The sequence below is a fragment of the Corynebacterium confusum genome (assembly GCF_030408715.1).
In the GTDB taxonomy this organism is placed as follows: Bacteria; Actinomycetota; Actinomycetes; order Mycobacteriales; family Mycobacteriaceae; genus Corynebacterium; species Corynebacterium confusum.
Genome location: NZ_CP047202.1, coordinates 285,068 through 739,858 on the forward strand (window position 1 = coordinate 285,068; position 454,791 = coordinate 739,858).

A 454,791-nucleotide genomic window follows, 5' to 3' on the forward strand; every position below is an offset into this window, starting at 1 on the left:
CCGGGGCCCGACCCCCGATGTGTCCACTTTCCGGGGGCCGGGCCCGTCGTCACGGGAGACCGGCCTTTACCTTTGCCAGGCACACCTGCAAGGCGCATCAGACGCGCGGTCTGTTCACGTCCAATGTCGATTCCTTCACGGCGCAGCGCGTGCCACCTTTCGCGAATCCCGTAGACACCGTAGTTTTGTTTATGAACTTCGGTAATGCGCTCTACTAGGGCGGCGTCGCGAAGGCTACGGACACTTAATCCCCGAGCCTTAAATTGGCGGTACCCACAACAGGTAAGGAAGCCGCCAACATGGTGGGTGTTTAACGTCGTGCAGATGAACTCGACGGTGAAATGATTCCGGTGTTTATCGATGAACTGGATCATTTCCGACGTTTTGGGTCGAGTTCCGATGCGAAAAAGCCGACGCGGCCTTTAACAGCTCGTTGGTGTCGCGAAGTTCTTGATTCTCACGCCGAGAGGGTGTCAGGAAGTTTGTGTGTGTGAGGCTCTGATCTAGAAGGAGTTTCACCGATAATGACTACGGTGTCACCGAAGAAAAGCCATGACCCGGCGAGGGTCAACGAGATCAGCGAGAAGCTGATGGAAAACCCTGAGGTCGCCAGCTTGATCAGCGAGCTGTCGGCTTCCGCTGATGATGCAAGCGAGCTGGTCAAAGGCCTGTTGCAGGCATCGATCAACGCTGGTCTTAAGGCGGAGATGGATGCGCACTTGGGCTACGGCCATTCCGACCGCAACGCCAAAGCCCAGGTCGAAACCTCACAGGAGAATAACCACCGCAATGGGTCGTACATCAAGACCGTCAATTCTGGATACGGCGCGGTGGAAGTAACTGTGCCCAGGGATCGTGCCGGCACGTTTATTCCCCGCATGGTGCCCAAGGGCGCACGCAGGCTCACAGAGCTCGACGACATGATCGTCTCGCTGTATGCCGGCGGGATGACAGTGCGCGATATTTGCCATCATCTCGCGACCACCCTTGGGGTGGATATGAGCCCCGATACGATCAGCACCATTACCGATGCGGTCTTGGAAGAGGTCATGATCTGGCAAAACCGCCAGCTCGACGAGTTTTACCCAGTGATCTTCCTCGACGCCCTACGCGTGAAGATCCGTGACGGCCACCGCGTGGTCAACAAGGCTTGCTACATGGCGGTTGGTGTCGACATGGACGGCATCAAGCACATCCTGGGATTGTGGATCGCTGAAAATGAAGGCGCCGCATTCTGGGCATCGGTGTGCGCAGATCTGGCCAACCGCGGGGTCCAGGACGTGTTCATCGTCTGCTGCGACGGGCTCAAAGGCCTGCCAGAAGCCGTGGAGGCAACCTGGCCGAATTCCATGGTGCAGACCTGCATTGTGCACCTGATTCGAGCTGCGAACCGGTGGGTGTCTTATCAGGACCGCAAATCTGTCTCCCGCGCGCTGCGTGAGGTCTACACCGCCACCAATGAGGACACCGCACGCGCCAACCTGGATGCTTTCGAGGCCAGTGAACTGGGCCTAAAATACCCCCAGTCGGTCAAAGTCTGGCGCGACGCCTGGGAGCGGTTCGTGCCGTTTCTACAGTTCCCGCCTGCGGCCAGGCGAGTGCTCTACACCACCAATTCGATCGAGTCACTCAACGCGCAACTGCGTAAAGCTACCCGTAACAGGGGCCAATTCCCGAACGATACCGCAGCACTGAAGACGCTGTGGCTGATGATCTGCAACATCGAAGACAAGCGTGCTGCCCAGCGGGCGAAGAAAGCCAAGCGCAACATTGAGTGCAACGGCTATATTGAAGGAGCGAAAGCCACCGGGTGGAAACAAGCCATCAACCAACTAGCCGTGGCTTACCCCAACCGATTCGCGGACTACTTGTAAACCAAGCCCCCGCACACAAACAATCGGACACTCTCCACGCCGAAGCTTGGCTACCTCTGCCACGAGGTCTTCGGACAACGGCTCGGCAATACGACCGTCGCGGCGAGTAGCTTGTGTCCACTGCCGAGCAGTATGCCATGACACACCCAGCTTCGGCGCCACTGCCTGGCACGCAGCCTGCATCGACATGTTCTCTGCCAGGATGCGATCCTCCACCAAGCGAACGACGCGGTCCTTGGCATCCTGATCAAATTTTCTTGGCATGTTCCAGATTTTCCCATCTACTCAAACGGAACAAAACCTGGGACACTTCAGGCCACCAAGTCAATGCCCGTGTCTGCGCGGACACCGTTGTACTTCCAATCAGCCCAGCGCACGACCTCGTCGAACTGCTGGGATTGGACCGGATCCGTCCGCAGGTAGTTGACCATCAGCTTTTCAAAAGCAATGCCGTACTTGCCTTGCGGCTGGTTGTCGCGGAGCTGGTCAAGGACCTCGGAGAATGTAGACATGTGTCTATTTTGCCCGACCGGGGCCGTCTTGGTGCCAGGGAGGGGTGGCGAGTCGCCCTAGGGTTGGGGCTCGGTGAGGTGGGTGGTGAGAGTTCCCGACACGAAGAGGTGTTAACTTCTGCGCTGCGGCGGTGTTTTGTGTCGGTAACTCTCGCGCGGGGGATTAGGAGTCGCGGTGGGCGAGGATGCGGCCGGCTAGGGACTCCGGCTGGAGGTGCTCTTCCCACTCGGGGGTGTGACCGGACGGGGACCAGGTGATGGCCCAGGATTGGGTCTCCTTCGGGCTGTCGCCGCCGTGGCCGCCGGCATCGATATGCCCGTGGTCGGTGGTGACGATGAGCAGCCAGTCCTCCTGGAACTGCAGGTGTCGCTGGGTAAGGGCGGCGGCGAGCCGCTGGGTGTGCGCGTCGACGCGGCCCAGTGCTTCCCGGTATTCGGGGCCGGTGAGGCCGTGGACGTGGCCGGCATCGTCGACATCGCAGCAGTAGGTGAATCCTACGTCGAAGGTGCCGCCTTTGAGCGCGGCCAGGGTGAAATCGGTGAGCTCGGCGTCGATGGTGCGGTAACCGTAGGTCTCGCCATCGCGGGAAACTATGCGGTGCAGGCCGGCCTTCTGCTGCTCGACCCGCGGGTGGATGATGGGGCCTAGGCCGTTCGGATCCGTGAGTACCGGCCAGCCCGCCGCGGCATAAGTCCGCGTTGACTGGTCCTGGTAGAAACACTGGGACAAGACGTCGGGGCAGTTCCACGTGCGTCCGCCGACGCAGGAATTGTCCACCAGGCCATGCTCGGCGTGGGTGGTGCCGGTCAGGAGGCTGGCCCACCCGGGCGCGGAAATAGTGGGCACCTCCATGGTCATGGTGTGAAAAGCGCCGTCAGCCGCCAGACGCTGCAGGGCGGGAGCCACGCTGTCTTCCGCGGCGATGTCCCAGCGCACGCCGTCCAGCCCCACGATCAGCACCCGCGGGCGCCGGCTGGCAGGTGCGGGCCGGAAGCCAGGTTCTGGGTTAAGCATTGGTACCACCCTCCACGGAAGCCGGGTGGGAGACTGTCGCCGCGCCGTCCGCCTTGTCGACCACTACGTCCTGGGTAGTACCGCGCGAGAGCAGGCGCAGCGAGACCGGCTGGCCGGCGTGGAAGCGATCGGCGCTGAGGCTGGACATGTCGACGCGGACGGGGGCATCGTCCGGCCCGGTCAGCTTCACCGAGGTGAACAACCCGCGCAGCTGCTTGTTCAGCACGCGGTACGGACCGGAAGAATCAGGCAACGCCTCGATCTCCTCGGGGCGGATGAGCGCTACGCCTGTAGTCCCATCGGCCACGCCGTGGTCCGCGTTGCGGATATCCAGCTCGTTGCCCAGCACCGAGATTCGGCCGGCTCGGCAGAGCCCCGGAATGCGGTTGACCACGCCCACGAACTGCGAAATAAAGGGCGAGCGCGGGGTGTGATAAACCTCAGACGGCGTGCCGATCTGCTCGATGACCCCGGCGTTCATCACTCCAATGCGATCCGCCATGACCAGCGCCTCCTCCTGGTCGTGGGTGACCAGCAGAGTGGTGATCCCTTCGGCCAGCTGGATGCGGCGGATTTCGTCGCGGAGCTGGGAGCGGACCGTGGCATCGAGGGCGGACAGCGGCTCGTCCAGTAGGAGCAGCTGCGGGGAGATGGCCAGCGCGCGGGCCAAGGCCACGCGCTGTTGCTGCCCGCCGGACAGTTGTGCCGGGTACTTGTCCATGTGCTCGGTCAGCCCCACGAGCTCCAGCAGCTCTTCCGCGCGCTTGCGCCGCGCCGCGGTGGACTGGCGGCCTATCTTTAACCCGTAGGCTACGTTGTCCTTCGCCGTCATGTGCGGAAAGAGGGAATACGCCTGGAAGACGATGCCCATGTTGCGCTTGCGCGTGGGCACTTTCGAGATGTCCTTGCCGCCGACCTGGATGAGGCCGCGATCCGCTGCCTCGAGGCCGGCCAAGATCTTCAGCGTGGTGGTTTTGCCACAGCCGGAAGGGCCCAACAGCGCGACCAGCTCGGACTGATCCAGCGTGAGGCTCAGTTCCTGCAGGACGGTCTTGGACCCGTACGTCTTGGTGAGGTTGTCCAGAACAACGTGGGGAGTAGACATTACTGGGCGGTTCCTTTCTGGGCTTTACCCGCGCGGGATACGGCGGAGATCACGGACAGCAGCGCCCACGTGACCAGGATGGTGATGAACGACAGCGCCGCGATGCCGCGCGGGTTAGTCCGGGAGATTTCCACGATGAAAACGGGGAAGGTGTAGTGCAGCAGCAGGGAGGCCATGGCGAACTCGGCCAGCGTCATGGCAATGCACAACAAAGACGCCGAGAGCATCGAGACCTTCAAATTAGGCAGGATGACGCGAAAGAGCGTGCTCCACTGGGAAGCCCCGAGCGAGGCCGAAGCAGAAAACAGGGTGCGGAGGTTCAGGGCTTTGACACCGGCATCGATAGCGCGATAGCACAGGGGCATCGCCGTGACGATGTAGAGCGGGACCAGGGACCACAGGGAGGTCAAAAAGCCGGGTGCCACCGCGCGGTAGAACTCGGAGACGCCGGACACCAGCGCGACCGCCGGGATGACGATGGGCAACACCGATAGCATCTCCGCGACCTTGGCCAGCTGCGGCGCCTTCAGATTCAAAAACACGATGGTCGGGACCAACAGGACCAGCATGCCGAGCGTGCTGGCCACGCACAGCAGGAGAGTATCGCGCAGGGCCGGCCAAGCACGGGGGTTCTCGAAGGCGCTGAAAAGCGGAGCGAAGGTAAAACCCTCACCGGGGCGGTTGAAGCCGAAAACCGCGGCCGCCAGCCACGGCGTGAAGAAGAGCACCAGGGCGATGACGAAAATGGTGGGAACCAGCCAGCCTTGCTGCTTGTGCCGGCGGCGGGGCGGGTGGGACAGCTGGGGATCTATTGTGCTAACCACTTGTTACTCCTCCGCGTGAGAAAGAAACGCACCGCCATGGCGACAATGATGATCACCATCATCCACGTGACCATCGCGGCGGCCATTCCGGGGTTGAGCAAGACGTTGCCGCTGATGAAGAAACCGATGATGATGGGCACCAAGTCCAGCGAGCCGCCGGCCAGCGCGTAGGCCGTGGCATAGGCCGCGAAGGCGTTGGCGAACAGCAGCAGGACCGAGCCGAGGATGGACGGCCATAGCACGGGGACGGCCACGTCCTTGATGAACTGCCCGCGGGTCGCGCCCAGAGACGCCGCGGCGTCGTACCATTCCTTTTTCAGCCCGGCCATCGCCGGCAGCATCAAAATGGTCATCAGGGGCACCTGGAAATACAAGTACACCAGGCTCACGCCCCAGAAGTCCGTGATGGAAAACCACTCGCCGAACGAGGGCATGACCATGTTGATCGCGGTGGTCAGCAGGCCCTGCGTGCCCAGCAAGGCGATGAAGGCATACGCCAACTGCACGCCGCCCGACTGAGCCGCCAGGGCGGAAAAGCTATTGACCAGGCCAGGGAGCCACCGCGGCCCAGACGGGTTCGTCAGAGCCCACGCCACGATGAGCCCGAGCACGCCGCCGATAAGCGCGGTCAGTGCGGAGAGGTTGAAGGTCAGCGCGAAGGCCGGACGGTAGGCCTCGTCGATGGCTTCCGCCATGGTTGTCAGCGAGAAGCTCCCGTCTGGGGCCTGGAAGGCCCGCACCACGTTAGCCAAGATGGGAATGACAAGGAACGCCGCCATGAACGCGAGAAAGGGCAAAGCCCCCAACCAGCCGGTCACCTTGACCGAGGCGAAGCTGCGGGCCTTGGGCTCTCGCTCCGGCGGCTGCGGGGTACTCGCGTTTGCAGCCACGTCGAGAGAAGCAGTCATTTAATATTTCACCTTCTGCGACCATTCCTTCGCGATGGCCTCGTTAGCCTTATCGCCCTGCTCCGGAGTCGGCAGCTTGACCTTCTCCACGATCTTCGGATCCGGCAGCTTCGACAGCGCCTCGTCCGAGAGCTTGCCCTCCTCGGCCAGCTGGGTGAACCGCGCCGGGATGGCCCCGCCGCGAGCGTACTGCTCAGAGCCCTCGTCCGAGGTCAACCAGTCGATCCAGAGGCGACCGGCGTTCGGCTGCGGCGAGTTCTTGGTCACCGGCTGCGCGTAGTAGTTACCGAAGACGCCGTCCTCCAAGACGGCCATCTCGAAGTTCACGCCGTCCTTTTCCAGCTGGTCTTCCACGCCCAGCCAGTTGTAGTTCCAGTCGAAGATGACCGAGGCCTCGCCGGTGGTGATGGCCGAGGCTGCATCGGAAACCGGCACGAGGTTGCCCAGCTCCGCCAGCTCGGCGAAGTAGTCGATACCCGGCTGGATATCATCCAGCGAGCCGCCGTTGGCTAGGGAAGCGGCGAAGACCGTAGCGATGCCGGAAGCGCCCTTGCGCGGATCCCCCGGCAGAGCAATCTTGCCCTTGTACTTCGGGTCCTTGAGGTCTTCGAAGCTGGTGGGTACGTCAGCGGCGTCCTTGTCGACGCCCACCGACAGCACACCGTAGTAGGCGCCTACCCACTTGCCATCCGGGTCCTTGAGCTCGTCTGGGATCTCGTCCCAGTGCGAGGGCTTATACTCTTCGATGAGGTCTTGCTGCTTGGCCGGGCCCGTGAACGAATAGCCGATATCCAGTACGTCCGGCTGGGAATCCTGGCCGCGCAGGTTCTTGACTGCCTCCAGCTCTTCTGCGGAAGACGCGTCCGGCGAATCCACGACGACGTCGACGCCGTACTTCTTTTCAAACTCTTCGAAATGGCCCTTGTAGTTCGCCCAGGTTTCCGGGTAAGCGATGAGGCGGACCTCGCCCTCATCCTTGGCGAGGGAGGCGATCTCCTCGATGTTTTCACCAATCTGGGCGTCGTTGTCGCTGTCGCTGCCGCAGGCAACGAGCGAGGAGGAAGCTAGGGTAACGGCTGCGCCAATGCCGGCTAGGCGCAGCAGGGTTCGGCGTTTAAAAGACACTTTCACGGACATGACGGAACCTTTCATGGGATGAAGACGTGCAGTAGGCAAATGCAAATGAGACAGAGACGCGGGATGGCCCAACGCATCTGTGTAGTAGTCTCACACGCCTAGTTAGCCTGCAGGTTCCGTTCACATGAACGTCGGCCAAATCTCTTTTAGTACCTTTAACTAACTGTTCCGCACCTTTTGGCCTTTGCCTTAGAATGCGAAGAAATGTCCACGAAACACTTATGAACAGGGCGTTTATGCAACAAAGTGAAGTCTGCCGGCGTACGGAAGCGGTCTTATTCGACTTCAACGGAACGTTAAGCGATGATGAGACCATTCTGGAGCGCTCCTACGCCCAGGCGCTGGAAAACGCCGAGCTCGCCCCGCTCGGTCCCGGCGAATACGCGGCGTGTTTGGGTAAATCCGAACCCGAGATTGCCCGTGACATCTTGACGCCCCGCCACGCCACTGACCGGTACACGGAGTTCCTCGCCGCGGTGGGTGCGGCTTATGCGCAGCTGAGTTGGCGCGCGGGGTGCATCGATAAGCAAACGGTGGAGTTCGTTCGGAGCTTGAAAGGGCAAGGCTACCCCTTAGGGATCGTAACGGGCACCCTGCGTCAGATGATCATGCCGGCCGTGCGGGACAACGGGCTGGAGGATCACCTCGACGTCATCGTCACCATCGAAGACGTCGCCCACGGTAAACCCGCACCCGATGGTTACCTCCAGGCGGCCACAGTGCTGGGGGTAGAGCCCGGTGCGGTACTGGCTTTTGAGGATTCCCGCGCCGGAGTGGAATCCGCTCGTTCGGCCGGCATGTCGGTGGTGGGGATAGGGCCGAACACCGGTGAGTCCAGCGCCCTAGTGGCTCGTTTTCCCGATATGCGCAGCGCCGCCGCGTCCCTGATGCGTGTGCTTAGGAAGTAAAGACCTGGATCTGCGCGAGATCGGAACGCAGGGTGTCTTCCGAATACTCGACGGGGAGTTGCTCGGCGTCTAGTGCGGTCCGCTTAATCCGCAGCAAGAGGTGGCCGGCGGGCACCTTCAGCAGCTCGCGCTCCGTGCGGTTGGGATCGTGCGGCAAGACGACCTCGGTCTTGGCCGCAGGTGGGTGGCCGTAGTGTTGGCCTAGCAACTCGTAGAGGGAACCTTCCAGGTCGTGGTCGAGAAGATCCGGGAACACCGTTACTGGGAAGAAGGAGTTCTCCAGCAACAGCGGGGTGCCGTCCACCGACCGAAGGCGCACCACCTGGAAAGCAAAGCTGCCCGGATCCAGGCTTAAGGGTTGGCGCACCCGCTCTGGGGCCAAGATGAGCTCGCGGCGCAAGACCTGTGAAGTGACCGACATCCCCCGGGCGCGCAGCTGGGGGAGGAAGCCCCCCAGGCGGTTGAGCTGCACCAACGGCGGGATGGTGGTGACGAAGGTGCCGCCGCCGCGGCCGCGCCGGCGCTCGACCAGCCCGTCCTGTTCCAGGACCTGCAGCGCGTGCCGGACGGTGATGCGCGATACCGCGTACTTGACAACCAGGGCTCGCTCGGCCGGCAGACGGTCCCCGGGGCGCAGCTGTCCTCGCTCGATCGCGCGGCGCAGCTCGTCAGCAATGCGCTGGTAGGTGGGGAGCGAAGCGAAGCCCATAGGTTTCAGGGTAGACGATGCGCGTAGGGGGCTGTTCTGTGTGCAGGTGGTGAGAGTTCCGGCCGAGTAGTTTTGCTCTGGGAGACGGACTTGGCAGGCAAAAGTCGGCAGGAACTCTCATGTGGGGAAGGCTAGTGCTTGTCGTCGACGGTGGGGATGACGGAGGTGTCGTCGCTGGCCGGGGCCTGCTGGTGGTAGACGTGCTTGTTCAGGGTGGTCGGCTGAGTAGGCGCGGTAGGTTGCGCTTGGGGAGTGCTGGCCGTGGCGGAGCAGGGGGAGGCGCTGGCCGGGGTGGCAGCCGGGGCGTCGGCTGGTGCGGCGTACTGGTCCGCGGGCTCCTTTTTCTTGCCCAGCTTCGACCAGATGGGGTTCAGTCCGGGCATGAACCAGACCAGGGCGGCGACGAGAAGGGCGATGATGATGCCGCCGAGCACGTCGTGCTCGGGTGGGATGAACCAGAAGCCGGCGGCAATTAGCACACCGATGACCGCGATGAAAAGTGGCAGGAGCAGGCCTAGGTTGAGGCGGCGGGCGGTGCGGTATTCCACCCAGTCCTCGCCAGGGAAGCGGCTGCGAGCCTGGGCGCGGATGCGGCGGTTGGTCTTCGTTGCCTCGATGATGCAGGCGGCGAGTGCTAAGACGAGGCCGACGGCGGCGACGATGATATCGCCCACCACGGCGCCGTAGGCCATCACCGCGAAGGCCACCGCGAGGGCGAGCCGCTCCGTCCCTGAAAGGGGGAGTCCTTCATGTGGATCCACGTCTGGGTACAGCGTGGAGAACGCTGATTCATTCCGCAAGGTCATGCTGCTTTACCTCACTGTATCTCTCGGTGCAGCGTGGGTCGCACGGGCCCACCGTGACAAATTTAAACAAAGGGGAGTCTACCCTAATGAAAAATCGTGTGCTAGTTTCCTTTTAGGACTGCCTTACCTTGTGAAGCGTAGGCTACATTAAATTTACAATGTGTGGCCTGACGTGCGGATTAGGCAGCAAGAGTCTCTCTGAAGTTTCTGTACGTAGCTAGGATCTGTATGTCTCTTTCACTGCGCGGGATCACCCGCTTGTTCTCGTTCCGTACCTCCGCCGCGGTGGCCGCCGCCGGTGCCTTGGCCTTCGCGCCGGCCGCAGCGTTTACCGTCGCCACGCCCGCGGCCCACGCCGCGGGCACCTGCGAGTTCAACTGGGGTATCAAGCAAAGCTACCGCGCCTACATCCAGGGCAACGTCGCTAAAGGCGGCTGGGGCGGCGACGGCATCGGCTTCACGGGTAGCGAGACCGGCGACGACGGCGCGTTCCAGTTCAAGCCGAAGAAGCCGCAGGTAGACGGGGATGCCGTCACGGTTCCGCTGAACGGCGTGCTGCATTTCAACGGCCACAACTACGGCGGTGACGACCTGCTGGACATGACCCTGTCCGACTGGAAGGTACGCGCCCAGGGCAACACCGCTGACATCATGGTCGACTACGTCTCCTACGAGTCCGACATGGTGGATACCTCCAAGCGCGGCGACAAGATCACCGGCGACGACGAGGTCATCGCCACCATCAACCTGGACAGCCCGTTCAATCCGGATTCCGGCGCGGTGGATCTGTCGGGCTCGACCACCCTGACCCAGGGAGGCAACCGCCTGTTTTTGGCCTACGATCCCGGCACCCCAATGGATCCGACGAGCGGCGGGGCGGCGCTGGACGGCAGCTGCGGCTCCGAGTCTGGGCCGGGCAGCGACTCCGGCTCGGGCAACAAGCGCACGCTGACCACCATCAGCGGCAACTTCACCGGCTTCAACAAGCAGGTCATGGACATCCTGTCCGAGACCAACGACACCATGAACGCCCTGACCACGTTCATGGGCAATACCCAGGCCTTCCTGGACGAGTACGAGTCCTTCACCAACCGCGGTGGGAAGAGCGGATCTGGCTCTGGCTCGGGTACGACTTCGGGCACGACCTCCGGCACGAAGTCGGGTAGCACGTCGGGCGCGACCTCGGGTTCTAAGTCTGGTTCTAATTCTGGGTCGAACTCTGGGCCCAACTCGGCCTCCGGCGGCAAGACCTCTGGCGGTTCCGGTTCCAAGTCTGGGTCTACGTCTGGCACTGGATCCGGCTCTGGCGCAGGGGCCGGCTCGACCGGCGGCAGTGCTGCCGGCGGCTCTGGCGGCTCGGACGTGAAGTGCGAGGCCGTGAAGGCCGTGGAGAGCGCGGAAGCGGCGTGGGCGCTGAAGGAATCCTTCCAGTCCTATATCACCGGGTCCATCGCCAAGGGCAAGTGGGACTTGAGCGGCGTGGGCTACGAGGGCGGCGAGTACCGCTTCACCGGCAACGGCGGCAACGTGGACACCGACTCTCAGCAAGGCACCATCATCTACGGCGGATCCATGCAGTTCACGGGTCACAACGGCATTCTGGACCTGAACATTGCCAACCCGGAGATCCAGTTCAACGGTAACGGCGGCCAACTGGTGGCGGACGTGCGCTCGTCCAACATGGAGGGCGAGAAGATCGACTTCGGGCGCACCGCGCTGGGCGAGCTGAACTTCTCTGACCTCAACGTGACCGATAGCTCCGTATCCGGCAGTGCGACCGTCCTGCTGACCAACGACGGTTCCAAGGCCTTCGCCGAGTTTTACGACCCGGGCACCGAGCTGGCCCCGCTGTCCTTTAGCGCCCAGCTGGGTGGCGCCGGCGACTGCGACGGTGTCGGCGGCACCGCGGCCTCCGGCTCGAGCTCCGGGTCTGGGTCTACCGGCGGATCGGCCGCGGCGCGCAGCGCAGGGGCGGCGAAGCTGGCCGAGCGCAACGGCGGCTTCAGCTCCAGCACGGGTGCCGACGGCGAGAATTCTTCCGCCGGCTACGAGGACGGATCCGGCAATTTCAAGATTAAGTCGGCCGCGGCGGGTGGCGCCGGTAGCGATGCCACCACCTACCTGCTGCTGTTGATCGCGGGCGTGGTAGTGGCCGGTGGCAGCATCGGCCGCCTGGCGGCCAGCAACCCGTCCTAGGTTAAACCTCCCATAGAGTAAGAAAGCAAGATCCAATGTTCTATACTCTGCACCGCTCAGCGCGGGTGTGCATCCTGGCGTTTGTCGCGCTGCTGTGCGCGGTCAGCCTGGCCGCCTGCGGCGTCCAGGGCGCTTACGAGTCCAGCGGAGACGCCGCCCTGCGCGACGAGCTGAAAAGCTCCGGTGACCCGCAAGACCCCCGCACCTTCGAGGGCGTTAGCGAGGTCAAGGATTTCCAAGATGTGGAGCCGGTCAATGACAACCCGTCGCCGGCGCTGCCGGTAGAGCTTACCGATGCCGACGGCTACGACGTCACCGTGGACAACGTAGACCGCATCCTCGGGCTCGACCTGTACGGCACCTACACCAAGACGCTGACCGGCCTGGGGCTGGCCGATAACATCGTGGGCCGCACGGTCTCCTCCACCGAGGACATCCTGGCCGACCGGCCCGTGGTCACCCAGGGAGGGCACAACATCAACGTCGAGGCGGTGCTCTCGCTGGAGCCGACCCTGGTGATTGTGGACCACTCCATCGGTCCGCAGGACGCCATCGATCAGATCCGCGCGGCCGGCGTGACCACTGTGGTCATGGAGCCGACCCGCACCATCGACTCCGTGGCCGAGGACATCAGCACCCTCGGCGCCGTGGTGGGCCTAAGCGAGGACGCCGAGGAACTGGCGCAGCGCTCGGTCGAAGAGATCGAGCTGGACAAGGAGGCCATCGCCGACATGGCTCCGGAGGATCCCATGCGCGTGGCGTTCCTCTACGCCCGCGGCAACGGCGGCGTGTTCTTCATCATGGGCGACGGCACCGGCGCGAAAGACCTCATCGAGGGCGTCGGTGCGGTGGACCTGGCCACGGAGAACAACCTGTCCTATATCGAGCCCGCCAACGCGGAAGCGCTCGCCCGGTTAAACCCGGACGCGTTCATCATGATGACGGGCGGGTTGGAGTCGACGGGTGGCATCGACGGCCTGCTGGAACGCCCCGGCGTTGCGCAGACCACGGCGGGCCAAAAACGCCGGGTCATCACCATCCCGGACGGACAATCCCTAGCGTTCGGCCCGATGACCGGACAGACCCTATTGCGGACGGCACAGGCGTTGTATGACCCACAAGATTAAACCGGACGAGGTCTTCGCGGCTCGGCGGCGCCGGCGCGTGGGCATCTTCATCCTGCTGGCGGTGCTGATGCTCATCGCCGTGGTGCTCTCCATAGTGCTGGGGCAGTACTACGTGCCGCTGCAGGATCTAGTGCCCATTCTGCTGGGCAGCGATCACCACGCGGGCCTGGCCGCCAGCGTGGTCTGGGACATCCGCCTGCCGCGTATCCTCCTCGGATTTTTAGTGGGCGCGTGCTTGGGCGTGGCCGGCACCCTGATGCAGGCCGTGTTTGCCAACCCGCTGGCCGAGCCGTCGATCATCGGCGTGACCTCGGGCGCGGGCGTGGGCGCGGCGCTGGCCATCGTGTTTAACATCGCGTTTCTGGGCACCTTCACCGTCCCGTTTTTCGCCTTCCTGTCCGCGCTGGTGGCCGCCGGGCTTATTTACCAGCTGGCGCGCAGCAGCGGCCGGGTGGCGGTTATCAACCTGGTGCTGACCGGCATCGCTGTCAACGCGGTCTGCGGCGCGATTATCTCGTTCATGGTCTACCTGGCGCCGACCACCAGTCGCGAGGAGATCATCTTCTGGCAGATGGGCTCGCTCAATGGCGCGCAGTGGAAGCACACCTGGGTGGTGCTGCCGATTGCCATCGTGGGCATCGCCGTGGCGCTGCGCCTAGGCGGAGCGCTCGACGTGCTCGCGCTGGGTGAGCGCGCCGCTGGGCACACCGGCATCAACGTCTCCCGGCTGCGCGTCATCGCGATTGTCGCCTCGGCGATTTTGACCGCGGGCGCGGTGGCCTTCGCCGGGCTCATCGGGTTTGTCGGCCTTATCGTCCCGCACCTTTTTCGCACGGTAGTGGGGCCGGAGAACCACCTTCTCATCCCGGCCTCCGCGCTGGGCGGGGCGGTGCTCATCGGGCTGGCTGACGTGGCGGCGCGCACAATGATCGCCTTCGCCGACCTGCCCATCGGCATCTTCACCGCCCTGGTAGGCGGGCCGACGTTCTTCATCCTCCTGCGGCGGATGATGCGAAAGGGGATGCACGCATGAGCGATAAGACGTATTCCGCGGCCATTGAGGTGCGCGGCCTGCGCGTGGACATAGGGGATGCCCGCCTGCTCGACGACATTACGTTCGCGGCCCGCCCGGGCGAGGTCACCGGGCTTATCGGCCCCAACGGCGCGGGCAAGTCCACGCTGCTGGCCGCCCTGTCTGGGGACGTGGAGCGGAGCGCGGGAACCGTGAGCGTGTGCGGACTAGATCCGGTAAGCGCCGGAGCGCAGGCGATGGCCCGCTGCCGGGCGGTCATGCTCCAGGACGTGCGCGTGTCCTTCGAATTCCTAGTCCGCGACGTCGTGGCCATGGGCCGGCGCCCCTGGCGGGGGACGGATAAGGAGCGCCTCGATGACGCAGTTATCGATGCCTCCTTGGCCGCCACCGGTACCAACCATCTGGCCGCCCGCGACATCGTCACGCTCTCCGGCGGGGAGCGCGCCCGCGTGGCCTTAGCGCGCGTGCTCGCGCAAGAGACCCCGGTGGTCTTTCTGGACGAGCCGACCGCCGCGATGGACATTCGCCACCAGGAGCAGGTGCTCAGCCTAGTCCGCGAGCTCGCCCACACCACCGGCGTGGCCGTGGTGATAGTCCTCCACGATCTCAACGCCGCGGCCGCCTACTGCGACCACATCGTCTGCCTGTCCAACGGGCGCATTGCTGCCGATGGCCCGGTAGACGCGGTCTATACCGATTCCACTCTGTCCGACGTCTACGGCTGGCCGGTGAAGGTCAGCCGCCGCACGGACGGGGCCATCTCCGTCCTGCCCAGGCGGAGAGATCCCCCTGATTCAGCGAACTCACTGCTGTCTCTGTTTCACCCCACACCCACATCCGACAAGGAGTAACACTCATGACCGTAAAGTCCACCCGCACCACCTTTGGGGCGAGCGTCATCGCCCTAGCCCTGGGCGGCACCGCCCTCGTCGTCCCGACCGCGGGCGCTCAGAATGCAGAAGAATCCACCGCCCCGCAGTGCGAGACCGTCGTCACCGGCGGCACCTTCAACTGGGGCCTGAAGGAAAGCTTCCGCAGCTACATCCAAGGCCCCATCGCCCGCGGTGGCTGGGCCACCAAGGGCGACGTCAAGGAGTCTGACCCGGAAAACCCGAAGGCCAAGGACTTCCAGTTCCAGTACGAGATCGACCCGGCCAAGTCTACCATCGAGATCGATGACGAAGGCAACGTGACCTCCGCGGACCTGCACACCAAGGACTCCGAGGTCATTTTCGAGGGCCACCACGGCGCGCTGTACTCGAACTTCCAGTCCCCCTACGTCGAGGTCACCGGTAACGATGTTCAAGGCGGCGCTGGCTACGAGGGCTACTACGTCGAGGGCAAGCCCATGACCCAGTACACCCCGGAAGACCGCACCGATGAGAACAAGCGCACCGGCGCCGACGTCTTCTCCAAGGGTGACGGCGAGTGGCAGGTCAACGGCGATACCATCACGCTGGATGCCACGAACATGACCTACGTCCCGAAGCCGGGCACCGACCCAGACAAGAGCATCGTCGAGGGAGTCGACATCCTGTTCATGGGCATCTACAGCGCCGAGTACAAGCCCGAGCTCGACGACATCAACATCTCCCTGACTACCGAGGAAAAGTGCGTCACCCCGGAGTCGACTACCTCTGAGGAGCCCACCTCTGAGGATCCGACGTCCGAGGAACCGACTTCTGAGGAACCGACTTCTGAGGAACCGACTTCTGAGGAACCGACCTCTGAGAAGCCGGCTAAGCCGACCGCCTCGACCTCCAAGCCGGCGGAAACCACTTCGGCTGAGCCGACTAAGACTGAGGCTCCGGATGAGGACGAGGAGCAGAACAAGGACGAGGAGCAGGGCTCCAGCCTGATGACGAAGTTCGGCTCCGTGTGGAACTACGTGTTGGGTGGTCTGGGTATCCTGGGGATGTTCGGCATCATCGGCCACGCGCTGAACGTTGCTGGTGTCTTCGGCGGCATCCAGAAGCAGTTCAACAAGTTCCTGCGCCAGTTCAACCTGCGCTAGGAGTCCTCTAGGGGGCGCTATCGCGGGGTAGCGCTTCACGCCCCGCGGCCGGTTCCTCACCAGGGAGCGGGCCGCTGCTCATACCGGGGGTACTAGGTGTCATACGTTGGGTTGATCTTGCATGACGCCTCTGTACTTTCAGGTAAGGCAAACCTTAATCTGTGGGGGGCGATAACGCTCGGGCCCGTCTATAGCGGGCTACCGAGCTGCGGTAAAACTCCCCGCCCTCACTGACCCGAAAGGAGACGACGATGGCCTCGACTGCCACAGCTACCGAAACGACCACTGGTGTGACACAACCACTGTCCCAGGTGTTGCGCGGGGCCACCGCGCAGGCCCATGAGCAGGCGGAAGGCTCCGACTTCATGGCCTCCCTCATCCAAGGCGACTTGGATGCGGAGGCAGTGCACTCGCTGACGGGTCAGCTCTGGTTCATCTACGACGCACTGGAGACCGCGGTGCGCCGCGTCGCGGAGACTCCGCTGGGCTCCGCCGTGGCGGACCCGCGCCTCGAGCGCCGCGCCGCCTTGGACAACGATCTGGCCAACATGCTGGGGTCCGACTGGCGCGACAAGGTCCGCATCCTGCCGGCTACCGCCCGGTATGTGGCACGCCTGGAATCTTTACGCGAGGACGAGGCGGCGCGTGTTATCGCCCACCACTACGTCCGCTACCTGGGCGATATCTCCGGCGGCCAGGTCATCGCCGCCCGGCTGGGCACCCTGTACGACATCGATCGTGACGCCCTGCAGTTCTACGACTTCTCCGCTATCGGCAAGATCCCGCCCTACCGCGCGAGCTACCGCCGCCAGCTGGATGAGCTGGGTTTGACCGACGAGCAGCGTGACATGCTAATCGTCGAGGCCAAGGACGCCTTCGCCTTCAACTCCGCAGTTTTTGCAGACCTCGCCCACGCGCGGGCGTAGCGCAAAGCCGTGTGCGTTGCGCTTTCCCCTCATTCTGTTTATTCACAGCCTTTCCATCCACAACTCAATCAGAAAGGAGACCTCCGTTGTCTCGTATCTCTTCCCGCTCTCTGACTGCCGCAGCCGTGGTCACTGCCGTCGCCTTGGGTGGCGCCACTGTGCCGACCGCCTTGGCGGCTGAGGGCACCGCCCCTGCGCTGGAGTCGGGCTCGTTCGCTTGGCCCATCAAGGATTCCTTCATCAGCCACCTGCGGGGCCCCTTCGCCAAGGGTACCCTGACCGGTGATAACGGTGCGGAGTTCAAGGAAAACCAGTTCGTCTTCCCAGTCGATGTGGAGAACACGCAGCTGGACGCCGAGGGTAACGGCACCATCCCGCTGACCGGTGGGGCACACCTCGTGGCCTACGAAGGCATGGGCAAAAACGGCGGTCCGGGCTTGGATGTGGCCTTCGACGATCTCAAGCTGGAGGTGGCCGGCCAGAACGCCAAGTTGGTAGGCGACTTCACGCTGGACGGGCGCACCGTAAACGATCCGACCCAGCTGGATAAGGCCGGCGATGACGAGGTGCTGGTGACCTTCACCTTCGACGAGCCGATCGCCCCGGGCACGGACTTTACCGCGCAGGACCGTCCGACCACCGCGGGCATTGGCCTGCACCACTCCCTTCTGCGTTACGAGGAGGGCCAGGAGTTCGACGACGCCAACGTCGATCTGGTGCTGGATTACGCCGACGGCGAGCAGGGCGGAGACGTGTCCGGCAAGGACCTGGCAGGCATTGACAGGCTGTCCTCCGAACTGGCAACCGTCAGCTCCGATAACCCGAGCGCTACCGGCATCGGTACGACCATCGGTCTCGTCCTCGGCTTCATCGCGGCCGTGGGCGGTGCCGCTGTGGCTCTGGGCCACTTCGATTGGCGGGGGATGCTGAAGAACTTCGGCATTAACCTCTAGGCCCAACGGAAAATATCGACCTCTGTGGTTTCAGCCGATCCCTCACCTGGGGAAACGCGGCTGTTGCCGAGGACAGGGATCGATATTTTTTCGTAAGCCGTGGGAAATATCGACCTCTGTATCCGCAGGGGGCGCGTGAGCTGGGGGAATAGGGTAGCGGTTGGGCTAGAGGACGATATTTTTCCTAAGCCTGGATTAGTTCGAGCAGCTCGGCCTGGACTTCGCGGCGGCGGATCTTGCCCATCTGGTCGCGGGCGAGTTCCTCGAAGTGGTAGAAGGTGCGCGGGACCTTGTAGCGGGTCAGGCGCTGGCGGGCGAAGTCCTGCATGCCCTGCGGGTCCAGGGCGGCGCCGTCGCGGAGAGTCACGCAGGCGACCACGTCTTCCGAGCCGTCCTTGCGCGGGCGGCCCACCACGGCCACGTCGGTGACGTCCGGGTGGGAGAGGATGGTTTCCTCGACTTCCGCGGGGTAGACGTTGAAGCCGCCGGTGATGATGACCTCCTTGATGCGGGCCACCAGGCGGATGAATCCGTCTTCTTCCATGACGGCCATATCACCGGTGCGGAACCAGTCCTTGTAGAAGGACTTCTCGGTCGCTTCCGGGTTGTTGAGGTAGCCGGAAAAGACCTGCGGGCCGCGGACGAGCAGCTCGCCTTCCTCGCCGTCCGGCAGGGTGACCGAGGGGTCGTCCGGGTCGGCCACGCGGGCCTCAGTATTGGGGAAGGGGAGGCCGATGTAGCCGGGGCGGCGGTGCTCGTTCATCGGGTTGCCGCAGATGACCGGGGAGGTCTCTGTCAGGCCGTAGCCTTCCACCAGCATGCCGCCGGTGGTTGCCTCCCACTTTTCCACCGTGGCGACCGGCAGGGTGGCTGCACCGGAGAAGGATTTCTTGATTCCCTGCAGGTTCACGCCCTTGTCCTTGGCGGCGTCGGCGAGCTTCTCGTAAAGCGTTGGCACGCCCGGGAGCCAGGTCGGCATGTGCTTTTTGACCACGTCCAGGATGAGGTCCATCTTCGGGGCGGGCAGCAGAATGACCTCAGCGCCGACGAAGATGGACATCGTGCACACCGCGGTCATGCCGTAGGCGTGGAAGAGTGGGAGGGCGGCCAGGAAGCGCTCGGGTTCCTCGCCCAGGTTGGGTACCCAGGCGATGGCCATCAGGCAGTTGGACTGCAGGTTGCGGTGGGTGAGCATCGCGCCCTTGGGCGCTCCGGTGGTGCCGGAGGTGTAGAGGATGAGCGCCGGGTCGGCCGGGCGGATGTCCGCCGGGGGGAGGTTGCGCCCGTCGCCGCCGATGGCGGAGCTCAGCAGCGTGGACCAGGGGACCGAGCCCGGGGCGGGGGCGGTGAGCTGTTCCCGCTTGGCCTTGATGGGCGGCACCGGCAGCTTGAGGGCTAGCTGCTGCAGGCGCGGCATGGCCTCAGTCATGTCGACGGAGATGATGGTTTCCAAAGGGGTGGTCGAGCGCAGCGGCTCCAGGGTGGCGGCGGCCTTGTCCCAGGCGATGGCCACGCGGGCGCCGTGGTCGCTGAACAGGCCTTCTAACTCGTAGCTGGTGTAGAGAGGGTTGTGCTCGACCACGGTGGCGCCCAGGTGCAGGATGGCGTGGAAGGCGATGATGTGCTGCGGGCAGTTCGGCAGTACAATTGCCACCCGGTCGCCCGGGCGGATGCCGAAGGCTTTGAGCCCGGCCGCGGCGGCGCGGACCTGCTGGTCCAGCTCGGTGTAGGTGAGGGTGCGGCCGAAGAAGTAAGTGGCCGGTCGGTCCCCGTTCTCGGAGAGATTGCGCTGGTAGACGTCCACGAGGGTTTCGTTTCCTATTTCCACTTCCGCGGGGGTCCAGTCGCCGTAGTGTTGGGTCCAGGCTCGGGTCTCATAGGCCGACATACGAGTGCGATTACCTTCCGTAGGAGAACAAAACTATACAGGTCGCAAGCCTACCTTAAACATGATTTATCCCTCATGTTTTTGAGTGGTGCGGTGAAAAATTACCCCCGCCGGGGTGGCGAGGGTCGGGTGGGGAGAGCGCCGGGTGGAGGCGGCGGGAATGCCGTCTCCGGGGTGGCGGCCGTGGCGCGGGGGCTACTTGCGCTCTTGGCCCAGGCGCTGCAGGAGATCGTCCTGGACCTCGCGGCGGCGGATCTTGCCCATCTGGTCCTTGGCCAGGGCCTCGAAGTGGTAGAAGGTGCGCGGGACCTTGTAGCGGGTCAGGCGCTGACGGGCGAATTCCTTCAGGCCTTCCGGATCCAGGGCGGCGCCGTCGTTGAGCTCCACGCAGGCCACGACGTCCTCGGAGCCGTCCGGGCGCGGGCGGCCGACGACTGCGATGTCCTTGATGGCGTCGTGCACGCGCAGGGCCTCTTCGACCTCCGCCGGGTAGACGTTGAAGCCGCCGGTGATGATGACCTCCTTGATGCGGCTGACCAGGCGGATGAAGCCGTCTTCTTCCATCACTCCCAGGTCCCCGGTGCGGAACCAGCCGTCGTGGAAGGCGGAGGCGGTGGCCTCCGGGTTGTTGTGATAGCCCTTGAAGACCTGCGGGCCGCGGGCCAAGATCTCGCCCTCTTGGCCGTCCGGCATGGTCTCGTCCAGGTTCTCCGGGTTAGCGATCCGGATTTCGGTGTCGGGGAAGGGGATGCCCACGTACCCCGGGCGGCGGTCGGTGGACATCGGGTTGCCCACGATGATGGGGGAGCACTCGGTCAGGCCGTAGCCTTCCACCAGTAGGCCGTCGGTGTACTTCTCCCACTTCTCCACGGTGTCCACCGGCAGGGTGGCGGCGCCGGAGAAGGCGGCGCGGATGCCCTTGATCGGGATGTTTTGCTCCTCGGCGGCTTCCACGATCTTCTCGTAGAGCGTCGGCACGCCCGGCACCCAGGTGGGCGTGTGCTTCTTCATCACGTCCATGACCAGTGGGATCTTCGGTGCCGGCAGCATGACCAGCTCGCCGCCGATGAGCTGGGAGAGCGTGATGTTCATGGTCATGCCGTAGGCGTGGAACATCGGCAGCGCGGTCAGCATGCGCTCTTCCTGCTCGCCCAGGCCGGGCACCCAGGCCTTGCCTTGGAGCAGGTTGGCGAACAGGGAGCCGTGGGTCAGCTCCGCGCCCTTGGGCTTGCCGGTGGTGCCGGAGGTGTAGAGGATAAGCGCGGTGGTGTCGCGGTCGACGCCCTCCGGCTCCTTTAGGTCCTGGCCGTCGCCGCCGATGGCGTTGCCGATCAGGGTGTCCCACGGGACGGTGTTCTGGGCGGGCTGGGACAGCTGCTCGCGCTGTGATTTGAGGAAGGGTAGGCGCAGGGCCGCGCGCTTGAGGGGCGGCATGGCCTCAATCATGTTGACCGAGACCACCGTTTCCAGATCCGTGGTGCCGCGCAGCTTCTCCAGCGTGCCGGCCGCCGAGTCCCAGGCGATGGCGATGCGCGCGCCGTGGTCCTGGAACAGGCCCTCCAGCTCGTGGGCGGTATATAGCGGGTTGTGCTCGACCACGATGCCGCCCAGCTTGAGCACCGCCCAGAAGGCGGCGACGTGCTGCGGGCAGTTGGGCATGACCAGCGCGACGCGGTCGCCTGGGCGCACGCCGAAGGCCTTGAGCCCCGCGGCGGCGCGGTTGACCTGGCGGTCCAGGTCCGCATAGGACTGGGTGCGGCCGAAGAACCAGGTGGCGGGCTTCTCGGCGTTGATGGCCAGGTTGTTGTCGTAGATGTCGAGCAGCGTGGTCTCGCCGTAGTCGAGGGAGTGCGGGGTCCACTCGGGGTAGTGCTGGAGCCAAGCCTTGGTCTCGAATGCTGACATGGGTTCTAACCTCTAAGAATCGGGGGAAACTTTCGCAAGCGTAGGTTGTGCTTCCCCTAGTATAACGACGCGGCAACGCGCGGCTGCACGGCGCGGGCGTTGCTCCGGCTTAAGGCGGCGGCCCGGGAGGCGGTGACGTAGGCAACACCGCGGCAGGGAGAGCCCCGGCGGTATTAGACTGGGGCGCCATGCGCGTGGCGATGATTTCAATGCACACTTCCCCCATCGAGCAGCCCGGGGTGGGCGATGCCGGGGGAATGAACGTCTATGTGCTCAACACCGCCAAGGAACTGGCGCTGCAGGGCGTTGAAGTAGACGTGTATACCCGGGCGACCCGCCCCAGTCAGGGCGAGGTCGTGGAAGTTAGCGAGCACCTGCGGGTCATCAACGTCGTGGCCGGGCCCTACGAGGGGCTGGAGAAGGAAGACCTGCCCACGCAGCTGGCGGCCTTTGCCGGCGGGATGGTCGAATACGTCAAGTGTCACGGCCTGCACTACGACATCATCCACTCCCACTACTGGCTGTCCGGCCAGGTTGGCTGGCTGCTGCGGGACCTGTGGGGCGTGCCGCTGGTGCACACCGCGCACACCCTCGCCGCGGTAAAAAACGCCTACCGCAGCGACGACGACGCCCGTGAGTCCGAGGCCCGGCGCATCTGCGAACAGCAGCTGGTAGACAACGCCGACCTTTTGGTAGTCAACACCGTCGACGAGGCCCGCGAACTGGCTGAGCACTACGACGCGCCGGCCGAGCGGATCGTCACCGTCGCGCCGGGCGCGGACACCAAGCTGTTTACCCCGGGCAGCGACCGCAACACCGAGCGCGCCCGCCGCGAGCTGGGCCTGCCGCTGCACAGCAAGGTCATCGCCTTCGTGGGGCGCCTGCAGAAATTCAAGGGCCCGGAGGTGCTCATCCGCGCCACCGCGGAGATCTTCCGCCGGGAACCGCTGCGCAACCTCCGCGTGGTGATCTGCGGCGGGCCCTCCGGGGCAGGTGCGAGCCCGCAGGCCTACGCGGACCTGGCCCGTGAGCTGGGCGTGGACCGCCGCGTCCGTTTCCTGAGCCCGCGCCCGCCGGAGGAGCTGGTAGCGCTCTACCAGGCCGCGGATATCGTGGCCGTGCCCAGCTACAACGAGTCCTTCGGGCTGGTGGCCGTGGAGGCCCAGGCCTCCGGCACCCCGGTGGTGGCCGCGCGCGTCGGCGGCCTGCCTATCGCCGTCGAGGACGGCGTGACCGGCATGCTGGTCGACTCGCACGAGCCGGAGGACTGGGCCGACGCGCTGGAGGAGCTGCTCGATGATGACGAGCGGCGCATTGCCATGGGGGAGGCGGCCGTGCCGCACGCGGAGCGCTTTAGCTGGGAGGCCGCGGCCACCGAGCTGGTGGCGGTCTACCAGCGGGCGCTGACCGCGGAGATCCCCAACTGTCATCCGCGTCATGCCACCGGGGGCTAGATTTTCGCGACGGTGCAGCCGGTTTCGTGGCATGCTGGAGGCATGACTAACGGAAAACTCATCCTATTGCGTCACGGACAATCCCAATGGAACGAGTCCAACCAGTTCACCGGCTGGGTGGATGTCGACCTTACCGAGAAGGGGGAGACCGAAGCCAAGCGCGGCGGCGAGCTGTTGTCTTCCGAAAACCTCCTGCCTGACGTGCTGTACTCCTCCCTGCTACGCCGTGCTATCCGCACGGGGAACATCGCGCTGAACGCGGCCGACCGCCACTGGATCCCGGTCATCCGCGACTGGCGCCTCAACGAGCGCCACTACGGCGCCCTGCAGGGCTTGAACAAGGCCGAGACCAAGGACAAGTTCGGCGAAGAGCAGTTCATGGCTTGGCGCCGATCCTACGACACCCCGCCGCCCGAGCTGGACGATGACGCGGAGTACTCCCAGTCGGAGGATCCGCGCTACGCGGACCTGGACCAGGTCCCGCGTACCGAGTGCCTCAAGGACGTCGTCGCCCGCCTGGTGCCCTACTTCGAGGAAGAGATCCTGCCGCGCGTGAAAAACGGCGAGAAGGTCCTGGTCGCCGCGCACGGTAACTCCCTGCGCGCGCTGGTCAAGCACCTGGATCAGATTTCGGACGAGGACATCGCCGGCCTGAACATCCCGACTGGCATCCCGCTGGTCTACGAGGTGGACGCCTCCGGCAAGGTGGTCAACCCGGGCGGCACCTACCTGGATCCGGAAGCCGCCGCAGCCGGGGCTGCCGCCGTGGCGGCCCAGGGCGGCAAGTAGCATTTAGGTAGGAAAGACAACTATCTAGCCGCGCCCGCGGGAGCCCAAGGATCGTCGAATTCGGTGATCCGCCCCGGCCCCCGGGCGCGTTGACAACCGAGGAAGGCGCGAGCGTGGGAAACGTTCTGGCATTTGTGGCCGGTGCAGTGGTCTGCGCACTGGTCCTGCCCTTGGTGCGCTGGGTGCGCGGGCGGCTCCAGCGTTTCCGCACGACGGCGACCGCGGACTCGAACCAGGTCACCACCGTCAGCCAGGTGCTGCACCTGACCATCCAGGGCGCGAACACCGGCGTGGTGGTGGTCGACCGCGGCGGCGAGGTTATCCTGTCCAACCCCGCCGCGCACACCATGTCCCTAGTCCACGACCGCGCGGTGCGCCCGGACGTGTGGCAGGTCGCCCAGGAGGTCTACGAGGACCATGAGGAACGCGGCCTTGATTTGTCCATACCGAAGCGGCGCACCGGCAACCGCGTGACCCAGGTTCATGCGCTGATTAAGCCGCTCACGCTGAACGACAATCGGTTCATTACCGTCTTCGGCACCGACGAGTCCGAGCACGTGCGCATGGAAAGCGCCCGCCGCGACTTCGTGGCCAACGTCTCCCACGAGCTCAAGACCCCGGTCGGCGGCATCGCCCTGCTTACCGAGGCGCTGCTGGAGGACCCGGAGGACCCAGAGCACGTCAAGTACTTCGGCACCAAGGCCCACAAAGAGGCCAACCGCATGGCGGAGATGGTCACCGAGCTGATTTCCCTGTCCAAGCTGCAGGGCGCGGAGGCGCTGCCGGAGATGGAGCCGCTACGCATCGACGACGTCATCGACGAGGCCATCCAGCGCAACCAGCTGGCCGCCGACAACCACAACATCGACCTCATCCGCGGCGGCAACAGCGGGGTGCTCATTTGGGGCGACAAGCCGCTGCTGGTCACCGCCGTGTCCAACCTGATTACGAATGCCATCAACTACTCGCCGGAGGCGCTGCCGGTGTCTGTCTCCCAGAAGGTGGTGGGCACCGACGTCGTGCACATCCGGGTCACCGACCGCGGCATCGGCATCGCCCCGGAGAACCAAAAGCGCGTCTTTGAGCGTTTTTACCGGGTAGACAAGGCCCGATCCCGGCAAACGGGCGGCACTGGCTTAGGATTAGCCATAGTGAAGCACGTGGTGGCCAACCATGGTGGCAATATTAAGCTATGGTCACGGCCCGGCACCGGGTCCACGTTCACCATCGAGCTTCCTATTTATCACGAACCTGCCCCGGCGGAAGGTCCGCCGGATACGGACAACAAAAGTGAGAATAAAGCTACGTCGGGCCTGCACAACGCAGTCGCCCGGGTGGCAGCAAGGCGAAAGGATAAAGCATCATGACGACCATCCTCATCGTGGAAGACGAGGAGTCCTTGGCTGATCCGTTGGCGTTCCTGCTGCGGAAGGAGGGCTTTAGCCCGATCGTGGCCCACGACGGCCAGACCGCACTGGACAAGTTCGCCAACAACAGCGTCGACATCGTCCTGCTCGACCTGATGCTGCCTGGCATGTCCGGCACCGACGTCTGCAAACAGCTCCGCGCTATCTCCTCCGTGCCCGTCATCATGGTCACCGCCCGCGACTCCGAAATTGACAAGGTCGTCGGACTGGAGCTGGGTGCGGACGACTACGTGACCAAGCCGTATTCCTCCCGCGAGCTCATCGCCCGCATCCGCGCGGTCCTGCGCCGCGGGCACGAGACCTCCCCGGCGGCCGAGGAGCAGGACTTCGACGAGCAGATCCTGGAAGGCGGCCGCGTGCGCATGGACGTCGAGCGCCACACCGTCTGCGTGGACGGTGACCCGGTGCCCATGCCGCTGAAGGAATTCGACCTGCTGGAGTACCTGCTGCGCAACGCCGGCCGCGTGCTGACCCGCGGCCAGCTCATCGACCGCATCTGGGGCGCCGATTACGTCGGCGACACCAAGACCCTGGACGTGCACGTCAAGCGCCTGCGCTCCAAGATTGAGGCCGAGCCCTCCCAGCCCAAGCACCTGGTGACCGTGCGCGGCCTGGGCTACAAATTCGACCTCTAGCCGAACCTTTCCGGGCCTTCCCGAGCCTTGCTTGGGCCCCGCCCCGCGGCCGCGTGCCGCGGGGCTTTCGCCTTGCTTGGGGCCCGGGCGCGGGTGTGTTCCTACTGCTTGCGCGCGGCGCTGGCCGGGTGCTGGAGCAGCGGCACGCCGGCGCGCGCGGCCTGCTCGCGGGCGGCGCAGTGCTCGGCGAGTACCTGGTAGTTTTCGGCGCCCATCAGCGCGATGAGCTCGGTGCGCTGGGAGCGCCACATCGGCTCCGCGCTGGTGTGGCAGGACGGGTTGGACGAGCAGTACCAGTCGAAGTCCTCGCCGCCGTCGCCCCAGCCGCGGCGGTCGTATTCGCCGATGGTGGTGCGCAGGATCTCCTGCCCGTCGGGGCGGTCCTCGAAGTCCTCGTAGCGGCGCAGGGGCAGCTGCCAGCAGACCTCGGGTTTGACCACGGTGAGCTCCTGGTCGGCATCGATAGCCCACTGGTGCAGCGCGCAGCCGGCGCCCGTGGCCCAGCCCGCGCGGTTGGCGAAGATGCACGCCCCGCCCACCAGCGGGGTCTTTAGCGCCGGCTCCGGCTCGCCGTCGTCGCCGTCGAGCTCGTCCCAGACCAGCCAGGGCTCCAGCTCGTCGTCGGCCGCGCGCTCCTGGCGCTCCAAGTAGGCGTCCGTGTCCGCGGGGCGGTGCTGCCAGTACTTGGCCGGCATTTGTGCCACGGCATCGTAGAGCTGATCGCGGTCCTGCTCATCGGCCATGTAGGCGCCGTGCACGCAGCAGCCGACGTCGGGCTGGTTGCTGTCGATACCGGGGCAGGCCGCGGTGCCGAACTGGCAGGAGTAGAAGGACTCCACCCAGGTCAGGTCGATGGAAAAGACGTGGTAGGGGTCATCGACGTCGGTAAATTCGAACCACTCCCGGGGGAAATCTGGTGCCAATTCGGTTCCCGCTGCGATCAATTTACCGGCTGGTGAGGAGGCCGGAAAACCAAGATAAACTTCACTAGACTTCGGGCGATTCACACTTTAATACCGTAGACCTACTACGCTAGACGTGTGCGATTAGGTGTATTAGACGTGGGAAGCAACACGGTCCATCTCGTGGCGGTCGATGCCCAGACCGGCGGGCGGCCCACTCCCATGAGTGACTGGAAAACTCCCCTGCGGTTGGTGGAGCAGCTGGACAAGGACGGCAACATCCACTCCAAGGGCGTGAAGAAGCTGGTGGCTGCCGTCAAGGAGGCCGCCGAGCTGGGCAGCAAGCTCAACTGCGACGAGTTCATTCCCATCGCGACCTCCGCGGTGCGTTCGGCGAAGAACTCCGAGCAGGTCCTCAAGGAGGTGGAGAAGGAGACCGGCGTCCGGCTGGAGATCCTCTCCGGCGAGGATGAGGCGCGCCTGACCTACCTGGCGGTGCGCCGCTGGTACGGCTGGTCCGCCGGCCGCATCACCAATATGGACATCGGCGGCGGCTCCCTGGAGCTGACCACCGGCACCGAAGAATTCCCGGACCTGGCCTTCTCCCTGGACCTGGGCGCGGGCCGCTTGACCCACAACTGGTTCGATACCGATCCGCCGGCCAAGAAGAAGGTCAGCATGTTGCGCGACTACATCGACGCCGAACTCGTCGACGCCACCAAGCGCATGCGCGACCAAGGGCCGGCCGGCATGGCCGTGGGCACCTCGAAGACCCTGCGCACCCTGGCCCGCCTGACCGGCGCGGCCCCGTCTTCGGAAGGCCCGTTTGTCAAGCGCACGCTGACCGCGCCGGGCCTGCGCCAGCTGATTAGCTTCATCTCCCGCATGACTGCGGCTGACAGGGCGGACCTGGAAGGGGTAAGTTCAGACCGATCCCACCAGATCGTGGCGGGAGCCTTAGTGGCCGAGGCCTCGATGCGGGCATTAGGCTTAGAGAAAATGGAAATTTGTCCGTGGGCCCTGCGTGAGGGCGTCATCTTGCGCCGGCTGGACAAGGGTCAAGGATAGGAAGACAACACAGACATGGCTGACGATAAACAGTTGACCGTGGCGGAGCTCCTGGCCCGCAACAAGGCGAGCAAGGGTGCCGACTCCGCCGCCGGCGAGGAACCGAAGCGCCGCCGCCGGCGCCGCAGCCTCGACGAGGGTGGCATCTCCGTGGCCGAGCTGACCGGCAACCTGAGCAAGGTGGACTCCGCCCCGCACGAGTCCAAGCACTCCAGCGTGCCCATGGACTCCCCGGCACCGGTCATCCCCGCCCCGAAGGACGGCAAGGACTCCGAGAGCACCAAGGGCTCCACCACCGCCGACGCACCGGCTGCGAAGCCCCAGCCGACCCCGACTGCGAAGCCCGAGGCCAAGGCCGACGCCGCGAAGCAGGCCTCTGCCACCGAGACGGCCCACCAGCCCTCCGATGACGCGACCGCCGTCATCCAGAAGGTTGCCGATGAGCCGGCCCCGGCCGCGAAGAAGCCGGCCGCCAAGGCTGACAAGGCTCAGCCTGCTGCGGCCAAGGACTCGGAGGGCCCGCGGGTTGCGGCCGCTAGCGCGGACGAGACCGGCGAGATCCCGGTCGTTGAGGACCCGGCCAAGCCGGCCGCCACGGCTGCGGCCACCGGCGGGGCGACCGCCTTTAGCGCCTCCTCCGCGGCCACCGCGCAGGACAGCGCGGCCGACAAGGAGCTGGCTCGTGAGGACGCTTCCGACGCCGACGGCGAGGCCGAGAAGCTCAACCCAGTGGCCGTAGTGCTGCTGGCCGTTATCGGAATCGTGCTGGGTGCGGTGGTCTTCAAGGGCTTCGAGATCCTCTGGGACCGCTTCAACGGCGTCCTGGTCTCCATCCTGGCCGTGCTGGTCACCGTCATCATGGTGGGTGTTGTCCACGCCCTGCGCACCGCCCGCGACGGCTTCTCCATGGGCCTGGCCGCCGTGGTGGGCCTGCTGCTCACCTTCGGCCCGCTGCTCATCCTGGTCCTCTAGCGGACGCTTTTACCTTTTCGCTCCCGCACCCCGGGGCGCCGGTTAGAAATCGGTGGCCCCGGGGTGCTGGTCTATCTGGGGGCGGGGTTGGTCCCGCGGCAGGGTAGGAAGGTGGCCGCGGCCGCGGCGGCTGTGGCAGGCTGGGGATATGACGAAAATTACAGTTTTAGGCGGCGGAAATATCGGCGAGGCCCTCATCGCGGGGCTGGTAGCTAAGGGCTACGAGGGAGCCGATATCACCGCGACCAACCGCAGTAAGGACCGCAGCGAGTACCTGGAAAGCACCTACGGGGTCACCACCACCGCGGACAACTCCGCGGCTGTCAAGGACGCGGACTACGTCTTCGTGTGCCTGAAGCCCTACGGGATCGTCTCGGTACTGGAGGAAGTGGCAGACAGCCTGCCGGAGGGCGCCGTGGTGGCCTCCATGGCGGCCGGCGTAACCCTGGAGGCCATGGAGACGGCCGCGGGGTCTCAAACCCCGGTGGTGCGCGTGATGCCCAATACGCCCATGCTAGTGGGCAAGGGCATGTGCGCCTGCGCGCCGGGCCGGCATGTTGCCGAGGAGCAGCTGGAAGGCGTGCAGGAGCTGCTCAGCGCGGTCGGCGAGGTCGCCACGGTGGGCGAAGACGACATGGACGCGGTGACCGCCCTGGCCGGCTCCGCGCCGGCCTACTACTTCCTGGTCACGGAGGCGCTCGTGGACGCCGGCGTGCAGCTGGGCCTCAAGCGCGACGTGGCGGAGAAGCTGGCGGGCCAGGCCGCCGCCGGCGCCGGCGCGATGCTCGCCGAGTCTGGCGACTCGGCCTCCCAGCTGCGCATCAACGTCTCCTCGCCGGGTGGCACGACGGTGGCTGCCCTGCGCGAGCTGGAGGAGTCCGGCCTGCGCGGCGCCTTCTTCCGCGCGGCCGAGGCCTGTGCCACCCGCTCCCAGGAGCTGGGCTAAAGCGGCGGCACGCGGGCCGCGTCAGGCCCCTGGGTAGAGGGTCTCGCCTATCCCTGCGACTATTCCCAGGGAATTACAGGCGTCCCTTTACCTCCCCCGATGTGGGGGGTTATATGTAACGCTCGTGACTAGTCGGGACAGCAGTGAACCCTGTTGTGCCGGAGTTTTTCTGGGTGAGAAATAGATTTCTGGGAAAACTTTTCCACTCAAGTCGCACTAGTCACAAGTTTCACGATAGGCTGGTTCAAGCACGTGCGTGTTCGTCCTGTGGGAGGGGAAGCCTACAGCGCGCCACGGGCTGAAGGGTTAGATAAATATGGTTAATGAAGAAAAGGGAACCTTTCTGACGGTCGCTGAGGTCGCAGAGATCATGCGAGTCTCCAAGATGACCGTTTACCGTCTGGTTCACGCTGGCGACCTGCCGGCAGTCCGCGTCGGGCGCTCCTTCCGCGTCCACGAGACTGCCGTGAGCGAGTACCTGAAGTCCTCCACCTACGGAGTCGGCTAAAGGTTGCTCCTCCCGCCACCCGGCGGGCCGGTTGCTTACTACCAAGCGCAGCACCCTCCTCTTCCTGCCAGTGGGCAGGAGGTGGAGGGCGCTGTCCCTTTTTAAGGGGCCAGGCTGCGGGTACGAGCGGGCGGTTTTGGGTCACCGGCGCGCAACCAGTAATATAAGCACCATTCGTGTCGGCTTATTCTCGCCGCCGCCGCGCCGGCTGCTCGGGCTCGCCCCGGTCGGTTCGGTAGGGCAGCCCGGGCAGAGTGCACCTGCGGGGTATGGCAGGCGAGCGTTAGACCGCCGGCAGGTTTAGTACGTACTATCCGCGAAAGTGAGGAAACCAGCAATGGGTTCTGTTATCAAGAAGCGCCGCAAGCGCATGTCCAAGAAGAAGCACCGCAAGATGCTGCGCCGCACCCGCGTCCAGCGTCGTAAGCTGGGCAAGTAAAACTTCTTGCCGCTTTGGCCCCGCCACCCGGGGTTTTCCGGGTCGCGGGGTCTTGGTGTGTCTTGAGGTCGTGCTGTGTCTGTGGGCTGTGGCGTGCCTGTGGCTAGCCGCGGGAGGCCTTCCAGCCGCGCCACCCGCGCCAGCCGCCCAGGGAGAATGCGGCGGTGATGAGGGCGGGCAGGCCGTAGGTGCGGATGGCTCGGCGCACCGAGCGGTAGTCGCGGATGAGCCAGCCGCGGTCCACGGCCAGGTTGCGCAGCTTCTTGTCCGGGTTGATGGCCACCGCGGTGCCCACCATGGACAGCATGGGCACGTCGTTGGCCGAGTCCGAGTAGGCCGTGCAGCGCTTGAGCTCTAGGCCCTCCAGCGTGGCGAGGGCGGCCACGGCGTGCTTCTTGCCGGGCCCGTGGAGGATATCGCCCACCAGGCGGCCGGTGAACTTGCCGTCCTCGACTTCCGCGATGGTGCCCAGTGCCCCGGTGAAGCCGTAGCGCTTGGCCAGGATCTGAGCCAGCTGGACCGGGGTGGCGGTGACCAGCCAGACCTGCTGGCCAGCGTTGATGTGCATCTGGGCCAGCTCAGTCGTGCCCGGGTAGGCCTTGCGCAGCAGGGAGTGATCGACAATCTCCTCGCAGAGCTGGGTCAGCTCGTCGACGGGGCGGCCCTTGATAAATTCCAGGGCCTGGCTGCGGCCGGCGGCGACATCGGCGGCGTTTTCCGCACCGGAAATCCGAAACTTCAGCTGCTTCCAAGCGATAGGGGCGATCTCTCGGAACTTGAAGAAGCGCCGGCGAGCCAGGCCGAAGGCGAAAAGCACCAGGGACGAGCCCTGGATGAGCGTGTTGTCCACGTCGAAGAAGGCGGCCGCCCCGGCGTCCTGGGGGATGTCCGGGTCCGGGGTGGTAAGCCGCAGCCCGCCCGCGGCGTTGAGCGAGCCGCTGACTGAATCGACCCCGGAGTGGTAGGAATCCAGGTCGATGTCGAAGAGCATCTCGACCGCCTGGGAGGCCGCGGCCTCGCCGGCGGCGCGCTGGGAGGCGTCGTCCAGCGGGGCGAGCGCGGAGTTTTCCAGGAAGTTACGCAGGTTTCCGCGGCTGGCCGTCCAGTTGGCCAAGAAGTCGCGCGGGTTCAACGGCAAGCCGTTGGCGGGGTCGGTCGGGTGATTCACGGTGGCAGGGTCAAGCTTCCTAGACGGGATGTTATCGCGTAAGGGATGGGGTGGGTAACGTATCTATAGTAAACGCTAGCCCGGAGCTTGTCTTAGTGAAACCTGGGACCGCCCCGCGGCTGGGATTGGCCCTTAGAAATTTGTGCAAGGAGTGGGCGCGGCAATGGCTGAGAAGACGGAACAAGCCGGTGACTCTGGCCGGCACGTGGTGGAGCTGATGGTGCGTAGCACCTGCGGTTCCTGCGCGCGGGTGCGCGAGCAGATCGCCCCGGTGGTCGCCGCCGCGGGCGCGCAGCTGCGCGTGGTGGACGTGGATGGTGTCCCGGAGCTGGCAGTCGAGTTCGGGGACCGTGTGCCCGTGGTCGTGGTCGACGAGGAGGAGTTTTCTTGCTGGGAGGTCGACAACGCGGAGCTGGCGCAGGAATTGGCGCGCTAGTTCGCGGGTTGCCCCGAGCGGATGTGCCCGTGGTGCGCGGCGGCGTCTAACAGGACGCGCGGTTCGTGAATTCCGCGCCCAACAGGTATCCTTTTGGTTGATTTGAATCAATAATTTGGTTGATCGTGGTGAGGGTTCACCACTGAGCGGGGTTAAGGCGCAGGTCGCCTGCCTGCCGGCCGGCAAGTCTAGTGGAGTGGAGGAATGCTGCATGAGCGTGCTCGTTGTGGGAATGTCCCACCAGTCGGCGCCCGTGGCGCTGCTGGAGCAGCTAAGCATGGATGAACAGGTGCAACACAGTGCGTGTGCGAAGTTGGTGGAGGCCAGTTCGCTGTCCGAGGCGATGATTATCTCCACCTGCAACCGGCTGGAGGTCTACACCGTCACCAACTCCTTCCACACCGGGGTCGAAGACGTCATCGGGACGCTGCACGCGGTCTCCGGCGTCGATGTGGAGCGCCTGCGCAGCTACCTCTACGTCCGCTACGCCGACGCCGCCGCGGAGCACCTCATGCTGGTGGCCTGCGGGCTCGACTCCATGGTGATGGGGGAGCAGCAGATCATCGGCCAGGTGCGCACCGCCTACCAGCACGCCGCCGAGCAGGGCACCGTGGGCCCGCGCATCCACGCCCTGGCGCAGTCGGCGCTGCACGCCGGCAAGCGCGTGCACTCCGAGACCGATATTGATGACGCGGGCGCGTCCATGGTCTCCTTCGCCTTCGACCAGGCGCTCACGGCCATGGGGGTCAGCGATCTCCAGGGCAAGACCGCGCTCGTGCTGGGCGCGGGCGCCATGGCCTCCCTGGCCGCCACGCACGCCGGCCGCCTGGGCATCGACAAGCTCATCATTGCCAACCGCACCCGGGAGCGTGCCGAGCGGCTGGCCGGGCACGCGGAGCAGGCCGGCGTGCACGCCGAGGTCGTCGACTTCGCCGACCGGGCCGGGGCCTTGGACCACGTCGACCTGGCGGTGTCTGCCACCGGCGCCGACAACTTCACCATCACGGCCGACGACCTGCCCGCCGGGCGCGAGATGATGTTCGTGGACCTGTCCCTGCCGCGCGATATCGACGACGCGGTGACCGAGGATGACAACGTCAACCTGGTCAACATCGAGCGGCTGAGCAAGTCGCTGCAGGCCGCCGGCACCGAGGTCGGCGCCGCGCGGGACCCGCACGTGCAGGCCCGCCAGATCGTGGACCAGGAGCTGGCGGAGTACTCCTCGGCGCAGCGCGTGCGCGACGTGGCCCCGGCCGTGTCCGCCCTGCGCCGCCGCGCCGCCAACCTGGTCGAATGCGAGCTGGCCCGGCTGGAGCAGAAATCCCCGGACCTGGACGAGCACCAGATGAAGGACGTGCGCTATTCGCTCAAGCGCGTGGTCGACAAGCTGCTGCACGAGCCGACCGTGCGTGCCAAGAAGCTGGCCGCCCAGTCCGGTACCGTCAGCCACGAGACCGCGCTGCAGGAGCTGTTCGGCCTGCAGCTGGAAGGCACCGGTGTGTCCGTCGACGTGGACGACCTGCCGGCGGCGGAGACCATTGTTAACTCGCGAAAGGACGTTTAAGTGACCCTCAAGATTGGCACCCGCGGCTCCCGGCTGGCCACCACCCAGGCCGGCCACGTGCGCGATTGGTTGACTGCGAACGGCTACTCGGCCGAGCTGCACATCGTGACCACCGCCGGCGACGTGAACATGGCCCCGGTCGAGCGCATCGGCGTCGGCGTGTTCACCCAGGCGCTGCGCGAGGCGCTGCAGGCCGGCGAGTGCGACATCGCCGTGCACTCCTTCAAGGACCTGCCCACCGCCCCGGACGAGCGCTTCCGCCTCATCGTGCCCCAGCGCGAGGACCACCGCGAGGCGCTCATCGCCCGCGACGGCCTGGCCCTGGCCGACCTGCCGGAAGGCGCGCGCGTGGGCACCTCCGCGCCGCGGCGCATCTCCCAGCTGAAGGCCCTGCGCCCGGACCTGGACATCCGCCCGCTGCGCGGCAACATCGAAACCCGCATGGGCAAGGTGACCACCGGCGAGCTGGACGCGGTCATGCTGGCCTATGCCGGCCTGGTGCGCGCCGGCTACGGCGAGCGCGCCACCGAGGTCTTCGAACCGGAGACCATCATGCCGGCCCCGGCCCAGGGCGCCCTGGCCGTGGAGGCCCGCGTCGACGATGAGGAGGCCGTCGCCGCCATCACCACGCTCCTAGACGCTGAGGCCATGGCCCAGGCCGCCGGGGAGCGCACCGTGCTCGCCCGCCTGGAGGCCGGCTGCACCGCCCCGGTGGCGGCCACCTCCCACCTGGCCGACGGGCAGATCACCGTCCGCGGCGGGGTCTTCGCCTTGGACGGCGCCCGCCAGATCCTGGCCGAGGCCACCGGCGAGGTCGAGCGCTCCGCGCAGCTGGGAGCAGAGGTCTCCGACTCGCTCTTTGCCCAAGGGGCGGCCGAGATTCTCGGCGAGAGCTAGGGATGAGCTAGGGATTTCGGCGCCCGCGAGTTTTTGATTGCGGGCGCTGATTAATTTAAGGTGTATCTAGCACATGATCATTATGCACTGATGATCCGGCCCCTCGAAAAGGCGTCCCGGGACCTGTGTCCTGGGATTTTTGGCCGTTAAATAGCCTTTCGACGAAGTAAGTTATCCTCCGCCATCCCAACGACACGGCGCAGCGAAATAACGGATTGGTCCTGCCACCACCCCGGCACCGACGGGGATTGGAAAGGTGGCATGGGGCCAGTTTTTCGCCGCCCCGAGATTTTAGAAAAGAACCTTATGAGCAATGCTGTGGGCACGAGCCAGGTAGAAGCGCTGGGCAAGATTATCTTTGTCGGCGCTGGCCCCGGGAACCCGGATCTGCTGACCGTGCGCGCCAGGGAAGTGCTGGCGCACAACTCGATTACCATCACCGATCCGGACGTGCTCGGTGGGGTCCGTGACATCGTGGGCACGGCACTGCCGGTCCCGCCGGAAAAGCTCGAGGCGGCCGAGGAAGAATACGCGCAGATGTGCGCGGACGCGAAGGCCGCGGGCGCGCGCCGCAAGCCGCCGCGCCCGGCCCCGCCGACCGCCGCCGATCTCCGCGAAATCCCGGAGGACGGCAAGCCGGGCGTTGCAGGTGCTGCCGAGACCAATGCGCAGGTGCTGCGCGCCGCGCTGGAGGAGGCCGCCGAGGTCAGCCGGGAAAAGTCCCTGCCGGAGCCCGGCGACGTGGTGCGCCTGGTGGCGGGCAACCCGCTTAACCGCGAGGCCATCAAGGCCGAAATCACCGCCGTGGCAGCTGCCGGCTTGGAGTTCCAGGTCGTGCCCGGCATGTCCCTGCCGTCGACCGTGCCCTCGTTCGCCGGCCTGGCGCTGGGCTCGACCTACACCGAGGCGGATCTCACCGCCGGGGAGATCGACTGGGACAAGCTGGCCGCCGCCCCCCAGCCGCTAGTCCTGCAGGCCACGGCCGAGGACCTGCCGGTCATCGCCGTGCAGCTGACCGACCGCGGCTTGCCCAAGGAGACCGAGGCCTACGTGACCGTGCACGGCACGACCCGCCTGCAGCGGACCTTTGAGACCTCCCTGGGCATGCTGGCCAAGCTCGACGCGGAGCTACCCGGCCAGCTGGTGGTCACCCTGGGTCGCAGCTTCGACGACCGCTCCAAGTACTCCTGGTGGGAAAACCGCTCCCTCTACGGCTGGCGCGTGCTGGTGCCGCGCACCAAGGCCCAGGCCGGCCCCATGAGCGCCCGCCTGGCCTCCTACGGCGCCATCCCGCAGTCGGTGCCGACCATCTCCGTGGAGCCGCCGCGTAACCCGGCGCAGATGGACCGCGCCATCAAGGGGATCGTGGAAGGCCGCTACAAGTGGGTGGTCTTCACCTCGGTCAACGCCGTCAAGGCTGTCTGGGACAAGATCGCTCAACTGGGCTTGGACGCCCGCGATTTCGCCGGCGTGCACCTGGCGGCCGTGGGGCAAAAGACCGCCGACGCCATCCGGGCCAAGGGCATGGTGCCGGAGCTGCAGCCCAAGCCCAACGCGCAGAACGCGGAGGGGTTGGTTTCCGTCTTCCCGAACTACGTCGAGGACATCGACGCCGTGGGCCGTGTGCTGCTGCCGCGCGCCGACATCGCCGGCGATGCCCTGGTCACCGGCCTGGAGGACCTGGGCTGGGAGGTCGACGACGTGGTCGCCTACCGCACCGTGCGCGCCGCCCCGCCGTCGGCGGAGGTCCGCGACATGATCAAGACCGGCGGCTTCGACGCCGTCACGTTCACCTCCGGCTCGACGGTGCGCAACCTGGTCGGCATCGCCGGCAAGCCGCACCAGCGCACCATCATCGCCTGCATTGGACCGTCCACCAAGGCCGCCGCCGAGGAGATGGGGCTGCGTGTGGACGTGGTCCCCGAGGTCGCCGACGTGCCCTCGCTTATCGATGCCCTGGCCGCCCACGTGGCCAACCTGCGCGCCGCCGGCCAGCTGCCGCCGCCGAAGAAGAAGCGCCGCGCGCGCCGTAAGTCCGCCAGCTAGGTAGGCCGGCCGGGGCAGGCCCTCGCCGGTGCTGCCGTGGCCGGGGGCGGGGATCTATGATTGTGGGCATGACTTACGATTTTTCCCGACGTCCCCGCCGTCTCCGCCAGTCGCCTGCCATGCGCGAGATGGTGGCAGAAACTCACCTGCAGCCGGCGGATTTCATCCTGCCGATGTTCATCGCGGACGGTATCGATAGCCCGCGGGAAATCCCCTCCATGCCAGGGGTCTACCAGCACACCGAGGACTCCCTGCTGAAGGCCGCCCACGAGGCGCTGGATGCCGGCGTCAAGTGTGTGGACCTCTTCGGCGTCCCCAAGCCCGAGGACAAGGACGCCACCGGCTCCCAGGCCTGGGATCCGGAAGGCATCTTGAACCGCGGCGTGGCCGCCCTGCGCAAGGAATTCGGCGACGACCTGCTGATTATGGCGGATACCTGCCTGGACGAGTTCACCAGCCACGGCCACTGCGGCGTGCTGGATGACAAGGGCCGCGTGGACAACGACGCGACCATCGAGCTCTACCGCGACATGGCCCGCGCCCAGGCCCGCGCCGGCGCCCACATCGTCAGCCCGTCCGGCATGATGGACGGCCAAATCGGCCAGATCCGCGAGGAGCTCGACGAGGCCGGCCACCAGGACGTGGCGATCATGGCCTACTCCGCCAAGTACGCCTCCGCCTTCTTCGGCCCCTTCCGCGACGCGGTCGGCTCCTCCCTGGAGGGCGACCGTCGCACCTACCAGCAGGACCCGGCCAACTTCCGCGAGTCCCTGCTGGAGGCCGAGCTCGACATGGACGAGGGCGCCGACTTCGTCATGGTCAAGCCCGCCCTGCCGTACCTGGATGTGCTGTCTGCCATCGCGGAGCGCTCGCCCGTGCCGGTGGCGGCCTACCAGGTCTCCGGCGAGTTCGCGATGATTAAGGCCGCCGGTCAGAACGGCTGGCTGGACGGGCACGCCGTGATGATGGAGGCGTTGACCTCCATTAAGCGCGCCGGCGCCGACCAGATCTTTACCTACTACGCCGTCGAGGCCGCCCGCGCCCTGCGCGGCTAAGACCGCGGCGGGGAGCGCTTAACCCGCGCATCCCCGCGCCCTTTCCGTTCCCGCCCCGCCCCAACCTCTCACCCGAAAGCACAGGTTTTTAGTGACTGAACCGCAAACTCCGCCCGCTGACCATCACCGGGGCCCGCAGCACCCGGCCGGCCAGCCCCGGACTCCGGGCAAGGCCCACCCGCACCGCTTTGAGGAGCCGGGCGGACGCTTCGAGAAATTCCTGGCCGCCCGCCCGGAGGCGGTCGGGTTGATGCTGGTGACGTGGAGCGTGGCCGTGGCCGGCGAGGCCATCCACCAGGTGCTCAACGTGGTGATGTCCGTGGTGAACGTGGACGTCATCAAGGCCAACGCCCGGCAGGCGGCCGGCGACCAGCTGGTACAGCTGGAAGCTCTGGGCGAGGGCGCGGTGACCATGGCTACCTTCCTGGCCGTGGGGATCTCGGCGCTGTTCTCAGCCGCCATCCTCGCCCTGTTGATCAGCCTGCTGGTCATGCTGACCAAGAACACCAAGCGTTCCGGGTTGGCCCGCCGGATCTGGTTCGCCTTCTCCCTGTACTTCGGCGTGCGCGTGCTGCTGGTCTTCCTGGCGCGCCCGACGGCCACCGATGTGCCAGACTGGTTGTACGTGGTGGACGGTTCCGTGCAGATCGTGGTCGGGGTCGCCGCCGTGTTGGGCCTCATCTTCAGCCTGCGCAACGAGACCCTGGACTACACCGGGGAGCTGGAGCAGTTGCGCCAGATGGAGCAGGATCTCAAGGAAGAGCAGGAAAAGCGCCGTGAGAAAGCGGAGCAAAAACAGAAGGAAAAGCAGGAAGAAAAGCAGGCTAAAAAGGGCCGGAAGACCAAGGAGCGCGAGAAGGAAAACCAGAGCTCATGACCTACGGGACCCCTGGATATAGCCCCGGACCATTCGACTACAACCGGGCCTCCCGGAAGGATTCGCGCTGGGACGGCTCAGTCTGCCCGCCCTCGCTGCGCTGGGCCTACTGGGGCCTGGTGGCCGCCGCGGTGGTCATGCTCACCTCCGGCCTCGTCGCCTTCTTCGGCGGCCAGTCCGCCGGGATGCCGGCCGGGGACCAGCTGTTTGTGGCCGTGTCCAACGTGGTCGGCGCGCTGGTCATCTCCGTGGCCGCCGCGCAGCTCAGCGGCGGCAACAAGTGGGCCCGCCGGGTGTGCACCACGGTGGCCGCGCTGTGCATCTTCTTCAACGTCGCCGCCCTGGCCCTCGGCGTGGGCGGGATCGCCCTGCTGCTCATCCCCATCCTGCTGGCCGTCGCGATCCTGTTGATGTTCCGCCCGACCGCCAATGAATTCATCCGGGAGCAGAACTAGCTTTCTCCGGGCCGGGCGGATTAGCCGTTGGGCGCAAAGATGAACCATAATGGGGGATTATGATGCGCCGTACCCTGACTGATGCCCCCATCCTCGACGCTGCCTGGGGACGCAGCCCTTCGCGACCCCCGGTCTGGTTCATGCGCCAAGCCGGGCGCTCGCTGCCGGAATACCGGAAGGTGCGGGAGGGCATCGGCATGCTCGACTCCTGCTTCATGCCGGAGCTGCTGGCCGAAATCACCCTGCAGCCGGTCCGCCGCCACGACGTGGACGCAGCCATCCTGTTCTCCGACATCGTGGTCCCGCTCAAGGCCGCAGGCGTGGGTGTGGACATCGTGCCGGGCCGCGGGCCCGTCATGGATCATCCGGTGCGCACGCGCGCGGACATCGACAACCTGCCCATCCTGGACCACGACGTGGAGCAGGTGCAGCAGGGCATTGCCCACATCCTGGAGGAGCTGACCGACTCGCAGGCGCTCATCGGCTTCGTGGGTGCCCCGTTCACCCTGGCCAGCTACCTGATCGAGGGCGGTCCGTCGAAGAACCACGAGCGCACCAAGGCGCTCATGCACGCCGAGCCGGAGACCTGGCACGCGCTCATGCGCCGGATCGTGCCCACGGTGCAGGCCTTCCTGCACACCCAGGTCGAGGCCGGCATCGACGCCATGCAGCTCTTCGACTCCTGGGCGGGATACCTCAACGAGGCCGACTACCGGGAATTCGTCTTGCCGTATTCGCAGGAGATCCTCGCCGGCGTGGAGGGGATCATCCCGCGCATCCACTTCGGCGTGGGCACTGGCGAGCTGCTGCCCTCCATGGCCGAGGCCGGACCGGAGGTCGTCGGCGTGGACTACCGCGTGTCCATGGACGCGGCGGCCGCCCGCGTGCACGCCGCCCACGGCGCGCACTCCCTTCAGGGCAACCTGGACCCAGCACTGCTGTTCGCCGGCGACGACGCCGTGCGCGCGGCCGTTCGCCGCATCCGGGACGAAGTCAAAAGCGCGCAAGCGGCCGGGCACGCGACCGGCCATGTCTGGAACTTGGGCCACGGGGTGCTACCGACCACCGAGGCAGACGCCATCACTCGCGCCGTGGCCATCATTCACGAGGAAGGCTAGGAATTTTCATGCGCATTGCAATCATCGGTGCCGGGCTGGCCGGGCTGACCGCTGCCTACGAGCTTCGCGGCGAGGACCGCCAGGTCGACGTCTTTGAGGCCGCCGGGCGCATCGGCGGCAAGCTCTATACCGTGCCGTTTAACGACGGGCCCACGGACATGGGCGCGGAGGCGTTCCTGGCGCGGCGGGAGGACGCGGTGGAATTCTTCCACTCGTTGGGCCTGGCCGACCAGCTGGTCACTCCGTCGGGCAAGCGCTCCCTGGTCTATTCGCAGGGCGAGCTGACCAACCTGCCCGCCCCCAGCGTGATGGGCATCCCGGGCAACTCGGAGGTCGTCGCGCACCTGGTCTCGGAGGAGACCTGCCGCAACATCGACAACGAGGAGCCCTTCGGGTGGGAAATCGGCGGCGATGTCTCCTTGGGCCAGTTGGTGGCCCAGCAGTTCGGTCAGGACCTGGTCGACCGGGTCGTCTCCGCCCTGCTGGGCGGGGTCTACTCCTGCGCGGCCGAGGACCTCGGCCTGCGCGCGACGATCCCGAAGCTCGCCGCGGTGCTGGACGATCAAGCCGCCGACAGCAAGGTCACGCTGACCGGCGCGGTCGCCGAATACTTCCAGCGCATGAAGGCCCAGGCGGAGAAGAACCAGCCCGCCGGGGCGGACAAGGACGCCCAGCCGAAGGCGGTCTTCAACACCTTCCGCGGCGGCTACGCGCAGGTCTACGACACGCTGGCGGAAAAGTCCGGCGCGGACATCTATGTCGACACCTTCATCAGCGCCGTGGAGAAGAAAGACGACGGTTTTTGGCTCACCGGCGGCGGTCAGCCGGCGCAAAAGCCCTACGACCGCGTGGTCATCGCCACCCCGGCGCCGACCACGGCCCGCCTGCTTGCCAAGGTCGCCCCGGCCGCGTCCGAGGCCCTAAGCCCCGTCAAGCTGGCCAGCTCCGTCGTGGTGGGCCTGAAGTTCGACTCCATCACCGACCCGGAGGGCAACTCGCTGCCGGACAACTCCGGCATCTTGGTCGCCGCCGATCAGCCGGGCGTGCACGCCAAGGCGTTCACGCTGTCTACTAACAAGTGGCCGCACCTGGCCGAGCGCCTGCACGGCGGGGCCCTGGTGCGCGCCAGCTTCGCCCGCTTCGGCGACGACTCCCTGGTCCGTGCTGAGGAAGACCAGCTGGTGGACTACGCCCTCGATGATTTGCAGTCGATTACGGGCTTTGACGGGCGCGCGGCCGGCGTGGGGGAGATCTTCACCCAGCGCTGGTTTGGCGGCCTGCCGCGCTTCGATGCCACGCACCTGGCCACCGTGGAGGCCGTGCGCGAAGAACTCGCCGACGTCGCGGGCCTCGAGGTCACCGGCGCCTGGGCCGGCGGCGTAGGCGTGCCGGACGTTATCGCTGATGCCCGCGCGGCCGCCGCCCGCTTGGCCTAAGTTGGGTCAAGCACCGATTTAGTTCACGTCGCGGAAGACGAAAATCGAGGAGAAGTCCTTGTTGCCGTGGCCCATGGCCTGCTGTTCCTCGAAGTTGGCGATGGCCGCGGCGACCGCCGGCAGCGGCTTGTTGGAGGTCTGCGCCATCAGCTTGGCGTCCTTGCACAGGGCGTCAACGGTAAAATCGCCCGGCTCCGGGTTGCGCTCGCCGAGGATGAACGGGGCCTTCATGTTCTTCATGAATGCCAGGCCGGTGATGTCGAGCATCTCCAAAATGACCTCGGGGTTCAGCCCCTCGGACTCGCCCAGGTGCAGAGCCTCGAGCACACCCTCGGCGGTGACGGCCAGCGCCAGATTGGCCAATAGCTTGCCAACCGCAGCGATGGGGGCGGACTCCACGCCGATGAGCTTGTTCGCGCCGGCCCACGGGGTGACCAGGTCCATGACCATCTCGCGGCGCTCGTCGTCCGGGGTGCCCACGTACACGCCCAGCGTGCCCTCGCGGGCCGGGCCCAGGCTGCCCACCACCGGCGCGGCGACGTAGGTCTCCACTGCCGCGGCGAATTCCCGCGCGGCGTCCGGGGAGACCGTCGTGGTATCCACCCAGGTGATTCCCTCCGGGATGAGGTCGGCCTCCACGACGACCTCGCGAATATTGTCCGGCCCGAACAGGGAAGTGCAGACAACCTCCGCGTCAGCCACAGCCTCTTCCGGGCTGGTGGCCAGCTGCGCGCCCTCATCAACGAGCGGCTGTGCCTTCTCAGCGGTGCGGTTCCACACCGTGACCTCGTGGTCCTTCAGCAGGTGGCGGGCCAGCTCCGAGCCCATACGCCCAGCTCCTAGAAATGCAATCTTCATGCCCTCCAGCATGCCAGTTTTAGTGCTCCGGCGTGGTTGAGGGGTAAGACTAGATTGGTTTTCGCACCGCGGTGAGAAGATTATAGGTGAAACCCCAATTACGAGGGAACAACCAGTATTGCAATATCCTATGGCGAACATTTAATCGGCAATCACCCCCATGGGGGGGTAATTTGCAAAATGGCCAACTGGCCCTTGACCTAAAAGCGTGATCGCCATAAGTTTTAAGAAGTAAAACTAAGTAGTATTTTGGGAGGGATAGTAATGGATATCGAACGTAGGGTAAACAATGTGGTTTGGGTACTGCTTTCTGTTGCTGTGGTGACATTTATGTCCGTTTCTGTCGGAGTTGAGGCCCAAGCCGAGCCGGTAGAGAATGCTGAATCGAGTGGTCAGTTTCCAAGTGAGCTTGAAATTCTTAGCACGATTGACGAGTACATAGTTTCGGAGTCACACGGATCAGTCCGTTTCGATGCGGAGCGAGCTATAGAAGACGGAGTTGATTCCCGCATCGTAGAAATTGGATCCCAAGCTAACGAGATGATGGCTGATCAGAACTCTGAAAGATCAGATCGTCAACGGCGGGACTTAAACCCTGGGAATTACGGTAGGTGGTGTGGAAAGAATAACTCTGGTCCTGGAGAGCCGATTAATTCACTTGATCGGGCATGTATGGGGCACGATCACTGCTTAAACATTAAGCGCCCGGACTGTGACTGTGACCGTGAGTTCGTAAACAAACTTCGAGAAATTCGGAAACAATACTCAGGGTGGGCTCGCACATACCTCGAAGCTGCCATAGTGGTAGTTCCGCGGTGGCATGGCTGCAAGGTATAGGAAGATTGCAACGAGTGCCGCAAAGGTGGGTAGCGTTGAAGCGAGTTCCGGTAGGGGAGAAGGCCTTGAAAGCGCAGAGTAGTAAACCTTCAGATTCGGCGATGTTGCGTTCTCCCCGGCTTATCGGCTGGGGGCTGGTCGCAGTTGCTTTTGTTGTTGGGTATCTAATGTGGATAGTCGGCCGGACATGGTGGTGGCCATCGGTGATCGTCGCCGGAATTGTTTTGCTGGCCATCTGCGCGGTTGATTGTTACTTGGCGTTTAAAACCAAGAAATACGACTTGTACGCGGCGGCGCTACTGGCCGTTCTGGCACCGGCAGTTGTCATCAGTATCTCGTTTGGATTCTTTTTCTCCGGTCCGCCGAGCTAGGAACTGAAGCCCAGACTGGAGTTAGAGGTTGGGTTAGAAGCCAGTAAGGCCTTTGTGCGCCAGGTGTGCTAGGACTGGGTGGAGGCTCGCTCACTGCGGGCCCCGGACGAGGGAGCCGTACCCGGGAAGGCGACAAGACGGCCAGAAAGAATCATGGCTTGGTTAATTCTTGTTGTCTCCGGTGCTTTTGAAGCGGTGTGGGCGGTGGCGCTCGACCGCTCGGAGGGGTTTAGCAAACTGGTGCCCACCCTTGTCTTCTTTGTCGCCTGCGCCATTTCCATGGGCGGGCTGGCCTGGGCCCTGAAGACTCTGCCGGTGGGCACCGGCTACGCGGTCTGGGTAGGCGTGGGCGCTGGGTTGACCGTGGTGTATTCCCTCGTGACGGGGCAAGAGCCCTTCTCCGTGCTGAAACTGCTGTTCCTGGCGATGATAGTCGGCGGTATCATCGGGCTGAAGGCCGTCAGCTAGCTGCTGCCTAGAGGCCCAGGGAACGTTTGACGTCGCGTTGTACCTGCCCGGGCGAAGGGACGTCGGGAGCCGGGATATCGGGGGAGGGGAGATCCGGTTCCGGGAGATCGGGCACGCGCGGCTTCGGGAGATCGGGGGCGCGGAGTTTTTCCGGCGGGATGTTGGGGATTTTGGGCAGGCCCGGCTCGGAGAAGCTGATCCCGGGGCGCGGTGCTGGCCGGGGCGGGGCGCCGGCCGGTCCGCCGGGCCCGCGCTGGTGGCGTGAGTGGGGTGCGGCGGGGTTGCCTGGGTGCTGCTTAGTGGAGGAGTCGTCGGGGAGGTCGGGCTCTGTGGGGCCGGTGGGGGTCTCGGCATCGTCGGCCGCGGCGGCATCGTGAGCGCCGGACAGCTGCGGCGCACGCACCGGGGAGACCTCCCCGTCCAGGGCTGTCGCGTCGGGCGCGGTGGAACTCGAGCCGCTGAGCGCGGAGGCGGAGCCCGGCGACCAGGGGTGCGGGCTGGAGTCGGACTCCGGTGCGGGGCGGGCTGGTTCCGGCGCGGGTTCGGTGGTCTGGCAGGCGGAAAGGCAAAGGGTAGCGGCAATGGCAAAGGCGGCTGGGCGGTAGCGCGGCAGCATGAAAGATTCCCCCCGAATGTTTCTCGATAGCTTCGTGTGCGTAGTCGGTGATTCAGTGCGTTGGCTGAGCGTGCTGTGTGCGTGTGTTTTCCCCGAGCAGGTGGCCGGTCCGGGCCACCTAGTTCGCTCCAGCCGCCACCCTAGCGCAGGGCAGCGGAGCACGCAGGGCGGGTGCGGGCGGCTACAACTTTTGTATAGCGCGAAAACCCGTAGAATGTGGGCTATGCCTACTTCTAGCGCCATGACAACGTCCAAGTCCGCCGATCTTTTCGCACGAGCGGAGAAAGTGATCCCCGGCGGGGTGGATTCCCCGGTTCGGGCGTACGGTTCCGTCGGCGGGCAGGCCCGCGCTATTGCGCAGGGCAAGGGCTCGCAGCTGTGGGACGTGGACGGTAACACCTACGTGGACCTGGTCAGCTCCTACGGGCCGATGATCCACGGCAACGCGCACCCGAAGATCGTAGAAGCCGTGCAGTACGCGGTGGAAAAGGGCCTGAGCTTCGGCGCGACCGCTGAGGCCGAGGTGCAGCTGGCCGAGACCATCGTGGGCCGCACTGCCGTCGACAAGGTGCGCCTGGTCAACTCCGGCACGGAGGCCACCATGTCCGCGGTGCGCCTGGCCCGCGGTTTCACCGGCCGCCCGAAGGTCCTAAAGTTCGAGGGGTGCTACCACGGCCACGTGGACGCCCTGCTGGCCGCGGCCGGCTCCGGCGTGGCGACGCTGGGGCTGCCCGATAGCCCGGGCGTGACCGGCGCGCAGGCCCAGGACACCATCGTCGTGCCCTACAACGACCTGGAGGCCGTCCGTCAGGCCTTCGCCGAGAACCCCGGCCAGATCGCCTGCATCATCGCCGAGGCCGCGGCCGGCAACATGGGCACCGTCACCCCGGACGAGGGCTACAACGCCGCGCTCAAGGAGATCGCGCACGCCGACGGCGCGCTGCTCATCCTGGACGAGGTCATGACGGGCTTCCGCACCTCCCATCAGGGCTGGTACGGCGTCGACCACGTCGCCGGCGACCTGGTGACCTTCGGCAAGGTGGTCTCCGGCGGGCTGCCCGCCGCAGCCTTTGGTGGCCGTGCCGACGTGATGGACTACCTCGCCCCGGTCGGGCCGGTCTACCAGGCCGGCACACTGTCCGGTAACCCGGTGGCCATGGCCGCGGGCCTGGCCTCCCTGGAGCTGGCGGACGAGGAGCTCTACCCGCGCCTGCAGCAGCAGGCCGACCGCCTGGAAAAGCTCATCCACCGCGCCCTGGAGCGCGAGGGTGTGGCCCACCACGTCCAGCGCGCCGAGTCGATGCTCTCCATCCGCTTCGCCGAGGGCGAGGGCCGCAACTTCGCCGACATGCAGGCGGCCGAGACCTGGCGTTTCACCCCCTTCTTCCACGCCCTGCTGGAAGGCGGCGTCATGGTTCCGCCGAGCGCTTTCGAGACCTGGTTTGTATCTGACGCGCTTAGCGACAATGATTTCGAGAGGATTGAAAACGCACTTGCCACGGCAGCGAAGGCCGCTGCCGCCGCAACAAAGGAGAACTAGTGACTGCCACCATCGTCCACCTGGTCCGCCACGGCGAGGTCTACAACCCGGGCAAGATCCTCTACGGCCGGATCCCGGGCTACCACCTGTCGTCCCGCGGGCACTCCATGGCGGCGCGCACGGCCGAGGTTTTCCGCGGCCACGACGTGACCTACCTGGCGGCCTCGCCGCTGCAGCGCACCCAGGAAACCGCCCAGCCCATCTCCAAGGTCACCGGCTTGGACGTGGAGCTGGACAAGACCATCATCGAGTCCGGTAACCGCTTCGAGGGTTTGCGGACCAAGGGGCTGCGCTCCCAGCTGTGGAACCCGCGCCGCTGGCCGCTGATGCGCAACCCGCTGGAGCCGTCCTGGGGCGAGCCTTTCACCCAGATCGCAGACCGGATGATGAACGCGGTCGAGCGCGCCCGCGATAAGGCCGCTGGCCACGAGGCGGTGCTGGTCTCCCACCAGCTGCCCATCGTGATGGTCCAGCGCACCGTGCTGGGCCTGCGCCTGCCGCACGCCCCGTGGGCGCGGGAATGCGATCTGGCGTCCGTGACCTCCCTGGTCTTCCAGGACGATGAGATCACTGATATCTATTACTCGTCCCCGGCCCACCAGATCTAGCCTTCTGGCCTCGTCTTTAAGTTCTTTAGCCGCCCGATTATTAATTCAACGGTCTATTTTCCCGGCCTAGATTTTTCAGGTGTATATGTCTTCCAAGTTTGTTGCCGCCGCTGCCGCGCTGACCGCGGCGGCGCTGACCCTGTCCGCCTGCCAGCAGTCGGAGGAAAACTCCAAGAACGCCGTCGCCACGGGGGAGACCTTCGAGTTCATCACCCCGGGCGGGCAGACGGAGATCCGCTACGCGCCTGAGGAGCGCAAGCCGCTGCAAGAGTTCAGCGGCGAGGACCTGATGAACGAGGGGGAGACCATCTCCCTGTCGGACTTCGACGATCAGATCGTGGTGCTCAACTCCTGGGGCCAGTGGTGCGCGCCGTGCCGCTCCGAGTCGGACGACCTACAGCGGGTGCACGAAAAGCTCCAGGAAGACAAGGCCGGCACCGTCTTCGGCATCAACGTGCGCGACTATAACCCGCAGATTTCGCGCGACTTCAAGAAAGACAACGGCCTGGAGTACCCATCCATCTATGACCCGCCGTTCAAGACGGCGGCGGCGCTGGGCGGCGTGCCCACCGCGGTCGTGCCCACCACCATCGTGCTGGACAAGCAGCACCGCCCGGCCGCCGTCTTCCTGCGCGAGATCACGGACCAAGACCTGCTGGAGGTCGTCGAGGAACTAGAGCAGGAGTCCGCCTAGCGTATGGACGCACAGCTAATTGTGGCCCAGTCGGGGCTGGGGCAGACGTTTGCGGACACCGCCGTGGCCGGTCCCCTCCTGTTAGGGATCATCGCCGCGGCTGCTGCCGGCCTGGTCTCTTTCGCCTCCCCGTGCGTGATCCCGCTGGTGCCCGGTTATATCTCCTACCTGGCCAGCGTGGTCGGCGGGGAGGTGACTTACGACGCGGAGTACGGCGCCCGCGTGGGCAAGCGCCGCCAGTGGGCGGTAGTCGGCGCGGCGCTGCTGTTTATCCTCGGCTTCACCGTGGTATTCGTGCTGGCGACGGTCTCCGTCTTCGGCGCGATCTCCGTGCTGACCTTAAACGCTGACACGCTCATGCGTATTGGCGGCGTGGTCACCATCCTCATGGGCGTGGTCTTTATGGGCCTGGTGCCCGCGCTGCAAAAAGACACCCGCTTGTCGCCCAAGCGCTGGACCACCTGGCTGGGCGCACCGCTGTTGGGCGGTGTTTTCGCCCTGGGCTGGACCCCGTGCCTGGGGCCGACCCTGGCCGCCATCATCTCCGTGTCCGCGGGCACCGAGGGGATGACGGCGCTGCGCGGCACCATCCTCATCATTGGCTACTGCCTCGGCCTGGGGCTGCCCTTCCTGCTCGTGGCGCTGGGCTCGGCCCGGGCCATGCGCACGATTTCCTGGCTGGGCAAGCACTCGCGTACCGTGCAGGTAATCGGTGGCGTGGCCATGATCCTGGTGGGCCTGGCACTGCTGACGGGCCTCTGGGGAGAATTCATCAACTGGATCCGGCAGTGGACCGTGGAATACGGCGCGACCCTCATTTAGTTAAGGAGCATTCGTGAAGCAGATCGGCACCTGGCTCAAGCGGGGCTGGAACTGGCTGACCAGTATGCGCACCGCCTTGGCACTGCTGTTTTTGCTGGCGGTCGCCGCGATCCCCGGCTCCTTGCTGCCGCAGCGCGACCTCAACGAGGCCAATGTCAACGAGTTCATCGAGACCAACGGCACCATCGCCGAGATCTACGACAAGCTGCAGCTTTTCGACGTCTTCTCCTCCACGTGGTTCATCGCCATCTTCGTGCTGCTGACCATCTCGCTCATCGGCTGCATCCTGCCGCGCTCGTGGGATCACTACAAGGCGTGGAAGACCCAGCCGACCCGCGCGCCCAAGTTCCTGACCCGCATGCCGCTGCACTCCGAAGGCACCTCGGAGCGCGGCATCGAGGAGCTCAGCGACAAGACGCAGGCGATGTTCAAGCGCTGGCGCGTGGCCCGCTACGAGCCGGGCGAGGATCGTGCCGGGGCGCTGTCCTTTTCAGCCGAGCGCGGCTACTCCCGCGAGCTGGCCAACCTGATTTTCCACGTCGCCCTGGTGGCCATGCTGGTCACCATCGCCGTGGGCCGCATGGTCTACTACGAGGGACAGGTCATCGTGGTCACCGAGTCCGGCAAGCACGTTTCTGCCTCCGATGCCGAGCAGTCCACCGAGTTCTGCAACACCTCGACGTCGAACTACGACTCCTTCCGCGCCGGCCCGCTCTTCGACGGCACGGGCCTGCACCCCTTCTGCCTGGTCGCGCATGATTTTACCGCGGACTACCTGCCGAACGGGCAGGCGGAGATGTTCACCTCGAACGTCTCCTACGCCGAGGGCGAGGACATCTACGCCAGCGAAGAGGCCTGGGACGACTACGAGCTCAAGGTCAACCACCCGCTGCGCCTGGCCAATAACCGCGTCTACCTGCAGGGCCACGGCTTCGCGCCCACCGTGACGGTGGAGTGGCCGGACGGGGAAAAACGCACGCAGACCATGCAGTTCCGCCCGGACGATCTGACCAACTTCCTGTCCTCGGGCGCCATGCGCTTCGACCCGCCGGCCGGTATGTACCCGGACCTCTACGAGCGCCGCCAGAACCAGCTGGCTATCCAGGGCCTGTTCGCGCCGACGGCCAGCTGGTCCGGCGAGAACGGCGAGCTGCTGTCCTCGTCCTTCCCGTCCATGATGGACCCGGCGCTGGCCATCGACATCTACCGCGGCGACGCGGGCCTGGACACCGGCACGGCGCAGTCCATCTTCTCCCTAGACTCGACGCTGATGCATTCGGGCGCGCTGCAGAAGCTGGAGCGCGTCAACCTGGGGATGGGCGAGTCGGTCACGCTCGACGACGGCACCAAGGTCACCTTCGACGGCGCCAACGAGTTTGCCAACTACCAGGTCTCCTACGACCCGATGCAGTTCTGGGTGCTCGTCTCCGCACTGGTCATGCTGGCCTCCCTCGTCGGCTCGCTGGTCATCAAGCGCCGCCGCGTGTGGGTGCGCCTGCGGCCGAACGCCGACGGCACCACCGCCATTGAGATGGCGGGCCTGTCGCGCACGGACCGGGCCGGCTGGTCGGAAGAGTTCCACGTGCTCTACCGTGAGCTGCTGGAGCTGCCCGATCCGGAGGAGACGGAAGAGGACGAGCTCTTCGATTACGAAGACAAATAATCCTGTCCATCTAAAGTTGAATTCCCGTGTTGGCCAGGGGTAGTCTAATCTGCGAACGCAATCTGTCAGAGTAGGTGTGTATGCCGGTCGATCAGAACCTGTCGAACTTTTCGGACATCGCGGTACAGACCGCGTTTGTCATCTATATCGTCGCCCTTTTCATGTCCCTGATGTACTACGGGCGCATGAAGAGCCTCCTGGAGACCCGCCGCGCGGCCCAGGAAGAAAAGGCGAAGGGCCGCAAGGAAAACAAGGAGCTCGCCGCAGTAGGCGCCGGGTCTAGCGACGTCACCGCCACCCCCGTTGGGGCGTCGGGCGCAGAGCCGGCCCCGACCGCGGACGAGGTCGCGCACCGTGAGCGCCGCGCCGACAAGATTGGCAACATGACCCAGTCGCTCATCTGGGTGGCCGTGGTCCTGCACCTGGTAGCGATTGTCCTGCGCGGCCTGGCCACCGGCCGTTTCCCGTTCGGCAACCTCTACGAATACGTCCTGATGGTCACCGCCGGAACCATGGTGGTCGCCGCGATTTCCCTGCAGCGCAAGCAGTGGCGCCCGCTGTGGCCGTGGCTGCTGACCCCGATGTTGGCCCTGCTGTTCTACGGTTCCACCAAGCTGTACGTGGAGTCCGCCCCGGTCGTCCCGGCGCTGCAGTCGCACTGGGTGCCCATCCACGTCACCACGGTCTCCGTGGGCGCGTCCATCGGTATTGTCTCTGGCATCGCCTCGATTTTGTACCTGCTGCGCCGCGCGCAGCCCAAGGGCCAGGAGCATGGCTTCCTGGGCACCATCACGATGATTTTGCCCTCGGCGAAGAAGCTGGACCAGCTGGCCTACCGCCTGGCGGTTATCACCCTGCCCACTCTGGGCTTAGGTATTGTCCTGGGCGCTATCTGGGCGGAGTCCGCCTGGGGTCGTTTCTGGGGCTGGGACCCGAAGGAGGCCGTCTCCTTTGCCACCTGGATTCTCTACGCGGCCTACCTGCACATGCGCGCGACCCCCTCGGCCCGCAAGTACGCCCCCTGGGTCAACATCCTGGCGCTGGCCACCATGATCTTCAACCTGTTCTTCATTAACATGGTGGTCTCCGGCCTGCACTCCTACGCGGGCCTGAACTAGCCACGAGCTTCCCACTAGCTCACTACTGCCGCGATTGGTGGCGGGAGGTCTACTGAATGGAAAACCGCACTCGTAACAAGCCCGGCAAGCCGGCTGGGGACAACCCGCAGCTGCTGCACTTGGGCGACTACCTGGCCCGGTGCCGCCGGGAGCGCGGCATCCTGCAGCAAAAGCTCGCTGAGGACGCGGGCGTGTCCCGCTCGACGCTGCACACCATCGAGCACGGCGGCACGGGCGTGCGGTGGGAAAAGGTTGCGGCCGTGGCCCAAGCGCTGGGCCTGGAGCTCACGTTTAAAGACCAGTCCGAGTAGGCCGGGCCCACAGGCCCGCGGGGCTTAGGCCTCGTCCTGCCCGCGGGGCTTAGGCCTCGTCCTGCGGGGGCTGCTGCCGGCGCTGGCGTTCCTGCTGGCGGCGCTGCTCGGCCTCACGCGCCTCCCGCGCGCGGCGTTCCTTGAAGCGCTGCTTTTCAATGTTCCACAGGAACTCTTCGTCATCATCCGGGCCCTTGATCTGCTTGGGGCTTGGGGCGCGGTTATCCGCTTGGATTTCGGTCCGCTTGCCCCACGTGCCGGGGCCGAAGGCCTTCCAGACTAGGATGACGGCGGCAACGATGAGGAGGAGAAGGATGAGGCGTCCCATGCCCTCCATAGTACTTACCCGAAAATTAACCGACTAGCTTAGGCGAAGGTAAAATGTCTGACGTGTCAGCCCACGATAACGAAGCCCAGAACCGCCCCGCGGCGGTCCCGGAATCGACCCCCAAGTCGGCCCCGGCTCACGATGCCGCCCCGGCAACCCCGGCCGGCGATGCCCGGCCCGCCGGCCAGGCGGGTGCAGCGCAGCCTGCCGATGCGGTCACTGCCGCCGCGGGGGAGCGGGGCGAGCACGAGCCGCCCAAGCCCGACCCGGAGCTGCGCTCTGCCTCGCGCAAGGCGATGGCCAAGTACGGCCTGGCCCGCCTGGTTCTCTTCCTGGTCCTGACGGCGGTCATCCAGGGCCTAGCCATGCTCATCGGCGCCCCGGTGCCTCTTATCTTCTCCGCGCTGTTGGCCTTGTTCCTGGCGCTGCCGCTGTCGATGCTCATCTTCACCAAGTGGCGGCTCGAAGCCACGAACTCGCTGGCCGAGTACTCCCGCCAGCGCAAGGCCCACAAGGCCTGGGTCCAGCGCGAGCTAGCCGGCCGTAACTAGCGGCCGAAGAGGAAGGCGATCACCAGCATCACCGGCAGCGCGGCGAAGGTAGTCAGGAAGACGACGTCGCGGGCGACGGTCTGGCCGCGCTGGAAGGTGGCCGCGTAGTTGTAGACCTGCTGGGCCGTGGGCAGCGCGCAGAGGATAACTGCGGCGTAAGTGGCGTCGGCGCTCAGGCCGAAGATGCTCGCCAGGCCGAAGGCCGCCAGCGGCATGCCTACCAGTTTCAGGAGCGTCGCCGTCGCGGTGGGGCGGCGCGCGGAGGGGTCGGAAAGCACCCCGGAGGTCTTCAGGGAGGCACCGAAGCTCATCAGGATCATGGGGATGGACGCCCCGCCCAGCAGGCCGATGGGCTCCATGATGGGCGCGGGGATTTCCCAGCCGCGCCAGGCCACGATAAAGCCCAGGAAGCTGGCCACCACCATGGGGGAGAGCAGCCCAGTCTTGATCCCTCCCAGCAGGGACTTGCCGCCCAGCGCGCCCAGGATGAGCGGGGTGAACAGGACCATCTGGATGAAGACGACGGGGATGGCGTACGTGGAATCGCCCAGCACGTAGGTGCTCACCGGCAGGCCGATGTTGACGGAGTTGAAGTAGCTGGCCGCGGCCGCGCCGGAGGCGATATCCGGCAGGGACTGGCGGAAGTGCAGGGCCGCGTAGACGGCAGCGACCACCACGGTCGCCCCGATGACCACCAGGATGACCGGGGAGAAGACTACCCCGGGATCCGAGCGCGCCACGGAGTGGAAGAGCAAAGCCGGGGTCGCGGCGTAGAAGGCCACCCGGTTGAACATCAGGCGCTCGCGATCGGAGCCGATAACCCCGCGTACGGCGAGCACCCAGCCGACGAAGATGACGGCCAGGATGATGGCAAACCCGGTGATAACCCCTAGCATCTAGCGCACCTTTCCTGCAGTCGGTGGATCCTGCCTAGACGATGACCAGCGCGATGGCTACGACCACGGCCCAGATGAGCATGGCCCGGCCGGCCATGCCGAGGACCGGGATGAGCTCCCGACCCTGGGCGCCGCGGTTGACGGTGCGCACCGCGCCGAGCGCGAACGGGAAGTAGACCAGGCCCAGTAGCGCCAGCCAGGAGTTGAAGGCGATGCCGATAGTCAGCAGTACCGGCAACAGCAGGAGCACGGTAAACAGTAGGCGGGCTCGCTCGTTGCCCAGGGTGACGGCCAAGGTGATCTTGCCGGTGGCGGCGTCCGAGGGGATATCGCGGATGTTATTGGCCAGGTTGACCGCGGAACTCATCGCGCCAACGCCCACGGCCAGGGCGAGGCCGGTCCAGGAGATGCGGCCGGCCTGGGTGAACTCGGTGCCCAGCACGGCCACCAGACCGAAGAAGATGAAGACGGCGACCTCGCCGAGTCCGCGGTAGCCATAGGGGTTCTTGCCGCCGGTATAAAACCACGCGCCGGCGATGCACAGCGCGCCGACGAGGATGAACCACCAGGCACCCGCCCACAGGGACAGGATGATGCCGGCGGCACCGGCCACGGCGAAGCAGCCGAAGGCGGCGTACTTGACGTGGGCGGGCTTGGCGAGCCCGCCGCCGGTGAGCCGCTGCGGGCCGGAGCGGTCATCGTCGGTGCCGCGGATGCCGTCCGAGTAGTCGTTGGCAAAATTGACGCCGACGATGAGCGCCCAGGCCACGATGAGCGCGAGCAGGGCCCGCCCGAGGTGGGCTTGCCCCAGCGAGGCGGCCGCGCCGGTGCCGGCGACGACCGGGGCGAAAGCGTTGGCCCAGGTGTGCGGCCGGGCCCCTTCAATCCAATCCGCGCGGGTGGCGGAGTACTTCTTTCCAGCAGCTGACATACAGCCCATTGTGCCACGCGCTCAGTTAGCGCTTTAACTAACTGCCGTCCCAGAGCCAGCCGGAATCCCAACCGTCCTTCCCGAAAGTGCTCGTTCCAACCCGTCGAAGTCAACTTCCCACTTAACTTCCCACAGTGTTATGTTAAGTGGGAAGCTGGTGTAGCAGCCATGTTCTATTGTGCTCAGATGTAGCGTCGGGTGTTCTGCCGGCTGCGCCACGCATAGACACCGAGGGCAGCGGCGAAGACCACGGCGTTGGCTACGGTCATGGCGGCGGAGGTGGCAGCCTGGAGATGATAGGCGGCCCAGAAGCCGGCGATGGCCGTGCCGGTTGCTACCAGGCAGGCGAGACCCAGCATGGGCAGCACGCGGTGGGCTAGCAGCCGGGCGGTGATGGCGGGGAAGACCATGAGCGCGATGACCAGCATGGCGCCGGCGGCGTGGAAGGCCGCGGTGGCGCTGAATGCCACCAGAGCCATGAACGCGGTGTGCAGGCCGCGCCCGCCTATTGCCTGGATGCGGCAGAACTCGGCGTCGAAGGAGCTAGCCGTCAGCCGCGGGAAAGCCACGGCGACAAAGGCGGCGTTGATGATGAGCACGGTCAGCATGACCCAGAGGTAGTTCGGGTTGGCGAAGACCGCCAGGTTGAGATCCCCCACCAGCACGGTGTGCACGTCCAAGTGGACGTGGCTCATCTTGGTCGAAATCAGGATGGTGCCGAAGGCGAAGAGGGCGGGGAATACCAGCCCTAGGGAGGCATCGCCGGTGACCAGCTTGGCGCGGCCGAGCCACTCGGTGAGCAGGGCGACAGCCAGCCCGCCGAGCGCGGCGGTCAGCAGGAGCCAGGGGGAGCCGATATCCGCGGTGAACAGGTAGCCCACGGCGATACCGGGCAGGACCGCGTGGCCGATGCCGTCGATGACCATGGACTCGCCCTTCAGCACGACGAAGATCCCGGGGATAGCGCAGGCTAGCGAGGTCAGGATGGCCAGCAAACAGGCGGAAAAAGCGAGACTCATGCGCGCACCTCCTGGCGGCGGTTAAGGCCCGTGCGGGCGAAGGATACGGCCACGAGGGCGGCCTGGACGAGGACGATGACTGGACCGGTGGGCAGCGGTCCGTAGGCGATGGAGATGTAGCACCCGACCGCGGCGGCCAGCCCGCCGAAGGCGGCGGACAGGGCAATGAACGGGAGCAGGCGGGTGGTCCACTGCCGGGCGGCGGCAGCCGGGGCGATGACCACGGCCACCATCAACACCACGCCGGAGACTTTGACCCCGGAGACCGTGACCACCGTGAGCGCGAGGAAGCTTAACCAGTCCAGCACCCGGACGGGCAGGCCGGCCACCTGTGCAAAGGAGACGTCAAAGACGACGGCAGACTGTTTATCGTGTACCCAAGAAAGAATCAACAATGTGCCGACGCCAATGACGAGTATGAGGCTCACATCGGCGCGCGTGAGGGTGGAGGCATTCCCCAGCAGGTAGTCCTGGATGCCGGCCTTGCCGGGCAGGGGGTGGCGGGAAATGTACTGCATCAACAGCATGCCGAGTGAGAAGAATGTGGTTAAGGTGGCCGCCATGGCCGCGTCCGGGCGCAGCGGGGTGCGGCGTACTAGGGCGTTGATGATCGCCACGGCGAGCACCCCGGAAAGCACCGAGCCGACGACGAGCGCCAGCGGGTTACGGCCGTTTAGCCCCAGCATGGTGGCGGCGAGGAAGGCGACGAGCAGGCCGGGCAGGGCGGAGTGCGAAATCGCATCCGCCAGCAGCGACTGGCGCCGCAGGTAAATCAGCGGCCCCAGCGCCCCGGCGCACACGCCTAGGCCCACGGTGCCAACGAGGGCCTGCGTGTAGGTGTAGTTGTCTAAGAGATCGAGCGGGTTCATGCAGGCAGCCCGAACATCTCATTGACCACGGAATCCTGCAGGGCCTCAGCTACCGGGCCGGTGGCCAGCACGCGGCCGTGGCCGAGGGCTACCACGTCGTCGCAGTAGTGGGTGACCTCCGCGAGGTTGTGGTGGACCAGCAGGACCGCGGCGCCGTCGTCGCGCCGGGCGCGGATGATGGCCATGATGGCGTCCTGACTGGCGGCGTCCACGCCGGCGAAGGGCTCGTCCAGGATGAGCAGGTCGGGTTCGTTCACCAAGGTGCGCGCCAGAAGTGTGCGCTGGCGCTGCCCGCCGGACAGTTGCCCGATGGGCATGTGCGCATGGCTATCCATCCCGGTTTCGTGCAGGGCCTTCGTCGCGGCCTCGCGGTCCGTGCGGCCGGGCCACTGCCACCAGTGCAGGCGCGGCAGCCGGCCCATGCGCACAACATCGGTCACGGTGGCGGGGAACTGCCAGTCGACGTCCGTGTGCTGGGGCATATAGCCCAGCCGCTGGCGGAAGTGGTCGAGGGACTGCCCGTCGAAGGACAGCTCATCCGCCGCCAGCGGCTTGATCAGCCCGGTGAGGGTCTTGACCAGCGTGGACTTGCCCGCGCCGTTGGCGCCGACCAGCCCCGTAATGGCCCCGCGGCGCAGCGCGAAGGAGGCGTCTTCCAGAATTGCGTGCCGGCCGTAGCCGGCGGTCAGGTGGCTGACGCGGAGCATCGCCCGGTCGCAGTCGCTGTTGCTGCGTTCCCGCGGCACCTGGTGAAGCGCGGACATTTTAGGACAGCGCCTCCGCAACGGCCTCGGCGTTGTGCTGGAAGGCGCCCAGGTAGGTATCCGTCGGCGCGGTCGGGCCTAGCGTATCGGCGAAAAGCTCCTGGTCGGAGACGTGAACGTCCCAGTCGCGGGAGTGGACTGCCTCCTTCAGGGAGGTAATGGCCTGCGGATTGGCCTGGTTGTCCTGGAAGATGACCGGCACCTTCTCCTTGGCGATGGTGTCAGCCAGCTCGGAGATCTGTGTCGGCGACAGCGCGGCCTCGGTGGTGACGAAGTCCGTGGCGTGGACTTCGAAGTTGAAGGTCTTGCCGAAGTAGTTGAAGGCGTCGTGGCCCGTGATCAGCACGCGTGGGTCGGCGCCCTCGAGCGCTTTTTCAGCCTTCGAGTGGGCGTCGGCGATCTTTTCTTCGTAAGAGTCGGCGGCCTTCTCGTAATCCGCGGCGTTGTCCGCGTCGATCTCGCCGAGCTTGTCGCCGATTTCGTCGACCACCTGGGACCACAGCTGCGGGCTGTTCCAGATGTGCGGGTCGTAGAGCTTTTCGCCCTCCGGGCCCTGTTCCGGCCAGGGCAACAGGTCGCGCTTGTCGAGCTTCTCGCCGACGCCCAGCTGCTTGTTGCCCAGGGACTCGAGCTGGTCGATCATCTGGGCCTCGAGGTGCAGGCCGTTCCACAGGACCAGGTCGGAGTCGCGCATGGCCTCCATGTCCTGGGTGGTGGGCTGGTAGGTGTGCGGGTCGCCGCCCGGGCCGACCATGGTAGTGACCTCGGCGTCCGGGGCGATATTGTGCACGGCGTCGGCCAGGTAGCCGGTGGTGGCGAAGACGGTCAGGGGTTTGCCCGCGCTGCCCGCCGATCCGGCGGATTCTGCGGAGTCGGACGAGCAGGCGGTCAGGGTGGCAGTCAGGGTGGCAGTCAGGGTAGCCAACGTCAGGGCCGTAGCGGCCAGGGAAGTGCGACGTTTCACCGTGGGTGCCACCTCCTTTCAAGAATATAGAAATGAATGTCGGAGTTCAATTACATGAACAACTAAGACAGTACACAGTGAACACCGCGCTCTGCAACGAGCTAGCTAAAATAGCCCCTATGCATGTCAGCGATCTGCCCGAACGCACGCAGGACTACCTGAAGGTCCTGTGGGACTATGAGGAGCACCACGGCGAGGGCACCCCCATGGCGCTAGGCGAGCTCGCCACCGCACTGCAGCAGAAGCTGCCCACGGCCTCCGAGGCGGTCAAACGCCTGGCCAAGCAGAAGCTCGTGGTCCACGAGCGCTACTTCGGCGTGGGGCTGACCCCGACCGGCCGCGAGCTGGCCGTGGTGATGGCGCGGCGCCACCGCCTGCTAGAGACTTTCCTGGTGCGCACCCTCGGCTACAGCTGGGACGAAGTCCACGCCGAAGCGGACGCCTTGGAGCACGCCACCTCCGATCGCTTCGTCGACGCTATCGATGCCCACCTGGGGCACCCGGTCCGCGACCCGCACGGCGATCCCATCCCGCGCGCCGACGGCAGTTCGGAGCCGCTGTCACCGCAACGCCTCGCCCAGGCAGAACCCGGGGCAGAGGTGATCCTCGAGCAGGTCAACGACTCCGACCCGGAGCTGCTGCGCTACCTCGACCGCTTCGCCGTGCACCCGGGATCGGCCTTGCGCGTGGTCGCCGCCCCCATGGCCGGGCTGTTAGAGGTGGAAACCTCCGCCGGGGCCACCTTCACCGTGGCAGAGGGCGTGGCCCAGGAAATGGTCGTCCGGCCGGCGGATAAAGACAGCTAGACTGGGCAGGTATGACTTCCCGCGTAGTTTTAGGCTGTACCTCCATGACCCCGCACTCCTACCCGGATTCCCCGCGCCGGGCGGAGATGGTCGACGTCCTGCGCGGCGCGCTGGCAGCCGGGGTGGATACCTTTGACACCTCGGAGATTCAGGGCCCGTTTACCGGCGAGGAACTGCTGGGCGAGGCCCTGGGCGGCCGCGGCACCGTGGTCACCAAATTCGGCTGGGAGATAGAAGACGGCACCCCGACCGGCCGGCTCAACTCCCGCCCGGGGGTCATCCGGGCCAGCGCCGAGGGCTCGCTGCGGCGGCTCGGAAGGGACCAATTGGACGTCTACCTCCAGCACCGCGTGGACCCCCAGGTGCCCATCGAGGAGGTCGCGGGTACTATCGGCGAGCTCATTCAGGAAGGCAAGGTTGCCCGCTTCGGCCTGTGTGAGGCCGCCCCGGATACCATCCGCCGCGCGCACGCGGAATGTCCGCTAAGCGTTATCCAGCACGAATACTCGCTGTGGACCCGCGGCCCGGAGGCCACCGTCCTGCCGGTCGCCCGGGAGCTGGGCCTGGATGTTATGGCTTATTCCCCGCTGGGCAAGGGCTTTTTGGCCGGCTCGGCCCAGCCGAACGATGACTCCTCGTCGCCGCGCCTGCACGCGGAGAACTTCGCGGCGAACCAGCAGCTGGCTCAGGCCCTCTTCGCGCTGGCCGAGGAGTGGGGGATGACCTCGGCGCAGCTCGCGCTGGGCTGGCTGCTGGCCCAGGGTGCGGACATCTACCCGGTGGCCGGCAGCACCAACCTGGAGCGCATCCGCGCCAACGCCGCGGCACAGCCGCTGGGCCCGGCCCAGGTCGAGGCCGTCGATGCCGCCGTGGCCGCCCACCCCGTGGCCGGCGCACGCTACACGGACAAGCACCTGTCGTTTATGGACGCCGGCCTGGAAAACTAGGCCGGCGCTATCGGCCTAGCCGGCGACGGCGGGCTCGGGGACTGGGGCGGGCGTGGCCTTGGGCCGGCTGAGGCGCCGCAGCGCGGCAGTCAAGACCAGCTGGATTGGCCCGCGGAAGAACTTGGACAGCCATAGGCGGCTAAAGGCCACCAGGAAGGCGCAGGCGTACCTGGGCGGGCAGGAAGAGGCCGGCGCGGTAGAGGCGCGCCCCGTGTCCTTTATTCATGTAGAGCCTTCTTTCTGCTTCGAATTGGCTGAGCAGAAACTCTAAACGCGGCGTGTGGAAAGTTACTGGGGCTAGCATGCGCGCTGGCCCCGAAGATTCCGCCAACTAGCCCTGGAAGAGCTGGACCATTGCTTGGCGGTTGACCTTGCCCGGGCCGGTGGTGGGAAGCTCGTCCATCCGGCGCAGATCCTTGGGCAGCTGCCAGCGCGGGGTATCGGCTTCCTCGAGCGCGTCGATGATGTCTCCGCGGGAGGCCCAGCCGGTGTAGGCGGCCACGATGGCCTGGCCCAGCCGTGGGTGGGGGACACCGACCACGCAGACGTCGTTGACGCCGGGTACGGACTGGATGGCGCGCTCGAGCACCTCGGGGTGCAGCTTTAGCCCGCCCGAGTCGATGATGTTGTCCAGCCGTCCGGTGACCTCCAGCCGGGCGGTCTCGCCCTGGCTGTGGAGGACGCCGCCGTCGGAGGTGGCGAACCAGCCGGGCTGGGCGAAGGCCGGGTGATCTGGCACGTTGCGGTAGCCGTGGGCGATGGTGGGCCCGCCCAGGTAGATACGGCCGTTATCCACGGTGACCTGGGTGCCGGGCAGCGCCTGGCCGTCGTAGACGCAGCCGCCGGCGGTCTCGGAGGAGCCGTAGGTGGTCACGACGGCGATGTCCAGCTTGGCCGCGGACGCGGCGAGCTGCGGGTGCAGGGCCGCGCCGCCGACCAGGATGGCGTCGAAGGCACGCAGCGCCTCGATGCCGGCCAGGGAGTCCAGTGCCTTGCCCAGCTGCATGGGGGTCAGGCCGGTGTAGAGGCGATCTCCGGTGCGGTTAAGTTCTGCGGCGGCGTGGGCGAAGGCGTCCACGTTGAAGCCTTCCGTTAGGTCCAGGCACCAGGGATCCACGCCGGCAACGAGCGAGCGGACCAGGACCTGGAGGCCGGCGATGTGGTGGGCGGGCATAGCCAGCAGCCACTGGCCGGGCCCGCCCAGGCGCTGGTGGGTGGCGTCCGCGCTGGCGACCAGGTTGACCGCGGTCAGCTGCGCGCCCTTCGGGGTGCCCGTGGACCCGGAGGTGGGCACCACCAGGGCGATGTCGGCGTCGATGGGCTGGCCGCAGCGCTGGGAATTGGTTAGCACCGTGGTTTTGGCGCGGTCCGTGGCGGGCACGGGCAGAAAAGACTTATGCCCCGCTATCGCTGCCTCCAGGTCGGGGAGGATGGCGGCGGGCCGGTCGGGGTGGACGGCTAGCGGGGCGAGGAGATGAGTCACGGTCACACAGTTTAGCCGCGGGCGGCGCGTTTGCCGAAGAAGATGCGGTCCAGGGAAATCTGGCCGGCGCCAACGGCAACGAAGGTGAGGGCGGCCGCGGCGATAGCGCCGACGAGCTCCCAGCCGCCACCGTCGATGAACAGGCCGGAGGAGAAATGGTTGGCGAAGATGCCGGCGCCGACCATCTGCAGGACGGTCAAGCCGCTGACCCAGCGGGTGAACAGGCCGGCGATGATGAGGATGCCGCCCACGAATTCGATGACGGCTGCCACGACGGCGGCCAGGCCGGCGGCAGACACTTTACAGTTTAACTAATCCGCTGTCTATCCCAGAGGGAAAATCTGTTGAAAAGTCCACGAAAATTAGCGCAGGCACACCAAAATTGATCAAACGTACAGTTGGGCTTTTGGCACTTCCGAAGAATATTGACAACCGTCCCGTAGCAGTCATCGGCGCTGGCGTTTTAGGTTAGCGTATCTCTTTGATGCTCTCCGCCCGCGGCGCCTGGCTGGTCATTGAGGCCGTCCCCGAGGTCGTCGAGATCAAGAACGACACCTACGAAGGCCTCAAGGACGCGCTGGACGACGACGCCGTGTTGGCTACCAACTCCTCGTCCTACGCGTCGAGCACCTTCGTCGATCACGTCAAGGATCCGACCCGCTTTTTGAACCTGCACTTCGCCATGCCTCCGGTGCAGAACTTCATCGAAATCATGGGCTCCGGCCAGACCGACCAGGAGCTCTTCGATTTCATGCTGGAGCACATGGCCATCTACGGCCTGCAGGTCGTGTCGGTGTACAAGGAATCCACCGGCTTTGCCATCAACCGTGTCTGGGGTGAGGTCCTCACCGTCCTGGGCGAGGGCGTCTCCGATGCTGAGGCTATCGATGCCGCCTTCAAGGAACTGACCCAGGGCACCGTCGGCCCGCTGGAGCTGCTGGACAAGATGGTCGACGAGGGCAAGCTCGGACTGAAGTCCGGCGAGGGCTTTTACCGCTGGGAAAACGGCCAGCCGCAGCTCTAGTCCTAAAAACTCGGCTAGTCGGGGACTATGACCGTATGTCGCCTAGCTCCGGCTCGAGTGACCTCCGCGGACAGCCCGTAGAGGCTCTTGATGAGCTTGGCGGTGACTACGTCCGTTGGCTTCCCGTGTGCGACTAGCTGACCGTCTTTAAGCGCCACGAGGTGATCGGCGAACCGCACGGCCTGCTGAAGATCGTGGACAACGGCGATGACTGTTTTGTGCTCATTGGCACTCAGGCTGGCGATTAGCGTTAGTAGCTCGTGTTGGTAGCCCAGATCCAAAAACGTGGTGGGCTCGTCCAACAAAAGCACCGGGGTGTCCTGGGCCAGCGCCATGGCTAGCCAGGCGCGTTGGCGTTGGCCACCGGACAGTTCACTCAGGCGTCGGTCTGCAAGTTCGCCGAGTTCCACGGTGGAAAGAGCCTGGGAAACTTTGTCCCAGTCCTGGCTGCTGCGCTGGCCCAGCAGGCCCTGGTGGGCGAACCGGCCGCGTGCTACCAGCTCGGTCACGGTGAGGTGCTCAGGGGCGCTTGCGTCTTGGGCCATCAGTGCGATGCAGCGAGATAGCTCCTTGCGGTCGAAAGAACCTATCTCTTTCCCATCGAGGCAGATGGTGCCGGCGGTGGTGGTCAGCACGCGCGCCAGCGCGCGTAGCAGCGTGGACTTGCCGCAGCCGTTAGGGCCAATGATGCAGGTGAATTGTCCGCGCGGGAACTCGACGCTTAACCCGCGCACGGCCGTAGAATCGCCGTAGCCTACGGTGGTCTCCTGTACTGTGATGGCGGGGGGTGGGGTGGTGGAGGACATGGAGGCGGTCAAGGAATCCTTTCTGGGGCTGGGGCAGGAGTTGAAGCTGTTCGACACTATCGCGGGGCGAAGCCCGGCAGGGGCGCGGAGTCTATCTGCGGGAAGCTCGGCTGGTGGCCAGCATGAGGGCTATTAGATAAACCCCGCCGAGGGTCACGGTAACCACCCCTACAGGCAGCATGACGGTTGGAAACAGGTGCTGGCCGATGATGTCGCAGACCAATACCAGGGTGGCCCCGGTTAGTGCAGTGGCCGGTAGGTTGACGCGTTGACCACCGAGCAAAAAGCGGGTCAGGTGCGGTGCCGCCAATGCCACGAAAGAAATCGGGCCGGCTAGCGCTGTACACAGGGAGGTCAGTAGAGCAGAAATGGCCAGGAACAGTAGCCGGGTACGGGTGACGTTTAGACCCGTGGAGTAGGAGGTGTCATCGGCTAACTCCAGCGCTTCGCAGCACGGCCCCAGCACCAAGCTGAGCGCGGTGACTAGGGCCAAAATCGCAGCCGCTGGAGCGACGAATCTCCATTCGAGTCCGTTGAGCGAACCAGCTGCCCACGTGGCTACCGCCAGAGCGGTATCCAAGTCTGCGTTCAGTATCAGGTAGCGGTTCACCGCTGCCAGGGTAAGTGATACTCCGATCCCGACTAGGATTAACCGCATCCCGCTTACTTGTCGGCGCACCGCCAGGGTCATGACAATCAGAGCAGTAAGACCGCCGCCGGCGAGCGCGCCAATCGCGACGTTGATAAAGCTGCTAAAACCCAGGTAACTGACCACGATAACGCCGGTGTAGGCGCCGGTGTTGAAGCCGATAATATCGGGTGAGCCCAGTGGGTTGCGGGTGAGAGTCTGAGACAGTGTCCCAGCCACTGCTAGCCCAGCACCGATTAAGGCGCCTGCCGTGACCCGCGGCAGGCGCCACCCATAGACCACCCTGGCGCCTAAACTGGATTCGGAGCCGGGATCGGGGTGGATTAGCGCCTGCCAGGCGGTGCCATGGTTCAGACCCGCGCCAGGGAAAGTCAGGGCCAGCACCGCGGCGAGGAGCACCACCACGGCACTGAGAGTGATTACCATCCTACTCCGGTTACGGGAACGGGCGGCGATGTCGCGAACGTCTGAGACCTCTGGCGTCCTCATAAAGTCACCTGCTTGCGTTGGGCTAGAAAAATCAAAAACGGTGCGCCGATGATGGCGACGGTCACGCCGGCGGGTAGCTCACCGGGCAGGAGAAGCCTTCCTAAGATATCCGCGGCGAGCAACAGGATCGGGCCGGTGAGTCCACTTACCCAAATCTGGTCACGTTCGTTGGTGATGCCGGCTTGGCGTACTAGGTGGGGGACTACCAGGCCAACGAATGCTAGTACGCCGACAGCTGCGGTGACGGTTGCCGCAAGCAGGGATACCACCAAAAGAGCTAGCGCCCGGGTGCGCGCGACGTGGACGCCTAGCGCCTTTGCAGTAGACTCGCCCAGCGGCAGGATGGCCAAGCGGGGGGCGAGGAATGCCAGAGCTACTAAGGCGACGGAAAGGCCGGTGGCCATGAGGTAGAGCGGGGTGGCGGCAGCCACGTCCAAGCTTCCGACCATCCAGGATTTGATGCGGGCGAATGTCTGTGGGTCCAGTAGTGACATCCCCTCGGAAAGGCCCTCGAACACAGCGGATACGGCCACGCCGGCGAGGACGATCCGTAGGGGGTCGATAGAGCCGGAGGCGTCGCGGCCGAGGCGCGTGACCAGTATCATGGTCCCGCCTGCGCCGACGAGAGCAGCGGCGGTAAAGGCGAGCGGGGAAGAAAGCCCTAGCGCGCTGAGTGCTAGCGCGGCGGCGAAGGCGGCGCCGGCATTCATTCCGAAGACCCCTGTATCGGCCAACGGGTTGCGCGTGATGATCTGCAGGACACAGCCGGCCATCGCGAGGCCCGCGCCAGCTAGGAGAGCGGCGATGGTGCGGGGGATGCGCCGTGCGAGGAGAATTTCTCTGGCTGTGCTGCCGCTTGACTCTCCCAGCAGCCCAGCAACTACCTCCGCGGGGCGGAAGAATTGAGCGCCCACGAACAGGCTGAGAGTTGCCAGACACGCGAGTATTAGCACTGCAGCAGCGATAAAAACGGTCAGCGGCTGGGAAGGAACGCGACGGTCTAGGGCGTTCGGTGCGCTCTGAGCAGGCACCGTTGAGCTGTTGTGAGTCATATTGCTGCAATAGTAGCGCACGTTAGTATAGGCTAGCCATCATGGTAAAGCATTTATTGAGTAAAAAACACTCCCTATCAGGTGCGGCGACTGTCGTCGTACTCGCGCTAACGCTGACTGGGTGCAGCGCCGCTGAGAACGGTGAGTCAAAAGATGGTCAGGGAAACCAGGAGGTTGCCTACAGCGGTGAGCGCTTTGAAACCGCGGACGAGGAAACCGCGAAGTTGGGAACCGATGCTGAACCGGGCCAGTTCCCGCGCACCATCAAGCACGCCAGCGGTGAGACGGAAATAAAGGACAAACCGCAGCGCGTAGTCGTGCTAGACATGGGGGAGCTCGACTCCGTAGTTTCCCTGGGTATTAAACCGGTGGGGATGGTGACTTCTAAGGGGCAACATCCGGTCCCGGACTACCTAGCCGACCACGTGGAGGGCGTGCCCTCGGTGGGAACCATCCAGGAAGTCAACGTTGAAAAGGTGGCGGAGCTGAAACCCGATCTCATTCTCGGTTCGCAACTGCGCGTCGACGACTTGTACGGCCAGCTATCGGATATCGCACCGACCGTGTTGTCCATTCGCCCAGGGTTTCCCTGGAAGGAGGATTTCCGTCTCGTAGGTGATGCGCTGGGCGAGGAGGAAAAAGCCGTGAGCATTCTCAACGACTACGCGGACACCTTGGCCGAGGTTAAGAAAAAGATGCCCGCGGACACCACCGTATCGATGCTGCGATTCATGCCGGACAAAATCCGCCTCTACGCCAACAAGTCGCTGATCGGCGTGATCCTGCACGATGCCGGCTTGGCTCGGCCGGAAAACCAAGACGTCGACGAGCTAGCTACGGAGATATCGCCGGAAACCATTTCTGAGGCTGACGGCGAATACATCTTCTACTCCAGTTACGGCGATCCGTCCGCCACGGGTGAAGCCACCATCGTGAATTCCGAGCAATTCAAGAACCTGCCAGCTGTCAAGGCCGGTAGAGCCTTCCGCGTCAGTGATGATCTCTGGTTCTTAGGGTTGGGGCCCACCGGAGCCGAGAAAATCGCCAATGAACTAGTCGACTACTTGGACGTCGACTAACTGGCTTAGACATTAACCAGGTACAACTGGTCTAATAGTAATAGGGGAAGTCGTCCCAGTTGGGCTCGCGCTTTTCGAGGAAGGCTTCCTTGCCCTCGACCGCCTCATCGGTCATGTAGGCCAAGCGGGTCGCCTCCCCGGCGAAGACCTGCTGGCCCATCAGGCCGTCATCGGTGAGGTTAAACGCGAACTTCAACATGCGCTGCGCGGTGGGGGACTTCATGTTGATTTCGCGGCCCATCTGGATCGCCGCGTCCTCGAGCTCGCCGTGATCGGCGACCTCGTTGACCGCGCCCATCTCGTACATCCGCTGGGCGTCGTAGGTCCGGCCCAGGAAGAAAATCTCGCGCGCATACTTCTGGCCCACCATCTTGGCCAGGTAGGCGGAACCAAAGCCGGCGTCGAAGGAACCGACGTCCGCGTCAGTCTGCTTGAAGCGCGCCTCCTGGCGGCTGGCCACCGTCATATCGCAGACCACGTGCAACGAGTGCCCGCCGCCGGCCGCCCAGCCGTTGACCACGGCGATAACCACCTTCGGCATGGTCCGAATCAGGCGCTGGACCTCCAGGATGTGCAGGCGACCGCCCTCGACCTTCTCGCGCGCGGTATCCACCGTGGACTCGTCCGCCGTGGCGTCATCGTGTGCGTGCTCCGTGGCGTAGCGGTACCCGGAGCGACCACGAATGCGCTGGTCGCCGCCGGAACAAAACGCCCAGCCGCCGTCCTTCTGGCTAGGCCCGTTACCAGTCAGCAGCACCGTGCCCACATCGGGTGTGCGCCGCGCGTGGTCCAGCACCCGGTACAGCTCATCCACCGTGTGTGGTCGGAAAGCGTTGCGCACCTCCGGCCGGTCAATCGCCACGCGCACAATCCCATCCGCCCGGCTATCCCCGCGCAGCCGGTGGTAGGTCACATCCGTCAAGTCCTCGAAGCCGGAAACCGGCGCCCACAGCTCCGCCTTGAACGGGTTGTCCGTGCTGTATTTCCTTTGCTCAGTCATGGTCTCGACTGTAGCCAATCCCGGTGAGGTGGAACGGGTGCGGCCCCGCGGTCTTAGCCAGCTTCGGTGAAAGTGAAGAATTTTTCCTTCAGGTAGGTCGAGGGAGTTCCAGATTCTCTAGGTGTGATGAGCACAGCCTTGCTGGGTAAACGAGAGCGCAAAGTTAAGGGGAAGCTAAAGCGATTGTGAATCGCATGGGGGAGTGGTGTGTGGGGCATGTCAAAGAAAGTTATAGGAAGTATGGTTTTAACAGTCATGGTTGCGGTGATGCCTGCAGGGATGGCTGGTGCTGAGGAAGCGGCAGATGCTTCCCGGTTGAGCGCGAGAGGCCGCATCAAGTTATCGATGGGGGACAAGCTCAGAGTACCGACCCAGCTGCGTACGGTTATATTCCGGAGGTGGACGATAGTCCGTCTGGGGAAACTCAGGATCGGAGTGCTTCTGGGTATGAGCCCATCAACGGGTTTGGATTCACTTTCAACGGTGTGCCTTTTAGAGTGGCTACTGGAGAGTTGCAGCACAGGATTATTGGGTCCGGCAACTATATCAAGTCGGAGGGCGCACAGTATCGAGTCCCTTCCACCATTTGTAACTGGCGTGTCGATTATCAGAATCGTAGCGGTGCGCAGATTCACCGCACCTTCAAGGGGCAGAATCACGCGGGCTGTGGTTTCGGCGCTGTGTCCGATAACGGTCCCAGAAACGTTCATGTGAAGGCGGGATCTTAGCAGTGTGCCCGTTTCTTTGTGGCAGGCAGGTTCCGTGGTGAACAATGCCATAACATAGGTTAGTTGCATGAAGTTTATCTCTCGGATTATTGAGCTAGGAGCGCTACTGGTTGCCTGTGTAGCATTTTCCATCGGATTTAATGCGACGAATAATGCTTCCATTTATCTGCACCCCGGAACCGGATTAGAGGAAGCAACTCGGCTCCTCGAACAGGCACAAGCAATGTTTACTGCGGCCGCATTTAGCGGAGTGGTTTTCCTTATGTTGTTCCTGATGAGGCTAATTAGGTCTTTCGTACAGAGGACCCAGCGAGACGGCTCCTGACTTGGATGTTGCCTAAATTTTTCCGGCTGTTTCTGAGTCTTGGGGCATCCGATGGCTGCAATTTGAGAAGTAAATGCCATGTTGCCTCCCCGAGTCTCAGTTCCGGTAACTGCCCAGTAGGCTGGGGACATGAATCTTGATGATGTTTTAGACCGCGCTCACGTGGTCCAGCTTCCCATGGCGGTGAAGTTCCGTGGGGTGACGAGCCGGGAGGCGCTGCTCATTGACGGGCCGAAGGGCTGGGGTGAGTTCGCTCCCTTCCTGGAATACGGGCCGGAAGAATCCGCGCACTGGTTGCAGGCCGGCTTGGAGGCCGCCTACCAGGGCTTCCCGGTGCCCCTGCGGGACACGGTTGAGGTCAACGGCACGATCCCGGCGGTGCCGGCGGAGCAGGTCCCGGAGGTCATGCAACGCTACCCGGGTTGCACCACCTTCAAGATTAAGGTGGCGGAAAAGGGACAGACTCTGGATGATGACATCGCGCGCGTGGCGGCCGTGCGCGAACACGTCGCGGCCACGGGGGCCACGCCGGTGCTGCGCGTGGATGCCAACTGCGGCTGGACCGTGGACCAGGCGGTAGAGGCCGCGCAGCGCCTCATGCCGCTGGATTACATGGAACAGCCGTGCCAGACCGCGGAGGAACTAGCCGAGGTGCGCAACCAGCTCATGCGCCGCGGCATCTTCGTGCGCGTGGCCGCGGATGAGTCCATCCGCAAGGTCGAAGACCCGTTCCGTGTGGCCGAGCTGAAGGCCGCGGACGTGGCCGTCGTGAAGCCCGCGCCGCTGGGTGGCGTGCGCCGCGTGCTGAGCATCGCGAGCGAGCTGCGCGCTAGGCACATGGACATCACGGTGGCCTCCGCGCTGGATACCTCCGTCGGCATCAGCATGGGCCTGGCGGCCGTGGCGGCGCTGCCCAAGATTGCTGATGACGAGGACATTGACGTCGCCCCGGCCGCAGCGGGTCTGGCGACCGGCTCGTTGTTCCTCGAGGACGTCACCGCGCCCCGGGAAATCGTCGACGGGCACCTCAAGGTAGGCGCCACCGTCCCGGAGCCGGACCGCCTGGCCGCCTTGGCCGCCCCGGCGGACCGCCGCGACTGGTGGTTCGAGCGCCTGCGCCAGGCCTGGGAGTTCGTGCCTGCCCAGGAAGACTAATAGGGCACTTGCGGTGGGCCGCGCTGCCGTTAGCTTTCTGGACGTAGGCTGGATTACATGACGGAAGGAATGATTTCGGTCCGAGACGCCCACCTGCACAACCTGCGCCACGTCAACGTGGACTTGCCACGCGGCAGGTTGGTTGCGGTCACGGGGGTCTCCGGTTCGGGTAAGTCGTCGCTGGCATTTGGCACCATCCACGGCGAGGGCCAGCGGCGGTATTTGGAGTCCGTGGCGCCGTTCGCCCGGCGGCTGATCGGCTCGGCCGTGGACCCGCAGGTCGAGTCCATCACTGGCCTGCCGCCCACGGTGGCGCTGCAGCAATCGACCTCCGGCGGCGGGGCGCGCTCCACCGTCGGGACGGTCTCCGCGATGGCGAATACGCTGCGACTGTTGTACTCCCGTGCCGGTAACAACCCGGAGGGGCTCTACTCCGATTCCTTTTCCCCGAACACCCCGGAGGGCATGTGCCCGACCTGCCAGGGCCAGGGCGTCGAACACGTCCCGACGGAGGCCTCCATGGTCCCGGATCCCACCTTGAGTATCGAAGACGGCGCCATCGCCGCTTGGCCGGGGGCGTGGGCCGGCAAGAATTTCCACGACATCCTGGAGGAACTGGGCTTCGACCTGGACAGCCCCTGGCAGGACCTGCCGGAAAAGGACCGGCAGTGGATCCTCTTCACCGACGAGCGGCCCGTCGTAACGGTCAAGCCACACCGCGGGGCCGACCAAATCCAGCGCAACTACCAGGGCACGTGGCGCTCTGTGGCCGGGTACCTGAACAAGACCCTGGCCGAGACCGAGTCGGACACCCTGCGCCGGCGCACCCTGTCCTTCATGGAATCGCGCAGCTGCCCCACCTGCCACGGCCGCCGGCTGAACCCGCGGGCACTCGAGGTCACCTACGCGGGCCGGCCCATCGATGTCACCAACGCGTTGCCGCTCGACCAGCTGCACGCCGAGCTGAGCGAGCGTGCTCCGGAAGAAAACTCGGCCGAGGACCTGCTGCTCAAGCAGCTGGTGCCGACGCTGGCCTCCGCGGTGGAACTGGGGCTGGGCCACCTCAGCCTGGATAGGCCCACCACCACGCTGTCGGCCGGTGAGCTGCAGCGCCTGCGCCTGGCCGGGCAGCTACGCGCCGGGCTCTTCGGCGTGGCCTACGTGCTCGACGAGCCCTCGGCGGGCCTGCACCCGCAGGAGCGCGCCGCGGTGGCGCAGATGTGCCAGCGCTTCCTCGCGGAGGGAAACAGCGTCCTGCTGGTCGAGCACGACATGAACCTGGTGGCCCAGGCCGACTGGATAGTCGACGTCGGGCCGCAGGCCGGCAGCGGCGGCGGGGAGATTGTCTTCTCCGGCCCTGTGGACGAAATCATGGACCAGACCGACTCGCCGACCGCGCGGGCGCTGCGCCACCGGAAGCGTGAGCCGAAGAACGCCCCGCGCGAGGCCACCGGCCAGCTGGAGCTGCGCGGCGTCCAGGCCCGCAACATGGACGACCTCACCTTGAACATCGGCCTGGGCCAGTTCACCGTGGTCGCCGGGGTGTCGGGCTCGGGCAAGTCCACGCTGGTCAGCACCGTTCTGGCCGGCAAGTTGCGCGAGGAACTCACCGCGGTGACGGACACCGAAGAAGCCGGCGGGTGGTCCATCGACTCCGTTGACGGGCTCGACCAGCTCAAACGCGTGGTGCAGATTACCCAGAAGCCCATCGGCCGCACGCCGCGCTCCACCCTGGCCACCTACACCGGCCTCTTCGACGCGGTCCGCAAGCTTTTTGCCGGCACCGACTACGCCCGCGAGCGCAAGTGGACGGTCAGCCGCTTTTCCTACAACACCAAGCAAGGCCAGTGCCCGACCTGCCAGGGCGCGGGCAAGATCGAGGTCGAGCTGGTCTTCCTTCCCGGCGCTTATACCACCTGCCCGGACTGCGGCGGGGCCCGCTACAACGCTAAGACCCTGGAGGCGACCTGGCGCGGCTACGCCATCGCCGACATCCTGGCCCTGACTGTGGACCAGGCCAGCGAGGTCTTCGACGCTGATGATAAGGCCGAGGCCAAGGTGGCGCGTGCCATCGAGACCCTCCAGGCCGTCGGGCTGGGCTACCTGCAGCTGGGGCAGGGCGCGCCGGAGCTGTCCGGCGGCGAGGCCCAGCGCATCAAGCTGGCCACCGAGCTGCAGCGCTCCCGCAACTCGCGCCGCGGCCACACCATGTACCTGCTGGACGAGCCCACCACGGGCCTGCACCCGCAGGACGCCGCACTGCTGGGCGCCGAGCTCAACCGCCTCGTAGACGCCGGCAACAGCGTCGTGGTGGTGGAGCACGACCTGTCCTTTATCGCCCAGGCCGACCGCGTCGTGGAGATGGGCCCGGGCGCGGGCAGCCAGGGCGGGCAGATCGTCGCGGACGCGACATCGGCGGAGCTGGCGCAGCTGGATACTCCCACGGGAAAGGCCCTGCGCGCGGCCGTGTAAACGCTGCTGCCCGCCGGGGCGGGGCTGTACTCGGCACGCCCCGATCCGGTACTAATGGGAGTTATGCCTAATCGTTACGATAATTCCGACGACGAGACGCGCTATATCGGCCGCGTCCCCAACAGTGGCAACCAGCGGCCGCAGGACCAACAGCCGCAGGGCGGCCAAGAGCGCCCGCGTCAGTACTTCCCGGGCGAATACGACCCGAACCAGCCCCAGACGCAGCAGTACCAGGCCGGCTACCACCAGGACAACTACCAGGGTGGCTACCAAGATAACCACCAGGGCAATTACCAGCAGCCGGTGAGCGACTACGAGCCGCCGCGGGAGAAGAAGTCCGGCTCGGGCCTGGCCGGGGTCCTGGGTGCCCTGGCCGTCCTGGCGCTGGTGGCCGCCGGAGCGCTGTTCTTCCTGTGGCGCAACGCCGCCAGCGAGGCGGACAAGCCCGCGCCGGAGCCGGTGACCGAGACGGTCACCCACACCACGCAGTCACCGACCACCGTCACCGAAACCGAGACCACCACGGATAGCTCCGGCGAGGGCGAGAGCCTCCGAGACCGCGGCCGGGATCTGATCCCGTCGGAGGTGCCGGATGAGCTGTTGCCAGAGAACACCGAAGACATGGATGTCGAGGGCTGGCTGCAGGATCTCTTCGGCGAAGGCGGAGCACTGGAAAACCAGTAGAGGCAGCTAGACTTAGCCACTATGACTGGCACGCAAGACAATTCCCCCGCCCGCGCGACCGACGCCACCGAGTTGGCGCGGGCAGTCGCAAGCGAACTAGCTAAACACCTCACCGACGTGGTCATCTGCCCGGGCTCCCGCAACGCGCCGCTGTCGCTGGCGCTGATTGCCCAGCCGGGCATCCGCGTCCACACCCGCCTGGACGAGCGCGCCGCCGCCTTCCTGGCGCTGGGCATGGCGCGGATCCAGCGCCGCGCGGTCGGGGTCGTGATGACCTCTGGCACCGCGGTGGCGCACACGCTGCCGGCGATGATCGAAGCCTCCTACGCGCACCTGCCACTGGCCGTGATTTCGGCCGATCGCCCCGCGCGCCTAGTCGGCACGGGTGCCTCCCAGACCATCGAACAGCAGGGGATTTTCGGTCGCTACGCCGAGACCACCCAGGTCACCACGGTCGAAGACGCCGCCAACATCGGCGAGCGCTTCGCCCGCGACCAGCAGATTCACATCAATGTCGCGCTGGACAACCCGCTGGTCGGCGAGCAGCTGCCGGAGCCGGGCGCTGCCCCGGCGAGCGCGCCGCGGGCATCGAGCGCGGGCTGGGTCGACCACGGCGAGGTGGAGATCGACTTGAGCCGCAACACCCTGGTCATCGCCGGCGACGAGGCCTGGGCCGTGGAGGGCCTAGAAGACGTGCCCACCATCGCCGAGCCCAGCGCCCCGGCGCCGTACCACCCGGTGCACCCGACGGCGGCGCACATCTTCCGCCGGGCCCAGGTCAGCGCGAACGACTACGTGGTCAACACGAAGGTCGAGCAGGTCATCGTGGTCGGACACCCGACCCTGCACCGCGCGGTGCTGGCGCTTATCAATGATCCGGATATCGAGCTGGTCACCCTCTCGCGCACCGCAGACTTCACCAACCCGCGCGGGGAGCGCGCCCGCCGCGGCACCCGCGTGAAGGTCACCGGCGAGGTCAGCCGCGAGTGGTACCGCATCTGCCAGGGCGCGGCCGAGGTCGGCGCCGAGGCGGTGCGCTCCGCGCTGGAGAACGAGGACTACGGCTTCACTGGCCTGCACGCGGCCGCCGCGGTCGCCGACACCCTGGCGGTGGGCGACTACTTCGTGGTGGGCGCTTCCAACCCGGTGCGGGACGCCTCCCTGGTGGGGCTGCCCTTTGACGGGGTGGAGACCTATTCCCAGCGCGGGGTCGCCGGCATCGACGGCACCGTGGCCCAGGCCGTCGGCATCGCGCTGGCCGGCCAGTCTCTGCACGCGGACCTGCCGCGGGCCCCGCGCACCGTGGCGCTTCTGGGAGACGTCACCTTCCTCCACGACGCCTCCTCGCTGCTCATCGGGCCGGATAACCCGCGCCCGGAGAACCTCACCATCGTGGTGGCCAACGACGGCGGCGGCGGTATCTTCGAGACCCTGGAGGTCGGCCGGGAGGGGCTGCGCGGCTCCTTCGAGCAGGCCTTCGGCACCCCGCACGAGGCGGACATCGAGTCCCTGGTCCACGGTTATGGCGCCGACTACCGCCGCGCCGAGACCCCGCAGGAGCTCCTCGACGTGCTGGCGGAGCTGAAGGAATACTCCGCCGGCGTGACCGTGGTCGAGGCCCGCACGACCCGGGAAACCCGCCGCGGCCTGAACGCGGCCATCCGTTCCCACGCCGGCGAATAGGTAGACCCACCCCATGCAGCAGAGACGTCACCGTCCCGCCATCCTGCGCCGACGCGGCCGCCAGCTCATCTTAGGCGCCTACGCCGTGATGATCGTCGCCTCGATCGCGCTGGTGATAGGCCCCTGGCTCAACGACCGGGAGATCAACCAGAACCCGGGGCGGGCCCTGGCGACCGTCACGGACATCGACTGGCTGCGCACCACCGTCGACTTCCAGGACGAATCCGGTCTCTACCACTCCCCGGAGACCGGGTTGCTCTACCCTTCCGGGCTGGGCGAGGGGCAGCGCGTGTGGGTGTCCTATTCCACCGCCGACCCGGAACTGGTCAAGGTGGAGGGCCGCGAGTGGACCCTGGCGGTCATCCCGGCGCTGTCCGTGTGGGCCGTGTCCACGGCGGCGGCTGCCGTATTGTGGTGGTTGTTAAACCGGGCAACCCGGAGTGTTAATAAAAATTAACCTCAAGTTCGCGCCCGGGCCACCAGCGGTTGAGTTTGATGAACAAGGATGAGCGTATGCGAGTAGCCATAGTTGCGGAATCTTTCCTCCCGAACGTCAACGGCGTGACCAACTCGGTCCTGCGCGTGCTCGAGCACCTGCACGCCAACGGGCACGAGGCCCTGGTGGTCGCGCCGGGCGCGCGGGACGGCCAGGAAGAAATCGCAGACTACTTGGGTTTCCGCATTCGCCGCGTGCCCACCGTGCGGGTGCCGCTGGTGGACTCCCTGCCCGTCGGTGTACCGACCACGGAGGTGCTCGGCAGCCTGCGCGAGTTCCAGCCGGACATCATCCACCTAGCCAGCCCCTTCGTCCTGGGCGCGGCCGGGGCGTTTTCCGCCCGGCAGCTGCGCATCCCGGCCGTGGCGCTCTACCAGACCGACGTGGCAGGCTTTGCCACCAAGTACCACGCCTCCGCTCTGGCGCACGGCGTGTGGGAGTGGCTGCGGATCATCCACAACTCCTGCCAGATGACCCTGGCGCCGTCCACGCCCACCATCGAGGACCTGCAAAAGCACAACGTGCGCAACGTCCGCCGCTGGGGCCGCGGCGTGGACGCGGAGCTGTTCCACCCCTCCAAGCGGGATGAGAAGCTGCGCCGCAGCTGGGATGCCAGCGGCAAGAAGAACATCGTCGGCTTCGTGGGCCGCCTGGCCGCCGAAAAGGGCGTGCACCGGCTCAGCGCGCTCAACGACCGGGACGATATCCAGCTGGTCATCGTGGGCGATGGCCCGGAACGCCCCCTGCTGGAGGCCCAGCTGTCCACCGCGGTCTTCACCGGCGCCCTGAAGGGCGAGGAGCTGGCGCGCGCGTACGCGAGCCTCGACCTGTTCGTCCACGCCGGCGAGTTCGAGACCTTTTGCCAGTCCATCCAGGAGGCCCAGGCCTCCGGCGTGCCGACCATCGGCCCGCGCGCGGGCGGCCCGGTCGACCTCATCGACGAGGGCTACAACGGCCTCCTGCTGGACGTCGACACCTTCATCGAGGACCTGCCGCGCGCGGTCGAGGCCCTGCTCAACCCGGAGATCCACGCGGAGCTGTGCGCCAATGCCCGGGAATCCATCCGCACCAAGACCTGGGAAGGGCTGTGCGAACAGCTCATGGGCTACTACGCCGAGGTGCTGGAGGAGACCCGTCGGGTGCCGCTGACCATCCTGGGGCAGCGCCCGGAGCTGCCGCGTTGGGCCGCGCGCGCCCTCGGCGCCCGAGTGGCCTAGACTAGACAGCCGTGGCTAAGGCAAATCTGGACAAGGAACCCTTCGACGTCGCGCACATGTTTGACGCGGTCGGGGAGAAATACGATCTGACCAACACGGTCCTGTCCTTCGGGCAGGACGCCGGTTGGCGTAAGCGCACCCGCGAGCGCCTCAACCTGCAGCCGGGCGAGAAGGTCCTCGACCTGGCCGCCGGCACCGCGGTGTCCACCGTGGAGCTGTCCAAGTCCGGCGCCTGGTGCGTGGCGTGCGACTTCTCCCGCGGCATGCTGGCCGCCGGCCGCGACCGCAACGTGCCCAAGGTGGCCGGCGACGGCATGCAGCTGCCGTTCGCGGACAACACCTTCGACGCGGTGACCATCTCCTACGGCCTGCGCAACATCCACGACTTCGAGCTGGGCCTGCGGGAGATGGCGCGCGTGACCAAGCCCGGCGGGCGCCTGGCGGTCGCGGAGTTCTCCAAGCCCGTGGTGCCGGTCTTCGGCACGGTCTACAAGGAGTACCTGACCCGCCTGCTGCCGCCCATCGCCCGCGTGGTCTCCTCCAACCCGGAGGCCTATATCTACCTGGCAGAATCCATCCGCGCCTGGCCGGACCAGGAGGAGCTGGTCCAAGCCATCAACTCCAACGGCTGGTCTAACGCCGGCTGGCAGAACCTCACGCTCGGCATCGTGGCGTTGCACTCGGCCACCAAGCCGGAGGAATAGCTCTTTAAGCCGCGTCCCAGAGCGGGGAGCCGCGCCGGGCGCTGGAAACGGTGTGGCCGGCTAGCCGCCAGGCGCGGGCGATGAGATCGCGGTCCTGCTCGGTGACCAGGTTGCCCATCAGGCGCGCGGCCGCCGGCATGAGGGCCCGGCCCACCGGCCCGCGCAGGCCCACCGGTCCGACCACGGGCAGGAACTGCGGGTAGGTCAGAAGGCGGGCGGCGGTCCGCGCCAGCACGAAGGCCTCGCCGTAATCCGCGCGCAAACGGTCCGGCCAGGCCAGGGTGAAGTCCTTCGGGCCCAGCATCTCCACCGCGCTCCGGGCGGTTTCCAGCCCGTAGTCGATGCCCTCGCCGTTGAGCGGGTTCACGCAGGCGGCCGCGTCCCCGATGAGCATCCAGTTGTCGCCCGCCACGTGGGAAACCGCCCCGCCCATGGGCAGCAGGGCCGAGGCCACCGCCTGGGTGGGGCCCAGCTGCCAGTCGGCGCGCTGCTGCTCGGCGTAGTGCTCCAGCAGCTTCTTGGTGTTGATCTTGGCCGGGCGCTTGTCCGTGGACAGCGCCCCGCAGCCCAGGTTGACCTGGCCGGATTCGGCCCCCAGCGGGAAAATCCAGCCGTAGCCGGGCTGGACGGTGCCGTCGTTGTCCTTGAGCTCCACGTGGGAGTGCATCCAGGGCTCGTCCGCAAACGGGCTGTCGCAGTAAGAGCGCGCGGCGATCCCGTAGACCTCCCCGCGGTGCCAGGTCCGGCCCAGCTGCTTGCCGAAAGTGGAGCGCACCCCGTCGGCCACGATGACCCAGCGCGGGCGCACCGTCTGCTCGCCCACCTGGAAAGACTCCACGCGGTTGCCGGCCACCTGCGGATTGGTGGCCGGCGCGCCGAGCAGGGGAGTGGCGCCTGCGGCGACGGCGGCTTCGAAGACCAGGTTGTCGAAGTCGTGGCGCGGCAGGGCGGAGCCTTCCGCGCACGGGTACGTGCTCGGCCAAGAGGCGGTGACGTGCCCGCCGTAGCCGTGCAGCTTCAGCCCTCGGTTGCGGTAGCCCGGGTTGACCGTGATGCCCAGCTGGTCCAGCTGGTGCATGGCCCGCGGAGTGAGCCCGTCGCCGCAGGTCTTGTCGCGGGGGAAGGGGGCGGCATCGACAAGCAGCACCTCGTAGTCGGCGCGGGAGGCGTGGATGGCGGCGGCCGAACCGGCCGGCCCGGCGCCGATGACCGCCACGTCGCAAGTGAGTGGGGAAGATGCGGGGATGTGCTGAGTCTGTGCCGACATGCCTCCTATTGTCGCATGCGCGCTTGCCCGCCGACCCCTCGAGTATGTCTAAAAACCAGTATTGGACTACGGTTGAGGGAGTTAGATTAGAGTATCGACCCCAAGGATCGCCTCCATGACCAACGGCCCGACATCGTTTCACGGCTCCTCGCAGTCCGTGGACTTGGGAGACCCCCAGCTGAACCAGCGCGTGGGGGCAGGCGTGGCAGCCGTCGAAGAATTGCTGCGCACTGAGATTACTCAGGGAGAGGATTTCGTCCACGAAAAGGCTCTCTACCTCGCGGCAGCCGGCGGCAAGCGCTTCCGCCCCGTCATGGCTTTGCTAGCCAGCGAATACGGCCCCGAGCCCGGCTCCGCCCGGGTGGTCAAGGCCGCCACCTCCGTGGAGATGGTGCACGTGGCCACCCTCTACCACGACGACGTCATGGACGAGGCCGAGCGCCGCCGCGGCGTGGAATCCGCCAACTCCCGCTGGGGCAACTCCGTGGCCATCCTGGCCGGCGACGCCCTGCTGGCGCACGCCTCCCGCCTGATGAGCCAGCTGGATACCCACACCGTTGAGCACTTCGCCGAGACCTTCCAGATCCTGGTCACCGGGCAGATGCGCGAGACCATCGGGGCAGGCGAGGCGAACGCCATCGAGCACTACCGCGCCGTCATCGAGGAAAAGACCGCGGTGCTCATCGCCTCCGCCGGCTACCTGGGTGCCTACCACTCCGGCGCCGCCCCAGAGCACGCGCAGGCGCTCAAGCGCATCGGCAGCGCCGTCGGCATGATCTTCCAGATAGTCGACGACATCATCGACATCTTCTCTGCCCCGGAGGAGTCCGGGAAGACTCCGGGCACCGACCTGCGCGAGGGTGTGTTCACCCTGCCGGTGCTCTACGCCCTGGAGGAAGACAGCCCCGCGGGCGAGCAGCTGCGCGAGCTGCTGACCGGCCCGCTGGAGGACGACGCCACGGTCGAGCGCGCCATCGACCTGCTGCGCCAGTCCGCCGGCCGGGAGAAGGCCCTGGACGACGTGCGCTACTACCTGGACCAGGTGGATACCGAACTGGACCGCCTGCCGGACAACTCCGCCACCACAGCGCTGCGGCAGCTGGCCAGCTACACCGTCAAGCGCGTGGGCTAAGCCCTGCCCGAAAAACTCGTTGCGATAGCCCCCTTGCCTGCCGATTTGTGTCGGGCAGGGGGTTTCGTAGTAGAGTAACTACTCGCACCAAGGTGCACGCCAGGTTGCCCGAGCGGCCAAAGGGAGCGGACTGTAAATCCGCCGGCATTGCCTTCAGAAGTTCGAATCTTCTACCTGGCACCAACAACAGCTCCCCTTCACGAAGAGTGAAGGGGAGCTGTTGTTGTACCCGCGGGGCCGGGACGAGTTCTTTCCTAGCGGGAGCCGGCCAGCCCGCGGCGCTCAAGCAGCGGGCGGATGTCCTTGTCGTGGCCGCGCCACTGGCGGAAGGCGTCGGTGAAATCGCGGGAGGCGCCCGCGGACAGGATTTGCTCACGGAAGGCCTGCCCGGCTGCCCGCAGCGACTCTGCGTCGCGGAAGAGCTCGAAGCCGTCGGCGTCGAGGGCCTCTGCCCACAGGTAGGAGTAGTAGCCCGCGGAGTAGCCGCCGGCGAAGATGTGGTTGAAATACGTCGAGCGGTAGCGCGGGGCGATCCCGGTCTCGCCCAGGCCCACCTTCGCCAGGGCCTCCTGCTCGAAGTCGGCGATGGCCTCCGGCGTGGTGACCAGCTTCTCAGCCTCGGCGGCCGGCAGGCTGTGCCAGGCCAGGTCGATGACGGCCGCGGCGAGGTATTCCACCGTGGCGAAGCCCTGGCCGAACTCGCGGGCGCGGCCCAGCGCCTCCAGGGTCTTGTCGGGGATGGGCTCGCCGGTGTCCACGTGGAAGGCATAGGCCTTCACCAGGCGGGGATCCAGCGCCCAGTTTTCATTGATCTGGCTGGGGAATTCGACCCAGTTCCGCGGCACGTTCGTGCCGGAGAAGGTCGGGTAGCGCACGTCGGAGAGCAGGCCGTGGAGGGCGTGGCCGAACTCGTGGAAGACGGTGTGTAGCTCGTCCTGGCTCAGTAGCACCGGCTGGCCTGCCGGCGGCTTAGATAGGTTCATCACGTTGACCACCACCGGGCGGGTGCCCAGCAGGCGGGACTGCTCCACAAACGTGCTCATCCAGGCCCCGCCGCGCTTGGAGGGGCGGGTGAAGTAGTCCGTCAGCAGCAGGCCCAGGCCGGTGCCGTCGGCATCCACGACCTCCCAGACGTCTACGTCCGGGGCGTAGCCGCCTAAGTCTGGGCGCGGGTGGACCGTCACGCCGTAGAGCATGTGCGCGGCCTGGAAAACCCCGTTGCTTAAGACCCGGTCGAGCGGGAAGTATTTGCGCAGCTCCTCCTCGTCGAGGGCGTAGTCGCGCTCGCGCACCCGGGACTGCCAGAAGGGCCAGTCCGCCGGGCCGAAGTCCGCGTCGTGGAAGCCGGCTTCCTCACTCAACAGCTTGCCCTCGGCGGCGGCGTTGGCCGCGGCCGCCGGCGCCAGGTCCGCCAGCAGCTGCCGGGCCGCGTCCGCAGTACCCGCGGTCTCCTCCGCGATGACATAGTCCGCGTGCGTGGCATAGCCCAAAAGCTCCGCGCGCCGGGCGCGCAGCCGCACCATCTCGGTCAGCACCGCGCCGTTGGATTCGGCGCCGCGCTGCTGGGAGGCCTCCCAGAGCTTTAACCGGGAAGCCGGATCCTCCAGGCGCGCCTGCTCGGCCTGCTGGGTGGGCAGCTCCAGCGGCAGTACGAAGCCGGTCCGGCCCGCCTGGGCGGCGTAGTCCCGGGCCGCGGCGACGCGTTCTTCCGGCAGGCCGCGCAGCTCCTCGGCGCTGTCGAAGCCCACGGCCAGGCGCTTGGTGTCGTCCAGCAGATGACGGCCGAATTCCTCCGACAGCGCGGACAGGCGCTGGTTCAGGCGCGTCAGCTCCTCCTTGCCGGCGGCGTCCAGGTCCGCGCCGCGGCGGGCGAAAGACCGCAGGAGGTAGTCCAGCAAGCGCTGGGACTCGGGATCCTCCGGCGCGGTGACCGCCTTAAGCCGGGCGTAGAGATCCTCGTTCTGGTAGACGGCGTCGAAGTGGGCCGAGAGCTCCGGGAAAAGCTCGCCGGCCAGCTCCTGCATCTCCGGCGTGGAGTCGGTGCCCAGCAGGTTGGCGAAGTAGCTCATGACGCGCTCGATGTCGCGGCCGGAGCGCTCCAGCGCTTCGACCGTGTTCTCCCAGCTGGGCTCCGCCGCGGCGATAGCGGCCACTTCCGCGTCGTGCCGGCGCAGCGCCTCGTCGAAGGCCGGGCGCACGTGCGCAAAAGAAATCGCGGCGAAATCTGGCAGCTGGTAATCCAGCGTCGAGGGGTCAAGCAGCGGGTTGGCGGCTAGCTCCGCGGGATCTGCGGTTCGCGCCTGGGCCGCGGAATCAGAATCGGCTGGGCGAGAAGGTTGGTGAGACACAATCTTTCCTTTCTACGGCGGCGGAGCGGGCGGCTAGCAGCTTTCGGGCGCCGGCCACGGAGGCCGGCGCTGCAGTCGCAACGGCAAGGCCACCACGCTACGCCTGGCACTAGGGCAGGGGCACTAAATTGCATCAAAGCTAGCACAACTGTGACCCGCGCTACACGGACTTTGGGGCGACACGTAACGCCGCGGCGGATGCGGCGCGGCGCGGGGTTTCCGGGACGTGTCCCCGCCCGCGCTCGGCAGTGGCCGGAAGAGAGGCGCAACCAAGGCGAAAACAGGCGTCTTTAGAAGCCGTAAAAATAGCGTCTATGCTGCTGATTTGTGAAAGTTTTAGGAATCGGGTTATTGTTATCAAGGCTTCAACGCGAGAGGGGCGGAAAGAATTACCGCTTGTCTTAACGAGGCTGTGCCCCCTTAGCTCAGTCGGCAGAGCGTTTCCATGGTAAGGAAAAGGTCGACAGTTCGATTCTGTCAGGGGGCTCTGTTCGTTTCTAGGGTATTATCCAACAGTACCCTTTAAGGAAGCGGTCACTTGGCGGTGTAGCTCAGTGGTAGAGCAAGCGACTCATAATCGCTGTGTCGCGAGTTCAATTCTCGCCATCGCTACCGGGAACAAAAAGCGCCCTCGGGCGCTTTTTTATTACCGATCTCCACCGAAAATGAGGGCGGTTTATTTATTAACCCGCTACTCTGGTAGGGTAGTCCCTGCTGTTTTAAAAGCAGTACACCTAGGGGCGTGGCGCAATTGGTAGCGCAACGGTCTCCAAAACCGTAGGTTGCAGGTTCGAGTCCTGTCGCCCCTGCCAAACTTATTTTTTAGCGAGGAGTTTAGACGTCGTGAGCGATAATCAGCGGCCAGATGCTGGCGCACAGCGTCCCACCGGCAAGCGTCAACGCTCCGGCGCCTCTACCACCTCCTCTGCTGACTACGCCAAGAAGCGCGGCGGCCAGGTCGCTACCGCTAGCCCGCAGGATGAAAAGCCGGGCAACGGCGTGGCTTCCTTCCTTCCCGAGGTTGTTACCGAGGTTAAGAAGGTCGTCTGGCCGACCGGCAAGGAAATGGTTCAGTACACCCTGGTGACCTTCGGCTTCCTGATCGTGCTGACCGCTCTGGTCTGGAGCGTCGACACGCTGACCGGCCTCGGAGTTGAGTGGGTACTGACTCCTTAGTACACTAGGTAAACAGCAAGCTAGAAAGCTTAGTCCCGCCGCTTCCCGATGATGGGGAGGGCGGGATAATTTATTAGCCCGCCGCCTATAATCGGTGGCACGCGAAACCCCAAGGTGAGGAAGAATCCAGTGAGCGAAGACAACAACCTCGAGAACTCCGTCGAGTCGGCCCTGTTGGAAAGCATCCAGGACAAGGCTGCCGACGCCGCCGAGAGCGCCGACGGCACCGAGAACGCGGATGGCGTCGAGAATGCCGACAACGCCGCTACCGCCGAGGCTGGCGAAGGCGAGGCCCCGGCCGCGGCCGAGGAGAGCGCCGGCCAGGTCGAGTCCACCGACTCCGCGCCGGCTGAGGGCCAGGCCGAGGAAGGCGCCGAGGGCGAAGGAGAGGTCGATCCGGAGGCGGACTACCGCCGCCGCCTGCGCGCTTTCACCTCCGAGCTGAAGAAGCGCGACGGCAAGTGGTACATCATCCAGTGCTACTCCGGCTACGAGAACAAGGTGAAGACCAACCTGGACATGCGCGCCCAGACCCTGGGTGTGGAGGACTCCATCTTCGAGGTCATCGTCCCGGTCGAGCAGGTGCTCGAGGCCAACAAGGACGGCAAGAAGAAGATCGTCAAGCGCAAGCTGCTGCCGGGCTACGTCCTGGTCCGCATGGAGCTCAACGACGCGGCCTGGTCCGTGGTCCGCGACACCCCGGGTGTTACCTCCTTCGTGGGCAACGAGGGCAACGCCACCGAGGTCAAGCCGCGCGAGGTGGCTAAGTTTCTGATGCCGAACGACACCGCTGCGAGGACCGGCGAGGCCGCGGCCAACGCCGCCGAGGGCGAGCAGGTCGTGGCCATGCCGGAGAAGGAAGTCAAGAAGAAGATCGCCCACGACTTCCAGGTGGGCGAGGCCGTGACCATCCTGTCCGGCCCGCTGGCGTCCGTGTCTGCGACCATTTCCGAGATCGACGAGGAGACCGGCAAGATGCAGGGCTTGGTCTCCATCTTCGGCCGCGAGACCCCGGTCGAGCTGTCGCCGACCGCTATCGAGCGCATCAACTAAAGTTCACCTCAGTTCCCCGCTGGCGCGGAGCCAAGTGTCCCGCCAGCGAGGAGACTAACCGGGATTTGGGCCTGATAGGGCCCGTCCCGTAATATTGACCGGCGTGTGTGGTTAAGTGCCGCATACGCCGTTATTCGTTCATCCCCGGTGGCCGAACCCGAGAGAGGGGAAGCATCCGGACGGCACCCGTTATTCATCGTGGCGGGCGTGCCGGTAACTAGGAAAGAGGTAATTCGATGGCTAAGAAGAAGGTTTCTGGCTTCATCAAGCTGCAGATCGAGGCTGGCGCCGCTAACCCGGCCCCGCCGGTTGGCCCGGCACTGGGTGCCCACGGCGTCAACATCATGGAGTTCTGCAAGGCTTACAACGCCGCAACCGAGAACCAGCGCGGCAACATCGTGCCGGTGGAAATCACCGTCTACGAGGACCGTTCCTTCGACTTCAAGCTGAAGACCCCGCCGGCAGCGAAGCTGCTGCTCAAGGCCGCCGGCATCAAGAAGGGCTCGGGCGTTCCGCACACCGACAAGGTTGGCTCTGTCACCTGGGATCAGTGCAAGGAAATCGCTCAGACCAAGTTCGAGGATCTGAACGCCCGCGATATCGAGAACGGCGCCCGCATCATCGCCGGTACCGCCCGCTCCATGGGCATCACCGTCGACGGCGCGCCGGCCTAAGAAACAACTGCATGTGGTAGGGCCAGCTCCGGCCCGCCAAAGACCACACCACCCTTTATTCAAGAAAAGGACTGCTAATAATGAGCACCAAATCCAAGGCTTACAAGGCCGCCGCGGAAAAGGTTGACTTTTCCCGCCTGTACCGTCCGCTAGAGGCCGCCAAGCTGGCCAAGGAGACCTCCTCCAAGAACTTCGACGCCACCGTCGACGTGGTCGTGCGCCTGGGCGTTGACCCGCGCAAGGCCGACCAGCTGGTCCGCGGCACCGTCTCCCTGCCGAACGGCACCGGTAAGGACGTCCGCGTGGCCGTCTTCGCCGAGGGCGAGAAGGCTACCGAGGCTGAGCAGGCGGGCGCCGACATCGTCGGCACCGAGCAGCTGCTCGAGGCTGTCAACGCCGGCAACCTGGACTTCGACGTGGCCATCGCCACCCCGGACCAGATGGCCAAGGTCGGCCGCGTGGCCCGCGTGTTGGGCCCGCGTGGTCTGATGCCGAACCCGAAGACCGGCACCGTGACCAACGATGTGGCTAAGGCCATCTCCGAGGTCAAGGGCGGCAAGATCTCCTTCCGCGTGGACAAGGCTTCCAACCTGCACGCCATCCTGGGTAAGGCTTCCTTCGACGCGGAGAAGCTGGCCGAGAACTACGGCGCCCTCATCGAGGAGCTTAACCGCCTGAAGCCGTCCGCCTCCAAGGGCATCTACATGAAGAAGATCACCATCTCGACCACCAACGGTCCGGGCATCCCGGTGGATCCGTCCGTGCAGAAGAACTTCGCTGAGTAAATTAGCGAGGCCTTCCGCGGCCACGTAGATTAAGCGTCAAACCCGCCCGTCTCCCTTTTCTGGGAGGCGGGCGGGTTTTGCTCTATCCTCGTTCTATGACACAAAAGCGCGCGGCGGTAGTAGGGGCAGGACCCAACGGGCTAACGGCGGCCGCGCGGCTGGCCCGGGCTGGCTGGGCGGTCACCGTCTTCGAGGCCCAGCCCACCGCGGGCGGCGCGGCGCGCTCGGTCCGCGACGCCCTCGGGCCGGGCACCACCGTGGACTTCGGCGCGGCCGCGCACCCCTTCGGGCTGGTCTCCCCGGCGTTGCGCGAGCTCGATTTTGACGACTGGTTGCACGCGCCGCTGCCCCTGGCGCACCCCCTGGAGGGAAAGCCCGCCGCGCTGCTGCGGCCCGGGGTCGAGGAGACCGCCCAAGGGCTGGGCCGCGACGGCCAGCGCTGGGAACTCATCCACCGGCCCATGGTCGAGCACCCCGAGCGCCACGCGGCCAATGTCCTGCGGCCGATGGCGGGGTGGCCGCCACACCCGGTGGACCTGGTCCGCTTCGGGCTGCGGGCGCCGTGGCCGGCCCAGGCGATGAGCACAGCTTTCTTCCGGGAAGAGCCGGCCCAAGTTCTGACGCTGGGCTCGGCCGCGCACGCGCTGTGCCCGCCGTCTAAGCCCCTGACGGCCAGCCTCGGCGTCCTTTTCAACTCCTTCGGCATGGCGGACGGCTGGCCCGTCGCCCGCGGCGGCACCCAGGCGATCATCGATCACCTGCTGGGGCAGCTGGGCGCGGTCGGTGGCCACGTGCTGTGCGGGCGGCCTATCACGAGCATGGACGAGCTGGTGGGTACCGACGGCCGGCAGGAGTGGGACGCGGTGGTACTGGACCTGGCCCCGCGCGGCGTGCTGGGCATCGACGGGCTGCGCCTGCCCGGGCGGGTGGCGGCCAGCCTGCGCGCCTGGCGCTACGGGCCCGGGGTGCACAAGGTGGACTACCGTCTGAGCGCCCCGGTGCCGTGGGCGGACCCGGCTGTGGGCGGCGCCGGCACGGTGCACGTGTGCGGCGGGGCAGAAGATATCGAGCTGGCCGCGCGCCAGGTGGCCGCCGGGCAGTTGCCGCAGCGGCCTTTCGTGATGGTTTGCCAGCAGGCGGTGGCAGACCCCTCCCGCGGGCCGGTGCTATGGGCCTACGCGCAGGTGCCCAACGGCTACCGCGAGGCCTACCCGGGCCAGGTCACCGAGCGCATCGAGGCCCAGATCGAGCGCTTCGCGCCCGGCTTCCGCGACGTGGTGGCGCGCCGGCGGGCCAGCTCGCCCGCGCAGCTGGCCGCCCACGACGCGAACCTGGTGGGCGGGGACATCGCTGCCGGGGCGATGAGCGGGCTGCAGATGCTCGCCCGCCCCCGCCTGACTTTCGACCCCTACCGCCTGGCCGACGGGGTCTATATGTGCTCGGCGGCCACCCCGCCCGGCGGCGGGGTGCACGGCATGGGTGGCTGGAACTGCGCGGGCCGGATCCTGGGCCAGGTGCGAAGCTAGATATCGTCCGGCAGGCCGGCTTGGTGGGACGGCGTGGCGTCGTCGCCGCAGCCGGCAATCCACTGCCAGCCGAAGGGGGTGGAGGCTGGGTCCGCGTCCACCAAGGTATCCCAGAACCAGGTCTCGCCTGCGCGCCAGTGGAGGCCTCGCGCCACCAGTCCGTCGCCGCGCCCAGCGGCCGGGCGGGGTAGGCGGCCGGCTCGTCCAGGACCACCGCGACCACGGGCCCGCGTTCGTTGGCCCAGGCCAGCGCCCGGTTATCGGGCAGGCGTAGATCGTCGCGAAACTACATCAGGCTAGTCATGGGCCAAGCCTACCAACGCCGCCCGAGCCGACGATTTTTTAAATCTGCAGGCCGGGTGTTAGGGTATACAGCGAAGTTTGAACGGGAGGAATCCCGAGCTCAAGTTTCACCGAAGACCGTTGGTCATCTTCCTGTTGGAAGGTCGAAGGTTTCCCATCCAAGGGGACGGCCCACGCAGGAGACACTTGTGCATCACATCTATGTGTGCGCCCTGTGCTCTTGCACGGGGCTTTTTTGATGCGACAACCGGGTGAGTTAAACCCCGCCCGGGACTTGCTAGAAAAAGCTCCGGCGGAAAAACAAGAGATGTTTTGGAAGGAGGCGAGAGTAAGATGGCAAACCCGAAGAACACCGCAGACCTGGCGGAGCTGAAGGGCAAGCTCGACGCTGCTGATGCGTTCGTGCTGACCGAGTACCGCGGCCTGACCGTGGCACAGCTTTCCGAGCTGCGTAACAACCTGGGCTTTGACGTTGACTACTCCGTCGCCAAGAACACCCTCTTCAAGATCGCTGCCAAGGAAGCTGGCATCGAGGGTCTTGACGAGCACCTAGTCGGCCCGACCGCTATCGCCTTCATCAAGGGCGAGGCTGTCGACGCCGCCAAGGTGATGAAGAAGTTCGCCGAGGATAACAACGCGTTCATCGTCAAGGGCGGTTACATGGACGGCAACGCTCTGACTGCCGACCAGGTCAAGGCCATTGCTGACCTTGACAACCGTGAGACCACGCTGGCCAAGCTGGCTGGCGCTATGAAGGGTTCTATGGCGAAGGCTGCCGCTCTCTTCAACGCTCCTGCAACCAAGGCCGTACGTACCGTTGCGGCTCTGCAGGACAAGAAGGAAGCAGAAGCTTAAGAATTCGCGCACAACCTGCGCAACAACTACACCACTACCGAGTCGCTATCGCAGCGCTCACATAAGAAAGGATGCTTACCATGGCTAAGCTCACCAAGGACGAGCTCATTGAAGCTTTCAAGGAAATGACCCTCATCGAGCTCTCCGAGTTCGTCAAGGAATTCGAAGAGGTCTTCGACGTTGAGGCTGCCGCTCCGGTTGCCGCTGCTGTTCCGGGCGCTCCGGCTGCCGGTGGCGACGCTGCTGCTGAGGAGAAGGACGAGTTCGACGTCGTTCTGACCGACGCTGGCGCCAAGAAGATCGGCGTCATCAAGGCTGTCCGCGAGATCGTATCCGGCCTGGGCCTGAAGGAAGCCAAGGAGCTCGTCGAGTCCGCTCCGAAGGCCATCCTGGAAGGCGCCAACAAGGACGACGCCGAGGCCGCCAAGACCAAGCTGGAAGAGGCTGGCGCTTCCGTCGAGCTGAAGTAGTCTCAACTAGACTCACTTCGGCTTCGGCCTAAGCCTTCTTAAGGCTTTAACCACCTCCGCCTGCCCCGAATCACCGCGGGAGCAGGCGGAGGTCTTTTTATGTCTCCACACAGCGGCGGGGGAGAGGTCGCGCGCTAGAAACGGGTGTTTCGTTATCAACCGGCAATTGCTGGGTTGTAAGATGCTGTACCATGCTGCCCAAATCCCGCATCATCTCCGTGATCGTTCTAGGCCTCGGCATCGCTTTGATCGCCGCGGGCGCGCTCGCGCCTGTCTTCCTAGACCTGCGGGCCAAGCTGCCGCTGGACGCCGAACACACCACCTTTAGCTTCAGCGACCCGGACGGCCGGGCGCAGACCACAAGCGAAGAGGGGACGCAGCCCTACGAGGGTCCGCTGGCCTACCAGCTGCACTACGACACCGTGGATCCCTCCGGCAAGGAGGACGCCTCCCTGCGGGTCGGGCAGACCACCGTGCGCGGCACCGAGGCCGAAGCCGGCGACGTGGAGAACCTGGTCAGTGCCCAGGTGTGGAACTTCCCCGTCGACCGTGTCAGCGGCGCGGCGCAAGACAAGGCGCGCCTGAACCACACGATTGCCTCGCCGGCGGCCGAGGTGGCCGTGGACGGCTACTGGCTGAAGTTCCCCTCGGAGGCGGAAAAGACCACCTACCCGGTCTTCGACCCGACCCTGCGCCAGGCCGAAGACGCCGTCTTCGCCGAGGAACAGGAGATAGACGGCCGGGAGATCTACCGCTACGACCAGGAGATCGCGCCGGTCAATGTCGCCACGCTGTACGCGGGGATGGGCAACACTACCCAGTTCGAAACCCCCGACGGCGGAACGGAGCCCGGCTACCTGTTCCACTCCGGCAAGCGCAGCATCTACGTCGACCACGCCACCGGCATGGTGGTGGGCATGGATCTGGACATCGACGACTATTATGGCACCCGGGAGGGCGAGCGTCGCGCGGACGCCTTCGTCTTCCAGGCCTCCACATCTGACGAGGATCGCGGCCAGCTCATTGAGCAGGCCGGCCAGATTCCGGATCCGCAGGCCGCGAACATCGCGCGCTGGATTGGCCTCGGCCTAGGCGTTGTCTTGACCATCATCGGGCTGCTAGGAATCTTAGGGGTTTTCGGTCCGCGCGGCCAGAAGGCCAAGCGGGCTCTCTGAGGCTAAGCCTGGGCCTCGTCCCCCTCAGCGTTCGCGACTAGGGGCCCGGGGCACATAGACGATCGCGCGCTTCTTTACAAATCGCCGGAATTGATATAGGCTGTTTCGTTGCGCTGGAATCCGGATCCCCAGTGCACATTTAGCCTTGGCACGTGGTGATGGTAAAGCGACTTGACAAGGTGATTTTGTGCTATCTGAGCCCGCTGATTCCACAGCAGACCGAATGCTAAATCTACCAGCGGTTTTGCTTGCTCGCCCCTCCCAGGTGGGGAAGTGATCCGCGTGAGGTGCTGGAAGGACCCATCTTGGCAGTCTCCCGCCAGACCAAGTCAGTGGCCAATATCCCTGGAGCCCCGAAGCGTTATTCGTTCGCTAAGATTAGCGAGCCGATTGCGGTTCCGGGCCTCCTTGACTTACAACTTGATTCTTTTGCATGGCTCATCGGCACGCCGGAGTGGCGTGAGCGCCAGCAGGCTGAACGCGGCGACGGCGCGCGCGTTACCTCTGGCCTGGAGGACATCCTAGAGGAATTGTCCCCGATCGAGGACTACTCAGGCAATATGTCCCTGTCGCTGTCCGAGCCGCGCTTCGAGCCGGTGAAGAACACCGTCGACGAGTGTAAAGAAAAGGACATCAACTACTCGGCGCCGCTCTACGTGACCGCAGAGTTCATCAACAATGACACCCAGGAGATTAAATCTCAGACGGTGTTCATCGGTGACTTCCCGATGATGACCGACAAGGGCACGTTCATTGTCAACGGCACCGAGCGTGTTGTCGTCTCCCAGCTCGTGCGTTCCCCGGGCGTGTACTTTGACCAGACCATCGATAAGTCCACGGAGCGCCCACTGCACTCCGTGAAGGTCATCCCGTCCCGCGGCGCCTGGCTCGAATTCGACGTGGACAAGCGCGACACCGTCGGCGTGCGCATCGACCGCAAGCGCCGCCAGCCGGTCACCGTGCTGCTCAAGGCCCTGGGCTGGTCCGAAGAGCAGATCCGCGAGCGCTTCGGCTTCTCCGAGCTGATGATGTCCACCCTCGAGTCCGATGGCGTTGCCAGCACGGACGAGGCTTTGCTGGAGATCTACCGCAAACAGCGCCCAGGCGAGCAGCCGACCCGCGAGCTGGCTCAGTCCCTGCTGGACAACTCTTTCTTCCGCGCGAAGCGCTACGACCTGGCCAAGGTCGGCCGCTACAAGGTCAACCGCAAGCTGGGCCTGGGCGGCGACCACGACGGCCTGATGACGCTGACCGAGGAAGACATTGCTGTCGCGCTGGAGTACCTGGTGCGCCTGCACGTCGGTGAGGGCGAGATGAAGGCGCCGAACGGTGAGATGATCTCCATCAACACCGACGACATTGACCACTTCGGTAACCGTCGTCTGCGCACCGTGGGCGAGCTGATCCAGAACCAGGTCCGCGTGGGCCTGTCCCGCATGGAGCGCGTTGTGCGCGAGCGCATGACCACCCAGGACGCGGAGTCCATCACTCCGACCTCCCTTATCAACGTGCGCCCGGTCTCGGCAGCTATTCGCGAGTTCTTCGGTACCTCGCAGCTGTCCCAGTTCATGGACCACAACAACTCGCTGTCCGGCCTGACTCACAAGCGCCGCCTGTCCGCGCTGGGCCCGGGCGGCCTGTCCCGTGAGCGCGCCGGCATCGAGGTGCGAGACGTGCACCCGTCCCACTACGGCCGTATGTGCCCGGTCGAGACGCCGGAGGGCCCGAACATTGGCCTGATCGGCTCGCTGGCCTCCTACGCTCGCGTGAACTCCTTCGGCTTCATCGAGACCCCGTACCGCAAGGTCGTCGACGGCAAGGTCACCGACCAGGTCGAGTACCTGACCGCCGACGAGGAGGATCGCTTCTCCATCGCCCAGGCCGAGGTCGAGCAGGACGCCGAGGGCAACATCGTCGGCGATCGTATCGAGGTCCGCCAGCGCGACGGCGACATCGCCGTGACCGACGCTTCCGGCGTCGACTACGTGGACGTCTCCCCGCGCCAGATGGTGTCCGTGGCTACCGCCATGATTCCGTTCCTGGAGCACGACGACGCCAACCGTGCACTGATGGGCGCGAACATGCAGCGCCAGGCGGTGCCGCTGGTGCGCTCCGAGGCCCCGTACGTGGGCACCGGTATGGAGCAGCGCGCGGCTTACGACGCCGGCGACCTGGTCATCACCCCGAAGGCCGGCGTGGTCGAGGACGTGACCGCGGACCTCATCACCATCATGGACGATGAGGGCCAGCGCGACACCTACATGCTGCGCAAGTTCGAGCGCACCAACCAGGGCACGAACTACAACCAGACCCCGCTGGTGTCCATGGGCGACCGCGTCGAGGCCGGCCAGGTGCTGGCCGACGGCCCGGGTACCCACAACGGCGAGATGTCGCTGGGCCGCAACCTGCTCGTGGCGTTCATGCCGTGGGAAGGCCACAACTACGAGGACGCCATCATCCTCAACCAGCGCATCGTCGAAGAGGACATCCTTACCTCCGTGCACATTGAGGAGCACGAGATCGATGCCCGCGACACCAAGCTGGGTGCCGAGGAAATCACCCGCGAGATCCCGAACGTGGCCGAGGACGTGCTCAGCGATCTGGACGAGCGCGGCATCATCCGCATCGGCGCCGACGTCCGCCCGGGCGACATCCTGGTCGGTAAGGTCACCCCGAAGGGCGAGACCGAGCTGACCCCGGAGGAACGCCTGCTGCGCGCCATCTTCGGAGAGAAGGCCCGCGAGGTGCGCGACACCTCGATGAAGGTCCCGCACGGTGAGGTCGGCAAGGTCATCGGCGTGGCTCGTTTCAGCCGCGAAGACGATGACGACCTGGCCCCGGGCGTCAACGAGATGATCCGCGTCTACGTCGCCCAAAAGCGCAAGATCCAGGACGGCGACAAGATGGCCGGCCGCCACGGCAACAAGGGCGTTGTCGGCAAGATCCTGCCGCCGGAGGACATGCCGTTCATGGAGGACGGTACCCCGGTCGACATCATCCTGAACACCCACGGTGTTCCGCGTCGTATGAACATCGGCCAGGTCCTCGAGGTCCACCTCGGCTGGCTGGCACACGCCGGCTGGAAGGTCGACGTCGACGACCCGGCTAACGCCGAACTGCTCCAGACCCTGCCGGAAGAGCTCTACGACGTCCCGGCCGATTCGCTGACCGCCACCCCGGTCTTCGACGGCGCGACCAACGAAGAGATCTCCCGCCTGCTGGCATCCTCCCGCCCGAACCGCGACGGCGACGTCCTGGTCGACGGCGAGGGCAAGGCCACGCTGTTCGACGGCCGTTCCGGCGAGCCGTACAAGTACCCGATCTCGGTCGGCTACATGTACATGCTCAAGCTGCACCACCTGGTGGATGAGAAGATCCACGCCCGTTCGACTGGTCCGTACTCCATGATTACCCAGCAGCCGCTGGGTGGTAAGGCCCAGTTCGGTGGCCAGCGCTTCGGCGAGATGGAGGTGTGGGCCATGCAGGCATACGGCGCGGCCTACACCCTGCAGGAGCTGCTGACCATCAAGTCGGACGACGTGGTCGGCCGCGTGAAGGTCTACGAGGCCATTGTGAAGGGCGAGAACATCCCGGATCCGGGCATCCCGGAATCCTTCAAGGTGTTGCTCAAGGAGCTGCAGTCGCTGTGCCTGAACGTGGAGGTCCTGTCCACCGACGGCACGCCGATGGAGCTTTCCGGCTCGGATGAAGACGACATGGAATCCGGTTCCTCGCTGGGCATTAACCTGTCCCGCGATGAGGGTTCCGCCGCCGACATCGCCTAGCGACTCTGCTTTAGGTCCGCCGCTGGTTTTCCCAGCGGCGGGCAAGGAAACAAGTTACTTTTTCAAATGCCAACAATTCCTCGTTAAACGAGGATGAAAGGGAGAATTTACGTGTTCGACGTAAACCTCTTCGACGAGCTCCGCATTGGTCTGGCCACCGCTGAAGACATCCGTCGCTGGTCCAAGGGCGAGGTCAAAAAGCCCGAGACCATCAACTACCGAACCCTGAAGCCGGAGAAGGACGGCCTGTTCTGCGAGCGCATCTTCGGGCCGACCCGCGACTGGGAGTGCGCCTGCGGTAAGTACAAGCGCGTGCGTTACAAGGGCATCATCTGCGAGCGGTGCGGCGTCGAGGTCACCAAGTCCAAGGTCCGCCGTGAGCGCATGGGCCACCTCGAGCTGGCCGCTCCGGTTACCCACATCTGGTACTTCAAGGGTGTGCCCTCCCGCTTGGGCTACCTGTTGGATCTCGCTCCGAAGGATCTGGAGCGCATCATCTACTTCGCGGCCAACATCATCACATCCGTGGATGAAGAGGCCCGCCACAACGACATGTCCACCCTCGAGGGTGAGATGCTGCTCGAGAAGAAGGACGTGGAGGACGACACCGAGGCAGAAATCGCCGAGCGTGCGTCCAAGCTCGAGGCCGACCTGGCTGAGCTGGAGGAAGCCGGCGCCAAGGCGGACGCCCGCCGTAAGGTCCAGAACGCTGCGGACAAGGAGATGCAGCACGTCCGCGAGCGCGGCGAGCGCGAGGTCGCTCGCTTGGACGAAATCTGGAACACCTTCGTCAAGCTGGCTCCGAAGCAGATGATCATCGACGAGAATATCTACGAAGAGCTCGTCGACCGCTACGAGGACTACTTCACCGGCGGCATGGGCGCGGAAGCCATCCAGACGCTCATCCGCAACTTTGACCTGGAGGCCGAGGCTGAGGTCCTGCGCGAGACCATCAACAACGGCAAGGGCCAGAAGAAGATGCGCGCCCTGAAGCGCCTGAAGGTCGTCGCCGCGTTCCTGCGTTCCGGCAACGACCCGGCCGGCATGGTGTTGGACGCTATCCCGGTCATCCCGCCGGAGCTGCGCCCGATGGTGCAGCTGGACGGTGGCCGTTTCGCCACCTCCGACCTGAACGACCTGTACCGCCGCGTGATCAACCGCAACAACCGCCTCAAGCGCATGATGGATCTGGGCGCGCCCGAGATCATCGTGAACAATGAGAAGCGCATGCTGCAGGAGTCCGTGGACGCGCTGTTCGACAACGGCCGCCGCGGCCGTCCGGTCACCGGCCCGGGCTCCCGCCCGCTGAAATCCCTGTCCGACCTGCTCAAGGGCAAGCAGGGCCGCTTCCGTCAGAACCTGCTGGGTAAGCGCGTGGACTACTCCGGCCGTTCGGTTATTATCGTCGGCCCGCAGCTGAAGCTGCACGAGTGCGGTCTGCCGAAGCTGATGGCGCTCGAGCTCTTCAAGCCTTTCGTCATGAAGCGCCTGGTGGAAAACGACTACGCGCAGAACATCAAGTCCGCTAAGCGCATGGTGGAGCGCCAGCGCTCCGAAGTCTGGGACGTGCTGGAGCAGGCCATTTCTGAGCACCCGGTGCTGCTGAACCGCGCGCCGACCCTGCACCGCCTGGGCATCCAGGCCTTCGAGCCGAAGCTGGTTGAGGGCAAGGCCATTCAGCTGCACCCGCTGGCTTGTGAAGCCTTCAACGCCGACTTCGACGGTGACCAGATGGCAGTCCACCTGCCGCTGTCCGCCGAGGCCCAGGCCGAGGCCCGCGTGCTCATGCTGGCCTCCAACAACATTCTGTCCCCGGCCTCCGGTAAGCCGCTGGCTATGCCGCGCCTGGATATGGTCACCGGTCTGTACTACCTGACCATGGACAAGACCGAGGACGAGATCGGCGGCGAGGGTCGCTTCCACGAGGCGGAGACCGACAAGCCGGCCACCGGCGTCTACTCCTCCTACGCAGAGGCGCTCATGGCGCGCGACCGTGGCGTCGTGGGCTTGCAGGCCCCGATCAAGGTGCGCATCGACCACCTGCGTCCGCCGGAGGACATCGAGGCCGAGCAGTTCCCGGATGGCTGGGAGCGTGGCCAGGCCTGGCTGGCGGAGACCACCATCGGCCGCATCATGTTCAACGAGCTGCTGCCGTGGAACTACCCGTACCTCGAGGGCGTCATGGTCCGTAAGGGCGGGTCCGGCAATAAAGTGCTGCTGGGTGACGTGATCAACGATCTCGCAGTCAAGTACCCGATGATTACCGTGGCTCAGGTCTTGGACAAGATGAAGGACGCCGGCTTCTACTGGGCTACCCGTTCCGGCGTGACCATCACCATGTCCGACGTTCTGGTTCTGCCGAACAAGACCGAGATCCTGGAGTCCTATGAGAAGGAAGCCGAGCGGATCGAGCGCAAGTACTGGGTGCAGGGCGCCCTGACCGAGCGCGAACGCTACGACCGCCTGGTTGAGCTCTGGAAGGACGCCACCGACACCGTGGGTAACGCGGTGGAGAACCTCTACCCGGATGACAACCCGATCCCGATGATCGTTAAGTCCGGTGCGGCCGGTAACATGCGTCAGATCTGGACGCTGGCCGGCATGAAGGGCATGGTCGTGAACTCCAAGGGTGACTACATCACCCGTCCGATTAAGACCTCCTTCCGTGAAGGCCTGTCGGTGTTGGAGTACTTCAACAACTCGCACGGTTCCCGTAAGGGCCTGGCGGATACCGCGCTGCGTACCGCCGACTCGGGCTACCTGACCCGTCGTCTGGTCGACGTGGCCCAGGACGTCATCGTCCGCGAAGAAGACTGCGGCACCCGCCAGGGCGTGCGCGTGCCGATCGGCACCGAGGTCGCCGAGGGCCAGTACACGGTTCATGAGCTGTGGGAGACCTCTGCTTCCGGCCGCGTGGTGGCTAGCGACGTCAAGGACGCCGATGGCAACGTGCTGGCTGAGGCCGGCTCCGACCTGACCGAGAGCCTGACCAACAAGCTGGTCCAGGCTGGCGTGCAGGAGATCAAGGTCCGCTCCGTGCTGACCTGCCAGACCCCGGCTGGTGTCTGTGCTAAGTGCTACGGCAAGTCCATGGCTTCCGGCCACCTGGTCGATATCGGCGAGGCCGTCGGTATTGTGGCCGCCCAGTCGATTGGTGAGCCGGGTACCCAGCTGACCATGCGTACTTTCCACCAGGGCGGTGTCGGCGGCGATATTACCGGCGGTCTGCCGCGCGTGCAGGAGCTCTTCGAGGCCCGTAACCCGAAGAACCGCGCCCCGATCGCCTCTGTGGACGGCACCGTGTCCCTGTCGGACGAGGGCAACTTCTGGACCCTGACCATCACTCCGGACGATGGTTCGGACAACGTGGTCTACGAGAAGCTGTCGAAGCGCCAGGGCCTGGCTCAGGTGCGCCGCCCGATGGAGTCCAACCCGGACGCCATGATCGAGCGTTCCCTGCGCGACGGCGACCACGTCGTCACCGGCGAGCGCCTGATGCGCGGTGCGGCCGACCCGCACGACGTCCTGGAGGTCCTGGGTCGCCGTGGCGTGGAGAAGCACCTCATCGACGAGGTCCAGGCCGTGTACCGGACCCAGGGTGTGGCTATCCACGACAAGCACATCGAGATCATCATCCGCCAGATGCTGCGCCGTGGCACGGTCATCGAGGCCGGCTCGACCGAGTTCCTGCCGGGCACCCTGGTGGACCTGTCCGAGGCCAAGCAGATCAACGCCGCGCAGGTGGCCGAGGGCGGCGAGCCCGCTCAGCTGCGCAGTGAGATCATGGGTATCACCAAGGCCTCCCTGGCTACCGAGTCCTGGCTGTCCGCCGCCTCCTTCCAGGAGACCACCCGCGTGCTTACCGATGCCGCTATCAACAAGCGCTCCGATAAGCTTATCGGTCTCAAGGAGAACGTGATCATCGGTAAGCTGATCCCGGCCGGTACCGGTATTTCCCGCTACCGCAACATCACTGTGAAGCCGACGGAGGCCGCCCGCAACGCGGCGTACTCCATCCCGACCTACAGCGATACCATCTACAGCGACGACAGCTTCGGTGAGTTCACCGGCGCTTCCGTGCCGCTGGAGGAGGACTTCTTCTAAAGGAAGCACTCCCGCGGTCTAACCGCACACATTCGGTCTGCACAGTGGCCCCGCACCTCCTTCACGGGAGGCTGCGGGGCCGCTGTCTTTGTGATCCGCCCCTAACCTTGCCAGGGCCTCTGATGCCCCGCCCGAGGGAGGGGCGCTAGAGCCAGCCGTTGTCCTCGGCCGCGGCGACGGCGGCGTGCCGGTTGCCGGTGGCTGTCTTGGTCATGATGGCGGACAGGTGATTGCGCACGGTGCCCTCGCTCAAATGCAGGGCCGCGGCGATGTCGCGCACGCTGTGGTGCTCAGTGGCGGCGTGGCAGACCTCTACCTCGCGCTGGGTGAGCGGGTTGGGCGGGCTGAAGAGGGCTCGCTCGGCCAGCTCCGGATCGATGACGCGGTGGCCGGCGTGGATGCGGCGTACGGCTTCGGCCAGGGAATCCGGAGGGGTGTCCTTCATGATGAAGCCGGAGGCCCCGGCGGCCAGTGCGCGCTGCAGGTAGCCGGTGCGCCCGAAGGTGGTCACGATAAGAACGCGGGCCTTGCCGGCTCCCAGCAGTCCTGCGTTGCGCAGCTCTTTGCTCGCTTGCAGGCCGCTGGTGCCGGGCATCTCAATATCCATGATGAGCACGTCCGGTCGACACTGGCGTACCTGGGAGACGATCTGCGCGCCGTCGGCGGCCTCGCCCACAACCTCGAGGTCTCCCTGAAGGCTCAGCAGCGCGGCGAGCGCCCCGCGGACCAGGTGTTGGTCGTCCGCGATGAAAACCTTGATGGGGGCCTTGGCTCCACAGTCTTTAGTCATGGCATTTCCACCTCAATCCGGGTTCCTCGGTCTGGTTGGGAAGTGATGCTCAACGTACCGCCGGCGTCTTCGACTCGGGCGCGCAGGCCCGTTAGCCCGTTGCCCGGGGAGATCGTGTGGCCGATGCCGTCGTCGCCGACGATGAGACGTGTGGGCGTGACCTCGATCCAGGCCCGGCGGGCCCCGGCGTGGCGGAGGATATTGGTCGTGGCCTCGCGTACCGCCCAGGCGAACACGGCCTGATTCTCAGCGGCGATCTCCTGGGCACGGGAGGGCTCCGGGGCACGGGCGGCGATGCCCGCGGCGTGTAGCGCATTTTCGGCATTGGCTAGCTCCACCGCCAGCTGCGGCTGGCGCAAAGCGGTCACGGTGGCGCGCACCTCGTCCAGGGAGGAGCGCGTCAGCTCGCTGATGGCGCGCAGCTCCTCCTCGGCCTTTTCCGGAGCGAACTGGAGCTGCCGCCGGGCTAGTTCGGACTTGAGGTTGATGACGGTCAGGGACTGCCCCAACAGATCGTGGATGTCGCTGGCGATGGTCTCGCGCTCGCGCGCCAGTCGGAAGCGGCTCTCGGCGCTGCGCTCCGCGGCCTTCCTATCCTCGAGGGTCTTGTTGAGCACCATGAACGCCGGGGTGCACACTGCGAGGCCGCCCAGGACGAAGGCATTCGGCGGCTGGAAGATGATCAGGAGGATCACCGTGAAACCGGCTCCGCAACCGACCATGGCGTAGCCGGTCATCCCAGGCGTGGCGTAGAGGAAGACGGCCATGAAATAGGGCAGGAAGACCAGCACGTACCAGCCGATAAGCGGTAGGAGGGCTAGCGGACCGATCAGCAGGACGGCGCACCAGGTGAGCACGAAGAGGGGCAGGCGCCGGCGGGGTACTGATGCGTAGTAGCCGGAGCCTAGGGTGTCGGCGAGGGCGAAAAACACAAAGCCGGCAGCGACGGTTGCTAGGGCTGTGCCGTTGAGTTCCGAGAACAGCAAGGGCACGAAGGAAAACAGCAAGAAGACGAGCCAGATGCTGCTCTTGGTGGCGTCGCTGCGGGAGAAGTGCATGAGGCGGTTTAACGTCCCTTCTGGCGGCGGTTGAGCAGTATGAAGGTGATTACGAAGATAGCAGCCCAGGCGGCGATGTTTGCTAGGGCATTGGGGAGGGCTTCTTCGTGGTAGTAGGGTTCGTCGGAGATTATTTGTACCCCGTCTGTGAGGGGGTAGTTGGCTAGGGCGTTGGCGCCGTAGAGGGGCGTGAAGCGCCCGAAGTCGAGCATACCGGCGCTGAGGGGCATCAACATGTTGGCGGCGAAGGCGAAGACTACGATGAGCGTGGAGGCTATCGTAATCGCGCTGTCGGAGCGGAAAAGCTCCCCGAAGGCCATGCCGTAGACGCCGAAGGGCAGAGAAACGGCGATGCAGACAAAGAAGCAGGCGGCCCACGCGCCCGCAGTCATAGTGGCACCGGTCAGGGCGCCGGCGATGAAAACAGCCACTACGGGGAGGGTGCAGCGCAGCGCCAAGGACAGCACCTGGGCGGTCAGGTAGTGGCCCGGGGTGGTGGGGGTAAGCGCTAGTTGGCGGCCCCAACCACTGCGGCTTTCCACGACCGTGCCTCCGGCCGCCGCGGTCGCGGCGATGACCGCGCCGTAAAGCGCCATGGAGACCATGACGAAGGCTTTCGGGTTGCCGTGCGCAAAGTCCGGCATGGACGAATAGTCCTGCAGTGCTCCGAAGAGCAGGTAGAAGCCGACTGGCATGATGACAGTGAAAAAGACGTTGGTGAAATCCCGGAAGGCGCGCTTGAGGTTTAGCGCCGTCAGGGAGCGGACAGGCGTGGCAGCGGATGCGGTGGTAGTCATTCCTGTAATTCCTTTCTTAGGTCCGTCGCGTAGGCCAAGTCGTGACTTCGGAGTTCTTCGCGTTGGTCTCCTCCGGCCGCAGGCCAGCGTGGAGGTCGGCGGTGAAATCGGGGGCGATGTAGCGCAGCACCGCCTCGTCGAGACTCGGGTAGCTGCCTTGGACTTCCGCGACGGTGCCGTTGGCGGTGACAAGGCCGTCCTGGAGGATGACCACGCGGTCGGCGTAGCGCTGGGCCTCCTCGAGGTAGTGGGTGGCGAAAATGATGGTCTGGCCTTTTCGTGCCTGGTAGCGCAAGGCGTCCCAGAATTCGTGGCGGGCGTAGATGTCCATGCCGGTGGTGGGCTCGTCCAGGATGAGGAGGTCGGGGCGGGGCAGGATTGCCAGCGCGAAACGCACGCGCTGCTGCTCCCCGCCGGAGCACAACCGGACCTTACGGTTCTGGATCTCAGTCAGCCGGGTCTCCTCCAAGACTTCGCGCACGACCTCATCCAGTGGCGCGGACCGCGGGTGCAGCCCGGCTATTGCGCGTATGGTCTCCTCGACCGTGATGTCGGGGAGAAGTCCGCCAGACTGCATCACCGCGCCCACGCGCGAGGTCTTCGCGGCCCGGGCGGGTGGCCCGCCAAAGAGTTCGATGGTGCCGCTGGTTGGTTCGGTCAGTCCTAGCACCATGTCGAAAAGCGTTGTCTTGCCCGCGCCGTTGGCGCCTACCAAGGCGACAACCTCCCCAGCGGGGATGGTTAGGTCAAGGTCCCGGATGGCGTTGACCCGCTTCTTGCCGCGCCCGAAGGCTTTGGTCAGGTGCTGAATCTCAATAGCTGGGGTGGGATTGCTGTTCGTGCTCGCGTTCATGCCCCGAGTATCGGGGAGAAGATCAAGGGGTGCGTAGGCCAAAGATCCAGACATAGGCATGACAAATGTCATGGGGCGGGGTCTCTACCCCCGCTCGGGCAGGTGATTTTGTCGTGTGAAGGGGCTTGCTATGCTAAACGCCTGTACAATTAAACAAACGCGGGAGCTGCTGGCGGCAAAGTCCAGCGGCTGAGATGGCCTGGGGCCGAACCGTAGAACCTGATCCGGGTAATGCCGGCGCGAGGGAGGAAAAATGCCGAATAGGCTTCATTGGCGTGTTGTAGACATCGTGGTTGCATCCATCTTGGGTGTGGCCTGCGGTCTGATTTTCTTGCTGTGGAACACCGTGGGGTACGCATGGTTCATGGCCATGGATAGCCTCACACCGGGGCTCGGGGGACTGGCCACCGGTATCTGGCTGCTGGGCGGCGTCATTGGCGGCTTGGTGATTCGCAAGCCGGGCGCGGCTATCTTCGTCGAAGTCCTAGCGGCGTCGGTCTCCGCGGCGCTGGGCAGCCAGTGGGGCATCGAGACACTCTACTCCGGCCTGGCCCAGGGCCTGGGCGTCGAGATCGTCTTGGCGATCTTCGCCTACCGGAACTTCAAGCTGCCGGTGGCGGCACTGTCCGGCATCGGCGCGGGCATTGGCGCATTCATCCTGGAGCTGTTCACGTCCGCTAACCTGGCCAAGTCGCTGGAGTTCAACCTCATCTACCTGTCCTGCCTGATGATCTCCGGCGCCATCCTGGCTGGCGTGCTCGGCTACTACCTGGTCCGCGCCCTGGCGCGCACCGGCGCCCTGGACCGGTTTGCGGTCGGCCGGGAAACCCGTGCCTAGTCCCGCTGCCAACCACCCGACGGGACTTGCCGCCCGGGGCTTCGGCTGGCAGCACGCCGGGCGCAACCGGGCGGCACTCAAAGACATTGAGCTCGACATCGCGCCAGGCGAGCGCGTCCTGCTGTGCGGGGACTCCGGCTCCGGCAAGTCGACGCTGCTGGCCGCCTTCGCGGGCGTGCTGGGCGGCGATGACGAGGGCGAGCAGACCGGCGAGTTGACGCTCTACGACGGCGCCGGCCACCGCGAGGCGCCGGGGCGCACCGTCCCGGTGGGGCTGGTGCTCCAGGACCCGGACGCGCAGGTGATCGCCTCCCGCGTGGGCGATGACGTCGCCTTCGGGTGCGAGAACCTCGGCGTGGAAAGGGAAGAGATCTGGCGCCGTGTGCGCCACGCCTTGGCCGTGGTGGGCCTGGACGTCGGCCTTGACCACCCGACGCAGCGCCTGTCCGGCGGGCAGAAGCAGCGCCTGGCGCTGGCCGGGATCATCGCCATGGGCGCGGGTCTGATCCTGCTCGACGAGCCCACGGCCAACCTCGACCCGCAGGGCGCCCGGGACGTGATCGCCGCGGTGTGCGACACTGTCGAGGCCACCGGCGCGACGCTCGTCGTGGTCGAGCACAACTACTCCGGCTGGGAAGACCTGCTGGACCGCGCGATCGTGCTCAGCGACGGGCGCGTGAGCGCGGATTCCACCGTCGCGGAAGTGGCCGCCGCCCGGGCGGTGACTGGTCTGCCGGAAGCCCGGCCGGTTGCCCCGCACGCGCCGGCCGCGATGTTCTCACGCGACCTGGTCACCCGCTTCGGCCCGCCGCGCAGCTACGAGATCCCGGCTGGGGCCTCCACCGTGATTACCGGGCCGAACGGCTCCGGCAAGACCACCTGGCTGATGACCATGGCCGGCCTGCTCGCCCCGGTCAGTGGTCAGATCGGCTTGTCGGACGAGGTCGCCCGCGGGCTGCCGCCCACCCCGCGGAAGTGGAAGTCGCGGCAGCTGGCGCACCGTATCGGCTACGTATTCCAGAACCCGGAGCACCAATTCGTTGCCCGCAGCGTGGCTGAGGAGCTGCGCGTGGGCCCAACGGTGATGGGCGAGGAGGTGCCGACCGCGCGCATCGACGAGCTGGTGGAGCGCCTCCGGCTCGGGCACCTGCTGGAGGCCAACCCGTTCACGCTCTCCGGCGGGGAGAAGCGCCGCCTGTCAGTGGCTACCGCCCTGGTGACCGCGCCGGCGGTGGTCCTCCTCGACGAGCCCACCTTCGGCCAGGATCCGTCTACCTTCGCCGAGCTGGTCGTCATGCTGCGCGAGCTCGTCGACGCCGGCACCACGATCGCCTCCATCACCCACGACGAGATGTTCATCGCGGCGCTGGGTGATGGCCACATCCGCGTCACGGCCCCCGAGGCCGCGCCCAGCGTGCCAGCGAGTCGTGTCCGCGGCCGCCGGCGAGGGGAGGGCCGGAATGCCTAATATCCTGACGACTGTCAACCCAGTGACCCGGCTGACGCTGATGGTCATCTTCACCACGCCGCTGCTGCTGAGCCTGGACTGGGTCAGCGCGACCGTCTCCCTGGGCCTGACGGTGCTGCTCGCCCCGCTGTGCGGGGTGCCCTGGCCCCGGCTGATCCGGCTGGCCTGGCCCCTGCTGGTTATCGCCCCGCTGTCGGGCATTTCTATGCTGCTCTACGGCCGGCCGGGCGGTAAGGAGTACTTCTCCATCTGGCTGGCGGTGGTCACGGAGAACTCGGTCGAGCTGGCTATCGCGGTGATGATCCGTGTCCTGGCCGTCGCCCTGCCCGTGGTGGTGCTGGCGCGCGACATCGACCCGACGGAGCTGGGCGACGGCCTGGCCCAGGTGTTGCGGCTGCCCGCCCGTTTTGTCATCGGCGCGGTGGCCGGAGTGCGCATGGCCACCCTCTTCAAGGACGACTGGGCGTCTTTGGAACGGGCCCGCCGGGCTAGGGGGCTGACCGACCGCGGCCGGATTGCGCACATGGCCTCGATGTCCTTCGGCCTGCTGGTCGTGGCCCTGCGGCGCGGCGGCAAGCTCGCCACGGCGATGGAAGCCCGCGGTTTCGGCCGCACCCCGCCGCACGGCAGGAGCCGGACCTGGGCGCGCGAATCCCGCCTGCGCACCCAAGACTGGCTGGCCATGGCCGGTGTCGTAGTACTCGCGGCCGTCCCGGTGGTAGTTTCGGTAGTCACGAACTCCTGGCGATTTTTTGGATTGTGATAGCTTCTATGCCCTCTGACCAGCCCGAGCAACCTGCTAGTGGCGTCGCAGACGAGCCCTTCCCGTCCGCGGCGGCACTAAATCACTTGAGCATCGACCGGCAGCAGGCCTACGTGGTCGCGCGAGTTTTAGAGCTCGCCGCAGAGACCAAGCGGCCGATGAAGCCCGTCACCGTGCTCATCGACGGCCCGTCGGGGGCGGGCAAAACCTGGCTATCGGCTCGTCTGGCCGAACGCGACAATTGCCAGGTCGTACACCTGGACGAGTTCTACCCCGGCTGGCACGGCCTGGACCGCGGCTCGGAGATGGTCCACGAGCACGTCCTGCGCCAGATGAACCCTGGCTACTGGCGCTGGGACTGGGAGGCCAACGCCCCCGGCGAGTGGATGAGCCTAGACGCCCGCGACGACCTCATCGTCGAGGGCGTGGGCTCGGTAACCCCGGAATCCCTGGCCACCGCCCGGGAGCGCGGCAGCGTCGTGGCGGTCTGGGTCACCGGGCCACGCGAAGAGCGCAAGGAGCGCGCGCTGGGCCGCGATCCGTATTACGCCGAGTGGTTCGAGGTCTGGGAGGAACAAGAAAAGGAACACTTCGCAGAACTCGAGGCCGCCGGAATCGATTTCGACGTCCACTGGGACTGGACCCCGGTGCAGGACTAGCGGAGGCAGAAAGCCAGCCGCGCCAGCCGCCTAACCGCGGTAATAGCCCTCGGCGTCACAGCCCTGGGCGGCCTGGACCACCAGCTCGCATCCCCGCGCCCGCGCCGCAGTTTGCAGCTCCGGCAAGTGGCTTTCCACCACGGAGCCGGGCCAGGAGGTGGTGCGCAGCTGCAGCCCCATGCCGTGGGCGTGGGCGGTGTCCGCGGCGATATCCAGGCTCTGCCACATGCGGTGAGCTACCGCGGGCGTCACCCTGGCCACGGCGGGCAAGTCTCTGGGCAGGCTCTTGACATCTAGGCCTATCCAGTCCGGCCGGGTGTCCGGATCCGCCAGCAGGCGCCGCAGCCGCGCCGGACTATAGCCACTGGTGTGCAGCCCCACCGGGAAACCGGCGGCGTGGGTGCGGCGGATGGCATCGGCCAGCCCTGGTACCGCCAGCGGTTCCCCGCCGGAGATGACCAGGGCATCGATAAGCCCCCTACGCGCGTGCAGCAGGTCGAGCACCTCCTCGAAGCCTTGGTCGCCGCCGTTTCCGAAGGGCTGGAGCGCCGGGTTGTGGCAGTAACGGCAGCGCAGCGGGCAGCCCTGCACGAAGGCCGTGATCGTGAGCTTGCCCGGCCAGTCGCAGGTCGAAAAGGGGATGACCCCCGCGATGGGCAGCGAGGAGCTGGCCGGCCCGGCGGAAGCGTGCGGGGGATTAATGAGCCTGGTCGACATAAGACTCCGCGAAGTACTCGCGCTCGTGGAACTCGCCCTGCTTGCCGGTGTTGAAGCTGGACACGGGTCGGAAATAGCCCATCACGCGGGTCCACATCTCCGTGGCCTCGCCGCACTCCGGGCACTGCGGGTGCTCGCCGGAGATATAGCCGTGCGAGCCGCAGATGGAAAACGTCGGCGTGATGGTGATATACGGCAGGCGGAAGGTGCTCAGCGCCCGCTTGACCAGCGTGGCGCAGGCCTCACCGGAGGACATGGCCGAGCCCATGTACAGGTGCAGGACGGTGCCGCCGGTGTACTTGGACTGCAGATCCTCCTGGGCGGCCAGAGCAGCGAAGGGATCCGGGGTGTGGGCCACCGGTAGCTGGGAGGAGTTGGTGTAGTAGGGCTGCGCCGCGGTGCCGGCCTGCAGGATGTCCGGGAAGCGCTCCTTGTCCTCGCGGGCAAAGCGGTAGGTTGCGCCCTCGGCCGGGGAGGCCTCCAGGTTGTAGAGGTGCCCGGTGCGCTCCTGGGCCCGGGTGAGCAGGGCGTTGACGTGGTCCAGCAGGCGCGCGACCTGGTCGTGGCCCTGCGGATTGGTGAGATCGTAGGCGTCTTGGGTGAAGTTGCGGATCATCTCGTTGCAGCCGTTGACGCCGATGGTGGAGAAGTGGTTGTCCAGGCTGGGCAGCCAGCGCCGCGTGTACGGGTAGAGGCCGCGGTCCAGGTTTTCCTGGACGAAGGTGCGGCGGCGCTCCAGTGTGTCCACGGCTAGGTCGACCAGCTCGGACACGCGGGCCAGCAGCGCCTCCTCGTCGCCGCGGTAGAGGTAGCCCAACCGCGCGCAGTTGAGGGTGACCACCCCGATGGAGCCGGTCAGCTCCGCCGAGCCAAAGAGGCCGTTGCCGCGCTTGAGTAGCTCCGTCAGGTCAAGCTGCAGCCGGCAGCACATGGAGCGCACCATGCCGGGATCCAGATCCGAGTTGAGGAAGTTCTGGAAATAGGGCAGTCCGTAGCGCGCGGTCATGGTGAACAGGGCCTCGGCGTTCGGGCTGTCCCAGTCGAAGTCCTCGGTGATGTTGTAGGTCGGGATGGGGAAGGTAAACGGCCGGCCGTCGGCATCCCCGGCGGACATGACCTCCAGGAAGGCGCGGTTGATAAGGTCCATCTCCGCCTGCAGGTCCCCGTAGCGGAAGTCGACGGGCTCGCCGCCGATTAGCGGGGTGATATCCGCCAGGTCGGCCGGGCAGGTCCAGTCGAAGGTGAGGTTGGTAAAGGGCGTCTGCGTGCCCCAGCGCGAGGGAACGTTGAGGTTGAAGACGAACTCCTGCAGGGTCTGCTTCACCTGCTCGTAGCTCAAGTTATCCAGCCGCACGAAGGGGGCCATGTAAGTGTCGAAGCTGGAGAAGGCCTGCGCGCCCGCCCATTCGTTCTGCAGCGTGCCCAGGAAGTTGACCGCCTGGCCGCACGCGGACGATAAGTGCTTGGGCGGGGCGGAGCTGACCGTGGCGGGCACGCCGCGGAAGCCTTCCTCCAGAAGCTGGCGCAGCGACCAGCCGGCGCAGTAGCCGGAGAGCATGTCCAGGTCGTGGATGTGGAGATCGCCGGCCCGGTGCGCTTGCCCGGCGGCGGGGGAGAAGACGTGGTTGAGCCAGTAGTTAGCGGTGACCTTGCCGGAGGTGTTGAGCACCATCCCGCCCAGGGAGTAGTCCTGGTTGGCGTTGGCGTGGATGCGCCAGTCGGCGCGCTCGAGGTACTCGTCCAGGGTGGACCGCACGTCGATGGTCGTGTGCTGCGCAGGGCGCGCGGAAGGCTTGGAAGCCATGGGTGTCCTTTCGGTTCAGGGAAGTGGTGAAGCCGTCGCGGCAGGGCCGGTGCCGCGTGCCCGGGGCTGGGCGAAGTAAAAAGCGCTTTCGATGGACAACATAGCTGTAATTTCGGCGGTGTGAGGTAGTCAAAACGCCATATATTCCGGTGTGGTAGCTCACTAGCCCAACATGTTGTGGTTTCGGGCCAGAGTTCGCTGCGCGAACCCGGGGCCATGTAGTGGTCGTGACGTTCGCCCCAGTCCGTCGTTCGGCCTACCCCTTCGGCGGGGAGGGGAAAGTTCCGTGGACTTTGTCACTAAAGTTTTGGTCCGGCGGTGATTTTTCTTTTTGGCGTGTTATCCGGTAAAGTTCCAAAGGTCTCGTCGTATACGTGCGGCGAAGAAGTCTGATCCTTAAACTGGCCGCGGCTAGGGTGAGGTTCTGGACGTGCGGCAGGGCCCCGGAAAAGAGCCCTCATTTTTGCATGTTTAGTCCCCTTATCCGGCGGCCGGCCGTAGAAGTCAACAGAAAGACTGAAAATATGCCAACTATTCAACAGCTGGTCCGCAAGGGCCGCCACAGCAAGCGCAGCGAGGTGTCCACCGCTGCGCTGAAGGGCTCCCCGCAGCGTCGTGGCGTGTGCACCCGCGTGTACACCACCACGCCGAAGAAGCCGAACTCGGCACTGCGTAAGGTCGCCCGTGTTCGTCTGACCTCCGGCATCGAGGTTTCCGCCTACATCCCGGGTGAGGGCCACAACCTGCAGGAGCACTCCATGGTGCTGGTGCGCGGTGGTCGTGTGAAGGACCTTCCGGGTGTCCGTTACAAGATCATCCGTGGCGCGCTGGATACCCAGGGCGTCAAGGATCGTAAGCAAGCTCGTTCCCGTTACGGCGCGAAGAAGGGACAGTAATAAAAAATGCGTAAGAATGCTGCTCCGAAGCGTCCGGTTGTAAAGGATCCCGTTTACCAGTCTGAGCAGGTTACTCAGCTGGTCAACAAGGTCCTTAAGGACGGTAAGAAGTCGACCGCAGAGCGTATCGTCTACGGTGCGCTGGAGATGTGCCGTGAGAAGACCGGTACCGAGCCGGTTGACACGCTGGAAAAGGCTCTGGGCAACATCCGCCCGGATCTTGAGGTTCGCTCCCGCCGTGTCGGTGGCGCTACCTACCAGGTGCCGGTGGAGGTCCGCCCGGGCCGCGCCAACACCCTGGCCCTGCGTTGGCTGGTGACCTTCACCCGCCAGCGTCGTGAGAACACCATGATTGAGCGTCTGGCTAATGAGATCCTGGACGCCGCCAATGGTCTGGGTGCTTCCGTGAAGCGTCGCGAAGACACCCACAAGATGGCCGAGGCCAACCGCGCCTTCGCCCACTACCGCTGGTAATTCCCAGCAGACTGCACGCACATGCCCGAGTAACGACAACCTAGTTTTCGCGCCGTCGCACGGCGCCCATAACTTGATAATCGTTGCTCGGGCATTTGTCTCGCAGGCCACTTTGGGTGTTTTAGGCGCCCATGTGCTGCTAAAGCGGCTTAATAGTGGCACAATTGACCGAGAACTATCCGTTTAACGACTATGAGTTGGGGTAAAGACTGTGGCACAAGAAGTGCTTAAGGATCTGAAGAAGGTCCGCAACATCGGCATCATGGCCCACATCGATGCTGGTAAGACCACCACGACCGAACGTATCTTGTTCTACACCGGTATTAACCGCAAGGTAGGCGAGACTCACGATGGTGCCTCCACGACTGACTGGATGGAGCAGGAGAAGGAGCGCGGCATCACCATTACGTCCGCCGCCGTCACCTGTTTCTGGGAAGGCAACCAGATCAACATCATCGACACCCCGGGCCACGTGGACTTCACCGTTGAGGTGGAGCGTTCCCTGCGTGTTCTGGACGGTGCCGTCGCCGTCTTTGACGGCAAGGAAGGTGTCGAGCCCCAGTCCGAGCAGGTGTGGCGTCAGGCTGCTAAGTACGACGTTCCGCGTATCTGCTTCGTCAACAAGATGGACAAGCTGGGCGCTGACTTCTACTTCACCGTGCAGACGATCATCGACCGCCTGGGCGCTAAGCCGCTGGTCATGCAGCTGCCGATCGGCGCTGAGGATGACTTCGACGGCGTCGTCGACCTGCTCGAGATGAAGGCCATCACCTGGCGCGGCAAGGTCGAGACCGGTGCTGAGCCGACCATCGAGGAGATCCCGGACGACCTCAAGGACAAGGCCGCCGAGTACCGCGAGAAGCTGGTTGAAGCTGTCGCCGAATCCGACGAAGAGCTGATGGAGAAGTACTTCGGTGGCGAGGAACTGACCATCGAGGAGCTCAAGGCCGGCATCCGCAAGCTGACCATCAACTCCGAGATCTACCCGGTCCTGTGTGGTACCGCTTACCGCAACAAGGGTGTCCAGCCGTTGCTGGACGCCGTGATCGACTACCTGCCGACCCCGATGGACGTCGGCGAGGTGCACGGCCACGCCGTGGGCAACGAAGAAGAGGACATGACCCGTAAGCCGTCCAAGGACGAGCCGTTCTCCGGTCTGGCCTTCAAGATTGCCGCTCACCCATTCTTCGGTCAGCTGACCTTCGTGCGCGTCTACTCCGGTCGCGTCGCCACGGGCGACGAGATCATCAACTCCACCAAGGGTAAGAAGGAGCGCATCGGCAAGATCTTCCAGATGCACGCCAACAAGGAGAACCCGGTGGATGAGGCCGTGGCCGGCAACATCTACGCCATCATTGGCTTGAAGGACATCACCACTGGTGACACCCTCTGCGCCAAGGACGCCCCGATCATCCTGGAGTCTATGGACTTCCCGGATCCGGTTATCAAGGTTTCCATCGAGCCGAAGACTAAGGCCGACCAGGAGAAGCTGGGTACCGCCATCCAGAAGCTGGCGGACGAGGACCCGACCTTCACTGTCGAGCTGGACGAAGAGTCTGGCCAGACCGTCATCGGCGGCATGGGCGAGCTCCACCTGGACGTCCTGGTTGACCGCATGAAGCGCGAGTTCAAGGTCGAGGCCAACATTGGTAACCCGCAGGTTGCTTATCGCGAAACCATTAAGAAGCCGGTTAAATCCCTGGATTACACCCACAAGAAGCAGACCGGTGGTTCCGGCCAGTTCGCAAAGGTCATCGTCTCCATCGAGCCGTACAACCCGGACCCGGAGACCCTGGAAGAGGGCGAGAACCCGCAGTACCTGTTCGTCAACGAGGTCACCGGTGGCCGCGTTCCGAAGGAGTACATCCCGTCCGTCGACGCTGGTATCCAGGACGCCATGCAGTACGGCTACCTGGCAGGCTTCCCGCTGGTCAACATCAAGGCCACGCTGGAAGACGGCGCTTACCACGACGTGGACTCCTCGGAGATGGCCTTCAAGCTGGCCGGCTCCCAGGTCCTGAAGGAAGCCGTTGCCAAGGCGAAGCCGACCCTGCTCGAGCCGCTGATGGCCGTCGAGGTCGTCACCCCGGAGGAGTACATGGGTACCGTTAACGGTGACATCAGCTCCCGCCGTGGCCAGGTTTACGCTATGGAAGACCGCGCTGGCGCCAAGGTCGTCAAGGCCAAGGTTCCGCTGTCCGAGATGTTCGGCTACATCGGCGACCTGCGTTCCTCGACCGCCGGCCGTGCAAACTTCACCATGGTCTTCGACTCCTACGCTGAGGTTCCCTCCAGCGTGGCCCAGGAGATCATCGCTGAGCGCACCGGCAACGCCAACTAGGGGTATTCACCCCGGCAACTACTTGGGGTTTTAGCAACCCCAAGAACCTAGGAAGCTTGCGTGTTTGGTATTCTGCGCTAGGGAATGCCAGACCCTTCCTAGGAACTAGGTTGGGTCGGTAGCGGTCGAGCTGAGCTTTGTAACCCCGCAGTGTAAACACCGCGACATTGCAGGCTGAGCCGGCCGTTACCGCTCACCTAGGATCCGCAAAGATTCTTGTCGAGAGATAACGTCCGCACTAACTTCCGCGGACAGACCTCCCGCGAGGGCGGTTTGAAATATCCGCGGCATAAATCTAGGATCGTGTAACTGGCACGTAAAGAAAGCGTCATAAGCACGCGGTAACAACCCACGTGCCTATGGCAACTGTCAACCACGTGGCTGCGAAGGTCGTAGCCACCATATAGTCCAGGAGGACATACAGTGGCAAAGGAGAAGTTCGAGCGTTCGAAGCCGCACGTTAACATCGGCACCATCGGACACGTCGACCACGGCAAGACCACCACTACCGCAGCGATCACCAAGGTGCTGGCTGACGAGTACCCGGAAGAGAACACCGCTTTCGCTTTCGACATGATCGATAAGGCTCCGGAGGAGAAGGAGCGCGGTATTACCATCAACATCTCCCACGTTGAGTACTCCACCCCGAAGCGCCACTACGCACACGTGGACGCCCCGGGCCACGCCGACTACATCAAGAACATGATTACCGGCGCTGCTCAGATGGACGGTGCTATCCTGGTCGTCGCCGCTACCGACGGCCCGATGCCGCAGACCCGCGAGCACGTTCTGCTGGCTCGCCAGGTTGGCGTTCCGTACATCCTCGTCGCACTGAACAAGTGCGACATGGTCGATGATGAGGAAATCATCGAGCTGGTCGAGATGGAGATCCGCGAGCTGCTGGGCGAGCAGGACTTCGACGAGGAAGCTCCGATCGTTCACATCTCCGCTCTGAAGGCTCTCGAGGGCGACGAGAAGTGGGTTAAGTCCGTCGTTGAACTGATGGATGCCTGCGACGAGTCCATCCCGGATCCGGAGCGCGAGACCGACAAGCCGTTCCTGATGCCGATCGAGGACATCTTCACCATTACCGGCCGCGGCACCGTCGTGACTGGCCGTGTTGAGCGTGGCCGTCTCGAGGTCAACGAGGACGTCGAGATCATCGGTATCAAGGACAAGTCCATGTCCACCACCGTCACCGGTATCGAGATGTTCCGCAAGATGATGGACTACACCGAGGCTGGCGACAACTGTGGTCTGCTGCTGCGTGGTACCAAGCGCGAGGAGGTCGAGCGTGGCCAGGTCATCATCAAGCCGGGCGCTTACACCCCGCACACCAAGTTCGAGGGTTCCGTCTACGTCCTGAAGAAGGAAGAGGGCGGCCGTCACACCCCGTTCATGGACAACTACCGTCCGCAGTTCTACTTCCGCACCACCGACGTCACCGGCGTCATCAAGCTGCCGGAAGGCACCGAGATGGTTATGCCGGGCGACAACGTTGAGATGAGCGTTGAGCTGATCCAGCCGGTCGCTATGGACGAGGGCCTGCGCTTCGCTATCCGCGAGGGCTCCCGCACCGTCGGCGCTGGCCGCGTTACCAAGGTTGTCGAGTAATCGATGCCCCTAACGCGCCGCGCTAAGGCGTAATAGATTGAGCCGCTTCCTCCTTGGGGGAGGCGGCTTTTTCGCGTCTTCGGACTTTGCACGCCGGCGCCCAGGGTGGGCGGGCCAGCGGCCCAGGCGCGGTGTAATAGAGTTGGACGGGTGCATGATCCAACCCGTATTGAAAAGACGCTAGCCGCCCTCCGGGAGGCCTGGGAGGGCCGGCCGGAGGAATCCCTGGCCACTATCTTCGCGCAGCTGGCAGAACGGGGGATTGGCTGGGGTACTGCGGATGCGGACCTGGTCGCCGCGCTGGAACAGATGGCGCAGGAGCGCCCCGGGCTGCTGCCTACTGAGGGCGGGGTGGCGCAGGGCTGCTGGCTGGTGTCCACGCAAGCGCCCACCGCGCGCGTGATGGTCTATCCGGAGCGAATTGTCGTGCGTTCCTTCCGGGAAGACGGCGGGCAAGTGCGCGCCCTGCAACCGGTGGTCTGGGACTATTCGCGCTTGCGACCGACTGGGCCGGCGCGTCCGCTGGTGGTGGCGGACGCGGACGGCATTGAGCACCGTCTGGGCGTGTGCGAGTCTCTCCAGCGCGTCGCGGACGAGGAGATCGCCCAGGCGCAGGAGATGCTGGCCTCGGCCACGCCGGAGAAGCCCTTGCGGCGCCGGGAGGTGGGCGATATCGTCTGGGTGATAAAGACCGACCAGGATCAGACGCTGGTGCTCGGCCACGGGCTGCGGGTCTATTCCGCCGGCCGCCGGGACCTGCAGCAGCGGAGCCTTAAATGGGAGAAGATAGAACAATGCCGCCCGGGCGGGCAGATGGTTGTCTGCCTGCCGGGCGGCGAGGTGGCGCGCTTTGGCGCCATCCAGGACGTTCTCGTCGCGGAGTGCTAGGGCCAGCTCGCCGGCCCTAGACCCAGCGGCTTTTTAGCGCGCCTTCAGCTTGGAGTAGTGGAGCTTGTACGTGGTGTCCACGTCCATTTCCGGGAACGCCAGGCGGAAGTCGCTCTCGCACTGCTCGATCTCTGCGCGCAGGTCAGCCAGGGGCTTTTCCGCGCTGCTGATGACGGTGTAGGCGATGGTCGGCCGCTTGCGGTCGTACGCCACGCGGCGGTCCACGGTCTCCACGCCGTCGAGGTTTTCCAGGGCGCTGGCGATGCCCCCGGCAATCGGGTTCATCGACATGGTCACCTGGCCCTCGTCGTTGGAGGCCGACGAGGTCAGCTTGTTGAAGCGGTGCGGCCGCGAGTTCGCCACGATGATCCACAGGCCCAGGATGAAGGCCACGACGGCCGTGCCGGCCAGGACGTAGACCCACCAGGACTGCTCGCTGAGGCTGCCCCAGACGTCGTGGTTGACCCACTCGGCGGCCTGGTTGGCGAAGCCGACGTCAAAGTGCATCAGGATGGGCCACAGGCCCAGCACGATGAGGATAATGCCCAGCAGGAAGAACAGCAGGCGGTCAACGGTTGCTAGTGCTCTAGACATTGGTTTCGACCTCCTGGACCGGCTCGATGGTCACGCTGACCCGTGGGGTGGACTCCAGCGTCTGCAGTGCTTGGCTGACGACCTCCTCCACGCGCGGGGCCAGCGCCGGATCTTCGGTGTCCCCGTTGACGGTGATCTTGACGTTCTTGTCCGTGGCCTGGGTACGGGCGGCCGCAACGCCCGGGACCTGGCGGGCCACCGCGCTGGAGCGGCGGGCCACGTCCACGGCGCGCAGCCAGACCGAGGCTCGCTCGGACTCGAGGCGCATGTGGGTCTTCCGGCGCGGCTTGAAGGCCACGATGAGGAAGATAAGACCCACCACGACCGCGGCCACGCCGGCCCAGATCATCCAGGTCTCCAGGTTCTCCCGCGCCACTAGGTCGGTGACCGGGGTGACCCAGGAACTGGCGTTGGCGTCCGTGGCCACGAGCCAGGTTTCCCGGCCGGCCACGACGGCCAGCGCGAGCAACAACAGGCCCAGGAAGATGGCCCAGCCGCGCGCGGCGGGGGAGGCCGTGGGCTGCTGGCCTAGGCCGACGATTTCCTTGTTATCGGGATTAGCGGACATCGTAGCCTCCCTTCGGCGGTTGCGGCTGAGGCGCCTTCCGGCGCTTATGGGACGGGACGATTTCGGGGCTGCGGACCTGCAGCGGCGAGACCTCGATCTGGCGCAGCGGCTCCGGGCGAGGCGCGTAGACGTGCGCCGGCGACGGGTTGGCGGGCCGGATCTCGATCCGACGCAGCGGCTGGCTGGACGCGGTGCGCACTGGGCGCGGCTCGTGCTCGAAGGCCTCGCCGTGGGCGCGCAAGCGTCTCGGGGCAGGGGCCTGCACCGAGCGTGGGGTAACCGGCTCCGGGGTGACCGGGCTGGTGACCCGAGCCTCGCGCGGCTGCGCGATCCGGCGTGGGCGGAACGGGGAGGCGTCCGGGGACACGGAACGCACCTCCGGCTCGCGGCCGGCGTCGATAGAACGCAGGCGGACCGGCTCCGGCGAGTGGATCTCCGCGAGCTTGTCGATGCCGCGTACCGTCTCCGGCTGCCAGATGCGGTGCGGGTTGACCTGCGGGCTAAACGCCGCGGCGTGCGGGCGGGCGGCCACGCTGGTCGGCGCGATGCGCTCGCCCGGGACCACGGTGCCCACGGCGACGTTGACCCGGGTGGTCTCGTAGTCCGTGTAGGTGCGCGCGGCCTCCGCGATGGCGGCACGAACCTGCTCTGCGACCTGGGTTACGGGCGCGGGCCACGTGACCGCGATGGAAGCCTCCACCGCGAGGACGCGGCGGTAGGAATCTACCTGGGCGTGCACGCGCGGGAAGCCGCGGCCGACGATACCGGCGAGTTTCGAGTCCACGTCGCAGGTTCCGGGCACGGAACGGATGGCTGCCGTGACCAACTTGTCGAAAGTGCGGATGGAAATATCCGTCGCGCCAGCGTTATCCGCCCCGGCCCCAGTGGGGTTGTTCGGGGTGTCGGTCATTAGCCTTGGCCCTTGTCTTTGCCGATGATGTTGTACCAAATTTCGGAAAGATTGATGCGGCCATCAAAGTGCGCGCCGATGACACCGCCGATGGCGCCGAACAGGATTAAAAGCAGCACCAGGGGCAGATTGCCCAGAATGATGGCGAAGGCCAAAACAACACCGGCGACGATGCCGTAAGTGGTGTAGTTGTTCATAGGTTTACCCTTCGGTGGGAAAGTAGAAGTCGGGCTGTTTGCTCGTCTACGAGGTCGGGCCAGGGGCCGGTTGGGCGGCGGAAGAGTCCGCGTTCGCTACAGCGGAGGCGTTCGGGACAGCATCCGCGATGCGGACGTCCACGCGTTGCAGCTCGGGAACGGTTTCCCGGGCCTTGTCGCGCACGCGGTCGGCCAGATCGTGGAGATCCTTAGTGTGGGAAAGATCCGCGACCACCTGGATTTCGATCTGCGTGTCGTTGCGCTGGTGCATGTGGCGGATGCCCGGGATGCGTTGACCCGGGAAATACAGAGAGACTTCCCCGAAGCGTCCGCCGAAAAGCTCGGCGACGCCGGGAAGTCCTTCCAGTGCTGCAGCTAGCCCTTGGGCCTGGTCTGCCTCTAAGAGGAAGCGAGAACGGGGGCTGGGCATGAGTTACTACGCCTGGTTGCCGGCGATGGCCTGCTGCTCGTGGTCGTCGTGGTCTTCCCCCGGCAGCTTCACGTCGTGGACGATGACGTCGACGCGGTCAACGTTGAGGCCGGTCATGCGCTCCACAGCGTTCATGATGTTGCGGCGGATGGCCTCGGCCAGCTCGTGGATGGCCACGCCGTACTCGGCGATGATGGCGACCTCGACTGCAGCGGTGCCCTCGGAAACCTCAACGGACACGCCCTGGCGGACGTCCTCGGAAGCGCCGAAGGACTCACGGATGGAGCCCAGCATGCGGGCGCCGCCGCCACCCAGGGCGGAAACGCCGGAGACCTCGCGGGCAGCGATACCGGAGATCTTGGCCACCACGTCGTCATCGATGGTGGTGGTGCCGTACTCGGTCTCCAGGTTGGAGTTCACCTTGCGCTGGGAGACCTCCTCGCCGCTGACCTTCTGGGCCGGGGCGTTTTGGGAAGCGGAATCCTGCACCTTGTTTACGTTAGCCGAGTTGTTGTTGGAGTTCTTGCCGGAGTTTGCGGTGTTGTTAGCCACAGCTATTTCCCTTTCAATAATGGGGTTTTATTTACGGCACAAATTATACGGAGATTTCACGGAACCGGCTCGTTGTTAATGCAGGGATAGAGAAATCTTTATGCAAAGGTGACTTTTAGCACTGTTTGGGCAATGGTTTGGAAAAAGCGAGTCTACGTGCTTTAATACAAGGGTTGCTTTAACACGGCAGCGTGTCCTCTGGACTGACGGAAAGGCCGCGGTAGGAAACTGCGGAAGGGCTTCCGGAGAGGAGGAGGAAGACGCTGGCGCTGGTAAGGCGAACATGACGCTTTCGCATAGGGCCTGCTCCGGCAGGTGCTAACGAAGGTCTAAGGATCGGGCTAGGTCCGCGTTTGAGCAGAGACATCCCGAGAATTAGAACCGGAGAAGGGGCATGGCAAATAAACAGCGGCAGTATAGTAAATCGGTTCGGATTGCCACGTGTAATGCGTGAAAACCGTCCTCGAGTAGCTTGAATTGACTTCGGGTCTTGTACCCCGAAAGGAAGTCGGTGCCTGTTTTTGCCAGGCCGAGCACTTCTTCGCCGTCATGGCAGTCAAGACAACTGGCGTTGCGCCCAGGCCCCTGGCCCGGACAACGTTATAGAGAAATCGAGAAGCAAATTTCCACCGCTTCACGCCCCGGTAGAACCGGGTATGTGAAAGTGGGAAAGCGAGAAAGAGGATAAGCGTGGCGGGACAAAAAATCCGCATTCGGCTGAAGGCCTATGACCACGAGGCTATCGACGCTTCTGCCAAGAAGATCGTCGAAACTGTCACCCGCACGGGTGCCCGTGTCGTTGGCCCGGTGCCGCTGCCGACCGAAAAGAACGTATACGCCGTTATTCGTTCTCCACACAAGTACAAGGACTCTCGCGAGCACTTCGAAATGCGCACCCACAAGCGCCTGATCGACATTCTCGACCCGACGCCGAAGACCGTTGACGCCCTGATGCGCATCGATCTTCCGGCAAGTGTCGACGTGAACATTCAGTGATCGACGAATAGAACTTTGGTGGAGAAATACTAATGAGTGAAAACGAGATCAAGGGCATTCTGGGCCGCAAGCTCGGCATGACCCAGGTCTTCGACGAGGAGAACCGCGTTGTGCCGGTCACCGTCGTCGAGGCTGGGCCGTGCGTTGTCACCCAGATTCGTACCGTAGAAACCGATGGCTACAACGCCATCCAGATCGCCTTCGGCGACATGGATCCCCGCAAGGCTAAGAAGCCGGCCGCTGGCCACTTCAAGAAGGCTGGCGTGACCCCGCGTCGCCACGTGGCCGAGATCCGTATGGACGACACCTCCGCTTACGAGGTCGGCCAGGACGTGACCGTTGAGATCTTCGAAGGCGTTGACTTCGTGGATGTCACCGGCACCACCAAGGGCCACGGCTACGCCGGCGCTATGAAGCGCCACGGCTTCGCCGGCCAGGGCGCTGCCCACGGTAACCAGGCTGCTCACCGCCGCGTCGGCGGTATCGGCGGCGCTGCTACCCCGGGCCGCGTCTTCAAGGGTAAGCGCATGGCTGGCCGCATGGGCCAGGACCGCGTTACCACGCAAAACCTGAAGGTTCAGAAGATCGATGCCGAGTCTAACCTGCTGCTCATCAAGGGTGCTATCCCGGGTGTGCGCGGTGGACTCGTCACCGTTAAGACCGCAGTGAAGGGCGGTGCACACGCATGAGCAACCTTAAGCTAGACGTCCAGACCGCTGAGGGTAAGACCAACGGCTCCGTGGAGCTGCCGGCTGAAATCTTTGACACCGAGGCATCCATCGCTTTGATGCACCAGGTCGTTACCGCTCAGCTGGCTGGCGCCCGTCAGGGCACCCACGCCACCAAGACCCGCGGCGATGTCCGCGGCGGTGGCCGCAAGCCGTTCCGCCAGAAGGGCACCGGCCGAGCTCGTCAGGGCTCCATCCGTGCCCCGCACTACACTGGCGGCGGCACCGTGCACGGTCCGCAGCCGCGTAACTACGCGCAGCGCACCCCGAAGAAGATGATCAAGGCTGCTCTCTTTGGCGCACTGTCCGACCGTGCTCGCAACGAGCGCATCCACGTCATCGAAGAACTGGTTCCGGGCCAGAAGCCGTCCACCAAGTCGGCTAAGGCCTTCCTCGAGCGCCTGACCGACCGCAAGAACGTGCTGCTGGTCATCGGCCGCGAGGACCTGAACGCTCGCCGCAGCGCCAACAACCTGGAAAACGTCCACATCCTGGACGCTGGCCAGCTGAACACCTACGACGTCCTGAACGCGGACGACGTTGTGTTCTCCGTTGAGGCTCTGCATACCTTCGTCAACCGTGTCAACGGCACTGACGAGGCCAAGGAGGTCAACAATGGCTAAGACCGTTAACCCGCGCGATATCATCATCGCCCCGGTCGTCTCTGAAAAGTCCTACGGCCTGATGGAGCAGAACGTCTACACGTTCTTCGTCGCCAAGGACTCCAACAAGACCCAAATCAAAGATGCCGTAGAGCAGATCTTCGGCGTGAAGGTCGACTCCGTCAACACCGTTAACCGCGAGGGTAAGCTGAAGCGCACCCGCACCGGTTTCGGCCGACGCAAGTCCACCAAGCGCGCCTACGTGACGCTCCGTGAGGGCAGCGACTCCATCGACATCTTCGGCGCTGGCGCCTAAGAGGAAAGTCGAGAAGTAAGGAAGAATTATGGCTATTCGTAAATACAAGCCGACAACTCCGGGTCGCCGCGCATCCTCCGTGTCTAAGTTCGAGGAAATCACTCGTTCTACTCCGGAGAAGTCCCTGCTGCGTCCCCTGAGCAAGACCGGCGGCCGTAACAACTACGGTCGCATCACCACCCGCCACATCGGCGGTGGCCACAAGCGCCGTTACCGTCTGATCGACTTCCGTCGTAACGACAAGGACGGCATCCCGGCAAAGGTCGCTCACATCGAGTACGACCCGAACCGCACCGCAAACATCGCTCTGCTCCACTACGTGGACGGCGAGAAGCGCTACATCATCGCACCGAAGGGCCTGAAGCAAGGCACCATGGTCGACTCTGGCGCCAACGCCGATATCAAGACCGGTAACAACTTGCCGCTGCGCAACATCCCGACCGGTACCATCATCCACGCTGTAGAGCTGAAGCCGGGTGCCGGCGCTAAGCTGGCCCGCTCCGCTGGTGCTTCCATCCAGCTGCTGGGTAAGGAAGGCAAGTACGCAGTCCTGCGTATGCCGTCTTCCGAAATCCGCCGCGTGGACATCCGCTGCCGCGCTACCGTCGGTGAGGTCGGCAACGCTGACCAGATGAACATCCGTTGGGGCAAGGCCGGCCGTCTGCGTTGGAAGGGCGTTCGCCCGACCGTCCGTGGTGTTGTTATGAACCCGGTCGACCACCCGCACGGTGGTGGTGAGGGTAAGACTTCCGGTGGTCGCCACCCGGTTTCCCCGTGGGGCCAGAAGGAAGGCCGTACCCGCAACCCGAACCGTTACTCCAACAACATGATCGTGCGCCGTCGTCGCCCGAACAAGAAGCGCTAAGAGGAGGTAAAAATGCCACGCAGCCTAAAGAAGGGCCCCTTCGTCGATGAGCACCTCCTCAACAAGGTAGATGCTCAGAACGAGGCAGGCACCAAGCAGGTCATCAAGACCTGGTCCCGCCGTTCGACCATTTTGCCGGACTTCATTGGCCACACCTTCGCCGTCCACGACGGCCGGAAGCATGTGCCGGTGTTTGTCGACGACTCCATGGTCGGCCACAAACTGGGCGAGTTCGCCCCCACCAAGACCTTTAAGGGTCACGTCAAGGATGACAAGAAGGGACGTCGATAAGCGATGAGTGACACCATCACCAACGCCAGCGCTACGGCCCGTTACGTCCGCGTAACCCCGATGAAGGCGCGCCGCGTTATCGACTTGGTACGCGGTAAGTCCGTATCCGAGGCACTGGCTATCCTGAAGTACGCCCCGCAGGGCGCTGCTAAGCCGGTCGCTAAGGTCGTTGCCTCGGCCGCTGCTAACGCTGAGAACAACTTCGGGCTCGACCCGAAGACCCTGGTCATCTCCGAGGCTTACGCCAACGAGGGTCCGACCATGCGTCGTTTCCAGCCGCGCGCCCAGGGCCGCGCATTCATGATCCGTAAGCGCACCAGCCACATCACCGTGGTGGTCGAGAGCCAGCAGGAAGGGGCCAAGTAATGGGCCAGAAAATCCATCCTCACGGCCTACGTTTGGGCATCACTTCCGACTGGAAGACCCACTGGTACGCCGATAAGGACGACTACGCAAAGTACGTAGCCGAAGACATCAAGATCCGCGAGTACCTGTCGACGGGTCTCGAGCGCGCCGGCATCGCCGACGTCGTCATCGAGCGCACCCGTGACCGCGTCCGCGTCGACATTCACACCGCCCGCCCGGGCATCGTGATCGGTCGCCGCGGTGCTGAGGCCGACCGCATCCGCCGTGGGCTGGAAAAGCTCACCGGCAAGATGGTTGCCCTCAACATTCTCGAGGTCAAGCAGGTCGACGCCAACGCCACCTTGGTTGCTCAGTCCATCGCTGAGCAGCTGGTCAACCGCGTTGCTTTCCGCCGCGCTATGCGCAAGGCTATCCAGTCCGCTATGCGCCAGCCGCAGGTCAAGGGCATCAAGGTCCTCTGCTCTGGTCGTCTGGGCGGCGCTGAGATGTCCCGCACCGAGCGCTACCACGAAGGCCGCGTTCCGCTGCACACCCTGCGTGCGGAAATCGACTACGGCACCGCAGAGGCCCACACCACCTTCGGCCGCATCGGCATTAAGGTGTGGATCTACAAGGGTGACGTTGTCGGCGGCGTACGCGAATCCGAACTGAACGCTCCGGCGCAGGGCCGCGGCCGCGACCGTGGTGGTCGTTCCCGCCGCGGCGGCCAGCGCCGTCAGCGCGCACAGCAGAAGCAGGAGGGCTAATCCATGCTGATTCCTAAGCGCGTCAAGTACCGTCGTCAGCACCGCCCGGGTCGGCGCGGTGTCTCCAAGGGCGGTAACCGCATCAACTTCGGTGATTACGCCATCCAGGCTCTGGAGCCGGCGTACATCACCAACCGTCAGATTGAGGCCGCACGTATTGCCATTAACCGTCACGTCAAGCGCGGTGGCAAGGTGTGGATCAACATCTTCCCGGACCGTCCGTTGACCCAGAAGCCGCTCGGCGTTCGTATGGGTTCCGGTAAGGGCCCGGTCGAGAAGTGGGTGGCTAACGTCAAGCCGGGCCGCGTTCTTTTCGAGATGAGCTACCCGAACGAGGCCACCGCTATTGAGGCTCTGCGCCGTGCCGGCCAGAAGCTTCCGTGCAAGGTCCGCATCATCAAGAAGGAGGACCAGTTCTAATGGCTACCGGTACCCCCGCCCACGAGTTCCGCGAACTCGACAACTCTGAGCTGGAAAACCGCCTGAAGGATGCGAAGGAAGAGCTGTTCAACCTCCGTTTCCAGAAGGCTACTGGCCAGCTGACCAACAACCGCCGCGTCAGCGTTGTAAAGCGCGACATCGCCCGCATTTACACCGTTCTGCGTGAGCGCGAGTTGGGCCTGTCCGTTGCTCCGGGAGCTGAGGCTTAATTATGAGTGAGGCAAACGTGACTGAATCCAAGAAGCAACCGACTCCGAAGAAGGAGAAGGAAAAGGGCGCCCGCAAGGTCCGCACCGGCTACGTGGTTTCTGACAAGATGCAGAAGACTATTGTCGTCGAGCTTGAAGACCGCAAGCAGCACGCCCTGTACGGCAAAATCATGCGCTCCAACTCCAAGGTGAAGGCGCACGACGAAGACGAGATCGCCGGCGTCGGCGACCGCGTCCGCATCGCCGAGACCCGCCCGCTGTCCAAGGACAAGCACTTCCGTCTCGTCGAGATCGTCGAGAAGGCTAAGTAAAAACTAGCCCTTTCGCGATGAAGCGATTAAGGCCCGCAGCAACCATCTGGTTGGCTGCGGGCTTTTTCTATGTCCCGCCGCCGCACCAGCGCAAACAGGCCGGCGGCGTATTGCAGAATGAAAAGATGAGAGATTTGAGTTAAGGGGCCGGCATGTGGTTGAATATTGGGGTTGCTAAAAGCTTGGTCGGCGCGCGGTGCGTTCCGAACCGCAGCCCCGAGACCCCTCGACATGTTCGTTGTAAGGCTTTAGCTCCAATCATGTAAGTAGACCAGGTGTGGCAAGGACGGAAATCTTGTCCCACGTTAATCCAGGTCAGGAGACCCATAGTGATTCAGCAAGAATCGCGCCTGCGCGTCGCCGATAACTCGGGTGCACGAGAGCTGCTCGTCATCCGTCCCCTCGGCGGCTCCGTACGTCGCTTCGCTGGCATCGGTGACGTTGTCGTCGCCACTGTCAAGGAGGCCGTACCAGGCGGAAACGTTAAAGAAGGTGACATCGTCAAGGCTGTCATCGTCCGTGCCAAGAAGGAAACCCGTCGTCCGGACGGCTCCTACATCCGCTTTGATGAGAACGCTGCTGTCATCCTGAAGGGTGAGAGCGAGCCTCGCGGTACCCGTATCTTCGGGCCGGTTGCTCGTGAGCTGCGTGACAAGCGCTTCATGCGCATCGTTTCTCTCGCCCCGGAGGTGATCTAGTCTTATGAAGATTCATAAGGGAGATATGGTCGTTGTCATCTCGGGCCCGGATAAGGGTGCCCAGGGCAAGGTCATCGAGGCATACCCGAAGCGCGAGAAGGTCCTCGTCGAGGGCGTCAACCGCATCAAGAAGCACGTCGCCAACTCCGCTACCGAGCGCGGTGCTGAGTCCGGCGGAATCGTGACCCAGGAGGCTCCGATCCACGTGTCCAACGTTGCGATCCTGGACTCCGAGGGCAAGCCGACCCGCGTGGGCTACCGTTTCGATGAAAACGGCAAGAAGGTCCGTATCGCGCGTAGCAACGGGAAGGACATCTAAACATGAGCGAGAACTACACCCCGCGCCTGAAGGCGCGCTACCGCGACCAAATCAAGAACACCCTCAACGAGGAGTTCCACTACGACAACGTCATGCAGATTCCGGGCGTGACCAAGGTTGTGGTCAATATGGGCGTCGGCGACGCTGCCCGTGACTCCAAGCTGATCAACGGTGCACTGGACGACCTGGCCCTCATCACCGGCCAGAAGCCGCAGCTGCGCCGCGCACGCAAGTCCATCGCAAACTTCAAGCTGCGCGAGGGCATGCCGATCGGTGCCCGCGTCACCCTGCGTGGCGACCGCATGTGGGAGTTCCTGGACCGCCTGCTGACCATCGCGCTGCCGCGTATTCGTGACTTCCGCGGTCTGTCTGATCAGCAGTTCGACGGCCACGGCAACTACACCTTCGGCCTGTCCGAGCAGTCCATGTTCTACGAGATCGATATCGACAAGATCGATCGTCCGCGTGGTATGGACATCACCGTCGTGACCACCGCTACCAACGACGACGAGGGCCGCAAGCTCCTGCGCGAGCTGGGCTTCCCGTTCAAGTAAGGTAGCAAGCCGAGCTCTCAGCCGAGCCAAGGCTAGGAACTCGCGCTAAGCAAGAACCCCGGCGGGTACTCACACGAAGTACTGAACTGCTCCCCATTAGTTGGACTGAGAAATCAGTTACCGATTAGTGGGGAGTAGTTTTTCATTGAGAGCTCGAAGTTCGCTGAGTGAGCATCAGCGGGAGCAATTGGTTGAAGTTTTTTTGCAAGGCATGGGCTATGGTGCCGCTGCTACTGCTCTTGGTGTCTCCAAATACGCCGCCCGTATGCTCTGTCGTCGGTTTAAGCTGCATGGCAGACTATGTCTTGTGGAAAAACCGACTAAGCCGCAGTATTAGTTCGAAATCAAGAATGAAGTTGTCCAACGCCACCTTGCTGGTGAGACAGCGATGGATCTTGCGCGCGAGTTTGGCCTGTCATCAGAGCAGCTGGTCAGCGGGTGGTCGTGGAAATGGCGTAAAGGTGGCGATGAGGAACTAAAACCGAAGCGGAAGGGCAGGCCCAAGCGCTCGGTCACGCCGAAGCCGCTCTCGGAGGAAGCGAAGCTGCGTCGTCAGATCGCACGGTTGGAAGCGGAAAACGCATATCTAAAAAATTGCGGAACTTGAGGAATCAGGGACACGCCTGAAGGTCCAGGCGATTGTCATCCTCAAGTCACGGCATCGTCTGCAATACCTTTGGATGCGGCAGGCATGCCGAGAGCACTGTTCTTCTGTCACCAGAAACGACTCAGCGAGCCGGATAAGCACGCTGCGCTCAAAGACGCGATGCGGGAAAGTTTCGAGCGTGAAAAGCATCGCTACGACTACCGACGAGTGCTACTTGACCTGCGCAACCAGGGGTGGGTGGTCAATCACAAGCTCGTCTACAAACTCACGTGCGAGATGGGGCTTCGAGCCAAGGTCCGCCAGCGCAGGCCATATGTTTCCTATAACGGGACGATCAGTCACATTGCCGACAACACACTTGATCGCAAGTTCACCCCGATGAGCCAAATACCGTCTTTGTCAGCGACGTCACCGAGTTCAGGGTCGCAGGCCGCAAGGTCTACCTGTCACCGGTGATGGATTTGAACGACCGTTCAATCGTTGCCCACACCGTGGCTACATCGCCGTCGACAGCGTTTACCGCCGATTCTTTAACTAAGACGATTAAAACGTGTGCGCCTGAGCCTGGGTGGATGATGCATACCGATCAAGGTTTCCAGTACCAGCATTCGTCCTGGCGCAACCTGATTCATGACAACGGTGGTGTTCAGTCGATGTCGCGTAAAGCCAACTGTTACGACAACGCGGTCATGGAGAATTTCTTCGGGCACTTAAAAACCGAGATGTACCACGGAGAAGTCTTCGACACCGTCGCAGAGTTCAACCAGGCGATCGACGAGTACATCCAGTGGTACAACGCCGAACGCATCCAACAACGACTCAAGGGTCTGACCCCGATGCAATATCGAAATCAGACCCTTGAAGCCCTAACCGCCTAGAATTAAACCAGTCCAACTTTCGGGGGCCAGTTCATACCGGCTGGGGTTCTTCTCTGTCTTCTGTCTTTGTTGACTCCGCTTCGCTCTTTAGTTGACGCCCCCGTGCCACTGCGATACGTAGCAGAGTCCTGTGCGCTCTGCGGTGTATCCGAGATATAAGGTCGCTTAGAAAGCTGCATAGCCGCCTGCTGAGTGTCGGCGGCTGCTTACCGGCTACGGTCGCTGAGCTGGGCATAGAAAAGCTCCCGCAGTCACCGAGTTGGTGAGTACGGGAGCTTTAGCGTTTACGGCTTCGCGTAATTAGGCGAAGAACTTGCGACGGGCCACGAAGGCGGCGGCGCCTGCCATGGCGACGACGGCCAGCGCGATGAGGCCGCGTGCCACAGTGTTGGAGCCGGTCTCAGCGGCCATGCCGCGCGGGGCGGTGGCGGTGTCCTGAGCGGTGCCGGCACTCTGGGCGCCGGCGTAGGCGGCCTCGTCCAGCTTGCCGCCCTGGGCGATGACCTCGTCCTTGTTAGCGGCCAAAAGTTCCTCGGAGGCCGCCTTTTCCTCTGCGGTCGGCTGCTCGTTCACGCGGGACTTGTCCTGGGTGTAGGTCTTGCCGTCCTGCATCAGGTACCAGGTCACGCCGCCGATGATGAGGGCTGCCGGCAGGGCCAGCCAAGCCAGTTTGGAGTAGTCCTTTTCTTCCTCCGCCTGCTGCTTGTTGTACTCGGCCAGCATGGCATCGGAAGCAGCGCGCATCTCGTCGGTGATCGGCTCGTTGACCTTGGCCGGATCGTCGACGTAGACGCCCTTGTCCTGGGTGGACTGGTACCAGGTCACGCCGTCCTTATCGGTGATTTCTGTCGGGAGCGGGATGCCTTCGTTGTCGCCGAGTTCCTCGCGTGCGGCGCGGTTGTCCAGCATCGCCTGGGAAGCAGCGCGCATCTCGTCGGTGACCGGCTCGTTGACCTTAGCCGGGTCGTCGACGTAGACGCCCTTGTCCTGGGCGGACTGGTACCAGGTGGTGCCCACTTCCTCGATGGTGGCCGGGCCGGGGATGCCCTCGTTTTCCGCGGGGGTGCCTTCTTCGCCGGCGTCACCGGATTCGCCTTCGGAGGTGAAGTCGTTTTCTTCGCGCCACTCATTCAGGGCATTGTCGAGCTCGGTGCCGGTCAGTTCGGTGGCATCCTCGCCGAAACCGGAGACGTACTTGCCCTCGGCGTTCTTGTAGTACTCCGTGCCGTCGACGGTGAGCGACATCGGGTTTTCCTGGGCCTGAGCGACGACGGTGCCGCCCAGGGTAAGAGCTGCGGCCAGGACGCCGGCGGTCAGGGTGCGGGTGAGCTTCTGCATGAGAGGTTCTCCTTGAGAGTGATGGGACTAGGCGCCAATTTCGAATAGAGGACCATGGCGCCATCGAAACTGAGATTACCCCCCAATAGCCACTTTTGTCACAGGACGTAACAATTTTCTCTTCAGCAACTTTGAATACTTCGGCACAATTTGGGGCCTAAAAGGGTAGACAGGGTTCGGAGTGAAAATGCCCGGGACTGGGTAAATCTCCAGCTAGGTAGTGGATCGAACAGCTTTCGGCGTGTAGAACCCGTATCGCCCCGGCGTAAAGGTATTATTTAAGGCCTCTTCCTTCGCTGGGGGTAAATTTCGGGGGTATAGATATTTACGCCGGTACGGGTCGCGGCGCGCTGCCGCTAGGCCGAGGCCGGGGCCTTGCCCGGGTAGGGCACGGGCTGGACCTCGTCCGGGGAGACCTGGTCCGGCGCATCGTTGCCGGCGTCGGGGCTGACCACGGACTCCAGCTGCCAGCCCACCACCGCGTTGCGGACGGCCGGCTGCCACAGGTTGGCGGGCTGGATGCAGCTGATGGTCAACAGGCGCCCGGGCTGGGGACCGTCACCCCACACGGCGGTATCGTCAGCCAGGCCACCCTTGTCGGGGTCGTGGAGGTCAGTTGCTTTATAGACCAGCCAGTCGTCGCCGGAGGCCTCCGTGCGCAGATAGAGCTTGTCGCCCACGCTGACGCGGTGCTCGTCGCTGCCGCCGTCGTAGAGGTTGTCGAAGACCCCGGGCACACCCGCGCCCGTGTGGCCGGCGACCACCACAAGGTCCTCGGCGGTGGTGCCGGGCAGGGAATAGGGGCGGTCATCCGCGGTATACGTGCACGCGGTGTCCATGTTTTCCGGATCGATGGCGCCGTCCGTGACTCGGCAGGGCTCCGCGTCGAAATTAGCGTGAATGCCTACCGCCGGCACGTACATCTCCTGCGCCGGCGACGGGGCGATAGCTGGGGACTGACCTGTGTGAGCCGACAGCTGTGGGGCCTGAGTGATCTCCTCCGGGGTGTCGACGGTGTGCTGGATGGAGAAGATCAGTGCGACCGTAGCGACGAGGCCGACCGCGACGCGGACCGCGCCGTTGTCGGACCACGCGCGGAGCAATCCGGGCCGGGCCTTGGCTTGGCTGGTGTTGGCTTCCCTGCTAACCGGCGGGGCCGCGGCAGCCTCCTGCCGCGGGAAAGCCAAAGGGTGCTGCCGCGGGGCGGTGTCCGCGCTCCGGCGAGGGCTTGTGGCTTTTGGGCGTGGGAGGGCAGTGGAGCGCGAATCCGGGCGGGCAGCGTCGTCTCGGGCTTGTAAGGCGGCCCAGGCACTGGTGTGTCGGTGGCTTGGCATCGAGGTGGCTCCGAAAGGGGTAAGGCGGGGAGGGGAAGGGGGCCCGCCGGTGGGGCCGGCGGAACGAATATACACAACCATAGTGCCTGGAGTGATTGGAGTTGCAAAAGACACGATTGGGGTGATGGGAAACTTGCTGCCTGATTATGCAACTGCTGTATAGAGCCTTAGAATTTTATGCGTACTAGGCCCGCGTGGCCCCTTCCGCGTAACTGCAGTAAAGGAAATCAATGTCGTTGAATGATTCGGCCGCCGCGGCCGTCAATAAGAAAGTGACCCTGCTGGACAAGTCCTTCAGTAGGTTTGCCGGCCGCTCCACCCTGGCGGGCGTCTACCTGACCGTGGGCACTGCCTTCGCGGGCGTCGTGGGCAACGCCGTGGAGCAGCTCGTGCCCGGCCTGGGCACCCCGGTATTCGCCATGCTCTTCGGCTTGGGCCTGTTCGCCATCGTGGTGCTCGGCGCTGACTTGGCCACCGGCAACATGATGTACATGGTCTATGGCGCGGTCAACAAGCAGGTTTCTTGGGGCAAGGGGCTCTGGCTGCTTATCGTCACGACCTTCTTCAACCTGGTGGGCGTGATTCTTTTCGCCGCGGCTATGGGCATGTCGGCGAAATTCTCCGGCATGGACCCCAGCCACCTCATCGTCACCCTGTCCGAGGGCAAGCTGACCAAGACCCCGCAGGGCATGTTCGTCGAGGCCATCCTGGCCAACTTCGTGGTCAACATGGCCATCGTGGGTGGCATCTTCGCCAAGGAGGTCGTCTCCAAGTTCTTTATGATCGTGCCGATCATCGCCTGCTTCGTGGGCCTGGGCCTCGAGCACGTTATTGCTAACTTCTGCCTCTTCCTGCTCACCGCCTTCGGCTCGGATCCGCTCCCGGCCGCGCTGACCATCGGCAACGTCGCGCTCAACTGGACCCTGGTCTGGCTGGGCAACCTGGTCGGCGGCGGCTTCCTCATCGGCGGCGTCTACGCCTGGCTGAACAACGGTCCTGAGGAATACCGCGACTAATCCCTGCCAGGGGCAAGGACTCTCGCGCCTTTTGGCTCCGCAAGTCTCCCAATTTCGGGGCGTTCTCACGTGGTGAGGACAAGGCCCGCTGGGTATGTGCCCGGCGGGCCTTGGTGATCTGGTGGTGCGTGTGCGGGGCGTCTAGCCGTGCGAGCGGTCCAGCTGGCCGGAGTACAGTTTAAACCGGTTGCCGCGGGCGAAGCCGACGAGCGCCATGCCGGCCTCACGGGCGGTCTCGACGGCAAGGGAGGAAGCGGCGGAGACCGCAATCAGCGCGGGGAAGCCGGCCATGGCGGCCTTTTGTACCAGCTCGAAAGAGGCGCGGGAGCTGACCACCAGCACCAGGTCGTGGGCGGGTAGGCGGCCTTCCAGCAGCAGGTGTCCGATGACCTTGTCGGCGGCGTTGTGCCGGCCGATGTCCTCGCGCACGACTACCGGTTCGCCGTCCATGGTGAAGGCGGCCGCGGCGTGGATGCCGCCGGTCTTTTTGAACTGTTTTTGGTGCTCGCGCAGGCGGTCCGGGATGGTTGCGATGAGCTGCGGGTCCACGTCCCAGTGGGGATGGGGTAGGGCAGCTTGTGCTGGAGCTGCGCGATGGAGGAAGTACCGCAGACCCCGCACGCGGAGGTCGTCAGCCCCAGGCGCAGATCCGATAACTCGATGACGTTCTGACGCGCCAGTTCCGGTTGCGTCCCTTAGTGTGGTGTAACGCTTGCTGACGGTGGGCCCCGGGTAAGCAGGGGCGGCCACCGCCAGTAACCTTTCGACTCAACTACCACATCTCACCGAAAGGCACATGACGATGACCGCTGCACCACATTCTATCGACCCGGCAACCTACTTGGACGATCTGCTCGCCCAAGCCTCCCCAGATTTGATGCGGCAGATGCTGCAAGGGTTTATCAACCAGATCCTCTCCGCCCAAGCTGACACCGTCTGCGGCGCCGAATACGGCGTCGCCTCCACCCAACGCGTCAACCACCGCAATGGGTACCGCCACCGCGACCTCGACACCCGTGTCGGCACAATCGATGTGGCAGTACCGAAATTGCGCCACGGCGCGTTCTTCCCCGACTGGCTGCTGGAGCGCCGCTCGCGTGCAGAACGGGTCTTATCGACCGTGACTGCAACCTGCTACCTCAAAGGCGTCTCGACCCGCAGAATGAACGACCTGGTAGCCACGTTGGGTATTGCCAACATGACGAAATCCCAAGTCTCACGCATGTCGGAAGAACTCGACGAGATGGTCACCGACTTCAAAAACCGCCCACTGGACCCGGCGGCTACACCTACCTGTCGTGCGACGCGCTCACGATCAAAGTGCGCGAAGGCGGCCGCGTGGTCAAATGCTCCGTCCTTTTGGCCACCGGGGTCAACGCCGACGGCTACCGCGAAATGCTTGGCATGCATGTCGCCACAGCAGAATCCAACGCGTCATGGAAAGGTTTCTTCCAAGACTTAAAAGCCCGCGGGCTTCGCGGTGTCTACTTAGTCACCAGTGATGCCCACGAAGGCATCCAGCATGCCATTTCTGAAGCGCTGCCCGATGCGTCGTGGCAGCGGTGCCGCACCCATTTCGCGAAAAACCTCTACGAGAAAGTCCCCAAGACCCAGTGGCCGATGGTCTCTGCGATGTTCCAGACCATCTTCCAGCAACCCGACGCCGCATCCACCTGGTCCCAAGCCCGTGAGGTTGTCAACCTACTAGTGCCGAAGTTTCCGCAGGTTGCGACCTACTTGGAGGAATCACTCGATGAAGTATTGACGTTTACCGCAGCCCCGAAACCAGTGTGGTCAAAGATCTGGTCAAACAACCCCACAGAGAGGTTAAACCGAGAAATCCGCCGGCGCACCGATGTTGTGGGCATCTTCCCGAACCGCGAATCCATCATCCGGCTTGTCGGCGCGGTCCTTGCTGAACAACACGACGATTGGATCCAGCAAAAACGCTACATGTCACTATCAGCACTCGAACACACCAAACGACTCATGCGTCATCGCGACCAACCTGGAGGTGACCACAATGATCACCGCCAGCTAACCGCTTAACCCAACCCTGAACTTCATACCGAGCCGAAAGCTAAACGGCTACACCACTCCACGGGACTTGACCGAAGGCAAGCTCACCAAGTCCCCGCAAGGCATGTTGGGTGAGGCAATTGCAGCGAATTTCGTGGTCAATATGGGTATCGTGGGAGCCATTTTTGCCAAGGACGCGGCTTCGAAGTTCTTTGTGATTATCCCGATTATTGGTGCCTTCGTGGCATTAGGGTTGGAGCACATTATCGCCAATTTCTGCCTGTTTAGCATCACGCTTCTCGCTTCCGATCCGGTGCCAGCTTCCTTGACTGCGGGCAATGTGGCGCTCAATTGGAGTCTAGTGTGGATCGGTAACTTCATTGGGGGCGGACTCTTGGTTGGCGGGGTTTATGCTTGGCTCAACCGCGGACCGGAGGCCTACCGCGACTAAGATGACGTCGTGGATGGTGCTGGTAAGTCTGACGAGAGAAAAGAGGCGCCGCGGCTAGTTCTGAAAACTGGCCGCGGCGCCTTCGCTGTTTCTAGAGGTTAGTCAATGTCTTTGACTACATCCGGGTTATTGTCCAACCATTCTTGTACAGCATCCGGCTCTTCGCCTTCATCGTACTGATTGACCACGGTGTCCTCTAAGGAACCGTACTGCTCATCATCTAGCTTCAGATCTCCCAACCACTCAGCAACATCTGGGAAATCATTGCTGAAATCACTGCGAGCCAGCCAGTGCAAGGACTCCGGATCGCCGAGGGAGCCCTTCGGATCCTCCAAGTCCTTCACCGGGAACTTAGAATTGGCCCAGAATGGCCGCCACAGGGTTACTACTATGTCATCTTCATTATCCACGGCGGTCTGCAGCTCGGAAAGCATAGCTGGTGTGGAAGAGGTGGAGAGGTTGTATCCGTCTTCATCCAAGCCATAGTCCTTGATGGCCTTCTTGGAAGCTTCGGTCAGACCAGCGCCCGGCTCAATGCCTACAACCGTTCCATCAAAGTCAGCGGACTTGCCTTTCAGATCCTCGATGGAGTTGATCTCTTCCATGTATTCCGGTACAGCCCACGTCAGGATAGCGTTGTCATAGTAGCTTCCTAGGTCCTCAATATCATCCGAGTACTTGTCCATGTACTGTTCGTGAGTCTTTTCAGACCATGCAGAGGGATAGATATCAATGTCGCCATTGGCCAAGCCAGCGTAGAGAACAGCGGCGTCGGTAAGCTCTTCATGCTTTACGTCGTAGCCTGCAGCTTCAAGCTTGTTCTCGAGCAGGTAGGCGGTGGATAGGCCGTCAGTCCATGAAGGCAGGTAGCCCATGGTAATGGTTCCTTTATCGCCGCCAGAACCTTCAGAATCGGAGTCATTAGAACATGCGGCCGCTGTGAAGGCCAGGGAAGCAGCTGAGAGAACTGCGATTGTCTTACGGATAGTCATGAAAATGTCCTTTCTTGAGTTGAGAGGAGGTCTAAGCATTGGTCTTTTTCTTCTTGCGCAGCAAGGAAAGTAGCGAAGAAGGATAGTGAGAGGGGTTGCCCAACGCGGCCGTTAGGCGGTCTAAGAACACAGCGAGGATAACCACTGCAAGGCCAGCCTCGACGCCTTGGGCCACATCCAGGGTAGAAATGGCGGAGGTAACCTCTTTGCCCAAACCATCTGCGCCCACCATGCCAGCAATTACTGCCATGGATAGCGAGAGCATAATGACCTGGTTGATACCAGCCATAATGGTGGGGATGGCTAAAGGCAGCTGGATGCCGCGAAGGATTTGTCCGGAAGACGCGCCATAAGAGCGGCCGGCTTCAACAGTTTCCTCATCCACTTGCCGGATACCAAGCTCGGTCATGCGAACCCCTGGTGGCAGGGCAAAGATGATGGTGGAAAAGACGCCAGGTACCACACCGATGGAAAAGAAAGTCACTGCCGGGATGAGGTATACGAAGGCGGGCATGGTCTGCATGAAGTCCATAATGGGTCGCACGATGGCACTCACGGTGTGAGACTTAGCAGCCCAAATACCCAGGGGGATAGCGATGACTACGGCGGTTAGAGTGGAAACGAGCACCAATGACATGGTCTCCAGCATCGTTTCCCATTGGCGCATGCCAATTACCAAGACGAACCCCAGCAAAGAGCCAATAGCCAGACGCCAAGAGCGGAAAAACCAAGCGATAAGCACGAAAATTCCGAGCATTACCAAGACAGGTACCGAGGTCAACGCCTCTGAAAACCCCTCCACGAGGAATTCCATCACGGCGCTAAAAGCATCAAAGAGCCATGTAGCATTGTCCGTGAGCCAATCGATGCCGTCATTGGTCCAGTCACCAATAGGAATGCGGGGGATGAAATTGTCATCCATTTAGGCGTTCACCTCTTTCGAATCGGTGGAGGCCGCCGCCAGCAGCGTCACTCGCGGAATAACGCCGCGGAAGCGATTGTCGTTATCCACAACCACGATCGGCGTTGGGGTATCCGCCGCGAGGTGGAAGAGTTCGTGGATGGGGGTCTCCTGCTTGACGGCGTGCATGGTGTTGCTCCGATCAATGGGCAACTCCTCAACGCCTTCGCGCACCGCACGGGCGATATCGTCTTCCCAAACGACGCCGGCTGGGTGGCGCTCGCGATCTAGAACCACCATCCACGGATTCTGGGTCTCGCGAAGCAACTTCTGCGCGGCGAGTGGCCCGTGGCCGGTACCCAAGGTTTCCTTGGGTTGTTCTGCAATATTGGCGGCTACCAGAACGCGAGAGCGATCTACATCCTGAACGAAGTTGGCGACGAAATTGTTTGCTGGGTTCTGCAGGATCTCTTCGGCAGTGCCGATCTGGACAATGCGGCCATCTCTCATCATCGCGATGCGATCGCCAATGCGCATGGCTTCATTCAGATCGTGAGTGATGAAAAGGATGGTCTTGTTGAGCTTGGTCTGCAGTTCCATGAGCTGGTCCTGCATCTCCTTACGGATAAGGGGGTCAAGCGCGGAGAAAGCCTCGTCCATGAGGAGCACCTCTGTGTCTGCAGCTAGGGCGCGGGCTAGGCCTACGCGTTGCTGCATGCCACCGGAGAGCTCGCCCGGTAAATGATCTCCCCAGCCGTTGAGTCCGACCATGTCTAGGGCTTCGTGGGCCTTTGTCGCCCGTTCTTTGCGGGGGATTCCTTTGACCTCTAGGCCGTATGCAGCATTTTCCGCAACAGTTCGATGAGGAAGAAGTGCGAAGTGCTGGAAGACCATGGAAATTTTATCGCGACGGACGTGGCGTAGCTCGGCCTCTGACATCTCAGTCAGGGAGGTTCCGTCGATTTCGAGGGAACCGGCGGTGGCCGGCAAAAGCCCGTTAACCATGCGGATAAGAGTGGACTTTCCGCAGCCGGACAGGCCCATCACCACAAAGATTTCCCCTGGCTCGATATCAAAGGACGCATCAATTACGGCGGCAGTATTGCCCTGCTTCATAAGCTCTTCGCGGCTGGTGCCATTTTTCAGAGCCGTAACTGCCTTGTCGGGTTTATCACCAAAGACTTTGTAGAGTCCTTGCGCTGAAATTCCTGCCATACAGTCCTCCTGAAATTGCGCAGAAAAAATTTAAAGGAGGAACCCGCGGCCGGGTGGTGGAGACAATAAATGCCGCTAGATTTTATGCGACGATGAATTGATCACGAGTTTCTCCACCTACCTACGATGTCACGATTCGTATTGACAGCCAATCTGAAAGCGGTTCACAGGTGGAATTTAACTTAAGGTTTGGATTGGAAGAAATAGGCTGTCGCTAAAGCTGTAGGGGCTAAACCACTGGTAAAAGAGCAGTATAAGAGTTCTAGATTTGGACAGGCAATCCTTAGAGGTGGTCAGTGTAACAAGTGTATAAAAAGTTGAAATTTTGTAGATGCATGACACTGGCTACCCACGAACGTGGCTATGAAGTAGTGGTATTTAGGGAGGTGAGCTCGCCGGAATACATGTTAAAGCGGTCGCCGCGGGCAAATCCCACGAGCGCCATGCCGGTTTCGCGGGCCGTTTTTACCGCTAGGGAGGAGGCGGCGCTGACGGCAACCAGCATTCCGAAGCCGGCCATCGCGGCCTTTTGGACGAGCTCAAAGCTGGCGCGCGAACTCATTACTAAGATGAGATCGTCCGCAGGCAGTCGATCTTCTAGCAGAAGGTGACCGATGACCTTATCTGCGGCGTTGTGTCGGCCGATATCTTCGCGGATGACAACCGGTTCACCGGCCAAGGTGAAGGCACCGGCGGCGTGAATGCCGCCGGTCCTTTTAAATTGCTTCTGTTCGACGCGAAGTGCGTCGGGCAGCTTGGCCATGACATAGGGATCCACCGGCACGTGGGGAATCGGGTATCGCGTTTGCTTGGTCAATGCCTCTATAGAGGAGGTACCGCAGACGCCGCAGGCGGAGTTTGTGGTGGTAAGGCGCAGATCGCTTAGGTCCAGCACATTCTTTTTGGCTAGATCGACGTCGAGCAAGTTATAAGTGTTCATTCCATCGACGGTGGAGCCGGCGCAGTAGCGGGCCTCGGAGACGTCGTTAAGCGAGGCAATGTGGCCTTCCGAATGCAAGAAACCGTGCGCCAGCTCGATGTCGTGGCCGGGAGTGCGCATGGTGGTAGTAATGGTTTGTCCGCCTACGCGAATTTCGAGGGGCTCCTCGCCGGCAACAGTGTCGGCGCGGGTATCGACTTGCAGGCCTTCTCCCAAGCGGACTTTGGTTACAGCAAAAGTGGAATTCTTGCGTCCTGCCATTACCGCAACACCTGCTTTAGGGTGTCAACATTGCTACGTGCTTCGTCTACATCGCTAGAAGCGAGGCCGACGAGGAAAGCCGTAAGCGGGGCCGCCGGGCGGGAGCGATTATGGGCAACGTCTTTGGTTAAGTCCAGGATTTCGCGGGTAAGCGCGGTTGCCTTTTGTGGGTCGAGGCCAAGGTGACGGGCTGCTTCTTCCAGCCACTCGTGGGCGGATTGGATGGGGTCCTCGTGCGTTTGGCTCATAGCCATCTCCTTAATTACGTTCGTGCTGGTCTTGACTCTAATGATCGGGCGGGACTATTTGGAAAACCCCAGGTTATGGCGTAGGATAGTACCTCGTGCTTGCGCCGAGGCTTCGGCGTGCCCCAATTATTGTGAATTTTGGCACGCTGAGCTGCAGAAAGCGCCGAGCCGTTGCAAGAACTGAACATCAACTTTGTTGTAGGCCCCTCGCCGTAGATAGCGGACCGTTGTCTGAATCAAAGGGTGGCGAGCGCCTTACGGTATTGACCGTGGGGAGCGTGAGTAGCCCGAAATCACACGGAGAACGCTTTGGTGAGCACGGGAACCGCAACGAGAAAGGTACACGGTCACTCATATGACTATGACTGATCCTATCGCCGACATGCTGTCGCGCGTGCGTAACGCAAACCATGCGCACCACGACACCGTGTCGATGCCGACCTCCAAGATCAAGGCCAACATCGCTGAGATCTTGAAGCAGGAAGGCTACATCGCTGACTACTCTGTCGAGGACCGCGAACTGTCCCTCGAGCTTAAGTACAACAACCGTGAGCGCTCCCTGTCCGGTCTGCGCCGCGTGTCTAAGCCGGGTCTGCGTGTGTATGCAAAGTCCACCGACCTGCCGAAGGTCCTTGGCGGACTGGGCGTGGCTATCATCTCCACGTCCCACGGTCTGCTGACCGATCGTCAGGCTCAGGAGAAGGGCGTAGGCGGAGAAGTTCTCGCCTACGTCTGGTAAGGGAGGTATGACACATGTCTCGAGTCGGTCTAGCACCCATCGCCGTTAAGAGCGGCGTCGAAACCAAGATCAACGGACAGACCATTGAGGTCAAGGGCCCGAAGGGCACCCTGACCGTCGAGGTCCCGGAGCCGATCACCGTCGCCGTGGAGGAGAACGAGATCCGCGTTTCCCGCCCGGATGATCACCGCAAGCACCGTGCCCTGCACGGCCTGTCTCGTTCCCTCATCAACAACGCCGTCGTAGGCGTGACCGATGGCTACACCATCAAGATGGAAATCTTCGGTGTCGGCTACCGCGTTCAGCAGAAGGGTTCGAACCTGGAGTTCAACTTGGGCTACTCCCACCCGATCCTCATTGAGGCTCCGGAGGGCATCAGCTTCGCAACTGATGGCGCCACCAAGTTCTCCATCACTGGCATTGACAAGCAAGCTGTCGGACAGATCGCCGCGAACATTCGCCGTCTGCGTAAGGACGATCCTTACAAGGGCAAGGGCATTCGTTACGAAGGCGAGCAGATCCGCCGCAAGGTCGGAAAGACGGGTAAGTAAGCAATGGCAAACACTGAAAACAACAAGCGCACTCCAGTCGGCAAGGACATCTCTAGCCGTCGTCGCGAGGCACGCGCCCGCCGTCACTTCCGTATCCGCAAGACCCTGCGTGGTACCCCGGAGGCACCGCGTCTGGTTCTCCACCGCTCTTCCCGCCACATGCACGTCCAGGTCATCGACGACCTGGCGGGCCACACCTTGGTCTCCGCGTCCACCATGGAAGCGGACATCCGCGCCCTCGAGGGCGACAAGAAGGCTAAGGCTTCCAAGGTGGGTGAGCTGATCGCAGAGCGCGCCAAGGCAGCTGGCATCGAGCAGGTTGTCTTCGACCGCGGTGGTTACAAGTACCACGGTCGCGTCGCAGCTCTGGCTGAGGCCGCACGTGAAGGCGGTCTGAAGTTCTAATGGTCAACGGAAACATCAACGGAAGGAACGCCTAATGTCGGACCGTGAACAGCGTGACGGCGGACGCTCCGCCGAGAACAAGAACAACAACCGCGGCGGCCACAACCGCCGCAACGATCGTCGTAACCAGGACAACGAGCGCGATAAGTATATCGAGCGCGTTGTGACCATCAACCGCGTCTCCAAGACCGTCAAGGGTGGCCGCAACATGTCGTTCACCGCTCTCGTGGTCGTTGGCGACGGCCAGGGCATGGTCGGCGTCGGCTACGGCAAGGCCAAGGAAGTCCCGGCCGCCATCCAGAAGGGTGCCGAGGAAGCTCGCAAGAACTTCTTCCGCGTCCCGATGGTCGCCGGCACCATCACCCACCCGGTCGAGGGCCGCGACGCCGCCGGCATCGTCATGATGAAGCCGGCCGCCCCCGGTACCGGTGTCATCGCTGGTGGCGCCGCCCGCCCGGTGCTGGAGTGCGCCGGCGTGCAGGACATTCTGTCGAAGTCCCTGGGCTCCGACAACGCCCTCAACGTCGTCCGCGCTACCGTGGACGGCCTCAAGCAACTGGTCCGCCCCGAGGAAGTTGCCGCTCGCCGCGGCAAGTCCGTCGAGGAGGTCACCCCGGCCCGTATGCTGCGCCGTCGCGCAGGTCAGGAGGCATAAACAATGGCTCTGAAGATTACTCAAATTAAGGGCCTGGTGGGCACCAAGCCGAACCACCGCGCCAACATTGAGGCCCTCGGCCTCAAGCGGATCGGTCAGTCCGTCGTTAAGCAGGACACCCCGGTCATCCGCGGCATGGTTAACAAGGTGCGTCACCTGGTCACCGTTGAAGAAGTGGCAGGGGAGTAGATAAATCATGGCTGATATCATCAAGCTGCACGATCTGCGCCCTTCCAAGGGTGCAAACAAGGCTAAGACCCGCGTCGGCCGCGGTGAAGCTTCCAAGGGTAAGACCGCCGGCCGCGGTACCAAGGGTACTAAGGCACGTAAGCAGGTTTCGGCTGCTTTCGAGGGTGGCCAAATGCCCATCCACATGCGTCTGCCGAAGCTCAAGGGCTTCCGCAACCCGAACAAGGTCGACTACCAGGTGGTCAACGTGTCCGACCTGGCCAAGGCCTTCCCAAACGGCGGCGACGTCACTGTCGCAGACATCGTCTCCGCTGGCCTGGTCCGAGCTAAGCAGCCGGTCAAGGTCCTGGGCAACGGTGAAATCAGCGTCAAGCTGAACGTCACCGCTGACAAGTTCTCCAAGTCCGCTGTGGAGAAGATCGAGGCCGCCGGTGGTTCCACCACCGCGACCAAGTAAGTCTTTTTAAGACCTACTAAACAACAATCCCACCGCCGGGTTCCCGTTTCCGGGACGCCGACGGTGGGATTTTTCTATGTCTTGACCGCCACTCCAGCGCTTATGGCGCAAATTCGGCAAGCGCCAGGTAAGCGACGCGACAGTTTACTTGGAGTCTCCGGAGGCCGGCGCGGAGGGCTCGGTGGAGGAGACGTCGTGCTCGTTCTCGCTGCGGGAGGAGTCGTCGCAGGCGGCGGCGCCGCCCACGGCGAGCAGCGCGGTCAGGGCGACGGCCGCCAGGCGGCGGGTGGGGTGAAGCTTAGTGGTAGCCATAGATAGAATTCCTTCCTTTAACGGCTAACGGTTGTCTGTCCTGCCAGCCTAGTCGTTTTTGCGGGTGGCGTGGCGGGCTACCCGATTCCGCAGGGGGATAACGGCGATAAACGCCACGGCCACGACCAGCCATCCGGCGCCCAGCAGGAGCCCGGCGTTGGCCAGGCGCGGGGCGATCTCCAGATCCCCAGCACTGGAGAGCATCACCAGGCCGATGACCGCGCCCCAAGTAAATCCGAGCAGGCTGACGAAGATGAGGGGAGCGAAGATCTCGTAGGCGGCCACGCGGGTGAGGAAGCCCGGGCGCAGTCCCATCAGTCGGAGGCTGCGGGTCAGGTCAGCGTTGGCGAAGACCTCGTGCGCCTGGCCCTGCAGGATGGACATCGCCATGATGCAGAAGCCGAAGGAGATGGTCAGGATGATCCCGGTAAAGACGTCGTGGAAAATGATGGAGGTCTCCGGGTTTTCCCGCAGTGACTGGCTCAGGTCGTCGTCGCCGAAGGGGGAGACGATCATGTAGCCGGCCAAGAGGCCGAAGAGCGCGCTCGGGGAGACCCGCCGCCAGGCCGCCCGGGCCCCGGTGGCCACCCGGCGGGAGGCGACGAAGTTCGCATCAGAGCCTAAGGTACCTGCCACCCAGGCGCTGACCTGGAGGAAGAGCGGCGCGATGAGGTTTAGAGTGCCGATGAGCAGGAGGAGGAAAGCGGCGACGGCGAGCATATCTCCGAGACCGGCAGATGGCTCGAACTGGTTGACTCCCACCAGCAGGGCGACGGCGAGCACCAGGAAGGCCACGGCGCGCCACCAGCGCAGGGCGCGGGGCATCTGCTGCCGGGCTACCCCTAGCGGGCTCACCGCGACCCGCTGCATCCCGGCCAGGGCGGCGGCCAACGCCAGGACGATGAGCGCGGATCCGACGGCCAGGTAGCCCCACCACGGCAGGTAGAGCTCGGACGGGGAGAGGGGGATCCCCATAAAGGTCAGGGTGGAAAAGGCGGGGACCAGCAGCGCGCTAAGCAGGGCCCCGAGCGCGGTGCCGACCACCGCATTGATGCCGGTCTCCAGCACCGTCATGCGGCTGATGTCGCGGGCGCTGAGCCCGATGAGCCGCAGGGCGGCCAGCCGCCGCTCCCGCCCGGCGGCGCTGGTGACGGCGGCCTGGGAGATGAGGCTAAACAGGGCAGGAACGAGGAAGGCGCAGGCAGTCAGGGCCAAGACCGTCCAGGTGTGGGCGTCCATGCCCGGCTGGGAGGTGTCCAAGCCGGCCTGGAAGTGAGCGTTTTCGCCCCGGCGGTAGAACATGTACGTCCCGCCGGCGACGAGGAAGGCGATGGTCGCGCCCACGGTCAGCGAGCCGAGCGAAAGCAGGGTCAGGGTGCCGGTGCCGGTGCGGGAGGACACGGAGGCCCGGAACAGCTGCAGCGTCAGGCTGCCGATGGGGGTGCGTGCCGGCGCGGGACGGGAGGTCGCGGACGCGGTGGGAGTGCTCATCGGGCGGCCCCCAGCTGGCGGTCGTCGTGGATGATGCCGTCGCGCAGCTCGATGCGCCGGTCCAGCCAGTCGGCCACCTGCGCGTCGTGGGTGACTAGGACCAGGGTGGAGCCTTGCTGGCGCACCAGGGTGGTCAGCATCTGCATAACGTCGTGCCCGGTGGCCTGGTCGAGCGCCCCGGTCGGCTCGTCGGCGAAGATGACCGCGGGCTCGGTAGCCAGCGCGCGGGCGATGGCCACGCGCTGGGCCTGCCCGCCGGACAGCTGCCCGGGGCGGCGGTCGGCGAACTCGCCCAGGCCCAGCTGATCTAGGAGGTGGACGGCGCGGCGCCGGGCCTTCCGGCGGGAGGTGCCGGTCAAGGTAGCCGGCAGCGCGATATTCTCCGCGGCGGTCAGCTCCGGTAGGAGTTGCCCGTCCTGGAAGATGAAGCCGAAGGAGCTAAGGCGCAGGTGCGAGCGGTCGCCGTCGTTGAGTTCGGTCAGGTCGGTCGTTCCGAAGTGGACGCGGCCGGTGGTGGGGAGCAGGACCCCGGACATGCAGTGCAAGAGGGTGGACTTGCCGGAGCCGGACGGGCCCATGATGGCGGCGGTTTCACCCGAGGAAAGCTCCAGGGTGATGCCGGAGAGGACATCGGTGCCGCCAAAATTCTTGGTGACGTCGTTGAGTTTCAATGTGGTGGTCATGTCTACCTATTCAACGTAGGAAAACGCCGGCGCAGAAGCGGGGCGGTCCTAGATTTCTGGGTAGGGCTGGCCCTACCCCCACCGAAAGCGTAGGCGTTAAAGTTTGTCAGTGTGAAACTCCCGTGGAAGCATAACCCGCGCGCGGCCTTCACCCCGGCCGCCACCGAGCGCGCGCAGGAGCGGGCGCAAGCCCAGCGCTTGGCCGAGCTTACCCGCGCCCGCCGGGCGATCGCGGACGCCTACGAAATCGAGCGCCAGCGCATAGAGCGGGACCTGCATGACGGCACCCAGCAGTACCTCGTGGCGGCCTCCATCAAGCTGGGCGAGGCTCTGCTGGACCTGGGCGGCACCGAGGCAGAGCTGGTGCGCGCGGCCAAGGAGGACATCGATAACGGGCTGGCCAGCCTACGCGCGACTGTCCGCGGCATCCAGCCGCAGGTGCTCACGGACCGCGGGCTCGTGGCCGCGCTGAACGATGCCGCGGTGGGGCTGGGCCCGCACGTCGCCGTCCGCGCCCCGCACCCGCTGCCGGATCTGCAACCCAGCATTTTGGCGGCCGCCTATTTCTTCGCCACCGAGGCCATGACCAATGCCTCCAAGCACGCCCCGGGCGCGGCGGTCAGCGTCCTGGTCACCGCCGACGCCAACCTGCGCATCACCGTGGTGGACGAGGGCCCGGGCGGGGCCGAGCTGACTGCGGGCTGTGGCCTGGTCGGGATGCGCGAGCGGCTGGCGGCTTTCGGCGGCAGGCTGGAACTGACCTCGCCGGCGGGCGGGCCCACGCGGGTGGCGGCGGTCATTCCGCTGCTGTTGGAACGAGGAGAAACGGGGATCGGATAATGCAGATCGCTATCGCGGATGATTCCGCGCTGCTGCGCGAAGGCGTGGCCGGGCTGCTGGAGCGCCGCGGGCACCGCGTCGTCGGCCAGGCCAGCGACGCCGACCAACTGGTCGGCCTGGTGCGCGAGCTGGCCGCCGCCGGCCAGCTCCCCGAGGTCTTAATCACGGACGTGCGGATGCCGCCGCGCATGGCCGATGACGGCCTGCGGACCGCGGTGAGCCTGCGGCAGGAGTTTCCGGGCCTGGCGGTCGTGGTCTTGAGTCAGTACGTGGCCCCGGCCTATGCCGTGGAGCTTTTCGATAACACCGACGGCGGGACCGGCTACCTACTCAAAGATCGGGTATCGGAAGTGGCGGACTTCCTTAAATCCCTGGACACGGTGGCCGCCGGCGGCGTGGTCATCGACCCTACGGTGGCGCAGGCGCTGATGAACTCGGCGCGCAGCGGCATCGGCGAGCTCACCCCGCGGGAGCGGGAGGTCTTAGAGCTGATGTCCTGCGGGCTGTCCAACCGGGAGATCGAGAACCAGCTGTTTCTATCGACCGCGGCGGTGGGAAAACATGTGAGCAATATCTTCCTGAAACTGCGCCTGGACCCGGCGGAGGAAAACCGGCGGGTCAAGGCCATCTTGCGCTATCTCGCGCAGCGCCAGCTGCCCGGCTAAGGCGAGCCTAATCGCGTTTATGCCGCTGCTATTGGGGCTAATGCTTTTGCGGCTGGTAGGGTAATGGGGTCAAAACTGTTCATCCCACCCGGAGGGCTAACCAGGCTGCCTTCACCGCGCGCGCCGCGGGCGGCGGCCTGGCCTCGCCCAGCGGGTCAAATGAGTATCCACCTCGAGGCAGTAGAAGGGCACCGGCACGCGTGAGACGCGGGCGGTATTTTTCTGCGCACGCCCTCGGTAGGCCAGGAGGATTGTGTAGTGTCCGCCATTATCCAGGCATTTAAGGACGCCGATCTGCGCAAGAAGATCATCTTTACGATCATGATGATCATTGCGTACCGCATCGGCGCGCAGATCCCGTCCCCGGGCGTCGACTACGGCGCCATCGCGGGCCGTCTGCGCGACCTGACGGAAGAATCTGGCAACCTGTACTCCGTCATCAACCTGTTCTCGGGCGGCGCGCTGCTGCAGCTGTCGATCTTTGCCATCGGCATCATGCCGTACATTACGGCCTCCATCATCGTGCAGCTACTGACCGTGGTCATCCCGCACTTCGAGCAGCTGAAGAAGGAAGGCCAGTCTGGGCAGACCAAGATGACGCAGTACACCCGCTACCTCACCGTGGCGCTGGCGCTGCTGCAGTCCTCCGGCATCGTCGCCCTGGCCGACCGTCAGCAGCTGTTGGGCCAGGGCGTGGAGGTCCTGGTTCCGGACCGCAACATCTTCGATCTGGTGGTGCTGGTGCTAGTGATGACCTCCGGCGCCGTGCTCGTGATGTGGATGGGCGAGCTGATTACCGAAAAGGGTATCGGCAACGGCATGTCCCTGATGATCTTCGCAGGTATCGCGACCCGTCTGCCTACCGACGGCATGAACATCCTGCAGAACAACGGCGGCCTGGTCTTCGCGATGATCGTCGCCGGCGTCATCGTCCTAGTCATCGGCATCACCTTCATCGAGCAGGGGCAGCGCCGCATCCCGGTCCAGTACGCCAAGCGCATGGTGGGCCGCCGCCGGTACGGTGGTTCCTCCACCTACCTGCCGCTGAAGGTCAACCAGGCCGGCGTAATCCCGGTGATCTTCGCCTCCTCGCTGATCTACATGCCGGTGCTGATCACCCAGATTGTCAACTCCAACAACGCGGTCACCCCGGACAACTGGTGGCAGCGCAACGTCATCTCCTGGCTGCAGAGCCCGGCGTCCTGGCAGTACATCGTGCTCTACTTCGTGCTGACCATCTTCTTCGCCTACTTCTACGTTTCGGTTCAGTACGATCCGGCGGAGCAAGCGGATAATATGAAGAAGTACGGTGGCTTCATTCCGGGCATCCGCCCCGGCCGCCCGACGGCCGAGTACCTGGGCTACGTGATGAACCGCCTGCTGTTCGTGGGCGCTGCCTACCTGGGTATCATTGCTATCCTGCCGAACATCCTGCTGGACTTCGGCGTGGGGAACTCCCAGGGCGGCGGCATGACCGCCTTCGGTGGTACCGCGATCTTGATTATGGTCTCTGTTGCCTTGACTACCGTCAAGCAGATTGAGTCCCAGCTTCTGCAATCGAACTACGAAGGACTGTTGAAATAATGCGTTACGTACTCCTTGGACCTCCCGGTGCCGGCAAGGGCACGCAGGCCGCTATCTTGAGCGAAAAGCTGGGCATCCCGCACATCTCCACCGGTGACCTCTTCCGCGCCAACATCGGCGAGGGCACCGAGCTGGGCAAGGAAGCCAAGTCCTACATGGACGCCGGCCAGCTCGTGCCGACCGACGTCACCGCCCGCATGGTCAAGGACCGCCTCGAGCAGGACGACGCCGCCAAGGGCTTCCTGCTGGACGGCTTCCCGCGCACCGTCGAGCAGGCCGATATCCTGACCAAGCTGCTGGCCGACAAGGGCCTGGAGCTGGATGGCGTGCTGAACTTCGAGGTGTCCGAGGACGTCGTGGTCGAGCGCATGCTGGCCCGCGGCCGCGCGGATGACACCGAGGACACCATCCGCACCCGCCTGGGCGTCTACCGCGATGAGACTTTCCCGCTCATCCAGCACTACGGTGACGCCATCATCCCGATCAAGGCCGAGGGCGAGGTCGAAGAGATCAACGCCCGCGCCATGGAAGCACTGGGGAAGTAGGTTAAGAGCCATTTCCATCTTCTCGCGCCGCAGCAAACGCATCCCCGCCCGCACCCCGGGCGAACTCGACGCCATGCAGGCGGCCGGCGAAATTGTCGGCCGCGCCCTGCAGGCCGTGCGCTTGGCTGCGGCGCCTGGCGTATCTACCCGCGAGCTCGACGCCGTCGCAGAAGAACTCATCCGCGGCGCGGGGGCGCAGCCCACCTTCAAAGGCTACGAAGGCTTCCCAGGCTCCATTTGCGCCTCCGTCAACGACGTCATCGTCCACGGCATCCCCGATGACGAGACGGTCCTGGCCGAAGGCGACCTGGTCTCCATCGACTGCGGGGCCACCCTCGACGGCTGGGTGGGCGACAGCGCCTGGACCTTCCCCGTCGGCGAGGTCAGCGCGGAGGCGACCAAGCTGAACGATGCCACCGCCTGGGTCCTGTCCGAGGGGCTCAAGGCCATGATGCCCGGCAATCGGCTGACCGACGTCTCCCACGCCCTCGAGCTGGCCACCTGGGCCGCCGAGGAGAAATTCGGCGTCGAGCTGTTCATCGTCGACGGCTACGGCGGCCACGGAATCGGCCGCACCATGCACGAGGAGCCCTACCTGGCCAACGAGGGCCGCCCGGGCCGCGGGCCCTATATCCAGGAAGGTTCCGTGCTGGCCATCGAGCCCATGCTGACGCTGGGCACCGAGAACTCCGTGGTCCTGGACGACGACTGGACCGTCATTACCGAGGACGGCTCGCTGGCCTCCCACTGGGAGCACACCATCGCCGCTACCGCCGACGGTCCGCGGATTTTGACCCCGCGCTACGGCAAGTAGCCCGGTCGTACTAGGATCAGGGCCCCGAAAACCCCCAGGCAGCGCGCGGCGGCGCCGAGCGGGATACGCCCGAGCGCGGCTACGATTTGGTAACGTTCACGCCCGGCTGGGAAATTCCTAGGGCAGAGGTCTATAATTTTCAGCATGTCGAAATCCCGCTTCAATGCCGTCCCCCTGGCTTTCCGTCGCGCTGCCTTAGCGCTGGCCGTCACGGTGGCTATGGCCGTCACCCTGATTGGTGGCGTACCGAACGCCCACGCCCAGCAAATGCCGGACCCGGCCCAACTGTCCTCCCAGGTTCAGCTGAACCAGGGTAGCTCCAAACTGCCGAACATTGACCAGCTGTCCAAGCAGGTGCAGGACGAGGCTGACAAGTTCTTCGGCGGGGCTCGCGAACAGGCCTGGAACACCCGCAACCAGATGCTCGATGAGGTCAACAAGCTCAACCCGCAGGCCGTCAACGCCCTGCGCCCGGTCGTCGACAACGTCCTGAACGCTCTGTTCCCGGGCCTGGTGGCCCAGAAGCAAGCCGAGGCCAAGGCCGCCCGCGAGGCTGCCGCGCGCGCCCAGGCTGAGCAGGCCGCCCGCGAGAAGGCTGCCGCCGAGGCCGCTGCCCGCAAGGCGGAGCAGGAGCGCCAGCGCAACGCCTTCAACCGTGGCCCGTGCCCGGCCGACGCCGCCGTCTGCGTCGACCTGGACGGCCGCCGCACCTGGCTGCAGAAGAACGGCGATGTCACCTACGTCGCCCCCTCCATGGCCCCGGGCAAGCCGGGCCAGGAGACCCCGCGTGGCACCTTCCACGTCAACCGTAAGGTTAAGGACGAGATCTCCTACGAGTTCAACAACGCCCCGATGCCTTACGCCATCTACTTCACCAACAACGGCCACGCCTTCCACCTGGGCAGCCCGGCCTACGACTCCGCCGGCTGCGTCCGCCTGCCGGACCAGGCTGCTATCCGTTACTTCAACGACCTGCAGATTGGTGACAAGGTCTTCATCTACTAAGCGAAGCTTCGACATCTGAAACTTCCCCAGCCCGCCCCGCACCGCCTCTTATGGTGTGGGGCGGGCCTTTTCGTGGGCGCGGAATGCCCGGCCACACCAGGGCGGCGGCATGGGTTTGGAATTCGTGTCGTTAGCGCGTATGCTCTTTGTTTGGTGTATGTGCGCGGAACTCTCCGCACAATAAACGCCAGGCAGTAGACAAATACATGCAGTCGCTTTGGTTAGTCGCCAGCGGCTAGAAAAGTTGAGGTTATGGCTAAGGAAGGCGCAATTGAGGTCGAGGGCCGCATTATCGAGCCCTTGCCGAATGCAATGTTTCGTGTCGAGCTTGACAACGGACACAAGGTTCTTGCCCACATTTCGGGCAAAATGCGTCAGCACTACATCCGCATCCTCCCTGAGGACCGGGTAGTTGTTGAGCTGTCTCCTTACGACCTGACCCGCGGACGCATCGTCTACCGCTACAAGTAAAGACAGTAAGCCTCCTTACCCAAGGGTGGCCGCAAGGTCGGTCGCTTTTTCTACCTCAGGCCACGGTGGCTTGAGCCCCACCACAATTTCGTGCTGGCACCGGCACGGTCCGGGCAGCGCGCGAAATGGTAGGGGACGGGTAAGGAGAAAACCACCGTAAAAACCCGAAAGGACAAGCCACATGGCACGTCTAGCTGGTGTTGATCTCCCGCGCAACAAGCGCATGGAGATCGCTCTCACCTACATTTATGGCATCGGGAACACCCGTGCCAAGGCATTGCTGGAAAAAACCGGCATCTCTCCCGACCTGCGTACCGACAACCTGGATGATGACCAGCTGTCGGCCCTGCGTGACGCGATCGAGGCTGAGTACAAGGTAGAAGGCGATCTGCGCCGCCAGGTACAGGCTGACATCCGCCGCAAGATTGAAATTGGCTGCTACCAGGGCCTGCGCCACCGTCGTGGCCTGCCGGTTCGTGGTCAGCGCACCAAGACCAATGCTCGTACTCGTAAGGGACCGAAGAAGACGATCGCAGGAAAGAAGAAGTAATTCATGCCTCCAAAGACTCGTTCCGGCGCCCGCCGTTCCGGCCGTCGCGTCGTAAAGAAGAATGTGGCCCAAGGCCACGCGTACATCAAGTCCACCTTCAACAACACCATCGTCTCGATCACCGATCAGACCGGTGCTGTGATTTCCTGGGCATCCTCCGGCCACGTCGGCTTTAAGGGTTCCCGTAAGTCCACCCCGTTCGCAGCTCAGATGGCTGCCGAGTCCGCCGCCCGCAAGGCGATGGAGCACGGGATGAAGAAGGTTGACGTTTTCGTTAAGGGCCCGGGTTCGGGCCGCGAAACCGCAATCCGTTCGCTCCAGGCCGCCGGCCTGGAGGTGTCCTCGATCTCGGATGTGACTCCGCAGCCGCACAACGGCTGCCGTCCGCCGAAGCGTCGTCGCGTTTAAGGGAAGGAAGAGGTAACTAAACTATGGCTCGTTATACCGGCCCCGCTACCCGTGTATCCCGCCGTCTTCGCGTCGACCTGGTCGGCGGCGACATGGCGTTTGAGCGCCGCCCGTACCCTCCGGGACAGGCTGGCCGCAACCGCATCAAGGAATCCGAGTACTTGCTGCAGCTGCAGGAAAAGCAGAAGGCAAAGTACACCTACGGTGTCTTGGAGCGTCAGTTCCGTCGCTACTACGCAGAGGCCAACCGTCTGCCGGGCAAGACCGGTGACAACCTGGTCATCCTGCTGGAGTCCCGCCTGGACAACGTGATCTACCGCGCTGGTCTGGCTCGTACCCGCCGCCAGGCCCGTCAGCTGGTCTCCCACGGCCACTTCACCGTCAACGGTAAGAACATCAACGTTCCGTCCTTCCGCGTGACGCAGTACGACATCATCGATGTCCGTGAGCGTTCCCAGAAGATGGAATGGTTCGAAGAGGCCCAGGACCGCCTGGCCGACGCCAACGTTCCGGCATGGCTACAGGTCGTTCCGGAGACCCTGCGCATCCTCGTGCACCAGCTGCCCGAGCGCGCACAAATCGACATCCCGCTGCAGGAGCAGCTCATCGTCGAGCTTTACTCGAAGTAAGCTTCGAAAAGTCATCTTTATCCCTCTACCGACGTCATATAGCGGGCGTCGAAAAGGAGAATTTCAATGCTCATTTCCCAGCGTCCTCAGCTCTCCGAGGAATTCATCGACTCGTCTCGTTCCAAGTTCGTCATCGAACCGCTCGAGCCGGGCTTCGGTTACACCCTCGGCAACTCCCTGCGTCGCACCTTGCTGTCGTCTATCCCGGGCGCAGCCGTGACCTCTGTCAAGATTGATGGCGTTCTCCACGAGTTCACCACCATCAACGGGGTCAAGGAAGACGTTTCCGAGATCATCCTGAACATCAAGGGCCTGGTACTGTCGTCGGACTCCGAGGAGCCGGTCGTTATGTACCTGAGCAAGGAAGGCCCGGGCGAGGTCACCGCGGGCGACATTCAGCCGCCGGCCGGCGTGGAGATCCACAACCCGGATCTGCACATCGCCAGCCTGAATGACACCGCGAAGCTGGATATGGAGCTCGTCGTAGAGCGCGGCCGCGGCTACGTGCCGGCCGCCGCTACGTCTGGGGAAATCGGCCGTATCCCGGTCGACCAGATCTACTCCCCGGTCCTCAAGGTTTCGTACAAGGTCGAGGCAACTCGTGTTGAGCAGCGCACCGACTTTGACAAGCTGATCATCGACGTGGAGACCAAGAACTCCATCACTGCTCGCGACGCCCTGGCTTCCGCCGGTGGCACCCTGGTCGAGCTGTTCGGATTGGCCCGCGAACTCAACACGGCCGCCGAGGGCATCGAGATCGGCCCGTCCCCGCAGGAGACGGAGTTCATCGCTGCCTATAGCAAGCCGATTGAAGACCTGAACTTCTCCGTTCGCTCCTACAACTGCCTGAAGCGCCAGGAAATCCACACCGTCGGTGAGCTCGCCGAGTGCACCGAGTCCGATCTGCTGGATATCCGCAACTTCGGTCAGAAGTCGATCAATGAGGTAAAGATCAAGCTGGCTAACCTGGGTCTGGCTCTGAAGGACACTCCGGAAGACTTCGACCCCACCCAGCTGGAAGGTTACGACGCTGAAACCGGTGACTTTAAGGATCCGGCTGCAGACGATTCCGAGTAAAGAAGCTAGTGCGCCGGCCCCGCCGGCTGCAGCGCTCATTTAAAACGCTAACGAGGAGTACATAATGCCTACCCCGAAGAAGGGTGCCCGTCTCGGCGGCTCCGCTGCCCAGCAAGCTCACCTGCTGAGCAACCTGGCAGTCAGCCTGTTCGAGCACGGCGCTATCAAGACCACCGATGCGAAGGCGAAGATGCTTCGTCCTTACGCCGAGAAGATCATCACCAAGGCCAAGTCCGGCTCCGTTGCCGACCGCCGCCAGGTTCTGAAGCTCATCCCGCACAAGGATGTTGTTGCTTACCTGTTTGATGAGCTTGCCCCGAAGTTCGCTAACCGCGACGGCGGCTACACCCGCACCATCAAGCTGGACAACCGCGCCGGCGACAACGCTCCGATGTCCCAGATCTCCCTGGTGACCGAGGAGACCGTCTCCGCCGAGGCTAACCGCGCTACCCGTGCCGCCGCCTCCAAGCAGGCCGAGGCCGAAGAGGCTGAGGCTGAAAAGTCCGAGGAGGCCGCTGAGGAGGCTTCGGCTGAGGAGACCACCGAGGCTTCTGCTGAGGCTGAGGCCGAGGCTGAGGACAAGTAAGTCCTTCTGACTCAGTAAAACCGTCCGTCCACTCCGCACCTGCGGTAAGGCCGGGCGGTTTCTTTGTGCTGTGGTGTCCGCGCCCAGCGCGGGATAGGACCGCGCTGGGTGAGACAGCGGCCGATACAACAACGAACCGCCGGCAGCCCGAAGGCTACCGGCGGTTCGCTGTCTCTGTCTCTCTAAGGTTCCCCAAGCCACAGCTTGAAAAGGAATACTCCTCCGCGGCCGTTCAAGCCGCCTCTGCGAAGTCCGCCCCGCTTTGGCTGTCATCAGCCGCCCTGCGGGGCGCAAGGACCATTTCTCAAATCCACACCAAGGAAAGTGGAAATTACCGCCTTCCCTTGGCGCCTGATAATTATTGTGGCAGGTCAGTCTGTAAAGGTGCTGTTAATGCAGTTCCCACACATTCAGCTATCGCACATAATGCCCGCTAGGTGCCAAGAAATTGGTCTCAAAATTTTTTCCGGCCCGGCGTGGCGGTAGCATGTGGGCCTATGAACTCTGCTGAGCAACCCCGCCAGTCCACCCCGGAGGAAATGTCTAAACCCGCGCCTGCCGGGAGCGTGCGACGCGTGCGGCTGGACGTGGCCTACGACGGCACCGGCTTCCACGGGTGGGCCCGGCAGAAGCCGCAGCAGGGCAGCGAGCTGCGCACGGTGCAGGCGGTCATCGAGGACAACCTGACGATGATCCTGCGCCACCCGGTCGAGCTGACCGTCGCCGGGCGCACCGACGCCGGCGTGCACGCGGCCGGCCAGGTCGCGCACTTCGATATCCCGGAGGAGTCGCTACAGCAACGCTCCATCGACGGGGATCCGGGCAAGTTGGTCCGGCGCCTGGCCAAGCTCTTGCCGGACGATATCCGCGTCCACGACGTCGCCTTCGCCCCCGCCGGCTTCGACGCGCGCTTCTCGGCCCTGCGGCGGCACTACGTCTACCGGGTGACCACCTCCCCCGCCGGGGCGCTGCCGCTGCGCCGGGCGGATACCGCGATCTGGCCGAAGCCGGTGGACATCGACGCGATGCAGGAGGCCGCCAACCTCCTGGTGGGGCTGCACGACTTCGCGGCCTTTTGCAAGGCCAAGCCGCACGCCACCACCATTCGCGAGCTGGAGAGCTTCACCTGGGAGGATATCTCGACGGCCACCGAGCCGAACCTGTACCAGGCGCACGTGGTTGCCGACGCGTTTTGCTGGTCGATGGTGCGCTCCCTGGTGGGCTGCTGCCTGGCGGTGGGGCAGGGACGTCGGAACGTCGACTTCGCCACGGCCATGCTCGCGGAGAGTCAACGCTCCTCCCAGATCCCGGTCGCCCCGGCCAAGGGGCTCAGCCTGGTCGGCGTGGACTACCCGGCCCCGGAAGAGCTCTCCGCACGGGCGGAGGCCACCCGGGCCAAGCGCAGCGGTAGCGAGCTCGGCTAAGCCCGGCTACCCTGTCAGGCAGCGGCAGAGTTTGCAGAGTTTATTGCCTGCCGACAGTACGGTTTCTACAGCAGCGATGGGGTGTCGCTGGCTACCCAGGGGGGAAAATTTTATGGCGCGTCCAGTGCCTACGACGAAGGCGCAAGTATCCGGCCACAAATTCCTGCACAGGCGGGTAGAGCACGGTCTGGTCATGGGGGATATCCGCATGATCCACGACCCGTTGTCTACCCGCCGGCGCGCGCTAGTCTTCGGGCTTATCGCCGTGGTGCTGGTGGCCATAGGCGCAGCCCTGCTGGCCTGGCTGCAGCCGGAGCCCAACCCCGGCGAGGCGCCCATTGTGGAATCCGCGGACAAGCAGCTCTTCGTGCTCGTCGACGACACCTACCACCCGGTGGCGAACCTGGCCTCGGCCCGCATCATCGCCGGCGAGCCGGCGGAACCGGCCCGCATCGGCACCCGGCACTTAGACGACGCGCAGCTGGGCGTGCCGCTGGGTATTGCGGACGCGCCTGGCTTTATCGCCGCCTCCGGCACCGAAAACGCGGTGGAGTGGTTGGCCTGCTTCGCCGGCGCGGACGCGGCGGAGACCCCCGGCTTCGTCATCACCATCGACGCCGTCCGCGAGTTCAGCGCCGGGGACATCGTGGTCACCGCCAACCAGGGGCACACCCTCCTTGACGGGCAGGCCGCGTGGGTGGAAACGGAAGGCACGGACTGGCTGGTGGACGCGCACGGTCGGCGCGAAATCCCGCCGGCGGAGACGACGGAAGGCCGGATAATCCGGCGCGCCTTGGGCGTGGACGCGGACACCTTCCGCTGGGAGTTGCCCGCGGAGATGCTCAACGCGTTCCGGGCGCTGCCCGCCGTCGAATTCCCGGACCCGCTGCTGGCCGTCATCGACACCGGTACCGGGGACCAGGGGCTGTGGGCCCGGACGGAGGAGGGCGTCTTCGCGCTGACTGAGCCGCAGGCCGGCGCCTTGGTCGATGCCGGCGCTGACCTGCAGCGCCTGAGCCACGAGGAGGTGGCCGCCCTGCCCGACGCCCCGGCGGCGCAGGAGGCCTTCAGCCTGCCCGAGGCCGCGCCTGAGTTCATCGATCCGGCCCACGGCTGGCTGTGTGCGACGGCCGAGGGCCGCGGGGCCGCCGCGCCGCCGCAGGAGGGGACCATCGAGCTGTCCGGATCGGCCGTGGCCGACCGCTTCAGCGGCCTACCCCAGGGCGGGCTGGGGCTAAGTTCCGAGCACGGATTTCACCTGGTCACCGCGCACGGCCTGCGGCATTCCGTGGAGGGCGAGGCCACGCTGAAGGCCCTGGGCACGGGCGCCGGGGGAGAAGTGCCCTGGCAGATCCTCCGGCTGTTGCCGGGTGGCAGCCAGCTCAGCCGGGAGGAAGCGCTGAAGGCTAGTTACTGAGCGCGCCCGCGCCGGAGTACGGCCCAGCCCAGGGCCGCGACTAACGCGGTGCCGGCCAGGCCGAGCAGCACCAGCTGCGCCCGCCGGGTGGCCGGGCGCACCGAGTCCTCGCCCGCGGCCACGGCCAGCGCCCGTTCCTCCTCGGCGTAATCGGCCGGGCGCGCGCTCACAGCCGCCAAGGGATCCACGCCGCCGTGGGCGGGCTCGGCCGCCTGCGCCAGCAGCGCGCGGATGTCCGCCGCACTGGCGCCCGGGTGGACCTCCCGCAGCAGCGCCGCGGTGCCGGTGACGGTCGGCGCGGCGAAGCTGGTGCCCGTGAACTCGCGCTGCGGGCCGGTCCCATCGGCCGCCACGACGGCGCGGGCCCAGCCCTGCCCGCCGGGGGCGAGGCCCAGCGGTACCGAGCCCGGCGCGGACACCGCCAGCCCCGAGTCTGGTTGCGGGATGGAGTAGTCCGCGCGGACCTGTGGGTCAGCCAGCGCGCCCACGGAGACGACCGTGGCAGCATGGGCCGGGTAGACGGTATGGCCCGGCTCGCAGGAATCACCGGCGTTGCCGGCGGCGGCGACCACCACGGTATCGGCGGCCTCGGCGCGCTCTAGGGCGGCGTCGAGCCGCCCCGTATCCACGCTGGTGCCGGCGGGCAGGCAGGAGACCACCGAGATGTTGATCACGTCGGCCTCCTTGTCGACGGCCGCTTCGATGGCCTCGGCCAGGGTGTCCAGGTCGCCGGCGGCGGAGTCCTCCTGGCCGCTGTCCCCGCCGGCGGCGCGGTAGTGCGCCGAGGTCTGCCGGATGGAAAGCACCCGGGCGCCGGGGGCGACCCCGGTGTCGGCGGCGGCGATGACCCCGGCGACCACGGTCCCGTGGGCGTCGCAGTCCTCGAGCGGGTTCGGGTCCTCCGGGTCGACGAAGTCGGGGCCCGGCTCCAGCTGGCCCAGCTGCGGGTGCGGGTGGACGCCGGTGTCGATGACCGCCACGGTTACCCCGTCCCCGGTGGCCTGGGCCTGCAGGCGGGCGCGGTAGTCGGCCTGCTCGGCGATCGGGGCGGGGACCTCCTCGGTGGGCACCGCCACCGCGCAGGCAGTGTCCGGTTCCGCCGCGGTGGCTGCGGGAGCCCAGCCCGCGATGAGGCCGCCGGCGACCAGCGCAGCCGCGCTCCTCGTCGCTTGTCCCTCGCGCTGTGTCATCCCAGCCCCCGCAGCAGGGCGAAGAGCCCGATAAGGTGTGCGGCTAGGGGCAGGCAGGTGGCGATGGCAAGCGCCTCGGCGCGCTCCCACCAGACGATGGTGGTCGGCTCCGCTGTGGGCACCTTCGCCGCCCACAGCGGGGTGCTCAGCGCACCCGCGGCGGCGAAACCAGCGACGATGAACATCGCCAAGTGCGGGTCGCCGTCGCTGGCCGGCGCGCTGGCCACAACCGGGATGAGGCACGCGGTCAGTAGGCTTGCGGCCGCCAGCAGGGACAGGCACCACGCGGCGCTGGCCTGCCCGTGCCGGACCGCGTGCATGATGAGCGCCCCGCCGACGCACAGGCACAGCGCCTGGGCGAAGCCGGACCCGTTAAGCTGCGTGCCGAAGGGCCCGTCGTAGATCGGGGTAATGCCCGTGCCGGTTAGCGCCAGCGCCGCCAGCGCAGGCAGAGCGGCCAGCCCGGCGCCCAGGCAAACCCCGGCGTAGAGCTCCTGGGCGCGCCGGGCGCGGGCGTCCACGTCCGGCTGGTGCCCATCGGAAACCGATAAGTCCTGGCCCGCGGTCGGCAGCTGCGGCACCGACAGGCCCGCCGCCCGCGTGACCACGCCCGGCGCGGCGGCGATGAGGCAGATCACCGCCAGCAGCACCGCGGCGCCGGCGGCGACGAAGGGCGCTTCGCCCGGCATTGCCAAGCCACCGGCCGCCACCAACCCCAGCCCGCCGAGGGTGAGCGCGGCGGCCGTGCACCGCGGGCTAGCCACGGCGGTCACGTGGAAGACCAGGACCATGGCCAGCCCGCAGAACATCGCTGCCAGCAGCGCCCAGGCGGCATCGCCAAGCGCGGCGGGCATCACCCAGGACAGGGCGCTGTGCACAACCAGCGCGGGCCCGTCCAGCTGCTGATTGGCCGCCTGCCACGCGGGCGGCAGAGCCCCACCCGCGCCACCCGGCGGGGCGACGGCCCACCAGCCGGCCAGCGCCCCGGCGAAAACCAGCGCTGGGACCAAGGGGCGGGACGCGGGCTGGTAGATGACCAGCGCGGTGCCCAGGGCTAGCGCGGTGGCGACCGCGGCACTGGCGGGCAGCACGCCCGCGAGTAGGGCGGTGACGGCGACTAGCCCGATACCCGCCCAGACCGCGGCCAGCCCGTGCAGCTCCGCCGAGCGGCCAGCCGCCACGAGTGCTTCCGCCGAGTCGCGGATGACCGGCGCCGGGGTCTCCTCTTGCGGGGTGAGGATGATGACCGCGCCGTCCGTGAGCCGGGTGGCCGACAGCGGCTGGGCCATGTCCAACCCGCGCCCGCCCGCGGTGCACGCCCGCCACGGCTTGGACAGCTGGGGCGCGTCGACCAGATAGCCGATATCCTCAATCATCTCGCCCAAGCTGCCGGTCACCGGCAAGGACAAGTCCGCTTCTTTCCGAAAATTACCTGCGTGGACGCGCACCGTCACGCGGACGGTATGCGTGAGCGCAGTCGTCATAACACTTCACCCCCGAAGTAGTAGATCCCCGAATTCTCAGGCCGGTGTCCAAGAAAATTTTTCTTCCTCACCTTGCCCGTCGCGCTCAATTGTGGCTTACTGTGGGCAGCGTGTCCACCGCTAGGGGAGGTGGCCGCCAAAAACATTTCGGGGGTGTATCAGCCGTGCTGGATCAGCGCGAGAGTATCCAAGTAATCGAGCCAACAACCTTAACGCAGCGCCAACCGGTGCCGCCGGCGCCGACTGGCACCATCACCGCAGAGGCGGTGCCGGAGGCCCAACGCAAGCAGCCCGTGCCGCTGGTGCGCATCATCATGCCCATCGTCATGGTCGCCGCCATGTTAGGCATGGTCGCGCTCATGGTCTTGAGCGGCGGGTCGGATCGGACCTTCAGCCCGCTCATGCTGATGTTTCCCATCATGATGCTGTCCAGCATGTTCATGATGTTCAGCCCGACCACCGGCGGCCAGGACCCGGACGAGACCCGGCGGACCTACCTGCGCCACCTCAAGGCGCTGCGCGAGAAGGCCCTGGACAGCGGCGCCGCCCAGCGGGCCCACGAGCTGCACCGCCACCCGCCGGTCGAACAGCTACCCGCCTTCGTCCACAACCAGCGGCTGTGGGAGCGCAGCGCCGAGGACCCGGACGCGCTCGAGGTGCGCATAGGGGTGGGAGAGACCAAGCTCGCCACGGAAATCCAGGTGCCGGAGGCGGCCGCGGCCGAAGACCTCGACCCGGTGTGCGCGGTCAGCCTGCGCCGGACTATCCAGGCGGTCGAAACCCTGCCGGAGATGCCCGTGGTCATCCAGCTCCAAGCCTTCGGCGTGCTGGGGATTTCCGGTTCCGGTGCGGCGGACCTGGCCCGAGCCATCGTCATCCAACTGGCCTGCGCGCACGGGCCCGACACCCTGGGCATTTCTGTGCGCTCCGTGCGTGGGGCCGGCTGGGAGTGGGTCAAGTGGCTGCCGCATGCCCGCCGTCCGGAGCAGGCGAACTACCGCGTTCTCATCGTCGACGGGGTGGCGACCACCGGGGTGGAAGACTTCCTCGACGAGGAGGGCATCACCACCATCATCGACGTCGGCTCGCGGCGCAACACCGTGCTCGGCCTGCGCGCCGAGCACGAGGGCCTGTGCCTGAGCCTGCGCGCCGGGGAGAGCCCGGATCCGGGCACAACGCTACTGGTCTCCACCGCCGCGGGCGAGGAGGAGCTGGGCCGCGCGGACCAGCTGGGCGAAGAGGGCGCGGTGCTCATCGCGCGCCGCATGGCCCGATGCCGCCGCCCGCTGGCCCAGCCGGGGCCCAAGCTCGGCTCCGGCGGCGGCGACCTGGTGGCCCTGCTCGGGCACCGCGACATCGCCGAGCTGCGCGGCGAGAACCTCTGGTCGGGGCGCGCCGGGTCGCAGCGCCTGCATGTGCCGGTGGGGCTGGACCCTAGCGGCCAGCCGGTCTACCTCGACCTGAAGGAGTCCGCCCAAGGCGGCATGGGCCCGCACGGTCTGTGCATCGGCGCCACCGGCAGCGGCAATTCCGAACGTGGGTTTGGGGTACGATGGCCGCATGGCAGATACCACAACGCAGCGAGCAGCGATCTACGCACGTATTTCACTCGATAAGCAGGAAGAAGCAGGTGTCAAGCGGCAGATTCACTTAGCCACTAAGCAGGCTGAGGCCGACGAAGCCGAGAGCGTCGCTACTTACGTGGACAACAACATCTCTGCGTTCTCTGGTGAGTACAGGCCTGAGTACGACAAGCTGATCCACGCTATTGAGAGCCGCGAGATTGACGTTGTCTACGTCTATGCACTCGACAGGCTGACCCGCCGGACTAAAGACACCCTCGCGTTGTTCGAGTTATGCGAGAAGCACAACGTCACCGTCAAAGCGAACCGGGGCTACAACATCGATCCAAGCGATCCTGCGTCGAGGCTCACCATCGTCATCCTCGGTCTCATCGCTGAGCAGGAGTCTATTGATAGAGCAGCCCGCATCCGCGCTGCATACGAGGACCGTGCTCGTACAGGCCGTCCCAAAACAGGCGGACGCCGCATGTTCGGTTACGAGGCTGATGCTGTAACCGTCATTGACGAAGAGGCTCAAGCCATCCTCGACGCTGCGGCAATGGTTATCGCTGGCAAGACCCTGCGTGAAACGGTGCGCGAGATCTTTCATACAAGGAATCTCCCCGCCACGTCCGGCCGCCCCATGACGGCCCCTACGCTGCGTGACATTCTGCTTAACCCTCGTGTGCGTGGCTTAAGTACGTTCAACCCCACCGATCCTGATACAGGCTTCCGTCTTGTAAAAGATCGTCAGGTCGTCGGCAGGGGAACATGGCCCGCGATCATCGACGAAGCCACTGGCGAGAAGCTTGATGCGGTGCTCCGTGATCCGTCCCGGCGGCGCTCACATAGCGGGAATGCACCGCGCTACTTCTTAGCATCAGTGCTCACCTGCACCTGCGGAGATCCGATGTATGCGCGCAGCCGAAGGAATAAGGCAGGCGAGCCGCGCCGGTACTACACGTGCAAACGGTCCGAACCTGGTGGTACACACGTGTCCATCGGCGCTGAGGTGGACGACCTCATCGAAGCTGTCATCCTCAAGCGCATGGCGCAGCCAGATGCCGTGGATGCACTACGCAACGCCTTAACGCCGGAGGATGACGGTCTTACCGAGCAGCTACAGGAGCTTGCAGGCGAGCGAAACGTGCTGCTAGCGCGCCGAGAACAGATCGAAGAAGCGATCATCGCTGCAGATGTTGATATGTCCACATTCGCGCGCGTGTCGAAGAAAATCGAAGATCAAATCTCCACTATCGACGAGAAGATGCGCGAGCTGACCACAAGCCGCGACGCTGATCCCCTTGCCGTAGAACTGGCCGACGGCCCTGACTTCGCTGAGTGGTGGGGTAGCGCTTCCGTTGAAGACAAGCGCAGGCTGACCCGGCTGCTCATGGAAATCTGTATCCTGCCAGGCAAGGCTGGAGCGAAGAAATTCGATCCGCACCGTGTGAAGATCGCCTGGCGGCAGTAACTGTCTGCGAAGCGCGTCTATGGGGGAACGCCACGGGAGCGGGCAGTTCGGGGGGAGACCTGCCTCTGTGCCGGGGGGGACACGCTCAACCGTGACGCTCCCGGGTGAATTATGACACGGCTGCTGCCCCTGCGCATGTCGAGCAGCCGAAAGAAAAACTTTGCTGTACGGTATCGTTAATTGGTTAGTTGTGTTACACTATCTATAACGTACAACGATCTCGTACACTTTTATCCTGCTGCTCCGTGCTCACTACAGCACTGCAGTGGCGGGGTGTACGGAATCGACCGATTTGTAGCTGGAAGGGAAACAGCATCGTGTCACGTATAACGATAGTTGATACTGTTGGGAAGGATTTTGTAGCGTCCAATATCGAGGAAGGTGAATTTAGCTACGTCAAGCAGGCTGGCACAAAGGAAAAGCTTGCGCGGCTACTTGGGCGTACACCCATCCATTACAAACTTGACATCCGGTTCTTCGATGAGGAATCAAATACGGCTGTGCTGATTGAGACTAAACAGCGCTATGACGATGGCGACGTAGCCCAACTCCGCGAGTATGTGGACGAAGAAAAAGCGTTGTTTCCTAACAACAAGATCATTGCCATCCTCGCCAACACGACTAACGAAGAGCTTCGCGTGTGGAAGAACAACGTCGATGACGAGTCTGAGATGCCAGGCGAGACGGCCATCGACACCATGTCATATTACGTCTCACTCTTCGAGGCGAGCCGTCAGAATAACCGCGAGCAGGTGCTCCGTAACACCTACGCACTCAACGAGCTGCTGCATAAGAAGGACATCGACGAGAAGCTGCGCAGCCAGTTTGTCGGCACCACACTGCTTTATGTTAAGGACTTCGTAAATAAGCTCGGTATCTCTGAAATTAATGAGGAGACCGCTGTACAGCTACGTGAACGCTGGGCAGTGTTCACTGCAGATCAGATTCGTACCGGCATTGAGACGACACTGGACAACCTTCTCGACGGCTCAGATAACAAGGCTAAGAAGATCGAGCTTCTGCGATCCAACGTTGTTTTGGATCAGAAGGTGCGTGCTCTCAAGCTTGATGACTGGCTCGACATTCTTATCGACATCGTCACTGGTATCTACGCCTACATCGACGAGGACAGTTCTGAGGGACAAGACCTGTTGAACCTGTTCTTCATTGCATTTAACAAGTACACCGGTAAGGCTGATAAGAACCAGGCCTTCACACCTGACCACATCACTGAGTTTGCGTGCCGTGTAACCGAGGTTAATCGCAACACGCGTCTCTTCGACGGTGCGTGTGGCTCCGGTTCCTTCCTTGTACAGGGCATGGTAAAAGCCCTGGCAGACTGCACCAAGATGAACGGCACGCAGCAGCAAAAAGAAGCTCAGCAAGCAAAGATCCGCCGCGAGCATATCTACGGTGTTGAGATTGAGGAAAAAGCCTACGGCCTGTCCACGACCAACATGCTGATCCACGGCGATGGTAACTCGAACATCAAACTTGGGAACCTATTCAAGTCAAAGGACTTTCTTCAGGAGGCCAACCCTGATGTGATCCTGATGAACCCGCCGTTCAACGCCAAGCCTCGTTCTATCCCTGATCGGTATAAGACCGACTGGGGTAAGGCCAAAGACGGCAAGGAAGACCCTACTAAAGGTATGGTCTTCGTCCAGTTCATCTCTGACTGTATTGTTGAATCCAACGCAACGCGACAGAAAAATAACGAGTCCACTAAAACCGTGCGTATGGCAGTGATCCTGCCTGTTGCAGCGGCCATTGGCTCTAATAAGGTTCTCAAGGAAACCAAGCGGCGTCTGCTCGTTAACAACACGCTTGAGGCGGTATTTACGCTGCCCAACGAGATTTTCTACCCCGGTGCCTCGGCATCCGCCTGCATGATGGTGTTCACACTTGGCAAACCTCACTATGACGGTAACGAGCCAGCTAAGGACACGTTCTTTGGATACTACAAGGACGATGCTCATATAAAGAAGAAGAACCTCGGTCGTATTGAACAATTTGACGAGAAGAACGCGAGTAAATGGAAGGCTGTGGAGGAGGAATGGCTCAAGCTCTACCGCAACAAGACAGTCAAGGCCGGTATGTCCGCTATGCATCCTGTGACGCACGAGGACGAGTGGCTCGTTGAGGCCTACATGGAAACTGACTATTCGACGCTTACTGCTGACGACTTCCAGCAGACTCTGAACAACTATCTCGCCTACCTCGTGAAAGAAGGGGTCGTGGTTGAGGGGGACTCTGCTTCGAGAGGTGATGTTTTATGAGAATCGACACGTCGACCTGGTGCAGTTTTACTGTCGAGTCACTTTTCACTATTCGCAACGGCCGGGGTATTACCGTCAGTGAGATTGAAGAAAACCCTGGCCACCTCAACGCTGTACAAAGCGGTGAGGAGAACAATGGTGTTATCGGGAAGATTAGTCTGGAGTATTGTCGGGAAAACGATTATGTGTTTACGAAGAGACCTTGCTTAACAGTGGCTAGAACTGGTTCAGCCGGATTTGTCTCTTTTCAGGCAGATGGTTGTGTTGTGGGTGACTCAGCCAAGATACTGCATCCGCGTTATGAAAATACGTCTACGGCCATCTACATTTTTCTTCAAACGATTCTGAACGCGAACCGTTTCAAATTTAGCTATGGCAGAAAAGTCACTGAAGAAAAATATCTGCGGGAGTTGGTATCCCTCCCCGTTAAAAAGGATTCCTCCGGTGAGCCAATTATCGATCCAGATAGTCCGTACAGCTCCGAGGGATACCTCCCGGACTGGCAGTTCATGGAAGACTATATTAAGAGTCTTGATCACAAACCGTTAAGCACCCGCAATAAAGTGCGTTCGATGCCCAAGTGGGATGAGTTTACCTGGCGGAGTTTTTCGGTAGGGTCGATATTCTCCATCCGTAACGGTCGGGGCATTACCGTAAGTGAAATAGAGGAAAACCCCGGCAACCTTAACGCTGTGCAAAGCGGTGAAGAAAATAATGGTGCTATTGGGAAAATTAGCTTAGATTTCTGCCGAGAAAACAACTATGTATTTACAGAGCGCCCCTGCCTAACCGTGGCGAGAACGGGTTCGGCAGGTTTTGTCTCTTTTCAAGCAGATGGTTGTGTTGTGGGGGATTCCGCCAAGATACTGCAACCTCGTTATGAAAACCTTTCTACGGCCAGCTATCTTTTTCTTCAAACGGTTTTGAATCAGAACCGTTTTAAATTCAGTTACGGACGAAAAGTCACCGAAGAAAAGTACCTCACTGACGTGATAAGCCTGCCTGTCAAAATCGATGGTTCAGGTAAACTCATTATCCGCCCCAACAGCCCTTATAGCCCTGAAGGATACGTTCCCGACTGGCAGTTTATGGAGGACTATATCCGTTCACTGCCTTACGGCGACCGCATTCCCGAGGATGGTGATTAACCATGCTTATCGGTTATGCCCGTGTGTCTACGTCCAAGCAAGGGCAGTCTCTCGACACTCAGCGTGAGGCGCTTGTCGATGCTGGCTGCGATGAAAACCACATCTACTCGGATACGATCTCGGGCACCAAATGGCAACGCCCAGGCCTTGATGACGCTCTGGCCTACATGCGTCCCGACGACACGCTGGTTGTGACCAGGCTCGACCGTCTTGGTCGCAGTCTCGCGGAGACGGTCAATACCATTGCTGACCTCGCGGAACGGGACATCAACGTCAAAGTCTTGGAACCAGCACTCGACACCTCACGGCCTGCTGACAAAGTGGTCATTAACGTCATGGCCTCACTCGCTGAGTGGGAAAGAGATCTCCTGATCCAGCGCACCCGTGAAGGCGTTGCACACGCTCGCGCACAGGGCAGGGTAGCCGGCCCGAAGCCGAAGCTCAGCGATGAACAGGCCCAGGTGGCCAAAGAGTTACTCGACGGCGGCAAATCGGTGAGTGCTGTGGCACGCACATTCAACGTATCTAGGCCCACCATTTACAGGGCCATCGAGCGCCTTGAGGCTGACGCATAACAGCCGAGACCTAGCACGAGGCTGCGTCGCTAGCGCTCGCACCCTGCAAGCCGGTACCAGGCAGCACTAGCGACGCCCTGAGCGCGTGGGGGTGCTGCAGGGCGCGGTAATAGCACTGCCCGGCACAGCCGGGGCCAAATACGGAATTGATCACACACATCCGTATTTGGCAAGGAGTGCTCATGTCCACCTACTCGCAAACTCTTACGTCCCACGGCGAGATCCTCGCCAACATCCCCGGCATCCTGGGCTTTTATCCACAGAACTCGCTGGTCATCTCGTTCTTTGAACGAAACAGTGACACCCCTGGTCTGCACCTGGGGCCGCTTGCCCGTCTCGACCTCGACGACGCTGTCGAGACGCTAATCGACAACCAAGCGCAATTCTCTGCCCTGTCCGGCAGCCTCGACACCGACGCCGTCATCGCGTACGTGGTCAGCAGCAACCCATCTGCTGCCGACGACCTGGCGGAGTTCCTGCTCAGCGAGGACTCACCACTGCCAACGGTGCTTGCCATCGTGCAGGTTCCAGAGATCACCTCTGGGACGGGATGGTGGACTGTCTACCAGCAGCTGAGTCTGTCAGCACCGCGCAGCGGCGTAGTTAGCGAGGTGTCCAGCTCCGCTGCGCTGCAGCAGATGATCTTAGATACCGGTCAGCTACCAGCACTGTCGCGTGGTGAACTGGAGCAACGTCTCGACAGCACGGCTCACGGCATCAACGAGGCCGAGTACCAGGACATCATCGCTGATGTTGAGGCTTACGAGAAAGAGATCCACTTCCTCCGCGACGACCTGCAGCGTGAGTATGAGCAGGCCACTGTGGGGATTGCAAACCCCACTGACACACGAGCTATCCGATCTGCGCTGAGGTGCTTCACTACTCCTATGCTGCGCGATCCACTGCTCGCAGCGCTACTGGACGAGCCAGAGCAGGGTCTTGAGTTCGCAGAACCCCTTATGCGTACCGTGCCACGAGATTGGCTCAAGATGCGGTCGCAAATAACCGCTACCGTGGCTGTTCTCGCGCAAGCCACTGGCCAGACAGGATTTGCAGGCGTGGCAGCGAACAAAGCCACCGAGCTGAGCGAGACAGAGAACTTTCCGAACCTGGTGGCCAGGTCCCTCAACCTTGGCCTAGGCAGCAAGCTGATTACAAGCGTCAAACAGGGTGCAGAGAAGGCACACTATCTTCTGTTCGACGCTTAAATCTTTCACCCCGTTGCAGCATGCGCTGTAGCGGGGTTTCTTTTTCTACCAGTGCCGTGACCAGGGAAGAAGGTCATTTCCACCGAGCAGGGGAGAAGCACCTAGACAGCAGAGCTGTCTCCAGAAACCGGATTGAGAATCAATCCACGACAAGGAGACGCATCATGTACCACTACACCAGCGAAGATCTCGAACTGCTCTACATGCTCTCTGACGGCGTTGATGGCGAAGACGCCGATCCGGGGGCTACGCAGGAGCTACGCGACCTAGAAGCAGCCGGAGCACACCTGCCCTGGGCCGTGCTGTAACAGCACTTACAGCAGCAGCAAAGCAGCTGCTCAAACACACAATTGAAAGACAATCACACACTCACTCATATAAGGAGAAATCACAATGTCCAACCCGTTTAACAATGGCACCATCGTTGGCAACGCAGCACGCGAGCCGAAGATCTTTGAGCACGCAAACGGCGGTGCGACGGTGAAGCTCAACGTCTACGCACGTAATACGTTCAAGAACAAGTCCACAGGCAAGGTGGAATCAGAGATTGTCGAACTCACTGGCTACGTGGCTGACGCCAAGAACCTCGGCGTCTTCGGATGCATCGGCGCTGGTGATCGCGTTGCAGTGAGCTACTCGCTGAAGACTGACAACTACACCGATAAGGACGGCAACAAGCACTATCCGCTGGTAGCGCGCATCGACACTGTGCAGCTGATCGACTCCAAGAAGGAGTCTGAGGCACGAGCAGCACGCCGCGAGAACAGCGCAGATAACGCTGCTGCTAATGACTCTGAAGAAGTGCCGTTCTAGTTGCAACAACACCCCGCAGGGAAACCTGCGGGGTTATTTTTTCAGCACAGACCACGCATAACGCCGTCGCCGTCCAGTACGGGAGCGCTGATACTCCTGCTCCAGACGCTCTGTCTCTACACAGTGCATTACATGAGCCATTACATGCGCTGTTTTACTGCACTGTGTACTAGCCATTCCATTACGCACTACGCTGGCGCACTTCAAGTTCATTGAAATCTTCTCAGACATTAGTGGTTCTCCTTCAAGTGAAGAATGCTTTAACTGGCCCCACCTTACCGGCATTCCTCTCAAACTTGGCCTCTGTTCGCTATGAGCGTTGGGGCACAGCGCCTAAGGCGCATACGGAAGCTGGGTTAACATTTACTCATGTCTGTTTCTGAGCTGTCCACCAGTACCCAGAACTATTTGAAAGCTATCTGGGGGCTAAAGGAATGGTCATCCGAGCCCGTTACCGCCACACTTATAGCGAAACAGCTGGGACTCAAGCTCTCCTCGGTCTCCGATGCAGTGCGCAAAATGTCGAAGCAAGGGCTCGTGTCACACACGCCCTATGGCTCTGTGGAGTTAACCGAACTTGGCAGGCAGTACGCATTGGTCATGGTGCGCCGCCACCGATTGCTTGAGTCTTTTTTGGTTCAAGCATTGGATTATACGTGGGACGAGGTCCATGATGAAGCCGAAAATCTTGAACACGCGGTGTCTGACATGCTCATAGAGCGCGTGGATAAGTTCCTCAATTACCCCACTAGGGATCCACACGGCGACCCTATCCCTACGGTTGATGGACAGGTCACTATCCCCAGTGCGCACCGTCTCACCGACAGCGGCGCACAACCGCAGGTGACCGTGGAACGCATTTCTGATTCCGACCCACAACTGCTGGCCTTCCTCAAAGAGCAAGGCATCGTCATTGGGGCTGTTCTTACCACGCGCGAAGGAACGCCCTTTTCAGAATCGCTCGAAGTACAGGTAGCCGACAGTACTCAGTGGGTAGTACTTGGGCGCCCAGCTACGGACGCAGTGTTTGTAGCACACCACAGCCTGTAGTCTTTCCCTTTCTCATTAATCCTGTCCCTACCTGCCCTTTTAAAAACTACGGTGCGGCGTAGTTTGCAACTACGGTAGTATGTAGTTAATCTTTTCGATCATCACCTATCCCACTTATGGCTAAGGCCAGGATGAGCAGGATTGTCATGTCAGACTCACCAGATTTGGTGTACTTTTCTAGCGTTTCTGAAAACACAAAAAGATTCGTCGAACGCTTAGATAGACCCGCAGTGCGCATTCCACTGCGGCCCAAGAAAACCGGAATGATCCAGGTTTCACACCCGTACGTACTCATCGTTCCAACCTACGGCGGTGGCTCGCTCAAACGCGCAGTCCCCAAACAGGTCATCGACTTCCTCAATGACCCAATCAACCGTTCCTTTATCCGGGGCGTGATTACCTCAGGCAATACCAACTTCGGAAGCGCTTACTGCGTCGCCGGCCGCATCATTTCCGCTAAGTGCCACGTTCCAGAGCTGTATCACTTCGAGCTGCTCGGCACGCAGAAGGACGTTGCCGCTGTAAAGCAGGGCCTTCACAAGTTTTGGGAGCAGCAAAGCAACTAACAATTACACCCCATTGATTTCCCACAAAATGAAGACCACATCCGCAACACACAGATTGGAAACCACAATGCCGCCACTTAAGGCCACCCCCACACAGCCCATTGGCCCTACGCCCCGCACCGCTTCAGCAGACGATGCCGGCGGTGTCGGTAAGCGCAAGAGCTACCATGCACTCAACGCGCAGCTGAACCTATTCGACGATTCGGGAAGAATCCAGTTCGACAAGGACATTGAGGCAACACAAGACTTTTTAGCGCACCATGTCACTCCCCGCATGCATCAGTTTGAATCCACCAAGCAGCGCTTGGAGTGGTTGGTTGATAACGAATACTACGAGCGGGAATTCCTTGAGCTTTATGATGACGATTTTCTGTGCACTATGTACGACAGAGCCCACCGAGCCAAGCATCAGTTCCGCACTTTCCTCGGCGCATTTAAGTTCTTTACTTCATACGCACTGAAAACCTTTGATGGCTCGCGATTTCTGGAAGGCTACGAAGAACGCGTCGCCACCACAGCTTTGTACCTTGCACAGGGCGATGAAGAGCTTGCGGAGAAGCTGGTGGATGACATCATGACCGGACGCTTCCAGCCCGCCACCCCTACTTTTCTCAACGCAGGAAAAGCCCAGCGTGGCGAAATGGTCTCCTGCTTCCTCCTTCGCATCGAAGACAATTTGGAAAGCATTGGCCGCAGCGTGAACTCTGCACTGCAGCTTTCAAAACGCGGCGGTGGTGTGGCCTTGTTACTGAGCAATCTGCGCGAATCCGGAGCCCCAATCAAAAAGATTGAGAACCAAGCTTCCGGCGTAGTCCCAGTCATGAAAATTCTGGAAGATAGCTTCAGCTATGCCAACCAATTGGGCGCTCGACAGGGCGCTGGAGCCGTCTACCTACATGCGCACCATCCAGATATTCTTCGTTTCCTGGATACCAAGCGGGAAAATGCCGATGAGAAAGTCCGCATTAAGACTCTTTCGCTGGGAGTTGTTATTCCAGATATAACCTTCCAGCTGGCCAAAGAGAACAAGGATATGCATCTTTTTAGCCCGTATGACATCGCTCGCGAGTACGGCGTAGCCATGTCTGACATGTCTATCACCGAGTATTACGACGAGCTGGTTTCCAATCCGCGAATTTCTCATACGACTATCAAGGCCCGCGAGTTTTTCACCACGCTGGCTGAGCTTCAGTTTGAATCTGGATACCCCTACATACTCTTTGAGGATACGGTCAACCGCGCTAATCCCCTCAAAGGACATATCAATATGTCCAATCTGTGTAGTGAGATCCTCCAGGTCAACACGCCATCCACCTACGGCGCCTCAGGTAACTACACCACCGTTGGCCAGGACATTTCCTGCAATCTAGGGTCGCTCAACATCGCTAAAGCTTTTGAATCACCGGACTTTGGGGAAACTGTTGAAACCGCGGTGCGCGCTCTCACGAAGGTCTCAGACCTAACAAATATCGAAGCTGTTCCTTCCATCGCTCACGGTAATGCATCCATGCATGCCATCGGGTTGGGCCAAATGAATCTCCACGGTTTCCTGGCTTCCAAGCGTATTCCTTATGGCTGCGCCGAAGCACTGGACTTTACAAATATCTATTTCCTGACCGTGACCTATCATGCGCTCCGTGCATCCCATGCGCTAGCGGTTGAGAAAGGTCAACGATTCACTGGCTTTGAAGAATCCACCTATGCCACTGGCGTCTACTTCGACAAGTACATCGACCAAGACTGGGCGCCGGCCACTGACCACGTAAAACAGCTATTCCATGAGGCTGGCGTGCAGATTCCTCAACGCGAGGATTGGCTACGGCTCAAGAACCAAGTGATGCAAGACGGCATCTACAACGCCTACTTGCAGGCAGTTCCACCCACTGGATCAATTTCCTACATCAATGACTCCACCGCGTCCATACACCCGATTGCCTCCAAGATTGAAATACGCAAGGAAGGCCGCTTGGGGCGCGTGTACTACCCCGCACCGGAAATGACCAACGACAACTTGGAGTATTTCGATGACTCCTACACCGTGGGGTACAAAAAAATCATCGACACCTACGCTATGGCCACCCAACACGTGGACCAAGGGCTTTCCCTGACTTTGTTCTTCACCGCTGACACCACTACGCGGGACATCAACAAGGCACAAATCTATGCCTGGAAAGCCGGAATCAAGACCTTGTACTACATCCGTTTACGCCAACCTGCACTCCAGGGAACCGAGGTCGAAGGCTGCGTTTCCTGTGCTCTGTAGGAACACGGTCTTTCCTTCATTCACAACCATCCATCAAGAAAGAAAGAAGCTATGTCTTCAACATCAAACACTGCTGAGCTAACCAGCATCTCAGTTACGCCGCCAAGTTACCGGCATGACCCTTCAGCCCGCATCCGCGCCATCAATTGGAATCGGGTGAGCGATGAGAAGGATCTTGAAGTGTGGAACCGCCTCACCGCCAACTTTTGGTTGCCAGAAAAGGTTCCACTTTCAAACGATCTCCCGGCGTGGCAGAGGATGACACCGGAGGAACGCAACCTCACCATGCGGGTGTTCACGGGACTCACCACCCTGGACACCGTCCAGGCCACTGTGGGCGAAATCTGTCAGATCCAAGATGCCCGCACCGAGCACGAGGAGGCCGTGTATACCAACATCGCCTTCATGCAATCAGTCCATGCCCGTTCTTACTCTTCAGTGTTTTCTACTTTGAGCAGTACGAAAGAAATTGATGAGGCATACCGCTGGGCGGTGAATAATGACCTTCTCCAGGCACGCGCCAAAAAAGTGCTCACTCATTATTTTGGACCCGATCCACTCAAGCGCAAAGTGTCATCGACGCTGCTTTCCTCGCTGCTTCTCTACGCGGGTTTCTATCTTCCCCTGCATTTTTCCGTCCACGCCACCCTGACAAATACGGCAGACATGATTCGCCTCATTCTGCGTGACAAGGCAGTGCACGGTTACTACTCAGGCTACAAGTACCAGCGCGGACTGGAAACGTCTGCTCCACAACGGCAACAGGAGATGCATGATTTCACTATTTCCTTGCTCGAAGAGCTTTATGCCCTAGAGCTGGATTATTCCGGCGAGCTATATGAGCCGTTGGGGCTCATGGATGATGTAGCTGTATTCGTTCGCTATAACGCCAATAAGGCGCTCATGAATTTGGGCTACCCGGACTACTTCCCACCTGAAGAAACGGAAGTGAACCCGGAAATCCTCGCTGCCCTAGCACCTGGAGCAGATGAAAACCATGACTTCTTCTCCGGCTCCGGTTCCTCCTATGTCATTGGCACCGCTGAAGAAACGAGTGATGATGACTGGGATTTCTAAACCGTTTCCACGACCAGACCAAGGAAGCTGGCTTGAGACCATCGCGCTGTTTGAAGCCATCCGCGAAGGAAACCAACCAGCAGCCATGCGGCTTTTGGATACGTCCGCCGCACGGGAGGCCGTCCTCGGGGGACTGTTAGGACTCATCGAACTGTACTTCCGCCATGAAGAAGACAAAGTGGATAACTTTCTTACTGCCGCCCACGCCGCCGGGCCACCGCCTGCCTTTGGCTGCAAGCCTTTTCTCCCTTGATCGCACGTACCTACGCCCAACTAAGAAGAAAGGACTTCCTATGACCACCCCACGCATTAGTGTTATCGTCGGCAGCCTGCGCCGCGGCTCATTTGCGCGCAAGATTGCACACGAAGTGCTCACAATGATCCCTGAAAACTACCAGGCAGACATCGTTGAAATCCGTGACTTGCCGCTCTATGACTTCGACTACGATGACCCCTCGGTCACGGACAAGCCCATTCCAGCTGAGTACACCACTTTCCGCGACACCATCAAGAACTCGAGCGGCGTCCTCTTTGTTACCCCGGAAAATAACCGTACTATCCCTGCCTGTCTCAAGAATGCAGTGGACATCGGTTCCAAGCCCAACTCGGATGTGGCTTGGAAGAACCTTCCCGCAGGTATCATCAGTCACTCTGTAGGCCGCATGGGCGGCTACAGTTCACAGAAGAACCTCCGGCTCGCCCTGTCCTACTTCGATATGCCGCTTCCTGGTCAGCCCGAGGTATTCCTTGGCCAATCCCCCACCCTCTTCGAAGACTCCGGCCATCTCAATGAAGGCACCGCAGGCTTTGTCAAAGACTACGTTATACGCTTCCTGCAGTTGGTCGACATGACATTAACAGCCAAGCACAGCTAGCGACGGCGACTAACCCTAGCCACCGCCCTCTACGAAGTACTTGAAGGCTTCTAAAGGGCCTTCTCAAAGACACAAACCCCGGATTCACACTCATCCTTGAGTTACCTGAATCTGAACCCAGGACGCTTCAAAAAACACCGCTCTAATTCTTCGATTTTCGCTGAATTAGAGCGGTTTTAGCGCTGTCGCTGGACACTGACCCCGGCGACACCCTGCTAGGCCGCTACAGGGCCGTACAGGGCGCGTGGTGAGCTACTACAGCTCCATGCCACCATCGCGGTCGCGCTGTTGCTGCTGCTGGCGGCGCTTGTTGGTTCGTTCCTGAGCACGACGGCGTGCGGCGGTCCGTTCCTGCTGAGTGCGCTGTTCGACAGTATCGAGGTAGCGCTGCTTCATCTCAGGGTCGTTATCGAGTTCGACATGCAGGAAGTCCCGGTCTACGTGGGAAATCTCTTGCAGAGACTCAACAGCCTCTTCGATGATGATCTTGGCTTCCTCCTCTGCAGCTGCGCGGCGCGCTTCGAGACTTTCGGCGAACGCACGTTTCTCCGTGTCAAAGGCTTCACGCTCACTGTCCAGGGCTGCGCGTTCGCTAGCCAGCTGTTCACGCTCACGCGCGGCCTCGCTGCGGATGCTCTCAGCGTCCCGCTCGGCTTCCTTGCGTGCTGAGGTGCGGATGCTCTCTGCGTCCTGTTCCGCACGCTTGAGCTTGCCCTCTGCAGCACTGTTGACCTCTTCGGCACGGTCCAGCAGCTCATCTGCTTGAGCTTCGGCCAGCCCTGCCGTCTGCTCAGCATCCTTGCGTGCTTCACTACGGATCTGCTCTGCCTCCTGCTCAGCCTTCTCGCGTGTCTCGCGTAGTACGCGTTCGGCCACTGCACGCGCCTGCGTGTCAGCGTTCTCCAGTACGCCCTGCGCTGCTTCACGGTCTTTCTTGGCCTGTTCGAGTTCCTCTGCGGCCTGCTTGAGATCACGGTCAATCGCGTCCATGTCTCGTTGTACAGAACGGCGCTTGACCTCCACCTCGTCCTCGCGGTTCGTGAGGTCACGCTCCCGGTCCTGCTGCTCCGCATAGCGGTCAGGACTGAGTGACTCGTCGTGTCGTTCAGACACATCTAGCTCTACCGGATAACCCAGCGCGTACATGTGCTCGCGGAGTCCGCGCTGCGCGTCGATGAACTTCTGGTTCCCGGAGATTTGTTTGCCCTTCTTCGGGCCATCTTTGTACCGCACCGAGGTGTCGGTGTTGTACGCGATGCCGGGGCGGCAACGTAGCTTGGCAGGGTCTTTCGGGTCAGGGGAGAAGGTGTCAGCCTGGAACTGGATGTGAGGCGTGCTCTCATCGAAGTTCATATCCCCGCCGGCCACAGCATCGATGCCGCCGGGGATGAAGTTCTCGGCGAGCCAGCGCATCGACTCTTCGAGGTACTCCTTCGCTTCGTCGTAGTCGCGCGCTACCAGCCGTGCTCGCTTCACCTCACGGCCGTCCACCTCACTGGTGTAGAAATCGGGGACCTCCACACACATCGACTTCGGCAGATGCACGACGAACAATGACGTTTCAAACGAGTTCTTCTGTACACGTACACCGTCCATACGGGCGTCCTGGTACTGCAGGACTTCCTCGACGGATGTTGCGCGCCTGAACGTCCCATCTCCGTTGTTCACGAACGGGACGTTCAAGTGCGCGTCGGCCACGACGATGTTTGAGTTCATCGCGGCCTGATGCGCGAGATCCTGCGGATCTAATTCTCGCATCGCCTCCTTGAGGAGTCGCTTGCGATCTCCACGTGTGTCTCCGCCGCAGTTATCGCGGCGAAGATGGCGCAGATTGAACGCTGCGCGTCCCTTCTGCGCTGTAGATGTCTCCGACATATCTGTGTACCTCCTGTAGATGTGTGCGCGCACACGGAGCCTCTGTCTTCGACCCCTCCATGTACGCGCACACATGGCGAACTTGAGTTTTCTGGGGACCCCTAAGAATCGTTCGGGTCCCTTAGCTACGCCGTCCCACACGATTCTACCCCAAAAAACTCAAGTTCTTTAGCCCCCTAAAGACCTCAGTCTAACCTCCTCGCAAGCTCGGATAACCGAGGTCTCACGGGGGCGCCTGCAGCGGGCAATAGCGAAGCTGCAAAACCCTCCCTATTCGGTCGGCTTTCTCCGCTTCGCCTTGTGTGAAAGGCTACGTGACCTGCGAAGATACGCTGTGGCGATCTCCTTGGTCCCGTAGCAGGGCAGTGTCTTCACGGCGCTATTCGCCCCATTCGACCCTGCCAGAGGCTTCTGACGAAGCCCGACATAACCGTCACATTAAAAATGTACCGGTTATGAAGCGGTGCGCATTTTCGGCGCGAAAATTGACGCCGGTATGTAAGCGGTGCATTTTCCCTGCTCATGCAGTGAAAATAAGACTTTTCAAAAAAGTCCTGGCGTCGCACCCCCTTATACTGTGTTTACGGTGTCAGCGCTGAAAATCAGCTCTGACACATCAAATCCGTCATCGCTGCAGCTCAGACGGTAAAAAATCGGTTATGAACCGATTGTTTTTTGCGTGTAACCGGTTCGTAACCGGTTGCCAAAATATCCTTCGGAATATCCGCCGTAGCCGGACTGTTTTCGCGTTGCTGCAGCCTTGCAGCATGGCCACGGCAGTGGCTCTGGGCACGACAAAACCCCGCCACGAGGACGGGGTTTCGATGGGGGAGCAACCGCTACAGCGGTACAGTTCTCGCGCTTAGACCGTACGGCGACACAGGGTTCGGCCGTACAGTCTCGCGCCTAATTCTGTACAGTCTCGCCGGAGTTATCCGGCTCGCCAGACGCTCCGCTGTCGGTACCAGACGACTTCTCACCGTCAGGCTCGGTGGGCTTGGCCGCCTTGTCTTTGCCCTCTTTGGGCGGCTCATCGCCGTCGAGGTTTACCTCAAACTCTTTGGCGTACTCACGCATCTTCTCTAGCCGTTCCTTCGCCGCCTTGTGTGCACGGCGGGCTTCATTCACGACGTCTTTGGCCCGCTGTTCTTCAAGCATCGCGGCCTCGTAGTCTTCACGAAAAGACATGATTTTTCTCCTTGGTTGAGGGTTATTTCTTACTGAGGTTTGCCGACAAACAATGCCCACAGACCACAGGTGCAGAGCGTCATCATCCACCAGAAAAACTTGGCAGCCGGTGACGCCTTACGAATTACCTGAGACACTTTTCTCTCCTTAATTGATCATCAACAAAAACGGTTTGCACTAACACACGCGGCGGACCACGCGTGGGCAGTAGGGCGCTCATGTGGCACCCCTACTTACAGCCAGCCCATGACTCCGCAGGGCCTGCAGAGTCAGACAGGACAGGGACTTCCACACCGTCCTTGCCGGGCAGTGTGACAGCGTTGAAAGCAGCCATGACGGTCTGCTTGATCTCCTCGGCACGGTCACGCGGGACCGACAGCACGATCTCGTCGTGGACGAAGATGCGGATCATTTCCAGCACCTCCTGAGGGAGGTTCAACACGCCCTCTAGGAACACATCACGTGCCGTGCCTTGGCCGTACGCGGCAGGTGCTTGTGTGTACGCAGTGGAGCGTCCTACAGCCACACGGCGGCCAAACCCAGTTGCAACCCAGCCGAGCGCCTCAGCGTGCTTGCGAAGGTGGTTTTTGAAGTATTCGAGTTGCGGAAACTCGAAGTGCATGCGGTCCAACTGCCCCTGTGCCTCGACCTCGGAGATGCCAGCGTGGGCTGCAAAACTCTTTGATCCCATGCCGTAGTTCGCGGCGTGGCCGAGTGCCTTCGCATCAGGCCTGCGCTCAGCGTCACCGAAGACCCTGATGGCCATCTCGGTGTGGGCGTCGCGGCCCGGCGCAAAGAGTTCTGCGTACGCAGAATCACCGCTACCTGCTGCCATGCAGCGCGCGTCGATCTGGGAGAGATCCACGGAGATCAGTTCTTCGTCAGCGTTATCGGCCACAATCATTTCGCGCTGGCGGATCAGCCGTGCATCGCGAGAACCGAACACCGTCATGCCGGGGTTCGTGGTACTCAGCCGACCAGTGACCTGGCTTGATTGGATACTTGGATACACCTTGTCTCCGCGCAGATGCTTCTTGATCGTCGAGGCCGGAGTAGAAGACTGCAGCAGCGCCTCCATCTTCTCGGCCAGTTCGACAACCTCCGACACGTCAGCGTGCTCTGCCGCGAGCTGATTTAGCGCCTTAGCGCTGATGCTGATACGCCCGCTCTTCGTACGTGGAACAGCAACGCCGAAACTATCTAGATAGTCGGCAATAGCTTGTTTTCCGCTGTTGGACGACCACGGTTCTTTCCCCTCATCAGGGATACCAACCGTGTCCACAAGCCATTCACGGATCTCAGCCTTGACGACTGCTTCCTCTGCGAGGAATTGCTCGACCTTGGCAGTGTCAACGCGGATGCCGTGAGCCTCAACCACGCTCAGAACGTGCATTTTCTCGTGCTCGCGGCGCAGATACTCTGCGCTGACGGCCTCCAAGGCGGCTGGGAGCATCTGGTTATAGACAGCTACGTTTGCACGCACGTCTTGCAGTGCATACGCGATGTATTCAGCATTATCCAGCGGGATCTTGTCAAAACCACCATATTGCTTAGCCAGCGCCTTGAGCGCGCTATCACCGTCGCGGAGCAGTTTGCCGTCTACACCACAACGTTCGGCCACAGCGTCGAGACCGTAGCCCAAATTGGTGTCCCCACCGGCAGCCAAGCGAGACAGGATCAACGTGTCGTGTACTTTGCCGGCCTCTATAAGAGCCTTGTCATCCAAGCCGTAGAGCCGTTGCAACGCTGGCAGGTCGTATTGCACGATGTTGTGGCCAACGATGGTGTCTGCGTGCTCTAGCAGTGGGATGAGTTCACTAGCAATGTCGGTGGTGGCCACAGGCTCTGCACCGTTGACGGAGTAGGTGGCGAGGCGTACGAAATCAGGATCATCCGTGACGTGCAGGTCATCTGCGTCACCAGTTTCAAGGTCGAACACGACGGTTGTGCTGTCGGAAGGTGCTGCGGGTGAGACAGGTTCATCTGCTGTTTCTGCAGGTGTTGGCGTCGGCTCGGGTGCTGGCGGGGGAGTACCGCCGCCGTTGCCGCCGTCACCACCGGTGCCGGGATCACCGTCGTCACCATCGTCACCGTCACCGAAGGGACCACCACCAGCAAGAGGGTCATCCTCCGGTGCTCCACGCCAGACCACTTGGTACCGCCGTTCAGAAAACGGGCCTCCCTCAATTGATTCGATAGCAAGGCCGTCAAGCGTGCGGTTTTCGAGCCGCCTATACACACGGTTAAGCGAGAACGACCGAGCGTCCTCAGTACCGTAAATACCCGAAGGTAGAGGTACGTAAGGGTCTTCCATGCCCAACTTTGCCCACAACGTGTCTGAGGAATCGACATCGTCCTGTTCATTGATCTTTGCGATGATGCGCTCAATGTCATACGGACGGAAGCCGTTGGGGCACCGGCCAGAGCCTTGCACATGGGCATACAGCCAGTACAGGTGCATAATGTTTGTGCGTTCACCATCGTTGCGCTCACGACGCTGCTCGGCCACACCGTCCATGAAGTCGCCGTAGCCGACGTGCTCAAGCACCCCGCCGACGTTGAAATACCATTCCTCGAAGCTGCCGACCGGCGCGCCAGGTCGAGGTTCGGGCCTGCCGGCAACAATCCACGCTTGAACAAACGTCAGCAGAGCTGCCAACAGCTCCGGGCGCTTTTCCTTAATCGTGGCATTGAGTCGTGGGTATTTGAAGCCACTTCGCGCCTCGGCAAAGTCAGTAGGGACTTCCAGGTCGATGTAGAAGAATCGGCGGCCATTGTCATCTGAACATGAAACGTTGTTGCCGGTGAAGACCATTTGCATATTGTTCGGAACACTAATCATGCGAGATTCACCGAGTACACGGCCCTCGTGGCGCTCGGCGGTAATCGCTGCAGCCAGAGACTTGAAGTCCAGAACTCCGTCGGGTTCGTCAAAGAGCGCGAGCGTGTTTCCCGCAAGAAACATAGAGGTCAAGACCTTGGAAAACTCATCGTCCTTGCTCGGGCATTTCGTGACAGGTACGGGTGAACCCGTAATCAACGTCGAAGCACCGGACATGATCACACCTTTACCCACGGCAGGGCCAGAACCAGAAATACAAGCCGCAGGGGACTTATCCACAGACGGCCTGAACAACATGCTCAGCAACAACGCTATAAGACGGCTGAAGTCTTGAGGTGTCTTGAAGGGGAAGTCAGAGAAGATATCCTCAAGCTTCTCGCGCGCAGCAGCGATGTCCTGCTCAGTCGGGTTCTCAGGGATAGCCAAGTTTTCAACATCAGCGTCGAGATCAACAAACAAGCCAGTCTCGGGGTCCAGTCCAGACACAGTGATAATCCGACCGCTGCGCGTAATGATGGGGGAGTTCACCAGCCCGTTGAGCTGCGGGAATCTTTTCGCCCATTTCGGCTGGAACATCGTGTCAATGTCGGTAGCAGTCGGATCGACAAGCTGCACATCATTCTTCGTAAGACGATAGGGTGTGACCGCCTCACTGACCAGGCTCAAGCCGTTAGCACGGTTGACCTTCACGATCTCACGACGTGCGTCCTCCGGCTGACTCTTTCCATCAGTTACCTCAAAGATCTCGCTGGGTTCCTCACGCGGCAGCATCTCAACAGCGGTCGTGCCCTGACGGAAAAGCGCTTTCCCCGCATGAGTTGCATGAAGAGCCTTGAACATCGTCTCACGGCGAGTTTGGGGATGCCCTTCGTCGTAGTTGATAAGCAGGCTGCCATTAGCGCCTATCTCATCAAGCATTTCCTTAAGTTCTTCTGCGCTGGTGACACCGCCACGCATTTCAGGCATCTTCGGCATCTTCCGAGCAGGCTTGTCTTGGGCCTTGCTGATCCACAAATCCAGCATCTCTGCGCGCTTGTCTTCGGCAAGCCCAGCAAGCACATCATCAAGACCCTGCTTGCCCTGACCGGGCACCTGTACAAACCGAACAGGTGATGCGCCGTACTGCATGAGCAGGTCACGAAACTCACGCGCACCGTCGTAGACGCGCCGATTCGTGCTCGCGTCAGCATCAGGGACGATGCAGACGTACAGGCCCATGAACTGCGAGAGTACAGCGTAGTTCTGCAAGCCCTTCCATCCCCAGATACCCGTGATGCGGTAGACAGCAACCGTGTCGTCCGTATTCGACAGAGCGGCAAGGGCTTGCTTCGTGCCTTCAACGATGAGTACAAACTTCGTCTCATCGGTGACAGGCCGCAGTACCGTCAGCGCAGGCGGGGGAGTACCCCACTCGTTGTCCTTGGTTGGGCAGATGTACTTCTTCGGCCGACCCTTACTGTCGCACACCGATCCAGGCCGAGGCTTGACTTGATACGTGGTTTCACCACTGATCTCTTCCATCGGGAAGACGAGAGCGGGCAGTGCATCAGGGCCGATCCACTGCAGTTCCTTGGGCACAGCCTCAATGGTGCGAGCTGAGTACACACCACAGGACGCAATGACCTCATCTGAGATCGCGCTGCTACGTAGTTCTTCGAGATGCTCATCAGTGAGCTTCGGAGTCACGGTATGGACAGGAGAAGATTTTGTATCTTCTAGTTGACGGTCTGATACCACAGTGGTATCATTACAGGCAGAAACACTGACTGCCTGACCGTTGTCGTTGTTTTGGCCCCCGGTAGCTACGGGGGTCTTTTTCTTTGCTTCCATAGTTACGCCGCACCTCCGAGAACAGTCACGAGCTGCGGGTTAAGTAGCAAAAAGTGTGTCTGAGTTTCAGCGTTTCCGCTGTTCAGGTTAGTTGAATCGGGTCTATATAAGGACCTCAGCCTTATATAGACCCGTTTCTTCGTCAATCCACCGGAATGGCACCTGCATGTGGTATCCGGCAGTTGGTGTGCTTTCCGGGTGAGACGAAACCGACCACGATGCCCCGTATGTGCTGGGCAAATGAAGAAAAACGGCACCACATCCAAAGGAACAACACGATGGCGGTGCAAAAGCCCCAACTGCGGCAACTCAACGACACGCACCCGCACCGATCTGAGCCACACCCGCGACTTCAAAGCCTTCCACTCCTACATCACGTGCACCGCAACACTGGCTGAAGTAGCCCGCCAGCAAGGAGTAAGCAGATGGACGCTTGATCGCCGGTTTACACCGTTTTGGCTCATAGAGGTAACCAACCCCGGTGAGTCTCACCGCGTCTACGACCAGATCTTCATCGACGGCACATATACCGCTGCCGGGTGCTTGCTCGTCGCCGCAAGCTATGACCATGTCATCGCCTGGCATTGGGCAAAAAGCGAAACCGCCCACGCCTACACGCAGCTTTTAAACAAGATCGCAGAACCCTTATGCGTTGTCCTTGACGGCGGGCAAGGCGCCTACACCGCTATCAAAGCGTGCTGGCCCAATGCACAGATCCAGCGCTGTGTGGTCCATGCCCAGCGCGTTATCCGTCGCTACACCACCTCTAAACCACGCACCAGCGCAGGCCAAGCCATTTACGCGCTCGCGTTGAAGTTGACGCGGATCACCACCATGGAACAGGCCCGCGAATGGACTCTGAACTTGCACGATTTCGGGGTCGTCTATGCCAGTTTCCTCAACGAGAAAACACCGGTGCCGAAGGAACGCAGAACCCTCAACCACCGGTGGGAATGGACCCACCTGCGGGTACGCAAGGCCTACAATTCGCTGTTGCACCTCTCGCGGAAGGGGTGGTTGTTTACCTATCTGCAGCCACCACCGCACGCGCTCGAACCAGGCCGGTGGGCCGCAACTACCAACAGTCTGGAAGGCGGAGTCAACGCGCAACTCAAACGACTCGCCGACGCTCACCGCGGCAGGACAGGAGAGCGCCAACGCACAATGCTCGAGTGGTACCTCCACTCCAAAACGCAGCTGCCTGACGATCCCCTAGGAATCGCCAGGCAGTGCAATTTCGGGCAAGACCAACTCGCCAAAGTCAACAATCTTGCCGAAGAAGACCACAACAAAGCCGACCAGGAAACAGGCCGACCAGCCTTCTACGACAACGCTATCCCAACCGAATACAACCACTCCATCGGAATCAGGAAAGGACCCTTCAAATAAAAATGCGCCCGACGGCGACACGCCGACCGGACACACTTTTTGCTACTTAACCCCGAGCTGCTGGCGCTGCTCATTGCTGAGCTTCGGTGCTGCATCAACGACAGCATCGACAAAGTTGTCGAACATGTGCGGCGACGGCACACGTGCGGCATCGAGGTAGCTATCCAGGTCTTCCTGGCTGACGCGGTAGGCAGAACCGAAACGGTGAACGGCAAGTCGGCCTTCTTTGATGGCCTTACGAAGCAGAGACTCTGAGCCGAGGCCGAGTTCGTTGAGGTCTTGCAGAGAGTAGAAACGAGGTCCGATAGTCGGGGTAGCGGTGTCTTGTGCAGACATAATAAAACGCTCCTGAGCAGTGTAAACTACCCGGAGCGGGGTGCTTTTCCGGCTATATTCAGGCGGCGTGGAGAGCCGTGCATAACTCGCTAGACGCTGGTCAGTGCGTCCATTGCTTTACCAGAGCGCTAACTCTGTACCTGACCGCTTTTGTGGCCGGTAATGCCGTTACCAGCCGGTCAATCTCGTCGGAGGGGCCGTGCTTATCTCGGTCGGTGGCTACACCTTTGTCAATATCCTCGGGGTTATCCCTTGTGCGTGGCTAGCAAGACCAGAAAATATAGAAACTCACCACGGACAATCTGCTGTACATATTACAGCAGTAGTGCGGTCTGCACAATACCTTTTTGTAACTAACAATTCACAGTGCGGTACAACGCAGTCCTGCAGTCTGTGTGCGGTAACCATGCGGTGAGTGTCAACATATCCGTACCTCTAACGGCAGTGGGAGGTCTGTGTGACAAACAGGTAGCTCGCAAAACCCCGGCTGCGGACCCTCACTTCCCGGACATAGAGAAAAAGTGAAAAAATTTAATTAATGGGGGTATACCAACCTTTCGTATTTTTTCATTTTTTCAGAGGCTCAGAGTATTGAAGGGTCTGAGGGCCATTTGGTCTACCACATAGTTTTGCCGCACACGGTGCTACTTAGCCACTTACGACGCATACATTCCGCTTACACCGTATGTTTACCGCACACAGTGATAGCCTCTGCCTTCTCGTAATTGCATAGGGGGTATCGTACCCACAACCCGTGTTCATTTAAATCGGAGCTGCTTCGCAGCCTGGTCACCGCGCTGGCAGCCACGCACTCGCCCGAGGAGCTGAACCTGGTGCTTGTGGATTTTAAAGGCGGGGCGACCTTCCTGGGCTGCGAGCAGCTGCCGCACACCGCGGCGGTGATTACCAACCTGGAGGAAGAATCCGTCCTGGTCGAGCGTATGTACGACGCCATCTCCGGGGAGATGAACCGCCGCCAGGAGATCCTGCGCCAGGCCGGCAACTTCGCCAACGTCGGCGACTACAACGCCGGGCGCGACCCGGACCAGTTCCCGCCGCTTCCCGCCCTGGTCATCGTGGTGGACGAGTTCTCCGAGCTGCTGGGCCAGCACCCGGACTTCGCCGACCTCTTCGTCGCCGTTGGCCGCCTGGGCCGTTCGCTGCACGTGCACCTGCTGCTGGCCTCCCAGCGGCTGGAGGAGGGCCGCCTGCGCGGGCTGGACTCACACCTGTCCTATCGGATCGGGCTCAAGACCTTCTCCGCCGCGGAGTCCCGCCAGGTCCTAGGCGCTACCGATGCCTACCACCTGCCCGCCCAGCCGGGTGCCGGCTACCTGAAGACCAACGGCGACGCCCTCGAGCGCTTCCAGGCCACCTACGTTTCCGGGCCGCTCGCCCGCCCGGCCGAACCAGCTGAAGGGGAAAGCGTACCGTCGGCCCGGGTGTCCGTCTTCGACGGCTGGGACGCTCACATCACCGAGGACAGCGAGCCGGAGCTTGTCTGGGATGAGTCGACGACGCTGCTCAACGAGGTCGTGGCCGCCGCCCGCGCGGAGGCCAACAACCGCGGGCACAGCGCCCACCGCATCTGGCTGCCGCCGCTGCCCGCCGCGGTCGAGCTGCCCGAGATCCTGCACCGGGCTGGCCAGACCACCCACCTGCAGGCCGCGGTCGGGCTCATCGACCGTCCCTACCACCAGCGCCAGGATCCCCTGGTGGTGGACTTTTCCACCGCCGGCGGGCACGCGGCCGTCTGCGGCGGCCCACAGACGGGCAAGTCCATGGCGCTGCGCACCCTCGTCGGCTCCCTGGCCGCGACCCACGGCACCGAGGCCATCCGTTTCTACGTCATCGACTTGGGCGGCGGGGCGCTAGCAAACTTAGACCGCCTGCCGCACGTGGCGGGCGTGGCCGGCCGCGACGAGCCGGACACGGTCCGCCGCGTCGTCGACGAGGTCACCGGCCTGGTGGAGCGCCCCGAGCCCCGCCACACCTTCCTGGTCCTAGACGGCTGGCACCACGTGGGCACCGCCGGCGCGGAGTTTAACGATCTCACGGAGAAGATCACCGCCCTGGCCGCCGACGGCCCCAGCGCCCGCGTCCACCTGGTCTTGTCCACGCCGCGGTGGACCACCCTGCGCCCGTCGATTAGGGACCTCATCGCCCACCGGCTGGAGCTACGCCTGGGGGAGGCCATGGAGTCCCTGGTGGACCGCAAGGCCCAGCAGAAGCTGCCGGCCCTGCCCGGCCGCGGGCTCACCGAGACCGGGGAGATGATGCTACTGGCGCGCACCTCCAACCAGGACGTGGCGCACCTGCAGTCCCGCGGCGGCGACCCGGTGCCCCGGCTCAAGACCCTGCCCGACCAGCTGCTCCCGTCCGACCTGCCCCGGCACGCGCTGACCGCCGGGCTGGTCTGGGGAATCGGCGGCCGCGACCTGGAGCCGGTGGCCTGGGACCCGGCCACCAGCGCCCACCTGGTCTGCGTCGGCGCCAGCGGGTCCGGCAAGTCTACCTTCGTCCGGGTTATTGCCGGAGCGGTGACTGGCCTGCCCCGGAAGGACGCGCGCCTGGTGGTCATCGATCCGCGCCGGGCGCACCTGGGCGCGCTCGACGAGGACATGCTCGCCGCCTATGCCGCCACGCCCGCGGCGGCGGAGAAGGCCCTGCGCGATACTGCGGCGACTATGCGCGAACGCCTGCCGGGGCCGGATATCACCCCGGCGCGCCTGCGCGCCCGCGATTGGTGGAGCGGCCCGGAGATCTACGTGGTCATCGACGACGCAGAACTAACCAGCGAGGCCGCCCTGCACCCGCTGGTGGAGCTCATCCCGCACGCCCAGGACATCGGCCTGCACGTCATCTTCGCCCGCAAGGCCGGCGGCATCGGCCGCGCCATGTTCGGCAAGTTCTGCTCGGCGCTCAAAGACACCCAGCCCGCCGTCCTGCTCCTGGACGCCGACAAGGAGGAAGGCCCCATCTTCGGCATGAAGCCGAAGCGCCAGCCGCCCGGCCGCGGCCGCTTCCACGTCCGCGGCGAGGAACTGGGCCTGTGCCAATTCATCCACGCCGACGACCAAGAAGACGCAGCACCGCCAGCCGCCGAAGAACGAGACGAGAGCAACCAAGCAGAAAGCAAGCGAAAGGACACCCCATGACGACCGCCGCACCCGCTTTGTTGACCATCACCATCCTGGACACCGCCACCATTTTCGAGGGCCCGGAAACCGTGTACCGCTACGACCTGCCCGGCACCGGGATAGTCGAGGGCTGGGCCCTGGACGGCGCGCTCGAGCAGGCGGAGAAGATCCTGGGCGCGCACTGGCCGGAAGCCTCCATCAAGGTCTGCGCGGATTCCAGCGCGACTGCGGTCTCGGCGGAAGCCGTGAGCATCATTACCCGGCAGCTCGAAGGCCGGGAGGTGCCGGTGGTGGACACTAATGAGCACGCGGTCTCCCATCCGGCAACCGAGGTCTTCGCCCCGCTCGCACCGGCTGCCGATGCCACCCTTACTGGCGGCTCACACCAGGACGCGCCGCGCGCCGAGCCGCTGCGGCCGAAAGCCGACGATTCCGCGAAGAGTGGGTGGTTCCAGCCCTTCTACGCGCTGCTGGCCGTGGTGGTGCTGATCGTGGCCGGCGTGGCCTGGTTCGTGGTCGGCCGCGGCGGCGATGCGAACGAGGAGAGCGCGGGCGGTGGGGCAACCGATAACGCGGTGGCGGCCGCCCCAGCCGGTCAGGACGCGGGCCCACCGGCGCCCGGGGAGGCGGGCAGCGACGGGCCGGCAAACGAGCCGCCGCCGGCACCGGAGCAGTTAAACGCGGCGGGCCTGTCGGTGCAGCTGCCGCAGGGCTTTCACGCCGAGGAATCCGCCGAGGGCGATGGGCTGGTCACGGCCACGGGGCCGGATCCGGACCTGCGGGTGCTCTTCGCCGCGGATCCGCTCTATTCGGTGCCCGCGGACTACTTGCTGGAACAAATCCAGGAAGAAATCGCCGACGACGACGCCCTGTCTCACCCGCAGGAGCACGACGGCCGGCTGACCTACGTGGAAAAGCCCGGGGACGACTCGCACGTGGTCTGGGCGACGTGGGTGGACGGCGATCACCAGCTGTCCGTGGGCTGTCACACCCGCGAGCTGCCCAGCGTCGCGCAGAAGGCGGCCTGCCGCATGGCCGAAGAATCCCTGGTCCGGGAGGGCTAGAACTTTTTTAAAAACACCGGGAACCGATCGCGCGGCAGGGCAGTCCAATAAAGATGAGGAAGGCACCGCGTCGGAAAGAACGTGGCGGCGGGGGACTTCCTCCACCAGTCTGAAAAGCAACCGCGACACACACATTCCGTGACACCACACTGTCAACCCGTTCGAGGAGGGGCGAACACTATGCACACTACGTTCAAGACCGAAGCCGAGGTCATGCAGGCCACGGCCGGGCATGTCGATTCGACCAATGAGGAAATCCAGGGCGAGCTGTCCCGCCTGCACAACGTCGTGGAGGGCGCCCGCGCGAGCTGGGAGGGCCGCGCGCAGCTGTCCTTCGACAACCTCATGCAGCGCTACAACGCCTCCGCCCAGCAGCTGCGTGAGGCCCTGTCCGCCATCTCGGACAACATCCGCAGCAACGCCCGCAACTTCGACGACGTCGAGGCCCAGAACGCGCAGGTCCTCAACAACGTCGGCGGCGCCGGCCTAGCCCTGTAGCCGCCCGGCACAACACCCACCGCGCGAGCGCACACAAGATAAACACCAGGAAGGAAAAATTCCCGCATGACCGCTATCAAGTACGAATTCGGCGCCATCGAGGCCGCCGCTGCCGATATCAACTCCACCTCGGCCCGCATCAACGGCCTGCTGGATGAGCTCAAGTCCATCATCGAGCCCATGGCCGCTACCTGGGAGGGCGAGTCCGCAGCCGCCTACCAGCAGGCCCAGCGCAAGTGGGACAACGCCGCCCTGGAGCTAAACCAGGTGCTGATGACCATCTCCCGCACCGTCTCCGAGGGCAACGACGCCATGAGCGACGTCAACCGCCGCGCCGCCGCCAGCTGGGGCTAAACGCACCCACCACACAATCCCGTCTGTCATCCCCGTCTTCCCCGTCCAAAGGGGAAGGCGGGGTTTGTGTGTAGTGGGGGAGCGTTGCCGTTGCCTAGCGGCGTTTTGGGATTTTGGGGCGAAACCACTAAAGTATTAGACCTATGTGTCTGAGCGAGACAGCCCTGCTTCGGGGCTGGACGCGGCGCCTAGTGCAGGTCTCCACCGGCCGCTGTATCTAGGGGCAGTCGAAGGACCATGGCGTTGGCCGGCAGTTCCGAGACAGACTTTCAAGGAGTCATTTTGTCTACTTTCCACCCTAAGAGCGGTGACATCACCCGCAAGTGGTACGTCATCGACGCTACTGACGTGGTGCTGGGCAAGCTCGCTTCCACCGTGGCAGACCTGCTGCGTGGCAAGCACAAGCCGCAGTTCGCACCGAACGTTGACTGTGGTGACCACGTCATCATCATCAACGCTGACAAGATCCACATCTCTTCCAACAAGCGTGACCGCGAAAAGCGCTACCGCCACTCCGGCTACCCGGGTGGTCTGAAGACCATGACCCTGGGTCAGTCTTTGGACGCAAACCCGGTTCGCGTTATCGAAGAAGCTGTCACCGGCATGATGCCGCACAACAAGCTTTCCCGTTCTTCCGCCCGCAAGCTGCACGTCTTTGCAGGCGAGGAGCACCCGTACGCCGGCCAGAAGCCGGAATCCTACGAGCTTAAGCAGGTGGCACAGTAATGACCGAGCAGAACAACATTGACAACAACGTGGCAGACGCTGCTGACATCGCAGCCGCAGCCGCCGCAACCGAAGAGTTCACCAACACCATCGGTGACGTCGTTGCTCCGGAGTCCGCCGAGGAGACCGAGGCTGCTGCCCCGGCCATCCACGAGGGCCCGATCCAGACCGTTGGTCGCCGTAAGCGCGCCATCGCTCGTGTCCGCTTGGTTGCCGGCTCCGGCGAGATCGTGGTCAACGGCCGCACCCTGGACGACTACTTCCCGAACAAGTTGCACCAGCAGGATATCCTCACTCCGCTGACCCTGCTGGACCGCGAGAACCAGTTCGACATCAAGGTCACCGTCAACGGCGGCGGCCCGACCGGCCAGGCCGGCGCTCTGCGCCTGGCTATCGCCCGCGCACTCAACGTCTACAACCCGGCTGACCGCGCCGCCCTGAAGAAGGCCGGCCTGCTCACCCGTGACGCCCGTGCCGTCGAGCGCAAGAAGGCTGGTCTGCACAAGGCACGTCGTGCCCCGCAGTACTCCAAGCGTTAATTCTTCGCTGGTACTTACACTTACGCCGCTTGGGCCCTTCCCTTTGGGGAAGCCCAAGCGGCGTTTGTGTTTTCTAGTCCCGGGGCCTTGGCCGGGGCCTAGGACACCCGGGTCCTTTGCCGGGGCCTAGGACGGCGAGGGTCTAGAAGACCGAGTCGTTCCACCAGCGGCGCTCCGGGGTACCGCAGCGGGATCCGGTCTTGTCCAGCTTGATGCCCACCACCTGGTGGAGCTGGACGATGTTGTGCTCGAAGCCCCACTGGGATCCGGCCATGTACATGCCCCACAGGCGGGCGGTCGGCAGGCCGACCAGGCTGACGGCCTCCTCCCAGTTGTCCTTGAGGTTCTCGCACCAGGCCGACAGTGTGCGCATGTAGTCGAAGCGCAGGTTTTCCTCGTGGAAGACCTCGAAGCCGTGGTCCTGCATCTTGCGGACGATGGTGCCTGAGCCGGTCAGCTCCCCGTCGGGGAAGATGTAGCGGTCGATGAAGGAACCGCGCGGGGTCTTGTGGTTGTCCGGGTAGGTGATGCAGTGGTTGACCATCACGCCGCCCTCGCGCAGCTTGCCGGACAAGAAGTCGAAGTAGTTGGCGTAGTTCTTCACGCCGATGTGCTCCATCAGGCCGATAGAGGAGATGGCGTCGAAGTTATCCTCCGTCACGTCGCGGTAGTCCATGTAGCGGATCTCGGCCAGATCCTCGAGGCCTTCCTCCAGGATCTTCTTCTGCCCCCACTCGGCCTGCTCGCGTGAGAGCGTCACGCCGATGGACTTCACGCCCCGGCGGGCGGCGTAGCGGACCATGCCGCCCCAGCCGCAGCCGAGGTCCAGGTGGCGGTCGCCTTCCTTCAGGTGCAGCTTCTCAAAGACCAGGCGGTACTTGTTGTCCTGGGCCTCGTCCAGGGATGCGTCCGGGCTGGGGTAGTAGGCGCAGGTATAGGTCATGGAATCGCCCAGGAAGAGCTCGTAGAAGTCGTTGCCCACGTCGTAGTGATCGGAGATGACGTCTGCGTCGCGTTCCTTGGAGTGCCGGGACAGGCCCTGGCGCAGCATGCGCTCGAACCGGCCGGCGCGCTCGGCCTCCGGCACCGGCTGGATCTGGATAGCGCCCATCGAGGCCAGCGAGCGCACGATCTTCAGCAGCGTGCTGGTATCCGGCCGCTCGAACTTCCGGTACATCTCGTGCAGGGCGTCGAAGATGCCGTAGGGGTGTGCCAGGTGCTCGCCCTTGACCGTGATGCCGTCGGTGATAAAGGCGCGGGCCAGGCCGACGTCGCCCGGGGCGGTGGCGATATAGGACAGGCCCTCTACGTTGTTGATGGACACGTGATACTGCGAGTCCGGGTTGCCGGTGGAAGAACCATCGAACGCGGTCCAGTAGAAGGGGTTGGCGGCAGGGACGAAGGCATCGATGATTTCGGCGACCGTCATCGGCTGAAACTTACCGGGCATGGATAGGGCTTCCTTTCGTTGGTTTAAGAGTTGTTCACGGTCTTGTCGTAGAGGGTGGGAAAACGGCCCGCCGGGTCGGCCTGTTGTTTCATCTTCTCCGGCAGGTCGCCGCCGTAGAGCTCGGCGAACTGCTCCGGAGTATAGAAGGCCTCGGAGTACAGGGACTTGTGTCCGCCCAGCTCGCTGACCTTGGCCTCGATGACTTTGTTGAAGGCGCCGGGCTCCTGTGCCGGGCTGACGTGGTCGGCCGGGACCCCGGACCAGAACCCGACGTTGATCCAGGTCGTTCCCGGCTTCAAGGGGTACAGCGGCCAGGGCGCGTCCGACTCAGCGGTAACCTCTCCGGTGCCGACTAAGTCCTCGACGCCGTCGCGCAGCCGGATGGGGCACAGCCACACCGGCTGGATATCGCTGGCGGCAAAGAACCAGGCGAGCCACTGAGCGGTCTTGTCGGCGGTGACCTCCACGTCCTGGACCACCCGCTCGGAGGCCGGCAGGCCCTTGGGCTTTTTGAGGAAGTTGTATTCCAGCTGGTACTTGCGGTCCAGGCGCACGATTTTCCAGTAGAAGGAGCTGCGGCGCCACTGGCGCGGCCAGATCTTGCGCACCGTCGGGTTCTGCGCCCCGAAAGCCCGGGAGCACCAGAACCAGTCCGTATCCCAGCGCCAGATGTAGTCGCGGATGCTCAGCAGGTCGTGGCTCGTGCCGTTAGGGTGCTGCAGGCTGCGGTAGTAGATGGCCTGGCCGGTGTAGTTCGAGGTGTGGACGGCGGCATCGCCAGCCGCGACCGCCAGCACCAGGTAGGCCTCCTGCGGGCTGAAGGCCACCCCGTCGAGGCCGTGCAGGCGGGCGCCGTCGAATTCCCCGCTGGCGGAGGCCTCGGCCAGAGCGTCCTGGAAGCTTTCCAGGTCGTGGAAGCGCACGGAGCGGACCTCGATGAGGGAGGGGACTTCCTCGAGCTCGATAGTCAGGCGGACCGCGTAGCCCAGCGAGCCGTAGGAGTTGGGGAAGGTGCGGAACAGGTCCACGTTTTCTTCCCGCGAGCAGGTCATGATCTGCCCGTTGCCGTCGAGGACGTCCATCTCCAGCACGGATTCGTGCGGCAGGCCGTTGCGGAAGGAAGTGGATTCCACCCCCATGCCGGTGACCGCTCCGCCCAGGGTGATGGTTTTCAGCTGCGGAACCACCAGCGGCGCGAGCCCGAAGGGCAGGGTCGCGTCCACCAGGTCCTCGTAGGTGCACATGCCCTGCACGTCGGCGGTCTGGGCCACCGGGTCGATAGCGATGACCCCGTCCAGGCCGCTCACGTCCAGCCCCGGGGTGGTGGACTCGCGGCCGCGGAAGAGGTTGGAGGTTTTCTTCGCCAGGCGCACCCGCTTGCCGGCGGGGACGGCCTGGAAGCTGTCCAGCAGCCGGCGCACGCCTTCTGCGTGGCGGTGCCAGCCGATGGGTTGAATGCTTTCCGCGTCGACAGTGCGGCCGGGCAACGCGCTTGCTAGCGCATTAGTAGCTCGACCGGTGACGTTAATCAGTGATTCTCTTAAGGTTCGGCCTGCGCTCATATGGGGCCATTTTAAGCGTGTCCGGGCGCGGCGCTATTCGGTGCTGGCGCGGCTACCCCACTTTAGGTGAGTGGAACGAGTGGGAATAGATCCGGTCCGTTCGCGCGAAGCATAAAGGTAGGGGCATAATGTTGGACATGACTCGACTATTTGGCACCGACGGAGTACGAGGTCTGGCCAACCAGAAGCTGACCCCCATGCTGGCACTGAAACTTGGCCAAGCGGCGGCGGAGGTTTTTACCGCCAACCGGGAATCCTACGAGCGCCGCCCGCTCGCTATCATCGGCCGCGACCCGCGCGTGTCCGGGGAGATGCTCGACGCGGCGATCGCCTCCGGGCTCGCCTCCCGCGGCGTGGACGTGCTGCGCGTGGGCGTGCTGCCGACCCCGGCGATTGCCTTCCTCACCGATGACTATGGGGCGGACCTGGGCGTGATGATTTCCGCGTCGCACAACCCCATGCCCGACAACGGCATCAAGTTCTTCTCCGCCGGCGGGCGGAAGCTGCCGGACGCGGTGGAAGACGAAATCCAGCAGACGATGGACACCCTGAGCGAGGAGGGCCCGACCGGCACCAAGCTGGGTCGCATCATCTCGGAGGCCCCCGATGCCCGCGAGCGCTACCTCAAGCACTTGGCCGAGGTCGTTACCGCCGACCTGTCGGGTATCACCGTGGTGGTGGATACCGCCAACGGCGCCGCCTCCAAGGTCGCCCCGCAGGCCTACGAGGCCGCCGGCGCGACGGTGATTCCTATCCATCACAAGCCGAACGCCTTCAACATCAACGAGGACTGTGGCTCCACCCACATCGAGCAGGCACAGAAGGCAGTCGTGGAGCACGGCGCGGACCTTGGCCTGGCCCACGACGGCGACGCCGACCGCTGCCTGGCTGTCGATGCCGCCGGCAACGTCGTCGACGGCGACCAGATCATGGCCATCCTGGCCGTCGGCATGCACGAGGACAACGACCTGCGCCACAAGACTCTGGTCGCCACCGTCATGTCCAACCTGGGCCTGACGCTGGCGATGCAGGAGCAGGGCATCGAGGTCGTCCAGACCAAAGTCGGCGACCGCTACGTGGTCGAAGAGCTCATCCGCGGCGATTTCTCCCTCGGTGGCGAGCAGTCCGGACACATAGTCCTGCCGGACGACTGCACCACCGGCGACGGCACCCTGACCGGCCTGTCGCTCATGGCGCGCATGGCCCGTTCGGGCAAGTCCCTGCAGGAGCTGGCCAGCGTGATGAAGGTCCTGCCGCAGGTGCTCATCAACGTGCCGGTCTCCGACAAGTCCGCCATCATGGGCAACGACGAGGTGAAATCCGCCATCGCCCAGGCTGAGGAGGAACTCCACGGCACCGGCCGCGTGCTGCTGCGCCCGTCGGGCACCGAGGAACTCTTCCGCGTCATGGTCGAAGCCGCGGAGAAAGAGCAGGCCCGCAAGGTCGCTGGCCGGCTCGCCGCCGTGGTCGCCGGCGTCTAAACCACCCGCACCACCGGCACCCGAAACCCCAAAAGGTTCCCGCAGAAATTGGCGGGAACCGCCGGGGACTTCCGGCAGTCCAAATAAGGTGAAGCTGCTCCCACCGGGGCGGCCAAAACCTTAAAAAGACGAGACTGCAAGAAAGGGAGTCCCTCGGTGCCGGAAATTGAGTTCGACCACACTGATATTGTCGCTCGCCTGGGACGGGTATCCACCGGCGTGAGCGCGCAGCGCCAGGCGCACCTGCGCCGCGTGCCGGAGTACCCGCAGGCCGCCGCCGGCCGTGATTTCGCCGGCCACGGGCAGCGCATCCAGCAGCTGCTCAACCGCCTGCATGAGCTGGGCGGATGGCGCATTAACAATATGGACGCAACCGTGCGCGCCGCGGCCGACCAGTTCACCGCCTTCTACCGCAGCGATGACGCGTTCGGCGCCCGCCTGGGGCAGGGGGATGACCATGAGCAGCACTAGCGCCATGACCCGCAGCCAGTTAGCCGATTATTCCCGCTCGGTGAGCAATTTCCAGCTGGCCAGTCAGGGCGCGTATTCCGGCCCCAGCCTGCCCGTCGGGGTGCTGCAGCGGATGGTCGCCTCCGTCGACGGGCTCAGCAGCGCCGACCTGGTGGCGGGCACCCGCGCGGCCGTGGGCGCGGACCGGCCCAGCGGTGGCGGTGGGGAGCTGCGCGAATTCCTCTTGGGCGGCGGCTTCCTTGCTGCCGGCGATAAGCTGCTGGACCGCCTGCGCACCATCAACGACGACCACGAGGAAGACCGCACCCAGGCCGACGAGCTCGCTCGGGACGCGGAGCACTGCGCCCAGGCCATCGATGACGTGGTGCACATCTCCGACTCCGCGATCGGCGAGCTGCTCAGCGCCGCCATCGGGCTGCTGGACATCCTGGCCATGGTGCTGCGCCGCCACCCCATGGCCCAGTTCCTTATCCCAGCCATCTCTGCCATCGGCGGCCGCGTCATTGAGGACACCAACAAGCAGGTCGCCGGCACCTGCCGGGAGCGCGACGAGGCCATCGACAGCTGCTACGAGGAATTCGAGCGCCGCTGCGAGTGCGCCTGCGAGCGTCCGCTACCACCCGAACCACCGCAAGCCCCCGCGGAACCCGAGCCCTGCGCCGAGGACCAACCCCAACCCAAGCCAGAGGCCGAGCCCAAGCCCAAACCAGAAACGCAGCCCAAGCCCGAGCCCAAACCGCAGCTCAAGCCCGCTCCGATTGCCGGCCCACCACCGACCGAACCGTCGTCCCTGGACCCTGCGCCCAAGCCGGCTCCCGAGCCTGAATCACAACCAGGACCAGAAAAACAACCAGAACCGCAACCGCAGCCCAAACCGGCTCCGGAACCCAAGCCTGAGCCCTGCCCGGAGCCCGCACCAAAGCCCCAGCCGCAGCCCGAACCTAAACCGGAACCCGAGCCTGAGCCCTGCCCGGAGCCGGAGCCAGCACCGGAAACCGAACCGGCCGGACAGCCCGTACCCGAGCCGGAGCCTGAACCCGAACCGGAACCTGAGCCAGCACCTGAGCCGGCACCCGAGCCCTGCCCGGAGCCGGCCCCGTGTGAGCCCGCACAAAATTGCTGCGGTGCCCTCGGCGTCGCCGGTGCTGGCGTGGCCTTCATCGGGGTAGGCCTGCTGCTGGCGGCCGCGGCCGAGTGCCCGGAGGGTATGGACTGCCCGGAACCAGAACCAGCTCCTGAGCCAGACCCAGCCCCATCCCCAGAACCCGAGCCCTGCCCGGAGCCTGAGCCGGAACCTAAACCGCAACCCGAGCCGGAGCCTGCACCTAAGCCGGGGCCGCCGGACCTGTCAGAAGTGCCGGAGCCGGAACCGCCGGCAGGCAAGCTGGCCCATATGGATGCCGCGCCGCCGGCACCGGAGCCGGCGCCTGAGTCTGCTGCCCAGCCGGCAGCGCCCGAACCGGCGGCACCGCCTGTTGCGGACGCCGGTGGTGGGGCGGGACCCGCCCCGCAGGAGCCGCAAGTGCAGGAAGAAGATGCTGGAGATGAACCGCAAGAGCGAGCCCGAAAGGCAGGACGATGGTAAACGACTTCGACGAATTTGCCCGGCAGTTCCGCCAGCGCACCGCGGCGCGGCTGCTGGAATTTGAACGCACCCTGGCCAAGGCGCAGGAAGATTTAGAAAAGGCCGCGGACAATGCCAAGAACCAGGCCAGTGCTGAGGCGAAGGCGACCGGCAAGGCGGCGCGGACGTCGGCGGCGCGACCCGGGGCGCCGGCGCGGTTGGGGCGGGATGAGCGCAGAAAGCCCCAGCGCACCAGTGCGCCGGGGCAGGTAAAATCCGTGCTGCGGAGGGGCTAGTCGTCGCGGGTGACGCCGGCCTTCTCACTGAGGTCTTCGCCGATGAAGCTCTCCACGTTCTTGCCGACGGCCTCCGGATCGGAGAAGTCGGAGTACTTGCTGTCGTTGTTGAGCTGGTGGAGGAAGAAACCGGTGATAAGGCCGCGGGCGGTCTCCGTGGGGCCGCCCTCAAAGGCCGGGGAGCCGAGCATGAGCTTGGTCAGGCGGTCTTCGCTAAAGCCCTGCTGGGTTCCCTTGGCGATCTCCCGGTAGGAGCAGTCGCCGGCCCAGTTGTAGGCCAGCTTCGCCGGGTTGCCGGCGCTGAAGATATCGGAACGGCCGGACCCGATGACCAGGCCGGGGATCTCCAGGCGGCGGGCGGCGCGGGAGGCCGACGGGGCAGTGGAGGCGGGGTAAATGGCCGCGACAGCGCGCACCTTGTCGTTATCGACGCTAGCCAGGACGGCGGCGCCGCCGCCCATGCCGTGGCCGACCATGCCGAGCTTGCCCGGGCCGACGGAGATATTTCCCTGGCCGAGCTTCACGCCAGCGGCGATTTGCAGGGCGGTTTCCATGTCAGCGGCTAAGTTGCGGTGGTTCGGGTGAAAGCCGGTCTCCGTGTCCGGGGCGACCGCCACGATCCCCCACGAGGCCAGGTGGCGCAGCGTGGCGTGGTAGCTTTTCACCTTCTTCATCCAGTCGTGGCCGAAGGCCACAGCGGGCAACGCGTTGCCTTCGGCAGGGGTATACACCTTGCCGTTCAGGCCGGCGTACGACAGATCGCCGACGAGTACCCGGTGCGGGCCGCGCTTGGACAGGGTCGATAGATGCTTCTTCAAATTCGCAGACACATCTACCAGGATAGAGCAAACCTTGGCGCGGTAGCACCTGACCGGGGCCGAAAACTTTGGGCAGTTATTACGGCGAGGTGAATATACAACCTGAATCCGTTGGAGTGCTGGATGATGCTGTAATATCTGGGGCTATGTGTGGAATCGTCGGATACGTTGGTCAATCGGGAAACGACCATGAATATTTTGCCCTCGACGTCGTGCTGGAGGGGCTGCGCCGCCTGGAATACCGCGGCTATGACTCCGCCGGCATCGCTATGTACGCGGACGGGGAAATTAGTTGGCGCAAGAAGGCCGGCAAGGTAGCCGAGCTGGATAAGGAGCTGGCCAACCGCCCGGTGTCGGACTCGGCCCTGGGTATCGGCCACACCCGCTGGGCCACCCACGGCGGCCCCACCGACATCAACGCCCACCCGCACGTCGTCGACGGCGGGAAGCTCGCCGTCGTGCACAACGGCATCATCGAGAACTTCTCCGAGCTGCGCACCGAGCTCATCGACAAGGGCGCCCACTTCGCGTCGGAGACCGACACCGAGGTCGCCGCCACGGTGCTCGCCGACGTCTTCCACGGCGAGGCCGAGGGTGACCTGACCCGCGCTATGCAGCTGGCCTGCCAGCGCTTCGAAGGTGCCTTCACGCTGCTGGCCATCCACGCGGATCAGCCGGACCGCATTGTGGCCGCCCGCCGCGACTCGCCGCTGGTCATCGGCCTGGGCGAGGGCGAGAACTTCCTGGGCTCCGACGTGTCGGGCTTCATCGACTACACCAAGTCCGCCGTCGAGATCGACAACGACCGCGTCGTGACCATCACCGCGGATGAGGTCGCCATCACCGATTACGACGGCAACCCGGCCGAGGGCAAGCCGTTTGAAATCATGTGGGACGCCGCGCAGGCGGAAAAGAGCGGCTTCGACTCGTTCATGGACAAAGAGATCCACGACCAGCCGAGCGCAGTCCGCGACACCCTGCTGGGCCGCTTCGACGAGTCCGGCAAGCTGATCCTGGACGAGCTGCGGATCGAGGAATCCGTGCTCAAGTCCATCGACAAAATCATCGTCATCGCCTGCGGCACCGCCGCCTACGCCGGCCACGTGGCCCGCTACGCCATCGAGCACTGGTGCCGCATCCCCACCGAGGTGGAGCTGGCGCACGAGTTCCGCTACCGCGATCCGATCGTCAACGAAAAGACGCTCGTGGTGGCCCTGTCCCAGTCCGGCGAGACCATGGACACCCTGATGGCCGTGCGCCACGCCCGCCAGCAGGGCGCGAAGGTCATCGCCATCTGCAACACCCAGGGCTCGTCCATCCCGCGTGAGTCCGACGCCGCGCTGTACACCCACGCGGGCCCGGAGATCGCGGTGGCCTCCACCAAGGCCTTCCTGGCGCAGATCACCGCCACCTACCTGCTGGGCCTGTACCTGGCACAGTTGCGCGGCAACAAGTTCACCGACGAGGTCGAGTCCATCCTGCGCGAGCTGCGCGCCATGCCGGATAAGATCCAGGAGGTCATCGACGGCGAGCAGCAGGTCGCGGACCTGGCCAAGTCCATGCAGAACGCGACCTCCGTGCTCTTCCTGGGCCGCCACGTCGGCTTCCCCGTCGCCCTGGAGGGTGCGCTGAAGCTGAAGGAAATCGCCTACCTGCACGCCGAGGGCTTCGCCGCCGGCGAGCTCAAGCACGGCCCGATCGCGCTCATCGAGCAGGGCCAGCCGGTCTTTGTTATCGTGCCGTCCCCGCGCGGCCGCGACTCGCTGCACTCCAAGGTGGTCTCCAACATTCAGGAGATCCGCGCCCGCGGCGCCGTCACCGTGGTCATCGCCGAGGAAGGCGACACCGCGGTCGAGGACTACGCGGACTACATCATCCGCATCCCGCAGGCCCCGACCCTGATGCAGCCGCTGCTGGCTACCGTGCCGCTGCAGATCTTCGCCTGCAACGTCGCCTCCGCCAAGGGCTACGACGTGGACCAGCCGCGTAACCTCGCAAAGTCGGTGACGGTAGAGTAGCTTCCATGTCGTTACTCACCGCCCGCATCGATTTGGATGCCATCGTCCACAATGTTGCCTACCTCAAGGACAAAGTGGGACCGGGCACCCGGCTGATGTGCGTGGTGAAGGCGGACGCCTACGGGCATGGAGTCGAGAAGGTGGCCCCCGTGATGGAGGCCGCCGGCGCGGATGCCTTCGGCGTGGCCACCACGGCAGAGGCCGTGCGCCTGCGCCAGGTCGGCGTCAACCAGCCTATCGCGGCGTGGATCTGGGACCCCAGCGACGATCTCTCGGAGGTCTTAGCCCACGGGATTACCGTCGGCGTGCCCTCCCTGGAGCACGCCCGGGCACTCATCAACCAGGAGACCCCGGCCAGCGTCATCATCGGCGTGGAGACCGGGATGCACCGCTCCGGTATCCAGCACGCGGACTGGCCGGAGGCCTTTAAGCTGCTGCGCGATTGCCCCTTCCTGGAGGTCACCGGCCTGATGTCGCACTTCGCGTGCGCTGATACCCCGGATCACCCGCACAATGACTACCAGGAACAGCAGTTCCGCGACGCGCTAGAGCAGGCGCGGTCGATGGGCCTAGAATGCCCGGTCAACCACCTGGCGAATTCCCCGGCCACCCTGACCCGCCCGAGCGCCCACTTCGAGCAGGTGCGCGTGGGCCTGGCCTGCTACGGCCTGGAGCCCATCGAGGGCATGGAACATGACCTGCGCCCGGCGATGACCTGGGCCGCCACCGTCATCAACGTCAAGCCGATCGAGCCGGGGGAGGCCACCTGCTACGGCCTGACCTGGAGCGCGTCCGAGCCGGGCTACCTGGCTACCGTGCCCGCCGGCTACGCCGACGGCCTGCCGCGCAACTTCCAGGACAAGCTGGAGGTGGGCATCAACGGCCACCTCTACCCGCAGGTCGGCCGGGTGTGCATGGACCAGATCGTGGTGGACCTGGGGCCCAACCCGCACGGGGTGGTCATCGGGGACGAGGCCGTGCTCTTCGGCACCGGCGGGCGCAGCGCCACGGACCTGGCGAACGCCGCCGGGACCATCAACTACGAGGTGGTCTGCCGGCCCACCGGGCGCACCCAGCGGACCTACCTGCCCCGGCAGGAGGCCTAGCATGCGCAGCGATTTTCCCTCCCACGGCAGCGAGACCCTGAGCACCCGCGAGCATACCCAGGACCTAGGTGCACGGCTGGGACGCGCGCTGGAGGCCGGCGACGTGGTGATCCTGGACGGCCCGCTGGGCGCGGGCAAGACCACCCTGACCCAGGGCATCGCGCAGGGCCTGGGCGTGAAAGGCCGGGTGACCTCGCCGACCTTCGTCATCGCCCGAGAGCACCGCGCGAAGCAGCCCGGCCCGAACCTGGTGCACGTGGACGCCTACCGCCTGCTGGATGACTTCGGCGCCGGCTCAGGTGATCCCATCGGGGACCTGGACGCGCTGGACCTGGACACGGAGCTGGCCGACGCCGTCGTCGTCGCCGAATGGGGCGGCGGGCTGGTCGAGCAGCTCAGCGACGACTTCCTGCTCGTGCGCATCGACCGGGAAAGCGCGCGGGCTGACGACGCCCCACTGGATGAAGACGGACCCCGCGTTATTTCCTGGCAGTGGCACAGCCGCTAGCCGGCCGCGCCCGCGGCTACCGCGGAGGCACCACACACTCGCGGAACCTGCACGATGTACCATTGCAGGGCGTAAAAACAATGCCCAAGCCTGTCTAGGTACTTAATCCCCATAGAACTAATCCGATAGTCGGGCGTACGACTGTCGCGCAGAAGGAGTCACCATGATGAAACTGTCCAAGTCAGCCGCCGCACTGGTGGCCGTCGTCACCGTCGGCTTCCTCATCGCCATCCTGGGCCTGGTCGGCTGGACTGCCGCCCGCGCCGACGAGCCGGTCGGCCGCGTGGGCCACATCCTGGAAGAGACCAAGAACAAGGGCCTGCACGGCACGGCCCTGTCCCCGGCGGATGTCTACGGCGAGGAGTGGACCGCCGCGGCGTTCGTCTGCCCGGGCGTTTCCGGCGATGAGCTTCGGGAAGCTTTCGGCCTGAACCCGGACGAGCTGGACCTGGTGGACGGCAAGGTCCCGGAGGACACCAACTACCTGGTGGCTCTGGACGAGGACCTGAACAGCTTCCCGGAGAAGCTGGACCGCAGCGAGGTTGACCTGTGCTCCCAGCAGGTCCCGCCGGTCATCAACGGCTTCTCCCTGCTGCCGTTCATGCAGAACCAAGACGGAACCTGGGTCCTGGCGTCCTAATGCGTGTTCTGTGCATCGACACCTCCACCACGGATCTGGTCACCGGTCTGGTGGATATCGACCCGGCCCAGCCGGGCAACGCGGCTTATGCCCAACCGTCGGCGGTCCAGGACGCGACTGTTAAGGACACCCGGGCCCACAATGAGCTGCTGATGCCCACCATCGACCAGCTGCTGGGCGGGGACTATTCCCAGCTGGACGCCGTCGTGGCCGGGTGCGGGCCGGGGCCGTTTACCGGCCTGCGCGTCGGGATGGTCACGGCCTCGGCCCTGGCGCAGGCGCGCGGCATCCCGGTCTATGGGCTCTGCTCGCACGACGCCATCGCGGTGGCCGCAGCCGCCCAGGACAGCGGTGCCGCGGAAGGTACGCACACCAGCGGCTCCGCAGAAACCGGCGAGTTCGTGGTGGCTACCGATGCCCGCCGCAAGGAGATCTACTACTCCGTCTACCGCGGCACCGAGCGCGTCAGCGGGCCGGACGTGGCCCGCCCCGAGGACGTGGACTTCCCGGATGCTGTCACTGCCGTCTACATCCCCGCGGCGCTGGGGGAGCGGCTGCCGGAGAAGTGGCACGCCGCTGTGCGCCCGGCGCTGAACCCGCGCCCGGCCGCGCTGGCAGCAGCCGTGGACTTTAACGCGCAGCCGGAGCCGCTGGTGCCGCTGTACCTGCGCCGACCCGACGCGAAGGAGCCGGCGCCGAAGCCGCGCTCGGCGGCCATCCCCGAGGTTGAGCTGTGAGCCTCGTCCTGCGGGAGCTGAAAGCATCCGACGCCGCCCGGTGCGCCGAGCTGGAAACCGTGCTCTTCCCGGGGGAGACCCCCTGGTCGCAAGAGGTATTCCAGGCGGAGTTCCGCCAGCCGCACACCTTTTACCTGGGCGTGCAGGATACCGAGGCGGATCTGTTGGTCGGCTACGCAGGCATCGGGCGGATGGGGCCGGCCGATGACCCGGAGTATGAAATCCACACCATTGGCACGGATCCGGCGCACCAGCGCCGCGGTATTGGCCGGATGATGATGGACAATATCTGCTTCATCGCCGACCGCGAGAAGGCCCCGATCTTTTTGGAAGTGCGCGTGGACAACGTGCCGGCGATTAGCCTGTACGAGGCCTATGGCTTTCACCGGCTGGGCGTGCGCCGCAACTATTACCAACCCTCCGGCGCGGATGCCTACACTTATAAGCGAGAAGGCGGGCAGCCCGCCGACGACAGTTAGCAAGCAGCGAACTAGCAACCAGAGAACTAACAACCAGCCTGGCGCCGGGCCACAGCGCGGCCGGGGCGGGAATGACAAGAAACTAAAGAAGGCGAACGGCAATGATCGTATTGGGAATCGAGTCCTCCTGCGACGAGACTGGCGTCGGCATCGTGGAGGTCGACGAGGCCGGACAGATGCACGTTCTAGCGGACGCGGTGGCCTCGTCCATGCAGCAGCACGCCCGTTTCGGCGGCGTCGTGCCGGAGATCGCTTCCCGCGCTCACCTGGAGGCCATGCCCCAGGTGATGGAGGAGGCCCTGCGCCAGGCCGGTGTTGAGCGCCCCGATGCCGTGGCCGCTACCGTCGGCCCGGGCCTGGCGGGCGCGCTGCTGGTGGGCGCCTCCGCGGCCAAGGCCTATGCCGCCGCCTGGGGCGTGCCCTTCTACGGGGTCAACCACCTGGGCGGCCACGTTGCCGTAGCCAACCTGGAGGGCAAGTCGCTGCCGCACGCGGTGGCCCTGTTGGTCTCCGGCGGACACACCCAGCTACTGGAGATCGACGCCGTCGGCCGCCCCATGCGGGAGCTAGGCACCACGCTTGACGATGCCGCCGGCGAGGCCTACGACAAAGTCTCCCGCCTGCTGGGCCTGGGGTATCCGGGCGGGCCGGTCATCGACAAGCTCGCCGCCCGCGGCGAGCCCACCATCAAGTTCCCCCGCGGGCTCAGCAAGGCCGAGGATCTGCGCGGCGAGAACCGCCACGACTTCTCCTTCTCCGGCCTGAAGACCGCCGTGGCCCGCTACGTCGAGCAGGCTGAGCGCAACGGTGAGGTCATCTCCGTGGAAGACACCTGCGCCTCCTTCCAGGAGGCCGTCTGCGACGTGCTCACCGCCAAGGCCGTGCGCGCCTGCCAGGACACCGGCGCCGGTGTCTTGTTGCTCGGCGGCGGAGTGGCCGCCAACTCCCGGCTGCGCGAACTTGCCGCCGAGCGCTGCGCGGCAGCCGGCATCGAGCTGCGCGTCCCGAGCTTCAAACTCTGCACCGACAACGGCGTTATGATCGCCGCTGTCGCCGCCCAACTCATCACCGAAGGCGCCGAGCCCTCCGGCCTCGCCACCGCTACGGACACCCAGCTGGAGGTTGAGATCCCGCTGGTTCCGGCAGGTTCCTAAGCGCGTAATCCTGGAAACCGTGAATTTACCGCTTGCCGGCGATCGTGCCCCAAGCCTTCACGTTCCCGTCAATCAAGAATGGTCTTTTGACTATCGATTACAATCTTTTTCCACCTTGCGTTTTCTTCAGCAAAGACACTGATCAAAGCAGCAGCTTCCATTAGGCCCCACGAGGTAGACGTTAAGTCCTGCCCTTCGGCTCGGAAAAGATACGGAAGCACAGTCGACGCTTTTCGAGCGAGCCCGGACGAGAACGGTGACACCGTTAAATCCCAAGACTCGTTTCCCTCTATACGGTTAAAGAAATTTCCCCACCAGGGAGCTGGCGTCGATGCGGGATATTCTCCCGGATGCGAGTCAAGCGCAACCCTTGATAGCGCTGCTGGCTTGTATGCTTTTTCCAAGCTAATCTTTATCGCCAGCATGATTGACGGTAGGTAACTAACCGCAGATCCCGAGTCCTTGTCAGCGGCGTACACCTCGAGGACAAGGGTGTCTAATTCGCCGTTGCCTCGGATTTCGCTATCGTTGCTTTCCCCCACAAACCAAGGCGATAGCGGAGTCCCGGACATTATGGATACAGTAGCGTTGACAAGGCTCCACAAGTCTTCCGCGTCTTCCGATTCGCGAAGGGGGCCAAGCGGATTAATGCTCCACGCCCCGGTAAGAGACAGAATCATTGCTAACCATCGATCCAAACTTTAAACGCCACAATTAACCCAACTTGTCTTATAAGCCTTCATGGGGGAATCGACGGCTCCTAAAATATCCACATCCACGACGTTTCTGTACAACGTTTTGTCAAAGTTGCGGCACTGAGCTCGGGCATTAGAACGCTTTCCGCGTCCGCACCCTTGCGGAACGGTCACTGGTTGTCCTGTGGCTACCTTCTCCCAATCGCCGTTGGAGTTCTTTCGCTCAATCCAATTCTTCACGACGGCTTGTCCTCCGGCGGGGCCGCCGGTGTAGCATCCGTGAGCCGACACAGTGCCTTGGGAAAAATGGGGGTTATCCGCAACCATGACAAACGGTCCGATATTTCCACCAGCTCTTTCTTCAAGGTGCTCGGCACCGTCATCCGTGGTTTGCTCGATTTTCCATTGATCGGGAACTTGAGCAGTGTCAGTGGAAGGGGTGTCCGAAGTGTACGTCGGCACTTGGCTGGTGAGATGAGGCATAGCTTGCACGGGGGTCGCCATAGCCAGCGATACAAGCACCGTAGATGTCGCCAGCGCCAAATTTCTGAGGGTAGTTACTTTCACGATTCTTCACATCCTGGGAGTTAAGAGTTAGTTCAAGTGTAATCAATATGAATTTTATTTCAGGTTGGGGATTGGGTCGATGTTTTCTTGGGGGAATCAATGGTGGACTTTCAGCAGGCAGCACGGCCATCACAGAGTTCTCCTGGTTTAATGGCGCCGGATCGAAGGTGTAGCGACCCTGGCTGAGGTAGCTATCTGTAAAAGGGACTCCTAGTCTTTTCGTGTAAGGGTCTGTCATTTTTGTGCCTTAGCTATCCGGTTGGATTAAGTGGTTCGCCAAGGGAAGCGTGGGCGCCTGTGCTCGGGGTTATTGGCCCCTGGTTCACGGAATGTTTACCCAAAGTTGTCCCTGCTCAGGGTGTGGTTTTCCGGTCTGGCGGCTAGTTTTAGGAATTATGACTATTGGATTCCTTGTCAACCCTGACCTGACCCGCCGCAAGATCACCCTCGAGCTGGAGCACGCTAACCAGTTCCTGGGTGGGGCCACTGAAGACCGCGTGGCGGTGGCCTTCCAGGAAGATGGATCGACCTACGCTGCGTTGTTTAACCCGGATGCCCGCGCTGAGGGTGCGGAGCCGAACCCGGTGGCATCGTTGGCGCGTAACACCGCTGATACTGGCAACTCGGCCTTCCTGCAGGACCCGATTCGGGCGATCTCCGGCTCGGTGATCTTCGTGGGCGCGGAAGGCGACGACATTACTGATGACATCGTCGAAGGGGTGGAAAACTCCATTCGCGCCGTGCTGAACTACCGCGAAGACAACCCGGAGGAATACCAGCTCTGGCGCGCGGCCGTGATCAACACGGACAGGCAGGCCTAAGTCCGCTGGCGCGGTCCAGCCGCGTCGCGCGGCCTTCAATTACCGTCCCTTGGGAGAGGGACGGTGATCATTCTTTGTGCAATTGGCGAAAGTGACAGGTCAACGGCTCAAAAACTTGGGCCAAATGACAATACTTTCTAGATGTGCCTGGCATCGCTCCAACCGTTAGGATGGGCGGTGAGAGGCGGCGCGCCCGGTCGCGATAATTTCTTCGCGCCCCTACCTGGTTGCGGCAGGCGCGTGAGCCACGAGTGGAGCAACCAAAAAGGAGTACCTCATGACCCTGACAGTGACTGACATCTTCAGCATCGGTATCGGCCCGTCGTCGTCGCACACAGTCGGCCCCATGCGCGCGGCCAAGGCCTTTGTGGACTCGCTGGTCGAATACCCGGCGCTGGTGCGCTGCGAGCTGCGTGGCTCCCTTTCGGCCACAGGCCTGGGGCACGCCACGGACCGCGCGGTCATCCTCGGCATGGTGGGCTGGACTCCGCTAGACGTGCCGTTGGACGCGGAGCCGGTCGCCGGCACCAACATCCCGCGCGAGGGCAGTGTCACCGGCCCGACCGGGACCATGGACTACAGCCTGGTCTTCGATAACGAGCCCTTCCCGGGCCACCCGAACTGTATGTTGTTCTCGGCCTACGACGCCGACGGCAAGTGCATTGCTGAGGGCGTGCCGTACTTCTCCGTAGGCGGCGGCTTCATCCAGACCCGCGCGGAGCTGGAGGCTTCCAAGCTGGCCGCGGAAAACCCGACGCCCATGCCGGCGAACATGCGCGCGCCCTACGAGTTTGACACCGGCGATGAGCTGCTGGAGCTGTGCGAGAAGCACGACCTGGCAATCTGGGAGATCATGCTGGCCAACGAGGCTTTCCTCCACGCCGACGAAGGCGGCGAGGACTTCGTGCTGGCCCACCTGGACCGGGTCTGGGAGGTCATGCAGCAGGCCGTGTCCCAGGGCATCGAGACCGACGGCATCCTGCCGGGCGGCCTCCTGGTCCCGCGCCGCGCGCCGAAGCTCTACCAGGACCTGCTGGCCCAGAGCGAGGAGGAGGACTCCGGCCTGGAGGCCATGGACTGGGTGGACCTCTACGCGCTGGCCGTCAACGAGCAGAACGCCGCCGGCGGCCGCGTGATTACCGCCCCGACCAACGGTGCCTGCGGCATCCTGCCGGCCGTGCTGCACTACGCGCGTGACTTCCAGCGCGGCTTCAACAAGCACAGCGTTCACCGCTACCTGCTGACCGCCGGCGCGGTGGCCATCATTATCAAGACGAACGCTTCTATCTCCGGCGCCGAGGTCGGCTGCCAGGGTGAGGTCGGCTCGGCTTCCTCCATGGCAGCCGCCGGCATGGCCGAGCTGCTGGGCGGCACGCCCCGGCAGGTGGAAAACGCCGCCGAGATCGCGCTCGAGCACAACCTCGGCCTGACCTGCGACCCCATCGGCGGTCTGGTGCAGATCCCCTGCATCGAGCGCAACGCCGTCGGCGCCGTCAAGGCCATCAACTCCGCCCGCCTGGCCAAGCGCGGCGAGGGCTCCCACGTTGTCTCCCTGGACAATGCGGTCACGACCATGGCAGAAACCGGCCGGGACATGCTCTCCAAGTACAAGGAGACCTCCCTGGGCGGGCTGGCCAAGACCATGGGCTTCACCGTCGCCCAGGTCTCCTGCTAGTAGCACCCTGAAGGTTTAAAGCGCAGGGACACCCTGCGGCCCCGCCGGTGGCTTGCACGAGCTGCCGGCGGGGCCTTTTGCATGTCGGGTTTGGCTGCTGCCGGGGGAGGGCCCGGCGGTGTGGCTTAGGGAATGTGGCTTGGTGGGGCAGTTTGGCGTTGCGGCCCGGTGGTGCGGGGGAGCGGCGGGTTCGTGCGCGGCGGGGGAATGGTGTTGTTGTCGGTTAGCAGTCGCGCGGGTAGAGTGCTAGATAGGTTGTTTGACCCACAGTTGTTCACCCGCGACGACGGCTGTGCTGGCAATGCATGCAACCGGCACATACAACTCATTGATTCATAAACGGAGGAATCACACCATGGCAAACATCAAGCCGCTGGAAGATAAAGTTCTGGTCCAGATCGTCGAAGCGGAAACCACTACCGCTTCCGGCCTGGTAATCCCGGACTCGGCTAAGGAAAAGCCGCAAGAGGCGACCGTCATTGCCGTCGGCCCGGGCCGCACCAATGACAAGGGTGAAGTCGTCCCGGTGGGCGTCAACGAAGGCGACACCGTTATCTTCTCCAAGTTCGGTGGCACCGAGCTGAAGTACGACGGCCAGGAGTACCTGCTGCTGTCCGCTCGCGACCTGCTCGCCGTCATCGAAAAGTAAAAGGTGGTGTAGCCACTAATGGCAAAACTCATTGCATTTGATCAGGAGGCCCGCGAGGGCATCCAGCGCGGCGTCGACACCCTGGCCGACGCCGTCAAGGTCACCCTGGGCCCGCGCGGCCGCAACGTGGTTCTGTCCAAGGCCTTCGGTGGCCCGACCGTCACCAACGACGGCGTGACCATCGCCCGCGACATCGACCTGGACGAGCCCTTCGCCAACCTGGGCGCTCAGCTGGTCAAGTCCGTGGCCGTCAAGACCAACGACATCGCCGGCGACGGCACCACGACCGCGACGCTGCTGGCCCAGGCGCTGGTCTTCGAAGGCCTGCGCAACGTGGCCGCCGGCGCTAACCCGGTCGAGCTCAACCGCGGCATTGCTGCGGCCGCCGAGAAGACCGTGGAAGAGCTCAAGAAGCGCGCCACCCCGGTTAACTCCGCCTCCGAAATCGCCCAGGTCGCCACGGTTTCTTCCCGCGACCCGGAGATCGGCGAGATGGTCGCCGGCGCGATGGAAAAGGTCGGCAAGGACGGCGTGGTCACCGTGGAGGAATCCCAGACCATGGAGTCCACCGTGGATGTCACCGAAGGTATCTCCTTCGACAAGGGCTACCTCTCCCCGTACTTCGCGACGGAGGAAGAGACCAACCACGCCGTGCTCGACGACGCCCAGATCCTGCTGGTGCGCAACAAGATCTCCTCCCTGCCGGACTTCCTGCCGCTGCTGGAGAAGATTGCCGAGTCTGGCAAGCCGACCCTCATTATGGCCGAGGACATCGAGGGTGAGCCGCTGCAGGCCCTGGTGGTCAACTCCATCCGCAAGGTCCTGAAGGTCGTGGGTGTCAAGGCCCCGTACTTCGGTGACCGCCGCAAGGCCTTCATGGACGACCTGGCCGTCGTCACCGGCGCCACCGTCGTGGACCCGGAGCTGGGCATTAACCTCAACGAGGTCGGCCTCGAGGTTCTGGGCTCCGCACGCCGCGTGACCGTGACTAAGGAGGACACCGTCCTGGTCGACGGCGCCGGCACCGCCGAGGCCGTCGAAGAGCGCCGCGGCCAGATCCGCCGCGAGATCGAGCGCACCGACTCCACCTGGGACAAGGAAAAGCTCGAGGAGCGCCTGGCCAAGCTGTCCGGCGGCGTGGCCGTCATCCGCGTCGGCGCCGCCACCGAGACTGAGGTCAACGAGCGTAAGCTGCGCGTCGAGGACGCTATCAACGCCGCGCGTGCCGCGGTCGAGGAAGGCGTCATCGCCGGCGGCGGCTCCGCCCTGGTCCAGATCGCGCGCGAGCTGGAGACCTTCGCCCAGGACTTCGAGGGCGAGGCCAAGACCGGCGTGCTCTCCGTAGCCAAGGCGCTGTCCCGCCCGGCCTACTGGATCGCCACCAACGCCGGTGAGGACGGCGCCGTGGTCACCAACCGCGTGGCCGAGATGCCCAACGGTGAAGGCTTCAACGCCCACACCCTGGAGTACGGCAACCTCATCGACAACGGCATCATCGACCCGGTCAAGGTCACCCACTCCGCCGTCGTCAACGCCACCTCCGTGGCACGCATGGTGCTGACCACCGACGCTTCCGTCGTGGAAAAGCCCGCCGAGGAAGAAGAGTCCTCCCAGGGCCACCACCACCATCACTAAAACCGCGTGAGCTCACGCGCGCGGGAGACCGGCTCCGCCGAGTAATCGGCGGACCTTCCGCGTGAAAAGAGCCCGAGGGCCTCGCCCGGCTAGCCAGCCGGCGGGGCCCTTCATCGTGCTTTAAGCTATCTCTCGTGCCACAACAGGAATTCATCCGCGTCACCGGCGCGCGAGATAACAACCTGCGCGATATCAGCGTCGATATCCCGAAGCGCCAGCTGACCGTCTTTGTCGGGCTGTCGGGCTCCGGCAAGTCCAGCCTGGTCTTCGACACCATCGCGGCCGAGTCCCAGCGCCTGGTCAATGAGACCTACCCGGGCTTCGTCCAGGGTTTTATGCCGCAGACCGCCCGCCCCGATGTCGACCGCCTCGAGGGGCTGACCGCCGCCATCGTGGTGGGCCAGGAGCCGCTGGCGGCCAACGCGCGCTCCACCTTCGGCACGACCACGGACATCACCGGCATGCTGCGCGTGCTGTTTTTCCCGCATCGCGGAGCCGAACGCCGGCGGCCCGGCCGCCTATTCCTTCAACGTGCCCTCGGTGAGCGCGCAGGGCGCCATTCAGGTCGAGAAGGCCGGCGCAAAGAAGGAAGTCACCCATTTCCAGCGCACCGGCGGCATGTGCCCGGACTGCAGCGGCACCGGCCGGGTCACCGACCTCGACCTCACGGCGCTAGTGGATGAGTCGCTCAGCCTCGACGACGGCGCCATCATTGTCCCGCGCCTTAAGGTCGGCTCCTGGACCTGGCAGAGCTACGCCCAGTCCGGGCTGTACCCCACGGACGTGCCCGTCGCCGAGTTCACCGACGAGCAAAAGCACGCCCTCTACTACCTCGACGACGTCAAGGTGAAGGTCAACGGCATTAACATCTCCTACCAGGGGCTGGTGCCTAGGCTGGAAGGCTCGACGCTGTCCAAAGACCCGCAGCAGCTGCCCAAGCAGATGCGGGAATTCGTCGAACGCGCCGCCCGCTTCGTCGACTGCCCGGCCTGCGAGGGAACCCGCCTGGCCGAGCACGCCCGCCAGTCCTATATCGCGGGTGTTTCCCTGGCGGAGGTCTCCCAGTGGGAGCTGACTGAGGTCTACTCCTGGCTGGAGAGCCTGGAGGATGTCCGCGTGGCCCCACTGGTGGACAACCTGCGCCAGGCGGTCAACAGCGCGGTGGAGATCGGCCTGGGCTACCTCAGTCTGGACCGGTCGGCGGGCACCCTCTCGGGCGGGGAAGCGCAGCGCACCCGTATGGTCCGGCACCTGGGCTCGGCCCTGACGGATATCACCTATGTCTTCGACGAGCCGACCGCGGGCCTGCACCCGCAGGACATCGAGCGCCTCAACCGCCTGCTGCTGCGCCTGCGGGACAAGGGCAATACCGTCCTCGTGGTCGAGCACAAGCACGCGACCATCGAAATCGCCGACTACGTCGTGGAGCTCGGCCCCGGCGCCGGGGCGCAGGGCGGGCAGGTGGTCTTCACCGGCACCGTCGAGCAGCTCGCCGAGGCGGACACGGCCACCGCGCGGGCGCTCACCCTGCAGGCCGGCCTCAAGGACGAGGTCCGCACGCCCACCGGGGCCATCGAGGTGCGCGGCGCGAGCGCAAACAACCTGCGCGACGTCGACGTCGATATCCCCACCGGGGTGCTCACCGCCATTACCGGCGTGGCCGGCTCGGGCAAGTCCTCGCTGCTGGCCTGCCTGCCGCAGCAGCTTGTGGAGGACGGCCGCGTCCTCATGGTCGACCAAGCCACCATCACCGGGTCTCGGCGCTCGAACCCGGCGACCTACACGGGCGCGCTCGAGCCCATCCGCAAGGCCTTCGCCAAGGCGAACGAGGTCAAGCCCGCGCTGTTTTCGGCCAACTCCGCCGGCGCCTGCCCGAACTGCAACGGCGCCGGGGTGGTCTACGTGGAGCTGGGCGTGATGACCGGGGTCGACGTGCCCTGCGAGGTCTGCGAGGGTAAGCGTTTTTCCGCGGAGGTGCTCGCGTATACCTTCGGCGAAAAGGACATCGCGGAGGTCCTCGATATGCCCGCCGCGGAGGCCGCCGAGTTCTTCGCCGCCAAGGAAACCCGCGTGCCGGCCGCGGCGAAAATCTGCGAGATCCTGCGCACCGTCGGCCTGGGCTATATCCACCTGGGCCAGCCGCTGAACACCCTGTCGGGTGGGGAGCGTCAGCGGCTGAAGCTGGCCGTGCACATGGCGGATAAGAAGGCGACGGCCGACGTGCTCATCCTGGACGAGCCGACCACGGGCCTGCACCTGCTGGACACGCAGGTGCTGCTGGAGCTGCTAGACGAACTCGTCGACAGCGGGCACACCGTCGTCTGCGTCGAGCACCACCCGGCGGTTATCGCCCACGCCGATCACGTCATCGATTTGGGCCCCGGGGCCGGCTCAGCCGGCGGCCGCGTCGTGGACAGCACGAGCCCGCGCGGGCTCACCGAAGTCGCGGGCTCAGTCACCGGCAGCTACCTGGCCCGTTACCTGGCCCACGAGGCCTAGGAAACCACAAAAAGCGCCACCGGGCGGGCAGGTCAGCAGACTGCCTCATTGGGCAGCGCGGTGGCCTGTGCGCCAGTGGCGGTAGGGGTCAAGCCCTAACGGGAAACCGCCTAGACGGTAACCGGGGCGACCTTGGTGACCTGGGCGCGCTTGTTGCGGGCGCGCAGGGCGTGGGAGCGCTCGGACTCGGACATGCCGCCCCACACGCCGTAGGGCTCAGCGGACTGGAGGGCGTGCTCGCGGCACAGCTCGATGACCGGGCAGGCGTTGCAGATGGCCTTCGCGCGGTTCTCACGCTGCGCGCGGGCACGGCCGCGTTCCCCGTCCGGGTGGTAGAAAACATCCGAGTTCTTCCCGCGGCATGCTCCATGCAGTTGCCATTCCCAAAAATCTGCGTTCGGTCCGGGAAGCAGATGCGGCTGTGACACGACGAAATCTCCTCAATTGGTTAATTCGGGACTTGAAGTATTCCGGTTTGGCAGTGTGGCCCGCATCGGTAAACGTTTGGTTGCCAGCTGGTTGCCAGCTGGTTTTCTGGTTGCCTCAATCCTGGCGATTATCCGCCTGGCCAGGGCGTATGCACAAAGGTTAAAGTTTGGTGAACTTTGTCTACCGCGGCGTGGGCTACTACCTTCGGGGTAGAAAGAGTCAGGTGAAAGACTCCGTGTCGTAGCTAAAAGTAAAATCACGATGATGAATTAGACGCTGATCATCGGTATAGTTCTGAGACGGCTAATTTCCGAACCGATCCGGTGCTCGCTCCCACGCCCTAAAAACGGGTGCCCGGGCCACCGTGCTGCTGTGAAACCGTAACTGAGAAAGTAGAGCCTGAACGTGAGTGATTCCGAGACCGAGCTAGCGGCCTTGGTGCCGTCGGCGGTATCGGGCGATCGCCGGGCTCTGCAAGAGGTCATCCGCCTGATCCACCCGCAGGTGGTGCGGTACTGCCGCGCCCGGATTGGCGGCCACCGCCATCCGACGGCCGACGACGTGGCGCAAGAGGTCTGCCTCGCCGTGGCGACCTCCCTGCCCAAGTACGAGGACAAGGGCCGGCCGTTCATGGCCTACGTCTACGGCATCGCCTTTAACAAGGTGGCGGACGCGCACCGCAACCTGGGGCGCGACCACTCGGTGCCCACCGAGGACCTGCCGGAGCAAACGGCTTCCGGCCACAGCCCGGAGGAATACGCGCTGGTTACGGAAGGAAGTAACAGAGTTCGCGAGTTACTCGATACATTAAGTGAAAAGGCTCGCAACATTGTGATTTTAAGGGTGTTCGTGGGGCTTTCCGCGGAGGAAACAGCCGCAGCCGTAGGTTCTACTCCGGGCGCGGTCCGGGTAGCTCAGCACCGAGCCCTCGGGCAGTTGCGCAAGCGGCTGGCTGAATCTCAAGAACAACTAAAACCAGATTTTTAAATTGTCCTGCACGGCAGGATCGGAAGGAGGGATGATCATGTCAAAGCGACGTCGGACCGATGACACTAATGACTTGGCCGATCAGCTGCAGCCCTTAGTTGATGACGATCACTTCCTGACCGATCTATCCGCAGGAAAAGACCCCAGTGACGGCAGCGACGAGCTAGCGGCGTTGCTGATGGAACTGCGTGACGAGGTCCACCAGCCGCTGCCGCCGGTGCCGGTGGTTGCTCCGCTCGAAGGCGCTGAGTCGGCCGAGGGCACGGGGAACGCCGCGGGGGCCTCCGTGGCCTCGCTGGCGGCTCGCCGTAAGGCCAAGCGCCCGCGCCCGTTCGTCCACGGCCTCATCGGTGCGGCCGCGGCCACCCTGGTGATCGCCGGGGCCGGCGCGGTGGTCTACAACACCCAGGGCTTTGGCGCCCAGCACGATCCACAATCGGTCGAGCTGGCCGGCAAGCTGGATGAGATCGAGTCCCGTGCCGTCAGCGGCGACTGGGAGGGCGCGCAGTCCCTTCTGGCGGAGGCCCGCAAGATGCTGAACCTGGCCGAAGAGAAGGAAGCCGACGCCGAGGTCAAGCAGGACAAGGCCCGCTCGTCGCGGGTGGCCCGCCCGCGCCCGACGGAGACGGTGACCGAGACCGTGCCGCCCGAGCAGGACACGGAGGCCAACAAGCCGGCTCCCGCCCCAGAGCCGACCACGGTGACGGAGAAGGCCACCCAGACCGTGACGGTTACGGTGACCGAGACCGGGCTGCCCAACCCGCTGCCCGCGCCGACAGAACCCACGGAGGAGCCGAGCGCTTCCCCGGAGGAAAACGACGGTGAACTTGCTCCGCCGCAGGTGCAGCAGTAGCAGCTAAGTCCTTTTATAAAACGTCTTTTTACTAAACCGCTCTCGGCGGGGTGGGGTCCACCTTTTCGCCGGGGGCGGTTTTAGCGTGCGTCGAGGCCATCCAGGTAGCCCAGGGCGTAGTCCCAGGGCACGTAGCGGTTCGGGTCCGGCTCAGCGCCCGGCTCGTGCACCGGGGCGAGCTCGTTGTTCAAGGTCGCACGCATGTTGGCGGCCATGATGTCCCACTCGTAGAAGTGGTTTTCCTGGCAGTCTTCGCAGTAGAAGAAGATTCCGTCCACTCCGCGGGGCCCGAGCGCGCGGGCGAATTCCTGGACCAAGGCGAGGTCGTGGATCACGGCGGCGCGCTCCTCTTGGCTCAGCGGCTGTGCCTGCTCGTCTTCTTCCAGGAAGGAGGCGGGATCATTGGGGTCGTCGGCAAATGGGTCGCGGGGCATACTGGCGAAAAAGTTCACAGTTTAGAAGCCTATTTACTCAACCAGACTTAGGCAATTCTCCCCCGGACTCACGATGTGGCGCTAAAAGGCACTACAGTTAGGGTGCATACCACCAAAACTCGGCTTCGTTTTAAAGAGATGGGCACTCAAGATGACTGACAACCGCGTGCAAACTGGGGGAAACGACCCGGATAAGATCCTGCTCAATGGGCTGACCTTTGATGATGTGCTTCTGCTGCCGGCCGAATCCAATATCGTGCCTTCGGAGGTAGACACCTCGGCGCAGTTTACCCGCAACATCCGGCTGGGAATCCCGCTGTCCTCGGCGGCCATGGACACGGTCACGGAAGCGCGCATGGCTATCGCGATGGCCCGCCAGGGCGGCATCGGCGTGCTGCACCGCAACCTGTCGACCCAGGAGCAGGCCGAGCAGGTGGAAACGGTCAAGCGTTCCGAGTCCGGTATGGTCACCGACCCGGTGGTGGCGTCGCCGGATATGACCATCGAGGAAGTCGACGCCCTGTGCGCGCGGTTCCGTATCTCCGGCCTGCCGGTGGTCGATGACAAAGGCGTCCTGCTGGGCATCTGCACCAACCGCGACATGCGCTTCGAGCCGGACTTCCAGCGCAAGGTCTCGGACATCATGACCTCCATGCCGCTGGTGGTGGCCAAGGAGGGCGTGTCCAAGAGCGAGGCCCTGAAGCTGCTGTCGAACAACAAGGTCGAGAAGCTGCCCATCGTGGACGACAACAACGTGCTGGTCGGCCTCATCACCGTCAAGGACTTCGTGAAGTCCGAGCAGTACCCGAACGCCTCCAAGGATTCCTCCGGCCGCCTGCTAGTCGCCGCCGGCATCGGCACCGGCGAGGAGTCCTACGAGCGCGCCGGCGCCTTGGTGGACGCCGGCGTTGACGTGCTGGTCGTCGACTCCGCCCACGCCCACAACAACCGCGTGCTGGAGATGGTCTCCCGCGTGAAGAAGGATTTCGGCCACCGCGTGGACGTCGTGGGTGGCAACCTGGCCACCCGCGAGGCCGCCCAGGCCATGATCGACGCGGGAGCCGACGCCATCAAGGTTGGCATCGGCCCGGGCTCCATCTGCACCACCCGCGTCGTCGCCGGCGTGGGCGCCCCGCAGATCACCGCCATCATGGAGGCCGCCGCCGTGGCCGGCCCGGCCGGCGTCCCGATCATCGGTGACGGCGGCATGCAGTACTCCGGCGACGTCGCCAAGGCCCTGGCCGCCGGCGCCGACACCGTGATGCTGGGCTCCATGTTCGCCGGCACCAAGGAAGCCCCGGGCGACACCGTCGTCGTGGGCGGCAAGCAGTACAAGCGCTACCGCGGCATGGGCTCCATGGGCGCCATGCAGGGCCGCGGCCTGAGCGGCGAGAAGCGCTCCTACTCCAAGGACCGCTACTTCCAGGCCGACGTCAGGAGCGAGGACAAGCTGGTGCCGGAGGGCGTGGAAGGCAAGGTTCCTTACCGCGGCGAGATCGACGCGATCACCCACCAGATCATCGGTGGCCTGCGCGCGGCCATGGGATACACTGGCTCGGCCTCCATTGCGGATCTCAAGACCAAGCGCTTCGTCCGCATCACCGCGGCCGGCCTGCGCGAGTCCCACCCGCACGATCTACAGCAGACCGTTGAGGCCCCGAACTACCGCTAAGCAGCGCGTAGGCAACCCGTTATACGACACGTAGCACTACCCGCAACGTCGCAACACTCACAGATAAGGAGCAGCACATGCGCGACTACGTAGAAATCGGACTGGGGCGGCAGGCGCAGCGCACCTACGACCTGGACGATATTTCCCTGGTGCCCACCCGGCGCACGCGTTCCTCGAAGGACGTGGACACCACCTGGCACATCGACGCCTATACCTTCGACATCCCGTTCGTCTCCCACCCGACCGACGCCCTGGCCACGCCGGAATTCGTCATCGAGATGGGCAAGCAGGGCGGCCTGGGTGTTATCAACGCCGAGGGCCTGTGGGGCCGGCATGCGGACTTGGAGACCGCGCTCGAGCAGGTCTATTCCCACCCGGGCGATAACTCCGTCCTGCAGGAGCTGCACGCCGCGGACCTGGACACGGATCTGCTGACCGAGCGCATCCGTCAGGTGCGGGAGGCCGGCGTGACCGTGGCGGTGCGCGTGTCCCCGCAAAACGCCCGCGAGCTGGCCCCGGTGGTTATCGCGGCCGGCGCGGAGCTGCTGTTCATTCAGGGCACCCTGATCTCCGCCGAACACGTCAGCACCGGCGGCGAGCCGCTGAACCTGAAGGAGTTCATCGGTTCCCTGGACGTGCCGGTCATCGCCGGCGGCGTGGCGGACTACACCACCGCCCTGCACCTGATGCGCACCGGTGCGGCCGGCGTCATCGTGGGCGGCGGCGTGAACACCAACCCGGAGACCGTCGGCATCGACGTGCCCCTGGCCACCGCCGTAGCGGATGCCGCGGCCGCGCGCCGGGACTACCTGGACGAGACCGGCGGGCGCTACGTGCACCTTTTGGCCGACGGCGACTTCGTTAACTCCGCCGAGATCAGCAAGGCCGTGGCCTGCGGCGCCGACGGCGTCGTCCTGGGCCCGCTTCTGGCTTCGGCCCGCGAGGCCGGCGGCAAGGGCTGGTACTGGCCGGCCGCCGCCGGGCACCCGCGCTTCCCGCGCGGCTTCGTGGACTATGCCGCCGTCCCTGGCGACCTGGACGTCGACTTCCTCGACGGCGAGGCCGAGCACAACGCTCCGAGTCTCGAGGTGGTTCTGCACGGCCCGTCGAACGAGCCCTTCGGCCAGTTCAACCTGGTCGGCGGCCTCAAACGCGCCATGGCCAAGTGCGGCTACACAGACCTGAAGTCCTTCCAGAAGGTCAACCTCGCCATCCGCGGCTAAGCCGGGGAAGGCACGCGGCATAAAGCGCAGTCCCGGGAAGCTAGAGCGTCCGAAGCCCGGGAAGCGCTGGTCGCGAAAGACAAGGAGGGCATCGCCAAGCACGGCGATGCCCTCCTTCGCGTCTTAGCGTGCGGACTCCCGGTCCGGTCGTGCCGGGGCGTTTAAGTGCGGCGGGCCCTAGCTGCCGGCGACGATGCCCCAGGCGGAGACGGCCATGATGACAAGGCCCACGATGAAGACGAAGATGGTGTCCGGCCGGGTGGCGTAGTGCTTGAAGGCGGTGGCCTTGCGGAAGAGCAGCATGGGCACGATGTAGACCAAGAAGGCGACGAAGATGCCGCCGACGACGGAGATGAAGTCCAGGATGGACGGGTTGTAGACCGCCACGGCGACCGACCCGATAAAGACCATCACGTAGATGACGTAGGTGAGCTTTTTGCCCGTGAGCTTGTCCGCGGTGCGCGGGGCGAGCACGCGGAAGATGTACTTGGTGCCCTCCTCGGTGCCCAGCATATGGCCGGAGAAGGACGAGGCGATGGCGCAGATGGCCACCACGGGGGCGAGGAAAGCCATGAACGGGGTGTGGGTGACGTTGGCAAAGTAGGACAGGATCGGGATGTTGGCTTCGCCCGCGGCGTCCATGCCTTCCGCGCCCATGGCCATGGAGCAGGACCAGACGAAAAACATCGTGAAGGCTACCAGCAGGCAGGCGGTGATTAGTTCCACCCGGGAGACTTGGCGCTCGGTGCCGGCGACGTCATCGCCGTGGCCCTGCTGGGCGTCGAGCGCGAACTGGGACAGCGCCGCCATGTGGCTAAAGGAGAAGACCAGCACCGGCAGGATGAGCAGCAGGGACTTCCACAGGGGCGTGTCCGACTGGTAGCTGTAGAAGCTGGCCAGGTCCCACTGCGGGATGAGGTAGAAGGAGACCACCGCCAGGGCGATGATCAGCGGGTAGACCAGCGCGCTGCCTAGCCAGAGCACGGCCTTCTTGCCGGCGGCGAAGGCGAGGGTGAGCACGCCGATACAGACACTGGCCAGCACCCAGCGGTTGATTTCCGGGCCGCCGAGCTGGTTGACGATGAAGCTGTCGACGGTGTTGGTGATACTGATGCCGTAGATCAGCACGGTGGGGTAGATGGCCAGCCAGTACAGCAGCGCCGTCGCCAGCCCGCGCTTTCGCCCGGTCAGCGCCGTGATGACCTGCAAAACGTCCAGGCCCTTGATGGGGGAGGCGGCCACGATGCGCGCGTAGGTGCGGTGGGAGAAAAACACCACGGGCCCGATGAACGCGGTGGCGATAAGCAGTGGCCAGAAGCCGAAGCTGCCGGCGTTAATCGGCAAAAAGAGGATGCCCGCGCCGACCGCGGTGCCGAATAAGGTGATGGCCCACGTCAGGTCGGAGCCGGCGGAGGAGTCTTCGCCCTCTACCGGGTCTTGGATGTCCTCTTCGTGGATGTGCTCTAGGTCGAATTCTTCGCGCGACTGCGCAATATGCTCCGGGCTATGTTGCTCAGGCAGCTCGTCGCCGTGGATGGGAGTGCTCATTCCTGTCCTCCTCGTCGGATGTGAAATATGACACTCTACCATAGACGAGTGATAAACCGCGGGGCATCGGTTCGGGGGGATTGCCTGATTATGCAACCGGGCGCGAGGCGGGGAGGTTGCGGGGGATGGGCAGGCTATAGCGTCAGGCCGCCTATGCGTTAAACTGGCAGGGTGACTAAGCCTTCCACTACCCCTCGTCCAGTCCTCGTGGTGGATTTCGGGGCTCAGTACGCGCAGCTTATCGCCCGTCGCGTGCGCGAGGCCCAGATTTACTCCGAGGTAGTCCCCAACTCCGCCACCGTGGAGGAGATCGAGGCCAAGAACCCGGCCGCGCTGATCCTCTCCGGTGGTCCTTCCTCCGTCTACGCCGACGGCGCCCCGGCCCTGAAGCCGGAGCTGCTGGAGCTCGGCGTGCCGGTCTTCGGCATCTGCTACGGCTTCCAGGCCATGAATCACGCCCTGGGCGGCACCGTCTCCTCCACCGGAGAGCGCGAGTACGGCCGCACCGACCTGCACGTGGATGACCAGGCCGGCGTGCTGCACGCCGGCCTGGAAGAAACCCACAAGGTCTGGATGTCCCACGGCGACGCGGTCTCGGCCGCCCCGGAGGGCTTCACTGTGACCGCCTCCTCCGCGGGCGCCCCGGTGGCCGCCATGGAGTGCGTGGACAAGAAGATGGCCGGCGTCCAGTACCACCCGGAGGTGCTGCACTCGCCGCACGGCCAGGAAGTTCTGACCCGCTTTCTGACCGAAATCGCCGGCCTGGAGCAGAACTGGACCGCCGATAACATCGCCGAGCAGCTCATCGGCGACGTCCGCGCCCAGGTCGGCGAGACCGGCCGGGCCATCTGCGGCCTGTCCGGCGGCGTGGACTCCGCCGTGGCCGCCGCCCTCGTGCAGCGCGCCATCGGCGACCGCCTGACCTGTGTATTCGTGGACCACGGCCTGCTGCGCGCCGGGGAACGCGAACAGGTGGAAAAGGACTTCGTGGCCTCCACCGGTGCCAAGCTGGTCACCGTGGACGAGCGCGCTTCCTTCCTGGAGAAGCTGGCCGGCAAGACCGACCCGGAAGACAAGCGCAAGGCCATCGGCGCGGAATTCATCCGCTCGTTCGAGCGCGCCGTCGCCGGCGTGCTGGATGACGCCCCGGAAGGCTCCACCGTGGACTACCTGGTGCAGGGCACCCTGTACCCGGACGTCGTGGAATCCGGCGGCGGCGACGGCACCGCGAACATCAAGTCCCACCACAACGTCGGCGGCCTGCCGGACGACGTGGAATTCGAGCTGGTCGAGCCGCTGCGCCTGTTGTTCAAGGACGAGGTCCGCGCCGTGGGCCGCGAGCTGGGCCTGCCGGAAGAGATTGTCAACCGCCAGCCCTTCCCGGGCCCGGGCCTGGGCATCCGCATCATCGGTGAGGTCACCGAGGATCGCCTGGAGACCCTGCGCCAGGCCGATCTCATCGCCCGCACCGAGCTGACCAACGCCGGCCTGGACGCCGAGATCTGGCAGTGCCCGGTGGTCCTGCTGGCCGACGTGCGCTCCGTCGGCGTCCAGGGCGACGGCCGCACCTACGGCCACCCGATCGTGCTGCGCCCGGTCTCCTCCGAGGACGCCATGACCGCGGACTGGACCCGCATCCCTTACGACGTGCTGGAGAAGATCTCCACCAAGATCACCAACGAGGTCAAGGAAGTCAACCGCGTCGTGCTCGACGTGACCTCCAAGCCGCCGGGAACCATCGAGTGGGAATAAGCCGGAAAGCTTAAACCGGCTTCAGCTGAAGGCACGCGCCTTCAGCGTAAAACCCGCCGCCGCTACCTCAGGAACGCGTCCTGGTAGCGGCGGCGGGTTTTGTATTTTCGAGGCTTTAACAGTTCCGGTGGGGCCGTCTATTCGTACCGCAGGGCCTCAATGGGGTCGAGTTTAGCGGCCTTGCCGGCGGGGTAGTAGCCGAAGAACAGGCCGATGGCGAGGGCGAAGAGCAGGGAGATGACCACGGCGGACAGCGGTGGGAAGGCGAGTAGCCCCATCGCGGCGGAGCCGGCCATGCCGGCTAGGGCGCCGAGGATGATGCCGATGACGCCGCCGACCAGGCAGACGATGATGGCCTCGGTAACGAACTGCCAGCGGATATCCCGCCGGGTGGCGCCCAGAGCCTTGCGCACGCCGATCTCCCGGGTGCGCTCGGTGACGGTGATCAGCATGATGTTCATGACGCCGATTCCGCCGACCAGCAGGGAGATACCGCCGATGGCGGCCAGGCCGATGCTCAGCGAGGTAATGATCTGGTTGAAGCTGGCCATGTCCTGGCTAAAGTCCGCGACCTTGGCGTGGTAGGCGTCGTTGTCCGCGTACATCTCGTCCAGGGCCGCGCGCAGGCGGTCGGCCGCGGCTTGCTTGTCGGCCGAGTCGGCCACCTGGACCGTCAGGTGGTTGAAAGCTTCCCCGGCGCCGGGCTGCTTCGAATAGCTCGCCGCCAGCGGGTAGGGGACCGTCAGGCTGAGATCCTGGGCGCTGACGCTGAGCAGGCCGGCGGATTCCTCCCGCGCCTTTACTCCGACGACCATCAGATCTAGCGCGTTGCCTCCCTCCGGGGTAAATTCCAGGAATTGGCCGAGCGCGTTGTGCGGGTCCGCGCCGAAGAGTTTTTCCGCCAGGTCCGCGTTGAGAACGGCCACTGGGCGGGCGCCGTCGATGTCGGCGGCCTCGATGTCCCGTCCCGCCGACAGCGGGTCGCCGTTAATCAGCGCCATGTCCGGGTTGATGCCGCGGGTGGTCGCGGAGACCTCCTGGGGCACGAGCTGGTTGTCCATAGAGACCTTGCCGAAAGTGGCGGAGTTTTCCCCGACGCCGATCCCGGTGACCATGTCGCCCATGTGCTCCCGCAACTGATCGAGCTGTTCGGGGCTAATCAGCGAGGCGCTATCGATGCCCCCGCCGGAGCCATACATGGCCGCCGAGTCCTCGGCGTCCTCCTCCCCGTCGGCGGGGCGGGAGGTGACATCGACGTTGAGGTTGTTGATGCCTGCGTCATCCAGGTTTTGCTGGAACTGGTTTTTCAGCGAGGCGCTCAGCGTCATGATGGCGATGACTGCGGCGATACCGATGATCACACCCAGCAGCGTCAAAAACGAGCGCATCTTGTTGGTGCGCAGGCTGGTCAGCGCCAGGAAGACGGATTCCTTAATGCTCACGGGGCTCCTCCCGCAGGATGCCGTCGCGCATGGTGACGGTGCGTTCGGTCTCTTCGGCTAGTTCCGGGTTGTGGGTGATGAACACGATGGTCTTGCCGTGCTCGTGGTGCAGCGTGTGGAAAAGGTCCATCACGCGGCGGCCGGTGTGCGAGTCCAGCGCGCCGGTCGGTTCGTCGGCGAGGAGGATGTCGGGGTCGTTGGCCAGCGCGCGGGCGATGGCCACGCGCTGCTTCTGCCCACCGGACAGCTCGTTGGGCAGGTGGTGGGCGCGGTCGGCCATGCCGACGAGCTCGAGCAGCTCTGCGGCCCGCTGCGCGCGCTGCTTGGCGGGCACGCCGGCGTAGACCAGGGGCATTTCCACGTTCTTGGCGGCGCTGATGCGGCCGACCAGGTTGAAGTTCTGGAAGACGAAGCCGATGGCCTGGCTGCGGTAGTGCGCCAGCTGGTCGTCGGTGCTATCGAGCACGTCGATGCCGTCGAGCAGGTAGGTGCCAGCGCTGGGCCGGTCCAGCAGCCCGATGATGTTCATCAGGGTTGACTTGCCGGAACCGGAGGCGCCGACCACCGCGGTAAATTCCCCGCGGGGGACCTGGAAATCGCAGCCTGGCAGGACGGTCAGTTCCCCTTCGGTGCCGACGTTGAAGCTTTTGACGATGCCGCGCATGTCGATGAGGGCGTGGTTCTCGGTCACTGTTCGCTGCCTTCGAATCCGGCGATGGTGACGTTCTGGTCGACCAGGTCCTCGTGATCGCGGGCCTGGGTGAGCACGATCTCGCCGGGCTTGACCTCCGTGCCCTTGAGCTGTGCGGCGAAGGCACTGGTAATGCCCACGGTCACTGGGCGCTTGACCACGCGGTAGCCGTCCTCGTCCGGGTTGTCGCCGGCGGGCTCGGCCACGAGGACGAAGGCGCGCTGCCCCTCGGTGAGAATCGCGGTCAGCGGCACGGTGGGCACGTGCTTTTGTTCGGCGGAGACGATCTTGGTCTTCGCGGTGGAGCCGATGTGCAGGCCCTCGGTGTCGCCGGTGACCTCGATGGTGACCGGGAAGGTCGCCTTGGTGGCCCCGCCCTGCCCGGCCAGTGAGGCACTATCCCCGCCGGCGCCGGCGCCAGCGGCGGCGGCCTCGGGTTGCTGGGCGACCGGGGAGATGCCGGTGACCTTGCCGGCAAATTCCTTGCCCGGGGCGCTCGGGGAAGTAAACGTAACCCGGTTGCCCGGGTGCAGGTTGGGCATGTCGGCCTCGTTGACGGTGGTGCGAATTTCCAGCGTGGAGTCATCCGCCACGGTGGCCACCGGCCCTTCCGCGGGGCTGCCCTCTTTGGCGTTCAAGGCGGTCACGACTCCCTCGAAGGGGGCGGACAGGGTGCCGGCGTTGATGGAGTTTTCCAGCCCGGCGTTGGCCAGGTTGGCCGACTCCTGGGCGGCGGACACGTCCTCCTGGGCGCGGGCCAGGGCGCGCTCCTGGGCGGCGATCTGGGTCTGGATGTCGCCGGAGGCAGCCGCGGCAGCGCCCTCCTCGTCCGCGCCGGCGCTCGCGGCCGCGGTTTCCCCGTTGGCGGCGGCGGTGTAGAGGCGGTCGAGCTCGGCCTGGGCGTCGGCCACCTGGTTCTGGGCGGAGCGCAGCTCGGTGCGCTGGGTGGCGCGCTGGCCGGCCAGCTCCTGCTCCTCCGGGGTGGTGTCAATGACGGCCAGGGGCTGCTGGGCCTGGACGCGGTCGCCCACGTGCACGCGCACGCTGGAGACCGGGCCGGTCAGGCGCGTGGACAGCACGGCCTCTTCGCGGGCGGCCACGGTGCCGTTGGCGCTGACCGCGTTGGTGACGTCCCCGCGGGTGACCTCGGTGACGTCGTCGGCCTGCAGGACGCTCCCGCTGGCCACGCTGGCGTACCAGGACCAGGCAAGTGCGCCGAGGACGAGGACAACCACGGCGATTATGGCGCCGATAATCAGCGGCTTTTTGGTTTTCTTCTTAGCGGTAGCGGGCTCAATGGCCATAACAGCTAGTACTCCTTTTGAGTAAAGGCCTCGGGGCAAAGGCAGGATTTAAGGCTCTGGCACCGTTGGGGTGGCAGACAGGCAAGTTTTGGCAGTTGCTAACTATAGACGCGAAAACCCTCTCCTTAATCCTCCCTGAGAATGATTTTCCGGAAACCACATAGCCGGGGAAATCGCGTCGGGGAGGATGAAAAGGGAGAGGTAAAAGAGCGGGGAGAGGGGAGCGGTGAGCAGACGGCAGGCTGCGCGCTGTGTGCCTAAGAGTTGGCAGCCGCGGTGGGGTAGTCGATGGTGACGTTGCCAACGCCGGCGTCGACGTGGACGGCGAACTTGGCGTCGGGGTTGTCCTGCTCGCGGCAGTTGCTAGCGCCCACGCCGTCGTCACAGGTCAGGCTGTAGGAGACGCCCTTTGGCAGGACGATGTCGGTGTTGCCGACCCCGGCGTCGATGGTGACCTCGGTGCGTTGGTTGAGCTGGTCCCAGTCGCGGATCTGGCTGAAGTCCACCTTGCCGTAGCCGACGGAGAAGTCGTAGGTTCGTGGCAGGTCCTTCACCGAGGTGGGAGTGTATTCGTGGTCGTCAAAGACGAAGCCGTCGCTGATGGTCAGCCCGTCGGTGGGGTTGTCGACGTGGCGGACCACCCGGAAGCCCACGGTCGTGGCGATGACCAGGGCGGCGGCCAGGACCACGCCGAAGAAGCTCAAGGCGACGACCAGGAGGGTCTTGAAGAGGGAACGCTTCTTCTTCGGCTCCGCGGCCGGGCGCGGGTCTGGCAGGTGCCAGGTGTCCGGGGCGGCGCCCAACGGATCCCAGGCCGGCGGGGTGTTCCGGCCCGGCGGGAAGGGGTAGCCGTCCACCGGGGTGAACATCGACATGTCTACCTCCGGGTCCGCGGCCGGCTGCGCCTGCTGCGCGTCGGTCTGGGCGAGCTGTCCGGCCGCCAAAAGTCCCGCCGGCGGGGTCGGTCGGTGGCGGTACAGGAAGAACCAGATCAGGCCGGTGAACAGGGCAATGCCAAGCGCCGAGGAGCTAAAGGAGGAGAAGAAGGAGTCTTCCATGATGGTTACCGACCACGCCCCGGAGGTCATCAGGAAGCCGATGAGCAAGGCGATGGCTAGGCCGGACTCGGAAGTCTCCCCGTCCCGGCGGCCGAAGAGGTCTTCGGCCGGGGAGGAGGCCTTGGAATAGCGGGGCATCAGCGCCCAGGCCAGGAAGTAGGCCGCCAGCCCGCCGCCGAAGGCGAGGGTGGTGGCCACGAAGGCCACGCGGGGCAGGACCGGGTCGATGCCGAAGCGAGCGCCGATGCCCTCGCACACGCCGGCGATCTTGGCGTTGCCGCCTTGCTCGGCGGGGATACGCGGCGGGCGGGTGGCCCACATGGCGCGTAGGGTCTCGCCTAGGCTGTCGGTGGAGTCGGAGCGGGTGGGGGTGGAATAGGGGCTGGCGGGGGCATCGTTAGCGGAAGCGTCCGCGTGGGGCTCGGAGCGGGGCGTGGAGTGGAACGGCTCGTATGGGGAAGTCATGCTTTAAGTATGGTCTGCGCGTCTGCCCCCGCACATCGGGGAGCGCCCTGATCTTTGCCCGGATTAGTTCTCTCAGGGTGATCCCGGATGTGGTCTGCGCGGGAGCGTGGCACGATATTGATCTATGAGTACTCCCCCGTCCGAGCCCGCCGCGTATTCCCAGCGGCGCGCGGCACCCTACCCGGCCATGGTGCGCCCGCAGCAGGACAAGATGGTCGCCGGCGTGGCCAGCGGTGTGGCCGAGAACCTGGGCGTGGACATCCTCTGGGTGCGCCTGGCACTGGCCGGGCTGGCGCTGGTCTCCGGGGTGGGGCTGATCCTGTACGCGGGCCTGTGGATCTGCACCCCGGCCCGGGAGGACGCCCAGGCCCCGGCCTCGCAGTGGGAGATCCCGCGCTGGGGCTGGGGGCTGGTGGTGGCCCTCGCGCTGGCGGCCGGGGTATCCATTGCGACGGTGGTGCTGGGTGTGCCGCCGCAGGTGCTGATGCCGCTGGCTTTCGTTGCGGTGGGCGCCTTGTTGGCCTGGCAGGCCTACGACCGCTCGACGAATACGCTGCTCGGCATGGGCAGCCTCGCGGCCGGCTTTGCCCTGGTGCTGGCCGGAACGGTGGTCATGGCGGTGTTCTGGGACCGCGAGCACGGGTTCAGCTCGGCGCTGGTGGCCTCCCTGCTGACCATGTTGGGGTTGGGCGTGCTGGTCATCCCGCTGGTGCTGAAGCTGTGGCGCTCGCTGGCGGAGGAAAAAGCGGCGAAGGCGGCGGCGGACGAGCGGACGGCTATTGCCTCCAAGCTGCACGACTCGGTGCTGCAGACCCTGGCGCTTATCCAGAAACGCGCCGACGATGGCCCGGAGGTCGCGCGGCTGGCGCGTTCCCAGGAGCGCCAGCTGCGGGCCTGGCTTTTCGATGCCGACTCCGCCACCCCGGAGACCATCTTTGGCGCGGTGGAAGCCGCCTGCGCCGAGGTCGAGGACCTGTTCAACGTGCGGATTAACCCGGTGACCGTGGGACAGGACGCGCCCCTGAGCGACAACACCAAGCTGGCGGTCGAGGCGGCTCGCGAGGCGCTAGTCAACGCCGGCAAGCACGCGCAGGTGGAAACGGTCGATGTCTTCTGCGAGGTGCGGGCGGGCGAGCTGACCCTGTTCGTGCGCGACCGCGGCGTGGGCTTCGACCCGGCTGCGGTGGCGGCCGACCGCCACGGGATCCGGGACTCCATCCGGCAGCGCATGGAACGCGCGGGCGGTGCGGCACGGCTGGATAGCCAGCCCGGGGGCGGCACGGAAGTGGAGCTCACGGTAGCGTTATAGGCATGGTTACTGTCTTCTTGGTCGATGATCACTCCGTCTTCCGCGCCGGGGTGCGCGCGGAGTTGGCCGACAAAGTAGACATCGTGGGGGACGCCGGGACGGTCGCCGAGGCCATCCGTGGTATCAACGAGACCCGCCCGGACGTGGTCCTGCTGGACGTGCACATGCCGGACGGTGGTGGCCTGGCCGTCATCCAGGGCATTGAGCCGGGCCCGAAGTTTTTGGCGCTGAGCGTTTCCGATGCCGCGGAAGACGTCATCGCGCTGATCCGCGCCGGGGCGCGCGGATACGTGACCAAGAATATCGACGGCGCGGAGCTGGCGCGGGCGGTCGAGCAGGTCTACGACGGGGACGCGTATTTCTCCCCGCGGCTGGCCGGCTTCGTGCTGGACGCCTTCGCCGCCGGCGAGCCGGCTCCGGAACCGGAGGGCGAGCCCAAGCCCCTGCCCGCCCAGGGCGAGGATCCGATAGTCGACGCGCTGACCCCGCGCGAGCTGGAGGTACTGCGCCTGCTGGCGCGCGGCTATACCTACCGTGAAATCGGGCAGAAGCTGTTCATCTCCATTAAAACTGTGGAAACGCACGCCTCTAATATCCTGCGCAAGACCCAGCAGTCCAACCGCTACCAGCTCACCCGCTGGGCGGCTAGCCGCGACCTAGACTGATTAATCCCAGGTGAGGCGGACACCCCCGCGTTAGTCGAACGGACGTTTGCATGTGTCCGGAGGAGAGTTCATACTTGAGGGGTGCAGCAAACAGGTGTTCCCCAGGCGGTGGGCCAGTCGGTCGAGGACCGGGTGGCGGCTTTGCGCGCGCAGATGGAAAAGATGGGCGGCGGCTCCGCCCTGCCCGCGCGCGGGCCTAAGCAGCGCGCTGCACGCTCCGCCGAAAGCGGTGCTGAACAGGGAAATAACAAAAATTCCGGGGATCCCGGTGGGCAGGCCGCGCCGGCCGGCGGCGGGGCGTCCCGAGGGGCGCAGGCTGCCGAGCGGCAGATTGAGCTGGGCGGCGCGCTGGCCGGGGTCCTCCCGGCGGGCGGCCTGGTGCGCGGCAGCGCGGTGCGGTGCAGCGAGTGCCCGGCCTTCATAATAGAACTGGTGTGCCAAGCCACGGAGGAAGGCTACTACGTGGCCCTGGTCGGCTGGCCGGAGCTAGCCCTGGCCCAGGTGTGCGAGCGCGGGGATATCAGCAAGGTCGTCGCGGTGCCGGACCCGGGCACGGATCCGTGGGCGGTCAGCGCCACCTTGGTCGAGGGCATGGATTTTGTCATCCAGCGCGTGCGCACGGCCTCCCAGCAGCGGGTGCTCAGCCCCGCGCGGGCGCGCCCGGTGGCGGCGCGGCTGCGGCAGGGGCGCGCGGTGCTCATTACCGTCGGGCAGCACGTGCCGTCCGCGGCGCTGCGGCTGGACGCCCAGGTGGAGTCCTACCCGGGGATCGGACGCGGGCGCGGGCGCATCCGCGAGGTCGAGGTGCGCGTGCAGGCGTACTCGAAGTACCTGTCGCGCCCGGCGCAATCGGTGGTGAGGTGCGCATGAGCGCGCCGGCAGTGCGGATTGCTGCGCTCTGGTTTCCCGACTGGCCCATCCAGGCCGCCCGCTACGCCGAGACCTTGCCGGAGGACGCGGGGGCGGGCAGCCCCATCGGGGTCCTTGCCGGCGGGGCCGTGAAGGTCTGCAATACCGCCGCGCGCCGCGCCGGGGTCCACCGCGGCATGCGGGTGCGGGCGGCCCAGGCGGTCTGTCCGGAGCTTGTAGTCTGGGAGTCCCAGCCGGAGCGCGAGGGCGCCGTCTTCGCAGAAATCGTGGAATCCCTGGACGCGGTGGCCTCGTCCATTGAGGTCATCCGCCCCGGCCTCGTGGTGGTGGACGCCGCCGCGGCCGCCCGCTTCCACGGCGGGGAGGCCACCGCGGTGGAGATGTTGGTCGACGCCGCCGCGCGCCAAGGCCTGGACATGACGGTCGGGGTGGCCGATGAGCTGGCCACCGCCATTATCGCGGCCCGGGACCGCGGGCTCGGCGCGGTGGTGGAGCCGGGGACCTCCCGACAGTTCTTGGCCCCGCGCAGCTCCCAGGTGCTGGCCGCGGAGGTCTCCCTGGGCTGCCCGCCGGAGCTGGTCGCCCAGTTCGTGCGGCTGGGCCTGCCCACCTTGGGGGATGTGGCGCAGCTGCCGCTGCACCAGGTCACCAGCCGCTTCGGCCACGCCGGGCGGCGGTGCCACGCCATCGCCAGCGCGCAGCCGGACCGGCGGGTCGCTCCGGAGCTGACGGGTGCTGAGCTGGACGTGTGGATGCGCCCGGAGGATCCGCTGGAGCGCGTGGACGCCGCCGCGTTCGCCGCCCGCCAGCTGGCCACCCAGCTGCACCAGCGCTTGAGCGCGGCCGGGCTGTCGTGCCTGCGCCTGCGCGTGAGCGCGCAATGGGCCGACGGCACGGAGCTGCGGCGGGTCTGGCGCACGCGCGCGGCGCTGAGCGAATCCGCCACCGCCGACCGGGTGCGCTGGCAGCTCGACGGCTGGCTGGTGGGCAACCAGGCCGAGGGCGGCATCGTGGGGCTCGGGCTGGAGCCGCTGGAGGTCGCCCAGCCGGAGCAGCACAGCCTGGTGGAATCCGGGGCGGGTTCGGCGGCCCGCGCCCAGCAGGTCATCGAGCGCGTCCAGTCCCAGCTGGGCATCGACAAGGTGGTCCAGCCGGTAGACCGCGGCGGCCGCGGGGTGGCCGAGCGGGTGGACTTCGTCCCCTACGGCGAGCGGGTCGAGCCCGCGCCGCCGGGCGCCTGGCCGGGCCGGATACCGGCGCCGCTGCCGGCCCAGCTGGAGCTCGACCACCCGAGCGCGAACCACCCGGCCGCCCGCATCCGGATGATCAATGCCGAAGGCCACGATGTCTTCGTCACCGAGGAGGGCTTGCTCTCGGCCGAGCCGGCCGGCCTGGCCTGGGGAAAAAACCGCTACCTGGTCACCGCGTGGGCGGGCCCGTGGCCGGTGGACACGGGCTGGTGGACGGCCGCCGGCACGCGCCTAGCGCGGCTGCAGATAGTCGGCACGGATCAAGAAAAGACGCGGGCCTGGCTGCTCAATTGGCAAGCTGGCCGGTGGACGGTTGAGGCCAGCTACGTCTAGGAAGGCCGCCCCAGTGCCATGACGTCTGCGCGGCGTGGGCTAACGGTCAAGGACGTCGACGACCACGCGCTTCGGGTCGGTGAGGACCTCCACGGAATAGGGCCGGGCCTGGTCGAGGCCGATGATGAACTGGGAGCGGTCCTCGAAGGTGCCGGCGCTGGTGACCTCGGTGATGATGCTTCCGTACCCGGTCATGGTGCCGAGTGCCGGGTCGTCCTTGCCCAGCTCGTAGGGCAGGACGGTGCCGTCGATGTTGACGTTGAGGGCAGTGGCGCCGTAGTAGTTGATGCGTTTGCCGGAGCCCTGCTGGGTGGGCTGGTCCTGGAAATCGACGAACCAGCCGGGCTGGCCCTCGCCCTCTAGGTCGAAGACCACGCGCTCAAAGCCGGGGTGCTGGCCGATGCGCATGTTGGTCACCATCAGCCGGGCGGGTGCCGGTGGGCGCTGGGTCTTCATCTCCTTGTCGGCGTCCCCCAGGGGGCTGGGACCGGAGACGTTCTGATCCTGCTTGTCGGAGTCCGCCGAGGAAGAATCCGTGGGGTGGGCGACGCCAATCCCGGCGAGCATGTCCCGGGAGCCGTCTGTAGAGCAGGCAGACAGGCCACACGCAGCGGTGATAAAAATTGCTGCAATTTGGGCCCGGCGGGCTCGGTCAGGGACAGACATAGTGCCTACGGTAGCGGTTTTTCCAGGGAGAAACAAAATACGAGTTCGATTTCACTCGAAGGGAAATAAAATTATTGCAGTGCCTCCGCTAGGGGTTATAGGCAGGCCGGCAGGAGGTAGAATGACGGTCATGTCAACAGCTGAAAAGATCGGGGAAAACGGGGCGACTGAAGCGTTGTGCTCCGACGTGTGCGTCGAGCCGCTGGCGGGTTCCGCGAAGCAGGAATCCGTTTATGTCCTCTTCGAGTGGCCCGGCGGGTGGTCCCACGACATCCTGGACGGCGGCACCTTTACCCCGGAGCTCACCGCCCGGCTGAAGGACAAGCTCGACGGGCAGGCGGGCCTCCAGCTCATTCGGCGCCCCGGCCGGGCCGGCCGCCAGGTCGGCAGCGTGCACCGCTGCTACCTGGTCTGGGCCGAGCACGGGGAAATGGAAATGCTCCTGCTGGAAGGCCCGGAAGATATCCTCAACCTGGATCTTTCCGGCCCGGGCCGCAACGGCGGCGGTGAGCTGGACACGCCCTTGGTGCTGGTGTGCACCCACTCCAAGCGCGACAAGTGTTGCGCCATCAAGGGTCGCCCGCTGGCCGCTCAGCTGGGCGAGATCTTCCCGGCGATTGTCTGGGAGACCTCCCACACCAAGGGCCACCGCTTCGCCCCCTCGGTGCTGTTGATGCCGTGGGGCTATTCCTTCGGCCGCCTGAACCTGGAGGCCGCGCGCGAGATGACCAAGCGGGCCTTAAACGGCAGCTATTTCTACCCGGCCAATCGCGGCCGCGGCCTGTATTCCCAGCGCGGGCAGGTCGCCGAGCTGGAGGTCGCCCGCCGCCTCATCGAGGCCGGCGAGGACCTGGGATATGCGGATCTGCGCCCCACGGACGCCGGTTCCGGGCCGGTGCGCGTCACCCACCGCGACGGGCGGCACTGGGACATCGAGCTGGTCCAGCGCGAATATGACGGCATCGTCGCCTCCTGCGGGAAGGAGCCGAAGTCCTCCCTCATCTGGGAAGTCGCCTAAGACCGGCCCTGGGGCATCGTTAGCCACCCGGGGCATCGTTGGCCAGTGGACGCCCCGGAGATAAAACAACCCCCGGCCGGCACTAGCTCTAGCTGTTAGGTGCTGGCCGGGGGTGGGTGTGTTGTGGCGGGGGCTGGTTAGCGGCGCATGATCTTGGCCGAGACCCAGTTGCCCAGGAACTGGGCGGCCTGGACCATGACGATGATGATCAGGGTGGCCACGACGGTGACCTGCCACTCGTAGGCGCGGTAGCCGTAGACGATGGCGAAGTCACCCAGGCCGCCGCCGCCGACGTAGCCGGCCATGGCGGACATGTCGACCACGGCGATGAACAGGAAGGTGTAGCCGAGCACCAGCGGGCCGAGGGCCTCGGGGATGATCACGCTGGTGATGATCTTCCAGGGGCCGGCGCCCATCGCGCGGGCGGCCTCGATGACGCCGGGGTCGATGCTCACGAGGTTTTGCTCGACGATGCGGGCCACGGCGAAGGTGGCGGCAAAGGCCATGACGAAGGTGGCGGGCTCGCGGCCAATGGACGAGCCCATCACGGCCACGGTGACCGGTTGCACGAACGCCAGCAAGATGATGAACGGGATAGGCCGGATGATGTTTACCGCGATGTTGAGGATCGTGTAGATAAACCGGTTAGCCAGGATTCCCGACGGGCGGGTGGTGTAGAGGAGGACGCCGAGGATAAGGCCCAGGATGCCGCCGATGATCATGGTTAGCGAGACCATGATGAGGGTGTCGACGACCGCCTCCATGAGGGTGCCGGACAGGCGGCCCCAGTCCGCTGCGGCCAAGATAGTTGTCGTCATCGCTTGATCTCCTGAATGTCGGTGGTCTGGGACATGGTGTGGTAGAACTCCTCGATGGCCTCGTCAGGGCCGTTGAGGCGGACGGTCATCTTGCCGAAGGAGTGCTGCTGCAAGGTGGTCACCCCGCCGTGAACGATGGAGATGGACACGCCGCGCTCGCGCAGCTTGGCGGCCGCGCCGAAGAAGCCGGAGTTTTCCGTCAGGTTGATGGTGAACAAGCGGCCCTCGTGGGCCAGCAGGTCGTCGGCCTCGACGTGGTCCGGGGTGTTACGCAGGGAGGTGGACACGAAGCGCTGTGCCACCGGGGTCTGCGGATTGGAAAAAACCTCGTAGATGGAGCCCTGCTCGACCACGCGGCCTTCCTCCATGACGGCGACCTTGTCGGCGATGGAGCGCACGACCTCCATCTCGTGGGTAATGACCACGATGGTGATGCCGAATTTCTGGTTGACCTGGCGCAGCAGCTCCAGGACCTCGTGGGTGGTCTGCGGGTCAAGCGCGGAGGTGGCCTCGTCGGCCAGCAGGAGGCGCGGGTTGGTGGCCAGCGCGCGGGCGATGCCGACGCGCTGCTTCTGCCCGCCGGAGAGCTGCTCTGGGTAGCTCGAGCCCTTGTCGCCCAGGCCGACGAATTCCAGCAGCTCCTGCACGCGCCGCTTGCGCTCGGCCTTGGCCACGCCGGCCAGCTGCAGCGGGTATTCGATGTTGCCGGCGGCCGTGCGGGAGTTAAACAGGTTGAACTGCTGGAAAATCATGCCGATGGAGCGGCGCAGGGAGCGCAGCTTCTTCTCCGACATGCCGGCGATGTTGGTCTCGCCCAGCAACAGCTCGCCCTCGGTCGGGGTGTCGAGCCCGTTGATGAGGCGCACCAGGGTGGACTTGCCGGCGCCGGAGTAGCCGATGATGCCCATGATTTCGCCGGGCTCCACGGCCAGGTTGATATCGTCGAGCGCCTGGGTGGTGGTCTTTTTATGCTCAAAGACCTTCGATACGTGGCGGAACTCGACGCGGGTTCCGGTAGTGAGTGATTCGGTCACTAAAAGCCCCTTGGTTGTTGCGTGTGCAGTGGCGGGTTCATTAAACGTGGCACAACCCCGGCAACGCGGTAGCCATTGAGTTGGGCGCGTCGGCGGGGTAGAAGGTGCCGGGAGGAAGTTTAGAGCTCTTCCTCGAGGCGGCTGAGGATGTCCTGCAGCTCCTCCGGGGTGCGCTCCACGGAAACGGACGTGCCCTTGGAGTCTTCCTGCACGGCTTCCTGGACCTCGGGGGTGTGCCAGATCTTGGCGAGCTCCTTAAGGGTCTCGTTGTCGGCGTCCTCCGAGCGCACGACGAAGGCGTTGATGTAGGGCTCGGCCTCCTCGGAGTTCGGGTCGTCCTGGACCACCGCGGTGGTCGGGTCGATGCCGGCGCGCTCCAGGAAGGAGTTGTTGATGACAGCCGGGGTGCCCTCGCTGTAGGCGGAGGTGGTCTGCTCGGCGCCGACCGGGGTGACCTTGACCTTGGAGGCCTTCTCATCAATGTCGGCCGGGGTCGGGGTCAAAAGCCCGTCCTGCTTCAGGGTGACCAGGTTCTGCTGGACCAGCAGGTTGATGGCGCGGCCCTGGTTGGTGGAGTCGTTCGGGACCGCGACGGTCTCGCCCTCGATGCCGTCCAGGGAGTCGTGGTCCTTCCAGAACAGGGCCAGCGGCACGATCTCGGTGGCGGCGATCGGTACCAGGTCGGTGCCGTTGCCCTTGTTGTACTCGGCCAGGAACTTCAGGTGCTGGAAGTTGTTGGTGTCCAGCTCGCCCTGCTCCAGGGCCTGGTTCGGGGTGGTGTAGTCCGAGTAATTGACGATGTCCAGGTCGAAGCCCTGGTCCTTGGCGACGGTCTCAAACGCCGCCCAGGCCTTCTTGGAGGCGTCGGTGGTGCCGACGGAGATCTTCGAGTCCTTGGTGATTTCCCCTCCCTCGGAGTCGGAGGAGCAAGCAACGAGGCCGGTCGCTGCCACGACGGTGGCGGCGGCTGCGGCAAGAGCGCGACGGATCTGCATGAGAATGGTCCTTTTCTGTGTGACTTTTATAAGGCCGGGCGGTGTTACGGGGCAGTGCCCGGGCGCCGTCCGGTAGGCGTAATAAAGCGGGTTGCGGGGCGCGCAACCTCGGTGGGTTATAACCTAACAGCCCGTATACCGCTTTGTCTATTTACTTGCAGATTTTATGCATATTCACAGACTGCTCGGTTTGTAAGGCGCGAGTAATTAGAACACCGGTTCGTATTTTACTAAGCTGTCCGCCGTGGGGTTTAACGGCGGACGGGCACTGAGCTGGTCGCGGCTGGAGAGGATCCTTTCTGGCCGCCCGGCGCTCATACCTGTACCCGTAAACCACAGTTCTGAGCAGGACGTACCGCGCGAAACAAAGAAGTCCGCGGTGTCGTTTGCGGAGCTGCACGCCGTGTCGAGTTACTCGTTTCTGCAGGGTGCGTCCGAGCCGGAGGAGTTGGTCGAACGTGCAGTTGAAATAGGGCTAGAATCCCTGGCGCTGGTGGACAGGGACGGGTTCTACGGCCTGATGAAATTCGCCGAAGCCGCCGCCCGCGCCGGGCTGCCCACGGTCTTCGGCGCCGAGCTGAGCCTGGACGAGGGCGTCCTGACGGTGCTGGCGCGCGGCCCGGAGGGCTACCGGCGCTTGTCGCGGCTTATCGCCCAGGCCAAGATGGCGGCCGGGGAGAAGAATAAGACCGCCTACCCGCCGCTGGCGCAGGTCGCCCACGCCCTGGGCGAGGAGGTGGTCTACCTCGCCGACGTGGACTGGGTGGACCGGCTAGACCAGCTGGTGGGCACCGTCGGGGCCAGCAACGTGGTGCTCGAATACGCCAGCACCATGGTGCCGGCGGACGCGGACCGCCACCGCCGGTTAGATAGTGCCCGAAAAGACTGGGGGCTGCGGGCTATAGCGAGCGCCCGCCCGGCAGCGGCGCGGCGCGGCCAGGCCCGCCTGGCGGCGGCGAAGAACGCCTTGGCCCACCGGCAGTCCCTGCAGCAGGCGGACCCGGACCAGCACCCGATGGGGGCGAGCTGGCTGCGCTCCGGCGAGGACATGGCGCGTCTGCTGCCCGGGCGGGAGGATCTGCTGGCTGCCACGGCCGAGCTGGGGCGCGAATGCAGCTTTAGCTGGGACGTTTTGGTGCCCAACCTGCCGCACTTTGACGTACCGGACGGGCACACGGAGATGACCTGGCTGCGCGAGCTGGTCTACGCGCGGGCGCGCAAGCGCTACGCCAGCCGGCCGGCCGATATCCGCGAGCGCGCGAAAAGGCAGATAGAGCACGAACTCGCCGTGGTGGAGCAGCTGGGCTTTCCCGGCTATTTCCTCATCGTCACGGACCTGGTGGATTTCTGCCGCCGGAAAAACATCCTGTGCCAGGGCCGCGGTTCTGCCGCCAACTCCACGGTCTGCTTCGCCCTCGGTATCACGAACGCGGAGCCCATCTCCGCGGGCCTGCTCTTTGAGCGCTTCCTGTCCCCGGATCGGGACGGCCCGCCGGATATCGACGTCGATATTGAGTCCGGCCGCCGCGAGGAGGTCATCCAGTACGTCTACTCCGCCTACGGGCGCCAGCAGGCCGCGCAGGTGGCCAACGTCAACACCTACCGCCGCAAGGGCGCGACCCGGGACGCCGCCCGCGCCCTGGGCTACCCGCAGGGCAGCGCGGACGCCTGGTCGAAGGGCACTGACGAGCCTCCGGCGGACGTGGTCGCACTCGCCGAGGAATTCCTGGGCCAGCCGCGGCACCTGGGCATCCACTCCGGCGGAATGGTGCTGTGCGATAGGCCTATTGCGGACGTGGTGCCCATGGAGTGGGCGCGGATGGAGGGCCGCTCGGTGTTGCAGTGGGACAAGGACGACTGCGCGGCCGCCGGCCTGGTCAAATTCGATCTGCTGGGGCTGGGCATGCTGGAGGCCCTGCACCACATGCAGGACCTGGTGGCCGAGTCCACCGGGCGGCAGGTCAACCTTTGGGAGCTGGACCTGGCGGAGGAGGCCGTCTACGACATGCTCTGCCGGGCTGACGCCGTCGGCGTTTTCCAAGTCGAGTCCCGCGCGCAGCTGGCCACCCTGCCGCGGCTGAAACCCCGCGTCTTCTTCGATCTGGTTGTCGAGGTCGCCCTCATCCGCCCGGGCCCCATCCAGGGCGGATCTGTGCACCCCTACCTGCGCCGGCGCGACGGGCTGGAGGAGGTCACCTACGATCACCCGGTGCTGGAAAAGTCCCTGGGCAAGACGCTGGGGATCCCGCTGTTCCAGGAACAGCTGATGCAGATTGCCGTCGACGCCGCCGGCTTCACCGGCGCTCAGGCTGACGATCTGCGCCGCGCGATGGGCTCGAAGCGCTCGCCGGCAAAGATGGCCGCGCTGAAGGACCAGTTCTTCGCCGGCCTGGCCGCCACCCACGGGATCACCGGGGAGACGGCGGACAAGCTCTGGAACAAGATCGTGGCCTTTGCGGCCTACGGCTTCCCGGAGTCGCACTCCCAGTCCTTTGCCTCCCTGGTGTATTTCTCCGCCTGGTTCAAGCACCACTACCCGGCGCAGTTCTGCGTGGGCTTGCTGCGCGCCCAGCCGATGGGCTTTTATTCCCCGCAGTCGCTCATCCAGGACGCCCGCCGCCACGGGGTGCCGGTGCGCCCGGTCAGCATCAACGCCTCCGGCAAGGAATCGAGCGTGGAGACCTGCGGGCCCACCCCACCCCAACCGGGTGGCCCACCTGGTCCCGTGGCCATCCGCCTAGGCCTGGGCCTGGTCAAGGGACTCGGTGACAAGGCGGCCGAGCGGGTGGAGGCCAACGCGCCGTACACGGACATCCCGGACCTGTCGCGCCGGGCGGGGCTGAAGGTCGCCCAAGTCGAGGCCTTAGCCGAGGCCGGCGCCCTGGACTGTCTGGGGCTAAGCCGCCGGCAGGCGCTGTGGCAGGCCGGGGTGGCGGCCACCGAGCGCGCCGGCATGCTGCCCGGCATGTCTGCGATCTCCGCGCCGGCCCTGCCCGGCATGTCCTCCTTCGAGCTGCTGGCCCAAGACATCGCCGCCACCGGGGTCAGCCACGACCGACAGCCGATGTCCGCGGTGCGCGGGGCCCTGGATGCCGCCGGCATCCTGCGGGCACGCGACCTGGCCGCGGTCCCGGACGGCACCCGCGTGCGCCTGGCCGGGATCATCACGCATCGGCAGCGCCCGCAGACGGCCGCCGGCCTCATCTTCTTAGGGATGGAGGATGAGACCGGGCCGATGAACGTGATGGTCTCGCCTGGGCTGTGGAAGCGGCAGAAGGTGCTCGCGCGCACGGCCAAGGCGCTGGTCATCCGCGGTATCGTCCAAAATGCCACGGGCGCGGTCAGCGTGGTGGCGGACAAGCTCGAGCCGCTGGATATCGGCGAATATTTCAGCCGCGGCTCGCGGGACTTCCGCTAGGCGGGCGACAGCCGCCGGAGGCGCCGGGAGGGCCCGGCTAGATCCGCTGGTAGAGCTCGCTAGACAGCGGGGTGAACTCGGTGCGGGAGAAGACGGCCTCGACGGGCAGGTCGAAGAACTCGCAGATGCTAAAGGCTAGGTCGAGGCTGGGCGAGTGGTCGCCGCGCTCGAGTGCCCCGATGGACTGGGGGTTGACATCCACGGCCGCGGCCAGCTCGGCGCGGGAGACGTCGCGCTCGATGCGAAGCAGGCGCACGCGGTTGTAGATGGGGCGGCGCGGCTTCTTCTTCGGGGACATGCAAGAAATTATTATATAAACATAACGGTTAGTCAAGGTGTAGTTTTCTGGCGCGAGGCACCCGACCGAGAGCAGCGCCCGGCTATTACCCGGCAGTCGCGCCCAGGATTGTTAGGCTAAAGCGCATGAACGCTGTCGCCCCGCCGGAGCTCAACCCGGTCTCCCAAGCCTTGGTCAAGGCCCGCTATATCATTGCCGCGATCTGGCTGATAGCCCTGTCCCTGGGCGTGGGCGCCCTGGGATTGTTCTGGGCCAGCTGGTGGTACTGGGGCCTTATCGTCATCGCCGCCTTCGGCGCGTGGCTGGCCTGGCTCATCCCCGCCCAGGTGCGCAACATGGGCTGGTTGGAAACCGACGACGAGCTGCTCATTACCCGCGGCAAGCTGTGGCACACCTTTACCGTGGTGCCCTACGGGCGCATCCAGTTCGTGGACGTGACCGCCGGGCCCATCCAGCGCTGGCTGGGCATTAAGAAGCTGCAGCTGCATACGGCCTCGGTGACCACGGACGCGACCGTCAAGGGCCTGCCGGCCCAGACCGCGGACCAGCTGCGCGAGCGCCTAGCCGTCAAGGCACGGGAGAGGATGAGCGGGCTGTGAGCAAACACCGCCGCGGCCCGGACAACGCGGCCGTCGACGCCGACGGCTTCCACCGCGTGCACCGGCTCACGCCGCTGCTGCAGTTCTGGTCGGTCATCCTGGCTATCCTGGCCATCGGGGTGGTCAACATCAACCTCGAGGTCCTAGGGGATGCCGCGCGCTTCATCGCCGACGGCCACTGGGGCCGCGGCCTGCGGGACGCCGCCTGGACCGCCGCCGCCTTCATCGGCATCTGTCTGGCCATCTGGTTCCTCTCCGCCATCTGGTGGCGCCGCCTGGGCTACCAGCTGGGCAGGGACGAGCTGGCCCTGCGGCGCGGGGTGCTGTCCACGCAGCTGCGCACCGCCCGCTACGACCGCATCCAGGCCGTCGACGTCATCGAGCCGGTCATCGCGCGGATCTTCGGCGTGGCCGCCGTCCGCGTCGAGACCGCCGGCGGGGCGTCCTCCCACATCCAGATCGCCTACCTGAAAAAGCCCGCGGCCACCCAGCTGCGCGAGGAGATCCTCACCCGCACCAGCGGCCGCCGCCCACCCACCGGCGCGGAGCCAGCTGCCGCTAACGATGCCGCCGGCAGCGACACCGCCAGCGACACCGCCCACCAGGAGGTGGTCATCCCGCCCATCCCGACGCGGCGCAGCCTGCTGGGCGCGGCCCTGCGGTTAAGCACGCTGCTGGTGGTGGTGATTGCTGCGGTTCTGGTTCTCACCCCGGTGCCGAATACCACCGTGGTGCCGATCCTGGTGGGCCTGGTGCCCAACGTCTGGGAGCTCATCGACACCTCATGGCGGTTTAGCTCCCGCCTGGATGAGGACGACTCCGGCCGCGCGCTGCTCATCATCAACTACGGCCTGGCTGACCGGCGCCACCAGTCGGTGCGCCTGGATCGCATCCACGGCGTCCAGGTCCGGCAGTCGCTGCTGTGGCGCCTGGCCAAGTGGTGGGAGGTCCGCGTGTCCGTGGCCGGCTACGGCTCCGCCGCGGGCAAGGTCTCAGGCACTACCCGGGTGCTGCCCGTGGGCAGCCGGGAGCAGGCCCTCCGCCTGCTGGAGCTGCTCAGCCCGCTGGACAAGAAGGAGATCGACCGCTACGCCCAGCCGGAGGGCGCCCGTGAGCCGACCTATTCCTCGCCGCGCCGGGCCTGGTGGGTCTCGCCGCTGGATTCCCACCGGCAGGCCGTGACCCTGGTCGGCGATAACAGCATCACCCACGCCGGGCTGCTCAACCGCCGGGTCAGCGTGATTGACAACAGCCACATCCAGGAGCTGGCCTATACCGCCGGCCCGATTGCCCAGCTGTGCCGGCTGGCCACCGTCCGCTACGAACTGGTCGCCGGCCCGGTGCGCATGGCCGGCAGCGACCTGGAGCCGGCCGAAGCGGCCGCCTTGCTGAGCCACCTGCGTGCCCGGCGCTTGCCGGCGGCCCTGAGCGCCAACGCCCAAGACGATCCGGGCTCGGTCTAGACCGCGCCGTTAAAGCCCAGCTGCCGCCAGGCTTCGAACACGGCCGTCGAGGCCGCGTTCGACAGGTTCATCGAGCGCCGCGCCGGCACCATGGGGATGCGCACCTGCTCGGTGATCCGCTCGTGGGCGAGGTGCTCGGCCGGCAGGCCGGTCGGCTCCGTGCCGAAGAGCAGCACGTCACCTTCCTGGTACTCGATATCCGTAAACCACTTGTCCGTGTGGGTGGTAAACGCGAAGACCCGCGCGCCGGGTAGGGCATCCATGCAGGCCTGGAAGTTGGGGTGGATGGTCATATCGGCCAGGTCGTGGTAGTCCAGCCCTGCCCGCTTGAGGTGCTTGTCGTCGAAGTTGAACCCCAGCGGCTCAATGAGGTGCAGGTGCGCGCCCGTGACCGCCGCAGTCCGAATGGCGTTGCCGGTGTTGGTAGGGATCACGGGGTTGTCGAAGACGATGTGCAGGTTGGTCATGGTTTTAGGGTAGTCGGTGTAAGGCAGAGGTAGGACTCGCACCTCTTGCTCTCCCGCTGCCTTTAGAGACCGGTGTCTCTTATTCGTCGGTCCCGCGATTATCGCGCTTTTTCCACCTGTACCTACGCACAAGGAAAAACGGCAGGACCAGAAGGTAATAGAAGGCAAGGAATTGCGCCGAATACCCCAATAATCCTTCCGAGCTCACCTCGCTCCACGAGACACCTTCTTCGTTGGGTGAAGCTACGCCGCGCCAGCCGGTCACTTGGCTGATGTAGAAACTTGCTACGACCATGGCTGGTAGGACAATAAACGAGAACCATGCCGGAGGTACCCACGGTCCACCGTCTTTGCTCGTTCTTTGCAGAGCACCGCCGAATCCCATCGAAGAAACCTTTCTACCTACATCTGTTCACTCAAAGCCAAGACTCTGCGTACAGGGCCATCTTGCCTGCCTAATGGCAGGGCTGTTCAAGGATGTCTTCGGTGTCGGTAGTCTACATAAAAACTCAGCCGTTTCCAGTAGGATAAGGACCAAATCAGACCGTGGGGTTGGTTCCTCACGGAGGAAGCAATGAGGACTTTGGCCTGCTTTGGGACGTTGTTGGGGTATCGGAGCGGGCAGGGGCGGCACTCCCGTGGGGCCTCGGCTGGTGCCTCCCACTAGGATGGGGGCCATGGCTGCAACCAAACTAGACGGCAAACTGTACCGCGACGAGATTTTTGAAGACCTCAAGCAGCGTGTGGCTGCGCTGAAGGAGAAGGGGGTTACTCCGGGACTGGCCACCGTGCTGGTGGGGGAGGACCCAGGCTCCCAGTCCTACGTGAAGATGAAGCACCGCGATTGCGAGCAGCTGGGGATTAACTCCATCCGCAAGGACCTGCCGGCCGATATCAGCCAGGAGGACTTGGAGGCGGTCATTGATGAGCTGAACGAGGACCCGGCCTGCACCGGCTACATCGTGCAGCTGCCGCTGCCGAAGCACCTGGACGAAAACCGCATCCTCGAGCGCATCGACCCGGACAAGGACGCCGACGGCCTGCACCCAGTGAACCTGGGCAAGCTGGTGCTCAATGAGGACGCGCCGCTGCCGTGCACGCCGAACGGCTGCATCCACCTGCTGCGCCGCTTCGGGGTGGAGCTCGACGGGGCCAAGACCGTGGTCATCGGCCGCGGCGTGACCGTCGGTCGGCCCATCGGCCTGCTGCTGACCCGCCGCAGCGAGAACTCCACCGTGACCCTGTGCCACACCGGCACGAAGGACCTGGCGGCGGAGACCCGCGCAGCGGACGTCGTCATCGCGGCAGCCGGCAAGGCCCACATGCTGACCGCGGACATGATTAAGGAAGGCGCGGCCATCCTGGACGTGGGGGTCTCCCGCGTGGATGGCAAGCTGGCCGGCGACGTCGCCGACGACGTCTGGGATAAGGCCGGATTCGTCTCCCCGAACCCGGGCGGCGTGGGCCCGCTGACCCGCGCGTTCCTGGTGCGCAACATCGTCGAGCGGGCAGAAAAGGCTCATGGCTTCGCCGATTAATAAGGCGCAGGCCGCGTCCGCGCGGCCAGTCGCCGGGCTGGACAAGACCTCGTTGGATAATCCCCACGACCGGCACGTGGCGCCGTCGAAGCTGCCGGCCAAGGTGCAGTGGGCGATGATCGGGGCCTTCGTCGCCGTGGTGGTGCTCTCCGGGGCCTTTGCCCTGCTGGAGCACTGGCGCCGGGCGGCGTTTGCCTTAGGGACGGCGATGCTCTGGCTGGTGGTCGTGCGCGCGACCTGTGACTCCCGTCGGGTCGGGGTCTTTTCGGTGCGCTCGCGCCGCTTCGACTGCATTTTCAGCGCGGTGGTGGGGGCCACGCTGGTCTTCTTGGCCGTCTCCGTGGACGCGCTGGGCAGCTAGCGGTTTCAGTTAGATGGCGTAGTCGCCATCGGTCAGCCCGCCCGGCAGGTCGAGGCCGTCCGGGGCCGACAGCGTGAGGAAATTACGCAGCACGCGGTCCATCTGGCGGGTCTCGGTCAAGAAGGCGTCGTGACCGACGGGGGAGACGACCTTAGCCATGGCCAAGAGATTGCCCAGGTTGCGCGAGAGGTGCTCCTGCTGGTGATAGGGGTACAAGATGTCGGTGTCGACGCCGACGACCATCGTCGGCACGGTCGACGAGGCCAGGGCCTTGTTCAGGCCGCCGCGCCCGCGGCCGACGTCGTGCCGGTTTAAGGACTCGGTCAGCGTGACGTAGGAGCCGGCGTCGAAGCGGTCGACCAGCTTCTTTCCCTGGTATTCCAGGTAGGAGTTGACCGCGAAGCGCTGGTCGCCGGCGCGGTAGGCGCCAAGGGGGTTCTCCCCGCGCTGGGCGGTGGTGCCGAAGCGCTCGTCGATCTCTTGCTCGCCGCGGTAGGTCAGGTGCGCGATCCGGCGCGCGGCGGCCAGGCCGCCCTCCGGGGCAACCCCCAGCTCGTAGTAGTCACCGCCGTGCCACTGCGGGTCGTTTTCTATGGAGGAAATCTGCGCGGACTGGATACCGATCTGCCACCCGGAGGCCCGCGCGGAGACCGCGATGACGCAGGCCGCGGTGAGCGCTGCCGGGTACATGAGGGACCACTCCAGGGTCCGCGCCCCGCCCATGGAGCCGCCGATGACGGCGTGGACGGTGCTCAGCCCCAGGGCATCGATCAGCAGCTTTTCGGCCTCGACCTGGTCGCGGATGGACACGGCCGGGAAGCGCGAGCCCCATCGCCGGCCGTCCGGGTGCTGGGAGGACGGACCGGTGGAGCCGCCGCAGCCGCCCAGAACGTTGGTGGCGATAACGCACCAGTGATCCGTGTCCAGCGCCTGGCCCGGGCCGATGAGGTCGCCCCACCAGTCCGTCACGTCCGAGTCGCCGGTCAGGGCGTGCTCGACGATGAGCACGTTGTTAACCCCTGCCGGGTCCCCGCGGAAGCTGCCCCAGCGCTGGTAGGCGATTACCACGTCCGGGATTTCCGCGCCGGCCTCCGTGGTGACCGCTCCCACCGGCACGGTGGTGCGGCGACCGGGCGGGGCGAGGCGGGGATATTCGGACATAATCAACTACTTCCTAAGCGAGGGGACAATCAGCGGCGAGGGAATGACCCAGTGCGGCTCGGTGCGGCGCAGCAGGGTTTAGCCCAGCGCTGCGAATCCCAGCTCGAGGTCGGCGATGATGTCCTTGACATCCTCGATGCCCACTGAGAGGCGGATGGTGGACTGGGTAATGCCGGCCACGCGCAGGCCCTCCTCGTCGGACTGGGAGTGCGTGGTGGTTGCCGGGTGGACCACCAGGGAGCGGGTGTCGCCGATGTTGGCCAGGTTGGAGTGCAGGCGCAGGGCGTCGATGAACGTCCAAGCCTCGTCCTTGCCGCCCTCGATGTCGAAGGAGAGCACCGAGCCGGTGTAGTCCAGGCCGAGCTTTTCCTTGATCTTGCGGTAGGGGGAGGACTCCAGGCCGGCGTAGTTGACCTTGGTGACCTTGTCGTGGCCTTCCAGGTACTCGGCGACGGCCTGGGCGTTTTCGTTGTGGCGGCGGATGCGTAGGGTGAGGGTCTCCAGGCCGTTGAGTGCGAGCCAGGCGTTGAACGGGGAGATGGCCGCGCCCGTGTCGCGCAGGATGCCGGCGCGCGCCTTCAGGGCAAAGGCCGGGGCGCCCAGGTCGGCGTACTTGAGGCCGTGGTAGGCCGGATCCGGGGTGACGAAGCCGGGGAAAACCGGCTTTCCGTCGCGCTCAACGGTCCAGTCGAATTTGCCGCCGTCGACGAGGATGCCGCCCAGGGCGGAGCCGTTGCCGGTGTAGAACTTCGTGGTGGAGTTGACCACGATGTCCGCGCCCAGGGCCAGCGGGCGGACCAGGGCGGCGGTGGCGATGGTGTTGTCCACGATAAGCGGGACGTTGGCGGCGTGGGCGACCTCGGCGATCGTCGGGATATCCAGCACGTCGGCTGCGGGGTTGCCGAAGGTCTCGCCGTAGAGCGCCTTGGTGTTCGGCTGGATGGCCGCCTTCCAGGACTCCGGATCGTCCGGGTTGTCCACCAGGGTGAAGTCAATGCCCAGGCGCGGCAGGGTGACCGTGAAGAGGGTGGCGGTGCCGCCGTAGAGGTGCGGGGAGGCCACGATGTGGTCGCCGGCGCCGGCCAACGTCAGGATGGCGGCGGTCTCGGCCGCCTGGCCGGAGGCGAAAGCCACGGCCGCCACGCCGCCTTCCAGGGAGGCGATGCGGTTTTCCAGCGCGTCCTGCGTCGGGTTGGTCAGGCGGGAGTAAATCGGGCCGGCATCGGACAGCCCAAAGCGGGCCGCGGCGTGCTCGGCGTTGTCGAAGACGTAGGACGTCGTCTGGTAAATCGGCAGGTTCCGGGCGTTGTTCTTGCCGTCCAGGTCCTGGCCTACGTGCAGCGCACGCGTGGCGATGTCCCAGTTAGCGAAGTTCGGGTTGGATTCGGTGTTGTCGTATTTCGTCGTCATGCCAGAAACCGTACTAAACCGCTCTGTCTATTACGAAAGACTTTCAGAAAACGTGCAGGTCGTGGCGGGAATAAAAATAGACAAAGCGGTCGGTTTTGTTGGCGTGGACGTCCGGCGGGTGGGCTTCTTTCCTATTTGCGGCGACCCTTGCGACCGCTGATGAGGTACCAGCCGCCGAGGATGAGGCCGAAAAAAAGCGCCGCAGCAATAAAGACCATGGCGATGACGACGGTCTGGTGGGGATTATTGAGGAAGATCATCGATGTAATGGCGGCTAGGAAGATGGCGGCAAATAGCGTGATTAGCCAATTGCGTTTTGTGTGTTCTGTGAAAGACATATTTCAAATACTACGGGAAAAGCCGTTCTAATTATCCTGTCGAAGACGGTGGTGTGCTCGAGGTAACAGACCGGAGTAGGCGTCGGGGTCGGCTGTTTTGTGGGAGGGCTAAAAGGGGTGAATGTAGTGCTGAAGCGCTGGTTCTTCCGGGGTGTTCCGTTCGGGCTTGTGGGCCGAGGTAAGGCATGACTATTCAATCGTTTGGATGACTCGAATAGTGGGGAAAACACTCTTACGTCTATTTAAAACGGGAAAGACCGTAGATAATCGAAGGGAGGTTTCTGGCACAGTGCCACCTTGCCGCAGTCGGGCAGAACTAGATCTGGATTGCGGGTAATCCGACAAAGACGGGAAATTATGTCCTCTACAGTTGGCACGGACGAGCGTCGTAGACCTGTCCTAAAAATGAGCAACGTCTGGGTGCAAGGCGTCGCGCTGGTGATGATTTTTGGATTCTTGGTAATGGGGTTCTTGGCTTATCGCACCTACACAGCCTCGATGCCGCTTCCCGACAAAATCGTTTCCCAGTCCTCGGGGGAAACGATTCTCACGAAAGATGAAATCTTAAATGGCCAGGCGCTCTATCAGGCGCGTGGTCTTCAGCAATATGGCTCCGTCATGGGCCACGGTGCGTATCTCGGTCCCGACTACACCGCTGAGTACCTGCGTATGTCGTTGGAAAAAGGCACGGGAGCTCAACGATGAGAACGGAATTCCCGAGTTCGTCGATGACGCCGCAACTCCCGAGGAAGCCGTTAAAGAAGAATTTCGAGCCAACCGCTATGATCCCGAAACCGGGGTTCTCGAGTGGACCGATAACCAGATAGCGGCATTTGAAGCCGCTAAGGAATATTACGCCGAATACTTTGGTCCTCTTTCCAGCGAAAAGGGCTTGCCGTCGGAATTCATTACCGATTCGCAAGACATCAACAATCTGACCGGCTTCTTCGGCTGGACCGCCTGGGCCTCGGCGGCGGAACGACCGGGTCAGGACTATTCCTACACCAACAACTGGCCGGCAGAACCCCGCGTGGACAACGGCCCCACCGCAGACCTCGTGGTCTGGTCGGTGCTTTCCTTGATCGCACTGATCGGTGGTACCGGCCTGATCTTCGCCATCTACGGGCGCTGGTCGAAGTCTATTGGCTGGCACGCAGAGGAAACGCCTAACCTCGATTTCACCCAGCCGGGGGAAGTCGGGCTGACCAAATCCCAGAAGGTTGTCGCCTGGTTCATCTTGGTGATTGCGGTACTGTTCCTCATCCAGGCTTTGTTGGGTGCAGCATCGCAGCACTACCGAACAGAGCTCACGGGTTTCTTTGGAATCCCTTTGCAGGAATTGCTCCCGTACAACGTGTCCCGAACGTGGCACCTGCAGTTATCGCTCCTGTGGACGGCCGGGGGACTGCTAGCGGCCGGCATCTTCTTGGCGTCATTCGTCGGCAAGAAAGAGCCGAAGGGGCAGCACTGGTTGGTCTGGTTCCTACTGGGAGCAATCGCGTTCGTCGTCTTTGGCTCCATGGCGTTTGAGTGGCTGTCCACGATGGGCTACATCGAGGAAGGAACTCTCTTCTCTCAGCAGTGGGAGTTCCTTGACCTGCCGCGATTCTTCCAAATCCTGCTTACCATCGGCATGTTCGTGTGGATCGGGATCATCTTCCGGCAACTGCGCAGCCGGCTGAAAACCGAGCACAAATCCAACATGCCGTGGTTGTTCTTCTACGCGGGGATTGCCATCCCAGCGTTTTACGCAGTGGGTAACCTGGCGGGTTCGGAAACGCATATTTCGGTAGCTGAATTCTGGCGCTTCTGGGTTGTTCACCTGTGGGTGGAAGACTTCCTGGAGCTTTTCACGACGGTCATGGTCGCCTACGTCTTCGTCCTGCTGGGCGTTATCCGTGAAAAGATTGCGTTGGGCATCATTTTCCTCGACGTGATTCTCTATTCCACCGGCGGCGTGCTGGGAACCATGCACCACCTGTACTTCTCCGGAACGCCAGTCGAGCACATGGCGCTGGGTGCCTTCTTCTCAGCAGCTGAGGTTGTGCCGCTGACCCTGCTGACTGTTGAGGCGTGGACCTTTATGCAGCTCGGCTCTCGCCAGCGCGCGTCCGGTGAACGCCCGTTCCCGCACCGCTGGGCCGTGATGTTCCTCGTCGCCGTGGGCTTCTGGAACTTCCTTGGCGCCGGCATCTTCGGGTTCCTAGTCAACCTGCCGATCGTGTCCTACTACGAGATTGGCACTGCCCTGACTGCTAACCACGCCCACGGCGCCATGATGGGCGTGTACGGCTTCTTGGCTGTCGGATTATCCGTTTTCGCGCTGCGCTATCTCACGCCGCCGGACAAGTGGTCGGAAAAAGCGATGGCCTGTGCCTTCTGGCTGCAGAACCTCGGATTGCTGTGGATGGTAGTGATTTCCTTGCTGCCGCTAGGCATCCTCCAGCTCTATGAGTCCGTGGCATCTGGTTACGTGGAAGCTCGTTCCCTGGGCTATATCACCGAACCCGGCAACGCCATCATGGAGTGGCTGCGTATGCCTGGTGACGTTCTGTTCCTCGTCGGGATCATTCCGCTCTTGATCGCGGCGCTGCGGGGCGTGCTGTACAACAAGCACATTCCGACCGTCGATGAGCATCCTGCCGATCCGCTCTTCAGTATCGTCACTGCTGAGGAGGAAGAGTACGACGCGTCCCACGCGACTGGAGCCTCTTCGTCGGTCGGATTGGTATCCGGTGGCAAGGCACGTGTTGATTCCCGCCGTGCCGGGTACGACGGTGGGCGTGTGGCCGGTCGACGTTATGGCTATATCGACGAGCGCGGTGCGTTTGTCGAGCAAGAGTCTCCGAATTCTGGCCGCGGTGATTCTGCACCGACAGGCCCGTGGTCCCCTGGCTTTGAGTCGGAGACCAACTGGGGTGGGAAGTACAACTCGAAGTGGGGCGGTACCTACCGGTCCGATTCGGGCCACGACTCTGACCCCGCCGATGGCGAGAAGAACTAGGGTAGGGAAGTGATGGAAGCTCCTGGCATTTTCACCCTCCTAGCAGTGGTCTATGGGCTTTTCCTCGTGGCCATTGCCTGGGCCTTTGACGGGATGGCGAAGCAAACGTCGAACCGCACCATGGCGAACCGGGCGGGAACCTTTCGCTACCTGGAGGAACACGACGCGTGGCAGTGCCCCGAGGATCAGTGGCTGTGGCCGTCGAGCTTCGATCCCGAAAACCGCGTTATGCGGTACCGGGGAAACCCGACCGTCTGCAATACCTGCCCGGTCAAGGATTCCTGCACGGTCTCGCACCACGGCCGCGAGGTTACCCGCCAGCTAGACCCTTGGCCGCATTCTGACGCGGGGCGTTTCCACCGCGGAATTGCTCTAGCTGTCGCTGCCATGGGCTACCTACTGCCGCTGTGCTCCTTGATTACCAACCATTCGCTGTCTGAGGTGTTAATCATCTTGGCTACCGTGCTGGTTATTTCCGCACTTGGCGTGTACCCGCTGTCCCGGCATTTGTGGAGGACCCCCTCCAACGCGCCCAGGATCGTCGTGCCTGAGCTCGATAACCGGGAGGCCGAGCTGGCTGCACAGATCGACAGGTACGGGGCGAAGTACGGAAAGTCGAAATTCGCTTCGGACCGTAAAAAGTCCGGCATGGAAAAGGAAACACACTAATGTCTGCATTTGTATTCTGGCCAATTGTCATTGGCATTGTCATCGCCTTACTCGTCGCCTTCGCTGCATACTCGTTCAAGGTCATTAAGCAATACGAACGCGGCGTGACTTTCCGCTTCGGGCACTTGCGGCCGCTGATGGAGCCTGGGCTGCATTTCCTGTGGCCGGGCATCGACAAGCTAGAGCGCGTGGACCAGAGGGTCGTGACCTTAACCATCCCGCCGCAGGAAATCATCACCAAGGACAACGTCTCCGTCCGGGTAAACGCGGTGGTCATGTTCGAGGTGACCGACTCAGTAAAGGCGGTGCTCGAAGTCGAGAACTACGCCGTTGCGACCTCCCAGATCGCGCAGACTACGCTGCGTACTCTCTTGGGCCGCGCGGATCTCGATGACTTGCTGGCGCACCGCGAGGAACTCAATGAAGACTTGGCCAACATTATTAATGGGCAGACCAAGCGTTGGGGTGTGGTAACTCGCATCGTGGAGATCAAGGACGTGGAAATCCCAGAACTGATGCAGCGGGCCTTGGCGCGCGAGGCGGAGGCAGAGCGTGAACGCCGTGCCAAGGTGATTTCCGCCCACGGCGAATTGCAGTCCTCTCGGGAGCTGCGGGAAGCTGCTGACGAGTTGGGGAAGGCTCCCGCTGCCCTCCAACTGCGTTACCTGCAGACAGTGCTGGAGCTCGGGGCGGATCAGAATTCGACGATCGTGTTCCCTCTCCCCATCGACATCATGGGCGGCTTCATGGAGAGTCTGGGGACCTTTTCCAAGGGCTTTAAGGACGCCCATCAAAGCCAGCCCAAGTAATGGGAGCGGGGCATCGCGGAGCTAATCCGCGGGGGATTGACCGAGAATCTCCTGAAAAACATTGAGGGCAGAAGCAAGCTCAGCGTCGCTCAAGTGCCCGAAGCCGATGACGATTCCGTTGTCGGCCGCCGTGCCGCCCCAGTAGTCGGTCAGGGCGGTCACCGCGAGGCCGCGCTCGGCGGCCGCGGCCACGACCTCGCGGGCAGGCCGGGTGCAGATGACCACGGCGTGCAGGCCGCCGCTGATGGGGCGCACGGCGGGCCCGAGCGCGGAGACCACCAGATCGCGGCGGCGCCGGTAGTCGCGCCGCACGCGCCCGGTGTGCCGGCGCAGCTCCCCGCTGGCCAGAAACTTCGCCAGGGCCGCCTGGGTAATGGCCGCCACCGGCTGCCCGGTGACCGCGCGCACCTGGCGGATGGGGGCGATGATCCGGTCGGGGACCACCAGGTAGCCGCACGCGATGGAAGGCGAAATCACCGAGGAGAACGTGCCCAACAGGACGGCCTGTTCCGGGCCCAGCGCGGCCAGGGCCGGCAGCGGCTGGCCGGCATAGCGCAGCTCCGAGTCGAAGTCGTCCTCGACCAGGAGGACGTCGTGGCGGCGGGCGAAGGCGACCAGCTCGGTCCGGCGGGCGGCCGGCAGGGAGCCGCCGTAGGGGTACTGGTGGCTCGGGGTGATAAGCGCCAGGTCGAGCCCGCCGCCGGGGAGTTCGGTGGGCACCCGCAGGCCGTGGTCATCGGTGGGCAGTTCCACGAGCGCATGCCCTAGGGCCGGCGGGATCTGGCGCAGGCTGGGATACCCCGGGGACTCCACGCCGACGCGCAGGCGCCCGCCCACCGCGCGCAGCAGGAGCGCTAGGCCCTCGCGGGCCCCGGCGGTGACCATGATGCGGGCGGGATCCACGTTGAGCCCGCGCATGTGGCGCAGGTGCGCGGCGATCTCCCAGCGCAGCTCCGCCTGGCCGACGGGGGCCTGCTCGGTGAGTTGGCTGGCATCGGCCGCTGCGGTGCGCCACGCTGCCCGCCAGGCGGGGGTGATAAGCCGCGCGGTATCCGGTAACCCCGGGGTTAGCTGCAGCAGCGCGGCCTTTTCCTCGGGCACTGGCTGCGCGGGGGCGGGCCGCGGGGGAGTGGGGCTTATATCCGGGTGCACGCGGGTGCCGGAGCCGTGCTGGCCGAGCAGGTATCCCTCCGCGATGAGTTGCTCGTAGGCGGTGACCACGCTGCCCCTGGCTACCCCCAGTCGGTGGGCCAGGGCGCGGGTGGACGGCAGCTTCTCGTTCGGCCGGTAGACGCCGTGGGTGATCTGCTCGCGCAGCTCAGCGGCGATCCGGGCGGGCAGGGGCAGGGTGTGCATAAAAATCCATAGTAAGTGGTCCAATTCAACACGCCAAAAGTGGCTCTTGTCATAAACCACTTGGGCGGGGTTGGATGTAGGCCATGACTGAAACCGAGAAGAACGCTAACAACCAGAACGCGCAGGCCCCGGCCGGCGCCCAGACCGCGACCACCCGCGTCAAGCGCGGACTAGCCGACATGCTCAAGGGTGGCGTCATCATGGACGTGGTGACCCCGGAGCAGGCCAAGATCGCCGAGGACGCTGGCGCCAGCGCCGTCATGGCGCTCGAGCGCGTGCCCGCCGATATCCGCGCCCAGGGCGGCGTGGCCCGCATGTCCGACCCGGACCTTATCGACGGCATCGTGGACGCCGTGTCCATCCCGGTGATGGCCAAGTCGCGCATTGGCCACTTCGTCGAGGCCCAGATTCTGGCGGAGCTGGGCGTGGACTTCATCGACGAGTCCGAGGTGCTCTCCCCGGCGGATTACACCAACCACATCAACAAGTGGGACTTCGACGTCCCCTTCGTCTGCGGCGCCACCAACCTGGGCGAGGCCCTGCGGCGCATTACCGAGGGCGCGGCCATGATCCGCTCCAAGGGCGAGGCCGGCACCGGGGACGTCTCCGAGGCCGTGCGCCACCTGCGCACCATTAAGGGCGAAATCGCCCGCCTTCGCAACCTGGACCGCGACGAGCTCTACGTCGCCGCCAAGGAGCTGCAGGCCCCCTACGACCTGGTCGCCGAGGTCGCCGAGACCGGCTCCCTGCCGGTGGTCCTCTTCGTCGCCGGCGGCGTGGCCACCCCGGCCGATGCCGCCCTGGTCCGTCAGATGGGCGCCGAGGGCGTCTTCGTCGGCTCCGGCATCTTCAAGTCCGGCGAGCCGGCCAAGCGCGCCGCCGCCATTGTCAAGGCCGCCACCGCCTACGACGACCCGGCTGTGCTGGCCGAGGTCTCCCGCAACCTGGGCGAGGCCATGGTGGGCCTGAACGTCGCCGACGTCCCGGCCCCGCACCGCCTGGCCGAGCGCGGCTGGTAAGCCCCACATGCGCATTGGCGTACTCGCCCTGCAGGGTGGGGTGGAAGAACACCTGGAAATCCTGGACGGCCTCGGAGCGGATACCCGCCGGGTGCGGATGCCGCGGGACCTGGACGGCCTCGACGGGATAGTCATCCCCGGCGGCGAGTCCACCGTCATCGACAAGCTGGCCCGCACCTTCGACCTGGCAGGACCACTGGCCGCGGCCATCGGCGGCGGCCTGCCCACCCTGGCCACCTGCGCCGGGCTCATCTACTGTGCCCGGGAGCTGGACAACCCCGCCCCGGGGCAGCAGACCCTGGGGGTTATGGACGTGACCGTGCGCCGCAATGCGTTCGGCTCCCAGCGCCACTCCGCGGAGCAGGCCGTGCCCGTGGGCGCGGGCCTGACCGTCGACGCCAGCTTCATCCGCGCGCCAATTGTCACCCGCGTGGGCGAGGGCGTGGAGGTGCTCTCCCGCGTGCCCGGCCCGGACGGCGAACCCGTCGTCGTGGGCGTGCGCGCCGGGGCAGTCACCGCGCTGAGCTTCCACCCGGAAGAAAACGGTGATGACCGGGTCCACGCGGCCTGGCTGCGGACCGCAGCGTTAGTCGAGTAATTCAGCAACCACGTGTTCGCGTAAATAGTCCTGAAGATAGGGAGGGAAAATTTCGTTGTTCCGCGGCCTGCCGTGACCATGTCCGCGTCGACTAGCCGCTTCCGGTAGTTATACGCTTGTTGCACGCTGACTCTTAACCGGTTGGCGACGTCGATTATTTCCGAGGGGCCATCATCAAGGGACATAGCTGCCAGGAAACGTCGATCTTCAGTTGAGAGGTCAGATAACGCTGGCTCGTGAACCAGCTGCCCAAGTTATTTCGGGCTTTGGTGCGCTAAATAGCAGAGTTCGTTGTGTATGGATGTGTACTTTATGTATTTTGTGTATTCCCGGCGTCCTCGTGAGCCCGTTGCCAGGCTTAGCTAAAACGCATGCCGTGGGCCTGCAGCGCGCGCAGGTACGGCCGGCCCAGGCCCGTGGCTGGGGTGAGCACGCCGGTGGTCTCGGGCAGATCGTCGGGCTGGGTGGCCAGGGTGACGGCCGCCTCGGCCAGCATCATGGCGGTGGTCTTGTACCCGGGATCACCGTCGGCGGCCACGCGGGAGGTGTGCAACGCGCCGTCGGTGGTCAGACCCGTGTGGGAGATGACAAAGCCGCCGGCGTCGATGTCTTTCGGGCCCTCGCCCGGCTCCGGAATGAAACGGGACAGCGGCCGGCGCAGCTTGTCCACCATGATGATGGCGAAACCCGCGGCGGTGACGGCCTTGAGCAGGTTCGCCTTGAACTTGCCCGCAAGCCCCGTGCCCGTGGGGATGACCTCGCGGTAGCGCATGGGCCCGTAGGCGTGCCCCAGCAGGGAGTTGCTGCGGCGGACCACGCGCGTGTTGAACATGGCCATGAAAAACGGCCCGGCCCACTGCTGAAGCAGCTCGTCGAAATCGACCACCAGGTCCGGCTCGGGCCCCAGATCCGGCTCCTGCTTGTGATCAGGGGACAACGAGTGCGGGCTGTGGAGAATGGCCCCGCCCTTGGGCATTTCCTTGGCGTCCTTGCTGACCGCGCGCATCGAGTCGATGGTCCCGCCGGACAGCCCGCCCTGGAGGTGATCGACCGCCATGGTCACCTCCGCGAACTCCGGGTAGCCGGCGGAGCTAAACAGGTGGAACATGCCCATATCGGACGGCACCGAGTCGAAGCCGCAGGACGGCACGATCTTGGCCCCGGTTTCCTGGGCGGTGGCGTGCCACTGGTCGATGGTGCGGCGGATGAACAGGGCCTCGCCGCACAGGTCCACGTAGTGGGTGCCATACTGGGCGCAGGCGCGCACGACCTCGTCGCCGTAGCGGGTATACGGCCCCACCGTCGAGATCAGCACCGTGGTGCGCTGGACCAGGGCATCGATAGCCGCGGCGTCCTTCGCGTCGGCGACGATGGCCTCCACCCCCAGGTCCAGTGCGGCGAGCTTGTCCGCGTTGCGGCCGGCCACGGCGATCTTCAGCTCGGGGTGGCAGTCCACCAGGTAGCGCGCGGTGGTGGCGCCGACAAAGCTGGTCGCGCCAAACAGGGCGATGTCGAATTCACGGTCGTGGGTGCCTATATCCATGCCCTTCAGGATAACGGTAAAGCCGGCTCCCCGGCGGGGAAACCGGTCTGGGAAGCCGGCCTGGGACTCCGGTGCTGCTTGCGGCGGGAAGCCGGGCGACCGGCTTTTAGGCCCCAGGCATGCGAAAAGCCCCGGGGAGCCCCGGGGCTTAGTGCGCGCTAGGCGGAGAAGGCGAGGTGGTTCCTTAAGCCTTCAGGCCGTCGATGATCTGGTTGTACTTGTCGACCGGGCGCATGACGGAGGTGGTCTTGGCCTCGTCCGGCAGGTAGTAGCCGCCTAGGTCCGCCGGGGAGCCCTGAACGTCCAGCAGGGCCTGGGCGATCTCGTCGGCCTGCTCGTTGAGCTCCTTGGCGACGGCGGCGAACTTCTCGGCCAGCTCGGAGTCGTCGGACTGGTTAGCCAGCTCGTCGGCCCAGAAGGCGGCCAGGAAGAAGTGGGAGCCGCGGTTGTCGATCTCGCCGACCTTGCGGGACGGGGACTTGCCCTCGTTCAGCAGGCGCTCGGTGGCGCGGTCCAGGGCGGCGGCCAGCACGCCGGCCTTCTCGTTGCCGTTGGACTGCTGCTCGTGGCGGAAGGACTCGGCCAGGGCCAGGAACTCGCCCAGGGAGTCCCAGCGCAGGTGGTTTTCTTCCTCGACCTGCTGGACGTGCTTCGGGGCGGAGCCGCCCGCACCGGTCTCGAAGAGGCCGCCGCCGGCCATCAGCGGGACGATGGAGAGCATCTTGGCGGAGGTGCCCAGCTCCAGGATCGGGAAGAGGTCGGTGTTGTAGTCACGCAGGACGTTACCGGTCACGGAGATGGTGTCCTCGCCGCGGCGGATGCGCTCCACGGAGGTCTTGGTGGCGGCCACCGGATCCATGATCTCGATGTCCAGGCCCTCGGTGTCGTGGTCGCCCAGGTACTTCTCCACCAGGGAGATCAGGTTGGCGTCGTGGCCGCGCTCCGGGTCCAGCCAGAAGATGGTCTTCATGCCGGACAGGCGGGCGCGGTTGACGGCCAGCTTAACCCAGTCCTGGATCGGGGCGTCCTTGGTCTGGCAGGCGCGCCAGATGTCGCCGGCCTCGACGTCGTGGGAAATTAGGACGTCGCCGGCGGTGTTGAGGACCTCGATCTTGCCGTCGGCCGGGGACTTGAAGGTCTTGTTGTGGGAGCCGTACTCCTCGGCCTTCTGGGCCATCAGTCCGACGTTCGGGACGGTGCCCATGGTGGTCGGGTCGAAGGCGCCGTTGGCCTTGCAGTCCTCGATGACCGCCTGATAGACGCCGGCGTAGGAGGAATCCGGGATGACGGCCAGGGTGTCCTGCTCCTCATCGTTCTTGTTCCACATGTGGCCGGAGGTGCGGATCATGGCCGGCATGGAGGCGTCGATGATGACGTCGGAGGGTACGTGCAGGTTGGAAATGCCCTTGTGGGAGTTGACCATGGCCAGGTCCGGGCCGGCCTCGTAGGCGGCGTCGAAAGCGGCCTTGATCTCTGCGCCGTTGTCCAGCTTCTCCAGGCCGTCGTAGATGGCGCCCAGGCCGTTCTCGCCGTTCAGACCGGCGGCCAGCAGCTCCTTGCCGTACTTGTCGTAGACGTCGGCGAAGAAGGCGCGCACGACGTGGCCGAAGATGATGGGGTCGGAGACCTTCATCATGGTGGCCTTCAGGTGCGCGGAGAACAGAACGCCCTCCTCCTTGGCGCGCACGACCTGGGCGCGCAGGAACCCGTCCAGGGCCTTGGCGGACATGAAGGTGCCGTCGATGACCTCCTTGTCCTGGACCTTCAGGCCGTCCAGCAGGACGGTCTCGGTGCCGTCCGCGGCAGTGTGCTTGATGGTCAGGGAGTCCTCGCCGTCGATGATGACCGACTTCTCATTGTGGCGGAAGTCGCCGTCGGACATGGTGGCGACGTTGGTCTTGGAATCAGCGGACCATTCGCCCATGCGGTGCGGGTGCTTCTTGACGAAGTTCTTCACGGCCTCCGGCGCGCGGCGGTCGGAGTTGCCCTCGCGCAGCACCGGGTTCACGGCGGAGCCCTTGACGGAGTCGTAGCGGGCCGCGATGTCCTTTTCCTCGTCGGTGGACGGGTTGTCCGGGTAGTCCGGCAGGTTGTAGCCGGCGGCCTGCAGCTCCGCGATGGCCTTCTTCAGCTGGACCAGGGAGGCGGAGATGTTCGGCAGCTTGATGATGTTGGCTTCCGGGCGCTTGGCCAGGGCACCGAGCTGAGCCAGGGCGTCGTCCTGCTTCTGCTCGTCGGTCAGGCGCTCCGGGAACTGGGCGACAATGCGGCCAGCCAGGGAGATATCCGCGGTCTCGACGTCGATCTCGGCGGTGGAGGCAAAGGCCTCGACGACCGGCTTGAACGAGTAGGTCGCCAGCAGCGGCGCTTCATCGGTGCGAGTCCACATGATTTTAGCCAAGGTAAGTATCTCCTCTTGCGTAGTGTCGATTAACTAAAGTACAGCTTGGGCCAGTTTACCCCGCACCAGCGCCGAATTCTATGGATTTTTAGGAACCCGCCCGGCCCAGCCGCCAGTAACCCATGAATGACACCTGCCGGCGGTCGATGCCGCATTCCTTCACCAAGTAGCGCCGCATGCCGGTCACTACGCCCGATTCGCCGGCGATCCAGTAATAATCGCGCAACGCCGGACCCGCGGGCGGGAGGGTCTCGCCCGATGACGAAAATTGGGGGGTCTCCCACACCAGGGCGGCGCCCCCGTCGGGCTCAGCGGCGTCACGAGCTTCTCCCGCGGGAGCCGGCTTGGCTGGTGATGTAGTTTTTTCTGCCTCGCCTGCCTCAGCATGTCCCGACCCCGCGGCGACCGCCTCCCGCAGCGCGTCGGTGAGCAGGCTCCCGCGCGCGACTTTGTCCCGGATTAGCCACGTCAGCTCCACCCGGTCGGGAAGCGCGATGTCGCGGGCCTGGGCCTCAGCATCGGCGGCATCGGGCACTTCGATGAAGGCGTGGCCGGTCAGCCCGGCGGGCCACTCGTCGAGGACGCGGGCGATGGCGGGCAAGGCGGTCTCGTCGCCGAAGAGCAGGGCGCGCTCGCTGTTGCCGGGTTGGAATTCGATGCCGGAGCCGGTGGAATCATCCGCCGTCGGCCCGATCAGCCACAGCGTATCGCCGGGCTGGCAGGACTCCGCCCACGCGGAGGCCGGGCCGGGGCTGGCGCCGACGTGCAGGGCGAAGTCAATATCGACCTTGTCGCCGCGGCGGGCGCGAATGGAATAGGTGCGCATGTCCCCGCGCACGCGGGGATCGAGGCCGCGCCAGGTGGCGAACCAATCCGCCGCGCCCGCGAAACCGGTTATCGGCTCGGGGCCGGGGATGATGAGCTTGATGCGCAGGTCCCGAATCGGCCCGGACGGGCCCATGTCCGCCAGCCCGGACAAGGTCACGCGCTGGAAGTTGGGGCTAATACGCCGGCTGGCCCGGACCCGGGCGGGGAAGGGCAGAAATGGCATGGGGTAGACCTCTAAGAATCTCGATGGAGTAGGCGGAGTAGGGCTAGTGCTGTCTAACGCGGTTGCTCTTTGACGTGGTGCCGGCCCATGGGCATGACGGCCGGGGTGCCGGAGACCGGGTCGGTGATGACCTGGCAGTCGATGCCGAAGACATGCCGGACGGCATCGGGAGTAATGACCTCCGCGGGCGCGCCGTGGGCGTAGATTTCGCCGTCGGAGACCGCAACCAGCTCGTCCGAATATCGGGCGGCGAGGTTGAGGTCGTGGAGGACCATGACGATGGTGGTGCCGTTGTCCCGGTTGAGGTCAGTGAGCAGGTCGAGGACCTCCAGCTGGTGCTTGACGTCGAGGTAGGTGGTCGGCTCGTCCAGCAGGAGGATGCCGGTGCGCTGCGCCAAGGCCAAGGCGATCCAGACACGCTGGCGCTGCCCGCCGGAAAGCTCGTCGACGGCGCGCTCGGCCAGCGCGGCGGTGCCAGTGACCTCCAGGGATTCGGCGACTATCTGGTAGTCCTCCTGCGACCAGCGGCCGAGTAGTCCCTGGTGAGGGGTGCGCCCGCGGCCCACGAGATCGGCCACGACGATCCCGTCCGGGGCGACCGGCGACTGCGGCAGCAGGCCCAGCTGTCGGGCCAGCTGCTTGGTGGGCAGGGAGCTGATGTCGTGCCCGTCTAAGTAAACCTGCCCGGAGGTCGGCGCCAGCAGCCGGGACAGGCAGCGCAGCAGGGTGGACTTGCCGCAGCCGTTGGGGCCGACGATGGAGGTAATCGCGCCGGGGGTGAGTGTGACCTCGAGGCCGTCCAGGATGGTGCCGTGCCCGTAATCGAGGCGGAGGTCGCGGGCGTGTAATTGACCGGTCATGACTTTCCTAACGCAGGGATCGGTTTAGCGGTGGGTTCGGATGAGAATGAGGAATAAGAACGGCGCGCCCAGCACGCCGGTGATAACGCCGACGGGGTAGCGGGTGCCGAAGAAAAGCTGGCCCGCTAGGTCCGCGGCCAGCACCAGTACCGCGCCGACGAGGGCGGCGGGAGCCAGCACCGAGAAGCCGCGCGGGATCAGCCAGCTGGCGATAGGCCCGGACATGAAGGCCAGGAACGCGATGGGGCCGGTGGCCGCGGTGGCCACAGAAATCAGCGTGACCGCGCCCAGGATCAGCAGCACGCGGGAGAGGTTGACGCGCAGACCGAAACCAATGGCCAGCTCGTCGTTCAAGGCCAGCAGGTTGAGCACATGGGAGAGCACCAGCATGCCGGGGGCGACGACGGCGACCACGACCAGCAGGGGCAGGCCGCGTTCCCAGCTCATGTCGTTGAGGGAGCCGGTGATCCAGCGGGTGGCGGTGTTCAGATCCCACGCGGCGGCCTGGGACAGCGCGTAGTTGACCCAGGCCTGGAGGAGGGCGGCGAAGCCGATGCCGATGAGGATGAGGCGCGTGCCCGAAAAGCCCGACTTCAGGCTGGTGACGTAGATGATGAGCGCGACCGCCAGCGAGGTCACCAGCGCGATGGCGGAGGTGACTGTTTGCGACAGGTGCAGGAAGGTGATCGCCGTGACCCCAGCGGCCGAGGCCCCAGCGGAGATGCCGATGATGTCCGGGGAGGCCAGCTGGTTGCGCAGCAGGGTCTGGAAGGTGGCGCCGCCGATGCCGAAGGCGATCCCGGCTGCGACCGCCGCGGTAGCCCGCGGCAGGCGCAGGTCACCGACCGTGAAGGAAGCGCCCGGGACCGTCTGCCCGCGCAGGACGCCCAAAACCTCGCTGGCAGAGTAGGTAGTCTCACCCACCATGAGGGTTATCCACCACAGGGCTAGCACGGCAATGCCCAGTAGCGTCAGGGTCACGGCGTAGCGGGCCCGCCGGCGGTTGCGCTGGGCGCGGAGCCCGTCGGGGCTGAGCGCGGGGGAAGAAAGCGTTGTCATGCGAGCTCACGCACCTTGACTTGGCGGACAATCCAGATGAACAGCGGGGCGCCGAGGAGCGGGGTGATGATGCCGACGGCGAGTTCCTCGGGGCGGATGATAAGCCGGCCTACGGTATCGGCCACCGTCAACAGCACTCCTCCGGCCAGGGCCGAAGTGGGCACCAGCCAGCGGTTGTCGGGGCCCATGAGCAGCCGTATGACGTGCGGGACGATGAGGCCGACGAAGCTGACGGGCCCGGCTAGGGCCGTGGCGGTGCCGCACAGGATGACGGCGCCGACGGTAGCCAGCAGGCGGGTGCGCAGCACCTTAACGCCGAGCCCTGTGGCTACGTCGTCGCCGAGGGCCAAGGCATTCAGTCCGCCCGTGTGCATCACGACGATCAGCAGGCCCAGCACCAGCAGCGGGGCCGCTATTCCGAGCAGGTCCCACTGGGCGCCGCCCACGGAACCGATCTGCCAGAAGCGGAAGCGGTCCATGACGTCGGTGCGCGGCAGCAGGATGGCGCTGACCAGCCCGGAGCAGGCTGCCGCGGTGGCCGCCCCGGCCAGGGCGAGCTTGAGCGGGGTGGCCCCACCGCGCCCCAAGGAGCCGACCGCGTAGACGAAGACGGCCGCGGCAAAAGCGCCCACGATGGCCACCACCATGGTGCCGAGCGCGCTCGCCAACCCACCGAAGGCTATGCCGATGACGACGGCCAAGGACGCGCCGGACAAAACCCCGAAGATGCCCGGATCGGCCAGAGGATTGCGGGTGACAGCCTGCAGGGTGGTGCCGCTGACGGCAAGGGCCGCTCCCACCACTAGCGCCATGACTGTGCGCGGCAGGCGGGTATAGGCCACCGCCTGCTCCGAGGTGGCGGACAGGCCGCGGAGGGCGTCCAGGGCGTCGGCGACGCCGATGGAACGGGCCCCGAACATGACGGAGCTGACCGCCGCCGCGACGGCAGCGAGGATCAGCAGGGCGACAACAGCGGAGTTTTTAATCTTCAACGGCCTCGTTCAGAATTCGGAAGTAGTCATCGATGGTCTGGGGCAGGGCCAGCGGGGACTCGTTAGCGGCCGCTCCCAGCGGGCTGTCGGGCAGCAGGGCGATCCGGCCGTCGCGGACGGCCGGGATCTTCGACAGCAGCGGATCCTTCTGCATGTCCTCGATGGCCTTGGCGTCCTCGTCCGCGTTGCCGGAGGAGTAGGCGATGAGGAAGTCGACGTCCTCGAACTGCTCGGGGTTTTCGGCCGAGACTTCCTCCCAGAAGCTTTCGGTGTTCTCCGAGTGATCCTTGACGATCTGCGGGGCCTCGAAACCGTGGTCCACGAGGAAGCCCATGCGGGTATCCCTGGTGGTGAAGAAGCCGATCTTCGACTTGTCGGACGCGCCCCCGAAGGCGGTGAACAGCGGCTTGGTCCCCTGGAGCTGCGGGTACTTCTCGAGCGCGGCGTCGACCTGCGACTCCAGATCCTCCAGGAGCTTGCGCCCCTGGTCGGGCTTGCCAAGTGCCTGGGAGTTCAGGGTGACCATGTCCTTCAGCGAGGTCGCCCAGGGGATGTCGGGGTAGGCGACCACCGGGGCGATCTTGGACAGGGTGTCGTAGTCCTCCCGGGTCAGGCCGGAGTAGGCGGCCAGGATGACGTCCGGCTGGGTGTCGGCGACCTGCTCGAAGGGGATGCCGTCGGTCTCGTCGAAGAGCGCGGGCTGCTCGCCGCCGAGCTCGTCGATCTTGTCCTTGACCCAGGGCATCATGTCGTCGTTGTCGTCGTCGCCCCAGGTGACCTTGGCCATGCCGACGGGCACGATGCCGAGGGCGAGCGGGACCTCCTGGTTGGACCAGCCGACGGTGGCCACGCGCTGCGGAGCGTGCTCGATGGTGGTCTCGCCGAAGGCGTGGGTGACGGTGGTGGGGAACTGCGCCGCGTCGGCGTCGTTGGCCGCGCTATCCCCGGAGGCCGAGTGCGCTGACGAATCGCTGCCGGACTCATCCCCGCTGGAGCAGGCCACCAGCCCGAAGGACAGGCAGGCGGCAGTGGCGAGGGCTGCGGCGGTACGGCCGGGGTCGGTGAGGCCGCGGCGACGGGTGGCAGAGGGGAGATGAGAGTTGCTCATGGGCGGGAACCTCCTAGGTGGTGCTTGTTTAGGCTTACCTACTCTAGCGGCAGCGGGCGGGTGCGGTCTAGCCGCGCTAAAGTGCTCTATGTCACCGTCCGCGTGTGTGCGTTGGGAAGTTCACGGGAATATGGCGCTGACGTGCGAATATATTTGCCGCGGAGTACTCTAAGCCCGATGCGCAACCAATCAGAACCCCAGAAGCGACAGCCCAGGCGGGCCCTGCGCCGCCAGCCGAAGCCGCGGCAGACCGAGATCTCCGAGCTCCGCCGCCGCGTGGTCATGGTCGCACTGGCGCTGGGTGGATTCGGGATCGGCACCACGGAGTTCGTCTCCATGGGCCTGCTGCCGCTCATTGCGGACGACTTCGGCATCACCGAGGACCAGGCCGGCCACGCCATTTCGGCGTACGCGCTGGGCGTGGTGGTAGGCGCGCCGCTGATTACCGCGGTCACCGGCCGCACGCCGCGCCGCCGGCTGCTCATCCTGCTGATGATTGCCTTCACCCTGGGCAATGCCCTGTCCGTGGTGGCTGCCAACTACCCGCTGCTGCTGGCCGCCCGCTTCATCGCGGGCCTGCCGCACGGTGCGTATTTCTCCGTCGCCGGCCTGGCCGCGGCCTCGATGGCCCCGGCCGGCAAGCGCGGCAAGGCCGTGGCACTGGTGGGCATGGGCCTATCCGTGGCGACCGTGGCCGGCGTGCCCGCCGCCCAGGCGCTCGGCGTGGCGGCCGGCTGGCACGCGGCCTACCTCTTGGTCGCGCTCATCGGCGTGGCCACCCTGGTGGCCCTGTGGGTCCTCATGCCGCACATGACCCGCATGCCGGCCACGTCCGTGCGCACGGAGCTCGGCGCCTTCGGCCGCAGCCAGGTCTGGCTGACGCTGGCGATGGGCACCGTCGGCTTCGGCGGCATGTTCGCGGTCTATACCTATATCTCTTGGACCATGACCGAGCGCGCCGGCCTAGACCCGTCGCTCATCTGGTTGGTTCTCATGGCCTACGGCATAGGCAACGTGGCCGGCAACTATTTCGGCGGCACCCTGGCCGACCGCAACCTGGAAAAGGGCATCCTGTTCTCCCTGGTGCTGATCGCCGTCGTGCTCGTGGCCTTCTACTTCACCTCCCAGTCGCCGGTGCTAGGCGTGCTGAACTTCGGCATCATCGGCTTTTTCGGCTCCTCCCTGGTGCCCTCGCTGCAGATCCGGCTCATGGACGTTGCCGGCGATGCCCAAACGCTCGCCGCCGCGCTCAACCACTCCGCGCTCAACCTGGCCAACGCCTCCGGCGCTGCGCTGGGCGGGGCCGTGGTCGGCGCCGGCCTCGGCTATGCCAGCCCGGCTCTAGCCGGCGCCGGCCTAGCGCTAAGCGCCATCGTCATCTGGTTCATCACGCAGGCCGCCAAAGCCCGCGCTAAAAAGGCCAGCTAAAACCCGCGAGACCTCGTCGCTAAGGCTGTCGCGAAGGCTCGGGCCCGCTCCCCGCGGCCGGTGCCTACTTCTGCTCCCTATCCCACTGCCCGGAAGGAGGGAATTTTCATGTCCCGTCTCCACGTCCCGCCACCGGCGCTGCGCCGGCGCCCACGGCCGGTCCAAACCGATATCACCCCGGCCCGCCGGAAGGTGGTCATGCTCTCGCTGGCCCTGGGCGCGTTCGCCCTGGGCACCACCGAGTTTGCCGCGATGGGGCTGCTGCCGCTTATCGCCGGGGACTTAGGAGTGACGGAGGACCAGGCCTCCGCGGTGATTTCCGCCTACGCCCTGGGCGTTGTGCTCGGCGCGCCCGGCGTGGCCGCGCTGACGGCCCGGCAGCCGCGCCGGCGCCTGGTCATCGTCCTGCTGGCGGTGATCGTGGCCGGCAACGCCCTGTCCGTGATGGCCGGCTCCTTCCCGGTGCTGCTGGGGGCGCGCTTTCTAGCCGGCATCCCGCACGGGGCGTATTTCTCCGTAGCCATGCTGTCCACGGCGTCGATGTCCCCGCCCAAGGAGCGCGGCCGGGCGCTCGCCTTCGTGGTCACCGGCCTGACCGTGGCCACCATCTTCGGCGTGCCGGCCGCCCAGGCCGTGGGCGATGCCGTCGGTTGGAAGGCCGCCTTCGGGATCGTCGCCGGCCTGGCCGCGGTGGCCCTGGCCCTGCTGTGGGTGGTCATGCCGCACATGACGCTCATGCCAGCGACCTCCCTGCGCACTGAGTTCTCCGCCTTGGCCAACCGCCAGGTGTGGCTGACCCTGGCCATCGGCGTGGTGGGATTTGGCGGCATGTTCGCCGTCTACACCTACATCACCTGGGTGATGACCGAGCGCGCCGGGCTGGACGCGGGCTGGATGTGGCTCATCCTCATGCTTTTCGGCCTGGGCATGACCGCCGGCAACTGGCTGGGCGGCCGGCTGGCCGACTGGAACAACGAGCGCGGCTTGGTGCTCTGCGTCGGGCTGCTGTGCATCTCCCTGCTGGCCTTCTACTTCGCCTCCACCGCGGTGGTGCCGGCCATCGTGACGTTCATGTTCATCGGCGTCTTCGGCATGGCGCTCCAGCCGCCGCTGCAGGTGCGCCTGCTGGATGACGCGGGCAAGGCCCAGACCCTGGCCGCCGCGCTCAACCAGTCCGCGCTGAATACCGCCAACGCGGCCGGCGCCGCTCTGGGCGGGGCCGTGGTCGGCGCGGGGTGGGGCTACGGCTCCCCGGCGCTGGCAGGCGCGGTGCTCGCCGCCATTGCCGTGGGCATCTGGGCGCTCGCGCAGCGCGCGCGTTAAGCTTTGCAGCATGAGCTTTACCATCGCCACCGTCAACGTTAACGGCATCCGCGCGGCCTGCAAACAGCGCAACGAGAACAACCCGGGCATGAACGCCTGGCTGCAAGAAACCGACGCTGACGTAGTGCTGATGCAAGAGGTACGGGCATCGCAAGCCCAGGCCGAAAAGGCCCTGGCCCCGGCCTTGGAGACCGGCTGGCACCTGGCGATGGCCGAGTCCCTGGACCCAGGCACCAAAGGCCGAGCCGGGGTGGGCATTCTGTCCCGCACCCCGCTGCGCGACGTCGTGGTCGGGCTGGGCACCTTCGGCGACTCCGGGCGCTGGATCGAGGCCACCGTCGAGGACCCGGCGGCCGCCGCTGGCGGAAGTGCCCTGCGCGTGGCCTCGCTCTACCTACCGAGCGGGGACACCGGCACGGCCAAGCAGGACCAGAAGTACCGCTTCCTGGGTCAGTTCTCCGAGGTCCTGGCCGAGCGCGCGGAAACTTACCCGCAGATGGTCATCGGCGGCGACTGGAATATCTGCCACCGCTCCCAGGATCTGAAGAACAACAAGCCCAACGAGAAGGTCTCCGGCCATCTGCCGGAGGAGCGCGCCTTCATGGACCACGTCTTCGGCAGTTTCCCGGATCCCACCCCGCAGGACAAGGCCGGCCTGGGCGACTGGCGCGGGGTAGTGGACTACCCGGGCGGCGAGGTCTGGGCCGCGGCCGAGGAACCGGCGTGGTTCGACGTCGACCGGCGCCTGCACCCGGACCCAGAGCAGGACGGCCCGTACACCTGGTGGACCTACCGCGGCCAGGCCTTCAACAACAACGCGGGCTGGCGCATCGACTACCAAGCCGCCACCCAGGCAATGCTGGACCGCGCCCAGTCTAGCCGCGTGGATAAGGCGCCCACGGTGGAACAGCGCTGGTCGGACCACTCCCCACTGCTGGTGACCTACGCTTAAGAAGCAGCGGGAGAATAGATTGACCCCACTGTTTAGCGTCCTCTACATCATCGGAATCACCGCCGAGGCGATGACGGCTGCGCTGTCCGCCGGGCGGCAAAAACTCGACCTCTTCGGCGTGACCCTGCTGGCCGCCATTACGGCCTTGGGCGGGGGCACGGTGCGCGATATGGTGCTCGACGACTACCCGCTGACCTGGGTGGGTCAGCCCAAATACCTCGTCTTCGTGCTGGTTGCGGCAATTATTACGGTGTGGATGTCGTTTTTGATGCACTACTTCCGGCACCTGTTTTTGATCCTGGACGCGCTCGGCCTGGCGGTCTTTTCGGTGCTGGGTACGCAGGTCGCGCTCAACCTGGGGCACGGCTTCGTCATCGCCTCGGTCGCCGCTATCATCTCCGGCGTCTTCGGCGGCATCCTGCGCGACCTGCTCTCCGACCGTGTGCCGCTGGTCTTTTCCGGCGAGTTTTACGCCTCCATCTCTCTGGCCGCCACGGCGGTCTACATGCTGCTGCTGGAGGCCGGCCTGAGCGTGGAGATCACCGCTATCGCCACCGTCATCTTCGGCTTCTGCGCCCGCCTGTGGGCCATCTACTCCAAGCGCGGCCTGCCGGTCTTCGAGTACAAGGGCGCCGAGCAGCCCATCGATCCGCGCCTGCGCCTGTCCGCCCGCCTGGTGCGCGACGGCGCGCGCTCGATGAAGCGCCGCGCCGGCAGCCTGGCCAGCGGCCGGAGCCTGCGCTTCGACGCCTCCGCCTACACCTCGGTCAACCGCCAGACCGGCAAGCACGCCCGCGGCAACCGGGACCGCGATCCGCAGCAGCAGTGGGTCATCCAGCGCCCCCGCAAGGCCGCCCAGCCCACCCGGCACGCCAAGCCGGATCCGAAGCGCCAAGCCGCGGCACCCAAAAAGCCCAAGCCCAAAGCCAAGTGGCCGCGCCTGCCGAAGGGCGGCCTGCCGCGGCGCAGCTGCCCGGATGAGGGGCAGTGGGAGCAGAACGATTAAGGCAATCTGCGTGCCCGGGTGCTAGACTATGGCACGCACAATATTTCCCGGAAAACTTGGAGTTAATAGAAACTATGGCGCGCGCAATCATTTACTTCGTGCTCGGTGCTGTCTTGCTGGCACTCGGTATCTGGTGGTGGACCGTGATGGGCCCGAGCTTTGCCTTCCTGCTCCCGACCATCACGATGGGCATCGGCGGCGCGTTCATGGTGGCCGGCTGGGCCGTCCTGATGGACGTCAAGAGCCCCACCAGCCGCAAGCTCTAAGCTTTCTAAGCAAACACCCAACCGCCAGGCACCGCGTTGCCCGGCGGTTTTTCATACCCGGTGGTTTTCCCGCCGGCATGTCCGGCGGTGCTTCTTCGTGCCTGCTTCCGGCCGGCGGGCGGCGCGGGTTTCGCGCCCGGGAGGGGGCGTCGTGACCCGGGCGGGGGTAACAGGGATTACACTTGAGCCATGACTGATCAGAACGCGAAAGCGGCCGAGGCCGCGACCACCCGAGTACTATCCGGCATCCAACCCACGGCGGATTCCTACCACCTGGGCAATTACTTGGGAGCGTTGAAGCAGTGGATCGAGCTGCAGAACAACCACGACGCGTTCTACTTCATCCCGGATCTGCACGCCATTACCGTCGAGCAGAACCCGGAGGAGCTGCGCCAGCGCACCTTGGCCGGGGCCGCGCAGCTTATCGCGTTGGGCATTGACCCGGACAAGTCCACCCTCTTCGTGCAGTCGCACGTGCCCGCGCATGCGGAGCTGACCTGGGTCCTGCAGTGCCTGACCGGCTTCGGCGAGGCCTCCCGCATGACCCAGTTCAAGGACAAGTCCGCCAAGCAGGGCTCGGAGCGGACCTCCGTGGGCCTGTTTACCTACCCGGTGCTCATGGCCGCGGACATCCTGCTCTACTCGCCGCACTACGTGCCGGTGGGCGAGGACCAGCGCCAGCACTTGGAGCTGACCCGCAACCTGGCGGAGCGTTTCAACGGCAAGTACGGCGAGACCTTCCGCATGCCGGAGGCCTTCATCCCCGAGGGCTCCGCCAAGATTTACGACCTGCAGGAGCCGACGGCGAAAATGTCCAAGTCGGGCGACAACCCGAAGGGGATCATCAACCTGCTGGATCCGCCGAAGACCTCGGCCAAGCGCATCAAGTCGGCCGTGACGGACGACCTGGGCGTGGTGGCCTTCGACCGCGAGACCCAGCCGGGCGTGTCCAACCTGCTGGCCATCCAGTCCGCGCTAACTGGCAAGGCCATCGACGAGCTGGTGGAGTCGTACGCCGGCAAGGGCTACGGCCACCTAAAGGTGGATACCGCCGAGGCCCTGGAGGCGTTCACCACCCCGCTGAAGGCGCGCTTCGACGAGCTGATGGCGGACCCGGCCGAGATCGAGCGGATCCTGGCCCGCGGCGCCGAGCGCGCCTCGGAAGTGGCCCAGCCCCTGGTAGACGACGTCTACGCCAAGGTAGGTTTCCTGCCTGCGCGCCGATAAGCAATTACGGTTAAGCTGTCAAGACAGCCGCAGGAAATAACTTAGCCCGCAATCAAGTCCGTCCCCCGAACCCAAGAGGAGTGCCCGTCGTGGCAGCCAAGACCACCTCGCGCCGCGAGAACACCGACCAGTACGGCATCGAGCGCACCCGCCAGGATGAACCCGGCGCCGTAGACAAGCTGCGAGACAAGTCCCGGATTGTTGAGCGCACCATGCGTATGCAGGAGCGCTATTCCGCGGAGGGCGGCAACCAGTTCGCCGCCGGCATTACCTACTACTCGGTGCTGGCCATGTTCCCGATCCTCATGCTGGCCATGGCCGCAGCCGCCGCCGTGCTGGCCAACCGCCCGGACCTGTTCGAGCAGGTCCAGGACCAAATCACCAACGCCGTGGACGGCGACCTGGGCGATACCCTCAACGAGGTCCTGCAGACGGCCGTGGACCAGCGCGGCGCCATGTTCGGCATCGGTGGTATTACCGCCCTGTGGTCCGGCCTGGGCTGGATGAACAACCTCCGCGTGGGCATTTCCGCCATGTGGCGCATCGACGCCACGGAGGGCGGCAACTTCGTGGTCAAGAAGCTCAACGACCTGATTGGTCTTATCGGCCTGCTGCTGGCCTTCGCCGTGGCCTTCGGCGTGACCGCCGCCGGTACCTCCGGCCTGACCCAGAAGGTCTTCGAGTGGGTGGGCATCGAGTCCTTCCCCGGCATGAACTTCGTCCTCTTCGCCGCCGGCCTGGTGGTCGGCCTCATCGCCAACTTCCTGGTCATCTGGTGGCTGGTGGTCGTGCTGCCGCGCACCAAGGTCCCGGCCAAGTCGGGCTTGCAGGGCGCCTTGCTGGGCGCTATTGCCTTCGAGGTCATCAAGCAGCTGTCCACCGTCATCATGTCCTCGGCCACCGGTTCCCCGGCCGGCGCGGTCTTCGGCCCGGTCATCGTGCTGATGATTGTGATGTACCTGATCTGGCGCGTGGTGCTCTACGTCTCCGCCTGGACCGCGACCACCGACGAGTCGCTGGCCCAGACCCCGCTGCCGGCGCCGGAGCCGGCCGTCATCCGCGTGCGCAACGAGATCCATGAGGGCCCGAACACCGGTGTTACCCTGGGCGCCGGCGCGGCTATGGGCGCTGCCGCCGCGGGTATACTGGCACTGCTCAACCGCAAGAAATAAGTTCTGACGAGGTAATTTAAGCGAGGTTCTCCCGGATGGCCACTGCGCACAATCTCTACCAAGCACACCAACTTGATACCAGTGATAGCTGCCAAGCCCTGGGGATAATCATGGCAGGCCGGGACGCGCGCCTACAGAGCCTGGGCGAATCCGAACAGTCGCCGCAGCGCCGCGAGGCCCAGCTGGTCTTTTCCGTGCTGTCCAACCCGCAGCGCCGCGAGCTCTATGATGCCGCCATCTCCGCCGGCCGCAGCGTCGACTGGTCCGACTTGGAGCACCTGGCCAATTTCGACTGCTGGCCGGATCCGAACCTCGCCCGGCCGGTCACCCAGGCCGACAAGCAACAGCCGCAGCAGGCCCAGCACACGCAACACACGCAACAGTTCTTCCAGCAGCCGCAGCGGCAGGCAGAAACGCAGCAGGGGTCGCCCTACGGTCAGCCGCAGACGCAGTACGCCTCGCCGGCGTCCCCGTACGCGCAGCCCTTTAACCCGCACCAGGTGCCCACCCAGAGCGCGAACCTGCCGGCGGCCCAGCGCTACTCGGATGCGGTGGCGGCCAACCCGGAGGTCGAGCGCATCGCCGCCCGCCCGAGCGCCGGCGGTCGCTTCGGCATGGCCCTGTTCGACGGTTTTCTTGCCACCGCTGCCTCCGGCCTAGTCGGCGGTCTACTGGCCGCCGGCGGTGGGGTACTCTCCGACGCGGTGAGCGGAACGCTGGGGGCCGTGGTATTCACCCTGCTGTGCATCGCCTATTTCCTGGGCTTTGAAACTTACATGGGCGGCACCCCGGTCAAACGCATGATGGGCTACAAGGTCGCCAATGTGGAGACCGGCCGGAACCTGACCCTGGGCGAGTCCGCCAAGCGGCAGTGGTTCCGCGTCGTGCAGATCATCCCTGGCCTGGGTTCGCTGGTCTCCATGGGTGGTTCCCTGTTCGTGCTGGCCTCTATCAGCCCGTCTAACGAGCTGCGTGGTTCCCACGACCGTTGGGCCGACGCTGAAGTAACGAAAAAGCCGCGGCAGCAATAACGATAACGACCACCGCCGCCACCGCGGCGATGCCCAGCCAGCCGTCCGATTTCTCGATCCAACTGGCGCGCTGGTGAGTGTCTGAATCCGCCGGCGGGGCGGGCGTGGGGGTCGCGTCCTGGGCGGCGTTGTCGTCGCCCTTGTCGTCCGCGTCCTCCTCGTCGAGGCTGCCGATGCCGGACCCGGCCGGGACCTCGTAGGCGGCGTGGAGGAGCATCTGGGCCTGCTCCCAGGCCCGCGGGCCGTGCTCGATGGTGGTGTCCAGGAGGACGGCCTGCAGGCGGCGGCCGTCGCGGTCGAGGGCGCCGACGAAGGTGTGATGGGCGTCGTCGGTGTAGCCCGTCTTACCGCCGATTCCGTCCGGATCGTGCATGAACAGCCCGTTGTCGTTGCCCAGCTCGTAGCCGGGGTGGTCCTCGTAGCCGGGAAAATCCACGGACTCGGTGTTGACTATCCGCGCGAAGGTCGGGTTGGCGTAGGCTGCCCGGTAGATTCGGGAGATGTCCCGGGCAGAAGTCGACATACCGGGCGCGTCCAGGCCGGAATAGGAGGCGGCAAAGGTCGAGGTAGTGCCCAGTTCATGGGCCAAGTCGTTGACCTTGTCTAAGGTTGTCTCGTCCCCGCCGAGCTCCTGGGCCAGCGCGTGGGCGGCGTCGTTGCCGGAGGCCATGAGCAGGCCCTGAAGGAGCTGCTCGATGGTGTAGCGCCCGCCGGCGCCGATCCCGACGGAGGAGCCGGTGATACCGGCGGTCTCCTCGTTGGCCACGACCTCATTGTCGAGATCCAGCTCGTCGATGGCGACCAAGGCAAGCAGGGCCTTGATGATGGAGGCCGGGCGGTAGCGCCCGTCCGGATCCTTCTGCGCGATGATTTCGCCGGTGTCGATGTCGCTTACCATCCAGGCACTGGCGACGACCTCGGGGTTGAGATCGAAGCCTTCCGGCGCGGTGACACCGCAGGCCGCGCCCTCCACCGGCGGCAGCGGGGAGGGGGATTCCTGGCCGGGCGCGAGGTTCTCGGAGGTGGTGCTCGGCTCGGCCGGCACGAGGGAGTGGGGGCAGTCGTTGGTATCCGGCGCGGTGGTGCGGATGGAGCTGCTCGGCTCGTCACCGGTACCGTCGTCCTGCAGGCCCTCGGCGGCCTCAGCGTCGGTCAGATCGGCGGCGGGGTCCTCAAAACCCTCGGGCACCTCGGCGGCCGGATCGCCCGGCCCGGCCTCCTGGGCCTGGGCGGCGACTCCGGCGGGGGAGTGGGCCACCACGACGGGGGCGGGGGCGACGAGGGCTGCGGCTAGAGCTGCAGTGATAATTCTTTTCATAGCATGACATATCTTAAAGGCACACCTACTATGGCCGGTATGCATGACGCACCATTAATTAGTCCGGAAAACAAAGACGCGGGCGCGGACGTTTTCGCCCAGCTGCCGAAGATTACCCTCTTCGAGGAGCTTGGCGCCACGGTCGCGCAGGCCGTCAGCCCGGCGGAACTCACCGCGGCGGTCTCTAAGCACCTGCAACGCCTGGTGGACGACCACGTGGTCTACGCGGAGCTGCGCTTTAACCCGTCCCGCACCCAGCTCGCGGCGGAAGAGGCGCTGGCCGCGGCCGTGGCCGGGCTGGACGTCGAGGGCATCGACGCCCGGATCATCGTCACCGCCGAGCGCGGCGCGCAGGACCCAGCCGCCGTGACCCAGCTGGCCCAGCTCACCGTGGCCCAGCACAGCGGCAAGGTCGTCGGCTTCGAGCTCGCCGCGGACAACGGCCAGGAAAGCCAAGACGGCCGGGCCGCGGCGCCGTTGGCCGGCTTCGCCGCGGCGTTGCAACCCCTGCGCGAGGCCTACGTGCCTTTCGCGGTGCGGCTGACGGCCGCCGGCGATGCCGAGGACATCGGCCAAGCGCTGCAGGCGGGCGCGACGCGGCTGACGCTGACCGCCGGCATCATCGATGACTTCAGCGCGACCCTGGAGGGCATCGAGCCGGGCCGGGTCTCGGCCTGGGTGCGCGACCGCCACATCCTGCTGGATGCAGCACCCCGCTTCGAGATCGCCCGCGGTGAGATCGAGGAGCTAGTCGACCACCCGCTGCCGCTGCTGCAGCAGCTGGGCTTTAACTGCGCGGTCAGCTCCGGGTCGTGGGCAACCGGCAGCATGACCGAGCAGCTCAGCGCCCTGGCGGAGACCTTCGGCTACGGGCTGGAAGAATTCTTCGATCTGTCGGTCAGCGCGATAGAGCACTCCTTCGCCAACCAGGAGGACCGCCAGCACCTGCTGGAGACGGTCTTTCTGCCGGCCTACGAGGAGCTCTCCGACGCCGAATTCGCCGAGGACCACCACGAACACGACGGTACCGAAGACACCCTCGGTGCTGCCGAAACCCCAGGAGAAGAGGTATAAACCATGTCGAAAGTACTGTTCGTAATCTCCGCGGCGCAGGAATGGACACTGGCCGACGGCAGTACGCGCGAGACCGGTTTCTGGGCCGAGGAGCTCGTCGCCCCGCACCGCACCTTTGCCAACGCGGGCTGGGAGATCGCCTTCGCCACCCCGGGCGGGCGCGAGCCCGTCGTGGACGAGACCAGCCTGGAGAACCTGAACGAGATGCAGCGCGAGTCCCAGGAGGATTACCTCGCGGCTATCCACTACGAGCTGTCCCAGCCGCTGGACCTGGCCGAGGTCGACGAGGCCGACTACGACGTCGTCTTCTACCCGGGCGGCCACGGCCCGATGGAGGACTTGGCTGAGGACGCCACCTCGGCGGCCCTGCTGGCCCGCCGCCACGCGGCCGGCCGCCCCCTGGCGTTGCTGTGCCACGCGCCGGCGGCGCTGCTGGCCGTGCCAGCCGATGAGAACGGCCAGTGGCCGTTCGCCGGCTACGAGATGACCGCCTTCAGCGATGTTGAGGAGGGCGAGGAGACCCTGGCGAAGGCGAAGTGGAGCCTGGAGCAGCGCCTGCGCGAGCTGGGCGCGGACTACCGCGCCGCGGATCCCCTCCAGCCCAACGTGGTTAAGGACCGCCACCTGTTTACCGGCCAGAACCCGGTCTCCTCGGAGTCGCTGGCCCAGCGCATCCTGGCCGCGCTGCGGTAGACAAAAGCAAAAGCCAGCACCGAAGAAAATCACTCGGTGCTGGCTTTCGCTGCGCCGGCGGCCTTTCGTGCCGGTGGCGGGCCTAAGAATTTGGCCTAGAACTTGGAGAAGCGCTTGACCAGCATCTCCTCGAGCGCCTTCCACGCCTCGGCGTGGTCGTTAAACGGCTTGGACGGCACGTAGCCGGCCTGCTCGGTCGAGCCCAGCATGTAGCCCAGGTAGTCCTGGAAGCGCGGGTGCGACAGGAAGAAAGAGTTCACCGAGTCGTCGCCGGCCCAGTCGGCGGCATCCGCGCAGATCTCGTAGCAGCGGTTCATCTGCTGCGAGTCGACGTGCTCCGGGCCCTTCTCGATGTCACGGGCGATCCCGTTGAAGGTGTACTGGTTGTCCGGGTGGACGGTGACCTCGAGCTCGCCGGCGTTGCCGGCGTTGACGATGTCCTCCCAGGTGGATACGCGGGCCAGGTCGTGGTCGTCGTTCTCGATGACCCAGCGGGCCAGGTGCTTGCCGGTGGGGAAGGTGAAGATCTCGCCCCACTTGCCCAGAAAGACCGGGGAGGAGCCCAGGTAGGTGCGCAGCGTGTACACGGACTTCTGGTCGATGGTGATCTTCACCGGGTCGATGCCGGCGGCCGCCCAGATGGACTTGTCATAGGGATCGGCGGCCTCTTCCTCGGCCTTACGGGCTGCGGCGGCGTCCTCGCGGGCCTGGCGGGTGGCCGCGGCGGCCGCGGTGATGCGCTTGTCGGCGTCCTCGACCTGCGCGGAGTCGAACTCGGAGCTGTCCACCGCCTGGGTGTGGGCCTCCAGGTCGTCCAGGACCTCGGCCCAGTTGCCGGCGACCACGCTGCCGACGCCGGTCCACTCGCTCATGCCCTGCGGGCCGGCGTAGTGGTCGGCGCCGCGGGCGACGTTGCGCAGCAGGGAGTGGCTGGCGAAGAAGATCACGGAGTGCTCCGCACCGGAGACCTCCGCCAGGGACTGGGTCAGTTCGAAGTTGCGGGCCACGGTGCCGACGTTGTCGTGGCTGGGCGCGCCCGCCAGGCGGTTGGGCACGTCCACCAGGTCGTAGACGTCGCGGGTGGCCGGGGTGATGCGGTCCTCGCCGCGGGCGGCGAAGGCCTGCCACTCCGGGTGATCGAGCAGATCGTGTTTGTGATCGGATTCCACGTAGCACAGCAGCTCGGCGGCGGATCCGAACAGCAGGACGGATTCGTCATTGCCTAAGAAGGCCTGCCACTCGGCACCGTCTTGGCGCCATTTCGGGGCCCACAGGGTGAAGTAATCACCGGCGGGCAAACTCAGCTTTACGGGAACGATCGCGCGGGTGCTCATGGCGTTTAAGTCTACCCAAACCTCCCGCCCGGATAGGCGACCCGCCCGGGCTTTAGCCAGTAGGCCGCCAGAATCCGAGGAATTGCATCCCGATATTGGAGGTGCGCACCGGGTTGACCTGGACCGGATCGCCGGCCTCGACCATCTGGCCGTTGCCGGCGTACATGGCCACGTGCCCGTCCCATACCGCCAGGTCGCCCTCCTGCAACTCGCTGGCGTCCACCTGCCGGCCGACGGCCTGCTGGTCCGCCGTGCGCAGCAGGTCGACCCCGGCCTGGGCGTAGGCCCACTGGGTCAGGCCGGAGCAGTCGAAGCCGTTCGGGGTCGTCCCGCCCCAGACGTAAGGCGTGCCCTGCTGGGACAGCGCGGCCTTAACCGCCGCCTTGCCCGCGGCGTTGCCGCCGTCCTCCCCGCCGGTACCTTCCTGGTGGGCGACCAGCTCGACCTCGTTTTCCGGCGCGGTCTCCGGCAGGGCCTCCGGCGCGTGGCCTCCCCCGGCGCCGGGGAGGGAGGCCTGCTCCTTGAGCGCGGCGACCGCGTGCGCGCCGCGTTCTTCCGACGGCAGGGCGGAGCCCACGTGGGAGGCGGCGATATCGACCAGCGGCTGCGCGGCCGCGGCGAGTTCCTCGATCAGCTGGGCCACGCGGGCGCCCGCCCGGGCGACGAACTGCTGGGCCAAGGCCGCCAGCTGGGCGGCCGCCGCGGCGCGGGCCGCCGGGTTGATGGCTAGCATGCCCAGCGCGACGGGCAGGGCCTGACGCCCCAGCTCCACGGCGATGCCCACGATGTCACCGCCGGCGGCAAAGACCAGGTCCCGCCCGCGGGCGAGCGCCTGGTGCAGGGACTCACGGTCGCTGCCCAGGGCGTTGGCAGCCGCCAGCACCGGGGTGGCGTCGGTCTGGCTGATGCGTGCGAGCGGCTCCACCGCGGCGACATCAGGGTTGACGGGCAGCTCCAAGCCTGCGGGGAGGTCGGCCGGGCGCATCGCGGAGATGGTCTTGAGGGCTTGGGTGATGACCTGCATCAGGAACCTCCCGCGTGGGCGGCAAGGCGGCCGGCAGTGTGCTCGTCGGTGGCGGCCGCGGCCGCGGCCAGGGCGTAGCCGGCCCGGGAAATATGCGCCAGGTCCGCGCGCAGGCGCTCTGTGCGTTGATTGATATTGGTCACAGCGGCGGCCAGGCGGGCGCCGAAGTCGTGCGTGGCGGCATCCAGGGGTATCGCGGGCGGGGCAGGCAGGCTGCCTTGGGCGTTGCGGGCTACGTCGGTGGCTAGTTGGCGGGTCAGGTCTGGGTCAACGTCGAGAATACTCATGCCTTCTTAGACTGCGCGGACACCGGCATGGTTCCCGCCGCTTTCTCAGTGCTGTCCATGCCCTACGATGGGGGACATGGAAACCTACGTTGTTGATCACCCCCTCGCGGCGTCCCGCCTGACCCTGATGCGCGACGCCCGCAGCGATAACACGGCTTTCCGCGCCGCACTGAAGGACCTGGGCACCATGCTGGTCTACGAGGCCGCGCGGAACTTGCCGGTGGAGCACTTCGACTGCCAGACCCCGGTGGACGTGGCGGAAGGCACCCGCCTGCAGGACCCGCCGATCATCGTGCCGATCATCCGCGCCGGCCTGGGGATGATCGACCCCGCGCTGGCGATGATCCCCGACGCCCAGGTCGGCTTCATCGGCATGGCGCGCAACGAGGAGACCCACGAGCCGGTCCCGTACCTGGAGGCCCTGCCGGAGGACCTGTCCGGCCGCACCGTCTTCGTGGTCGATCCCATGCTGGCCACCGGCGGCTCGCTGCTGCACTCGCTGCGGCTGCTGGCCGACCGCGGTGCCACCGATATCACCGCCATCTGCATGGTCTCGGCGCAGCCGGGCGTGGACGCGCTGGCCAACTCGGGCCTGCCGGTGCGCCTGGTCACCGCGTGCATCGACCCGAGCCTGGACGAGGACGCCTACATCGTCCCCGGCCTGGGAGATGCCGGCGATCGCCTCTACGGCCCGCGCAACATCGACTTCTAAGCTAGGCTTTAAGGCGCACATCATCGAGCGTCTTCCACGGGGGTGGGGAAGTTTTGACTACGGCTGCGCGTCCGGCCTTGAGCTTTTGGAAATCCTGCGGGGAATTATTCGCCAGCAACCTGCGCACCGCGCGGGTGCGCCGCGGCCTGTCCCAGCGGGCGCTGGCGGATATCTCCGGCGTCTCCCGCAACCAGATCGGCAACCTGGAGCGCGCCCGCGCCGCGGATCCGACGGTATCCACGGTCTACAAGCTGGCCCTGGCCCTGGAGATCCCGCCGGCGGTCTTGCTGCCGTATACCCGGCAGTTCGCGGCCTCGCTGGTGGCCGAGATCTCCGACGTCGCCGCCTTTTCTCCGGCGTACGTGCGCCAGCGCCGCCGCGAGGCGACCCAGCCAGCCTTTCCCGGCGGCGCGGGCAAGTTGAGGGCCTGACTATTGGCGCGCGGGGAGGGGCGGTTATACTGGGCGACTAACTGAACAGCATGGTCTAGTTGTAGACTGTGGCGAGTACTAAACGAGCAGTTGCCTAACGCGGTGAGGAGGCCATTAATGGCAGACCAGACGGGAGACCTGGTGGCCCCACAGTCAATCAGCGCGTTCGTCAGCGCCTGGTTCGAGGAGCACCGGGCGGAGATTCACGGCTGGCGCCGCCACATCCACCGCCACCCGGAGACGGCCAACCGGGAGGTAGAGACCACCCGGTATATCGCCGCCCGCCTGGCCGAGTACGGCGTTAGCGCCCACCGCTTCCCGGAGACCGGCCTGATGGCCGACATCGGCCCAGAGACTGAGGGCGGGCGTGTGGCCTTCCGCGCGGACATCGACGCCCTGCCGGTCACGGAGGTCACCGGCCTGGAATTTACCTCGGAGGTTAGCGGGGTCGCGCACGCCTGTGGCCACGACGTGCACACCACCGTGGTGCTGGGCTTGGCCTGCGCCATCGCCGACTATGACCGTGCTTTCGGCCTGCCGGTCGGCGTGCGGGTCATCTTCCAACCCGCCGAAGAAGTCTGGGTGGGCGGGGCCACCGACGTCATCGAGTGGGGCGCGCTAAAGGGCGTGCACTCCATCTTCGCGGTGCACGTGGAGCCCAAGCTGCGCGTCGGGCGCATCGGCGTGCGCACCGGTGCCATCACCTCGGCCACCGACATCGTCGAGCTGACCATCAACGGTCCGGGCGGGCACACCTCCCGCCCGCACCTGTCCGCGGACGTGGTCTACGCGCTGGGCAAGGTGATAACGGAGCTGCCCGCGCTGCTGTCGCGCCGGGTGGATCCGCGCACCGGCACGGTCGCCGTCTTCGGCCAGGTCAACTCCGGCTACGCGCCGAACGCCATCCCGGAGACCGGCACGGCCTCGGGCACGGTGCGCACCGCCGATATCGGGGTCTGGCGCAAGATCCAGGGACTGGTCACCGAGCTCATCGAACAGATCTTGGCCCCCGTCGGCGTCGAGCACGTCCTGTCCTATCACCGCGGCGTTCCGCCGGTGCTTAACGACGACGTGGCCACCGCCCTGCTGGCCAGCGCTGCCAGCCACATTGACCCACAGGCCGTGGTGGAGGCCCCGCAGTCCTCCGGCGGGGAGGATTTCTCCTGGTACCTCGAGCACGTTCCCGGCTCCATGGCGCGCTTGGGTTGCTGGTCCGGCGACGGCGAGCAGTTCGATCTGCACATGGGGGATCTCGTGGTGGACGAGCGCGCCATCGGCGTGGGCATCAAGCTCTTTGGCTCCGTGGTGGAGCAATTCGCGAACTCGGAGGGCGTAGACCTAGGCTAGGGCGGTAGAGTAGGCGGGGAAGTATCTTTATGACACTTGTCTTGTCTCTATTTCCCCGTGACCTAATCGCCTGAAGTTTATTAAAGGAGCTTTTCTACGTGTCTCACCAGTCGCAGCGAATTGTCATCATCGGCGGCGGCCCCGCAGGTTATGAAGCAGCTTTGGCCGGTGCCAAGTATGGCGCCGACATTATCCTGATTGAAGATCAAGGCATGGGTGGCTCGGGCATCCTGCTGGACTGTGTGCCGTCGAAGTCCTTCATCGCGGGCGCCAACATTAAGACCGACCTGCGGCGTGCGGAGGCCATGGGGCTCAATGAGCACCTGGGGCACATGCCGCTGGCGCTCCAGGCCCTCAACGAGCGAGTGCAGGCCCTGGCCGCCAACCAGTCAGGCGATATCCAAAACGACATGGAGCGCGCCGGCGTGCGCGTCATCAACGGCCGCGGCTACTTCGGCGAGGATCAGACCGCCAGCGCCAGCGTGTGCCACAAGATCACCGCGGTGCACAACGACGGCGGCGAGGAAGAGGTCCTGGAGGCAGACCTGGTGCTGATTGCCACCGGCGCGACCCCGCGCATCCTGCCGGGCGCCCAGCCGGACGGCGAGCGCATCCTGACCTGGCAGCAGGTCTACAACCTGCAGGACCTGCCCGAGCACCTCGTCGTGGTCGGCTCCGGCGTCACCGGTGCGGAGTTCGTCTCCGCCTTCGCGGAGCTGGGCGTGAAGGTCACCATGGTCGCCTCCCGCGACCGCATCCTCCCGCACGACGACGCCGACGCGGCCGACGTGCTGGAGACCGTTCTGTCCGAGCGCGGCGTCGAGCTGGAAAAGCACGCCCGAGTGGACACCGTCACCCGCACCGAGGACGGCGGCGTGTGCGTTAAGACCTCCGACGGCCGCGAGATCTTCGGCTCCCACGCCCTGATGTCGATTGGTTCCATCCCGAAGACGAAAGGCCTGGGCCTGGAGAACGTCGGCGTGTCCACCACCAAGTCCGGCCACATCGAGGTCGACCGTGTCTCGCGCACCAGCGTGGCCGGCATCTATGCCGCCGGTGACTGCTCCGACCTGTTCCCGCTGGCCTCCGTGGCCGCCATGCAGGGCCGCATTGCCATGTACCACGCCCTGGGCGAGGGCGTGTCCCCGCTGCGCCTGAAGACCGTTGCCACAGCCGTGTTCACCCGCCCGGAGATCGCGGCCGTCGGCTTCACCCAGGCCGAGATCGAAAACGGCGACGTCGCCGCCCGCACCATCACCATGCCGCTGAGCACCAACCCGCGCGCCAAGATGCGCTCGCTCCGCCACGGCTTCGTCAAGCTGTTCTGCCGCCAGACCTCCGGCCGCGTCATCGGCGGCGTGGTCGTCGCCCCGACGGCCTCCGAGCTCATCCTGCCGATTGCGGTCGCCGTGACTAACCAGCTCACCGTGAACCAGCTGGCGGATTCCTTCGCGGTCTACCCGTCCCTGTCCGGCACCATCACCGAGGCCGCCCGCCGCCTGGTCGCCCACGATGATCTGGAGTAGGCACTACTCAAACGCCCCCGAGGGCGGCCCCGACGGCACAAATTAAAGGCAGCTGGTCAGACCAGCTGCCTTTTTGCTTGCTAGAAGCGCAGGCCGTTGGGGCTGGCGTTGAGATCGTGGTGCGCCTCGACGCCGGACTGTGGGAAGGCGCGCTGGGGGCAGGCGCTGCGCGGGCAGGTGGTGCACCCGGGCCCTATGGGGGTGGCGGCGGCCGGGTTGAGGTTGAGGGCGTCGGAGTAGATGAGTCGGTGGGCCTGGGATATGTCGCAGCCCAGGCCGACGGAGAACTCCTTGCGCGGGGTGCCGAAGGGTTGGGCCTGCCCCTGGATGTGGCGGGCGATCCACAGGTAGCTGTGCCCGTCGGGCATGGTGGCGACCTGACGGGTGATGCGGTTGGGGGTCTCGAAGGCCCGGTGGACCACCCACAGCGGGCAGGAGCCGCCGGAGCGAGAGAAGTGGAAGCTGGTGGCGGACTGGCGCTTGGAGATATTGCCCGCGCGGTCGGTGCGGATGAAAAAGAACGGCACGCCCTGGGCGCCGGGGCGCTGGAGGGTGGCTAGCCGCTGGGCGGTGGCCTCGAAGCTGGTGCCGAAGGCGGTGCCGAGGCGCTCGACGTCGTAGCGGAAGTCCTCGGCCTGCTCGAGGAAGGCGGTGTACGGCATGGTCACGGCGGCGGCGAAGTACTGGGCCAGGCCGTAGGTGGCTAGGTCGCGGGAGTCGGCATCGGCCAGCTCGGAGACCAGGTTGTCCAGGACGTCGCGGTAGGCCAGCAGGCAGTATTGGAGGGCCATCTGGAAGCACAGCTGGGCATCGGTCAGCCCGTCCTGCAGATCCAGCTGCCGGGTCTCAGGGTCGTACTGACGGCGCAGGTGCGGGCCGGCCGCGCGGAAGCGGACCTGCACGCCGAGCTCGCGGTCGAGCAGCGTGGACAGCTGGGTCAGGCGGAACAGGCTGTCGCCCAGTCGCCCGGAGAGCTCCTCGGCTAGGACGTCGAGCTCGTGGATGTAGTTGTTGGCGTCGTAGAAGAAATCCCGCACGACCTCGTAGGATCCGGCAGGCCGGGACTCGGGCACGCGCCGGGCGATATCGACGAGCTCCGGCATGAGCTCGGGGTAGCGGGCGGCGATTTCGGAAAGCGTCGACTCGGGTGCTTGGGGGAAGATGGCGCGCAGATCGGAGATGGTGCGCACGTCCTTGACTGGCGAGAAATAGGTCGGGTCCACGCCGAAGCGCTGGGTCAGCTGCATCAGCACCGTCACGGTCAGCGGGCGCTGGTCGTTTTCCAGCTGGTTGAGGTAGCTGGTGGACAGGTCCAGCTCCTTGGCCATGGCGACCTGGGTGAGTCCGCGGGACTTGCGGAGCGCATGGATCCTTGCCCCCGCGTAGTGCTTGCTCATCGTCTTCAATCTTCCTTTGGCGCCCGTGTACTGCGGTTTTTACAGCTTTTGCGGAAATTGTCGTCATATTCCACTCTATTCCGCAAACTTTACTTGTGGTTTGAGCCCGCGACAACCGCCTAGTGTGATGTGAAACGCAAATAAGTGTTACGGCCCTCACAAGGGGGGGTAGAAAGGCAGGCACGGCAGACCATGATTGAGCACCAAGTACGCACCCACAAGTCCGCGGAGGACTTCCCGCTGGAGGAGCACCTGGCCTACAAGGTGGCGCAGGTCGCCGCGGACCCGGTGGCCGTCGACGACGAGGTCGCGGACATGAGCATCAACCGCATCATCGATAACGCGGCCGTAGCGGTAGCCTCCGTCACCCGCCGCCCGGTCACCTCCGCGCGCACCATGGCCGAAGGCCACTCGGTCGCCGAAGGCGGCGCCAGCGTCTTCGGCATCGACGGCACCTACTCCGCCGAGTGGGCCGCCCTGGCCAACGGCACCGCCGTGCGCGAGCTGGACTTCCACGACACCTTCCTGGCCGCCGAATACTCCCACCCCGGAGACAACATCCCGCCGCTGCTGGCCGTCGCCCAGCACAAGGGCCTGGGCGGCAAGGAGCTCATCCGCGCGGTGGCCACCGGCTACGAGATCCAGGTCAACCTGGTCAAGGGCATCTGCCTCCACGAGCACAAGATCGACCACGTCGCCCACCTCGGCCCGTCCGTGGCCGCCGGCCTGGGCACCCTGCTGGAGCTGGACACCGAGACCATCTACCAGGCCGTGGGCCAGGCGCTGCACACCACCACCGCCACCCGCCAATCCCGCAAGGGCCTTATTTCCTCCTGGAAGGCCTACGCCCCGGCGTTCGCCGGCAAGATGGCCATCGAGGCCGTCGACCGGACCATGCGCGGCGAGGGCGCGCCGGCCCCCATCTGGGAGGGCGAGGACGGCTTCATCGCCTGGATGCTGCACTCCCCGGAGCGCACCTACACCGTGCCGCTGCCTGCCCCCGGCGAGGCCAAGCGCGCCATCCTGGACACCTACACCAAGGAGCACTCCGCGGAATATCAGTCCCAGGCGCCCATCGACCTGGCCATCCGCATGAAGCAGACCCTGGCGGACAAGGGCCTAGACACCGCCAACATCGAGTCCATCGTCCTGCACACCTCGCACCACACCCACTACGTCATCGGCACCGGCGCGAACGACCCGCAGAAGATGGACCCGCAGGCCTCCCGCGAGACCCTGGACCACTCCATCATGTACATCTTCGCCGTGGCCCTGCAGGATGGCGGCTGGCACCACGTGGACTCCTACCTGCCGGAGCGCGCCGCCCGCCCGGACACCGTGGAGCTGTGGCACAAGATCTCCACCGTGGAAGACCCCGAGTGGACCCGCCGCTACCACTCCCACGACCCGAACGAGAAGGCCTTCGGCGCCAAGGCGGTCATCACCTTCAACGACGGCACCGTGGTCGAGGACGAGATGGCCGTGGCCAATGCCCACCCGCTGGGCGCGCGCCCGTTCGAGCGCGACAACTACATCGCCAAGTTCCGCACCCTCGCCGAGGGCTTGGTCGACCCGGCCGAGCAGGACCGCTTCCTGGCCGCCGCCCAGAACCTGCGCGAACTCAACGATCTGAGCGAGCTCAATGTCCGGCTTAACGATGCCGCCCTCGCCCAAGCCCCCAACACCCCGGAAGGACTCTTCTAATGGCTGGCCTGTTTGGTTCCACCGTCACCGATACTGAGAAGCGCCAGGCGCTGCGCCAGGCCCTGGCGGACGAGAACATCACCACGTTGCCCGGCGCCTTCAACCCGCTGACCGCGCGGCTTATCCAGGACATCGGCGGCTTCGGCGGCGTCTACATCTCCGGTGCCGTGCTGGCCAACGACCTGGGCCTGCCGGACATCGGCCTGACCACCCTGACCGAGGTGGCCCAGCGCGCCGGGCAGATCGCCCGCGTGACCGACCTGCCCGTGCTGGTCGATGCCGACACCGGCTTCGGCGAGCCCATGTCCGCCGCCCGCACCATCGCCGCGCTGGAGGACGCCGGCCTGGCCGGCTGCCACCTGGAGGACCAGGTCAACCCGAAGCGCTGCGGCCACCTAGACGGCAAGGAGGTCGTGGAAACCGACGTGATGGTGCGCCGCATTACCGCTGCCGTCAACGAGCGCCGCGACGAGAACTTCGTCATCTGTGCGCGTACGGACGCCGCCGGCATCCATGGCATCGACGAGGCCATCGAGCGCGCCAAGGCCTACGCCGACGCCGGCGCCGACCTGATCTTCACGGAGGCGCTCTACAGCCCCGCGGACTTCGAGAAGTTCCGCGCCGCGGTGGACATCCCGCTGCTGGCCAACATGACGGAGTTCGGTAAGACCGAGCTGCTCAGCGCCCAGCAACTGCAGGATCTGGGCTACAACGCCGTCATCTGGCCGGTCTCGACCTTCCGCGTGGCCATGGGCGCGACCGAGGACTTCCTCCGCGACATGGCGAATACCGGCTTGCAGACCGAATGGCTCGAGCGCATGCAGCACCGCTCCCGCCTCTACGAGCTGGTCCGCTACGACGAGTACAACGCCTTCGACAACTCGGTGTTCACCTACTCCAAGGACTCCTACCGTCCTACCTTCTAAACCCCACCACCCACCTTCGTTGAAAGAAAGGGGCATTCACCATGTCTGATACCGCAGCTGATACCAAGAACCAGGAACCGGAGATCCGCAAGGGCCTCTACGGCGTCGTCGTCGACGAGACCGCCATCTCCAAGGTCGTCCCGGAGACCAACTCCTTGACCTACCGCGGCTACCCGGTCCAGGAACTGGCCCGCTACTGCTGCTTCGAGGAGGTCGCCTACCTGCTGTGGAACGGCAAGCTGCCCGGCCAGGAATCCCTCATCCGCTTCTCCGCCCGGGAAAAGGCCCTGCGCCACCTGGACCGCCACCTCATCGACCTGATCAAGTCGATGCCGCTGTCCTGCCACCCGATGGACGTCCTGCGCACCGCCATCTCCTACATCGGCGCCCAGGACCCGGAGGCCTACACCCGCGACTCCGAGCACATCCGCCGCACCGCCCTGGAGCTGATGGCCAAGATCCCGACGATCATCGCCCTGGACCTCCGCCGCCGCCGCGGTGAGGACTACATCCAGCCCTCCCGCAAGAAGGGCTTCGCCGAGAACTTCCTGTGGATGGTCTTCGGCGAGGAGGAAGGCTCCCCGGCCAACAACCGCGCTGATATCGAGGCATTCGACAAGTCGCTCATCCTCTACGCGGAGCACTCCTTCAACGCCTCCACCTTCTCCGCCCGCGTGGTTACCTCCACCATGTCGGACACCTACTCCGCCATCGTGGCCGCCATCGGCGCCCTCAAGGGCCCGCTGCACGGCGGCGCCAACGAGGCCGTGATGAAGAACTTCCTGGAGGTCGCGGATCCGGCCAAGGCGGAGGAGTGGACCAAGAACAAGCTGGCCAACAAGGAACTGGTCATGGGCTTTGGTCACCGCGTCTACAAGAACGGCGACTCCCGCGTTCCCACCATGGAGGCCGCCTTCAAGGAGCTGGCCAAGGAGCACGGCCAGGAGCAGTGGGTCGAGATGTACGACATCATGGCGAAGACCATGTACGAAAACACCTCCATCAAGATCCGCCCGAACCTGGACTTCCCGGCCGGCCCTGCCTACCACATCCTGGGCTTCGACATTGAGTTCTTCACGCCCATCTTCGTGATGTCCCGCATCACCGGCTGGACCGCCCACATCGTGGAGCAAAACGAGAACAACTCGCTCATCCGCCCGCTGTCCGCCTACGTTGGCGAGGAGCAACGCTCGGTCCCGCCGAAGTCCTACTAAGACCCACCCCCGGCCGGGGTCCGGTCGCCGAAATTCTCCCAGCACACCCATCCGTTCCTGATCCTGCTCGACGGTGCGTGTGCTGGGCTTTTCCGGCTTTACATCCTTAACAAAAAGACTGTTGCAACTGTGTGAATCTTTGCACTGGAAATCGTCCCTAAAACGGTCGTGATCGAACTAAGATGTAAGTTGCATCACTCACTGAACTGAAAGGAAAACTCGTGGTTCAGACTGCTCCCGCCTCGTTCTCGAAGGTGCTCGTCGCTAACCGCGGCGAGATTGCCGTGCGTGCCTTCCGCGCGGCCTTTGAGACCGGGGCCACCACCGTTGCTGTCTATCCCCGGGAGGACCGAAACTCCTTCCACCGGGCTTTCGCGGACGAGGCCGTGCGTATCGGCACCGAAGGCCAGCCGGTGAAGGCCTACCTGGATATCGAGGAAATCATCCGGGCAGCGAAGAAGTCCGGCGCGGACGCCGTCTACCCGGGCTACGGCTTCCTGTCCGAGCGCGCGGATCTCGCGCGGGCGTGCCAGGAGGCTGGCATCAAATTCATCGGCCCGACCCCGGAAACGCTGGATCTGACCGGCGACAAGGCGGCCGCCGTGCACGCGGCCGAGGAGGCCGGGCTGCCGACCCTGAAGGACTCCGAGCCGTCCACCGACGTGGACCAGCTGGTTTCTTACGCCGAGGACTTCCAGTTCCCGGTCTTCGTCAAGGCCGTGGCCGGCGGCGGCGGGCGCGGCATGCGCTTCGTCGAGACGCCGGGGGAGCTTAAGGAAAAGGCAGCGGAGGCCTCCCGCGAGGCGGAGGCGGCCTTCGGCGACGGCAGCGTCTACCTGGAGACCGCCGTCATTAACCCGCAGCACATCGAGGTCCAGATCCTGGCGGATTCCCAGGGCAACGTCATCCACCTCTTCGAGCGCGACTGCTCCGTGCAGCGCCGCCACCAGAAGGTCGTCGAGATCGCCCCGGCGCCGTTCCTGGACACCGAGCTGCGCGACCGCATCTGCCAGGACGCGGTGAAGTTCTGCCGCCACATCAACTACGAGGGCGCCGGCACGGTTGAGTTCCTCGTCGACGAGCGCGGCAACCACGTCTTCATCGAGATGAACCCGCGCGTGCAGGTCGAGCACACCGTGACCGAGGAGGTCACCGGCGTGGACATCGTGAAGTCCCAGATGCAGATCGCCGCCGGTGCCAGCCTGGAGGACCTGGGCCTTAACCAGGAGGCCATCCACCTGACCGGCTCGGCGCTGCAGTGCCGTATCACCACCGAGGACCCGAACAACGGCTTCCGCCCGGACACGGGCACGCTGACGGCGTACCGCTCGCCGGGCGGAGCCGGCGTGCGCCTCGACGGCGCGACCGCGGTCGGCGCGGAGATCTCCCCGAACTTCGACTCCCTGCTGGTGAAGATGACCTGCCGCGGCAAGGACTTCCAGCAGGCGGTGGCCCGTGCAATCCGCGCGCTCAACGAGTTCACGGTCTCCGGCGTCTCCACCAACATCGGCTTCCTGCGCGCCCTGCTGCGGGAGCCGGATTTCACCGCGCACCGTATTGACACCGGCTTCATTGCCAACCACCCGGACCTGCTCAAGGCCCCGCCGGCCAGCGACGAGCCGGGCCGCATCCTGGACTACCTGGCCGAGACCACCGTCAACCGCCCCAACGGCGAGCGCCCGACGCCGCTGCGCCCGTTCGACAAGCTGCCGGAGCGCTCCCACCGCGACTCCGATCTGCCGCGAGGCTCCCGCGACGAGCTGCGCGAGCTGGGCCCGAAGGGCTTCGCGGAGAAGCTGCGCACTCAAGACGCCCTGGCGGTCACGGACACCACCTTCCGCGACGCACACCAGTCGCTGCTGGCCACCCGCGTGCGCGGCACCACCCTGGTCTCCGCTGCCGAGCACGTCGCGCGCCTGACCCCGAACCTGTACTCCGTGGAGGCCTGGGGCGGGGCCACCTTCGACGTGGCCATGCGCTTCCTCCACGAGGACCCCTGGGTCCGCTTGGACATGCTGCGCGAAGCCATGCCGAACGTCAACATCCAGATGCTGCTGCGCGGCCGCAACACCGTCGGCTATACCCCGTACCCGGACAAGGTCTGCCACTCCTTCGTGGAGGAAGCCGCCCGCTCCGGCGTGGACGTCTTCCGCATTTTCGACGCCCTGAATGACGTCAGCCAGATGCGCCCGGCTATCGATGCCGTCCTCGAGACCGGCACCACCGTCGCCGAGGTCGCCCTGGCCTACTCCGGGGACATGACCTCCCCGCAGGAAGACATCTACACGCTGGACTACTACCTGCGACTGGCCGAGCAGATCGTCGAATCCGGCGCCCACGTGCTGGCCATCAAGGACATGGCCGGCCTGCTGCGCCCGGACGCGGCCAGCAAGCTGGTTATGGCCCTGCGCAAGAACTTCGACCTGCCGGTGCACGTGCACACCCACGACACCGCGGGCGGCCAGCTGGCCACCTACTACGCGGCGGCCCTGTCCGGTGCCGACGCCGTCGATGGCGCCTCGGCCCCGCTGGCGGGCACCACCTCGCAGCCGTCCCTGTCCGCCATCGTCGCCGCCCTGGCGAACACCAAGCGGGACACCGGCATCGACCTGCAGGCCGTCTCCGATCTGGAGCCCTACTGGGAGGCCGTGCGCCAGGTCTACGCCCCGTTCGAGAACGGCATCCCGGGCCCGACGGGCCGGGTCTACAAGCACGAGATCCCGGGCGGCCAGCTGTCCAACCTGCGCGCCCAGGCCTCCGCGCTGGGCCTGGCCGACCGCTTCGAGGTCATCGAGGACACCTACGCCGCCGTCAATGAGATGCTGGGTCGGCCGACCAAGGTCACCCCGTCCTCGAAGGTCGTCGGCGACCTAGCGCTGCACCTGGTGGGCGCCGGCGTCGACCCGGCGGACTTCGCCAAGGAGCCGACCAAGTACGACATCCCGGACTCCGTCATCGCCTTCCTGCGCGGCGAGCTGGGCACCCCGTCCAGCGGCTGGCCGCCGCTGCGCGACAAGATCCTCTCCGGCCGCGCGGGTGAGAAGGAAGGGCCGCAGATTTCTGAGATCCCGGCCGAGCAGGCCCGCCACCTGGACTCGGAGGATTCCACCGAGCGCCGCGAGGCACTCAACCACCTGCTCTTCCCGAAGCAGTTCGAGGAGTTCAAGGAGTTCCGCCGCCAGTACGGCAACACCGAGGCGCTCAACGATGCCGAGTTCTTCTACGGCCTGACCGAGGGCGAGGAGAAGATCGTCCACTTCTTCCCGGAAAACAGCACGGAGCGTGAGTCCCTCAACGCCATGGTCGTGCGGCTGGACGCGGTCGGCGAGCCGGATGAGAAGGGCATGCGCTCGGTCATCCTCAACGTTAACGGCCAGATTCGCCCGATGAAGGTGCGCGACCACTCCGCCGAGTCCACCGTCGCGACGGTGGAGAAGGCCGACCCGGCCAACCCGGGCCACGTGGCCGCCCCGTTCGCGGGCGTGGTCAACCCGACCGTCAAGGTCGGCGATGAGGTTGAAGAGGGTGATCAGGTCGCCGTCATCGAGGCCATGAAGATGGAGGCGTCCATCTCCGCCACCCAGTCCGGCACGGTGGAGCGCCTGGCCATCGGCCAGGCCACCAAGGTCGAGGGCGGCGACCTCATCGTGGTGGTCAGCTAGCCCTAGGAAGGCTAGAAGTAGTAAATCATGGTCCCCGGTTCGCCGCCGGGGACCTCCAGCGGGGTGAAACCGGCGGCATCGTAGAGCCGGCGGGCCCGCTCGTTGCGCGGATCGACCCACAGGGAGATCGCCGGCGCGGTCTGCTCCCGGGCGAGATCGATGACGTTGCGCAGCAGGCGCTTGCCCAGGCCCAGGCCGGCGTAGCGCCGCTCGACGGCGATGCACAGCTCGGGGATGTCTTCCGGGTCGAATTCCGTGGCCCACTGGCTGTCATCGTGGGGATCAGCGTCTGGGCGGCCGGTGTAGGCCACGCCCTTGTGCTCGCCGGTGAAGTAGCGCAGCCAGGCCCCGCCGGCTGGGACCTCGTACTCGGAGATGGCGAGGACCCCGCCGTCCACGCGCGGGGACCATTCGCCCACGTAAGCGCCGATGTCGCGCAGGTGTTCCTCGCCCAGCGCGGCCGTCTCGTCACCGAGCACGTCGGTCAGGTAGAACAGGCGCGACAGGTAGGTGCGGTCATCATCCTGGGCCAGCCGCAGCCTGATCCCCGTGTCGTTGACGTCGGGGTGCAGCGGGGTGCGGCGCTCAGAAGGGGAGGGGGCATTATTAGTCATGCCCACCAGCCTAGCTACTTGATCTCCAGCATGGGGTTGCCCTTGTTGATCTGGGCGCCGGTCTCCACGGCCAGGCCCGTGACCACGCCGGCCTTGTGGGCCTTGACCGGGTTTTCCATCTTCATGGCCTCCAGCACGATGAGGACGTCGCCCTCGGCGACCTCCTGCCCCTCCTCGACGGCGACCTTGATGACGGTGCCCTGCATGGGCGCGACCACGGCGTCGCCGGACACGGCCGCCTTGGAGCCGCCGCCGCGGCGCTTCTTGGACTTCTTCTTCGGCGCCCCCGCGCCGGCGCCCAGGACCAGATCGCCCGGCAGGGCCACCTCGACGCGGCGGCCGTTGACCTCCACGACGTACTTCTGGGCAGGCAGGGCCTCGACGTCCTCGGCCTCGGCGGCTTCTGGGTCCTGGTAGACCGGCAGGTCACCGGACCACTCTTCCTCGATCCACTTGGTGTAGACGTCGAAGGACTCGCCGTCGCCGCGGAAGGCGGGATCGGCCACGATGGCCTGGTGGAAGGGGATGACCGTCGGCAGGCCGGTGACGGTGAATTCTCCGAGGGCGCGGGCGGAGCGCTGCAGGGCGGTCTCGCGGTCCGGGCCCCAGACGATGAGTTTGCCCAGCATGGAGTCGAACTGTCCGCCGATGACGCTGCCGGCGCGCACGCCGGAATCCACGCGCACGCCCGGGCCGGTCGGCTCGCGGTAGTCCACCACGGTGCCCGGGGCCGGCATGAAGCCGGCGGCGGCGTCCTCGCCGTTGATGCGGAACTCGAAGGCGTGGCCGCGCGGGGTCGGGTCCTCGCTAAAGGGCAGCTTTTCGCCCTGGGCAATGCGGAACTGCTCGCGCACCAGGTCCAGGCCGGTGGTCTCCTCGGAGGCCGGGTGCTCGACCTGCAGGCGGGTGTTGACCTCGAGGAAGGAGATGAGCCCGTCGGAACCGACCAGGTATTCCACGGTGCCGGCGCCGTAGTAGCCGGCCTCGCGGCAGATGCGCTTGGCCGAGTCGTGGATGGTGGCGCGTTGCTCGTCGGTCAGGAAGGGGGCCGGCGCCTCCTCGACCAGCTTCTGGAAGCGGCGCTGCAGGGAGCAGTCGCGGGTGCCGACTACCACGACGTTGCCGTGCATGTCGGCCAGGACCTGGGCCTCGACGTGGCGGGCCTTGTCCAGGTAGCGCTCCACAAAGCACTCGCCGCGGCCGAAGGCGGTCACGGCCTCGCGGGTGGCGGACTCGAAGAGCTCCGGGATCTCCTCGTGCGTGTAGGCGACCTTCATGCCGCGGCCGCCGCCGCCGAAGGCCGCCTTGATGGCCACCGGCAGGCCGTTTTCCTGCGCGAAGGCCTCGACCTCGGAGGATTCCGCCACCGGGTCCTTGGTGCCCGGGGCCATGGGGGCGTCGGCGCGCTCCGCGATGCGCCGGGCGGTGACCTTGTCGCCCAGGGCCGCGATGGCCCCCGGGGAGGGGCCGATCCAGATGAGGCCGGCGTCGAGGACGGCCTGGGCGAAGTCGGCGTTCTCGGACAGGAAGCCGTAGCCGGGGTGGATGGCGTCGGCGCCGGACTTGGCGGCGGCGTCGAGGATCTTGTCGAAGACCAAATAGGACTCGGCAGAGGTGGTCCCGCCCAGCGCGAAGGCCTCGTCGGCAAGCTCGACGAAGGGGGCGGTGGCATCGGGTTCGGCGTAGACCGCTACGGAGCTGATGCCGGCATCGCGCGCAGCGCGGATGACGCGAACTGCGATCTCACCACGGTTGGCGATGAGCACCTTGGTGATCTTCTTTTGTTCAACTGCCACAGCAGGAATCCTCCTGAAAAACTAGTATTGGATCGCTTACTATTCTTGCATATCAAAACATGAGAAAACCGTCAGGTTATAAAAATTATGCAAAAAATAATCCCGTACCAGGTTAGATACGGGAATTTCTCCGGCGTGTTACACCCAGCTCGGCTTAGACACTAGGATTCTAGCGCTCGATGGGCATTCGAACCATATTGCCCCACTCGGCCCAGGAGCCGTCGTAGGTGCGGACGTTCTCGACTCCCAGCAGGAATTTGAGGACGAACCAGGTGTGCGCGGCCTGCGCGCCGACGTGCGAATAGAGGATGGTGGGATCCCCGGCGTTCAGATTGCCGTAGTTGACCCGCAGATCCTCCAGGGGGCGGAAGGTGCCGTTCGGGTACATCGCGCGGTCCCACTCCAGGTTGGTCGCGCCCGGGATGTGGCCGTGGCGGATGGTAGTGCCGTAGGCGGAGTTGCCCTGTGGGGAGGCGCTGGTCGGCTGGCCGGCGAATTCCTCGGGGCTGCGGGTGTCCACGATGACGGCGTCTGTGGTGCGCAGCTCGTCGACGAAGACGCGGTGCGGGGCGTCGTCGCGCTCGACGGCCGGGTAATCGGAGGCCGGAAATTCCGGCACGGCGAAGGAGGTGTCGCGCTCCTCGGCCATCCAGGCGTCGCGCCCGCCGTCGAGCAGCCGCGTGTCCGGGTGCCCGTAGAGCTCGAAGACCCACAGGGCGTAGGCGGCCCACCAGTTGGACTTGTCGCCGTAGAAGACTACGGTGTCCTCGCGGTTAATGCCCTTGTCCTGCATGAGCTGCTGGAAGGCCGCGCCGTCGATGATGTCGCGGATGGTCGGGTCCAGTAGTTCCTTCTGGAAGTTGATGCGGCTGGCGGTGGGGATGTGCCCGATGTCGTAGAGCAGGGAGTCCTCGTCGACCTCGATGACTCGTAGACCTTTCACCCCGAGCCGTGCGGACAGCCACGGCGCGGAGACCAAGCGGCCGGGGTGGGCGAAGTCCTGGAAGGGCGGGTGCGGGTCGAATTCGGTCATGCTCTTTGAAACCTTTCGTCGGGATGCGGTGCGCGCCGTATGTCAAGGCTGGTAGGGGGTTGTACGGCGCGGTCCGAAAAGCGTTGACCCAGCCGCCGGGGCCGGGGCCGGCGCGGCTGAATCACGGTTGAATCTTCGTATAACTTTTACTGCCCCATACTCTACCGCGCGGAAAACGATTGGTCACTTCTCCGCGACGGGTGTGGTATTCAATACATTCTTGCGCCCGCCGATGCCCCCTTTCCCGGGCCCGCGCGGCCCCTCCGGGGATCTGGTTATAACAAGTGTGCTGGTAGGGTACATGCGCGCTTTTCGCCCGCCCCTTTAAGGCCGGCAAATCCCGCCTTAAGGTGGGACAAAGGGGGTATTTTCCGGCGCGCGCGGCGGCGGGAAGTCCGATAAATTAAAGGGTGTGGGAGCCGCTAGAAATCCGGTGTCCCAGACGTGACCGATGCTCCCTTTCCCGAAAGGTTTCACCCATGCACAAAGCCATCGTCGTCTTCGAAGTTGAAGGCGGATCCGACAAGCAGTTCAACGGCCACCGCAAGGACACCATGCCCATCGTCGAGTCTCTGCAGGAGGCCGGCTGGCACTCCGAGGTCGTCTACTTCCGCCCGGAGTGGTCCGAGGATCTCTTAGACTACGTCTCCAACAACTTCGACGCCTACATCTCCCGCGTTAACCCGGGCAACATCCCGGGCGGGGAGAAGGGCTACTTCGACCTTCTGACCAGGCTGTCCGAGGCCGGCCTGGTGGGCATGTCCACCCCGGAGGAGATGATGGCCTACGGCGCCAAGGACGCCCTGGTCAAGCTGAACCAGACCGACCTGGTCCCGGAGGACACCCAGGCTTACTACGACGTCGAGAGCTTCCACGAGACCTTCCCGCAGACCCTGTCCTACGGCGAGCGCGTCCTCAAGCAGAACCGCGGGTCCACCGGATCCGGCATCTGGCGCGTGCAGCTCAAGGACAAGGAGCTGGCCGCCAGCGTCGAGCCGGGCACCACCCTGCCGCTGGATACGGAGCTCAAGTGCACCGAGGCCGTGGACAACCACACCGAGGAGCGCCAGCTGGGCGAGTTCATGGACTTCTGCGACCAGTACATCAAGGGCGACAATGGCATGCTGGTGGACATGCGCTTCATGCCGCGCATCGTCGAGGGCGAAATCCGCATCCTGCTCGTTGGCGCGGAGCCGGTCTTCGTGGTCCACAAGAAGCCGGCCGAGGGCGGCGACAACTTCTCCGCCACGCTGTTTTCCGGCGCGAAGTACACCTACGACTCCCCGGAGTCCTGGCAGGATCTGGTCGACATGTTCGCCGAGGTCCGCCCGGTCATCGCGGAGAAGCTCGGCGGCGACAACATCCCGCTGATCTGGACCGCCGACTTCATGCTCGCCGACGGTGAGAACGGCGAGGACACCTACGTCCTGGGCGAAATCAACTGCTCCTGCGTGGGCTTCACCTCCGAGCTGGACATGGGCATCCAGCAGAAGGTGGCCGCCGAGGCCATCTCCCGCGTCGAAGCCAAGCACGGCGCTCCTAAGACTGGCTAACAACAACCGTTAGAGAAAACCGCCCCGGGACTTGAAAACAGTCGCGGGGCGGTTTTTAAGGTCTATCAGCTAGTCCAGCAGGGCAGCGACCGACCCCGGGTCGGCATCGCTAAGCATCTGGCGCAGGCGGTCGTACTCGTCCTGCTCGCCGATGGCCTGGGCCGCGTGCGCCAGAGTCGCGATGGCGCGCAGCACGCCCTGGTTCGGCTCGTGGGAATAGGGGACCGGGCCCCAGCCCTTCCAGCCGTTGCCGCGCAGGCGGTCCAGGCTGCGGTGGTAGCCGGTGCGCGCGTAGGCGTAGGCGGTGATATACGCGGTCGGCAGGGCCTCATCGGAGCGCAGCCGGGCCAGCTCCTGCTCGGCCAGTGTGGCCCACAGCAGCGGCGAGTCGGGGTGCTCGACGATGCCGGCGGACAGGTCCTGCGTGGACTCCGCGCCGGGATCGGCCGGCAGCTTGATCGGATTAGGGGCAAGCATGTCTTTCATCTCCATGGCATGCCAGTATAGTCGCGCCCGCCCGCTCCTGTCTGGGGCGTGTGCGGGGCTTAAGGCTGGTCCCAGAAGTCCGCCACGCGCAGCCCGAAGGAGTACAGCGCCCGGCGCACCACCGGCAGGGACAGGCCGATAACGGAGGAGGGATCGCCCTCGATGCCGTCGATGAACCAGCCGCCCAGGGCCTCCAAGGTGAACGCGCCGGCGCATTCGAGCGGCTCGCCGGTTGCGGCGTAGGCGTCGATGTCGGCCTCCTCGGCCGCGGCGAAATGGACCGCCGTGCTGGCGGTCTCCACGAATTCCTCCCCGCCGAAGATCACGCAGTGCCCGGTCAGCAGGTGGGCGGTGCGCCCGGCCTGGGCGCGCCAGCGCTCCACGGTCGCCTTGCGGGTGTGCGGCTTGCCCTGCAGCTGCCCGTCCAGCAGGAGCATGCTGTCGCCGCCGATGACGACGTCGCCGGCGTGTTCCTCCGCCACGGCGTGGGCCTTGGCGCGCGCCAAGGCGGCGACGACCTCGGCGGGCGAGGCGTCCGGCAGGCCTGCCCGGATGGCCTCCTCGTCCACCCCAGCGGGGGCCAGCACCGGGTCAATCCCGCCGGAACGCAGGATGCCGGCCCGCGACGGCGACTGGGAGGCCAAGACGATGCGCGGCCGGCGCGCCGCCGCGTTGTTATCAGCGGGCATCGTTAGTAGTAACGCACGTTGCGGAAGGCGTTCGGGTTGTACTCCACCCGGCCCGGCAGGCCGCCCCGGCCGTAGTCGCGTGCGCCCCACAGATTGCGCTCGCCCGTGCCGGCGCCGGCGGCGGCCGCGCGGGCCTGGGCGGCGAGCTGGGTGAACACGGCGGTCAGGGCCGCGATCTCGGTGTCGCTGGGCTGACCCTTGACTACCTGGAACAGGGGCTTGGATGCGGACACTGCTGCGGACACGGTATCGGACACTGCGGGTGGCTCCTCACTATGGGTGGTAACTGGCACGGGCGGGGCGGGCGTTAGAGCGTTATATTACCGTGCTTTTTCATGGAGGGTTGGGAAATCTTGCGCTCGAGCAGGCGCAGCCCCTCGACTAGGTGGCCGCGGGTGGTGGCCGGCTCGATGACGGCGTCGACCAGCCCGCGCTCGGCCGCGGCATAGGGGTGCAGGAACTGCTCGGCCAGCTCCGCTTCCTGCTCGGGCGTGGCCGCGTCGCCGTAGATGGCGCGGGCGGCTTGGGAGGCCTGGGTGACCGCGATCTGGGCGGTGGGCCAGGCGTAAGCCAGGTCGGCGCCCAGGTCCTTGGAACCCATGAAGACGTACGCCGGGCCGATGGCCTTGCGGGTGATAATTGTCAGCTTGCCGACGCTGGCCTCGGCGAAGGCGAAGGCCAGCTTGTTGGCGCGGCGCAGCAGGCCGGCCTGCTCCTCGGCCGGCTGGGGCAGGAAGCCGGGCGAGTCGACGAACTCGATGATGGGGGTATTAAAGGCGTCGCAGGTGCGGATGAACCGGGCCGCCTTGTCGCAGGCCGCCCCGTCCAGCGTGCCGGCCAGGGCCAGCGGCTGGTTGGCCACTAGCCCCACGGCGCGGCCCTCGATGCGGGCGAAACCGGTCACGACGTTGCCGGCGAAGTCGGCCTGGATTTCGAAGAAGGAATCCGGATCCACAACGGCCGCGATGACCTCGGTGATGTCGAAGGCGCGGGACTCTTCGTCGGGCACGATGGAATCTAGGGCGCGGGCGGTCTCGTCGACGTTGTCCGCAATGGATCCGTGGGAGATCTCCGCGTCCGTGCGCGGGGCCTCGGCGCGGTTGTTGACCGGCAGGTAGGAAAGGGCGGTGCGTGCCAAGTCCAGGGCCTGGGCGTCGCTCTCCGCGATGAGGTGGGCGGTGCCGTTGGTGGTCAGGGCGTCCGCGCCGCCCAGCTCCTCGGCGGTCGTCTCGGCGCCGGCGACCTCTTGGACCACGGCCGGGGCCGCCTGGTGCAGGGCGCCGCCGCGGGCCACGATGACCAGATCGGCCAGGGCCGGGGCGAAGGCGGCCATGCCCTCGTTGTCGCCGACCACGACGGCCACCTGCGGGATGAGGCCGGAGGCGCGCGTGACGGCGGCCATGATGCGCGCGTGCATGCTCAGGCTGACGATGCCCTCCTGCACGCGCGGGCCCGCCGACTCGTGGATGCCCACCATGGGCACGCCGGTCTTCAGTGCCAAGTCGTAGAGCTTGCAGATCTTTTCCCCGGTGACCTCGCCCAGGGTGCCCTCGAAGACGGAGGCGTCCTGGCTGAAGACGCAGACGCGGCGGCCGTCGATGGTGCCGTAGCCGGTCACCACGCCGTCGGTGTAGGGGCGGTCGTGCTCGCGGCCGAAGTCGGTGGAGCGGTGGCGGGCCAAGGCGTCCGTCTCGACGAAAGATCCCTCGTCCAGTAGGTCGAGCACCCGCTGGCGGGCGTCGGTCGGGCCCTCAGCGCCGGTGGGCTGGCGGGACTCGCTCAGGCGGTTGTCCAGATCGGTGATCTTGCCGGCAGTCGTTTTCAGATCCGGTTTATCTGTCATAATCGCTTAGTCTACAACCTCTAAAAATAAAACAAACTCGCAGCCTGGCGGTGGCTGAGCCGCCCGGCCGCAGTGGTACCTCCATAATGTCGGAGATAACCGGTGCGGCGTTAACACCCCGCCCCGGTAAGTGGGATGCGCCGGGACGCCGCGTCGTGGCTATCGGTTGTAGGGCCTGCTACAGCGGCATGTTGCCGTGCTTGCGGCTGGGCCGAGGCACGGACTTGTCTGCGTAGAGGCGCAGGTTCTTGGCCACCATGGCGCGGGTCTCGGACGGCAGGATGACGGCATCGATAAGCCCGCGCTCGGCGGCCTTGTACGGGTTGAGCATGTGGTCTTCGTACTCGCGCTCGAAGGACTTGGCCAAAGCCTGCTCGTCGACGCCCTTTTCGCGGGCGGCCTTGAGCTCCTTGCGGTAGATGAAGCCGACGGCGCCGGCCGCGCCCATGACGGCGATCTGGGCCGTCGGCCAGGCGAGGTTGACGTCCGCGCCCAGCCCCTTGGAGCCCATGACGCAGTAGGCGCCGCCGTAGGCCTTGCGCATGGTCACCGTGATCTTCGGGACGGTGGCCTCGCCGTAGGCGTAGAGCAGCTTCGCGCCGTGGCGCAGGATGCCGTCGTGCTCCTGGGACGCGCCCGGCAGGAAGCCGGGGACGTCGACGAGCATGACGATCGGGATGTTGTAGGCGTCGCAGGTGCGCACGAAGCGGGCGGCCTTCTCGGAGGAGTCGATGTCCAGGCAGCCGGCGAAGACCTGCGGCTGGTTGGCCACGAACCCGACGGTCTGGCCCTCGATGCGCCCGAAGGCGATGACCACGTTCTCGGCGCGCTCGGCCTGGATCTCCAAGTACTCGGCGTCGTCCGTCAGGGCGGCGATGACGTCCTTGACGTTGTAGGGCTGGGTGGGCGAGTCCGGGATGATCTCGTCCAGGGCCAAGTCGTCGACGCTGGTCTCGGTGACCGGCTCGAAGGGCTCGACGGGGCTGCGCTGCTGGTTGTTGGACGGCAGGTAGCCCAGCAGATCGTGGACCCAGTCGAGGGCCTCCTCGTCGGTGGCGGCGGTGTAGTGGGAGTTGCCGGCCGAGACCATGTGGACGCCGGCGCCGCCGAGCTCCTCCTGCGTGATTTCCTCGCCCGTGACGGTCTTGATGACGTCGGGGCCGGTGACGAACATCTTGGACTTCTTGTCCACCATGACCACGAAGTCGGTCAGGGCGGGGGAGTAGGCGTTGCCGCCGGCGCAGGCGCCCATGATGACGGAAATCTGGGGCACGACGCCGGAGGCCTTGACGTTTTGGTAGAAGGTCTGGGCGATCCAGTCGAGGGAGACCGCCCCGTCCTGGATGCGCGCGCCCGCGCCCTCGTAGAGGCCGATGAGCGGCCGGCCGGTGGTCACGGCCAGCTCCATAATCTTGACCATCTTCTCGCCGTAGACCTCGCCCAAGGCGCCGCCGAAGACGGTGCCGTCCTGGCTGAAGATGCACACCTCGCGCCCGTCGATGGTGCCCCAGCCGGTAACGATGCCGTCCGTGGTCGGCCGCTTGGCATCCATCCCGAAGTCGGTGGTGCGGTGCTTGGCCAGCATGTCGGTCTCGACGAAGGAGTCTTCGTCCAGCAGGTAGTCCAAGCGCTCGCGGGCGGTCAGGCGCTCCTGGGAGTGCACCTTCTCGAAGGCCTTCTGGCCCAGGGGTGCCTCGGCCTCGGCGCGGCGGCGTTTAAGCTCGGCGATCTTGCCGGCGGTGGTGTTGGCGTCGTTCAAGCTGTCTAGTTCCGTCAAACGTGAGGAAATGGTCATGTTTAGGGATGGTAGTGCGAAAAGTCCCCTCCATTCTAGACCCAACCGGCGTTAATTTTGCATGAGAAACGAAATTCGCAGCTCGCGAGTCAAATATGAGATTGTCCTCACGTTTTTCCTGGGCCTCCGGGTTGCCCCCATTAGGGGGTACGCACCGCTGCCGATGTCGCTCCGCTGCCGCCGTTGCCGCCCCGCCCTGCTGTAGCCAGAGAGTCCCGCCCGCGGTTCCTGCCGGAAGTTTCCACCTGCCCTTGCGCAGGAGCTTCCGGGAAGCTTAAAATCTCCGTATAGTTCAGTGAAGGGGTCTTGGGCCGCACTCTCAAGACAAGGAACCCTTAAAGTGCACGCACCCAAGGCGTTAAACGTAGGGAAGAAGGGCTGGGCACGAGCAGCCGTCGCCATCGTCGCGGCGGCACTGGTCCCGCTGGTAGCCAGCCCCGCAGTTCCGGCACGGGCCGTTCCGCCCATGCCGCAGGGATACCCTATTGCCAACCTCTACAAGTCCTGCGATGCCGCCGGCAAGAACAACCCGGAGCCCGAGTGGCGCTTCGGGGAGACCGGGCGTCGCTACCTCAGCGACGGCACGCTCCAATTCACCAACACCACCGATCAGGAAGTTCCCTACACCGCCGAGGTGGAAACGGGCACCAACCACGAGATCGATGCCAACTCCAAGGCCAAGCTGCCCAATGGCTGGGACACGACCGCCAAGTCCGACATCGGCCTGAAGATGACCAACGGCTGGCGCGACACCGAGACCTTCGGCCCGGTCAAGCTGGCCCCGGGTGAATCCTTCCGCGTCGAATACGGCGTCATCGAGAAGGACTTCATCTCCATGTTCGTCAGCTGCAACGACGGCCGCCTGGAAAACACCCCGGGCTCAAACGTCGTGCGCGGCACCGGCCCGGCCGAGCGTTACGCGTTCGCCTACATCATCCGGGCGGACGGCACGGTCTCCGATCTGGCCATGGAGATCCCCTCGCGTTCCCCGGGCGCGAACAGTAAGCCCATCGACGGCACCTATACCTCCGTGTCCGGTCCCAGCCTGGAAAAGATCGCCGATCCGGCCCGCGACGAGGTCGTCGAACCGACCACCGAGCCGCAGCGCGAGGACGACTGGCCCAACGAGGGCGACGCCTGCCAGGCCGGCACCCGCACCTGGTACCCGCTGGACATCACCGCCGTCCAGCCGACCTACCGCAAGCCAGGCTATTCCACCGACTTCCTCAACTGGTCGAAGAAGGATTACGAGTATGCCCCGGTCACCGACTTCGTCGTCGGCGCCGAGCACCACCCGTACACCAACTGGCAGGGCAACCGCGGTGACATCCCGCGCGGCTGGCTCGAGTCCGTCGGCGCCGTCAAGCGCGCTTACATGCCGGTCGGCACGGAGCTGGGCCACGTGGACCTGGCTGCCGGGGAGCGCGTGCGCGTCGAGTACGGCACGACGATGACCCGCATCAACTACCGCGAAATCACCTGCGGCAAGGACGGCAAGTACAGCCTGACCTCGAACTACAAGCAGACCTCGGCGCCCAGCGGTTTCTGGGCCGAGGCCACCATCACCAGCCCGGGCGGGGCCAAGCGCACCGTCGATGTCACCCCGGACGAGTACCGGTCGCTGCCGGTGCCCACCCAGTCCACCTACTAACACCCCGGCCGCCTACTAACCCCAGGCCACCCAAAACCACATATTTCAAGGAGTTTCCTCATGCACGCATTCAACGCAATCTCTTCCCGCGCCCTCGCCGGCCTGACCGGCCTGGCCCTGGCCGGCGGCATCGTCGCCGCCGCGTCCGGCGCCCCGGCCGCCCAGGCCCTGCCGGCCCGTGACCTGGGCCCGGCTAACCCGACCGTCATCGGCGAGCAGTGCGCCAACCCGGGCGATACCGGCCAGACCGTCGACATCAAGCGCACCTACTTCGACGGCTCCGCCGGCACCTGGACCGTGTCCAACTACAACGACGAGCCGCTGCCGGTGACCCGCTCCATCAAGGAGACTAAAACCAAGACCTGGAACGTCTCCGCCGGCATCGACTTCAAGCTGCTGGATCTCATCAACATCAGCTTCTCCTCCAGCTACACCGACAGCCAGTCCTACGAGGTCGGCGAGCAGGTCGGCCCGTACAACATCGCCCCGGGCAAGACCGCGGTGCTCAAGGCCGGCTGGGTCGTCTCCGACTTCGAGGGCCAGAAGACCGTCTGCGGCTCCGACCACACCTGGCAGCCCAACGGCGGCAAGTTCACCGCCACCCTGCCGAAGGAGCGCCACGTCCAGGTCTCCACCCGCGACAACACTGATTGGGGCGAGTAAGCATGGCGGGAAAGCGGCGCGCCGGACTCGCGGCGCTGTGCCTGCCGGTGGTGGTGGCGCTGGGCTACCCGGCATCGGCAAGCGCGGTCTCCCCGGCGGCGGATTTCGAGCTGCCGCAGCGCTGGAATGACGATTTCGCCCCGGGTTCGCACTGCGCGACGCCCGGCTTCACGGGCACCTATGTCACCGCGCAGCGGCGCTGGTTCAAGCAGACCGATGCCACCAGCGTGGCCAACCACACCGACGGTCCCGTGCCGGTCAGCCACACCGTGACCCAGGCGCGCACCCAGACCATCGAGGTCAGCGCCGGGGTCACCGGCGAGGGCGAGCTGGCCAAGGTGTTGACCCAGACCTACGGCTTCAACTACGTCTCCGAGCAGCACTGGAAGCTGAAGCAGAAGGTCGGCCCGTACACCCTGCCGCCGCAGTCGCAGGGCCAGCTGGTCTGGGGCTTTACGATGCTCGACGTCGACGCCCAGGACGTGCGCTGCAGCACCGACCAGGTCTGGGAGCCGACCGGCAAGCCCTACCAGGCCAGCGCCCCGGAGGCGAAGTACTCCGAGCTGCGGCTGGGCGATGCCCCGGACTGGGGCTAGCGCTAGTTCAGGTACTCGGCCGGCAGCCAGCTGTAGCCGTAGGGGCCCAGATCGACCGGTCCCAGATCCACCGGATCGGCGGAGAAGTTGTGCAGGCACAGCAGGCCGCCGCGCTGGAAGCCCAGGACCGCCTCGTGGCCGGTCTCAACGGGCTCGAATTCGGCCGTGCCCAGCTCGGGGTGGGCGTGCCGGGCGGCGATCATGCGGCGCACAGTGTGCAGCAGCGAGTCCTCGTTGTTGGCCTGCGCGGCCACGGAGGCCCCGCCGACCACGGCCCAGCGCTGCGGGGCGCGGGTGCTAAAGCCGGCGTGCTCGGTCTCGTCCCACTGCATCGGGGTGCGCACGGCGTGCCGGTCGGGCAGCGCCGGGTTGTCCAGCATCCCGATCTCGTCGCCGTAGTAAATAAACGGGGCGCCGGGCAGGGTGAACAGGAGCGAGAACATCAGCTCCACCTTCCGGCGGTCGCCGCCCATCAGCGGCATCAGCCGGCGGGCGATGCCCAGGTGGGCCCGCATGGCATCGTCCGGCAGGTAGGCCGCGTACATCTGCTCGCGCACGGACTCGTCGACCATCTCCAGGGTCAGCTCGTCGTGGTTGCGCAGGAAGGTGCCCCACTGGCAGCTGGCGGGCAGGGATCCGAGATCGTCCATGATCTCGTAGACCGGGGTGGCCGAGTTCAGCGCCAGCGCCTGGTAGAGGCGCGGCATGACGGGGAAGTTGAAGACCATGTGGAAGCGGTTGCCGGCGCCGAAGAACTCGCGCGTTTCGGCCGGCGGCTGGTTGGCCTCGGCGATCATGACGGCGCCGGGGAACTCGGCATCGATAAGCGCGCGGATCTCCTCGATGAAGGCGATGGTCTCCGGCAGGGACTCGCCGCCCAGCCCGTCGCGCTCGTAGAGGTAGGGGATGGCGTCCAAGCGGAAGCCGTCGATGCCCTTGCCCAGCCAGAAGCGGATGACGTTTTTGACCTCCTCGCGCACCGCCGGGTTGTCGTAGTTGAGATCCGGCTGGTGGGAGTAGAAGCGGTGGAAGTAGTACTGTTCGCGCACCGGATCCCACGCCCAGTTGGACTCCTCGACGTCAGTGAAGATGACGCGGATTTCCGGGTAGCGGTTCGGATCGTCGCCCCAGACGTAGTAGTCGCCGTAGGGCCCGTCCGGGTCCTGCCGGGAGGCCTGGAACCAGCGGTGATCGGAGGAGGTGTGGTTCAGCGCCAGGTCGGTGATGATGCGCATGCCGCGGGCGTGGATGGCGGCGATGAGCTCCTCGACGTCTTCCATGCTGCCGTAGACCGGGTTGACCTCGTAGTAGTCGGCGATGTCGTACCCGTCGTCGCGCAGCGGGGAGGCGTAGAAGGGCGGCAGCCACAGGCAATCGATGCCCAGCCACTGCAGGTAGTCCAGCTTCTCCGTCACGCCACTCAGCGTGCCGATGCCATCTCCCCTGCCGTCCTTAAAGGCGTGCACCAGGGCTTGGTAGAAGACGGCGTTGTGGTACCAGCTCATGTTTGGTCTTTCTGTTGAGGAAGGGTGTTTCGGGGCGCCGTGTTTTGGGCCGCGGTGCGCGGCTGCGTGCTCGGTCCGGTCCGGGCCAGGTGCGCGCGCTTGGCACGGTAGATCCCGTACAGCGCCAGGCACAAGACTCCGGCCAGAAGGTCGGGCCAGATCGCCGGTTCGGGGCGGAAGAGGTTGACCACGGCCTGGATGAGAGCCAAGGCGGCGAAGAAGCCGCAAAACCCTAAGGCCGTGTCCCAGAGGAGGGAGTAGCGCATGCGGCGCCTAGCCCTTGACTCCGCCGGCGGTCAGGCCGGCCACGATCCGGTGCTGGAAGATCAGGACCATGATGATGAGCGGGATGGTCACCAGGGCGCCGGCGGCCATGGTGGCCGCGTAGGGGTACTCGAAGGCCGAGGGCCCGGAGAAGCGCGCGATGGCCACGGTGACCGGCTCGGTGTCGGTGGAGGAGAGCTGGCGGGCCAGCATGAACTCGTTCCAGGTGGTGATGAACGCGATGATGGCCGTGGTGAACAGGGCCGGGGCGGCCAAGGGCAGCAAAATCATGCGGAAGGCCTGCGCCTTGGTGGCGCCGTCGACGCGAGCGGCCTCCTCCAGCTCCCAGGGCAGCTGCCTAAAGAAGCTGAGCAGGGTGTAGATGGTCAGCGGGAGGGCGAAGGAGATGTTCGGGATAATCATGGCCCGGTAGGTGCCGATCCAGTCCAGGTCGCCGAAGAGCTGGAAGAGCGGGGTGACCAGCGCGATGGCCGGAAACATGGAGGCCGCCAGGATGACGCCGGTGACGATCCCCTTGCCCGGGAACTCGTAGCGCGCCAGGGCGTAGGCGGTGAACACGCCCACCAGCACGGCTAGGGCGGTGGTGACCAGGGAGATGACCAGCGAGTTGGTCAGGGCCCCGAGGAAGTCGTTGCCCTTGTCGGTGGCCAGGGCGTCACGGAAATTGTCCAGGGTCAGGTGGGTCGGCCACGGGGTGGTGTCAAAGGTGTGGTCCTTGTGCCGCAGGGCGGTCACGACCATCCAGTAGAAGGGGGCTAGGCCCCAGAGGATGATGAAGAGGATGCCGGCGAAGTGGCCCACGGTTCCCCAGGAGATGCGCGGTTTCATTACTTGGCCTCCTTCTTGGACTTGGCAGAGGCGGGTACGGCAGAGGCAGGCGCTGCCGACGCGGTGCTTGCCGATGCCGCCGCTTGTTCGGCCGGGGACTCACCCGGGGCCTTCTTCCGGCCCCCGGGCAGGCCTCGCCGGGCCCGCCGCCGGCGGGGCTCCTCGGCGGTGCCCGCGATGTTGGCGCCCAGGAAGCGGATGAGGATGAAGGCGACGAAGAAGATCAGCAGGAAGATCAGGGTGGACAGCGCGGAGGCGGAGCTGAAATTGCCCTGGCGCATGTCCTCGACGACCAGCTGGGAGATGGTGGCGGTCGGCGAGTTCGAGGAGCTGGAAATCATGATGACCGGCAGGTCGTACATCCGAAGCGCGTCGAGGGTGCGGAAGAGGATGGCCACCATCAGGGCCGGCCGGACCAGCGGCAGGGTGATGCGGGTGAAAACCTGCAGGCGGCTGGCGCCGTCCATGCGGGCGGCCTCGTAGACGTCCTTCGGGATCATCTGCAGGCCGGCGAGGATGAGCAGGGCCATGAACGGGGAGGTCTTCCACACGTCGGCGATGATGACGGCCAGGCGGGCGTAGAAGGGGTCGGTGGTCCAGGCGATGTCGGCGCCGAGCAGGGAGTTGACCACGCCCTGCGGGGCGAACATGAACTGCCACAGCTTGGCGGTCACGGCGGTGGGGATGGCCCAGGGGATGAGGACGGCGGCGCGCACGAAGCCACGGCCGCGGTAGTTGCCGTTCATGATGAGCGCCATGGCCATGCCCAGGATGGTCTCGAGGGTTACGGTCACGACGGTAAAAAACAGCGTGATCTGCACGGCCGGCCAGAAGTCGGTCGCGATGACCCCGGGCGGGCAGGTGGCGGCCACGCCGGACGGCGACATGCACTGGTTGGTGATCCAGTACAGGTAGTTGTCCAGCCCGGCGAACTGGCCCTCGACGAAGAGCCCGGTGGTCGGGTCGAGCTGCCGGTTGCCCTTGAACGACAGGATGATGGCCCGGATGACGGGGTAGCCGATGACGATCGCCAGCACGATGATCGCGGGCGCGATGAACCCGGCGGGCACCCAGGCCCGAGACTTGGGCGAGGGGCGGCGCCGTTGGGCGGTTTTCTCGGTCACGCGCTTGGCCTTTCTGATGTTTGCTCGACTGCTGCGAATTAACTCTGCGGCGAACTAGCGCTGCTGTGCGGCGTGCAATGGTTTGCACTGAGGATGGCACTGATCATAACGCACGGCCCCGACGCAGCCTCGAAACTCGCCGTGGTCATACAAAAGCGAACGATGCCACCTCGCCGTACGGGAAGGGGCGTCGTTCGCTAGGTTCATGTCCGGCCGGGCCGGGCGGGCCTGAGGCCTGGGAGGTTCTAGGACTGGGAGGCAGACTCGATGGCGGCCTTCATGTCCTTGGTGGCATCGTCAACGCTCTTGCCGTCGGTGATGGCGGCGTAGGCATTGTCCTGGATGGCCTTGGAGATGGCGGTGTAGAACGGGGAGACCGGACGCGGGGAGGCGGCCTCCAGGGACTCCTTCAGGGCCGGCAGGTACGGGAACTTCTCGATGAGCTCCGAGTCATCGTAGATGGAGGACAGCACCGGCGGGAAGGAGGCCTCCGCGAAGGAGGTCTGGTTCTCCTCGTTGATGATGTACTCGATGAAGTCGCGGGCAGTGGCCTTGTACTCGGAGTTGATGTTGATGCCGTTGTTGTAGCCGCCCAGGGTGGACACGCCCACGCCGTCCTTGGCGACCAGCGGTTGGACCTCGAACTTGCCCTGGGTCTCCGGGGACTCCTCGGCGTTGGTGTACATGTACGGCCAGTTGATGGCGAAGGCGGACTTGCCCTCGGTGAACGCCAGGTTGGTCTCCTCCTCGGTGGCGGCGGTCGAATCCGGGGAGATGGTGCCGTCCTCGTAGGCGTCGACCAGGGCCTGCAGGCCCTCCTTGGCCTCGTTGGAGTCGACGGTGACGGTGCCGTCGTCGGCCAGGACCTTGCCGCCCCAGCCCTCGATGAACCCGACGGTGTTGACGGTCAGGCCCTCGTACTGCTTGAGCTGGGTGGTCAGGCAGTCGGTGTCGTCCTTCAGCGCCTCGCAGGCGGACTTGACGTCGTCGAAGGTGGACACTTCCTCGGGGGCGAGCTCCGTGTTGCGGTAGAGCAGCTGGCCGTTGGTGTTCTGCGGCAGAGCGTAGAGAGTGTCGTTGTAGGTGGCGGACTCGACGGTGGCCGGCAGCAGGCCGTCGGTGTCGACGGCCAGGTCCTCGGTCAGCGGGGCGAGCCACTGGTTGGCGGCGAAGTCGGCGGTCCAGACGACGTCGAGGGCCATCACGTCGTAGTCGGAGTTGCCGGCCTGCAGGGACTGCACGAGGGTCTCCCGCTGGGCGTCGGCCTCACCGGCGAGCTCTTCGAGGGTGACTTTCTCCTCGGGGTGCTCCTCGTTCCACTTCTGGATGATGGGCTGGATCTTGTCCGTGTCGTTCTTGCCCATGGCGAAGGTGATGGGGCCACGGCCGTCGGTGTTCTCGGTGGCGGAACCGTCGGCGTTGGAGCTGCCGGAGTCGGAGCTGCAGGCGGTCAGCGCCAGGGCGAGGGCGGCGGTGCTTGCGATGACGGCGTTGCGCACGGTGCGCCGGGAAGGTGACTGCATCATAGTGATTTACCTTTCGGGAAACAGTAGGTGTATTTCAGGTTATATTCACCAACGTCCGAAAGAATAGTTTTTTGGGTTCTTGCCCCCACGCCGGGGGTAGTGGGCCCGGTACCACTCGCACCCACAGGGCAGGTGGGCCCGGCGGGTATTGTTTGGGTTATGACTGAGCGAAACAATACTGAGCACAACGATGCCGAGTGCAATGATGCCGTGCATCCCAGCAACGATCTGGACCTGGACCGCATCCGCGCCGCGCTGTCCGGGCTTTACAGCACCGTCGACTACAAGGAACAGACGGGATCCACGAACACGGATTTGATGGGGGCTAACGATGTCGCCGACGGCACCGTCCTCCTCGCCAACGAGCAGGTCAGCGGCAAGGGCCGCCTGGGCCGCAGCTGGGTCGCCCCGGCTAGCAAGCAGCTCATCTTCTCGGTCTTGCTGCTCCCGGATTCCCTCGAGCACCTGGGCACCCTGCCCCTGGCGGGCGGACTGGCGGTGACCGACACCGTTGAGGGATCCGTCCTGAAGTGGCCGAACGATGTCCACATCGACGGCAACAAGCTCTGCGGAATCCTTGCCGAGGCCGGCCCGGTCGGCGCCGCTTTCAAGTCGGGCGGATTTAAGGCCGGCGAGTTCAAGGGCGTCGATGCTGAGATCAACAAGGCCGAGATCAACAAGGCCGAGGTGGCCCCCAAGACCGAGGCCGGCGCCGCCCCGAGCGCCCGCGTCGTGCTGGGCATGGGCCTGAACGTCACCCTGACCCGGGAGGACCTGCCGATTGAGAAGGCGACCTCGTTAGCGTTGGAGGGCCGCGACACAGACCGCACCCAGCTGGCGATTGACCTGCTGACCAACCTGCGCCGACGCATCGCGCAGTGGCAGAACCAGGACCCGCAGCTGATGCGGGACTACCGTGCGGTGTGCTCGTCGATTGGCCAGGAGGTGCGCTTGGAGGCGCCGACGGGTGATGTGGAGGGCATCGTCGAGGGCGTTGCCGACGACGGCCGCATCAACGTGGGCGGCGAGTACTACTCGGCCGGCGACGTGACCCACCTGCGGCCGCAGCACTAGAAACCTCCACCGCCCCTTCGCCGCCGATGCCATCCCAGGTAAGCTTTAGGGCGTTATGGGATATATGACGATGGGGCCCGGTGAGGCCAAGCGGGTCGACGTGACCGCGCCTTTCCGCACGCTCGTCTTCCCGCTGCTGGAGCTCATCCTGATTACGGGGGTGTGCTGGATAGCGATCGGCTGGCTGGACGCGCAGGGGGCGGACCTGCACCTGCACAACGCGCTGGTCGTGCTGTGGGGAGCGCTCAGCGTGTGGCGCTTCGTGCTGCCGGTGATCCGTTCTCGTCGTAAGCGGTTCATCGTCACGGACCGCCGTGTCATCGCCCGGGCGGCCCGCCTGGGTGGCCGGACGGATTCGATTCCCCTGCGCGACATCGTTGGCGCCCGGCGTCGCCGGGGCGGGATTTCGCTGGCCATCCGCGGTTACGACCAGGCGCTGTATTTCCCGGACGTGCCGAAGACTAAGAAGGTTGAGGCGGCCATCGGGGATCAGCTGCGAGCGCTGCGATCTCCCATCTGGCGCTAGTGGCCGGCTACTAGCTAATTGGGGGGTGCCGTCATGCCTGGTTTCCTGGGGTGACACGCGAGCCGCCGGCGCCGCGCTAGGATTGAAAAACGTGAGTGAACAAGCTGGAAATCCCCAAGCCCATGCCCCCGGTATGCCAGTGGTCACCGTCATCGGTGACGGTCAGCTGGCGCGGATGATGCAGACCGCCGCCATCGAGTTGGGTCAATCGCTGCGCCTGCTGGCCGGCAGCCCTGATTCGTCGGCAGCGCAGGTCTGCGCCGACGTGGTGGTGGGCGACTACACCGATTACGACGACCTGTTGCGGGCCGTCGAGGGCGCGGACGCGGTCACCTTCGACCACGAGCACGTGCCGAACAAGCACCTGGAGGCCCTCATCGGGGCTGGTTACAACGTGCAGCCGGTGCCGTCCGCTCTGGTCAACGCCCAGGACAAGCTCGTCATGCGCCGCCGCCTGCGGGAGCTAGGCGCCCCGGTCCCGGAGTTCGCCGAAATCACCAGCACTGACGATGCCACCTCCTTCTGGGCCACCACCTCCGGCCAGGTCTGCTTGAAGGCCCGCCGCGGCGGCTACGACGGCAAGGGTGTTTGGTTTCCTTCCACCGAGGAGGAGCTGGTCAACCTGGTCAGCGAGCTCCTCGACGCCGGCACCCCGCTGATGGCGGAGAAGAAGGTCGCCCTGACCCGCGAGCTGTCCGCCCTGGTGGCGCGCACCCCGTCGGGCCAGACGGCTTCCTGGCCGATCACCGAGTCGGTCCAGCGCGACGGCATCTGCTCCGAGGCGGTCGCCCCGGCCCCCGGGCTGAGCTCTGCCCTCGAATCTCGCGCCTCCCAGCTGGGCGTCCTGGTCGCCGAGTCGCTCGGCGTCACCGGCGTCCTGGCGGTCGAGCTCTTCGCCTTCACCAACGATGCCGGCGAGGAGGACATCGCCATCAACGAATTGGCGATGCGCCCCCACAACACCGGCCACTGGACCCAGGACGGCTGCGTGACCTCCCAGTTCGAGCAGCACCTGCGGGCCGTCCTCGACTACCCGCTCGGCTCCACGACCCCGACCGCCCCGGTCACCGTGATGGCTAACGTCTTGGGCGCCGAGGAAGATCCGGAGATGCCGATGGCCCAGCGCGCCGTCGAGGTCCACCGCCGCTTCCCGCAGGCCAAGATCCACCTCTACGGCAAGGGCCACCGCCCAGGCCGCAAGATCGGCCACGTCAACCTGACCGGCCAGGACGCGGAGCAGACCCGGCACGAGGCCCGCCTGGCTGCCGGCTTCCTGGTCAACGCCCGCTGGGACGACTAGACCACTGGGGCCCAGCATCCAGCACCCAGTACCCAGCACCCAGAACCCAAAACTCACCAAAGGAGTGCCCCACAGCATGACCGCTACCCCAGAGAACACCCAGGCCCGCGTCGGCATCATCATGGGATCCGATTCCGACTGGCCCACCGTCGAACCGGCCGCCCAGGTGCTGGCCGAATTTGGGGTCCCCTTTGAGGTCGGCGTCGTCTCCGCCCACCGCACTCCGGAGAAGATGCTCGCCTACGCTAAGCAGGCCCACACCCGCGGCTTGCAGACCATCATCGCCTGTGCGGGCGGGGCGGCCCACCTGCCGGGCATGGTCGCGGCGGCCACCCCGCTGCCGGTCATCGGTATCCCGCGGGCCCTGAAGGAGCTCGACGGCTTGGATTCCTTGCTCTCCATCGTCCAGATGCCGGGCGGGGTACCGGTCGCCACCGTTTCCATCGGCGGCGCCAAGAACGCCGGCCTCCTGGCTGTCCGGATCCTGGGCGCGGGCGATCCCCAACTGATCGAAAAGATGAGCAAATACCAGCAGGGCATGGCAGATTCGGTGGAGGAAAAGGACGCAAACCTCCGCCGGAAACTGCTGGGGGACTAACACGGATCCCATTGATTTAGCCGCGGGCAGGATTCACTACCGGCTTTCACTACCGTTTCAACTAGGCCGTCTTAACTAGCGGCCGCAGTTTGCCTGCGGAGCTTATACCCGGCGGCCTCTTGGGCGGCGACTGATTCGTTGCATTCGACGTCGCTACTTCCGGGTCTGACGAACCCGACCCTTCCGCTTCGAGGATCCCTGGCCGCATGGCCCATGTTTCCTCTGCCATCTTGTCTATCGTTGTTGTTGACGTGATGGGAGCGGCATAACAATGTCAGATTGTGTATGTCCGTGACTCCGCCGTAGTACCAGGCCTGCAGATGGTGGACATCGCAGGCATTCGCGGCCCGGTCGCACCCAGGGTGGGAGCAAACCAGCTCGGAGGCAATCAGCGCCAGCTTCTGCATGAAGCTCGCCGTCCGCTTCGAGCGCCCCAGCGCCAGCGGCTGGAAGTCCTCGCAGTCCATAATGCAGAGGTAATCACTAGCCGCGGCCCCGAGCCGGATGATGTCCAGCGGGGTCAGCGAGTGCCCGGTGTTGGTGGGCAGCAGGGAATCCGCCTTGAGGTTCTCGAAGTCATCGACCGTGCCGGAGATGATGATGGACCCCAAGCCGGGGTGCGCCTTCTCGCGCGAGCCGAGGTATTCCTGCAGAATCGCAGTGAACTGGTCCGCCATCCGCTGGCGGTAGTTGCGCTTGTCTTCCTCCGGCGGCAGATCCGGGGCTCCCGGCCGCGTAGCGGGCGCAAAGGCCTGGCTCATCAGCGCCGCAGTGGCACCATCCAGGTAACCGCTGACGTGGACGCCGCCGTCGGCATCCGCGGGACTGAACTCCAAATGACGCTTGCGGGTGGCGGCAAACCGGTCCCGGTTGCCGTAGGGATCCCGGCTGCGCGCATTCGCCGCACGAACCTCGCGGCGCAACCATTGAGCGAAGTCTTTCAGATTTCGCTTCTTCGCTTCATCGATGGCCTTGTTGCGCAGCTCGTTCGGGCCGGGGGTGGCGTGCGCGTTCAGGTGCTTGAGTTCGCGGTCGATGATGGACAGGTAGCGGCCGCGGAGGGCCTCCTTTTCCCGCAGCTTGCGCTGGGCCTCGGCGCGGGCCTTTTCCTCGCGTTCCCGGCGAATACGAGCCTCTTCTTCGGCCTTCTTACGGCGCTCCTCGGCCAGCTTCCGGCGTTCTTCCTCCGCCCGTGCTCCGGCCACAGCGTCCGCGTCACCCGGGGAGTCACCAGCAGCGCCCGCTTCAGCATTCTCCGGCGGGTCTGGCAAGGGCGGTAGATCCGACAGGGGAGCGGTCCCGAAGATGGTCTGCCCGTTGCAGAGCCGGTCCTTCGCCTCACCGTAGGACAGCCCCAGCCGGTTCATCAGGTAGTCCATCGCCCGCGTGGAGTTGACGTGGCGCCCGGCGTCGTCGCGTTCGGCGATGAATGCGAAGGCGGCATCGATAGTAGTGATGGTGCCGGAGAGGGCAGCGAGCTTCTCGAAATAAGGGTAGATCTCACCAAAGTACACCGAGTCCACCTCCGTGACGGCGGCGTGCAGGCGTGAGTATGCCTGTTCGATTTCGGCTACACATTCGGCAATGGATTGAGTTGCTTTGGTCATGATCTTCACCCCCCTTGAGGTGCTCGAACCTTTGTTCCTTACGACCTCAATCCTATTCACGCAATCGCCCCACGCAACCCCTATAGCAAAACTTTGTTCTAGATGGTTATATTGTTGGTAAAACGGGGGTAACCTCTCGCAGAAATAGGCATTAACGGCGCCGAATGGGCCGGCAGATGCCCTCAAGTATCCTAATTCTTATGTTCAAAAACGACGGCGGAGAAGCCTCCCGGCGACCATCACTTGACCCGACGGACCCCATCGTCGTCCTCGGTTCGCGCACGACCGCCGGTCGCCCCGAACCCCTCCTTCGCGCCCGCCTCGTCACCGCCGCCCGCCTCGCCCAGGCATACCCCCAAGCCCCCATCGTGGTCAGCGGGCACGGGGAAGCGCTCCCGATGCACAACTACCTCACCGCCCAAGGCATCGACCCGGAGCGCATCATCCTGGAACCCCTGGCAACCAGCACGAACGAAAACCTCGAAAATTCCGCGCGCCTGGTCCCCCGTGGCTCGACGATGACCGTCGTCACCAGCAACTTCCACATCTTGCGCACCCGGCTCTGGGCCTGGCACCTCAAGATTCCTATTGGCACGGTCGCCGCCCCGACCCCAAAGGGCCACAAACTACAAAATTATGCCCGCGAGCTCGCCGCGACGCCGCATTCTGCGCTGCGCATCGCTTGGCGACGCCTCCGGCACCGCCTCGAAGGCCGCCCCGACTAGCCCAAAACTAGCCTCAAGCAGGCCCCAAAACCCTAGGGTCCAGACCCCGCGCCCGGACTTCCGCGCCGGCGCCCACCGCGACGACGTCCCCCGCGGCGCCCACCCCGACGCCGCTTATTCCGCGCGCCAGCACCAGCTCCAGACTCAGCCCCAGAACCGGACCGAGAACCAGCCTCAGCACCAGACCCAGACCCCCGCGTCACCGACTCGGGCAGGCGCGACGCCGCCCGCTTGTGGGCGTCCTTCGCGGCTTCCTGCAGGGCCTTATCGATGCCCTCTGCCAGAGTGTCGCGGACCTCCTTCTGCCGGTAGGCGATGGCGCGCAGCCCCATGATGGCGATCTTGTCGGCGGCGCGGTTGAGCGGGTCGCCGGAGTGTCCCATGACGCGGCGGAAGGTGATGCTGCGCTGCCCCTGGTTGTCCTTCCAAGCTTGCTGGAAGCGGGAGAGTGCGCCCGGGTGGATGCCGCGCCAGCGCTTGCCGAGCTTGCCCTGGCCGGTGATGTAATCGACGGCGCGCAGGGCGGCCTGGCTGTCGCTCTCGATGAGGACGTCGGTGGCATCGGTGTGTACGAGGTACTTCAGGGCCAGGGTGAGGGCCTCGAGCTCGAGCTCGTCCGTGGAGGCCTTCGTGCGGCGGGTGAGCAGCTGGTAGTCGCCGTTGCTGGCGACGAAACACGACGCGCCCTTGATGTTGGTGTCGGAGGAGGCATCGGTGGCGATGCGGGCGGGGGTGGCATCGAAAGCGTTAGAAAAGTCGGAGAACTGCGGCCACCAGTGGGCCTCCGTGGCGGGCGGGGGAGTGGGCTTGCGCTTGGGGGACTGCCCGTTGCGTTTGCCCTGGCGCTTGGCCTTGGTTTCCTCGACGGTGCGCAGCTTGCTGGCCCGCGGGCAAGAGCGGTTGTACTCGGAGAAACTGCCCGTGACCAGGTAGCCCTGCTTCTCCAGCTCCAGGCGCAGCGCCCCGCGGCGGCGGCCGACGTTGCACCAGACCTTCTTCTTGGCACCGTTGAAGCTGCGGATGCCGCTGATGGCGTCGTTGAGGTCGCGCATCACGGGCCCCACGGTGTCTTCCTCCGTGGTGCGCCCGGTGCGGACGAATCGCGGGCCGGGCTTGGCATCCACGGCGATGACCCACCCGTTGAGCTTGCCCTCGGCAGCGGACTTCCAGGGGATGTCCCACATGGCGATGGCCACGTGCACCGGCGCGTTGTGCATTTGCGGGGTGACCTTTCGCGATCGGTAAGTACGCGATTCTGTACCTACCAGCGCGGCGAGATCGACGGGTTCCATGCCTACTAGTAAACCGTACGGGCATCCGGGTCCGTTCCCCGGGGTAGGCACTAGCCCACCAGTCCTCACTAACCGCCGCCCCTGGGCCCCCACGATGCCCACGGGGTTAGGCGGGTGGGGTTCGCCTTTACAGATTGTTCAACAACCCCCTAAGATGATGCGCATCACAAACCCGTGTGACCTATATCGCGGAGGGAAAACAATGAGTGCACAGACACCCGAATCCACTTCTCACACCGGCTCGACCCCAGGCCGGGACTCCAACCAGGGCCCCGCCCACAGCAACCAGGGCCCCACCCAGGCCGCAGGCACCTCCCAATCGGCTGCCGATGCCGCCGCCTCCCCCTCGGGCGCCAAGAAGAAATCCCCGGCCTCGAAGGGGATTGGCGCCATGGCCGGCGCCATGTTCCTCATGGCGACCTCCGCCATCGGCCCGGGCTTTTTGACTCAGACCTCCGTCTTTACTGCCCAGATGGGCGCGGCCTTCGCCTTCGCTATCGCGGTGTCGATCATCGTGGACATCGCGATCCAGCTCAACGTCTGGCGCGTGCTGTGCGTGTCCGGAATGCGCGCCAACACCCTGGCCAACACGGTCCTGCCGGGGCTCGGCTGGGTGCTGGCCGCCTTTGTATTCTTCGGCGGCCTGGTCTTTAACATCGGCAACATCGCCGGCGCCGGCCTGGGTATGAACGCCATGCTGGGCCTCGACGCCCGCTGGGGCGGCCTGATCGCCTCCGCGATTGCCATCTTCATCTTCCTGTCCAAGCGCGCCGGCATGGCCCTGGACCGGCTGGTGGCCGCGCTAGGCGCCATCATGATCCTGCTCATGCTTTACGTGGCGATCGTCTCCCATCCCCCGCTGGGCGAGGCCCTCAAAAACACCGTGGCCCCGGAGACCATCGACCCGTTTGTCATCACCACCATCATCGGCGGCACCGTGGGCGGCTACATCACCTTCGCCGGCGCGCACCGCCTGATCGACACCGGCTACTCCGGCGTCGAGAACGTCAAGAGCATCACCCACACCTCGGTCTCCGGCATCATCATTACCGGCATCATGCGCGTGCTGCTCTTCCTGGCCGTCCTAGGCGTGGTCGCCACCGGCGTCACCCTGTCTGAGGACAACACTGCTGCCGATGCCTTCCAGCACGCCGCCGGAGAATTCGGCCTCCGCGCCTTCGGCGTGGTCCTGTTCGCGGCCGGCCTGTCCTCGGTCATCGGCGCGGCGTACACCTCCGTGTCCTTCGTGACCTCCCAGAACTCCAGCGACAAGGTCCGCAACTTCGCCACCGTCGCCTTCATCGCCGTGTGTGCGGTGGCCTTCGTGGTCCTGAACTCCGCCCCGCAGACCCTGCTGATCTTCGCCGGCGCTATCAACGGCCTCATCCTGCCCATCGGCTTCGCCATCGTGATGTGGGTGGCCTGGCGCCGCCGCGACCTGTTGCAGGGCTACAAGTACCCGACCTGGCTGCTGGTCTTGGGCGTCCTCGCCTGGTTCCTGACCATCTTCATCGGCGTGATGGCCTTCAGCGGCATCGCCGCCCTCTGGTCCTAGGCCTCAGAACAGGGAACGCCGGACCGGAACAACCAGCGTCAAGGAAAACAACTTAGGAAGGCCGCCCCATGGCATCGGATCGCACCCAGCAACTTAACCCGAACTCGACCCCGGCCCAGGTGCGCGCCTTCGCCCGCCACCACCCGCTGCCGACGACCTCGGGGCTGGCCCGCGGCTATATGCAGGCCAACCTGCTGGCTGTGCCCCAAGAATACGCCTTCGACTTCCTGCTGTTTGCCCAGCGCAACCCCAAACCGTGCCCCATCGTGGGCGTGCTGGAGGCCGGCCAGCACTCCTCGGACTTGCTTGCCGGCGGGGACATCCGCACCGACATCCCGGGCTACCGCGTCTTTGTAAACGGCGAGCTGACGCAGGAGACTGCCGATGCCACCTCCTTCTACGCCCCGGATATGGTCAGCTTCCTCATCGGCTGTTCCTTCACCTTCGAGACCGCACTGCTGGACAACGGCGTGGGAATCCCCCACATCGCCCAGGGCAAGAACGTGGCCATGTACCGCACGAATATTGCCACCACGCCGGCCGGGGTCTTTAGCGGGCCGCTGGTGGTCTCCATGCGGCCCATCAAGGCCTCCCAGGTAGCCGATGCCGTGCGGATTACCTCGCGCTATCCCGGCGTCCACGGGGCGCCGGTGCACGTGGGGGATCCGGCGGCGATTGGCATCGATAGCCTGGACGAGCCCGATTTCGGCGAGGCCATCGACGTGCCGGCGGGCTATATCTCGGTTTTCTGGGCCTGCGGGGTCACCCCGCAGGCGGTGGTGATGAACTCTGCGCCCAGCCTGGCCATTACCCACGCGCCGGGGCAGATGCTGGTCACCGACGCCCGCGACCTGGGCTACCAGGTGCCCTAAGCCGCCGGCCTAAAACACGGCTTTAAACCACGGACAGAATCTTGTCGCAGGTCGCTCGCAGCGTCGTGTGCGAGAGGTCGGCGGCCGCGCGGCGCTCGCCGCGGGCGATAAGGCCTGCGAGCTCCACGTTGCCGTCGATGTGATCGGCGTGCAGCAGCGGGTAGCGGGGGATGACCAACAGGAAGGTCAGGCGCATGCGCGCGAGCAGGTTGCCCATCTGCTCGTCCAGCGTGGGCGAGCCGAGCGCGGCCACCAGCGCCCTGTGGAAGCGCTGGTTGATGTTGGAGACCTCTTGGTGCTCGCCGCGGGCGGCGAAAGCGCGGGCGGACTCGGTTAGCTCGACCAGCGCCGCGGCGTCGGAAAAGTCGCCCCAGGCCACTCCGGAGGGCTCGATGGCGGCGCGGGCGCGGAAAAGATCCTGGATATAGGCGCGGTCCGGGGTGGCGATGAAGACCCCGCGGTTGGGGATGCGCTCCACCAGCCGCTCCGCGGTTAGCCGGGCGAAGGCCTCGCGCAGGGTATTGCGGGAGCACTCGAAGCGCGCGGCCACCTTGACCTCGCTGAGCTGCTGGCCCGGCTGGTACTCGCCCCGGGAGATGGCGTCCCGAAGGCCCGCTGCGACGGTCTGAGAAAGCATGCGTAACACTATAGTGCCGCGCCCCGGCTTATAGGGCATTTTGGCCAGACCAGCTTGCCGGTGCCGCCTCCGAGCCGAAAGCAGCACCTGCGCGCGCCGGGGAGACGCGGCGGGGTAGGGGTTAGTTGACGGTGGCGATGACGTCGTCCGGGGTGACGCGCTCGCCGGCGCCGATCTTGATGGAAATCGTGCCGGCGTTGGGCGCCTTGACCGCGGATTCCATCTTCATAGCCTCGATGGTGGCGATGGCATCGCCCTCGGCGACCTCAGCGCCGTCTTCGACCTTCCACTCGACCAGGTTGGCCTCGAACGGGGCGGTCACGGCCCCGGCGGAGCCGGCCTTGGCCTCGCCGCCGGCCGGCGCGGCGGAGCTAGCTGCCCCGGCGGGCGCCTGGAAGAACTCGACGGGCAGGCCGATATTCATCAGCTTGCCGTCGACCTCGATGGCAATGGTGCGGCGCTGCGTGTAGATGGCCTCCACCTGCTCGGTCTGGTGCCCGGCGGACGGGCGGTAGTTGTGGTCCACCCAGTCGGTGTAGAGCCCCAGCTCGTCGCCGGTCAGCGCCGGGTTGTTGACCATGTCGCGGTGGAAGGGCAGCACGGTGCGCACGCCGGAGACCGTAAACTCCTGCAGCGCCTGCTGGGCGCGGCGCAGGGCCACCTGGCGGTTAGGCCCCCAGACCACCAGCTTGGCAATCAGGGAGTCGTAGTACGGCGGCACGATGGATCCGGTCCGCACGGCGGCGTCGACGCGGATGCCGGGGCCCGTCGGCGGCTCGAAGGCCACGATGGTGCCCGGGCAGGGGGCAAAGCCGTTGAGGATGTCCTCGGCGTTGATGCGGAACTCGAAGGCGTGGCCGTGGGATTCCGGATCCTCCGCGAGGGAGATCTCCTCGCCGGCGGCGATCCGGAACTGCTCGGCGATGATGTCCACGCCGGTCACAGCCTCGGTGACGGGGTGCTCGACCTGGACGCGGGTGTTGACCTCTAGGAAGGAGATGGTGCCGTCCTCGGAGACGATGAACTCCACGGTGCCGGCGCCGGTGTAGCCGACCTTCTGGCAGATGGCGCGGGAACCCTCGATGATGCCCTGGTACTGCTTCTCGGTTAGGTTCGGGGCCGGGGCCTCCTCGATGAGCTTCTGGAACCGGCGCTGCGTGGAGCAGTCGCGGGTGCCCAGCACGCGCACGTTGCCGTGGGTATCCGCCAGCACCTGGGCCTCCACGTGGCGCGGGTGGACCAAGAACTTCTCCACGAAGCACTCGGCTCGGCCGAAGGCCTCCATGGCCTCGCGGCCGGCGGAGTTGAACGCGCCCTCGATCTCTTCCATGGTGTCCACGACCTTCAGGCCGCGCCCGCCGCCACCGTAGGCGGCCTTGATGGCGATCGGCAGGCCGTGCTCCTCGGCGAAGGCGCGGGCCTCCTGCCAGTCGCCGATGGGATCGGAGGTGCCCGGGGCCAGCGGGGCGCCGACCTCCTCGGCCACGCGGCGCGCGGCGATCTTGTCGCCCAGCAGGTCGATGGCGTCCGGGGCCGGGCCGATCCAGGTCAGGCCGGCGGCGCTGACGGTGCGGGCGAACTCGGAGTTTTCCGACAGGAAGCCGTAGCCCGGGTGGATGGCGTCCGCGCCAGCGCGCACGGCGATGTCCAGCAGCGCCGGGATGTTCATGTAGGTCTCGCCGGCGGAGTTGCCCGGCAGGGCGTAGGCCTCGTCGGCGACCACGGTGTGCAGGGCGCCGGCGTCGGCCTCGGAGTAGACGGCGATGGAGCGGATGCCCAGGTCGCGGGCGACGCGGGCGATGCGCACGGCGATCTCGCCGCGGTTAGCAATAAGTACAGCAGAAATGGCCATGGTTAGTTGACTCCTGAGACTAGTTCGAAGCGGACCCGGGCCCCGGGCGGGAGCTGGGCGGCAATATCAATATCTTCTTCCAAGACGGTGGCGACGACGGGGTAGCCGCCGGTCACGGCGTGGTCCCGCAGGAAGACCACGGGCTTGCCGTTGGGCGGGATCTGCACGCTGCCGGCCACCATGCCCTCTGAGGGCAGCTCGCCGTCGACGACGCGTTCGATGGTGGCATCCCCAGCCAGACGCAGGCCGACACGGTTCGAATCCGAGGTGACGGTCCACTCGGTGTCCAGGAACTGCTGGACGTTCTCGCCGAACCAGTCGTCGCGCGGTCCCAGCGCGCAGCGCAGCACGCCGGTGGTGGTGCCGTTGTCATCGCGCACGCGCAGCGGGTTGGCCAGCTGGGCGTCCGTCATGGCGTTCGAGCGCGGCAGCACGCCGATGACCTCGCCGGCACGCACCGGGTCCGGGCCCAGCCCGGAGAGCACGTCCGTGGCGGACGAGCCCAGCTCCGTGTCAGCGATGATGCCGCCGCGGATGGCGATGTAGGAGCGCATGCCGGTAATCGCCGGGCTAACGGTCAGGGTGGTGCCGGCGGTGACCAGGATGGGGCGGGCCAGCTGCAGCGGGTATTCGCCCACGCGCACCACGGCGGTTGCGCCGGTCACACAGATGACCGTGTCGGTCAGCGCCTTGAGCTTGATGCCGCCGATGTTTTCCAGCACCGTCGCATTGCGCGGGTTGCCCACCGCGATGTTGGCGGTGGCGGCCGCCGCGCGGTCCGCCGCGCCGGAGGGGGTAACGCCCAGGTCGCCGCGGCCCGGCCGGCCGAGGTCCTGGTACAGGGTCAGCAGGCCGGCGTCCTCGACCTCCATGCGGGGCAGGCGCGCCGGGGACTTCTTGGCCCCGTCGTGGTCGCGGGTCAGCTCGGGCAGCTCGCGCACCGCGTTGTAGCGCACCCGGTCGCCGGGCTGGACCAGCGCCGGCGGCTCCGCGTGGGACTCCCACATCGGGGTATTCGTGGTGCCGATGAGCTGCCAGCCGCCGGGGGAGACGCGCGGGTAGACCGCGGAGAAATCTCCCGCGATGCCCACCGCGCCCGCCGGCACGGCCGTGCGCGGGTCGGGGCGCCGCGGCACGGCCTTGGCCAGGGCCGGGTCCTCCGGGGCGCAGTAGGTAAACCCGGGCGCGAAGCCGCCGAAGGCGGCGGTCCAGGTGGTGGAGGTGTGCCAGTCGATGAGGGCTTGCTCCGACATGCCGAGCAGCTCCGCGGCGTCGGCTAGGTCTTCGCCGTCGTAGCGCACGTCGATGTCCACGGTGCGCGGCTCGCGCCGGCCCGCCTTCGTGGGCTGGAACTCGGCCAGCTGCTCGGCGGCGAGCTCGGCCGCGCGCGGGGCATCGAAGGTGACCAGCAAGGTGGTGGCGGCGGCGATGCAGTCGACCTGGTGCGGCAGCGGGTGCGCGGACAGCTCCGCGTGCCAGCTCATGACCTGGTCGAGCCCGTCCAAGTCGATGAGCATCGCGCGCGTGCCGACCGGGTGGATGGTGGGGTTAGACATCGAGGAAGCTCCGAATCTCCACGCCTTCCTTGCCCAGCAGGTCCACCACGCCCCGCAGCAGCTCGACGGCGCCGGGGGAGTCGCCGTGGGTGCACACGGACTGGGCATCGACGGCCAGCTCGGTGCCGTCGTAGGCGGTGATAGAGCCGGTGCGGGCTACTTGCAGGACGCGGTCGGCCACGGCCTGCGGGTCGTGCATGACCGCGTGGGACTCGCGCCGGGAGACCAGCGTGCCGTCGGCGTTGTAGTTGCGGTCGGCAAAGGCCTCGCGCACCACGGTCAGGCCCTGGTCTTCGGCCATGTCCACGGCCACGCCGCCGGGCAGCAGCATCAGCGGCAGGTCGCCGAAGGCGCGTACGCCGTCGATGATCGCCTGGGCCTGGGCCTGGTTGTGAACGATGGTGTTGTAGAGCGCACCGTGCGGCTTGACGTAGCGCACCCGGGTGCCGGCCGCGCGCGCCAAGGCCTCCAGCGCGCCGATTTGGTAGGTAATCTCATCGGCCAGCTCCGCCGGGGCGTAGTCGATGAAGCGGCGGCCGAAACCGGCGGCATCGTTATAGCCCACGTGCGCGCCAATGACCACGTCGGCGCGGGCCGCAGCCTGGACCGTCTGCGCGATTGAGTGTGGGTCCCCGGCGTGGAAGCCGGTGGCCACGTTGGCGGAGGAGACCAGCTCCAGCATGGCTGCGTCATCGGCCACAGGGTTGCCGGCGGTCGTCTCACCCAAATCTGCGTTGAGATCAATAACAAGCGAAGACATCAACACCATCCCTAAAATTGTTGAACAATCTGATGGATCCAGTGTAGCGCGCGTCACGTCCATTTGTGAATGGGGTTACGTTTGGCGGATTCCCCGGCTACCCCCACAGCCGCGGCGGGCTAAGATCGGAAAGATTTTGTTCTTAGAGGAAGGGTCTGTGCAATGGGTTTCGGGAAAGCGCTTCTGGGCATCGGCGGGGTGGCCATCGCCGCGGTCGCCGGAGTGGCCATCATGGGCGGCGGGGAGGAACAGACCACCGTCAACCGCGTCATCGACGGCGACACCATCGACGTGCGCACCGCCGACGGCGACAAGCGCGTGCGCCTGCTCAACATCGACACCCCGGAGCTCGCTCGCGGCGGCCACCCCGCCGACTGCTTGGCTGAGGACGCCCGGGATTTCCTGGCCGATCTCCTGCCCGCCGGCACCGCCGTGCGCCTGGAATACGACGTCGAGCGCCAGGATAAATACGGCCGTGAGCTGGCCGGCGTCTTTCTGGACGACGAGCTGGTCAACGCGCGCATTGCGGAGGAAGGCTTGGCCGCGGCCATGGTGGTCGGTGAGAACCGGAAGTTCTACCCGCCCGTCCAGGAGGCTGTCGATGCCGCCCAGCAGGACCGCCGCGGCATCTTTGACGTGGACCCCGAGTGCTTCGCCGTCGACGGTGGCCCCGCGGCCACCGCGCTGAGCTCGTCTCCGACCACGACCTATGGTTCCGGCGACGAGGTGGCTGCCATCGACAAGCTGCTGGCCGGCACCGCCGCCCGCCGCGCCGATCTCGACGCCATCGAGGGCGGCGCCCGCAACGCCTTCTACGGCACCTACCTGGTCGATCGCCTCAACACCATACTGGCCGAACGCCGCGCCGAACTCGACGAGGCCGAGGAGCGCCTCCATGACGAGCGCGCCGACGCGGTCGAGGAAGCCGAGCGCGACAGAAAACGGCAGGAAGAAGCCAACCGCCCAACCGGCGAGCCCGCCCGCCCCAACACCGCCGACAGCGCCGATCACCCCGCACCGGTCAACCCCGCCCCGGCTAACGATGCCCCCGCCGCGCCAGCTCCCGCCGCGCCAGCTCCTGCCGCACCCGCGCCGGATACCTACACCGGCTGCCGCGCCTACGGCGGAAACTACGCGCTGACCTCCGTGGACAACCAGGGACGGCCGTACGCCAAGATTGATTGCTCGACCAAGGCACAGATTGGCTAGGGGCTTTTAGGCAAAGAGTCCGGCGACCTGGGTGATGCACAGGTAGACGAACGCGACGGAGATGACCGCCATGAGGGTGTTGACAATCCAGCCGTTGCGCCAGCGCTTCGGCGTGAGCTTCGTGTTGAGTAGCACCAGGAGGGTCAGCCCCAAAAACGGCATGAACAACGCGCCGAGGACCCCGTAGGTGATGATGAGCCCGGTGGGCTTGCCCAGCAGCAGGAGCAACATCGGCGGGAAGGTCAGCCAGACCAAGTAGGCGCGGTAGTACTTGCCGCCGGTCTTGGTGGACGGGTCGTCCTGCGGCAGCTTCTTGAGGTGGCCGATATAGTCGGCGAACATCAGGGACACCCCGTTCCATACGCCTAGGCAGGAGGAGAAGGCGGCGGCGAAGAAGCCGACGATGAACCCTTTGGACAGGACGGTCCCGTAGCGTGCCTCCAGCACGTCGGCCATGTCGACCAGACCCTCATCATTGTCGGAGACCGCCACGTTGGCGCTGTAGAGGAGCTCGGCGCCCAGCACCAGCATGGCCAGCACGAAAATGCCGGTGACGAGGTAGGCCACCGAGTTGTCTAGGCGCATGACCTTCATCCACTTCGGGGTGTACCACTTCTTCTCTCGCAGCCAGTAGCCGTAGGCGGCCAGGGTGATGGTGCCGCCCACGCCGCCGGCGATGGAGAGCACGTAGACGAAAGACCCGTCTGGGACGGTGGGGACCAGCCCGGCGATGATCCCGGGCAGGTTGGGCGCGGTAATCGCGGCGACGCCGACGACGGTGACGAACATGATGCCCACCAGCACCGCGGAGATCCTCTCAAAGAGCTGGTAGCGGCCCAGCCACGTCAGTGCGAAACAGACCAGCCCGGTGCCGATGGCCCACATGTTCAGGCTCGTGCCCGGGAAGAGGGCGGACAACGCCAAGCCGGTACCCGACATCGCCGCGGCCCCGTAGACCAGCCCCCAGATCACGATGTACGGCGCGAAGTACCAGGCTGTCCACGGCCCCAGCTCCCGCCAGCCGTGGAAGATAGTATTCCCCGTGGCCAGGCTGTAGCGGCCCACGCCCTCCACGAGCACGATCTTCATGAACGTGCCCAGAATGACCGCCCATAGCAGCGCAAAGCCGTAGCGTTGGCCCGCAATCATCGTGGCCACCATGTCCGCCGCGCCCACGCCAGTGGCCGCCGCCACCAGGCCAGGCCCCACCAGGGTCCAGCGAACCTTCTGTTGTCCCTCATCAGCGGCGGCACCAGCAACCGGCGAGCTACCGGACGCACCAACCGGACGAGCAGCAGGGTCAGATTTCATGACGCACTCCTTCACAGGCGACACTAGGAGGAACAGTGATGGAAGTCACTGTACCCCGATGTGCGGTGCGTCACGTGGTTTTGGAAGAAAGTTGTCGCCTTCCTCCGATCCGAGCGTTGCCCGGCTGTTCTAGGCCACGGTGCGGCCTTCGACGAAGAGCTTTTCCGGCATGGGCCGCTCCAGAGCCCACTCGAATTTGATAGGCTTTTCGCCCTGGTGGGAGACGTAATCGACCTTGCCTAGGAAGGTATAGGCCGAGGCCGTGCCCACCTCGTTGCTGCTGAGGTAGCGGGTCGCCATGGCGATGGAACCGCCAAGCTCCTGATGGTGAATATAACGCTGCCCGGTCTTGCTCTTGACCGTGGTGCTGTTCTGGGATTCCCAGCGCATGAGCTCCGGGGAGACCGGATAGTCATGGTAATCGGTCGAGGCGCTGATATCTTCGCGTTTCTTTAAGGTCACCAGGAACAGGTCCGTGTTCTGGTTGGGGAAGTAGCGCACGCCCTCGCGCGGGAGGCTGACCATCTTGGGTAGTGGGCGCTCTTCCATGGCGGCGATGAGCTCGGACAACGAATACTCGGCGTGGCTTTTGAGCAGCGAGATGCCCGTTGGCCGCGGGATGACGCGGGCGGAGCTGATGGCGTATTCCATGATTTGTCCCAGCTCGGTGCGCACGGCGGGGTAGTTTCGCAGCAGGCGGAGCGCCGCGGCGAAGTCTTCGGGCGGCGTGACGTTCGCCTGCCCACCCCAGAACGACAAGACCAGCATGCGTGCATACGCGCGGTCGTCGCCTACCAGGTTCTCCGGGTCGGGGCCGTCCGGATCCAGCAAGCGCAGGTAGGCGTTCGCGCGATCCTGATCGTTGATGTGCAGCATGGTACGCAGGCGCTTGAGCAAGAAGGTCTCGGTTTCATCGCCGTCGCCTGGCAGGAGATTGGTCTCCCGGAGGAACCTGGTCCACGAGTACTGGTTGGGGCGGGTCTTATAAATGTCGCTGATATCGATGCCGGACTCGGCCAGGAACTGCGACAAATCGGTCGTCCGGATCTCCGCGACCAAAGACTTAATCTTCTTCAGCGAGCTACTGGCTGCCTTCTTGATGCTCCGCAGGATCTGCTCTTGGCTCACCCGGTCGAGGCTGACATTGGAGCCGGCCGGCATGGAATAGAAGCCCTTTTCAACTTCCTTGACCAGGTTCTGTCCGCGTTTCTTGGTCAGCGCCTGGTAGCGCTCCGTGAAGTCGAAGTTTTGGTGCTGCTGCCCCATGAAGTCGAGGATCAGGCAGGAATCCTTGCCCTCGGACAGGCGTAGGCCGCGTCCCAGCTGCTGGATGAAGACCACCGGGGACTGCGTGGGGCGCAGCAGCAACAGCGTGTTGACCTGGGGGATGTCCACGCCTTCGTTGAAGAGGTCGACGGCGAAAATCACCTTGATGTCCCCGTCCTGGAGCTGGCGGATAATCGCTTCGCGTTGGTTCGTCGGGGTGTTGCCGTCGATGGACTTGGCTGGGATTCCGAACTCGGTGAACTGCTGGGCCATGAACTGAGCGTGGGTGACGGACACGCAAAAGCCCAGCGCCTTGAGCTCGGACATGTCGAGGACGCGTTTTTCGATCTCTTGGATGATAAACCGCGTGCGCTTCTGCCCGGCCTTGACGTAGAGCTCGCTGAGCTCGTTCATGTCGTATGCGTTGGTCCGGCGGTTCCAGGTCACCCCGGTCAGATCCGTGCCGTCGGCGATGCCGTAGTAATGCATGGGCGTCAGTCGTTGCATGCGCAGGGCGTCCCAGAGGCGCAGCTCGTAGGCGACGCGGTAATCGAAGAACTTCTGCACATTCTCGCCATCCGCGCGCTCCGGCGTGGCGGTAAGCCCCAACAGCTCTTGCGGGGCGAAGTGGTCCAAGATGCGGCGGTAGCTTTTCGCCTCGGCGTGGTGGAACTCGTCAATGACCACGACGTCGAAGTGATCGGGGGCCAGTTGATCAAGGATGGCAGGCTTGAGCGATTGGACGCTGGCGAAGACGTGGTCCCACTGGCCGGGCCGTTGGCCATCGACCAAGAGCTCGCCGAAGGTGGCATCGGAGAGCACCTCGCGGTACGTGCGCTGGGCCTGGAGGAGAAGCCTCTTCTGGTGCGCCACGAACAGCAGTCGCGGCCGGCGGCCGAATTTTTCGCATAGGTTGCGGTAGTCCAGGGCAGCCACGACGGTCTTGCCGGTACCCGTCGCCGCCACCAGCAGGTTGCGGTGCCGGTCGTGTTCGGTGCGCTCGGATTCCAACGCCTCGAGCATGGGCCGCTGAGAGCTCAATGGCTCGACCCGTAGGCCGGAGATCTCCAGGGACTCGTTCTTGCGCTCGCCGCCGCGGGCAAGGAGTAGGGCCTTATCGAGCTTGTCGAAGTCGCGCTCGGGCTGGAAATCCACGAAGTGGGGGTCGTGCCAGTAGGTATCGAAAGTCTTGATGAACTTGTCGATGACCCCCGGTGTGGTCTTGCTAGAACCGCGCACGTTCCATTCCCATCCGTCTACCAGAGCGGACCGGGAGAGGTTGGAGCTGCCGATGAAGGCGGTATCGAAGCCCGAATTGCGCTTAAACAGCCAGGCCTTGGCGTGCAGGCGAGTGCTCTTGTGCTCGTAGCACACGCGCACCTGTGCGCCGTAGCGCTCCACCAGGGTCTTGACCGCCAGGGCGTCGGTCGCGCCACAGTACGTAGAGGTCAACACCCGCAGCGGGATGCCCTTATCGCGGAGGTACTCGAACTGCTCCGTAAGCGCGGAGACACCGGTGTTCTTCACGAAAGCGCACAGGAGGTGTACCTCGTCGGCGGTCTTGATCTCGCGGTCGAGTTCGGTCCAGAGATTGGATTCCTCGGGCGCGTTGGTAAAAAGGGCGCTCGAATGGAAAGGGATCTCCGGCATCTGGGGCGGGCTGGCGAGCGTGGTGTCGAAGATGGCGTACAGCAGCTCTTCGCTATCGATGGCCTCCTCGGCGCCCAGGGCCGAGGTCAGCCGGTTGACTAAAGCCAAGCGGTCGGCCGGCTTGGTCAGCTCGCGGAGCTTTTGCTCGAGGATGCTGGCGATGCCCTGGGAGACCGCCGCCTGATAGCGGCGGGAGACCTCCTCGCTCGCGCCGTCGGCAATCTGGAAGCCGGCGGTAGGGTAGGCGGCCTCTTTCTGGCGCAGCTCGTCGCGCACCCGGGCGGAGAGGGGAGTCTCGTAGTAGCCGAAGGGCAGCGTGGAGTCGTCGGGGTGGTTGCTCACAGGGCGTCCACCACCAGCTTAAGCGCCGGGACGTCGGCCGGCGCCCAGGGTAGCTCGGTAACCTCGGCGGCGGTGACCCAGCGGGCCTCGTCGTGATCGCTCAGCTGCGGGGTGCCCGCGGAGATCGTGCACCAGAACGTGGTCAGCTCGATGGTGGCGAAGTCATAATCGTGCGTTGTGGTGGTCACTTGCGAGCCCACCTCGGCGGTGACGGACAGCTCCTCGCGGATTTCGCGCGCGAGCGCTTCCTCCGGGGACTCGCCGGCCTCGATCTTGCCGCCCGGGAACTCCCAGTAGCCGGCAAGCGACTTGCCGGGGGCTTTGCGACACGCCAAGATCTTGTCCTCGGCGCGGAAGACCGCGCCCACAACTCGTATGACAACGCTCATTCTTTCATTATGAACATCTGCCGGACACTCGGATGGACAAATGCTAAACCCGCTGGACAGCCGCGGATCTTTGCCACCCCCGACCGTCCTGTTCTCTGAGTGCAGTGACAGAGGCAACGCCGGGGGGGGGCTAGCTGTGTTCCAAAATCCAAGCAAAAGCACCCAAAAACAATCGGACATCTGTTATTTTCACGCGAGATGCCTAGTGGTTGCTAATGCTGATGCCGTGTTTGCTGGTGCGGAGTAGGCTTGCTGGTGAGCACATTCAGAAGTTTACGTTGGATTTCAACGTGCTGGACTTAAGGAGAAAACCAATGTCTGCTCAAGCTACGGAACGCGTAGAAAACGGCAAGGTCGCCCTGATGATCGGTGGCGGTCAGGGAATCGGTGAGGCGGCTATCAAGCGCCTGCACCGGGATGGCTTCCGCGTCGCGGTGGGGGACCTGAACCTGGACACCGCGCAGAAGGTCGCGGAAGACCTGGGCGGTGAGGCCGCAGGTGCGATCGCCATCGAGGTCAACGCGGCGGACCGGGACTCGGTCTACGCGGCGGTGGACCAGACGGTGGAAAAGCTTGGCGGCTTTGACGTCATCATCAACAACGCCGGCATCGCGCCGCAGATCGATATCCTCGACGTGACCGAAAAGGACATCGACACCATCTACGACATCAACGTCAAGGGTGTTATCTGGGGCATCCAGGCGGCAGCCAAGAAGCTGCGCGAGCTGGGCCACGGCGGCAAGATCATCAACGCCGCCTCCCAGGCCGGTGTGAAGGGCAACCCGGGTATCCCGCTGTACACCTCCACCAAGTTCGCCATCCGTGGCCTGACCCAGACCACGGCCCAGGACCTGGCTGAAGACGGCATCACCGTCAACGCCTACGCCCCGGGCATCGTCCGCACCCCGCTGATGGAGAAGCTCGCCCAGGACCTGGCGAAGAGCAACAATCAGCCGGAGGAGTGGGGCTGGGAGCAGTTCACCAAGAACATCACTCTCAAGCGCCTGTCTGAGGTCGAGGACGTCGCCAAGGCGATTTCCTTCCTGGCCGGCGAGGACTCGGACTACGTCACCGGCCAGACCCTAGTGGTCGACGGCGGTATGGTCTTCCACTAAAAGGCCACGCCACTGCGGAAAATCGCATTAGCAAATGGGGTAGTTTCCCCGGTGCGCACGATGAACCGGCACTCCGCGAGCTGGTTCTTCAGTGTTTCGTGAGTGGTCTCCCGGACGGTCACGTTCGGGAGTAACTCGCGGATTTCGCGTGGGGTGCTGTCGGCAATGGCGACGGCCTCCACGACCACCTCGTTGAGGATGGCGCGGGCGACGTCCGCGAAGCTCGGCACGCCGAAGACGAGGCTCAAATCGATGACCTTCACGCCGTCCGGCAGCGGCAGGCCGCAGTCGCCGATGGCGAAGGTGTCGGTGTGGCCCAGGCGGCTAATCGCCCAGGTCAGCTCGGGGTTTAGAATTCCTTGTTTACGCATGTTTTTATACCTGTGGTAGTTCCGCGTCCAAGCCGGGGTAGGACGGCTGGGCGCCAATGGACAGGGCGGCAAAAGCGCCGACGCGGGCGGCGTGCCGGGCGGCATCGGTAAGCGATGCCCCGGCCAGCAGGCGGGCCACCAGCGCGCCCGTGAAGGCGTCGCCGGCGCCGGTGGTATCCACCGCGTGGATGCGCGGGGTGGGGATGTCCGTCAGACCGGAACCATCGCCCACCAGGGCGCCCTGGGCGCCCAGCGTCAGCACGACGCTGTTAAAGCCGACCTCCAGCAGCGCCTGGACCATATCGTGCGGGTCCGCCGAGGCCACCGGCGCGCCCAGCTGGGCCAGGACCAGGTCGGCCTCGTGCTCGTTGACCACCAGCGGGTCCGCGCGCAGCAGGCTGTCCCGGTCCACCTCAATGACCGGCGCAAGGTTGACCACCAGCCGGTGGGCGTGGCGGGCTGCCGCCGCGAAGCCCTCCGCGGGGATTTCGCCCTGCAGCAGGACGATGTCGGCTGCTGCCACCGCGGAGGAGTGCGCGTCGACGTAGCTGCCGTCCACGGTGGCGTTCGCGCCGGGGATGACCACGATGGTGTTCTCCCCGTCGGCGCTGACCGTGATGACCGCCAGGCCCGTCGTCGTGGAGGAGCGGGTCGCGACGTGCTCCAGGTTCACGCCGCTGCTGTGCAGGTGGCTCATCGCCGGGGCGGAGTAGGGGTCGTCGCCCACCGCGCCGACGAAGTCCACGTGCGCGCCCTGCAGCGCGGCGGCCACGGCCTGGTTGGCGCCCTTGCCGCCGGCCAGGATGCCGCCGCCGCTGCCCAGGAGGGTCTCGCCCGGGTGCGGGTGGCGGTCCACGCCTACCATGAGGTCGGCGTTGATGGAGCCCACGACGGCCAGGCGGCCGGACTGGGCGGACGCGGTGGACGGGGTGCTGGTCGGTTCAGTCATTACTTGTACTCAGCTACGTTCTGCTCGGTGACGGTGACAACTTCGACCGGGATTTCGGCTTCTGGGTCCTCGCCGTTCAGGATGGCAGCGGCCTGCTCCACGGCCTTGGCGCCGAGCTCGTCCGGCAGCTGGGCGATGGTGCCTGCCAACGTGCCGTCCTCGATGGCCTTGATGCCGTCCTCGGTGCCGTCGAAGCCGAAGACCTTGACCTCCTTGCCGGCCTTAGCGCCCAGGGCCTCGATGGCGCCGAGGGCCATCTCGTCGTTCTCGGCGAAGACGGCCTTGACATTCGGGTGGGCCTGCAGCAGGTTGGTGGTCACGTTCAGGCCCTCGGTGCGGTCGAAGTTCGCGGTTTGCTTGGCCGCGACCTTGATCTTCGGGTACTTCTTGAGTCCCTTCTCGAAGCCCTCGCCGCGGTCGCGGGAGGCCGAGGATCCGGAGATGCCCTGCAGGATGAGGATCTCGCCCTCCTCGCCGATGGATTCAGCCAGGGCATCGGCGGCCTGCTCGCCGCCGGCGATGTTATCGGAGGCCACAAAGGAGGCGACCTCGCCGGCGTTGGAGGAGCGGTCCACCGCCACGACCGGGATATTAGCGGCGTTGAGCGACTGGACGGCCGAGCCCACTGCGTCGGAATCCGTCGGGTTGACAATCACGACGCCGGCGCCGGAGGTCTCCGCGTTCTTCAGCTGGTTGGTCTGGGTGGACGCGTCGTCGGAGGCGTCCTGGACGTCCAGGTTGATGCCCAGCTCGTCGGCCTTTTCCTGGGCGCCGTCGCGCAGCTCGACGAAGAAGGGGTTGGTCTGGGTCGACAGCGCCAGGGTGACGTTATCGCTGGCGGCCTCGCCGCGGTTGCAGGCGGCGACCGAAAGGGTCAGCGCGGCGACGGAGGCCACGGCCAGGGACTTGCGGACAAGGGTGCGGGTCAGGGATGCAGACATGAGGTTTTCCTTTACTTCTTCTGCGGCGGCGTGGTAGTTATTCCGGCGCCGCCGGGGGAGGGGGAGGGTATTTAGTTAGCGGTCTTGTTACGGATGACGTCGAAGCCCACGGCCAGCGCGATGACCAGGCCGATGACAATCTGCTGCCAGAAGGAGGAGACGTTGAGCAGGTTCAGCCCGTTGCGGATGACGGCTAGCAGCAGCGCGCCGACCAGGGTGCCGGTGGCCTTGCCGGCGCCGCCGGCTAGCGATGCCCCACCGATGACCACCGCCGCAATCGCGTCCAGCTCGTAGCCCACGCCCGCCTGCGGCTGCGCCGAGGTCAGCCGGCCGGCCATGACCAGGCCGGACAGCGCGGCGAAGAGGCCGGACAGGCCGAAGACGGCGACCTGGATCTTGCGGACCGGCAGGCCGGACAGGCGCGCGGCCTCCAGGTTGCCACCGATGGCGTACATGGAGCGCCCCAGCACGGTGCGCTCCAGGATGAACCAGCACACCAGGCCGGCGATGACCATCATGACGATCGGGATGGGCACCCCGGCGACGGTCGAGCCCATCCAGTTGACAGCGTCGGCGGTGGGCATCGGCGAGCCCTGGGAGATGACCAGGGTGGCGCCGCGGGCGATTGACATCATGGCCAGGGTGGCGATGAACGACGGGATCTTGCCCCAGGCCGTCGCCATGCCGCAGATGACACCGGCCAGCAGGCCGGTGAGCAGACCGAGGATCAGCGTCACCCAGCCCGGCAGGCCGGTGTTGACGAAGAAGGAGGCCGAGACCATCGCGCCCAGGGCGGCGACGGAACCCACCGACAGGTCGATGCCGGCGGTGATGATGACAAAGGTCATGCCGAAGGCCAGGATGGCCACGGTGGCGGCCTGGATGCCGATGTTGACCAGGTTGTTAACGGTCAGAAAATGCGGGGTGGCGATGAAAAGCGCCACGCACAGGACGATGAGGCCGACGAGCGCGCCGTTGTTCATCATCCAGTTGGATACCCGGTGCCAGCGGCTCGGGCCCGTCGGGGCGCCGGCGGGCGCGCTGGCGGCGGTAGCGGTGGTGGTCATGAGGCGATCTCCTCAAAGTCGTGGGGGTTTTCGGTAATCGTGCTGGTGACGTTGGATACGGCGAGGGTCATGACCTCGTCCTGGGTGGCGGTCGGCGGCAGCTCGCCGGCGATCTTCCCGCCGGAGGCCACCAGCACCCGGTCGGACATGCCCAGCACCTCCGGCAGGTCGGAGGAGGCCATCAGGACGGCCCCGCCGGCGGCGGTGACCTCGTTGATGATGCGGTAGATATCCACCTTCGCGCCGACGTCTACGCCGCGGGTGGGCTCATCCAGCAGCAGCACGCGGGAGCCGGCCAGCACCCAGCGGCCGAAGACGGCTTTTTGCTGGTTGCCACCGGACAGGTCCCGGATGGGCTGGTCGATGTGGGCCATGCGGATGCGCAGCTTCTCGGCTACGTCGCGGGCGCGGGCCTTCTGGCCGCGCCGGTCGGCGAGCCCGGCCTTGCTGGTCTTATTCAGCGTGGCCAGGCCGAGGTTCTCGCCGATGGTGGCGTCCAGGATGAGCGCCTGGGACTTGCGGTCCTCGGGCACATGCCCGATGCCGGCGCGGATGGCGGCGGCGATATCGCCCAGCTTGAGCGGGCTGCCGGCCACGCGGACCTCGCCGGAATCCACCTTGTCCGCGCCGGCGATGGCCCGGATGATCTCCGTGCGGCCCGCGCCGACCAGTCCGGCCAAGCCGACGACCTCGCCGGCGTGGACGTCGAAGCTTACGTCTGCGAAGCTGCCCTGCGTGGAAAGCCCCCGCACGCTGAGCAGGGCCTCGCCGGCTGCTTCCGCCTTGCGCGGGTACTGGTTGTCGATGTCGCGGCCGACCATCAGGCGGACCAGCTCGGCCTCCGGGGTGTCCGGGCCGACCTCGGCGACGACGTTGCCGTCGCGCAGCACGGAGATGGAATCCGCGATCCGGGCCAGCTCCTCCAGGTGGTGGGAGATAAAGACCATGCCGACGCCCTTGGCGCGCAGGTCCTCCACCACGGCGAAGAGCTGGTCGATTTCCTTGCCGGTCAGCGCGGCGGTGGGCTCGTCCAGGATGAGCAGGCGCGCGTTCATCGACAGCGCCTTGGCGATCTCCACCAGCTGCTGGCGGGCGATGCCCAGCTCGCCGACCGGCGTGTCCAGGTTGACGTCCAGGCCGATAAGGCGCAGGGCGGCGGCCGCCTCGTTGCGCAGGTACTTCTTGTTGACCAGGCCGTAGCGCGAGGGCGTGCGCCCCAGCATGATGTTTTCGGCCACTGACATCGTCGGCACCAGGTTGAGCTCTTGGTGGATGGTGGCAATGCCCAGCGCCTCCGCCGCCTTCGTATTCGGCAGCTGGACCTCGCCGCCGTCGACGAGGACGCGGCCGGTGTCCGGCTGGTAGACGCCCGACATCATCTTGATAAGCGTCGACTTGCCGGCTCCGTTTTCGCCCAGCAGTGCGTGCACGTGGCCCGCGCGCACGTCAAGGCTGACGTCGCGGATGACGTTGACGGGGCCGAAGGATTTGTTGATTCCTTCCAGCCGCATGATGACCGGGTGGTTCATCGCGGCACCTCCTGGAGATAGTGTTCGGTCGATTGACGGGTGATAAGCCGGGTTGGCAGGGTCACGTCCGGCGGGGACATGCCGGACAGGGCGGCGACTAGGGTATCGGCGGCGCGGTAGCCCAGCTGGGTCACGTCCTGGTCGATGACAGAAAGCGGCGTGGGCTGGACCCGCATATAGTCCAGGTCGTCGAAGCCCACCAGCGCCAGCTGCTTACCGATGCGCACCTTCTGGCGGTGGCAGTACTCCAGCGCGCCGAGGGTCATCATGGAATCGCCCGCGATGACCGCCGTGCACCCGGCCTCCCACAGCTCCCGCGTGCCCGCGATGCCCTGCGAGACCTCGAAGCCGCCCTGGTAGACGTGCTCGCCGCCGATACCGACCCGCGCCGCCGCCGCACTAAATGCCGCCCGCCGTTCCGCGCCGGTGGACAGCTCCTCCGGGCCGGCCAGGTAGCCGATGCGCCGGTGCCCGCGCGCGTAGAGCAGCTCCACCGCCGCCGAAATCCCCGGCTCCGGGTTGGAGACCACCGTCGGCAGGTCGGATCCGGAAAGCGATCGGTCGATAAGCACCACCGGCGTGCCCGCTGCCTTGACCGCGCCGAGCAGGGAGAGCGCGTCCGCGGTGGGGACGACCAGCATGCCGTCGACGTTCTGCTGCGACAGCGTGGTCACCGCGTTGCGCAAGAGGTTCGAGTCCTCCGAGTACGAGGTGATGATGGTGGCCAGGCCGTTGGCGGTCGCGCGGGCCTGGACCGCGTCGGCCATGGTGGCGAAGTAGGGGTTGAGCAGCGTCGGGATGGCCAGACCCAGCGTGTAGGTGCGCGCGGTGCGCAGCCCGCGGGCCTGGATATTCGGGTGGTAGTTGAGCGCCTGGGCCGCCCGCTCCACGCGCTGGCGCGTGGCCGCGGAGATGGAGTCCTTGCCGGCCAGCGCGCGGGAGGCCGTGGACACCGAGACACCCGCGGCTAGGGCGACGTCTTTCAGGTTGGCGCTGTGGGCAGGCATGGTTGGGGCGGACCTTCTTCCCAGTTGGAGGGGAGGGGTGCAAACGATTGCTGCAAACGTTTGCATTGTGTTTTGTGGCTAAATTTACGACGTTTGACCGCGCCCCGTCAAGTGCCCCTGCTCACCTTTTGCTGGCCGCGCAGGTAGTGCCACTACACTGGGGAGAATGACAAACAGTTCCTACCACGTCGTCATCATGGGTGTTTCCGGCTCCGGCAAGACCACCGTCGGCCACAACGTCGCGGCGCTGACCGGCCACGCCTACCGCGACGGCGACGACATGCACCCGGCCGAAAACATCGCCAAGATGTCCGCGGGCACCCCGCTCAGCGATGCCGACCGCTGGCCCTGGCTCACCGCCATTGGCACCTGGTTGTCCGCCCAGCCCGCGGGCACTATGGTCGGCTGCTCCGCGCTCAAGCGCTCATACCGCGACCTTCTGCGCGAGCACTGCCCCGATGTCATTTTCGTGCACGTGGCCGGGGAATTCGAGGTGCTGGCCGAGCGCATGCAGCACCGCGCCGGCCATTTCATGCCGGCCTCGCTGCTGCAGTCCCAGTTCGACACCCTCGAGCCGCTAGAGGCCGACGAGGCCGGCGCCGTCTTCGACGTCGACCAGCCGGAAGAAGAAATCGCCCGCCAGGTGGCGGACTACCTCACTGCCTAAGGCGGTGAGTACTCACGCAGTCCGGTAGACGCCGCGCCCAGACCCGAGCGGCGCCCCGAGACCACGCCGCCCCGAGCCGCGGGCCCAACCCGGCCCGCTAGAATTCCGCGGGATACCCCCGCCAGCTAGAAGGCTGCGGCGGCTCCGAAGAGCACCAGCGCGAAGGCGAAGCCGATCACGCTGATGAGCATCTGGTTCACGGTCCAGGTGCGCAGCGTGGTGGCCACGTCCATGCCCATCAGGCGGCCGACCAGCCAGAAGCCCGAGTCGTTGACGTGGCTGCCGAAGACCGAGCCCGCGGCCGTCGCCAGCACGATGAGCGCGAGCTGGACCTCGTTGAAGCCGCCGGCCTCGACCGCTGGGACCATCAGCGCGGCGGCCGTGGTCAGCGCGACCGTCGCCGAGCCCTGCGCCAGGCGCAGCGCCACCGCGATGAGGTAGCAGGCCAAAATCACCGGGATGCCGATACCCGACAGCGAATCCGCCAGCGCATCCCCGATACCGGAGGTGCGCAGCACCCCGCCGAACATGCCGCCGGCGCCGGTAATCAGTACCACCGAGCAGATGGGCCCCAGCGAGGACTCCATGGTCTTTTCGATGACGTTCTTGTCCACCCCGCGGCGCAGGCCCAGGATCGCCAGCGCGGCGAAGGTGGTAATCAGCAGCGCGATGGGGGTCTGGCCCACCATGATGAGCACCTGCGCCCAGGTGGCCTCACCATCGATGGTGCCGGCCACCGCCAGCGTGCTCAACCCCGTGTTGCAGAAGATCAGCACCAAGGGGATGAGCAGCACCGAAATCACCGCCGCCGGGGAGGCCGGGCGGTTGGGCATCTCCGCTTCCTTCACGGCCGGACCGGTGAGCATCTCGGTCACGTCGAAGGGGAATTTCTTACCCAGGAACAACCCCAGGCGGTAGCCCGAGAAGTACCAGGTCGGGATCGCGATCAGCAGGCCGAGCGCCAAAATGATCCCGATATCCGCGTTGAAAAACTCCGCGGCCGCCACCGGGCCCGGGTGCGGCGGCAGGAAGACGTGGGTGACCGAGAACGCGCCGGCGGCCGGGATGCCGTAGGCCAGCACCGGGCCGTTGAGCCGGCGCGCCACCGCGAAGATGACCGGCAGCATGACCACCAGGCCGGCGTCGAAGAAGATGGGGAAGCCCATAATCAGCGAGGCGATGCCCAGCGCCAGCGGCGCGCGGTCTTCGCCGAAGCGGGCCACCAGGGCATCGGCGAGCGATTTCGCGCCGCCGGAGGCCTCCACCAGCCGCCCGATCATCGCGCCCAGGCCCACTAGAAGTGCCACCGATGCCAGCGTGCTCCCGAAGCCATCCGTCATCGTCTCGACGACCCCGGCGATGGGTAGCCCCGCCGCCAGCGCAGTCAGCGCCGACACCGTCACCAGCGTGACGAAAGCATGCACGCGGAAGTAGATGACCATCACCAAAATCAGCGCGATGGCCGCCACCGCGATACCCAACAGCGGGCCCGCGCCCAGTGTCGGCTCCCACGTGTCCATAGTCTCCATTGGACAAACCTCTTTTCCTAGGTGTTTTGTGAAATTAGGGGGAAGGCTCCGGTCGCCGTGGGCGGGCACGGGGCCAATACCTCAAGTTAACACGCCTCCCCCGTATTCAGGGTGTCGGTGAGCTTGTGAAACAACACACCTGCGGGATTTGCTTTTGGGTCCGCGGCGTGCCGCTTGCTAAATTCAGGTGTAAATACCGCAGGCCGGCGCCCTGGTTGACGCTGACGGATTCGATAACTGCAAGGAGAAACCATGTCCAAACTAGGAGCCCTACTCGCGCCCGGGGCCGTGGAGCTGGACGCACCTGCCGCGGACTGGCGCGCCGCGATCACCCGCGCCGGCCGCCTGCTGGAGGCCAGCGGTTCCGCCACCGCCGACTACACGCAGGCGATGATCAAGACCGTAGAGGACAACGGGCCCTATATCCTCGTCGCCCCGGGCTTCGCCTTCGCCCACGCACGGCCCTCGGAAGCGGTCCGCCACACCGCCATCAGCTGGGTGCGCCTGGCCGAGCCCGTCCGCTTCGGCCACAGCACCAACGATCCGGTCACCCTAGTCGTGGCCCTGGCCGCCCGCGACGACTTCGCCCACACCCGCGCCATGAAGGAACTGGCCCGCGTGCTCGGTGATGCCGAGAAACAAGAGCTCTTGGCCGTCGTCACCTCCGAGGGCCAGCTGCGCAACGTCCTGGACGGCTATGTGCCCACCGCCGCCGCCAACGCCATCGCCATGCGCCGCGAACGCGAGGCGCGTGAGGCCCAAGAGGCCGCTGCGGCTGCCGCAACAGGCTCGGCCGCCCCAACCACCGGCCCCGCCGCGCGCCCCGACGGCGCCGTCGAGAGCAAGGGCAAGATACTTACCGTCTGCGGCAACGGGCTGGGCACCTCGCTGTTTTTGAAGAACACTCTGGACGGCGTGTTGGGCGAGTGGGGCTGGTCGCCGTATTTCACCGTCGAAGCCACCGACACCATCTCCGCGAAGGGGCGCGCCAGCGAGGCTGACGTCCTGCTGACCTCCGGCGAAATCGCCGCCGCCCTCGGCGATGTGGGGGTGCCGGTCTACGTCATCGACAACTTCACCTCCGCCGCGGAACTCGACCGCGCACTCCGCGAAATCTACGACATCCCCGCCGCACAGGAAGGCCGGTAGAAGCACATGAACATCCTGGTAGACGCCGCCAACTTCGTGGTCAATGAGATCCTGGCCGTGCCGGCGTTCCTCATCGGCATCATCACCGCCATTGGGCTTAGCGCGCTGGGCCGCGGCATCGGCCAGGTGCTGGGCGGGGCGATCAAGGCCACGCTCGGCTTCCTACTCATCAACGCCGGCGCCGGGCTGGTCACCGCCTCCCTGGAGCCGCTCGGCGTGATGATCACCGGCGCCACCGGCGCGCACGGGGTGGTGCCGACCAACGAGGCCATCGCGGGCATCGCCCAGCAGCAGTTCGGCAGCCAGATCGCCTGGGTGATGATCCTGGGCTTCGTGGTCTCCCTGCTGCTGGCCCGGTTCACGCCCCTGCGGTACGTCTTCCTGACCGGCCACCACGTGCTGTTTATGGCCACCCTGCTGACGATGGTCTTCGCCCCCGCCGGCTACCCCGCCTGGGTGGTCATCGTCTTCGGCGCCGCCCTGCTGGGCATCCTGATGGTCTCCCTGCCGGCCATCGCGCACCCGTGGACCCGGCGCATTACCGGCGACGACTCCGTGGCGATCGGCCACTTCGGCACCGCCGGCTACGTCGCTGCGGGCGCGGTGGGCAAGCTGGTCGGTGGCAAGCGTAAACCGTCCGCCTCCACCGAGCAGCTCCACCTTCCGGAGGGCCTGCGCTTCCTGCGCGACTCCATGGTCGCCACCGCGCTGTCGATGGCGCTGATGTACCTCGTGCTCGCCCTGCTGTTCCTGGCCCGCGCCGGCGACGAGGCCTTCACCGCCTTCGAGGACGGCGCGACTGGGGTAGGCAACTACCTCATGCAGTCGCTGACCCAGGGCCTGCAGTTCGGGGTGGCCGTCGCCGTCATCCTGTTTGGCGTCCGCACCATCCTGGGAGAGCTCGTGCCCGCCTTCCAGGGCATTGCCGCCAAGGTCGTGCCCGGCGCCATCCCGGCCCTCGATGCCCCCATCGTCTTCCCGTATGCCCAAAACGCCGTCCTGGTCGGCTTCCTGACCTCCTTTGCCGGCGGGCTGGTGGGCCTGGCGGTCTTGTCGCTGTGGCTGGGCCCGGCCTTTGGGGTGGCGCTCATCCTCCCCGGGCTGGTCCCGCACTTTTTCACCGGCGGCGCGGCGGGCGTCTACGGCAACGCCACCGGCGGGCGGCGCGGCGCGGCCGCCGGTGGCTTCGCCAACGGCCTGCTCATTACCTTCCTGCCGGCCTTCCTGCTGGGCGTTTTGGGCTCCTTCGGCTCGGCGAACACCACCTTCGGCGACGCCGACTTCGGCTGGTTCGGCATGCTCATCGGCTGGGCGTCGGCGCCCGGCGGGGTAGTGGGCCTCATCCTAGTCGGCCTCGTCGGCGCGGTCGTGCTAGCGCTCGGCTGGTTCTGCCAGGTCCGGCTCGTCGATGCCCACTGGGATCCCACCCCGCACCGCCCCGCGCCGACCGCCCACGACGACGCCGCCGATGCCGGGTCCGCCGCCGGGGCCGACGCCCGCCGCGGCACCTGGCGGCACTACCCGCGTATCACCCCGCCGGCGGGAGCCCCGATTCCGCCCGCGCCCCGGAACTAGCCCCGTTCTAACCCCCTCCTTACTTGCGGGGGTGCGCCGGCGGGCGTGCAATTAAAGGCATGAGCCTCGACGTCAACACCGCCCTGATCGATCGCGTGGCCGCGGCCAGCGATGCCTCCCACTTCCTGTTCACCCCGCAAGCCGTCATCGAAGCCAAAAACGCCGATGACGTCGCCGCCGCTTTCCGCGCCGGGCGCGCTAACAACATCCCCGTGACCCTGCGCTCCGGCGGGACCTCCCTGGCCGGCCAGTCCGCCGGCAACGGCTACCTGGTGGACGTGCGCAAGCACTTCCGCGGCATCGAGGTGCTCGATGGCGGCGAGCGCGTGCGCGTCCAGCCGGGCGCCACGGTCCGCCAGGTCAACGCCCGCCTGGGCCTCTACGGCCGCAAGCTCGGCCCGGATCCGGCCAGCGAGTCGGCCGCCACGATGGGCGGGGTCATCGCCAACAACTCCTCCGGCATGGCCTGCGGCACGGAGCTGAACACCTACCGCACCCTGGAGTCGACGACCCTGGTCCTGCCGTCCGGCACCGTTTTAGACACCGCCCGCCCGGACGCCGACCAGCAGCTGGCCCAGCAGGAGCCCGAGCTTTTCGAGACCCTCCAGCGCCTGCGCCGCCGCGTGGTGGACAACCCGGCGTCGGTGGAGAAAATCACCAAGCACTTTAGCCTGAAAAACACCATGGGCTACGGCCTGAACTCCTTCCTGGACTATGAGACCCCAGCGAAGATCCTGGAGCACCTCATCATCGGCTCGGAGGGCACCCTGGCCTTTATCGCCGAGGCCGTCTTCCGCACCGTGCCGATCGCCCGCCTGACCACCACCTCCGTGGCCGTCTTCCCAGACGTGGACGCCGCCACCCGCAGCCTGCCCGACCTGCTGGACACCGGCGCGGCCACCCTGGAGCTGATGGACTCGGCCTCTATCCGCGTCGGCCGCACCTTCGATAAGGTCCCGGAGGCCATCACCGGCTTCGACGTCGACTCCCAGGCCGCCCTGCTCATCGAGTACCACGCCGACAGCGAGGACGAAATCAACGCCAAGGAGCAGGCCGGCTCCAAGCTGCTGGCCGAGCTCAACCTCCAATCCCCGGCGCAATTTTCCGCCGATGCCGCCACCCGCACCGCCGCCTGGAAATTCCGCAAGGGCCTCTATGCCCAGGTCGCCGAGGCCCGCCCGTCGGGCACCACGGCGCTGCTGGAAGACATCGTCGTGCCGGTCGCCGACCTGGCGGACGCCTGCGCCGGCCTGCAGGACATCTTCGCCCGCTACTCCTACGACGACGCCGTCATCTTCGGCCACGCCAAGGACGGCAACATCCACTTCCTGCTCACCGACCGCTTCGAGGGCGAGGAGGCCATCGGCCGTTTCAACAACTTCAACGAGGACATGGTCTCCCTGGTGCTGGAAGCCGAGGGCAACCTCAAAGCCGAGCACGGCACCGGCCGCGCGATGGCGCCCTACGTGCGCCGCCAGTACGGCGACGAGCTCTATGAGGTCATGCAGGAGCTCAAGCGCGCCTGCGACCCGGCGAACACCATGAACCCGGGCGTCATCCTTGACGACGACCCGGACGCCCACGTCAAAAACATCAAGCTCAACCCGACCGTGGAAGAAGAGATCGACCGCTGCGTGGAGTGCGGCTACTGCGAGCCGGTCTGCCCGTCGCGGGATCTCACGCTCACGCCGCGCCAGCGCATCGTGGTCCGCCGCGCCCGCAAGCGCGCCGAGGAGGCCGGTGATAACGCCACCGTCGCCGAGATCGACGAGGCCTACCAGTACGAGGGCATCGAGACCTGCGCCGTCGACTCCATGTGCCGCACCGCCTGCCCGGTGGGCATCGACACCGGCAAGTTCATCAAGCGACTGCGCCGCGAGCAGGCCCAGCCGGTCCTGCAGGCCGGGTGGAAGGCAGCGGCGAAGGGCTGGCCGGTGGTCAGCGAAGGCGCATCGGTAGCGCTGACCGGCGCCCACTTCCTGCCGACCTCCCTGGTCAAGACCGTCACCGACGTCGGCCGCCGCCTGGTCGGCTCCGACGTCATGCCGCAGTACCAGCCGGAGCTGTCCAAGGGCGGCAAGCCGCGCGCCCGCCTGGGTCGCCGCGTCGGCGATAACCGCGCCGCCGTGACCGGCATCTTCCTGCCCGCCTGCGTGAACACCATGTTCGGCCCGCAGGGCGACGGCCCCGGCGCCACCGATGCCTTCGTCAACCTCCTGGAGCGCGCCGGGCTGGCGCTGGAGGTGCCCGGTGGCATCGACAAGCTCTGCTGCGGCACCCCGTGGTCGTCCAAGGGCTTAAACGAGGGCCACGACGTGATGGAAAAGCGCGTCGTGGACACCGTCGTGCCGCTGACCGACGGCGGGAAGCTGCCCATTATCGTCGACGCCTCCAGCTGTACCGCCGGCTTCCGCGACCTGCTGGAAGCCCATGGCGTCACGGTTATCGATGCCATCGCCTTCACCGCCGAGCACATTCTCCCGGCCCTAGATGTCGCGCACCCGGCCGAGTCCGTCACGCTGCACCCGACCTGCTCCGCCTTCCAGCTAGGTCTTATGCCCGACCTGGAAAAGGTCGCCGGTGCCGCCGCGCGCGAGGTCAACGTGCCCACCGCCTGGAACTGCTGCGGGTATGCCGGCGACCGCGGCATGCTCCACCCCGAGCTGACCGCGTCCGCCACCCGCGCCGAGGCCGCCCAGGCCAAGGAATTCGGTGCTCAGTACCACGCGTCCACCAACCGCACCTGCGAGCTGGGCCTGACGCGGGCGACCGGCGCCGACTACCACCACATCCTGGAGCTGCTGGACAAGGCCAGCCGCTAGGTGTTGGTTTCGCCGTAGGCTGGCTGCGTACGCTTTAGTGAACGGGAAGGAGCCAGCCCATGGCAGTAGGGGACATCGTTAGCGGCTACGACGGGATTCGTGAGAAGCAGGAGGCGCTGTACGTCGACCTGCACCAGCACCCCGAGCTCAGCATGGAAGAGGAGCGCACCCGCGGGATCATCGCGGACAAGCTGCGCGAATTCGACTACGACGTCGTGGAGGTCGGCGGCGGAATCGTCGGTGTCCTAGAAAACGGCGACGGGCCCACCGTGATGCTGCGCGCCGATTTCGATGCCCTGCCCATCCAGGAGGACACCGGCCTCGACTACGCCTCCACCGTCGACGGCGTCATGCACGCCTGCGGCCACGACTCCCACGTCGCCGCGCTCATGGGCGTGGCCGCCCTGATGAAGGACGCCACCGATGCCTGGTCCGGCACCCTGGAAGTCCTCTTCCAGCCCGGCGAGGAGACCGCCGAGGGAGCCCAATCCATGGTGGACGCCGGCGTGGTGGACAAGGTCACCAAGCCGGACGTCATGCTGGGCCAGCACGTTTTCTGCAGCGTGGTGCCCGCCGGCAGCGTGGCCATCAAGCCGGGCCCGGTGCTCTCGACGGCCACCAGCGTGACCGTCAAGGTTTTTGGCGCCGGCTCCCACGGGTCCATGCCTCACCTGAGCGTCGACCCGGTCGTGCTGGCCAGCTCGATTGTCATGCGCCTGCAGACCATCGTCTCCCGCGAGCTCAACCCGAGCGAGTTCGGCGTGGTTACCGTCGGCTCCGTCCAGGCCGGTTCCAAGGCCAACGTCATCCCGTTTGATGCCACGCTGAAGATCAACATCCGCGCCTACGACGAGGAGGTGCGCGACAAGATCATCGCCGCCATCGAGCGGATCGTGAAGGCCGAGTGCGAGGCCGCGCGCTCGCCGAAGGAGCCGGAGTTCAGCTTCTCCGACCAGTGCCCGCTCACCGACAACGACGCCGACGTCACCGCCCGCGTGCGCGAGGCCCTCGAGGAGCACCTGGGCAGCGACCGCGTCCAGGACGCCGACCGGTTTACCGCCTCCGAGGACTTCTCCGTGGTCGCCGACGCCTTCGGCACCCCGTACTGCTACTGGATTTTCGGCGGCGGCAAGGAGGGCGAGGAGATGCCGAACCACAGCCCGTTCTTCGCGCCCGTCCAGCAGCCGACGCTGCAGACCGGCACCGAGGCCCTCATCACCGCCGCTTACGCCTGGTTGGGCAAGTAATTGTCCTGCCCCGGTTGCGGGGTGGTGGGGTCTGCCTTAGTGTGTGGGGCATGACATCGGGGGATTGTTTTTCTAGGTTCGTGGCTGCCGTGACCCAGCCCGGAATCGAGATCGTGGAGGGCGCTTGGCACGCCGATTGGGATGCCGAGCGCGCGGCCGCCGGCTCCGGCCGCGACGAGTTGGAGCGCCTCTTCGACCTGGCAGGGGTGTTTTTCGGCCCGGTCAGGCACGCCGGCCGCCAGCGCCGGGTGCGCGCGAATGCCGCCCGCCACGGGCACTGCCTGCCCGTGCTCGACGTACTGCGCGGGGTGCTGCGGCGGGTGAAGAACAAAAACGATGCCTGGCGCATCATGGAAGAACTATCCGCCCAGCCGGTTGATGCCAAGGAGATGGCCGCGACTGCGCGGCGTAAAATCCAGGAGGCCCACCCCGCCCCGGCGCCGCAGCCAGGGGTGATCTATCGGCGTTCGGCTGAGGGGTTGTGGTCGATGCGTCTTATCGCCGATGCCGGCCTCGTCGCCGATATTAAAGCCCAGGTGCGCACCGTCGAGGATGCCCGCGCGGTCTTCACCGGCGGTCACGGCACCGGTGATGGTGCTGGCGAAGGTGCCGGTGCTGCCGCTGGTGCCGGTAGTAGACCTCGCGGCGGGGTGCGCGCGTCGGTTATCACGAACGTGGTCCTTAACCTTCAGGATTTCGGCCACCTGGTCGGCGGTAGGGATGCCGCGGATATTACCGTGCAACTGACCAATGGCGCGGTAATCAGTGGTGCCGAGTTGGTGACTCGGGCGTTTGAGCAGGTTGGCTACGTGGGGGTTTTCGACCCGGTGGCCGGGCCGGTTAATTGTTACCGGGATGAGCGTTTGGCCTCGTGGAAGCAGCGGCGCTTGGCGTTGATGGAGCATCCGGTGTGTGCTTGGCCGGAGTGTTTGGCCGGTGCGGATGAGTGCCAGGTCCATCACCTGCAGTCGTGGGAGTCGGGTGGGCCGACGAATGCGGCGAACCTGGCGACGTTGTGTCCGCACCATAATGGGGCCAACGAGGACGGGCCCGGGCCGGCGCAGAGCAGGGGCCGAATGGCGAGGGTTGGTGGCCGGGTGGTGTGGATACCGCCCGAACGCGTGCCGGCCTAGCGCGCCGGCGGCAGAAGCGCAGCAAAGCAGTACAACACGCGACAAGACACGCGCCAAGGCGTCTACGGTTTGAAGACCGTGAACGCCCCTTCGGCGCGTTTAGGTCGCGCGCTTTTTATGGTGCGCCCGGTAATCAGTAGGCGACGGCGTCGGTGGAGTTGGGGTGCTTGGCCAGCGGGGTGACGTGGATCTTCATGTACTTGTACATGGGGAAGCCGGCGAAGATGTCGTGGAGGGCATCGTTGTCGGGGGCGTCGTAGATGGAGTAGTTGGAGTACTCGCCGACTACGCGCCAGATGCCCTTCATCTTCCCGGCGGCCTGCAGCGAGCCGGAGTACTCCTTCTCGCGGGCCTGGAAATCGGCTACCTCTTCGGGGCTTAGGTGATCGGGGAAGGTGACGTCCATTCGGGCAAGGAACAACATGGTGGAAAATCCTTATTTTTTCGGTTGCGGATGGTCTATTTAATTGTCGGGGCCCGCGTGCGCGAGGGCACGCGGAAGTTCGTTGCGCGAGCGGATCCCGAGCTTCCGTTAGACCCGCGTCAGGTGGTATTCGACGGTCTTGGTCGACAGGTAGAGCTCCTCGGCGACCTCGCGGTTGCTGGCGCCGTCGGCGACGGTGGCGCGCAGGGAGCGACGGTCAACCCGGGGGCGGCGTTTTTCTCCTCCTCGGATTCCTTCGGCATGATTCGCTCGCGGGCGGTGGACGTGGCCATCTTGGGCGCGATGGAGGTCTCGCGCTACGGCGACCTGGCCAACTGGATGATCCCAGGCAAGATGGTCCGCGGCATGGGCGGGGCGATGGACCTAGTCCACGGCGCCCAGCGGATCGTGGTGATGATGTCGCACACCAACAAGCACGGCGCGTCCAAGGTGCTCAACACCTGCGAGCTGCCGCTGACCGGCGCGCAGTGCGTGGACCTGATCATCACCGACTACGCGGTCTTCCACGTGGACCCGCAGGAGGGGCTCACGTCACGGCGCCCAGCGGATCGTGGTGATGATGTCGCACACCAACAAGCACGGCGCGTCCAAGGTGCTCAACACCTGCGAGCTGCCGCTGACCGGCGCGCAGTGCGTGGACCTGATCATCACCGACTACGCGGTCTTCCACGTGGACCCGCAGGAGGGGCTCACGCTCATCGAGGTCGCCGAGGGCGAGACCGTGGACTCCGTGCGCGCGGTGACCGACGCGGACTTCGCCGTCAGTGACAAGCTGAAAGGCTAAGAAGCTAGCAGGCTAAGAGGCCAGAAAAGCGAGAAAGGCCAGCGCCCTAGGCGCCCGGCCCGATATAGCTTTCGGGCGGAGTCAGGCGGGTGATCGCTAGGTTGATGCGGTCCTCGGTGAACTCGCCGAGCGACATGCTGCGGTGTAGCAGCAGGCCCTCGTAGAAGGCGTCGAGCAGGTAGGTGGTGTGGGCATCGAAGTACTGGCCCATCACGTTGCGGCAGCCTTGCGTCCACTCCAACAGGTTCATGCGGTGCAGGGGGCGCCGCAGGGACAGGGTGTAGAGCTCGGTGCCCAGGATCAGCGTCTTGCGGGAGGCCGCGGACGCGATGAGCATCTGGGACAGGGCGGCGCGGGCATCGTCAAGGCTAGCGACGCTCGTGAAATAGGACCCGAAATCCGCCACGGAGCGCTCCGCGAAGACGGAAAAGGCGGCCGCCAGCAGGCCGTCCTTGTCGTTGAAATAATAGGCGATGGAGCCCAAGGACACGTCCGCCTTGTCGGCGACGACGCGCATGGTGGTGCCGGCCACTCCGTTGTGCACGATGGAGTCTAGGGTGGCATCGATAATGCGCAACCGGGGGCCGTACTGGGGGTTATTCTTGGGCAACCATCGCTCCTCAACGCAGCCGAAACGCGGCCAACAACAAAACGGGCGGCCGCGGCAGTAATCCGTGTGCTAGGGAAAGTATAGTTGCCCACCCCGGACCGGCAAGCAGGGGTCGGGGGTGGTGGCGTTCAATTTAGGCCTCGTTGCGGCGGGTATCCGGAACGGCCTCAGCAGCTTTGCGCTTGCTGGAGGAGGTGAAAATCTTCCACAGACCGAACAGGGCGACGATGGCCCAGACGGCCTCGGTGATGAACAGGCCCGGGTTGAACGGGGACAGGGCGGTGTAGACGAAGCCCATCGCGCCCAGGAAGTTCAGCGTCTGGTAGATGGGGGAGGTAGCGGTCAGGACCTTGAAGTTGAGTAGGCCGAAGGCAACGACGAAGCAGATGCCGGCGATGATGCCAATTTCGTAGGAGAGTGCCATGAGGGTATTCCTTTCGTTCGTTGCGGACTAGGCGGTGGCGGACTGGGACTGGTTCTTCCGGCGGTTCAGGAAGATCTTGATGATGCCGTAGAGGCCTAGCAGGGACCAGATGAGCTCGGTCCAGAACACCCCCGCGTTGAACGGGCTGGCGGCAGAGGCGGTCAGGAAGCCGGCGCCGACGAAGTTCAGGATCTGGTAGGGGTAATCGTCCGGCGTCCACTTGCCCAAGTTGAGCATCGCGAAGGCGAAGAGCAGGGCGACCGAGGCGATCAGCCCGAAGATGACCATTGCTGACATTGTTCGACGGTCCTTTCAGAATGTGTGCGATATGGGAGCGCGACTAGCCGCGCGCAGGAGCGCCTCGCGGGTGCTACATTTATAGGCTCTAAGCTAGGTTTTTAATCCATGCGAAGTCGAACGTGCATACGGTTTTGAACGCTTGATCTAAAGCGCAGGTAAATGGGATAGCCCCGCCCTTGAACGTACGATCAATTCAGCGCGTTTGCCCAGCTTAAACTACCTTGGGGTTATGGGCACGGAGGCCAAACATAGCCTCCCGCGCGCCCGTGGGGAAGGCCTCAACACCTCCCGCACAATTCGAACAGAACTTTAACCTAACGGACGACGTCACCGGCCGGCGCATACGCGAAGCGCCGCCAGACGAAGTCGATAAAGAACAATCTGAACAGAAAAGGAGCCGAGCCGTGTCACAGCAACCGAACCCGGACACCGAGGACATCAAGCTCCACGTCAAACCCGGGAAGACGCGGGCGCCGTTTTTCCGCTACATCCGCATCAACCTGCCGCGCCTGACCAAGGCCGCCATCCTGGTGATCGTGGCGCTTATCGGCGGCTGTGCCTGGGCCGTGCTGTCCAGCGGCTTCGACATCTTCGCCGGCAGCGACATCGCGCTCGGCCTGGTCATCGCCCTGGCTGCCATCTTCCTGGTGCTGGGCCTGGTGACCAAGTGGCGCATCTGGGGCTTTGGCACCGTGGTGGCCGCCGCCGGCATCCTGGTCTATATCGGCGGCCTGTTCGGCCACGCGCCTTTCGTCGGCAACGGCGCGGGCGTCTACCTCGCGGCCGGCTGGAACACCATGTTCTTCGCCAGCCTGGCCTACTGCGTTATCTACTGGGCGCTGAACTACGGCGTGCTGGTCGCATACCCGGATACCCAAGGATTTGAGGATTAATCATGCTAGAAGAATTTCCGGTCTGGCTCCGCGTCGAGCACTTCGTCAACATCTTGTTCGTGACGCTGTTTATCCGCAGCGGCATCGAAATCTTGGGCACCTTCCCCAAGCTGCACCGCTCCGTGCACACCCCGCTGGGCGGGCAGTGGGCGCAATTTTCCATTAAGCAAAAGCGCAAGCGCAAGTACTTCCCGGTCTCCGGCGAGTACGACGACTATTCGCCCGTCATCTCGCTGCCGGGCCACGGCGCCCTGGGGCAGGGCCGCTACTAGCACTTCATCAGCGTGATGGGCTGGGTGCTGCTGATGGTCATCTACTGGGGCCTGGTGCTGGGCACCGGACAGTGGCGCCGCTACTGGCCGGAGGACTGGGGTGTTTTCGCCCAGGCCTGGGACGACCTCATCCACTACCTGGCCTTCCAGATCCCGCCGGCGATGGACGGCTACCCCTTCAACGCCATCCAGCAGCTGTCCTACGGCTTCGTGGTGCTCATCCTGCCGCTGTGGATGATCATCACCGGCGCCTTCCAGTCGCCGGCCATCAACAACCACTTCCCGCGCATTTCCAAGCTGATGGGCGGGCGCCAGGTCATCCGCACCCTGCACTTCTGGGGCCTCATCGCTTACGTCGTCTTCATCGTCATCCACGTCGCGATGGTGGTGTTGCACGGCTACGGTCACGAGGTCTCCAAGATGGTCTTCGGCCACTCGGAGAACCCGATCGCCGGCGGCGTGATCTTCACCCTGGGCCTGTTCGGCATCATCGCCTTCCACGTCTGGGCCACGAAGACCTCGCTGGAGCGCCCGAAGGTCATCGAGCGCCTGCACAACGTGGTGGTCCGCCCGCTCACGCGCGCGCTGCGTAAGCTGCCCTCGCGCCAGAACGCCTACAGCGATGCCGAGATCACCAAGGCGCCGCACCACCGCGCCTCGGGCATGCCGCCGTCAACGGAGGCCTATATGTCCCTGGTCTGCAACGACTACGAGGATGACTACGTGCTGGAAATCGGCGGGTTGGTCGAAAAGCCGATGCGCCTGACCATGGCGGATATCCGCAAAATCGCCGACGGGCACTCACAGAACACGGTCCACCACTGCGTGCAGGGCTTTTCCTCGGTGGGCAAGTGGGACGGCGTGCCGCTGTACAAGCTGCTCGACCTGGCCGGCCCGCTGGACGGGGCCAGCGACGTGGTGGTCCACAGCTTCCAGAACATGACCCGCGACGACGACAACTACAACGGTTCCTACTACTACGAGTCCATGCCGATGGAAGAGGCCCGCCAGCCGCAGTCGCTGATCGCCATTGGCTACGACGGCGACGAGATCCCCATCAAGAACGGCGCGCCCATGCGCCTGCGCCTGGAGACCTCCACCGGTTTCCGCTCGGCGAAGTGGCTGGACCGGATTGAGGTGGTCAACCGCTTTGACATCATCGGCAACGGGATGGGCGGCTTCTTTGAGGACACCGATTCCTACGACCGCCTGCAGATGCTCTAAGGAGGACACACCATGTCACGAGCGTTATACCAAGACATTTTCCTAAGCCCCGAGCAGCAGCAGCGCGTGCGCGACTACCTCCACGAGGTCGACTTCCACCTGCCGGGCGCCACTCCGGACGACTTCGAGATCAACCCGCGCGCCCGCTACCTGGGCTACATGTTCCAGGCCGAGGACCTAGAATCCTTCGGCGTGGGCCTGCAGTGCACCCGCGCCGGCATGGAGGACCAGCGCACCTTCATCCGGGTAAGCCGCGGGCAGCTCCTCGGCGAGGACGATGCCCCGCGCCTGCCCGTCAACGACCCGGTCCTGGCGCGCGAGGCCATGACCCTGGATCGTTTCTACCGCGCCGAGGACCCGCCGCGGCCCACCGGCGTGAACGCCTATGCTCACGATGCCGGCCTGCCCGGCGCCGACATGGACCTGTCCATGCTGGAGGAGCAGCTGCGCGACATCGTCGCCTTCCACAACGGCGAACCGGTGCCGGGCAACCAGGAGATCCTGGACCTGCGCATCTACTGGGGCACGCTGCTAGCCGGGCGCTACCCGCGGCTGAAAGCCCTGCGGGCGAAGCTGAGCGAGAGCCAAGCCGCGCGCCTGGACCGGCTGGAGGCCGATATCACGGCCCTGACCGGCATCCTCGAGGCGCTGGGCCTGCCCACGCTGGAGGACCTGAAGAAGCCGAAGCGGGAGGACGGCTAGCCCGCCCGGTGGTCGAAGACCAGGGAGGTGTTGGTGGAGGCCACCTCGGGGCGCGCGCTGACCACGTCCGAGATGAAATCCCGCAGGCTGGCCGCGGTGGCCAGCTGCACGTGCGCCACAAAGTCCTGGTTGCCGGCCACGAAGTAGACGTGGCGCACCGGCTCTAGCTGCAGCAGGTAGTGGTAGAAGTCCCGCAGGGCGCCGCGGGCGCCGGGGTGGAGGCGGATGTGGATGAGCGCCTCCGTGCCCAGCCCGAGGGCCGCTGGGTCCACGTGCGCAGAAAAGCCGGTGATGACCCCGCGCGCGATGAGCGAGTTCAGCCGGCGGTGGGCGGTGGACTCGCTGACGTTGATGCGGTGGGCGAGTTCGGAGATGGGCAGGCGGGCATCGGAAGCCAATTCGCGGCAGATGGCCGCCTCAATCTGATCCAGCTGCATGGGGGTGTTCGTTCTCCGCGGTGGGGGATGCTTGCAAAATCAGGCGGATTCTGGGGGATCCCGCCAATGTGTACCCGATCACTCTATCCTCCGTGGATGATATAGGTATTCAAATCATCTGTGAGGAGGAGCACATGACTAAGGCTATTGTGGTAGGCGCCGGGATGACCGGCCTGTCGACGGCGTGGTACCTGCAGGAACACGGCTACGACGTGGAAATCGTGGACAAGATCGGCGTCGCCGCCGGCGCGTCCTGGGGCAACGCCGGCTGGCTGGCGCCGGGCAAGACCATCCCGCTGTCCAATTCCAGCCTGTGGGCCTACGGCCCCACCGCGCTGTTCGACAAGGATGCGGCGCTGAGTGTGCCCACCCGCATCGACCCGAAGCTGTGGGCGTTCGTCGCCCAGTTCATGGCCCGGGCCAACCAGCGCTCCTGGGACAAGACCATGGCGGCCCTGACTCCCATCGACAAGGCCGCCCTGGGCGCCTACGACGAGCTCATCGACGGCGGCGTGGACGCCGTGACCCACGAGGGCCCGTTCATCGTCGGCTTCGAAAACGACAACCAAGCCAAGGGCTTCTTGGACGAGGTCGAGGGCGCCATCCGCCACGGCCAGGAGATCCCCTTCGAAAACCTCAGCCACACCCAGGCCCTGGAATACGCCCCGATGCTCTCGGAGCGCGTCCAGACCGTCTACAAGCTGGGCGGCCAGCGCTACATCGAGCCGCAGTACTTCTGCGAGGCCATCGCCGAATCCTTCGTCGCCCGCGGCGGCACCATCACCACCGGCGCGGAGGTCACCGACGTCCAGTCCACCCGCAAGCCGGCCATCCAGCTGGCCACCGGCGAGTGGAAGCCCACCGACGTGGTGGTCATCGCCACCGGTGCCTGGCTGCCGAAGCTGGCCAAGTCCCTGGGCGTGCGCACCATGGTCCAGGCCGGCCGCGGCTATTCCTTCACCGTCAAGCCGGAGCAAGAGGCCAAGCACTCGGTCTATCTGCCGGAGACCCGTGTGGCCTGCACCCCGGCCCCGACCCGCGGCCGCTTCCAGATCGCCGGCACCATGGAATTCCGCGGCCCCGACGAGGCCTTCCAGCCGGGCCGCATCGAGTCCATGATCAAGGTCACCGCCCCGATGTTTAAGGGCATCGACTGGGACGACATCCAGGACGAGTGGGTCGGCTCCCGGCCCGTCACCCCGGACGGCCTGCCGCTTATCGGCCAGACCCAGGTTCCCAACGTCTACACCTGCGGCGGCCACGGCATGTGGGGCGTAGTACTCGGCCCCATCTCCGGCAAGCTGCTGGCCAAGCAGATCGCCACCGGGGTAATCGATCCCATCCTGGACCCGTTCGACCCGCTGCGCTAAGCCCGGCTCGCAGCGCGCGCAAGAGCGCATATAAAGTTCCCATCACCTCCAACGAGGCGATGGGAATTTTTTTAAAACTTAAGCCAGGCCGATCTGGCGCAGCAGCTTCTGGATGGGGGAGAAGTCAACTGTCAGGATGCCGGCTGCCTGCGCGGCGGCGAAGATGGCGCCGAAGATAGCGGCCACGATGCCCGCGCCCGCCAGGCCGGAGGCGGCGTCGGAGCTGCCCTGGGAGGAACCAGCGTTGTCGTCCTGGTTGTCATCACCCGGCTGCTCGGAGCCATTCGACCACCAGGTCTTCATGGCCAGCTGGGCGACGTCGGTGTTGTCGATGTAGTCGCCGCGGACCGGGTCGGTGCCCTTGACACGGAACATGATGTCCTCGGAACCAGCGCCCTTGAAGAAGAACGGAACCAGCTGGTTGGTGTGCTTGTCGGAGTACCACTGGTGGCTCGGCAGGGACTTGGCGTCGCCGGCCATCTTGTTGAAGCGGCCCTCGTCCGGCTCGTTCTCACCGGACAGGTAGCCGGTCTCGTGGTCAGCGGTGACGATCAGCAGGGTCTCGTCCCAGTTGGAGTTCTCCTCGACCCACTTGATGGCGGCGTCGACGGAGGCGTTGAAGTCCTGCATCTCCTCGATCTCACGGGCGGACTGGTTGGCGTGGCCGGTCCAGTCGATGGCGCCGCCCTCAATCATCACGGAGAAGCCGTCGGCGTCCTGACCCAGGGCGTTCAGGGCGCCGGTGGTCATGGTCGGCAGGTCAACCACGTCGTTTTGCGGATCGGAGTACGGGGTGGTGCCCTCCCCGGAGCGGGACTGCTGCAGGGTGGAGTGGACCGGAGCCAGGCCCCAGTACTTCTTGCCCTCTTCCACGTTGCCCTCGGCCAGGCTGGCGAAGCCGTCGTTGGAGTCGAAGTACTCCCAGTCGGTCTCGCCCTCGGCCAGGCGGCTGTAGTCGGCCTCGTCGATGTAGCCGAAGGAACCGGTCTCCGTCGGCTGGTTGTCATCGGTGAAGAACGGGTGGCCAGCGCCCATGACGACGGAGAGGTCCGAGTCGATCATCTCCTTGGCGATCTCGCCGTAGGCGTTGCGGTCCTTGTTGTGGGCGGCGAAGGCGGCCGGGGTGGCGTGGGAGAACGGCACGGAGGAAACCACGCCGGCGGACTTGCCCTGCTCGATGGCGGTCTCCTGGAAATTCTTCTGAGCCATGCCGTAGTTGGACATACCCAGGATGCCGTTTTCGACCTTCATGCCAGTGGCCATGGCGGTACCTGCCGCGGCCGAGTCGGTGATGATGCCTTCCTGGACGTACTCGTGGGTGGCCCAGGCCTGGGACGGGTCGTAGGATCCGCCCTGGGAGTAGGTGGACATGGACAGACGGTTGAAGTCCTCGTAGGCCTGGACGGACTCGCCGTCCAGCTCCTGCGGGCCGGCTTCGCTGAATTCGCCGTCGACCAAGTACTTGGACTGGCCGGTCTCGTACAGGTTGTTGTAGGCGACGTGGCCGTAGCCCATGCCGTCACCAATCATGTAGATGATGTTCTTCGGGCCGTTGGATTCCTGGGCGGTGGCCGGGGCGACGCCCGCAGCAATCAGGGAAGCAGAAACGGCCACGGAGCCGGCGCGCAGAGAAAAACGCATAAGAAGAGTCCTTCGCAAAGACGGAATAGAGACAAGATGAGACAGTGCGCGGGCGGTGGCTCGCCCGCGTCCCCACGCCGCGCCAAGCACAGCGTTATGGTTCTGACAGGGCAATTACAGCCGCACGTGAAGGAACTCTAAACTCCGAACATCTCGGGACGATGACATTAAAGGAAACTTCGCTTTAACTATCTCGGGCCCTCCCGGGAACGCGCCCCGGGCGCTAGCCTCGCGGTACCTGCTCGACGAACGTGGCGGCGTTGAACGTGACTGCCGTCTGTGACCTGGCGGATGTCTGGCAGGGGCGGGCTCAGGAATGACAAAAGCAGCCGAGGCTGGATGGTGGATCCGGTCCTCGGCCGCTTTTCTGCGCCCGGCGGGGTAGTGCCGTGGTTAGGCCACGGCCTCTTCGACGAGGGCGACAACGGCGCGGCGGTCAGCGGCGGCGTAGAGCTTGTCGCGGAAATCCTGCTTCATCAGGCTGCGGGCCAGCTTGGATAGCAGCTTGAGATGCTGCTTGCCGGCATCGTCGGGCACGGCGATGAGGAAGACCAAGCGGGAGGGATCCTCGTCCGCGGCCCAGGGGATGCCGGGCTCGTTGAGGCGGGCAAAGGCCAGGGTCGGGGCAGCCACGCCGGCCACGCGGGCGTGCGGGATGGCCACGGCGTTGCCCACGGAGGTCGAGTGCTTGGCCTCCCGGGCGACGGCGGCGTCCACTACGGCCTCGGCGTCGGTGATGCGCCCGCTGGCAGCCGCGGCGGCGACGAGCTCACGGATGACGTCGTCGCGGTTGGAGGCGGCCTCCGGTTCCAGCAGCACGACCGAGGGGTCGATGAGCGTGCTAGGGGTGGTGGCGGTCGCCGTGGTACTCGTGGCGGCCGTGGCGGCACCCGCGGCGCCGGCCGGGACTGCGGCACCGGTGGTCTCGGTGCCGGGCTGGGCGCTGGTGGCGTCAGTGGTGGCAGCGTCGGCGTCGGTGCTCTGTGCCTCTTCGGTGGCGGGGTTCCTCTTCTGCGTGATCCCCACCAAGACCAGGATGAGGATGGTCGTGGCGGCCACGCCGGCGGCCATGGCGATGAAGAAGCCGACGACGTTGTCGACGGCACCCAGCAGGGCGACGATGGGGCCGCCGTGCATGACGTGGTCGGCCGCGCCGAAGGCGCCGGCCAGGGCGCCGGCGATGGCGCCGCCGACGACGTTGGCCGGGATGACCTGCAGCGGGCGGGCCGCGGCCAGCGGGATGGCGCCCTCAGTGATGCCGAAGAAGCCCATAAAGAGTGCTGCGATGCCGGAGTCGCGCTCGGCCTTGGTGAACCAGGCGCGGCGGATGAGCGTGGCCAGGCCCACGGCCAGCGGCGGGACGGCGATGGCGGCTGCGGCCATGCCCATCGGCAGCGCGTTGCCGGAGGCAATCATGCCGCCGCCGAAGAGGAAGGCGGTCTTGTTGAAGGGGCCGCCCATATCGAAGGCCATCATGGCGCCGATGATGGCACCCAGCACTAGCACCGAGGCGCCCTGCATGCCGGAGAGGTACTCGGTCAGTGCGGCGAAGACGCTGGCAATCGGGGCGCCGATGAGCCAGATGAAGGCCAGGCCCACGATGAGGGTGGTCAGGATCGGGATGACGATGATGGGCCAGATGGGTGCGATGAACTTGTGGACCGGGATCTTCTTAATCCCCAGGGCCACGTAGCCGGACAAGATACCGGTGACGATGCCGCCGAGGAAGCCGGCGCCGGCCTCCGAGCCGTAGAGAGAGCCGGTGGTGGCGATAAAGCCCGTAATCAGGCCGGGCGCCAGGCCTGGCCGGTCCGCGATGCCGACGGCGATATAGCCGGAAAGCACCGGCACCATCAGCGAAAACGCCAGGGTACCCAGCTCAGAGATGGTGAACCAGAAGGAGTCCTCCGGGATGGCCAGGCCCTCCGGGGTGGGCGTGCCGCCGATGGACAGGGCCACAGCCAGCAGCAGACCACCCGTGACCACGAACGGGATCATGTGGCTGACACCGTTCATCAGGGCCTTGTACATAGTCTGGCCCACGCCGGCGATGCCGGAGGATGAGGACGTGGCGCCTGCGTCCTGGCCGGACTGGTCGGCCTGCTGCTTCTGCAGCTGGCGGTCGGTGAAGGTGTTGGCCTCCAGGGACTGGCGCAGCAGCTCCTTCGGGCGCTTGATGGCGTCGTCGACGCCGGTGGCCAGCAGGCGCTTGCCCACGAAGCGCTCCTTGTTGATGACGGTATCGGCGCCGATGAGGATGGCATCGGCGGCCTCAATATCAGCGGGGGTAAACGCCCCCTCGACGCCGATGGAACCGTGCGTTTCGACCTTAAGATCGAAACCCAATTCTTGCGCGGCCGCGGTGAGATTCTCGGCCGCCATATACGTGTGCGCAATGCCCGTGGGGCAGGCGGTGATCGCCAGGATGCGCGGCGGGTTCTTAGTGTTATTGGACATGGAACCAATTTTATGGCCCCAGGCGAGCCGGGCCAAGACAATTGGGAAGAAAAACAAAAAGGCGCCGCCCAGTCTGCGACACCTCAGTAAGATGTCAGGCAGACTGGGTGGTGGGCCTAATCTAGCGTTGCTGGCCGGCTGAGTGACCGCGGGGAAAACGGCGGAAGACTAGCCACAGCAAGAATCCCAGCAGCGGTAACCCGAACTGGACAAGGCACCAAAGAATAGTCCGAACGCTAGAACTTCCATGTCGTCTCTCCCAAAGGAAGACGACAACGGTGAGGGCGATACAAATGAGGGGGATGACAATCCACAAGAGATCATAAAGAACTGGGATCTCCATTAGCTATCTCGACCTTCAATTCAATCTTGTCCCAAAAAGAAAACTCCCTTGGTTGCGCTAGAAGGAATCATATTCCCAGTGCGCTGCCAAGGGAGTTTATAGCATCATCGCTTTAGCCGATGAGCAGTTAGGCCCATGCAGTTCCTCTGGCCCGAAGCAACTTAGTGGTCTTTAGTACAGGCCGCTGTGCTTCTTGCCGAAGTCGTTGGTACCAACCTGGCGGGAGTCAACGTTCTGGTCGTTGCCCTTGGAGTTGTCACCGTCCAGGCGGGAGGTCTGGGTAACGGTGATGTAGTTCTTCAGGCGGCCTTCCTTGGTGTCGCCGTCGCCGAAGTCCAAGAACGCCAGCTCCTGCTTGTCACCCTTGTTGATCGGGTTGGACAGGTTGACCTCGAAGGAGCGGGTGGAGGTCTTCTTGTCGAAGCCCAGGTCGCGGATGTGAGCACCGTTGGTGGAGCGCGGGGTGATCAGGCGGTCAACGCCCTCCGGGCCCTCTTCGGTCTTGACATCGACGCGGAACTGAACGGCCGGGAAATCACCGTAGTAGCGCTTGGAACCAACGTTCTCAGCGCCGACGGCGACGGTGCCGGCGAAGCCAGCGTGCTTAGCGCCGGAGGTCTTGATGAACGGCTTCAGGTCCAGCTCGGAGTCTTCCTCGGCGGCCTCGCCCTTGTCGACCTCTTCTTGCTTCTTCTTGTCAGCAGCCTCTTCCTTGTCGCCCTCAGCCTCGGAAGCAACCTCTTCCTCAACCGGCTTCTCGTTCTCGGCGATAACCTCGGCGTCAGCCTTCGGATCCTTGTCTTCCTCAACAACCTTCGGGTCGTTGACGTCGGTGGTGTTCTGAGCGTCCTTGTTCGGAGCGAAGGAGTCAGCCAAGTCGTCGTACAGCTTGACGCGGACCTCGTTCTTGACCGGCTGCAGAGCGGACCAGAAGGTCGGGGTGGACCAGGTGCCGTTCGGCTTGCAGTACTGCTGGGTACCGGTCATGTTCAGGACGCGGAAGCCGTAGGTGGCCTCACCGGTGTGGTTCGGCGGAACGTCGTACGGGCCGATGGTCTGGCCAGCGTCCCAGGACAGGGAGTAGGAAGCGGAAGCACCGATCTTGGTGGCGATGGAGTGGGAGATGCCCACGGAGGACTCGCCGCCATCCTTGGAGTAGCCGCCGCCCAGGTTCATGGAGGTGGTGGAGGTGCGGTCACCGTTGATCTCCACGTTGATGGTCTGAGACTTGGACAGATCCTGGCTGAGCGGGATGTCCTTCTTGGTCTGGTTGGTGGTGGAGATGGTGCCGGCCGGCATGAAGGTGTCGGTGGCCTTGTAGACCACAGTGCGGTGGTCTTCCCACGGGTTGCAGACCGGGCGCGGGTTCAGCACGTTGGCCTTCATGTGATCGGAGCCGTGGGTGGTGTGGATGATCGGCAGCTTCGGGTTCAGCGCCGGGGTCTCCGGGTAGGACTCGGTCTGGGTAGCGGCACCGGCGACTGGGGCGGTCAGGGCGGTACCCGCAACGATGATGCCAGCGGTCAGGCCGGCAAAACGACGACGGATATTCATAAAGAAAAATCTCCTGAAGTAGGGGATGGGTTTTGACAGTACGACACGCATTCCTCAAGGCGTGATGCAATCCAACGTAAAGGCCGCTGGAAAGAACCGCAATAGTCAGGTGTCTAGACAAAAGGTTGTTTTTGAGGATCGGACAGCTGGTTCATCTTTTGTTGAGCTTTTTCTGTAGATTCGCTGGCTACGGCAGGATAAATCATTATCTGCTTAGGGGTTAAAGGTGTATACAGGTAGAATCCCCAAGGGGGTCCGACACCCTCGAATGGGGGTACAAGCCGGGGTGAAAAATCAGGAAATTCTCAGGTATCGCCGGCCGGTAAACAGTGTTAAAAGGGTTATTGAGCTGGCGCTTGCCTGGCGTAGGAAGAATGGATCCGGCGTTTGTTTACGCGTCAAGTTAACTAAAGGTTAATTGCACCACGCCGGTTAGACTGGCCTCCATCGATGGGTGGGAAGTGATAAAAAATGTGCAATCATGGGGCTAGCTGGGCACTGGGACAGTTGTTTCGGGGTGTTTCGCCCGTCGCAGGCGGCAGGCTGCCGTGAGTTCTGCGGCTTTACTGCCATGTGCGGCCCTGTGCAGGTGGGGCGGGGTTGGGTGCGGTGAAGTCGGCTGTGTGCCGCCTGCTTAAGCCACGCGCACGCTGGGGCTGGGCTGGCCGGTGTCCAGACTTGTCCGGCGCAGGATCTCCCGGGTGACGGTGGCGACCTGGCCGCGGCCCAGGAAGACGGTGCGCAGGGCGGCCTTGAGCGGGCCGTCGTCGGCCCACTCGAAGTAGACCTCCACCGGCTTGCCGGTGTGCCGTTGGATATCCAGGGCGATAACGGCCACCGCGTTGGAGACCGAGGCGGCCTCGACCACCAGGGCGCCGTCCACACCGCGCACGGTGTAGAGCTCGGCGAAGGCGCTGGGATCGCGCACGGAAATCTCCAGCGCCACGATGTCCGCGGTGCCGGCCAGGTGGTGGGCGCGGCAGACGCGCTGTTTCTTAGTACTCAGGTCGGGGCAGGGGGCCGCCGGCATCAACTGGATGCTAGGTCCCGGGACCTCGAGCAACGCCCGGGCGGCTGCGTCCCAGGAGGTACCGTTGTCACGCAGCTCGTAGGAGCGCACCGCGCGGGAGGCCAGCGAGCTCAAGACGATGGCCACGATGAAGAAGCCGGCCACGCGCAGGCCGTCGGGGCGCTCCACGAGGTTGGCGGCCAGGGTCAGCCCCAGAACCACCGCGATGGCGGCGAACCAGGCCTTGGCGCGCGCAGTGCAGGTAACCGCCACCGCCCCGGAGAAAATCACCACCAGCACGCCGGTGGCATAGGCCCCGGACTGCTTGTCCACGTCCGCGTCGAAGAGGCACGTAATGCCGATGGCGGTAACGCTGAGCAACAGCACCATCGGCCGGGAGCGCTTGGCCCACTCTGGGGCCATGCCGAACCGCGGCAGGTACTTCGGGATCAAAGCGAGCATGCCCGACATCGCCGACGCGCCGGCGAACCACAGGATGGCCGTGGTGACGTATCCATAGAACTGCCCGAAGGAGGCCCCGAGGTAGTGCTCGGCCAGCCAGGCCAGCGCCCGCCCGTCGGCGCTGCCGCCGGCGCCGAACTGGTCGGCGGGGATGAGTGTGGTCACCAACAGGGAAGAGGCCAGCAGGTACAGGCTCATAATCACCGCGCTGGTGGTCATTAGCCGGCGGGCGCGCTTAATGCGCTGCGGCAGGGACTGCGAGCGGATAAGCGGCATGACGGACACGCCGGTCTCAAAGCCGGACAGCCCCAGGGCGAGCTTCGGGAAGACAATCAGGCACAGCACGGCCATGCCCGCCGGGTGCGGGTGCTGGGCGTGGAGGGTATCGGCCCAGTCGCCCAGGAGTACCGGGTGGGTGGTCAGCTGCCACAGGCCGGCGGAGACTACCACCAGGGTCAGTGAGAGGTAGGTGACGACCAGGGCCACGGCCACACCGACGGCCTCACGGAAGCCGACCAAGAAGACCACGGCCAGGGCGCACACCAGCGCGATGGTCACGGGAAGCTGATGCGGGCTGTCGGTGGCGCCGAGCAGGTGCGCGGAGGCATCGGAGGCCGACAGCGTGATGGTGACCATGAAATCCGTGGCGGCAAAGCCCAGCAGCACCAGCACGAGCAGCTTGCCCCACCAGCCGTGGGTGAGGGCCTCCATCATCGCGATGGAGCCCAGCCCGTGCGGCGAGCGCGCCGCCACGCGCCGGTAGACCGGCACCGCCCCGGCCAGGGTGACGACCACGAGGATGAGGGTGGCGGCCGGGGCTAGAGCACCGGCGGCCAGCACCGCGATGCCGGGCTGGTATCCCAGCGTGGAGAAATAGTCCACCCCGGACAGGCACATCACCTGCCACCACGGGTAGGTGCGCTCGGGAATGGGTTGCGAGGAAAAATTGTCCCTCCGCACTGGCTTGTGCGGGCGGGGAAGATGCATTGCCATGAAGAAGAAATATACGCCGTGCGCCGGAGAATAAAAGTCCTACGGCGGTGGCATATATCACTGCTTTGCAAGCGGGAGTCCGCGGGTTAAGTAGCAAAAAGTGTGTCTGAGTTTCAGCGTTTCCGCTGTTCAGGTTAGTTGAATCGGGTCTATATAAGGACCTCAGCCTTATATAGACCCGTTTCTTCGTCAATCCACCGGAATGGCACCTGCATGTGGTATCCGGCAGTTGGTGTGCTTTCCGGGTGAGACGAAACCGACCACGATGCCCCGTATGTGCTGGGCAAATGAAGAAAAACGGCACCACATCCAAAGGAACAACACGATGGCGGTGCAAAAGCCCCAACTGCGGCAACTCAACGACACGCACCCGCACCGATCTGAGCCACACCCGCGACTTCAAAGCCTTCCACTCCTACATCACGTGCACCGCAACACTGGCTGAAGTAGCCCGCCAGCAAGGAGTAAGCAGATGGACGCTTGATCGCCGGTTTACACCGTTTTGGCTCATAGAGGTAACCAACCCCGGTGAGTCTCACCGCGTCTACGACCAGATCTTCATCGACGGCACATATACCGCTGCCGGGTGCTTGCTCGTCGCCGCAAGCTATGACCATGTCATCGCCTGGCATTGGGCAAAAAGCGAAACCGCCCACGCCTACACGCAGCTTTTAAACAAGATCGCAGAACCCTTATGCGTTGTCCTTGACGGCGGGCAAGGCGCCTACACCGCTATCAAAGCGTGCTGGCCCAATGCACAGATCCAGCGCTGTGTGGTCCATGCCCAGCGCGTTATCCGTCGCTACACCACCTCTAAACCACGCACCAGCGCAGGCCAAGCCATTTACGCGCTCGCGTTGAAGTTGACGCGGATCACCACCATGGAACAGGCCCGCGAATGGACTCTGAACTTGCACGATTTCGGGGTCGTCTATGCCAGTTTCCTCAACGAGAAAACACCGGTGCCGAAGGAACGCAGAACCCTCAACCACCGGTGGGAATGGACCCACCTGCGGGTACGCAAGGCCTACAATTCGCTGTTGCACCTCTCGCGGAAGGGGTGGTTGTTTACCTATCTGCAGCCACCACCGCACGCGCTGAGCGTGTCAAGTTGTTTGTGTGTGGGGCTGGGTTTATAGGTATTTGTCGAAGCGGTCGGGGTAGGCCACGGCCATTTGATTGATGGCTTGTTTCCAGCCGGAAACCCGGGCTCCTTCCATAAGCCTGCCGGCTGTTCTTGAGACTCGTTTGCCCTGCTTCGCCCTCTTTGCAGCTCGTTTGTCTTCAATATTGCAGATCATCAACCACAGTGTTTTAAGCGCTGATTCATCGTTAGTGAACTGCACCCTGTTGCGAGTAGCTTTACGCAGCTCGTTGTTAAACGACTCAATGGAATTCGTCGTATAGATAACCTTTCTGGCCGCTGGCGGGAACTGCAGAAACGGGACAAACCGGCCCCACGCGTCCTGCCAGACCTTGACTGAGCGGGGATACTTTTCTCCCAATTCAGAGGCTTCAAATTCGTCCAAAGCAGCACGGGCTGTGGGTTCATCCGCAGCGGTGTAAATCTTTTTTAACGCCGCCGATACACCCCGACGATCCCCGTAGGCTACCCACCGGTTCGCGGCACGAATCAGGTGCACGATACAGGTTTGCACCATCGAGTTCGGCCACGTTGCCTCGACTGCTTCAGGCAGGCCTTTCAGCCCGTCACAGCAGACAATAAAGACGTCTTTGACCCCACGATTAGCCAGGTTAGAGCACACCTGCGCCCAGAATGAGGCGCCTTCTTCTTTGGCAATCCACAATCCGAGGATGTGTTTGATTCCGTCCAGGTCCACGCCGATTGCCATGTACGCGGACTTGTTGACAACCCGGCCGCCGTCACGGACTTTAATGCGTAGTGCGTCCAGGAACACCACGGGGTAGAACTCGTCTAGCTGGCGGTTTTGCCAGACCATGACTTCATCCAAGACGGCGTCAGTAACTGCAGAAATCGTCTCATGGGAAATATCAACCCGCATCGCAGTTGCCATGTGGTGCTGGATATCCCTAATGGTCATCCCRCCGGCRTACAAGCTGATGATCATGTCATCGACATCGGTCAAACGCCTCGAGCCTTTAGGGACCATAGTCGGCAAGAATGTTCCAGCCCGATCCCTAGGGATATCAACGGTAACTGGCCCGTAGTTAGAATCCACGGTTTTTGGGTAGGTTCCGTTGCGGTGATTGTCTGTCTCAGCTGCAGCTTTAGCTGCTCTATCGCCGGACTCGTAGCCAAGGTGAGCATCCATCTCAGCGTTTAATCCCCTAGTAATCGAGGCTTGTAGCATGCCCCGAACTAGGTCATTGGCATCCGTTGTCGATGTGCCTAGGTCATCAATGAGTTTCGCGATTTCAGGGTTAGCAAGCAGCTTCTTTTCAATCGCATCAATCTTGGCCTTATCAGCCGGATCTCGTCTCGTCACAGTAGTCATTCTGGTCCATCTCCTCATGCGGGTTAGGTTCCCACACACAAACCATCAGACACTCTCCACGCGCTCGAACCAGGCCGGTGGGCCGCAACTACCAACAGTCTGGAAGGCGGAGTCAACGCGCAACTCAAACGACTCGCCGACGCTCACCGCGGCAGGACAGGAGAGCGCCAACGCACAATGCTCGAGTGGTACCTCCACTCCAAAACGCAGCTGCCTGACGATCCCCTAGGAATCGCCAGGCAGTGCAATTTCGGGCAAGACCAACTCGCCAAAGTCAACAATCTTGCCGAAGAAGACCACAACAAAGCCGACCAGGAAACAGGCCGACCAGCCTTCTACGACAACGCTATCCCAACCGAATACAACCACTCCATCGGAATCAGGAAAGGACCCTTCAAATAAAAATGCGCCCGACGGCGACACGCCGACCGGACACACTTTTTGCTACTTAACCCGAGTCCGCCGTCTGAGGGGCTGAAGGCATGAAGTTGCCCCTCCGCCTGCTCGGGGGGGTGATAGGCAGAGGGGCAACGGGTGCGAGGTGGGGCGGCCGGAACGCTCGGGGGGTGATGTTCCGGCGCCACGCTGCCTCGCAATTACGATACTAACGTAGGTCGGCAAAGAATGCACGCCCAAAGCGCAATCTTTTTTGTTAGTGCAGTTCAGTGGCCTTTTCGTTGGCCCGGATTTCCTCTAAACGGGCGCCATCTGCTAGGCCCGAGACCACCACTGCGGACCCACCCAATGCCAGCGGCTCCAAGACATTCGCGCGGAAGCTGGCCCAATCGTGCCAGCCGGTGCTCAGCACGCGGGGGCCGCCGTGGGCCCGGCCGCCGTGGCTCGCGGGACTGTCAGGGTTACTGGCGGCCGCGTCAGAGGGCACCAGCTCGGGCAGGGGAGTGGTCGGCTCGAAGTACTGGTCGCCGTAGAAACGCACCGTGGGCCCGAAGTCGATGGCACCCAGCGGCAGCGTGCCGCCGGACTCGACCACACCGCGGCCGAAGGGATCCTCGGTGACCAGGACGACGTCGTGGCCCGGGAAGTCCTTGAAGCGCTCCGGGCTGGTGAAGACCACCTGCGCGGCGTCGGAGTCGGCGCTGGCGCTGGTGGACAGCTGGACGTCGACGCCGCGGGCCAGGGCGCCGAGGCAGATGACCGCGGCCTGCCAGCTGACTGGCAGGTTCACGGCGATGGACTCGCCGGGCTCCAAGTCGAGCTCCTCGGCGAGCATGTTGGCGATTTTCGCCACCCAGTTCTGCAGGGTCTGGGCGGAAAAGTCGAGGCGGGCGCCGGTGGCCTCCGTGTAGACGGTAATGCGCGGGGCGGCCGGGTCCTGGTCCAGCAAAGCTTTGAGGAAATCCATGGCACCCCATGGTAGGCAAAAGCCGCCCGCCACGGCGCTGAGGGCGGTGGCGGGCGGCGGTGCCGGTGGGGCTCCGGCTGTGTGGCTAGTTCACACAGCGCGGGCCGTTGCCGCCGGCGTCGATCTCCGGGGAGACCTCGGCGGTGCCGAAGTCGCCGCCCGGGGTGCCCACGGGGGCATCGGCGTCCGCGTCGGCCTCACCGGCCGGGCCCTGGGCCTCCTCGTCGGAGGGGCCGGTGTACTCGTTGGCGGTGACCACGATGAGGGTAGAGTCATCCAGGCCCTCGTTGACGGTGATGGGCAGACCACCGAGCTTCTCCGCCAGGGCCTTGGCCTTCTCATCGTTGGCGTCGGCGGCGACCACCTGGGACTCGGCGTAGACCCCCGGCTGCGCGTTCGAGGTGCGCGCCACGGTGTAGCCCTCGCCCTCCAAGAAGGAGCCCACGCCGCCGGCCAGGCCGGAGACCGAGCCGGCATTGAGGACGTGGACCTCGACGCCGTCGACGTGAGCCGGGGCATCGCCTGCGCCCGCGGCGTCGCCGGAGTCCTCGGCAGGGGCCTTCTCCTGGTCCTTTTCCTCCTGGCTGCGGGCCAGGTCGTCCATGAACTTGTGGACCTCGGCGACGTCGATGGTGATAATCGACTCGCCGTAGTCGCCCGTGCCGTCCACGGAGGTCACCGGGATGGTGTTGAAGGTGACGTTGCCGCCGGCCAGATCGGTCAGCTGCGTGGCGAAGCTCATCACGTCCCAGTTCTCATCGATGACGACGGAGCGCTCCACCGCCTCGGAGATCTTGCCCAGCTTGGCCGGGTTGGTCAGGGTGCCCGCATCCAGCATCTTGTTGACCAGGGAGGCCATGAAGGCCTGCTGGCGGGTGATGCGGTCCAGATCGCCGCGCGGCAGGCCGTAGCGCTGGCGGACAAAGGCCAGGGCGTCGGCGCCGTGCAGGGTCTGCTCGCCGGCGGGGAATTTGGCGCCGGACATCTCGTCATCGACCGACTCGTTCAGGCAGACGTCCACGCCGCCGACGGCCTCGGTCAGTAGGACGAAGCCCAGCAGGCCGATCTCCGCGTAGTGATCTATCTCGATGCCGGTAAGGTCCCGGACCTCCTCCAGCAGGGCGGCGCGGCCGGCCTCGACGCCCTTTTGCTCGATCTCCTTGGCGTCGTGCGGGGCGGACTTGCCGGCGGCCTCGGCCTCGTCGTTCTCGGCCTGCAGCTTATTCGTCATCGCGCCCTTGTGTGCGGCGTAGACGCCGTTGATCTTCATGTTGCCGTGCTCGTCGTCGGAGATATACGTATCGCGCGGGATGGACACGGCAGAGGCCCGCGAGCCGTCGTTGGGCACGCGGATAACCATGATGGTGTCGGTGTTTTCCTCGCCTTCGTCGACGCCGGCGTGGAGTTTTTCGAGCTCCTCGTCGCTCAAGCGGTTGCCGTGCGCGTCCGAGCGGGAGTCGGAGCCGACCAGCAGGATATCGACGGCGCCGTCCGCGGCGTCCTTATCCTTAAAACCGCCGCCGCCGCCGAGCTGCAGGTTGGACGCCGAGGACAGGTCCCCGCCCAGGCGGCCGATGGTGGTGTACCCGATGCCGCTGATAACCAGCACGATCACCGACAGAATGGTCAGCACGGTCTTGAGCGCCGTGGACCCGGTCTGGGCGGTCTGCGGACCGCGCATGGGGGCGGCCTGAATATCGCGCACGGGGCGGGCTGGTTCTTTGTTCACGAGTTCGACTTCCGTTGGACTGCTGGTAGCGAGGGGTACTGGAACTGGGAAATAATAGCACTCAGTTTAGGTGATGCCGGGTAGATCCCCGAAGCTGGCCGGCCGGGTCGTGTCGTGGGCGAGGGCAGGAGGTGGGGTGGGTAGGGTGGAAGCCATTGTGACTACTAAGAACCAAACCCCGCTGGCCGTGGTGACCGTGACGTACTCGCCCGGCGCTTACCTGGCGGACTTCCTGGATTCGCTGGCCGGCGCCTGCCGCCAGCCGACCCACGTCGTTCTGGCCGACAACGGCTCCACCGACGGCGTGCCGGAGGCGACCGCGCGCGAGCGCGACGGCGTCGACTTCGTGCCGACCGGCGGCAACCTGGGCTACGGCGGCGGCATGAACGCCGGCGTCAAGGCGCTGGGCAAGCTGCGCGCGGCCGGCGAGGTCGACCCAGACTGGGTGCTGCTGTCCAACCCGGACGTGGCGTTTTCGCCCGGCTCCATCGATGCCCTCCTAGAGTGCGCCCGGGCCTGGGGCCGAGTGGGGTCGGTGGGTCCGCGCATCGTTGAGCCGGACGGCAGCAACTATCCCTCGGCGCGCGCGGTGCCGGACCTGTTTACCGGGGTCGGCCACGCGGTCTTTTCCGATATCTGGCCGTCCAACCCGTGGTCGGCGCGCTACCGGGCGGGCGAGGACATGGCGCGCCAGCGCGAGGCCGGCTGGCTGTCCGGCTCCTGCCTCCTGGTCAGCTGGGAGGCCTTCGCAGCCGTCGGCGGCTTCGACGAACGCTACTTTATGTACCTGGAGGACGTGGACCTGGGTGATCGTCTGGCGCGCGCCGGCTACCGCAACGTCTTCTGCCCGGAGGCGGTCATCACGCACGCCCAGGGGCATTCCACCAAGGCGCACTCGGCGGCCATGCTGCGCGCCCACCACGACTCGGCCTACCGCTTCCAGGCGGATAGGCACCCCGCGGTGTGGCAAGCGCCCCTGCGCTGGCTGCTGCGGGCGGGGCTGCGCCTGCGCGCTGGGCTGGCTGTGGCCAAAGCTACAGGCAAAGTCTAGTAACGCCGCGGCCCCTCTTTGGCGGCGTTTGGCCAGCGTGCGGGCGGTGACCCCGTGCGAGTGCACGGGAGAGTGACGGAAAAGCCGGCGGCACGCGCGTGGCAAGGCGCGGTGGCTGGGCCCGGGGGCTCTACAATCGGGCGAGAATATTTCTACCTAAACCAAAGAAAGATGGATTCTATGGCCGAGCACGAGACCGCCGCAGCGGAGAACCTGGGCGCGGTTACCGATGCCGTGATCCTCGTCGGTGGACGCGGTACCCGCCTGCGCCCCTTGACCATCGGCACGCCGAAGCCCATGCTGCCGACGGCCAACTATCCCTTCCTGCAGCACCTGCTGGCGCGCATCCAGGCCGCCGGCATCACCCATGTCATCATGTCGACCTCCTACAAGGCCGAGGTCTTCGAGGAATACTTCGGCGACGGCTCCGAGCTGGGCTTAGAGATCGAGTACGTCGTCGAGGAGCAGGCCCTGGGCACCGGCGGCGGCATCCGCAACGTCTACGACCACCTGCGGCATGACACCGCCATGGTCTTCAACGGCGACGTGCTCTCCGGCATGGATCTCAACGCCATCCTGGAAACCCACCACTCCAAGGGTGCGGATCTGACCATGCACTTGCTCAAGGTCGCCGACCCGCGCGCCTTCGGCTGCGTGCCCACCGATGCCGACGGGCAGGTCACCGCCTTCCTGGAAAAGACCGAGGATCCGCCGACTAACCAGATCAACGCCGGCTGCTACGTCTTCGACAAGGAACTTATCGCCACCATCCCGGCAGGCCGCGTGGTCTCCGTCGAGCGCGAGACCTTCCCGCAGGTCCTCGAGGCCGGCCGCAAGGTCATCGGGCACGTGGACAACTCCTACTGGCGCGACATGGGCCGCCCGGAGGACTTCGTGCGCGGTTCCTCCGATCTGGTCCGCGGGATCGCCCCCTCGCCGCTGCTGGCAGGTCGCACCGGCGAGGCCATCGTGGATGATTCCGCCGGCGTGGCCGGGGGAGCGCTCCTGCTGTCCGGCACCTCCGTGGGCCGCGGCTCCGAGGTCGGCGCCGGCTCCCGCCTGGACGGCACCGTGGTCTTCGACGGTGTGACCATCGAACCGGGCGCGGTGATTACGAACTCCATCATCGCCTCCGGCGCGCACATCGGCGCCAACACGCACATCGACGGCTGTGTCATCGGCGAGGGTGCCCAGATCGGCGCCCGCTGCGAGCTCGAAGGCGGCATGCGCATCTTCCCGGGCGTGGGCATCCCGGACCGTGGCGTCCGTTTCTCCTCCGACGCCTAAACTCTCCCCGTTGCGCGGGCCACCAGCTGGTGGCCCGCTTTTTGCGGCCGATGCCACCTGCTGCCCCGCAGCCCCCCATCACCGCGCACGCCGCGGACTGCGTGCGCTGCCGTCGCCCTCGGGGCTGTCGTCGCTGCCAGCGCTGTCGTCGCTCTCGGTGCTGCCGGTACTGGCCGGGCTGCCCGCGCGGCTGGCAGCCAGGATCAAAAACCTGGCAAAAGGGTAGCGACACGCCGGAGATTCCTGTGAATTGTGAACAGGGATCGGGGTAGCCCCTAGATATAGTACCCCCGCCATCTCCCCCGGGGAAACCGCGCCTGTGATCCATGTGAAGGATGTGAATAGTGACGTGGGGTTTCGGGATCTTTTCGCCTATTTAGCTCCCGTCGGGTTGACGATATTTAGTGATACAGTGTGAAATAACAACAGTGTAAGTAACCACTTGGCGCGGTCCCGTGAGTACCGCGGCGGATGGTGTGGGTCGGCCCTTGGCGGGGTCGGCGAAGATTGTTCGAATTTTAAACTACTGCAAACTACGGAGGAAGGACGAGGCGTGAAAGACATGGCTAACGGCGCCATTCCCCGTGGCGGTGCTGCTGCAGAGATGTCCATCGACGAGCTTTTCGGGGCGGTCGAGCAAGAATGGCAAGACCAGGCGCTGTGCGCGCAAACCGATCCGGAGGCCTTCTTCCCTGAAAAGGGAGGCTCCACCCGGGAGGCGAAGCGAATCTGCCAGGCCTGCGCCGTACGGGACGAATGCCTGGAATACGCGCTCGAGCACGATGAGCGCTTTGGCATCTGGGGTGGCCTCTCCGATCGTGAACGCCGCCGCCTGAAGCGCGAAATCAGCTAAACCGCACGTCAACTAACCGGTCAAAGTCCTTGTCCGTCGCGGGGTGCCCCCGCTCCCAGCCTTTCCCGGCTGGGTTTTTGAGATCTTTGGGGCGTGCGGACCGGCCGAGTGCTGGTTACCAGTTGTCAGCTATCAGCTACCAGCTAAACCGCGGGTCGATGTCCTGCGGGCTGAGGTTCAAATAGTTGGCCACCAGCGAGGTCAGCACGGTCGACAGGAGCTCGCTGCGCTCCTCGCGGGTGGCGCAGCGGGCCTCGATGGGCATGCGGAAAATCACCAGCCGCGAGCGCGTCGGCCGGCCCTTGGCATCCACGCCCGCCGGCACGATGCGACCCAGCGGCACCGGCCCGTCCGCGACGATCTCGTCGGGCAGCACCGTCATGTCGGCGCGCAGGCGCATCCGCGGCACGGTATCGACGGCCAAGTCCAGGGTGATCAGCTGGTCGGCGAAGGCGTTTTGGATGGGCGCGTAGGCCTCCAGCACGGCCATGTCGAAGCTCTGGGCGCGCGTGCGGAAGCGCGGCGTCTGCTGCGGCAAAAGGGGGCCGCGCTGGCCGCGGCCGTGGCGGTCGCGGCGGACGGAAAGCGGCGGGGTAGCGGGCATGAGGCTTACTCTAGGGCCCCGCGCGGCGGATTTTTCCGGGGCGCGCCGGTAGGGGACTGTCTAAATGACAACTTGAGGTCTAGACTGTGTGGCTGTGACTGAATTTCGACGTTGTTCCCGCCCCGGCTGCGGCCGTGAAGCCGTGGCTACGTTGACTTACGCCTACGCCGAGCAGACCGCCGTGGTCGGCCCGCTCGTGGAAGAAGACCCGCACTCCTGGGATCTGTGCGCCGAGCACGCCGAACGCATCACCGCCCCGCAGGGCTGGGAGATGCTGCGCGTCGACCAGGTAGACATCGAAGACGACGATGATCTCCTGGCGCTTGCCGAGGCCGTCCGTGAAGGCGGGCGTGTGACCACCGGGCTGGTGGAAGGCGGCGAGCCCGGCTCCGGCGCAGACCCCATCGACTATGCGCCCACCTTCGACGGCGCCGATCCGGCCCGCTCCAACCACCCGGTCTTCCGCACCCGCCGCGTGGCCACCGCCAAGCAGCAGCGCCGCGCCCACCTGTCCGTGGTCCCGGACCCGGGCAGCAACAGCTAGCCTCCCGTTGCCTGTGAGTTAGCTACCAGTAACCCATGGGGACCCCGGCCTTTGGCTCAACCGCCGCGGCGGCGGACTAGACTGGGCATTTATGCGAGACCGTGAAAAGCTGGACCAAGTAATCAAGGCCTATGACGTGCGCGGCGTGGTGGGTGAGGACATCGACGTCGACTTCGTGCGGGAGGTCGGTGCGGCGTTTGCGGCACTGATGCGCTCCGAGGGCGAGCATGTCGTGGCCATCGGCCACGACATGCGGCCGTCCTCCCCTGAGCTGGCCGCCGCCTTCGGCGAGGGGGTCAACGCCCAGGGCCTCAACGTGGTTATGCTGGGACTGACCTCCACCGACGAGCTCTACTTCGCCTCCGGCGACCTGGACTGCGCCGGCGCGATGTTTACCGCCTCCCACAATCCGGCCAAGTACAACGGCATCAAGCTCTGCCGCGCCGGCGCGAAGCCGGTGGGCGAGGCCACGGGCCTGGCCGACATCAAGGACATGCTGGCCGACGGCGTGCCCGACTTCGACGGCGAGACGGGCGCGGCCACCGCCCGCGAGGTCTTGGAGGACTACGCGGCTTACCTCAACAAGCTTGTCGACCTGTCCGCCACCCGTCCCCTCGTCGTCGCCGTCGATGCCGCCAACGGCATGGGCGGTCACACCGTCCCCGCCGTCCTGGAGGGGCTGAACCTGGACATCCGCCCCCTCTACTTCGAGCTGGACGGCACCTTCCCCAACCACGAGGCCAACCCGCTGGATCCGAAGAACCTGGTCGACCTGCAGGCCTTCGTCAAGGAGCAGGGCGCGGACATCGGGCTGGCCTTCGACGGCGACGCCGACCGCTGCTTCGTCGTGGACGAGCTGGGCCAGCCGGTCTCCCCGTCGGCCATCTGCGCGCTGGTCGCCGAGCGCTACCTGGACAAGTTCCCGGGAGCGACCATCATCCACAACTTGATCACCTCCCGCGCCGTGCCGGAGCTGGTCGAGGCCAAGGGTGGCACCCCGGTGCGCACCCGCGTGGGCCACTCCTTCATCAAGGCCCAGATGGCCGAGCACGACGCCGTCTTCGGCGGCGAGCACTCCGCCCACTACTACTTCCAGGAGTTCTGGAACGCCGACTCCGGCATGCTGGCCGCCATGCACGTGCTAGCCGCCCTGGGGGCTGGCGACAAGCCGCTCAGCGAGCTCATGGCCGACTATCTCAAGTACGAGGCCTCCGGCGAAATCAACTCCACTGTCGACGACCAGGAAGCGGCCACCCAGGCCGTGCTGGATGGCATGGCCGACAAGATCGCCGGCGTCGACCGCCTCGACGGCGTGACCGTGGATCTCAAGGACACCCCGGCCTGGTTCAACGTCCGCGCCTCCAACACGGAGCCGCTGCTGCGCCTCAACGTGGAGGCGCCGACCAAGGACGAGGTAGACGGCATCGTTCAGGAAGTCCTAAGCTTCATCCGCGCATAAGCTCCTGTTCACGCTAGCGTCCCCAGCCGTTTACTAGACAGTTTTAATATTCATCGCGTATTGAACCGTTCTAGTAAAAGGAAAGGCCGTCATGCCGAACCGTCGCTTTACCGCCACCGTGGTGTCCACCGCGGTGGCTTCTTCTTTGGTGGTCATCGCCCCTGCTAACGCCGCCGAGGACGTCGGCTCCCGTTTCACCCTGGGCGTCATCCCGGACACCCAGTTCTACTCGCGCTATTCCACCCCGGAGACCGGCAACCTGGCCAGCGAGCGCTACGGCAGCGAGCCCTACCAGTCCCAGATGGAGTGGCTGGCCGACAACCAGGACGCCCTCAACATGGAATTCGCCACTCACCTGGGCGACGTGGTCGACCAAGCCGACGTCGCCGGCGAGTGGGACGTCGCCGACAAGGCCATGCGCGTGCTGGACGAGTCCGACCTGAACTACTCCATCCTGCCTGGCAACCACGACATGGCCGACGATGACCCGTTTGGCACCCACTTCCCGGCTTCCCGCGCCGCCGGCAACGACACCTTCGGCGAGCGCCAAGAGGTGCCCAACCAGGAATCCGAATACCACATCTTCGAGGCCGAGGACCAGCAGTACCTGGTCCTGGCGCTGGCCTGGCGCGCTAACGATGCCACCTTGGACTGGGCCCAAGGCGTCATCGACGCCCACCCCGAGCTGCCGGTCATCCTGACCACCCACGAGGTACTCAACATCGACGGCCAGGGGCAGGTCTTCTACTCCGACGACTACGGCCGGGGCCTGTGGGACAAGTTCATCCGCAAAAACGACCAGATCTTTTTGACCATGGGCGGCCACCACCACGGCGCCGGTTATCGCGTGGACACCAACGACGCCGGCCACGAGGTCGTTTCCATCCTGCAGGACTACCAGATGGCCTACCAGGGCGGCAACGGCCTACTGGGCGTGCTGGAATTCGACCTGTCCGGCAACGAGCTGGAGATGGCCGCGCTGTCGCCGTGGGTGGCCAAGAAGCCGCACGAGGAGCTGACCCAGTTCGACAAGCTCATCCTGGACGGCGAGGGCGATAGCTACCGCATCCCGCTGAACTTCAAGGAGCGTTTCGCCGGCTTCGCCCCCGAGTGGGAGGCCGGCGACGGCCAGGAAGGCGACCTGGCCGGCAAGGCCAAGGAGGTAGTCGCCGCAGGCTACCAGCCCTACGAAATCACCGACGACGAGCTGCCGCAGGACGATGCCGACTACATCCAGGCCGGAGGCACTGTATTCCACTGGCGCCCGGGCCAGACCACCCGGGACGGCAAGCAGCTGGCCGAGGGTGAGGCCGCCGGCCGCGGCTCGGTCATCCCGGACATCCACAGCGACGGCGACCTGACCCGCGAGTCCGGCCTCGACGACCGGGTCACCTACAGCACCGAGCACCACCCGCTGTCCGCCGACGCTGGCTCCCTCTATTGGTCCGACCCGGCGGGCAAGCCCGCCGTGGCCTGGTTCAAGTCCGCCCCCGATGCCGCCATCAACAACGTCGACACCTCCCGGGGCTACACCTTCGAGTCTTTCGTGAAGCTGCCGGCCGACTTCGACGGCGAGAAGCACGGCTGGGGCAACGCGATTGCGCGCGATTCCTCCATCGCCGACTTGGTCGACGGCTCCACCGACACCGACCCGACCGTCATGATGGGCGTGTCCAACCTGCGCGAGCTGCGCTGGTGGGCCGAGCCGGAGGAGGGCAGCGGCAGCACCGTCTGGTCCCACGAGGTGCCCACCGACGAGTGGATGCACGTCGCTGTAGTCAACGACCCGGATCGCGACACCGTCGAGATGTTCATCAACGGCGCTCCCATCCTACGCAACGCCGCCGGCGCGCAGGGCCTGCTGCCGCGCGAGCTGCGCTGGGTCATGGGTGCGGGCATGGACAACAAGCGCCCGCAGGACCCGTGGTACGGCTGGATCGGGGAGACCCGCCTGGTCAACAGCGTCCTCGACGAGGACGAGTGGCTGACCGCCCGCGCCCACAATGCCGGCGATGCCGACGGCTCCAGCTCCAACTCCAGCTCCAGCGCTGACAACTCCAGCTCCAGCGCTGACAACTCCAGCTCCAGTCAGGCAGGCTCCATAGTCGCGATTATCGTGGCTCTGGCGGCGGGCATCGGCCTAGCGTTCAACTGGTGGACCATCGCCGCCCAGCTGGACAAGTTCGGCATCCACCTGCCGCGCTAACCGTCCACCCCGCGGCATACCAAGCCGTCTAGACCAGCCCGCCCCGGCGCTGATAAACCCAGCGCAGGGCGGGTTTTTCGCTTCTGTGGCCCGCGTATCTTTTGGCTAACCGAATTCAGGTGGCCCCGCCGCGCTAGTTATTTTCTAGCCGAACCACCGGCCAAACCCCAGTGCAAGGCGTATTTATCCACCGTCCCCACCTAAGACCGAGCGGTCTAGCTAGACCGTACCTGTTTGTTCGCTAGACTTTGGTCACACAATTTTCCCGCCCCGCGCCACACGGAAAGGCACACGACTATGGCAACCGACGTCAAAGAGCGAAAGCGATCCGCCCGGCCGAAAAAGCCCGAGGGCCAATGGAAAATCGACGGCCGCAAGCCACTTAACAATGACGAGGTCATCAAGCAGGAAGACGGGGGCATGTCGGCGCGCCAGCGCGTCATCGATATCTATTCTAAACAAGGTTTCTCCTCCATTCCGGCCGACGACCTCGCCCCGCGCTTCAAGTGGCTCGGCCTGTATACCCAGCGCAAGCAGAACTTGGGCGGGGAGCTGACCAGCCAGCTCGACAACTCCGAGCTGCAGGACGAATATTTCATGATGCGCATCCGCTTCGACGGCGGCCGCGCGACCCCGCAGCAGCTGCGCGTCGTGAGGGTGTCAGGAAGTTTGTGTGTGAGGCTCTGATCTAGAAGGAGTTTCACCGATAATGACTACGGTGTCACCGAAGAAAAGCCATGACCCGGCGCGGGTCAACGAGATCAGCGAGAAGCTGATGGAAAACCCTGAGGTCGCCAGCTTGATCAGCGAGCTGTCGGCTTCCGCTGATGATGCAAGCGAGCTGGTCAAAGGCCTGTTGCAGGCATCGATCAACGCTGGTCTTAAGGCGGAGATGGATGCGCACTTGGGCTACGGCCATTCCGACCGCAACGCCAAAGCCCAGGTCGAAACCTCACAGGAGAATAACCACCGCAATGGGTCGTACATCAAGACCGTCAATTCTGGATACGGCGCGGTGGAAGTAACTGTGCCCAGGGATCGTGCCGGCACGTTTATTCCCCGCATGGTGCCCAAGGGCGCACGCAGGCTCACAGAGCTCGACGACATGATCGTCTCGCTGTATGCCGGCGGGATGACAGTGCGCGATATTTGCCATCATCTCGCGACCACCCTTGGGGTGGATATGAGCCCCGATACGATCAGCACCATTACCGATGCGGTCTTGGAAGAGGTCATGATCTGGCAAAACCGCCAGCTCGACGAGTTTTACCCAGTGATCTTCCTCGACGCCCTACGCGTGAAGATCCGTGACGGCCACCGCGTGGTCAACAAGGCTTGCTACATGGCGGTTGGTGTCGACATGGACGGCATCAAGCACATCCTGGGATTGTGGATCGCTGAAAATGAAGGCGCCGCATTCTGGGCATCGGTGTGCGCAGATCTGGCCAACCGCGGGGTCCAGGACGTGTTCATCGTCTGCTGCGACGGGCTCAAAGGCCTGCCAGAAGCCGTGGAGGCAACCTGGCCGAATTCCATGGTGCAGACCTGCATTGTGCACCTGATTCGAGCTGCGAACCGGTGGGTGTCTTATCAGGACCGCAAATCTGTCTCCCGCGCGCTGCGTGAGGTCTACACCGCCACCAATGAGGACACCGCACGCGCCAACCTGGATGCTTTCGAGGCCAGTGAACTGGGCCTAAAATACCCCCAGTCGGTCAAAGTCTGGCGCGACGCCTGGGAGCGGTTCGTGCCGTTTCTACAGTTCCCGCCTGCGGCCAGGCGAGTGCTCTACACCACCAATTCGATCGAGTCACTCAACGCGCAACTGCGTAAAGCTACCCGTAACAGGGGCCAATTCCCGAACGATACCGCAGCACTGAAGACGCTGTGGCTGATGATCTGCAACATCGAAGACAAGCGTGCTGCCCAGCGGGCGAAGAAAGCCAAGCGCAACATTGAGTGCAACGGCTATATTGAAGGAGCGAAAGCCACCGGGTGGAAACAAGCCATCAACCAACTAGCCGTGGCTTACCCCAACCGATTCGCGGACTACTTGTAAACCAAGCCCCCGCACACAAACAATCGGACACTCTCCGCGTCGTGGGCGAAATCTCCCGCGACTTCGCCCGCTCCACGGCGGATTTCACCGACCGCCAGAACATCCAGCTGCACTGGATCCGCATCGAGGACGTGCCCGAAATCTGGGACCGCCTCGAGGCCGTCGGCCTGTCCACGCTCATGGGCTGCGGCGACGTCCCCCGTGTCATCCTCGGCTCGCCCGTGGCTGGCGTCGCGGCCGACGAAATCATCGACGCCACCCCCGCCATCGAGGAGATCGTCGACGACTACCTCCTCCGCGAGGAATTCCAGAACCTGCCCCGCAAGTTCAAGACCGCCATCTCCGGCAACGCGCGCCAGGACGTCACCCACGAAATCCAGGACGTCGCCTTCATCGGCACCAACCACCCGGACTACGGCCCGGGCTTCGACTGCTTCGTCGGCGGCGGCCTGTCCACCAACCCGATGCTCTCCCGCTCCCTCGGCGCCTTCGTACCGCTGGAGCGCGTGCCGGAGGTCTGGGCCGGCGTGGTCGGCATCTTCCGCGACTACGGCTTCCGCCGCCTACGCAACCGCGCGCGGCTGAAGTTCCTGGTCGCGCAGTGGGGCATCGAGAAGTTCCGGCAGGTCCTCGAGGACGAGTACCTGGACGCCCCGCTAGCCGACGGCGTGCCTACTCCCATCAACCCGGGCAGCCGCGACCACCTCGGCGTGCACCAGCAAAAGGACGGCAACTACTACGTCGGCGTCAAGCCCACCGTGGGGCACGCGACCGGCGAGCAGCTCATCGCCATCGCCGACGTCGCCGAGCGCTTCGGGCTGACCCGCATCCGCACCACGCCCATGAAGGAGCTGCTCTTCCTCGACGTGCCGGAGGACCAGGTCGCCGCGCTCAGCGATGCCCTCGACGCCACCGGCCTCTACTCGAGCCCCTCCGAGTTCCGCCGCGGCGTCATCTCCTGCACCGGCCTGGAGTTCTGCAAGCTCGCCCACGTGACCACGAAGGCGCGCGCCATCCAGCTCGTCGACGAGCTCGAGGACGCCCTCGACGACCTCGACGTGCCGATCTCCATCGCACTCAACGGCTGCCCGAACTCCTGCGCCCGCACGCAGGTCTCCGACATCGGCTTCAAGGGGCAGACGCTGACCGATAAGGACGGCAACCGCGTGGAGGGCTTCCAGGTCCACCTGGGCGGCGCGCTCGGCCTGGACCCGGACTTCGGGCGCAAGCTGCGCGGCCACAAGGTCTTAGCCGACGAGGTCACCGATTACGTCATCAGACTGGTAACCAAGTTCAAGGAGCAGCGCACCGAGGGCGAACAGTTCCGCCAGTGGGTGCTGCGCGCGGCAGACGAGGACCTGCAATGAGATTCCGCCGCCAGCCCAACCCGAACCGCAACCACCCGACGTACTGCCCCTACTGCGCCGGCACGCAGCTCTTCCCGGACACCGAGGACGAGTTTGCCTGGAACTGCCAGGACTGCCGCCGGGTGTTCTCGGTGCGTTTCCACGGCCAGGACGACTCGCCGGTCGCCCCGTCGCCGGCGCCCTCGTCCCAGGAGGCGCTGCAGCAGTCACTGCGCCGGCACGGCCACGCCACAGCCCGGCAGGAGGCCAACGATGCCTAACCGCGCCCTTATCACCCTTGCCCACGGTTCGCGCCGGGCGGGGGCGGCCGCCGGCATCGAGCGCCTTACAGCCGCCGCCGCTCGCTGGGCCGGTGTGTCCTTGGCCGCCGCCGCGCACCTGGAGTTCAACGACCCGGACCTGACCGGCGCCGCCGTCCGCCTGCGCAATCGCGGGGCCGACGAAGCCGTCGTCGTGCCGCTGCTATTTACGCCCGGATACCACCAGCGCGTGGACTACCCGGCCGGGCTCGCCGATGCCCACGCAGCCACCGGGCTCCCCCTCAAGGCAGCCCCTGGCCTGGGCACGGGCGCGGATCTTTGCCGACGTGTTGGCCCCGCGCTGCCCGGCAGGTAGCCACGGCGTGCTCTACGCGGTGGGGTCTGCTGACCCGCAGGCGAACGCCGCCGTGACCGACCTGGCGGCTAGCCTGGGCTGGTCCACGCTCTTTGCCACGAAGGGATCCCCGGACGCCCCGCGGGGTGCGGCCGGCCTGGAGCACCTAGCCCAGCAGCAGGTCCAAAAGCACGCCCAGGAACACGTTCAGCATCACGCGCGCCTGCACGTGGTGCCGATGTTCGTCACCGACGGCCTCCTGCTCGACCGCCTGACCGCGGCCGTGCCAGACATCGAGGCGGCGACGGGCGCGAGCGTGACCTGCCGGCCGCCACTGGGCGCTGCGCTCGCGGGCATCGTCGCGGCGCGGTACGGTGCCGCATATAAGCACGACAAACACAGGCAGCACCAGACGCTACCGGCGCGGGAACTGTTGAAGGCAGGTGTCTAGTTGACGGCATTACTCTTGATCGCGCTGGGCGGCGCGGCTGCCCAGCTGGTCGATGGCGGCATCGGCATGGGCTTCGGCGTGACGTCCACGACCATCCTCATCTTCCTGGCTGGCCTCGGGCCGGCGCAGGCTTCCGCCGTCGTGCACACCGCGGAGCTGGGCACCACGCTGGTCTCCGGGATCAGCCACTGGCGCTTCGGCAATATCGACTGGAAGACCGTCGTGCGCCTGGCGGTGCCGGGCTCGATTGCGGCGTTTGCCGGCGCGACGGTGCTCTCCAGCCTTTCGCTGGACGCTGCGGCCCCGATTACCTCGACCATTCTCTTCGCCGTCGGTCTGAATCTGGTCTGGCGTTTTTCCCGCGGGCGGGTCACGCGCAAGCTCACCGAGACCCCGCATTCCACCCCGTTCCTGTTGGGTCTGGGCTCGGTCGGCGGCTTCGTCGATGCCACCGGCGGCGGAGGCTGGGGACCCGTCACGACGTCCACGCTGCTGTCGTTGGGCAAGCAGCAGCCGCGGCGCATCGTGGGCACGGTCAACACTGCGGAGTTTTTGGTCACCCTCGGCGCCACCCTGGGCTTCGTGGTGGGCCTGTGGGATGACCTGGTCGCGAACGCGGCCGCTGTCGTGGCGCTGTTGGTCGGCGGCTGCCTGACCGCCCCGGTCGCGGCGTGGCTGATTAGCCGGCTAAACCCCATCGTGCTGGGCGGTTTTGTGGGCACCGCGATCGTGCTGCTCAACGTCGGCACCATCGTGGGCGGGGCGGAGAACGCCTTTGGCTTCACGATGCCCACCGCCCTCACCGTCGCCCTCTACCTCGCGTTGGCCGCCGGGGGAGTGGCCCTGACCCTGCGGGGCCGTAGGCGCGCCCGCGCCAACCGGCAGGCCGCCGCCGACCAGGCGCCGCCCGTGGAGACCACCGATCCCGTGCCGGCGCCTTCCAGTCGCTAGGCACGCCGAGTAGGCGCTACGGAGTGTTTCCGTGGCGCCTTTTCGCGTGTTGAGGCAGTCGTGGGGTTGACTGGCCTTTTCTTCCGGCCCGGCTGACCCTGTTCCTTGGGTTTGCGGCTGACCCCCGTGTCAGCCGTCAGCCGCTGCTCCAGGGCGGGTCCCAGGTGATGTGGCCGTGTCTTCGGTTGACCCTGCCGTGTCTGGGGTAGGCGGGGTCGTCATCGTTCCATGAATTGTGGAACTCGCACAGTAGTGTCAGGTTCTCCTGGTTGGTCTCACCGCCGTCGGCCCAGGGGTGGATGTGGTGGACCTGGCACTCGTCGGCTGGTTTCCTACAGTTCGGCCACGCGCAGGTGGTGGTCTCGGCTTTGGCCATGTCCTTCTGCTTGGGTGAGGCGTGGCGCTGGTAGCGGTACTGGTTGACCGGGCCGCGCCTAGGGTCCACCAGCGTGGCCAGGCCCGCGTCCAACAAACATTGGCGGACGTAGTCGGCCCCGGTCATGGTGGTGCCGTTGGTTAGCTGCAGGGTGATCTCATCCCCATCACCGGCAAGGATTCTCGCCCAGTCGGGCAGTGGGATGACCACGTGGGTGGCCTTCGGCTGCTTCTCCAGGCCTCCACTGAACAAGGCCTCGACATCCGGGATGGTTTTAATTGAGGCCCAGAGGTTTTCCACCAGTTCCGGGTCCCCGGTGACAGAAAAAGTACTCGGTCCATCCTTGCGGCGGGTCACGCGCACGCCCTCGGCGGGTGGGGCCGGGCGGTTAAGTTCCAGGACTTTCTGGTTGGCTAGGCGTCTTAGCTGTGTGGTGGTGCCGGGGGTGTTGCACAGTTCGATGAGCATGGCCCACGCGTGGCCTTTGTGGCGCACCCGGCGGAAGGCACTATCGAGCACCAGCAGGGTGTCGAGGTGGTGTCCCTGGGTGGCGGCCGCTTTCCTCGCGGCGGCCTGCTTGCGGGTAAAGGACGTGTGCCCGAAGAAGGTTTGGCAGGCACGGTGGTGCGCGGCCGCGGCAACATCCGACATGACAGCCTTCAAGGCAGGCAGGCTCAGCTGGCGGCACAGGCCCAAATACTGGATCCCGTCCGCGAAGATAGAGTGTGCTGCTTTCAATGTGTCCATGGCTGTCGTTGCTGTCATGACCCACACGCTAGAAGCACCCGTCAACCCCTACAAGGCCCGAAAACCCGATCTGTGGATAACTCGGAGCACAGTAGCCATCCTGCGCGAGCACCGGAAGAGAAGAAAACGCCGGTTTTCTCCGCGCCACCTGCCCAAAGGTCGAAAAACGAAGCAACGTACCCAAGTAGCCATAGGTAGGCCAAATGAGGCACAGTTAGCCACAAAAATGGCCCCCGCACGCGGCGGGGGCTGTGGATAGCTTAGGCCTCCGCGCGGAGGCCCGCGACGTTTCCGATGATGAAGACAGCCGGCGGCTGAATCTTTTCCTCTTCGACCACTGCGCCCAAGGAGGACAGCTCGGTGCGCACCACGCGCTGGCCGGACATGGTGCCCTCCTGGATGGCGGCGACGGGGGTGTCGGCGGGGAGGGAGGCATCGATGAGCGCGGAGGCAATCGCGCCGGCGTTGCGTACGCCCATGATGACCGCCAGGGTGGCCCCGGAGCGGGCGAGCGCCTCCCAATCGACCAGGGAGCGCTCGTGCCCGGGCGGCAGGTGCCCGGAGACCACCGTCATGGCATGCACCATCCCGCGCTGCGTCACGGGGATGCCCACGGCCCCGGGCACGGCGACGGCGCTGGTGACCCCGGGGATGACCTCGCAGCTTAAGCCGGCGGCGGCCAACGCCTGGACCTCCTCGAAGCCGCGGCCGAAGACGAAGGGATCCCCGCCCTTGAGCCGGGCGACGCGGCGGCCGGAACGGGCGTGGGAGATCAGCATCTCGTTGATCTCGTCCTGCGACGTCTGGCGCTTGTACGGCAGCTTGGAGACGTCGATGAGCTCCTTGCTGGCGATATCGCAGAGCTTATCCAGCTGCGCGGTCGGGCCGAGGTGGTCGGCCAGGATGACGTCGGCGGCCTGGAGGGCGTGCATGCCGCGCACGGTGATGAGGTCCCAGGCGCCGGGGCCGCCCCCGATGAGCTGGACGGGATGAACAACAGTGTTTCCGGTCATGATGTCGAAATAGTATAACCGGCGCTACTAAGGTGGGAAACCATGGAGAGCACACAGTGGACACCGGAGCAGGTGCGCTTTTTCGACATTGCGCACGAAGGGGCGCAATTACGCGCGCTCGCCGGCCAGGCGGCGGGCCTGAATGAATATCTGGCCGGCCTGCGCCCACGCTCGGTCGTGGTGCTGGCCACCGACCAGGTCGCCGCGGCGGCCGCCCGCGCGCTCGCCCAGGCGCACCAGCCCCAGGCTGCCTGCCCGGTGGTCGTCGCCCGCGCGCTGCCGGCCTACGTCGGCGCCCTCGACATCGTCGTGACGGTGGGGGAGGCAGCGGACTGCGAGTGGGCATCGCGGGCCATGCTCACTGCCCAGCAGCGCGGCGCCGCCACGGTCTTTGCCGGCCCGCCCGGACCCCTGGCCGACGACGTCGCTGACGATGCCTTCTTATTCACAGCCCTGCCCAACGTCACCGGCCCCGCCCCGGCCCGCGCTGCGGGCGCAGTCTGGCTGGCCCTGGGCGGCGACCCGCAGGCCCTAAACGCGGCCGCCGCTGCCGTCGATGCCGAACTGGCCGCCTGCGCACCCGATCGCAGCGCGGATACCAACCCGGCCCGGCAGCTGGCCGCCTTCGCTGCGCAGGCCGGTCGCAGCGGGCTGATGCACTCGGCGCCGGCGGGGGAGACGGTGGGTGAGGCGGTGGCATCGGTAGTCGCGGCGCTCTGGGCCACCTGCGGGCTGTCCGGGACCGTTGTCGAGGCCGCTCAGCTGCCGCAGGCCCTAGACGGCGGCGGCACACAGGCGCCTGACGATATCTTCTACGATCCCTTTATAGATGGTGCGCTAACCTGGAGGGTGATTTTCTGGGGGCAGGAGGAGGCGAACCTGCCCCATAGCCTGGCTGTCAACGCCGCGGAGGGAAGCGAATTCTCCCGCGCGCTGCAGCTTTTCACGCGCGCCTATGCCGCGACCGCCTTTGATGAATGAGGAAAAGGACTCATAAACCGCATGAAGTTGCTCGATAGTTCCGTGCGTAACTATTCGTGGGGATCCAAGACCATGATCCCGCAGCTCTTAGGCCAGCCGGCGGGGGACAACCCCGTGGCCGAGCTCTGGTTCGGCGCCCACCCGGCCGCCCCGGCGACGCTGGACGGCACGCGCCTCGACGAGGTCATCGCCGGCGACCCGGAGACCCACCTGGGCCAGCGCGTGCGCCGCGACCACGGCGACCGCCTGCCCTTCCTGCTGAAGCTGCTGGCCGCCGGGGAGGTCCTCTCGCTGCAGGCGCACCCGTCCAAGGCCCAGGCCGAGGAGGGCTTCGCCCGGGAAAACGCCCAGGGCGTGGCCCTGGACTCGTCCCAGCGCAACTACAAGGACGACAACCACAAGCCGGAGCTCATCGTCGCCCTGACGGAGTTTTATGCCATGGCGGGCTTTAGGCCGCTGGCGCGCACGCGCGAGCTTTTCGCCGCGCTGGATTGCCCCAGCCTGGAGCGCTACCTGTCCATGCTGGACGACGATCCCGCGGCCGAGGGCGCCAGCCTGCGCGCGCTGTTTACTACCTGGATCACCATCCCGGCGGGCGTGCGCAAGGAGCTCATCGCGGACATCGTGACGGCGGGCGAGCGGCTGGTTGCCGCCCCGGCCCCGGGCACCCCGGAGTGGATCGTGCGTGACGTGCGCACCGTGCTGGGGATTAACGAGCAGTACCCCGGCGACATCGGCGTGCTGGGCGCGCTGCTGCTCAACCACATTGTGCTGCAGCCCGGCGAGGCCGTCTTCCTAGCGGCCGGCCAGCTGCACGCCTACGTCCACGGCCTCGGCGTGGAGCTGATGGCTAACTCGGACAACGTGCTGCGCGGCGGGCTCACCCCGAAGTATGTCGACGTGCCCGAGCTGGTCAAGGTGCTGGATTTCCAGGCCGCCGCCGACCCGCAGGTCCACCCGGGGAACGCGAGCCCGGCCGCCGGCTGCGAGGTCTTCGACTACCCGGTGCCCATCGATGAGTTCTCCCTGCGCCGCTACGCTCTCGATGCCGGCGCGCAGGCCACCGTCGAATTGGGCGGGCCGGCCATCGTGCTGTGCACCCGCGGCGACGGCGCCACCGCCGGGGAGCTCAACCTCACCCCAGGCCGCGGCGCCTGGGCCCCAGCAGCCGATGGCCGCGTCCGCCTGGCAGCCGGCGATGGCCCGGCGGAATTCTTCGTCGCCAGCGTCTAGGCGCCCGGCGGCTTAAGCGCCGCCGCGCCTAGTCGTTGCCCTGGCCCGCGGTTTCCTCCGTGGGTTCGGGCGCGTTTTGCACCTCTGCGCGCTCTTTTTCGGCCGGCGGGGCCTGCTGGTGCGGCGGCTCGGGCAGCAGATCGGGGATCTGGCTCTCCGGGTGTTCGTTGTTCTCCTCGGTCGGCAGGCCCGGCACGGTCGGGGACGGCTGCGGCTGGTTCGGGCTGCTCGGCTGCGGCTCGTTCGACGTCGACGGCTCCTCGCTGGTGTCCGGGCGAGTGGTCGGCGCGGGCTGGTCCGGCTGCGTCGGCTGGCCCGAATCCTGCGTGCCTTGCTGGCCCTGCTGGCTCTGCTGACCTTGCTGGTTCTGCTGGCCTTGGGACGCGGAGAGATTGTCGGGACGGTAGTACGTCGTCGGCGCGGCGGGCGCGGTCTGGGCGTCCACCACGGAGTTGGGAGCCAGGAACGGATCGTTGGCCTGCGGGGCGGAGTACTTGGCGTCCTCGCGGGAGCCGCGCTGATTGTTCTCGCCGTCCTTGGCCTCGTCCCGATTGTGTTTATCGGAAGGCGCGGTGCTGGACGTGGAGCTCGACGAGGTGGTCGCCTTCTCCGCGGAGCTGGTTAGCTGCTTGTTGGCCACCGGCGTGGCATTATCGTCCATGGAGGAGGACTTGGGCGCACCGAGGTGCCAGACGCTCACCCCGACGCCGGCGGCCACGAGCAGGCCGACGACGACGAAGATGACGACGCGGCGCGTATCCGTATTCACCGTGCGGTCCCCTTCCGTGGTAACAAGTCGGTAACAACAGTACCATGCACCTTAACGTCTGATACCCGACTTCCGCTAGTGCGGGAGCCAAATTCACCTTGCGAAGGAGATCACAGTGAGCACCTGGGACGAAGAGATTTTCACCCGCGACAGCAACACCGATTTTCTCGATGAGCTGTCTGCCCTCGAAGAAGAGGAGGTCGTAGAAGCCGTGCGGGACGCCGTTGTCCTCGCCGCCGATTCCGCCCAGCCCACCGACGAGGAGCTTGCCAACGGCCTAGCCGCCGCCACCATCGCCGCCATCTGGTCCGGCGCGCCGTTCAGCGCCGGCGACGTTGTGGCCGAGTACCCGTTCATCCGCTCGCTGGCCGGCAGCTCCGACGAGCAGCTCAACGAAAAGGCCGCGGAACTGCTGGAAAACGCCGAGCCGGACGAGGCGGACGACGCCGACATCGAGCCCTTCCTCGAGGCCCTGGCTTAAAGGAGAGGGTGACGCACTGCTGTGATTATTGCCATAGAGGGCATCGATGGCGCGGGCAAGAACACGTTGGTTGCCCGCCTGCGCGAGGCCATCAGCCGGGAGATCCACACGCTGGCCTTCCCGCGCTATGCCGACTCCATTCACGCCCAGCTGGCCCAGGACGCGCTGTACGGCCGCATGGGGGATATGACGGACTCGGCCTACGCGATGGCCACGATGTTCGCCCTGGACCGCTGGGGCGCCAAGGAACAGCTGCTGGCGGCCCACCGCGCGCCGGAGGTGTGGGTGCTGGACCGCTACGTGGCATCGAATGCGGCGTATTCGGCCGCGCGCTTGCAGGATGAGGCGGTGGCCGACTGGGTCTACCACCTGGAGTTCGAACGCCTAGGCCTGCCGAAGCCGCACCTGCAGGTATTCCTGGACACCGACGTCGAGCTGGCCGGGGCCCGCGCCCAGGGCCGCGCGGCTGACGATGCCACCCGGGCCCGCGACGCTTACGAAAAGGACACTGGTCTCCAAGCGCGCACCGCCGCGGTCTACCGCGCGCTGGCTGAACGCGAGTGGGCGGGGCCTTGGATAGCTACAGCCGATAGCGATATGATTATTCAAGCTGTACGACAACTGGTAGGGGAGAAGTAGTGGCACCGACAATTCTGGTGGTCGATGACGACCCGGCGATCTCGGAGATGTTGACCATCGTCTTGGAGTCTGAGGGCATGGAGCCCATCGCCGTGACCGACGGCAACGACGCGGTGCCCATGTTCCAACGCCACGACCCGGAACTGATCCTGCTGGATCTGATGCTACCGGGCATGAACGGCGTGGACATCTGCCGCAGTATCCGCCAGATCTCCTCGGTACCGATTGTCATGCTGACCGCCAAGACGGACACCGTCGACGTCGTGCTGGGCCTGGAATCCGGCGCGGACGACTACATCACCAAGCCGTTCAAGCCGAAGGAGCTGGTGGCCCGCATCCGTGCCCGCCTGCGCCGCACGGACACCGCGACCACGGAGATGATCGAGGTCGGAGACCTGGTCATCGACGTGCCCGAGCACACCGTCACCCGCCGCAACGCGGACGGGACCTCCCGCGAGCTGAACCTGACGCCGCTGGAATTCGACCTGCTGGTGGAGATGGCCCGCCGCCCGGGCCAGGTGCACACCCGCGAGGAGCTGCTGGAGAAGGTCTGGGGCTACCGGCACGCCTCCGATACCCGCCTGGTCAACGTGCACGTCCAGCGCCTGCGCGCCAAGATTGAGCACGACCCGGAGGATCCGCAGATCGTGCTGACCGTGCGCGGCGTGGGCTACAAGGCCGGCAAGCCGGCTGGCGCCGAATAAGCCGGGGAGTAGCTGCCATCCTGGACCGCTTCAGACAATTCCGCGACTCTGCCATCCAGTGGTGGCGCACCTCGCTGCAGGTGCGCGTCATCGGCCTGATCTTTATGGCCGCCACCGTGGTGATGGTCATTTTGACCTACGCGCTGGTCTCCGTGCTGACCTCCCGCCTGGTGGATCAGAAGCAGGACGTCGCCTTGCAGGAGCTGGAGCGCGCCCGGATCGCGGTGGAACAACAGATCGCGGCCACCGGCACGGCCAACTCGGTGCAGGTGCGCATTAACTCCGCGCGCGCCTCCCTGACGCAGCTGGGCTCCCAGAGCGGCGAGACGCAGGCCTCCTACGAGCCGGTGATCGTGGTCAACGGCTCCGACGGCTCGGTGACCACCTCGCCGGAGGGTTATCGCATCCCGACGGAGCTGCGCAACGGCGTCTCCCACGACCAGGTCATGGTCCAGTATGCGCCCATCAACCACGGGGATGGCACCAAGTACAACGCGATGATCGTCGGCACGCCCACCGAGTCCGACATCCCGGACACCCAGGTCTACCTGGTGATGAGCATGGAGTCGGAGGAATCCACGCTGGCGCTGATGCGCGGCCTGCTCTCGGCGGCCGCGGTGGTGGTCATCGTGCTGCTGGTGGGCATCGCCTGGCTGGCGACCCAGCAGGTGATTACGCCCATCCGCTCCGCCTCGCGGATTGCCCAGCGCCTAGCGGCCGGGCACCTGCGTGAGCGCATGGCCGTCGAGGGCGAGGACGAGATGGGCAGCCTGGCCCAGTCCTTCAACGACATGGCCGACAAGCTGTCCAAGCAGATTACGCAGCTGGAGGAGTACGGCGATCTGCAGCGGCAGTTCACCTCCGACGTCTCGCACGAGCTGCGCACCCCGTTGACCACGGTGCGCATGGCCGCGGACATGATTGCGGCGAACGCGGACAGCCTGGATATCTCCACCCGCCGCGCCAGCGAGCTGATGAGCCGCGAGCTCGACCGCTTCGAGGAGCTGCTGGCCGACCTGCTGGAGATTTCGCGCCACGACGCCGGCGTGGCCGACCTGTCCACCAACGAGCTGGACCTGCGCAACTGCGTGACCGCCGCCTTCGGGCAGATCGATCACCTAGCCGACGAGCTAGGGGTGGCAGTCAACCTGCACCTGCCGGACGAGGCCATCAGCTTCGAAGGCGACGACCGGCGCGTCCAGCGCATCCTGCGTAACCTGCTGGCCAACGCCATCGACCACTCGGAGGGCAACCCGGTGGACGTGCACCTGGGTGCCAACGACACGGCCGTGGCCGTGACCGTCACCGACCAAGGCGTGGGCCTGAAGGAGGGCCAGGAGGAGCTGGTCTTCAACCGCTTCTGGCGCGCGGATTCCTCCCGCAAGCGCCACTCGGGCGGGACCGGCCTGGGCCTGGCGATCGCCCGCGAGGACGCGGTGCTGCACAGCGGTACGCTGGACGCGACGGGCATCTTCGGCCGCGGGTCCTGCTTCCGCCTGATCCTGCCGCGCGTGCCCGGCAAGGCCGTGGAGGAGGCCCCGCTGGACCTGTACGTGCCGGAGCCCAAGGTACTAGCACAGCCGCAGGGCCTGGCAGAGCCGCAGGGGCGGAAGAGCCCGAAGCCGCTAGCGGCCCCGCAGGACCCGAATGACCCGAAGGGAGGCCAGCCGTGATGCACAAAACCCACCGGCGCTCGGCCCGCGCCGTCGTCGCCGTGCTGGCCGCAACGTCGCTGGCGCTTAGTGCGTGCTCGACGCTGCCGCAAAACTCCAGCCCTAAGGTGCTGCATTCCTTCGAGCCGGCCGCCACCCCGGAGCCGTCCATGGGCCCGCGCGCCGGGGAGGAGCCGGACCTTCTGCTGCGTGACTTCTACGCGGCCTCCGCGCTGCCGGCCGGGGACTATTCCGCCGCGCGCTCGTTTATGACGGAGGAGGCGGCCGGGGACTGGGACCCGGACCAGCAGGTGCTCATCGTGGACTCACTGGACATCATCACCGACGCCGAGGCCGACTCCACGGAGGGCGGCCGCAGCTTCAACGTGCGCGGCTCGGTCATCGGCACGCTCTCGGAGGGCGGGTCCTATTCCTCCGAAAACGGCGACTTCGAGGCGCAGATCCACATGACCCAGGTGGACGGCGAGTGGCGGATTTCGGACCTGCCGCAGGTCGTGGTCATCGAGCGCACGGAGTTGCGCAACCGCTACCAGCCGCACTCCCTGTTCTTCTACGAGCACACCGGCCAGGCGCTGGAAAGCGACCGCCGCTGGCTGTCCACGGGCCAGGAGTCGTTGGACACCGAGCTCATCACGCTGCTGCTGCAGGGCCCGGCCGAGGAGCTGGCGCCGGCGACGATGTCGGTGGTGCCGCGGGTGGCCAACTTCGGCGGCATCGAGGACGGCGTCTACCACTTCACCGGCATGTCGGACATGAGCCAGGAGGACCGCACCCGGTTCGCTGCCGAGCTGGTCTGGACCCTGTCCACGGCCGGCATCCCGGGGCCCTACCAGGTCGTGGCGGACGATGCCCCCTTGGTCGAAGGCCTCGACGAACTGACCACCGACGACTTCGCGGACTACAACCCGAAGGCGGACACGAACGCCGCCACCTCGCTGTACGCGGTGACCAACGGCAACGTGGTGCGCCTGACCGGCAACGAGACGCAGCCGCTGAACAACCCGGCGGCGAACGCCGGCAACGTGGAGTCGGCGGAGATCTCGGCGGAGGAGACGTTCGCGGCCGTGCGCAAGAAGGGCGCGGACAAGACCCAGCTGGTGCTGGGCACCCTCGATGGGGACGTGGCCGAGTCCCTGGAAGGCGAGAGCATCACCCGGCCCACCTTTGGCGGTACCGGCCGGGGCGCGTGGGTCGCGGTCGACGGCAAGAAGATCTACCGCGTGGTGCGCTCGACTACCGGCGAGGTCACCGAGCAGCCGATCAACGCGGACGCGCTGGATCACATCGAGGGCGAGATCTCGGTCATGCGCCTGTCGTCGACGGGCGCGCGGGTGGCCTTCATCATCGGCGGCGCGGTCTACTCCGGCGTGGTGGCGCAGGAGACCGACGGCGACTACCGGATCGTCAACGTGCGCGAGCTCGCCACGGAGCTGGACCGCAACGCGCTGTCGCTGGATTGGCAGCCGGACGGTTCGCTGGTGGTGGGCACGTCGTCGACGGAAACGCCGATCTGGCGCATCGAGCAGGACGGGTCCTCGCTGACCACCCTGCCCAGCGGCAATATCACCGCCCCGGTGGTCTCCGTGGCGGCCTCACCGGCAACCGTCTACCTGACCGACGCCAACGCTCTGCTGCAGCTGCCGGCCGGCGAGTCCGACTCCGTGTTCTGGCGCGAGGTCCCCGGACTCCAGGGCGTGCGCGCGGCCCCCATCGTGGGCAACTAGGCGGCGCGCAATGGGGGTCTGGCAACAGGTCGGGGAGCTGTTGGTCCCGCGCGCCTGCGCCGGGTGCAAGGCCCCGGGGCAGGTGCTGTGCGCGGCCTGCCGGGAGCACCTGCGCACCCCGCCGCACCGCGTCACCCGCCGCACGCTGCTGGATCCGCCCATCTTTGCGCTGGGGCCGTATTCGGAGATCCGGCGCAACCTCATCATCCAGATGAAGGAGTACCACAACCAGGCGGTGCGCCCGTACGCCGGTGCGGTCATCGCCGCCGGGCTGGAGCAGCTGGTGGCCCAGGGCGTGCTGCCGCCGCGGCTGGCGGTGGTGCCGGCGCCGACGCGGGCATCGTCAGCGCGGGCCCGGGGCGGGGACCCGGTGCTGCATATGTGCCAGCACGCGGCCCGCCTGCTTGGCGATGCCCTGCCGCTGACCGTGGTCAACTGCACGCGCCTGCGCCGCGGCGTGGCCGACCAGTCGCGGCTGAACGCGGACCTGCGGTGGGCGAATATGCGCGATGCCGTGGCTGTCGATGCCGACCCGCGGCTGGTGGGCCGGGCCACCGTCGTGGTCGACGACGTGGTGACCACCGGCGCCACGCTCATCAACACCGCCGACAAGCTGCGCGCGGCCGGCGCGCTGGTGCGGGCGGGCCTGGTACTGGCGGACGCCTAGAGGGGGATCGACGTGGGGGTAAACAGAAATGTAATTCCAACCTTTGGTGGGGAATGGTTATGACCACTGGTATGATGAGGGGTGTCACAGGTTGAGGTTTTAGCCTCCGGATTCACACGGTTTCCGCCGGTGGATAACCGGGGCGGGGATCTCAGCAGGACGATTCCAATAGTCCCCCGGGGGCGCCGGGTTTGCGCGCCCCCAGCCAAATCTAGGGAGGCAAGTCAATGACCGAGCCACAGGCCACCAACGCACAGGTAACCATCACGGGACGCAACGTGGAGGTGCCGGAGCACTTCCAGGAGCGTGTCACCGGCAAGCTGGCCAAGATCGAGCGGCTGGATCCGACGCTGACCTTCTTCCACGTCGAGCTGCAGCACGAGCCGAACCCGCGCCGTGACTCCCAGTCGGACCGCATCCAGATCACCGCCACCGGTAAGGGGCACATCGCCCGTGCGGAGGCTAAGGAGGACTCCTTCTACGCCGCGCTGGAGACCGCCCTGGCCAAGATGGAGCGCTCCCTGCGCAAGGTGAAGGTCCGTCGCGAGAACGTCAAGTCCGGCCACCGCGCCAAGAAGGGCACCGGCGAGATCGCTGCGGAGATGGTCGCCGAGGCCGAGGCCGAGCGCAACGCTGCTCCGGCGAAGGAAGATCGCTACGTTGATCCGTACGCAGACTCCATCGAGGAGCAGCGCCCGGGCCAGATCGTGCGTACCAAGGAGCACCCGGCCAACCCGATGGCTGTGGATGACGCGCTCAGCGAGATGGAGCTGGTGGGCCACGATTTCTACCTGTTCATCAACTCCGAAACCCAGCAGCCGGCGGTCGTCTACCGCCGCCACGCCTTCGACTACGGTCTTATCACCCTGACTGAAGACGCCGAGGGTGCGCAGGCTAACAACTAGCTAGCCCTTCCTGCGCCCAGCTGCCCGCCCGCCGGGTGCTGGGCGCTTTTTCGTGTCTTTTTGGGCCAGGGCGGAGATAGTGAGACCGCCTCTGGTGGGTACAATGGCACGGAGTTAACTAGTTTACGTGTCGCGACAAAGAAGGAAACTACTACGTGTTAGGACTTTCGAAGCTGCTGCGTGCCGGCGAAGGGCGCACCGTCAAGCGCTTGGAAAAGATGGCCGACCGGGTAATCGCCCTGGAAGATGAGTACGCCGCCCTCAGCGACGACGAGCTCAAGGCCAAGACTGACGAATTTAAGCAGCGCCTCGCCGACGGCGAGGAACTCAACGACATCCTGCTGGAGGCCTTCGCCACCGTCCGCGAGGCGGCCTGGCGCGTGCTGCAGCAGAAGCACTTCCGCGTCCAGCTGATGGGCGGCGCGGCCCTGCACTTCGGCAACGTCGCCGAGATGAAAACCGGTGAGGGCAAGACCCTGACCTCGCTGCTGCCGGCCTACCTCAACGCCCTCGAGGGTAAGGGCGTGCACATCGTCACGGTCAACGACTACCTGGCCAAGCGTGACGCGGAGATGATGGGCCGTGTCCACCGCTGGTTGGGCCTGTCCGTCGGCGTCATCCTCTCCGAGATGCGTCCGCCGGCGCGCAAGGAAGCCTACGCCTGCGACATCACCTACGGCACCAACAACGAGCTGGGCTTCGACTACCTGCGCGACAACATGGTGCGCAGCCTGAACGACATCGTCCAGCGCGGCCACAACTTCTGCATCGTGGACGAGGTGGACTCCATCCTCATCGACGAGGCCCGTACCCCGCTTATCATCTCCGGCCCGGTGGACGGCTCCTCCCAGTTCTACGGGGTCTTCGCGCAGCTGGCCCCGCGCATGCGCGAGGGCATCCACTACGAGGTCGACCACAAAAAGCGCACCGTCGGCGTGCTGGAAGAAGGCGTGGAATACGTCGAGGACCAGCTGGGCATCGATAACCTTTATGCCCCGGAGCACTCGCAGCTGGTGTCCTACCTCAACAACGCGCTGAAGGCCAAGGAGCTGTTCACGCGCGACAAGGACTACATCGTGCGCAACGGTGAGGTCATGATCGTCGACTCCTTTACCGGCCGCGTGCTAGCGGGCCGCCGCTACAACGAGGGCATGCACCAGGCCATCGAGGCCAAGGAAAACGTCGAGATCAAGAACGAGAACCAGACGCTTGCCACGGTCACGCTGCAGAACTACTTCCGTCTCTACGGCAAGATCTCCGGCATGACCGGTACCGCCGAGACCGAGGCCGCCGAGCTGCACTCCATCTACGGCCTCGACGTGGTGCCGATCCCGACTAACAAGCCGAACCAGCGCCAGGACCACTCCGACCGCATCTACAAGACCCAGGAAGTCAAGTTCGCCGCGGTGGTCGACGACATCGCTGAGCACGTGCAGAACAAGCAGCCGGTGCTGGTGGGCACCACCTCCGTGGAGCGCTCCGAGTACCTGTCGCAGCTGCTGGACAAGCGCGGCATCGAGCACACCGTGCTCAACGCCAAGCACCACGAGGAAGAGGGCAACATCATCGCCCGCGCCGGCCGCCCAGGCCAGGTCACCGTCGCCACCAACATGGCCGGCCGCGGTACCGACATCGTGCTGGGCGGTAACCCCGAGGTCATCCTGGACATGAAGCTGCGCGAGCAGGGCCTGGATCCTTTCGAGGACGAGGAGAAGTACCAGGAGGCCTGGGATAACCACATCGAGGAGGAAAAGGAACGCTCCAAGCGCCTAGGCGACGAGGTGCGCGAGGCCGGCGGCCTCTACGTGGTCGGTACCGAGCGCCACGAGTCCCGCCGTATCGATAACCAGCTGCGTGGCCGTACCGGCCGCCAGGGCGACCCGGGCGAGACCCGCTTCTACCTGTCCATGCGCGACGAGCTGATGGTGCGGTTCGTGGGCCAGTCCATGGAGAACATGATGAACCGGCTGAACGTGCCGGACGATGTCCCGATCGAGGCCAAGATGGTCTCCAACTCCATCAAGGGCGCGCAGGCCCAGGTGGAAAACCAGAACTTCGAAATGCGCAAGAACGTCCTGAAGTACGACGAGGTGCTCAACGAGCAACGCAAGGTCGTCTACGGCGAGCGCTACAAGATCCTGGACGCCGGCGACATCAAGGACAACATCCGCTCCATGATCGACGACACGGTTTCGGACTACGTGGCCGCCGCCACAGCCGCCGGCTACGTCGAGGACTGGGACCTGGACAAGCTCTGGCAGGCCCTGGACTCGCTCTACGGCCCGTCGGTGAGCGCCGAGGAGCTGGTGGACGGCTCCGAGCACGGCTCGCCGGGCGAGCTGAGCGCGGAGCAGCTGCGCGACGCCCTGACCGATGACGCCCAGCACCAGTACGACGAGCTGGAGGAGAAGATCTCGGCCATCGGCGGCGAGAAGCAGATGCGCAACACCGAGCGCATGGTTATCCTGCCGATCATCGACCAGAAGTGGCGCGAGCACCTCTACGAGATGGACTACCTGAAGGAGGGCATTGGCCTGCGTGCGATGGCGCAGCGCGACCCGCTGGTCGAGTACCAGAAGGAGGGCGGTGACATGTTCCGGGCCATGAACGAAGGCATCAAGGAAGAGACGGTCCGCCAGCTGTTCCTGCTGCGCAAGCAGTTCGCGACCGAGGAAGAAAACGCCGAGTCCGGCTCCGCGTCTGAGGCGTAGAGGAGCCTCAACCCGCTAGGAAAGCAGGTTTCCCATGGTGGCAGTTACCTTGACCTGGGCGCTGTTTAGCGTCCTGGTAGTAGCTGCCGCCATTTTTTCTGTCTGGCGGGCCCGCGCCGGAGAGGCGGTCGCCGCCGGTTTCGTCGGGGGCGTCGGCGCCTGGCTAGTGAGCCTGGGTTGGGGCAACCACGCCCACTACGCCGCGTGGCAGATTGCCGTGGCAGCCATCGCCATGGTGGCGCTGACCGCCGCGGTGGCCTGGCGCGTTCCCCGCACCGGCGCCGGCGCGCTGGGGGCGGTGACGGGTCCGACGCTGGGCTTTAGCTTCGCCTGGTCCGTGCAGGCGGGGCTCAGCGACTCGACCGGCCTGTGGCCGGTCGGCCTCATGCTGCTCAACACCGGTCTGGTGGTGGGCTTGGGCGTGGTCGTCGGCCTCGTGTTCTGGGCCCTCCGTCGCGCGGAGCACGGGAATTCTACGTCGTCGGCCGGCTTGAGGTAGGCTTAAGTCCTTGATAGGTACCTACTAATCGACTGGAGTTTTTATGCGAACGCCGCGCCGCCGAAGCCGTCTGGCTTCCCTGTCGGCTTTGGTGACCGCAGCGTTGCTGGGCGCGCCGACGGGGGCGAGCGCCGCGCCGACGGAAAACTACCGCGCCGATAGCTACGAATCCCGCACCGCGCTCAGCGGTGGTCAGGAAACGGTAGGCGAGTGGCTCGAGCGCGTCGAAGCCGCCCAAGACCAGGCAGGCCAGGCAGAAGGCGGTGCCGCAGCGCGGTCGGCCGAGGACGCCGCCGCGCCGGACGCGACCGGAACCAAAAACGACAACGGCGCCGCTAGTAGTACTGCTAGCGATGCCGACGCCGGGGTGCCCGTGTGGGGCATCGGCGCCGCGCTGGGTGGGATCCTGGCGGCGGTGGGGGCATCGGCGGCCGCGTGGTCGTCCGTCGACTGGACCCAGGTCCTGATGTTTTTGGGCTCGCTCTAGGCTAGAGGAGCCGAAAGGATACGAGCCGGTGCTGCTCGTAGGAGCCGGTGAACGCGTGCTGCGTGACGCCGATGGTGGCGGTGCCGTAAAACTCCCCGTTGGCGTGTGCGTGCACGGCGACCAGATCGTGGCGCGCCGGCAGGCTGAAGCCGCGGGTGCGCAGCCAGGCGGACAGGTGGTTGGCCAGCCGCGGCGGGAAGCGATCGGAGCGCACGTGGCTGAGGGGGCGGCGTCCGGCGGCGGTCTCAATGACCTGGCGGATAAGTGTCTGGGCGCGCTCCTTGACCTCCTCATCCATGGGCGTGGGCTGCCGGTCGTAGGAGATGGGGTCGGCTGGCACGTACAGCTGCAGGTGGGCGAATCCGGGAATGGGGGCGTACATAGGCCGTATTCTGGCACGCCCCGGAGCGGTGCGCAGGGCGAGGCTCCGAAGCTGTGAGCTTGCTGAAAGGGGTGGAGGCGCGCGAATTGCCTCTTCGCTATAATTTGCGGGGTTAGAGGGAAATAAGACCCGAAGCGAAAAAAGAAAGAGAACTCATGCGTGGTTTGATTGTGGACTACGTCGGCGTGCTCGACGGCACCGACGAAGACGTGAAGCGCTGGCGCAACCTCCTGGCCGCAGCCAAGGCCCAGGGCGTGGCGACGGCCATCCTGTCCAACGATCCGGGCGGCCCTGGCGCCGAGGCAATTCGGGAGTGGGAGTACCGCGGCATCGTGGACGCAGTCATGCTCTCCGGCGAGATCGGGGCGGAAAAGCCGGAGCTCGCGGCCTTCCAGGCGGCGGCCGACGCCCTCGACCTTCCGGTCAACGACTGCGTTTTCGTGGACGACAACATCGTCAACGTCAAGGCGTCGGTGGAGTTCGGCCTGCTGGGCATGCTGTACACGGTCTTCGACCGCACCAGCATTGAGATCCAGGCCGTTTTCGACATCGAGGGCGAGTTCTAAGATGGCTGATTGTCGCGTCTTCCTGCCGGCCACCTTTGCCATGCTCACGGAGCTGAAGGAGACCGGCCAGCTGCACGCCCGCTCGGGCTGGGGATTCATGGTCACCGACGCCCTGCGTGAGTTCTACACCGCCGGCGACGAAGAAGAAATCGCCTACTCGGCCTTCCTGGAGGCCTCCATGGCGTCGCTGCGGCTGCTGGCCATCGGCGACGAGGAGCACTTCCCGCACCGGCGCGTGGTCATGTCCGTGGACGTGCCCGCCGAGGCGGTCACCCCGCAGCCGGAGATGGGCGAGCCCGTGGTGAAGCTGGAGCCGGCGCTGATTAGCACCGAGCAGCTGGCTGCCATCCACGTGGACATCGCGGAGTCGGAGGCGGCGACCGCCAAGGCCATCGAGGCCATCGACACCGCGGACCTGGGGGACGAGGATGCGGAATTGGCCGTCGGCGACGCCCTCGATAATTTCATGGCCTTCTACGACCCGAGCGAGCTGCCCTTCCTGGTGGAGCTGCTCTAGTTTTCCCAGTCGACGTTGGTGCGCAGCGCGGCCAGCAGCTTGCGTACCGCGGCCGCGCGCCGAGCCGAGGCCGAACCCGGGGGGATGAGTGCGGGATCGTCGAGCCCGCACTCGGGATCGGCCGGGGGACCGGCGTGCGTGCACCCGCGCGGGCAGGACTCGGTGGCTTCGGCCAGGTCCTCGAAGACGCCTAAGACGGTGTCGGCATCGACGTGCGCGAGCCCGAAGGAGCGGATGCCGGGGGTGTCGATGATCCAGCCGTTATCGCCGGGCAGCGGCAGCGCGACGGACTGGGTGGAGGTGTGCCGGCCCTTGCCCACTGCGGAGACCTCGCCGGTTTCCCGGTCGGCGTCGGGCACTAGCCGGTTGACCAGCGTGGACTTGCCCACCCCGGAGTGGCCGATGAGCGCGGTGATGTGCCCGGAGATGGCGTCGCTGACCCGATCCAGGCCGTCGTCGACGCCGGCGTAGACCACGCTGATGTCCAGGTCGGCGAATTCCGCGGCGAAGGGGGCCGGGTCGGCCAGGTCCGTTTTGGTCAGGCACAGGATGGGGTGGATATTGCCCACGAAGGCGGCCACCAGGGCGCGCTCGACGAAGCCGGAGCGCGGCGGCGGATCGGCCACCGCGGTGACAATCAGCATCTGGTTGGCGTTGGCGACCACGATCCGCTCGTAGGGGTCGGTGTCGTCGGCGGTGCGGCGCAGCACGGAGGTGCGCTCGGCGAGCTTGACGATGCGCGCGAGCGTGTCCTTACGGCCCGAGGTGTCCCCCACGACGCCGACGCGGTCGCCGACCTCGATGGCGGTGCGGCCTAGCTCGCGGGCGCGCATACAGGTGACCACGGGGCCGTCTTCTAAGGCCACGCCCCAGCGGCCGCGGTCCTTGGTGATGACCATGCCGAACTTGGCGTCCTTGTGCTTGGGGCGGTCCTTGGTGCGCGGCCGCGAGCCCTTGCCGGGGCGGACGTGGACGTCGGACTCGTCGTAGTGGCGCCTAGGCATGCGCGCTGCCTTCGGAGACCATGGTCTCCCAGAGCTCGGCAAAGCCAGGGAGGGTCTTCGCGGTGGTCGCAATGTCCTCGACCTCGATGCCCTCGACGGCCAGGCCCAGGATGGCGCCGGCTGTGGCCATGCGGTGGTCGGCGTAGGTGTGCCAGCGGCCCGCGTGCAGGGGCGCCGGGGTGATTTCCAGCCCGTCGGGCAGCTCGCGGACGTTGCCGCCCAGGCCGTTGAGCTCCGTGGCTAGGGCGCTGAGCCGGTCGGTCTCGTGGCCGCGCAGGTGGGCGATGCCGGTCAGCCGGGAGGGGCTATCGGCCAGCGCGCAGAGCGCGGCCACGGTGGGGGTCAGCTCGCCGAGGGCGGACATGTCGTAGTCGATGCCGCGCAGGCGGGCGCCTGGGGAACCCACGACGGTGACCTGCCCGTGGGCCTGCTCGACGGTGACGGACATGCGGAAGAGCACGTCACGGATGAGATCCCCGGCCTGGGTGGTCACGGCCGGCCAGTCGCGCACGGTCACGCGCCCGCCGGCCACCGCCGCGGCGGCCAAAAACGGCGTGGCGTTGGAGAGATCCGGCTCGATGCTCCACTCGCGGCCGTTGATGGGGCCGGGGTGTACGGTCCAGGTGTCCCCGTCCTCGTCGACGGTCACGCCGGCCTCGCGCAGCATGGCCAGGGTCATCTCGATGTGCGGGCGGGAGGGGATGGCGCCGCCGACGTGGTGGACGGTGATTCCGTTTGTAAAGCGCGGGGCGGCCAGCAGGAGGCCGGAGACGAACTGGGAGGACTGGGAGGCGTCGATGGTGACCTCACCGCCGGCGGGCGTGTGCTCGGTGGAGATGCTAAAGGGCAGGGAGTCGTCGGCGGTCTCGACGGTGACGCCCAGGTCGCGCAGGGCACCCAGGATGGCGCCCATAGGGCGCACGCGGGCCTGCTCGTCGCCGTCGAAGGCGACCGGCTCGCCGGCCAGGGCCGCCACGGGCGGCAAGAAGCGCATCAGGGTGCCGGCCAGGCCGCAGTCGATGCGCCCGCCGTGGAGCTTGCCCGGGGTCACGTGGATCTCCGGGCCGGTGGTGGCGTCCTTGACCTCGATCTCGGTGCCGAGCTCGCGCAGGGCGGCAATCATCAGCTCGGTGTCGCGGGCGATGAGTGCCTGGGTGATGACGGAGGGGGCATCGGCAAGCGCGGCCAAGACCAGGGCCCGGTTGGTCATGGACTTGGACCCGGGTACGCGCTGCTCCCAACGCAGGGAGCCGGTGGGATGCGGGGCTAACCAAAAATCTGCCATATAGGCCATAATAGAGGTTCATGTGTGGTCGTTTTGTCTTGTTCAGCGAGTCGTTGCTCGATTCCGTCGGTGCGCTGGCCGGAATCGAGGAAGTCTCTGCGCCCGCCGGCCTGCCGGGGCCGCGGTACAACATCGCGCCGACCCAGAAGGTTCCCGTGGTGCGCATCCAGGAGGTCTACGCGCAGGTGGATCCGGGGCGCTGGGCCCTGCTGCCGCACTGGAAGAAGGACTTGGACGGCCCGCCGCTGTTTAACGCCCGCGCGGAGACGGTGCAGAAGAAGCCGTCGTTTCGAGACGCCTTCGCCGGCCGGGCTGGCTCCGGGCGCTGCCTTATCCCCATGGACGGCTACTACGAGTGGCACGACGACGGCAGCGGCAAGATGCCCTACTACGTGCGGCTGGGCGAAGGGCAGATGATGTGGGCGGCCGGCCTGTGGGCCACGGGGCTGGACCAGCTCTCGGCGACCATCGTGACCACCGCGGCCACCGAGGAGATGGCCTGGCTGCACGACCGCCTGCCGCGCTTTTTGGCGCCCAGGGAAATCCGGCAGTGGGTAGAAGGCACCCCGGAGGAGGCCGCGGAGCTTTTGCACCCCAGCCCGGTCACCGGGTGGCAGGTGGACCAGGCGGCAAAGGAAGTGGGCAATATCCGCAACGATTACCCGGAACTTCTGCCCCAAGGGGCCGGGGCCTAGGATGGTTAAGGCAGAAAGCTCATTTAAAGGAGTACGTTAATGGCGAAAGACCGGTCCGCCTCGTTCGAGGAACAGGCCATGCCGCTTCTGGATCAGCTCTACGGGGGAGCGATGCGCATGACGCGCAACCCGCAGGACGCCGAGGACCTGATCCAGGAGACCTACCTGAAGGCGTATAAGAACTTCGATTCCTTCAAGCAGGGCACCAACCTGAAGGCGTGGCTGTACCGGATCATGACCAACACGTACATCAACTCTTATCGCAAGGCGCAGCGCCGCCCCACGCAGTCCTCGGCGGACGAGCTGACCGACTTCCAGCTGTACACGACCTCCGGGCACGACTCGACGGGCTTGGAGTCCGCGGAGGTCGCCGCGCTCAAGGCCATGCCGGATACCACGATTTCGGAGGCCATGAACGACCTGCCGGAGGACTACCGCATGGTGGTCTACTACTCCGACGTGGTGGGGCTGGCCTACAAGGAAGTCGCGGAAGTGATGGATATCCCCCTGGGCACGGTGATGTCGCGGCTGCACCGGGGAAGAAAACTGCTGCGAAAAGCGTTGAAGGATGTAGCACGTGAGCAAGGCATCGGGCTAAACCACCCAGATATGGAGGCAGACAAGTGAGCAACTGCAACCACCGCGGGGCTTGTAACTGCTCTTCGCAGGAGATAGAGGCACTGCTGTGCCAGCTGCTGGACGAGTCGCTGAGTCCGCAGCAGCGCGCGGCCGTTCAGGCGCGCATCGCCGAGTGCAACGTGTGCATGGAGCGCCTGGAGACCGAACAGATCGTGCGCCGGCTGGTGCGCACCTGCGACAAGGCCACCCACGCCCCGGAGACCCTGCGCCAGCGGATCACCGTCCAGATCCGCTCCATCCGCTACCAGTAAATAACAAAGCCTCCCCGCGCCGGCGCTGTCCGTGTCCCGGTGAGCCGGCGGGGGAGACCAAGATACAACAAGCCCGCCGCGACGGGGTCTAACGCTTCGAGGCGTTATCCCCGCTGCGGCGGGCTCGGTGTTTTTAGCTGTGATTATGCGTTAGGACGCTTGCCGCGGTTAGCGGACTTCTTCCGGCGATCCTTACGCTTACGGCCACGCTTGCTCATGGTGGTACTCCTTTGCAGAGAGCGGTTAGATGAACTGGTAATAACTGTAGCGGCAGGCAACGCCGGGGGCGAAATTGCCCTACTTTAGGCGGAGACGCGGGCGCGTCCGCGGCCACGGTTGCGGCGGCGCTTCAGGGCGCGGCGCTCCTCCTCGGACAGGCCGCCCCACACGCCGGCGTCCTGGCCGGACTCCAGGGCCCACTTCAGGCACTGGGAGGAAACGGGGCAGCGGTTGCAGACCAGCTTGGCCTTGGCGATCTGGGTGAGGGCGGGGCCGGAGTTACCGACCGGGAAGAACAGCTCGGGGTCCTCGTCGCGGCAAATTGCTTCGTGGCGCCAATCCATGATTGATGTCTCCTAACAAAATTTCGACAGCGTTTAACACCGGTACTTGGAACCGAATTCGGGAGCAACCAAAAAATGGCGCACCGAAAATCAGAGCCAAGCCCTAATGTCATGGGGTTTGCGTGCCAGGACCGGTCTGCAACGCGGGGTGTCTGGTCTCGAGGTCAGTCTTCCGCTTGCCGCCATGGTTTACCTGGCGTTCACTCTGCGTTGGCGCAGAGTTTGGAGCTGGTTAAGCAGCTCGTCTTTTTGCTACCTGAAGATAATGACACGTTTACAAAGACTTCGCTAGGGTTAAAGGCTAGATTGTGGCCAACATCACCGAATTATATGTCGGTGGCTTGGGGAGCTTCTGCCGAATTTCAGGCAGCTGACAGGTAGCGAAAACGCGCTGGCCTGCGCGGACAGTGTTTGTCTGCTAAATACCTAAGGTATGTCTAGGTCAAATCCGGATCGGCCGACCACACCCGAGCGCGGTGGACTGTGGGTTGGAAATCTCCCTAGCCAACGCGGTTAACATTACGGCGGGCGAAGGCTCTTTTAAGTGCCGGGCGGCGACGGTGAGTGGAGTCGTGGGGGCGGGAAAACGTAGACTAAGCGCCGTGAGCTCTAAGAAATCGACATCCGCTGCTTCTGGCGCCCGCAACTCGGCCGGCCGCGCCGGTGGGCTGGGTGCCCCGGCCACGGTCCGCCTGGGGGCCGGGATCGGCATCGTTCAGTCCATCGCCGTCATCATCTTCGGCATCTTTTTGATCGTGCACGAAGTCACCCACCCGGAAAACCCGTCGCTGGTCTCCGAGGCCGCCGCGACCGACTACCTGGGCCTGGGCACCGCCATCTTCATCTTCATAGTCTTCGGCTTCGTCATCGTGAGCGCTATCGCCATGACCCGCGGCCGCAAGTGGGGCCGCGGTGCGGTGCTGCTGGTGCAGTTCATCCTGGCCGCCAGCTCCTTCCAGATGTTTTCCGGCGGGGCCATCGCCCTGGGCATCGCCACGCTGGTCTCCGCGCTGGCGGGCATCTACCTGCTGATGGTCAACCCCATCTCGCAGGAATGGTTCCAGCAGAACTTTTAGGGCGGGCCTTAAAGGCCCGCGTCGCTAGGCTCGGGCAGCTAGGCCGGCGCGGCCTGCAGGGCCACCAGCTGCCCGCCGCGGGCCTCGACCAGGTTGGTGCCGGCGACTGCTAGGTGCACCGGGCCGCGGTAGGAGCCGCGGTCGACCGGTAGGGTCCGCTCCGTCTCGCCGGTCTTCCAGTCGTAGACGGCGATGCCCTCCGCGGTGGGCACCAGCAGGCGGTCGCCGATGGCAGCGCCGGTGCCGAGCGCGCCCTCGACAACGCGGGTGACCTTGAGCTCGTTGGGGCTGAAAAGGTACAGGCGGGTGCCGTCGAACCAGGTCATGTGGTGCGGCAGGTCCGCGGTCGCGGGCTGAAACAGCGTGGGGGACTCGCTCACCGCCGGCGAGGAGGGGACGGCCTGCCGGTGCGTGACGGTGCCGTCGTCGCTAAAGGAAATGAGCTCGGGATTGTCACCTTCCGCGTAGACGGTGGCCGCGGACTGGCCGACGGCGACCAGCCGGGCGGAGGCGGCCTCGACCTCGGCGGTGGCGTTAACGTCCGGCTCGCGGGAATCCTCCGGCTCCGTGGTCTGGAAGCGCAGGAAGTCCCGGTTGTTGGCTTGCGGGCAGGTCTCCGAGACGACCAGCAGCTCGGTTCGGGTCAGCGCCGAGTTGATGGTGCACTCCGGGTGCGGCTGCGTCTTGGCCTCCTGCGGGGCGGGAATCTCGCCGTATTCCACCGTGCGCACCATGTCGGAGCGCCACAGCTCGACGCGGTCGGTGGAGGCGGTGCCCACTCGGTCGTTGGAGCTGATCGGAACGGTCTCCTCCGAGCTCAGCGCGCTGCGGGTGCCCGAGTACTGGCCCGTGGTGGCATCGATAGCCACGGTGTCACCGCAGCCGACCGAGGTGCGGTAGGTGGCAACCACCTTGTCCCAGGCCGTAGCCAGGCTGCACAGCGGGGCATCGGTGCGGGTATAGGACCAGACCTCGTGGCCTTCGGCATCGACGGCGCGGACGGCGTCCCCATCGGCGGCGATGATCAGCCCGTTGGTGGCGATGGGCTGGACCCCGGCCGAGTTCCGCGGGGCAGCCCCGTTGGCCAGCTCGAAGGCAGGCGTCACCTGCGCGGGGATCTCCGCTAACGTGGCGGGCAGTTCCGGCACTGCCTCGTCGGCCGGCTGCAGGTCCGCGGCCCTTAAAGAGCTGGAAAAATAGGCGCCGACCACCGCGACGACGCAGACCACCGCGATAACCGCCGTGAGCACCCAGTCGCGGCGGGAGGCGCGCAGCACCACCGCGCGGCTCATCGCTTCCGGCCCCGGCCGCGGGAATGAGTCCGCGGGCGGCGCGGGCGCCCAGAGCCGCGCTCGCGCCCGGGGCGCTTGCGATCCCCGCCCACCACGGCGCGGGCCGGACCGACCGACTCGCCGGCCTCGGCAGGAAAGTCCAGGGCCTCGGCCAGCTCCGGGGAGGTGCTAAACCAGGTGGGCAGGTCGTGCTGGCCGAGATCCAGCTCGGCATCGATAGTCTCCCACTTGGCCTGCTCGTCGTAGCCGACCAGGGTGATGGCGGTGCCGGTGTGGCCGGCGCGCCCGGTGCGGCCGATGCGGTGGACAAAGGTCTGCGGATCGTCCGGGACCTGGTAGTTGACGACGTGGGTGACGTCGTCGATATCGATGCCGCGCGCGGCCACGTCCGTGGCCACCAGCGTCGAGACCGCGCCGGAGCGGAAGGCTTCCAGGGAGCGCTCGCGGGCGGTCTGGCCCATGTCCCCGTGCACGGCGGCCACGGCGAAGCCGCGCTGGGCCAGGTCCTCGGCCACCTGGGCGGCCGAGCGCTTGGTGCGGGTAAAAATGATGGTCCGGCCGCGCCCGCGGGCCTGCAGCGCACGGGAGAGCACAGCGAGCTTGTCCATGCGGTGGGCCAGGAAGCTGATTTTCTTGGTCGAGGCGTGGGTCTGGTCGGCCTCGCCGGACTCGGCGCGGATGTGCACCGGCTTGTCCATGAAGCCGCGGGCCAACGACAAGATGGCCCCCGGCATGGTCGCCGAGAACAACATCGTCTGCTGCAGGCTGCCGGACACCGCGGCGGCGAGCTTTTCGATATCGGGCAAAAAGCCCAGGTCCAGCATCTCGTCTGCCTCGTCCAGGACCAGGATGGCCACCGCGTCCAAGCGCAGGTGGTGCTGGGAGTGCAGATCCAGCAGGCGGCCCGGGGTGCCGACCACGACGTCCGCGCCGCGTTCCAACTCGGCGATCTGCTCGGCATAGGGCCGCCCGCCGAAGACGGTGACCACGCGTAGCGGCAGGTTGGCCGCCGCCGCTCGCAGATCCTCGCCGACCTGCTGAGCCAACTCGCGGGTGGGGACTACGACCAGGGCGTGCGGGGTGCCGTCCCACTCTGGCAAGGCCGCGTCGTCGAAGACCCGGTCGAGCAGAGGGACCCCGAAGCCTAAGGTCTTGCCCATGCCGGTGCGCGCCTGGCCGATGATGTCGGCGCCCTTGAGCGCCAGCGGCAGCGTGAGCTCCTGGATGGCGAAGGTGTGGGTAATGCCCTGGGCGGCCAGGGCATCGCAGATCTCGGCGGCCACACCTAGGCGAGAAAACGTCGGGGTCGGCGGTACGGTGGAAGGCGTTTGCGAGTCAGACACACCTCGATACTAACCGTCACGGTTATAGTGGGGCCATTAGATTGTTTGGCTTCGCGCTCAAACAGCAGGAATTGGCGCACCGCGGTGCGCCGCAGACGAAGAAGACACAGAAAGGCGGATTATTCACCCCATGGATATCAAGTTTGGTTTCGCGGATACGGCCCGGGAACTGGTCATCAACGCCGAAGGCACCCAGGACGAGCTGGCCCAGCGCATCAACGCCGCCCTGGCGGACAACTCCACCCTGGAGCTGACCGATGAGAAGGGCCGCAAGTACCTGGTGCGCACCGACCGCGTCGTCTACGTCGAGATCGGCGCGGTTAAGCCGCACGCCGTCGGCTTCGCCGGCGCCTAGTTTTCCCACCGCTGCCCGGGGCCTTAGTCTCGGCCGCCCGCATTCGGCGCGCCGGCGGGCACCGGGTAACCTTAAGGGCCATGGAGAATTCGGAATTTCCACAACCCCGGCACCACCGCCGCGCCGAGCCGCGCGGTGAGAACGACCAGCGCAGCTGGGCCGGGGATTCCGGCCTGTCCGAAACCGCCCGCCATGGCGCCGCGGACAACCGCGGCGGCGCCGGCGGGGCGGTACAGCGCTTCGCCGCGGACTACGGCTGGTGGCGCGTGGTGGCCATCCCAGTCCTGGCGATCATCACCGTCTGGGTGCTAATCGACCTCTTTACCGGCCCTAGCGAGGAGGCCGGCTCCCCGCGCGCCCAGGAACAAGACAGCGCCACGGCCGGCCACGACGCCACGGCCGTAGGCCCCGACCCGGCGGATGCCGGCGACGTCCAAGGCGCTATCGACCAGCTGCCGCCGGGCGGCGAATTCACCCGCGCCGGCGAAAAGACCTACCGCGAGGTCGGCACGCCAGGCCTGGACGTCGGGGAGGGAGAGGTGCGCACCGTGCGCTACTCGGTGGAGATTGAAAACGGCATCGACACCTCCAGCTACGGCGGCGACGCCGCCTTCGCCAGCATGGTGGATGCCACCCTGTCCGACCCGCGCGGCTGGACCAACGACCCGGCCTTCAAGTTCGTCCACGTGGGCGCCGACGAAGACCCGGACACCCGCTTCCAGCTGACCTCCCTGGAGACCACCGCCGAGCTCTGCGGCGCGCAGCTGAGCATGGAGACCTCCTGCCACACCACGATCACCGGGGACTCGACCGTGGTGGTCAACGAGTCGCGCTGGGTGCGCGGCTCCCGCGCCTTCGAGGGCGATGTGGGCAACTACCGCCAGTACCTCATCAACCACGAATTCGGCCACGCCATCGGCTACGCCGAGCACCAGGCCTGCGGGGGCGAGGGCAAGATGGCGCCGGTGATGATGCAGCAGACCATCTCACTGAACAACAAGGCCCTGCACGCCGAGGCCCCGGACGAGGTCTACCCGGACGAGGACGTCACCTGCGAGCCGAACCCGTGGCCCTACCCGGTCCCGGGTGTCGAAGACCCCCACGACCCGGGCCACGGCAAGGGACGCCACGACTAAACACCGCTAAACACCTCAACCAAAGACGTAACCCCAACCCGAACCGAGTGAAGGAGCCGGACGTGATTTCTAACCCCCCGGAGCATGTCTTAAGCGCATTCCGCAGCAGCGGCCGTCCGGCCGTGGGCCAGCCCGACCAGCTGGGCTATGCCTGGGACAACGGCCTGCGCGTAGGTGACGTGGTCTACGCGCTCGCCTCTGACACGGCCACCTGGTCGGCCCGGGTGCGCGAGAAGCTCAGCGTGCCGGGGGCGCGGGTGGCCCGCCCCCTGCTGACCACGGACGGGCGATACACCGTCGCCGGCTGGAAGGCGACCCAGTTCGTGGCCGGGGACTTGGAAAAGCGCGTCGACGAGACGGCGCTGCTGGCCGGGCGCCTGGAGGCCGCGCTGGCGGATTATTCGGTGCCTTTCGCCGGCACCGCGGAAAGCCGCACGGACGTCTTCGCCCAGGCCGAGCGGGCGGCCTGGGAGGAAACCAGCGAGTACTACGCGGACCTTTCCGGCCTGCCGCGGGTGGTCGGGCACGCCGACCTGCTGGCCACCACGCTGTATTCCGGCCACAACCCGCCGGCCATCGTGGAGGTCGTACCCACCGCCGCGCCCCGGCCGAAGGGCTACACGACGGCCCTGGTGATTGTCGACGGGCTGATCAACCGCGCGGTGGATGACGCTATCTGCGATCGTTTCGACCACATCGAGGGACTCGACCAGCTGCTGCTGCGCGCGGCGGCCTACCGCCGCCACGTGAACTCCCTGCACGAGGATTCGCGCGTGAACGTACGTTCGGAGATCCAGCGGGTGGAGCAGATGCTCGTGTCCCGCGTGTGTGCCAAACTTTAGGGCATGACCGGACGCTATGACCCCCATGACACCGCCCGCAGCGGCGTAGTCCTCCCGCCCTCGCCCGAGGTGCGCCTCGTGGCCGGCGAGAAGCCCGCCGGCGCCCGCGAGTGGCCGCACCCCCTGCCGGAGCGCGGGGTATGGAAGGTGACCGGCCAGGCCGGGGCTGGCGTGAGCAGCTTTTTGGTGGACACCGTCCTGAACGTTTTGCGCTCCGGGGCGGACCCGGCCGGGGTGCTGGTGGTCAGCTCCTCCAAGGAATCCGCGGCGGCGCTGCGGCGGGAAATCTCGGTGCACCTGGGCGACTACGCCTCCTCGGCGGCGCTCGTGCGTTCGGTACACTCGCTGGCGTTTTCGCTCCTGCGCCAGGCCAGCGACGAAGACCTGCGCCTTATCACAGGCGCGGAACAAGACGCCGTCATCCGCGAGCTGCTGGAAGGCCACGCCGCCGCCGGCGGGGCCAACTGGCCGGAGGAAATCCGCCCGGCGTTGGGCATGGTCGGCTTTGCCCGGCAGCTGCGCGACTTCCTGCTGCGCGCCATCGAGCGCGGCCAGTCGCCGGAATCCCTGCGCGAAAAAGGCCGCGAACACTCCCGCCCCATGTGGACTGCCGCCGGGGAATTCCTGGAGGAATACGAACAGGTCATGGCGCTCAGCGGCGCGCATTCCTACTCGGCCGCGGAGCTGGTCAGCCAGGTGCTCCTGCGCGCCGGGCAGCTGGATTTCGGCCAATGGCACACCATCGTCGTCGACGACGCGCAACTCTTGGCGCCGGCCTCCGGCGAGCTGCTTAGCCTTATCATCGCGCAGGCGAAGCTCGCCGTGGTGGGCGGCGACCCGGAGCAGGCGGTCTTCGCCTTCCGCGGCGCCAACACCCGTTTTTTCGACGAACTGGACGCTGAGCACCAGATCGACCTGGGCGCTGCGCAGCGGCAGCCGGAGCCGGCCTGCCTGGACATCGTGTCCACCGCGGCCCAGCAGCAGGCCTCGGTGGCCGACGCCATCCGCCGCCGCCACCTAAGCGACGGGGTGGACTGGCGCGATATCGCCGTCATCGTGCGCTCGGTCGCGGATATCACCCCGCTGCGCCGGGGCCTGCTGGCCGCCGGCGTGCCCGTGCACTTAAACCCCACGGATGTGGTGCTGGCCGAGCAGCGCCTCGTCGCGGCGATGGTCCAGGCACTCGAGGCGGTCTACCAGCCCCTGCGCACCGCGCAGCTGGAAGAGCTCATGACCGGGCCCATCGGCGGAGCGGACCCGGTCACCCTGCGCCGGCTCATCCGCGGCCTGCGGCGCTGGAATCCCACCCAGCGCGGCCTGGAGACCCTGCGGGAGCTGCTGACCGGCCCGCTACCGGACTTCGGCGACCTGCTAACCGAGCGGGAAGTCGCCGTGCTGGAGCGCGTGCGCGGCGTGCTGGGCGCGGGCGTGGAGCAGGCCGCAGCCGGCGCCAGCGTGGAGGAGATCCTGTGGGCCATGTGGAACGCCACGGGCCTGGCCGAGCGCCTGCAAGCAGCCGCCCTGCGCGGCGGCGCGACCGGCTCCCAGGCGGACCGGGACTTGGATGCCATGATGGCTCTCTTCGACGCCGCCGGCGACTTCGTGGAGCGCTACCCGGGCGCCGGCCTGGAGACCTTCGTCCGTCACATCACCGAGCAGGAACTGCCCACTGGCGTGCGCGACAGGCGCAACGCTACCCCGGAGGCGGTCAACATCCTGACCGCCCACGGCGCGGTGGGCCGCGAGTTCGACACCGTGGTCGTGGTCGGCGCCCAGGAGACCGAGTGGCCGTCGCTGGGGGAGACCGGCACCATCTTTGACCAGGCGGACCTGGTCGACTTGGTGGACGAGGGCATCGACCCGGACGTTCCGGTCAGCCACCTGCGCGAGCGCCTGCACGAGGAGCGCCGCCTCTTCCACGTGGCCACCACCCGGCACACATCCCGCCTGCTGGTCGTGGCTATCGATGCCCCCGATGCCGAACAGGTCCAGGAGCCCTCCCGGTTCATCGCGGATTTCGCGACCCCGGCCATCAACTTCCCGGCCCTGTTCGCCCGCCGCGCGGCCACTCGCCGCCTGCGCGCGAGCGTGTGGCCCAAGGAGCTGGGCCTGACCGTCCCCGAACCGGCCGCCGAGTCCCACCCGCAGCCCGTGCCCAGCGCCCTGCCGGTAGGCCCCCAGGAGCAGCCAGACGGGGCAGAGGTGGATCCGCTGCAGGTCTCGGTGCTGTCCGTGCCGGTCTTCGTGGCGGCGCTGCGTCGGGTCGTCAGCGACGCCGAGCAGATCGAATCCGCCCGCGAACAGGCCGCCCGGCAGCTCGCGCGGCTGGCCGCGGCCGGGGTCCCAGGCGCCGAGCCGCAGCAGTGGTGGGCCGCCCGCGAGGTGGCCAGCAGCCCGGAGCTTAACCCGCGGCCGGCGCTGTCGCCGTCCAAGGTGGAAGCGCTCATGCAGTGCCCGCTGCACGCGGTGCTCTCCAGCCTGGAAGAGGAACCGGACAACCAGATGGCCATGCTGCGCGGCAGCCTGGCGCACGCCTTCCTGGAGGCCATTGGCCGGGGGCTGGGCCCCGCCCTGGCCCACGAGCTGTCGCTGGCCGCCTTTAGTAGCATCCAAAACTCGCCGGCCTGGAAGCGCGCCTCGGAGGCGGAGTCCTTCGCGGAGCTGCTGCAGCGCACCCAGAGCTGGGTCGCGGAGGCGAACGTGAACTTCACGGCCGTGGGCACCGAGGTGCCCGTCGACGTGCGGCTGGACAACGGCGTGCGCATCTCCGGGCGCATCGACCGCCTGGACAAGTCCGCCGAAGGCTACCGCGTGGTGGATCTCAAGACGGGCAGCTCCGTGCCCTCGGTCCAGGCCGCGGAGGACAACCCCCAGCTGGCGACCTACCAGCTGGCCCTGTCCCAGGGCGAGGTGGTCACCGAGGACGCCAGCGCCCACAACCCCAGCGGGGTCAAGGTCGCCAGCGGCCACGGCCTGCCGCGCGAGGGCGGGGTGCTGTTCTACCCGGCCTCGTCGAACAAGTCGGTGCCGGGCCGCTACCAGAGCGCCTGGGGCGATGAGGCCCTGGAGGAATTCGCCGCGCAGCTGCCCGACCTGGTGGCCGAGCAGCGCGGGCCGACCGTGACCGCGCGCATTAGCGATAGTTGTACGTTCTGCCGGATTAAGCCCATCTGCCCGGTGCAGCCGGAAGGAAGGATGACCACCGATGACGAAGGCTAATTACCCCCACTTGAGCCCGGACGTGCTGGCCGCGTCGCTGGGCAAGAAATTCCCGCCCAGCCCGGAGCAGGCCCAGGTCATCGACAGCCCGCTGGGGCCGAAGCTGGTGGTTGCCGGCGCCGGCGCCGGCAAGACGGAAACCATGGCCTCCCGAGTGGTCTCCCTGGTGGCCAACGGGGTGATCCGCCCCGAGGAGATCCTGGGGCTAACGTTTACCAAGAAGGCCGCCCTGCAGCTGGAAAACCGCATCCGCCGGGCGCTGGTGCAGCTGCGGGAGACCGGCATGTTCCCGCCGGGCTCGCCGGTGGCCGACGCCCTGGAGACCATCGCGCCGAAGGTGGCCACCTACGACTCCTACGCCGGGGACTTGGTCCGCGAGTACGGGCTCTTGGTGCCGGTGGAGCCAGGCGCGCGGATCATCACCGACGCCGAGCGCTTCGCCCTGGCCCACGAGGTGGTCACCAACTACACCGGCCGCCTGTCCAGCACCAGCCAGGTCGGCACCGTCACGGAGCAGCTGGTGAAATTGGTCTCCGCCATGGACAACGTGCTGGCGGACCCGGACGATATCCGCCAGCACGCCAAGGACTTCCGCGCCGAGGTCGACGACCTACCCAAGGGCCCGCGCACCAAGGGCGAGTATTCCAAGAAACTGGAAGGCTACCTGGACACCCAGCAGGTGCGCGTGGACTACCTGGAACTGGTCGAGGCCCTGCAGCAAGCGCAGCGGGACCAGGCCGTGGTCACCTTCGGCGAACAGATGGCCGTGGCCGCGAAGCTGGCCGCGGCGCACCCGGCGGTCGGCGCGGCGCAGCGCTCCCGCTTCCGGGTGGTGCTGCTGGACGAGTACCAGGACACCTCCCACTCCCAGCGCGTGCTGCTGCGCGCGCTCTTTGGCGGCGAGCCCCACCCGGGCCTGTCCGTGACGGCGGTGGGTGATCCCATGCAGTCCATCTACGGCTGGCGCGGGGCCACCGCGGAAAACCTCGCGGCCTTCGTCACGGACTTCCCCCAGGAAAACGGCGAGCCCGCGGACAAGGACCAGCTGACGATTTCCTGGCGCAACCCGCGCAAGGTGCTGGAGATGGCCAACGCCGTGGCCGACGCAGTCTTCGTCGGCGGCCCGCGGCCGGTGGACCCGCTGCGCGCGCACGATCACGCCGGCGACGGCGAGGTCTCCCTGGGCTTTTTCGCCAACGAGGACGCCGAGATGGAGTTCGTGGCCGGGCACCTACGCGAGAAATACGCGGCGGCCCAGGAAGCAGAGCGCGACTTCAGCGCCGCGGTGCTGGTGCGCACCAACAAGCAGGCCCAACCCGTGGCCCGCGCCCTGGAAGAGGCCGGGGTGCCCTATGAGATCGCCGGCCTGGGCGGGCTGCTTTTCGAGCCGGAAGTCCAGGACCTGGTGGCGCTGGCCACCATGCTCATCCGGCCGCAGAACAACACCGCGGCCCTGCGTGTGCTGGCCGGGCCCGCCTGCGGCATCGGCCTGAAGGACATCCAGTCGTTGGGCAAGCGCGCGGCCAACCTGGCCGGCCGCCTGCGCCACCCCGGCGAAGAGGACCCGGCCCAGGTCACCGAACAAAACAACTACCAAAACACAGATCAACCAACAGTCCAGGCACCGGAGAAGCCGCTGGATCCTGCCGATCCGGAGGCGGTGCTGCGCGCGGAGCTGGCCGACATCACCGCCCAGGCCCCCGAGCAGGTGCTGGGCCTGGCGGACGCGGTCGCGGACATGGGCGAGCGCGAGCGCTACACGCCGGAGGGGCTGGCCCGCATCGAGGAGCTGTCCTCCCGGCTGCGTTACCTGCGTACCTATAGCCTGTCCAAGCCGCTGGGCGATCTCTTCGCCGACATCGAGGCGGTGTTCAACCTGCGCACCGAGGTCCTAGCCCGCGGCACGGCGGGCGGGGCCACGCACCTGGACGCCTTCGCCGGCGTGGTGGGATCCCTGCCGGTCGACGGCCTCGGCGCGCTGCTGGACTACCTGGAGCTGGCCAAAGAGCACGAGAACGCGCTGGAGCCGGGCGAGGTCCCGAAGGTCAACAACCGGGTGCAGATCCTGACCGCGCACAAGGCCAAGGGCCTGGAGTGGGAGCATGTCTGCGTGGTGCGCGCGGACAAAAACTCCTACCAGACCCGCGGCGGGACCTTCCTGTCCCAGGCGGCTATCGTGCCCGGTGACGAGGACTATATCGAGGTCGTCGAGCCGGAGCCGAACGCCAAGGGAGAGGTCAAGGAAGCCACCCGCAGCGACTTCGAGAAGGGCTGCGAGGCCTACAAGCAGGAGAAGAAGGAGCACCTGGCCCAGGAGGCGGCGCGCCTTTTCTACGTGGCCATGACGCGCAGCGAATCTACGCTGACCGTTACCGGCAGTTACACCGGCAAGCGCGGCGAGGGTGTCTACGAGCAGCTGGAGCTGCTGCGGGATAAGTTCCCGGACGCGGTCGTGCACTGGGACGAGGGCTTCGAGGACACCGACGCCGAGCAGGCCCCGGCCGCCGGCTTCCCGGTCCTGCCGCAGCGTCCGGGCGCCAAAGAGGGCGCGCGGCGGGTGGCCGCGGCCATGGACCAGCTGCCGGAGCTAAGCGAGGGCGAGGCCTTCGCCCAGTGGGAGGCGGAAGCCAGCGCGCTTATTGAGGAATACCGCGGGCTGCAAGCACCCGTGGTGGAAGTGGCCCTGCCGGGCGAGCTGACCGCCTCGGATCTGGTGGCCCTGCGCGCGGATCCCGTGCAGTTTGCCCGCCGGCAGCGCCGCCCGGTGCCGTTCAAACCGAATTCTTATGCCAAGCGCGGCACCGCGTTCCACGCCTGGTTGGAGGAGCGCTTCGGCGGCCAGGCGCTGCTGAGCGAGGACGAGCTGCCCGGCATCGATGAGCCGGTCCCAGCCGCGGACCTGGTCACGCTGAAGGAGAAATTCCTAGACAGCGACTGGGCCAAACGTACGCCGGAGCACGTCGAGGCGCCGTTTGAGGTCACCATCGGTGGGGCGGTGGTGCGTGGGCGCATCGACGCGGTCTTCCGCGAGCCAGACGGCAGCTGGCTGGTGGTGGACTGGAAGACGGGCCGACCGCCGCAGGGCGCGGACATGCAGGCCGCCCAGATCCAGCTGGCCGTCTACGCCGAGGCCTGGCGCCGGCTGACTGGGGCGCACAGCGTGCGCGCGGCCTTCCACTACGTGGCGGATAATTACACACTGGAACCGCGCCACCTGCCGGACGGGCCGGCCCTGGCGCGGCTGCTCAGCGGTGCGGTGCACCCCGAGTGAGGGCGGGTGGGTCCCGCGGGAGTTCGGTAATATTGCGGTAATCGCACTAGGGTATTGCAATGCGTGGGCAGGTTTGTACCCGGCCCGCGCCCTGGTTTGACACACGAAGGAGGCCGTCGAGCTCATGTCGACTCCCGCGCGCCGCTTCAAGCGGCGTATTACCCAGCGGTTCCACCCCGGACACGAGCTGTCCGCACTGCCGGCGCACGGCCTCATCGACATCATCCGCGTGCCCCGCAAGGATGAGACCAACCCGTGGAAACAGCTGATGCGACGCATCATCCTTGCAATGGTGATAGTGGTCTTTGTGACCCTGGTGGTCTACTTCGACCGGGACGGTTACAGCGAGGAGCACATGTCGCTTCTGGATGCGGCGTATTATTCGGCCGTGTCGCTAACCACCGTGGGTTACGGCGATATCGTGCCGGTCAGCCCGGTGTCCCGCTTCTTAAACCTCGTTCTTATTACCCCGGCCCGCCTGATCTTCCTGGTCTTGTTGGTCGGCGCGACCCTGTCGGTGCTGACAGAGAAGACTCGAAAGACCTACGAAATCCAGCGTTGGAGGAAAAAGTTGCATAACCACACCGTCGTCATCGGCTATGGCACCAAGGGTGCCGGGGCCGTCGCGGCCCTGCTGGCTGACGATGTCCCGGCCTCCCACATCGTGGTCATCGACACCAACCGCGCGGCGCTGTCCCACGCGGAGCACCACGGGCTGGTCACCATCTACGGCAGCGGCACCCGCCAGGACGTGCTGAAAATCGCGGGCGTGGAACACGCCAAGTCTGTGGTGGTCACCCCGTCCACGGATGACACCGCCGTGCTGTGCACCCTCTCGGTGCGCGAGCTGTCCCCGCACACCAAGATCGTGGCCTCGGTGCGCGAATCCGAAAACCGCCACCTGCTGCGCCAGTCCGGCGCGGATTCCGTGGTCACCTCCGCCGAGACCGCCGGCCGCCTGCTGGGGCTGGCCACCGTCACCCCGACTGTGGTGTCCATGATGGAAGACCTGCTCTCCCCGAACGAAGGCTTTTCCGTGGCGGAGCGCCCCGTGCGCGAATACGAGGTCGGCTCCAACCCGCGCCACATCATGGACATCGTGCTGGCCGTGCTGCGCGACAACGAGATCCACCGCGTGGACACCGCCGACGCGAACGCCCTCCGGCCCGGCGACCGGCTGCTCTACATCAAGCACGACACGGAGGAGCCCGCCGAGGTCACGGAGGACAACGACTAGTGCTTATCTACGTCTCCGCGCGCGGGCAGGTCCCCGCCAGCGGCGACGGGCTGCCGGTGGTAAGCGATGCCCCGCCGGCGGCCGCGGACGTTACCGTCACGGTCTCCTATAGCCCGCTGGTCTACGCACAGCCCGCGCCGCCGGCCGGGGTGGAGACCATCCCCGGGGCAGTGGGCTGGCTGGGCCCGCGCGAGCTCACCGCCCTGGCCCGCAACCCAGAGATCGACCAAGAAATCCGCCGGGGTATTCAGTGGGCGCTGCGCGCGATTGGTCTGCTGCGCTACCGCCGCGAGTTCCGCTTCCACCCGCGCAGCGGGCAGGAGCTGGAATTCGGCGCCGGGGGTATCGCCGGGCGCGCGCCGGGTGCGGACACGCAGACGGTCTACCCGCGCCTGGACCCGGCGGTCATCGGGATGGTGCACCACCCGTTAAAGGAGGAGGTCCTTCTCGCCCGCAACCGGCTGCGCCCGGGGTATTTCTCGCTTATCGCGGGATATGTCGACGTCGGCGAGAGCCTAGAACACGCCTTCGAAAGGGAGGCGTGGGAGGAGACCGGCCGTCGGCTGCATAAGATAACCTATTGGGGATCCCAGCCGTGGCCGGCCAGCGGCTCACTGATGGTGGGCTTTAGCGCCACCGCTGCGCACCCGGAACCCGACCCGGCGGCTGCAACCGACGAGGAGCTGGCCGAAATCCGCTGGGTCGGGCGGGACCAGTTGCTGTCGTTGCCGCTGGCCGCGCCAGGTTCTATTGCACACACGATGATGATGGAGTGGTACGCCCGTGGCACCAGACGCTAAGTTCAGTCTCGACCTCAGCCAGCTGGACGAGGACCAGCGGGTCGCGGCCACGGCCCCGCGCGGGCCGGTGTGCATCCTGGCCGGCGCCGGCACCGGCAAGACCCGCACCATCACCTACCGGATCGCGCACCTGGTGGAGCAGGGCTTCGTCAGCCCGCAGCGCGTGCTGGCGGTGTCTTTTACCACCAAGGCCGCCGGGGAGATGCGCGACCGGCTCGAGTCCATGGGCGTTGGCGGCGTGCAGGCGCGTACCTTCCACTCCGCGGCCCGCCGGCAGCTGAAATACTTCTGGCCACAGGTGGCCGGGGATCTGCCCTGGGCCATGGTGGACAAGCAGTTCTCCCTGGTCGGGCGGGCCGTCAACCGGGCGGGCGTGGAAAACACAAAGGAGACCGTGGGGGATCTCAAAGAAGAGATCAAGTGGGCCAAGTCCTGCCTTCTCACCCCGGGTACGTACGCCGAAAACATCGCCAAGCTGGGCCGCAAGGCCCCGGTGAGCCCGGATAAGGTCGCGGCGGTCTACCAGGCCTACGAGGACCTAAAGACCCGCCCGGACGGCGTCCTGCTGGACTTTGAGGACCTGCTGCTGCACGTGGCCGGGGCGCTGGAAAACGTCCCGGCGGTGGCGGAGGAGTTCCGCTCGCAGTACCGCAGCTTCGTGGTGGACGAGTACCAGGACGTCACCCCGCTGCAGCAGCGAGTGCTGGACGCCTGGCTGGGCGAGCGCGACGATCTCACGGTGGTTGGCGACGCCAACCAGACCATTTACTCCTTTACCGGCGCGAGCCCGGACAACCTGCTGAACTTCTCGCGCAAGTACCCGAACGCCACGGTGATCAAGCTGCAGCGCGACTACCGCTCGACGCCGCAGATTACCGACCTAGCCAACCGGGTCATCGGTCAGGCCAGCGGGCGGGCCGCCGGCACCCGCCTGGAGCTACAGGGCATGCGCGAGCCCGGCCCGGAGCCGCAATTCCAGGACTACGAGTCCGAAGAGGCCGAGGCCCAGGAAGTCGCCGGCAAGATCTTGAGCCTGCTTAACGACGGCGTGCCCGCCAAGGAGATCGCGGTGCTCTACCGCATCAACTCCCAGTCGGAGCCCTTCGAGCAGGCGCTGGCGGATGCCGGGGTGGTCTACCAGGTCCGCGGCGGGGAGGGCTTTTTCAACCGCGCCGAGATCCGCGAGGGCGTACGCGAGCTGGTGCGCGCGACCCGCCGCGACGATCTGCCGGCCGACCCGGTGGCCGTGGCCCGGGCCGCCTTCGCGCCGCTGGGGCTTTCCGAGCGCGAGCCGGATGGCGCCCAGGCCCGGGAGCGCTGGCAGTCTCTAAGCGCCCTGGTGGATCTCATCCGGCACCTGGTGGACAACCGGCCCGGCATCGACCTGCCCGGCGTGGTCGCCCAGCTGCAGGAGCGGGCCCGCAACAAGCAGAACCCGGTCATGGAGGGCGTTACCCTGGCCACCTTCCACGCCGCCAAGGGCCTGGAGTGGGACGCGGTCTTCTTGGTGGGGTTGAGCGAAAAGCTGTTGCCGCTCAACCACGCCATCAAGTCCGGCAACGCCGAGGACATCGAGGAAGAACGCCGCGTGTTCTACGTCGGGATCACCCGTGCCCGCGAGCATCTGCTGTGTTCCTGGGCGCGCGCGAAGACCACCGGAGCCCGCGCCAGCCGGGAGCGCACCCGCTTTTTGGACGGGATAGTCCAGGACCAGGTCGCTGACGCGCCGTCGCGGCGGTCGAGGCGCCGCTCGTCCTGCCGCGTGTGCGGGCGCCCGCTTGCCACCCCGGCGGAGAAGTCGCTGGGCCGCCACGAGTTCTGCGCCTCCGATGTCGACGAGGAGCTCTTTGCCCGCCTGCGGGCATGGCGCAAGGACGTCGCGGCCGAGGCCCAGGTGCCGGCGTACGTGATTTTCTCCGACGCCACGCTGCTGGCCATCGCGGAGCAACTACCCACGGATGAGGCCGCCCTGCTCAGTGTGTCCGGCGTGGGGCCGAGCAAAATGGAAAAATTCGGCGCGGAAATCTTGAGCCTGGTCTCTAGCCACGTGGCCGGATAAGCAGCACGCACGCGAGCAAAACACCGCTCGCGAGCTAACACAGCACACTAGAAGCAGGCGGGGCAGTGCGGGTGCGGCTCGAGGATGCGGTGCGTGGTCTGCCCGTAGACGTCCACGTCGATTAGTGAACCGGGCACGGCCCGGGCGGCGGGAGCCCCCGGCGGGGTAGGGGTGCCGGTGACCGCGCCGACTGCCACCAGCGTGTTGGCGGTGATCGCGTGGTAGACCGCAAAGTCGTGGGCCTTGGTGTGCTGCCCGTACTGGGCGATGACGGTGGGCCAGGACGGGTCCATGTCGCTGCGCACCAGGTCGAAGCACAGCGGGCAGGGTCCTTCGCCGCGGTAGTGCAGCGGCCCGATGATCCCGCGCGAGTCGATGGCGCTGACCGGCAGCCAGGTAAAGGCCTTGGAGCGGTACCGGGCCAGCAGGGGTGCCCAGTAGAGGGCCTCGGCCAGCTCGTCGACGAGCACGATGGGGGTGTGCGGGGCGGTGTGCGCCAGGTAGGAGCTCATCGTCTCCCGGTCGAAGGGGTTGCGCACCCGGCACCCGTGCGCGCGCAGCGTCTCCGTGACCAGCCCCGCCAGCCGCGTGCGGCCGAGCACCACCACCGCCGGGCCGAGTCCCTGGGCGCGCACGATGCCGTATTTGAGCAGGTCGTCCAGCAGGCTGCGGGAGGCACTCGGCGGCAGGCCCGCCAGGTCCTCCCAGTCGGCGCGCGTGAAGGGATCCGGGAGGTTGGCCAGCGCCCGCGCCAGGCGCATGGGTTGGCCGGTGCCAATCAGGCCGGCGCGGGTGGCATCCAGTCCGAACTGCAGCGTGCCCGCATCCCGCGCATAAAACCCCACCCCGGGCGCGAAGCGGAAGCTCTCGCCCGCTCCGGCCGGCAGCTCCGTGCCCTCCGGCTCGGAGAAAAAGCCCGAGCCCTCATCGGGCATGGCGTTAGTTGTGTCCTCGTTATCCACCGGTGGATTGTCCCCCCCTCGCCGCGACGGCGTCTGTTCACCCCTTTGAGTAGCGCCCGTGGCGGCATGGGCCTTGAGCGCGTGTCCTCATTGGAACACAGCTAGGATGGGCTGTCATGTCGAGACCACAGCAGCCGGGGGAGTCAGCCGCCACCATGCCGGTGCGGGTTATCCGCTCGGCCCGGCGCAAGCGCACCGTCGAGGCCCGAGTGGTGGACGGCGTCCTCCAAGTTCGGATCCCGGCCTGGATGTCGCAGGCCCAGGAGGACAAGGCCGTGGCCGATATGCGCCGGCAGCTGGCCAAGAAGGAAGCCTCCCCGCACGCCAGCGACGAAAAGCTGGCCGAGCGCGCCGAGTACCTCAACCAGACCTACCTGTACGGCCAAGCCCAGGTCGGCTCTATCCGCTGGGTGACCAACCAGAACACCCGCTGGGGCAGCTGCACCCTGACCACAGGCGCCATTCGGATCTCCCACCGGCTGCAGCGGGTGCCCGAATACGTGCTGGACTCGGTCATCATCCACGAGCTGGTGCACACCTTCATCCCCAATCACGGGGAAGCATTCTGGATGTGGGCCAACAAAGCCCCGCACGCCGAGCGCGCGCAAGGCTATTTGGAGGCCTATCAGCGCTTCGGCGGCGGGGCTAACGGAATAAACGAAAGTTAAGAACCGCCGCGGGTCAGGCCTAGCGGTCTACAGCGGCTTAGTCGTTCTTCGGGGAGTCGTCCTCGCCCTTGCTGTTGTCACCATCGTTACTGTCGTTGTTGCCACCGTTTGTAGTGTCGTCCTCGGAGTATTTGTCGGCGTCGGTCTTGTCGGCGTCGGACTGGCCGTCACCGGACTCGCCCTTGGTGTCCTCGTTGCGCAGCATCTCTTCCAGCTTGGCGAACTCGGCGTCGAAGTCGTCGCTCGGGGCGTCGTCCAGCAGGGCGTCGATGAAGGAGGCCGGGTTGTCCAGCTGCTCGGCGGTGGGCAGCAGGTCGGGGTGCTCCCAGGCGCCATCGCGCTTGGTCACGCCCACGGCCACGGTGGAGCGGCGCCACAGCTCGGCGGCCTCCCTGACCTTCGGGGCGGCCAGCTCGATGCCGACCACGCGGGAAAATGCCTTCTCGGCGGAGCCGCCGGAGGTGCGCCGGCGGGCCCAAGCCTCGTTCATCGCGGAGGTCGATGGGATGCGGTCCTGCATGGCCTCGGTGACGACGTGTTCGACCCACCCCTCGACCAGGGCCAGCAGCGTCTCCAGGCGGGAGACGGCCGCGGCGTTGCGCGAGGAAATGCGTGGGGAGAGATCCATGCCCTGCAGCTTGCTCATCGCGTCCTGGATGGCCTGCGGATCGCCGGACTCCAGGTTGAGCTCGCGGGTGGCCTCCTCGATGTGGGAGGTGTCGATGACTAGCCCCAGGGCGTATTCCTCCACGGAGGAGACCAGGCGCTCGACCAGCCACGGCACGTGGGTAAACAGGCGCTGGCGGGCGGCCTCCCGCGCGGCGATATAGACCATAACCTCCTGGGCCGGGATATCCAGGTCGCGGGCGATGTGCTGGATGTTGTGCGGCAGCATGGCGGTCACCCCGGACGGGGCGACGGGCAGGCCGAAATCGGAGCCGGTCAGCGCCTGCTGGGCCAGGTCTCCCAGAGCGCGGCCGAGCTGCATGCCGAAGTTCATGCCCGACATCTGGTTCATCATCTGCGACAGCGGGCCCATCATCTCCCGGGCCTGCTCCGGCATGGACTCTAATTGCGCCTCGTTCATGTGCTCGGCCACGGGAGTGACCATGCGCTTCCACATCGGCAGGGTGTTTTCTAACCACTCGGTGGAATTCCACGCCGCCACGGTGGAGCTAGCAGTCGGCAGGTCCGTGGAATCATCCAGCCAGAGCTCGGCCAAGCGCAGGGACTGCTCGACGGCCTGGGTGTCCTTGTCGCCGACGGGCTTGTCGCTGGAGATCTGCTGGCGGGCGATGCGCTCAGCCATGGTGTAATTAACTGGGCCGGAGTTTTCCGGCGAGTTCATAGACGAGCCCATGCCGGACAGCATCTGCCCGAACTGGTTGAGCATATCGCCTAATCCGCCGCCCCCGGCTCCGCTAAATCCGAAGGCGCCAAACGGGTTCTGGTCGCGGCGATCGTTGTTATCGTCGTCGTCATCATTATTGGGGAAAGAAAAGCCGAATCCGTTAGTCATAGTCCCAATCTACCGTCCGCGCTAAGGCCGCCACCATGCCAACTTAAACGCTGATAGCGAACACGGTAGGCTGTGTGGCCATGACCTCTTCATCCTCGCGCCGCCGGCGCACGCTCGTGTGGGGAGCAATCCCAGTGGTCCTGCTCGGCGCCGCGGTCAGTGTCACCGAAATCCCCGGAACCGACATCAACCTCGCGGTGCCCTATGCCGCCGAGGGGCCCGGGCCGACCGTGAACACCCTGGACGAGGTCGACGGCAAGCCCGTCGTCGAGGTCGACGCCCCGAACACCGATGATCCGGCCGGTCACCTGAACATGACCACCGTCTCGGTGCGCACGCAGATGAGCCTGATGCAGATGCTGGGCCGCTGGCTGACCAGCGACGACACCATCGTTCCTATCGAGACGGTCATCCCGAACAACATGTCGCCGGAGCAGATGGAAGAGGCCAACAAGCAGGCGTTCACCGACTCCGAGTCCGCCGCCACGATCGCGGCCATGGACTACCTGGACAAGCCCGTGGAAATCGTCGTCGCGGATCTGACCGAGGACTCTGCGGCCCAGGGCGTCTTGGAGCGCGAGGACGTGATCAAGGCGCTGGATGGGGAAGCGGTCGGCGAGCCGCAGGAGCTGCAAAAGCGCATCCAGTCCCACGCGCCGGGCGACGAGGTCACCCTGACCGTTGAGCGCGACGGCAAGGAACGCGAGGAAAAGCTAACGCTGGGTGCCTCCCCGCACGACGAGGACGTGCCCCTGCTGGGCATCCTGATGACCACCCAGCCGGCCGAGGCCATCAAGGTCAACTACAACCTGCAGGACATTGGCGGCCCGTCGGCCGGAATGATGTTCAGCCTCGCCGTCATCGATAAGCTCTCGCCCGGGGATCTGACCGGCGGACACTTCGTGGCCGGCACGGGCACCATCGGCCCAGACGCGAAGGTCGGGCCCATCGGCGGGATCGTGCACAAGGTGGATGCGGCCGAAGAGGCCGGCGCCGAGCTATTCCTGGCGCCGTCGGGCAACTGCGCGGAGGCCACCAGCCGCGACCACGGCGACATGGTCATAGCCAGCGTCGACACGCTAGATGATGCCATCGCGGCCATGGACGACTTCGACGCCGGGCGCGAAGTAAAAACCTGCCCGGCGCAGTAGCGCCGGGCAGGCAGGGCGAAGGCCGCGGGTTCTGCCGCGGCGGGGGAGGTTTAGAGGACTCCCATCTCCGCGAGGAGCTCCTCGGGCTCTTCCACGTCGGAGGGGGCCAGCTGCTTCATGACCAGGCCCTTGTCGTTGTCCACGACGGACAGGATGGTGTCGGTGCCCAGGGTGGACCAGCCGACCAGGATATCGCCCTCGTCCTTGACCACGTGCCCGTTGCGCAGGCCGGTCAGCACCTGGGTGGCCTGGGCGGCCTGGGAGGAGGACTTGTAGAACTGGATGGAGCCGATCTCGGCGCCGGTGCAGTTGTAGGAGTCGCGCATGCCCACGTCGTCGCAGCTGTCGAACTGGGCGAACAGGGAGCGTGGCGCCAGGCTGGAGAAGATGTCGTAGACCTTCGCGACGGACTCCTCCAGCTTTTCATCGCCGGCGGCCTGCGAGGACTTGGCGGCCGAACTATCGGCCGGCTCAGACTCATCGGCGGCGGACTCCGAAGCGGATTCCGCGGAGCTGGTCGCCGGAGCCTTAGGCTCGGTGGACTCCTGCGCTTTGGAGGTCTCAGTCTCCGGGGTCTTGTCCGTTTCGCTGGCGGCCGGGGCGGGATCCGGTTGGGGCTTCTCTTCGGATTGGCCACAGGCGGCCAGGCTTAGCGCGCACAATCCGGTAACGGCGGCCAGGCTCACCCGGCGGAAACGGTTGGCAAGACGCACGGGATCAATCTCCTCAAAGAACATCGCGATAGGGGACCAAGCGGGCTGGGTAAAGCACAGCCCCGTTGCTTACAGCTTAAACTACCTCATCCGGGTCCTGCTCCAAGCCATAGCGCAGGGCCGCGAGCACCCCCGGCGCCACGTCGGGGCCGCCACGCAGTTGGATGTCGTCCTGGGCGAAGGGGCCGGCGGCTTCCAGCTCCTCCTCGGTGGGGCGCAGCTGCAGAAGGGTCAGCTCCACGCCCTCCTCGCGCAGCACGCCGGAATACAGCCGCGCCGGGCGGGCCGGGGCATCTGCGCCCGCGGCGGCGTCGCGGAACTTGATCTCCTGGGCCAGGACCACGCCCGCCACGTCGTGCGGCCACGCCAGCCGGGAGACGTAGTCGGCCAGCTCCTCGGAACCTGGCTCCAAGTTTTCGGGAAGGTTATCTTGCACGATGAGCGTCAGCGGGGCGTCGTCGTGAGTGCCCAAGTCGTCGAGCTGCGCGGCCACTAAATCCGTGGGCACGAGGGCAAAAAGGGTGGGGGCGGCGTCCCACCCTTCGGCGTGGACGAACTCGACGGCCTCCCGCATGGCTTTGTTAAGAGCTGGCTGGGAATTGCTGGGGGAACTCATGAACATCCTTATTCGTTGTCACTTTAGTGCTTGCTTAAACTGGAAGCCTATAACTTTCTATATTCGCACGATAATTGATTGGAGCTGGCGTTGGTTTCAAACCTATCCCAACCCGCTGCCCCTATGAAGCGCCCGCCGCGCGTGCTGGGCTGGATCGTGGGCATCATTGCGATCCTCGTCATCGTGGGCCCGATTTTCGTCGGGCTCTACACGGACTGGAAGTGGTTCGGCGCGATTGACTACCGCGGCGTCTTCACCACGGCCGTCGTCGCCCGCGTCGTCCTCTTCCTCGTCGCGGCGATCTTCTCCGGCCTGGTGGTGGCCCTGGCAGCCCACTTCGTCTGGCGCGGCAGGCCCGACAGCCTGGACGCGGACATGGAGGACCTGAATTCCCCGGTCTACCAGTACCGGCAGTCGATCGAAAAGACCATGAACACGGTCCTGAAGTTCCTGCCCATCCTGATCGGTCTGGCCGCGGGCTTCATCCTCCAGGGTTCCTGGCGGATCGTGCTGTTGTTCTTCAACGGCAACGACTTCGGCGTGCAGGATCCCCAGTTCCACCACGACCTGGGCTTCTACGCCTTCACCCTGCCGGTGGTCCGCCTGGTGGTCAGCTCGCTGAGCGTACTCGCCGTGGTGGCCTTCCTGATCGCCCTCATCGGCCACTACGTGCTGGGCGGCATCCGTTTCGGCAACCAGGCCGCGGGCGTGAAGGGCCAGGTCTCCAAGCCGGCCCGCGTCCAGCTGGCCGTGACCGCCGGAATCTGGATGCTGCTGCAGGTCGCCGGCTACTGGCTGGACCGCTACGACCTGTTGACCAACACCAACGAGCTGTTTACCGGTGCCTCCTACACCGATATCAACGCCTACCTGCCGGCGAAGATCATCCTCATGGTCATCGGCGTCTTCGTCGCCATCGCCTTTTTCGCCGCCGTGGTGATCAAGGACCTGCGCATCCCCGGCCTGGCCGTGGTGCTGATGCTGGTGTCCTCCCTGGTCATTGGCAACGGCTGGCCGCTGCTGATGGAGCAGTTCTCCGTCCAGCCGAACCGGCAGATGAAGGAAGCCGAATCCATCGAGCGCAACATCGCGTCCACGCGCTTTGCCTACGGGATTACGGATGATGACGTTGACTACGTCGAAAACTGGGGCGCCGAGGAGATCCCGGACGCCAAGGTCGCCAAGGACGAGGAGACCATCAACAACCTGCGTCTGCTGGATCCGGACATCCTGAGTGAGACCTTCACCCAGATGCAGCAGCTGAAGAACTTCTACGGCTTCCCGGGGACCCTGGCCATGGACCGCTACGAGGTCGACGGGCAGCTGCGCGACTTCGTGGTCGCCGCCCGTGAGCTGGACCCGAACGCCCTGCAGGAAAACCAGCAGGACTGGCTGAACCGCCACACGGTCTACACCCACGGCAACGGCTTCATCGCGGCCGAGGCCAACAAGGTCGATGAGGTCGCCCGCGACGCCGGCTCCTCCCGCGGTGGTTTCCCGGTCTTCACGGTCTCCGAGCTGGACACCCAGGAAGCCGAGGAGGACCGCGAGGGCGAGGTCCGCGACGCCGAGGAAGAGCTGGGTATTAACGTCCAGCAGCCGCGCGTCTACTACGGCCCAGTCATCGCTTCCGCGGACGACGGCCTAGACTACGCCATCGTCGGCCAGACCGGCGATCGCCCGGTCGAGTACGACACTGATTCCAGCACCTTTACCTACGACGGTCAGGGCGGCGTCGACATCGGCAACATCGTCGACCGCACCATCTACGCGGCGAAGTACCGCGAGCTGAACTTCCTGCTGTCTGACCGCGTGGGCTCCGAGTCGAAGATCCTCTACGACCGCGACCCGCGCGAGCGCGTGGAGAAGGTAGCGCCGTGGCTGACCACGGATTCCTCGACCTACCCGGCCGTTATCGACGGCAAGATCAAGTGGATTGTCGACGGCTACACCACGCTGGAGGCCCTGCCGTACTCGCAGCGCACCACCCTGTCGGAGACCACCCAGGACGCGCTGAACCCGGACGGGACCACCCAGCGTCTCATCAACGACCAGGTGGGCTACATCCGTAACTCGGTCAAGGCCGTGGTGGATGCCTACGACGGCACCGTGGACCTCTACGAGTTTGATACCGAGGACCCAGTCCTGAAGGCCTGGGAGGGTGTTTTCCCGGACGTCGTGAAGCCGGAGTCGGAGATCTCCGACGAGCTGCGCGAGCACTTCCGCTATCCGGAGGACATGTTCAAGGTCCAGCGCGACATGCTGGCCCGCTACCACGTCGATGACCCGGGCGTGTTCTTCAACAACGACGCCTTCTGGTCCGTGCCGGAAGACCCGTCCGCGGCCGAGGGCGCCCAGGCCAAGGATCAGCCGCCGTACTACGTGATGGCCCGCGATCCGCAGTCGGAGGAAGCCAGCTTCCAGTTGACCACCACCTACCGTGGTCTGCGCCGCCAGTTCCTCTCGGCGCACATGACGGCGACCTCCGACCCGCAGAACTACGGCAAGATCACCGTGCGCGTGCTGCCGACGGACACGCAGACCCAGGGTCCGAAGCAGGCCCAGGACGCGATGATGTCCTCTGACCAGGTCGCCCGCGACCGCTCCCTGTGGGAGGGCACCAACGAGCTGGAGAACGGCAACCTGCTGGCCCTGCCGGTCGGCGGGGGAGAGATCCTCTACCTGGAGCCGATCTACTCCAAGCGCGCCGATCAGGAATCCGCGTTCCCGAAGCTGCTGCGCGTGCTGATTTCCTACAAGGGCCGCGTGGGCTACGCCCCGACGATTAGTGAGGCCCTGGAACAGGTCGGCATCGACCCAGAGGCCGCCCAGGATATCGAGGAAGTCGACGGCCGCGGCGGCTCGGGCGACAAGCCGGACGCGGATAGCTCCGGCGACGACAAGGGCCAGGAGGCTTCCACCTCCGACCCGGCCAGCGCCCCGGCGGATAGCGCTGCTGGCGATGCCATCTCCGGCATCAACGACGCCCTCAAGGGCATCGAGGACGCCCGCGGCGGCTCCCACGAGGAGTACGGCCGCGCCCTCGACAAGCTGGACGAAGCTGTCAAGCGCTACCAGGACGCCGAGAACCAGTAACTAGGTGCTAGGCGGCCGCGCCCACCCAGTCCCCGCACCCCGGACGATATGCTGGATGCGCTGGGGATTTGGGTGGGCGCATTACTGTCTGTATAGTTACAGGAGTCGCCGACACAGAGGGGGCACAATAAAACCCCACTGTGGCAAGCGCAGATGTTAGAAGTCATCTCGACGCGGGGTGGAGCAGCTCGGTAGCTCGCTGGGCTCATAACCCAGAGGTCGTCGGTTCGAATCCGGCCCCCGCTACCAACTTCTTAGTCCCTCCAGCTTAGGCTGGGGGGACTTCATTGATCTCGAGGGGCACCGCGGGAAAGCAGATTTGTTCTGTTTAAGACAAAATAATCTGCAGTTGTGTAGAGCCCATTGAGCAACCAAGAAATCTCCCAGGCTTGACGCAACCGAAACACGTGGTATGAATACCTTTATCCCACTGACGGACGGATAGAAGCTCCGGATTGGTTAAGGTCATCGATCCCCAATTTCGAAGACATTGCCGGTCGATGAATCCTGGATTTCTGCATCTGTAGAGTAAGGATTGAAAGCTCTATGTGGATACGTATTGAACAGATCGATATTGGACGGTTGGCGGTGAAGCTGACCACCGCGTTGGACAAATGGATTGCTCCCGAAAATAGTTACCAAAATAGGGTTCGGTTAAGCCCCTTGCTAATAATGCAGCATTCCTCTCATTTCGACCTGGTGCTCGGGCTTAATGTTGTTTCACTAAAAAGTACCGCACTTGTAGGATACGAAGCTGGTTACGAGCGCTATAAATGGTCATCGAGATTTTATGAGGGCATCGCTGAGTCCATTGTTTTTGACACGCTGGCTGGTGACTATCCAATAAAGAAGGCAAACTTTTCCGCGCCGGATAGAATTACCTGGGTAGGAGGGGAGGATGCGGAACGGGGAAAACCTCAATCCATAAGTGGATTTCTTGACTACTACCAAGACCTGAATGCCGAAGCCAAGAAACGGATCTGGATTAACTGGGCTCTCCTATTGGGTAAGACCTGGTAGTGTCAGGGCTGAAGTGGTGGGGTATCCTCTGGCGCTCATCATCAACGACGTCCCCGACACCAACCTGATCACCCTGGGGAAGATCACCATCACCAACATGGGCACCGGCGAGTTCAGCCGCACCGGCGACATCGTTCAGCTCCGTTTACTCGGCACCAAGCCCGTCCCGAAGGACAGCAAGATCCATGACCAGGCAATCAGTGGTATGGAGTCGAGTCTCTGGGCCTCCGATGAACAGCTAGATCGCGTCCGATATTGGGAGGCTACAGGCCATAACAGGTCGAACCTGCCTATCGTCACCATCGAGGCCGACCCCAACCGTCCGAAGGTCAACTCCGACGGGGAACTGCAGGGATACATGTGGGGTACCATCGACAACAACTCCACCAACTACTTCTACAGCAGTGTGGCGATTGCTGACGGTTGCAGCTACTTCTACATGGACCCTGACGAAAAGCCGTTGAAGTACGCGCAGCTGCTCTACAACACAGAAGAGAAGGCCGCCAAGGACCACAGTCTCATCTTCTCCGCCGACATGTTCCAGTCCCGTGACGGCAAGAGCCGCCACTAGCAATTAGGTGGAAGGAAGCGCCTCGCGCGTCGTCGGGAAGGTTTGGGGCTTCTTATCACGGGTAGGGGCTCGTGCCGGTTTGATTCCTGATCCCGTGACTGCCATGGACGTTCTCCTGCTCGGTGGTACTGCTTTTCTTGGTCGTGAGGTTGCCCGGCATCTTCTTGCCGGCGGTGATGTTGTTACCTGTCTGGCGCGTGGTTCACGACCGGCGCCTACGTGAATGCCGCGCTGGACCTGTTCGTCCACGGCTCGCACGGGCCCTTGATGGTCGCGGTCCAAAGCTTTCCCGAGGTCTTTGCGGACGAGGAGTTCCAGGCCTCCCACGCCGGCTTCAACGACGTCGTGGACCAGCTGTGCCCGGGCGTATCCGAGCTGGAGTTCTCCCTGTTGAACGCGGCTATCCTGCGCGCGGCCGAACAAGCAGATGGCCCGGGCGTCCAGGCGGAGGCGTTAACGGCCCTGCACGCGATGGCGACCGCGCTGGTGCGCTAAACCCGGGGCGGGCAGGGTAGTCCGCTGGGGGTAGGGAAATCCCAAATCACATTGCAATCGTTTGCGTGGATATTCCGCCTAGTTATAGCGTAAGTAGGTGGCGCGTATAAAAATCGCGCTGCACGTGCACATAGGCGCGTGCTCCCTGAAGGTTAGGCCTTAAAGGCCAAGGTGAGGTACATGTCGGACTCGGCTACTGGCAATCATCCGGTATACGCGCTCGTCGCCGGTGACTACCGCGCGGAGATCGCCGGAGTGGGCGGCGGCATTAAGGCGCTGACCTACCGCGGCTGCGACTTGGTGGAAACCTACCCGGACGGCGCAGACGCGCCCGCCGCGTGCGGGGTGGTGCTAGCGCCCTGGCCGAACCGCACCGAAGACGGCCGGTTTGGCTGGGAGGGCGAGCAGTACCAACTGCCCATTACCGAGCCGGAGCGCAACAACGCCATCCACGGCTTCGTGCACGATCGCCTCTGGGAATGTGAGTGGGGCGCGGGCGGGGCCGCGGATGAGGGTGCGGCGTTGCGGCTGCGCACGGACATCGGTCCGCGACCCGGCTGGCCGTGGCAGATTCGACTGACCGCGACCTACCGGCTGGGCGCAGGCGGCCTTGACGCCGAATACCAGGCGGAGACCGACGGTTGCCCCGCGCCCTTCGCCCTGGGAGTGCACACCTACCTGTCAGCGGGCGGTAACGCTCTTGATGACTGCCGCCTCCAGCTGGCCGTCGAGGACAACCTCCCGCTGGGCAGCCGCAATTTGCCCTGCGGGGAGCTGCGGCCGGCCGAAGAGGTGCTCCCCGGTATTGCTAGCGGTGTTCCGCTGGCCGCCGCCGGCGCGCCAGGGGAGTGCCGGGATGAGTTCGGAAAGGTGTGGCTTGACCACAGCTTCCGCGGCGCGCACCCGGTAGCGCGCTTGACCCGCCCCGACGGCCACGGCGTGCAACTCGACCCCGGACCGGGTAGCCAGCCCAGCATGCGCTGGGCCCAGGTCTATACGGCCCCGGACTTCCCGGATTACCGATCGGAGGGCGGCCCCAGTGGACCGCCGCGCCGGGCCCTAGCGGTAGAACCCATGAGCGCGCCGCCGAACGCGCTGGCCAGTGGGTGCGATATCACCACGCTGCGACCGGGCGCCCCGGCGAGCTTCGCGCTGCGTATCAGCGCTTTTTAACAAATAGAAAGGCAACACTATGGATAGTGTGCAGCAAGCACTACGGCTCGACGCCTCGTGGGTCGACTACCTCTTGGTGGCCGTCTACTTCGCGTTCGTGCTGGGCATCGGCTGGGCCGCCAAGGCCCGCGTGTCCTCCTCCATCGACTTCTTCCTCTCCGGGCGCGGCCTGCCCGCGTGGGTGACCGGCCTGGCGTTCGTCTCCGCGAACCTGGGCGCGGTGGAGATCATCGGCATGTCCGCCAACGGTGTGGAATACGGCTTCCAGACCATGCACTACTTCTGGATAGGCGCGGTCCCGGCGATGGTCTTCCTTGGCATCGTCATGATGCCGTTCTACTACGGCTCCAAGGTCCGCTCCGTGCCGGAGTTCATGCGCAAGCGCTTCGGCAGCGGCGCGCACCTGGTCAACGCCATCTCCTTTGCGCTCGCGCAGCTGCTCATCGCCGGCGTGAATCTCTTCCTGCTGGCCACCATCGTGGAGGCCCTGCTGGGCTGGCCGCAGTGGGTGGCCCTGGTGATCGCCGGCATCATCGTGCTGTCGTATATCTCCCTGGGCGGGCTGTCCGCCGCGATCTACAACGAGGTCCTGCAGTTCTTCGTCATCGTCGCCACCCTGGCGCCGCTGACCATCATCGGCCTGAACCGCGTGGGTGGCTGGCAGGGCCTCAAGGACGCCGCGGCGCAGGAATCCCACTTCCACACCTGGCCGGGCACGGACATCTCCGGCTTCGACTCGCCGTTCTGGTCCGTGGTCGGCATCGTGCTGGGCCTGGGCTTCGTGCTCTCGTTTGGCTACTGGACCACCAACTTCGTCGAGGTCCAGCGCGCCATGGCCTCGGATTCCATCTCCGCCGCCCGCAAGACGCCGATTATCGGCGCCTTCCCGAAGATGTTCATCCCCTTCCTGGTGGTCATTCCCGGCATGGTCGCCTCCGTGCTGATCGCTGACCTGGTGGAGGGTACCGCCGAGCCGAACGACGCCATCCTGCTGCTGATGCGCGACCTGCTGCCCAACGGCCTGCTGGGCGTGGCCATCGCCGGCCTGCTGGCCTCCTTCATGGCGGGTATGGCCGCGAATATCTCCGCGTTCAACACCGTCATCTCCTATGACATCTGGCAGACCTACGTGGTCAAGGACCGCTCGGACGATTACTACCTGCGGTTTGGCCGCTGGGCGACCGTGGGCGCGACCGTCATCGCGATGTTTACCGCGCTGCTGGCGCGCAACTTCGGCAACATCATGGACTACCTGCAAACACTCTTCGGCTTCTTCAACGCGCCGCTGTTTGCCACGTTCATCCTGGGCATGTTCTGGAAGCGGATGACCCCGCACGCCGGCTGGTCCGGACTGACCGCCGGCACGCTGGCCGCCATCGGTTACTGGTACATCGCCAACTTCACCGACGCGACCGCCACGCTGTTCAACCTGCCGGGCCAAGGCACCGCCTTCGTCGCCGCCGGTATCGCCTTTGCCACCGATATCATTGTCTCCGTGGTGGTCACCCTGTTTACCACCCCGAAGCCGGACCACGAGCTGGTCGGCTTCGTCAGCTCCGTCACGCCCAAGGGCCACTTCGAGGACTACACGGAGGCCTCCCTGCCGTGGTACCAGCGCACCGTGCCGCTGGGGATCATCTGCATGGTCCTCGTCATCGTCCTCAACGTCATCTTCGCCTAGAAAGGGAAGGGGAGTAACTCATCATGCCTTCTTCACCCGTGAGCCAGAAACCTGCCTCCACCTCGCCGACCGGCGCCTTCGACCTGCGCAACGTGATCGCGGCCCTGCTCGGAATCTACGGCGTGGTGCTCATCGGCTGCTACTTCTTCCTCGACCCGGGCATCGATCCGGACACCGGGGCACTCAAGGCCGCCACGGACAACCTGTGGACCGGGCTGGCCCTGCTGGTCACCGCCGTGGTCTTTGCCGCCTGGGCTAAGCTTCGGCCTATCGTGGTAAGCGACGCAGCCGCGGCGCAATCCGCCGCGGACGCAGAACCGAACCCGAAGCACTAGATACTGAGCTCGGCGGGGAGATAGCCTCCCGCCGGCGGCAGTATTTATTTAGGAAACGTCAGGAGAACGACGCATGTCGAAAGCACATGTTTCAGTCACGCAAGCCCAGCTGGCGGACGGCCGGGACATCTTCTATTTCGATGACCGCCCGCACGCCGAGGGAGAGCGCGTGTTGACCGACCCGCGCGACTTGCCGCAGGTGCAGCCGACCTCGGAGATGCGCCGGGACCCGTTGACCGGGGACTGGGTCGCCTTCGCCGCCCACCGCATGAGCCGCACGTTCATGCCGCCGGCCAACGAGAACCCGCTGGCGCCGTCGCGCCCGGGCGGCCTGCCCACGGAGGTCCCGTCGCCGACCTACGACGTCGTGGTCTTTGAAAACCGCTTTCCGTCCTTCTCCCTGGCTGCGGAGGCCGGCCCGGATTTCGAATACGACGTGGACTCGATGGGACTGGTCCCGCGTCGGCCGGCCCACGCGCGCTGCGAGGTGGTCTGCTTCACCGAGGACGCGCACACCTCCTTCAAGGACCTGCCGGTGAGCCGCATCCGTACCGTCATCGAGGCCTGGGCCCACCGGACGGAGGCGCTGGCCGCCATCGAGGGGGTCCAGCAGGTCTTCCCCTTTGAAAACCGCGGGGAGGAAATCGGCGTGACCCTCCAGCACCCGCACGGGCAGATCTATTCCTACCCGTTCCTCTCGCCCCGGCTGAAGGCGATGGTCAACCGCTCGCGGGAGTACCGGAAAGAAACCGGCGGGGATCTCTTCGCCGACGTGCTAGAGCGCGAGCGCGCCGCTGGCACCCGAATCATCGCTGAGACCGAGCACTTCACCGCCTTCGTCCCGGCCGCGGCCAAGTGGCCGGTCGAGGCCATGGTCATGCCCAACACCCCGGCCCGGGACTTCCGGGATCTCAACGACGCCCAGCGCGACGACCTGGCCGCGTTGCTCAAGAAGCTGTATACCGCGGTGGATGAGTTCTTCGAGGGAATCGAGCGGACCCCGTACATCGCCGGCTGGAACCTGGCGCCGGTGGACCCGGCCACCTGCGGCACGGTGCGGATGCACCTGCAGCTGTTTTCGCTCATGCGCTCGCCGAACCGCATGAAGTTTTTGGCGGGCTCTGAATCCGCGCAGGGCGTGTGGATCAATGACACCACGCCGGAAGCCATCGCCGCCCGCTTCCAGGAGGTCTGGCCGCGTGACTAATCTCAACTGGTTGCCGCGCCGCAGCGACGCCGCGCTGGCCGATGCCGCCGAGGACCTCTTCGCTAAGGAGTTTTCCGCCCCGCCGGCCGGGGTGTGGGCCGCGCCGGGCCGGGTCAACCTCATTGGCGAGCACATCGACTACGCCGGTGGGGCCTCCATCCCCTTCGCGCTGGAGCACAACACCGCCGTGGCGGTGGCCCCGCGGACCGACGGGCAGCTGCGCCTGGTCTCCGCGCAGCCGGGCCAGGCCGAACCGGCGCGGTTTGAAATCCCGCTGGCGCAGGTAGGCCCCGGCAACCCGGCCAGCTGGGCCGGCTACATCGCTGGCACCGTCTGGGCGGGGCTGGAATCCGGCGCGATCGCCGAGTGCACAGGCCTGGACATCGCGGTCGTCTCCGACGTACCGGTGGGCTCGGGCCTGTCCAGCTCCGCGGCGCTGGAGTGCTCCGTGGCCGTGGCGGCTTACGAGCTGGCCGCGGGCCGCCAGCCCGACGACGCGGCGCGCAAGGAGCTGGCGCAGGCCTGCATCCGGGCCGAAAACGAGGTCGTGGGCGCGTCCACCGGCGGGCTGGATCAGAACGCGAGCCTGCTGTGCACCCGTGGCAAGGCCCTGGCCCTGGACTTTGCCACCGGCGCGGTGGAACGCGTGCCCTTCGACATCCAGGCGCGCGACCTGGTGCTGCTCATCGCGGACACGAACGCCCCGCACACCTTGAGCGACGGGCAGTACGCCTCCCGCCGCGGGCTTATCGACGACGTGCAGCGCGCCCTCGCGCCCGGTGGCAACGGAACGATCCGTGACATCCAGGCCGCCACGGGCGATGCCGTCGCCGCCGCCCGCGCCTGGGCCACCGACAACGCGGCCGGGGATCAAGCCCTCGACCCGGATCTCGTGGCCCGCCGCGTGGCGCACGTGGTCGAGGAAACGCAGCGCACCCTGGAGGCCAACTGCGCCCTACAGGACGGCGACTTCGACACCTTCCGGGTGCTCATGCGCGATTCCCACGTGAGCCTGCGCGACAAATACGAGGTCACCACCCAGGAGCTCGACCAGGCCTTTACTGCGGCCGGCGAGGTGGGCGCGCGTATGACCGGCGGCGGCTTCGGCGGCGCGGTCATCGTGCTCATCCCGCGCGACGAGGTGGACGCGACCGCCCACGCCATCGCTGCGGCGGCTGCCGATGCCGGCTTCCCGGAGCCGTCCTTCCTGCTCGCCGAGCCCGGCGCCGGCGCCCGCCGCCTGCGCTAGGCGCCAGAAAGCGCCGGGCTAGTCCCGCGCCTGGGCGAGCCAGATGCCGATGCCGGCGATGGCGTAGCGGGTGCCGGTATCCAGGGTCGGCTGTAGCGCCGGGTTGAACGCCGGGGAGTGGTTGGCAGGGGCTGCCTCCGTGGCCGGGAAACCGCCCCAGCACCAGTAACAGTAGGGCACGGACAAAGCGTGCGGGATGATGGAGAAATCCTCCGATCCGGTCAGCGGCGCCATGTCGCCGTAGACGGCGTCGGCGCCGAAAAACTCAGTAAAGGAGTCCACCACCCGCGCGGTGGTGGACTCGTCGTTGCGCACGGGCGGGACGGCGTCCAGCAGCTCGAACTCGGGCTCGCGCGGGGACTGCGAGGCCAGGCACTCGGCGCGGACAATGCGCTTGAGGGCCGCGACGATCTGCTCGGTGGCCTCAGGCGACATCGCGCGCGTGTTGATACCCAGCTGGGCCGACTCGGCGATGGAATTCGACGAGGCGCCGGCGTGGACCGAGCCGACGGTCAGGATCCCCATCTGCTGCGGATCGAATTCCCGGGCGATGACTGTCTGCAGCCGCGTGATGATATTGGCGGCGAGTACTACCGCGTCGGTGCTCAGGTGCGGCTGGGAGCCGTGCCCGCCGCGGCCGTAGACGGTGATTTTCCAGTTGGTGGCCTCCGCCATGAGCGCGCCGGGGCGCGTGGTCATCGCGTAGTCGGGAGCGAACGGCCCGACGTGCTGGGCCAGGGCCACGTCTGGCTGCGGGATCTTATCCGCGAGCCCGTCGTCGACCATCTTCTGCGCGCCGCCGCCGGCCTCCTCGCCCGGCTGGAACAAGGCGATGAGCGTGCCCGACCAGGCCTCTGGGTGGGCGGCATAGGCGCGGGTAGCCCCCAGCAGGCAGGCGGTGTGGAAGTCGTGCCCGCAGGCGTGCATGAGCCCGCGCTCCTTGGCGACCGCGTACTCGAGGCCGGAGTCCTCCGCGATGGGCAGGGCGTCCATGTCGGCCCGGAACAGCACCGTCGGGCCGTCGCCGTTGCGCAGGATGCCCACCCGGCCGGTGCCGGCGAGGCTTAAGACCGCGCAGCCGTAGGCGCGTAGCTCTTCCTTGACCCGCGCGGCTGTGTGCTCTTCCTGCATGGACAGCTCCGGGTGCTGGTGGAACCAGGTGTAGAGCTCCTCACGCTCGGCGCGCGTGGCGTCCAGAGCGGCGAAGAGGACCTGCAGGTTCTCCGGTACAGTTCCGCTAGTTGTCATGGCGACCATGATAAAGGTTTATGCAGAGCTGGCGGGCGCTTTTTGAATTGGCAAGCCCAAGCGGCGGTACAGGGCGCGGGCGGTAATCGCGGCGCTGGCCAGCCCTAAAACCAGGGCCACGCTCAGGCGCGGGGCGGTGTCCGCGGTCTCGGGCCAGGCGGGCAAGGCTACCGCCCACAGGACGGTCTCGGCCAAGACGTCCCCGCCCAAGGTAAGGGAGACCACCGTCCAAACGACGGTGACCGCCGCGGCGGTGGCGGCATTGAACCTCACCACCAGAAACAGGGCCGCCCAGGCCAGTACGGTGCCGACCACGACGCTCAAACCCCAGCGGCGCAGCTCATCGCCGGGGCCGCCGCCGACAGCCCACCCGGCCACTGCGGCGAGCCCGGAGACAACCGCGACGAGGCAGGTCAGCCAGCCCAAAAGCCCGGCCACACAATGGCGGTTTTCCACCAGCATCGACGGCCAGGCGCCGTGCAGCGAGGACCAGGCGAGGATCGCCGCGGTGCCAGTACCCAGGGGCAGGACCGCGAAGGTGAAGACCCCGTGGACGTAAGAGGCAGGGTAGGTCGCGGCGGTCAGCGCCAGGACAACGGCGGTGGCTACCACGCATCCCAACAGCACCGGGCCGAGGGCCGCGCGGTGGACGGCCCGGACCGCCGCGGAGAACCCGGCCGCGCTCCCGGACTGCGCGGCTCGGTAGGCAACGGGCGCGGCCGCTTGTCGCAGATCGAACGCGCTCGCGGTGGTGATGGAGTCGGCGGAACCGGACGCGCGGTCCGCGGAGCCTGCTGGCTGTTGGCCGCGGCGCGCGGCGCGCAGGACACGCTTGCGGCGGGGCGGGACCCAGCAGGCGGCGAGCGCGCCGGCTACCGCGAGCAGCAGACAGAGAGCTGCGGCCGGCCAGGGGCTTTCCTGCCACAGCGGGTCACCGGGGGCGAGCGGGACGGAGTTGGTGTGGATACCCAGCACCGGCAGCAGAAGCCGGATGGGCCAGGATGATGGGAAGAGCCACCAGTGTTCGCCCTCGGTGAGGGAGGCGGGAATCCCCGCGAACTGGAAGGCGAAGGCGGCGGCCAGAGCGGCCGTGAGCCCATACCGGCGAACCAGGGCGGCGCTTATTCCCACCACCCCTAGGCTGGCTACCCAGGACCACGCGCCAGCGACGAGGGCGATCCCCGCGTGGTCTAAGCCCATGAGCACCGCCATGGCCCAGGTCAGGCCGAAGTTGAGGGTAGTAAAGGCGGCTAGCGCCACCCAGACCGCCAGGAGACGGGCCGCGCGTAGCCGCCGCGGAGAGATCGCCCGCCACAGCAGGCCGCCGTAGCGCGCAGACAGTTCCCGGGTCTCCGGAACGGCAGCGAAGATGGAGCTTAAAGGCGCGGCCATGCCGGTGACGTACATGGACTGCCAGCCCAGAAGTGCCCGGGTGCTGCCGTCGGCGCTGGCGAGCTGGGAGAAAAGTAGCGACATGGCGGCCAGCGGGAGGCCCAAGAGCGGCAGCCATTGCAACGCCGAGCCACGCGCGCGGAGGAACTCGGCGCGCAGATAGGCCAGGGGGCTATTCATCGGAAGCTCCCTCCTGGGTGAGCCGGAGGAACTCCTGCTCCAGGCTCCCGGCGGGGGAGAGCTCGCCCAGCGGGCCGCTGTAGCGCACGCGCCCGGCGGCGATGACGGTAGCATCGTCAGCCAGTTTGGCGACCTCACCCAGCTGGTGGGAGCTGACCACCACCGTGCCGCCGTTGTCGGCCCAACCGCGCAGGAAGCCGCGCAGATCGGCTATACCCTGCGGATCTAGGCCGTTCTGTGGCTCATCCAGCAGCAGGATCTCGGGCGAGCCCAGCATGGCCTGGGCCAGCGCCAGCCGGGCTTTCATGCCGGTGGAAAAGCTCTTGGCCTTCTTCTTGCCAGCCGAATCCAGCCCCACGAGCGCCAGGACCCGGTCGGCTTCCGCGTCCGGCAGTCCCAGCAACGTGGTGTGGACCAGCAGGTTGCGGCGGGCGCTCAAGTGCCCGTAGTAGGCCGGCCCGTTGACCGAAGCCCCGATGTGGCGGAGGCTTTCGGTGGTGCGGGGAGCGCCCAGCACCTCCACGGTGCCGGCGGCGGGAGCTATGAGCCCCAGGACCGCCGAAAACAGCGTGGACTTGCCGGCCCCGTTGCGGCCCAGCAGCGCGTGGACGCGGCCGCGGTTAACTTGCCAGTCCACCCCGCGCAGCACGGAGTTCTCGCCGAAGGCGACGTGGATGTTCTCGCAGGACAGCGCCGGCGTGGTCAGCGTTGGTTCGGTGGGTTGGTGGTGGTCCCTAGCGTTGTGCATAGGGCTAATCCTGCAAGCTTGCGCGGGGGAAGGCCTCCGCTTCGGGGCCGAAATCTGCGTGCGCCGCCTCCTCCCACGGTAGGAGGGCCCGGGGTCTAGATGTCCAGGTCGCGGGCGAGCAACGCCAGGGCCACCCGGTCGCGGCAGTGCAGCTTGGACAGCAGGCTGGAGACGTGGGTCTTGATGGTGGTCTCCGCGAGGACCAGCTCGCGGGCCAGCTCCGGGTTGGTCGCCCCCTGGCCAATCAAGTGGAGCACTTCGCGTTCGCGCTGGGTGACCAGGCTCAAGCCCTGCAGCTGCTCCGGGGACAGGCGGTCCCGCGCGCTCAGCCCGCGGCGGTAGGACTCCAGCACCGGACCGGTGACCTTGGAGGCCAGCACGGATTCGCCGGCGGCGACGGTGCGCACGGCATCGATGAGCACGCTGGGGTCGGCGTCCTTGAGCAGGAAGCCGTGCGCCCCGGCGGCGATAGCCTCCGCCACCAGCGCGGGCTCGTCGAAGGTGGTCAGCATGACGACCTTGGGCGGATCCGGCTGCGCCAAGAGGTGGCGCGTTGCCGCGATGCCATCGGTGCCGGGCATACGGATGTCCAGGACCGCGACGTCGCAGCGGTGTGCGCTGGCGGCTTCGATGGCCTCCTGCCCGTTGCCGGCGGTGGCCACGACCTCGATGTCGGGCGCGGAGTTGAGGATCGTGGCCAGGGCCTGGACGAGCAGCGCCTGATCGTCGGCCAGCAGTACGCGAATTGGGGCGGTCATGATTCCTCCGAGTCAGGTCGCAGGGGCAGGCGAGCGGTCACGACGAATTCGGCGCCGCAGTGTTCGGCGCTAAAGCTACCACCCAGCATCCGGACCCTTTCGCGCAGACCGGCCAGGCCCGTGCCGGTGCCCTCGGCACACTGCGCGGGGCTGGAAACATTGCCTGCCGGCGACGCGGCGGTGGAGGAGACGGTGACAGCAGCGTCGGTGGTGTTCAGCGAGAGGGAGACGTGGGCGGAACTGCGCGGGCCCTGGTGGCGTACGACGTTGTTGAGGGCCTCCGTCACAATCCGGTCTATGGCCAGCTGGGTGACCGTGGCGATCGACCTGTCGCGCGCGGTCCCTTCGGCGGGCAGCTCGGCCGTGATGCGCAGGCCAGCATCACGGAACTTGTTCACCACTGCGGGCAGGTCCTCGATCTGGGGGCCGGGGCGTAACTGCTGCTTCGTGGACGGAAGGACAGGGGAGTCATCCCGCAGCATGCCCACGATGTCTCGGACGTCGCGCAGCGCGCCGGCCGTCGAATCCCGAACCTGGCCTAGGGCCTGCTGGGCCTGCTGGGGATCGGACTGGGAGGCGATAAGGCCCGCATCCGCCTGCACCTTGATCAGGGTGAGGGAGTGGGCCAGAGCGTCGTGGATTTCGCGGGCCAGGTGCAGCCTTTCTTCCTCCCGCGCCGCGCGCAGCTGCTCCTGGCGGGCGGCCTCCCGAAGGCTCCGCTCGGTCTCGCGTGCGCGGTAGCGGGTACCGACGACGTAGGCAAAGCCGAGGACCAGCCAGTGGACCGCCACGGTGACGATGATGTCCAGCCCGGTGCGGTAGTGCAGCACGAGAGCCTCGTCCCACGTCCACATCAGGGGCGATAGGAAAGACCCGGCCGCGAAGGCTGTGAGGATGCCGCGTGCGAAGAGACGATTGCGCTCGTAGCGCGCCACGACGGCGACCGCCATTGGCGCGGTAACAATCCACGGCGTAATCCCGGAGTTTTCCGGCAAGGCCCAGAGGAAAACCGCGGCCCAGCCGCCCAGCAAGACTAGGAACGCGCAGGCGCTCAGCCGCGGCCGTGAACGCCAGACGAACATGAATGCCGCAAAGCCTACAGACAGCACCGCCCAGGCAATATCACTGCCAGACGTGTGCGGCAGCGCCATGAGCACGTACGCGGCGGCTAGGACGCTAGCTACAACGCCCAAGGCGATATCGCCTGCGCGGAGTCCGCGGCGGGCAGGTTGGGTGAGGTGCTTCATAACAGCCCTGAGTATAGACCGCGCCGCCCGCGAGCCGCCGGGGTACAAGTCCTCCGCGGGGAGGATGACAGAGCGAGGGGCATCGGTTACTCTTTGCGCTATGAATAGGCCGGGAGATAATGGGGAAGACAGCCAGGTGCCACCGCCGAGGGATCCTCGCCGCGCCGGGCACGGACCGCAGCCGGTCCGGCGGGCGGTTGCCCAGCCGGCGGTTGCCCAGTCGGAAAAGCCCAAGTCGCGCCGGGGCGTGGCCGGGTGGGTCGTGCTGGTAGGCGTCGGGCTGCTCATCGTGGCCGGCCCGCCGCTCCTCCACACTTTTGTGCCGGGATGGGGGATCCTGGTCTTCTTGTTGGCCGTGGCCCTGGGCGGCGGGCTAGTTGATGCTCGGGTTTTCCGGTTTACCTATTCCTTCCCCGTACTGGTCGGGGTGGCGTACTACCTCGCGATGAAGATGTATTTCAATTCCGGGACCTGGATCTACCTGCCGGTCATGGCCGTCCTGGCCTTTGCCGGCGGCGCCATCGCGGACAAGGAGGGCGCGACGACTGCCTGGGAGGGGGAGGAATAGGTGGAAACCTGGACGCTGGAACACCCTACCCACGGGCGGATTACGGTCGAATGCGGCTTTGACGCGGAGTTTATCGAGCGCTACCCGGACTGGCCTGCCGAGCGGGACGAGGAGACCGGGGAGGTGGCGGCCGGCACGCCGCTGCCCGTTGACGCCGGGGCCAAGGAGAGGCTGCTGACCTTCGTGTCGAACCCGCCGGTGCGCCTGCAGCTCACCGTGGGTGGGGAGGTGCGCCGGCGCCTGCGCGGGGTGCAAAGCGGCAAGATCCCGCTGAGCAAGAAACTGGGCTCGGATCTCGAGCCCGCGGGAAACCTGACGGTCATGCCCGGGAAGGCGTACGTAAAGATCTACGCCAATTTCTTTGACGAGCTGAAGGCGGTGGAGTTTCGCGAGGGTAAGCAGGTCGTCGAATTCACCCCGCCGCCGGGCAGCCGCGGGGAGAAGCGGGCCCGGGAGATGGAGGAAAGCTCCTTCAAGCGGGTGCTCTATCCCATGCTGGGCGGGCTGGGCAAGAGCGGCTGGGCCATCGCAGTCATCGTCTTAGGCCCGCTAGTCAAGCGGCTCATCGGCTGGCTCCTCGACCAGCTGCCGGACTGGGAGCTACCCGACTGGCAGCTGCCGGCGATTGCCCTGCCGGTGCCGAACCTCCCGGACATCACCCTCCCGGTGCCCGCGTGGCCGGACTGGGATATCCCCTTCCCAGACCTGACCATCCCGGCCTGGCTGGAGTTCCTCCTGGAGTACACGAAGGTGTGGGTGCCGCTGGTCATCGCCGTGGTCCTAGGTGTCATGGCGGTGCGCAATCACCGCAAGTCGGAGGCGGAAAAGCGCCGCTGGGAGTCCGGCGAGGATGAAACACGGTCACCCTCCGTTAGGGGTGGCTAGGTAACGCGCCGGGAGGGGCAATCGGGGGAAAGTCGAGGTCGCAAATTGGAAACTATAACGGCTTGGAAACAGTGTGGGAAAGCTGATGCTTATAACTAATTTACGTGCCAAGATTAAGGGGTCCTAATGATCCACGATGTGAAAGAAGGCTGTTTATGCTTCGCATTCCGCACCTAAAGAAAGTCCTGGTGGGCTCGGCTTTCGCAGGTGCGTTTTTCTTTGCGGCCCCAGCCGCCGGAGCGCAGGAAGCGCCCCAGCCCGGCTTTGACGCCGCGGCGGCTGTGGACCAGGTCCGTTCGGATCTGGCCGACTGGGGGATTTCCACCCCGGAGGTAGACCCGCAGGTGACCGATGCCGTCACCGAGGCTGTCAACCAACACCTGCCACAGGCCCAGCAGGCACTGGACCAGGCAGCAGCCGCGGCGACCGCACCCCAAACGCACGACTACGCTGACGCGCCGGCCACCAACCCGAACCCGATTGGGCTTGAGGAGACCGTCCGGCAGGCAACGCAGCCCGAGTTCAAGCCCCAGAACGTTGACCCGAACTACCAGTGGCGCAACGATATGTTCTCCAAGGTGATGGCTGGCAAGCCCACCAAGAACTTCATCCTGCACCGCGTGCCGGGCTCCTACTTCGACGCCCCGCAGGTGCCGGAGGAGTCCAACGCCGCCCTGACCGAGGGCAAGTCCCTCTACGGGCCGGGCACTCCCATCTACGTCAACGATGAGTCGATGTGCACCCTGACCGCCGCCGGCACGGATAACGCCGGCCGCAAGGTCGGCCTGACCGCCAGCCACTGCGGTGAGGTGGGGCAGTCCGTGGCTTCGGCCGACTCCTGGCAGGTCGGCCCGTCGGGCACCATCGTGGACAAGAACGCCGAGCTGGATTACTCCGTCGTGGAGTTCGGCGCCAACGCGGAAGTTTCCCGCTCCTACAACGGCGTGACCGCCAACCGCCTGGGTGGCAAGGTCAAGCCGGGCGACATTAGCTGCAAGCGCGGCCTGGCCACCGGGGATACCTGCGGTATGACCCTGACGACCATCCCGCAGTACCAGTTCACCCAGGTCTGCGCCATGCAGGGCGACTCCGGTGCGCCGCTGTTCAACCGCGGCCGCTTGGTTGGCTCCGTCACCGGCGGCATCAACCCGCCGGGCTTCAACGGTGCCTGCCGCACCCCGCTGCAGGGTGCCGTGCACGTGCCGACCGCGGTGACCAACATGGATGCCATCCTGGCGGATCTGAACCGCCGCGGTGGCGTGGGCGCCGGCTTTAGCCTCCCGGAGGACTAAGGCCGCACCGCCATCCCGGTTAGCTGCTCACTAAGGCAGACAAGGTCCCCGCCTAATTTTCAGGCGGGGACCTTGTTGTAGTTTCTTGGGTTCCTGGGGCGCTGGTCCGGCGCTTAGGGGGCCAGGTAGCCCAGCGCCTTCTTGTGCAGGTGGCCGTTGGTGGCCAGCGCGGAACCGTTATTCGGGCCGGCTGCGCCCTCGATGCTGGTGAACTTGCCGCCGGCCTCGGTGACCAGCAGGCAGGGGGCGGCCAGGTCCCACAGGGAGACCTCTGGCTCGGCGGCGATATCCACCGCGCCCTCGGCCACGAGGCAGTAGTTCCAGAAGTCGCCGTAGCCGCGCAGGCGCCAGGTCACGTCGGTCAGCTCGAGGACGTTTTCGCGCAGGCCGCGGTCCCGCCAGCCGGACAGGGAGGAAATACCCACGGAGGCATCGGCCAGCTCGCCCACGCCGCTGACGTGGAGGCGTTTCGGCTCGCCGCCGAAGACGCGGAAGGCGCCGCCGCCCTTCGCGGCGTACCAACGGCGGCGCAGGGCCGGCGCGGAGATCACGGAGACGACCGGCTCGCCGTCCTCCAGCAGCGCGATGAGCGTGGCCCAGACCGGCACGCCGCGCACGAAGTTCTTGGTGCCGTCGATGGGATCGATGACCCACTGGCGGCCGGAGAACTTGGCCTCGCCGCCGAATTCCTCGCCCAAAACGTCGTCGTTGGGGCGGGCCTGGGCCAGCTTCGAGCGAATGAGTTTTTCGCAGGCCAGGTCGGCGTCGGTGACCGGGGTCATGTCCGGCTTGGACTTGACCGCCAGATCCGAGCACTCGAAACGGTGCATGGTCACTGCATCCGCGTGACCAGCGACCTCAAGGGCCAGCCCCAAGTCCTCTTTGTATTTACCCACGCAGCATCTGCTCCATTTCTTTCACTGCCTGTTTATTTCCAGCCAGGCACCATACCACGCCGCCGGCCGAAATCTCTTTCGTCGCGCCGCCGGCGGCCTCTACCAGGGCCTTGCCCGGCAGCCAGTCCCATTCGGCGACGGTGTGCTGCATCCACGCGCCCCAGGTGCCGTCCGCCACGCTGGATAGATCCACCGAGCCCGCGCCCAGCATGCGCACGGTGGCGAAGCCGGAGGCCACCTTCTGCCAGGCGGCGCGGATATCCGGGTCCTGGATGGAGGTCGGGTGCAGGTAGGTGGCCAGGGACAGCTGCTCGGCCGGAGCATCGGTCAGCGGGGTGACCTCCTTGCCGTCCAGTGAGGTGGGGTAGTCGCGCCCGCCGAACCAGGTGTAGCCCATGGCCGGGCGGTGGACGGCCCCCAGCACCGTGCCTTCGGCGTCGCGCAGGGCGAGTGCTGAGCACCAGTAGTCGGAGCCGGAGGAGAAGTTGTAAGTCCCGTCCACCGGGTCGATGACCCAGGTGCGGCCCGAGGTCGACTCCTGGGAGGTGCCTTCCTCGCCGACCAGGCCGTCCTCACCGCGCAGCGCCTGCAGTACGGTGGCGACGAAGCGCTCGGCGGCGCGGTCGGCTTCCGTGACTACGTCGGACACGGAGGTCTTCTGTTCGATATTGACGCCCTGATCGCGCATGCGCCAGGCCAGGCGGCCGGCGTTGTAGACCAGTGCCTGGGCCAGGTGCGCGTCGGAATCATCCGCGTGCGCGACCATGAAGGTCTTGGCGATGGCGTCGATCATCTCGGGCAAGCTCGGGGTCTGAGTCATAGCCCCTATTGTCTCGCCTGTGGCAGGCGATCGCTAATTGAACACCCCTGCGCGGTAGACTGGGGCGCTATGCACCCGGATAAGACTGCTGCTTTGGACGAGTTGTCCACGACGCTAACCACCATCGAAAAGGTGATGCACCCGGAGGAGCTGAGCGCGCGGGTCCGGGAACTAGAAGCCCAGGCGGGCGACCCGAGCCTCTGGGACGATCCGGCGCACGCGCAGAAGGTCACCTCGGAGCTCTCCGCCGCCCAGGTGAAGCTTCGCAAGCTCGCCGATCTCCGCGGCCGGCTCGACGACATGCCGGTGATGTACGAGCTCGCCGAGGAAGAAGGCGACACCGCGCTGGCGGACGAGGAGCTGGCCGCACTGCGCTCTACTATCGAGGCGCTCGAGGTGACCACCATGCTCTCGGGCGAATACGACGAGCGTGAGGCGGTCATCAACATCCGCTCCGGCGCCGGCGGCGTGGACGCCGCCGACTGGGCGGAGATGCTCATGCGCATGTATATCCGGTGGGCGGAGCACAACGACCACAAGGTCGACGTCTACGACATCTCCTACGCCGAGGAGGCCGGCATCAAGTCCGCCACCTTCGTGGTGCACGGCGAGTACATGTACGGCACGCTCTCGGTGGAGCAGGGCGCGCACCGCTTGGTGCGCATCAGTCCGTTTGATAACCAGGGCCGCCGGCAGACCTCCTTCGCGGAGGTCGAGGTGCTGCCCGTGGTGGAGCAGACCGACTCCATCGATATCCCGGACGCCGACGTGCGCGTGGACGTCTACCGCTCCTCCGGGCCGGGCGGGCAGTCCGTCAACACTACTGACTCCGCCGTGCGGCTGACACACATCCCCACTGGGATCGTGGTGACCTGCCAGAACGAGAAGTCCCAGATCCAGAACAAGGCCTCGGCCATGCGGGTGTTGCAGGCCAAGCTGCTGGAGCGCAAGCGGCAGGAGGAGCAGGCCGAGCTCGACGCGCTGGGCGCGGGCGGCAACGCCTCTTGGGGCAACCAGATGCGCTCTTATGTCCTGCACCCGTACCAGATGGTCAAGGACCTGCGCACCGGCTTCGAGGTCGGCGACCCCCAGAAGGTCCTAGACGGCGACCTCGACGGCCTCCTGGAAGCCGGCATCCGCTGGCGCATGGCCGAGCGCGACGACAGTCAGGACTAGCCTCCCGCCAGTCACGGCCGCTGGCTGACAGCGGCCGCGAACTAACGACGCCAGCCCCGCGCGGATTGTGAAAAACAACCGCAGCGGGGCTGGCGTTTGGGTTTTCGGCGCGGTGGCTACTCGGCCGGGTAATGCATGGGCGCACCCGGGCCGAGCGGGATGCCCAGCAGGTACCAGATGACGAAGAAGAGGAACCAGCCGACCAGCATGGCCACGGAGTAGGGCAGGGCCAGAGACATCAGGGTGCCCACGCCGGCGCGCTTGTAGTAGCGCTGCAGGAAGGTCAGGGCCAGGGCGAAGTAGGGCGACATCGGGGTGATGATGTTGGTCGGGGAGTCACCGATACGGAACAGCATCTGGGAGACTTCCGGGGAGATGTGGACGTACATCATCATCGGGACGATGACCGGGGCCATCAGCGCCCACTGCGCCGAACCGGAGGTAATCAGCAGGTTGAGCAGGGCGACCAGCAGGACCAGCCCGGCGAACATCAGGATCGGCGGCAGGTCCCAGCGCTGGAGGAGCTCGGAGCCGGTAATCGCGGTCCACACGCCCAGGTTGGACCACTCGAACCACGCGAGGAACTGGGCGACGGCGAAGAAGAGCACCAGCATGGGCAGCAGGGTCTTGAGGCCCCGGGCCATGAAGTTCGGGATGTCGGAGCCGTCCTTGATGGTGCCGACGACGATGCCGTAGACGATGCCCACCAGCAAAAAGGCCAGGGCGATGGGCACCGCGATGGCGGAGATAAGCGGGGATTCCATGGCCTCCCCGTCGGGGCCGGCCAGCGGCGAGCCCGGGATGAACAGCAGGGCAAAGAAGCCGGCCAGGAAAACCAGCAGCGAGATGCCCGCCCACACCAGGCCCTTGGCCTCCTGGCGGGACAGCTTCAGGGTTTCATCGTCCTCGGAGAAGTCGTAGTCGCTGTCGGCGTCGTCAGCGTCGTCGGCGGAGGACTTGCCCGGGCCGCCGGCGGCCTTGTCGAAGGAGACTTCCTCATAGTTGATGTGGTCGTGGTTGACCAGCTCGCGGGCCTTGCGGGTGATGAACAGCTCGGTGACCGCGGTGATGATGAGGGCCAGGACGACAGCGGAGGGGATGACGAAGAAGATGTTGGCCAGCGGGCTGACGTGGTAGTCCGGATCGACCATCTGCGCGGCCGGGGTAGAAATGCCCGCCAGCAGCAGGTCGGTGATGTTGAGGATCAGCGAGGCGTTAAACCCGGCCGAGGAGGCGGCGAAGGCCACCATGGCGCCGACGATGGGGGAGCGCCCCAGCGCGTGGAAGGACATCGCGCCCAGCGGGATGAGGATGACGTAGATGGCGTCGGAGGCCACCGAGCCGGTCACGCCGGCCAGGGCGACGGCGAAGGTCAGCGTCGCCGGGGTGACCTTGGCAACCATCGCGCGCACGAGGGCGGACAGCAGCCCGGACTGCTCGGCCACGCCCACGCCCAGCATGACGGCGAGGATGACGCCCAGCGGCGGGAAGGAGGTGAAGTTCTCGACCGCATCCGTGACCATGCGTGAGATGTTTTCCTGGGTGAGCAGGGATTCGACCTCGATGGTCTCATTGGTCTGGGGATCCACGGCGCTCATACCCGCCAGGGAGCCGAGCCAGGAGGAGATGGCGACGACTCCGGCGAGGACGACGAACAGCCAGAAGGGATCCGGCAGCTTATTGCCCAGCTTTTCGATGGTGCCGAGAAATCCCCCGGGGGATTCTGTCTTCTTCGGCTGGTCTTCGGTAGCGGTTTCTGTCATAAAACGGCACTTTCTGTGTCGAAGAGCCGGGGCTCTTGGATTTTTCCGGGTGCGACGGCAAGGCGGGGCCGGTCGGCGCCGCGCGAGACGATCGCCCGGATTTCATGGCAGGTTTTCGAACTTATGGTGTGCGTCACTATAGCGTACACGGGCTCGGGGACACATAATTTTTAGTCAATTGACGGGTAAAAGAGTTTCAATTGTTACCTCCTGTTGCTAGAGTTGCGAACGTGATCACCTTCGAGAACGTAACCAAGGTCTATCCGACCTCAACGCGACCGGCACTGGACGACGTGTCTTTCCGCATTGAGGACGGGGAGTTCGTCTTTCTTATCGGCCCCTCGGGCTCAGGCAAGTCCACCTTCCTGCAGCTGATGGTGCGCGAGACCAACTTGAGCTCCGGACAGATCCACTTCGACAACTTCCACGTCAACGCCCTGAAAGGCCGCGAAATCAACCGCTTGCGCCAGTCCATCGGCTACGTATTCCAGGACTTCCGGCTGCTGCCCAAGCTGAACGTCTACCAGAACGTGGCTTTCGCGCTGGAGGTCATCGGTAAAAAGAAGCACCGGATCGACAAGGCCGTTCCGGAGGTCCTCGAGATGGTCGGCCTGGGCTCGAAGGCGCACCGCATGCCGAATGAGCTCTCCGGCGGCGAGCAGCAGCGCGTGGCCGTGGCCCGCGCCTTCGTCAACCGCCCGAAGCTGGTGCTCGCGGACGAGCCGACCGGCAACCTGGACCCGGCGACCGCGACGGAGATCATGACCCTGCTGTCTAAGATCAACCGCCGCGGCACCACCGTCATTATGTCGACGCACAACGCTCGCGCCGTGAACGAGGCGCGCCAGCGCGTGCTGGAGCTGAGCAACGGCAAGCTCGTGCGCGACGAAACCCACGCCGTTTACGGGGAGGCCTTCTAAGACTATGCAGACAAATTTCGTCTTCCGCGAGGCCGCCAAGGGGCTGGGCCGCAACATCACCATGACCATCGCGCTGATTATCACCACGGCCGTGTCCGTGGGCCTGGTAGTCGCGGGTGTCTTGGTGACCATCCTGACCCAGGACACCAAGGACATCTACCTCGAGCAGGTGGAGGTCATGGTCCAGCTAGATGAGGAGATCTCCGCTAACGACACGGACTGCACCTCGGCGGGCTGCAAGGAGATTCAAGACCAGCTGGAGGCCGACTCCAGCGTGGAGAAGGTCACCTTCCGCTCGCAGGAGGAGTCCTACGAGCGCTTCAAGGAGTACTTCCAGGAGACCGACCCGCTGCTGGTGGAGGAGACCTCCCCGGACGCGCTGCCGGCCGCCCTGCACGTGCGCCTGGTGGATCCCACGGAGACTGCGGCTATCGATGCCATCCGGGACCTGCCGCAGGTCGACGCCATCGTCGACCAGGTCGAGGAGGTCGACCGCGCCACCGACAACCTGGACTCGATCCGTAACGCGACCTTCTTGGTCGCCGCTGTCCAGGCCGTGGCGGCCATCTTCCTGATTGCCAACATGGTCCAGATCGCGGCCTACAACCGCTCGACGGAGATGTCCATCATGCGCATGGTGGGTGCTTCCCGCTGGATCACCCAGGCCCCGTTCGTGCTGGAGGCCGTCCTGTCCACGCTCATCGGCGTGGTGGTGGCCGGCATCGGCCTGTTCCTGACCAAGTCCTACGTGGTCGATCCGTCGCTGCAGAGCCTCTACCAGGCGCAGCTGCTGGCCCCGCTGCACACCAAGGACATCTGGATGGCTCTGCCGATTGTCGGCGTGGTGGCGATGGCCTTTGCCGCCCTCGCCGCCCAAGTCACGCTGCGGCTCTACGTGAAGAAGTAGCCCGCGCGCCCCACTTCCTCGCCCGAAAGCCACCGTCTGTTGCGTGGCCGTCGGGCGGGTTTGTTCGCTCTAGCCTGGGCGGTTAAGCTTGATGGCTATGGCAAAGAAGGGCAAGAAGAAAAAGGGCGCGGTCGACAACAACTCGACCCTCGCCACCAATCGGCGTGCCCGCCATGACTTCAAAATTCTGGACACCTACGAGTGCGGCATCGCGCTCGTAGGCACGGAGATTAAATCCCTTCGGGAGGGCAAGATTTCCCTGAACGACGCCTTTGCCACCATCGACAAGGGCGAGGTCTGGCTGCGCAACCTCCACATCCCGGAGTACTCCATGGGAACGTGGACCAACCACAGCCCCAAGCGCACCCGCAAGCTGCTGCTGCACCGCCGGGAGATCGACAAGCTCTACGGCCAAGTGCGCTCCGGCAACAAGACGCTCATCCCGCTTAAGGTCTACCTCAAGGACGGCCGGGCCAAGCTGGAACTCGGCCTGGCACAGGGCAAGCAGGACTACGACAAGCGCGAGGACATCAAGCGTCGCGACCAGGACCGGGAGATCTCCCGCGAGCTCGGCCGCCGCGTCAAGGGTATTAATGTCTAGGACTTCCGCCACGGCCCAACCCGCCGCAGGAGGTCTAGGCTGGAAGGCATGATTTATACCTGCAAAGTCCACGACGTGAAAAAGGATCCCAGCCTTGCCTCCGGCACCCGGGTGTTGGTGGACCGGATGTGGCCGCGCGGGGTAGCCAAGGATGATTTGGCCTACGACGAGTGGTTCAAGGACGTCGCCCCCAGCAGTGAGCTGCGCAAGTGGTTCAACCACGACGCCGATCGCTTCAAGGAATTCGGCCAGCGCTACCGCGCGGAGCTGGACGACTCCGACGCCGAGGAGCTCGGCCGGCTCATCGACCTTGCCAAGGACGGCGACCTCAGCCTGCTGTTCGCCGCCCACGACCGGGAGATAAACCACGCGGTGGTGCTCAAAGAGTGGCTGGATGAGCACTTGAACTAGCATACGTCGGCGAGTAAAGTGGTTTTTCCTATAGGGAATGCGGACGCATCCCGCCCTATAGGCAATGGGGTTGATTTGGTTTCGACTTCGTACATTGAGCCAGGGGAAGCGTGCCGGTGCAGGCTAGAGACCACCGTTAAGCGTCGTAGCACTCAATAAACGCAGAGAAGAACTCTCAGCGTGACTACGCACTTGCTGCCTAATTAGCAATGCGTGTCTGTCAGCCTAGGTTTTGTTCCTGGCCTAGTAACTGGCATCGACTAAGGAACTTGCCATCCGGTTGCGTCTTCAGGGCCGGATGGGACCTCTACTGGAGACTGGGCTCATCATCCGGACGTGTTCGTCCGATCCGGAGGGCCGAGCAGAGATTCCGCGCGAACTGCGCACGGAGAAGCCCTGGCAAGATGACGAAGGACCCGGGTTCAATTCCCGGCAGCTCCACCACGAGGACGCTCATTTTGATACAAAATGAGCGTCCTTTTGTTTTGCGGCTGTGCGGGGGGTAGGCGATAACCGGGGGCTATCTCCGTCCGCGGGGATGAGATGCCGTCTTACGGGGTATATTCCAGTGAGTCGCGGATTTCGTCTACCTGGCTCGGGGAGATGCCCGTGCCGATGATTTCGATTCCCGATACCTTTTCTGACTCGTCGCTCACCCGGATGACAATCGTTGGCTCGTTGGGGTCGTCGATGGCGTTTTCGCTGGGGACGTCTAGACAACTTTTTATAGCGTCCCGCGGTGGGGGCCGTGGCCGTTTGCCCAATTGTTGGGGGTAGGGGTGGCAGGAAACGTCCAGTATCGGTCGGGGGTGTCCGGTTGCAGGCGTGGGGCTGTCCGGGAATGTGAGGACGTTACAAAGTTATAACCTGCAACACAGGTGCATGTGTTGTGAGTTACATTATGCTGCCTGCACACATCCCGTGACGGCAAGGTGACGGGCCGAGACAGGCAGGAGTGCTGCGATGAGTCCCCCCAATTCTAATGACGATAAAGACCTGCGCGATAAGGCTGTTGCTGACGGTGTCGGTGGCGACGTCGACGGCGGCGGTGCGAGTGCTGCCGGGGACTCCGGTAGCGCAGGGAAGCGGGGATTGCTGGATAGGTTCCTGTCCGGCGTGGAGTACGTGGGCAACAAGCTGCCCGAGCCGTTTACTATCTTCGTCATCCTGTTTTTGATTACCGGGGTGGCCTCCACCGTGATGGCCTGGATGGGCGTGGCGGTCCAGGTGCCGGGCTCGGATGAGGTCTCCGAGGTCAATGGGCTGTTTACGGGCGAGGGCCTGGCGTGGCTGACCATCACGATGGCCGAGAACTACATCGGCTTCCCGCCGCTGCTGACGGTGCTGCCCATCCTGCTGGCCGTGGGCGTGGCGGAGCGCTCCGGCATGCTCTCGGCGCTGATCCGCCAGCTGTTCGGCTCGGCGCGGCCGGCGCTGCTGCCGTATGCGGTCGGCGTCATCGGCGTGACCGCCTCGGTCATGGGGGACTCCGCGTTCGTGGTGGTCCCGCCGCTGGCCGCCATGGTCTTCAAAGCGGCTGGCCGCCACCCGGTCGCCGGCCTCATCGGCGGTTTCGCCGCGGTGGGCGCGGGCTATTCCACGGCGTTGGTGCCCACCAGTCTGGACGCGCTGTTCGCCGGTATTACCAACGCGGTGATGGACACGCTGCCCGGGGCGGGGTATTCCACCGTGACGCCGCTGTCGAACTACTTCTTCAACGTGGCCTCCTCCGTGGTGCTGGGCCTGGTGGCCGGCTATATCATCGACCGGATCCTGGAGCCGCGCATGCGGGCCCAAAACGTGCCGGAGGATGAGTCAGTGGACGCCGCGGATGCCGCGGAGCGCGGCGACCGCGACGCCGAGGGTAACGCCCTGGCCGCGACCCTGGAGCCGAAGGAGCGCAAGGCGCTGTGGCTCTCGCTGCTGGCCGGGCTGGTGCTGACCGCGGTGATCCTGGCCGCGGTGCTCATCCCGGGCTCGCCGTGGCGCAATGGGGAGGGCGGTTTCCTGCCGAAGTCCCCGCTGCTTGATTCCATCGTGTTCATTATCTGCGCCTACTTCTGGGTCTTCGGCATCACCTACGGCGCGGTGGTCGGCACGATCAAGGGCATGGCGGACGTGGTCACCATGATGATTGGCGCGCTCAAGGACATGCTGAGCTTCTTGGTCCTGGCCTTCATCCTGGGCCAGTTCGTCGCTCTGTTCGCCTGGACCGGGATTGGCACCTTCACCGCGGTCAAGGGTGCGGCTTTCCTGGAATCCATCGGGCTGACCGGCTTCCCGGCCATCCTGGCCTTTATCGTGCTGGCCTCCTTGCTGAACCTGCTGATCATCTCGGGCTCGTCCATGTGGACGCTGATGGCCGCGGTCTTCGTTCCCATGTTCGCGCTGCTGGGCTACGAGCCCGCCTTCGTGCAGGCTGCCTTCCGCGTGGGTGATTCTGCCACCCAGATCATCACCCCGCTCAACCCCTACATGATCGTCATGCTGGGCCTGCTGCAGCGATACGAACCCAAGGCGGGCCTGGGCACGCTGATGTCGCGCCTAATCCCGTTCGTCATTCCGTTCTTCCTCGTGTGGGCCATCCTACTGGGGGTGTGGTTCTTCGCCGATATCCCGCTGGGGCCGGGCGATAGCATTATGATTGAGTCCTAATGACAGCTCACTCAGACAACTGCCATGATTCCTGCGCGCCGCAGCGCCCGGGCTTGAGCCCGGAGGCGGCATCGACAAGTTATTTGGACGCCACCTCCGCCGAGGTGGACGCGGCGGTCGAACGCGCCCAGCAGCGGCAGGAAGCGGCCGGGCAAGGCCGGGCCGCCTCGGTGCCCGACTACTGGGAGCGGCTGCGCCGCGCGGTGGAGGAGACCGAGCTGGCGGCCGATATCCGCCACATCGTCCACGATCTGCACGCGCACCCGGAGACCGCCTTCGAGGAATATCGCAGCCAGCAGGTGCTGTGCAATCTCCTGGAAAAGCACGGGCACAGCGTGGTGCGCGGGGCTTATGGGGTTAAGACGGCCTTTTCCAGCCAGATCGCCTCGCCTGGCTACGAGCCCGGGCGCCATCCGCGGGTGGTCATCATGGCCGAATACGACGCGCTGCCAGGCATCGGACACGCCTGCGGGCACAACGTCATCGCGGCCGCCGGCGTGGGCGCCTATCTGGCGGCGGCGCGGGCTATCGATGCCGCCGCGCCCGTGTGCATCGAACTGCAGGGCACCCCGGCGGAGGAGGGGCACACCGGCAAGGAGTACATGATCCGCGGCGGGAGCCTGGACGGGGTGGACGCCGCGCTGATGATCCACGGCTTCGGCTACGACATCGCCGAGCACGTCTGGGTCGGGCGGCGCTCGGCCACCGTGACCTTCCATGGCACGGCCGCGCACGCGAGCTCGCAGCCGTTCATGGGTAAAAACGCCCTCGACGCCGCCTCCCTGATGTACCAGGGGCTGGGCCTGCACCGGCAGCAGATGCCGCCGAGCGACAGGTTGCATGCCGTCATCGCCGAGGGTGGCACCCGGCCCAGCGTGGTCCCGGATAGGGCCGTGGTCGAGGTCTACGCGCGCTCGTTGCGAACCGAGACCTTGCTGGAGTTATCCCGCCGAGTCGATGACATCGCGCGGGGCGCGGCCCTGATGGCGGGAGTCGGCGTGGAGATTGCCTGGGATCCGCACCCGATGTCCCTGCCGGTGCGCAACAACTCCGCGCTGGCCGCCCGGTGGTCCGCCACCCAGCGGCGCCGCGGCCGCGCCCCGCTGCCCGCCGGGATAATCCCGGATAGCCTGGCGGCCTCCACGGACTTTGGCAACGTCTCCCAGCTGGTGCCGGGAATTCACCCCATGGTGCAGGTCAGCCCGCGGGAGGTGGCCCTGCACACCGAGGCCTTCGCTCACTGGTCGGCCACCGAGTCCGCGGAGCGTGCCGCGCTCGACTCCGCGGTGGGCCTGGCCCAGGTCGCCTTTGATTACGCGGCGGATCCGCAGCTGCGAGCAGACGCCTACGCGGAGTTCGCGGCCTTGGGAACGGTCTCGGTGGAAAGCCTGCTGCGCTGGGAAAACTCCTAATAGTGTGGAGGGGTGGCAAGGGGGAGACAGTCCTCCGCGCCTCCCCGGGGCCCGAAGTGGGGGTATGTCCTGGGGGTGGAGGGTCCCGTTATTAAAATTTCAGGTAAATCGCAGGTGAACAAGGTTGCCTGAAACTTAGCTGTACCTAAGTCTTGTCAGGTTAGGGTTTCTTCAGTTAGGTTGTCCTAGGGGAGACAGTTCCGGAATTCCGAAAGGGATTCGTTTCGAAATAAGGATGATTGACAAACCATGAAGATTCGTCGCACCCTGGTTGCCTCGGTAGCCGCCGCTTCGCTGCTGCTGACCGCCTGCTCTTCGGCGGAGGATTCCTCCAATTCCGCCGACAATTCCTCAAACTCCGCTGAGAACACCGCGGCAGACAGCGCTGCCTCGGAGTCCGGCGAGCTGAAGCTGGAAGACAACAACGGAGAACAGACGGTGACCCTGCCGGTCGAGAAACCGGCCGTGACCGACAACCGCGCCTTCGCGGTCCTGGCCGACTGGGGCGTTGAACTCTCCGCAGCACCGCTGAACCTCGTCCCGGATACCCTGGCGGATACCTACAACAAGGACACCGTCGCCGCGGACCTGGGCAGCCACCGCGAGCCGGACCTCGAGGCTTTGGTCGCCGCCGAGCCGGACCTGGTCTGGAACGGCCAGCGCTTCTCCCAGCACCAGGAGGACATCGAAAAGCTGGTGGAGGACACCCCGGTCGTGGACTTCGAGCCGCGCGAGGACAAGGACTTCTTCGAAGAGCTCAAGCGCCACACCACCGCGCTGGGCGAGGTCTTCGAGCACGAGGAAGACGCCCAGAAGCTGATCGACGACCTGGACGCCGCCATCGAGCGCGCCAAGCAGGCCTACGATCCGGAAAAGACCGTCATGGCGGTCAACACCTCCGGCGGCGAGATCGGCTACATCGCTCCGCACGTCGGCCGCACCTTGGGCCCCATCTTCGACCTGCTGGACCTGGACCCGGCTCTGACCGTGAAGGACGGTAGCAGCAACCACGAGGGCGACGACATCTCCGTCGAGGCCATCGCGGAATCCAACCCGGACTGGATCCTGGTCCTGGACCGCGACGGTGCGATCAACTCCGATGAGCCGGACTACACCCCGGGCAAAGACCTGGTGGAAAACAGCGCGGCCCTGAAGAACGTGCAGGCGGTCAAGGACGGCAATGTTTACGTTGCGCCGAAGGACACCTACACTAACGAGTCCATCATTACCTACACCAAGATCCTGAACGAAATGGCTGATGCTTTCGAGAATGCTTAGTACTTCCTACGGCACTTTCCGCAAGTAACCGGATAGCTCCTGCGCTTTTTGACCCGCGCAGGGCCTATCCGGCTTTCGGATATCTACATAGAAGCGGACCATATGCAAGAAACAACACCTAGGCGCTCCCGGTCGAAGCTCTTCGACTGGAAGCTTCTGCTCGGCGTAGGCGGCATCCTCCTGCTCCTAGCGCTCTCGCTGGCGGTGGGCGAGTACGACATCCTGGGCCACGAGGACGGCGGGGAGATGTTCAACACCACTCGCATCCCGCGCACCATCGCGTTGATGTTGGCCGGTGCCGCCATGGCCATGAGCGGGTTGGTCATGCAGCTTTTGACTCAGAACCGTTTCGTGGAGCCGACCACCACCGGCACCACCGAGTGGGCCGGGCTGGGTCTGCTGACTACCATGGTGTTGTTTCCTAGCTCCACCGTGCTGCAGAAGATGGTGGTCGCCGTAGTCTTCTCCTTCGTGGGAACCATGGTCTTCTTCGCGTTCCTGCGGCGGGTGACCCTGCGCTCTTCCCTGATCGTGCCGATCATCGGGATCATGCTGGGCGCGGTCGTCAGCGCGGTCTCGACCTTCGTGGCGCTGACCACGGACTCCCTGCAGCAGCTGGGCATCTGGTTTATGGGCTCGTTCACCTCGGTCTACGAGGGGCAATACGAGGTCCTGTGGCTGGTGCTCGTCGTGCTCATCGCGGTCTTTTTCTTTGCGGACAAGCTGACCGTGGCCGGGCTGGGCGAGGAGATCGCCACCAACGTCGGACTGAACTACAACCGCATGATCCTCATCGGCACGGGGCTTATCGCCGTGGCCACCGGCGTGGTCACCGTGGTGGTCGGCGCCCTGCCGTTTTTGGGCCTTATCGTCCCGAACATCGTGAGCC

At 65.3% G+C, this 454,791-nt stretch carries 417 protein-coding genes, 5 tRNA genes, 1 other RNA gene, 18 pseudogenes and 2 riboswitches (2 of these 443 only partly in view); of the genes and pseudogenes, 278 read left to right on the top strand and 163 right to left on the bottom strand.

Features of this window, described 5'->3' with window-relative positions; translation table 11 throughout:
* Positions 1-374: the 5' portion of an integrase core domain-containing protein gene (locus CCONF_RS01355; protein WP_290224455.1), read on the bottom strand. The gene continues 316 nt to the left of window position 1, outside the view; 374 of the gene's 690 nt are visible here — the first part of the coding sequence; it begins with the start codon at positions 372-374; its stop codon lies beyond the left edge, outside the window.
* 150 nt (positions 375-524) lie between these two features.
* Here CCONF_RS01355 and CCONF_RS01360 point away from each other — a divergent pair, with 150 nt between their 5' ends.
* Positions 525-1,874 (top strand): IS256 family transposase, encoded by a 1,350-nt coding sequence (locus tag CCONF_RS01360; RefSeq protein ID WP_290222959.1) that lies wholly within the window; start codon positions 525-527, stop codon positions 1,872-1,874.
* A 120-nt stretch (positions 1,875-1,994) separates the two neighbouring features.
* Here the strand turns inward: CCONF_RS01360 and CCONF_RS11480 are convergent.
* The 7 genes and pseudogenes from CCONF_RS11480 to CCONF_RS01390 all read right to left on the bottom strand — a co-directional run.
* Positions 1,995-2,184 (bottom strand): annotated as a pseudogene (locus CCONF_RS11480) (hypothetical protein); the annotation flags it as partial.
* 4 nt (positions 2,185-2,188) lie between these two features.
* A pseudogene (locus tag CCONF_RS01365) lies at positions 2,189-2,386 on the bottom strand (restriction endonuclease); the annotation flags it as partial.
* Positions 2,387-2,549: 163 nt separating this feature from the next.
* Entirely contained in the window at positions 2,550-3,401 is an 852-nt protein-coding gene (locus CCONF_RS01370) for an alkaline phosphatase family protein (protein ID WP_290224461.1), read from the bottom strand.
* Positions 3,394-4,506, bottom strand: coding sequence for an ABC transporter ATP-binding protein (locus CCONF_RS01375; RefSeq protein ID WP_290224463.1), 1,113 nt, complete (start codon positions 4,504-4,506; stop codon positions 3,394-3,396). The genes CCONF_RS01370 and CCONF_RS01375 overlap by 8 nt, the downstream gene beginning before the upstream one ends.
* Positions 4,506-5,330: an ABC transporter permease gene (locus CCONF_RS01380; protein ID WP_070768902.1), complete on the bottom strand. Its 825-nt coding sequence runs from the start codon at positions 5,328-5,330 to the stop codon at positions 4,506-4,508. Before CCONF_RS01380 ends, CCONF_RS01375 begins: the two co-directional genes overlap by 1 nt.
* Positions 5,315-6,238: an ABC transporter permease gene (locus tag CCONF_RS01385; RefSeq protein WP_070768903.1), complete on the bottom strand. Its 924-nt coding sequence runs from the start codon at positions 6,236-6,238 to the stop codon at positions 5,315-5,317. Before CCONF_RS01385 ends, CCONF_RS01380 begins: the two co-directional genes overlap by 16 nt.
* A complete protein-coding gene (locus tag CCONF_RS01390) occupies positions 6,239-7,375 on the bottom strand; it encodes an ABC transporter substrate-binding protein (protein ID WP_083319179.1) in 1,137 nt (378 codons plus the stop codon).
* A gap of 236 nt (positions 7,376-7,611) precedes the next feature.
* On the opposite strand from CCONF_RS01390, the gene CCONF_RS01395 reads away from it, so the two are divergent.
* Positions 7,612-8,283 carry an HAD family hydrolase gene (locus CCONF_RS01395; protein WP_290224474.1) on the top strand — a complete coding sequence of 224 codons (672 nt, stop codon included), beginning with the start codon at positions 7,612-7,614 and terminating at the stop codon, positions 8,281-8,283.
* Here CCONF_RS01395 and CCONF_RS01400 read toward each other — a convergent pair.
* Complete coding sequence (locus tag CCONF_RS01400; RefSeq protein ID WP_290224476.1) at positions 8,273-8,992, bottom strand: GntR family transcriptional regulator; 720 nt, start codon at positions 8,990-8,992, stop codon at positions 8,273-8,275. The genes CCONF_RS01395 and CCONF_RS01400 overlap by 11 nt on opposite strands.
* Positions 8,993-9,123: 131 nt before the next feature.
* On the bottom strand, positions 9,124-9,798 hold the full coding sequence (locus CCONF_RS01405) for a hypothetical protein (RefSeq protein WP_290224479.1): 675 nt from the start codon (positions 9,796-9,798) through the stop codon (positions 9,124-9,126).
* 228 nt (positions 9,799-10,026) lie between these two features.
* On the opposite strand from CCONF_RS01405, the gene CCONF_RS01410 reads away from it, so the two are divergent.
* The 7 genes from CCONF_RS01410 (at position 10,027) to CCONF_RS01440 (ending at position 18,047) form a co-directional block, all read left to right on the top strand.
* The gene (locus CCONF_RS01410; RefSeq protein WP_290224481.1) at positions 10,027-11,994 is read left to right on the top strand and encodes an HtaA domain-containing protein; all 1,968 of its coding nucleotides are present in this window, start codon (positions 10,027-10,029) and stop codon (positions 11,992-11,994) included.
* Positions 11,995-12,029: 35 nt separating this feature from the next.
* Entirely contained in the window at positions 12,030-13,121 is a 1,092-nt protein-coding gene (locus CCONF_RS01415; RefSeq protein WP_070768908.1) for a heme/hemin ABC transporter substrate-binding protein, read from the top strand.
* The gene (locus tag CCONF_RS01420; RefSeq protein ID WP_070768909.1) at positions 13,105-14,154 is read left to right on the top strand and encodes a FecCD family ABC transporter permease; all 1,050 of its coding nucleotides are present in this window, start codon (positions 13,105-13,107) and stop codon (positions 14,152-14,154) included. The genes CCONF_RS01415 and CCONF_RS01420 overlap by 17 nt, the downstream gene beginning before the upstream one ends.
* Entirely contained in the window at positions 14,151-15,005 is an 855-nt protein-coding gene (locus CCONF_RS01425; RefSeq protein ID WP_070768910.1) for a heme ABC transporter ATP-binding protein, read from the top strand. Before CCONF_RS01420 ends, CCONF_RS01425 begins: the two co-directional genes overlap by 4 nt.
* A 5-nt stretch (positions 15,006-15,010) precedes the next feature.
* Positions 15,011-16,168: an HtaA domain-containing protein gene (locus tag CCONF_RS01430; protein ID WP_290224486.1), complete on the top strand. Its 1,158-nt coding sequence runs from the start codon at positions 15,011-15,013 to the stop codon at positions 16,166-16,168.
* Positions 16,169-16,419: 251 nt separating this feature from the next.
* On the top strand, positions 16,420-17,094 hold the full coding sequence (locus CCONF_RS01435) for a biliverdin-producing heme oxygenase (RefSeq protein WP_070768912.1): 675 nt from the start codon (positions 16,420-16,422) through the stop codon (positions 17,092-17,094).
* An 86-nt stretch (positions 17,095-17,180) separates the two neighbouring features.
* On the top strand, positions 17,181-18,047 hold the full coding sequence (locus CCONF_RS01440) for an HtaA domain-containing protein (protein WP_290224490.1): 867 nt from the start codon (positions 17,181-17,183) through the stop codon (positions 18,045-18,047).
* A 184-nt stretch (positions 18,048-18,231) separates the two neighbouring features.
* Here CCONF_RS01440 and CCONF_RS01445 read toward each other — a convergent pair.
* Together CCONF_RS01445 and CCONF_RS01450 are read right to left on the bottom strand one after the other, a co-directional pair.
* Positions 18,232-19,938 (bottom strand): annotated as a pseudogene (locus CCONF_RS01445) (long-chain-fatty-acid--CoA ligase); the annotation flags it as partial.
* 192 nt (positions 19,939-20,130) lie between these two features.
* Positions 20,131-21,840, bottom strand: coding sequence for a long-chain-fatty-acid--CoA ligase (locus CCONF_RS01450; protein ID WP_290224492.1), 1,710 nt, complete (start codon positions 21,838-21,840; stop codon positions 20,131-20,133).
* 188 nt (positions 21,841-22,028) lie between these two features.
* Between CCONF_RS01450 and mshA the strand changes: the two genes are divergently transcribed.
* From mshA to CCONF_RS01470, 4 genes are all read left to right on the top strand, one after another.
* Positions 22,029-23,294 (top strand): D-inositol-3-phosphate glycosyltransferase, encoded by a 1,266-nt coding sequence (gene mshA, locus CCONF_RS01455; RefSeq protein ID WP_290224495.1) that lies wholly within the window; start codon positions 22,029-22,031, stop codon positions 23,292-23,294.
* 42 nt (positions 23,295-23,336) lie between these two features.
* Positions 23,337-24,083 carry a phosphoglyceromutase gene (locus tag CCONF_RS01460; protein ID WP_290224497.1) on the top strand — a complete coding sequence of 249 codons (747 nt, stop codon included), beginning with the start codon at positions 23,337-23,339 and terminating at the stop codon, positions 24,081-24,083.
* A 113-nt stretch (positions 24,084-24,196) separates the two neighbouring features.
* Positions 24,197-25,450, top strand: coding sequence for a sensor histidine kinase (locus CCONF_RS01465; protein ID WP_290224499.1), 1,254 nt, complete (start codon positions 24,197-24,199; stop codon positions 25,448-25,450).
* Positions 25,447-26,145, top strand: coding sequence for a response regulator transcription factor (locus tag CCONF_RS01470; RefSeq protein ID WP_290224502.1), 699 nt, complete (start codon positions 25,447-25,449; stop codon positions 26,143-26,145). The genes CCONF_RS01465 and CCONF_RS01470 overlap by 4 nt, the downstream gene beginning before the upstream one ends.
* 101 nt (positions 26,146-26,246) lie before the next feature.
* Here CCONF_RS01470 and CCONF_RS01475 read toward each other — a convergent pair whose 3' ends face one another.
* Entirely contained in the window at positions 26,247-27,152 is a 906-nt protein-coding gene (locus CCONF_RS01475; RefSeq protein ID WP_290224506.1) for a DUF3109 family protein, read from the bottom strand.
* Between the two features lie 33 nt (positions 27,153-27,185).
* On the opposite strand from CCONF_RS01475, the gene CCONF_RS01480 reads away from it, so the two are divergent.
* The 5 genes from CCONF_RS01480 to CCONF_RS01500 all read left to right on the top strand — a co-directional run bounded on the left by CCONF_RS01480 (position 27,186) and on the right by CCONF_RS01500 (position 30,980).
* Entirely contained in the window at positions 27,186-28,115 is a 930-nt protein-coding gene (locus CCONF_RS01480) for a Ppx/GppA family phosphatase (RefSeq protein ID WP_290224508.1), read from the top strand.
* A gap of 15 nt (positions 28,116-28,130) precedes the next feature.
* Complete coding sequence (locus tag CCONF_RS01485; protein ID WP_290224510.1) at positions 28,131-29,087, top strand: Rv0497 family membrane protein; 957 nt, start codon at positions 28,131-28,133, stop codon at positions 29,085-29,087.
* A 148-nt stretch (positions 29,088-29,235) separates the two neighbouring features.
* A complete protein-coding gene (proC, locus tag CCONF_RS01490; RefSeq protein WP_290224511.1) occupies positions 29,236-30,033 on the top strand; it encodes a pyrroline-5-carboxylate reductase in 798 nt (265 codons plus the stop codon).
* Between the two features lie 316 nt (positions 30,034-30,349).
* Complete coding sequence (locus tag CCONF_RS01495; RefSeq protein WP_070768923.1) at positions 30,350-30,541, top strand: helix-turn-helix domain-containing protein; 192 nt, start codon at positions 30,350-30,352, stop codon at positions 30,539-30,541.
* Positions 30,542-30,878: 337 nt separating this feature from the next.
* On the top strand, positions 30,879-30,980 hold the full coding sequence (locus CCONF_RS01500) for a 30S ribosomal protein bS22 (RefSeq protein WP_003855542.1): 102 nt from the start codon (positions 30,879-30,881) through the stop codon (positions 30,978-30,980).
* A gap of 103 nt (positions 30,981-31,083) precedes the next feature.
* On the opposite strand, the gene CCONF_RS01505 is transcribed toward CCONF_RS01500, so the two are convergent.
* The gene (locus CCONF_RS01505) at positions 31,084-32,148 is read right to left on the bottom strand and encodes an HAD family hydrolase (protein WP_246819259.1); all 1,065 of its coding nucleotides are present in this window, start codon (positions 32,146-32,148) and stop codon (positions 31,084-31,086) included.
* Between the two features lie 163 nt (positions 32,149-32,311).
* Here CCONF_RS01505 and CCONF_RS01510 point away from each other — a divergent pair, with 163 nt between their 5' ends.
* From CCONF_RS01510 to CCONF_RS01550, 9 genes are all read left to right on the top strand, one after another.
* The gene (locus CCONF_RS01510) at positions 32,312-32,584 is read left to right on the top strand and encodes a glutaredoxin family protein (protein WP_290224519.1); all 273 of its coding nucleotides are present in this window, start codon (positions 32,312-32,314) and stop codon (positions 32,582-32,584) included.
* Between the two features lie 211 nt (positions 32,585-32,795).
* Positions 32,796-34,148, top strand: a complete 1,353-nt coding sequence (locus CCONF_RS01515; protein WP_290224522.1) for a glutamyl-tRNA reductase — start codon at positions 32,796-32,798, stop codon at positions 34,146-34,148.
* A complete protein-coding gene (gene hemC / locus CCONF_RS01520; protein ID WP_070768925.1) occupies positions 34,149-35,045 on the top strand; it encodes a hydroxymethylbilane synthase in 897 nt (298 codons plus the stop codon).
* Positions 35,046-35,351: 306 nt separating this feature from the next.
* Positions 35,352-37,091, top strand: a complete 1,740-nt coding sequence (locus tag CCONF_RS01525; RefSeq protein WP_290224526.1) for a uroporphyrinogen-III synthase — start codon at positions 35,352-35,354, stop codon at positions 37,089-37,091.
* A 68-nt stretch (positions 37,092-37,159) separates the two neighbouring features.
* Positions 37,160-38,146: a porphobilinogen synthase gene (hemB, locus tag CCONF_RS01530; protein ID WP_290224529.1), complete on the top strand. Its 987-nt coding sequence runs from the start codon at positions 37,160-37,162 to the stop codon at positions 38,144-38,146.
* A gap of 91 nt (positions 38,147-38,237) precedes the next feature.
* Positions 38,238-39,023: a hypothetical protein gene (locus CCONF_RS01535; protein WP_290224531.1), complete on the top strand. Its 786-nt coding sequence runs from the start codon at positions 38,238-38,240 to the stop codon at positions 39,021-39,023.
* Positions 39,020-39,478 carry a tellurium resistance protein TerC gene (locus CCONF_RS01540; RefSeq protein WP_290224533.1) on the top strand — a complete coding sequence of 153 codons (459 nt, stop codon included), beginning with the start codon at positions 39,020-39,022 and terminating at the stop codon, positions 39,476-39,478. Before CCONF_RS01535 ends, CCONF_RS01540 begins: the two co-directional genes overlap by 4 nt.
* Before the next feature lie 59 nt (positions 39,479-39,537).
* Positions 39,538-40,596 carry a uroporphyrinogen decarboxylase gene (gene hemE / locus CCONF_RS01545; protein WP_290224536.1) on the top strand — a complete coding sequence of 353 codons (1,059 nt, stop codon included), beginning with the start codon at positions 39,538-39,540 and terminating at the stop codon, positions 40,594-40,596.
* Between the two features lie 8 nt (positions 40,597-40,604).
* Entirely contained in the window at positions 40,605-42,032 is a 1,428-nt protein-coding gene (locus CCONF_RS01550) for a protoporphyrinogen oxidase (RefSeq protein ID WP_070768928.1), read from the top strand.
* An 18-nt stretch (positions 42,033-42,050) separates the two neighbouring features.
* On the opposite strand, the gene CCONF_RS01555 is transcribed toward CCONF_RS01550, so the two are convergent.
* Complete coding sequence (locus CCONF_RS01555) at positions 42,051-42,902, bottom strand: NAD(P)-dependent oxidoreductase (protein WP_290224538.1); 852 nt, start codon at positions 42,900-42,902, stop codon at positions 42,051-42,053.
* Positions 42,903-43,154: 252 nt separating this feature from the next.
* Between CCONF_RS01555 and CCONF_RS01560 the strand changes: the two genes are divergently transcribed.
* From CCONF_RS01560 to CCONF_RS01570, 3 genes are all read left to right on the top strand, one after another.
* The gene (locus tag CCONF_RS01560) at positions 43,155-43,727 is read left to right on the top strand and encodes a phospholipase A2 family protein (protein WP_290224540.1); all 573 of its coding nucleotides are present in this window, start codon (positions 43,155-43,157) and stop codon (positions 43,725-43,727) included.
* Positions 43,728-43,762: 35 nt separating this feature from the next.
* Positions 43,763-44,098, top strand: a complete 336-nt coding sequence (locus tag CCONF_RS01565; RefSeq protein WP_290224542.1) for a hypothetical protein — start codon at positions 43,763-43,765, stop codon at positions 44,096-44,098.
* 80 nt (positions 44,099-44,178) lie between these two features.
* A riboswitch (guanidine-III (ykkC-III) riboswitch) is annotated at positions 44,179-44,244 on the top strand.
* A gap of 7 nt (positions 44,245-44,251) precedes the next feature.
* On the top strand, positions 44,252-44,566 hold the full coding sequence (locus CCONF_RS01570) for a DMT family transporter (protein WP_290224544.1): 315 nt from the start codon (positions 44,252-44,254) through the stop codon (positions 44,564-44,566).
* Positions 44,567-44,573: 7 nt separating this feature from the next.
* On the opposite strand, the gene CCONF_RS01575 is transcribed toward CCONF_RS01570, so the two are convergent.
* Entirely contained in the window at positions 44,574-45,182 is a 609-nt protein-coding gene (locus CCONF_RS01575) for a hypothetical protein (protein ID WP_290224547.1), read from the bottom strand.
* A 214-nt stretch (positions 45,183-45,396) separates the two neighbouring features.
* On the opposite strand from CCONF_RS01575, the gene hemL reads away from it, so the two are divergent.
* The 7 genes from hemL (at position 45,397) to CCONF_RS01610 (ending at position 51,938) form a co-directional block, all read left to right on the top strand.
* Positions 45,397-46,722 (top strand): glutamate-1-semialdehyde 2,1-aminomutase, encoded by a 1,326-nt coding sequence (hemL, locus tag CCONF_RS01580; protein ID WP_290224549.1) that lies wholly within the window; start codon positions 45,397-45,399, stop codon positions 46,720-46,722.
* Complete coding sequence (locus CCONF_RS01585; RefSeq protein ID WP_290224551.1) at positions 46,722-47,330, top strand: histidine phosphatase family protein; 609 nt, start codon at positions 46,722-46,724, stop codon at positions 47,328-47,330. Before hemL ends, CCONF_RS01585 begins: the two co-directional genes overlap by 1 nt.
* A gap of 85 nt (positions 47,331-47,415) precedes the next feature.
* Positions 47,416-48,024, top strand: coding sequence for a TlpA disulfide reductase family protein (locus CCONF_RS01590; protein ID WP_070768139.1), 609 nt, complete (start codon positions 47,416-47,418; stop codon positions 48,022-48,024).
* Positions 48,025-48,027: 3 nt separating this feature from the next.
* Positions 48,028-48,846 (top strand): cytochrome c biogenesis CcdA family protein, encoded by an 819-nt coding sequence (locus tag CCONF_RS01595; RefSeq protein ID WP_070768140.1) that lies wholly within the window; start codon positions 48,028-48,030, stop codon positions 48,844-48,846.
* A 64-nt stretch (positions 48,847-48,910) separates the two neighbouring features.
* Positions 48,911-50,509: a cytochrome c biogenesis protein ResB gene (locus CCONF_RS01600; RefSeq protein ID WP_290226181.1), complete on the top strand. Its 1,599-nt coding sequence runs from the start codon at positions 48,911-48,913 to the stop codon at positions 50,507-50,509.
* Between the two features lie 80 nt (positions 50,510-50,589).
* Positions 50,590-51,627 carry a c-type cytochrome biogenesis protein CcsB gene (gene ccsB / locus CCONF_RS01605; RefSeq protein ID WP_290224559.1) on the top strand — a complete coding sequence of 346 codons (1,038 nt, stop codon included), beginning with the start codon at positions 50,590-50,592 and terminating at the stop codon, positions 51,625-51,627.
* A 56-nt stretch (positions 51,628-51,683) separates the two neighbouring features.
* Positions 51,684-51,938: a helix-turn-helix domain-containing protein gene (locus tag CCONF_RS01610; protein ID WP_070768142.1), complete on the top strand. Its 255-nt coding sequence runs from the start codon at positions 51,684-51,686 to the stop codon at positions 51,936-51,938.
* Positions 51,939-51,987: 49 nt separating this feature from the next.
* On the opposite strand, the gene CCONF_RS01615 is transcribed toward CCONF_RS01610, so the two are convergent.
* Positions 51,988-52,266 (bottom strand): hypothetical protein, encoded by a 279-nt coding sequence (locus tag CCONF_RS01615; RefSeq protein ID WP_290224562.1) that lies wholly within the window; start codon positions 52,264-52,266, stop codon positions 51,988-51,990.
* Positions 52,267-52,562: 296 nt separating this feature from the next.
* On the opposite strand from CCONF_RS01615, the gene CCONF_RS01620 reads away from it, so the two are divergent.
* Positions 52,563-52,817, top strand: a complete 255-nt coding sequence (locus tag CCONF_RS01620) for a DUF4229 domain-containing protein (RefSeq protein WP_083319103.1) — start codon at positions 52,563-52,565, stop codon at positions 52,815-52,817.
* Here the strand turns inward: CCONF_RS01620 and CCONF_RS01625 are convergent.
* The 6 genes from CCONF_RS01625 to CCONF_RS01650 all read right to left on the bottom strand — a co-directional run bounded on the left by CCONF_RS01625 (position 52,814) and on the right by CCONF_RS01650 (position 58,260).
* Positions 52,814-53,713 carry an AEC family transporter gene (locus CCONF_RS01625; RefSeq protein ID WP_290224564.1) on the bottom strand — a complete coding sequence of 300 codons (900 nt, stop codon included), beginning with the start codon at positions 53,711-53,713 and terminating at the stop codon, positions 52,814-52,816. The two genes, CCONF_RS01620 and CCONF_RS01625, sit on opposite strands and share 4 nt — an antisense overlap.
* A 34-nt stretch (positions 53,714-53,747) precedes the next feature.
* Positions 53,748-54,644 carry a 1,4-dihydroxy-2-naphthoate polyprenyltransferase gene (locus tag CCONF_RS01630; protein ID WP_290224565.1) on the bottom strand — a complete coding sequence of 299 codons (897 nt, stop codon included), beginning with the start codon at positions 54,642-54,644 and terminating at the stop codon, positions 53,748-53,750.
* A 182-nt stretch (positions 54,645-54,826) separates the two neighbouring features.
* Positions 54,827-55,663: a metal ABC transporter permease gene (locus CCONF_RS01635; RefSeq protein WP_290224566.1), complete on the bottom strand. Its 837-nt coding sequence runs from the start codon at positions 55,661-55,663 to the stop codon at positions 54,827-54,829.
* Complete coding sequence (locus CCONF_RS01640; protein ID WP_070768147.1) at positions 55,660-56,532, bottom strand: metal ABC transporter permease; 873 nt, start codon at positions 56,530-56,532, stop codon at positions 55,660-55,662. Before CCONF_RS01640 ends, CCONF_RS01635 begins: the two co-directional genes overlap by 4 nt.
* Positions 56,529-57,296, bottom strand: coding sequence for a metal ABC transporter ATP-binding protein (locus tag CCONF_RS01645; RefSeq protein WP_290224570.1), 768 nt, complete (start codon positions 57,294-57,296; stop codon positions 56,529-56,531). The genes CCONF_RS01640 and CCONF_RS01645 overlap by 4 nt, the downstream gene beginning before the upstream one ends.
* Position 57,297: 1 nt before the next feature.
* Positions 57,298-58,260: a metal ABC transporter substrate-binding protein gene (locus CCONF_RS01650; RefSeq protein ID WP_290224573.1), complete on the bottom strand. Its 963-nt coding sequence runs from the start codon at positions 58,258-58,260 to the stop codon at positions 57,298-57,300.
* Between the two features lie 119 nt (positions 58,261-58,379).
* Between CCONF_RS01650 and CCONF_RS01655 the strand changes: the two genes are divergently transcribed.
* Both CCONF_RS01655 and CCONF_RS01660 read left to right on the top strand, forming a co-directional pair.
* Positions 58,380-59,066, top strand: a complete 687-nt coding sequence (locus CCONF_RS01655) for a metal-dependent transcriptional regulator (protein ID WP_290224575.1) — start codon at positions 58,380-58,382, stop codon at positions 59,064-59,066.
* Positions 59,067-59,077: 11 nt separating this feature from the next.
* Positions 59,078-60,013: an aldo/keto reductase gene (locus CCONF_RS01660; protein WP_290224578.1), complete on the top strand. Its 936-nt coding sequence runs from the start codon at positions 59,078-59,080 to the stop codon at positions 60,011-60,013.
* A 331-nt stretch (positions 60,014-60,344) separates the two neighbouring features.
* Here CCONF_RS01660 and menE read toward each other — a convergent pair whose 3' ends face one another.
* Positions 60,345-61,496 (bottom strand): o-succinylbenzoate--CoA ligase, encoded by a 1,152-nt coding sequence (menE, locus tag CCONF_RS01665; RefSeq protein ID WP_290224580.1) that lies wholly within the window; start codon positions 61,494-61,496, stop codon positions 60,345-60,347.
* A gap of 11 nt (positions 61,497-61,507) precedes the next feature.
* Positions 61,508-61,795, bottom strand: coding sequence for a DoxX family protein (locus CCONF_RS01670; protein ID WP_290224582.1), 288 nt, complete (start codon positions 61,793-61,795; stop codon positions 61,508-61,510).
* A gap of 185 nt (positions 61,796-61,980) precedes the next feature.
* Between CCONF_RS01670 and CCONF_RS01675 the strand changes: the two genes are divergently transcribed.
* Entirely contained in the window at positions 61,981-62,520 is a 540-nt protein-coding gene (locus tag CCONF_RS01675; RefSeq protein WP_290226183.1) for a 3-hydroxyacyl-CoA dehydrogenase family protein, read from the top strand.
* A 14-nt stretch (positions 62,521-62,534) separates the two neighbouring features.
* Here CCONF_RS01675 and CCONF_RS01680 read toward each other — a convergent pair whose 3' ends face one another.
* The 3 genes from CCONF_RS01680 to CCONF_RS01690 are packed head-to-tail and all read right to left on the bottom strand — an operon-like array spanning position 62,535 to position 65,417.
* Positions 62,535-63,383 carry an ABC transporter ATP-binding protein gene (locus CCONF_RS01680; protein WP_290224584.1) on the bottom strand — a complete coding sequence of 283 codons (849 nt, stop codon included), beginning with the start codon at positions 63,381-63,383 and terminating at the stop codon, positions 62,535-62,537.
* A 34-nt stretch (positions 63,384-63,417) separates the two neighbouring features.
* Positions 63,418-64,401 (bottom strand): FecCD family ABC transporter permease, encoded by a 984-nt coding sequence (locus CCONF_RS01685; RefSeq protein WP_290224586.1) that lies wholly within the window; start codon positions 64,399-64,401, stop codon positions 63,418-63,420.
* A gap of 59 nt (positions 64,402-64,460) precedes the next feature.
* Positions 64,461-65,417: a FecCD family ABC transporter permease gene (locus CCONF_RS01690; protein ID WP_290226185.1), complete on the bottom strand. Its 957-nt coding sequence runs from the start codon at positions 65,415-65,417 to the stop codon at positions 64,461-64,463.
* A gap of 140 nt (positions 65,418-65,557) precedes the next feature.
* On the opposite strand from CCONF_RS01690, the gene CCONF_RS01695 reads away from it, so the two are divergent.
* A complete protein-coding gene (locus CCONF_RS01695) occupies positions 65,558-66,595 on the top strand; it encodes an ABC transporter substrate-binding protein (protein ID WP_290224590.1) in 1,038 nt (345 codons plus the stop codon).
* Positions 66,596-66,626: 31 nt separating this feature from the next.
* Here CCONF_RS01695 and CCONF_RS01700 read toward each other — a convergent pair whose 3' ends face one another.
* The gene (locus tag CCONF_RS01700; RefSeq protein WP_290224592.1) at positions 66,627-67,595 is read right to left on the bottom strand and encodes a 1,4-dihydroxy-2-naphthoyl-CoA synthase; all 969 of its coding nucleotides are present in this window, start codon (positions 67,593-67,595) and stop codon (positions 66,627-66,629) included.
* 1,182 nt (positions 67,596-68,777) lie between these two features.
* Here CCONF_RS01700 and CCONF_RS01705 point away from each other — a divergent pair.
* From CCONF_RS01705 to CCONF_RS01735, 7 genes are all read left to right on the top strand, one after another.
* A complete protein-coding gene (locus tag CCONF_RS01705) occupies positions 68,778-69,803 on the top strand; it encodes an o-succinylbenzoate synthase (RefSeq protein WP_290224594.1) in 1,026 nt (341 codons plus the stop codon).
* Between the two features lie 57 nt (positions 69,804-69,860).
* Positions 69,861-72,275, top strand: coding sequence for an ATP-binding cassette domain-containing protein (locus CCONF_RS01710; protein WP_290224596.1), 2,415 nt, complete (start codon positions 69,861-69,863; stop codon positions 72,273-72,275).
* Positions 72,276-72,338: 63 nt separating this feature from the next.
* A complete protein-coding gene (locus CCONF_RS01715; protein WP_290224598.1) occupies positions 72,339-72,959 on the top strand; it encodes a hypothetical protein in 621 nt (206 codons plus the stop codon).
* 21 nt (positions 72,960-72,980) lie between these two features.
* Positions 72,981-74,642 (top strand): 2-succinyl-5-enolpyruvyl-6-hydroxy-3-cyclohexene-1-carboxylic-acid synthase, encoded by a 1,662-nt coding sequence (gene menD / locus CCONF_RS01720; protein WP_290224601.1) that lies wholly within the window; start codon positions 72,981-72,983, stop codon positions 74,640-74,642.
* Positions 74,643-74,655: 13 nt separating this feature from the next.
* Complete coding sequence (locus CCONF_RS01725) at positions 74,656-75,099, top strand: DUF3592 domain-containing protein (RefSeq protein ID WP_290224603.1); 444 nt, start codon at positions 74,656-74,658, stop codon at positions 75,097-75,099.
* A gap of 56 nt (positions 75,100-75,155) precedes the next feature.
* Positions 75,156-76,355, top strand: a complete 1,200-nt coding sequence (locus tag CCONF_RS01730) for a glycosyltransferase family 4 protein (RefSeq protein WP_290224605.1) — start codon at positions 75,156-75,158, stop codon at positions 76,353-76,355.
* Between the two features lie 11 nt (positions 76,356-76,366).
* Positions 76,367-77,059 (top strand): demethylmenaquinone methyltransferase, encoded by a 693-nt coding sequence (locus CCONF_RS01735; protein ID WP_290224606.1) that lies wholly within the window; start codon positions 76,367-76,369, stop codon positions 77,057-77,059.
* Between the two features lie 4 nt (positions 77,060-77,063).
* Here the strand turns inward: CCONF_RS01735 and CCONF_RS01740 are convergent, their stop codons facing one another.
* The gene (locus tag CCONF_RS01740) at positions 77,064-78,326 is read right to left on the bottom strand and encodes a geranylgeranyl reductase family protein (RefSeq protein ID WP_290224609.1); all 1,263 of its coding nucleotides are present in this window, start codon (positions 78,324-78,326) and stop codon (positions 77,064-77,066) included.
* A gap of 115 nt (positions 78,327-78,441) precedes the next feature.
* Between CCONF_RS01740 and CCONF_RS01745 the strand changes: the two genes are divergently transcribed.
* Together CCONF_RS01745 and CCONF_RS01750 are read left to right on the top strand one after the other, a co-directional pair.
* Positions 78,442-79,458: a polyprenyl synthetase family protein gene (locus CCONF_RS01745; RefSeq protein ID WP_290224611.1), complete on the top strand. Its 1,017-nt coding sequence runs from the start codon at positions 78,442-78,444 to the stop codon at positions 79,456-79,458.
* Positions 79,459-79,556: 98 nt separating this feature from the next.
* Positions 79,557-79,641 (top strand) — tRNA-Tyr (locus CCONF_RS01750).
* Positions 79,642-79,712: 71 nt separating this feature from the next.
* On the opposite strand, the gene CCONF_RS01755 is transcribed toward CCONF_RS01750, so the two are convergent.
* Positions 79,713-81,719 carry a M3 family metallopeptidase gene (locus CCONF_RS01755; protein WP_290226187.1) on the bottom strand — a complete coding sequence of 669 codons (2,007 nt, stop codon included), beginning with the start codon at positions 81,717-81,719 and terminating at the stop codon, positions 79,713-79,715.
* Between the two features lie 501 nt (positions 81,720-82,220).
* On the opposite strand from CCONF_RS01755, the gene CCONF_RS01760 reads away from it, so the two are divergent.
* From CCONF_RS01760 to CCONF_RS01795, 8 genes are all read left to right on the top strand, one after another.
* Positions 82,221-82,293 (top strand) — tRNA-Thr (locus CCONF_RS01760).
* Between the two features lie 53 nt (positions 82,294-82,346).
* Positions 82,347-82,418, top strand: a tRNA-Met gene (locus CCONF_RS01765).
* A gap of 124 nt (positions 82,419-82,542) precedes the next feature.
* A tRNA-Trp gene (locus CCONF_RS01770) sits at positions 82,543-82,618 on the top strand.
* Between the two features lie 31 nt (positions 82,619-82,649).
* Entirely contained in the window at positions 82,650-82,982 is a 333-nt protein-coding gene (gene secE, locus CCONF_RS01775; RefSeq protein ID WP_290224613.1) for a preprotein translocase subunit SecE, read from the top strand.
* A 129-nt stretch (positions 82,983-83,111) separates the two neighbouring features.
* A complete protein-coding gene (gene nusG, locus CCONF_RS01780; protein WP_290224615.1) occupies positions 83,112-84,035 on the top strand; it encodes a transcription termination/antitermination protein NusG in 924 nt (307 codons plus the stop codon).
* Positions 84,036-84,271: 236 nt separating this feature from the next.
* A complete protein-coding gene (gene rplK, locus CCONF_RS01785; RefSeq protein WP_290224617.1) occupies positions 84,272-84,709 on the top strand; it encodes a 50S ribosomal protein L11 in 438 nt (145 codons plus the stop codon).
* An 80-nt stretch (positions 84,710-84,789) separates the two neighbouring features.
* A complete protein-coding gene (gene rplA, locus CCONF_RS01790; RefSeq protein ID WP_290224621.1) occupies positions 84,790-85,494 on the top strand; it encodes a 50S ribosomal protein L1 in 705 nt (234 codons plus the stop codon).
* 95 nt (positions 85,495-85,589) lie between these two features.
* On the top strand, positions 85,590-87,020 hold the full coding sequence (locus CCONF_RS01795; protein WP_290224623.1) for a phytoene desaturase family protein: 1,431 nt from the start codon (positions 85,590-85,592) through the stop codon (positions 87,018-87,020).
* A 5-nt stretch (positions 87,021-87,025) separates the two neighbouring features.
* Here the strand turns inward: CCONF_RS01795 and CCONF_RS01800 are convergent.
* Positions 87,026-87,166: pseudogene (locus CCONF_RS01800) on the bottom strand (FAD-binding domain-containing protein); the annotation flags it as partial.
* 490 nt (positions 87,167-87,656) lie between these two features.
* On the opposite strand from CCONF_RS01800, the gene rplJ reads away from it, so the two are divergent.
* The 5 genes from rplJ (at position 87,657) to CCONF_RS01825 (ending at position 97,712) form a co-directional block, all read left to right on the top strand.
* A complete protein-coding gene (rplJ, locus tag CCONF_RS01805) occupies positions 87,657-88,178 on the top strand; it encodes a 50S ribosomal protein L10 (protein ID WP_290224626.1) in 522 nt (173 codons plus the stop codon).
* An 80-nt stretch (positions 88,179-88,258) separates the two neighbouring features.
* Positions 88,259-88,648, top strand: coding sequence for a 50S ribosomal protein L7/L12 (gene rplL, locus CCONF_RS01810; RefSeq protein WP_290224629.1), 390 nt, complete (start codon positions 88,259-88,261; stop codon positions 88,646-88,648).
* Positions 88,649-88,839: 191 nt separating this feature from the next.
* Positions 88,840-89,823 carry a cell envelope lipid trafficking protein PgfA gene (gene pgfA, locus CCONF_RS01815; protein WP_290224632.1) on the top strand — a complete coding sequence of 328 codons (984 nt, stop codon included), beginning with the start codon at positions 88,840-88,842 and terminating at the stop codon, positions 89,821-89,823.
* Between the two features lie 287 nt (positions 89,824-90,110).
* Positions 90,111-93,608 (top strand): DNA-directed RNA polymerase subunit beta, encoded by a 3,498-nt coding sequence (gene rpoB / locus CCONF_RS01820; protein ID WP_290224634.1) that lies wholly within the window; start codon positions 90,111-90,113, stop codon positions 93,606-93,608.
* A gap of 111 nt (positions 93,609-93,719) precedes the next feature.
* Entirely contained in the window at positions 93,720-97,712 is a 3,993-nt protein-coding gene (locus CCONF_RS01825; RefSeq protein WP_290224637.1) for a DNA-directed RNA polymerase subunit beta', read from the top strand.
* A gap of 145 nt (positions 97,713-97,857) precedes the next feature.
* Here CCONF_RS01825 and CCONF_RS01830 read toward each other — a convergent pair whose 3' ends face one another.
* From CCONF_RS01830 to CCONF_RS01845, 4 genes are read right to left on the bottom strand one after another with little or no spacing between them, the layout of a single operon-like run.
* Positions 97,858-98,502: a response regulator transcription factor gene (locus CCONF_RS01830; RefSeq protein ID WP_290224639.1), complete on the bottom strand. Its 645-nt coding sequence runs from the start codon at positions 98,500-98,502 to the stop codon at positions 97,858-97,860.
* Positions 98,499-99,560, bottom strand: a complete 1,062-nt coding sequence (locus CCONF_RS01835; RefSeq protein ID WP_290224641.1) for a sensor histidine kinase — start codon at positions 99,558-99,560, stop codon at positions 98,499-98,501. Before CCONF_RS01835 ends, CCONF_RS01830 begins: the two co-directional genes overlap by 4 nt.
* 8 nt (positions 99,561-99,568) lie before the next feature.
* Positions 99,569-100,357, bottom strand: a complete 789-nt coding sequence (locus CCONF_RS01840) for an ABC transporter permease (protein WP_290224643.1) — start codon at positions 100,355-100,357, stop codon at positions 99,569-99,571.
* A 16-nt stretch (positions 100,358-100,373) separates the two neighbouring features.
* Positions 100,374-101,210, bottom strand: coding sequence for an ABC transporter ATP-binding protein (locus CCONF_RS01845; RefSeq protein ID WP_290224646.1), 837 nt, complete (start codon positions 101,208-101,210; stop codon positions 100,374-100,376).
* Positions 101,211-101,359: 149 nt separating this feature from the next.
* Positions 101,360-101,474, top strand: a riboswitch (TPP riboswitch).
* Between CCONF_RS01845 and CCONF_RS01850 the strand changes: the two genes are divergently transcribed.
* The 4 genes from CCONF_RS01850 to CCONF_RS01865 all read left to right on the top strand — a co-directional run bounded on the left by CCONF_RS01850 (position 101,464) and on the right by CCONF_RS01865 (position 104,938).
* Complete coding sequence (locus CCONF_RS01850; RefSeq protein WP_290224648.1) at positions 101,464-102,048, top strand: ECF transporter S component; 585 nt, start codon at positions 101,464-101,466, stop codon at positions 102,046-102,048. (Overlaps the previous riboswitch by 11 nt.)
* The gene (locus CCONF_RS01855) at positions 102,041-103,516 is read left to right on the top strand and encodes an ABC transporter ATP-binding protein (protein WP_290224650.1); all 1,476 of its coding nucleotides are present in this window, start codon (positions 102,041-102,043) and stop codon (positions 103,514-103,516) included. The genes CCONF_RS01850 and CCONF_RS01855 overlap by 8 nt, the downstream gene beginning before the upstream one ends.
* The gene (locus CCONF_RS01860; RefSeq protein ID WP_290224653.1) at positions 103,509-104,279 is read left to right on the top strand and encodes an energy-coupling factor transporter transmembrane component T family protein; all 771 of its coding nucleotides are present in this window, start codon (positions 103,509-103,511) and stop codon (positions 104,277-104,279) included. The genes CCONF_RS01855 and CCONF_RS01860 overlap by 8 nt, the downstream gene beginning before the upstream one ends.
* An 8-nt stretch (positions 104,280-104,287) precedes the next feature.
* Entirely contained in the window at positions 104,288-104,938 is a 651-nt protein-coding gene (locus CCONF_RS01865) for an AAA family ATPase (RefSeq protein ID WP_290224655.1), read from the top strand.
* 30 nt (positions 104,939-104,968) lie between these two features.
* Here CCONF_RS01865 and CCONF_RS01870 read toward each other — a convergent pair whose 3' ends face one another.
* Together CCONF_RS01870 and CCONF_RS01875 are read right to left on the bottom strand one after the other, a co-directional pair.
* Positions 104,969-105,655 (bottom strand): anaerobic ribonucleoside-triphosphate reductase activating protein, encoded by a 687-nt coding sequence (locus tag CCONF_RS01870; RefSeq protein ID WP_290224657.1) that lies wholly within the window; start codon positions 105,653-105,655, stop codon positions 104,969-104,971.
* Positions 105,636-107,459: a ribonucleoside triphosphate reductase gene (locus tag CCONF_RS01875; RefSeq protein WP_290224660.1), complete on the bottom strand. Its 1,824-nt coding sequence runs from the start codon at positions 107,457-107,459 to the stop codon at positions 105,636-105,638. The genes CCONF_RS01870 and CCONF_RS01875 overlap by 20 nt, the downstream gene beginning before the upstream one ends.
* 524 nt (positions 107,460-107,983) lie before the next feature.
* Between CCONF_RS01875 and rpsL the strand changes: the two genes are divergently transcribed.
* From rpsL to CCONF_RS01900, 5 genes are all read left to right on the top strand, one after another.
* On the top strand, positions 107,984-108,355 hold the full coding sequence (gene rpsL, locus CCONF_RS01880; RefSeq protein ID WP_290224662.1) for a 30S ribosomal protein S12: 372 nt from the start codon (positions 107,984-107,986) through the stop codon (positions 108,353-108,355).
* A gap of 6 nt (positions 108,356-108,361) precedes the next feature.
* Positions 108,362-108,829 (top strand): 30S ribosomal protein S7, encoded by a 468-nt coding sequence (gene rpsG / locus CCONF_RS01885; RefSeq protein ID WP_290224664.1) that lies wholly within the window; start codon positions 108,362-108,364, stop codon positions 108,827-108,829.
* Positions 108,830-109,040: 211 nt separating this feature from the next.
* Positions 109,041-111,170, top strand: a complete 2,130-nt coding sequence (gene fusA, locus CCONF_RS01890) for an elongation factor G (protein ID WP_290224666.1) — start codon at positions 109,041-109,043, stop codon at positions 111,168-111,170.
* A gap of 423 nt (positions 111,171-111,593) precedes the next feature.
* Positions 111,594-112,784 (top strand): elongation factor Tu, encoded by a 1,191-nt coding sequence (gene tuf, locus CCONF_RS01895; RefSeq protein WP_290224668.1) that lies wholly within the window; start codon positions 111,594-111,596, stop codon positions 112,782-112,784.
* Between the two features lie 150 nt (positions 112,785-112,934).
* Complete coding sequence (locus CCONF_RS01900) at positions 112,935-113,672, top strand: hypothetical protein (protein ID WP_290224670.1); 738 nt, start codon at positions 112,935-112,937, stop codon at positions 113,670-113,672.
* 33 nt (positions 113,673-113,705) lie between these two features.
* Here the strand turns inward: CCONF_RS01900 and amaP are convergent, their stop codons facing one another.
* From amaP to CCONF_RS01930, 6 genes are read right to left on the bottom strand one after another with little or no spacing between them, the layout of a single operon-like run.
* Positions 113,706-114,266: an alkaline shock response membrane anchor protein AmaP gene (amaP, locus tag CCONF_RS01905; RefSeq protein WP_290224672.1), complete on the bottom strand. Its 561-nt coding sequence runs from the start codon at positions 114,264-114,266 to the stop codon at positions 113,706-113,708.
* Complete coding sequence (locus CCONF_RS01910; RefSeq protein ID WP_290224674.1) at positions 114,259-114,834, bottom strand: DUF6286 domain-containing protein; 576 nt, start codon at positions 114,832-114,834, stop codon at positions 114,259-114,261. The genes amaP and CCONF_RS01910 overlap by 8 nt, the downstream gene beginning before the upstream one ends.
* Positions 114,824-115,744: an Asp23/Gls24 family envelope stress response protein gene (locus tag CCONF_RS01915; RefSeq protein WP_290224676.1), complete on the bottom strand. Its 921-nt coding sequence runs from the start codon at positions 115,742-115,744 to the stop codon at positions 114,824-114,826. The genes CCONF_RS01910 and CCONF_RS01915 overlap by 11 nt, the downstream gene beginning before the upstream one ends.
* Positions 115,744-115,941 carry a hypothetical protein gene (locus CCONF_RS01920; RefSeq protein WP_290224678.1) on the bottom strand — a complete coding sequence of 66 codons (198 nt, stop codon included), beginning with the start codon at positions 115,939-115,941 and terminating at the stop codon, positions 115,744-115,746. The genes CCONF_RS01915 and CCONF_RS01920 overlap by 1 nt, the downstream gene beginning before the upstream one ends.
* Before the next feature lie 46 nt (positions 115,942-115,987).
* Positions 115,988-116,371, bottom strand: a complete 384-nt coding sequence (locus tag CCONF_RS01925) for a hypothetical protein (RefSeq protein ID WP_290224681.1) — start codon at positions 116,369-116,371, stop codon at positions 115,988-115,990.
* Between the two features lie 6 nt (positions 116,372-116,377).
* Positions 116,378-116,860 carry an Asp23/Gls24 family envelope stress response protein gene (locus CCONF_RS01930; protein ID WP_435384093.1) on the bottom strand — a complete coding sequence of 161 codons (483 nt, stop codon included), beginning with the start codon at positions 116,858-116,860 and terminating at the stop codon, positions 116,378-116,380.
* A gap of 753 nt (positions 116,861-117,613) precedes the next feature.
* On the opposite strand from CCONF_RS01930, the gene rpsJ reads away from it, so the two are divergent.
* The 15 genes and pseudogenes from rpsJ (at position 117,614) to CCONF_RS02005 (ending at position 125,850) form a co-directional block, all read left to right on the top strand.
* On the top strand, positions 117,614-117,919 hold the full coding sequence (rpsJ, locus tag CCONF_RS01935; RefSeq protein WP_003848085.1) for a 30S ribosomal protein S10: 306 nt from the start codon (positions 117,614-117,616) through the stop codon (positions 117,917-117,919).
* A gap of 32 nt (positions 117,920-117,951) precedes the next feature.
* Positions 117,952-118,608 carry a 50S ribosomal protein L3 gene (gene rplC, locus CCONF_RS01940; protein ID WP_070768194.1) on the top strand — a complete coding sequence of 219 codons (657 nt, stop codon included), beginning with the start codon at positions 117,952-117,954 and terminating at the stop codon, positions 118,606-118,608.
* Positions 118,605-119,270, top strand: coding sequence for a 50S ribosomal protein L4 (rplD, locus tag CCONF_RS01945; protein WP_290224686.1), 666 nt, complete (start codon positions 118,605-118,607; stop codon positions 119,268-119,270). Before rplC ends, rplD begins: the two co-directional genes overlap by 4 nt.
* Complete coding sequence (rplW, locus tag CCONF_RS01950) at positions 119,263-119,565, top strand: 50S ribosomal protein L23 (RefSeq protein WP_070768196.1); 303 nt, start codon at positions 119,263-119,265, stop codon at positions 119,563-119,565. The genes rplD and rplW overlap by 8 nt, the downstream gene beginning before the upstream one ends.
* A gap of 28 nt (positions 119,566-119,593) precedes the next feature.
* Positions 119,594-120,430, top strand: a complete 837-nt coding sequence (gene rplB / locus CCONF_RS01955; protein ID WP_070768197.1) for a 50S ribosomal protein L2 — start codon at positions 119,594-119,596, stop codon at positions 120,428-120,430.
* Positions 120,431-120,442: 12 nt separating this feature from the next.
* On the top strand, positions 120,443-120,721 hold the full coding sequence (gene rpsS, locus CCONF_RS01960; RefSeq protein ID WP_040084843.1) for a 30S ribosomal protein S19: 279 nt from the start codon (positions 120,443-120,445) through the stop codon (positions 120,719-120,721).
* 3 nt (positions 120,722-120,724) lie between these two features.
* Positions 120,725-121,087 (top strand): 50S ribosomal protein L22, encoded by a 363-nt coding sequence (gene rplV, locus CCONF_RS01965; RefSeq protein ID WP_070768198.1) that lies wholly within the window; start codon positions 120,725-120,727, stop codon positions 121,085-121,087.
* Positions 121,087-121,833, top strand: a complete 747-nt coding sequence (rpsC, locus tag CCONF_RS01970) for a 30S ribosomal protein S3 (protein WP_070768199.1) — start codon at positions 121,087-121,089, stop codon at positions 121,831-121,833. Before rplV ends, rpsC begins: the two co-directional genes overlap by 1 nt.
* A 3-nt stretch (positions 121,834-121,836) precedes the next feature.
* Positions 121,837-122,253 (top strand): 50S ribosomal protein L16, encoded by a 417-nt coding sequence (gene rplP, locus CCONF_RS01975; protein WP_290224696.1) that lies wholly within the window; start codon positions 121,837-121,839, stop codon positions 122,251-122,253.
* Positions 122,253-122,483, top strand: coding sequence for a 50S ribosomal protein L29 (rpmC, locus tag CCONF_RS01980; RefSeq protein WP_070768201.1), 231 nt, complete (start codon positions 122,253-122,255; stop codon positions 122,481-122,483). The genes rplP and rpmC overlap by 1 nt, the downstream gene beginning before the upstream one ends.
* Positions 122,484-122,485: 2 nt before the next feature.
* Positions 122,486-122,794: a 30S ribosomal protein S17 gene (gene rpsQ, locus CCONF_RS01985; RefSeq protein ID WP_070768202.1), complete on the top strand. Its 309-nt coding sequence runs from the start codon at positions 122,486-122,488 to the stop codon at positions 122,792-122,794.
* A gap of 329 nt (positions 122,795-123,123) precedes the next feature.
* On the top strand, positions 123,124-123,492 hold the full coding sequence (rplN, locus tag CCONF_RS01990) for a 50S ribosomal protein L14 (RefSeq protein WP_290224700.1): 369 nt from the start codon (positions 123,124-123,126) through the stop codon (positions 123,490-123,492).
* Between the two features lie 4 nt (positions 123,493-123,496).
* Positions 123,497-123,811, top strand: a complete 315-nt coding sequence (rplX, locus tag CCONF_RS01995) for a 50S ribosomal protein L24 (protein WP_070768204.1) — start codon at positions 123,497-123,499, stop codon at positions 123,809-123,811.
* A gap of 2 nt (positions 123,812-123,813) precedes the next feature.
* Positions 123,814-124,365 carry a 50S ribosomal protein L5 gene (gene rplE / locus CCONF_RS02000; RefSeq protein WP_290224702.1) on the top strand — a complete coding sequence of 184 codons (552 nt, stop codon included), beginning with the start codon at positions 123,814-123,816 and terminating at the stop codon, positions 124,363-124,365.
* 145 nt (positions 124,366-124,510) lie between these two features.
* Positions 124,511-125,850, top strand: a pseudogene (locus CCONF_RS02005) (IS3 family transposase).
* A gap of 300 nt (positions 125,851-126,150) precedes the next feature.
* Here the strand turns inward: CCONF_RS02005 and CCONF_RS02010 are convergent.
* Both CCONF_RS02010 and CCONF_RS02015 read right to left on the bottom strand, forming a co-directional pair.
* Complete coding sequence (locus CCONF_RS02010) at positions 126,151-127,188, bottom strand: hypothetical protein (RefSeq protein WP_290224705.1); 1,038 nt, start codon at positions 127,186-127,188, stop codon at positions 126,151-126,153.
* Between the two features lie 356 nt (positions 127,189-127,544).
* On the bottom strand, positions 127,545-128,375 hold the full coding sequence (locus CCONF_RS02015) for a hypothetical protein (RefSeq protein ID WP_290224708.1): 831 nt from the start codon (positions 128,373-128,375) through the stop codon (positions 127,545-127,547).
* 377 nt (positions 128,376-128,752) lie between these two features.
* Here CCONF_RS02015 and CCONF_RS02020 point away from each other — a divergent pair, with 377 nt between their 5' ends.
* The gene (locus CCONF_RS02020; RefSeq protein WP_290224710.1) at positions 128,753-129,538 is read left to right on the top strand and encodes a formate/nitrite transporter family protein; all 786 of its coding nucleotides are present in this window, start codon (positions 128,753-128,755) and stop codon (positions 129,536-129,538) included.
* 141 nt (positions 129,539-129,679) lie between these two features.
* Here CCONF_RS02020 and CCONF_RS02025 read toward each other — a convergent pair.
* A pseudogene (locus tag CCONF_RS02025) lies at positions 129,680-130,194 on the bottom strand (formate dehydrogenase accessory sulfurtransferase FdhD); the annotation flags it as partial.
* A gap of 146 nt (positions 130,195-130,340) precedes the next feature.
* Between CCONF_RS02025 and CCONF_RS02030 the strand changes: the two are divergent.
* A pseudogene (locus tag CCONF_RS02030) lies at positions 130,341-131,587 on the top strand (IS256 family transposase).
* 58 nt (positions 131,588-131,645) lie between these two features.
* Positions 131,646-132,008, top strand: a pseudogene (locus tag CCONF_RS02035) (formate/nitrite transporter family protein); the annotation flags it as partial.
* A 98-nt stretch (positions 132,009-132,106) separates the two neighbouring features.
* Here the strand turns inward: CCONF_RS02035 and CCONF_RS02040 are convergent.
* From CCONF_RS02040 to CCONF_RS02060, 5 genes are all read right to left on the bottom strand, one after another.
* On the bottom strand, positions 132,107-133,000 hold the full coding sequence (locus CCONF_RS02040; RefSeq protein WP_290224712.1) for a glycine betaine ABC transporter substrate-binding protein: 894 nt from the start codon (positions 132,998-133,000) through the stop codon (positions 132,107-132,109).
* 31 nt (positions 133,001-133,031) lie between these two features.
* The gene (locus CCONF_RS02045; protein ID WP_290224714.1) at positions 133,032-133,922 is read right to left on the bottom strand and encodes an ABC transporter permease; all 891 of its coding nucleotides are present in this window, start codon (positions 133,920-133,922) and stop codon (positions 133,032-133,034) included.
* Entirely contained in the window at positions 133,923-135,116 is a 1,194-nt protein-coding gene (locus CCONF_RS02050; protein ID WP_290224718.1) for a quaternary amine ABC transporter ATP-binding protein, read from the bottom strand.
* A 361-nt stretch (positions 135,117-135,477) separates the two neighbouring features.
* Entirely contained in the window at positions 135,478-136,317 is an 840-nt protein-coding gene (gene fdhD / locus CCONF_RS02055; protein WP_290224721.1) for a formate dehydrogenase accessory sulfurtransferase FdhD, read from the bottom strand.
* Entirely contained in the window at positions 136,317-136,565 is a 249-nt protein-coding gene (locus CCONF_RS02060) for a DUF6457 domain-containing protein (RefSeq protein ID WP_290224723.1), read from the bottom strand. The genes fdhD and CCONF_RS02060 overlap by 1 nt, the downstream gene beginning before the upstream one ends.
* A 355-nt stretch (positions 136,566-136,920) precedes the next feature.
* Here CCONF_RS02060 and rpsH point away from each other — a divergent pair, with 355 nt between their 5' ends.
* The 6 genes from rpsH to rplO are packed head-to-tail and all read left to right on the top strand — an operon-like array spanning position 136,921 to position 139,561.
* Positions 136,921-137,304 (top strand): 30S ribosomal protein S8, encoded by a 384-nt coding sequence (gene rpsH / locus CCONF_RS02065; protein ID WP_290224725.1) that lies wholly within the window; start codon positions 136,921-136,923, stop codon positions 137,302-137,304.
* A gap of 14 nt (positions 137,305-137,318) precedes the next feature.
* Positions 137,319-137,855, top strand: a complete 537-nt coding sequence (gene rplF / locus CCONF_RS02070) for a 50S ribosomal protein L6 (RefSeq protein WP_290224728.1) — start codon at positions 137,319-137,321, stop codon at positions 137,853-137,855.
* Between the two features lie 3 nt (positions 137,856-137,858).
* On the top strand, positions 137,859-138,260 hold the full coding sequence (gene rplR, locus CCONF_RS02075; RefSeq protein WP_070768213.1) for a 50S ribosomal protein L18: 402 nt from the start codon (positions 137,859-137,861) through the stop codon (positions 138,258-138,260).
* 34 nt (positions 138,261-138,294) lie between these two features.
* The gene (gene rpsE, locus CCONF_RS02080) at positions 138,295-138,915 is read left to right on the top strand and encodes a 30S ribosomal protein S5 (RefSeq protein WP_290224731.1); all 621 of its coding nucleotides are present in this window, start codon (positions 138,295-138,297) and stop codon (positions 138,913-138,915) included.
* A 3-nt stretch (positions 138,916-138,918) separates the two neighbouring features.
* Complete coding sequence (gene rpmD, locus CCONF_RS02085) at positions 138,919-139,104, top strand: 50S ribosomal protein L30 (RefSeq protein ID WP_290224733.1); 186 nt, start codon at positions 138,919-138,921, stop codon at positions 139,102-139,104.
* 7 nt (positions 139,105-139,111) lie between these two features.
* Positions 139,112-139,561: a 50S ribosomal protein L15 gene (gene rplO, locus CCONF_RS02090; RefSeq protein WP_070768216.1), complete on the top strand. Its 450-nt coding sequence runs from the start codon at positions 139,112-139,114 to the stop codon at positions 139,559-139,561.
* A gap of 144 nt (positions 139,562-139,705) precedes the next feature.
* Here the strand turns inward: rplO and CCONF_RS02095 are convergent, their stop codons facing one another.
* From CCONF_RS02095 to CCONF_RS02105, 3 genes are read right to left on the bottom strand one after another with little or no spacing between them, the layout of a single operon-like run.
* Positions 139,706-139,873 carry a hypothetical protein gene (locus CCONF_RS02095; RefSeq protein WP_290224736.1) on the bottom strand — a complete coding sequence of 56 codons (168 nt, stop codon included), beginning with the start codon at positions 139,871-139,873 and terminating at the stop codon, positions 139,706-139,708.
* A gap of 48 nt (positions 139,874-139,921) precedes the next feature.
* The gene (locus CCONF_RS02100) at positions 139,922-141,364 is read right to left on the bottom strand and encodes an FtsX-like permease family protein (RefSeq protein WP_290224737.1); all 1,443 of its coding nucleotides are present in this window, start codon (positions 141,362-141,364) and stop codon (positions 139,922-139,924) included.
* Positions 141,361-142,047 (bottom strand): ABC transporter ATP-binding protein, encoded by a 687-nt coding sequence (locus CCONF_RS02105; RefSeq protein ID WP_290224739.1) that lies wholly within the window; start codon positions 142,045-142,047, stop codon positions 141,361-141,363. Before CCONF_RS02105 ends, CCONF_RS02100 begins: the two co-directional genes overlap by 4 nt.
* A gap of 198 nt (positions 142,048-142,245) precedes the next feature.
* Here CCONF_RS02105 and CCONF_RS02110 point away from each other — a divergent pair, with 198 nt between their 5' ends.
* The 14 genes from CCONF_RS02110 (at position 142,246) to eccB (ending at position 154,062) form a co-directional block, all read left to right on the top strand.
* Positions 142,246-142,887: a sensor histidine kinase gene (locus tag CCONF_RS02110; protein WP_290226191.1), complete on the top strand. Its 642-nt coding sequence runs from the start codon at positions 142,246-142,248 to the stop codon at positions 142,885-142,887.
* Complete coding sequence (locus tag CCONF_RS02115) at positions 142,887-143,552, top strand: response regulator transcription factor (protein WP_290224741.1); 666 nt, start codon at positions 142,887-142,889, stop codon at positions 143,550-143,552. Before CCONF_RS02110 ends, CCONF_RS02115 begins: the two co-directional genes overlap by 1 nt.
* A 258-nt stretch (positions 143,553-143,810) precedes the next feature.
* Positions 143,811-145,136 carry a preprotein translocase subunit SecY gene (gene secY, locus CCONF_RS02120; protein WP_290224743.1) on the top strand — a complete coding sequence of 442 codons (1,326 nt, stop codon included), beginning with the start codon at positions 143,811-143,813 and terminating at the stop codon, positions 145,134-145,136.
* Entirely contained in the window at positions 145,136-145,681 is a 546-nt protein-coding gene (locus CCONF_RS02125; RefSeq protein WP_290224745.1) for an adenylate kinase, read from the top strand. Before secY ends, CCONF_RS02125 begins: the two co-directional genes overlap by 1 nt.
* A 16-nt stretch (positions 145,682-145,697) precedes the next feature.
* Positions 145,698-146,495, top strand: coding sequence for a type I methionyl aminopeptidase (gene map, locus CCONF_RS02130; protein WP_290226194.1), 798 nt, complete (start codon positions 145,698-145,700; stop codon positions 146,493-146,495).
* A gap of 144 nt (positions 146,496-146,639) precedes the next feature.
* The gene (locus tag CCONF_RS02135) at positions 146,640-147,500 is read left to right on the top strand and encodes a L,D-transpeptidase (protein WP_435384083.1); all 861 of its coding nucleotides are present in this window, start codon (positions 146,640-146,642) and stop codon (positions 147,498-147,500) included.
* Positions 147,501-147,752: 252 nt separating this feature from the next.
* On the top strand, positions 147,753-147,971 hold the full coding sequence (gene infA, locus CCONF_RS02140) for a translation initiation factor IF-1 (protein WP_004566852.1): 219 nt from the start codon (positions 147,753-147,755) through the stop codon (positions 147,969-147,971).
* A gap of 181 nt (positions 147,972-148,152) precedes the next feature.
* Positions 148,153-148,521, top strand: a complete 369-nt coding sequence (gene rpsM / locus CCONF_RS02145) for a 30S ribosomal protein S13 (protein ID WP_290224747.1) — start codon at positions 148,153-148,155, stop codon at positions 148,519-148,521.
* 3 nt (positions 148,522-148,524) lie between these two features.
* The gene (rpsK, locus tag CCONF_RS02150) at positions 148,525-148,929 is read left to right on the top strand and encodes a 30S ribosomal protein S11 (RefSeq protein WP_070768225.1); all 405 of its coding nucleotides are present in this window, start codon (positions 148,525-148,527) and stop codon (positions 148,927-148,929) included.
* Positions 148,930-148,952: 23 nt separating this feature from the next.
* Complete coding sequence (rpsD, locus tag CCONF_RS02155; RefSeq protein WP_290224750.1) at positions 148,953-149,558, top strand: 30S ribosomal protein S4; 606 nt, start codon at positions 148,953-148,955, stop codon at positions 149,556-149,558.
* A 66-nt stretch (positions 149,559-149,624) separates the two neighbouring features.
* Positions 149,625-150,635 (top strand): DNA-directed RNA polymerase subunit alpha, encoded by a 1,011-nt coding sequence (locus CCONF_RS02160; RefSeq protein ID WP_070768227.1) that lies wholly within the window; start codon positions 149,625-149,627, stop codon positions 150,633-150,635.
* A 64-nt stretch (positions 150,636-150,699) separates the two neighbouring features.
* Positions 150,700-151,221 (top strand): 50S ribosomal protein L17, encoded by a 522-nt coding sequence (gene rplQ / locus CCONF_RS02165; RefSeq protein ID WP_070768228.1) that lies wholly within the window; start codon positions 150,700-150,702, stop codon positions 151,219-151,221.
* Positions 151,222-151,760: 539 nt separating this feature from the next.
* Positions 151,761-152,645, top strand: coding sequence for a tRNA pseudouridine(38-40) synthase TruA (gene truA, locus CCONF_RS02170; RefSeq protein WP_290226201.1), 885 nt, complete (start codon positions 151,761-151,763; stop codon positions 152,643-152,645).
* Positions 152,646-152,757: 112 nt separating this feature from the next.
* Entirely contained in the window at positions 152,758-154,062 is a 1,305-nt protein-coding gene (gene eccB / locus CCONF_RS02175; protein ID WP_290224755.1) for a type VII secretion protein EccB, read from the top strand.
* On the opposite strand, the gene CCONF_RS02180 is transcribed toward eccB, so the two are convergent.
* Together CCONF_RS02180 and eccD are read right to left on the bottom strand one after the other, a co-directional pair.
* Complete coding sequence (locus CCONF_RS02180) at positions 154,056-155,252, bottom strand: S8 family serine peptidase (RefSeq protein WP_290224758.1); 1,197 nt, start codon at positions 155,250-155,252, stop codon at positions 154,056-154,058. The genes eccB and CCONF_RS02180 overlap by 7 nt on opposite strands.
* Positions 155,249-156,736, bottom strand: coding sequence for a type VII secretion integral membrane protein EccD (eccD, locus tag CCONF_RS02185; protein ID WP_290224760.1), 1,488 nt, complete (start codon positions 156,734-156,736; stop codon positions 155,249-155,251). Before eccD ends, CCONF_RS02180 begins: the two co-directional genes overlap by 4 nt.
* A gap of 164 nt (positions 156,737-156,900) precedes the next feature.
* Here eccD and CCONF_RS02190 point away from each other — a divergent pair, with 164 nt between their 5' ends.
* The 14 genes from CCONF_RS02190 to CCONF_RS02255 all read left to right on the top strand — a co-directional run bounded on the left by CCONF_RS02190 (position 156,901) and on the right by CCONF_RS02255 (position 171,626).
* Positions 156,901-158,352, top strand: a complete 1,452-nt coding sequence (locus CCONF_RS02190) for a cell division protein FtsK (protein WP_290224762.1) — start codon at positions 156,901-156,903, stop codon at positions 158,350-158,352.
* A complete protein-coding gene (locus CCONF_RS02195; RefSeq protein WP_290224764.1) occupies positions 158,297-159,772 on the top strand; it encodes a recombinase family protein in 1,476 nt (491 codons plus the stop codon). Before CCONF_RS02190 ends, CCONF_RS02195 begins: the two co-directional genes overlap by 56 nt.
* A 317-nt stretch (positions 159,773-160,089) precedes the next feature.
* Positions 160,090-162,051: an HsdM family class I SAM-dependent methyltransferase gene (locus CCONF_RS02200; protein ID WP_290224766.1), complete on the top strand. Its 1,962-nt coding sequence runs from the start codon at positions 160,090-160,092 to the stop codon at positions 162,049-162,051.
* Positions 162,048-163,199, top strand: coding sequence for a restriction endonuclease subunit S (locus CCONF_RS02205; RefSeq protein WP_290224768.1), 1,152 nt, complete (start codon positions 162,048-162,050; stop codon positions 163,197-163,199). The genes CCONF_RS02200 and CCONF_RS02205 overlap by 4 nt, the downstream gene beginning before the upstream one ends.
* A 2-nt stretch (positions 163,200-163,201) precedes the next feature.
* Entirely contained in the window at positions 163,202-163,774 is a 573-nt protein-coding gene (locus CCONF_RS02210) for a recombinase family protein (RefSeq protein ID WP_290224769.1), read from the top strand.
* A gap of 182 nt (positions 163,775-163,956) precedes the next feature.
* Positions 163,957-164,982: a DUF4192 domain-containing protein gene (locus CCONF_RS02215; RefSeq protein WP_070769159.1), complete on the top strand. Its 1,026-nt coding sequence runs from the start codon at positions 163,957-163,959 to the stop codon at positions 164,980-164,982.
* A gap of 164 nt (positions 164,983-165,146) precedes the next feature.
* Positions 165,147-165,290 carry a hypothetical protein gene (locus CCONF_RS02220; protein WP_168166961.1) on the top strand — a complete coding sequence of 48 codons (144 nt, stop codon included), beginning with the start codon at positions 165,147-165,149 and terminating at the stop codon, positions 165,288-165,290.
* An 85-nt stretch (positions 165,291-165,375) separates the two neighbouring features.
* The gene (locus tag CCONF_RS02225) at positions 165,376-165,795 is read left to right on the top strand and encodes a single-stranded DNA-binding protein (protein ID WP_070362918.1); all 420 of its coding nucleotides are present in this window, start codon (positions 165,376-165,378) and stop codon (positions 165,793-165,795) included.
* Between the two features lie 369 nt (positions 165,796-166,164).
* Positions 166,165-166,845 (top strand): metal-dependent transcriptional regulator, encoded by a 681-nt coding sequence (locus CCONF_RS02230; RefSeq protein WP_022862719.1) that lies wholly within the window; start codon positions 166,165-166,167, stop codon positions 166,843-166,845.
* A 146-nt stretch (positions 166,846-166,991) separates the two neighbouring features.
* Positions 166,992-167,411, top strand: a complete 420-nt coding sequence (gene nrdI, locus CCONF_RS02235) for a class Ib ribonucleoside-diphosphate reductase assembly flavoprotein NrdI (RefSeq protein ID WP_033399510.1) — start codon at positions 166,992-166,994, stop codon at positions 167,409-167,411.
* 67 nt (positions 167,412-167,478) lie between these two features.
* Positions 167,479-169,674 (top strand): class 1b ribonucleoside-diphosphate reductase subunit alpha, encoded by a 2,196-nt coding sequence (gene nrdE / locus CCONF_RS02240; RefSeq protein WP_052205721.1) that lies wholly within the window; start codon positions 167,479-167,481, stop codon positions 169,672-169,674.
* Positions 169,675-169,725: 51 nt separating this feature from the next.
* The gene (nrdF, locus tag CCONF_RS02245) at positions 169,726-170,751 is read left to right on the top strand and encodes a class 1b ribonucleoside-diphosphate reductase subunit beta (RefSeq protein ID WP_034666259.1); all 1,026 of its coding nucleotides are present in this window, start codon (positions 169,726-169,728) and stop codon (positions 170,749-170,751) included.
* On the top strand, positions 170,735-171,004 hold the full coding sequence (locus CCONF_RS02250) for a hypothetical protein (protein ID WP_034666257.1): 270 nt from the start codon (positions 170,735-170,737) through the stop codon (positions 171,002-171,004). The genes nrdF and CCONF_RS02250 overlap by 17 nt, the downstream gene beginning before the upstream one ends.
* A gap of 40 nt (positions 171,005-171,044) precedes the next feature.
* The gene (locus tag CCONF_RS02255) at positions 171,045-171,626 is read left to right on the top strand and encodes an NADPH-dependent FMN reductase (RefSeq protein ID WP_022862715.1); all 582 of its coding nucleotides are present in this window, start codon (positions 171,045-171,047) and stop codon (positions 171,624-171,626) included.
* Between the two features lie 255 nt (positions 171,627-171,881).
* Here the strand turns inward: CCONF_RS02255 and CCONF_RS02260 are convergent, their stop codons facing one another.
* The 3 genes from CCONF_RS02260 to CCONF_RS02270 all read right to left on the bottom strand — a co-directional run bounded on the left by CCONF_RS02260 (position 171,882) and on the right by CCONF_RS02270 (position 179,361).
* Positions 171,882-173,501: a plasmid recombination protein gene (locus CCONF_RS02260; RefSeq protein WP_246819277.1), complete on the bottom strand. Its 1,620-nt coding sequence runs from the start codon at positions 173,499-173,501 to the stop codon at positions 171,882-171,884.
* 906 nt (positions 173,502-174,407) lie between these two features.
* Entirely contained in the window at positions 174,408-174,689 is a 282-nt protein-coding gene (locus tag CCONF_RS02265; RefSeq protein WP_290224780.1) for a hypothetical protein, read from the bottom strand.
* 229 nt (positions 174,690-174,918) lie between these two features.
* Positions 174,919-179,361, bottom strand: a complete 4,443-nt coding sequence (locus CCONF_RS02270; RefSeq protein WP_290224782.1) for a DNA polymerase — start codon at positions 179,359-179,361, stop codon at positions 174,919-174,921.
* Between the two features lie 198 nt (positions 179,362-179,559).
* On the opposite strand from CCONF_RS02270, the gene CCONF_RS02275 reads away from it, so the two are divergent.
* Positions 179,560-180,750: an IS1249 family transposase gene (locus tag CCONF_RS02275; protein ID WP_435384076.1), complete on the top strand. Its 1,191-nt coding sequence runs from the start codon at positions 179,560-179,562 to the stop codon at positions 180,748-180,750.
* A gap of 42 nt (positions 180,751-180,792) precedes the next feature.
* On the opposite strand, the gene CCONF_RS02280 is transcribed toward CCONF_RS02275, so the two are convergent.
* The gene (locus CCONF_RS02280) at positions 180,793-181,086 is read right to left on the bottom strand and encodes a helix-turn-helix domain-containing protein (protein ID WP_290224785.1); all 294 of its coding nucleotides are present in this window, start codon (positions 181,084-181,086) and stop codon (positions 180,793-180,795) included.
* A gap of 728 nt (positions 181,087-181,814) precedes the next feature.
* Here CCONF_RS02280 and eccCb point away from each other — a divergent pair.
* The 6 genes and pseudogenes from eccCb to rpsI form a co-directional block, all read left to right on the top strand.
* Positions 181,815-184,244, top strand: a pseudogene (eccCb, locus tag CCONF_RS02285) (type VII secretion protein EccCb); the annotation flags it as partial.
* Complete coding sequence (locus CCONF_RS02290) at positions 184,241-185,290, top strand: type VII secretion-associated protein (protein ID WP_290224787.1); 1,050 nt, start codon at positions 184,241-184,243, stop codon at positions 185,288-185,290. The pseudogene eccCb and the gene CCONF_RS02290, both read left to right, overlap by 4 nt.
* A gap of 180 nt (positions 185,291-185,470) precedes the next feature.
* On the top strand, positions 185,471-185,788 hold the full coding sequence (locus CCONF_RS02295; protein ID WP_070769164.1) for a WXG100 family type VII secretion target: 318 nt from the start codon (positions 185,471-185,473) through the stop codon (positions 185,786-185,788).
* A 66-nt stretch (positions 185,789-185,854) separates the two neighbouring features.
* Positions 185,855-186,142 (top strand): WXG100 family type VII secretion target, encoded by a 288-nt coding sequence (locus tag CCONF_RS02300; RefSeq protein WP_070769165.1) that lies wholly within the window; start codon positions 185,855-185,857, stop codon positions 186,140-186,142.
* 282 nt (positions 186,143-186,424) lie between these two features.
* Positions 186,425-186,868 (top strand): 50S ribosomal protein L13, encoded by a 444-nt coding sequence (gene rplM, locus CCONF_RS02305; protein WP_070769166.1) that lies wholly within the window; start codon positions 186,425-186,427, stop codon positions 186,866-186,868.
* Positions 186,868-187,407 carry a 30S ribosomal protein S9 gene (gene rpsI / locus CCONF_RS02310; protein ID WP_290224792.1) on the top strand — a complete coding sequence of 180 codons (540 nt, stop codon included), beginning with the start codon at positions 186,868-186,870 and terminating at the stop codon, positions 187,405-187,407. Before rplM ends, rpsI begins: the two co-directional genes overlap by 1 nt.
* Positions 187,408-187,549: 142 nt before the next feature.
* Here rpsI and CCONF_RS02315 read toward each other — a convergent pair whose 3' ends face one another.
* Both CCONF_RS02315 and CCONF_RS02320 read right to left on the bottom strand, forming a co-directional pair.
* Positions 187,550-188,857: an SAM-dependent methyltransferase gene (locus CCONF_RS02315; protein WP_290224794.1), complete on the bottom strand. Its 1,308-nt coding sequence runs from the start codon at positions 188,855-188,857 to the stop codon at positions 187,550-187,552.
* A 23-nt stretch (positions 188,858-188,880) separates the two neighbouring features.
* Positions 188,881-190,419 carry an FAD-binding oxidoreductase gene (locus CCONF_RS02320; RefSeq protein WP_290224796.1) on the bottom strand — a complete coding sequence of 513 codons (1,539 nt, stop codon included), beginning with the start codon at positions 190,417-190,419 and terminating at the stop codon, positions 188,881-188,883.
* 137 nt (positions 190,420-190,556) lie between these two features.
* On the opposite strand from CCONF_RS02320, the gene glmM reads away from it, so the two are divergent.
* From glmM to CCONF_RS02340, 4 genes are all read left to right on the top strand, one after another.
* Positions 190,557-191,900: a phosphoglucosamine mutase gene (gene glmM / locus CCONF_RS02325; protein WP_290224798.1), complete on the top strand. Its 1,344-nt coding sequence runs from the start codon at positions 190,557-190,559 to the stop codon at positions 191,898-191,900.
* Between the two features lie 156 nt (positions 191,901-192,056).
* Positions 192,057-192,371 (top strand): hypothetical protein, encoded by a 315-nt coding sequence (locus CCONF_RS02330; protein WP_290224800.1) that lies wholly within the window; start codon positions 192,057-192,059, stop codon positions 192,369-192,371.
* Positions 192,358-193,956 carry a hypothetical protein gene (locus tag CCONF_RS02335; protein ID WP_290224802.1) on the top strand — a complete coding sequence of 533 codons (1,599 nt, stop codon included), beginning with the start codon at positions 192,358-192,360 and terminating at the stop codon, positions 193,954-193,956. Before CCONF_RS02330 ends, CCONF_RS02335 begins: the two co-directional genes overlap by 14 nt.
* Positions 193,950-194,231: a hypothetical protein gene (locus tag CCONF_RS02340; RefSeq protein WP_290224805.1), complete on the top strand. Its 282-nt coding sequence runs from the start codon at positions 193,950-193,952 to the stop codon at positions 194,229-194,231. Before CCONF_RS02335 ends, CCONF_RS02340 begins: the two co-directional genes overlap by 7 nt.
* Here the strand turns inward: CCONF_RS02340 and CCONF_RS02345 are convergent.
* Positions 194,228-195,061: a poly(ethylene terephthalate) hydrolase family protein gene (locus tag CCONF_RS02345; RefSeq protein ID WP_290224807.1), complete on the bottom strand. Its 834-nt coding sequence runs from the start codon at positions 195,059-195,061 to the stop codon at positions 194,228-194,230. The two genes, CCONF_RS02340 and CCONF_RS02345, sit on opposite strands and share 4 nt — an antisense overlap.
* Positions 195,062-195,195: 134 nt before the next feature.
* On the opposite strand from CCONF_RS02345, the gene glmS reads away from it, so the two are divergent.
* The 7 genes from glmS (at position 195,196) to tsaD (ending at position 201,691) form a co-directional block, all read left to right on the top strand.
* Complete coding sequence (glmS, locus tag CCONF_RS02350) at positions 195,196-197,067, top strand: glutamine--fructose-6-phosphate transaminase (isomerizing) (RefSeq protein WP_290224809.1); 1,872 nt, start codon at positions 195,196-195,198, stop codon at positions 197,065-197,067.
* Between the two features lie 5 nt (positions 197,068-197,072).
* Positions 197,073-198,173, top strand: a complete 1,101-nt coding sequence (gene alr / locus CCONF_RS02355; RefSeq protein ID WP_290224811.1) for an alanine racemase — start codon at positions 197,073-197,075, stop codon at positions 198,171-198,173.
* Between the two features lies 1 nt (position 198,174).
* On the top strand, positions 198,175-198,681 hold the full coding sequence (gene tsaE, locus CCONF_RS02360) for a tRNA (adenosine(37)-N6)-threonylcarbamoyltransferase complex ATPase subunit type 1 TsaE (protein ID WP_290224813.1): 507 nt from the start codon (positions 198,175-198,177) through the stop codon (positions 198,679-198,681).
* 163 nt (positions 198,682-198,844) lie between these two features.
* Positions 198,845-199,321, top strand: coding sequence for a hypothetical protein (locus CCONF_RS02365; protein WP_290224815.1), 477 nt, complete (start codon positions 198,845-198,847; stop codon positions 199,319-199,321).
* Positions 199,321-200,058 carry a tRNA (adenosine(37)-N6)-threonylcarbamoyltransferase complex dimerization subunit type 1 TsaB gene (tsaB, locus tag CCONF_RS02370; protein WP_290224817.1) on the top strand — a complete coding sequence of 246 codons (738 nt, stop codon included), beginning with the start codon at positions 199,321-199,323 and terminating at the stop codon, positions 200,056-200,058. The genes CCONF_RS02365 and tsaB overlap by 1 nt, the downstream gene beginning before the upstream one ends.
* Positions 200,055-200,537, top strand: a complete 483-nt coding sequence (gene rimI, locus CCONF_RS02375) for a ribosomal protein S18-alanine N-acetyltransferase (RefSeq protein WP_290224819.1) — start codon at positions 200,055-200,057, stop codon at positions 200,535-200,537. Before tsaB ends, rimI begins: the two co-directional genes overlap by 4 nt.
* A gap of 101 nt (positions 200,538-200,638) precedes the next feature.
* Entirely contained in the window at positions 200,639-201,691 is a 1,053-nt protein-coding gene (gene tsaD / locus CCONF_RS02380) for a tRNA (adenosine(37)-N6)-threonylcarbamoyltransferase complex transferase subunit TsaD (RefSeq protein ID WP_290224821.1), read from the top strand.
* 68 nt (positions 201,692-201,759) lie between these two features.
* Here tsaD and CCONF_RS02385 read toward each other — a convergent pair whose 3' ends face one another.
* Both CCONF_RS02385 and CCONF_RS02390 read right to left on the bottom strand, forming a co-directional pair.
* Positions 201,760-202,263 (bottom strand): hypothetical protein, encoded by a 504-nt coding sequence (locus CCONF_RS02385; RefSeq protein ID WP_290224823.1) that lies wholly within the window; start codon positions 202,261-202,263, stop codon positions 201,760-201,762.
* Between the two features lie 129 nt (positions 202,264-202,392).
* The gene (locus tag CCONF_RS02390; protein WP_290224824.1) at positions 202,393-202,953 is read right to left on the bottom strand and encodes a hypothetical protein; all 561 of its coding nucleotides are present in this window, start codon (positions 202,951-202,953) and stop codon (positions 202,393-202,395) included.
* 395 nt (positions 202,954-203,348) lie between these two features.
* Here CCONF_RS02390 and CCONF_RS02395 point away from each other — a divergent pair, with 395 nt between their 5' ends.
* From CCONF_RS02395 to CCONF_RS02415, 5 genes and pseudogenes are all read left to right on the top strand, one after another.
* Positions 203,349-203,774 carry a hypothetical protein gene (locus tag CCONF_RS02395; protein ID WP_290224827.1) on the top strand — a complete coding sequence of 142 codons (426 nt, stop codon included), beginning with the start codon at positions 203,349-203,351 and terminating at the stop codon, positions 203,772-203,774.
* Positions 203,775-204,051: 277 nt separating this feature from the next.
* Positions 204,052-205,449, top strand: coding sequence for an L-serine ammonia-lyase (locus CCONF_RS02400; protein ID WP_290224830.1), 1,398 nt, complete (start codon positions 204,052-204,054; stop codon positions 205,447-205,449).
* A gap of 355 nt (positions 205,450-205,804) precedes the next feature.
* The gene (groES, locus tag CCONF_RS02405) at positions 205,805-206,098 is read left to right on the top strand and encodes a co-chaperone GroES (RefSeq protein ID WP_070769183.1); all 294 of its coding nucleotides are present in this window, start codon (positions 205,805-205,807) and stop codon (positions 206,096-206,098) included.
* A gap of 18 nt (positions 206,099-206,116) precedes the next feature.
* Positions 206,117-207,733, top strand: a complete 1,617-nt coding sequence (groL, locus tag CCONF_RS02410; protein WP_290224835.1) for a chaperonin GroEL — start codon at positions 206,117-206,119, stop codon at positions 207,731-207,733.
* Between the two features lie 134 nt (positions 207,734-207,867).
* A pseudogene (locus CCONF_RS02415) lies at positions 207,868-210,232 on the top strand (ATP-binding cassette domain-containing protein).
* Between the two features lie 110 nt (positions 210,233-210,342).
* Here the strand turns inward: CCONF_RS02415 and CCONF_RS02420 are convergent.
* Positions 210,343-210,660, bottom strand: coding sequence for a WhiB family transcriptional regulator (locus CCONF_RS02420; RefSeq protein ID WP_290224837.1), 318 nt, complete (start codon positions 210,658-210,660; stop codon positions 210,343-210,345).
* 406 nt (positions 210,661-211,066) lie between these two features.
* On the opposite strand from CCONF_RS02420, the gene CCONF_RS02425 reads away from it, so the two are divergent.
* Positions 211,067-211,648 carry a sigma-70 family RNA polymerase sigma factor gene (locus CCONF_RS02425; protein ID WP_290224839.1) on the top strand — a complete coding sequence of 194 codons (582 nt, stop codon included), beginning with the start codon at positions 211,067-211,069 and terminating at the stop codon, positions 211,646-211,648.
* A 37-nt stretch (positions 211,649-211,685) separates the two neighbouring features.
* Complete coding sequence (locus tag CCONF_RS02430; protein ID WP_290224842.1) at positions 211,686-212,501, top strand: hypothetical protein; 816 nt, start codon at positions 211,686-211,688, stop codon at positions 212,499-212,501.
* A gap of 80 nt (positions 212,502-212,581) precedes the next feature.
* Here CCONF_RS02430 and CCONF_RS02435 read toward each other — a convergent pair whose 3' ends face one another.
* Entirely contained in the window at positions 212,582-212,953 is a 372-nt protein-coding gene (locus tag CCONF_RS02435; protein ID WP_290224844.1) for a DUF5319 domain-containing protein, read from the bottom strand.
* A 133-nt stretch (positions 212,954-213,086) separates the two neighbouring features.
* Between CCONF_RS02435 and guaB the strand changes: the two genes are divergently transcribed.
* Both guaB and CCONF_RS02445 read left to right on the top strand, forming a co-directional pair.
* Positions 213,087-214,607 carry an IMP dehydrogenase gene (guaB, locus tag CCONF_RS02440; RefSeq protein WP_290224846.1) on the top strand — a complete coding sequence of 507 codons (1,521 nt, stop codon included), beginning with the start codon at positions 213,087-213,089 and terminating at the stop codon, positions 214,605-214,607.
* A gap of 77 nt (positions 214,608-214,684) precedes the next feature.
* On the top strand, positions 214,685-215,830 hold the full coding sequence (locus tag CCONF_RS02445; RefSeq protein ID WP_290224848.1) for a GuaB3 family IMP dehydrogenase-related protein: 1,146 nt from the start codon (positions 214,685-214,687) through the stop codon (positions 215,828-215,830).
* Between the two features lie 177 nt (positions 215,831-216,007).
* Here CCONF_RS02445 and CCONF_RS02450 read toward each other — a convergent pair whose 3' ends face one another.
* Positions 216,008-217,378 (bottom strand): amino acid permease, encoded by a 1,371-nt coding sequence (locus CCONF_RS02450; RefSeq protein WP_290224851.1) that lies wholly within the window; start codon positions 217,376-217,378, stop codon positions 216,008-216,010.
* Positions 217,379-217,549: 171 nt separating this feature from the next.
* Between CCONF_RS02450 and guaA the strand changes: the two genes are divergently transcribed.
* Positions 217,550-219,130: a glutamine-hydrolyzing GMP synthase gene (gene guaA, locus CCONF_RS02455; protein ID WP_290224853.1), complete on the top strand. Its 1,581-nt coding sequence runs from the start codon at positions 217,550-217,552 to the stop codon at positions 219,128-219,130.
* A gap of 137 nt (positions 219,131-219,267) precedes the next feature.
* Here the strand turns inward: guaA and CCONF_RS02460 are convergent, their stop codons facing one another.
* The 4 genes from CCONF_RS02460 to CCONF_RS02475 form a co-directional block, all read right to left on the bottom strand.
* Entirely contained in the window at positions 219,268-220,572 is a 1,305-nt protein-coding gene (locus CCONF_RS02460) for an ABC transporter permease (RefSeq protein WP_290224855.1), read from the bottom strand.
* Positions 220,562-221,236, bottom strand: coding sequence for an ABC transporter ATP-binding protein (locus CCONF_RS02465; protein ID WP_290226203.1), 675 nt, complete (start codon positions 221,234-221,236; stop codon positions 220,562-220,564). Before CCONF_RS02465 ends, CCONF_RS02460 begins: the two co-directional genes overlap by 11 nt.
* Positions 221,237-221,259: 23 nt before the next feature.
* Positions 221,260-222,567 carry an efflux RND transporter periplasmic adaptor subunit gene (locus CCONF_RS02470; RefSeq protein WP_290224857.1) on the bottom strand — a complete coding sequence of 436 codons (1,308 nt, stop codon included), beginning with the start codon at positions 222,565-222,567 and terminating at the stop codon, positions 221,260-221,262.
* A 257-nt stretch (positions 222,568-222,824) separates the two neighbouring features.
* Positions 222,825-224,090, bottom strand: a complete 1,266-nt coding sequence (locus CCONF_RS02475) for a PspC domain-containing protein (RefSeq protein ID WP_290224859.1) — start codon at positions 224,088-224,090, stop codon at positions 222,825-222,827.
* Between the two features lie 124 nt (positions 224,091-224,214).
* Here CCONF_RS02475 and CCONF_RS02480 point away from each other — a divergent pair, with 124 nt between their 5' ends.
* The 4 genes from CCONF_RS02480 (at position 224,215) to CCONF_RS02495 (ending at position 228,517) form a co-directional block, all read left to right on the top strand.
* On the top strand, positions 224,215-225,399 hold the full coding sequence (locus tag CCONF_RS02480; RefSeq protein ID WP_290224861.1) for an ATP-binding protein: 1,185 nt from the start codon (positions 224,215-224,217) through the stop codon (positions 225,397-225,399).
* A gap of 2 nt (positions 225,400-225,401) precedes the next feature.
* Positions 225,402-226,064 carry a response regulator gene (locus tag CCONF_RS02485; RefSeq protein WP_290224863.1) on the top strand — a complete coding sequence of 221 codons (663 nt, stop codon included), beginning with the start codon at positions 225,402-225,404 and terminating at the stop codon, positions 226,062-226,064.
* 81 nt (positions 226,065-226,145) lie between these two features.
* Positions 226,146-226,934: a DnaE2-dependent mutagenesis accessory factor ImuA' gene (gene imuA' / locus CCONF_RS02490; protein WP_290224864.1), complete on the top strand. Its 789-nt coding sequence runs from the start codon at positions 226,146-226,148 to the stop codon at positions 226,932-226,934.
* Positions 226,931-228,517 (top strand): DNA polymerase Y family protein, encoded by a 1,587-nt coding sequence (locus CCONF_RS02495; RefSeq protein WP_290224869.1) that lies wholly within the window; start codon positions 226,931-226,933, stop codon positions 228,515-228,517. Before imuA' ends, CCONF_RS02495 begins: the two co-directional genes overlap by 4 nt.
* Before the next feature lie 39 nt (positions 228,518-228,556).
* Here the strand turns inward: CCONF_RS02495 and CCONF_RS02500 are convergent, their stop codons facing one another.
* Positions 228,557-229,183: an AMIN-like domain-containing (lipo)protein gene (locus CCONF_RS02500; RefSeq protein WP_070769197.1), complete on the bottom strand. Its 627-nt coding sequence runs from the start codon at positions 229,181-229,183 to the stop codon at positions 228,557-228,559.
* 130 nt (positions 229,184-229,313) lie between these two features.
* On the opposite strand from CCONF_RS02500, the gene CCONF_RS02505 reads away from it, so the two are divergent.
* Positions 229,314-230,201: a sucrase ferredoxin gene (locus CCONF_RS02505; protein ID WP_290224872.1), complete on the top strand. Its 888-nt coding sequence runs from the start codon at positions 229,314-229,316 to the stop codon at positions 230,199-230,201.
* A 137-nt stretch (positions 230,202-230,338) separates the two neighbouring features.
* Here the strand turns inward: CCONF_RS02505 and CCONF_RS02510 are convergent, their stop codons facing one another.
* The 3 genes from CCONF_RS02510 to CCONF_RS02520 all read right to left on the bottom strand — a co-directional run bounded on the left by CCONF_RS02510 (position 230,339) and on the right by CCONF_RS02520 (position 233,048).
* Entirely contained in the window at positions 230,339-231,019 is a 681-nt protein-coding gene (locus tag CCONF_RS02510; protein ID WP_290224874.1) for a methionine ABC transporter permease, read from the bottom strand.
* On the bottom strand, positions 231,016-232,053 hold the full coding sequence (locus CCONF_RS02515) for a methionine ABC transporter ATP-binding protein (protein WP_290224876.1): 1,038 nt from the start codon (positions 232,051-232,053) through the stop codon (positions 231,016-231,018). The genes CCONF_RS02510 and CCONF_RS02515 overlap by 4 nt, the downstream gene beginning before the upstream one ends.
* A 119-nt stretch (positions 232,054-232,172) precedes the next feature.
* Positions 232,173-233,048, bottom strand: coding sequence for a MetQ/NlpA family ABC transporter substrate-binding protein (locus CCONF_RS02520; protein ID WP_290224878.1), 876 nt, complete (start codon positions 233,046-233,048; stop codon positions 232,173-232,175).
* A 244-nt stretch (positions 233,049-233,292) separates the two neighbouring features.
* Between CCONF_RS02520 and CCONF_RS02525 the strand changes: the two genes are divergently transcribed.
* Entirely contained in the window at positions 233,293-236,466 is a 3,174-nt protein-coding gene (locus CCONF_RS02525; protein ID WP_290224879.1) for an error-prone DNA polymerase, read from the top strand.
* A 37-nt stretch (positions 236,467-236,503) separates the two neighbouring features.
* Here CCONF_RS02525 and CCONF_RS02530 read toward each other — a convergent pair whose 3' ends face one another.
* The gene (locus CCONF_RS02530; RefSeq protein WP_290224882.1) at positions 236,504-236,764 is read right to left on the bottom strand and encodes a helix-turn-helix transcriptional regulator; all 261 of its coding nucleotides are present in this window, start codon (positions 236,762-236,764) and stop codon (positions 236,504-236,506) included.
* 125 nt (positions 236,765-236,889) lie between these two features.
* Here CCONF_RS02530 and CCONF_RS02535 point away from each other — a divergent pair, with 125 nt between their 5' ends.
* Both CCONF_RS02535 and CCONF_RS02540 read left to right on the top strand, forming a co-directional pair.
* Entirely contained in the window at positions 236,890-237,363 is a 474-nt protein-coding gene (locus CCONF_RS02535) for a PH domain-containing protein (protein WP_290224883.1), read from the top strand.
* On the top strand, positions 237,360-238,826 hold the full coding sequence (locus CCONF_RS02540) for a PH domain-containing protein (RefSeq protein ID WP_290224885.1): 1,467 nt from the start codon (positions 237,360-237,362) through the stop codon (positions 238,824-238,826). Before CCONF_RS02535 ends, CCONF_RS02540 begins: the two co-directional genes overlap by 4 nt.
* Here the strand turns inward: CCONF_RS02540 and CCONF_RS02545 are convergent.
* Positions 238,823-239,293 (bottom strand): tRNA (cytidine(34)-2'-O)-methyltransferase, encoded by a 471-nt coding sequence (locus CCONF_RS02545; RefSeq protein WP_070769206.1) that lies wholly within the window; start codon positions 239,291-239,293, stop codon positions 238,823-238,825. The genes CCONF_RS02540 and CCONF_RS02545 overlap by 4 nt on opposite strands.
* Before the next feature lie 79 nt (positions 239,294-239,372).
* Entirely contained in the window at positions 239,373-239,678 is a 306-nt protein-coding gene (locus tag CCONF_RS02550; protein ID WP_290224891.1) for a hypothetical protein, read from the bottom strand.
* A gap of 292 nt (positions 239,679-239,970) precedes the next feature.
* Between CCONF_RS02550 and CCONF_RS02555 the strand changes: the two genes are divergently transcribed.
* Both CCONF_RS02555 and CCONF_RS02560 read left to right on the top strand, forming a co-directional pair.
* On the top strand, positions 239,971-240,831 hold the full coding sequence (locus tag CCONF_RS02555) for a bifunctional methylenetetrahydrofolate dehydrogenase/methenyltetrahydrofolate cyclohydrolase (protein WP_290224893.1): 861 nt from the start codon (positions 239,971-239,973) through the stop codon (positions 240,829-240,831).
* Complete coding sequence (locus CCONF_RS02560) at positions 240,815-241,192, top strand: DUF3017 domain-containing protein (protein ID WP_290224896.1); 378 nt, start codon at positions 240,815-240,817, stop codon at positions 241,190-241,192. Before CCONF_RS02555 ends, CCONF_RS02560 begins: the two co-directional genes overlap by 17 nt.
* Before the next feature lie 9 nt (positions 241,193-241,201).
* Here CCONF_RS02560 and metX read toward each other — a convergent pair whose 3' ends face one another.
* The 3 genes from metX to CCONF_RS02575 form a co-directional block, all read right to left on the bottom strand.
* Complete coding sequence (metX, locus tag CCONF_RS02565; RefSeq protein ID WP_290224898.1) at positions 241,202-242,353, bottom strand: homoserine O-acetyltransferase MetX; 1,152 nt, start codon at positions 242,351-242,353, stop codon at positions 241,202-241,204.
* Between the two features lie 78 nt (positions 242,354-242,431).
* Entirely contained in the window at positions 242,432-243,763 is a 1,332-nt protein-coding gene (locus CCONF_RS02570) for an O-acetylhomoserine/O-acetylserine sulfhydrylase (RefSeq protein ID WP_290224901.1), read from the bottom strand.
* A gap of 131 nt (positions 243,764-243,894) precedes the next feature.
* Complete coding sequence (locus CCONF_RS02575; RefSeq protein WP_290224903.1) at positions 243,895-244,101, bottom strand: hypothetical protein; 207 nt, start codon at positions 244,099-244,101, stop codon at positions 243,895-243,897.
* 357 nt (positions 244,102-244,458) lie between these two features.
* Here CCONF_RS02575 and CCONF_RS02580 point away from each other — a divergent pair.
* From CCONF_RS02580 to CCONF_RS02590, 3 genes and pseudogenes are all read left to right on the top strand, one after another.
* Positions 244,459-246,781: pseudogene (locus CCONF_RS02580) on the top strand (nitric-oxide reductase large subunit); the annotation flags it as partial.
* Between the two features lie 336 nt (positions 246,782-247,117).
* On the top strand, positions 247,118-247,774 hold the full coding sequence (locus tag CCONF_RS02585; protein WP_290226205.1) for a hypothetical protein: 657 nt from the start codon (positions 247,118-247,120) through the stop codon (positions 247,772-247,774).
* Positions 247,774-248,583 (top strand): SPFH domain-containing protein, encoded by an 810-nt coding sequence (locus tag CCONF_RS02590; RefSeq protein ID WP_290224905.1) that lies wholly within the window; start codon positions 247,774-247,776, stop codon positions 248,581-248,583. Before CCONF_RS02585 ends, CCONF_RS02590 begins: the two co-directional genes overlap by 1 nt.
* 21 nt (positions 248,584-248,604) lie before the next feature.
* Here CCONF_RS02590 and pdxR read toward each other — a convergent pair whose 3' ends face one another.
* Positions 248,605-249,939, bottom strand: coding sequence for a MocR-like pyridoxine biosynthesis transcription factor PdxR (pdxR, locus tag CCONF_RS02595; protein ID WP_290224908.1), 1,335 nt, complete (start codon positions 249,937-249,939; stop codon positions 248,605-248,607).
* An 83-nt stretch (positions 249,940-250,022) separates the two neighbouring features.
* Here pdxR and pdxS point away from each other — a divergent pair, with 83 nt between their 5' ends.
* Both pdxS and pdxT read left to right on the top strand, forming a co-directional pair.
* Complete coding sequence (pdxS, locus tag CCONF_RS02600) at positions 250,023-250,958, top strand: pyridoxal 5'-phosphate synthase lyase subunit PdxS (RefSeq protein ID WP_290224910.1); 936 nt, start codon at positions 250,023-250,025, stop codon at positions 250,956-250,958.
* A 7-nt stretch (positions 250,959-250,965) separates the two neighbouring features.
* Positions 250,966-251,556 (top strand): pyridoxal 5'-phosphate synthase glutaminase subunit PdxT, encoded by a 591-nt coding sequence (pdxT, locus tag CCONF_RS02605; RefSeq protein WP_290224913.1) that lies wholly within the window; start codon positions 250,966-250,968, stop codon positions 251,554-251,556.
* Between the two features lie 41 nt (positions 251,557-251,597).
* Here the strand turns inward: pdxT and CCONF_RS11575 are convergent.
* The 8 genes and pseudogenes from CCONF_RS11575 to CCONF_RS02640 form a co-directional block, all read right to left on the bottom strand.
* Positions 251,598-251,801, bottom strand: a pseudogene (locus CCONF_RS11575) (DUF8462 domain-containing protein); the annotation flags it as partial.
* Between the two features lie 113 nt (positions 251,802-251,914).
* Positions 251,915-253,099, bottom strand: coding sequence for a saccharopine dehydrogenase family protein (locus CCONF_RS02610; protein ID WP_290224914.1), 1,185 nt, complete (start codon positions 253,097-253,099; stop codon positions 251,915-251,917).
* A 184-nt stretch (positions 253,100-253,283) separates the two neighbouring features.
* Positions 253,284-255,500, bottom strand: a complete 2,217-nt coding sequence (locus CCONF_RS02615) for an NADP-dependent isocitrate dehydrogenase (protein WP_290224916.1) — start codon at positions 255,498-255,500, stop codon at positions 253,284-253,286.
* A gap of 88 nt (positions 255,501-255,588) precedes the next feature.
* Entirely contained in the window at positions 255,589-256,551 is a 963-nt protein-coding gene (locus CCONF_RS02620) for a siderophore-interacting protein (protein WP_290224919.1), read from the bottom strand.
* 53 nt (positions 256,552-256,604) lie between these two features.
* On the bottom strand, positions 256,605-257,411 hold the full coding sequence (locus CCONF_RS02625; protein WP_290224921.1) for an ABC transporter ATP-binding protein: 807 nt from the start codon (positions 257,409-257,411) through the stop codon (positions 256,605-256,607).
* Positions 257,412-257,435: 24 nt separating this feature from the next.
* Positions 257,436-258,470 (bottom strand): FecCD family ABC transporter permease, encoded by a 1,035-nt coding sequence (locus CCONF_RS02630; protein WP_290224923.1) that lies wholly within the window; start codon positions 258,468-258,470, stop codon positions 257,436-257,438.
* The gene (locus tag CCONF_RS02635; RefSeq protein WP_290224925.1) at positions 258,467-259,462 is read right to left on the bottom strand and encodes a FecCD family ABC transporter permease; all 996 of its coding nucleotides are present in this window, start codon (positions 259,460-259,462) and stop codon (positions 258,467-258,469) included. The genes CCONF_RS02630 and CCONF_RS02635 overlap by 4 nt, the downstream gene beginning before the upstream one ends.
* Positions 259,452-260,570, bottom strand: a complete 1,119-nt coding sequence (locus tag CCONF_RS02640) for an iron-siderophore ABC transporter substrate-binding protein (protein WP_290224928.1) — start codon at positions 260,568-260,570, stop codon at positions 259,452-259,454. Before CCONF_RS02640 ends, CCONF_RS02635 begins: the two co-directional genes overlap by 11 nt.
* Positions 260,571-260,747: 177 nt before the next feature.
* Here CCONF_RS02640 and CCONF_RS02645 point away from each other — a divergent pair, with 177 nt between their 5' ends.
* From CCONF_RS02645 to CCONF_RS02680, 8 genes are all read left to right on the top strand, one after another.
* On the top strand, positions 260,748-261,998 hold the full coding sequence (locus CCONF_RS02645; RefSeq protein WP_290224931.1) for an MFS transporter: 1,251 nt from the start codon (positions 260,748-260,750) through the stop codon (positions 261,996-261,998).
* 108 nt (positions 261,999-262,106) lie between these two features.
* Entirely contained in the window at positions 262,107-263,321 is a 1,215-nt protein-coding gene (locus CCONF_RS02650) for an MFS transporter (RefSeq protein WP_290224933.1), read from the top strand.
* A 10-nt stretch (positions 263,322-263,331) separates the two neighbouring features.
* Positions 263,332-264,273, top strand: a complete 942-nt coding sequence (locus CCONF_RS02655; RefSeq protein ID WP_290224935.1) for an exodeoxyribonuclease III — start codon at positions 263,332-263,334, stop codon at positions 264,271-264,273.
* A gap of 19 nt (positions 264,274-264,292) precedes the next feature.
* On the top strand, positions 264,293-265,279 hold the full coding sequence (locus tag CCONF_RS02660) for a trimeric intracellular cation channel family protein (RefSeq protein WP_290224939.1): 987 nt from the start codon (positions 264,293-264,295) through the stop codon (positions 265,277-265,279).
* 74 nt (positions 265,280-265,353) lie between these two features.
* The gene (locus CCONF_RS02665) at positions 265,354-265,545 is read left to right on the top strand and encodes a hypothetical protein (protein ID WP_070769226.1); all 192 of its coding nucleotides are present in this window, start codon (positions 265,354-265,356) and stop codon (positions 265,543-265,545) included.
* A 189-nt stretch (positions 265,546-265,734) separates the two neighbouring features.
* Positions 265,735-266,772 (top strand): tryptophan--tRNA ligase, encoded by a 1,038-nt coding sequence (gene trpS, locus CCONF_RS02670; protein ID WP_290224942.1) that lies wholly within the window; start codon positions 265,735-265,737, stop codon positions 266,770-266,772.
* 89 nt (positions 266,773-266,861) lie between these two features.
* On the top strand, positions 266,862-267,944 hold the full coding sequence (locus CCONF_RS02675; RefSeq protein WP_290224944.1) for a YhjD/YihY/BrkB family envelope integrity protein: 1,083 nt from the start codon (positions 266,862-266,864) through the stop codon (positions 267,942-267,944).
* A 110-nt stretch (positions 267,945-268,054) separates the two neighbouring features.
* On the top strand, positions 268,055-268,975 hold the full coding sequence (locus tag CCONF_RS02680) for an RDD family protein (RefSeq protein WP_290224946.1): 921 nt from the start codon (positions 268,055-268,057) through the stop codon (positions 268,973-268,975).
* Here the strand turns inward: CCONF_RS02680 and CCONF_RS02685 are convergent.
* Positions 268,905-270,293, bottom strand: a complete 1,389-nt coding sequence (locus CCONF_RS02685) for a D-alanyl-D-alanine carboxypeptidase family protein (RefSeq protein ID WP_290224948.1) — start codon at positions 270,291-270,293, stop codon at positions 268,905-268,907. The two genes, CCONF_RS02680 and CCONF_RS02685, sit on opposite strands and share 71 nt — an antisense overlap.
* Before the next feature lie 39 nt (positions 270,294-270,332).
* On the opposite strand from CCONF_RS02685, the gene CCONF_RS02690 reads away from it, so the two are divergent.
* On the top strand, positions 270,333-271,367 hold the full coding sequence (locus CCONF_RS02690; RefSeq protein WP_290224951.1) for an amidohydrolase family protein: 1,035 nt from the start codon (positions 270,333-270,335) through the stop codon (positions 271,365-271,367).
* Positions 271,368-271,370: 3 nt separating this feature from the next.
* Positions 271,371-272,060, top strand: a complete 690-nt coding sequence (locus CCONF_RS02695) for a type 1 glutamine amidotransferase domain-containing protein (RefSeq protein WP_290224953.1) — start codon at positions 271,371-271,373, stop codon at positions 272,058-272,060.
* A gap of 95 nt (positions 272,061-272,155) precedes the next feature.
* Here CCONF_RS02695 and CCONF_RS02700 read toward each other — a convergent pair whose 3' ends face one another.
* The 3 genes from CCONF_RS02700 to CCONF_RS02710 are packed head-to-tail and all read right to left on the bottom strand — an operon-like array spanning position 272,156 to position 274,705.
* Positions 272,156-273,394, bottom strand: coding sequence for a SatS C-terminal domain-containing protein (locus CCONF_RS02700; RefSeq protein WP_290224955.1), 1,239 nt, complete (start codon positions 273,392-273,394; stop codon positions 272,156-272,158).
* Between the two features lie 52 nt (positions 273,395-273,446).
* Entirely contained in the window at positions 273,447-274,418 is a 972-nt protein-coding gene (locus CCONF_RS02705) for a C40 family peptidase (RefSeq protein WP_290224958.1), read from the bottom strand.
* Positions 274,418-274,705, bottom strand: coding sequence for a transducer protein Htr23 (locus tag CCONF_RS02710; protein WP_290224960.1), 288 nt, complete (start codon positions 274,703-274,705; stop codon positions 274,418-274,420). The genes CCONF_RS02705 and CCONF_RS02710 overlap by 1 nt, the downstream gene beginning before the upstream one ends.
* Positions 274,706-274,781: 76 nt before the next feature.
* Here CCONF_RS02710 and upp point away from each other — a divergent pair, with 76 nt between their 5' ends.
* From upp to CCONF_RS02730, 4 genes are all read left to right on the top strand, one after another.
* Complete coding sequence (gene upp, locus CCONF_RS02715) at positions 274,782-275,417, top strand: uracil phosphoribosyltransferase (RefSeq protein WP_290224962.1); 636 nt, start codon at positions 274,782-274,784, stop codon at positions 275,415-275,417.
* Between the two features lie 77 nt (positions 275,418-275,494).
* Complete coding sequence (locus tag CCONF_RS02720) at positions 275,495-275,848, top strand: helix-turn-helix transcriptional regulator (protein WP_290224965.1); 354 nt, start codon at positions 275,495-275,497, stop codon at positions 275,846-275,848.
* 117 nt (positions 275,849-275,965) lie between these two features.
* On the top strand, positions 275,966-277,195 hold the full coding sequence (locus CCONF_RS02725) for an amidohydrolase (RefSeq protein ID WP_290224967.1): 1,230 nt from the start codon (positions 275,966-275,968) through the stop codon (positions 277,193-277,195).
* Positions 277,196-277,293: 98 nt separating this feature from the next.
* Positions 277,294-278,721, top strand: coding sequence for an NAD(P)H-quinone dehydrogenase (locus CCONF_RS02730; RefSeq protein ID WP_290224968.1), 1,428 nt, complete (start codon positions 277,294-277,296; stop codon positions 278,719-278,721).
* A gap of 80 nt (positions 278,722-278,801) precedes the next feature.
* Here the strand turns inward: CCONF_RS02730 and CCONF_RS02735 are convergent, their stop codons facing one another.
* Positions 278,802-280,118 (bottom strand): short-chain fatty acyl-CoA regulator family protein, encoded by a 1,317-nt coding sequence (locus CCONF_RS02735; RefSeq protein ID WP_290224970.1) that lies wholly within the window; start codon positions 280,116-280,118, stop codon positions 278,802-278,804.
* Between the two features lie 192 nt (positions 280,119-280,310).
* Between CCONF_RS02735 and prpD the strand changes: the two genes are divergently transcribed.
* The 4 genes from prpD to CCONF_RS02755 all read left to right on the top strand — a co-directional run bounded on the left by prpD (position 280,311) and on the right by CCONF_RS02755 (position 287,624).
* Positions 280,311-281,822, top strand: coding sequence for a 2-methylcitrate dehydratase PrpD (prpD, locus tag CCONF_RS02740; RefSeq protein ID WP_290224972.1), 1,512 nt, complete (start codon positions 280,311-280,313; stop codon positions 281,820-281,822).
* Positions 281,822-282,748: a methylisocitrate lyase gene (prpB, locus tag CCONF_RS02745; protein WP_290224974.1), complete on the top strand. Its 927-nt coding sequence runs from the start codon at positions 281,822-281,824 to the stop codon at positions 282,746-282,748. The genes prpD and prpB overlap by 1 nt, the downstream gene beginning before the upstream one ends.
* A 41-nt stretch (positions 282,749-282,789) precedes the next feature.
* Complete coding sequence (locus CCONF_RS02750; RefSeq protein ID WP_290224976.1) at positions 282,790-283,962, top strand: bifunctional 2-methylcitrate synthase/citrate synthase; 1,173 nt, start codon at positions 282,790-282,792, stop codon at positions 283,960-283,962.
* 221 nt (positions 283,963-284,183) lie between these two features.
* Positions 284,184-287,624 (top strand): pyruvate carboxylase, encoded by a 3,441-nt coding sequence (locus CCONF_RS02755; protein ID WP_290224978.1) that lies wholly within the window; start codon positions 284,184-284,186, stop codon positions 287,622-287,624.
* Between the two features lie 11 nt (positions 287,625-287,635).
* On the opposite strand, the gene CCONF_RS02760 is transcribed toward CCONF_RS02755, so the two are convergent.
* The 3 genes from CCONF_RS02760 to CCONF_RS02770 form a co-directional block, all read right to left on the bottom strand.
* Complete coding sequence (locus CCONF_RS02760; protein ID WP_290224980.1) at positions 287,636-288,238, bottom strand: GNAT family N-acetyltransferase; 603 nt, start codon at positions 288,236-288,238, stop codon at positions 287,636-287,638.
* A gap of 14 nt (positions 288,239-288,252) precedes the next feature.
* Positions 288,253-290,034 (bottom strand): acetyl/propionyl/methylcrotonyl-CoA carboxylase subunit alpha, encoded by a 1,782-nt coding sequence (locus tag CCONF_RS02765; RefSeq protein WP_290224983.1) that lies wholly within the window; start codon positions 290,032-290,034, stop codon positions 288,253-288,255.
* 169 nt (positions 290,035-290,203) lie between these two features.
* Positions 290,204-291,067 carry a sulfurtransferase gene (locus CCONF_RS02770; RefSeq protein ID WP_290224984.1) on the bottom strand — a complete coding sequence of 288 codons (864 nt, stop codon included), beginning with the start codon at positions 291,065-291,067 and terminating at the stop codon, positions 290,204-290,206.
* Between the two features lie 479 nt (positions 291,068-291,546).
* Here CCONF_RS02770 and CCONF_RS02775 point away from each other — a divergent pair, with 479 nt between their 5' ends.
* Positions 291,547-292,620 (top strand): Cj0069 family protein, encoded by a 1,074-nt coding sequence (locus tag CCONF_RS02775; protein WP_290224986.1) that lies wholly within the window; start codon positions 291,547-291,549, stop codon positions 292,618-292,620.
* 69 nt (positions 292,621-292,689) lie between these two features.
* On the opposite strand, the gene CCONF_RS02780 is transcribed toward CCONF_RS02775, so the two are convergent.
* The 5 genes from CCONF_RS02780 to CCONF_RS02800 form a co-directional block, all read right to left on the bottom strand.
* Positions 292,690-293,112, bottom strand: coding sequence for a DUF3151 domain-containing protein (locus CCONF_RS02780; RefSeq protein WP_290224987.1), 423 nt, complete (start codon positions 293,110-293,112; stop codon positions 292,690-292,692).
* 53 nt (positions 293,113-293,165) lie between these two features.
* Entirely contained in the window at positions 293,166-293,795 is a 630-nt protein-coding gene (locus CCONF_RS02785) for a Maf family protein (protein ID WP_290224990.1), read from the bottom strand.
* A gap of 2 nt (positions 293,796-293,797) precedes the next feature.
* A complete protein-coding gene (locus CCONF_RS02790) occupies positions 293,798-294,052 on the bottom strand; it encodes an acyl-CoA carboxylase subunit epsilon (protein WP_290224993.1) in 255 nt (84 codons plus the stop codon).
* A 50-nt stretch (positions 294,053-294,102) separates the two neighbouring features.
* Positions 294,103-295,638 (bottom strand): acyl-CoA carboxylase subunit beta, encoded by a 1,536-nt coding sequence (locus tag CCONF_RS02795; protein WP_290224995.1) that lies wholly within the window; start codon positions 295,636-295,638, stop codon positions 294,103-294,105.
* Positions 295,639-295,816: 178 nt separating this feature from the next.
* Positions 295,817-297,433, bottom strand: a complete 1,617-nt coding sequence (locus CCONF_RS02800) for an acyl-CoA carboxylase subunit beta (protein ID WP_290224997.1) — start codon at positions 297,431-297,433, stop codon at positions 295,817-295,819.
* Between the two features lie 466 nt (positions 297,434-297,899).
* Here CCONF_RS02800 and CCONF_RS02805 point away from each other — a divergent pair, with 466 nt between their 5' ends.
* Genes CCONF_RS02805 through CCONF_RS02815 form a run of 3 tightly spaced genes read left to right on the top strand, consistent with a single transcriptional unit; the run spans position 297,900 to position 300,343 of the window.
* The gene (locus CCONF_RS02805) at positions 297,900-299,084 is read left to right on the top strand and encodes a hypothetical protein (RefSeq protein WP_435384094.1); all 1,185 of its coding nucleotides are present in this window, start codon (positions 297,900-297,902) and stop codon (positions 299,082-299,084) included.
* Positions 299,085-299,144: 60 nt separating this feature from the next.
* Entirely contained in the window at positions 299,145-299,747 is a 603-nt protein-coding gene (locus CCONF_RS02810) for a hypothetical protein (RefSeq protein ID WP_290224999.1), read from the top strand.
* A 2-nt stretch (positions 299,748-299,749) separates the two neighbouring features.
* Positions 299,750-300,343 carry a hypothetical protein gene (locus CCONF_RS02815; protein ID WP_290225001.1) on the top strand — a complete coding sequence of 198 codons (594 nt, stop codon included), beginning with the start codon at positions 299,750-299,752 and terminating at the stop codon, positions 300,341-300,343.
* A 2-nt stretch (positions 300,344-300,345) separates the two neighbouring features.
* Here the strand turns inward: CCONF_RS02815 and treS are convergent, their stop codons facing one another.
* The 5 genes from treS to CCONF_RS02840 all read right to left on the bottom strand — a co-directional run bounded on the left by treS (position 300,346) and on the right by CCONF_RS02840 (position 305,608).
* Entirely contained in the window at positions 300,346-301,848 is a 1,503-nt protein-coding gene (treS, locus tag CCONF_RS02820; RefSeq protein ID WP_290225003.1) for a maltose alpha-D-glucosyltransferase, read from the bottom strand.
* On the bottom strand, positions 301,845-302,114 hold the full coding sequence (locus tag CCONF_RS02825; RefSeq protein WP_290225005.1) for a hypothetical protein: 270 nt from the start codon (positions 302,112-302,114) through the stop codon (positions 301,845-301,847). The genes treS and CCONF_RS02825 overlap by 4 nt, the downstream gene beginning before the upstream one ends.
* A 7-nt stretch (positions 302,115-302,121) precedes the next feature.
* Positions 302,122-302,961, bottom strand: coding sequence for a carbohydrate ABC transporter permease (locus CCONF_RS02830; RefSeq protein ID WP_290225007.1), 840 nt, complete (start codon positions 302,959-302,961; stop codon positions 302,122-302,124).
* Positions 302,961-304,031, bottom strand: a complete 1,071-nt coding sequence (locus CCONF_RS02835; RefSeq protein WP_290226209.1) for a carbohydrate ABC transporter permease — start codon at positions 304,029-304,031, stop codon at positions 302,961-302,963. The genes CCONF_RS02830 and CCONF_RS02835 overlap by 1 nt, the downstream gene beginning before the upstream one ends.
* A 299-nt stretch (positions 304,032-304,330) precedes the next feature.
* On the bottom strand, positions 304,331-305,608 hold the full coding sequence (locus CCONF_RS02840; protein WP_290226211.1) for an ABC transporter substrate-binding protein: 1,278 nt from the start codon (positions 305,606-305,608) through the stop codon (positions 304,331-304,333).
* Between the two features lie 162 nt (positions 305,609-305,770).
* Here CCONF_RS02840 and CCONF_RS02845 point away from each other — a divergent pair, with 162 nt between their 5' ends.
* The 4 genes from CCONF_RS02845 to purE all read left to right on the top strand — a co-directional run bounded on the left by CCONF_RS02845 (position 305,771) and on the right by purE (position 309,109).
* Positions 305,771-306,685: a biotin--[acetyl-CoA-carboxylase] ligase gene (locus CCONF_RS02845; RefSeq protein ID WP_290225009.1), complete on the top strand. Its 915-nt coding sequence runs from the start codon at positions 305,771-305,773 to the stop codon at positions 306,683-306,685.
* Between the two features lie 55 nt (positions 306,686-306,740).
* Positions 306,741-307,211 carry a hypothetical protein gene (locus CCONF_RS02850; RefSeq protein WP_290225012.1) on the top strand — a complete coding sequence of 157 codons (471 nt, stop codon included), beginning with the start codon at positions 306,741-306,743 and terminating at the stop codon, positions 307,209-307,211.
* A gap of 91 nt (positions 307,212-307,302) precedes the next feature.
* Positions 307,303-308,511, top strand: a complete 1,209-nt coding sequence (locus CCONF_RS02855; protein ID WP_290225013.1) for a 5-(carboxyamino)imidazole ribonucleotide synthase — start codon at positions 307,303-307,305, stop codon at positions 308,509-308,511.
* Positions 308,512-308,587: 76 nt separating this feature from the next.
* Positions 308,588-309,109, top strand: a complete 522-nt coding sequence (purE, locus tag CCONF_RS02860) for a 5-(carboxyamino)imidazole ribonucleotide mutase (RefSeq protein WP_290225015.1) — start codon at positions 308,588-308,590, stop codon at positions 309,107-309,109.
* 71 nt (positions 309,110-309,180) lie between these two features.
* On the opposite strand, the gene CCONF_RS02865 is transcribed toward purE, so the two are convergent.
* Positions 309,181-310,716: an HNH endonuclease signature motif containing protein gene (locus CCONF_RS02865; RefSeq protein WP_290225017.1), complete on the bottom strand. Its 1,536-nt coding sequence runs from the start codon at positions 310,714-310,716 to the stop codon at positions 309,181-309,183.
* 176 nt (positions 310,717-310,892) lie between these two features.
* Between CCONF_RS02865 and CCONF_RS02870 the strand changes: the two genes are divergently transcribed.
* Positions 310,893-311,441: a YdcF family protein gene (locus tag CCONF_RS02870; protein WP_290225019.1), complete on the top strand. Its 549-nt coding sequence runs from the start codon at positions 310,893-310,895 to the stop codon at positions 311,439-311,441.
* A 32-nt stretch (positions 311,442-311,473) separates the two neighbouring features.
* Here the strand turns inward: CCONF_RS02870 and CCONF_RS02875 are convergent, their stop codons facing one another.
* Positions 311,474-312,658, bottom strand: a complete 1,185-nt coding sequence (locus CCONF_RS02875) for an RNase H family protein (RefSeq protein ID WP_353959510.1) — start codon at positions 312,656-312,658, stop codon at positions 311,474-311,476.
* Positions 312,659-313,124: 466 nt separating this feature from the next.
* Here CCONF_RS02875 and CCONF_RS02880 point away from each other — a divergent pair, with 466 nt between their 5' ends.
* Positions 313,125-314,288: an NRAMP family divalent metal transporter gene (locus CCONF_RS02880; protein WP_290226213.1), complete on the top strand. Its 1,164-nt coding sequence runs from the start codon at positions 313,125-313,127 to the stop codon at positions 314,286-314,288.
* A 68-nt stretch (positions 314,289-314,356) separates the two neighbouring features.
* Positions 314,357-315,160, top strand: coding sequence for a putative hydro-lyase (locus CCONF_RS02885; protein WP_290225022.1), 804 nt, complete (start codon positions 314,357-314,359; stop codon positions 315,158-315,160).
* Positions 315,161-315,182: 22 nt separating this feature from the next.
* Here CCONF_RS02885 and CCONF_RS02890 read toward each other — a convergent pair whose 3' ends face one another.
* From CCONF_RS02890 to CCONF_RS02905, 4 genes are all read right to left on the bottom strand, one after another.
* Positions 315,183-315,797, bottom strand: a complete 615-nt coding sequence (locus tag CCONF_RS02890; protein WP_290225025.1) for a GntR family transcriptional regulator — start codon at positions 315,795-315,797, stop codon at positions 315,183-315,185.
* Between the two features lie 121 nt (positions 315,798-315,918).
* Positions 315,919-317,649, bottom strand: a complete 1,731-nt coding sequence (locus CCONF_RS02895) for an acetyl/propionyl/methylcrotonyl-CoA carboxylase subunit alpha (protein WP_290225027.1) — start codon at positions 317,647-317,649, stop codon at positions 315,919-315,921.
* Positions 317,650-317,651: 2 nt separating this feature from the next.
* The gene (locus CCONF_RS02900) at positions 317,652-319,205 is read right to left on the bottom strand and encodes a 5-oxoprolinase subunit B/C family protein (RefSeq protein WP_290225029.1); all 1,554 of its coding nucleotides are present in this window, start codon (positions 319,203-319,205) and stop codon (positions 317,652-317,654) included.
* Positions 319,198-319,965, bottom strand: coding sequence for a LamB/YcsF family protein (locus CCONF_RS02905; protein WP_290225031.1), 768 nt, complete (start codon positions 319,963-319,965; stop codon positions 319,198-319,200). Before CCONF_RS02905 ends, CCONF_RS02900 begins: the two co-directional genes overlap by 8 nt.
* A 162-nt stretch (positions 319,966-320,127) precedes the next feature.
* Here CCONF_RS02905 and CCONF_RS02910 point away from each other — a divergent pair, with 162 nt between their 5' ends.
* Positions 320,128-321,174: a thermonuclease family protein gene (locus CCONF_RS02910; RefSeq protein ID WP_290225034.1), complete on the top strand. Its 1,047-nt coding sequence runs from the start codon at positions 320,128-320,130 to the stop codon at positions 321,172-321,174.
* Positions 321,175-321,180: 6 nt separating this feature from the next.
* Here the strand turns inward: CCONF_RS02910 and CCONF_RS02915 are convergent, their stop codons facing one another.
* The 3 genes from CCONF_RS02915 to CCONF_RS02925 form a co-directional block, all read right to left on the bottom strand.
* Complete coding sequence (locus CCONF_RS02915) at positions 321,181-322,485, bottom strand: Nramp family divalent metal transporter (protein ID WP_290225056.1); 1,305 nt, start codon at positions 322,483-322,485, stop codon at positions 321,181-321,183.
* Between the two features lie 129 nt (positions 322,486-322,614).
* Positions 322,615-325,743, bottom strand: coding sequence for a DUF3427 domain-containing protein (locus CCONF_RS02920; RefSeq protein WP_290225058.1), 3,129 nt, complete (start codon positions 325,741-325,743; stop codon positions 322,615-322,617).
* Complete coding sequence (locus tag CCONF_RS02925) at positions 325,740-326,132, bottom strand: (deoxy)nucleoside triphosphate pyrophosphohydrolase (protein ID WP_290225060.1); 393 nt, start codon at positions 326,130-326,132, stop codon at positions 325,740-325,742. The genes CCONF_RS02920 and CCONF_RS02925 overlap by 4 nt, the downstream gene beginning before the upstream one ends.
* Positions 326,133-326,446: 314 nt before the next feature.
* Between CCONF_RS02925 and CCONF_RS02930 the strand changes: the two genes are divergently transcribed.
* The gene (locus CCONF_RS02930) at positions 326,447-327,247 is read left to right on the top strand and encodes a (S)-acetoin forming diacetyl reductase (protein ID WP_290225063.1); all 801 of its coding nucleotides are present in this window, start codon (positions 326,447-326,449) and stop codon (positions 327,245-327,247) included.
* Here CCONF_RS02930 and rbsD read toward each other — a convergent pair.
* The 6 genes from rbsD to CCONF_RS02960 form a co-directional block, all read right to left on the bottom strand.
* Positions 327,244-327,618, bottom strand: coding sequence for a D-ribose pyranase (rbsD, locus tag CCONF_RS02935; protein ID WP_290225066.1), 375 nt, complete (start codon positions 327,616-327,618; stop codon positions 327,244-327,246). The two genes, CCONF_RS02930 and rbsD, sit on opposite strands and share 4 nt — an antisense overlap.
* Positions 327,619-327,622: 4 nt before the next feature.
* Complete coding sequence (locus CCONF_RS02940) at positions 327,623-328,567, bottom strand: ribokinase (protein WP_290225067.1); 945 nt, start codon at positions 328,565-328,567, stop codon at positions 327,623-327,625.
* The gene (locus CCONF_RS02945; protein WP_290225070.1) at positions 328,567-329,508 is read right to left on the bottom strand and encodes a D-ribose ABC transporter substrate-binding protein; all 942 of its coding nucleotides are present in this window, start codon (positions 329,506-329,508) and stop codon (positions 328,567-328,569) included. The genes CCONF_RS02940 and CCONF_RS02945 overlap by 1 nt, the downstream gene beginning before the upstream one ends.
* A 71-nt stretch (positions 329,509-329,579) precedes the next feature.
* A complete protein-coding gene (locus CCONF_RS02950) occupies positions 329,580-330,494 on the bottom strand; it encodes an ABC transporter permease (RefSeq protein WP_070769302.1) in 915 nt (304 codons plus the stop codon).
* 77 nt (positions 330,495-330,571) lie between these two features.
* Complete coding sequence (locus CCONF_RS02955) at positions 330,572-332,104, bottom strand: sugar ABC transporter ATP-binding protein (RefSeq protein WP_290225072.1); 1,533 nt, start codon at positions 332,102-332,104, stop codon at positions 330,572-330,574.
* Positions 332,101-333,111: a LacI family DNA-binding transcriptional regulator gene (locus CCONF_RS02960; protein ID WP_290225074.1), complete on the bottom strand. Its 1,011-nt coding sequence runs from the start codon at positions 333,109-333,111 to the stop codon at positions 332,101-332,103. The genes CCONF_RS02955 and CCONF_RS02960 overlap by 4 nt, the downstream gene beginning before the upstream one ends.
* A gap of 166 nt (positions 333,112-333,277) precedes the next feature.
* On the opposite strand from CCONF_RS02960, the gene CCONF_RS02965 reads away from it, so the two are divergent.
* Positions 333,278-333,778: a gluconokinase gene (locus CCONF_RS02965; protein WP_290225077.1), complete on the top strand. Its 501-nt coding sequence runs from the start codon at positions 333,278-333,280 to the stop codon at positions 333,776-333,778.
* Positions 333,779-333,903: 125 nt separating this feature from the next.
* Here CCONF_RS02965 and CCONF_RS02970 read toward each other — a convergent pair whose 3' ends face one another.
* Entirely contained in the window at positions 333,904-335,298 is a 1,395-nt protein-coding gene (locus CCONF_RS02970) for a GntP family permease (protein WP_290226215.1), read from the bottom strand.
* 261 nt (positions 335,299-335,559) lie between these two features.
* Here CCONF_RS02970 and CCONF_RS02975 point away from each other — a divergent pair, with 261 nt between their 5' ends.
* The 5 genes from CCONF_RS02975 to CCONF_RS02995 all read left to right on the top strand — a co-directional run bounded on the left by CCONF_RS02975 (position 335,560) and on the right by CCONF_RS02995 (position 343,233).
* Positions 335,560-336,456, top strand: coding sequence for a PTS sugar transporter subunit IIAB (locus CCONF_RS02975; RefSeq protein WP_290225079.1), 897 nt, complete (start codon positions 335,560-335,562; stop codon positions 336,454-336,456).
* A 6-nt stretch (positions 336,457-336,462) separates the two neighbouring features.
* On the top strand, positions 336,463-338,031 hold the full coding sequence (gene ulaA / locus CCONF_RS02980; protein ID WP_290225081.1) for a PTS ascorbate transporter subunit IIC: 1,569 nt from the start codon (positions 336,463-336,465) through the stop codon (positions 338,029-338,031).
* Between the two features lie 59 nt (positions 338,032-338,090).
* Positions 338,091-340,853: an FAD-binding and (Fe-S)-binding domain-containing protein gene (locus CCONF_RS02985; protein WP_290225083.1), complete on the top strand. Its 2,763-nt coding sequence runs from the start codon at positions 338,091-338,093 to the stop codon at positions 340,851-340,853.
* Positions 340,854-340,912: 59 nt separating this feature from the next.
* Positions 340,913-342,100 carry an amidohydrolase gene (locus CCONF_RS02990; protein ID WP_290225086.1) on the top strand — a complete coding sequence of 396 codons (1,188 nt, stop codon included), beginning with the start codon at positions 340,913-340,915 and terminating at the stop codon, positions 342,098-342,100.
* Between the two features lie 89 nt (positions 342,101-342,189).
* Complete coding sequence (locus CCONF_RS02995; RefSeq protein WP_290223637.1) at positions 342,190-343,233, top strand: HNH endonuclease signature motif containing protein; 1,044 nt, start codon at positions 342,190-342,192, stop codon at positions 343,231-343,233.
* A gap of 133 nt (positions 343,234-343,366) precedes the next feature.
* Here CCONF_RS02995 and CCONF_RS03000 read toward each other — a convergent pair whose 3' ends face one another.
* Both CCONF_RS03000 and CCONF_RS03005 read right to left on the bottom strand, forming a co-directional pair.
* Positions 343,367-343,657 carry a muconolactone Delta-isomerase family protein gene (locus CCONF_RS03000; RefSeq protein WP_290225087.1) on the bottom strand — a complete coding sequence of 97 codons (291 nt, stop codon included), beginning with the start codon at positions 343,655-343,657 and terminating at the stop codon, positions 343,367-343,369.
* Between the two features lie 108 nt (positions 343,658-343,765).
* Positions 343,766-343,855, bottom strand: a pseudogene (locus tag CCONF_RS03005) (LuxR C-terminal-related transcriptional regulator); the annotation flags it as partial.
* On the opposite strand from CCONF_RS03005, the pseudogene CCONF_RS03010 reads away from it, so the two are divergent.
* A pseudogene (locus CCONF_RS03010) lies at positions 343,850-344,227 on the top strand (CoA-transferase); the annotation flags it as partial. The pseudogenes CCONF_RS03005 and CCONF_RS03010 sit on opposite strands and share 6 nt — an antisense overlap.
* A 10-nt stretch (positions 344,228-344,237) precedes the next feature.
* On the top strand, positions 344,238-344,462 hold the full coding sequence (locus tag CCONF_RS03015) for a CoA-transferase (protein WP_435384084.1): 225 nt from the start codon (positions 344,238-344,240) through the stop codon (positions 344,460-344,462).
* Between the two features lie 46 nt (positions 344,463-344,508).
* On the opposite strand, the gene CCONF_RS03020 is transcribed toward CCONF_RS03015, so the two are convergent.
* The 3 genes from CCONF_RS03020 to CCONF_RS03030 form a co-directional block, all read right to left on the bottom strand.
* Positions 344,509-345,072, bottom strand: coding sequence for a TetR/AcrR family transcriptional regulator (locus CCONF_RS03020; protein WP_290225090.1), 564 nt, complete (start codon positions 345,070-345,072; stop codon positions 344,509-344,511).
* 133 nt (positions 345,073-345,205) lie between these two features.
* The gene (locus CCONF_RS03025; RefSeq protein WP_070768715.1) at positions 345,206-345,496 is read right to left on the bottom strand and encodes a CBU_0592 family membrane protein; all 291 of its coding nucleotides are present in this window, start codon (positions 345,494-345,496) and stop codon (positions 345,206-345,208) included.
* A gap of 27 nt (positions 345,497-345,523) precedes the next feature.
* Complete coding sequence (locus CCONF_RS03030; RefSeq protein ID WP_290225093.1) at positions 345,524-345,793, bottom strand: CBU_0592 family membrane protein; 270 nt, start codon at positions 345,791-345,793, stop codon at positions 345,524-345,526.
* A gap of 407 nt (positions 345,794-346,200) precedes the next feature.
* Between CCONF_RS03030 and CCONF_RS03035 the strand changes: the two genes are divergently transcribed.
* The 4 genes from CCONF_RS03035 to CCONF_RS03050 are packed head-to-tail and all read left to right on the top strand — an operon-like array spanning position 346,201 to position 348,887.
* Positions 346,201-346,689, top strand: a complete 489-nt coding sequence (locus tag CCONF_RS03035; RefSeq protein ID WP_290225095.1) for a hypothetical protein — start codon at positions 346,201-346,203, stop codon at positions 346,687-346,689.
* Between the two features lie 2 nt (positions 346,690-346,691).
* Positions 346,692-346,961 carry a hypothetical protein gene (locus CCONF_RS03040; protein ID WP_290225099.1) on the top strand — a complete coding sequence of 90 codons (270 nt, stop codon included), beginning with the start codon at positions 346,692-346,694 and terminating at the stop codon, positions 346,959-346,961.
* Positions 346,962-346,976: 15 nt separating this feature from the next.
* Positions 346,977-348,185, top strand: coding sequence for a molybdopterin-dependent oxidoreductase (locus CCONF_RS03045; RefSeq protein WP_290226220.1), 1,209 nt, complete (start codon positions 346,977-346,979; stop codon positions 348,183-348,185).
* A 12-nt stretch (positions 348,186-348,197) separates the two neighbouring features.
* Positions 348,198-348,887 carry a hypothetical protein gene (locus CCONF_RS03050; protein WP_290225101.1) on the top strand — a complete coding sequence of 230 codons (690 nt, stop codon included), beginning with the start codon at positions 348,198-348,200 and terminating at the stop codon, positions 348,885-348,887.
* Here the strand turns inward: CCONF_RS03050 and CCONF_RS03055 are convergent.
* Entirely contained in the window at positions 348,884-349,324 is a 441-nt protein-coding gene (locus CCONF_RS03055; protein ID WP_290225103.1) for an Lrp/AsnC family transcriptional regulator, read from the bottom strand. The two genes, CCONF_RS03050 and CCONF_RS03055, sit on opposite strands and share 4 nt — an antisense overlap.
* Before the next feature lie 134 nt (positions 349,325-349,458).
* On the opposite strand from CCONF_RS03055, the gene CCONF_RS03060 reads away from it, so the two are divergent.
* Positions 349,459-350,694, top strand: a complete 1,236-nt coding sequence (locus tag CCONF_RS03060) for an NAD(P)/FAD-dependent oxidoreductase (RefSeq protein ID WP_290225105.1) — start codon at positions 349,459-349,461, stop codon at positions 350,692-350,694.
* A 78-nt stretch (positions 350,695-350,772) separates the two neighbouring features.
* Here the strand turns inward: CCONF_RS03060 and CCONF_RS03065 are convergent, their stop codons facing one another.
* The 5 genes from CCONF_RS03065 to CCONF_RS03080 all read right to left on the bottom strand — a co-directional run bounded on the left by CCONF_RS03065 (position 350,773) and on the right by CCONF_RS03080 (position 359,153).
* Positions 350,773-352,335 carry an alkaline phosphatase gene (locus tag CCONF_RS03065; RefSeq protein ID WP_290225107.1) on the bottom strand — a complete coding sequence of 521 codons (1,563 nt, stop codon included), beginning with the start codon at positions 352,333-352,335 and terminating at the stop codon, positions 350,773-350,775.
* A gap of 393 nt (positions 352,336-352,728) precedes the next feature.
* Positions 352,729-354,792 (bottom strand): fructose-specific PTS transporter subunit EIIC, encoded by a 2,064-nt coding sequence (locus CCONF_RS03070; protein ID WP_290225109.1) that lies wholly within the window; start codon positions 354,790-354,792, stop codon positions 352,729-352,731.
* A 121-nt stretch (positions 354,793-354,913) separates the two neighbouring features.
* On the bottom strand, positions 354,914-355,135 hold the full coding sequence (locus CCONF_RS11485; RefSeq protein WP_353959512.1) for a PLDc N-terminal domain-containing protein: 222 nt from the start codon (positions 355,133-355,135) through the stop codon (positions 354,914-354,916).
* Positions 355,136-355,306: 171 nt separating this feature from the next.
* A complete protein-coding gene (locus CCONF_RS03075; protein ID WP_290225112.1) occupies positions 355,307-356,689 on the bottom strand; it encodes a hypothetical protein in 1,383 nt (460 codons plus the stop codon).
* Positions 356,690-357,323: 634 nt separating this feature from the next.
* Positions 357,324-359,153: an amino acid transporter gene (locus CCONF_RS03080; protein ID WP_435384085.1), complete on the bottom strand. Its 1,830-nt coding sequence runs from the start codon at positions 359,151-359,153 to the stop codon at positions 357,324-357,326.
* Positions 359,154-359,398: 245 nt separating this feature from the next.
* Between CCONF_RS03080 and CCONF_RS03085 the strand changes: the two are divergent.
* A pseudogene (locus CCONF_RS03085) lies at positions 359,399-360,253 on the top strand (IS1249 family transposase); the annotation flags it as partial.
* 33 nt (positions 360,254-360,286) lie between these two features.
* Here CCONF_RS03085 and CCONF_RS03090 read toward each other — a convergent pair.
* Positions 360,287-361,630 carry an IS256 family transposase gene (locus tag CCONF_RS03090; RefSeq protein ID WP_290222401.1) on the bottom strand — a complete coding sequence of 448 codons (1,344 nt, stop codon included), beginning with the start codon at positions 361,628-361,630 and terminating at the stop codon, positions 360,287-360,289.
* Positions 361,631-361,690: 60 nt separating this feature from the next.
* On the opposite strand from CCONF_RS03090, the pseudogene CCONF_RS03095 reads away from it, so the two are divergent.
* Positions 361,691-362,032 (top strand): annotated as a pseudogene (locus tag CCONF_RS03095) (IS1249 family transposase); the annotation flags it as partial.
* A 250-nt stretch (positions 362,033-362,282) separates the two neighbouring features.
* Here CCONF_RS03095 and CCONF_RS03100 read toward each other — a convergent pair.
* Both CCONF_RS03100 and CCONF_RS03105 read right to left on the bottom strand, forming a co-directional pair.
* A complete protein-coding gene (locus CCONF_RS03100; RefSeq protein WP_290225114.1) occupies positions 362,283-362,993 on the bottom strand; it encodes a TIGR03089 family protein in 711 nt (236 codons plus the stop codon).
* A gap of 85 nt (positions 362,994-363,078) precedes the next feature.
* Entirely contained in the window at positions 363,079-364,722 is a 1,644-nt protein-coding gene (locus CCONF_RS03105; RefSeq protein WP_435384086.1) for an LCP family protein, read from the bottom strand.
* 136 nt (positions 364,723-364,858) lie between these two features.
* On the opposite strand from CCONF_RS03105, the gene CCONF_RS03110 reads away from it, so the two are divergent.
* The 3 genes from CCONF_RS03110 (at position 364,859) to CCONF_RS03120 (ending at position 367,913) form a co-directional block, all read left to right on the top strand.
* Complete coding sequence (locus CCONF_RS03110) at positions 364,859-365,773, top strand: glycosyltransferase family 2 protein (protein ID WP_290225116.1); 915 nt, start codon at positions 364,859-364,861, stop codon at positions 365,771-365,773.
* A gap of 180 nt (positions 365,774-365,953) precedes the next feature.
* Positions 365,954-367,060 (top strand): mannose-1-phosphate guanylyltransferase, encoded by a 1,107-nt coding sequence (gene manB / locus CCONF_RS03115; RefSeq protein WP_290226226.1) that lies wholly within the window; start codon positions 365,954-365,956, stop codon positions 367,058-367,060.
* 553 nt (positions 367,061-367,613) lie between these two features.
* Entirely contained in the window at positions 367,614-367,913 is a 300-nt protein-coding gene (locus CCONF_RS03120; protein WP_070768728.1) for a WhiB family transcriptional regulator, read from the top strand.
* A gap of 136 nt (positions 367,914-368,049) precedes the next feature.
* Here CCONF_RS03120 and CCONF_RS03125 read toward each other — a convergent pair whose 3' ends face one another.
* Positions 368,050-368,517: a metallopeptidase family protein gene (locus tag CCONF_RS03125; RefSeq protein ID WP_290225117.1), complete on the bottom strand. Its 468-nt coding sequence runs from the start codon at positions 368,515-368,517 to the stop codon at positions 368,050-368,052.
* A gap of 94 nt (positions 368,518-368,611) precedes the next feature.
* Here CCONF_RS03125 and CCONF_RS03130 point away from each other — a divergent pair, with 94 nt between their 5' ends.
* From CCONF_RS03130 to CCONF_RS03170, 10 genes and pseudogenes are all read left to right on the top strand, one after another.
* On the top strand, positions 368,612-369,061 hold the full coding sequence (locus CCONF_RS03130; protein WP_290225119.1) for a DUF3499 domain-containing protein: 450 nt from the start codon (positions 368,612-368,614) through the stop codon (positions 369,059-369,061).
* A 91-nt stretch (positions 369,062-369,152) separates the two neighbouring features.
* The gene (locus tag CCONF_RS03135; protein WP_290225122.1) at positions 369,153-370,520 is read left to right on the top strand and encodes a phosphomannomutase/phosphoglucomutase; all 1,368 of its coding nucleotides are present in this window, start codon (positions 369,153-369,155) and stop codon (positions 370,518-370,520) included.
* Positions 370,521-370,611: 91 nt separating this feature from the next.
* Complete coding sequence (locus CCONF_RS03140) at positions 370,612-372,726, top strand: LamG-like jellyroll fold domain-containing protein (RefSeq protein WP_290225125.1); 2,115 nt, start codon at positions 370,612-370,614, stop codon at positions 372,724-372,726.
* Positions 372,727-373,023: 297 nt separating this feature from the next.
* Positions 373,024-373,380, top strand: a pseudogene (locus CCONF_RS03145) (nitrite/sulfite reductase); the annotation flags it as partial.
* Between the two features lie 55 nt (positions 373,381-373,435).
* Positions 373,436-374,785 carry an IS256 family transposase gene (locus CCONF_RS03150; protein ID WP_290222959.1) on the top strand — a complete coding sequence of 450 codons (1,350 nt, stop codon included), beginning with the start codon at positions 373,436-373,438 and terminating at the stop codon, positions 374,783-374,785.
* Positions 374,786-374,811: 26 nt separating this feature from the next.
* A pseudogene (locus CCONF_RS03155) lies at positions 374,812-376,152 on the top strand (nitrite/sulfite reductase); the annotation flags it as partial.
* Complete coding sequence (locus tag CCONF_RS03160) at positions 376,149-376,412, top strand: hypothetical protein (protein ID WP_290225127.1); 264 nt, start codon at positions 376,149-376,151, stop codon at positions 376,410-376,412. The pseudogene CCONF_RS03155 and the gene CCONF_RS03160, both read left to right, overlap by 4 nt.
* On the top strand, positions 376,405-376,767 hold the full coding sequence (locus CCONF_RS11490) for a CbiX/SirB N-terminal domain-containing protein (protein ID WP_353959513.1): 363 nt from the start codon (positions 376,405-376,407) through the stop codon (positions 376,765-376,767). Before CCONF_RS03160 ends, CCONF_RS11490 begins: the two co-directional genes overlap by 8 nt.
* Positions 376,739-377,197, top strand: a complete 459-nt coding sequence (locus tag CCONF_RS11495; protein ID WP_353959514.1) for a CbiX/SirB N-terminal domain-containing protein — start codon at positions 376,739-376,741, stop codon at positions 377,195-377,197. The genes CCONF_RS11490 and CCONF_RS11495 overlap by 29 nt, the downstream gene beginning before the upstream one ends.
* Positions 377,198-378,148: a sulfite exporter TauE/SafE family protein gene (locus tag CCONF_RS03170; RefSeq protein ID WP_290225130.1), complete on the top strand. Its 951-nt coding sequence runs from the start codon at positions 377,198-377,200 to the stop codon at positions 378,146-378,148.
* A 136-nt stretch (positions 378,149-378,284) separates the two neighbouring features.
* Here the strand turns inward: CCONF_RS03170 and CCONF_RS03175 are convergent, their stop codons facing one another.
* The gene (locus CCONF_RS03175; RefSeq protein WP_290225131.1) at positions 378,285-379,289 is read right to left on the bottom strand and encodes an HNH endonuclease signature motif containing protein; all 1,005 of its coding nucleotides are present in this window, start codon (positions 379,287-379,289) and stop codon (positions 378,285-378,287) included.
* A 242-nt stretch (positions 379,290-379,531) separates the two neighbouring features.
* Positions 379,532-380,284 (bottom strand): uroporphyrinogen-III C-methyltransferase, encoded by a 753-nt coding sequence (gene cobA, locus CCONF_RS03180; protein ID WP_290225133.1) that lies wholly within the window; start codon positions 380,282-380,284, stop codon positions 379,532-379,534.
* 42 nt (positions 380,285-380,326) lie between these two features.
* Here cobA and CCONF_RS03185 point away from each other — a divergent pair, with 42 nt between their 5' ends.
* Positions 380,327-381,265: a hypothetical protein gene (locus tag CCONF_RS03185; RefSeq protein ID WP_290225135.1), complete on the top strand. Its 939-nt coding sequence runs from the start codon at positions 380,327-380,329 to the stop codon at positions 381,263-381,265.
* Positions 381,266-381,286: 21 nt separating this feature from the next.
* A complete protein-coding gene (manA, locus tag CCONF_RS03190; protein WP_290225136.1) occupies positions 381,287-382,498 on the top strand; it encodes a mannose-6-phosphate isomerase, class I in 1,212 nt (403 codons plus the stop codon).
* 28 nt (positions 382,499-382,526) lie between these two features.
* On the opposite strand, the gene CCONF_RS03195 is transcribed toward manA, so the two are convergent.
* A complete protein-coding gene (locus CCONF_RS03195; RefSeq protein WP_290225138.1) occupies positions 382,527-383,267 on the bottom strand; it encodes a hypothetical protein in 741 nt (246 codons plus the stop codon).
* Between the two features lie 115 nt (positions 383,268-383,382).
* Between CCONF_RS03195 and CCONF_RS03200 the strand changes: the two genes are divergently transcribed.
* The 10 genes from CCONF_RS03200 (at position 383,383) to CCONF_RS03245 (ending at position 393,757) form a co-directional block, all read left to right on the top strand.
* On the top strand, positions 383,383-383,748 hold the full coding sequence (locus CCONF_RS03200) for a DUF4259 domain-containing protein (RefSeq protein WP_290225139.1): 366 nt from the start codon (positions 383,383-383,385) through the stop codon (positions 383,746-383,748).
* Positions 383,749-383,769: 21 nt separating this feature from the next.
* Positions 383,770-384,387, top strand: coding sequence for a dTMP kinase (locus tag CCONF_RS03205; protein WP_290225141.1), 618 nt, complete (start codon positions 383,770-383,772; stop codon positions 384,385-384,387).
* The gene (gene mtrA / locus CCONF_RS03210; RefSeq protein ID WP_290225143.1) at positions 384,387-385,091 is read left to right on the top strand and encodes an MtrAB system response regulator MtrA; all 705 of its coding nucleotides are present in this window, start codon (positions 384,387-384,389) and stop codon (positions 385,089-385,091) included. The genes CCONF_RS03205 and mtrA overlap by 1 nt, the downstream gene beginning before the upstream one ends.
* Positions 385,092-385,195: 104 nt before the next feature.
* Entirely contained in the window at positions 385,196-386,764 is a 1,569-nt protein-coding gene (gene mtrB / locus CCONF_RS03215) for an MtrAB system histidine kinase MtrB (protein ID WP_435384095.1), read from the top strand.
* The gene (gene lpqB / locus CCONF_RS03220; RefSeq protein WP_290225146.1) at positions 386,764-388,488 is read left to right on the top strand and encodes an MtrAB system accessory lipoprotein LpqB; all 1,725 of its coding nucleotides are present in this window, start codon (positions 386,764-386,766) and stop codon (positions 388,486-388,488) included. Before mtrB ends, lpqB begins: the two co-directional genes overlap by 1 nt.
* A gap of 10 nt (positions 388,489-388,498) precedes the next feature.
* A complete protein-coding gene (locus CCONF_RS03225; protein ID WP_290225147.1) occupies positions 388,499-389,155 on the top strand; it encodes a ComF family protein in 657 nt (218 codons plus the stop codon).
* Positions 389,156-389,382: 227 nt separating this feature from the next.
* Positions 389,383-390,060, top strand: coding sequence for a ribosome hibernation-promoting factor, HPF/YfiA family (hpf, locus tag CCONF_RS03230; protein ID WP_290225149.1), 678 nt, complete (start codon positions 389,383-389,385; stop codon positions 390,058-390,060).
* Positions 390,061-390,215: 155 nt separating this feature from the next.
* Entirely contained in the window at positions 390,216-392,771 is a 2,556-nt protein-coding gene (secA, locus tag CCONF_RS03235) for a preprotein translocase subunit SecA (protein ID WP_290225151.1), read from the top strand.
* Positions 392,772-392,805: 34 nt separating this feature from the next.
* Positions 392,806-393,270, top strand: a complete 465-nt coding sequence (locus CCONF_RS03240) for a hypothetical protein (RefSeq protein ID WP_290225152.1) — start codon at positions 392,806-392,808, stop codon at positions 393,268-393,270.
* Positions 393,271-393,361: 91 nt separating this feature from the next.
* On the top strand, positions 393,362-393,757 hold the full coding sequence (locus tag CCONF_RS03245; RefSeq protein WP_290225155.1) for a hypothetical protein: 396 nt from the start codon (positions 393,362-393,364) through the stop codon (positions 393,755-393,757).
* Position 393,758: 1 nt separating this feature from the next.
* Here CCONF_RS03245 and CCONF_RS03250 read toward each other — a convergent pair whose 3' ends face one another.
* Positions 393,759-394,139, bottom strand: coding sequence for a hypothetical protein (locus CCONF_RS03250; protein WP_290225157.1), 381 nt, complete (start codon positions 394,137-394,139; stop codon positions 393,759-393,761).
* A 155-nt stretch (positions 394,140-394,294) separates the two neighbouring features.
* Here CCONF_RS03250 and CCONF_RS03255 point away from each other — a divergent pair, with 155 nt between their 5' ends.
* A complete protein-coding gene (locus tag CCONF_RS03255; RefSeq protein ID WP_070769713.1) occupies positions 394,295-394,705 on the top strand; it encodes an HAD-IA family hydrolase in 411 nt (136 codons plus the stop codon).
* A gap of 1 nt (position 394,706) precedes the next feature.
* Positions 394,707-395,222 (top strand): DUF6912 family protein, encoded by a 516-nt coding sequence (locus CCONF_RS03260; RefSeq protein ID WP_290225162.1) that lies wholly within the window; start codon positions 394,707-394,709, stop codon positions 395,220-395,222.
* On the opposite strand, the gene rsgA is transcribed toward CCONF_RS03260, so the two are convergent.
* Both rsgA and aroA read right to left on the bottom strand, forming a co-directional pair.
* Positions 395,219-396,226 carry a ribosome small subunit-dependent GTPase A gene (gene rsgA / locus CCONF_RS03265; RefSeq protein ID WP_290225164.1) on the bottom strand — a complete coding sequence of 336 codons (1,008 nt, stop codon included), beginning with the start codon at positions 396,224-396,226 and terminating at the stop codon, positions 395,219-395,221. The two genes, CCONF_RS03260 and rsgA, sit on opposite strands and share 4 nt — an antisense overlap.
* The gene (gene aroA / locus CCONF_RS03270; RefSeq protein WP_290225166.1) at positions 396,219-397,511 is read right to left on the bottom strand and encodes a 3-phosphoshikimate 1-carboxyvinyltransferase; all 1,293 of its coding nucleotides are present in this window, start codon (positions 397,509-397,511) and stop codon (positions 396,219-396,221) included. The genes rsgA and aroA overlap by 8 nt, the downstream gene beginning before the upstream one ends.
* Positions 397,512-397,531: 20 nt before the next feature.
* Between aroA and CCONF_RS03275 the strand changes: the two genes are divergently transcribed.
* From CCONF_RS03275 to CCONF_RS03285, 3 genes are read left to right on the top strand one after another with little or no spacing between them, the layout of a single operon-like run.
* Positions 397,532-398,206 (top strand): SOS response-associated peptidase, encoded by a 675-nt coding sequence (locus CCONF_RS03275; protein WP_290225167.1) that lies wholly within the window; start codon positions 397,532-397,534, stop codon positions 398,204-398,206.
* Between the two features lie 39 nt (positions 398,207-398,245).
* A complete protein-coding gene (locus CCONF_RS03280) occupies positions 398,246-398,833 on the top strand; it encodes a sigma-70 family RNA polymerase sigma factor (protein WP_290225170.1) in 588 nt (195 codons plus the stop codon).
* On the top strand, positions 398,830-399,096 hold the full coding sequence (locus tag CCONF_RS03285) for an anti-sigma factor (protein ID WP_290225173.1): 267 nt from the start codon (positions 398,830-398,832) through the stop codon (positions 399,094-399,096). The genes CCONF_RS03280 and CCONF_RS03285 overlap by 4 nt, the downstream gene beginning before the upstream one ends.
* 143 nt (positions 399,097-399,239) lie before the next feature.
* On the opposite strand, the gene CCONF_RS11545 is transcribed toward CCONF_RS03285, so the two are convergent.
* Together CCONF_RS11545 and CCONF_RS03290 are read right to left on the bottom strand one after the other, a co-directional pair.
* Positions 399,240-399,314 (bottom strand): 50S ribosomal protein bL37, encoded by a 75-nt coding sequence (locus CCONF_RS11545; RefSeq protein ID WP_100227335.1) that lies wholly within the window; start codon positions 399,312-399,314, stop codon positions 399,240-399,242.
* A gap of 84 nt (positions 399,315-399,398) precedes the next feature.
* Positions 399,399-399,659: a WhiB family transcriptional regulator gene (locus CCONF_RS03290; RefSeq protein WP_070769720.1), complete on the bottom strand. Its 261-nt coding sequence runs from the start codon at positions 399,657-399,659 to the stop codon at positions 399,399-399,401.
* Between the two features lie 602 nt (positions 399,660-400,261).
* Between CCONF_RS03290 and CCONF_RS03295 the strand changes: the two genes are divergently transcribed.
* Complete coding sequence (locus CCONF_RS03295; protein WP_290225177.1) at positions 400,262-400,735, top strand: hypothetical protein; 474 nt, start codon at positions 400,262-400,264, stop codon at positions 400,733-400,735.
* Between the two features lie 38 nt (positions 400,736-400,773).
* Here CCONF_RS03295 and CCONF_RS03300 read toward each other — a convergent pair whose 3' ends face one another.
* The gene (locus CCONF_RS03300; protein WP_290225179.1) at positions 400,774-402,027 is read right to left on the bottom strand and encodes an Rv3212 family protein; all 1,254 of its coding nucleotides are present in this window, start codon (positions 402,025-402,027) and stop codon (positions 400,774-400,776) included.
* Entirely contained in the window at positions 402,024-403,370 is a 1,347-nt protein-coding gene (locus CCONF_RS03305) for a DEAD/DEAH box helicase (protein WP_290225181.1), read from the bottom strand. The genes CCONF_RS03300 and CCONF_RS03305 overlap by 4 nt, the downstream gene beginning before the upstream one ends.
* 130 nt (positions 403,371-403,500) lie before the next feature.
* On the opposite strand from CCONF_RS03305, the gene CCONF_RS03310 reads away from it, so the two are divergent.
* The 8 genes from CCONF_RS03310 (at position 403,501) to CCONF_RS03345 (ending at position 416,289) form a co-directional block, all read left to right on the top strand.
* Entirely contained in the window at positions 403,501-403,725 is a 225-nt protein-coding gene (locus CCONF_RS03310; protein WP_290225184.1) for a DUF3107 domain-containing protein, read from the top strand.
* 80 nt (positions 403,726-403,805) lie between these two features.
* Entirely contained in the window at positions 403,806-404,861 is a 1,056-nt protein-coding gene (locus CCONF_RS03315; RefSeq protein WP_290225186.1) for a DUF3152 domain-containing protein, read from the top strand.
* 65 nt (positions 404,862-404,926) lie between these two features.
* Complete coding sequence (locus CCONF_RS03320; protein ID WP_290226229.1) at positions 404,927-405,703, top strand: TIGR02569 family protein; 777 nt, start codon at positions 404,927-404,929, stop codon at positions 405,701-405,703.
* A gap of 3 nt (positions 405,704-405,706) precedes the next feature.
* Positions 405,707-408,922 carry an ATP-dependent DNA helicase gene (locus CCONF_RS03325; RefSeq protein ID WP_290225189.1) on the top strand — a complete coding sequence of 1,072 codons (3,216 nt, stop codon included), beginning with the start codon at positions 405,707-405,709 and terminating at the stop codon, positions 408,920-408,922.
* Positions 408,909-412,193, top strand: coding sequence for an ATP-dependent helicase (locus tag CCONF_RS03330; RefSeq protein ID WP_290225192.1), 3,285 nt, complete (start codon positions 408,909-408,911; stop codon positions 412,191-412,193). The genes CCONF_RS03325 and CCONF_RS03330 overlap by 14 nt, the downstream gene beginning before the upstream one ends.
* 124 nt (positions 412,194-412,317) lie before the next feature.
* On the top strand, positions 412,318-413,430 hold the full coding sequence (locus tag CCONF_RS03335) for a potassium channel family protein (RefSeq protein WP_290225194.1): 1,113 nt from the start codon (positions 412,318-412,320) through the stop codon (positions 413,428-413,430).
* Positions 413,430-414,230 carry an NAD(+) diphosphatase gene (locus CCONF_RS03340; RefSeq protein WP_290225197.1) on the top strand — a complete coding sequence of 267 codons (801 nt, stop codon included), beginning with the start codon at positions 413,430-413,432 and terminating at the stop codon, positions 414,228-414,230. Before CCONF_RS03335 ends, CCONF_RS03340 begins: the two co-directional genes overlap by 1 nt.
* A complete protein-coding gene (locus CCONF_RS03345; protein WP_290225199.1) occupies positions 414,214-416,289 on the top strand; it encodes an ATP-dependent helicase in 2,076 nt (691 codons plus the stop codon). Before CCONF_RS03340 ends, CCONF_RS03345 begins: the two co-directional genes overlap by 17 nt.
* 47 nt (positions 416,290-416,336) lie before the next feature.
* Here the strand turns inward: CCONF_RS03345 and CCONF_RS03350 are convergent, their stop codons facing one another.
* Entirely contained in the window at positions 416,337-417,251 is a 915-nt protein-coding gene (locus CCONF_RS03350) for a hypothetical protein (RefSeq protein ID WP_290225201.1), read from the bottom strand.
* 116 nt (positions 417,252-417,367) lie between these two features.
* Between CCONF_RS03350 and CCONF_RS03355 the strand changes: the two genes are divergently transcribed.
* Positions 417,368-417,919, top strand: a complete 552-nt coding sequence (locus tag CCONF_RS03355) for a M48 metallopeptidase family protein (RefSeq protein ID WP_290225203.1) — start codon at positions 417,368-417,370, stop codon at positions 417,917-417,919.
* Positions 417,920-417,956: 37 nt separating this feature from the next.
* Here CCONF_RS03355 and CCONF_RS03360 read toward each other — a convergent pair whose 3' ends face one another.
* Positions 417,957-419,438: a zinc-dependent metalloprotease gene (locus CCONF_RS03360; protein ID WP_290225205.1), complete on the bottom strand. Its 1,482-nt coding sequence runs from the start codon at positions 419,436-419,438 to the stop codon at positions 417,957-417,959.
* 80 nt (positions 419,439-419,518) lie between these two features.
* On the opposite strand from CCONF_RS03360, the gene CCONF_RS03365 reads away from it, so the two are divergent.
* Complete coding sequence (locus tag CCONF_RS03365) at positions 419,519-420,589, top strand: YlbL family protein (protein WP_290225207.1); 1,071 nt, start codon at positions 419,519-419,521, stop codon at positions 420,587-420,589.
* 50 nt (positions 420,590-420,639) lie between these two features.
* Here the strand turns inward: CCONF_RS03365 and CCONF_RS03370 are convergent, their stop codons facing one another.
* Together CCONF_RS03370 and CCONF_RS03375 are read right to left on the bottom strand one after the other, a co-directional pair.
* Complete coding sequence (locus tag CCONF_RS03370) at positions 420,640-421,302, bottom strand: beta-N-acetylglucosaminidase (RefSeq protein ID WP_290225209.1); 663 nt, start codon at positions 421,300-421,302, stop codon at positions 420,640-420,642.
* A gap of 76 nt (positions 421,303-421,378) precedes the next feature.
* Entirely contained in the window at positions 421,379-421,918 is a 540-nt protein-coding gene (locus CCONF_RS03375) for a PPA1309 family protein (RefSeq protein WP_290225211.1), read from the bottom strand.
* Positions 421,919-422,041: 123 nt separating this feature from the next.
* Between CCONF_RS03375 and CCONF_RS03380 the strand changes: the two genes are divergently transcribed.
* The 10 genes from CCONF_RS03380 (at position 422,042) to galK (ending at position 432,745) form a co-directional block, all read left to right on the top strand.
* Positions 422,042-425,014, top strand: coding sequence for a UPF0182 family protein (locus tag CCONF_RS03380; RefSeq protein ID WP_290225213.1), 2,973 nt, complete (start codon positions 422,042-422,044; stop codon positions 425,012-425,014).
* A gap of 172 nt (positions 425,015-425,186) precedes the next feature.
* A tRNA-Met gene (locus tag CCONF_RS03385) sits at positions 425,187-425,263 on the top strand.
* Between the two features lie 297 nt (positions 425,264-425,560).
* Positions 425,561-426,034, top strand: a complete 474-nt coding sequence (locus tag CCONF_RS03390) for a hypothetical protein (protein WP_290225215.1) — start codon at positions 425,561-425,563, stop codon at positions 426,032-426,034.
* Between the two features lie 13 nt (positions 426,035-426,047).
* A complete protein-coding gene (locus CCONF_RS03395; RefSeq protein ID WP_290225218.1) occupies positions 426,048-426,605 on the top strand; it encodes a hypothetical protein in 558 nt (185 codons plus the stop codon).
* Between the two features lie 219 nt (positions 426,606-426,824).
* Positions 426,825-427,100 carry a hypothetical protein gene (locus tag CCONF_RS03400; protein ID WP_290225221.1) on the top strand — a complete coding sequence of 92 codons (276 nt, stop codon included), beginning with the start codon at positions 426,825-426,827 and terminating at the stop codon, positions 427,098-427,100.
* Between the two features lie 180 nt (positions 427,101-427,280).
* Positions 427,281-428,273, top strand: coding sequence for an aldose epimerase family protein (locus CCONF_RS03405; protein WP_290225223.1), 993 nt, complete (start codon positions 427,281-427,283; stop codon positions 428,271-428,273).
* 28 nt (positions 428,274-428,301) lie between these two features.
* Positions 428,302-429,954, top strand: a complete 1,653-nt coding sequence (locus CCONF_RS03410) for a sodium:solute symporter family protein (protein WP_290225224.1) — start codon at positions 428,302-428,304, stop codon at positions 429,952-429,954.
* 23 nt (positions 429,955-429,977) lie between these two features.
* Positions 429,978-430,289: a hypothetical protein gene (locus CCONF_RS03415; protein ID WP_290225227.1), complete on the top strand. Its 312-nt coding sequence runs from the start codon at positions 429,978-429,980 to the stop codon at positions 430,287-430,289.
* A gap of 73 nt (positions 430,290-430,362) precedes the next feature.
* Complete coding sequence (galT, locus tag CCONF_RS03420; protein ID WP_290225228.1) at positions 430,363-431,496, top strand: galactose-1-phosphate uridylyltransferase; 1,134 nt, start codon at positions 430,363-430,365, stop codon at positions 431,494-431,496.
* On the top strand, positions 431,489-432,745 hold the full coding sequence (galK, locus tag CCONF_RS03425; RefSeq protein WP_435384087.1) for a galactokinase: 1,257 nt from the start codon (positions 431,489-431,491) through the stop codon (positions 432,743-432,745). The genes galT and galK overlap by 8 nt, the downstream gene beginning before the upstream one ends.
* 18 nt (positions 432,746-432,763) lie before the next feature.
* On the opposite strand, the gene CCONF_RS03430 is transcribed toward galK, so the two are convergent.
* The 5 genes from CCONF_RS03430 to CCONF_RS03450 form a co-directional block, all read right to left on the bottom strand.
* Positions 432,764-433,993, bottom strand: coding sequence for an amidohydrolase (locus tag CCONF_RS03430; RefSeq protein ID WP_290225230.1), 1,230 nt, complete (start codon positions 433,991-433,993; stop codon positions 432,764-432,766).
* Between the two features lie 18 nt (positions 433,994-434,011).
* Positions 434,012-435,565 (bottom strand): ABC-2 family transporter permease, encoded by a 1,554-nt coding sequence (locus CCONF_RS03435; RefSeq protein ID WP_290225232.1) that lies wholly within the window; start codon positions 435,563-435,565, stop codon positions 434,012-434,014.
* Complete coding sequence (locus CCONF_RS03440; protein ID WP_290225234.1) at positions 435,558-436,313, bottom strand: ATP-binding cassette domain-containing protein; 756 nt, start codon at positions 436,311-436,313, stop codon at positions 435,558-435,560. Before CCONF_RS03440 ends, CCONF_RS03435 begins: the two co-directional genes overlap by 8 nt.
* Before the next feature lie 95 nt (positions 436,314-436,408).
* Positions 436,409-437,071 carry a response regulator transcription factor gene (locus CCONF_RS03445; protein ID WP_290225237.1) on the bottom strand — a complete coding sequence of 221 codons (663 nt, stop codon included), beginning with the start codon at positions 437,069-437,071 and terminating at the stop codon, positions 436,409-436,411.
* Positions 437,068-438,318, bottom strand: a complete 1,251-nt coding sequence (locus CCONF_RS03450; protein ID WP_290225239.1) for a sensor histidine kinase — start codon at positions 438,316-438,318, stop codon at positions 437,068-437,070. Before CCONF_RS03450 ends, CCONF_RS03445 begins: the two co-directional genes overlap by 4 nt.
* A 100-nt stretch (positions 438,319-438,418) precedes the next feature.
* Here CCONF_RS03450 and CCONF_RS03455 point away from each other — a divergent pair, with 100 nt between their 5' ends.
* The 3 genes from CCONF_RS03455 to CCONF_RS03465 all read left to right on the top strand — a co-directional run bounded on the left by CCONF_RS03455 (position 438,419) and on the right by CCONF_RS03465 (position 441,063).
* Positions 438,419-438,886: a hypothetical protein gene (locus CCONF_RS03455; RefSeq protein ID WP_290225241.1), complete on the top strand. Its 468-nt coding sequence runs from the start codon at positions 438,419-438,421 to the stop codon at positions 438,884-438,886.
* Positions 438,887-439,771, top strand: coding sequence for a hypothetical protein (locus CCONF_RS03460; protein WP_290225243.1), 885 nt, complete (start codon positions 438,887-438,889; stop codon positions 439,769-439,771).
* A 155-nt stretch (positions 439,772-439,926) separates the two neighbouring features.
* Complete coding sequence (locus CCONF_RS03465; protein WP_290225244.1) at positions 439,927-441,063, top strand: S1 family peptidase; 1,137 nt, start codon at positions 439,927-439,929, stop codon at positions 441,061-441,063.
* Positions 441,064-441,176: 113 nt separating this feature from the next.
* On the opposite strand, the gene hisN is transcribed toward CCONF_RS03465, so the two are convergent.
* Positions 441,177-441,959, bottom strand: a complete 783-nt coding sequence (gene hisN / locus CCONF_RS03470) for a histidinol-phosphatase (RefSeq protein WP_290225247.1) — start codon at positions 441,957-441,959, stop codon at positions 441,177-441,179.
* Positions 441,952-442,779, bottom strand: coding sequence for an inositol monophosphatase family protein (locus tag CCONF_RS03475; protein ID WP_290225249.1), 828 nt, complete (start codon positions 442,777-442,779; stop codon positions 441,952-441,954). The genes hisN and CCONF_RS03475 overlap by 8 nt, the downstream gene beginning before the upstream one ends.
* 69 nt (positions 442,780-442,848) lie before the next feature.
* On the opposite strand from CCONF_RS03475, the gene prfB reads away from it, so the two are divergent.
* Complete coding sequence (gene prfB / locus CCONF_RS03480) at positions 442,849-443,955, top strand: peptide chain release factor 2 (RefSeq protein ID WP_290225252.1); 1,107 nt, start codon at positions 442,849-442,851, stop codon at positions 443,953-443,955.
* A 116-nt stretch (positions 443,956-444,071) separates the two neighbouring features.
* Here prfB and CCONF_RS03485 read toward each other — a convergent pair whose 3' ends face one another.
* Entirely contained in the window at positions 444,072-445,718 is a 1,647-nt protein-coding gene (locus CCONF_RS03485) for an AbgT family transporter (RefSeq protein WP_290225254.1), read from the bottom strand.
* A 230-nt stretch (positions 445,719-445,948) separates the two neighbouring features.
* Between CCONF_RS03485 and ftsE the strand changes: the two genes are divergently transcribed.
* From ftsE to CCONF_RS03530, 9 genes are all read left to right on the top strand, one after another.
* Positions 445,949-446,638 carry a cell division ATP-binding protein FtsE gene (ftsE, locus tag CCONF_RS03490; protein WP_290225256.1) on the top strand — a complete coding sequence of 230 codons (690 nt, stop codon included), beginning with the start codon at positions 445,949-445,951 and terminating at the stop codon, positions 446,636-446,638.
* 4 nt (positions 446,639-446,642) lie between these two features.
* Positions 446,643-447,545: a permease-like cell division protein FtsX gene (gene ftsX / locus CCONF_RS03495; protein ID WP_290225259.1), complete on the top strand. Its 903-nt coding sequence runs from the start codon at positions 446,643-446,645 to the stop codon at positions 447,543-447,545.
* A 97-nt stretch (positions 447,546-447,642) separates the two neighbouring features.
* Positions 447,643-448,146 (top strand): SsrA-binding protein SmpB, encoded by a 504-nt coding sequence (smpB, locus tag CCONF_RS03500; protein ID WP_070769505.1) that lies wholly within the window; start codon positions 447,643-447,645, stop codon positions 448,144-448,146.
* 48 nt (positions 448,147-448,194) lie between these two features.
* Positions 448,195-448,557 (top strand): DUF488 domain-containing protein, encoded by a 363-nt coding sequence (locus tag CCONF_RS03505; protein ID WP_290225264.1) that lies wholly within the window; start codon positions 448,195-448,197, stop codon positions 448,555-448,557.
* Positions 448,558-448,623: 66 nt separating this feature from the next.
* Positions 448,624-449,001, top strand: a transfer-messenger RNA (tmRNA) gene (gene ssrA, locus CCONF_RS03510).
* A gap of 519 nt (positions 449,002-449,520) precedes the next feature.
* A complete protein-coding gene (locus tag CCONF_RS03515; protein WP_290225266.1) occupies positions 449,521-451,212 on the top strand; it encodes an AbgT family transporter in 1,692 nt (563 codons plus the stop codon).
* Positions 451,212-452,624 carry an amidohydrolase gene (locus tag CCONF_RS03520; RefSeq protein WP_290225269.1) on the top strand — a complete coding sequence of 471 codons (1,413 nt, stop codon included), beginning with the start codon at positions 451,212-451,214 and terminating at the stop codon, positions 452,622-452,624. The genes CCONF_RS03515 and CCONF_RS03520 overlap by 1 nt, the downstream gene beginning before the upstream one ends.
* A 249-nt stretch (positions 452,625-452,873) precedes the next feature.
* Positions 452,874-453,902: a siderophore ABC transporter substrate-binding protein gene (locus CCONF_RS03525; RefSeq protein ID WP_290225272.1), complete on the top strand. Its 1,029-nt coding sequence runs from the start codon at positions 452,874-452,876 to the stop codon at positions 453,900-453,902.
* 102 nt (positions 453,903-454,004) lie between these two features.
* Positions 454,005-454,791, top strand: the 5' portion of a protein-coding gene (locus CCONF_RS03530) for an iron chelate uptake ABC transporter family permease subunit (protein ID WP_290225274.1). 191 nt of this gene lie beyond the right edge of the window; 787 of the gene's 978 nt are visible here — the first part of the coding sequence; the start codon lies at positions 454,005-454,007; the stop codon falls past the right edge of the window.

Coding starts and splice junctions, on each gene's coding strand:
- CCONF_RS01360 (WP_290222959.1), top strand. CDS start 525: ATGACTACGGTGTCACCGAAGAAAAGCCATGACCCGGCGAGGGTCAAC.
- CCONF_RS01370 (WP_290224461.1), bottom strand. CDS start 3,401: ATGCTTAACCCAGAACCTGGCTTCCGGCCCGCACCTGCCAGCCGGCGC.
- CCONF_RS01375 (WP_290224463.1), bottom strand. CDS start 4,506: ATGTCTACTCCCCACGTTGTTCTGGACAACCTCACCAAGACGTACGGG.
- CCONF_RS01385 (WP_070768903.1), bottom strand. CDS start 6,238: ATGACTGCTTCTCTCGACGTGGCTGCAAACGCGAGTACCCCGCAGCCG.
- CCONF_RS01390 (WP_083319179.1), bottom strand. CDS start 7,375: ATGTCCGTGAAAGTGTCTTTTAAACGCCGAACCCTGCTGCGCCTAGCC.
- CCONF_RS01395 (WP_290224474.1), top strand. CDS start 7,612: ATGCAACAAAGTGAAGTCTGCCGGCGTACGGAAGCGGTCTTATTCGAC.
- CCONF_RS01400 (WP_290224476.1), bottom strand. CDS start 8,992: ATGGGCTTCGCTTCGCTCCCCACCTACCAGCGCATTGCTGACGAGCTG.
- CCONF_RS01405 (WP_290224479.1), bottom strand. CDS start 9,798: ATGACCTTGCGGAATGAATCAGCGTTCTCCACGCTGTACCCAGACGTG.
- CCONF_RS01410 (WP_290224481.1), top strand. CDS start 10,027: ATGTCTCTTTCACTGCGCGGGATCACCCGCTTGTTCTCGTTCCGTACC.
- CCONF_RS01415 (WP_070768908.1), top strand. CDS start 12,030: ATGTTCTATACTCTGCACCGCTCAGCGCGGGTGTGCATCCTGGCGTTT.
- CCONF_RS01420 (WP_070768909.1), top strand. CDS start 13,105: ATGACCCACAAGATTAAACCGGACGAGGTCTTCGCGGCTCGGCGGCGC.
- CCONF_RS01425 (WP_070768910.1), top strand. CDS start 14,151: ATGAGCGATAAGACGTATTCCGCGGCCATTGAGGTGCGCGGCCTGCGC.
- CCONF_RS01430 (WP_290224486.1), top strand. CDS start 15,011: ATGACCGTAAAGTCCACCCGCACCACCTTTGGGGCGAGCGTCATCGCC.
- CCONF_RS01435 (WP_070768912.1), top strand. CDS start 16,420: ATGGCCTCGACTGCCACAGCTACCGAAACGACCACTGGTGTGACACAA.
- CCONF_RS01450 (WP_290224492.1), bottom strand. CDS start 21,840: ATGTCAGCATTCGAGACCAAGGCTTGGCTCCAGCACTACCCCGAGTGG.
- mshA (WP_290224495.1), top strand. CDS start 22,029: ATGCGCGTGGCGATGATTTCAATGCACACTTCCCCCATCGAGCAGCCC.
- CCONF_RS01460 (WP_290224497.1), top strand. CDS start 23,337: ATGACTAACGGAAAACTCATCCTATTGCGTCACGGACAATCCCAATGG.
- CCONF_RS01470 (WP_290224502.1), top strand. CDS start 25,447: ATGACGACCATCCTCATCGTGGAAGACGAGGAGTCCTTGGCTGATCCG.
- CCONF_RS01485 (WP_290224510.1), top strand. CDS start 28,131: ATGGCTGACGATAAACAGTTGACCGTGGCGGAGCTCCTGGCCCGCAAC.
- proC (WP_290224511.1), top strand. CDS start 29,236: ATGACGAAAATTACAGTTTTAGGCGGCGGAAATATCGGCGAGGCCCTC.
- CCONF_RS01495 (WP_070768923.1), top strand. CDS start 30,350: ATGGTTAATGAAGAAAAGGGAACCTTTCTGACGGTCGCTGAGGTCGCA.
- CCONF_RS01500 (WP_003855542.1), top strand. CDS start 30,879: ATGGGTTCTGTTATCAAGAAGCGCCGCAAGCGCATGTCCAAGAAGAAG.
- CCONF_RS01510 (WP_290224519.1), top strand. CDS start 32,312: ATGGCTGAGAAGACGGAACAAGCCGGTGACTCTGGCCGGCACGTGGTG.
- CCONF_RS01515 (WP_290224522.1), top strand. CDS start 32,796: ATGAGCGTGCTCGTTGTGGGAATGTCCCACCAGTCGGCGCCCGTGGCG.
- CCONF_RS01525 (WP_290224526.1), top strand. CDS start 35,352: ATGAGCAATGCTGTGGGCACGAGCCAGGTAGAAGCGCTGGGCAAGATT.
- hemB (WP_290224529.1), top strand. CDS start 37,160: ATGACTTACGATTTTTCCCGACGTCCCCGCCGTCTCCGCCAGTCGCCT.
- CCONF_RS01540 (WP_290224533.1), top strand. CDS start 39,020: ATGACCTACGGGACCCCTGGATATAGCCCCGGACCATTCGACTACAAC.
- hemE (WP_290224536.1), top strand. CDS start 39,538: ATGATGCGCCGTACCCTGACTGATGCCCCCATCCTCGACGCTGCCTGG.
- CCONF_RS01550 (WP_070768928.1), top strand. CDS start 40,605: ATGCGCATTGCAATCATCGGTGCCGGGCTGGCCGGGCTGACCGCTGCC.
- CCONF_RS01555 (WP_290224538.1), bottom strand. CDS start 42,902: ATGCTGGAGGGCATGAAGATTGCATTTCTAGGAGCTGGGCGTATGGGC.
- CCONF_RS01560 (WP_290224540.1), top strand. CDS start 43,155: ATGGATATCGAACGTAGGGTAAACAATGTGGTTTGGGTACTGCTTTCT.
- CCONF_RS01570 (WP_290224544.1), top strand. CDS start 44,252: ATGGCTTGGTTAATTCTTGTTGTCTCCGGTGCTTTTGAAGCGGTGTGG.
- CCONF_RS01575 (WP_290224547.1), bottom strand. CDS start 45,182: ATGCTGCCGCGCTACCGCCCAGCCGCCTTTGCCATTGCCGCTACCCTT.
- hemL (WP_290224549.1), top strand. CDS start 45,397: ATGTGGGCTATGCCTACTTCTAGCGCCATGACAACGTCCAAGTCCGCC.
- CCONF_RS01590 (WP_070768139.1), top strand. CDS start 47,416: ATGTCTTCCAAGTTTGTTGCCGCCGCTGCCGCGCTGACCGCGGCGGCG.
- CCONF_RS01595 (WP_070768140.1), top strand. CDS start 48,028: ATGGACGCACAGCTAATTGTGGCCCAGTCGGGGCTGGGGCAGACGTTT.
- CCONF_RS01600 (WP_290226181.1), top strand. CDS start 48,911: ATGCGCACCGCCTTGGCACTGCTGTTTTTGCTGGCGGTCGCCGCGATC.
- ccsB (WP_290224559.1), top strand. CDS start 50,590: ATGCCGGTCGATCAGAACCTGTCGAACTTTTCGGACATCGCGGTACAG.
- CCONF_RS01610 (WP_070768142.1), top strand. CDS start 51,684: ATGGAAAACCGCACTCGTAACAAGCCCGGCAAGCCGGCTGGGGACAAC.
- CCONF_RS01615 (WP_290224562.1), bottom strand. CDS start 52,266: ATGGGACGCCTCATCCTTCTCCTCCTCATCGTTGCCGCCGTCATCCTA.
- CCONF_RS01620 (WP_083319103.1), top strand. CDS start 52,563: ATGGCCAAGTACGGCCTGGCCCGCCTGGTTCTCTTCCTGGTCCTGACG.
- CCONF_RS01625 (WP_290224564.1), bottom strand. CDS start 53,713: ATGCTAGGGGTTATCACCGGGTTTGCCATCATCCTGGCCGTCATCTTC.
- CCONF_RS01630 (WP_290224565.1), bottom strand. CDS start 54,644: ATGTCAGCTGCTGGAAAGAAGTACTCCGCCACCCGCGCGGATTGGATT.
- CCONF_RS01635 (WP_290224566.1), bottom strand. CDS start 55,663: ATGAGTCTCGCTTTTTCCGCCTGTTTGCTGGCCATCCTGACCTCGCTA.
- CCONF_RS01640 (WP_070768147.1), bottom strand. CDS start 56,532: ATGAACCCGCTCGATCTCTTAGACAACTACACCTACACGCAGGCCCTC.
- CCONF_RS01645 (WP_290224570.1), bottom strand. CDS start 57,296: ATGTCCGCGCTTCACCAGGTGCCGCGGGAACGCAGCAACAGCGACTGC.
- CCONF_RS01655 (WP_290224575.1), top strand. CDS start 58,380: ATGCATGTCAGCGATCTGCCCGAACGCACGCAGGACTACCTGAAGGTC.
- CCONF_RS01660 (WP_290224578.1), top strand. CDS start 59,078: ATGACTTCCCGCGTAGTTTTAGGCTGTACCTCCATGACCCCGCACTCC.
- CCONF_RS01675 (WP_290226183.1), top strand. CDS start 61,981: ATGCTCTCCGCCCGCGGCGCCTGGCTGGTCATTGAGGCCGTCCCCGAG.
- CCONF_RS01685 (WP_290224586.1), bottom strand. CDS start 64,401: ATGGTAATCACTCTCAGTGCCGTGGTGGTGCTCCTCGCCGCGGTGCTG.
- CCONF_RS01695 (WP_290224590.1), top strand. CDS start 65,558: ATGGTAAAGCATTTATTGAGTAAAAAACACTCCCTATCAGGTGCGGCG.
- CCONF_RS01700 (WP_290224592.1), bottom strand. CDS start 67,595: ATGACTGAGCAAAGGAAATACAGCACGGACAACCCGTTCAAGGCGGAG.
- CCONF_RS01705 (WP_290224594.1), top strand. CDS start 68,778: ATGAATCTTGATGATGTTTTAGACCGCGCTCACGTGGTCCAGCTTCCC.
- CCONF_RS01710 (WP_290224596.1), top strand. CDS start 69,861: ATGACGGAAGGAATGATTTCGGTCCGAGACGCCCACCTGCACAACCTG.
- CCONF_RS01715 (WP_290224598.1), top strand. CDS start 72,339: ATGCCTAATCGTTACGATAATTCCGACGACGAGACGCGCTATATCGGC.
- menD (WP_290224601.1), top strand. CDS start 72,981: ATGACTGGCACGCAAGACAATTCCCCCGCCCGCGCGACCGACGCCACC.
- CCONF_RS01725 (WP_290224603.1), top strand. CDS start 74,656: ATGCAGCAGAGACGTCACCGTCCCGCCATCCTGCGCCGACGCGGCCGC.
- CCONF_RS01730 (WP_290224605.1), top strand. CDS start 75,156: ATGCGAGTAGCCATAGTTGCGGAATCTTTCCTCCCGAACGTCAACGGC.
- CCONF_RS01740 (WP_290224609.1), bottom strand. CDS start 78,326: ATGTCGGCACAGACTCAGCACATCCCCGCATCTTCCCCACTCACTTGC.
- CCONF_RS01745 (WP_290224611.1), top strand. CDS start 78,442: ATGACCAACGGCCCGACATCGTTTCACGGCTCCTCGCAGTCCGTGGAC.
- rplK (WP_290224617.1), top strand. CDS start 84,272: ATGGCTAAGAAGAAGGTTTCTGGCTTCATCAAGCTGCAGATCGAGGCT.
- rplA (WP_290224621.1), top strand. CDS start 84,790: ATGAGCACCAAATCCAAGGCTTACAAGGCCGCCGCGGAAAAGGTTGAC.
- CCONF_RS01795 (WP_290224623.1), top strand. CDS start 85,590: ATGACACAAAAGCGCGCGGCGGTAGTAGGGGCAGGACCCAACGGGCTA.
- rplJ (WP_290224626.1), top strand. CDS start 87,657: ATGGCAAACCCGAAGAACACCGCAGACCTGGCGGAGCTGAAGGGCAAG.
- rplL (WP_290224629.1), top strand. CDS start 88,259: ATGGCTAAGCTCACCAAGGACGAGCTCATTGAAGCTTTCAAGGAAATG.
- pgfA (WP_290224632.1), top strand. CDS start 88,840: ATGCTGCCCAAATCCCGCATCATCTCCGTGATCGTTCTAGGCCTCGGC.
- CCONF_RS01830 (WP_290224639.1), bottom strand. CDS start 98,502: ATGACTAAAGACTGTGGAGCCAAGGCCCCCATCAAGGTTTTCATCGCG.
- CCONF_RS01835 (WP_290224641.1), bottom strand. CDS start 99,560: ATGCACTTCTCCCGCAGCGACGCCACCAAGAGCAGCATCTGGCTCGTC.
- CCONF_RS01840 (WP_290224643.1), bottom strand. CDS start 100,357: ATGACTACCACCGCATCCGCTGCCACGCCTGTCCGCTCCCTGACGGCG.
- CCONF_RS01845 (WP_290224646.1), bottom strand. CDS start 101,210: ATGAACGCGAGCACGAACAGCAATCCCACCCCAGCTATTGAGATTCAG.
- CCONF_RS01850 (WP_290224648.1), top strand. CDS start 101,464: ATGCCGAATAGGCTTCATTGGCGTGTTGTAGACATCGTGGTTGCATCC.
- CCONF_RS01860 (WP_290224653.1), top strand. CDS start 103,509: ATGCCTAATATCCTGACGACTGTCAACCCAGTGACCCGGCTGACGCTG.
- CCONF_RS01865 (WP_290224655.1), top strand. CDS start 104,288: ATGCCCTCTGACCAGCCCGAGCAACCTGCTAGTGGCGTCGCAGACGAG.
- CCONF_RS01870 (WP_290224657.1), bottom strand. CDS start 105,655: ATGTCGACCAGGCTCATTAATCCCCCGCACGCTTCCGCCGGGCCGGCC.
- CCONF_RS01875 (WP_290224660.1), bottom strand. CDS start 107,459: ATGGCTTCCAAGCCTTCCGCGCGCCCTGCGCAGCACACGACCATCGAC.
- rpsL (WP_290224662.1), top strand. CDS start 107,984: ATGCCAACTATTCAACAGCTGGTCCGCAAGGGCCGCCACAGCAAGCGC.
- rpsG (WP_290224664.1), top strand. CDS start 108,362: ATGCGTAAGAATGCTGCTCCGAAGCGTCCGGTTGTAAAGGATCCCGTT.
- amaP (WP_290224672.1), bottom strand. CDS start 114,266: ATGTCTAGAGCACTAGCAACCGTTGACCGCCTGCTGTTCTTCCTGCTG.
- CCONF_RS01910 (WP_290224674.1), bottom strand. CDS start 114,834: ATGTCCGCTAATCCCGATAACAAGGAAATCGTCGGCCTAGGCCAGCAG.
- CCONF_RS01915 (WP_290224676.1), bottom strand. CDS start 115,744: ATGACCGACACCCCGAACAACCCCACTGGGGCCGGGGCGGATAACGCT.
- CCONF_RS01920 (WP_290224678.1), bottom strand. CDS start 115,941: ATGAACAACTACACCACTTACGGCATCGTCGCCGGTGTTGTTTTGGCC.
- CCONF_RS01925 (WP_290224681.1), bottom strand. CDS start 116,371: ATGCCCAGCCCCCGTTCTCGCTTCCTCTTAGAGGCAGACCAGGCCCAA.
- rplC (WP_070768194.1), top strand. CDS start 117,952: ATGAGTGAAAACGAGATCAAGGGCATTCTGGGCCGCAAGCTCGGCATG.
- rplD (WP_290224686.1), top strand. CDS start 118,605: ATGAGCAACCTTAAGCTAGACGTCCAGACCGCTGAGGGTAAGACCAAC.
- rplW (WP_070768196.1), top strand. CDS start 119,263: ATGGCTAAGACCGTTAACCCGCGCGATATCATCATCGCCCCGGTCGTC.
- rplB (WP_070768197.1), top strand. CDS start 119,594: ATGGCTATTCGTAAATACAAGCCGACAACTCCGGGTCGCCGCGCATCC.
- rpsS (WP_040084843.1), top strand. CDS start 120,443: ATGCCACGCAGCCTAAAGAAGGGCCCCTTCGTCGATGAGCACCTCCTC.
- rplV (WP_070768198.1), top strand. CDS start 120,725: ATGAGTGACACCATCACCAACGCCAGCGCTACGGCCCGTTACGTCCGC.
- rpsC (WP_070768199.1), top strand. CDS start 121,087: ATGGGCCAGAAAATCCATCCTCACGGCCTACGTTTGGGCATCACTTCC.
- rplP (WP_290224696.1), top strand. CDS start 121,837: ATGCTGATTCCTAAGCGCGTCAAGTACCGTCGTCAGCACCGCCCGGGT.
- rpmC (WP_070768201.1), top strand. CDS start 122,253: ATGGCTACCGGTACCCCCGCCCACGAGTTCCGCGAACTCGACAACTCT.
- rpsQ (WP_070768202.1), top strand. CDS start 122,486: ATGAGTGAGGCAAACGTGACTGAATCCAAGAAGCAACCGACTCCGAAG.
- rplX (WP_070768204.1), top strand. CDS start 123,497: ATGAAGATTCATAAGGGAGATATGGTCGTTGTCATCTCGGGCCCGGAT.
- rplE (WP_290224702.1), top strand. CDS start 123,814: ATGAGCGAGAACTACACCCCGCGCCTGAAGGCGCGCTACCGCGACCAA.
- CCONF_RS02010 (WP_290224705.1), bottom strand. CDS start 127,188: ATGCAGAAGCTCACCCGCACCCTGACCGCCGGCGTCCTGGCCGCAGCT.
- CCONF_RS02020 (WP_290224710.1), top strand. CDS start 128,753: ATGTCGTTGAATGATTCGGCCGCCGCGGCCGTCAATAAGAAAGTGACC.
- CCONF_RS02040 (WP_290224712.1), bottom strand. CDS start 133,000: ATGACTATCCGTAAGACAATCGCAGTTCTCTCAGCTGCTTCCCTGGCC.
- CCONF_RS02045 (WP_290224714.1), bottom strand. CDS start 133,922: ATGGATGACAATTTCATCCCCCGCATTCCTATTGGTGACTGGACCAAT.
- CCONF_RS02050 (WP_290224718.1), bottom strand. CDS start 135,116: ATGGCAGGAATTTCAGCGCAAGGACTCTACAAAGTCTTTGGTGATAAA.
- fdhD (WP_290224721.1), bottom strand. CDS start 136,317: ATGGCAGGACGCAAGAATTCCACTTTTGCTGTAACCAAAGTCCGCTTG.
- CCONF_RS02060 (WP_290224723.1), bottom strand. CDS start 136,565: ATGAGCCAAACGCACGAGGACCCCATCCAATCCGCCCACGAGTGGCTG.
- rpsH (WP_290224725.1), top strand. CDS start 136,921: ATGACTATGACTGATCCTATCGCCGACATGCTGTCGCGCGTGCGTAAC.
- rplF (WP_290224728.1), top strand. CDS start 137,319: ATGTCTCGAGTCGGTCTAGCACCCATCGCCGTTAAGAGCGGCGTCGAA.
- rplR (WP_070768213.1), top strand. CDS start 137,859: ATGGCAAACACTGAAAACAACAAGCGCACTCCAGTCGGCAAGGACATC.
- rpsE (WP_290224731.1), top strand. CDS start 138,295: ATGTCGGACCGTGAACAGCGTGACGGCGGACGCTCCGCCGAGAACAAG.
- rpmD (WP_290224733.1), top strand. CDS start 138,919: ATGGCTCTGAAGATTACTCAAATTAAGGGCCTGGTGGGCACCAAGCCG.
- rplO (WP_070768216.1), top strand. CDS start 139,112: ATGGCTGATATCATCAAGCTGCACGATCTGCGCCCTTCCAAGGGTGCA.
- CCONF_RS02095 (WP_290224736.1), bottom strand. CDS start 139,873: ATGGCTACCACTAAGCTTCACCCCACCCGCCGCCTGGCGGCCGTCGCC.
- CCONF_RS02100 (WP_290224737.1), bottom strand. CDS start 141,364: ATGAGCACTCCCACCGCGTCCGCGACCTCCCGTCCCGCGCCGGCACGC.
- CCONF_RS02105 (WP_290224739.1), bottom strand. CDS start 142,047: ATGACCACCACATTGAAACTCAACGACGTCACCAAGAATTTTGGCGGC.
- CCONF_RS02115 (WP_290224741.1), top strand. CDS start 142,887: ATGCAGATCGCTATCGCGGATGATTCCGCGCTGCTGCGCGAAGGCGTG.
- CCONF_RS02125 (WP_290224745.1), top strand. CDS start 145,136: ATGCGTTACGTACTCCTTGGACCTCCCGGTGCCGGCAAGGGCACGCAG.
- CCONF_RS02135 (WP_435384083.1), top strand. CDS start 146,640: ATGTCGAAATCCCGCTTCAATGCCGTCCCCCTGGCTTTCCGTCGCGCT.
- infA (WP_004566852.1), top strand. CDS start 147,753: ATGGCTAAGGAAGGCGCAATTGAGGTCGAGGGCCGCATTATCGAGCCC.
- rpsM (WP_290224747.1), top strand. CDS start 148,153: ATGGCACGTCTAGCTGGTGTTGATCTCCCGCGCAACAAGCGCATGGAG.
- rpsK (WP_070768225.1), top strand. CDS start 148,525: ATGCCTCCAAAGACTCGTTCCGGCGCCCGCCGTTCCGGCCGTCGCGTC.
- rpsD (WP_290224750.1), top strand. CDS start 148,953: ATGGCTCGTTATACCGGCCCCGCTACCCGTGTATCCCGCCGTCTTCGC.
- CCONF_RS02160 (WP_070768227.1), top strand. CDS start 149,625: ATGCTCATTTCCCAGCGTCCTCAGCTCTCCGAGGAATTCATCGACTCG.
- rplQ (WP_070768228.1), top strand. CDS start 150,700: ATGCCTACCCCGAAGAAGGGTGCCCGTCTCGGCGGCTCCGCTGCCCAG.
- truA (WP_290226201.1), top strand. CDS start 151,761: ATGTCTAAACCCGCGCCTGCCGGGAGCGTGCGACGCGTGCGGCTGGAC.
- eccB (WP_290224755.1), top strand. CDS start 152,758: ATGGCGCGTCCAGTGCCTACGACGAAGGCGCAAGTATCCGGCCACAAA.
- CCONF_RS02180 (WP_290224758.1), bottom strand. CDS start 155,252: ATGACACAGCGCGAGGGACAAGCGACGAGGAGCGCGGCTGCGCTGGTC.
- eccD (WP_290224760.1), bottom strand. CDS start 156,736: ATGACGACTGCGCTCACGCATACCGTCCGCGTGACGGTGCGCGTCCAC.
- CCONF_RS02195 (WP_290224764.1), top strand. CDS start 158,297: ATGGCAGATACCACAACGCAGCGAGCAGCGATCTACGCACGTATTTCA.
- CCONF_RS02205 (WP_290224768.1), top strand. CDS start 162,048: ATGAGAATCGACACGTCGACCTGGTGCAGTTTTACTGTCGAGTCACTT.
- CCONF_RS02210 (WP_290224769.1), top strand. CDS start 163,202: ATGCTTATCGGTTATGCCCGTGTGTCTACGTCCAAGCAAGGGCAGTCT.
- CCONF_RS02215 (WP_070769159.1), top strand. CDS start 163,957: ATGTCCACCTACTCGCAAACTCTTACGTCCCACGGCGAGATCCTCGCC.
- CCONF_RS02220 (WP_168166961.1), top strand. CDS start 165,147: ATGTACCACTACACCAGCGAAGATCTCGAACTGCTCTACATGCTCTCT.
- CCONF_RS02225 (WP_070362918.1), top strand. CDS start 165,376: ATGTCCAACCCGTTTAACAATGGCACCATCGTTGGCAACGCAGCACGC.
- CCONF_RS02230 (WP_022862719.1), top strand. CDS start 166,165: ATGTCTGTTTCTGAGCTGTCCACCAGTACCCAGAACTATTTGAAAGCT.
- nrdI (WP_033399510.1), top strand. CDS start 166,992: ATGTCAGACTCACCAGATTTGGTGTACTTTTCTAGCGTTTCTGAAAAC.
- nrdE (WP_052205721.1), top strand. CDS start 167,479: ATGCCGCCACTTAAGGCCACCCCCACACAGCCCATTGGCCCTACGCCC.
- nrdF (WP_034666259.1), top strand. CDS start 169,726: ATGTCTTCAACATCAAACACTGCTGAGCTAACCAGCATCTCAGTTACG.
- CCONF_RS02250 (WP_034666257.1), top strand. CDS start 170,735: ATGACTGGGATTTCTAAACCGTTTCCACGACCAGACCAAGGAAGCTGG.
- CCONF_RS02255 (WP_022862715.1), top strand. CDS start 171,045: ATGACCACCCCACGCATTAGTGTTATCGTCGGCAGCCTGCGCCGCGGC.
- CCONF_RS02260 (WP_246819277.1), bottom strand. CDS start 173,501: ATGTCGGAGACATCTACAGCGCAGAAGGGACGCGCAGCGTTCAATCTG.
- CCONF_RS02265 (WP_290224780.1), bottom strand. CDS start 174,689: ATGTCTTTTCGTGAAGACTACGAGGCCGCGATGCTTGAAGAACAGCGG.
- CCONF_RS02270 (WP_290224782.1), bottom strand. CDS start 179,361: ATGGAAGCAAAGAAAAAGACCCCCGTAGCTACCGGGGGCCAAAACAAC.
- CCONF_RS02280 (WP_290224785.1), bottom strand. CDS start 181,086: ATGTCTGCACAAGACACCGCTACCCCGACTATCGGACCTCGTTTCTAC.
- CCONF_RS02290 (WP_290224787.1), top strand. CDS start 184,241: ATGACGACCGCCGCACCCGCTTTGTTGACCATCACCATCCTGGACACC.
- CCONF_RS02295 (WP_070769164.1), top strand. CDS start 185,471: ATGCACACTACGTTCAAGACCGAAGCCGAGGTCATGCAGGCCACGGCC.
- CCONF_RS02300 (WP_070769165.1), top strand. CDS start 185,855: ATGACCGCTATCAAGTACGAATTCGGCGCCATCGAGGCCGCCGCTGCC.
- rpsI (WP_290224792.1), top strand. CDS start 186,868: ATGACCGAGCAGAACAACATTGACAACAACGTGGCAGACGCTGCTGAC.
- CCONF_RS02315 (WP_290224794.1), bottom strand. CDS start 188,857: ATGCCCGGTAAGTTTCAGCCGATGACGGTCGCCGAAATCATCGATGCC.
- CCONF_RS02320 (WP_290224796.1), bottom strand. CDS start 190,419: ATGAGCGCAGGCCGAACCTTAAGAGAATCACTGATTAACGTCACCGGT.
- glmM (WP_290224798.1), top strand. CDS start 190,557: ATGACTCGACTATTTGGCACCGACGGAGTACGAGGTCTGGCCAACCAG.
- CCONF_RS02335 (WP_290224802.1), top strand. CDS start 192,358: ATGAGCAGCACTAGCGCCATGACCCGCAGCCAGTTAGCCGATTATTCC.
- CCONF_RS02340 (WP_290224805.1), top strand. CDS start 193,950: ATGGTAAACGACTTCGACGAATTTGCCCGGCAGTTCCGCCAGCGCACC.
- glmS (WP_290224809.1), top strand. CDS start 195,196: ATGTGTGGAATCGTCGGATACGTTGGTCAATCGGGAAACGACCATGAA.
- alr (WP_290224811.1), top strand. CDS start 197,073: ATGTCGTTACTCACCGCCCGCATCGATTTGGATGCCATCGTCCACAAT.
- tsaE (WP_290224813.1), top strand. CDS start 198,175: ATGCGCAGCGATTTTCCCTCCCACGGCAGCGAGACCCTGAGCACCCGC.
- CCONF_RS02365 (WP_290224815.1), top strand. CDS start 198,845: ATGATGAAACTGTCCAAGTCAGCCGCCGCACTGGTGGCCGTCGTCACC.
- tsaB (WP_290224817.1), top strand. CDS start 199,321: ATGCGTGTTCTGTGCATCGACACCTCCACCACGGATCTGGTCACCGGT.
- tsaD (WP_290224821.1), top strand. CDS start 200,639: ATGATCGTATTGGGAATCGAGTCCTCCTGCGACGAGACTGGCGTCGGC.
- CCONF_RS02385 (WP_290224823.1), bottom strand. CDS start 202,263: ATGTCCGGGACTCCGCTATCGCCTTGGTTTGTGGGGGAAAGCAACGAT.
- CCONF_RS02395 (WP_290224827.1), top strand. CDS start 203,349: ATGACTATTGGATTCCTTGTCAACCCTGACCTGACCCGCCGCAAGATC.
- CCONF_RS02400 (WP_290224830.1), top strand. CDS start 204,052: ATGACCCTGACAGTGACTGACATCTTCAGCATCGGTATCGGCCCGTCG.
- groES (WP_070769183.1), top strand. CDS start 205,805: ATGGCAAACATCAAGCCGCTGGAAGATAAAGTTCTGGTCCAGATCGTC.
- groL (WP_290224835.1), top strand. CDS start 206,117: ATGGCAAAACTCATTGCATTTGATCAGGAGGCCCGCGAGGGCATCCAG.
- CCONF_RS02430 (WP_290224842.1), top strand. CDS start 211,686: ATGTCAAAGCGACGTCGGACCGATGACACTAATGACTTGGCCGATCAG.
- guaB (WP_290224846.1), top strand. CDS start 213,087: ATGACTGACAACCGCGTGCAAACTGGGGGAAACGACCCGGATAAGATC.
- CCONF_RS02445 (WP_290224848.1), top strand. CDS start 214,685: ATGCGCGACTACGTAGAAATCGGACTGGGGCGGCAGGCGCAGCGCACC.
- CCONF_RS02450 (WP_290224851.1), bottom strand. CDS start 217,378: ATGAGCACTCCCATCCACGGCGACGAGCTGCCTGAGCAACATAGCCCG.
- CCONF_RS02465 (WP_290226203.1), bottom strand. CDS start 221,236: ATGCGCGGCATCGTCAAAAGCTTCAACGTCGGCACCGAAGGGGAACTG.
- CCONF_RS02470 (WP_290224857.1), bottom strand. CDS start 222,567: ATGGCCATTGAGCCCGCTACCGCTAAGAAGAAAACCAAAAAGCCGCTG.
- CCONF_RS02475 (WP_290224859.1), bottom strand. CDS start 224,090: ATGACTTCCCCATACGAGCCGTTCCACTCCACGCCCCGCTCCGAGCCC.
- CCONF_RS02480 (WP_290224861.1), top strand. CDS start 224,215: ATGAGTACTCCCCCGTCCGAGCCCGCCGCGTATTCCCAGCGGCGCGCG.
- CCONF_RS02485 (WP_290224863.1), top strand. CDS start 225,402: ATGGTTACTGTCTTCTTGGTCGATGATCACTCCGTCTTCCGCGCCGGG.
- CCONF_RS02495 (WP_290224869.1), top strand. CDS start 226,931: ATGAGCGCGCCGGCAGTGCGGATTGCTGCGCTCTGGTTTCCCGACTGG.
- CCONF_RS02500 (WP_070769197.1), bottom strand. CDS start 229,183: ATGTCTGTCCCTGACCGAGCCCGCCGGGCCCAAATTGCAGCAATTTTT.
- CCONF_RS02505 (WP_290224872.1), top strand. CDS start 229,314: ATGTCAACAGCTGAAAAGATCGGGGAAAACGGGGCGACTGAAGCGTTG.
- CCONF_RS02510 (WP_290224874.1), bottom strand. CDS start 231,019: ATGACGACAACTATCTTGGCCGCAGCGGACTGGGGCCGCCTGTCCGGC.
- CCONF_RS02520 (WP_290224878.1), bottom strand. CDS start 233,048: ATGCAGATCCGTCGCGCTCTTGCCGCAGCCGCCGCCACCGTCGTGGCA.
- CCONF_RS02530 (WP_290224882.1), bottom strand. CDS start 236,764: ATGTCCCCGAAGAAGAAGCCGCGCCGCCCCATCTACAACCGCGTGCGC.
- CCONF_RS02535 (WP_290224883.1), top strand. CDS start 236,890: ATGAACGCTGTCGCCCCGCCGGAGCTCAACCCGGTCTCCCAAGCCTTG.
- CCONF_RS02545 (WP_070769206.1), bottom strand. CDS start 239,293: ATGACCAACCTGCACATCGTCTTCGACAACCCCGTGATCCCTACCAAC.
- CCONF_RS02550 (WP_290224891.1), bottom strand. CDS start 239,678: ATGGGATTCGGCGGTGCTCTGCAAAGAACGAGCAAAGACGGTGGACCG.
- CCONF_RS02555 (WP_290224893.1), top strand. CDS start 239,971: ATGGCTGCAACCAAACTAGACGGCAAACTGTACCGCGACGAGATTTTT.
- CCONF_RS02560 (WP_290224896.1), top strand. CDS start 240,815: ATGGCTTCGCCGATTAATAAGGCGCAGGCCGCGTCCGCGCGGCCAGTC.
- metX (WP_290224898.1), bottom strand. CDS start 242,353: ATGTCCGAATATCCCCGCCTCGCCCCGCCCGGTCGCCGCACCACCGTG.
- CCONF_RS02570 (WP_290224901.1), bottom strand. CDS start 243,763: ATGACGACGAAATACGACAACACCGAATCCAACCCGAACTTCGCTAAC.
- CCONF_RS02575 (WP_290224903.1), bottom strand. CDS start 244,101: ATGTCTTTCACAGAACACACAAAACGCAATTGGCTAATCACGCTATTT.
- CCONF_RS02585 (WP_290226205.1), top strand. CDS start 247,118: ATGGAAGCTCCTGGCATTTTCACCCTCCTAGCAGTGGTCTATGGGCTT.
- CCONF_RS02590 (WP_290224905.1), top strand. CDS start 247,774: ATGTCTGCATTTGTATTCTGGCCAATTGTCATTGGCATTGTCATCGCC.
- pdxR (WP_290224908.1), bottom strand. CDS start 249,939: ATGCACACCCTGCCCCTGCCCGCCCGGATCGCCGCTGAGCTGCGCGAG.
- pdxS (WP_290224910.1), top strand. CDS start 250,023: ATGACTGAAACCGAGAAGAACGCTAACAACCAGAACGCGCAGGCCCCG.
- pdxT (WP_290224913.1), top strand. CDS start 250,966: ATGCGCATTGGCGTACTCGCCCTGCAGGGTGGGGTGGAAGAACACCTG.
- CCONF_RS02610 (WP_290224914.1), bottom strand. CDS start 253,099: ATGGATATAGGCACCCACGACCGTGAATTCGACATCGCCCTGTTTGGC.
- CCONF_RS02620 (WP_290224919.1), bottom strand. CDS start 256,551: ATGCCATTTCTGCCCTTCCCCGCCCGGGTCCGGGCCAGCCGGCGTATT.
- CCONF_RS02625 (WP_290224921.1), bottom strand. CDS start 257,411: ATGACCGGTCAATTACACGCCCGCGACCTCCGCCTCGATTACGGGCAC.
- CCONF_RS02630 (WP_290224923.1), bottom strand. CDS start 258,470: ATGACAACGCTTTCTTCCCCCGCGCTCAGCCCCGACGGGCTCCGCGCC.
- CCONF_RS02640 (WP_290224928.1), bottom strand. CDS start 260,570: ATGAGCAACTCTCATCTCCCCTCTGCCACCCGTCGCCGCGGCCTCACC.
- CCONF_RS02645 (WP_290224931.1), top strand. CDS start 260,748: ATGCGCAACCAATCAGAACCCCAGAAGCGACAGCCCAGGCGGGCCCTG.
- CCONF_RS02650 (WP_290224933.1), top strand. CDS start 262,107: ATGTCCCGTCTCCACGTCCCGCCACCGGCGCTGCGCCGGCGCCCACGG.
- CCONF_RS02655 (WP_290224935.1), top strand. CDS start 263,332: ATGAGCTTTACCATCGCCACCGTCAACGTTAACGGCATCCGCGCGGCC.
- CCONF_RS02665 (WP_070769226.1), top strand. CDS start 265,354: ATGGCGCGCGCAATCATTTACTTCGTGCTCGGTGCTGTCTTGCTGGCA.
- trpS (WP_290224942.1), top strand. CDS start 265,735: ATGACTGATCAGAACGCGAAAGCGGCCGAGGCCGCGACCACCCGAGTA.
- CCONF_RS02680 (WP_290224946.1), top strand. CDS start 268,055: ATGGCAGGCCGGGACGCGCGCCTACAGAGCCTGGGCGAATCCGAACAG.
- CCONF_RS02685 (WP_290224948.1), bottom strand. CDS start 270,293: ATGAAAAGAATTATCACTGCAGCTCTAGCCGCAGCCCTCGTCGCCCCC.
- CCONF_RS02690 (WP_290224951.1), top strand. CDS start 270,333: ATGCATGACGCACCATTAATTAGTCCGGAAAACAAAGACGCGGGCGCG.
- CCONF_RS02695 (WP_290224953.1), top strand. CDS start 271,371: ATGTCGAAAGTACTGTTCGTAATCTCCGCGGCGCAGGAATGGACACTG.
- CCONF_RS02700 (WP_290224955.1), bottom strand. CDS start 273,394: ATGAGCACCCGCGCGATCGTTCCCGTAAAGCTGAGTTTGCCCGCCGGT.
- CCONF_RS02705 (WP_290224958.1), bottom strand. CDS start 274,418: ATGCAGGTCATCACCCAAGCCCTCAAGACCATCTCCGCGATGCGCCCG.
- CCONF_RS02710 (WP_290224960.1), bottom strand. CDS start 274,705: ATGAGTATTCTCGACGTTGACCCAGACCTGACCCGCCAACTAGCCACC.
- upp (WP_290224962.1), top strand. CDS start 274,782: ATGGAAACCTACGTTGTTGATCACCCCCTCGCGGCGTCCCGCCTGACC.
- CCONF_RS02725 (WP_290224967.1), top strand. CDS start 275,966: ATGGCAGACCAGACGGGAGACCTGGTGGCCCCACAGTCAATCAGCGCG.
- CCONF_RS02735 (WP_290224970.1), bottom strand. CDS start 280,118: ATGAGCAAGCACTACGCGGGGGCAAGGATCCATGCGCTCCGCAAGTCC.
- prpD (WP_290224972.1), top strand. CDS start 280,311: ATGATTGAGCACCAAGTACGCACCCACAAGTCCGCGGAGGACTTCCCG.
- prpB (WP_290224974.1), top strand. CDS start 281,822: ATGGCTGGCCTGTTTGGTTCCACCGTCACCGATACTGAGAAGCGCCAG.
- CCONF_RS02750 (WP_290224976.1), top strand. CDS start 282,790: ATGTCTGATACCGCAGCTGATACCAAGAACCAGGAACCGGAGATCCGC.
- CCONF_RS02760 (WP_290224980.1), bottom strand. CDS start 288,238: ATGACTAATAATGCCCCCTCCCCTTCTGAGCGCCGCACCCCGCTGCAC.
- CCONF_RS02770 (WP_290224984.1), bottom strand. CDS start 291,067: ATGACCGAATTCGACCCGCACCCGCCCTTCCAGGACTTCGCCCACCCC.
- CCONF_RS02775 (WP_290224986.1), top strand. CDS start 291,547: ATGCACAAAGCCATCGTCGTCTTCGAAGTTGAAGGCGGATCCGACAAG.
- CCONF_RS02780 (WP_290224987.1), bottom strand. CDS start 293,112: ATGGAGATGAAAGACATGCTTGCCCCTAATCCGATCAAGCTGCCGGCC.
- CCONF_RS02785 (WP_290224990.1), bottom strand. CDS start 293,795: ATGCCCGCTGATAACAACGCGGCGGCGCGCCGGCCGCGCATCGTCTTG.
- CCONF_RS02795 (WP_290224995.1), bottom strand. CDS start 295,638: ATGACAGATAAACCGGATCTGAAAACGACTGCCGGCAAGATCACCGAT.
- CCONF_RS02800 (WP_290224997.1), bottom strand. CDS start 297,433: ATGACCATTTCCTCACGTTTGACGGAACTAGACAGCTTGAACGACGCC.
- CCONF_RS02805 (WP_435384094.1), top strand. CDS start 297,900: ATGCCGCAGGGATACCCTATTGCCAACCTCTACAAGTCCTGCGATGCC.
- CCONF_RS02810 (WP_290224999.1), top strand. CDS start 299,145: ATGCACGCATTCAACGCAATCTCTTCCCGCGCCCTCGCCGGCCTGACC.
- CCONF_RS02815 (WP_290225001.1), top strand. CDS start 299,750: ATGGCGGGAAAGCGGCGCGCCGGACTCGCGGCGCTGTGCCTGCCGGTG.
- treS (WP_290225003.1), bottom strand. CDS start 301,848: ATGAGCTGGTACCACAACGCCGTCTTCTACCAAGCCCTGGTGCACGCC.
- CCONF_RS02825 (WP_290225005.1), bottom strand. CDS start 302,114: ATGCGCTACTCCCTCCTCTGGGACACGGCCTTAGGGTTTTGCGGCTTC.
- CCONF_RS02830 (WP_290225007.1), bottom strand. CDS start 302,961: ATGAAACCGCGCATCTCCTGGGGAACCGTGGGCCACTTCGCCGGCATC.
- CCONF_RS02840 (WP_290226211.1), bottom strand. CDS start 305,608: ATGCAGTCACCTTCCCGGCGCACCGTGCGCAACGCCGTCATCGCAAGC.
- CCONF_RS02845 (WP_290225009.1), top strand. CDS start 305,771: ATGACTGAGCGAAACAATACTGAGCACAACGATGCCGAGTGCAATGAT.
- CCONF_RS02850 (WP_290225012.1), top strand. CDS start 306,741: ATGGGATATATGACGATGGGGCCCGGTGAGGCCAAGCGGGTCGACGTG.
- purE (WP_290225015.1), top strand. CDS start 308,588: ATGACCGCTACCCCAGAGAACACCCAGGCCCGCGTCGGCATCATCATG.
- CCONF_RS02865 (WP_290225017.1), bottom strand. CDS start 310,716: ATGACCAAAGCAACTCAATCCATTGCCGAATGTGTAGCCGAAATCGAA.
- CCONF_RS02870 (WP_290225019.1), top strand. CDS start 310,893: ATGCCCTCAAGTATCCTAATTCTTATGTTCAAAAACGACGGCGGAGAA.
- CCONF_RS02875 (WP_353959510.1), bottom strand. CDS start 312,658: ATGCACAACGCGCCGGTGCACGTGGCCATCGCCATGTGGGACATCCCC.
- CCONF_RS02880 (WP_290226213.1), top strand. CDS start 313,125: ATGGCCGGCGCCATGTTCCTCATGGCGACCTCCGCCATCGGCCCGGGC.
- CCONF_RS02885 (WP_290225022.1), top strand. CDS start 314,357: ATGGCATCGGATCGCACCCAGCAACTTAACCCGAACTCGACCCCGGCC.
- CCONF_RS02890 (WP_290225025.1), bottom strand. CDS start 315,797: ATGCTTTCTCAGACCGTCGCAGCGGGCCTTCGGGACGCCATCTCCCGG.
- CCONF_RS02895 (WP_290225027.1), bottom strand. CDS start 317,649: ATGGCCATTTCTGCTGTACTTATTGCTAACCGCGGCGAGATCGCCGTG.
- CCONF_RS02900 (WP_290225029.1), bottom strand. CDS start 319,205: ATGTCTAACCCCACCATCCACCCGGTCGGCACGCGCGCGATGCTCATC.
- CCONF_RS02905 (WP_290225031.1), bottom strand. CDS start 319,965: ATGTCTTCGCTTGTTATTGATCTCAACGCAGATTTGGGTGAGACGACC.
- CCONF_RS02910 (WP_290225034.1), top strand. CDS start 320,128: ATGGGTTTCGGGAAAGCGCTTCTGGGCATCGGCGGGGTGGCCATCGCC.
- CCONF_RS02915 (WP_290225056.1), bottom strand. CDS start 322,485: ATGAAATCTGACCCTGCTGCTCGTCCGGTTGGTGCGTCCGGTAGCTCG.
- CCONF_RS02925 (WP_290225060.1), bottom strand. CDS start 326,132: ATGAGCGTTGTCATACGAGTTGTGGGCGCGGTCTTCCGCGCCGAGGAC.
- CCONF_RS02930 (WP_290225063.1), top strand. CDS start 326,447: ATGTCTGCTCAAGCTACGGAACGCGTAGAAAACGGCAAGGTCGCCCTG.
- rbsD (WP_290225066.1), bottom strand. CDS start 327,618: ATGCGTAAACAAGGAATTCTAAACCCCGAGCTGACCTGGGCGATTAGC.
- CCONF_RS02940 (WP_290225067.1), bottom strand. CDS start 328,567: ATGACTGAACCGACCAGCACCCCGTCCACCGCGTCCGCCCAGTCCGGC.
- CCONF_RS02945 (WP_290225070.1), bottom strand. CDS start 329,508: ATGTCTGCATCCCTGACCCGCACCCTTGTCCGCAAGTCCCTGGCCGTG.
- CCONF_RS02950 (WP_070769302.1), bottom strand. CDS start 330,494: ATGATGAACAACGGCGCGCTCGTCGGCCTCATCGTCCTGTGCGTGGCG.
- CCONF_RS02955 (WP_290225072.1), bottom strand. CDS start 332,104: ATGAACCACCCGGTCATCATGCGGCTGGAAGGAATCAACAAATCCTTC.
- CCONF_RS02960 (WP_290225074.1), bottom strand. CDS start 333,111: ATGCCTGCCCACAGCGCCAACCTGAAAGACGTCGCCCTAGCCGCGGGT.
- CCONF_RS02965 (WP_290225077.1), top strand. CDS start 333,278: ATGACAAACAGTTCCTACCACGTCGTCATCATGGGTGTTTCCGGCTCC.
- CCONF_RS02970 (WP_290226215.1), bottom strand. CDS start 335,298: ATGGACACGTGGGAGCCGACACTGGGCGCGGGCCCGCTGTTGGGTATC.
- CCONF_RS02975 (WP_290225079.1), top strand. CDS start 335,560: ATGTCCAAACTAGGAGCCCTACTCGCGCCCGGGGCCGTGGAGCTGGAC.
- ulaA (WP_290225081.1), top strand. CDS start 336,463: ATGAACATCCTGGTAGACGCCGCCAACTTCGTGGTCAATGAGATCCTG.
- CCONF_RS02985 (WP_290225083.1), top strand. CDS start 338,091: ATGAGCCTCGACGTCAACACCGCCCTGATCGATCGCGTGGCCGCGGCC.
- CCONF_RS02990 (WP_290225086.1), top strand. CDS start 340,913: ATGGCAGTAGGGGACATCGTTAGCGGCTACGACGGGATTCGTGAGAAG.
- CCONF_RS03000 (WP_290225087.1), bottom strand. CDS start 343,657: ATGTTGTTCCTTGCCCGAATGGACGTCACCTTCCCCGATCACCTAAGC.
- CCONF_RS03015 (WP_435384084.1), top strand. CDS start 344,238: ATGTCGCACACCAACAAGCACGGCGCGTCCAAGGTGCTCAACACCTGC.
- CCONF_RS03025 (WP_070768715.1), bottom strand. CDS start 345,496: ATGGCACTCTCCTACGAAATTGGCATCATCGCCGGCATCTGCTTCGTC.
- CCONF_RS03030 (WP_290225093.1), bottom strand. CDS start 345,793: ATGTCAGCAATGGTCATCTTCGGGCTGATCGCCTCGGTCGCCCTGCTC.
- CCONF_RS03040 (WP_290225099.1), top strand. CDS start 346,692: ATGCTAGAAGAATTTCCGGTCTGGCTCCGCGTCGAGCACTTCGTCAAC.
- CCONF_RS03045 (WP_290226220.1), top strand. CDS start 346,977: ATGGGCTGGGTGCTGCTGATGGTCATCTACTGGGGCCTGGTGCTGGGC.
- CCONF_RS03050 (WP_290225101.1), top strand. CDS start 348,198: ATGTCACGAGCGTTATACCAAGACATTTTCCTAAGCCCCGAGCAGCAG.
- CCONF_RS03055 (WP_290225103.1), bottom strand. CDS start 349,324: ATGCAGCTGGATCAGATTGAGGCGGCCATCTGCCGCGAATTGGCTTCC.
- CCONF_RS03060 (WP_290225105.1), top strand. CDS start 349,459: ATGACTAAGGCTATTGTGGTAGGCGCCGGGATGACCGGCCTGTCGACG.
- CCONF_RS03065 (WP_290225107.1), bottom strand. CDS start 352,335: ATGCGTTTTTCTCTGCGCGCCGGCTCCGTGGCCGTTTCTGCTTCCCTG.
- CCONF_RS03070 (WP_290225109.1), bottom strand. CDS start 354,792: ATGTCCAATAACACTAAGAACCCGCCGCGCATCCTGGCGATCACCGCC.
- CCONF_RS11485 (WP_353959512.1), bottom strand. CDS start 355,135: ATGGAGATCCCAGTTCTTTATGATCTCTTGTGGATTGTCATCCCCCTC.
- CCONF_RS03075 (WP_290225112.1), bottom strand. CDS start 356,689: ATGAATATCCGTCGTCGTTTTGCCGGCCTGACCGCTGGCATCATCGTT.
- CCONF_RS03080 (WP_435384085.1), bottom strand. CDS start 359,153: ATGGCAATGCATCTTCCCCGCCCGCACAAGCCAGTGCGGAGGGACAAT.
- CCONF_RS03100 (WP_290225114.1), bottom strand. CDS start 362,993: ATGGATTTCCTCAAAGCTTTGCTGGACCAGGACCCGGCCGCCCCGCGC.
- manB (WP_290226226.1), top strand. CDS start 365,954: ATGGCCGAGCACGAGACCGCCGCAGCGGAGAACCTGGGCGCGGTTACC.
- CCONF_RS03125 (WP_290225117.1), bottom strand. CDS start 368,517: ATGCCCGCTACCCCGCCGCTTTCCGTCCGCCGCGACCGCCACGGCCGC.
- CCONF_RS03135 (WP_290225122.1), top strand. CDS start 369,153: ATGCGAGACCGTGAAAAGCTGGACCAAGTAATCAAGGCCTATGACGTG.
- CCONF_RS03140 (WP_290225125.1), top strand. CDS start 370,612: ATGCCGAACCGTCGCTTTACCGCCACCGTGGTGTCCACCGCGGTGGCT.
- CCONF_RS03150 (WP_290222959.1), top strand. CDS start 373,436: ATGACTACGGTGTCACCGAAGAAAAGCCATGACCCGGCGCGGGTCAAC.
- CCONF_RS03160 (WP_290225127.1), top strand. CDS start 376,149: ATGAGATTCCGCCGCCAGCCCAACCCGAACCGCAACCACCCGACGTAC.
- CCONF_RS11490 (WP_353959513.1), top strand. CDS start 376,405: ATGCCTAACCGCGCCCTTATCACCCTTGCCCACGGTTCGCGCCGGGCG.
- CCONF_RS03175 (WP_290225131.1), bottom strand. CDS start 379,289: ATGACAGCAACGACAGCCATGGACACATTGAAAGCAGCACACTCTATC.
- cobA (WP_290225133.1), bottom strand. CDS start 380,284: ATGACCGGAAACACTGTTGTTCATCCCGTCCAGCTCATCGGGGGCGGC.
- CCONF_RS03185 (WP_290225135.1), top strand. CDS start 380,327: ATGGAGAGCACACAGTGGACACCGGAGCAGGTGCGCTTTTTCGACATT.
- manA (WP_290225136.1), top strand. CDS start 381,287: ATGAAGTTGCTCGATAGTTCCGTGCGTAACTATTCGTGGGGATCCAAG.
- mtrB (WP_435384095.1), top strand. CDS start 385,196: ATGGCCGCCACCGTGGTGATGGTCATTTTGACCTACGCGCTGGTCTCC.
- lpqB (WP_290225146.1), top strand. CDS start 386,764: ATGCACAAAACCCACCGGCGCTCGGCCCGCGCCGTCGTCGCCGTGCTG.
- CCONF_RS03225 (WP_290225147.1), top strand. CDS start 388,499: ATGGGGGTCTGGCAACAGGTCGGGGAGCTGTTGGTCCCGCGCGCCTGC.
- hpf (WP_290225149.1), top strand. CDS start 389,383: ATGACCGAGCCACAGGCCACCAACGCACAGGTAACCATCACGGGACGC.
- CCONF_RS03240 (WP_290225152.1), top strand. CDS start 392,806: ATGGTGGCAGTTACCTTGACCTGGGCGCTGTTTAGCGTCCTGGTAGTA.
- CCONF_RS03250 (WP_290225157.1), bottom strand. CDS start 394,139: ATGTACGCCCCCATTCCCGGATTCGCCCACCTGCAGCTGTACGTGCCA.
- CCONF_RS03255 (WP_070769713.1), top strand. CDS start 394,295: ATGCGTGGTTTGATTGTGGACTACGTCGGCGTGCTCGACGGCACCGAC.
- CCONF_RS03260 (WP_290225162.1), top strand. CDS start 394,707: ATGGCTGATTGTCGCGTCTTCCTGCCGGCCACCTTTGCCATGCTCACG.
- rsgA (WP_290225164.1), bottom strand. CDS start 396,226: ATGCCTAGGCGCCACTACGACGAGTCCGACGTCCACGTCCGCCCCGGC.
- aroA (WP_290225166.1), bottom strand. CDS start 397,511: ATGGCAGATTTTTGGTTAGCCCCGCATCCCACCGGCTCCCTGCGTTGG.
- CCONF_RS03275 (WP_290225167.1), top strand. CDS start 397,532: ATGTGTGGTCGTTTTGTCTTGTTCAGCGAGTCGTTGCTCGATTCCGTC.
- CCONF_RS03280 (WP_290225170.1), top strand. CDS start 398,246: ATGGCGAAAGACCGGTCCGCCTCGTTCGAGGAACAGGCCATGCCGCTT.
- CCONF_RS03290 (WP_070769720.1), bottom strand. CDS start 399,659: ATGGATTGGCGCCACGAAGCAATTTGCCGCGACGAGGACCCCGAGCTG.
- CCONF_RS03300 (WP_290225179.1), bottom strand. CDS start 402,027: ATGAGCCGCGCGGTGGTGCTGCGCGCCTCCCGCCGCGACTGGGTGCTC.
- CCONF_RS03310 (WP_290225184.1), top strand. CDS start 403,501: ATGGATATCAAGTTTGGTTTCGCGGATACGGCCCGGGAACTGGTCATC.
- CCONF_RS03315 (WP_290225186.1), top strand. CDS start 403,806: ATGGAGAATTCGGAATTTCCACAACCCCGGCACCACCGCCGCGCCGAG.
- CCONF_RS03325 (WP_290225189.1), top strand. CDS start 405,707: ATGACCGGACGCTATGACCCCCATGACACCGCCCGCAGCGGCGTAGTC.
- CCONF_RS03330 (WP_290225192.1), top strand. CDS start 408,909: ATGACGAAGGCTAATTACCCCCACTTGAGCCCGGACGTGCTGGCCGCG.
- CCONF_RS03335 (WP_290225194.1), top strand. CDS start 412,318: ATGTCGACTCCCGCGCGCCGCTTCAAGCGGCGTATTACCCAGCGGTTC.
- CCONF_RS03355 (WP_290225203.1), top strand. CDS start 417,368: ATGTCGAGACCACAGCAGCCGGGGGAGTCAGCCGCCACCATGCCGGTG.
- CCONF_RS03360 (WP_290225205.1), bottom strand. CDS start 419,438: ATGACTAACGGATTCGGCTTTTCTTTCCCCAATAATGATGACGACGAC.
- CCONF_RS03365 (WP_290225207.1), top strand. CDS start 419,519: ATGACCTCTTCATCCTCGCGCCGCCGGCGCACGCTCGTGTGGGGAGCA.
- CCONF_RS03375 (WP_290225211.1), bottom strand. CDS start 421,918: ATGAGTTCCCCCAGCAATTCCCAGCCAGCTCTTAACAAAGCCATGCGG.
- CCONF_RS03380 (WP_290225213.1), top strand. CDS start 422,042: ATGAAGCGCCCGCCGCGCGTGCTGGGCTGGATCGTGGGCATCATTGCG.
- CCONF_RS03390 (WP_290225215.1), top strand. CDS start 425,561: ATGTGGATACGTATTGAACAGATCGATATTGGACGGTTGGCGGTGAAG.
- CCONF_RS03405 (WP_290225223.1), top strand. CDS start 427,281: ATGTCGGACTCGGCTACTGGCAATCATCCGGTATACGCGCTCGTCGCC.
- CCONF_RS03415 (WP_290225227.1), top strand. CDS start 429,978: ATGCCTTCTTCACCCGTGAGCCAGAAACCTGCCTCCACCTCGCCGACC.
- galT (WP_290225228.1), top strand. CDS start 430,363: ATGTCGAAAGCACATGTTTCAGTCACGCAAGCCCAGCTGGCGGACGGC.
- CCONF_RS03430 (WP_290225230.1), bottom strand. CDS start 433,993: ATGACAACTAGCGGAACTGTACCGGAGAACCTGCAGGTCCTCTTCGCC.
- CCONF_RS03435 (WP_290225232.1), bottom strand. CDS start 435,565: ATGAATAGCCCCCTGGCCTATCTGCGCGCCGAGTTCCTCCGCGCGCGT.
- CCONF_RS03440 (WP_290225234.1), bottom strand. CDS start 436,313: ATGCACAACGCTAGGGACCACCACCAACCCACCGAACCAACGCTGACC.
- CCONF_RS03445 (WP_290225237.1), bottom strand. CDS start 437,071: ATGACCGCCCCAATTCGCGTACTGCTGGCCGACGATCAGGCGCTGCTC.
- CCONF_RS03450 (WP_290225239.1), bottom strand. CDS start 438,318: ATGAAGCACCTCACCCAACCTGCCCGCCGCGGACTCCGCGCAGGCGAT.
- CCONF_RS03455 (WP_290225241.1), top strand. CDS start 438,419: ATGAATAGGCCGGGAGATAATGGGGAAGACAGCCAGGTGCCACCGCCG.
- CCONF_RS03465 (WP_290225244.1), top strand. CDS start 439,927: ATGCTTCGCATTCCGCACCTAAAGAAAGTCCTGGTGGGCTCGGCTTTC.
- CCONF_RS03475 (WP_290225249.1), bottom strand. CDS start 442,779: ATGACTCAGACCCCGAGCTTGCCCGAGATGATCGACGCCATCGCCAAG.
- prfB (WP_290225252.1), top strand. CDS start 442,849: ATGCACCCGGATAAGACTGCTGCTTTGGACGAGTTGTCCACGACGCTA.
- CCONF_RS03485 (WP_290225254.1), bottom strand. CDS start 445,718: ATGACAGAAACCGCTACCGAAGACCAGCCGAAGAAGACAGAATCCCCC.
- ftsX (WP_290225259.1), top strand. CDS start 446,643: ATGCAGACAAATTTCGTCTTCCGCGAGGCCGCCAAGGGGCTGGGCCGC.
- smpB (WP_070769505.1), top strand. CDS start 447,643: ATGGCAAAGAAGGGCAAGAAGAAAAAGGGCGCGGTCGACAACAACTCG.
- CCONF_RS03505 (WP_290225264.1), top strand. CDS start 448,195: ATGATTTATACCTGCAAAGTCCACGACGTGAAAAAGGATCCCAGCCTT.
- CCONF_RS03515 (WP_290225266.1), top strand. CDS start 449,521: ATGAGTCCCCCCAATTCTAATGACGATAAAGACCTGCGCGATAAGGCT.
- CCONF_RS03520 (WP_290225269.1), top strand. CDS start 451,212: ATGACAGCTCACTCAGACAACTGCCATGATTCCTGCGCGCCGCAGCGC.
- CCONF_RS03525 (WP_290225272.1), top strand. CDS start 452,874: ATGAAGATTCGTCGCACCCTGGTTGCCTCGGTAGCCGCCGCTTCGCTG.